Raw genomic sequence first — 456,528 nt, 5'->3', positions numbered from 1 at the left:
CACCCACACCCACACCCGCCGGCTTTGCCCACCCACCGCCGCCGCTTCGCCCCTATATATCCAGCTATATATCCAGCCTCTCTGAGACGCTCACGCTCTGCATGAGACAAACATGTCTCACATGGTCTACCCTCGTCTCATGTCAGTCGACCGAGACCAGGTGCTGCGCACCGCAGCCGCCCTGCTCACCCGCAAGGCCACGGCCACGATGGACGAGGTGGCCAGGGCGGCCGGTCTCAGCCGCGCCACGCTGCACCGGCACTTCGCGGGCCGGGACGCACTCGTCAGGGCCCTCGAGGAGTTGGGGATCCAGGAGTGCGAGGCGGCCCTCGACGCCGCCCGGCTCGACGAGGGCAGCGCCGCCGACGCCGTGCGCCGGCTCGTGGCGGAGATCCAGCCGTGCGCCGGACTCCTCGCCTTCCTCGTCACGGAGAACCAGCTCTTCGAGGGCGAGTCTCAGAACGAGGGCTGGGCCCGGCTCGACGCCCGTATCGCCGGGCTGTTCACGCGCGGCCAGGAGCGCGGCGAGTTCCGTATCGACCTGACACCCGCGTGGCTCACGGAGGCGCTCTACAGCCTGATCGGCGGGGGCGCCTGGGCCGTACAGGACGGCCGTGTGGCCGCCAAGGACTTCCAACACATGATCGTCGAGCTTCTGCTCGGCGGCGCCAGACGGAGAGTGGAACCATGACCAGCACACACCAGCGCACATTCGCGGCGGAGGTGGAGCCGAGGCCCGGGCGAGGACGATGGCTCGCGCTCTCCGTCCTCGTGCTCGCGGTGCTCCTGGTCGCGGTCGACGCGACGGTGCTCGGTCTCGCGACGCCGTACATCAGCGAGGACCTGGAGCCGACCGGTACGCAGCTCCTGTGGATCGGCGACGTCTACTCGTTCGTGATCGCGGGACTCCTGGTCTCCATGGGCAGTCTCGGCGACCGCATCGGCCGTAAGAAGCTGCTGCTCACCGGCGCGGTCGCGTTCGGTGCCGTCTCGGTGCTCAACGCGTACGCGACGAGCCCCGAAATGATGATCCTGGCCCGGGCCCTGCTCGGCGTCGCGGGTGCCACCCTGATGCCCTCGACGCTCGCTCTGATCCGCAACATCTTCACCGACCCGCGCGAGCGTTCCCTCGCCGTCGGCATCTGGGGTGCGGCGGCCTCGGCGGGCGCGGCCGTGGGTCCCGTCGTCGGTGGTTTCCTGCTCGAACACTTCTGGTGGGGCTCGGTCTTCCTGATCAACCTGCCCGTGATGGCGGTCCTCGTCGTCGTCGGCATCAAGCTGCTGCCCGAGTCGAAGAACCCGGCGGGCGGCCCGTGGGACCTGATCAGCGTCGTTTTGTCCCTCGTCGGCATGATCGGCGTCGTCTACGCGGTCAAGGAGGCCGCGTCGCACGGCCTCGGCTGGCAGGTGCCGGCGTCCGGCGTGCTCGGCCTGGCCGCTCTGACGTGGTTCGTCCGACGCCAGCTCACGCTGCCCGCACCGCTCCTCGACATGCGTCTGTTCCGCCACCGCGGATTCTCTGCCGCGGTTCTCGCCGACCTGCTCACCATCCTCGGCCTTTCGGGTCTGGTGTTCTTCCTCTCCCAGTTCCTGCAACTGGTCCAGGGGCGTGGCCCGTTCGAGGCCGGTCTCGCCGAACTGCCCGCCGCCATCGGCGCGGTGGCGGCCGGACTGGTCGCCGGCAGGGTCGCGCGCCGCTTCTCCGTGCGGTCCGTCGTCGCGGGCGGCCTCGCCGCGGTGGGCCTCGCCCTGGCCGCACTGACCGGGCTCAGTCAGTCGACCGGCTATCCGCTGCTCGGGTCGGTGCTCCTGGTCGTCGGCGTCGGCGCGGGGTTCTCGTTCACCGTCACGGCCGACGTGATCCTCTCCAACGTGCCGAAGGAGCAGGCGGGCTCGGCCTCGGCGGTCTCCGAGACGGCGTACGAACTGGGCGCGGCCCTCGGTATCGCCCTGCTCGGCTCCATCGTCACCGGCGTCTACCGGGACTTCACGGCCCCGGCCGGCACCCCGCCCGAGCTGGCGTCGGCCGCCCACGAGTCCCTGGGCGGCGCGGTCGAGTCCGTCTCGGCGCTGCCCGCGCACACCGCGAGCGAACTGATCGCGCTGGCCCAGGACGCCTTCGTCGACGGGCTGCGGGTGGCCGCGGGGGTCGGCGCGGCGGTGCTCCTCGCGACGGCGGTGGCGGCGTGGTTCCTGCTGCGCGGCCAGAAGCTGGAGGACGGCGTCGAACACCCGTGACGGACGCGGCCGTACGGATGACGACACGGCCGTACGGATGACGCGCCTTCAGCGGGCGTCCAGGCGTCCATACGTGTGACGAAGGGCCGCACCCACCGGGTGCGGCCCTTCGTCACGTCCGAGTGCGAACCGCTCAGGCGGCCTTCGCCTTGGTGGCGTACATGTCCACGTACTCCTGGCCGGACAGGCGCATGACCTCTGCCATCACCGAGTCCGTCACGGCGCGCAGCACGTAGCGGTCGCGGCCCATGCCGTCGTAGCGGGAGAACTCCATCGGCTCGCCGAAGCGGACCGTGACGCGGCCGGGCCGCGGGAGGCCGCTGCCGCCCGGCTGGAGCTTGTCCGTGCCGATCATCGCGAAGGGGACGACGGGCGCGCCCGTCATCAGGGTCAGCCGTGCGATGCCGGTGCGGCCGCGGTAGAGCCGGCCGTCGGGGGAGCGGGTGCCCTCGGGGTAGATGCCGAAGACCTGGCCCTCCTCCAGGATGCGGCGGCCCGTCATGAGCGCCGCGACACCGCCGTTCGCGCCGTCCCGGTCGACCGGGATCATGCCGACGCCGGTGAAGAACCACGCCATGGCGCGGCCCTTGAGGCCCTTGCCGGTGACGTACTCGTCCTTGCCGATGAACAGGACCTGACGGTCACACACGATCGGCAGCACGATCGAGTCGATGAAGGTCAGGTGGTTGCCCGCGAGAATGACCGGACCGGTGCCCGGGATGTTCTCGGCGCCCTCCACCCGGGGGCGGAACATCAGGCGCATGATCGGTGAGAGCACTGCCTTGATGAACGCGAAACGGGACAACGGGCCCTCCGGTGTCAAGGGGTGGCGGCTAAGCCGTGGCTGGATGAGCTGAAGTCTGTGCAGGTGAGGACGATACTCGCGGCCCCCGGCCCGTTGCACATCGGGTTCACGCACTCGATACGCAGTGTTGACCCGCATTTACGCTCCGTTGGCCGTCATCCGGCGCACAGGAGTCACCCCGCATCACCCTTCCGTTCGGCCCAAGGTCTCCCACTGGCCACTCCCGCACACCTACGATCGGGTGCGCTTTGACAGGTGCAAGGCAGCGATGTGGGAGGAGTGCTCAATGGGGATGCGGAAGTCACAGGAGTCCCGGGGGTCGCAGCTCGGCCGCCGTTCGGTGCTCGGTGCGGCGGTGCTCGGCGCGGGCGGAGCCGTCCTGGGCGCGCCCGGCGCGGCGAGCGCCGACGAGCGCAGTGGTGGCGGACATCACGGTGGCGGTGGCTACAAGAGCCTGCCCGTGCCGACCGTCATCGCCCACCGCGGTACGAGCGGCTACCGGCCGGAGCACACCTTCGGCTCGTACCAGCTGGCCCTGGACATGGGCGCGCACGTCATCGAGGCGGGCGACCTCGTGCCCACCAAGGACGGTCACCTCGTATGCCGTCACGAGCCGGAAATCGGCGGGACGACCGACGTCTCCGCGCACCCCGAGTTCGCCGGCCGCAAGACCACGAAGAGCCTCGACGGGGTCGCCACCACCGGCTGGTTCACCGAGGACTTCACGCTCGCCGAGCTGAAGACCCTGCGCGCCAAGGAGCGCATCCCCGCCAACCGCCAGCGCAACACCCTCTACGACGGCCGCTGGGAGATCCCCACCTTCGAAGAGGTCCTCAAGTGGCGGGAGCGGCAGAGCCGCGAGCGCGGCAAGGAGGTGTGGATCCACGTCGAGACCAAGCACCCCACCTACTTCCGCAAGCTCGGCCTCGGCCTGGAGGAGCGCGTCGCGACGCTCCTGCGCAAGTACGGCGTGAACAAGAAGAACTCGCCGGTCTTCCTCCAGTCCTTCGAGCCGACCAGCATCCAGCGCCTGAACAAGCTGGTCGACAACCCGCTCGTCGTGCTCCTGTCGACCGCGAACTCCCGCCCTTGGGACTTCGTCGACGCCGGTGACCCGCGCACCGTCGCCGACCTCATCACCCCCAAGGGCCTCGACGAGATCGCCTCGTACGCCCAGGGCATCGGCCCCACGCTCGACCTCGTCATCCCCAAGGACAAGGACGGCAAGCTGCTCGCGCCCACCACGCTCGTCAAGGACGCGCACGCCGCGGGCCTGATCCTGCACCCGTACACGATGCGCAACGAGAACACCTTCCTGCCCGCCGACTTCAAGAAGGGCACCGACCCGAACGCCTACGGCGACGCGTTCGGCGCCTTCAAGACCTACCTGGCCACCGGCATCGACGGCATCTTCTCGGACAACTGCGACACGGCGCTCCTCGCCCGCGAGGACTTCCTGAAGGCCTGACCTACGTCAGCAGGCCGTCAACACCGCGCACCCCGGCCCCGGTTGGGGTGACGCGCGGCATGACGTACGACCTGGTCATCGACACCCTGCGCCCGCTCATCGCCGCCGAGGCCTCGGCGGAGGCCCACGCCGGCGCGGGCGAACCCGGCGACCTCGAACAGGCCGTCTGGCTGCGCCTGCTGGAGCGCATCGACACCGACGGCCCGCCCGCCGACCCCGCCGCCTGGCTCACCGCCGCCGTCAGATCCGAGGCCCGCCGCACCCGCCACGCCGCGCAGCGCGAGATCCCGTATGTCACCGAGCCCGCCGACGACTTCGAACACGGCCCGGAACAGCGGGCGCTGGCCGGCGACCGCCACCACGCGCTGCACGCCGCCGTGCGCCGACTGCCCGGGCGCTGCCCCCGCGTCGTGGCCGCCTTCCTGTCGCCGCAGGACCTCACCTACCGCGAGATCGCAGGTGAGTTGGGTATCTCACAGGGCAGCCTCGGTCCGGAACGTTCCAGATGTCTGGGATGCCTGCGCAGAATGCTGGCAGCAGAGGTTGCGGCTCCTGAACCCTGGGGAAAGGAGCGATAGACAACCGGCGGAGCAGGTGAGCGGGAGGCATGCACACATGGGCATGAGCGTGATCATCTCTGCGGCGACCGAGCAGGACGCCGAGAAGATCCTCAAACTTCAGTACCTGTGCTACCAGAGCGAGGCCGAGCTCTACGGCGACTACTCGATCGAGCCGCTGACGGAGCCGCTCGACTCGGTCAGGGCCGAACTCGCGGGCGGCACGGTCCTGGTGGCCCGGCTCGGGGAGGAGGTCGTGGCCGCGGTGCGGGGCGCCACGGACGCGGACGGCACGGCCCGGATAGGCAAGCTCGTCGTGCACCCGCGCATGCAGCGCCACGGCCTGGGCGGGCGGCTGCTCGACGCCGTCGAGACGAAGCTCGGCGCGGACGGCGCGGCCAAGCGCTTCCAGTTGTTCACCGGCCACCGCAGCGAGCACAACCTGCGGCTCTACCGGAAGCACGGCTATGCGGCCGTGTCCACGAAGCGCGTCGACGAGCGGCTCACGGTGGTGACGCTCGCCAAGGACGTGGAAGCGGGCGCCTTCGTCGCCCAGGGGCCCGGCAGGCTCATGGCTTGCCGGCAAGTCCTAGGCGGCAGTCCTGCGCGCCTTGTTGAGCCAGAACATGGCCGTCGCCGGGAGCAGTACGGGAATGAACAGATAGCCCATGCCGTAGTCCGACCAGACCGTGGCGTCCGGGAACGCCGACGGGTCCGCCAGCGTCCACGTCCCCACGGTCAGTACGCCCACGAGCTCGGCGGCGCAGCACGCCAGCGCCGCCCTGCGGGCCTTCTCCCCGCCGCGCACGAGGGAGTACGTGATGAAGCCGTACACGATGCCCGCGAGCGCCGACAGCGAGTAGGCGAGCGGCGCGTGGCCGAACTCCGTCGAGATCTGGACGGCCGAGCGCGAGACCGCGCCGACCACCATCACGCCGTACAGCCACACCAGCAGCGTGCCGGGGCCGCTGGTCAGTTTCTGCGGCTTGCTGCCGCTCTCGCTCTGTGAGGTCACGGACACCTCAGCCTCCCCAGATGTCGTAGAGCCGCACTTGCAGGACGGCCAGCACGATGCCGCCGGCCGCCACCGTCACCGAACCCCAGCGGGTGCGCTCGGCGAGCGACATGAAGCCGGCCGCCGGGATGCAGGCGAACGCGCCGATCAGATAGGCCACGAAGATCGTCGTGCCCTGGTCGGGCTTCTCGCCGCGCGCCAGCTGCACGATGCCGACGATCAGCTGGACTGTGGCGAGCAGCGACACCACCGCCATGCCGATGAAGTGCCAGTCCTTGGTCGGCTGGTCGCGGTAGGCGGCGAAGCCGCACCAGGTGGCGAGCGCGAGCGCGGCAACAGCGGTCGCGACCGTCAGGGCATCAAGCATGCCGAGACCCTATTACGGCCGAAAAGGCCCGCTGCGCGCGGCCCCGCCACCGTGGCGTTGGCCACAGCGCTCCGGGTGCCGGGCCGGGCGTGGACGACGGCGGGAACCACCTCCTGCCCCTGCCCACACTGGCCGCACGGGCCACTCGGGCGGCGTCCCGGCCGGGCCGTACACCGTCCAGGGCCGTCCGCTATTCGGACAGCGGTTCGGGGATCCGGGCGCACTTCTGCTTTACTTTTCGCATGACCACGACGAGCAGCCGCACCCTTGCGACCGAGGCGACGATGACGCCCGGTGCTCGTTGTATGTGTCGAATGTGCGCCTTCTGAGGGCCCCCGCACCGCCTGTTTCTCGCGCCCCGAAGCGAAACGCCGCGCCCTGTCCGTGCATGTGCCGTACGTGACCGGGCCGCCCCGCGCACAGTCTCCCCCGGTTCCACCGCCACAGCGAGAACCGTGCTGCGTCCAGGCCGATCCCGACCATGAATGCCCGCCGCAGGCGCTCACCCGCGCCGCGCAATCGACAGTGACGGAATCCCACGTGATCACCACCCAGGGCCTCACCAAGGTCTACCGCTCGCGCGGTCGAGAGGTCACCGCCCTCGACGGCGTCGATCTGCACGTCCGCGAGGGCGAGGTGTACGGCGTCATCGGCCAGTCCGGCGCCGGCAAGTCCTCCCTCATCCGCTGCGTCAACCTCCTGGAGCGTCCCACCTCCGGCACCGTGACGGTCGCCGGACAGGACCTCACCGCCCTCGTCGGCCGCGGCGCCCGCGCCGGCAAGGAGCTGCGCGAGGCACGCAGCCGTATCGGCATGGTCTTCCAGCACTTCAACCTGCTGTCCTCGCGCACGGTCCAGGACAACATCGAGCTGCCGCTCGAGATCCTCGGCAAGTCGGGCAAGGAACGCTCCCGCAAGGCGCTGGAGCTTCTCGACCTGGTCGGCCTCGCCGACAAGGCCAAGGCCTACCCGGCCCAGCTCTCCGGCGGCCAGAAGCAGCGCGTCGGCATCGCCCGCGCCCTGGCCGGCGACCCGAAGGTGCTGCTCTCCGACGAGGCCACCAGCGCCCTCGACCCCGAGACCACCCGCTCGATCCTCCAGCTCCTGCGCGACCTCAACCAGCAGCTCGGCCTGACCGTCCTGCTCATCACGCACGAGATGGACGTCGTCAAGACGGTCTGCGACTCCGCCGCCCTCATGGAGCACGGACAGATCGTCGAGTCCGGCACGGTCGGCGAGCTGCTCGCGACGCCGGGCTCCGAGCTCGCCTCCGCGCTCTTCCCGGTCAGTGGCGACGCCTCCGGCGCCGACCGCACGGTCATCGACATCACCTTCCACGGGGAGTCGACGACCCAGCCGGTCATCTCGCAGCTGTCGCGCACGTACAACATCGACATCTCGATCCTCGGCGCCGCGATGGACACCGTCGCGGGCAAGCAGGTCGGCCGCATGCGCATCGAGCTGCCCGGCCGCTTCGACGAGAACGTCGTGCCGATCGGGTTCCTGCGCGAGCAGGGCCTCCAGGTCGAGATCCAGGGTCACGAGCCCGTACTGCTGAAGGAAGGTGTCACCAAGTGACCTGGTCGGAGATGCAGCCGCTGCTGTCCCAGGCATGTTGGGACACCCTCTACATGGTCGGGTGGTCCACGCTGATCGCGGTCGTGGTGGGCCTGCCCCTCGGTGTCCTGCTGGTCCTCACGGACCGTGGCGGCCTGCTGCAGAACGCCGTGGTGAACAAGGTCATCGGACAGATCGTGAACGTCGTCCGCTCGATGCCCTTCCTGATCCTGATGGTCGCGCTGATGGGCTTCACGCGCTGGGTCGTCGGCACCACCATCGGCCGAGAGGCCGCGATCGTGCCGCTCGCGATCGGCGCCATCCCGTTCTTCGCGCGGCTCGTCGAGACCTCCGTACGCGAGGTCGACGGCGGTCTGGTCGAGGCCGTGCAGTCGATGGGCGGCAACACCTGGACCGTGGTCCGCAAGGTCCTCGTGCCGGAGTCGCTGCCGTCCCTGATCTCGGCCACCACCACGACGATCATCGCGATCATCGGCTACTCCGCGATGGCCGGCACGGTCGGCGCGGGCGGCCTCGGCGACCTCGCGATCCGCTACGGCTACCAGCGCTTCGAGGCCGAGCTGATGTGGATCATCGTGGCGATCCTCGCCGTCGTGATCGCACTGATCCAGTTCGCCGGCGACAGCGGAGCCCGCGTCCTGCACCGCCGGGCCGGCAAGGGCGGCGAACCGCTCCGCTTCCGCGCCTTCGCCGGTCTGCTGCCCGGCGGCGCCGTCACCACGGACGCCGCCCCGGCCAAGACCAGCTGACCCGCTCATCCCTGTCTCCCCGCCCCACCCGGCGGGTTGCACCACCCATGGAGAAAGGCACTTTTCGTGCGTAACACCACCAAGATCACCGCTGCTGTCCTCGCCACCGGCGCCCTCACCCTGGGCCTGACCGCCTGCGGCTCCGACAAGGGCGACACCAAGGCCAAGGCCTCCGACCCGCTCGTCGTCGCGGCGACCCCCGTCCCGCACGCCGAGATCCTCGAGTACGTGAAGGACCACCTGGCGAAGAAGGCCGGCCTCAACCTCGAGGTCAAGGAGTTCACCGACTACGTCACGCCGAACACGGCGACCGAGGACGGGTCCGTGGACGCCAACTACTTCCAGACCCAGCCGTACCTGGAAGACTGCAACAAGAAGAACGCCACGCACCTCGAGTCGGTCGCCACGGTCCACCTCGAGCCGCTCGGCCTCTACTCCAAGAAGGCCAAGGCGATCGGCGACCTGAAGAAGGGCGGCACCATCGCCCTCCCGAACGACGCCGACAACGAGAGCCGCGCCCTGCGCTTCCTCGCCGCCAACAAGCTCATCACGCTCAAGAGCGGCTCCGAGGCCACCGCGACCCCGCAGGACATCGCGAAGAACCCGAAGGACCTCCAGTTCAAGGAGGTCGAGGCGGCCCAGACCCCGCGCTCCCTGCAGGACGTCGACGCCGCGGTGATCAACGGCAACTACGCGATCGGTGCCCACCTCAACCCCGCCAAGGACTCCCTCGCCCTGGAGTCCACGAAGAACAACGCGTACAACAACGTCCTCGCCGTGAAGAAGGGCAACGAGGACGACCCGCGCGTGAAGAAGCTCGCGAAGCTGCTGACGTCGCCCGAGGTGAAGAAGTTCATCGAGGACAAGTACGCCGGCTCCGTCCTTCCCTCCTTCTGATCGCCGCGATGCGCGCCGTCACGATCCCCGCAGCCGTCATCGCCGGAGCCCTCGCGCTCGGCCTGACGGCCTGCGGGTCCGGCGGCTCGGGGTCCGGCTCCGCCGACAAGAGCGAAAAGCTCGTCGTCGGCGCCACCCCGACGCCGGCCGGTGAAGTCCTCGCGTACGTACAGCAGCACCTGGCGAAGAAGGCCGGACTCGACCTGGAGATCAAGGAGTTCACGGACTACGTCCTGCCGGACACCGCCCTCCAGGACGGCACCCTCGACGCCAACCTGTACCAGCACAAGCCCTACCTGGACGACTTCAACAAGTCCAAGGGCACCACCCTGAGCGCGGTCACCGAGGTGTATCTGCCGCCCATGGGGGTCTACTCCAAGAAGGTCGGCGACGTCACCGAGCTCCGTGACGGGGCGACCGTGGCACTGCCGAACGACACCACCAACGAGGGCAGGGCGCTCGAACTCCTGGCCTCCAAGGGCGTCATCGGGCTCAAGAAGGGCGCCGGCGCGAACGCGAGCCCGCAGGACGTCGCGTCCAACCCGAAGAAGCTCGTCTTCAAGGAGCTCGAACCGGCCCAGCTGCCCCGCTCGTTGGGCGACGTCGACGCGGCCGTCATCAACAACAACTTCGCGCTCGACGCGAACTTGAGCCCCAAGAAGGACGCCATCCTCGTGGAGTCCGTGAAGGGCAACCCGTACAACAACGTCCTCGCCGTCAAGCAGGGCAACGAGGACGACCCCCGGGTCAAGAAGCTTGCCACGCTGCTGACTTCGCCCGAGGTGAAGAAGTTCATCGAGGACAAGTACCAGGGCTCGGTGCTTCCGGTCGCCGCCGGCTGACACCACCCGCAGCGACCGCGCCTTCACGGGGTCCTCTTCCGCACCGGGAGAGGACCCCGTGGTGCAGTTACGTGCCTTCATGCTGCATGCTGGGCACTTCACCAGGCCATGAAGGTTACGGAGCGGCGCCATGACTACTGGTACTCGGGGCTTCCCGGACATCTCCATCAGCACGGATCGGCTGGTCCTGCGCGCCCTCGAGGAGGATGACGCCCCCGCCCTCGCCGAGATGATGAACGACGAGATGGTCGCCGCCTGGACCTCGGTGCCCCAGCCCTTCGGTGAGGACCAGGCCCGCACCTGGATCACCCAGTACGCCCCCACCGAGCGCATCGCGGGCCGCGGCCTCGACCTGGCCGTCACCGAGTTCCTCACCCAGCGTCTGGTCGGCATCGTCCAGCTCGGCAAGACGAACTGGCACGTGGGCTCCACCGAGCTGTCGTACATCATCGCGCCCTGGGCCCGCGGCGAGGGCTACGCGTCCGAGGCGGCGCTCGCCACCGCCCGCTGGCTCTTCCGCGAGCAGGGCCTGGAGCGCCTCGAGCTGCGCACCGCGGCCGACAACACCGCCTCCCAGCAGGTCGCCCAGAAGATCGGCTGCATCAGCGAGGGCGTCCTGCGCAACGCGTGCATAGCGCGTACCCGTACCGAGGACGGCGGCTGGGAGGACCTGCGGACCGACTTCATCGTGTGGAGCCTGCTGCCCGAGGACCTCGACGGCGTCTCCGACGAGTTCGCCGAGACCGGCGGATACACGGCCTTCTCGGACTGGAACTGACCCCAAAGGTCGCACCCAGGTACACCAGGTACGCTCACCGAGCCCGTTCGACCCGCGAGAACCCCCAGGAGACTGACGACGATGGCCGACCGGGTCACGGTGATCGGCTGGGACGGCTCGCCCCTGACCGCGGCCGCACGCTCCGCCCTCGGTGCCGCCACCCTCGTGGCGGGCGCCGGCCACCACCTCGCGCTTCCCGAGGTACCGGGCCGCGCCGAGCGGATCAGGCTCGGCAGCGTCTCGCTCGCCGCCCGCCGCATCGCCGCCCACCGCGGCACCGCCGTCGTCCTCGCCGACGGCGACCCCGGCTTCTTCGGAGTCGTACGCACCCTGCGCGCGCCCGAGTTCGGCCTCGAGGTCGAAGTGGTCCCCGCCGTCTCCTCGGTGGCCCAGGCCTTCGCCCGTGCCGGCATGCCGTGGGACGACGCCCAGGTCGTCGTCGCCCACCGCCGCACCCTGCGCCGCGCCGTCAACGTCTGCCGCGCCCACCCCAAGGTCGCCGTCCTCACCTCGCCCGGAGCGGGCCCCGCCGAACTCGGACTGCTCCTCGATGGTGTCCACCGCACCTTCGTCATCTGCGAGGAACTCGGCACCGACCGCGAGCAGGTCACCGTCGTGACCAGCGACAAGGCCGCCGACCACACCTGGCGCGACCCGAACGTCGTCATCGTCATCGGCGGCCCGACCGCCCCGTCCGACGACAGCGCCTGGCTCGCCGGAGGCGCCCCCTCGGCCACCCCGCGCGGCTGGGCACTGCCCGGCGCCGAGTACGGAGGCCGCCTCGGCGAGGGCGAGACCGAGCCCTTGCGCGCCGCCCAACTCGCCCGCACCGGACCGCGTGTGGGCGACCTCGTCTGGGACATCGGCTGCGGCAGCGGAGCCTTCACCGCGGAGGCCGCCCGCTTCGGCGCCGCGGTCATCGCCGTCGACCGCGACCCCGACGCCTGCGCCCGCACCCTCGCCACCGCACGCCGTTTCGGAGTGCAGCCGCAGATCGTGCACGGCACGGCGCCCCACATCCTCGAAGACCTGCCCGAACCCGATGTCGTACGCATCGGGGGCGGGGGAGTGGCCGTCGTCTCCGCCGTCGCCGACCGGCGTCCCGAACGCATCGTGACGCACGCCGCGACACGCGATGCCGCCGAACTCATCGGCAGGGACCTGACGGAGCACGGCTATCGGGTCGAGTGTTCGCTCCTCCAGTCCGTCGAGCTGGACACTCGCGCCTGGACCGAGAAGGAGCGGACCGTGGGGTTCCTGCTCTCCGGGGAGTTGCCCGACCGCAACCCGTGACCCGGTCGCTCCGGGGCGCGCGGTAGGCTGGCCGATCGTTGTACTGCACCCGGACGTCCGGCTTTCCGTCGGTCAATGTCCGGAAAACGCGCCACTTTTGGGGTGCGTGTGGTACGGCAGGACCGGAGGATGCGCAACGTGGCGCAGTCCACAGCGGGCCGTGCCCGATCCAGGTGCGGTGGCAGCCGGCCGACCGGGACAATACCTGTTGTCCTCAGCCGGCTCGTGCCGCACGGCACTCACGCTCGTTCTTCATGACGGGCGGTCGGTGCGCCGCTCCGGTCACTGGGGTCGCATCCCCGGCCGACGGCCGGGGGCTGCCGAAGAAGCACTAACCGATGGGCGAGGGGTACGCATGACCGACACCGGCCAGGTTCCGGGCGAGGGGCTGCCGGAGAACGCAGGCACGGTGGAACAGCCGGGCGTCCCCGCCCCGGGTGCGTACACCTTCCTCGACCCCTCCGAAACCCCCACCGAAGACGACGATCTGCTGCTGATGCCGGGTTCGCAGGGCGCCTGGGGCGAGCCGCAGGCCGCCCCGATGCCCGCCCCGCACGAGCCGGGCCCGCACGAGACGGCGGGCCGGGACAGCGGCCAGGTCGACCTGAACGGCGTCCGAGTGCCGGGGCCCTCGCCCGCCCCGCACCCCGGGCCCGCGCGTCGCCCGCTGCACATGGGCCCGCCGGTGCCGGACGGCACGGGCAGCCCCGTCCGTTCGCTCGCCGACCGCGGCCCCGCGCACACTCCGCCGAACCCCATGCCGGTACGTCAGGCGGGCCCGCCCACGGGGCCCGAGTACCTCGACATCCCGCGCGACGAGACGGGCGCTCCGGAGCCGCGGCTCGGTGAGATCCCGCCGCAGGGCGCCGCTCCCTGGGGCGCGCAGGCGCCGCAGCAGGGCTTCGAGACGCCCGCCGCGGAGGTCGCACAGGAGCTCGCACCGGAGGCCTCAGCAGAAACGGTCGTCCCGGACGCCGCTCCCGCCGCACCGGCCGCCCCGACGCAGCAGACCGTCGGCGACGCCCCCGTGTTCGCCCAGGCGCCGCAGCAACCGCAGGACCTGCAGGATCTGCAGGACCCGCACCTCGCGCAGGCCGAGCAGACGCCGGAGGGCACGGTGGCCCCGGAGTTCGCCGCCCCCGAGGAGGCGCCGGTGTACGCGGCGGCTCCCGAGGGTGTCCTGTTCGCCGAGGAACAGGCCGCGCCGGCCGAGTACGCCGCCGACTACTCCTCCGCTCCGAACGGCGTGCAGTTCGCGCCGGTCGGACAGGGCCCCGAGGACGCGCAGTTCGCGGTGCAGCCCGAGCCGGTGGCCGCCTACGCAGGGCATCAGCCGATGGCCGCGCACTCCGGTGAGCTGCCCGTCGACCCGCACTCCGGCCAGTTCGCCATGGCGCCCGAGGCGGTTCAGGGCCAGCACTTCCCGCAGGCTCCCGCCGAGGGTCCGGCGGATCAGGCGGCGCAGCCGCTCGGTCAGTTCGTGCCCGTCGAGGGGACGATCCCCACCACGCCGCACCTGGCGCCGACGCCGCCGCAGCACATGGTCGTGCCGCCGCTGCCCGAGCCCGCGGCCGAGTTGCCCGGACCGGCGGCGCCCGCCGCCCCGGCCCCCGTCCTCATCGACGAGGCGCCCGAAACACCCGACGCGGACCAGGTCCCCCAAGCGCAAGAAGCACACGAAGTCCACGTGGTACCCGAGACACACGAAGCGCACGCGGTCGACGACGCGGCGCACGCGATGAACGAAGCGCACGCGACGAACGAGCCGCAGGCGACGCACGAAGCCCCTGAGATCCCCGGGGTTGCTGAGATCCCGGAGGCGGCTGAGCTCACCGGGACCGCCGGTACTGCCGTGGTGAACGAGGCGCCCGAGGCGTTCGAGGCACCCGCCGAGGCCGCTCCCGTCCTCCCCGACGCCGTCGCCGAGGCCCCCGTCCCGGCCGAAGCGCAGCCGGAGGCCGCTCCCGAGGCCGCCGAGCCCGTGGCGCCGACGGAGCAGGCCCCCGTGGAGGCGGAGCCGGAGACCCTCGTCCCCGCCGCCCGCGAGGCCGACCCCGCCGCCCAGGACGTGGCGGACGCGACCCCCGAGACGCTGCCGGCCCCGGCCGACGACCTCGCGGGCCCGGCCGCTCCCGGCTACGACGAGGCCGAGCGCGAGGCCGTCCTGCGCGTCATGCGCGAGCGCCGCGACATCCGCAACGGCTTCCGCAGCGACCCGATCCCGCACGACGTGCTGCTCCGTGTCCTGGAGGCCGCCCACACGGCGCCGTCCGTCGGCCACTCGCAGCCCTGGGACTTCGTCGTCATCCGCTCCGCGGAGACCCGGCGCACGATGCACGAACTGGCCATGCGACAGAAGGACGCGTACGCCAAGTCCCTGCCCAAGGGCCGCGCGAAGCAGTTCAAGGAACTGAAGATCGAGGCCATCCTCGACACCCCGGTGAACATCGTCGTCACCGCCGACCCGACGCGCGGCGGCCGCCACACCCTGGGCCGCCACACGCAGCCGCAGATGGCCCCGTACTCCTCCGCGCTCGCGGTCGAGAACCTGTGGCTCGCGGCCCGCGCCGAGGGGCTCGGCGTCGGCTGGGTCAGCTTCTTCGACGAGCGCGAGATGGTCCGCACCCTCGGCCTGCCCGACCACCTCGAGGTCGTCGCCTACCTCTGCGTGGGCTACGTCGACGAGTTCCCGGACGAGCCCGAGCTGATGCAGGCCGGCTGGTCCAAGCGCCGCCCGCTGTCCTGGGTCGTCCACGAGGAGACGTACGGCCGCCGCGCCCTGCCCGGCGAGGACCCGCACGACCTGCTCGCCGAGACCGTCTCCAACATCCGCCCGCTGGACGCCAAGGCGCTCGGCGAGGCGTGGGAGCGGCAGAAGCGGATGACGAAGCCGGCCGGCGCGCTCGGCATGCTGGAGATCATCTCGGCCCAGCTCTCCGGCCTGTCCCGGATGTGCCCGCCCCCGATCCCCGAGCCCGCGGCCGTCGCGATCTTCGCGGGCGACCACGGCGTGCACGCCCAGGGCGTCACCCCGTGGCCGCAGGAGGTCACGGCCCAGATGGTCGCCAACTTCCTGGGCGGCGGCGCGGTCTGCAACGCGTTCGCGAACCAGGTCGGCGCCGAGGTCTGCGTCATCGACGTGGGCGTGGCGAGTGAACTCCCGGCGACCCCGGGCCTGCTGCCCCGCAAGGTCCGCGCCGGCACGGCCGACATGACCACCGGGCCCGCCCTGAGCCGTGAGGACGTCAAGGCGGCCATCGAGGTCGGCATCGAGACGGCCCGCGACCTCGTCGCGGCCGGCAACAAGGCGCTCCTCACCGGCGAGATGGGCATCGCCAACACCACGGCGTCGGCCACCCTGATCTCGGTCTACACGGGCGTCGACCCGTCCGAGGTGACCGGCCGCGGCACGGGCATCAACGACGAGACCCACGCCCGCAAGGTCGAGGTCGTCCGCCGCGCGCTCGACCTGCACCAGCCGGACCCGGCCGACCCGATCGGCGTCCTCGCCGCGGTGGGTGGCCTGGAGCACGCGGCGATGGTCGGCCTCCTCCTGGGCGGCGCGTCGCTGCGCACGCCGGTGATCCTGGACGGCGTCAGCGCCGGAGCGGCCGCCCTGGTCGCCCGCGCCGTCGCTCCCGAGGTCCTCGCGGCCTGCATCGCGGGCCACCGCAGCGCGGAGCCCGGCCATGTGGCGGCCCTGAACAAGCTGGGCCTGCGCCCCCTGATCGACCTGGACCTCCGCCTCGGCGAGGGCACGGGAGCGCTCCTCGCCCTGCCGATCGTCCAGAGCGCGGCCCGTGCGATGCACGAGGTGGCGACGTTCGACTCGGCGGGCGTCACGGAGAAGTAGCAGGGCCGGGGCGACAGCAGCCCTCACTGCCACAGGGGCGGGCCGGGACACGGGTCCCGCCCGCCCCGTACGCTGAACCCGCACGTCAAAGGCCCGCTCCAGCGCCGAAGCGAGCCTCGTACAGGCATCACCCGTCACACGCGCCACCCGCACGAGGAGCCGCACGTCCATGGCCGCAGAACACCCCGCGTACCCCGTAGGCCTCCGTCTCACCGGCCGCCGCGTAGTCGTGCTCGGCGGCGGCCAGGTCGCCCAGCGCCGCCTCCCGGCCCTCATCGCGGCGGGCGCCGACATCCACCTGGTCTCGCCCGCCGCGACGCCCTCGGTGGAGGCCATGGCGGACGGCGGTGAACTCACCTGGTCGCGGCGCCCGTACGCGGACGGGGACCTGGCCGACGCCTGGTACGCCCTCATCGCCACCGGCGACCGCACCGCGAACGAGGCGGCCTCCGCCGAGGCCGAGCGCCACCGTGTCTGGTGCGTCCGCTCCGACGACGCCGACGCGGCCACCGCCTGGACACCGGCCACCGGCCGCTCCGAGGGCGTCACGGTCGCCGTCCTGACCACCGACGCCGCCGGCCGCGACCCCCGCCACACGGCGGCCGTGCGCGACGCGATCGTCGAGGGCCTGCGCGACGGCACGCTCGTCGCCCCGCACCACCGCACCCGCACCAGCGGCGTCTCCCTGGTCGGCGGCGGACCCGGCGACCCCGACCTGATCACCGTCCGCGGCCGCCGTCTCCTCGCCGAGGCGGACGTCGTCATCGCGGACCGGCTCGGCCCCCGCGACCTGCTCGACGAACTCCCGCCGCACGTCGAGGTGATCGACGCGGCGAAGATCCCCTACGGCCGGTACATGGCCCAGGAGGCCATCAACCACGCGCTCATCGAGCACGCCAAGCAGGGCAAGGCCGTCGTACGCCTCAAGGGCGGCGACCCGTACGTCTTCGGCCGCGGCATGGAGGAGGCCATCGCGCTCGAGGCCGAGGGCATTCCGTACACGGTCGTCCCCGGCATCTCCAGCTCGATCTCCGTCCCCGGCGCGGCCGGCATCCCGGTCACCCACCGCGGCGTCGCCCATGAGTTCACCGTGGTCAGCGGCCATGTCGCGCCCGACGACGAGCGCTCGCTCGTCGACTGGCCCGCCCTCGCCAAGCTGCGCGGCACCCTCGTCGTCCTCATGGGCGTCGACAAGATCGGCAGGATCGCCGAGACCCTCATCGCGCACGGCAGGTCCGCGCAGACGCCGGTCGCCCTGGTCCAGGAGGGCACCACGGCCGCCCAGCGCCGCGTGGACGCGACCCTGGAGACGGTCGAGGAAGCCGTCCGCACCCACGAGGTGCGGCCCCCGGCCGTCATCGTCATCGGCGAGGTCGTCGCGGTGGGCCCACAGCACACCGCGTGACCCGTCACGAACCCCCACACGTAACCAGCGGTAACAGAACTCGCTCCGAGCCGTTGGCACCGCACCCAGGACAAGGCAGTATCAACCTGTGGCTGAAGCTCAAGGTCTCATCACCATCGAAGATCCCGACGACCCGCGCCTGCGCGACTACACGGGCCTGACCGACGTCGAGCTGCGCCGCAGGCGCGAGCCCGCCGAGGGCCTGTTCATCGCCGAGGGCGAGAAGGTGATCAGACGGGCCAAGCAGGCCGGGTACGAGATGCGCTCCATGCTGCTCTCCGCCAAGTGGGTCGACGTCATGCGCGACGTCATCGACGAGGTCCCGGCCCCGGTCTACGCCGTGAGCCCGGACCTCGCCGAGCGCGTCACCGGCTACCACGTGCACCGCGGCGCCCTCGCCTCGATGCAGCGCAAGCCGCTCCCGACCGCCGACGAGATCCTCGCCACGCAGCGCCGCGTCGTCGTCATGGAAGCGGTGAACGACCACACGAACATCGGCGCCATCTTCCGCAGCGCGGCCGCGCTCGGCATGGACGCGGTCCTGCTCTCCCCGGACTGCGCCGACCCGCTCTACCGCCGCTCGGTGAAGGTCTCCATGGGCGCCGTCTTCTCGGTCCCCTACGCACGCCTCGAATCCTGGCCCAAGTCCCTGGAGTCGGTACGCGAGGCGGGCTTCAGCCTGCTCGCGCTCACCCCCGACGAGAAGGCGAAGAGCCTCGACGAGGCGGCCCCGCACAAGATGGACCGCGTGGCCCTGATGCTCGGCGCCGAGGGCGACGGCCTCTCCACCCAGGCCCTGGTCGCCGCCGACGAATGGGTGCGCATCCCGATGGCCCACGGCGTCGACTCGCTCAACGTGGGAGCGGCGGCCGCGGTCGCGTTCTACGCGGTGGCCACCGGCCGCCCCCGGTCCTGACCGGACCTCAGAGGTAGGGGCGGGGCAGCGTCTCCTGCGCGTGCACACCGTCGCGCGGCTCACCGAGCCCGCGCGACGGCCCCTGGCAGCCCTGCGCCGCCGCGATCCCGAGCGCCACGAGCAGCGTCACCACCACGAACACGAAGAGCCGCTGGCGTAGCAGCCGCGGATTGGCGGGCCGGCGCTTCCCGGTCCCCGTCGTGCGCGGCCCCTGCCGCCCGCCGTTGCTGCGGGGCGCGGGGCGCGAGCCCGAACGCGTCGTGTTGCGGGGCGCGCCCGGCCGCGTGCTGCCGCCGGTCCGTGAGGAACCGTTGCTCGGCCGCGGCGGGGGAGTCCCCTGCGGAGCGCGGCGCTGCGTGCGCTGCTCCGCGTACTGCTCGGCGAGCCGGCCCGTGGGACGGTCGGCGTCCCCGCGCGGGGCGGGCGGCCTGGCGTCGCCGAGGCCCTGCGCCTCGCGGGCCGCGATCTCCTTGAGCCGAAGCGACAGTTGGAGTGTGCTGGGCCGCTCCTCGGGGTCCTTGGCGAGGCAGGCCCGGATCAGCGGGGACAGGGCGTCCGGTACGCCGTGCAGCTGGGCCTCCTCGTGCACGACCCGGTACAGCATCACTTCGGAACTGCCTTGCCCGAAGGGCGAGTCGGCCATCGCCGCGTACGCGAGGGTGGCGCCGAGCGCGAAGACGTCCGTGGCGGGCGTGACGGCGGCGCCCCGCACCTGCTCGGGGGCGAGGAACCCGGGGGAGCCGACGGCCGTACCGACATGGGTGAGCGTGGAGGCGCCGGTCGCCCAGGCGATGCCGAAGTCGATGATGCGCGGGCCCTTGGGCGACAGCAGGATGTTCGACGGCTTGAGGTCGCGGTGCACGACGCCCGCCTCGTGCACGGCGACGAGCCCCTCGGACAGCGCCGCACCGACCGCGGCCACGTCGGAGGCGGCCAGCGGCCCCTCCTCGGCGACCTTGTCGTGCAGCGAGGGCCCGGGGACGTACTGGGTCGCGAACCACGGCTTGTCGGTGTCGAGATCGGCCGCGACCAGGCGGGCCGTGCAGCCGCCTCTGATCCTGCGGGCCGCGGAGACCTCGCGCGCGAAGCGCGACCTGAACTCCTGGTCCTCCGCGAGATCGGGCCGGATCACCTTCAGAGCGACCCGCTGGCCGCGGCGGTCGGAGCCCAGATAGACGACGCCCATCCCGCCCGCGCCGAGCCGCCGGTGAATCCTGAACGAGCCGACGACACGCGGGTCCTCGCGCCTCAGGCGCATCATCGCCATGTCCATCCCCGCTGCCCGGTCCGTTTGACGAGCGACAGCTTACGTTTCCACGGCCGGGTGCGCGCATAGGCCGCGCCCTCGCGATCCGATCGATTGTCAGTGCCCGGTGGGAAACTTGAGAGGTGGTCAGGGAAAGCGGGAGCGGTGCGGCCCGCGCCTGCCCTGATCGCCAACCATCCGTCGTAGAAGGGGGATTGGGCCTGTGAAGGGTGACCGAGTGGAGATAGTCGTGGACGCGGGGGACACGACGCGCACGTACGAGGTGGTGGCGAGCCGGGCGGGCCGCCGGGTCGAGACGGCGGTCCGCAGGGGTGTGGTGGAAGTGAGCGAAGTCACCCGCTCCGGCTCTGTCGTGCGTACGGCACGTTTCATGGCGACCCGGGTACTCGCCCTGGTCGAGCAGCCGGTACCCAGGGAGGAGCCCGAGGAGGCGGCGGCCCGCGCCGGTCGTCCCCTCAGGGAAGACCCCGAGACCTAGGTCCTCTTCTCCACCCAGGGGAGTAGGCGAGGGAGCGGCGCTCATCCTCCGGGAGGCCCGGCAATCGGTACGAGGGCATGACGACCGTGGCTCCTGACGCGCCTAGATTTGAGGTCAAGCGGCGGGTGCAAGCACTCGTCCCCCGAGGTCAGGTACCCGCCGCTGCCAAACCGAAGATCTTGACCGGGAGAGGAACCATGGCGGACACGGCACCGCGGACGATGGTCCGCACGCAGGGACGCAGGGCATTCGCCGCGTTCGGCGGCCGTCGTTCCGAGCGCCGTCACCCCTTGGTGGCGACGGTCATGGTTCTTCCCCTGGCGGCCCTGCTCGTAGTCGTCTTCGGCGGCTGGGAAGCAGTGGTCACACAAGCGTCGTCCGTGGGCGTGATGCTGGGGCGCTGAGCGGCGCCCCAGGCCCGGAAGAGCGGTCCGGGCGGGGACATCCGGCCATGAAACCCCGTGGGGACGGGGGTGCGGCGGACGGCACATGATGGCCGCGCAGCTGGGGAGCTGCGCGGCCATTGTTCTGCCCGCGCACCGGTAGGACCCACCCGCCCGATTCTGCGTACGCTCGCGGTGACACCACCCGGGGGGAACCACCGATGACCGCACCCGTCCTGCTGCCCGCACTCACCGCCACGGCACGCGGCGCGGCGCACCCCGGCCCGGGGCCCTGCGCCTGTCCGGCCGCGGGCGCCGTACTCGCCGACCGGGCGGACGGCACGGTCGTGCGCCACGGAGACCTCGTCGCCAAGGCCCACGCCCCGGGCACGGATCCCGCCGAGCTCACCGCCCGCCTCGCCACGGCGGCGGCACTCCCCGGCATCCTGCTGCCGCCCCTCACACCCGTCGCGGCGGATCTGCACGACCGGCTCGTCACGTTCTGGCCGCACGGCAGCCCCGTGGACCCCGACGCCCCCGAACGCGCGCCGTGGGAGGACGCGGCCACGCTTCTGGCCCGCCTCCACGCGGTGCCCACGGCGGAACTCCCGGGCCCGCTCCCGCCGATGCGCGGCCCGGCCAAGGCGGCCCTCGCCGTCGCACGGCTCCTGGCCGCCGGCCCTCACCCGGCGTCCGCGCCGATCCTGCGCGCCTGGTCGGGCCTGCCGCCCTGGGCTCGCGCCGAGACCTACGGCGGGCACGCGTCCGCCCTGTGCCACGGCGACCTGCACCTCGGCCAGCTCGTCCGCCGCCCCGCCGGCACCGGCCCGTGGCTCCTGATCGACGTGGACGACCTCGGCATCGGAGACCCTGCCTGGGACCTCGCCCGCCCCGCCGCGTGGTTCGCGTGCGGCCTGCTTCCGGCACAGGAGTGGACGAGGTTCCTCACCGCGTACCAGGCGGCGGGCGGTGCTCCGTCGCTCCAGGGCGACCCGTGGCTCGCCCTCGACGCCCCGGCCCGCGCCCTCACCGTCCAGACCGCGGCGCTCGCCGTGGCCAAGGCCGTCGCGGCCGGCCGGGCGCTCGACGAGGCAGAGGAGGCATTGGTCGACGCCTGTGACCGAATGGCAGCCGTACCGGCCGAGTTGGCACACGGTGTGGCGAAGTAGGGTGCAACGGACCGATGCCGGGAAGTGTTCCGGCGAAGAAGTGCCGAACGGCGAGGAGTTGAGCCGACCATGCAGTGCCCCAAGTGTCATGCACCGATGCACACGTACAACCGCAATGGCGTCCAGATCGAGCAGTGCAGCGGCTGCCGGGGGATATTCCTCGACTACGGCGAGCTGGAGTCCCTGACGCGCCTCGAGTCCCAGTGGCAGCAGCAGGTGCCGCCGGCGCCTCCGGCCCCGCAGGCGTACCCGTCGGCCCCCGCCCCGGCCTGGGGTGCCCCGCACCACGGCGGGCACCACGGTCATCACAAGGGCGGCTTCGGCCGGATGCTCTTCTCCTCCTGAGCCGCCCCGCACGTGAAGAAGCCCCCGGCCGAAAGGCTGGGGGCTTCTTGAGTGTGCGCGATACTGGGATTGAACCAGTGACCTCTTCCGTGTCAGGGAAGCGCTCTCCCGCTGAGCTAATCGCGCGGGACGGACCAGACTGTATCAGGACCCGTGAGTGGTACTGCGTGCGCGATACTGGGATTGAACCAGTGACCTCTTCCGTGTCAGGGAAGCGCTCTCCCGCTGAGCTAATCGCGCGGGGTTTCGGACCGTCGGAAGGTGACCTTCGCGATGATCCAGTGGACGATACTGGGATTGAACCAGTGACCTCTTCCGTGTCAGGGAAGCGCTCTCCCGCTGAGCTAATCGTCCTTGGAGGTGGAGACGGGATTTGAACCCGTGTAGACGGCTTTGCAGGCCGTTGCCTCGCCTCTCGGCCACTCCACCAGGAGTGTGGGGGTTCGGGAAGATCCCCCACTTCCTGAGCGGACGACCAGGTTCGAACTGGCGACCTCAACCTTGGCAAGGTTGCGCTCTACCAACTGAGCTACGTCCGCTTGTCGTTTCCGTTTCGCTTGCGCGTCCCGGCGACGTGTTGAACTCTAGCGGATTCCTGGGCCAGTACAAAAACGCGTTTGCGCAGCGTGCTGCGGTGCGACCACCCCAGGTCACGCGGGGGACACCCGCCATAGACTCGAAGACGTGCGCGACCTCCCTCACGACCTGCCCCCTCTGGCCCGCTTCGGCGGTCTCGTAGCGACCGAGTTGCGCGACGTGACCAGCGATCCCGAAGCCCTGGACTCCGCCGGCTTCTGGGCCGTGTCCGCGGACTTCGAGGGCCGTCTTGTGTGCGCCCGCTTCGACTCCGTACGGGAGGAGCCCGTGCCCGCCCCGGTCCCCGGGGCCTGGCAGGGTCCCGCGGCCGGTGACTGGACGTCGTCCCTCGACCGGGCCGCGTACACCGAGGGCGTCCGCAGGATCCGCACCCGCATCGCGGCCGGCGACGTCTACCAGGTCAACCTCTGCCGCGTCCTGTCCGCGCCCCTTCCCCCGCGCGCGGACGTGGACGCCCTCACGGCGCTCCTCGCACGCGGCAACCCGGCCCCTTATGCGGGGACCATCCGCCTTCCCGAGCACGGCGTGGAGATAGCCACCGCGTCCCCCGAGCTCTTCCTGAGCCGCGCCGGTCGGACCGTCGAGTCCGGGCCGATCAAGGGCACGGGCCGCACCGAGGCGGACCTCCTGGAGAAGGACTACGCGGAGAACGTGATGATCGTGGACCTGGTCCGCAACGATCTCGGACGCGTCTGCGCGACCGGTTCCGTGACCGTCCCGGAGCTGTGCGTCGTCGAGAAGCACCCGGGCCTCGTCCACCTCGTCTCCACCGTCCGCGGTGAACTTCGCGACGGCGCGGGCTGGCGTGAGCTGCTCGACGCCGCGTTCCAGCCCGGCTCGGTCACCGGAGCTCCCAAGTCCAGCGCCCTGCGCATCATCGACGCCCTGGAGACGGCGCCCCGCGGTCCGTACTGCGGCGGCATCGGCTGGGTCGACGCCGACCGGGGCACCGGCGAGCTGGCCGTCGGCATCCGCACGTTCTGGGCCGACCGGACCGAGGGCGTCCTGCGGTTCGGCACCGGCGCCGGCATCACCTGGGGATCCGACCCCGAGGGTGAGTGGCGGGAGACCGAACTGAAGGCTTCTCGGCTGCTCGCGGTAGCGTCGGGTAGGTACCAGGAAAGTGGAGGGATCCCTACGTGAAGATCTGGCTCGACGGCACACTGCAGGACCTCGAGGCCGCCCGTGTCTCGGTGTTCGACCATGGCCTGACCGTGGGCGACGGCATTTTCGAGACCGTGAAGTCGGTCGACGGGAAGCCGTTCGCGCTGACCCGCCACCTGGACCGGCTCGCCCGCTCCGCACGCGGTCTCGGTCTGCCCGAGCCCGACCTCGACGAGGTGCGCCGGGCCTGCGACGCCGTCCTCGAGGCCAACCCGATGTCGCTCGGCCGGCTGCGGATCACGTTCACCGGAGGCCTCTCCCCGCTGGGCTCCGACCGCGGTGAGCACGGGCCGACGCTGGTGGTCGCCCTCGGGGAGACCGCCCGGCGCCCCGACTCCACCGCCACGGTCACGGTCCCGTGGGCGCGCAACGAACGCGGCGCGCTCACGGGCCTGAAGACCACCTCGTACGCGGAGAACGTCGTCGCGCTGGCCCGCGCGCGTGAACAGGGCGCTTCCGAGGCGCTGTTCGCCAACACGGTGGGTCAGCTCTGCGAGGGCACGGGGTCGAACGTCTTCGTCGTCCTCGACGGCGAGATCCACACCCCGCCGGTCGTCTCCGGCTGCCTGGCGGGCATCACCCGCGCGCTGGCCGTCGAGTGGACCGGCGCCAAGGAGACCGACCTGCCGCTGGACGTCCTGGAGCGCGCCGACGAGATCTTCCTGACGTCCACGCTGCGCGACGTGCAGAGCGTGCACCGGGTCGACGGACGCGAGCTGCCGGGTGCGCCCGGTCCCGTCACCGCCAAGGCGATGCGCGTTTTCGACGAGCGCGCGGCGGACGACCTCGACCCGTAGACAGGACGACCCCTAATCCGGGTGACGCGGTGGTCGCAGGGCGGGTAGAACACCCCTGATGACCACCACCCTGCGGCCGACCGAGCCGCTTCAGCGCGATGCCGACGGGACGCGGTCACGCCACTACCACGTGTGCGTGAACAGCCGCCCCGTCGGCGAGCTGCGTCTGGGCACCCACCCCGTCTACGGCGAGGGGGTGGCCCGGATCCGTGATCTGCGGATCGACGAGGAGGACCGCGGGCGGGGCCGCGGCACCGTCGCCGCGCTAGCCGCCGAGGAGGTGGCGCGCGGCTGGGGCTGCGGCCGGATCGAGGTCTCGATCCCCGCGTCGGCCGAGCGTGCCCTCGCCCTGGCCACTGCCCTCGGCTACGTCGAGCGCAACCGGAACATGGAGAAGGAGCTGCCCGCCGAGCCCTCCACGCTCCCGGCGGGCAGCGCGGGACGGCGCATGAACGGCCCCGAGTTCACCGCGTGGGAGACGCACACACAGGCCGGTTACGTACGCACCCTGGTCGAGCGGGGAGTGCCGAAGGCTCAGGCGCGCGCCAAGGCCGAGGCTGATCATGCGGCGACGCTCGCGGAAGGGCTCGCCACCCGGGACGCGGTCCTGAGCGTGCTCGAGGCGGAGGGCGCGGTCGTGGGCACGCTGTGGGTCGCGCTGCGCGGCGAGAGCGCCTACGTCTACGACGTCGAAGTCGCGGCCGAGCACCGCGGGCACGGCCACGGGCGGTCGCTGATGCTCCTCGCGGAGGCCGAGTCGCACGCCGCGGGCGCCGCCCGCCTGGGGCTCAACGTCTTCGCGGGCAACACCCCGGCCGTCCGCCTGTACGAGTCGCTCGGATACCGGGCGACCGAGTTCCATCTGTACAAGCCGCTGCTCTGAGCGGCCCGCGGGCCGCCGGCTACGAGCCGAGCAGCCGGTCGGCGACCTCCTCGACGCGCTCGCGCAGGCCGTCCTGGCTCTTGCCGCCGTCGAGCCGCTCACCGTCGATGACGTACGTGGGCGTGCCCGTGACGCCGATCGCCTTGCCCTCGGCCTGGTCCGCGTCGACGATCAGGATGTGCCGGCCGTCGATCAGTGCGGTGTCGAACTCCTCGGCGTCCAGGCCGAGTTCACGCGCGGTCTCGACGAGGAACGGCTCGCCCTTGCGGTCGAGCTCCTCGACCCGGCCGAGCACCGCCTCCACGTACGGCCAGCCCTGCCCCTGCTCGAAGGCCTCCTCCGCGGCCTGCGCGCCGGCGAAGGAGTGCTTGTGCTTCTCCAGCGGGAAGTGCCGCAGACGCAGGTCGATGCGGTCGCCGTAGCGTGCCCGCAGCGCGCGCACGTCGTCGAGAGCGGTGCGGCAGTCGGGGCACTGGAGCTCGCACCAGACGTCGAGGACGGGGCGGCCCTGAGGGGCGGAGGCGGCAGAGGCGTCGTTCATGGGACCAGTCTTCCAGCCGGGCGCCGGGGACCCCAACCGGCACCTGCGGCAGCCCCCTGATCAGATCCTGGCAGGACCCCTGACAGGCCCCGGACCGGCACCTACGGAGGAGGTCGTACCCGGAAATGTCCCTGAGGTCGGGTTGGAACGTGGCCTCCGGACCCCGGGGCGGTGCACGATGGAGAGGACGGAATGTTCCGTCGCCCGCTGCCTGTGCCAGGAGGACCGGATGATTGCCGAGACCGTCTGTTCCGCCGTTTCCGTGGCCGGGCTGGGCATCGCCGCGGTCACCGCGTACCGCAAGCGTTTCCTCACGGCCGCGCGCATAGCGGCGTATTCCCTGGTGCCGATCGGTCTGGTGATGACCGGCGCGGTCGGCTGGCTGGCGGACACCGCGTTCAGCCCGACGGCGTGGGCCGGCTTCGTCGTGCTCGGTGGCGCCTGGCTCCTGTTCATGGTGACCCGCGCGGTGGAGCGCCGCAGTGGTGGCACCCGTAAGGAGCGCAAGGCGGCGAAGGCCGCTGCCGAGACCCAGGCCGTGGCACCCGCGGCCTCCGCCCCCTCGCTGGGGCAGACCGCCCGGCCCGCGGCGGCGCGCCCTGCCGCGAAGTCCGGCTCCGAGGACTTCAGCGACATCGAGGCGATTCTGAAGAAGCACGGGATCTGACCCGAGGAATCCCTCAGGCGGTCGGTCGACCCCGGTCGGAAAACGGAAGCCGTCGACCCTTCCCGGTCGACCTCTTACCACCCAGGTCACGGGATCCGGCGAACTCCCGCTTCTTTTGAGCGTGTTGATCGACTGCGGTGCACCGGCTGCGTCATCATCGCCGCGAGATGCTGGACACAACACAGGGCGGTTCCGCCCCGCAGGCCGACGAGCGACACGACGCCCTCGAGGCCGACGAACGCCGAGGCTGCCTCTTCGCACTGTCGCAGCCGCCCTTGATGATCTTCCTGGCGGTGATCGGCTGCCTGCTGCTCCTGGCTTCGCTGCACGATCTGTTCCTGCTGTGAGGCGCCGGGCGGGTCAGCCCGCCGCCTCCTTGCGGCGCGCCCGGTACGCCGCCACGTGCAAGCGGTTTCCGCAGGTGCGGCTGTCGCAGTACCTGCGGGACCGGTTACGGGAGAGGTCCACGAAGGCCCGCCGGCAGTCCGGGGCCTCGCACCGCCGCAGCCGCTCCTGCTCGCCGGCGACCACGAAGAAGGCGAGCGCCATCCCGCAGTCGGCCGCCAGGTGGTCGGCCACGGACGCGCCGGGCGCGAAGTAGTGCACGTGCCAGTCGTAGCCGTCGTGGTCCGTCAGGCGCGGCGTGGTGCCCGCGGCGGCGACCAGTTCGTTGATGAGGGAGGCGGCGGCGTGCGGATCGGGCGCCGCGAACACGGCGGCGAACCGTCCCCTCACGCTCTGCACGCCGTCGAGGTCACGTTCCGTGAGCACCCCGACGTCGCTGATGTCGTTCCTTCGTACGAATTCGCCCAGGGCTGCCACATCGGCCAGCCCGTCGACGGCCTGCTCGTCGTCCGGTGCGGTGTTCACCAGATCGACCACGGTGTCGAGGGCGCACCGGGTGTCGTGGGTGATCAGCACGATTTGCTCCCTGGCCTGGGGGTCGGGCCTGTGCCCGCCGATGCTGGCCGATGTTATAGGTCCGCCCGGCCGTGTGGCGCCTGGTCGCCGGCCCATGGACGCGCCGACGCCGCCGCCGTGGTGGATCCCACGGCTGCGGCGTCGGTGTATGCCGTATGCAGTTGTTGTGGCTCGGTCCGTCTCCCCGAGTGGACGGCATCGAGCGGCTCTCGCGGTGCGTGACTCCGGCAGTGCACCGGCGTCGGCTCCAGGCTTTAGCTTTCGGCCAGGATGTGTGAGAGCTCCGTGTCGAGATCGAAGTGACGGTGTTCCGTGCCGGGTGGCACGGCCGCGTCGGTCCTCTTCAGGAACGACTCCAGGGCCCGCGCAGGGGCTTCGAGCAGTGCCTCGCCCTCCGGAGAACTCAGAGCGATGCAGACGACGCCCTGGCCGTGACTACGGGATGGCCAGACTCGGACGTCGCCGGTGCCGGTGGGCCGGTGAAGGCCCTCGGCAAGCAGATCGCGGGCGAACACCCACTCGACCGTCTCTTCTGCTCCGGTGTGGAAGGTGGCGTGCACGGCGTAGGGATCGGCCGTGTCATACCGCAGTCCTGCGGGTACAGGCAGTGAGGACTCGCTCGACACAACGAGGCGCAGGTGCAGCTCGCAGCTGACCGTGGTGTTCATAAGCGCCAGGGCCTTTCGCTCAGTGTGCGCTCGGGGATTCGCACGTCGGCGAAATCGACATGCCACCTACGGTGCCGTTGTAAACCCCTCTGAGTGTTTTGAGTGCCTTTAGGTAGCTCGGACGGCGGAGTGTTTCTCGGCCCGGAGCGGCCATTCCGGTGACGGGATTCCGTCGGGTAGGTTTGGTTGTATGAATACGGGGAGTGACGAGGCGGCCGAGTCCGAATCCTTGGCCGCGACGACGAGGGACGGGGCGAAGGCCGAGCCGGAGCTCGGCTCGCGGGCGCCGGAGTTCATCAAGGCCCGCAGGGCCCTGCATCTGAGCTGGCAGGTCGGCGTCTTCGTGGTCGGGCTCGCGGTGGTGGTGGCGGGCGTGATCATGCTGCCGCTGCCGGGCCCGGGCTGGCTGGTGATCTTCGGCGGCATGGCGATCTGGGCGACCGAGTTCGTCTGGGCGCAGCTCGTGCTCCGCTGGACGAAGCGCAAGGTCACCGAGGCCACGCAGCGCGCGCTCGACCCCGCGGTGCGCCGGCGGAACATCATCCTGACCTCGGTCGGCGTGGTGATCATCGCGGTGCTCGTGGCGATCTACGTGTGGAAGTTCGGCTTCGAGATGCCGTGGAAGATCAAGGAGTGAGCGGGGCGGCCCGCGGGGGTCGCGCCGGGGGTGTCAGGGCTGGTCGGAGCACCTGCTGACATGCGGTAATGTTCTCTCTGCGCCCGGGCGATTAGCTCAGTGGGAGAGCGCTTCGTTCACACCGAAGAGGTCACTGGTTCGAACCCAGTATCGCCCACCCCGGACCGAGTGCCCCGGAGGCTTCAAGCCTCCGGGGCACTCGGCGTTTCCGTGTCCGGCTGCATGATCGGCAAGCGCTTTCTGATCGCGGTGCGCTCCTGGTGTCCGGCGACCGGAACAGGAATCCCATAATCCGTACGGATGCCTGGGATATAAATCCCGCGGGGCGCCTTCGGTAATTCGGTGGGCGGGCGAACCTGACCCCGTTTCAGAGTTCCCGGACTTCGTCGGGAATCCGGAAGTTCTGACGGTGAATCAATGGCCGTCGTCATCACGCCAATTCACGTTCAGGTGAGTCGCCGCGTAACGGGGAAGACTCGCACCATGGACTGGAACCACTACCGCTTCCGCAGTGTCTGGGACCTGCCCGCGGAGCCCGCCGACGTGTTCGCGGCCCTCGAGCGCGCCGAGGACTACCCCCTGTGGTGGTCCCAAGTGCGCGAGGCGACGCCCCTCGACGAGCGCCGCGGCACCGCCCGCTTCCGCTCGCTCCTCCCGTACGACCTGTTCGTGACGGCCACCGCCCTGCGCCGCGACACCGAGGCCGGGGTCCTGGAGATCGCCCTGTCCGGCGACCTGGAGGGCTGGGTGCGCTGGACCGTGCGCGCGCATGCGGGCGGTACGCGCGCGCTGTACGAGCAGGGGGTGGAGGTGTGCAAACCCCTGTTGCGGCGGTTCGCCCTCGTCGGCAGGCCGGTGTTCCTCGTCAACCACGCGCTGATGATGCGGGGCGGACGGCACGGGCTCGTCGCGCATCTGAGGCGGTGCTGACCGAACCGGTTTGTTGGAAACCCGCCGGGGCCTGTATGGTTCAACCCGTTCCCGGGCGATTAGCTCAGTGGGAGAGCGCTTCGTTCACACCGAAGAGGTCACTGGTTCGAACCCAGTATCGCCCACCCGGAAGAAAGCCGGTCCGTCAGCAGACGGACCGGCTTTTCCGTGCCCCGGGATCCAGCCTGTTCGGGCAACTGTCAGGCGGCTTCGCGCAGTTCCGTACGCATCGGCCACGCCGGATCCACCGTCTCAGGATTGCCGCTGCGTGCGAACCACGCCTGCAGCCCACGCGCCTGCGCGGCGTGCCACACCGCCTGAAGGGTGTGCAGCTCGGCGGGGGACAGGCGCTCCAGGCGACCCGCGAAGCGGCGCCCCACGGCCCGTACGACGTCCAGGGACGCCTGCGCGTCCGCGGCCGCGTCGTGCGCGCCCTCCAGCTCCACCTCGTAGTGCGCGCACAGGTCCGTCAGGGTGCGGCGGCCCTTGCGGTAGCGGTCCAGGTGTTTGTCGAGGACGCGCGGATCGAGGACGCACAGCGGCGAGCTCTCCATGTAGCGGCCGAGTGCGGAGGCGCGATGTCGCCGCAACTCCCGGTCCAGGAGCGTCAGATCGAACGGCGCGTTCATCACCACGAGCGGGCGCCCCGCCGCGGCCTGCTCGCCCAGCAGCCGGGCTATCTCCTCCATGACCGGAGCCGGCCAGCGGCCGTTGCGCTGGAGGTGCTCGTCCGTCAGGCCGTGCACCTCCGTCGCTCCGGCCGGCACCGGCACCCCCGGATTCACGAGCCAGCGTGAGACGCGCGGCCGGCTGCCCGCGGCGTCCTGCACCACGATCGCGGCCGACACGATGCGATCGCTCTCCACGTCCACGCCGGTGGTCTCGGTGTCGAAAGCAGCCAGAGGACCCTCGTACCAGCACGTCATGTCAATGCAACTCCTCGTTCACACCTGGCAGATGGCCCCTCGCTGCTGCCCGCTTCGGTGATACCCGGGCTGTTTGCGTCGTACGCCGACCGGAGACAACACAGATACGGGTCACGGCAGTTCAGCGGCCCGTCCAGGGGATTCACCTGTTTCGGAAGGTCAGTTGGACATGGCGCTCGCGCAGCCCGAACAGGGTGGGCTGCTGCCCGAGCGGATCGCACCGCCGCGCGGCACACTCGCCACCACCGCCTGCATGGAGACACTCCAGGTGGGCTACCTGCACGCCGTAGCGGCAGCCGCGGGCTGTTCGCTCTCTCAGCCGTTCCCCGACAACGGAATCGACTGGCACGTCAGCCACAGCGCCCCCGGGCACACGGTCGACGACGAGGTCACCATCAAGGTGCAGCTCAAGTGCACGTACCAGCTCCCGCCGAAGCCGCCGGGGCCGTCCTTCTCCTTCACGCTCGACAACGCACACCTGGAGAAGCTCGCCCGCACACCGGTGTCGGTGCACAAGATCCTGGTCGTGATGATCGTGCCGCGCTCGCAGGACGACTGGCTGCGGGCCGGTCACGACCGGCTCGACCTGCGGCACTGCTGCTACTGGACCAACCTGGCCGGCCACGCCGTGACAGGAAGGCGCCGCACCACCGTGCGCATCCCGACCTCGCGGATCTTCGACGACCGCGCGCTCTGCGAGATCATGACGCGGATCGGGACGGGCGGGAGGCCCTGAAGGACGCGGGGGCCCTGACAGGCGACGCGGGAGGCCCTGACCGACAGGGAGGGAGACCCTGATGCAGTACCGCCCGACCGACGAGCGCCTTCGCGCCCTGAACACCGCCCGATCCCATCCCGTCGACCTCGAAGGCCCCGGGCCGGAGCAGGTCGACCCGGTCGTGCTCAACGCACTGCTCGACCGGCACGGCTGGGAACGCCGCGGCGGCGCCACCGGGCGCTATGTGCGCTGGACGCTGCCCGGCGCCTCCGGGCGCACCAGCCTCCTCGTGCCGGAGACCCGCGCCTTTCCCGACAGCGATGACCTGCTCGGCGAGGCGCTCGAGGCACTGGAACGCAGCGGATCGCCCTCCGCGCGGGAGGTTCTCGTCTCGCTCGCCGTGCCGAGCGACGAGATCCGCTGGTGGCGCGATGTGCCGGCCGGGCCCGCGGGCAGCACCGCGTGGCCGGTGGAGGAGCAACTGCGCGCCGCCGCCCGGCGGATGCTGCTGGCCGCCGCGCTCGCCGCCCGGAGCCGGGCCGGCTACTACGGCGCCCGCCACCGCAGGCCCGCCGCCGCGTCCCTGGAGACTGTCCTCGTCGGGGATGCTCCCGGCGGCCGCAGGCTCACCGCGTTCGTGCCCGTCGCCGCGGGCCGCGCGCTCGCCGTCCGGCTCCACCAGGCGCTGTACGCGGCCCGCGAGGCCATCGACTACCGGCGGGCCACCGGCGGCATGGACGCCTTCGACGGCGCGGTCGAGGCGGGGGTGAGCCACGAGCTCGTCGAAGCGCTCGTCGCCCTCGTCCGCGGTACGGAGGGAGCCCGGGTCGGCGTGGAGTGGTCACCGGCGGCCGGGGTGCCCGACGAGTGCACGGCCGGGGACGCCCCCGTCGAGTTCTCGCCCGGCGACCTGTCGGCGCTGCGGGAGGCGAGCGCCCGCTATCTGCAGTCCGAGCCGTCCATCGCCGTCCGCATCACCGGGACCGTCGTGCGCATGCGCAGATCGGGTCCGCGCGGAGAGGGCACGGTGCGGCTGCACGTCATGGGGGGCGCCGATGTGCCGCACGTCCGGATGACGCTGGACGAGGAGGCGTACCGGACGGCGGGGCACGCGCATCTCGTGGGGCTGCCGATCAGGGTGCACGGGCGGCTGGAGAGCCGGGGCGGCTTCCGGCGGCTGACCGGGGCGAGCGAGGTGGTGCCCGTACAGGTGGAGGAGGCCGAGCGGGACCGGCTGATGAAGTCGCTCCAGGAGAATCTGGACTTCTTCGAGGAGGCATGCAGCGGGGACGACTGAGCCCACGGGCTCGTGAGCAGGGGGTTCCCGGCGTGTGCACGGGGATCGCGGCGCGGGCCGCGTCGATGCCGTTTCGCGAGTCGGGCCCGGGGCTCGGTACGATCCTCTGTGTATTGCGCGCGTGGCCAGAGCATCGCGTGCCCCCGTCAGTCAGGAGAGTCCGGTGTCAGACGTCCGTGTGATCATCCAACGCGATTCCGAGCGGGAAGAGCGCGTGGTGACGACGGGCACTACGGCGGCCGAGCTCTTCGCCGGCGAGCGCACCATCGTCGCCGCCCGTGTGGCCGGCGAGCTGAAGGACCTCGCGTACGCCGTGCAGGACGGCGAGGAGGTCGAGCCCGTCGAGATCTCCTCCGAGGACGGCCTCAACATCCTGCGCCACTCCACCGCCCACGTGATGGCGCAGGCCGTGCAGGAGCTGTTCCCCGACGCCAAGCTGGGCATCGGCCCGCCGGTCAAGGACGGCTTCTACTACGACTTCGACGTGGAGAAGCCCTTCACGCCCGAGGATCTCAAGGCCATCGAGAAGAAGATGCAGGAGATCCAGAAGCGCGGGCAGCGCTTCTCGCGCCGTGTCGTCACCGACGAGGACGCCCGCGAGGAGCTGGCCGACGAGCCGTACAAGCTGGAGCTCATCGGCATCAAGGGCTCCGCGTCCACCGACGACGGTGCGAATGTCGAGGTGGGCGGCGGCGAGCTGACCATCTACGACAACCTCGACGCCAAGACCGGTGACCTGTGCTGGAAGGACCTCTGCCGCGGTCCCCACCTGCCCACCACCCGCAACATCCCGGCGTTCAAGCTGATGCGGAACGCGGCGGCGTACTGGCGCGGCAGCGAGAAGAACTCGATGCTCCAGCGCATCTACGGCACCGCCTGGCCGTCGAAGGACGAGCTGAAGGCGCACCTGGAGTTCCTCGCCGAGGCCGAGAAGCGCGACCACCGCAAGCTGGGCAACGAGCTGGACCTGTTCTCCATCCCCGACCAGATCGGTTCCGGTCTGGCCGTCTTCCACCCCAAGGGCGGCATCATCCGCCGGGTCATGGAGGACTACTCGCGCCGCCGGCACGAGGAGGAGGGCTACGAGTTCGTCTACACCCCCCACGCCACGAAGGGGAAGCTCTTCGAGACCTCGGGCCACCTGGACTGGTACGCCGACGGCATGTACCCGCCCATGCAGCTCGACGAGGGCGTGGACTACTACCTCAAGCCCATGAACTGCCCGATGCACAACCTGATCTTCGATGCGCGCGGGCGTTCCTACCGTGAACTGCCCCTGCGCCTCTTCGAGTTCGGCACCGTGTACCGGTACGAGAAGTCGGGCGTCGTGCACGGCCTCACCCGCGCCCGCGGCTTCACGCAGGACGACGCGCACATCTACTGCACCAAGGAGCAGATGGCGGAGGAGCTCGACAAGACGCTCACCTTCGTCCTCGGCCTGCTGCGCGACTACGGCCTCACCGACTTCTACCTGGAGCTGTCCACCAAGGACCCGGAGAAGTTCGTCGGCTCCGACGAGATCTGGGAAGAGGCCACCGAGACGCTGCGCCAGGTCGCAGAGAAGCAGGGCCTCCCGCTGGTCCCGGACCCGGGCGGCGCCGCGTTCTACGGCCCGAAGATCTCCGTCCAGGCGAAGGACGCCATCGGCCGCACCTGGCAGATGTCGACCGTGCAGCTCGACTTCAACCTGCCGGAGCGCTTCAACCTGGAGTACACCGGCCCCGACGGCACCAAGCAGCGCCCGGTCATGATCCACCGCGCGCTGTTCGGCTCCATCGAGCGGTTCTTCGCGGTGCTCCTCGAGCACTACGCGGGTGCCTTCCCGGCCTGGCTCGCGCCGGTGCAGGCGGTCGGCATCCCGATCGGCGACGCGCACATCCCGTACCTCGAGGAGTTCGCGGCCAAGGCGAAGCGGAAGGGGCTGCGCGTCGATGTGGACTCTTCGTCGGACCGTATGCAGAAGAAGATCAGGAACGCGCAGAAGCAGAAGGTGCCGTTCATGATCATCGCGGGCGACGAGGACATGGCGGCCGGCGCCGTCTCCTTCCGCTACCGCGACGGCTCGCAGGAGAACGGCATCCCGGTCGACGAGGCGATCGAGAAGATCGTCAAGGTCGTCGAGGAGCGCGTGCAGGTCTGACGCCCGCCGCTGACGGCAGCGGCGTACGACATCAGGAGGCCCCCGGGAAGTCCCCCGGGGGCCTCTCGTCGTCGCGCCTGAACACCTGGAACATCCAGGACGAGAACGCACCCGTGATCGCTCCGAGCAGCGCCACACCGCACCCCATCAGAGCCACCGCCACCAGACGCCCGAGCGGGGTCACCGGCACCACGTCCCCGTATCCGACGGTCGCCAGCGTCGAGCAGGCCCACCACACGGAGTCCCCGAAGGTACGGATCGTGGCGTGCGGCTGCCCGCGCTCGACCTGGTACACGGCCAGTGCCGCCGCGAACCCGAGCAATGTGGCGGACATCCCGGCGTAGGTCGCCACGCGCGCGTGCAGGCTGAGCCGTGGTTCTTCGTGCCGCCGCCGCACCGCGTCGTAGGTCCGCACGACCTGCAGCGGGCGCAGCAGCGGCAGCATCGTGACCACCGCGTCCAGCCAGTGGTGGCGCACGAACGAGAGCCCCTTGCCGCTGTGGCGCCACCGGACGGCGAAGTCCAGCGCGAAGACGGCCCAGGCGGCGGAGGTCACCGCGAGACACGCGTCGCGCACCGCGTCCGGAAGCCCGTGCCCCAGGACTCTGACCGCGTACGACGCGAGGAACAGCAGGGACGCCAGCGTCAGCGGGGTCTCCATCCGGTGCTCCCACGGCGTGCGCCGTCTCTCGTCCATCGATCAAGGATCGCGGCCGGAGACCGGGACCTGCCCCGCCGACACGCTCCGAACGGGCGAAGCCATATGCTGCACCACATGACGAGTGAGCCGGAGCAGCACACGGGGCCGGTGGGTGAGCCGGACGGGTTCGGGCGCCTTTGGACGCCGCACCGGATGGCCTACATCCAGGGGGAGAACAAGCCGACCGGACCGGGAGCCGACGACGGCTGTCCGTTCTGCGCCGCACCCGGCATGACCGACGAGGAAGCGCTGATCGTAGCGCGCGGCGCGAGCGTCTACGCGATCCTCAACCTCTATCCGTACAACGGCGGCCACTTGATGGTCCTGCCGTACCGGCACGTCGCCGACTACACGGATCTGGACGACGGCGAGACCGCCGAGCTGGCCCTCTTCACCAAGCGCGCGATGGCCGCGCTGCGCACCGCGTCCGGGGCGCACGGTTTCAACATCGGCATGAACCAGGGCGCGGTGGCGGGGGCCGGCATCGCCGCGCACCTGCACCAGCACATCGTTCCGCGCTGGGGCGGGGACACCAACTTCATGCCCGTGGTGGGGCACACCAAGGTGCTGCCGCAGCTGCTCGGCGACACCAGGACCGCGCTGGCCAAGGCCTGGCCGGACGCCGACTGAGGCGATCGTGACCGGCCGGCCGGGCGCGTACGCCCAGGGCCGGCCGGGCCCGGCTAGGCGTCGTACACGTCCGCGTTCGTAGGCGTCGGGGACTGGACCAGGCCGCTGAGGAACGTCGAGCGCGTACCGAATTTCTCGGTGTCCACGCCGTTCTCCTCAAGGACCTTGATGGCCGCCGCGTGCACCACGCGCAGGACCGGGGTGGCCGTGCGCAGCGCGTCGTCCGCCATGAAGCGGTGCCGCCACGGCTTGTCCGCCCAGGCGTGCCGCAGTCCGAAGGGCTCGGGCAGGATCAGCTTGCCGCCGATGAAGTCCAGGAGCGGCGGATACCAGGTGAAGGGCGCGCGCACCGCGAGGCGGACCACCTCGTCGGGCTCGATCAGGGGGAGCTTCTTCTCCACCGTCTCCCAGAACTTGATGGGCTTGGCGACTTCCTTCACCTTCGGCTCGGGCTTCGTCGTGAACAGGGAGTGCACCGGGCCGAGCGCATGGCCCGTGACCTCGATGCGCAGCGTCTCGTGCAGCACCGTCACCGTGATCAGCATCGTGATCACCAACTGGCCGTCCCAGAGCGTGAACTGCACGCCCAGATAGTGGCGGTCGCCGCTGCCGAACTGCTGCTCGTTGCAGATCCGCTGTATCTCGTGGTTCTTGATCTGGAAGGCCTCGACGTCGGTGCCGGTGGGCCGGGCCACCTTCTTCGCGTTCTCCCCGATCGGCGAGACGATCCAGTGCTTGATCGACGGCGTCGGGAAGCCGCCCGTGTGCAGCGGGCCGCGCTCCAGGAGCCGCAGCTTGTCGTGGACCGCCCGTATGACGTCCCAGCTGCGGAACGGGTGGATCTCCGCGCCCTCGTCGCGGGGGGTCAGCTCCTCGGCGAGCTGCCAGCTGCCCCAGCGGGTGCCCATGCCGAGGATGCCCTTGGGGCCCGCGTAGAACACTGCGTTCGACTGCTGCTCGGCGGTCAGCTTGGCGAGGCTCTGGCGCAGCCGCTCGGCGGCCGTCTCGCCCGGGCTGCCGGGCACCGCCTCCGGGATCTTGGCGCCGATGCCGCCGCCCGCGAGCAGGCTGTCCCAGCGCTCCCGCATGTCCTGCGCCGTGCGCTCGCAGATCTGCCGGGCCCACAGCCAGCCGACCACGGGCGCCACGATCGCCGCCCGCAGATACCAGGCCCAGAAGCCCGTGAACGGCAGCTTGACCATGAAGATCACGGCGACGGCCGCGACCGCCACCATCAGCGCCGTGAACAGCGCGGCCATGCGCTTGTTCTCGTGGCCGGCGATCATGCGGCGGACCTGGAAGACGAGCAGCCACACGATCAGGCCCGGCAGGAAGAGCAGGCCGCACAGCGCCATCACGGCCGTCAGCCAGCTGTCGCGCTGCTTACGGATCCGGTTCGCCGCGAGGCAGTGCTCGACGACGACCTGAGGCTCGGTGCCGAAGGACTGGATGAGCGGCTTGCGGGCGCCGCCGAGCAGCCGGCCCTGGACGGCCCGCGAGAACGCCTCGCCCAGATTCGGCGCCGCCAGCGACCAAAGGCCCTTCTTCACATCGGACTTGTGCCACTCGCTGTTGGCGGCGAGCAGATCGTCCACCTTCGCGTCCCGGTACGCCGCCGAAGCGAGGGCGTACGTGGCCGCGGTCTGGCCCGCGGAGCCGTGCAACGGCACCTGCGCTCCGGGCCTGAAGTCGAATACGTCGTCCGCCACTGCCGCCCCCATCGCCGCGCGCCTTCGCTCCTGCGGCTTTCCCGACTTCCTTGCCCCGCACACCTGTTGATCAGGTCATCGGCTTGATCAGGTCATCAGCGTATCCGGGCGCACCGACATCCGTCAGGGGACGGCCGAAGCCGCCCGCCCGGAGGGGGAACGGGCGGGCGGCCCGGCTGTCGGGTGGCCGGGGGACGGTCAACTACGAGACGTCCTGCGCCTGTTCGCGCATCCTGTCGCCCAGCTGCGAAGGCATCGGCTCGTGCCGCGCATACGCCCGGCTGAACCGCCCCGTGCCGTGCGACAGCGACCGCAGGTCCACCGCGTACCGGCCGATCTCGATCTCCGGGATCTCGGCTCGTACGAGCGTGCGAGACCCCGGCGCCTGTTCCGTGCCGACCACGCGGCCACGCCGCCCCGACAGGTCGCTCATCACCGCGCCCACGTAGTCGTCCGCGACGAGCACCTGCACCTCGGCCACCGGCTCCAGGAGATGGATCTTCGCGTCCGCCGCCGCCTCCCGCAGCGCCAGCGCGCCCGCCGTCTGGAACGCCGCGTCGGAGGAGTCCACCGAGTGCGACTTGCCGTCGAGCAGTGTGATCCGCACGTCGATGAGGGGATAGCCCGCGGCCACGCCCTTCGCGGCCTGTGCCCGTACGCCCTTCTCCACGGACGGGATGAACTGCCGCGGCACCGCGCCGCCGACGACCTTGTCCACGAACTCGATGCCGGAGCCGTTCGGCAGCGGCTCCACCTCGATCTCGCAGATCGCGAACTGCCCGTGCCCGCCGGACTGCTTCACATGGCGCCCGCGCCCTGCCGACCTGTCGGCGAACGTCTCCCTCAGCGACACCTTGTGCGGGACGACGTCGACCTGGACCCCGTACCGGTTGCGCAGCCGCTCCAGGGCGACGTCCGCGTGTGCCTCACCGAGGCACCACAGAACGACCTGGTGGGTGGCCTGGTTCTGTTCGAGCCGCATCGTCGGGTCCTCGGCGACCAGCCGGGACAGGCCCTGCGAGAGCTTGTCCTCGTCCGGCTTGCTGTGTGCCTCGATCGCCAGCGGAAGCAGTGGGTCCGGCATGTCCCACGGCTCCATGAGGAGCGGGTCGTCCTTGGCGGAGAGGGTGTCGCCGGTCTCCGCCCTGCCGAGCTTGGCCACGCACGCCATGTCACCGGCGATGCAGTGGGAGAGCACGCGCTGCTGTTTCCCGAAGGGCGACGAGAGGGCGCCGATGCGTTCGTCGACGTCGTGGTCCTCGTGGCCGCGGTCGGCGAGGCCGTGCCCCGACACATGCACCGTGTCGTCGGGGCGCAGGGTTCCGGAGAAGATCCGTACCAGCGAGATCCGGCCCACGTACGGATCGGACGCCGTCTTCACGACCTCGGCGACCAGAGGGCCTTCCGGATCGCAGACGTTCACCGTGCGCGCGTCGCCCGACGGGGTGGTGACCACGGGGGCCGCGCGCTCCAGGGGAGTGGGGAAGCCGCCCGTGATGAGTTCGAGCAGCTCGACCGTGCCGATGCCCTGCCGGGCGCCCGGAGCCGCCGGGGCCGCGGCGAGCACCGGGTGGAAGACACCGCGCGCGACGGCCCGCTCCAGGTCCCCGACCAGCGTCTTGTGGTCGATCTCCTCGCCGCTCAGATAGCGGTCCATGAGGGTCTCGTCCTCGCTCTCGGCGATGATCCCCTCGATCAGACGGTTGCGTGCCTCCGCGATGAGCGGCAGCTGATCCGGGTCCGGCTCGGACTCCTTGCGCTCGCCCGACGCGTAGTCGAAGACGCGCTGCGACAGGAGGCCGACGAGGCCGGTGACCGGCGCGTGCCCGTCGGGCCCCGGCTCACCGTGCAGGGGCAGGTAGAGCGGGATGACGGCGTCCGGGTCGTCGCCGCCGAAGAACGTCTCGCACGTCCGCGTCATCTGTTCGAAGTCGGAGCGCGCCGCCTCCAGATGCGTCACCACGATGGCGCGCGGCATGCCGACCGCCGCGCACTCCTCCCACACCATGCGCGTCGCGCCCGCCATGGTCTCGGGCCCGTCGGACGCCGAGACGACGAAGAGGGCCGCGTCCGCTGCCCGCAGACCGGCCCTCAGCTCCCCGACGAAATCCGCGTATCCGGGGGTGTCCAGAAGATTGATCTTGTACCCGTCCCATTCGAGGGGCACCAGGGAGAGCTGCACCGACCGCTGCTGCCGGTGCTCGATCTCGTCGTAGTCGGAAACGGCGGTCCCGTCCTCCACCCGGCCCGCCCTGTTCACCGCCCCCGCGGTCAGCGCGAGAGCCTCCACCAACGTCGTCTTGCCCGATCCGCTGTGGCCGACCAGCACCACATTCCTCACGGATGCGGGGTGGTCGGCCGCCGTAGCCCTGCCGGCGGCTCCGGTGTGTGTGTTCGCCTTGTCGCCCATGCCTTGCCTCCCGGTTACTTGCACGGTGAGGTGGCACCCCTGCTGAAGAGGGGGTCCCATTGGGCGCGGACACGCGGGACCCGCGATGGCGGCTCCGACGACGCCCGCGGTGTCTTCGAGCTTTCCACTCGCTTCACGGTGCGTCCATACGTCGTACGTGATCCCCCGGGGCGCGCGGGTGCCCGTAGGTCGTCCACGCGCGCGCGTGACTACGATGGGCCAGCCGGTGGCCAGAAGGGCCGCGCGGCCATCCGACCCTCGGGAAGGCCATGCTGAACAAGTACGCGCGTGCATTCTTCACGCGTGTCCTCACACCGTTCGCCGCGTTTCTCATCCGTCGCGGGGTCAGCCCCGACGCGGTCACGCTCCTCGGTACGGCCGGGGTCGTGGCGGGCGCGCTGGTCTTCTTCCCCCGCGGGGAGTTCTTCTGGGGCACGATCGTCATCACGCTGTTCGTGTTCTCGGACCTCGTGGACGGCAACATGGCGCGCCAGCTCGGCCGCACCAGCCGCTGGGGCGCGTTCCTCGACTCCACGCTCGACCGCGTCGCGGACGGCGCGATCTTCGGCGGCCTCGCCCTCTGGTACGCGGGATCCGGCGCCGACAACATGCTGTGCGCCGTCTCCATCTTCTGCCTCGCCAGCGGCCAGGTCGTGTCGTACACCAAGGCCCGCGGTGAGGCCATCGGCCTGCCGGTCGCGGTCAACGGCCTCGTGGAGCGTGCCGAGCGGCTCGTGATCACCCTCGTCGCCGCCGGCCTCGCGGGGCTGCACACGTTCGGTGTGCCCGGCATCCAGGTCCTGCTGCCGATCGCCCTGTGGGCCGTCGCCGCGGGCAGCCTCGTGACGCTGATCCAGCGGATGGTGACCGTCCGCAGGGAGTCGGCCGAGGCCGACGCGGAGGCCGCCGCCGAGGCCGCCCAGGAGAGCGGGACCACATCGTGAGCACCGCGCGCGAACGACTCGTCGACGCCCTCTACGGAGCGGGCTGGAGCACGGTCAAGAAGCTTCCCGAGCCCGTCGCGGTCGGCCTGGGCCGCACCATCGCCGACCTCACGTGGAGGCGGCGCGGCAAGAGCGTCCTGCGCCTGGAGTCCAACCTCGCGCGCGTGGTGCCCGACGCCTCCCCGGAGCGCCTCAAGCAGCTCTCCAAGGCGGGCATGCGCTCGTACCTGCGGTACTGGATGGAGTCGTTCCGGCTGCCGTCCTGGAGCGCGGACCGGGTCAGGAGCGGCTTCGACATCGACGACGTCCACCACCTCACGGACGGCCTCGCCTCCGACAGGGGCGTCATCCTCGCCCTGCCCCACCTGGGCAACTGGGACCTCGCGGGCGCCTGGGTCACCACCGAGCTGGAGACCCCGTTCACGACCGTCGCCGAGCGCCTCAAGCCCGAGACCCTCTACGACCGCTTCGTGGCCTACCGCGAGAGCCTCGGCATGGAGGTACTGCCGCACGAAGGCGGATCCGCCTTCGGCACGCTCGCACGCCGGCTGCGCGCCGGCGGCCTGGTCTGCCTGGTCGCCGACCGTGATCTGTCCGAGTCCGGCGTCGAGGTGAAGTTCTTCGGCGACATCGCGCGCATGCCCGCGGGCCCGGCGATACTCGCCCAGCAGACCGGCGCCCTGCTCCTCCCGGTCACCCTCTGGTACGACGAGTCGCCCGTCATGCGCGGACGCATCCACGCCCCCATCGAGGTGCCCGAGACAGGTACCCGCGCCGAGAAGACGTCTGTCATGACGCAGGCGCTGGCAGACGCCTTCGCCACAGGGATCGCCGACCACCCGGAGGACTGGCACATGCTGCAGCGCTTGTGGCTCGCTGACCTCGAGGAGCGCCGACCGTGAAGATCGGCATCGTCTGCCCGTACTCCTGGGACGTGCCGGGTGGCGTCCAGTTCCACATCCGCGACCTCGCGGAGCACCTCATCGCCCTGGGGCACGAGGTGTCCGTCCTCGCCCCGGCCGACGACGAGACCCCGCTGCCGCCGTACGTCATCTCGGCGGGCCGTGCCGTTCCCGTGCCCTACAACGGCTCGGTCGCTCGGCTCAACTTCGGCTTCCTGAGCGCCGCGCGCGTGCGCCGCTGGCTGCACGACGGCACGTTCGACGTGATCCACATCCATGAGCCGGCCTCGCCCTCGCTGGGGCTGCTCTCCTGCTGGGCCGCGCAGGGCCCGATCGTCGCCACGTTCCACACGTCGAACCCGCGCTCCCGCGCCATGATCGCCGCGTATCCGATCCTCCAGCCCGCCCTGGAGAAGATCAGCGCGCGGATCGCGGTGAGCGAGTACGCGCGCCGCACGCTCGTGGAGCACCTCGGCGGGGACGCCGTCGTCATCCCCAACGGCGTCGACGTGGACTTCTTCGCCCGCGCCGAGCCCAAGGCGGAGTGGCAGGGCGGCACCATCGGCTTCATCGGGCGCATCGACGAGCCCCGCAAGGGTCTTCCCGTACTGATGAAGGCCCTGCCGAGGATCCTGACCGAGCGGCCCGGAACCCGGCTGCTCGTGGCCGGACGCGGTGACGAGGAGGAGGCCGTCGCGAGCCTGCCCGCCGAGATGCGCGAACAGGTCGTCTTCCTCGGCATGGTCAGCGACGAGGACAAGGCCCGGCTGCTGCGCAGCGTCGACGTGTACGTGGCCCCCAACACCGGCGGCGAGAGCTTCGGCATCATCCTGGTCGAGGCCATGTCGGCGGGCGCGCCCGTGCTGGCCTCGGACCTCGACGCGTTCGCCCAGGTTCTCGACCAGGGCGGCGCGGGGGAGCTGTTCGCCAACGAGGACGCGGATGCGCTCGCGGACTCGGCCGTCCGGCTCCTGGGCGACGCCGGCCGGCGCGAGGAGCTGCGCGAGCGTGGCAGCAAGCACGTGCGGCGCTTCGACTGGTCGACCGTGGGGGCGGACATCCTGTCCGTGTACGAGACGGTGACCACGGGCGCGGCGGCCGTGGCCACCGACGAACGCAGCGGACGGCGGGCCCGGTTCGGGCTCGCCCGCGACTGACGGGACGTACCGGCGCGCCCCGCGCACGAACCGGTACGTCCCGCCCGTCCCGCACGCGGCTGATCGGCGCCGCGGTGCACGGCTGTAGCCTTTGCGCCCGTGACCTCCACTTTGATCTGGATCGCGGTCTTCCTCATCGCGGTCGGCCTCTACCTGAGCTGGACAGCGGGCCGTCTCGACCGGCTGCACGCCCGGATCGACGCGGCCCGCGCCGCCCTCGACGCCCAACTGCTGCGCCGCGCCTCGGTGGCACAGGAGTTGGCCACCTCCGGAGTGCTCGACCCCGCCGCCTCCATCGTCCTGTACGAGGCCGCGCACGCGGCGCGGCAGGCCGAGGAGGACCACCGTGAGGTCGCCGAGAGCGAGCTGAGCCAGGCGCTGCGGGCCGTGTTCGGCGAGGCCGGGCAGATGGAGGCGGTGCACGCCGCCCCGGGTGGCCCCGACGCGGCCGAGGAGCTCGCCCAGGCCGTCCGCAGGGTGCCGATGGCCCGGCGCTTCCACAACGACGCCGTACGGGCCGCACGCGCCCTGCGCAGGCACCGCAAGGTGCGCTGGTTCCGGCTCGCGGGTCACGCGCCGTTCCCCCTGGCCTTCGAGATGGACGACGAGCCGCCCGTCGCGCTCGCCGACCGGCCCACCACATGAGCGCTCGCCGACCGGCCACCCCATAAGGGGGTCGGCCGGCCCAGCACATGACGCGGTCGTGACCTGGCAGGTTCGTGAAGAATGAGCCACCGGTCGGACATTGGCCCTTGATGTGGACTGGTCGCGGGGCGTTTCCTCTGTGGAGTAGCAACCCCCCTTTCTTTTCCACCGAGCGAGGTCACCCGTGTCCAGCACCCCCCAGTCCGTCGAAACCACCGGCACCGCGCGCGTGAAGCGCGGCATGGCCGAGCAGCTCAAGGGCGGCGTGATCATGGACGTCGTCAACGCCGAGCAGGCGAAGATCGCCGAGGATGCCGGCGCGGTGGCCGTCATGGCGCTCGAGCGGGTGCCGGCCGACATCCGCAAGGACGGCGGCGTGGCCCGGATGTCCGACCCGAACATGATCGAAGAGATCATCGAGGCCGTCTCCATCCCGGTCATGGCCAAGTCCCGCATCGGTCACTTCGTCGAGGCCCAGGTCCTGCAGTCGCTCGGCGTCGACTACATCGACGAGTCCGAGGTGCTGACCCCGGCCGACGAGGTCAACCACAGCGACAAGTTCGCGTTCACGACCCCCTTCGTCTGCGGCGCCACCAACCTCGGCGAGGCCCTGCGCCGCATCGCCGAGGGCGCGGCCATGATCCGCTCGAAGGGCGAGGCCGGCACGGGCAACGTCGTCGAGGCCGTCCGCCACCTGCGCCAGATCAAGAACGAGATCGCCAAGCTGCGCGGCTTCGACAACAACGAGCTGTACGCCGCCGCCAAGGAGCTTCGCGCCCCCTACGAGCTCGTCAAGGAGGTCTCCGAGCTCGGCAAGCTGCCGGTGGTGCTGTTCTCCGCCGGTGGTGTCGCCACGCCCGCCGACGCCGCCCTGATGCGCCAGCTCGGCGCCGAGGGTGTCTTCGTCGGCTCCGGCATCTTCAAGTCCGGCGACCCGGCCAAGCGCGCCGCCGCCATCGTGAAGGCCACCACCTTCTACGACGACCCGAAGATCATCGCGGACGCCTCCCGCAACCTGGGCGAGGCCATGGTCGGCATCAACTGCGACACCCTCCCCGAGACCGAGCGCTACGCGAACCGGGGCTGGTGATGACCTCTCCCGTAGTGGGCGTCCTCGCGCTCCAGGGCGACGTACGGGAGCACCTCGTCGCCCTGGCCACGGCGGACGCCGTGGCCAGGCCCGTGCGGCGGCCCGAGGAACTCGCCGAGGTGGACGGCATCGTCCTGCCCGGCGGGGAGTCGACCACCATCTCCAAGCTGGCCGTCCTGTTCGGGCTCATGGAGCCCCTTCGCGCGCGTGTGCGTGAAGGCATGCCGGTGTACGGCACCTGTGCGGGAATGATCCTTCTCGCCGACAAGATCCTCGACCCGCGTTCGGGCCAGGAGACGGTCGGCGGGATCGACATGATCGTGCGCCGCAACGCCTTCGGACGTCAGAACGAGTCCTTCGAGGCGGCGGTCGACGTGCGCGGCGTGGAGGGCGACCCCGTGGAGGGCGTCTTCATCCGCGCCCCCTGGGTCGAGTCGGTGGGCGCCAGTGCCGAGGTACTCGCGGAGTACGACGGGCACATAGTCGCTGTACGGCAGGAAAACGCCCTCGCCACGTCCTTCCACCCCGAGCTGACCGGCGACCACAGGATGCACGCGCTGTTCGTCGACATGGTGCGGGCGAAGCTGGTGGCCGGGTCCTTGTAGGATCTCGGGGGGTCCCCCGGCCCTTGAGGCCAGGGGGAGTTCGTACTGGGTTGGTTACGCGAAGGAGACAGGCAGATGTCCGGCCACTCTAAATGGGCTACGACGAAGCACAAGAAGGCCGTGATCGACGCCAAGCGCGGCAAGCTCTTCGCGAAGATGATCAAGAACATCGAGGTCGCTGCCCGCACGGGCGGCGCCGACGTGTCCGGCAACCCGACGCTCTTCGACGCCATCCAGAAGGCCAAGAAGAGCTCGGTCCCTAACAAGAACATCGACTCCGCGGTCAAGCGCGGTGCCGGCCTCGAGGCCGGTGGCGCCGACTACGAGACGATCATGTACGAGGGCTACGGTCCCAACGGCGTCGCGGTGCTCATCGAGTGCCTCACCGACAACCGCAACCGTGCCGCGTCCGACGTGCGTGTCGCCATGACCCGCAACGGCGGCAACATGGCCGACCCCGGCTCCGTCTCGTACCTGTTCAACCGCAAGGGTGTCGTGATCGTCCCCAAGGGTGAGCTGTCCGAGGACGACGTCCTCGGTGCCGTGCTCGACGCGGGCGCCGAAGAGGTCAACGACCTCGGTGAGTCCTTCGAGGTGCTCAGCGAGGCCACCGACCTGGTCGCGGTGCGCACCGCGCTCCAGGAGGCCGGCATCGACTACGACTCGGCCGACGCCAACTTCGTCCCGACCATGCAGGTCGAGCTGGACGAGGAGGGCGCCCGCAAGATCTTCAAGCTCATCGACGCGCTCGAGGACAGCGACGACGTGCAGAACGTCTTCGCCAACTTCGACGTGAGCGACGAGGTCATGGAGAAGGTCGACGCCTGACACGCAGGCAGCGAACGGGCCGACGGGACACACGCCCCGTCGGCCCGTCGCATTGTCAGCGGTACCCGATAGCCTGCACGAACTGGCTATCGAAGGAGGGGCGGGGTGCGCGTACTCGGCGTGGACCCGGGGCTGACCCGGTGCGGTGTCGGCGTGGTCGAGGGAGTCGCGGGGCGGCCCCTGACGATGCGTGGTGTCGGCGTCGTACGGACCCCGGCCGACGCGGAGTTGGGCCACCGCCTCGTCGCCATCGAGCAGGGCATCGAGCAGTGGCTCGACGAGTACCGTCCCGAATTCGTCGCCGTGGAGCGGGTGTTCAGCCAGCACAACGTGCGGACGGTCATGGGGACGGCCCAGGCGAGCGCGGTCGCCATGCTCTGCGCCAGCCGCCGCGGCATCCCCGTGGCCCTCCACACGCCCAGCGAGGTCAAGGCCGCCGTGACGGGCAGCGGACGTGCCGACAAGGCACAGGTGGGCGCCATGGTGACACGCCTGCTGAGACTGGACGCACCCCCCAAGCCCGCCGACGCGGCCGACGCCCTGGCCCTCGCCATCTGTCACATCTGGCGCGCCCCCGCGCAGAACAGACTCCAGCAGGCCGTCGCCCTGCACGCATCGAAACCCGCCTCAGCACCGAAAGGCCGTATCGCATGATCGCCTTCGTCAGCGGCCCGGTGGCCGCCCTCGCCCCTGACACCGCGGTGGTCGAGGTCGGCGGTATCGGCATGGCCGTCCAGTGCAGCCCGAACACGCTCTCCGGGCTCCGCATCGGCCAGCAGACCAAGCTCGCCACCTCCCTCGTCGTACGCGAGGACTCGCTCACGCTCTACGGCTTCGCCGACGACGACGAGCGGCAGACCTTCGAGCTGCTCCAGACCGCCAGTGGCGTCGGACCGCGGCTCGCGCAGGCCATGCTCGCCGTGCACAGCCCCGACGCCCTGCGCCGTGCGGTGGCCTCCGGCGACGAGAAGTCGCTCACCGCCGTGCCCGGCATCGGCAAGAAGGGTGCCCAGAAGCTGCTCCTCGACCTCAAGGACCGGCTCGGCGCGCCCCTCGGCACCGGTACGGGCGTGGGCGCCCCCGTGACCTCCGGCTGGCGCGACCAGCTGCACGCCGCGCTCATCGGGCTCGGCTACGCCACCCGCGAGGCCGACGAGGCCATCGAGGCGGTCGCCCCGCAGGCCGAGGAGGAGGGCGGCACGCCGCAGGTCGGCAAGCTCCTCAAGGCCGCGCTCCAGACGCTGAACCGCACCCGCTGACCGGGGAGCGCCCGCTCCCCGCCCGAACCACCACCACCGCGAGGCACACCTCATGAACTGGGACGACACGACCGACGCGACGCCCGACGCCGAGCGGCTCGTGGGCTCTGTCGCCGACCGCGAGGACCAGGCGGTCGAGGCCGCCCTGCGCCCCAAGGACCTGGGCGAGTTCATCGGCCAGGAGAAGGTCCGCGAGCAGCTCGACCTGGTCCTCAGGGCGGCACGCGCGCGTGGTGCCACCGCCGACCACGTCCTGCTCTCCGGAGCGCCCGGCCTCGGCAAGACCACGCTCTCCATGATCATCGCGGCCGAGATGGGCGCCCCCATCCGGATCACCAGCGGCCCGGCCATCCAGCACGCCGGCGACCTGGCCGCGATCCTCTCCTCCCTCCAGGAGGGCGAGGTCCTCTTCCTCGACGAGATCCACCGCATGTCCCGCCCCGCCGAAGAGATGCTCTACATGGCGATGGAGGACTACCGGGTCGACGTCATCGTCGGCAAGGGCCCCGGCGCCACGGCCATCCCGCTCGAGCTGCCCCCGTTCACCCTCGTCGGCGCCACCACGCGCGCGGGGCTGCTGCCGCCGCCGCTGCGCGACCGCTTCGGCTTCACGGCGCACATGGAGTTCTACGAGCCTGCCGAGCTGGAGCGCGTCATCCACCGCTCCGCGAACCTCCTCGACGTGGAGATCGACGCCCACGGCGCCGCCGAGATCGCCGGCCGCTCCCGGGGCACCCCCCGTATCGCCAACCGACTGCTGCGCCGGGTCCGTGACTACGCGCAGGTCAAGGCCGACGGGCACATCACGCGTGACATCGCCGGGGTGGCCCTCGGCGTCTACGAGGTGGACGGCCGCGGCCTCGACCGGCTCGACCGCGCCGTCCTCGAAGCGCTGATCAAGCTCTTCGGCGGCGGCCCCGTCGGCCTCTCCACCCTGGCGGTCGCCGTGGGGGAGGAGCGCGAGACGGTCGAGGAGGTCGCCGAACCCTTCCTCGTACGCGAAGGCCTACTGGCCCGTACCCCGCGCGGGCGCGTCGCCACCCCGGCGGCATGGGCGCACCTCGGCCTCACGCCGCCCCAGCAGACAAGGGGCACAAGCGGACAACAGGACCTCTTCGGGGCGTGATCGCGCTGCGTAGTCGTGAGGTCAGGAACCCCGGGGCCATGTCGAGCGTTGTTCCTTGAGCGTGGACTCGCTTAGACTCCGCCGATGCCGCCCTTGTGGACGGCGTGCCCACCCCCATCCAACAGGCCGCTTACGTGCGCGGTCGTGCGAAGGAATTTCCGTCCCGTGAATATCGTGACCCTCCTCCCGTTCATCGTGCTCATCGGGGCCATGTTCCTGATGACCCGCTCCGCCAAGAAGAAGCAGCAGGCGGCAGGCCAGATGCGGGACCAGATGCAGCCCGGTTCCGGCGTCCGCACGATCGGGGGCATGTACGCCACCGTCAAGGAGGTCCACGACGAGATGGTCCTTCTGGAGGTGGCCCCCGGCGTCCACGCCGTCTACGCGAAGAACTCGATCGGCGCCGTCCTCGCCGACGACGAGTACAACCGCATCGTCCACGGCACCGAGAGTGATGACAACGATGACCACGACGCCCTCGGCGCCGATGGTGCGATCGTGCCGGACGACGCTTCCTCCCTCACCGAGACCGACGAGTCCGCCGACGACTCGCGCATCGACCTCGGCAAGAAGGACGAGGCTGCTGCCGCTGACGCAGCCCCCGAGGCCGACGGCGCCGAGCCGAAGAAGACCGACGGCGAGTCCGACGCGAAGTAGTCACGCCCCCAGGACCGCGCGCGCCCGCTCGCGCTCCGCGGTCCCGGACGTGTGATTTCCGCACGGATTCTCGACACCATTTCATGGCCGTCCGGGCACGTACCCCGCTGCTGGACGGATGGAGAGGGAGAACGAGAAGGTGGCAGCACCCAAGAAGGGCCGAAGTCACGGCGCCCAGAGCAGGCCGGGCCGCACCCTGGCCTTCATCCTGATCGCGATGGTGGCGCTGACCGGCGGGATGTTCCTGTCCGGCCACACCACGCCGCGCCTGGGCATCGACCTCGCCGGTGGTACGAGCATCACGCTCAAGGCGAAGAGTGAGCCGGGTCAGAAGAACGCGGTCAACCAGACCAACATGAACACGGCCGTGAGCATCATCGAGCGCCGCGTCAACGGTCTGGGGGTCACGGAGTCCGAGGTCCAGACCCAGGGCTCCGACAACATCATCGTCAACATCCCCAAGGGGACGAACGAGGCGCAGGCGCGCGAGCAGGTCGGCACGACCGCCCAGCTCTACTTCCGCCCCGTGATCACCGTGGCCGCCGGTGCGCCCACTCCCGAGCCCTCCGCCAGCCCTTCGGGCTCGGACAAGGGCAAGGCGACCGACAAGGCCACCGACAAGGCGGCGGACAAGGCCACGGACGGCGGCACGGGCAAGGCGTCCAGCACGCCGACCCCCACACCGACCGCCTCCGCGACCCCGCAGGGCCGTGCTGTCACCGACGCCCTGAAGGCCGACTCCTCCCCGACGCCGAGCGCCGGCTCCTCCGCGAGCGGCAAGCCCACCCCCTCGGCGAGCTCCACCCCGGACCCGGCCACCGCCGCGCTGCAGAAGAAGTTCACGGACCTCGACTGCACCGACAAGGCCGCCCGCAGCCAGGTCACCTCGGGCGTCAGGCCCGAGGACACCGCCGTGGCCTGTGGCAAGAACTCGTCCGGCCAGTGGGAGAAGTACATCCTCGGCCCCGCCGAGGTGAACGGTAAGGACGTCGACAAGGCGCAGGCCACGATCAACCAGCAGACCGGTGCCTGGGTCGTCAACATGGACTTCACGGGCAGCGGCTCGAAGAAGTTCGCGAAGATCACCAGCAAGCTCTCGCAGCAGCAGCCGCCGATGAACCAGTTCGCCATCGTCCTCGACGGCGACGTGGTCTCGGCCCCCAGCGTCAGCTCGACCCTGAGCGGCAGCGCGGAGATCTCCGGCAGCTTCGACCAGCAGTCCGCCCAGGACCTCGCCAACGTGCTGTCCTACGGTGCGCTCCCGCTCTCCTTCCAGGAGCAGAGCGTCACGACGGTCACCGCGGCCCTCGGTGGTGAGCAGCTGCACGCCGGTCTGATCGCCGGCGCCATCGGCCTCCTGCTGGTCGTGATCTACCTGGTGGTCTACTACCGCGGCCTGTCGCTGATCGCGCTCGCCTCGCTCATGGTGTCCGCGATCCTCACCTACGTGATCATGACGCTCCTCGGCCCGGCCATCGGCTTCGCGCTGAACCTGCCGGCGGTCTGCGGCGCGATCGTGGCGATCGGTATCACGGCCGACTCGTTCATCGTGTTCTTCGAACGCATCAGGGACGAGATCCGTGAGGGTCGCTCGCTGCGGCCCTCCGTCGAGCGCGCCTGGCCGCGGGCCCGGCGCACGATCCTGGTCTCCGACTTCGTGTCGTTCCTCGCCGCCGCGGTGCTGTTCGTCGTCACCGTCGGCAAGGTCCAGGGCTTCGCGTTCACGCTCGGCCTGACCACCGTGCTCGACGTGGTCGTCGTCTTCCTGTTCACCAAGCCGCTGATGACGCTCCTGGCCCGCAAGAAGTTCTTCGCGAGCGGACACCCGTGGTCCGGGCTCGACCCGAAGCGCCTCGGCGCCAAGCCGCCACTGCGTCGCACACGCCGTGCCCCCGGCTCTCCCGTAGGCCCTGTCGACACGAAGGAGGCGTGAGATGTCGAAGCTCGGCCATCTCGGCGCCCGGCTCATCCGCGGTGAAGTCGGCTACGACTTCATCGGCAAGCGCAAGATCTGGTACGGCATCTCGATCCTGATCACCATCACGGCCATCGTCGGCCTGGCGGTGCGTGGTCTGAACATGGGCATCGAGTTCGAGGGCGGCGCGGTCTTCACCACCCCGAAGACCAGCGTCTCCGCCGGCACGGCGGAGCGCTCCGCCGAAGCGGCCTCCGGGCACGACGCGATCGTCCAGGAGCTCGGCACCGGCGGTCTGCGTATCCAGATCTCCGGCGTGGACACCGCGAAGTCCGACCAGATCAAGACCGAACTCGCCAAGGACCTGAACGTCCCCGAGGCGAAGATCAACGCCGACCTCGTCGGACCCAGCTGGGGCGAGACGATCGCCAACAAGGCATGGACCGGCCTGATCGTGTTCATGATCCTCGTGGTGATCTATCTGGCCATCGCCTTCGAGTGGCGCATGGCCATCGCGGCTCTGGTCGCACTGATCCACGACATCACGATCACGGTCGGGATCTACGCCCTGGTCGGCTTCGAGGTCACCACGGGTACGGTGATCGGTCTGCTGACCATCCTCGGTTACTCGCTCTACGACACGGTGGTCGTCTTCGACTCCTTGAAGGAGGGCACGAAGGACATCACCAAGCAGACCCGTTACACGTACAGCGAGATCGCCAACCGCTCCATCAACGGCACGCTGGTGCGTTCGATCAACACCACGGTCGTCGCGCTGCTGCCGGTGGCGGGCCTGCTGTTCATCGGTGGCGGTTTCCTCGGCGCCGGCATGCTCAACGACATCTCGCTGTCGCTGTTCGTCGGTCTCGCGGCCGGTGCGTACTCGTCGATCTTCATCGCCACTCCGCTCGTCGCCGACCTCAAGGAACGCGACCCGCAGATCAAGGCCCTGAAGAAGCGCGTGCTCGCCAAGCGCGCGGCGGCGGCCGCCAAGGGCGAGTCCGCCGAGGCCCCGGAGCCGCAGGGCGAGGGCGACGACTTCGACGACGACCCGTCGGACGACGAGGCCGCCGCGGTAGTCGGCCCCCGCAACCAGCCCGCGTCGCGCAACCGCGGCCGCGGCCGGCCCTCGGGGAAGCGTCGATGACCGAGCTCGCAGAACTCTCGGCACTGCTCCACAGCCGCATCCGCGACGTGCCGGACTACCCGGAACCGGGCGTGATGTTCAAGGACATCACCCCGCTCCTGGCGGACCCGTCGGCGTTCACGGCACTCACCGACGCCCTCGCGGAGCTCTGCGTCGCGAACGGCGCCACCAAGGTCGTCGGCCTGGAGGCGCGCGGGTTCATCCTGGGCGCCCCCGTCGCCGTACGCGCCGGGCTCGGCTTCATCCCCGTACGCAAGGCCGGCAAGCTCCCCGGGGCGACGCTCAGCCAGTCGTACGACCTGGAGTACGGGTCGGCCGAGATCGAGGTGCACGCCGAGGACCTGGTCGCGGGTGACCGCGTCATGGTGATCGACGACGTCCTCGCCACCGGCGGCACGGCCGAGGCGTCGGTGCGGCTCATCCGGCGCGCGGGCGCCGAGGTCGCCGGCATCGCCGTCCTGATGGAGCTGGGTTTCCTGGGTGGCCGCGAACGGCTGCTTCCGGCTCTTGACGGCGCCCCGCTGGACGCACTGCTGATGGTCTGAACACCTGGTCACAGGCGTAAGGGCGGGCCCGGAGGAATCCGGTGCCCGCCTTTTGCGTTTGCCCTGTTGAAAGCCGTTCCTCCGGCCGAAGGCGAGCGGGCGGCCCAGTGTCGATACCATGGGCTCTCCGGGACCTGAACGGGGGACCCGTCGCGCACGAGGAGCGCCGTTGCCAGACGAGGCCAAGCCACTCTCCCCCAGCGCCGAGCGCGTGGGGGTTCCCACAGCCGCCAAGCCCGACCAGAAGGCCGACCAGGCCGCGGCTCCCGCAGGCGTGCCCGGGAAGACCGGCAAGACCGGGCCGAGTTCCACCGGCACCCCGGAAGGCAAGACGGCCGAGCAGCCGCGCCCCAAGCCGCCCGCAGGCAAGAGCCCGGCCCCCGCTCCCGCCGCCCCGGCTCCGGCCGTACCGCCCACGCCGCCCGTGGTGCGCCCCGCGGCAGGCCAGCCCGCACGCTCCGGCTCCTCGAACCGCGTCCGCGCCCGCCTCGCCCGTCTCGGCGTGCAGCGCTCGAACCCGTACAACCCCGTTCTCGAGCCGCTGCTGCGGATAGTGCGCAGCAACGACCCGAAGATCGAGACGTCCACGCTCCGCCAGGTCGAGCGCGCCTACCAGGTCGCCGAGCGCTGGCACCGCGGCCAGAAGCGCAAGAGCGGCGACCCGTACATCACGCACCCGCTGGCCGTGACGACGATCCTCGCCGAGCTCGGCATGGACCCCGCGACGCTCATGGCGGGCCTGCTGCACGACACCGTCGAGGACACCGAGTACGGCCTGGACACCCTGCGCCGCGACTTCGGTGACCAGGTCGCCCTCCTCGTCGACGGCGTCACCAAGCTCGACAAGGTCAAGTTCGGCGAGGCCGCGCAGGCCGAGACCGTGCGCAAGATGGTCGTCGCGATGGCCAAGGACCCGCGCGTCCTGGTCATCAAGCTCGCCGACCGCCTGCACAACATGCGCACGATGCGCTACCTCAAGCGCGAGAAGCAGGAGAAGAAGGCCCGCGAGACGCTGGAGATCTACGCTCCGCTGGCGCACCGCCTGGGCATGAACACCATCAAGTGGGAGCTGGAGGACCTCGCCTTCGCGATCCTCTACCCCAAGATGTACGACGAGATCGTGCGTCTGGTGGCCGAGCGCGCGCCCAAGCGCGACGAGTACCTCGCCATAGTGACCGACGAGGTGCAGAGCGACCTGCGCGCCGCCCGCATCAAGGCGACCGTCACCGGCCGCCCGAAGCACTACTACAGCGTCTACCAGAAGATGATCGTCCGCGGCCGTGACTTCGCGGAGATCTACGACCTGGTGGGCATCCGTGTCCTGGTCGACACGGTGAGGGACTGCTACGCCGCCCTCGGCACGGTGCACGCGCGATGGAACCCGGTCCCCGGCCGGTTCAAGGACTACATCGCGATGCCCAAGTTCAACATGTACCAGTCGCTGCACACGACGGTGATCGGCCCCAACGGCAAGCCCGTCGAGCTGCAGATCCGTACGTTCGACATGCACCGGCGCGCCGAGTACGGCATCGCCGCGCACTGGAAGTACAAGCAGGAGGCCGTCGCCGGCGCCTCCAAGGTGCGCAGTGACCAGCCGAAGGCCACCGGCAAGGACGACCACCTCAACGACATGGCGTGGCTGCGCCAGTTGCTCGACTGGCAGAAGGAGACGGAGGACCCGGGCGAGTTCCTGGAGTCCCTGCGCTTCGACCTCTCGCGCAACGAGGTCTTCGTCTTCACGCCGAAGGGCGACGTCATAGCGCTCCCGGCCGGAGCGACCCCCGTCGACTTCTCCTACGCGGTCCACACCGAGGTCGGCCACCGCACCATAGGAGCGCGGGTCAACGGTCGGCTCGTACCGCTCGAATCGACCCTGGACAACGGCGACCTGGTGGAGGTCTTCACCTCCAAGGCGGCCGGCGCCGGGCCTTCGCGGGACTGGCTGGGCTTCGTCAAGTCGCCCCGCGCGCGCAACAAGATCCGCGCGTGGTTCTCCAAGGAGCGCCGCGACGAGGCGATCGAGCAGGGCAAGGACGCCATCGCGCGCGCCATGCGCAAGCAGAACCTGCCGATCCAGCGCATCCTGACGGGCGACTCCCTCGTCACGCTCGCGCACGAGATGCGGTACCCCGACATCTCGTCCCTGTACGCGGCGATCGGCGAAGGCCACGTCACCGCCCAGAGCGTCGTCCAGAAGCTCGTGCAGGCCCTCGGCGGCGAGGAGGCCGCCAACGAGGACATCGCCGAGAGCGCACCGCCGTCGCGCGGCCGCAAGCGCCGTGCGAACGCCGACCCCGGCGTGGTCGTCAAGGGCGTCGAGGACGTGTGGGTCAAGCTGGCCCGCTGCTGTACGCCCGTCCCCGGTGACCCCATCATCGGCTTCGTCACGCGCGGCAGCGGCGTATCGGTGCACCGCAGCGACTGTGTGAACGTCGAGTCGCTGTCCCGCGAGCCCGAGCGGATCCTCGAGGTCGAGTGGGCGCCCACGCAGTCCTCGGTCTTCCTCGTCGCCATACAGGTGGAGGCCCTCGACCGCTCGCGCCTGCTCTCGGACGTCACCAGGGTTCTGTCCGACCAGCACGTCAACATCCTGTCCGCGGCCGTGCAGACGTCCCGCGACCGGGTGGCCACCTCCCGCTTCACCTTCGAGATGGGCGACCCCAAGCACCTGGGTCACGTCCTGAAGGCGGTCAGGGGAGTGGAGGGCGTCTACGACGTCTACCGCGTGACGTCGGCGCGCAGGCCGTAGCCGACCGACATGAGAAGGGGCCCCCGGCGCTCAGCGCCGGGGGCCCCTTCTCATGTGATGCCTGCTCAGCCGCCGAACTCGTGCAGGCCCTTGAGCGCCTGGTCGAGCAGCGCCTGACGGCCGTCGAGCTCACGCTCGAGCTTGTCGGCCCTCGCGTTGTTGCCCTGTGCGCGGGCCGTGTCGATCTGGCCCCGCAGCTTGTCGACCGCGGCCTGGAGCTGACCGGTGAGCCCCTCGGCACGCGCGCGTGCCTCCGGGTTCGTACGGCGCCACTCGGTCTCCTCGGACTCCTGAAGGGCCCGCTCCACGGCGTGCATCCGGCCCTCGACCTTCGGACGCGCGTCGCGCGGCACGTGGCCGATGGCCTCCCAGCGCTCGTTGATCGAGCGGAAGGCGGCGCGGGCCGTCTTCAGGTCCCCGATCGGCAGGAGCTTCTCCGCCTCGTCGGCGAGCTCCTCCTTGAGCTTGAGGTTCTCGCCCTGCTCGGCGTCCCGCTCGGCGAAGACCGAGCTGCGGGCCGCGAAGAACACGTCCTGGGCGCCGCGGAAGCGGTTCCACAGGTCGTCCTCGTGCTCGCGCTGGGCGCGGCCCGCGGCCTTCCAGTCCGTCATCAGCTCGCGGTACCGGGCGGCCGTGGTTCCCCAGTCGGTCGAGCCCGACAGCGACTCGGCCTCGGCGACCAGCTTCTCCTTGGCCTGGCGGGCGTCCTCGCGCTGTGCGTCCAGCGAGGCGAAGTGCGCCTTGCGGCGCTTCGAGAACGCCGAGCGCGCGTGCGAGAAGCGGTGCCAGAGCTCGTCGTCCGACTTGCGGTCCAGACGCGGCAGACCCTTCCAGGTGTCCACCAGCGCCCGCAGCCGCTCGCCGGCCGCGCGCCACTGCTCGCTCTGGGCGAGCTCCTCGGCCTCGGTGACCAGGGCCTCCTTGGCGTGCCGCGCCTCGTCGGACTGCTTCGCCTTCTGGACCTTGCGCTCCTCGCGGCGCGCGTCGACGGTCTCGACGAGCTTGTCCAGGCGCTTGCCCAGAGCCTCCAGATCGCCGACGGCGTGCGCGTCGGTCACCTGCTCGCGCAGGTGCTCGATGGCGGTCGTGGCGTCCTTCGCCGACAGGTCGGTCGTCTGCACCCGGCGCTCGAGGAGCCCGATCTCGACGACCAGGCCGTCGTACTTGCGCTTGAAGTAGGCGAGGGCCTCATCAGGAGAACCTGCCTGCCACGAACCGACTTCACGCTCGCTGCCGTCGGCCGAACGCACGTACACGGTCCCCGTCTCGTCGACGCGGCCCCACGGGTCGCTGCTCACAGCGCCTCCTCCACATGATGCCTGCGGGGCGCCTTGGGGCCCCGGGCATCGTCCACAGTTTCGTCACGGCCAACATAGGCGACCGGCGGGGCGGCTGTCCGCATCCCGCGCGACCGAAATTTCACCGCCGGCGGTCAGGATTTCGTCACGGTCGCCTTGTCGATCACGACGGTGGCGTTCGGGGCGCCGTCACCCTGCCCGGTGCTCTCACCAGCGGCGGCGATCTTCTTGAGCACCTTCATGCCGGAATCGGAAATGGTCCCGAACGGTGTGTAGCTCGGCGGCAACTGACTGTCCTGGTACACGAGGAAGAACTGGCTGCCGCCGGTGTGCTTCTGGCCCGTGTTCGCCATCGCGATGGTGCCCGCCGGGTACACGTTCCCCTTCAGGCTTTTGTCCTTCAGGTTCTCGTCCGGGATCGTGTAGCCCGGGCCGCCCGCGCCGGTGCCCTTCGGGTCGCCGCACTGCAGGACGTAGATGCCGTTGGTGGTGAGCCGGTGGCACTTGGTGTGGTCGAAGAAGCCCTTGCCGGCGAGGAAGTCGAAGGAGTTGACCGTGTGCGGGGCCTCCTTCGTCTTGAGGTCGATGCCGATGTCGCCGCACGTCGTCGCGAGGTTCATCGTGTAGTCCGCCGCCTTGTCGACGGTGAGCGCCGGCTCCTTCTTCCAGCTGAGCGACTTCACCTTGCCCGCGGCGGGCTTCTTGCACGGGTCGGCGGCCTTGGAGGGGCTCGCGCTCGGCTTGGAGGCCGCGGAGTCCTTCTTGTCCTTGCCGTCGAAGGCCCCGGCGGCGAACGCGCCGGCGCCCGCCACCACGACCACGGCCAACGCCGACGCGATCACCGTGTTGCGTGTGCGCGCCTTGCGCCGCGCGGACTCCCGCCGCTGCTGCTGCCGCAAGAACTTCTCCCGGGCGAGCTGCCGCCGCCGCTGATCGTTGCTGACCACCGGGTCTACTCCTCGTACGTCGCGAGACCTGATTCCGAACCGCTGCGAAGTGATCCCAACGGGACGAACCCGGTCTGAACTGGACCTGTTACGACCGCCTGCTGTGTGCCCCGTACCGTATATGGGTTAGCTGTGGAATCGGCAGCGCCGGTAGGCTCTGATCTGCCGCATTCTTCTGCGGACACACTTCCGCCGGACGACATACGAAGGACGATCGTGCTGATTGCCGGGTTCCCCGCCGGGGCCTGGGGCACCAACTGTTACCTGGTTGCCCCCGCCGCGGGTGAGGAGTGCGTGATCATCGACCCCGGCCACCAGGCCGCCCAGGGAGTCGAGGACGCGCTCAAGAAGCATCGGCTCAAGCCGGTCGCGGTCATCCTCACGCATGGCCACATCGACCACGTCGCCTCCGTCGTCCCCGTGTGCGGGGCCCATGACGTCCCGGCGTGGATCCACCCCTCCGACCGCTACATGATGAGCGACCCGGAGAAGGGGATCGGCCGCTCCATCGGTATGCCGCTGATGGGCGAGCTGACCGTGGGGGAGCCCGACGACGTGCGGGAGCTGAGCGACGGCACCGAACTGAAGCTGGCGGGCCTCGACCTGACCGTGGCGCACGCGCCGGGTCATACCAAGGGGTCGGTGGCCTTCACGATGCCCGAGAGCGCGGACATCCCGTCCGTGTTCTTCTCCGGGGATCTGCTCTTCGCCGGCTCCATCGGACGTACCGATCTGCCCGGTGGCTCCATGGACGACATGCTCGAGTCGCTGGCACGCGTGTGCCTGCCGCTCGACGACTCGACCGTGGTGCTCTCCGGGCACGGCTCCCAGACGACCATCGGCCAGGAGCGCGCCACCAACCCGTATCTGCGGCAGGTGGCCGCCGGCCAGGGAACCTCCTTCGAGGCTCCCCGACGAGGAATGTGACGAGAGACTTCCGTGAGCACCTTTCAGGCCCCCAAGGGCACGTACGACCTGCTTCCCCCCGACTCCGCGAAGTACCTCGCGGTGCGCGACGCCATCTCCACCCCGCTGAGGAACTCCGGCTACGGCTACGTCGAGACGCCCGGCTTCGAGAACGTCGAGCTGTTCGCGCGCGGTGTCGGTGAGTCCACCGACATCGTCACCAAGGAGATGTACGCCTTCGAGACGAAGGGCGGCGACAAGCTCGCCCTGCGTCCCGAGGGCACCGCGTCCGTGCTGCGTGCCGCCCTGGAGGCCAACCTCCACAAGGCCGGAAACCTCCCGGTGAAGCTCTGGTACTCCGGCTCGTACTACCGCTACGAGCGCCCCCAGAAGGGCCGTTACAGGCACTTCTCGCAGGTCGGCGCCGAGGCGATCGGCGCAGAGGACCCGGCGCTCGACGCCGAGCTGATCATCCTGGCCGACCAGGCGTACCGCTCGCTCGGGCTGCGCGACTTCCGCATCCTGCTGAACTCGCTCGGCGACAAGGAGTGCCGGCCGGTCTACCGCGCCGCCCTCCAGGACTTCCTGCGCGGCCTCGACCTCGACGAGGACACGCTGCGCCGCGCCGAGATCAACCCGCTGCGCGTCCTCGACGACAAGCGCCCCGAGGTCCAGAAGCAGCTCGTCGGCGCCCCCTCGCTGCGCGACTACCTGTGCGACGGCTGCAAGGCGTACCACGAGCAGGTCCGTGAACTCCTGACCGCCGAAGGCGTCGCCTACGAGGACGACGAGAAGCTGGTCCGCGGCCTCGACTACTACACGCGCACCACCTTCGAGTTCGTCCACGACGGTCTCGGCTCGCAGTCCGCGGTGGGCGGCGGCGGCCGCTACGACGGCCTCTCCGAGATGATCGGCGGCCCCTCGCTGCCGTCCGTCGGCTGGGCGCTCGGCGTCGACCGTACGGTCCTGGCGCTCGAGGCGGAGGGCGTGGAGCTCGAACTCCCCTCCACCACCAGCGTGTTCGCGGTCCCGCTCGGCGACGAGGCGCGCCGCGTCCTCTTCTCCAAGGTGACGGAGCTGCGCCGGGCCGGCGTCTCCGCCGACTTCTCGTACGGCGGCAAGGGCCTCAAGGGCGCGATGAAGAACGCGAACCGCAGCGGCGCCCGCTTCACGATCGTGGCCGGCGAACGCGACCTCGCCGACGGCGTCGTCCAGCTCAAGGACATGGAGTCGGGAGAGCAGGACGCGGTGGCGGTCGACGAGATCGTGGCCGTCCTGAAGGCCAAGCTGGCGTAGCCGGGCCTCTGGAGTCGGCGAAGGAGCGGGGCACGCGCGCGTGCCCCGCTCCTTTTTCGTTCGCGCCGTGCACGTCGTCACGTCAGGGAGCGTCCCGTCGGAGCGAACACCTCGGGACCGTCGGCCGTACATGCTTATGGCCATCGAACGGTGGACACACAGGAGCGTGCGGCAGAATGAGGCTGCCAGCAGGCCACCACCCCAAGCGACGGAACGGCGTGATGAGCAAGACGACCACGGCAAGCGACAGTGCCTCCTCCACCGGCGACGACGGAGCGGGCGCTGCCCGCAGCGCCGGGGGTTCCCTGGGTTTCGCGCTGCTTCTGGTGATCACCGGTGCGGCGGGGCTGCTCGCGGCGTGGGTCATCACGATCGACAAGTTCAAGCTGCTCGAGGACCCGAACTTCACGCCGGGCTGCAGCCTCAACCCGGTGGTGTCCTGCGGGAACATCATGAAGAGCGAGCAGGCGTCGGTGTTCGGGTTCCCGAACCCGATGCTGGGTCTCGCGGCCTACGCCGTCGTGATCTGCGTGGGGATGAGTCTGCTGGGGCGGGCGCGGTTCCCGCGCTGGTACTGGCTGACGTTCAACGCGGGCACGCTGTTCGGGGTCGGGTTCTGCACGTGGCTGCAGTTCCAGTCGCTGTACCGGATCAACTCGCTGTGCCTGTGGTGCTCTCTGGCGTGGGTCGCCACGATCGTCATGTTCTGGTACGTGACGTCGTTCAATGTGCGCAACGGGTTCCTGCCCGCGCCGTCCTGGCTGCGGTCGTTCTTCGGTGAGTTCACGTGGGTCCTGCCCGTGCTGCACGTCGGGATCATCGGGATGCTGATCCTGACGCGCTGGTGGGACTTCTGGACCAGCTGAGCCGCGGTCCGGACCGTGGCCGGGGCCCCTGCCGCACGGGGCCGGGCGGGATTGTCAGTGGGGTGACATAGGGTTTTCGACGTGGAGCCCGACCTGTTCACCGCCGCAGCCGAAGACCGCCAGGAAAAGGACCCGTCCAGCAGCCCCCTGGCCGTCCGGATGCGCCCGCGCACCCTCGACGAAGTCGTCGGCCAGCAGCACCTGCTGAAGCCGGGCTCACCCCTGCGCCGCCTCGTGGGGGAGGGCGGCGGAGGCCCCGCCGGACCTTCGTCGGTGATCCTCTGGGGCCCGCCCGGCATCGGCAAGACGACCCTCGCGTACGTCGTCTCCAAGGCCACGAACAAGCGCTTCGTGGAGCTCTCCGCGATCACCGCGGGCGTCAAGGAAGTGCGGGCCGTCATCGACGGCGCCCGCCGGGCACTCGGAGGCCACGGCAAGGAGACCGTCCTCTTCCTCGACGAGATCCACCGCTTCAGCAAGGCCCAGCAGGACTCCCTGCTGCCGGCCGTCGAGAACCGCTGGGTCACGCTCATCGCGGCGACCACCGAGAACCCGTACTTCTCGATCATCTCCCCGCTCCTGTCCCGCTCCCTGCTCCTCACCCTCGAATCCCTCACGGACGACGACCTGCGCTCGCTGCTCCGGCGGGCCCTCGCCGAGGAGCGCGGTCTCGGCGGCGCGGTCACGCTCCCCGAGGAGGCGGAGGGCCACCTGCTGCGCATCGCGGGCGGCGACGCGCGCCGGGCCCTCACGGCGCTGGAGGCGGGCGCGGGCTCGGCCCTCGCCAAGCAGGAGAAGGAGATCACTCTCCAGACCCTGGAGGAGTCGGTCGACCGCGCCGCGGTCAAGTACGACCGGGACGGCGACCAGCACTACGACGTCGCGAGCGCCCTGATCAAGTCCATCCGCGGCTCGGACGTGGACGCGGCCCTGCACTATCTGGCCCGCATGATCGAGGCCGGCGAAGACCCCCGCTTCATCGCCCGCCGCCTGATGATCTCCGCGAGCGAGGACATCGGTCTCGCCGACCCGACGGCGCTGCCCACGGCCGTCGCGGCGGCCCAGGCCGTCGCGATGATCGGCTTCCCGGAGGCGGCGCTCACCCTCAGCCACGCCACGATCGCCCTCGCCCTCGCCCCGAAGTCGAACTCCGCGACGACGGCGATCGGCGCCGCCCTGGAAGACGTCCGCAAGGGCCTCGCGGGCCCCGTCCCGCCCCACCTGCGCGACGGTCACTACAAGGGCGCGGCCAAGCTCGGCCACGCACAGGGATACGTGTATCCGCACGATGTCCCCGGAGGTATCGCCGCCCAGCAGTACGCGCCGGACGCGGTCAAGGGCAAGCGCTACTACCAGCCCACCCGGTACGGAGCGGAGGCCCGGTACGCCGACGTGGCCGAGCGCGTCCGCGAGCGCCTCACCGGCGAGCAGCCGGGCGCGACGGACAGCTGACGCCCCCGCGCGACCCCGGTCCGCAGCACTCCTCGCCACCCTGTAAACTTCCCGAAGCGCTGCGTCTCGCGTTCGGCTCCGGCCGGCACCACCAGAGCGGGACATGCAGCCGGAACCCCGACGCCGCAAGGCATGGGGATCCAGGAGCGTCGCGCACCGTCGATAGGTGTCGCGGGCAGCCCACCACCATCCCGGACCCCCGGGAAACGGTCGGTGGGCCACTCGCGTGCTGCACGTATGTGCCCAGACCAGGGAGCGGCTGCCTGCCCCGTCCGCAAGGACAAGGCGGGTTTCCCCGGCTGCGGATGCGACCTCCCTTAACCCTGGTGAAGCCGTATCCACACAGAACAATGAGGTGTTTGGTTCATGACGAACCAGTCCCGCCCCAAGGTCAAGAAGTCGCGTGCCCTCGGTATCGCGCTGACCCCGAAGGCCGTCAAGTACTTCGAGGCCCGCCCCTACCCGCCGGGCGAGCACGGCCGCGGCCGCAAGCAGAACTCGGACTACAAGGTCCGTCTGCTCGAGAAGCAGCGTCTGCGTGCGCAGTACGACGTGTCCGAGCGCCAGCTCGTCCGCGCCTACGAGCGTGCCGCCAAGACGCAGCTCAAGACCGGTGAGGCCCTGGTCATCGAGCTGGAGCGTCGTCTCGACGCCCTGGTTCTGCGTTCGGGCATCGCCCGCACGATCTACCAGGCCCGCCAGATGGTCGTTCACGGCCACATCGAGGTCAACGGTGGCAAGGTCGACAAGCCGTCGTACCGTGTCCGTCCCGACGACGTCGTGATGGTCCGCGAGCGCAGCCGCGAGAAGCCGCTGTTCCAGGTCGCGCGTGAGGGTGGCTTCGCCCCCGACGGCGAGATCCCGCGTTACCTCCAGGTCAACCTGAAGGCCCTGGCCTTCCGTCTGGACCGTGACCCGAACCGCAAGGAAATCCCCGTGATCTGCGACGAGCAGCTCGTCGTCGAGTACTACGCCCGCTGATCATCCGGCGGACGTAGCACTTCCTGCGTTTCAGCCCGTCGTCTCCCCGCCCTGTACGGTCGGGGAGGCGGCGGGTTCGCGCGTTTCCGGGGCCGGATGAGCGGTACGCGGCCCCGGCACCACGGCCGGCCGCGACGCGGTGTCCCGGCCGAGCGCCCGCTGAACAGCCTCCCCGGGCTCCAGGCGCGCCCCGGCCGCCACGAACGACTCGAACCGCGCGTCGCCGAGGATGGCCCGGGCGTCCGACGCACACCGCTCGTGCGGCGCGTTGTAGTGCGCCGAGCCGAAGAGCGGCAGCCCCACGGACGGCCAGATCCGGCCCGCCGCGCCCTGGAGCAGCGCCGCCTCACCCGCGTCCCCCTCCGTCACGGTGACGAGCGCCAGCAGTTCGATCGTCAGGACGGTGCCCAGCAGGTCGTGGAACGTGTCCCCGATGACGAGGCACTCGCGCAGCAGCTGTCGCGCCCGCACCAGATCGCCCTTGGTCCACTCCGCGTACGCCAGGACATACAGCGCGTACGCCAGCGTCCACCGCTCGCCGTGGTCCTCGCAGACCAGCCGCACGTCCTCGCACAGCTCGACCGCCGCGGCCAGATCCCCCTGGAACGCCACGGCCATCGCCAGCTCGACCTGGCCCATCAGCACGCTGCTGTTCAGCTCACCGATCTCCCGGTACCCGGTGAGCGCCGTCCGCAGCAGTTCCTCGGCGCGCGCCATGTCGTCCGTGACCAGGGCCAGACAGCCCCTGCGATGCACCGCGTACGCGACCGCCGTGGCGTCGCCGACGCGTTCCGCCTCGTCGCGGCACTCCTGGAGCGCGGCGAGCGCGGGCACCGTGTCGCCCTGGAGGATCGCCACATAACCGAGCACCCACAGAGCCTTCAGACGGGACCGGGCGTAGTCGCCGTCCTCACTCTCCCCGTCGAGCTCCACGCTGCGCTCCAGCCAGTGCCGCCCCTCCGACAGATGGCCGCAGCCCGCCCAGTAGAACCACAGCGTGCCCGCGAGGTACTGCCCCAGATGCGTCTCGCCCGGCTCCGTCAGACAGAACTCCAGCGCGGCCCGCAGATTCGGCAGCTCCGTCCCGATCTGCGCCGCCACCTGTGCCTGCCGCGGCGAGAACCAGTCCAGCTCGCACCACGTGGCGAGACCCATGTACCAGTCGCGGTGCCTGCGCCGCATGCGCGCGGTGTCGCCCGACACCTCCAGCCAGTCCGCGCCGTACGCCCTGACCGTGTCGAGCATCCGGTAGCGCACCACGGAGTCCGCCTCCTCGCGGATCACCACGGACTGGGCGATCAGCTCCGAGAGCACATCGAGGACCGCGTCGGCGTGCAGCCCGTCCCCGCTGCAGATGTACTCGGCCGCGTCCAGGTCGAACTGCCCGGAGAACACCGACAGCCGCGCCCACAGCAGGCGCTCCTGCGCTGTGCACAGCTCATGGCTCCAGCCGATCGCCGTCCGCAGCGTCTGATGCCGCGGCAGCGCTCCGCACGTGCCGCCCGTCAGCAGCCTGAACCGGTCGTCGAGCCGGCCGAGCAGGTCCGCCGTCGACAGTGCCCGCAGCCGCCCCGCCGCCAGTTCCACCGCGAGCGGCAGACAGTCGAGCCGCTCGCACACCTCGACGACATCCGTCCGGTTCCCGTCGTCCACGGTGAAGCCGGGCAGCAGTGCGGCGGCCCGGTCGGCGAAGAGGTCGGCCGCGTCCGCGGTGTCGAGCGGCGCCAGCGGGAAGATCCGTTCCCCTTCCACGGAGAGAGGCCTGCGCCCCACCGCGAGGATCCGCAGATCCGGCGCCGCGCCGAGCAGTTCGGTCACGAGCGAGGCGCACGCGTCGACGAGATGCTCGAACCCGTCGATGACGAGCAGGAGTTGGCGCTGCCCGAGGTGGTCGAGAAGGACCTCGCGCTGCGGGCGGCTCGTGTGGTCGGTCAGTTCGAGGGCCGCGACGAGCGCGTACTCGACCAGGTTCGGCTCGCGCACCGCGGCGAGGTCCACCCGCCGGACGGCGTCGCAGCCCAGGTGCCCCGCGGCCGGGGCGGCCGCTCTCGCGGCGAAGCGGGACTTGCCGACTCCGCCGGCTCCCGTCACGGTGACCAGGCGAGCCGCCTCAAGAGCCCGCGTGAGTTCCACGAGTTCGGCGGCCCGACCGACGAAGCGGTTGAGCTCGAGGGGAAGGTTGCCGGGCGGGGTGGAACCCTCGGGCCTGTCGGCAGGGCGCAGTTCGCGTCGCATGAGGTACGGAGCGTACTCAGCCGTAAGCACTCCGTACAATCGGTACGCGCAACTCCGCCCGCGGCGAGCGGTAATCCGGTACGGAGCGCGGAGCCCGGCGCGATAGGCTCGGGGGACGACTTTTCGATGTTCAGGAAGCGGTGCTAAGTGTCCGGTGGAGAGGTGGCCGGGATCCTGGTGGCCGTCTTCTGGGCGATCCTGGTCTCCTTCCTCGCGGTGGCTCTGGCGAGGCTGGCCCAGACGCTCAGGGCGACCACCAAGCTCGTGGCGGATGTGACCGAGCAGGCGGTCCCGCTGCTTGCCGACGCCTCCGCGGCCGTGCGTTCCGCACAGACGCAGATCGACCGGGTCGACGCCATCGCGTCGGACGTCCAGGAAGTCACGTCGAACGCGTCGGCGCTGTCCTCCACCGTCGCCTCCACCTTCGGTGGCCCGCTCGTCAAGGTGGCCGCCTTCGGCTACGGCGTGCGCCGGGCGATCGGTCGCAAGTCCACGGGTGCCTCCGCAGCCGACGCGCCCGCCAAGCCGTCCCGCCGTACCGTGATCGTGGGCCGCACCGTCCCGTCGGCGCGGCGCAGCAAGCAAGCGGCGCGGGACAACCCGAATAAGAGGGACTGACGCAGCGATGTTCCGCCGTACGTTCTGGTTCACCGCGGGCGCTGCCGCCGGCGTATGGGCCACCACCAAGGTCAACCGTAAGCTGAAGAAGCTGACGCCGGAGAGCCTCGCCGCGCAGGCCGCCAACAAGGCGATCGAGGCGGGTCACCGTCTCAAGGACTTCGCCCTCGACGTCCGTGACGGCATGGCCGAGCGCGAGGCCGAACTCGACGACGCACTGGGCCTCAACGCCCCGGTGGACGCCGAACTCCCCGCGCAGCGCCGCTTCGCGGTCATCGAGAACCACGTGAAGAACAACCACGTGAAGAACAACCCCAAGTACCTCGACAACACGACGTACTCGTACAACCGGAATGAGGACCACTGATGGAGTCGGCTGAAATCCGCCGCCGCTGGCTGAGCTTCTTCGAGGAGCGTGGCCACAAGGTCGTGCCCTCGGCGTCGCTCATCGCGGACGACCCGACTCTGCTGCTCGTCCCCGCGGGCATGGTCCCGTTCAAGCCGTACTTCCTCGGCGAGGTCAAGCCGCCCGCCCCGCGCGCCACATCGGTGCAGAAGTGCGTGCGCACGCCGGACATCGAAGAGGTCGGCAAGACCACGCGCCACGGCACGTTCTTCCAGATGTGCGGCAACTTCTCCTTCGGCGACTACTTCAAGGAAGGCGCCATCAAGTACGCCTGGGAGCTGCTCACCAGCTCCGTGGCGGACGGTGGTTACGGCCTCGACCCGGAGAAGCTCTGGATCACCGTCTACCTCGACGACGACGAGGCCGAGCGCATCTGGCACGAGGTCGTCGGCGTGCCCAAGGAGCGCATCCAGCGCCTGGGGAAGAAGGACAACTTCTGGTCCATGGGCGTCCCCGGCCCCTGTGGCCCGTGTTCCGAGATCAACTACGACCGCGGCCCCGAGTTCGGCGTCGAGGGCGGCCCGGCCGTCAACGACGAGCGGTACGTGGAGATCTGGAACCTGGTCTTCATGCAGTACGAGCGCGGCGTCGGCATCGGCAAGGAGGACTTCGAGATCCTCGGCGACCTGCCGTCGCAGAACATCGACACGGGTCTCGGCCTCGAGCGTCTCGCCATGATCCTGCAGGGCGTACAGAACATGTACGAGACGGACACCCTGCGCGTCGTCATGGACAAGGCCACCGAACTCACCGGCGTCCAGTACGGCGACAAGCACGACACCGACGTCTCGATGCGTGTGGTCGCCGACCACATGCGCACCTCCGTGATGCTCATCGGTGACGGCGTCACCCCCGGCAACGAGGGCCGTGGCTACGTCCTGCGCCGCATCATGCGCCGCGCCATCCGCAACATGCGTCTCATGGGCGCCACCGGACCGGTCGTCAAGGACCTTGTCGACGTCGTGATCGACACGATGGGCCAGCAGTACCCGGAGCTCATCACCGACCGCAAGCGCATCGAGACCGTCGCCCTCGCCGAAGAGGCCGCCTTCCTCAAGGCCCTCAAGGGCGGCACCAACATCCTCGACACCGCCGTCACCGAGACCAAGGCCGCGGGCGGCACGGTCCTCGCCGGCGACAAGGCGTTCCTGCTCCACGACACCTGGGGCTTCCCGATCGACCTCACCCTGGAGATGGCCGCCGAGCAGGGCCTGTCCGTGGACGAGGACGGCTTCCGGCGCCTGATGAAGGAGCAGCGGGAGCGCGCCAAGGCCGACGCCCAGGCCAAGAAGACCGGCCACGCCAACGTCGGCGCCTACCGTGAGATCGCGGACGCCGCCGGTGCCACGGACTTCATCGGCTACACGTCGACCGAGGGCGAGTCCACGATCGTCGGCCTGCTGGTCAATGGCGTCTCCTCTCCGGCCGCCTCCGAGGGCGACGAGGTCGAGGTCGTCCTCGACCGCACCCCCTTCTACGCCGAGGGCGGCGGCCAGATCGGCGACACCGGCCGCATCAAGCTGGACAACGGCGCGGTGATCGAGATCCGTGACTGCCAGAAGCCGGTCCCCGGCGTCTACGTCCACAAGGGCGTCGTCCAGGTCGGCGAGGTCACCGTCGGCGCCCCGGCCCAGGCCGTCATCGACGTGGCCCGCCGCCGCTCCATCGCCCGCGCCCACTCCGCCACGCACCTCACGCACCAGGCGCTGCGCGACGCCCTCGGCCCGACGGCCGCCCAGGCCGGTTCGGAGAACCAGCCCGGCCGTTTCCGCTTCGACTTCGGTTCGCCGTCCGCCGTGCCCACGGCCGTGATGACGGACGTCGAGCAGAAGATCAACGAGGTCCTCTCGCGCGAACTCGACGTGCAGGCCGAGGTCATGTCGATCGACGACGCCAAGAAGCAGGGCGCCATCGCCGAGTTCGGCGAGAAGTACGGCGAGCGCGTCCGCGTCGTCACGATCGGTGACTTCTCCAAGGAGCTCTGCGGCGGCACGCACGTGCACAACACCGCCCAGCTCGGTCTGGTGAAGCTGCTCGGCGAGTCCTCCATCGGCTCGGGCGTGCGCCGTATCGAGGCCCTGGTCGGCGTCGACGCGTACAACTTCCTCGCCCGCGAGCACACGGTCGTCGCCCAGCTCCAGGAGCTGGTCAAGGGCCGCTCCGAGGAACTGCCGGAGAAGGTCTCGGCGATGCTCGGCAAGCTGAAGGATGCCGAGAAGGAGATCGAGAAGTTCCGCGCGGAGAAGGTCCTCCAGGCCGCCGCCGGTCTCGCCGCGGGCGCCACCGACGTGCGCGGGGTCGCCCTGGTCACCGGCCAGGTCCCGGACGGCACCGGCGCCGACGACCTGCGCAAGCTGGTTCTCGACGTACGCGGCCGCATCCAGGGCGGACGCCCCGCCGTGGTGGCCCTGTTCACGACGGTCAACGGCAAGCCGCTGACGGTCATCGCCACGAACGAGGCCGCTCGTGAGCGCGGTCTGAAGGCCGGTGACCTGGTCCGCACGGCCGCCAAGACCCTCGGCGGCGGCGGTGGCGGCAAGCCGGACGTCGCCCAGGGCGGCGGCCAGAACCCGGCCGCCATCGGTGACGCCGTGGCCTCCGTCGAGCGACTCGTCGGGGAAACCGCCTGATGAGACGCGGCCGACGGCTCGCGATCGACGTCGGGGACGCCCGGATCGGGGTCGCCTCGTGCGACCCCGACGGGATCCTCGCCACCCCGGTGGAGACCGTGCCGGGACGCGATGTCCCGGCCGCCCACCGGCGGTTGCGGCAACTCGTGGAGGAGTACGAGCCGATCGAGGTCGTCGTCGGACTCCCTCGCTCCCTCAAGGGGGGCGAGGGGCCGGCCGCGGTCAAGGTCCGCGCGTTCGCCCAGGAGCTGGCCGGCGGGATCGCCCCCGTCGGCGTGCGGCTCGTGGACGAGAGGATGACCACAGTGACGGCCAGTCAAGGGCTGCGCGCCTCGGGCGTGAAGTCCAAAAAGGGCCGGTCTGTCATCGACCAGGCGGCCGCCGTCATCATCCTCCAGCAGGCGCTGGAGTCCGAACGGGCGTCAGGTAAAGCTCCGGGCGAGGGCGTCGAAGTGGGCATCTGATCGCGATACGGTAACGTTCCGCGCGACCGGCGGCGTTCGAACAGCTGCCGCACAGCATCAAGAGGCGGAACGGTTGCCCTGCCACCCAGACGCGGCCGCCGCCTCGCGGCTTGTAGGGGATCGATGACTGAGTATGGCCGGGGCCCTGGCTCCGAACCGTGGCACCCCGAGGACCCGCTGTACGGGGACCAGGGGTGGGGGCAGCAGGCCGCCGACGGCCAGCCTGCCTACGGCGGCCAGGGGCAGTACCACCCTCAGCAGCCGCAGCAGCATCCTCAGTCCCACCAGCAGCAGCCGCAGCAGTACGGCGGCGAGTGGGGCACCGGTCAGCACGACCAGTACGGCCAGCAGCAGTACGGAGGCGGCCAGCCGCAGGGTGGCGGTCAGCAGTACGGCGGCCAGTCGCAGGGTGGCGGCTGGGACACCGGTCAGCACGGGCATGTCCCGTACAACGCCGACCCGGTGGACCCGTACGGCGGTCAGCAGCAGCCTGTCGCGTACGGCGGTGAGCAGCCGGATCTCTACGGCACCCCCGACGCGTACCCGCCGCCGGAGCCGCCCGGCCGCCGCGGGGCCGCCGCGGAGCCGGAGACGAACTGGGACCCGGGCCCCGACCAGGGTGAGCACGCGTTCTTCGCCGGTGGCGGCGATGACGGCGACGACGACTACGACGACCCGCGCGACCGGGGCAGCCGCCGCGGCCGCGGCGGCAAGAAGCCGAAGAAGCGGCGCAGCGGATGCGCCTGCCTGGTCCTCACCGTGATCTTCGCGGGCGGCGTCGGCGGTGTCGGCTATTTCGGCTATCAGTTCTATCAAAACCGTTTCGGATCGGCGCCGGATTACGCGGGGTCCGGAAACGGCGAACCCGTTTCCGTGGACATTCCCAAGGGCGCGGGCGGCTATGTCATCGGCCAGCGCCTGAAGGACGCGGGCGTCATCAAGAGCGTGGACGCCTTCGTCTCGGCCCAGGAGCAGAATCCGCGGGGCAAGTCCATTCAGGACGGCGGATACACGCTCGAGAAGGAAATGTCGGCCGAAAGCGCGGTCGAGATGATGCTCAGTCCGAGCAGCCGGAACAACCTGATCATCGCCGAGGGCCGCCGCAACGTGTGGGTCTACGAGCAGATCGACAAGCGGCTCGGCATCGCCAAGGGGACCACGCAAAAGGTCGCGAAGAAGGACTACAAGAAGCTCGGACTGCCCTCCTGGGCCATGAACGAGCCGAATGTGAAGGACCCGCTGGAAGGGTTCCTCTACCCGTCCAGCTACGGCGTCGCCAAGGGTGCAAAGCCCGAGGCGGTCCTGAAGCAGATGGTGTCGCGGGCGACCGAGACGTACGAGTCCTACGGCGTCGAGAAGAAGGCCAAGAGCCTTGGCCTCGACAGCCCGTGGCAGCTGATCACGGTGGCGAGCCTCGCGCAGGCCGAGGGCACCAGCCATGACGACTTCCGCAAGATGGCCGAGGTCGTCTACAACCGCCTCAAGCCCGGCAACGAGCAGACGAACGGAATGCTGGAGTTCGACTCCACGTACAACTACGTCAAGAACCAGAGCAAGATCGACCTGAGTCTCACCGCGCTGCGCAAGTACGACAACCGCTACAACACGTACTACTACAAGGGCCTGCCGCCCGGGCCGATCGGAAACCCGGGTGAGCAAGCTCTGAAGGGCGCCATCGACCCGACCAGCGACGGCTGGTACTACTTCATCTCGATGGACGGCAAGACCAGCGAATTCACCAAGACGAACGAGGACCACCAGAAGCTGGTCGACAAGTGGAACGCGTCGAGGAAGAACTGATGTCAGCAATCAGGAGGGCGGCCGTACTCGGGTCGCCCATCGCCCACTCCCTTTCCCCGGTGCTGCACCGCGCCGCCTACGAGGAATTGGGACTGGAGGGTTGGTCCTACGACCGCTTCGAGGTCGACGAGGTGGCGCTGCCCGACTTCCTCGCCGGGCTCGGGCCCGAGTGGGCGGGCCTCTCGCTGACCATGCCGCTGAAGCGCGCCGTGATCCCACTGCTCGACACGATCAGTGACACGGCCGCCTCCGTCGAGGCCGTCAACACCGTCGTCCTCACCGAGGACGGGCACAAGGTCGGCGACAACACCGATATCCCCGGCATGGTCGCCGCCCTCGCCGAGCGCGGCATCGACAAGGTCGAGTCCGCCGCGATCCTGGGCGCGGGCGCCACCGCCTCCTCCGCGCTCGCCGCCCTGTCGCGGATCTGCGCCGGCGAGATCGTCGCGTACGTACGCAGCGACGCCCGCGCCGCCGAGATGCGGCAGTGGGGTGAGCGGCTCGACGTGGACGTGAAGATCGGGAAGTGGTCGGACGCGGCGCGTGCCCTCACCGCGCCGCTGGTCGTCGCCACGACGCCCGCCGGGACCACGGACGCCCTCGCCGCCGACATCCCCGAACGGCCCGGCACCCTCTTCGACGTCCTCTACGACCCCTGGCCGACACAGCTCGCGGCCCGCTGGTCCGGGTACGGCGGAGCGGTCGTCAGCGGGCTCGACCTGCTGGTGCACCAGGCCGTCCTCCAGGTCGAGCAGATGACGGGGCGCGCCCCGGCGCCGCTCGGTGCGATGCGCCGGGCGGGGGAGCGGGCGCTCGCCGGCTGACCCCGGCCGTGTCCGTCCCGGCGTCCGTCAGATGGACCGGGGGCCGGTTCCGGTGCGCGGACGTGGGAGGATCGGGGGTGGCGGGCCAGGGCCGCGCACCCGGCCGCGCCATCGCAGTTCGAGGCGCGAGCAAGAGGAGCACCGTTGAGCAGGTTGCGCTGGCTGACCGCGGGGGAGTCCCACGGACCCGCACTTGTCGCGACGCTGGAGGGACTTCCCGCCGGCGTGCCGATCACCACGGAGATGGTGGCGGACCACCTGGCCCGGCGGCGGCTCGGCTATGGACGCGGCGCGCGGATGAAGTTCGAGCGCGACGAGGTGACCTTCCTCGGCGGCGTGCGCCACGGCCTCACCATGGGCTCGCCGGTCGCGGTCATGGTGGGCAACACCGAGTGGCCCAAGTGGGAGCAGGTCATGTCGGCCGACCCGGTCGACCCCGAGATCCTCGCCGATCTGGCGCGCAACGCGCCGCTGACCCGGCCCCGCCCCGGTCACGCCGACCTCGCCGGTATGCAGAAGTACGGCTTCGACGAGGCCCGGCCGATCCTGGAGCGCGCCTCCGCCCGTGAGACGGCGGCCCGCGTCGCGCTCGGCGCCATCGCCCGCTCCTACCTCAAGGAGACGGCCGGCATCGAGATCGTCAGCCACGTCACCGAGCTGGCGAGCGCCAAGGCGCCCTACGGCGTCTACCCGACCCCGGCCGACGTCGACAAGCTCGACGCCGACCCGGTGCGCTGCCTGGACGCGGACGCGTCGAAGGCGATGGTCGCGGAGATCGACCAGGCCCACAAGGACGGCGACACCCTCGGCGGCGTCGTCGAGGTCCTCGCCTACGGCGTGCCGGTGGGCCTCGGCTCGCACGTGCACTGGGACCGGCGTCTCGACGCCCGGCTCGCGGGTGCCCTCATGGGCATCCAGGCCATCAAGGGTGTCGAGGTCGGCGACGGCTTCGAGCTCGCGCGCGTGCCCGGTTCGAAGGCGCACGACGAGATCGTGACCACGGACGAGGGCATCAGGCGCACGTCGGGCCGCTCCGGCGGCACCGAGGGCGGCCTCACCACCGGTGAACTGCTGCGTGTGCGCGCCGCGATGAAGCCCATCGCGACCGTCCCGCGCGCGCTGGCCACCATCGACGTGGCGACCGGCGAGGCCGCGAAGGCCCACCACCAGCGCTCCGACGTGTGCGCGGTCCCGGCCGCCGGCATCGTCGCCGAGGCCATGGTCGCGCTCGTGCTCGCCGACGCCGTCGCGGAGAAGTTCGGCGGCGACAGCGTCCCCGAGACCCGGCGCAACGTCCAGTCGTACCTCGACAACCTCCAGATCCGGTGACCGGCCCGCTGGTCGTACTCGTCGGCCCCATGGGCGTCGGCAAGTCCACGGTGGGGGAGCTGCTCGCCGAGTGGCTGGGCTCCCCCTACCGGGACACCGACGCCGACATCGTGGCCGCCCAGGGCCGCCCCATCGCGGACATCTTCGTGGACGAGGGCGAGCCCCGCTTCCGCGAACTCGAACGGCAGGCCGTGCGCGAAGCCATCGCCGAGCACCCGGGTGTGCTCGCGCTCGGCGGCGGAGCGATCCTCGACGAGTCGACGCGCGCGCTGCTGGCTCCGCTCCCCGTCGTCTATCTGTCGATGGACGTCGAGGAGGCGGTCAAGCGGACCGGCCTCAACACGGCCCGGCCGCTGCTCGCCGTCAACCCGCGCCGCCAGTGGCGCGAGCTGATGGAGGCCCGCCGCCACCTCTACACCGAAGTCGCCCGCGTCGTCGTACCCACCGACGACCGCACCCCCGAAGAGGTCGCCCGCGCGGTCCTCGACGCCCTGGAGTTGAAGAAGGCATGACCGAGCAGCAGGTGACCCGGATCCAGGTCGGCGGCACGGCGGGCACCGACCCGTACGAGGTCCTCGTCGGACGTCAGCTCCTCGGCGAACTCGGCGCCCTGATCGGCGAGTCCGCCCAGCGCGTCGCGATCATCCACCCCGAGGCGCTCGCCGAGACCGGTGAGGCGCTGCGTGGCGACCTCGCAGACCAGGGCTTCGAGGTCGTCGCCATCCAGGTGCCCAACGCCGAGGAGGCCAAGACCGCCGAGGTCGCCGCCTACTGCTGGAAGGCGCTCGGCCAGTCCGGCTTCACCCGCACCGACGTCATCGTCGGCGTGGGCGGCGGAGCCACCACGGACCTCGCCGGGTTCGTGGCCGCGACCTGGCTGCGCGGGGTGCGCTGGATCGCCGTGCCCACCACCGTCCTCGGCATGGTGGACGCGGCCGTCGGCGGCAAGACCGGGATCAACACCGCCGAGGGCAAGAACCTCGTCGGGTCCTTCCACCCGCCGGCCGGTGTGCTCTGCGACCTCGCGGCCCTCGACTCGCTGCCGGTCAACGACTTCGTGTCCGGCCTCGCGGAGATCATCAAGGCCGGCTTCATCGCCGACCCGGCGATCCTCGACCTGATCGAGTCCGACCCCGAGGCGGCGCGCTCCCCGCAGGGCCCGCACACCGCCGAGCTCATCGAGCGCTCCATCAAGGTCAAGGCCGAGGTCGTCTCCGGCGACCTCAAGGAGTCGGGCCTGCGCGAGATCCTCAACTACGGGCACACCCTCGCGCACGCCATCGAGAAGAACGAGCGCTACAAGTGGCGGCACGGCGCCGCCGTCTCCGTCGGCATGCACTTCGCCGCCGAACTCGGCCGTCTCGCCGGACGCCTGGACGACGCGACCGCCGACCGGCACCGCACCGTCCTCGAGTCGGTCGGCCTTCCCCTGAGCTACCGCTACGACCAGTGGCCCAAGCTCCTGGAGAACATGAAGGTCGACAAGAAGTCCCGCGGCAACCTGCTGCGGTTCATCGTCCTCGACGGCCTCGCCAAGCCGACGGTCCTCGAAGGACCCGACCCGGCCGTGCTCCTCGCGGCGTACGGCGAAGTGGCCGAATAGCTCCCGCCTTCGGGCACTTCGCGACCTCCCCGGCCGTTCACACAACGGCGGCCGGGGAAGGTACCGTTCGGTAGCGCCTTGTTCGCCGGCGCCAGTTGCCTGTACGAGACGGAGTCGCACCGGATGCAGCACGCAGTGGGTTCGCCGCTGCCGCCGCCCCCTCAGCCGGGGCACGGACCGGCCGCCGGCTGGTCCCAGGCCGCGCATCACCCGGGCGCCCACCCGGGCCCCGGACCGGCGGGTCCGCCACCGCCCGCCCCGGGCTTCGCGGGCCCACCCGGCCCCTCGGGCCCGGCCCCGCACGCACCCGCGCCGCACGCTCCGGCGCCCGCCCCGCACCAGCCGGCGCCGCATCCTCAGGCCCCGCACAGCCCGCCGCCGCAGGGGCAGCCCCCGCACCCGGGCGTCCCTCAGCACGCCCCCCAGCCGTCCCCGCAGCCCCCCTCGCGGGACACCACGGGCCATGTGCAGCTCCCGCCCGGCGGCCCCGTCGCCATGCCGAGCCCGCCACCCGCGGCAGGCGCCGCCGACGCCACCGCCACGACGCTCGCCGTCCTGCTCATCGGCCCCGCCGGCGCGGGCAAGACCAGCGTCGCCAAGTTCTGGGCTGAGCAGCGCCGCGTCCCCACGGCCCACATCAGCCTCGACGACGTACGCGAGTGGGTGCGCTCCGGCTTCGCCGACCCGCAGTCGGGGTGGAACGACCACTCCGAGGCCCAGTACCGCCTCGCCCGCCGCACCTGCGGCTTCGCCGCGCGCAACTTCCTGGCCAACGGCATCTCGTGCATCCTCGACGACGCCGTCTTCCCGGACCGCCCGGTCGTGGGTCTCGGTGGCTGGAAGCGGCACGTGGGCCCCGGCCTGCTGCCCGTGGTGCTGCTCCCCGGCCTGGAGATCGTCCTCGAGCGCAACGCGGAGCGCAGCGGGAACCGCCGCCTCACGGACGAGGAGGTCGCCCGCATCCACGGCCGCATGGCCGGCTGGTACGGCTCGGGCCTGCCCATCATCGACAACTCCCAGATGGACGTGCCCACCACGGCCCGCGTCCTGGACGACGTACTCGCCCGCTCGATCGCGAGCCCGCCCCAGTGGTAGCGCGCACCCGGCCCGCCGTACAGCGCCCTGGACCCGCCTCCTCGCCGCCCGTCCGGACGCGCTGACCGGGCCGCGTTCCCCCACCGCTCGTACGCTCGGTTCATGTCAGAGGTGTACGCGGCCCGTAGGGACCGGTTGAGGGAGCGCGCTGCGGCGGGCGGCAGTGCGGCCGTCCTCGTCTCGCGCCCCGCCAACGTTCGCTATCTCGCGGGCGCGGCGCCCCACGGCGCCGTACTCCTGCTGGGGAAGGGACCCGACGCCGAGGACGACGTCCTGATGTGCCGGGTGCCGCCCAGCGAGCAGCCCGCCGAGGGACGGCCCGACGAGTCGCTGCGCATCCAGGTGCTCGATGCGCCCGGCGGGGACCCCGCCGTCGCCGCCGCCGACGTCGCGCTCTCCCTGGGGGCGGATTCGCTCGCCGTGGAGGAACACCACCTGACCGTCGCCAGGCACCGGGCGCTCGGCTCCGTGGCGCCCCGGCTGCGCCTCGCCGACCTGGGCGGCGCCGTGGAACAGCTGCGGCTCGTCAAGGACGAGGACGAGATCTCCTGCCTGCGCATCGCCGCCGAGATCGCGGACCAGGCCCTCGGTGAACTGCTCGAATCGATCCTCGTCGGCCGTACCGAACGCCACCTCGCCCTGGAACTGGAGCGCCGCCTGGTCGACCACGGCGCCGACGGCCCCGCCTTCCCGACCTCGGTCGGCACCGGGCCGAACTCGGGCCGCGGCGCCCACCGCCCCACCGATCGCCGCGTCGAAGAGGGCGACTTCCTCTCGGTCTGCCTCGGCGCCGCCTACCGCGGATACCGCTGCGAGATCGGCCGTACGTTCGTCATCGGCACCTCGCCCGCGGACTGGCAGATCGACCTGTACGACGTGGTCTTCGCAGCCCAGAGGGCAGGCCGGGAGAGCCTCGCACCCGGCGCCGAGTGCCGTGAGGTGGACCGCGCGGCACGTCATGTACTGGACTCCGCGGGGTACGCGGACGGCCTGTCACAGCTCACCGGACACGGTGTCGGACTCGAAATCGACGAGGAGCCGCAGTTGGCCCCCGCGGCCATGGGTAAACTGGACCTTTGTGTGCCGGTCACCGTCGAACCGGGGGTCCACCTCCCGGGCCGGGGCGGTGTCCGGATCGATGACACGCTCGTCGTGCGCCCCGAGGCGGACGGCGGACCCGAGCTACTCACCATTACGACCAAGGAACTGCTCGCGCTGTAACGGCGCGCGCCCCCGGGGTCGTCCATCGTCAGTCCAGGAGATTCCGCAACCGTGGCTTCCACGAACGACCTCAAGAACGGCCTGGTGCTCAAGCTCGACGGGGGCCAGCTCTGGTCCGTCGTCGAGTTCCAGCACGTCAAGCCCGGCAAGGGCCCTGCCTTTGTGCGCACCAAGCTCAAGAACGTGCTCTCCGGGAAGGTCGTCGACAAGACCTTCAACGCCGGCGTCAAGGTCGAGACGGCCACGATCGACAAGCGCGACATGCAGTTCTCGTACATGGACGGCGAGTACTTCGTCTTCATGGACATGGACACGTACGACCAGCTCATGGTCGACCGCAAGTCCGTCGGTGACGCCGCCAACTTCCTGATCGAGGGCTTCACCGCCACGGTCGCGCAGCACGAGGGCGAGGTGCTCTTCGTCGAGCTGCCGGCCGCCGTCGAGCTCGTCATCCAGGAGACCGAGCCCGGTGTCCAGGGCGACCGCTCCACCGGTGGCACCAAGCCCGCCACGCTGGAGACCGGCCACCAGATCCAGGTGCCGCTCTTCATCACGACCGGCGAGAAGATCAAGGTCGACACCCGCACGAGCGACTACCTCGGCCGGGTGAACAGCTAACCGTGGCTGCCCGCAACACGGCCCGCAAGCGCGCCTTCCAGATCCTTTTCGAGGCAGACCAGCGCGGAGTCGACGTCCAGACGGTCCTCGCGGACTGGATCCGGCTCTCCCGGTCCGACACCCGGCAGCCGCCGGTCAGCGAGTACACGATGGAGCTGGTCGAGGGATACGCGCGCAAGACCGCGCGTATCGACGAGCTCATCTCGCAGTACGCCGTCGGGTGGACCCTGGACAGGATGCCGGTCGTCGACCGCAACATCCTGCGCCTGGGCGCCTACGAGCTCGTCTGGGTCGACGACACCCCGGACGCCGTGGTGCTCGACGAGGCCGTGCAGCTCGCCAAGGAGTTCTCCACGGACGACTCCCCGGCCTTCGTGAACGGGCTTCTGGGCCGCTTCAAGGACCTGAAGCCGACGCTGCGCCGCGACGAGGCGTAGCAGGCAGACAGCGACAGCCATCAGGCCCGGGGCGGAACACTGTTCGGTGTTCCGCCCCGGGCCTGATGCTTTTCCGGGACTGCGCGGGACTGCGGGACTGTCGGGACTGCGGGGCGGCAGGGCACAAGAACGCCGGAGGGGCGGGCCGCGAAAACGCGGGCCCGCCCCTCCGGCGTGACGTTTCTGCCGACTTCTTCCTGTCTGTCAGAGGTCGTCGTGAGCGACAGCGCGACGCGCGTCGGCGTCCAGGACGCCCCAGCTGATGAGCTGCTCGGTGAGGACCGAGGGCGACTGGTCGTAGATGACGGCGAGGGTGCGCAGGTCGTCCTGGCGGATCGACAGGACCTTGCCGTTGTAGTCACCGCGCTGGGACTGGATCGTCGCCGCGTAGCGCTGCAGGGGACCCGCCTTCTCCGGCGGGACGTGGGCCAGGCGCTCCAGGTCGAGAACGAGCTTCGGCGGGGGCTCGGCCGCACCGCCCGGCGTGGTGCCCGGCAGCAGCTCCTGCACCGGCACCCCGTAGAAGTCCGCCAGCTCGGCAAGGCGCTGCACGGTCACGGCACGGTCGCCGCGCTCGTACGAACCGACCACGACCGCCTTCCAGCGCCCCTGGGACTTCTCCTCGACACCGTGGAGGGAAAGGCCCTGCTGGGTGCGGATGGCGCGGAGCTTGGCCCCGAGCTGTTTGGCGTATTCGCTGGACATATAGCTCCCGGACGCTGTATCAACGTGCGGCTCCGCCGCGTGGCTGGTAACTCACTGTGAGGTTACGCAGCGTTACTTGGCTGCGTCAAGCCGAGTGGTCCGTTACCGACCTTCCCTCGGAACGGCGTGTCTCGCACCTCCAGGGGGGTGATCGGTGGTGTTGCGGGGCTGGTACCGTTGATGGCGCAAATCCGACGTCCTTTAAGGTCCGTCCCGTGAGGCGGAGAAGGGGGTCCGTTTCTTATGGACATCAGCAGCTCCGATGAGGCCCGCCCCGTACTCGAGGGCCCCGACATCGCGCGGGTACTGACCCGCATCGCTCACGAGATCGTCGAGCGCGCCAAGGGCGCCGAAGACGTCGTGCTCCTGGGCATTCCCACCCGCGGCGTCTTCCTGGCCCGCCGGCTCGCGGACAAGCTCGAAGAGATCACCGGACAGAAGATCCCGGTCGGCTCCCTCGACATCACCATGTACCGCGACGACCTGCGCATGCACCCGCCGCGTGCGCTGGCCCGCACGGAGATCCCCGCCGACGGCATCGACGGCCGCCTCGTCGTCCTCGTCGACGACGTGCTCTTCTCCGGCCGCACCATCCGCGCCGCACTCGACGCCCTGAACGACATCGGGCGCCCCCGCGCCGTGCAGCTCGCGGTCCTCGTCGACCGCGGCCACCGCGAACTCCCCATTCGAGCCGACTACGTCGGCAAGAACCTCCCCACGTCGCTGCGGGAGACGGTCAAGGTCCAGCTCGCCGAGGAGGACGGACGCGACTCCGTGCTGCTCGGCGCCAAGCGGACCGCTCCGGCCGGCGAGCAGTAGCCACCCTCAGCCCGACCCTGAGGGTGCTGCCGCGCGCCCGTATGCCCGAATACTCCTGAACTTTCCTACGGAGCCTCCCCGATGATGCGACACCTCATCTCGGCCGCCGACCTCACCCGCGACGACGCCGTCCTCATCCTCGACACCGCCGAGGAGATGGCCCGGGTCGCCGACCGGCCGATCAAGAAGCTGCCCGCCCTGCGCGGCCGCACGATCTGCAACCTCTTCTTCGAGGACTCGACCCGCACCCGGATCTCCTTCGAGGCCGCCGAGAAGCGCCTCTCCGCGGACGTCATCAACTTCGCCGCCAAGGGATCCAGCGTCTCCAAGGGCGAGTCCCTCAAGGACACCGCCCAGACCTTGGAGGCGATGGGCGTCGACGCCGTCGTCATCCGGCACGGTGCCTCCGGCGCGCCCTACCGCCTCGCCACCTCGGGCTGGATCGACGCCCCGGTCATCAACGCGGGCGACGGCACCCACCAGCACCCCACGCAGGCGCTCCTCGACGCGTTCACGATGCGCCGCCGCCTCGTCGGCCGCGACGCCGGACTCGGCAAGGACCTCGAGGGCAAGCGCATCACGCTCGTCGGGGACGTCCTGCACAGCCGCGTCGCCCGCTCGAACGTCGACCTGCTGCACACCCTCGGCGCCGAAGTCACCCTCGTCGCCCCGCCCACCCTCGTCCCGGTCGGCGTCGAGACCTGGCCCTGCGAGGTCTCGTACGACCTCGACAGCACCCTGCCGAAGTCCGACGCCGTCATGATGCTGCGCGTCCAGCGCGAGCGGATGAACGCCGCCTTCTTCCCGACCGAGCGCGAGTACTCGCGTCGCTACGGCCTGGACGGCGACCGCATGGCGAAGATGCCCGAGCACGCCATCGTGATGCACCCGGGCCCGATGGTCCGCGGGATGGAGATCACCGCCGAGGTCGCCGACTCCGACCGCTGCACGGTCATCGAGCAGGTCGCCAACGGCGTCTCCATCCGCATGGCCGTCCTGTACCTGCTTCTGGGCGGCAACGAGCCCGCCGTCACCCACACCCGTACCGAGGAGAAGTAAGAACCATGAGCAAGATCCTTATCCGTGGTGCGAAGGTGCTCGGCGGCGAGCAGCAGGACGTCCTGATCGACGGCTCCGTCATCGAGGCGGTCGGCACCGGCCTGTCCGCCGAGGGCGCCGAGGTCGTCGAGGCCGGCGGCAAGGTCCTCCTGCCGGGCCTCGTCGACCTGCACACCCACCTGCGCGAGCCGGGCCGTGAGGACTCCGAGACCGTCCTCACCGGCACCCGCGCCGCCGCCTCCGGTGGCTACACCGCCGTCTTCGCGATGGCCAACACCTTCCCGGTCGCCGACACCGCCGGCGTTGTCGAGCAGGTCTACCGGCTCGGCCAGGAGTCCGGCTACTGCGACGTGCAGCCCATCGGCGCCGTCACCGTCGGCCTGGAGGGCAAGAAGCTCGCCGAGCTCGGCGCCATGCACGAGTCCGCCGCCGGCGTCACCGTCTTCTCCGACGACGGCAAGTGCGTCGACGACGCGGTGATCATGCGCCGCGCCCTGGAGTACGTGAAGGCCTTCGGCGGCGTCGTCGCCCAGCACGCGCAGGAGCCCCGCCTCACCGAGGGCGCCCAGATGAACGAGGGCATCGTCTCGGCCGAGCTCGGACTCGGCGGCTGGCCCGCCGTCGCCGAGGAGTCGATCATCGCCCGCGATGTGCTGCTCGCCGAGCACGTCGGCTCCCGCGTGCACATCTGCCACCTGTCCACGGCCGGCAGCGTCGAGATCGTGCGCTGGGCCAAGTCCCGCGGCATCGACGTGACCGCCGAGGTCACCCCGCACCACCTGCTCCTCACCGACGAGATGGTGCGCACGTACAACCCCGTCTACAAGGTCAACCCGCCGCTGCGCACCGAGCGCGACGTGATGGCCCTGCGCGAGGCGCTCGCCGACGGCACGATCGACATCGTCGCCACCGACCACGCCCCGCACCCGCACGAGGACAAGGACTGCGAGTGGGCCGCGGCCGCCATGGGCATGGTCGGGCTCGAGACCGCCCTGTCCGTCGTGCAGCAGACGATGGTCGAGACCGGGCTGCTCGACTGGGCCGGCGTCGCCGACCGCATGTCCGTCAAGCCCGCGCAGATCGGCCGGGCCAACGGCCACGGACGGCCCGTCTCGGCAGGTGAGCCCGCGAACCTCGTCCTGGTCGACGCCGATTACCGTGGAGCCGTGGACCCCGCCGGCTTCGCCTCGCGCAGCCGCAACACGCCCTACGAGGGGCGTGAGCTGCCCGGGCGCGTCACGCACACGTGGCTGCGGGGCAAGGCCACGCTCGTCGACGGGAAGCTCGCGTGACACGACTGACGCAACCACTGGCAGTGCTCGCCGCCGAACAGAAGTCGGCGGACGTGACGGACTGGCCCGATCGGATCGGCTGGATCGTCGGACTGCTCCTCTTCATCGCGCTCGTCTACTGGCTGATGCGCCAGGGGTGGAAGTGGCGCGGCACCCTCCAGGGTGACCTGCCGCCGCTCCCCACCGCGCCGTCCGCGCCGGGTCCGGCCAGACTTGAACTGAGCGGCCGGTACCACGGCTCCACGACCGCGGGGCAGTGGCTCGACCGCATCGTGGCGCACGGCCTCGGCACCCGCAGCCGCGTCGAGCTCACGCTCACGGACGCGGGTCTGGACGTCGTACGCCCCGGAGCCACGGACTTCTTCATCCCCGTCGCACAGCTGCGCGAGGCCCGGCTCGACAAGGGCATCGCCGGCAAGGTCCTCACGGAGGGCGGTCTCCTGATCGTCACCTGGGGGCACGGGGACAAGCTGATCGACTCCGGCTTCCGCTCCGACCACGCGGCGGAGCAGGCCGAGTGGGTCGAGACCCTCAACAACATGATCGACACGAACAACACAAGCGGTACAAGCAGCATGAACAGCACGACCATCACGACGGAAGGCACCGCACGATGACGACCTCCACCCGGGGAGCCGCCAACGCTCCCGCCGTACTCGTCCTGGAGGACGGCCGCATCTTCCGCGGCCGCGCCTACGGGGCCGTGGGGGAGACCTTCGGCGAGGCGGTGTTCAACACCGGCATGACCGGTTACCAGGAGACGCTGACCGACCCGTCGTACCACCGCCAGGTCGTCGTGATGACCGCCCCGCACGTCGGCAACACCGGCGTGAACGACGAGGACCCCGAGTCGAAGCAGATCTGGGTCGCGGGTTACGTCGTGCGGGACCCCGCGCGCGTGCCCTCCAACTGGCGCTCGCGGCGCTCCCTCGACGAGGAGCTGCGCAAGCAGGGCGTCGTCGGCATCAGCGGCATCGACACCCGCGCCCTCACCCGCCACCTGCGCGAGCGCGGCGCCATGCGCGTCGGCATCTTCTCCGGCAACGCGCTGCCCGACGACGGCACGATGCTCGCCGAGGTGCGCCAGGCGCCCGAGATGAAGGGCGCGAACCTCGCCGCCGAGGTCGCCACCAAGGAGACGTACGTCGTCCCCGCGATCGGTGAGAAGCGCTTCACCGTCGCCGCCGTCGACCTCGGCATCAAGGGCATGACCCCGCACCGGATGGCCGAGCGCGGCATCGAGGTGCACGTGCTGCCCGCGACGGCCACGGCCGAGGACATCTACGCGGTCCAGCCCGACGGCGTGTTCTTCTCCAACGGGCCGGGCGACCCGGCCACCGCCGACGGCCCCGTCGCGGTCATGCGGGAGGTCCTCTCCCGGAAGACCCCGCTGTTCGGCATCTGCTTCGGCAACCAGATCCTCGGCCGCGCCCTCGGCTTCGGCACCTACAAGCTGAAGTACGGCCACCGCGGCATCAACCAGCCGGTGCAGGACCGCACGACCGGCAAGGTCGAGGTCACCGCGCACAACCACGGATTCGCCGTCGACGCCCCGCTCGACAAGGTCTCCGACACCCCCTTCGGCCGCGCCGAGGTCTCCCACGTCTGCCTGAACGACCAGGTCGTCGAGGGGCTCCACCTCCTCGACCAGCCGGCGTTCAGCGTCCAGTACCACCCCGAGGCAGCGGCGGGCCCGCACGACGCGGCCTACCTGTTCGACCGCTTCGTAGAGCTCATGGAGGGCCAGCGTGCCTAAGCGCACCGATATCCAGTCCGTCCTGGTCATCGGTTCCGGACCGATCGTCATCGGCCAGGCCGCCGAGTTCGACTACTCGGGCACCCAGGCATGCCGCATCCTGCGCGCCGAGGGCCTGCGGGTCATCCTCGTGAACTCCAACCCGGCGACGATCATGACCGACCCGGAGATCGCCGACGCCACGTACGTCGAGCCGATCACCCCCGAGTTCGTCGAGAAGATCATCGCCAAGGAGCGCCCCGACGCGCTCCTGCCCACCCTCGGCGGCCAGACCGCGCTCAACACCGCGATCTCCATGCACGAGAACGGCGTCCTCGAGAAGTACGGCGTCGAGCTCATCGGCGCCAACGTCGAGGCCATCAACAAGGGCGAGGACCGCGACCTCTTCAAGGGCGTCGTCGAGGCCGTCAACGCCAAGATCGGCCACGGCGAGTCCGCCCGCTCGGTCATCTGCCACACGATGGACGACGTCATCAAGGGCGTCGACACGCTCGGCGGCTACCCCGTCGTCGTCCGCCCCTCCTTCACGATGGGCGGCGCGGGCTCCGGCTTCGCGCACGACGAGGAGGAGCTGCGCCGCATCGCCGGCCAGGGCCTGACCCTGTCTCCCACCACCGAGGTGCTCCTCGAGGAGTCCATCCTCGGCTGGAAGGAGTACGAGCTCGAGCTGATGCGCGACAAGAACGACAACGTCGTGGTCGTCTGCTCCATCGAGAACTTCGACCCGATGGGCGTCCACACGGGTGACTCGATCACCGTCGCCCCGGCGATGACGCTCACCGACCGCGAGTACCAGCGCCTGCGCGACATCGGCATCGCGATCATCCGCGAGGTCGGCGTCGACACCGGCGGCTGCAACATCCAGTTCGCGATCGACCCGGCCGACGGCCGGATCATCGTCATCGAGATGAACCCGCGCGTCTCGCGCTCCTCGGCGCTCGCGTCGAAGGCCACCGGCTTCCCGATCGCCAAGATCGCTGCCAAGCTGGCCGTCGGCTACACGCTCGACGAGATCCCGAACGACATCACCGAGAAGACGCCGGCCTCCTTCGAGCCGACGCTCGACTACGTGGTCGTGAAGGCCCCGCGGTTCGCCTTCGAGAAGTTCCCGTCCGCCGACTCCACCCTCACCACCACCATGAAGTCGGTGGGCGAGGCCATGGCGATCGGCCGCAACTTCACCGAGGCCCTCCAGAAGGCGCTGCGCTCCCTGGAGAAGAAGGGCAGCCAGTTCACCTTCGTCGGCGAGCCCGGTGACAAGGCCGAGCTGCTGGCCGAGGCCGTCCGTCCGACCGACGGCCGCATCAACACCGTCATGCAGGCCATCCGCGCCGGCGCCACCCAGGAAGAGGTCTTCGAGTACACGAAGATCGACCCCTGGTTCGTCGACCAGCTCTTCCTCATCAAGGAGCTCGCGGACGAGCTGGCCGCCGCCGAGCGCCTCGACGTCGACCTGATCGCCGAGGCCAAGCGGCACGGCTTCTCCGACGCCCAGATCGCCGAGATCCGCGGCCTGCGCGAGGACGTCGTCCGTGAGGTCAGGCATGCGCTCGGCGTCCGCCCGGTCTACAAGACGGTCGACACCTGCGCCGCCGAGTTCGCCGCGAAGACCCCGTACTTCTACTCCTCGTACGACGAGGAGTCCGAGGTCGCGCCGCGCACCAAGCCCGCGGTGATCATCCTGGGGTCCGGTCCGAACCGCATCGGCCAGGGCATCGAGTTCGACTACTCCTGCGTCCACGCCTCCTTCGCCCTGAGCGAGGCCGGCTACGAGACCGTGATGGTCAACTGCAACCCGGAGACCGTGTCCACGGACTACGACACCTCCGACCGCCTGTACTTCGAGCCGCTGACGCTCGAGGACGTCCTGGAGATCGTCCACGCGGAGTCCCTCGCGGGCCCGATCGCGGGCGTCGTCGTCCAGCTCGGCGGCCAGACCCCGCTGGGTCTGTCGCAGGCGCTCAAGGACAACGGCGTACCGGTCGTGGGCACCTCGCCCGAGGCCATCCACGCCGCCGAGGACCGTGGCGCCTTCGGCCGCGTCCTCGCCGAGGCCGGACTGCCCGCGCCCAAGCACGGCACGGCGACCACCTTCTCCGAGGCCAAGGCCATCGCCGACGAGATCGGCTACCCGGTCCTCGTCCGCCCGTCGTACGTCCTCGGCGGCCGCGGCATGGAGATCGTGTACGACGAGACCCGCCTCGCCTCGTACATCGAGGAGTCCACGGAGATCTCCCCGTCCCGCCCCGTCCTCGTCGACCGCTTCCTCGACGACGCGATCGAGATCGACGTGGACGCGCTCTACGACGGTCACGAGCTCTACCTCGGCGGCGTCATGGAGCACATCGAGGAGGCCGGTATCCACTCCGGCGACTCGGCGTGCGCCCTGCCCCCGATCACGCTGGGCGGCTTCGACATCAAGCGCCTGCGCGCCTCGACCGAGGCCATCGCCAAGGGCGTCGGCGTCCGCGGCCTGATCAACATCCAGTTCGCCATGGCCGGCGACATCCTGTACGTCCTCGAGGCGAACCCGCGTGCCTCGCGCACCGTCCCCTTCACCTCGAAGGCGACCGCGGTGCCGCTCGCCAAGGCCGCCGCGCGCATCTCGCTCGGCGCGACCGTGGCCGAGCTGCGCGCCGAGGGCCTCCTCCCGAAGACCGGCGACGGCGGCACCCTGCCGCTGGACGCGCCGATCTCCGTCAAGGAGGCCGTGATGCCGTGGAGCCGCTTCCGCGACGTCCACGGACGCGGCGTGGACACCGTCCTCGGCCCGGAGATGCGCTCCACCGGCGAGGTCATGGGCATCGACTCGGTCTTCGGCACGGCGTACGCCAAGTCGCAGGCCGGCGCGTACGGCCCGCTGCCGACGAAGGGCCGCGCGTTCATCTCGGTCGCCAACCGGGACAAGCGCACGATGATCTTCCCGGCGCGCGAGCTCGTCGCGCACGGCTTCGAGCTGCTCGCCACGTCCGGCACCGCCGAGGTGCTGCGCCGCAACGGCATCAACGCCACGGTCGTGCGCAAGCTCAGCGAGGGCGAGGGCCCGAACGGAGAGAAGACGATCGTCCAGCTCATCCACGACGGCCAGGTCGACCTCATCGTCAACACCCCGTACGGCACGGGTGGCCGCCTCGACGGCTACGAGATCCGTACGGCGGCGGTGGCGCGCAGCGTCCCGTGCCTGACCACGGTGCAGGCCCTCGCGGCCGCCGTACAGGGCATCGACGCCCTCAACCACGGTGACGTGGGCGTCCGTTCACTCCAGGAACACGCGGAACACCTGACCGCGGCCCGCGACTAGCAGCCCACTGAGGGGGACATCGGAAACGGTGTCCCCCTCCGTGTGAGGACACCCACGATGTACAAACTCTTCTTCAACCTCGTCTTCAAGCGCATGGACCCGGAGAAGGCCCACCACCTGGCCTTCCGCTGGATCCGCCTCGCGGCCCGCGTCCCCGTGCTCCGCACGTTCGTCGCGGCCGTCCTCGCGCCCCGCCACAAGGAACTGCGCACGGAAGCCCTCGGCCTGCGCATGCACGGCCCCTTCGGGCTCGCCGCCGGCTTCGACAAGAACGCCGTCGCGATCGACGGCATGACGATGCTCGGTTTCGACCACATCGAGATCGGCACCGTCACGGGCGAGCCGCAGCCCGGCAACCCCAAGAAGCGCCTGTTCCGCCTCGTGCCGGACCGCGCGCTGATCAACCGCATGGGGTTCAACAACGAGGGCTCCGCGGCCGTGGCGGAGCGCCTGGCGGCCCGCAGGCCCGCCTTCAGGGCCACCGTCGGCGTGAACATCGGCAAGACCAAGGTCGTCCCCGAGGAGGAGGCGGCCGGCGACTACGTGAAGTCGACCGAGCGGCTCGCCGCCCACGCCGACTACCTCGTCGTGAACGTCTCCTCGCCGAACACCCCCGGCCTGCGCAACCTCCAGGCCACCGAGGCGCTGCGTCCGCTCCTGACCGCCGTGCGCGAGGCCGCCGACCGCACCGTCACCTCGCGCCGCGTCCCCCTCCTGGTGAAGATCGCCCCCGATCTGGCCGACGAGGACGTCGACGCCGTCGCCGACCTGGCGGTGGAGCTCGGCCTCGACGGGATCATCGCCACGAACACCACCATCGCGCGTGAGGGCCTCGGTCTGGCGTCCGACCCGTCCCTCGTGAAGGAGACCGGCGGCCTGTCCGGCGCGCCCCTCAAGGCACGCTCCCTGGAGGTCCTCAGGCGCCTCTACGCGCGCGTGGGCGACCGGATCACCCTGGTGGGCGTCGGCGGCATCGAGAACGCCGAGGACGCCTGGCAGCGCATCCTCGCCGGCGCCACCCTCGTCCAGGGCTACAGCGCCTTCATCTACGAGGGCCCCTTCTACGCCCGCGCCATCCACAAGGGCCTCGCCGCCCGCCTGAACACCTCGCCGTACGCCACCCTCGCCGACGCGGTCGGCGCCGACGTGAAGAAGGCCCACGCATGACGGTTCTCGAACCCTTCGGCGCCCGCCTGCGCCGCGCCATGGACGAGCGTGGCCCTCTCTGCGTCGGCATCGACCCGCACGCGGCGCTGCTGTCGGCGTGGGGTCTGAACGACGACATCGACGGCCTGGAGCGCTTCACGCGGATCTCGGTCGAGGCGCTCGCCGACACCGTCGCCGTCGTCAAGCCGCAGTCGGCGTTCTTCGAGCGCTTCGGCTCGCGCGGCGTCGCCGTCCTGGAGCGCGCCGTCGTGGACCTGCGCGCCGCCGGCACGCTCGTCGTCATGGACGCCAAGCGCGGCGACATCGGCTCCACCATGGCCGCGTACGCGGAGACCTTCCTGCACAAGGACTCCCCGCTCTTCTCGGACGCCCTGACCGTCTCGCCGTACCTCGGCTACGGGTCCCTGAAGCCGGCCGTCGACCTGGCCCGCGAGTCCGGCGCCGGGCTCTTCGTCCTCGCCCTCACCTCGAACCCGGAGGGCGGCGAGGTCCAGCACGCCGTACGCGCCGACGGGCGCAACGTGGGCGCGACGATGCTCGCCCACCTCACCGAGGAGAACGCCGGCGAGACGCCCATGGGCTCCTTCGGCGCCGTCGTCGGGGCGACGCTCGGGGACCTGTCCTCGTACGACCTGGACATCAACGGTCCGCTCCTCGCCCCGGGCATCGGCGCCCAGGGCGCGACCCCGGCGGATCTGCCCGGTGTCTTCGGCGCGGCCGCGCGCAACGTCGTCCCGAACGTCAGCCGCGCCGTCCTGAAGGCGGGCCCCTCGGTCGCCGCCCTGCGCGAGGCGTCGGTCCGCTTCGCCGACGAGGTCCGTGCGGCGGTCGCCGCCGCCTGACCCGGCTCGATCGTCTGAAGGCCCCCGCACACGCGTGCGGGGGCCTTCCGCATGCCCGTGAGGTATCCGGAATGCGGGCACCAGGTCACAGATTCGCAGCTCTTCGTGGGGCCGAGAGGCGCTGCCGAGGTGCTGCCGAAGTGCGAAAACGGTCTTCGCGGGGGCACTTGAGAGCCTCCTTGACCATTCCGTGATGTTTCAGCGGGGCCTCGGGGAGGGGCTCTCGTCCGGATCCGGGCAGAAATCCGGGGTCATATGTCTGTAATGTCTGGCTCGACGGAGGCTGACCAGGACTTTTCGTCTGTTCTCGCTGACTCAGGCGGTCCTGGCCGCTAGTCTCCGTCGAGTGGGGGCACCTCCCACGCTCTCAAGGCAGTGGGGGAGAAACGGGCGAGCGTTTTGCTCGTTGCTCCCCAGGTGAGGGGCGACTAGGTTCCTCACCGGTCCGTATCCGACAGTTCGACATCCGAGGTGACGTAGGCGTGGCTCTTCCGCCCCTTACCCCTGAACAGCGCGCAGCCGCGCTCGAAAAGGCCGCCGCGGCTCGCCGGGAGCGGGCCGAGGTCAAGAATCGACTCAAGCACTCCGGCGCCTCCTTGCACGAGGTCATCAAGCAGGGTCAGGAGAACGACGTCATCGGCAAGATGAAGGTCTCCGCCCTCCTTGAGTCCCTCCCGGGCGTGGGCAAGGTCCGCGCCAAGCAGATCATGGAGCGGCTCGGAATTTCCGAGAGCCGCCGCGTGCGCGGACTCGGTTCCAACCAGATCGCGTCCCTGGAGCGCGAGTTCGGCAGCACCGGCGCCTAGTCCTCCGTGCCCGGACCGACTGGTCCGGGCATGCGGGGATAGCTGGAATAATCGCTGCATGAGTGAACGTCCGCGGCTGACCGTGCTCTCCGGCCCCTCCGGGGTCGGCAAGAGCACGGTCGTCGCTCATATGCGCAAGGAACACCCCGAGGTCTGGCTGTCGGTTTCGGCCACCACCCGCAAGCCGCGCCCCGGCGAGAAGCACGGTGTCCACTACTTCTTCGTCACCGACGAGGAAATGGACAAGCTGATCGCCAACGGCGAGCTGCTGGAGTGGGCCGAGTTCGCGGGCAACCGGTACGGGACCCCCCGCCGGGCCGTCCTGGACCGTCTCGAGTCGGGCGAACCCGTCCTCCTCGAGATCGATCTCCAGGGCGCCAGGCTCGTCCGCGAGTCGATGCCGGAGGCCCAGCTGGTCTTCCTCGCCCCGCCGAGCTGGGAGGAGCTGGTCCGCCGGCTCACCGGCCGTGGGACCGAGGCCCCCGAGGTGATCGAGCGCAGACTCGCGGCCGCCAAGATCGAGCTCGCCGCCGAGGCCGAGTTCGACACGACCCTGGTCAACACCTCCGTCGAGGACGTGGCCCGCGAGCTGCTAGCCTTGATGAGAGTTGTTTGATCTTCGATCTATTTGTGATCTCCAATTCCGCCGGAGCAATCCCGCGTTTTCCTGATCACATGTGATCTTCAATCCCATCGGAAGGCAGAGAGTGTCCTCTTCCATTACCGCGCCCGAGGGCATCATCAACCCGCCGATTGATGAGCTGCTCGAGGCGACCGACTCGAAGTACAGCCTCGTGATCTACGCCGCCAAGCGCGCGCGCCAGATCAACGCGTACTACTCGCAGCTCGGTGAGGGCCTGCTCGAGTACGTCGGCCCGCTGGTGGACACCCACGTCCACGAGAAGCCGCTCTCGATCGCGCTCCGCGAGATCAACGCGGGGCTGCTGACGTCCGAGGCCATCGAGGGTCCGGCTCAGTAATCAGTCAGTTTTCTTCACCACAGGCCCGGCAGCGCGACTGTCGGGCCTGTGGTGTGTCATGGAGTCGTACGTCTCCGAGGGGAGTCGTCGTTCCCGAGTGCGGGAATCCGAGTGCGGGGAGGCACGGACGGTGGACAAGCCCAAGGTCGTTCTGGGGGTCAGTGGCGGAATCGCCGCCTACAAGGCGTGCGAACTCCTGCGCCGGCTGACCGAGTCGGGACACGACGTACGCGTCGTGCCGACGGAGTCCGCCCTGCACTTCGTGGGCGAGTCGACCTGGTCGGCGCTGTCCGGCAACCCTGTCTCGACCGAGGTGTGGGAGTCCGTCCACGAGGTCCCGCACGTCCGTATCGGGCAGCACGCCGACCTCGTGATCGTCGCGCCCGCCACCGCCGACATGCTCGCCAAGGCCGCGCACGGCCTGGCCGACGACCTCCTCACGAACACGCTCCTGACCGCCCGCTGTCCGGTCGTCTTCGCCCCCGCCATGCACACGGAGATGTGGGAGCACCCGGCGACGCGGGAGAACGTGGCCACGCTCCGCCGCCGCGGCGCCCTCGTCATCGAGCCCGCCGTCGGCCGCCTCACCGGCGTCGACACGGGCAAGGGCCGCTTCCCCGACCCGGTGGAGATCTTCGAATTCGTACGCCGGGTCCTCGCGCGCGGCGATCAGGCGACCGTCCAGGACCTCTCCGGACGCCATGTCGTCATCAGCGCCGGCGGCACCCGCGAGCCGCTCGATCCGGTCCGCTTCCTCGGCAACCGCTCCTCGGGCAAGCAGGGGTACGCCCTCGCGCGCACGGCGGTCGCCCGCGGCGCCCGCGTCACCCTCCTGGCGGCGAACGCGGCGCTGCCCGACCCGGCCGGCGTCGACGTCGTCCATGTGGGTACGGCCGTACAGCTGCGCGAGGCCGTCCTCGAGGCGGCGCCGGAGGCGGACGTGGTGGTCATGGCGGCCGCGGTGGCCGACTTCCGCCCCGAGACGTACGCCACAGGAAAGATCAAGAAGAAGGACGGGCAGGAGCCGGAACCCATCGTCCTGGTCCGTAATCCGGACATCCTCGCCGAACTCTCGGCGGACCGGCCGCGCCCCGGGCAGATCGTCGTCGGCTTCGCCGCCGAGACGGACGACGTCCTTGCCAACGGCCGTAAGAAGCTGGCCCGTAAGGGCTGTGACCTGCTCGTCGTCAACGAGGTGGGGGAGCGCAAGACCTTCGGATCCGAAGAGAACGAGGCTGTCCTGCTCGGCGCGGACGGCAGCGAGACCCCGGTCCCGTACGGCCCGAAGGAAGTGCTCTCCGACACGATCTGGGACGAGGTCGTCCGGCTGCTGCCCGTCGGTGACGCGCGGGCCCAGGAGCGGATCTACGACGGCGAGTGAATGCCACGTTCGCTCCAGCGGAGGTTGCGAATGGCGAGAAACCCGTAGAATTCGGTCAGGTTCGCCTCTTCCTAAGAGCGATTGTCGTACCGCAGAATGCAGTGCCGCTGGTCACAGCGCTCCCAAGTGGCGAGACGCGTGGTCCGACGGCCGAGAGTGACCGATAAACTGGTCACGGACGACGCCGGGCGCAGCTCCCGGCCGTCCGCAAATGATCAGCCAGCAGCCGCTGCAACCACAGGGAGCGTTGTGTCCCGTCGCCTGTTCACCTCGGAGTCCGTGACCGAGGGTCACCCCGACAAGATCGCTGACCAGATCAGCGACACCATTCTCGATGCACTTCTGCGGGAGGACCCGACCTCCCGGGTCGCCGTGGAGACGCTCATCACCACGGGCCTCGTGCACGTCGCCGGTGAGGTCACGACCAAGGCGTACGCGCCGATCGCGCAGCTCGTGCGCGAGAAGATCCTCGAGATCGGTTACGACTCCTCGAAGAAGGGCTTCGACGGCGCCTCCTGCGGCGTGTCGGTGTCCATCGGCTCGCAGTCCCCCGACATCGCCCAGGGCGTCGACACGGCCTACGAGTCGCGTGTCGAGGGTGACGAGGACGAGCTCGACAAGCAGGGCGCGGGCGACCAGGGCCTGATGTTCGGCTACGCGTGCGACGAGACGCCCGAGCTGATGCCGCTCCCGATCCACCTCGCGCACCGCCTCTCGCGGCGCCTGTCCGAGGTCCGCAAGAACGGGACGATCCCGTACCTGCGCCCCGACGGCAAGACCCAGGTCACCATCGAGTACGACGGCGACAAGGCCGTCCGCCTCGACACGGTCGTGGTCTCCTCCCAGCACGCGTCGGACATCGACCTCGAGTCCCTGCTCGCCCCCGACATCCGCGAGTTCGTCGTGGAGCACGTCCTGAACCAGCTCATCGAGGACGGCATCAAGCTGGACACCGAGGGCTACCGCCTGCTGGTGAACCCCACCGGCCGCTTCGAGATCGGCGGCCCGATGGGCGACGCCGGCCTGACCGGCCGCAAGATCATCATCGACACGTACGGCGGCATGGCCCGCCACGGTGGCGGCGCCTTCTCGGGCAAGGACCCGTCCAAGGTCGACCGCTCGGCCGCCTACGCGATGCGCTGGGTCGCCAAGAACGTCGTCGCGGCCGGCCTGGCCACCCGCTGCGAGGTTCAGGTCGCGTACGCGATCGGCAAGGCCGAGCCGGTGGGCCTCTTCGTCGAGACGTTCGGCACGGCCGCGGTGGACACGGACAAGATCGAGCAGGCGATCACCGAGGTCTTCGACCTCCGCCCGGCCGCGATCATCCGCGACCTCGACCTGCTCCGTCCGATCTACTCGCAGACCGCCGCGTACGGTCACTTCGGCCGCGAGCTCCCCGACTTCACGTGGGAGCGCACGGACCGCGTGGACGCGCTGCGCAAGGCCGCGGGTATCTGAGCGGGACCTGTACGGCGGACGACGCCTGTATGTGAACGGCCCCGGACCGGTTCGGTCCGGGGCCGTCGCGCGTCTCCGCCCCCATCGCGGCGGCCGCTGTCAGTGCGGTCTGGTAGGAATTTGGCTGTGAGCAGCGAGAACGGGCAGGGCGACGGCGGCGGTGAGGGTGCGCCGCCCGAGCAGCTTGCGCTGATTCGGGAGACCGTGCGGCAGGCCAAGGTGCCGCGGGCCAAGCCGCGTACGTGGCGGGGGGCCGCCCTCGCCAAGGAGCTGCCCGTGGCGCGGGTGCTCGTGGACAAGGGTGTGCTGCATCTCGACCGGTACTTCGACTACGCGGTGCCCGAGGAGCTCGACGCCGACGCGCAGCCGGGGGTGCGGGTGCGCGTGCGGTTCGGCGCCGGGAAGCACTCCGTGCGGGACGGGCGCCGCGAGGGGGGCGGTCTGATCGACGGGTTCGTCGTCGAGCGGGTCGCCGCGTCCGAGTACCAGGGTCCGCTCGCCGCCCTCGCACAGGTCGTGTCGCCCGAGCCCGTGCTCGGGGAGGAGCTGCTCGGTCTCACCCGCGCCGTCGCCGACCGGTACGCGGGAAGCCTCGCCGACGTGCTCCAGCTGGCCGTCCCGCCGCGGAACGCTCGCGCGGAGAAGAAGCCGTCGCCCGAGCCGCTCCCGCCTCCGCCGGCGCCGGACGCGGGCAGCTGGCGGCGGTACGAGCGCGGGCCGGGATTCCTGGAGGCTCTCGCGTCGGGCGGCGCGCCACGGGCCGTGTGGACCGCGTTGCCCGGACCTGAGTGGGCCGACGAAGTGGCGCGCGCCGTCGCCGCGACCCTCTCCTCCGGGCGCGGGGCCCTGGTCGTCGTGCCCGACGGTCGGGTGGTCGCGCGGGTCGACGCCGCGCTCGGCGCCGTACTCGGCGAGGGACGGCATGCCGTGCTGACCGCCGACGCGGGTCCCGAGAAGCGGTACCGCGAGTGGCTCGGGGTGCGGCGCGGGTCGGTACGGGCGGTCGTGGGCACCCGGGCCGCGATGTTCGCCCCCGTGCGGGATCTGGGGCTCGTCGTCATCTGGGACGACGGGGACTCCAGCCACGCGGAGCCGCATGCGCCGCAGCCGCATGCGCGCGATGTGCTGCTGTTGCGGGCCGCGCACGACAAGTGTGCTTTTCTGCTGGGGAGTTGGAGCTGCACGGTCGAGGCCGCGCAGCTCGTCGAGAGCGGTTGGGCCGCACCCCTCGTCGCGGGGCGTGAGCAGGTGCGGGGCGCCGCGCCCCTCGTACGGACGGTGGGGGACGGGGATCTCGCGCGCGACGAGGCGGCGCGGGCCGCGCGGCTGCCCTCGCTCGCGTGGCAGGTGGTGCGGGAAGGGCTGAAGAGCGGGCCGGTTCTGGTGCAGGTGCCGCGGCGCGGCTATGTACCGCGGCTCGCGTGCGAGCGGTGCCGCGAGCCCGCGCGATGCCGCCACTGCGCCGGGCCGCTGGAGGCGAGTGAGGGGACGTCCAGCCTGAAGTGCGGCTGGTGCGGCCAGGAGGAGAGTGCCTGGCACTGCCAGGAGTGCGGCGGGTTCCGGCTGCGGGCGCAGGTCGTCGGGGCGCGCAGGACGGCGGAGGAGCTGGGGCGGGCGTTTCCGGCGGTGCCGGTGCGCACGTCCGGGCGGGAGCAGGTCCTCGACACGGTGCCGGGGGCGCCGGCCCTGGTGGTGAGTACGCCGGGCGCGGAGCCGGTGGCCGAAGGCGGGTACGCGGCCGCGCTGTTGCTCGACGGCTGGGCGATGCTGGGTCGCCCCGATCTGCGGGCGGGGGAGGACGCGCTGCGGCGCTGGGTCGCGGCGGCCTCGCTGGTCAGACCGCAGGGGGCGGGCGGCACGGTGGTGATCGTGGCCGAGCCGACGCTGCGGCCCGTGCAGGCGCTGGTGCGGTGGGACCCGGTGGGGCACGCCGTGCGGGAGCTCTCCGAGCGGGCCGAGCTCGGCTTCCCGCCGGTGTCGAGGATGGCGGCGGTCTCGGGCGCGCCCGAGGCGCTCGCCGGGTTCCTGGCGGCGGTGGAACTGCCGGGTGACGCCGAGGTGTTGGGCCCTGTCCCGGTGCCGGACACGCCGCCGGGACCGTCACGCCGCCCCGGGGCCCCGCCGCCGGGGGAGCACTGGGAGCGCATCCTGGTCAGGGTCCCGCCCGGCAGTGGCGCGGCACTCGCGTCGGCGCTGAAGCACGCGCAGGCGGCCCGGATGGCCCGCGGCGGCACGGAGCCGGTGCGGGTGCGGGTGGATCCGCCGGACATCGGCTGACGTGGTGTGCGCGGTGCGGGGTGGCGCGCTCGGAGGGCCGGTGGCATCGGCCTGGCCCGGATGGTGCTGCCCCGAAGCAACACATTGCGCGCACCCCCAACATGCCTCCGCCTCCCCGCACTTGTCACGCGGGGAGGCAGTGAGTGAGGTCAGCCGTTGCGAGGGCCGGGGAAGGCCGTCGGGCGGGGGTCCTCGCGGAGCGCCTGGCTGCCCGCTGTGGGCTGCGTGGGCATGGAGCGGGCGGCAGGGACGGACGGGATCGTCGCCGTGCCGATGGGAACGGGGGGCCGTGTCCCCACCGTCTCCGTGGCGCGCTCGGCCTCGGCCGCAGCCTGCGCCGCGGCCCTGCGGGCCCCGTACCGGCGGTGTACGGCCTGCTTGGTCACCCCGAGCGCGGAGCCCACGGCGTCCCACGAGAAGCCCAGCGAGCGGTCGAAGTCGACGGCGGCGGTCACCAGCGTCTCGACGCTGTCGCGCAGCTCCTGGGCCAGGCGGACGGTCGGGGCGGGAGCGCGCCCGTAGACGACGAAGCCCGCGGAGGGGCCGGAGCGGCGCGGGCGGTAGACGTTGCCGAGCTGGGCGGTGAGGGTGCGCAGTGCGTCCACCTGCCGGCGGACCCGCTCGATGTCCCGTACCAGGAGGTGCAGGCTGGCCCGTGCCTGGGCGTCGTGGGTTGCGTGGTCGGCCATGAACAAGCCTCTCGAAACCGGCGTTGAAACGGATCGGGCCGCATCTGTGGCCCTTGGTTGGTCAACTCTTCCTTGACCAACGCGCCAGTTGGTGAGGGGTCACGCTGGAGGGGCGTATGCGCATATGCGCAGGGCGCGCGTCGATGCGTACGCCCCCAGGGGCGGGCGGCCCCGAATATCCGAGGGAATCGGCCCGTGGAACGGCCATAGACTGGTGTGCTGCCCGTCAACTCCCTGCCCCGAGAGGCCGAAAGACACCTATGAAGCTCGTCTTCGCAGGCACCCCCGAGGTCGCCGTTCCCGCTCTGGACGCCCTGATCGCCTCCGACCGTCACGAGGTCGCCGCGGTCGTCACCCGGCCGGACGCTCCCGCGGGCCGCGGTCGCAGGCTCGTCGCCAGTCCGGTCGCCGAGCGCGCGGAGGAGGCGGGGATCGAGGTCCTCAAGCCCGTGAAGCCGCGCGACGAGGCGTTCCTGGCCCGGCTGCGCGAGATCGCGCCCGACTGCTGCCCGGTCGTCGCCTACGGCGCGCTGCTGCCGAAGGTCGCCCTCGACGTCCCCGCGCGCGGCTGGGTCAACCTGCACTTCTCGTTGCTGCCCGCCTGGCGCGGCGCCGCCCCCGTGCAGCACGCGATCATGGCCGGCGACGAGATCACCGGTGCGTCCACGTTCCTGATCGAGGAGGGGCTCGACTCCGGGCCGATCTACGGGACGGTGACGGAGATGGTGCGGCCCACTGACACGAGCGGCGACCTGCTCACCCGGCTGGCGTTCGCGGGCGCCGGACTGCTCTCCGCGACCATGGACGGCATCGAGGACGGCTCCCTGAAGGCCCTGCCGCAGCCCGCCGACGGCATCACGGTCGCGCCGAAGATCACCGTCGAGAACGCACACGTCGACTGGGCGGCGCCCGCCCTGCGCGTCGACCGCGTCGTCCGCGGCTGCACGCCCGCGCCCGGTGCCTGGACCGTCTTCCGGGACGAGCGCCTCAAGCTCATCCAGGCCGTCCCCGTCCCGGCCCGCACCGATCTCGCGCCCGGTGAGCTCGCCGTCGGCAAGAAGAACCTGTACGTGGGGACCGGCTCGTACGCGGTGGAGCTGCTGTGGGTGCAGGCCCAGGGCAAGAAGCCGATGGCCGCGGCCGACTGGGCACGCGGGGTGCGGATCGCCCCGGGCGAGCGCCTGGGCGGGACCGACGTAGGCTGAATGGGTTCGAGCCGATACCAGCAGCGGAGCACCTTTGAACGACCAGCCCGGCCGGCGTCCCCAGAAGTCAGGTAAGCCCGGCACCCCCGGGAAGCAGGGAAAGCCGTACCGCCGCCCGCAGAAGGACCCGGTCCGCTACCTCGCCTTCGAGGCGCTGCGGGCCGTGGACGAGCGCGATGCGTATGCGAACCTCGTGCTCCCGCCGCTGCTGCGCAAGGCCCGCGAGAAGGGCGACTTCGACGCCCGTGACGCGGCGCTCGCCACGGAGCTGGTGTACGGGACGCTGCGTCGGCAGGGCACGTACGACGCGATCGTCGCCGCCTGTATCGACCGGCCGCTGCGGGAGGTCGACCCGCCGGTTCTCGACGTGCTGAACATGGGCGTCCACCAGCTGCTCGGCACGCGGATCCCCACGCACGCCGCCGTGTCGGCCTCCGTGGAACTGGCGCGGGTCGTGCTGGGCGACGGGCGCGCCAAGTTCGTGAACGCCGTACTCCGCAAGGTCGCGCAGGACGACCTCGACGGGTGGGTGGAGAAGGTCGCGCCCCCGTACGACGAGGACGCCGAGGACCATCTCGCGGTGGTGCATTCGCATCCGCGATGGATCGTGTCGGCGCTGTGGGATTCGCTGGGCGGTGGCCGTGCGGGCATCGAGGACCTGCTGGAGGCCGACAACGAGCGGCCCGAGGTCACGCTCGTGGCGCGGCCGGGCCGGACGACCGCGGACGTCGTCCTGGACGAGGTCGGCGAGGAGTCGGCCCTGCCGGGGCGCTGGTCGCCGTACGCCGTGCGGCTCACCGAGGGCGGTGAGCCCGGCTCGCTCGACCCCGTGCGGACCGGCCGGGCCGGTGTCCAGGACGAGGGCAGCCAGCTCGTGGCGATCGCCCTCGCGAACGCGCCCCTGGAGGGCCGGGACGAGAAGTGGCTCGACGGCTGCGCCGGACCCGGCGGCAAGGCGGCCATGCTCGCCGGGCTCGCCTCCGAGCGGGGTGCGGCCCTGCTCGCCGCCGAGAAGCAGCCCCACCGGGCCCGCCTCGTGGCGAACGCGCTCGCGGGGAACCCGGGCCCGTACCAGGTCATCGCGGCCGACGGCACCCGCCCGCCGTGGGGTCCCGGTACGTTCGACCGCGTCCTCATGGACGTGCCGTGCACCGGTCTCGGTGCGCTGCGCCGCAGGCCCGAGGCGCGCTGGCGGCGGCGCCCCGAGGACCTGGAGGGCTTCGCGCCGCTCCAGCGCTCGCTCCTGACCACCGCCCTCGACTCCGTACGGGTGGGAGGCGTCGTCGGCTACGCAACCTGCTCGCCGCACCTCGCCGAGACCCGCGCCGTCGTGGACGACGTCATGAAGCACCACCCCGGTGCCGAACTCATCGACGCGCGCCCGCTGCTGCCCGGCGTACCGGCGCTCGGGGACGGCCCCGACATCCAGCTCTGGCCGCATCTGCACGGCACGGACGCGATGTATCTGGCGCTGATCCGACGCACCGCCTGACACCGACGCACGGCCGACCGTCGGTCCCGCGCGCCGTCAGGTGCCGGGGTCGGCGGTCCTTGCGGGGGTGGGCGCCGGTGGACGCGTCTGCGTGGCCCGCGCCGCTGCCGGGACCGGCCACGCCGAGTCTCGGGCTGCTGGTCCGGGGCCCGCTGATCCCGTGGGAGCGCAGCCACTTGGAGCGCCGTCGGCAGACCGGCCGGGCCGCCGAGCGACCTCGGTCCGCCTTCGGCACGTCCGCCATGGCGGTCCTCCGGCTGCCCGCACGGCGCTGTCCCGCGGGGCGCTCAGCATGGCACGGGGGCCAGGGCGCGGCATCCGGGGAGCGAGACAGGTCTGGACCGGGGGGAGCAACCGGCGCCGGGCATGGCAGTCTTGGGTCATGGCCGTGCAGATCAACCCCAGCATCCTGTCCGCGGACTTCGCCCGCCTTGCCGAGGAGGCAAAGGCCGTCGAGGGCGCCGACTGGCTCCATGTCGACGTCATGGACAACCACTTCGTCCCGAACCTGACCCTCGGGGTGCCGATCGTGGAGTCCCTGACGCGGGCCACGGACATCCCGCTGGACTGCCATCTGATGATCGAGGACGCCGATCGCTGGGCGCCGCAGTACGTCGAGGCGGGCGCCGGGTCCGTCACCTTCCACGCGGAGGCTGCGGCCGCCCCCATCCGGCTGGCCCGCGAGATCCGCGCCAAGGGCGCACGTGCCTCCATGGCGCTCAAGCCGGCGACCCCCATCGAGCCGTACGAGGACCTGCTCCCCGAGCTCGACATGCTGCTGATCATGACGGTCGAGCCGGGCTTCGGCGGGCAGGCCTTCCTGGACATCATGCTGCCGAAGATCCGCCGCACCCGTGAGCTGATCAGCAAGCACGGCCTCGAACTCTGGCTCCAGGTCGACGGCGGTGTCTCGGCCTCCACCATCGAGCGCTGCGCGGAGGCGGGCGCCGACGTCTTCGTCGCAGGTTCCGCCGTCTACGGCGCCGCCGACCCCGCCCAGGCGGTACGTGCACTGCGCACGCAGGCGGAGACGGTGTCGGCCGCCGCGGCCTGGGCATGCGGCCACTGAGCCACGGGAACGTGAACGCCGCCCATCAGGGCAGATCAAGTCCGCCACATCTGCAAGGATGAACGGCGAGTCCAGGTTGTGAACAGCAGTGAGGAGATCGCCGTGTCGGCACTGTCGCCGGGTCGCTCAGCGATGCGGATGGGACCCGCGGAGCTGGTGCAGGCGGCGGCCATGGCCCGCCGCTTCTATCTCGAGGGCAAATCCAAGATCCAGATCGCCGAGGAGTTCGGCGTGAGCCGCTTCAAGGTGGCCAGGGTCCTGGAGACCGCGCTCGAACGGGATCTCGTACGCATCGAGATCCGCGTACCGGCCGAGCTCGACGCGGAGCGCTCCGACGCGCTGCGCGCCCGCTACGGCCTGCGGCACGCCGTGGTGGTCGAGTCCCCGGCCGAGGCCGAGGAGTCGCCCGACCCCGAGAACCTCGGAGAGGTCGCGGCCGACCTCCTGGGCGAGCTGGTCTCCGAGGGCGATGTGCTCGGCCTGGCATGGGGCCGCTCGACCATTCACATGGCGGCCGCGCTCGACCGGCTGCCGCCCTGCACGGTCGTGCAGCTCACAGGCGTGTACGACGCCGGGACCGCCGAGCGCGGCTCCGTCGAGGCCGTGCGGCGCGCCGCCCAGGTCTCCGGCGGCGAGGCCCACCCGATCTACGCGCCGATGCTCCTGCCCGACCCGGCCACCGCGGCCGCGCTGCGCAGCCAGACGGGCATCGCCCGCGCCTTCGAGTACTTCGACAAGGTCACGGTCGCCTGCGTCTCCATCGGCTCCTGGGAGCCGGGCATCTCCACCGTCCACGACATGCTCAGCGACGAGGAGCGGGCCCACTACGCCTCGCTCGGCGTCGCCGCCGAGATGTCCGCGCACCTCTTCGACGCCGAGGGCCGGCGGGTCGGCCGTGACCTGGGCGAGCGGTGCATCACGGTCGAGGCGGACCGCCTGCGGCGGATACCGGAGGTCGTCGCCATCGCGGGCGGTCAGCGCAAGGCCGCCGCGATCGACGCGGTGCTGAGGTCGGGGCTCGTCACCAGCCTGGTCACGGACACGGCCGCCGCGGACTTCCTCCTCACCGCGGGCCCCACACCGAAGCCGGCGCTGAACCGCGCGGACCCCGACGGGGCCTAGGCCCCGTCGGGCGCGGTACCCGCGTCGCGTACCGCGCTCACCGGGGGCGGCTGTGGCAGCATCGGCGGCATGCTGCCGCGGCAACTCACCCGCCTCCCCACTCTCGTGCTGGGGGCGCTGCTCGTCGCCCTCGCCCTGCTGGTCACCGGGTGCTCCGCCCAGGACACGCGACAGGACACACCGGCCGTCCCGGGCCGCTCCACACCCGCCTGGGCGCGGGGCATGTCCACGGTCCCCGAGTCCGGGCTCCCCGCCGAGGCCCGTACGACCCTGACCGTCATCGACAAGGGCGGGCCGTTCCCGTACACCAAGGACGGTTCCGTCTTCGGGAACTTCGAGCGGGAGCTGCCCCGGCAGAGCCGCGGCTACTACCACGAGTACACCGTCCCCACGCCCGGCGAGCGGGACCGTGGCGCCCGGCGCATCGTCATGGGGCGGAGTCACGAGACGTACTACACCGATGACCATTACGAGTCGTTCAAGGCGGTGCTGAGATGACCGGAGGTCCCGACAGGATCCGCGTCCTCGACCTCGAAGGCGTCAAGGACAAGGCCGGGTTCATGGACCGGTGCGTGCGCGACCTGGAGCTGCCGGACTGGTTCGGCCGCAACTGGGACGCGCTGTTCGACGTCCTGACCGATGTCTCCTTCTGGCCCGACGGCAGCGAGCAGGCGCTGCTCCTGTCCGTCGTGGGCTGGCGGCCCTACGCCAGTGCCAGGCCCGAGGACTGGGAGACCGCGCTCGACGTGTTCACCGACGCGGTCGACCGCAGGCGTGGCCGGAATCCGAGGCTCGTGATCGCACTGACCCTTGGAGGATCCGACCACACCCCCTCCCAGCCGCCTGTGTAATCGTCCGTGGGCATGTGGTAGCGACGGCATGGGACACTGAAGTACGTGCTTTTCCCCCACGGGCTGACCTGCCCGGGGGCCACCTCTGATCGACTGGGATGAGCAGCACGTGCGTTTCCTCAACGACATCCAGCCTGCGTACGACCTGACCTACGACGACGTCTTCATGGTGCCGAGCCGCAGCGCCGTGGGTTCCCGTCAGGCGGTCGACCTGGCGTCCCCCGACGGCACCGGCACCACGATTCCGCTGGTCGTCGCCAACATGACCGCGATCGCCGGGCGCCGCATGGCCGAGACCGTCGCCCGCCGCGGGGGCCTCGTCGTCATCCCGCAGGACATCCCGATCGAGGTGGTCACCGAGGTCATCTCCTGGGTGAAGACCCGCCACCTGGTCCTCGACACCCCCATCGTCCTCGTCCCGCACCAGACCGTCGCCGACGCGCTCGCCCTGCTGAACAAGCGCGCACACAACGCCGGTGTCGTGGTGGACGAGGAGCAGCGGCCCGTCGGCGTCGTCACGGACGCGGACCTGACCGGCGTCGACCGGTTCACGCAGCTGTCCGAGGTCATGTCCAAGGACCTGCTCCTGCTCGACGCGGACATCGACCCGCGCGACGCCTTCAACAAGCTGGACCACGCCAACCGCCGCTACGCCCCCGCCGTGGGCGCCGACGGCCGCCTCGCGGGCATCCTGACCCGCACGGGCGCCCTGCGCGCGACGCTCTACACCCCGGCCACCGACGCGAACGGCAAGCTCCGCATCGCGGCCGCCGTCGGCATCAACGGCGACGTCGCCGGCAAGGCCAAGCAGCTCCTCGACGCCGGTGCCGACACCATCGTGGTCGACACCGCGCACGGCCACCAGGAGTCGATGATCTCCGCGATCAAGGCCGTCCGGGGCCTCGACCCGCAGGTGCCCATCGTCGCGGGCAACATCGTCGCCGCCGAGGGCGTCAAGGACCTCATCGAGGCCGGCGCCGACATCATCAAGGTCGGCGTGGGCCCCGGCGCCATGTGCACCACGCGCATGATGACCGGCGTCGGCCGGCCGCAGTTCTCCGCCGTCCTGGAGTGCGCCGCCGAGGCGAAGAAGTACGGCAAGCACGTCTGGGCCGACGGCGGTGTCCGGCACCCCCGTGACGTCGCCATGGCGCTCGCCGCCGGCGCGTCGAACGTCATGATCGGCTCCTGGTTCGCGGGCACGTACGAGTCCCCGGGCGACCTTCAGCACGATGCCCAGGGGCGTGCGTACAAGGAGTCGTTCGGCATGGCGTCGGCGCGTGCCGTGAAGAACCGCACGAGTGACGAGTCCGCCTACGACCGCGCCCGCAAGGCGCTGTTCGAGGAGGGCATCTCCACCTCGCGCATGTTCCTCGACCCGCAGCGTCCGGGCGTCGAGGACCTGATCGACTCGGTCATCGCGGGCGTGCGCTCCTCCTGCACCTACGCGGGGGCCAGCTCCCTCGCGGAGTTCGAGGAGAAGGCCGTCGTGGGGATCCAGTCCGCCGCCGGTTACGCGGAGGGCAAGCCGCTGCACGCCAGCTGGAGCTAGTCGCTCGGCAGGATCCGGCCGCTCGCTGCCTGCGGGTGGTGCGCGGCCGGTCCCGCAGTTCCCCGCGTCCCTTCGGGACGCGGGGTTTCGCTTTTTCCGGAAGTTTCCCGAGAGCCGGAACGCAACGGACGAAACGGACCGCGCAACGTTCGTCCGCACTCGTGCGCACCACGCAACGTTCATGCACGTATACGCAAGGTTGCTGCATTACAGGTGGGAAGAGAAAACCTTTAGAGTCAGGCGCTGTACGTGGCGTGGCGGGGATGGCCTGCTCGGCGGTCCCCGGTCTGGTGTGGGCTGTCGCTGCTTGCCGTTCCCGGCGCGCGCCCACCTGACCGGCAGCGATGAAGGAGCCAGCCCGTGCTCGACCACGGCGCACCACCGCGCACCCGAACGACCGAGACCCTCACCCCGGGCCTCGGTGCCAGGCTGATGCGGCGCAAGCCGGTGGAAGTCCTGGTCGCGGAGGGTGGCCAGGGCGAAGGTGGCAGTCTGCGCCGCTCGCTCGGCATGTGGCAGCTGACCATGATCAGCATCGGCGCCACGCTCGGTACCGGCATCTTCGTGGTGCTCGGCGAGGCCGTCCCGAAGGCGGGCCCCGCGGTCACCCTGTCGTTCGTGATCGCCGGACTCACGGCCCTCTTCTCGGCGCTCTCGTACGCCGAACTGGCCGGGACCATACCGGTCGCGGGCTCCTCCTACTCGTATGCGTACGCAACGATGGGTGAGCTGATCGCCTGGATCTGCGGCTGGTGCCTGGTCCTCGAGTACGGCGTCTCGGTCGCGGCGGTCGCCGTGGGCTGGGGCGAGTACCTGAACGAGCTCCTGGACGGCACGATCGGCGTCACGATCCCCGACGCCCTGTCCGCGCCCCCCGGCGACGGCGGCATTTTCAACCTGCCGGCGCTGATCGTCGTCCTCCTCGCGATGGCGTTCCTGCTCGGCGGCGCCCGTGAGTCCGCCCGCGCCAACACGATCATGGTCGTCGTCAAGATCGTGGCGCTGCTGCTGTTCTGCGCCATCGGCATCAAGGGCTTCCAGTCCGGCAACTACGAGCACTTCATGCCGCTCGGCATGGCCGGAGTCAGCGCGGCCGGCGCGACGCTCTTCTTCTCGTACATCGGTTTCGACGCCGCCTCCACGGCCGGCGAGGAGGCCAAGAACGCGCAGCGCGACCTGCCGCGCGCCATCATGCTCTCCCTCGTCATCGTCACCGCGCTGTACGTGCTCGTCGCGGCCGTCGCCGTGGGCGCCAAGCCGTGGAAGCAGTTCAACGACTCCGAGGCCGCGCTCGCCGGGATCATGAAGGACGTCACCGGGCAGTCGTTCTGGGCGACGCTGCTCGCCGCCGGCGCCGTCATCGCCATCGCGTCCGTCGTCCTGACCGTGCTCTACGGCCAGACCCGCATCCTGTTCGCGATGTCCCGCGACGGCCTCGTGCCCAAGGTGTTCTCGAAGGTCCACCCCAAGACGGGGGCGCCGCGCGCCAACACCGTGATCGTCTCGCTGTTCTGCGGCATCCTCGCCGCCGCGATCCCGCTCGGCCAGCTCGCCGACGCGACCAGCATCGGCACACTCTTCGCGTTCGCCCTGGTCAACATCGCGGTCGTGGTCCTGCGCCGCACGCGTCCCGACATGCCGCGCACCTTCCGGGTGCCGCTCTCGCCGATCCTGCCGGCGCTCGGCTTCGGGTTCTGCGTGTGGATGATGGGCAGCCTGTCCACCGTCACCTGGGTGGTCTTCGGCGTGTGGATGGCCGTCGGCCTCGTGTTCTACTTCCTTTACGGGGCCCGTCGCTCCCGACTCGCCTCCGCGCCTGCCCAAGAGAAGTGAACCACCTGCCTTGCTGAACGATCTCGACGAACGCATCGTGCACGCCCTCGCCGAGGATGCCCGCCGCTCCTACGCCGACATCGGCCAGCTCGTGGGCCTGTCCGCGCCCGCCGTCAAACGGCGCGTGGACCGGCTGCGGGCCACCGGAGCCATCACGGGCTTCACGGTCAGGGTCGACCCGGCCGCGCTCGGCTGGGAGACCGAGGGGTTCATCGAGATGTACTGCCGCCGCAACACCTCGCCCGAGGCCATCAAGCGCGGCCTGGAGCGCTACCCCGAGGTCGCGTCCGCCTCCACCGTCACCGGTGACGCGGACGCGATCGTCCAGGTCTTCGCCTCGGACATGCGGCACTTCGAGCGGGTCCTGGAACGGATCGCGGGGGAGCCGTTCGTGGAGCGGACCAAGTCGGTGCTCGTCCTGTCGCCGCTGATGCGGCGCTACACATCGGGCTCGCCCGCGTAACGCCTCACCGCGTGGTGCGCCGGGCCCGCCACGGCAGCTCCGTGAAGTCGCCCGTGCCCTCTTTGTGACCGTCCAGAAGGTGTCGTCCAGAAGGTGCCGCCGAGCCCAGGCTCCGCGGCACCTTCGTCTATTCCGTGTCGGGGCTCGGCCAGGTGCGGCCCAGGGTCCGCACCCGGCACGTCGGACCACGGTCGGCTTCCCCCTCCGCGTACGGCGGAGGCCACCCCGTACGGACTGCGACCGACAGCTCACCCGGACGCGCAACAAATCGTCGCCGACGGCCCATGAGGCGCAACGGATCGTACGAGAAGACGCAACAGTCCCGTCTTGTCCCGCCGGTGCGCGGAAACGTACCGTCTTATCCGATCCCCCTCCCCCTTCTTCGCACGCTCCTTAGGACGCCCATGCCGCCGCTGCGCACCGCCCTGCTCCAGAGCTCCGGCCGCCCCGGGTCCGTCGCCGAGAACCTCAAGGTGCTCGATGACGCCGCGGGCCGCGCCGCCGCGACCGGAGCCCGGCTCCTGGCAGCCCCCGAGATGTTCCTGACCGGGTACGCGATCGGCGACGACGTGGCCCGCCTCGCCGAGCCCGCCGAGGGACCCTCCGCGCAGGCCATCGTCGAGATCGCGGCCCGGCACGGCGTCGCCGTGGCCTACGGCTACCCGGAGCGCGACGGGGAGCTGGTGTTCAACTCGGCCCAGCTGATCGCCCCCGACGGCACCCGCCTCGCGAACTACCGCAAGACCCACCTCTTCGGCTGCTTCGAGCGCGACTCGTTCACGCCCGGCGACCAGGCCGTCGTCCAGGCCGAGCTCGACGGTGTCCGCATCGGCCTCATGATCTGTTACGACGTCGAGTTCCCGGAGAACGTGCGCGCGCACGCCCTCGCCGGCACCGACCTGCTGCTCGTACCGACGGCCCAGATGCACCCGTACCAGTTCGTCGCCGAGTCCGTCGTGCCCGTGCGGGCCTTCGAGAACCAGATGTACGTCGCGTACGTCAACCGGGTCGGCCAGGAAGGGGAGTTCGAGTTCGTCGGGCTATCCACGCTCGCCGGGCCCGACGGCGTCGCCAGGGCGCGCGCCGGCCGCGGTGACGAGCTGATCTGTGCCGATGTGGACCCCGCCTTCCTGGCCGCGTCCCGCGACGCCAACCCGTACCTCAGCGACCGCCGCCCCGGTCTGTACACGCCGCTGATCTGAGCCCCGCGCCGCCGCCCCGAACCTTCAGTACCTCAGTTCCCGCAAGGAGTCCGTACCCCATGACGTCCACGGTGCCCAACGCCGTCCAGCACACCGACGCGCAGCCCCCCATCACGATGTTCGGGCCGGACTTCCCGTACGCGTACGACGACTTCCTCGCGCACCCGGCGGGCCTCGGCCAGATACCGGCGACCGAGCACGGCACCGAGGTCGCGGTCATCGGCGGTGGCCTCTCCGGCATCGTCGCCGCGTACGAGCTGATGAAGATGGGCCTCAAGCCCGTCGTGTACGAGGCGGACGAGATCGGCGGCCGGCTGCGCACGGTCGGCTTCGAGGGCACCCCCGCCGAGGCCGCCGGGCTGACCGCGGAGATGGGCGCGATGCGCTTCCCGCCGTCGTCGACCGCGCTCCAGCACTACATCGACCTGGTCGGCCTGGAGACGCGGCCCTTCCCCAACCCGCTCGCCCCCGAGACCCCGTCGACCGTCGTCGACCTCAAGGGCGAGTCCCACTACGCCACCACCGTCGACGACCTGCCGCAGGTCTACCGCGACGTCATGAACGCGTGGAACGCCTGCCTCGAAGAGGGCGCCGACTTCTCCGACATGAACCGCGCGATGCGTGAGCGCGACGTGCCGCGCATCCGCGAGATCTGGTCGAAGCTCGTCGACAAGCTCGACAACCAGACGTTCTACGGGTTCCTCTGCGACTCCGAGTCCTTCAAGTCCTTCCGGCACCGTGAGATCTTCGGCCAGGTCGGCTTCGGCACCGGCGGCTGGGACACCGACTTCCCGAACTCCATCCTGGAGATCCTGCGCGTCGTCTACACCGAGGCCGACGACCACCACCGCGGCATCGTCGGCGGCTCCCAGCAGCTGCCGCTGCGCCTGTGGGAGCGCGAGCCGGAGAAGATCGTCCACTGGGCGTACGGCACCTCGCTCGCCGAGCTGCACGACAGCCGGAAGCCGCGTCCGGCCGTGACCCGGCTGCACCGCACAGCGGGCAACCACATCACGGTCACCGACGCGTCGGGTGACATCCGCACCTACCAGGCGGCGATCTTCACCGCGCAGTCCTGGATGCTGCTGTCCAAGGTCGCGTGCGACGACTCGCTCTTCCCGATCGACCACTGGACGGCGATCGAGCGCACGCACTACATGGAGAGCTCGAAGCTCTTCGTCCCCGTGGACCGGCCGTTCTGGCTGGACAAGGCCGTCGACGACAGGGGAAACCCGACCGGCCGGGACACCATGTCCATGACGCTCACCGACCGCATGACGCGCGGCACCTACCTGCTCGACGACGGCCCGGACAAGCCGGCCACCATCTGCCTGTCGTACACCTGGTGCGACGACAGCCTGAAGTGGCTGCCCCTGTCGGCGAACGAGCGCATGGAGGTCATGCTCAAGTCGCTCGGTGAGATCTATCCGAACGTCGACATCCGCAAGCACATCATCGGCAACCCGGTGACCGTGTCCTGGGAGAACGAGCCCTACTTCATGGGCGCGTTCAAGGCGAACCTGCCGGGTCACTACCGCTACCAGCGCCGCCTGTTCACGCACTTCATGCAGGACCGCCTCCCCGAGGACAAGCGGGGCATCTTCCTCGCGGGCGACGACATCTCCTGGACGGCCGGCTGGGCCGAGGGCGCCGTGCAGACCGCGCTCAACGCGGTCTGGGGCGTCATGCACCAGCTGGGCGGCGCGACGGACGGCACCAACCCCGGCCCCGGCGACGTGTACGACGAGATCGCTCCGGTCGAGCTGCCCGAGGACTGATCGGTGTGCGGGCCCCGGCGGACGCCGGGGCCCGCACCGCGTCAGACCCCGGCCTCGCGCGCGGCCGTGAACACCTCGGCCGCGACATCCGTCAGCTCGTCCGCGTCGCGCGCGAGACCCTGGAGGTCGATCAGGATCTCCTCGAGGCCCACCGCGTCGTGCGCGACCAGATCCTCGACGATCTGCGCGACGCTGCCCTGGAACGGGCGGCGGTCGTCGCCCTTGTACTCGTCGCGCGTGTAGATCGTGTTCACCCGCAGCACGCTCTGGATCGGCTCCTTGCGGCCGCGCTCCTCGGCCAGTTCCTGCAGATTCCGCCACTGCTCGGCGAGCTGCTCCGCGCCCGCGGCCCCCGGCATCCAGCCGTCCGCGCGGTCCACGAGCCGGCGCGCGGCCTTCGGGCTGTTCGCCGGCAGCAGCACCGGGATCGGCCCGGCGGGCTTCGGCCCCACCACGGACGGCGCGATGGTCGTCAGCTCGCCCTCGTAACGCACGGGGTCGGGGCCCCACACGGCCTCGAACACGTCGAGCAGCTCGTCCAGGACCTGGCCGCGCTTCTCGAACGGGGCCACGGCGGCGGCCGCGTACTCGTCGTGGGACCATCCGGTGCCGATGCCCGCGACGACGCGGCCACCGCTGGCCGCGTCCAACGTGGCCAGGGCGCGCGCCAGTTGGAACGGTACGTGCAGCGGTGCGACAAGGACGCTCGTGCCGAGCCGGGCCCGCTCCGTGACGGCGGCGGCCAGCGTGAGGGAGACCAGCGGGTCGGCGACGGAGCGGTACTGGTCCGGCCAGGGGAGGCCGGGGACCCCGTACAGGCCCTGGCGGGCGGGCTCGGGGAACAGGATCCGCTCGAAGACCCACAGGCTCTCGTAACCGATCTCCTCGGCGGCGCGGGCCACCGCCGGGATGTCGCGCCCGATGTCGTACTGCTTCATCTGGGGGAGGCTGAGGCCGAGTCGGGTCGCCATGCCGGTGCTCCTTCGCGTTCGCATCAGGGATCGCTCGCGTTACTCCTTGTCAACGTACAGCGATCACGGGGCAGTTCCGCGGCGAAGGCGGGCGCGTGGCCGGATCAGTCCGGCAGGGGTGTGAGCATCATGCGGCCGACCAGCCCGACAGAGGTGTCGAGGCGCCGGACGAACTCCTCGGTGACGTCCGGGAATTCACGCAGCACCCACAGGGCGCGGGCCGCCGCCCAGGCGCCGTCCCTGGCGCGCTCCAGGGTCCAGGAGCCGAGCAGATGGGTCAGCGGGTCGGCGATCTGGAGCAGATCGGGGCCCGGCATCAGATCTTCGCGGATGCGCTCCTCCAGCGAGACGAGGAGATCGCCCACGCGGTCGAACTCATCCTCCACGTCGGCCGGTTCGCAGCCGAGCGTACGGCAGGTGTCCACGACGGCGAGCGCCAGATCGTGGCCGATGTGCGCATTGATGCCCGAGAGGGCGAACTGCAGCGGGCGTACGCCCGGATGGCGGCGGTACTGGAGCAGCGGACGCCAGCAGGCGGGCGGGCGGTGGTCGGTGGAGGGGGTCTCGACGGCCGCCAGGTAGCGCCCGGCGAACCGGACGTCCAGCGTGGTCGCGGCTTCGGCGTCGGCGAACCGGCCGCCGTCGATGTGCCGGTCGACCTCTTCCGTGACGGACAGATAGACCCGGTTGAAGACGGCCACACCGTCGTGGGCGGGCCAGGAGGCGGCCAGCTCACGCATCCGGGCCACCACGGAGTCGACCCCGCGCGCGGCGGGCGTGCACTTCGCGAACCGTTCCAACTGCGCCATGGGGGCAGGTTCTCAAGCCTAGGCTGGCGCGCGTGCCGCCTGGCCGGGGGCTTCCCCAGAACGGGGGAACGGGCCGGGCACCGTGCGTGGGGCAAAGGGAGAACAGCGTGTCAGGCTTACGTGCGCAGCGGCTGGCCGAGCGGCGCGCCGAGCGCAGGGTCGCCGCCCGCCGGGGTGCCATGGCGGCGGCCGCGTCACTGGTCGCGGCGGTCGGCACGGTCGCCGGGATGGTGTCGGCGCTCGACGGGTCCGAGGGCGGCGATGTGGCGCGGCCCCGGGTGACGCGGTCGCCCGACCTGCTTCCGCTGCCCGCGGTACCGACCGCGACATCCGCCTCGGCCTCACCCGGCGCGTCGCCCTCCCCGTCGAACGCGAAGACGGCGAAGAAGAAGCCGGAACCTACTCCGAGGGCGTCGGCCGGGCGGTCCGTGACGCCCGCCTCCACGCGCCTGTACCGGCACACCGACTCCCAGGTGCTCGACTGGGTCAGGGCCCACCGCTCGGACCCGCGGCGCCCCCTCATCGAGTCCCGGATCGCCGACCGGCCCGCCGCGGTCTGGTTCGCCGACTTCACACCCGACACCATCACGTCCCGGGTGCGGGCGGTGACGTCCACGGCGGCGCGCGAGGGCCGGGTGCCGGTGCTCGTGCCGTACGCGATCCCCCAGCGTGACTGCGGGGGCGCGTCGGAGGGCGGGGCGCCGGACATCGCCGCGTACGAAAGCTGGGCGCAGAAGTTCGCGGCGGGACTCGGATCCGGCGAGGTCGTCGTGGTCCTCGAACCCGACGCGCTCTCCCAGACCGAGTGCCTCTCCGGCGGGCAGCTCGCCGGCCGGTACGCGGCGCTGGCCCGCGCGGGCCGCGCCTTCAAGTCGGCGAACCCCAGGGCCCGGGTGTACTACGACGCCGGGCACTCCGACTGGAACCCCGCCGCTACCCAGGCGGCCCGGCTGCGAGCGGCGGGCGCCGCGTCGCCGGCCTCGTCCGACGGCGTCTTCACGAACGTCTCCAACTTCAACCGCACCTCCGCCGAAGTGGCCTACGCCCGCCGGGTCCTGGCGGCGATGGGCGGCCCACCGTCCCTGGGCGCCGTGATCGACACCAGCCGCAACGGCAACGGCGCCCCGGCGGACGGCGCGTGGTGCGACCCCGCGGGCCGCAAACTGGGGCAGGCGCCGACCCTGCGCACCGGGGAGCGCGGGATCGACGCCTACTTGTGGGTGAAGCTGCCGGGGGAGTCGGACGGCTGCAAGGGCGAGCCGGGGTCGTTCGCCCCCGACTACGCCTACGACCTGGCGGACTGACCGCCGTCGTCCGAGGGCGGGTCGTCGTACGTCGAGGTCCCCGAGTCGAGGAGCGGCTCCTGCGTCTTGAGGTGCGCGGGGGCCATGGCGCGCAGCGCGTGGTAGCCGGTGATGACGACGATGGTGCCCAGGGCGATGCCGCTCAGCGAGAAGTTGTCGGTGAACTTCAGGGACACGTTGCCGACGCCGATGATGATGCCCGCGGCGGCCGGGACGAGGTTCAGCGGGTTGCGCAGGTCGACCTTGGCGTTGATCCAGATCTGCGCGCCGAGCAGACCGATCATGCCGTAGAGGATGACGGTGATGCCGCCGAGCACGCCGCCCGGGATGGCGGCCACGATCGCGCCGAACTTGGGGCACAGGCCGAAGAGCAGGGCGAAGCCGGCGGCCGCCCAGTACGCGGCCGTCGAGTAGACGCGGGTCGCGGCCATCACGCCGATGTTCTCGGAGTACGTCGTGTTGGGCGGGCCGCCGACCGCGGTGGAGAGCATGGAGCCGACGCCGTCGGCGGAGATCGCGGTGCCGAGCTTGTCGTCGAGGTCGTCGCCGGTCATCTCGCCGACGGCCTTGACGTGTCCGGCGTTCTCGGCGATCAGCGCGATCACGACGGGCAGCGCGACGAGGATCGCCGACCACTGGAACGAGGGGGCGTGGAAGGAGGGCAGGCCGATCCAGTCGGCCTTGCCGACGCCGGACAGATCCAGGCGCCAGTGGTCGACGGCCTCGGCGCCGCCGGAGGGGGAGTGGATCCGGCCGAAGATCCGGTCGAACACCCAGGAGATGCCGTAGCCGAAGAGCAGCCCGAGGAAGATCGCGATACGGGACCAGAAACCGCGCAGGCACACCACGGCCAAACCGGTGAACAGCATCACGAGGAGCGCGGTCCACTGGTCCTGCGGCCAGTACGTCGACGCCGTCACCGGCGCGAGGTTGAAGCCGATCAGCATGACGACCGCGCCGGTGACGATCGGCGGCATCGCGGCGTGGATGATCCGCGCGCCGAACTTCTGCACCGCGAGCCCCACCAGGAACAGCGCGGCGCCGACCACGAACACCGCTCCGGTCACCGTGGCGCTGGTCCCGCCCTGCGCCCGGATCACCGCGGCGACGCCGACGAAGGAGAGCGAGCAGCCGAGATAGCTGGGCACACGGCCGCGGGTGGCGAGCAGGAAGATCACGGTCGAGACGCCGGACATCATGATCGCGAGGTTCGGGTCGAGACCCATCAGGACGGGCGCCACGAAGGATGCGCCGAACATCGCGACGACGTGCTGGGCGCCGAGCCCGAGCGTGCGCGGCCAGGAGAGCCGCTCGTCCGGGCGCACGACGGCGCCTGGAGCCGGGGTGCGCCCGTCGCCGTGAAGTTTCCAGCGCACACCGAGGTCCATATGAGTTCTGCTTTCTGTGGTGCTTCCGTGGCTCGAAATGATCGCCGCCATGTTAATGCGCCGTAAGGCCCTTTTCGCGCCACGGTCGGCGGCCCCGATCCCATCCATGAATCCTTGCCGAAGGCATTGTCACGCCCACCTCGGCGCCCTACGCTCGCACGGCTTGATCCATGAACGTCGTTCAGATACGTGATGGGAGTTGTGATGCGTGCCAGATCCCGTGTACGTCTCGGTGCCCTGCTCGCCGCGGTGGCGGCCCTCACCGCCGTCGCCGCCGTCCCCATATCGGCCCAGTCCGCGACAGCCGGCGTGAGCGCCCCGCGCACCGCCGTCCTCGACGGCGAGCGCCTGCTGCGGACCAAGCAGCGCCTCGACCACGGCGACCCGCAACTCAAGCACGCCGTAAGGGACTTGACGGCCCGCGCCGACACCTGGCTGGACCAGGGCCCCTGGACCGTCGTCGACAAACCGAAGCCCGCGCCCGGCGGCGACGTCCACGACTATCTGAGCCAGGCCCCCTACTGGTGGCCCTCACAGACGCCCACCTCCGACAACCCCTGGGGCTGCCCGTACGTCCAGCGCGACGGACAGCGCAACCCCGAGGTCGACACCGGGACCGACCGCCAGGACGTGGAGAAGGTCTTCGACTCGACGTACGACCTCGCCCTCGCCTGGTACTACACGGGCCGCAAGGAGTACGCGCGGAAGGCCGCCACGGTCCTGCGCACCTGGTTCCTCGACCCGGACACGCGCATGAACCCGAACCTGGACCACGCCCAGTTCATCCCCTGCAAGTACGACGGGCGGGCCATCGGCATCATCGACTTCTCGCAGTCGTACACGAGTGTCACCGACGCCGTCGCCCTCCTCGGCACGGGCGCCCCCGGCTGGTCGAAGGGCGACCGCACGGCGATGGGAGAGTGGAACAAGGACTTCCTCGGCTGGCTCGTGAACAGCGACTTCGGCGCTCAGGAGGGCGCCGCCGAGAACAACCACGGCACGTTCTACGACCTCCAGGTCGCTGCCCTCGCCTACGCCACCGGCGACACCGCCCTCGCCCGCCGCACCGTCCTCGACGCCCGCATCAAGCGCATCGCCCCGCAGATCGCGGGCGACGGCAGCCAGCCGCAGGAGCTCGCCAGGACCCGCAGCTGGCACTACTCGACCTTCGATCTGGTCGCCTACACCCGGCTCGCCGCGATCGGGCGGCATGTCGGCGTGGACCTGTGGTCGTACCGGGGCCCGGACGGGCAGAGCCTGTTCAAGGCCGTCGACTATCTGCTGCCCGCGGCCACCGGGGCGACGGCATGGCCGCACCCCGAGCTGGAGTTCCACCGGTTCGCGGCGAGCGACATCGTGCACGCTGCCGCCGACGCCGGGAGCGCCGCGGCGAAGCGGGCGGTCCCGCGTCTGGAGACGCCGCCCGGCGGGGACCTGTGGGCACTGCGCCCGGCGGCCGAGCAGCTCGACTCGATCGCGGGCTGAACGGGTCGCGGCACGCCCGGCCCGGCCTGCTGAGCGTTTGCTTAGTTCAAGGTCGTACGATGGGGCTCTTGTACGTACCGCATCAGGAGCCCCACCCGTGACCGCCGAAGCCCTCGCCCGCCCCGCCCAGTCCCACGGACAGCTCGTCCCCGTCACCGTCCACTTCGACGACCTCGACGCGCTCGGCCTGCTCCACAACGCCCGCTACCCGGTGATGGTCGAGCGCGCCTGGACCGCCCTGTGGGCGGAGCGGGGCCTCGTCTTCGAGGGCGACTGGGTGGCGGCAGGCGACTTCTGCAACGCGGTCAAGGAACTGCGCATCACCTATGACGCGCCGGTCGACCGCCCCGGCGCGTACGCCGTGCACCTCTGGCTCGACCGGCTCGGCACCACCGGCCTGACGTACGGCTTCCGCTTCTGCTCGGCGGACGGCGGGACGACCTACGCCCACGGCACCCGCGTACTCGTCCGCCTCGACCCGGCCACCCTGCGCCCCGCCCCCTGGAGCGAGATGTTCAGGACCCTTGGCCGTGAGCTCCTGCGGACGCAGGACTGACCTCGGCCGGCTTCGTCCGCGTACGGTCCCCCGTGCGCAGCACCCCCGCGAACACCGCGAGCCCGCACGCCAGGAACGTCACCAGGCCGAACGACACCACCAGGCTCGTCGCGTCGGCGACCGTCCCGATCGCGGAGGGCGCGATGAGTCCCGAGGTGTACGTGATGGTGGCGACGCCCGCGATGGCCTGGCTCGGATTCGGTCCGCTGCGCCCCGCCGCCGCGAAGGCGAGCGGCACGACGACCGCGATCCCGAGGCCCATCAGGCCGAAACCGGCCATCGCGACCGCCGGGTTCGGCGCCACCACCACGAGCAGTCCGCCGAGCGCGGCGCCGACCCCGCCGACCCGCACGGTACGCACCGCGCCGAACCGGTCCACGATCCTGTCGCCGGCGAGCCGCGCCACGGCCATCGTGAGCGTGAACGCGGTGGTGCACGCGGCCGCGAGCCCGGCGGACGTGTCGAGGACGTCCCGCAGATAGACCGCCGACCAGTCCAGGCTCGCCCCCTCGGCGAAGACGGCGCAGAAGCCGACCGCGCCGATCAGCAGCGCCGACCTGGGCGGCAGCGCGAAGCGCGGCGGCGGCTCCTCGTCCTCCGTGGGGCGCAGGTCCAGCACGCCGCCGCACGCGATGAAGCCCACGACCGTCAGGGTCGCCGCGGCGAGCAGATGGTGCAGGCGGGCGTCCGAGCCGAGGTGCGCGGCCAGCGTGCCGGCCGCCGAACCGATGAGGGCGCCCACGCTCCACATGCCGTGCAGGCTGGACATGATCGACCGGTCGAGGCGGTTCTCGACCTCGACGCCCAGTGCGTTCATCGCCACGTCCGACATGCCCGCCGACGCGCCGTACGCGAACAGCGCCACGCACAGCACTGCCAGATTCGGCGCGAGCGAGGGCAGGATCAGCGCGAGCGTCCACAGGGCGAGCAGGCCGCGCAGCGCCGTGCGTGCGCCGAACCGGTGGCTCACCCAGCCGGCGAGCGGCATCGCCACCGAGGCGCCGAGCGCGGGGAAGGCGAGCGCGACACCGAGCTGGCCCGCGCTGACCCCCGCGTGGTCCTGGATCCAGGGCACTCGGGTCGCGAAGGACCCGGTGACCGCTCCATGGACGCAGAAGACGGTCGCGACCGCATAGCGTGCGCGCTTCAACTCCCTTGCCCCGTAACCGACTTCACTCATCCGGCGTGCCCCTCCCGATACTGTCCCCAGGCTGCTGGCGTAAACTATCAGGAACCCTGCCTGATAAATAGTCGGTATTCCACCGGTCTCCCCGTACGGCCCCCGTCCCGGCAGCGAAGGCGATCTGGAAGGATCCGCGCCATGCCCGCATCACCGAGTACCGCCAGGGCCATCAACGACCGGCTCGCGCTGCGCCTCCTCCAGAGCGAAGGGCCCCTGACGGCCGGGCAGTTGAAAGAGCTCACCGGCCTGTCCCGGCCCTCCGTCGCCGACCTCGTCGAGCGGCTCACGGCCCAGGGCCTGATCGAGGTCGTCGGCGAGGCAGGCGCCCAGCGCCGCGGCCCCAACGCCAAACTCCACGGGATCGTCTCCGGGCTCGCCCATCTCGCCGCGCTCGACGTCCGCACCGAGGGCGTCACCCTCACCGTCGCCGACCTCGTGGGCACCGTCCTCGCCGAGGCGTCCGCGCCCATCGACGACGAGGGGGGCACCGGCCCCGCCGTCGAACGGGCCGTCGCCCTGGTCGAGCGCACCGCGAAGGAGGCGGGCGCCGAACCCCTGCACACCGTGGGAATCGGCGCCCCTGGCCTCATCGACCCCGTCACCGGCGAACTCCGTGACTCGTCGGGCCTGCCCGAGTGGCACCGCCGCCTCGTCGCCGCCCTCCACGAACGCCTGCCGGCCCGCGTCCTGGTGGAGAACGAGACCAACCTCGCCGCCCTCGCCGAACAGCGCGACGGCGCCGCCCGCGACCGTGACACGTTCGCCCTGCTCTGGCTCGGCCACGGCATCGGCGCCGCGGTCGTCCTCGACGGCGTCCTGCGCCGCGGGGCCTCTGGCGGCACCGGCGAGATCGGCTTCCTGCCGGTGCCGGGCACGGCCGGACTCCCGTCCGCGACCGGGTGCGACGGAGGCTTCCACTCGCTGGCCGGATCCGCCGCCATCGCGGAACTCGCCCGCGCCCACGGCCTGGTGGGCCCGGCGGCCGCACCGGGGGAACCGGCCGCCGCCGCGCTCGTCCGCGAAGCGGTACGGGCGGAGCCCGGAACGCCCCCCGCCCACTTCCTCGACGCACTCGCCGACCGGCTCGTCCTCGGGGCCGCCTCCGTCGTCGCCGTCCTCGACCCCGGCTGCCTCGTCCTGGGCGGCGAGGTCGGCCGCGCGGGAGGCGACCGCCTCGCGACCCTGGTCGCCACCCGCCTCGCCGCCATGTCCCCCCTGCCCACCGAGGTGCGGGCCGGCGCCCTCGGCGGCGCCGCGGTGCTGCGGGGAGCGCTTCTGATGGCCCGGGACGGGGCGCAGGACGAGCTCTTCGCGCCGACGGACCGCTGAACCCCGCGCGCGGTCCGGGTCAGCTCGCGGGAAACCGCCGAGCGAGGAACTCCTCGAACGTGCCCTTGCCCACGGCCCGATCGGGAGCCAGATGCCCGCCGTCCCGCATGCCCTTGTACGCCTTCCCGGCCAGGCGCACCTCGACGACCGGCCGGCGCCGACGGCTCGCGCTCAGGTAGGCGCGGGCCAGATCCGGCGCCGTGCGCACCGCGGGACCACCCATGTCCGCCACGCGTCCCGCGGGTTCGCCGGTCGCCAACTCCGCCAGGCGGTCGGCCACTTCGGCGACCTCGACGGGCTGGTCGGCGACCCCCGCCGGAAGGAGCATCACCGGCAGCTTGGCCACCGCCTGAAGGGCCTGGAACACCAGGTCGTGGAACTGCGTCGTACGCAGCACCGTCCAGCCGAGCCCCGATCCCTCGACCAGTTTCTCGACCGCGAGCTTGGCCTTGTAGTAGCCGAGCGGCACCCGGTCCACGCCCACGATCGAGATGTACAGCAGGTGCGGCACCCCGGCCCGCCGCGCCGCCTCGATCAGATGCCCGGCCGCCTTCTCGTCACCACCGCGCGGCGTGCTCGCGCAGTGCACGATCGCGTCCACACCCGCGACGGCCTCGTCCAGCCCGGGCCCGCCCTCCCGCAGGTCCACCGCGTACGGCCGCGCATGCCGGCTGAGCACCCGCACCTCGCGCCCGTCCCCCCGCAGCCGCTCGACGACGAGACTGCCCAGGGTTCCCGTGCCGCCGGTCACCAGGATCGTGGTCATCGCAGTTCCGCTCCTTCGCACACCGGACGCTCCACGGTGGAACGTCCCTCTCCGGGTGAGACTGTCGGCGGCGCGAAAATGTGACATCGCCCGCGAGGCGCCTCAGGGGTTCCGCCCGTACGCCGCCCACCTGGGCGGTTGCGATCGTCACGCCATTGCCCCGGCAGAGGCGACAGCCCGGAACGCTGCGCGAGTCCACGCACACGGCCTGTGAGGCAGCCCACAGTCGATCACCCGTTTGGCCCACGCGTGGACGTGGCACACTGGCCCTGTACCAGAAGCAGCGCACTCCGGGGTCGGTGAAAGTCCGAACCGGCGGTTACAGTCCGCGACCCGGTCGCTTCCAGCGGCCGGTTGACCAGGTGAAATTCCTGGACCGACGGTTAAAGTCCGGATGGGAGGCAGTGCGCGGCGGGCGGGCATTCGTGCGCGTCGCCGTCTGTTTCGACTTGTCCTCAGGGACAGGTCTCATTCGGCGTCGGCCTCGGTGTCCTCGCCCGTACGTTCTGTCGCCATATCGCGACAGTGCCCCGGAGTCCGTGCCCGAAGAGGCAGGAGGACCCGGTGGCCACCACTTCCGCAGTGCCCGCCCGGCGAGCAGCCGTGCGCCCGCACGCGTCCTTCGCTCCTTCAGGAATCCCCGCCGGCCCTGAGGCGTTGCGCCTCACCGCCGCCCTTGTCGGCCCCGCGGCCCCTGCAGCGAAGGAGCACTGAAGTGTTCACCGGAATCGTCGAAGAGCTGGGCGAGATCACTGCCGTCGAGGAACTCGGCGACGCCTCCCGCTTCAGGCTGCGCGGCCCCGTCGTCACCGAAGGGGCCCGCCACGGCGACTCCATCGCCGTCAACGGTGTCTGTCTGACGGTCGTGGAGCACGAGGGCGACGAGTTCACCGCCGACGTCATGGCGGAGACCCTCGACCGGTCCAGCCTCGGCGCCCTCGCGGTCGGCTCCCGGGTCAACCTGGAGCGCCCCACCGCCGTCGGCGCGCGCCTGGGTGGACACATCGTGCAGGGGCACGTCGACGGCACGGGCAGCATCGTCGAGCGCAAGCCGTCGGAGAACTGGGAGATCGTCAAGGTCTCGCTCCCGGCGCACCTCGCCCGCTACGTCGTCGAGAAGGGCTCCATCACCGTCGACGGAGTGAGCCTCACGGTCGTCGACGCGGGCCCCGACTACTTCACCATCAGCCTCATCCCCACCACCCTCGCCCTGACCACGCTCGGCCTGAAGCAGGCCGGCGACCCGGTCAACCTCGAGGTCGACGTCATCGCCAAGTACGTCGAGCGGCTGCTCGGCGACCGTGCCCAGGAGGCCACCAAGTGAGCCTGAACTGGCTGAACTCCGAGGCGTTCACGCTCTTCGGCCAGCACATCATGTGGTCCGACATGATCGGCAACACCGTCGGTCTGGTCGCCCTCGCGCTCGGCTGGCGCCGCTCGATCTGGACCTGGCCCGCGCAGCTCGTCTCCGGCCTCATCCTGCTCACGGCCTTCGCGACCGCCCACCTCTCGGGCAGCGCGGGCAAGCAGCTCGTGGTCATCGTCGTCGCCGCGTGGGGCTGGTGGCAGTGGAACCGTGGCAAGGGGCAGGCCCAGGACGGCTCCCTCGCCGTCCGGTTCGCCACCTGGCGCGAGCGCGGCTTCCTGCTGGGCGCCGCCGCACTCGGCACCCTGGCGGTCGGCGGTCTGTTCACCGCTTTCCCCACGCTCTCGTGGGACCCCTGGCCGGACGCGTACATCTTCGTCGGCACGATCGTCGCCATGTACGCGCAGGCACGCGGCATGGTCGAGTTCTGGTTCGCCTGGCTGCTCGTCGACCTGGTGGGCGTACCGCTGAACTTCGCCAACGGATTCGCCTTCTCCGGTTTCGTCTACGTGATCTACGGCGCGCTCGTCCTGTGGGGCATGCGCGACTGGTGGCTGCGGTCCCGCTCGGCCTCGCAGCCCGCCCTGGAAGGAGCACCGGCATGACCACGGCACCCGTCTGGTACAGCACCTCGCACGACGAGGACACCTCGGACCTGTCGCTCGACCCCGTCGAGCAGGCGATCCGCGACATCGCGAACGGCCGGCCCGTCGTGGTCGTCGACGACGAGAACCGTGAGAACGAGGGCGACCTCGTCATCGCGGCCGAGAAGGCCACCCCCGAGATCGTCGCCTTCATGATGAGCGAGTGCCGCGGCCTGATCTGCGCTCCCATGGAGAACGACGAGCTGGAACGCCTCCAGCTGCCGCAGATGGTCGAGAACAACACCGAGTCGATGCGCACCGCCTTCACGGTCTCCGTCGACGCGGGTCCCGCGCACGGCGTGACCACCGGCATCTCCGCCGCCGACCGCGCCACCACGCTCCAGCTCCTGGCCGGCGGCACCGCCGAGGCCGGCGACTTCGTGCGGCCGGGCCACATCTTCCCGCTGCGCGCCAAGGCCGGCGGCGTCCTGGTCAGGAACGGCCACACCGAGGCCGCCGTCGACCTCGCCCGGCTCGCGGGCCTGCGCCCCGCCGGCGCGATCGTCGAGATCGCGGGCGAGGACGGCACGATGCTGCGCCTGCCCGAGCTCATCCCGTTCGCCCGCAAGCACGGCCTGACGATCATCTCCATCGAGGACCTGATCGCCTACCGCCGCTCCTTCGAGCCGACGGTCCGCCGCGAGGCCGAGGTCAATCTGCCGACCGCCTTCGGTGACTTCACCGCGTACGGCTACCGCTCCACGGTCGACGGTGTCGAGCATGTCGCCCTCGTCCACGGCGAGATCGGCGACGGCGAGGACGTCCTCGTGCGGGTCCACTCCGAATGCCTCACCGGCGACGTCTTCCACTCGCTGCGCTGCGACTGCGGCCCCCAGCTGGAGGAGTCGATGCGGCGCATCACCGAGGAGGGGCGCGGCATCGTCGTCTACCTGCGCGGCCACGAGGGGCGCGGCATCGGCCTGCTCTCCAAGCTGCGCGCCTACGAGCTCCAGGAGCGCGGCCGAGACACGCTGGACGCCAACCTGGAACTGGGCCTTCCGGCCGACTCGCGGGACTACGCGGCGGGCGCCCAGATCCTCGAGGACCTCGGCGTGCGCGGCCTGCGCCTGCTGACCAACAACCCCGACAAGACCGACGCGCTCCTGCGGCACGGCCTCAAGGTCGTCGCCCGCGAGTCCATGCCGGTCCAGGCGGGCGAGCACAACCTCCGTTACCTGCGCACCAAGCGGGACCGGATGGGCCACGACCTGCCCTGGCTGGACGCCCCCGCGTCCACGACCTGCGCGAACCAGTAGCCCGTACCCCTTTCAGACGACACACGGCACATCGAACACAGCACACAGCACCACACAAGCACTGAGGAGCAACGTGAGTGGCAAGGGCGCACCCGAACTGTCCGTACGCAACTGCGGTGACCTGCGCGTCGCCGTCATCGCGGCGCAGTGGCACGAGAAGGTGATGGACGGCCTCGTGGACGGTGCCCTGCGCGCCCTGCACGAGCTCGGCATCGACGAGCCGACCCTCCTCCGGGTCCCGGGCAGCTTCGAACTCCCCGTCGTCGCCAAGGTCCTCGCGGGCCGCGGCTACGACGCGATCGTCGCCCTCGGCGTGGTCATCCGCGGCGGCACCCCGCACTTCGAGTACGTGTGCCAGGGCGTCACCATGGGGCTCACCCAGGTCACCATCGACACCGGCGTCCCCGTCGGCTTCGGCGTGCTGACCTGTGACACCGAGGAGCAGGCCCTCGACCGCGCCGGAATCGAGGGCTCGAACGAGGACAAGGGCCACGAGGCCGTCACGGCGGCCGTCGCCACGGCGGCCACACTGCGCTCGGTCAGCGAACCCTGGCGCTGAGTGGCCAGGCGGAACCCGTAGTCTTAGGACCATCATGGCGAACAAAACCTTCGAAGAGCTCTTCGCCGAGCTTCAGCTCAAGGCCAAGAACGGCGATCCCGCGACGTCCCGCACCGCCGAACTGGTGGACAAGGGCGTCCATGCCATCGGCAAGAAGGTCGTCGAGGAGGCCGCCGAAGTCTGGATGGCCGCCGAGCACGAGGGCAAGGAGGCCGCTGCCGAGGAGATCTCGCAGCTGCTGTACCACGTCCAGGTGATGATGGTCGCCCGGGGAATCTCCCTCGACGACGTCTACGCCCACCTCTAGAGCCGGCGTCAAGTTCCCCCTCACACGTCACTCGCATGTCACGCCCCTCCTGAACGCAAAGGAATCCGACCTCATGCTGCGCATTGCCGTCCCCAACAAGGGTTCACTGTCCGGACCTGCGTCGGCGATGCTCCATGAGGCCGGATACCAGCAGCGCAAGGAGTCCAAGGAGCTCGTCCTCGTCGACCCGCTCAACGAGGTGGAGTTCTTCTACCTGCGGCCCAAGGACATCGCGATCTACGTGTCGTCGGGCAAGCTCGACATCGGCATCACCGGCGAGGACCTGCTCATCGACTCCGGTGTCAACGCCGAGGTCATCCTGCCGCTCGGCTTCGCCCGCTCCACGTTCCGCTTCGCGGCCAAGCCTGGCACCGTCTCCGGCCTCGAGGACCTCGCGGGCAAGACGATCGCCACCTCCTATGAGGGCATCGTCGGCAAGCACCTCGCCGAGTCCGGCGTCGACGCGTCCGTCGTCCACCTCGACGGCGCCGTCGAGACGGCCATCGAGCTGGGCGTCGCCCAGGTCATCGCGGACGTCGTCGAGACCGGTACCTCCCTGCGCAACGCGGGCCTCGAGGTCTTCGGCGAGCCCATCATGAAGTCCGAGGCCGTCGTGATCCGCCGCTCCGGCGCGGCCACCGAAGAGCCCAAGGTCCAGCAGTTCCTGCGCCGTCTCCAGGGCGTCCTGGTCGCCAGGACCTACGTGATGATGGACTACGACTGCCGCGCCGAGCACCTGGAGCAGGCCGTCGCCCTCACCCCGGGTCTCGAGTCGCCGACGGTCTCGCCCCTGCACAACGAGGGCTGGGTCGCCGTCCGCGCGATGGTCCCCGCCAAGGGCGCCCAGCGCATCATGGACGACCTGTACGAACTCGGCGCGCGGGCCATCCTGACCACGGCCATCCACGCCTGCCGTCTCTGAGGACCGCACTCATGTCCGAAGTCCCCACGCTGCCCGTCACCTTCCGGCCGACCCGTACCCGGGCCGTCCTGCTCGGCCTCGGCGGCGCGATGTTCGTCACTCTCACCGCCATCGCGCTCCTGCTGGGCGGCATCAACCCGGGCGACCGACTCAGCTTCATCTTCACCGGGGCGGTCCTCGTCGGCGGGCTGGTCCTGCTCGCCCGGCCCAAGGTCGTGGCGGACGACGAGGGCGTCACTGTGGTGAACATCGCTCGCAGCCGCCGCCTGGCCTGGGCGGAGATCGTCCAGGTCACCCTGCGGCCCGGCGACCCCTGGGTGTTCCTCAACCTCAGCGACGGCACGAGCCTGGCCGCCATGGGCATCCAGCCCGCCATGGCCAAGGAGCGTGCCCTCGCCGACGCGCGTGCCCTGCGCGCCCTCACCGAGGCCCGTTCCACGGCCTCCGAGGAACTTCGGGGCTGACTCGGGGCCGCACGCCCTGACGCTTCCACCCCTGTCTTGATTAATCTGGTGGCGGGGCGCGCGCACATCGCCGCCCCGCTCCCGATCACGGGTCCGCCAGGACCCCGGGGGTTTCCTGCTAACCGAGGAGTGACTCCCTCCGGCGATGGACGGTTCGTCCTGCAGTACATGCGCCGCCCCCTCCCGACATAGCGCGACCGAATTGCGCGTTGTGTGCGCGGAGGCGGCGGCATGACCATCCCCTTGTTGCTCCTCGGAGCGGCATTCCTGCTGATCCTGGCCAACGGCTTCTTCGTGGCGGCCGAGTTCGGCCTCGTCACGGTGGAGCGCGCTGACGCCGAGAAGGCCGCGGCCGACGGAGACCGACGGGCCCGTACCGTCGTGAACGCCCTCAAGGAGCTGTCCTTCCAGCTCTCCGGCACCCAACTCGGCATCACCATCACCTCACTGGTCGTCGGCATGCTCGCCGAACCGGCGCTGGCGACGCTGCTCGCGGGGCCTTTCACGGCCGTCGGTGTGCCGGAAGGCGCCGTCGGCGGTATCTCCGTCGTGTTCGGCATGCTCCTGGCCTCCGCCGTGCAGATGGTGATCGGCGAGCTCGTGCCGAAGAACTGGGCGGTGTCCAAGCCGCTCCAGGTCGCACGGTTCGTCGCGGGCCCCCAGCACGTGTTCTCGCGCCTCTTCAGGCCAGTGATCGCGCTGCTCAACGCCGTGGCCAACCGCGCCGTACGCGCCCTGGGCGTCGAGCCCGCCGACGAGCTGGCCTCGGCCCGTACCCCCGGTGAACTCGTCTCCCTGGCCAGACACTCCGCGCAGGCGGGCACCCTGGAGCAGGACACGGCGGACCTGTTCGTCCGCACCCTGTCCCTCGGCGAGCTCACCGCCCAGCACGTCATGACGCCGCGCGTGAAGGTCAGCGCGCTCCAGTCCTCGGCCACCGCCGAGGACGTCGTCAACCTCACGCGCGCCACCGGCCTCTCCCGCTTCCCGGTGTACCGCGAGCGGATCGACGAGATCGTCGGCATGGTGCACCTCAAGGACGCCCTCGCGGTGCCCGCGCACGAGCGGCTGCGCACCCCCGTGAGCCGCATCGCCCAGGCCCCGCTGCTCGTCCCGGAGACGCTGCCCGTGCAGCCCCTCCTGGAGCGCCTGCGCAGCGAGCAGCCCATAGCCGTCGTCGTCGACGAGTACGGCGGCACGGCCGGGGTCGTCACCCTGGAGGACATCGTCGAGGAGCTCGTCGGCGAGGTCCGCGACGAGCACGACCGCCTCGACCTGCCCGAGCTCGCGGTCGCCCCGTCCGAGGACGGCCGCCCCGCGTGGGACGCCGACGGCAGCTGCCGGGTCGACATCCTGCGCCGCATAGGACTCGACGTACCGGAAGGCCCGTACGAGACCGTCGCAGGTCTCGTCGCCGATCTGCTGGGCCGGATCCCCGCGCCCGGTGACCGGGCCGAGCTGCCCGGCTGGCGGCTCGCGGTGCGTCAGGTCGACCACTACCGCGCGGAGCGCGTCCGGATCGTACGGACCGCGGACGCCGCCCAGCCGGCGGAGGCCGCCCGATGAGCGCGCTCCAACTGTTCTTCGCCGTCCTCCTCGTGCTGGCCAACGGCTTCTTCGTGGGCGCCGAGTTCGCGCTCGTCTCCGTGCGCCGCAGCCAGATCGAGCCCTTGGACACCAAGCGGGCCCGCCAGGTCCTGTACGGCCTGGAGCACCTGCCGCAGATGATGGCGGCGGCCCAGTTCGGCATCACCGTCTGCTCCTTGACGCTCGGCGCGGTCGCCGAGCCGACGGTCGCCCATCTGCTGGAGCCGCTCTTCGAGGCGATGCACCTGCCCGAGGGAATGATCCACCCCCTCGGCTACGTCATCGCGCTCGCCGCCGTCGTCAGCCTCCACCTCGTCATCGGCGAGATGATCCCGAAGAACCTCGCGATGGCGGCGCCGGAGAAGACCGCCCTCTGGTTCAGCCCCGGCCTCGTCGCCTTCGCCCGGCTGTGCCGGCCGGTCACCGTCGCCCTCGGCGCCTGTGCCCGGCTCGTGCTGAAGCTGTTCGGGGTCGAGCCGAGGGACGAGGTCGAGGCGGTCTTCACCAGCGTGCAGCTGGGCCGACTCGTCGAGGACTCCGGACAGGCGGGGCTGCTCGAGCCCGAGGCGCAGGAACGCCTGGAGGACGCACTGGAGCTGGGCTCGCGCCCGGTCACCGACGTCCTGCTCGACCGGGCGTCCCTGGTCACGGTCGGCCCCTCGGTCACCCCCGGCCAGGTCATCGAACTGACCGGCCGTACGGGCTACTCCCGCTTTCCGGTCTGCGCGGAGGGGGGCGCCTTCATGGGCTATCTGCATGTGAAGGATGTCCTCGACCTGATCGACTCCGCCGACCACGACCGCGCGGTGCCGCAGCAGATCTGGCGTCCCATGACGACGCTGCGCGCCGAACTCCCGCTCGACGACGCCCTGACGGTGATGCGCCGCGCCGCGACGCACCTCGCGCAGGTCGCCGACGCCTCGGGCCGGGTCCTCGGCCTGGTCGCCCTGGAGGACGTCCTGGAGATGCTCGTCGGCGAGGTCCGTGACCCCGCGCACCGGGACGCTCCGGCGCCCGGGGCGCGGGTGGCGGAGCCGCGGGCCGAGGCGCCGGAGGAGGCGCTGGCCGGCTGACAGCCGCACAGGGCGAAGGGGCGGGTCCCGGGTCGGGACCCGCCCCTTCGCCCTGTCACATCGCGGACGGATCCTGGGGCCCGCGCCCCGAGAGGACCTCGCCGTACGCCTGCATCAGATCGGGCAGCCGCAGCGTCGACAGGTCGTCCCGCGTCGGAGTCGTCGTGTACCCCGTCAGCCGCAGGTCCCGGTAGGCGCACGACTTCTCGTACAGCGTCCGAAGGAACCTTCCGTTGCCGAGCTCGTCGATCCAGCCCTGGTCGACGACGTGCCCGCTGATGGAGCGCAGCTCGTCGAGCGCCTCCTCGTCCCACACGTCCCCGTTCTCCGCGGCGAGCACCTCGCCGATCGCGGTGAGTTCGAGGGGCCGGTACGAGGGGAAGTCGACCCGCGTCGTGAAGCGCGAGGACAGTCCGGGGTTCGCCGCGAGGAGGCGGTCCATGCCCTCCGGGTAGCCCGCGAGGATCACCACGAGGTGGTCCCGGTTGTCCTCGGCGCGCTTCAGGAGGACCTGGAGCGCCTCGTCGCCGTACGCGTCGCCCTTGCCGTAGCCCGAGTTCGACAGGGCGTACGCCTCGTCGACGAACAGGACGCCGCCGATCGCCGAGTCGATCAGCTCGTTCGCCTTCACGGCCGTCTGGCCCAGATACTCGCCGACCAGGTCGGCCCGCTGGGACTCCACGAGATGGTCGCCGCCGAGCAGCCCGAGCGCGTAGAAGACGCGGCCGAGGATGCGGGCCACGGTGGTCTTGCCGGTGCCGGAGGGGCCGGAGAAGACGAAGTGCCGTTTCGGTGGCTGCACGGGCAGGCCCTGCCCGGCCCGCAGGCGCGCCATGTTCAACTGCGCCGAGAGCGCCTTCACCTGCCGCTTCACGGGTTCCAGGCCGACCATCCGCTCCAGCTCGGCGAGGGCCTCCTCGAGCAGTGCCGGGTCGGCCGGGCCGGCGGGCAGTTGCGGCGTGATCGGTACGACGGCCTTCTCGCGGACCGCGTCGGTCTCGGCGGACACGGCGCCGGGCGGCGGCAGATCGGGCTCGCTCACCTTCAGGTTCCGGCCGTCGCCCTCGTACAGCGGGTCCATCGACTCGGAGCCGTCCAGCACGTCCTGGCCGAGCCCGGTCATCGTGAGGGGACTGAGGTCCGTGCCGTCGCCGAAGTCGCCGTAGCCGTCGCTCTCGGCGATGGCCGCGAGGCGGGCCGAGGTGTCCATGAAGGCGGGGTCCACGCGGTGCACGGCCCGGTACAGGGGGAGCGCGGCGGCGGAGCGGCCGGTGCCCTCGTGCGCGCGGGCCAGCCAGTAGCGCAGCTCCTTGCGCTGGGGCTGTTCGCTCCGGCAGCGCATCAGCGCGGCGGACAGGAGCGGCTCGGCCTGTCCGTACATCTCCAGGCGCACCCGGGCCATCCCGCCGAAGAGTCCGGCCTCGATGCCGAGGAGCCCGTCGTCGAGCAGCGGGTCCGTGTGCCGGACCAGCTGCTCCCAGTCCTTGACGAGGTAGGCGCGGCAGGCGTGCAGGAACCGCACCTGCGGATCGGCGTCCACCCGCGGCAGCGTCGCCAACGCCCCGTCCAGATCCGGGACATGGCGCCCGTCGAGCCAGTGCGACGCGTGGGCGAGCAGCAGATCGCGGGGCCGCTCCAGGACGGGCTGCACCCACCAGCCGAGCCAGTACCAGGAGTTCAGGGTGCGCCGGTGCCGGGTGCGCTGCTCGCCGAACCGGTCGCGGTGCCGGAACATGCGCAGCAGCGCCGTCGTCGTGTCGATGCGTAACGCGTGCAGCCCCAGCCAGCCGTCGGCCATGCCGGGATCCATCCGGACCGCGGCCCGGAACTCCTCCTCGGCCTGCGGATAGGCGCCCATGGTGTAGGCGTCCACGCCACGCACCCAGGCGAGGTCGGCCGGGCCGGGCGAGCCCTGTGTGCCGAAGTCCATCACGTCCCCCACAAACCGTGCCCCCGTGGTACGCCGTCGGGCCGGTGCCCGCCGGCTCCTGCGCCGAACCGATGTGCTGTGGACGGGAGTTGTCATGGCGCGGACCGCGAGCCGTCCGTAAGCCGCACCGAGAGGCATCGTACCTGCGCAGCAGTCGTCGGCCGAGGGCGCCGCAGCGCCGGATCCGAGGCGGACGGCGCAGGTGGGGGCGGGGCCGGACGGTGACCGAGGGTGAACGAATCAGGGCTCACCGCACCCCCGAAGGGGTGAATTGGGCAGAACGAAGCCCCCGATCACGGGGGAACAACCGGGGGCTTCGCGTCTGCCGGCGGCCCCGAAAGGCCGCACATTCAGAACGTAAGTCCTGTACGGCCCCCCGGTCAAGCCGAGTTGAGGCACTCGCGGAAACTGGCGGAAGGCGCTTCGGGAGGGGTCAGCGCGCTGCCGACGGCCCTTCACGGTGAGTGACGGAAGGCGTCGAAAGTTCGGTCCCGGGAGGCATCTGACGTGCCTCGTAGCCCTCAGAACACTCGCGTACCAATGTCTGGGCGAAGGGGCGCGAGGGATCGTCGGCGAAGTGCGCGCGCTCCGCACGGATCCAGCCGTCCCAGAACTCGCCCTGCGCCGGTCCGTCCCGTCGCCGCCCCCGTTCCCAGGACACCTCCTCCGGCGTGTCCATCCACAACAGCCGCGCCAGGAAAGGCCGTACCGCACGCCGACCCGCGCCCACGCCCTCCATGAGGACCACCGGCGCGGGCGCCAGGGCGCGCGGGGGGCAGAAGCGCCGGGCGTTCCAGTCGTACGGCTCGTACCGGGCGCTCTCGCCGCGGGAGAGCGGATCGATGACCTGCTCGCGCAGCCGTGCCGTCCAGTCGAAGAGGGCGTCGTGACTGGCGAGATCGTCGAGGTGCAGGACGGGCGCCTGACCGAGCGCCTCGGCGAGCCGGGCGGCGAACGTCGACTTGCCGGAGCCCGCGTGGCCGTCGACGGCGATCAGCCGGACCGGGCCGCAGGAGGGCGGCAGGGCGCGCAGGGTCGCGGCGAGCCGGGGGAGCGGCATGTGCTGGAAGGTCATCGCCCGCAAGGGTACGGGAGGCGCCCGGCCGGTTTCCCGCGCGCCGCCGCAGGTCATGCCAGTGGTACAGGCCAATATTGGTAGCCACGACAGGCCCGGAAACGCTGGTGGAAGTCAGCGGTCACCGGCCATAGTTGGCGCACTGTCGTGCACCTCACCCGCCCCTTTACGGATACCTCGTCGACTGGGGGAGCCCCGCCCATGACCCGACCCGAACCTCTGTCCCGCAGAACCCTGCTCACCGCCGCCGCGGCCACCGCGGGCGCAGCGGCGCTCGCCACGTCCGCGGGTACCGCCGTCGCGGGCACCGGCGCACCTGCCGCCGCCCCCGCGACCCCGCGCCTCGTGGACAACCACGCCTGGACCTCGCACGCGGACTGGCGCTCCGGAACGGCGGCCGGTACCCGAGCGGTCGCCGGGTCCCGCCCCGGCCTGACGCTCGCGACCCCCGAGGGCCGCAGCGACTACACCGATCCGCACACGGGCAAGACCGCCACCTGGGAGTACGGCCGCTGGACCTCCCCGGCCCACCGCCTGTCGGTGCCCGCCACCGAGGTCATCGCCTCCTGGAACGCGCGCACCCCTGCCGGTACCTGGATCCAGATCGAACTCCAGGGCACGTACTCCGACGGCGCGGCGACGCCCTGGTACGTGATGGGCCGCTGGGCCGCGGGCGACCAGGACATCCGGCGGACCTCCGTCGACGACCAGTCGGACGGCAAGTCCAGTATCTGGACGGACACCTTCTCGATCGACGACGCGGCCTCGGGACTGCGCCTGGTCTCCTACCGCCTGCGGCTGACCCTGTACCGCGCGCCGGGCTCCAAGGCCTCGCCCCTCGTGTGGCGGCTCGGGGCCATGGGCTCCGACGTCCCCGACCGCTTCTCGGTCCCGGCCTCCAAGCCGGGGCTCGCCAAGGAGCTGTCCGTTCCGCGCTTCTCGCAGAGCATCCACGCGGGCCAGTACCCCGAGTACGACAACGGCGGCGAGGCCTGGTGCAGCCCCACGTCCTCGCAGATGATCATCGAGTACTGGGGCCGCGAGCCCTCGTCGGACGACCTCTCCTGGGTCAACCCGGACTACGCGGACCCGGAGGTCTGCCACGCGGCCCGCTTCACGTACGACTACCAGTACGAGGGATGCGGCAACTGGCCCTTCAACGCGGCCTACGCGGCCACGTACAAGGACCTCCAGGGAGTCGTCACCCGGCTCGGCTCGCTCGGTGATCTGGAGACCCTGATCGCGGCGGGGATGCCGGCCATAACGTCGCAGTCGTTCCTCAAGGAGGAGCTGACGGGCGCGGGCTACGGGACGTCCGGACACCTCATGACGGTGATCGGCTTCACCGCGGACGGCGACGTGATCGCCAACGACCCGGCGTCGCCCAGTGACACGGCCGTGCGCCGCGTCTACAAGAGGGCCGAGTGGGAGAACATCTGGCTCCGTACCAAGAGGTACAACGCCACGGGCAAGGTCGTGTCCGGCACCGGGGGCGTCTGCTACCTGTACTTCCCGGCCCACCCGACCTCGAAGCAGCGCCGCGCGCTCGAGGCGGTCGGCGTCCGCTGAGGCACCTGCCACGGCCCCTCCCGACGCGACCGGGAGGGGCCGCGGCATGCCCCGACGACGCCACGAGCGGATCGGCTCGTGACCGGATCCACATGCCGGTCCGGGTGACCCGGCATCGGTGCAGGCGGCGTTTCCTCGCGGATGTGTCACCGATGTGAGGCGCACGGCGCCGCAGGGTAGTTGTGCGTGACCAAGCTCTCGCCCACGACCGGCCGCGGCGGTGGCATGGTGGACGGGTCAGTGGGGGGATGCCACTGCCGGACGACCTCAGCGAGATGCCATGACCGCGACCACCGCCACGAACCGCGCCGCCCGGGCCCGCACCGGCGGCCCGAAGGACAACGGCCCCAAGATCCTTGAGCACGTCCTCGGCTGGACCCTCGTCGTGGTTCTCGCCATGTTCGTCACGCAGGCCGGCTTGATGTGACCCGGCTCTCCCCGGCGCCGGGCTCGACGCGCCAGCGCCGTTCAGGGAGCCCCACGGGCCCGTAGGGCACGGCGCACGGGAGAGCGGCGGGGCAGCAGGACGAGCCCCGCGCGGACCACGAACAGCGGCAGCCGGGCCCAGCCGCTCCAGAACGCTCGCGCACAGCGCCCCGGCGAACGGCAGACCGTACAGGCCGGCCCCGGCGATCGCCACCGCGACCAGCCGGGGCACCCCGCGGTCCTCGTCCGCGCCGGGCAGCGCCCCCCCACGAGCCGGGGGTTGCCCGAGGAGACCTGGAAGCTGGTGCCGGGGACGGCGAACGACGCGGCGAGCGCGCCCTGCGCCATCACCGAGGCCATCGTGCGGACCGCGGGGACCGCGAGGGCCGCGGGCAGCGCCGCAACTGCCGTCTTCTTCCCGTCGGTTCTGCCGTGCCGGTGTGCTTCGCTCACTGTTCCTCCCGCACATAGTCCTGGTCTCCAACTGCCGACGGGACATGCGCAGTTTGACCTTCCCACGCACGCTCCCTTTCCCGCGCGCTCCCCGCGCAAGCGGGGAATCACGCTCGACCGGATCGGCGACCGCGCGCCCGAGAGGGACACCGTGCGCGAACTGCTGGTGTGCCTGCTCGGCGAGACCCCGCGGGTGATCGAGCAGTTTCGAGCCGGACTGCCCGGCCCCGCGAGCCCTGACGCGACGCGAAGGGTCGGGGGACGCCGCGCATCCCCCGACCCAAGTGCCGTACCTGAGCGGCTAGTTGACCGACTTGATCAGCTCGCCGTTCGTCGTGTCACCGCTGAGCTCCCAGAGGAAGGTGCCTCCGAGGCCCTGCTGGTTCTTGTAGTCCATCTTCCCGGCGATGGTGGCCGGGGTGTCGTAGCTCCACCAGTTGTTGCCGCAGTACGCGTAGGCGGTGCCGCCGACCGTGCCTGTCGCCGGGCACTTCGACTTGAGCTCCTTGTAGTCGTCGATGCCCTGCTCGTACTTGCCGGCCGCCGGGCCCGTGGCGGTCCCGCCGGGCGCCGCCTGCGTGACGCCGGTCCAGCCGCGCCCGTAGAAGCCGATGCCGAGCAGCAGCTTCGACGCCGGGACGCCGAGGCCCTTGAGCCTAGTGATGGTGGCGTCGGTGTTGTAGCCCGCCTTGGGGATGCCGCTGTACGAGGTCAGGGGCGAGTGCGGGGCGGTCGGCCCCTGCGCGTCCCAGGCCCCGAAGTAGTCGTACGTCATCGGGTTGTACCAGTCGACGTACTGGGCGGCACCTGCGTAGTCGGTGGCGTCGATCTTGCCGCCGTCGGAGGCGTCGGCCGGGATCGCCGACGTGATCAGCGCGCTGGAGCCGAACTTCGAACGCAGCGCGCTCATCAGGTTCTTGTAGGCGTCGCGCCCGCTCGTGTCGCAGGACAGGCCGCAGGCGTTGGGGTACTCCCAGTCGATGTCGATGCCGTCGAAGACATCGGCCCACTTGGAGTTCTCGACCAGGTCGTAGCAGGACTGCGCGAACCCGGCCGGGTCCTTGGCGGCGTCGGTGAACCCGCCCGACCAGGTCCAACCGCCGAAGGACCAGAGGATCTTGAGGTTCGGGTGCAGTTTCTTCAGCTTGAGCAACTGGTTGAAGTTGCCGCGCAGCGGCTGGTCCCAGGTGTCCGCGACGCCGTCCACCGCCTGGTCGGCGGTGTACGCCTTGTCGGTGGCGGCATACGAGTCGCCCATCGCGCACTTGCCGCCGGTGACGTTGCCGAAGGCGTAGTTGATGTGCGTGAGCTTGTCGGCCGAGCCGGACGTCTCGATGTTCTTGACGTGGTAGTTCCGGTCGTAGACACCCCATTCGGTGAAGTAGCCGACGACTTTCGAACCGGCCGCGGCGCTCGCCGCCTCGGTCCGTACGACGGGGGATTCCTGGGCCGTGGCGCTGCTCGCGGAGGCGAGCAGTCCGGCGCCGAGAACGGCGCAACACGCGGCGGACAGGAGCGCCCGGAAGGAGGCGCGTGGACGGTGCGGTCTGAGCATCGTGTCTCCTCGTGGGGGAGGGGAGCGTGGGGGATTCGCTGTGGACCTGTGGGGGCGTCGTCACGCGATCCGCGCCATGAGGCTTTGGCATGAACGCGTTAAGACGTTGCAGGGAACCCTAGGAGGACTAGACCAGTGGGGTCAATGGTGCGGACCAATGTGCTCGGTCCTCGTCACCCCCGGGCGCGGGCTCCGGACCGCTCCCCGCCGCCTCTCCGCCGTCTTTTCGGTATCTTTGAAGTAAGCGGTCGTTAACTGGTGACTGGCCGCCGTCGAACAGGCATACTCAACGGGCCGCAGCCGCTGGTCAGCACCCGTCCGAGACCCGGAGGGGAGCCCTCGGCGGCGGCTCGAACACGGCGCCGCCGCACCACCCCGCGCGCGACCGCCGCAGCGCCCGACAGGGAGGAGAGCGTCGATATGCCCGACCGCGCCCCGCAGCCGGTGGACCGTCAACTGCCCACGGACGAGGCCCGGGATCTGTTCTCGCTCGTACGTGAGCTCGTGCAGCGCGAGATCGCTCCGAGCGCGGCCGAGGAGGAGGACGCCGGACGCTTCCCGCGCGAGACGTTCTCACTGCTCTCCGAGTCGGGTCTGCTCGGCCTCCCCTACGACTCCGACTTCGGCGGCGGCGACCAGCCGTACGAGGTCTACCTCCAGGTACTGGAGGAGCTCGCCGCCGCCCGGCTCACCGTCGGCCTCGGCGTCAGCGTCCACTCGCTGGCCTGCCACGCGCTGGCCAATTTCGGCACCAAGGAGCAGCGGACCGAGCATCTGCCCGCCATGCTCGGCGGCGGCCTGCTCGGCGCGTACTGCCTCTCCGAGCCGTCCTCGGGATCGGACGCCGCGTCCTTGCGGACCAAGGCGGTCCGGGAAGGCGACGGCTGGGTGATCACCGGCACCAAGGCCTGGATCACGCACGGCGGCGTCGCCGACTTCTACACCGTCCTGGCGCGCACCGGCGGCGAGGGGGCGCGTGGCATCACCGCGTTCCTGGTCCCGGGTGACGCCGAGGGGCTGAGTGCGGCGGCGCCCGAGAAGAAGATGGGGATGAAGGGCTCGCCCACGGCGCAGGTCCACTTCGACGGGGTGCGGGTGAGCGACGCGCGCCGGATCGGCGACGAGGGGCAGGGCTTCGCGATCGCGCTCTCCGCCCTCGATTCGGGGCGGCTCGGCATCGCCGCCTGCGCGATCGGCGTGGCCCAGGCGGCCCTCGACGAGGCCGTCTCGTACGCCACGGAGCGCCGGCAGTTCGGGCATCCCATCGCCGACTTCCAGGGCCTGCGCTTCATGCTCGCCGACATGGCCACGCAGATCGAGGCCGGTCGGGCGCTCTATCTGACGGCCGCGCGCCTGCGCGACGCCGGCCGGCCCTTCTCCAAGCAGGCGGCCATGGCCAAGCTGATGTGCACGGACACGGCGATGAAGGTCACCACGGACGCCGTCCAGGTACTCGGGGGGTACGGCTACACGGCCGACTTCCCGGCCGAGCGCTACATGCGCGAGGCCAAGGTGCTCCAGATCGTGGAGGGCACCAATCAGATCCAGCGCATGGTCATCGCGCGGCACCTCGCCGGTCCTGAAAGCCGCTGAACTGCCCGGTTCTGACCGGGGACGCCACCAACCGGGCCCACTCCGGATCGTGGCGTCCCGGCAGGGTCTTGCCGCGGTCGGCCCAGTGGCTGACCAGGGCGCGGTAGATCGGCGGGTCCTGGGGTGCGGGGCGCTCCGGGGGCGGCGGCTGCGGAACCGATTCTGCGGTGGTGGGGACGAGGAGGCGCCGGCGACGGCCGGTGGCGGTCTGCGTAAGGGTCATGCCCAGGCCAACGCGCCCGCGCCGGGCAGGTCACCCTCCGGGGCATGGGGGCGTGCGTTCTAGGGCCCCCGTTCGGAACCGGGCCGGATCACCGGCCCCGCGGGCCAGGCCTGAACCGGTCGTCGCCGCATCCGGTTCGGCGCACGCATCTGGCTCCGGCGGCTCAGCTGACGTACCGTCAACTCCGCCGCCGGGGGCCGCACCCCTCCGGGCGACGTCAACCGCCGTACGCCCAGGGAGGGAACGCGTGGCAGACGACCGCCCCGTCGCACTCGACGAATACCCGGTCCACCAGGTCCCGCTGTCCATGAAGCACGTCGCGACCGGTGACCGCAACGCCTACGACCGGTGCATCTTCCACCTCGTCGACCCCACCGGGGAGTTCCTGCTCATCCTCGGCCTCGGCGTCTACCCGAACCTCGGTGTCATCGACGCGTACGCGACCCTGCGCGTCGGCGACACCCTCCACGCGGTCCGCGCCTCCGACGCCCTGCGCGACGACACCCGCATGGAACTCGCCGTCGGCCCGCTCCGGATCCAGGTGGAACGTCCCCTGAAGGACTTCATCCTGACCTGCGAGGCCGACCCGGACGACCCCGACGGACTCTCGTACGAGATCAACTGGGCGGCGGCCTTCCCGGCCCTCTGGGAGCCCCATCACACGCAGCGCCGCGGCGGCCGCCTCACCCTGGAGGGCAGGCGGTTCGTGCAGGCCGGGCGCTGTGACGGCCGGCTCCGCATCGGCGGGCGCGAGGTGTCCCTCGACAGCTGGACCGGCACCCGCGACCGCAGTTGGGGCGTGCGCCCGGTCCCCGGCGAGGAGGGCGGCCGGCTCGCCGAGGAGAACAGGACCGAGGGCTTCCACTGGATCTGGTCGCCGGTCCGCTTCGACGACCGCTTCCTGATGGTGATCGTCCAGGAGGACGCGGACGGCTACCGCACCCTCAACGACGCCACCCTCGTCCGCGACGGTCACCCGGACCTCCAACTCGGCTGGCCCCAGGCCGACATCACCTACCGGACCGGCACCCGCCACCCCGAGAGCGCCGTCGTCCACCTCATGGACCCGCTCTCCCGTAAACCCCTGGAACTCGGCGTCGAGATCCTCGCCTCGTCCCCGCTCGCCGTCGGAGCCGGCTACCCGCCCGCGGACGACTGGCAGCACGGCACCTGGCGCGGCCGCGACTGGACCGACCGCCGCAGCTACGACCTCACCGATCCCGCCGCGCACCCGCTGGCCGCCTACGGCGTCATCGACCACGCGGCGCGCTTCACCCTGGACGGTCAGGTCGGCCACGGCATCTTCGAGCACGGCAGCTTCGGCAGGCACGACCCGAGCGGCTTCACCGGCTACGACTCCGTGGCGCCCTGAAAGGAGCCTGCGATGGCGACAGCACCCCGACCACGCACCAGCACCCGCGACCCCGAGGAGGTGGCCCGGAAGCTCACCACGTGGCTGGCCGTCCGCCTACCGGGCGCCAAAGCGGTGAACGTGAGCGTCCCCGAGTCCAACGGCATGTCCAGCGAGACCCTGCTCTTCGACATCGAACACCCCGAACCCCCGGTCCGCTCCTGCGCGTTGAGACTCGCCGCCGACCCGTCCGCGTACACGATCTTCCCCGACTACGACATGCCGCGGCAGTACCGCACGATGCGGCTCGCCGCCGAGCGCACCGGGCTGCCGGTGCCGCGGGTTCTGTGGCTCGAGGAGGATCCCGGGCCGCTGGGCGCCCCGTTCTTCGTGATGGAGCGCGTCGAGGGCCGCGTACCGCCGGACGTCATGCCCTACACGTACGAAGGCAACTGGCTGCACGCCGCGACGGACGCCGAGCGCGCGCGGCTCCAGGACGCGACCGTGGGTCTCATCGCCCGCCTGCACGACGGAGTCCCGGCGTCCGAGGCAGAGTTCCTCGCCGCGCCCGGCCAGGGCAGTGCCCTGCGCCGCCACGTGGAGGCCCAACGTGCCTACTACGCCTGGGTGGTGGACGGACTGCCGCCCTCACCGCTCATCGAGAGCGCCTTCGACCGACTCGCCGAACTCTGGCCCGTCGACGAGGGCGAACCCGTCCTCAACTGGGGCGACGCCCGCATCGGGAACATCATCTACGACGGCTTCGAACCGGCCGCCGTGCTCGACTGGGAAATGGCGGCCCTGGCCCCGCGCGAGGTCGACCTCGGCTGGACCGTGTACCTGCACCGCTTCTTCCAGGACCTGACCGAGAGCTTCGGCCAGGCCGGCCTGCCCGGCTTCCTGCGCCGCGCGGACATCGAGCGGCGCTACGCCCAACTCACCGGCCACACACCGCGCGACATGGACTTCCACACCCTGTACGCCGCCCTGCGCCACGCCATCGTGATGCTGCGCGTCGCCTACCGGCAGGTGTACTTCGGAGAGGTGGCCGTGCCGGACGATCCGGACACACTGATCCTGCACCACGCCAGTCTGCGGGCCATGGTGCAGGGCAGCTACCGGAGTTGAGGCGTCGTCAGGCGGCCGTGCGGCGCACCTGCGCGGGGATGCGCAGCGGGCGTGAACCCGGGCCGGCCACGTGCGAGAAGGGCTGCATCCGCCAGTCGAGCCCCTGAGGGAGCGTCAACAGAAGCGCGGCGTCCTGCTCCTGAGCCTCCGTCGAGTCGTCGGCGGGCCGGGCGTCGGCCGCCGCGCTGCCCGTACCGGCACAGACCGTGAGACCGAACGGGTTCCACGGCGAGGCGCACAGAGCGTGCTCGGGCAGCACGTCCTCGTCGGCGAGCAGCGCGATCGGCTGCGCGCAGTCCGGGCAGAACACCCGGTACATCTCGAAGGTGTCGTACGCGTCGAACGCGTCGATGCCGGTGTCCTCCGGTTCGACACCCTCCGGCTCGGGCTCGATCGCCGGCTGCTGCCGACTACGGGCAGGACGACCGGGACGCTTCACATTCTGCATGGGACTCTCCCCCTCGGGTGGGCCGACAAGGCGCTGCGGCCTCGACCACAGCAAGCACTTCCCGTCCCGTCGTGGGGGTAATCGTGGCACGCGCCTGGACACGGTTCGACAGGTGTGGTCTTCGTCACATGGTGATTGCGGGTGCCCGGCGGCAGGTAGGCGTGTCCGCCCCCATGGTCCGCCCGGCCATCCCCGGAGATCTCTCGGGTATCCGCGGGGATCAAGGGCACTGTAGGTTCTGCGCCATGGAGGAGCTCGACCGACAGATCGTGCAGCTGCTCGTCAAGGACGGGCGGATGAGTTACACCGACCTGGGCAAGGCCACCGGCCTGTCCACGTCAGCGGTGCACCAGCGCGTGCGCCGCCTCGAACAGCGCGGGGTCATCCGCGGCTATGCCGCGGTCGTCGACCCCGAGGCGGTCGGCCTGTCGCTCACCGCCTTCATCTCGGTGAAACCGTTCGACCCCAGCGCCCCCGACGACATCGCGGAACGCCTGGCCGGCGTCCCCGAGATCGAGGCCTGCCACAGCGTCGCCGGCGACGAGAACTACATCCTCAAGGTCCGCGTGGAGACCCCGCACGACCTGGAGAACCTGCTCGCCCGGGTGCGCTCCCTGGCCGGTGTCTCCACCCGCACGACCGTGGTCCTCTCCACCCCGTACGAGGCACGGCCGCCCCGCGTCTGACCGACACGGGTCCGATGCGGGCCCCCGGGTGCGGCCCAGGGGCACAAACGCGGGAAACTGTCCTCATGAGTACGACCCCCACGCCCGCACCGGCAGAGTCCCGCACCGTCCTTCTGCGCGGTGGCGACGTCCACAGCCCCGCCGACCCCTTCGCCACGGCCATGGTCGTCGAGCGGGGGCACGTCGCCTGGGTCGGCTCCGAAGGCGCGGCCGACGCGTTCGCCGAGGGGGTCGACGAGGTCGTCGACCTCGAAGGCGCCCTCGTCACTCCCGCGTTCACCGACGCCCACGTCCACACCACGTCGACGGGGCTCGCCCTGACCGGCCTCGACCTCTCCGCGGCCCGCGACCGGGGCGAGGCGCTCGCCCTCGTCCGCGCCCACGCGGCCGCCCGCCCCACGGACCGGATCCTCCTCGGCCACGGCTGGGACGCCGCCCGCTGGCCCGACGGCGAGCCCCTCACACGCGCCGAGCTCGACGAGGCGACCGGCGGCCGCCCGCTCTACCTCTCCCGCATCGACGTCCACTCGGCCGCCGTCACCACGGCCCTGCTCGACCTCGTCCACGGCATCGCGGACCGCCCCGGATTCACCCCCGACGGGCCGCTCACCCGCGACGCCCACCACGCCGTGCGCGCCGCCGCCCACGCCGCCGTCACCCCGCAGCAGCGCACGGAGGCCCAGCGCGCGGCCCTGCGGCACGCGGCCTCCCTGGGGATCGGCTCCGTGCACGAGTGCGGTGGCCCCGACATCTCCTCCGAGGACGACTTCACGGGCCTGCTGCGCCTGGCCGCCGAGGAGTCCGGCCCCCGGGTCGTCGGCTACTGGGCCGACCTGGACATCGAGCGGGCCCGCGCGCTGGGCGCCGTCGGCGCCGCCGGTGACCTCTTCGTGGACGGCGCCCTCGGCTCGCACACGGCCTGCCTGCACGAGCCCTACGCGGACGCGGCCGCCGGGCACACCGGCACCTCCTACCTGGACGCCCACGCCGTCGCCGCCCACGTCGTCGCCTGCACCGAGGCGGGGCTCCAGGCGGGCTTCCACGCCATCGGGGACGCCGCGGTGACCGCCGTGGTGGACGGCGTGCGCGCCGCCGCCGAGAAGGTCGGCCTCGCCCGCGTCAGGGCCGCACGGCACCGCGTCGAGCACGCCGAGATGCTGTCGCCGGAGACCATCGCCTCCTTCGCCGAGTTCGGTCTCACCGCGTCCGTGCAGCCCGCCTTCGACGCCCTGTGGGGCGGCGAGGACGGCATGTACGCCGACCGTCTCGGCGTGGAACGGGCCCGCGCCCTCAACCCGTTCGCCGCCCTCCTGCGCGCCGGGGTCCCACTGGCCTTCGGCTCCGACAGTCCGGTCACCCCGCTCGACCCGTGGGGCACGGTCCGCGCCGCGGCCTTCCACCGCACGCCCGAGCACCGGGTCTCCGTGCGCGCCGCGTTCACCGCGCACACCCGCGGCGGCTGGCGCGCCGTCGGCCGGGACGACGCGGGCATCCTGGTCCCGGGCGCCCCGGCGGACTACGCCGTGTGGCGCACCGAGGAGCTCGTCGTCCAGGCGCCGGACGACCGCGTCGCGCGCTGGTCGACCGACCCGCGCTCGGGGACTCCGGGCCTCCCGGATCTCACGCCAGGGGGCCAACTGCCGCTCTGCCTGCGCACGGTGGTCGGCGGGCGGACCGTGTACGTAGGGCCGGACGAGTGATGTCGGCGGTCGCTGTACGGCCGATCGCGGTCCGCCGCACGTTCGCGCGACCTGCGGATCCTCGGCACTGACCAGGCGGTTTCCCCAATAACCGCAGCTCAAACGGGTGTTGACAGCTGGGCGCGGTCGACGGGTAGGTTCTGCCGGGTCCACCACTGGACGTCCGACCGGGGAACCTCCGCGCAGTCGATGAACGCCGCTGGGTCATGGGGCGGTGTGCCAAACCGGCGCACCGCCACTGGGAGCCAGGCCCAGCACCCGCGCCATGGGGCGCTGGAACGTTCCGGCCGGATGGCGGTCCTTCCCTGCTCCGCGGGAGCACGGGGGACGGTGCGACCCGGGTGGGGCCCGGAAGCTCAGTAGACAACGGCTCTCGGTAGACCCGCAGCCAGCGGGTCCCAGGTCGGCCCGAAGGGCACCGGGCCCCGATCCCGCAGCTTCGTGCAGGGCGCCTTACCTGCGCCGACAGGAGGCCTCGCTATGGTGGTCCCCTCGTACAGGAGTCTTAAGGGGAAGCTGTGAACGACGGCGGTGGGCGGCAGTTCGGTCCTCTCGGTACGGCGCTGGTGATCATCCCGACCTACAACGAGGCGGAGAACATCAAGTCGATCGTCGGCCGGGTGCGCGCGTCCGTGCCCGAGGCGCATGTCCTCGTCGCCGACGACAACAGCCCCGACGGCACGGGAAAGCTCGCCGACGAGCTCGCCTCGGCCGACGACCAGGTCCAGGTCCTGCACCGACAGGGCAAGGAGGGTCTCGGCGCGGCCTATCTCGCGGGCTTCCGCTGGGGGTTGGAGCACGGGTACGGCGTCCTGGTGGAGATGGACGCCGACGGCTCCCATCAGCCCGAGGAACTGCCCCGGTTGCTGACCGCGCTGAAGGGCTCCGACCTCGTGCTCGGCTCGCGCTGGGTGCCGGGCGGACGGGTCGTCAACTGGCCCAAGTCGCGCGAGTTCCTCTCCCGCGGTGGCAGCACGTACTCGCGGCTGCTGCTCGACGTGCCGATCCGGGACGTCACCGGCGGCTTCCGCGCCTTCCGCCGCGAGACCCTCGAAGGCCTCGGGCTCGGCGAGGTCTCCTCCCAGGGCTACTGCTTCCAGGTCGACCTCGCGCGACGTGCGGTCAGGGCCGGCTATCACGTCGTCGAAGTGCCCATCACGTTCGTCGAGCGCGAGCTCGGCGACTCCAAGATGAGCCGTGACATCGTCGTCGAGGCACTGTGGCGGGTCACCGCGTGGGGCGTGGGGGAGCGCATGGGGCGTGTGATCGGCCGCAAGCAGCCCTGAGCCGGAGCCTCCGTCGATCTTGATCTCCCCCTTACGCCACTTGCGCCGGGGCCCAGGCACACTGGGTGCATGACCACAGGCACACCGTCCGCTTCGCGCCCCGCCACGCCCCGGCGTTCCCGGGTCCGCACGTTTCTGCCGCTCGGTATCGCCGCATGGCTGGTCCTGGAGATCTGGCTGCTGACCGTGGTGGCCGGCGCGGCCGGCGGGTTCACCGTCTTCCTGCTGCTGCTCGCCGGGATCGTGCTCGGCGCCGTCGTCATCAAGCGCGCCGGGCGCCGGGCCTTCAGGAATCTGAGCGAGACGCTGCAACGGCAGCAGAGCGGCGCGGTCCCGGCAGGCGGGCAGCGCTCCGAGGGCAACGGTCTGGTGATGCTGGCCGGTCTGCTGCTGATGATCCCCGGCCTCGTCTCCGACGCCCTGGGTCTCCTCCTGCTCGTCCCGCCCGTCCGCACGACCCTGAGCCGCTACACGGAGCGGACCATCGAGCGGAAGATGCAGTCGGCCGCCCCCGGGACCTTCGGCGACGCCTTCCAGCAGGCCCGGATGCACCGGCCGGACGGCACGGTCATCCAGGGCGAGGTGATCAAGGACGATGAGCGGCCCGCACAGCGTCCCGACGCGGGTCCGCGCCCCCCGATCGCCCCCTGAGCCCGCGGGGGGCCCAGAAGCTCACTGAGCCCCGCCCGGCCTGAGCCCCGCCCGGCGCCGGACCGCGAAGACCGGCGCCGGACACGCGAAAAGCCGTGGGCCGGACACACGTGACGTGTGTCCGGCCCACGGCTTTCTTCAGTCGCGCTCCCGCTGCTCCCGTGGGATCAGGCGGACTTGCGGCTGTCGCGCGGGTGCACCGCGATGTTCATGGCGCCCGATCGGAGAACGGCGAGCCGCTCCTCGAGGACCTCTTCGAGTTCCTCGCGAGTACGCCGCTCCATCAGCATGTCCCAATGCGTACGCGCGGGCTTGGCCTTCTTCTCCTCAGGGCCGTCGCCATCCACGAGAAGTGCCTGGGCCCCGCAGACCTTGCACTCCCACTCCGACGGAATTTCGGCCTCCACCGAGAAGGGCATCTCAAAACGATGTCCCTTCTCGCATGCGTACTCCACGGCCTGGCGCGGAGCCAAGTCGATGCCGCGGTCCGTCTCGTAGCTCGTCACTACGAGGCGTGTACCGCGAAGAGCTCGCTCACTCATGAATCGTGCCTCCCGGGCTTGTCGCCCACAGGACAGGTGTCGCTGTCGTCGTCATCCGGTCAACGTCCGGTCGGCGGTAAAGATTCCCGGTTCCGGGTCATGCGTCGCCGTCGTAGCCGCCCCTTGTTGTACCCACCGGCGTCCGGTTTGTCACATCTGCCAGCAGATGTCACCCAGCGTTTTGCGATATTGACGTGCAGTAACGGTACGCCTGGCAGGCCAAACGCGTACACTACCGGCCTTTGGCCCCTGGTGCTAAATCCGGGTGGGTACGGGATTTCCCGCGTCGCGCACCGCCTGCCTCACCGGAACCCGGGCAAGCAGCACAAAGCCGATCATGAAGAACGCCACCAGGGACACGATGGCATCCCTATAACTGCCGGTCAGCTGGTACGCGAGGCCGAAAACGAGCGGTCCGAGCCAGCTCATTCCCCGGTCGCTCATCTCGTATGCGGAGTAGTACTCGGCCTCTTTGCCGGCCGGCACCAGATGCGAGAAAAGGGAACGGGACAGCGCCTGCGTGCCGCCGAGCACGAGCCCGATCCCGGCCGCCAGCGCGAAGAACCACACCGGCGCCCCCGACGGCAGGAAGTAACCGGCCCCGATCGTGACCGTCCAGGCGATCAGCGAGCCGAGGATCGTGTTCTTCGCACCGTACGTACGGGCGAGGCGCCCCATCGCGAGCGCACCCGCCACGGCGAGGACCTGCACCAGCAGCACCGCCACGATCAGCGTCGACTGGTCGAGGCCGAGCTCCTCCGAGCCGTACACGGATGCCTGCGAGATCACCGTCTGGATGCCGTCGTTGTAGACCAGATAGGCGAGCAGGAACGAGAGCGTCAGCGGGCGACGGCGCATGTCGCGCACGGTCGAGGCCAGTTGACGCCAGCCGGGCACCGTCGCCGCCCCGTCACCGGCGGGTGCCGTGCGACGGTCCCGCAGGCGCCGCAGCGGTACGAGCGTGAACGCGCCCCACCACACGCCCGCGGAGGCCAGGCAGATCCGTACCGCCGTCGACTCGGACACACCGAAGGAGTCGTGGCCGGAGTACAGGACGAGGTTCGCCACGAGGACGAGCGCCCCGGACGCGTAGCCGAACGCCCAGCCGCGCGAGGAGACCGCGTCGCGTTCCTCGGGGGGCGCGATCTGGGGCAGATACGAGTTGTAGAGGACCATCGACACCGCGAGCGAGGCATTGGCGACGACGAGCAGGAACCCGCCCAGCAGATAGCGGTCCCCGTCCAGGAAGAACATCCCGGCGGTCGCCGCGGCCCCCAGATACGCGGAGACCGCGAGCAGCGGCTTCTTGCGGCCGGTACGGTCGGCGGCCGCACCCGCGAGCGGCATCACCAGGATCGAGACGATGACCGAGGCGGAGACGGCGTACGCGAAGAACGCGCCCGCCCGGACCGGTATCCCCAGCGGGTGCACGAAGCCGTCCGCGTCCGCCGCCGACTTGGCGACCGCCGTCAGATACGGCCCGAGGAACACCGTGAGGACGCTTGTCGAGTAGACCGAGCACGCCCAGTCGTAGAAGTACCAGCCCCGCTGCTCCCGGCGCCGCTGCGCCGCCTCGTCGCCCGCCGGCTCCGCCCGCACGGTGTCGCTGCCCACCCGCGCCCCCTCGCTGTCCCCGTGTCCGGACGCGGCCGGCGGGCGGTCAGGTCCAGGCTCCCCGGTCCTTGAGCACGTCACGCAGCGTCTCGATGTGATCGGTCATGATGCCATCCACGCCGAGGTCGAGGAGTTCACTCATCTGTGCGCGGTCGTTGACGGTCCACACATGGACCTGGAGCCCGCGCGCGTGGGCCGCGCGGACGAAGCGCCGGTCGACGACGCGTATCCCCGACTGGGCCACGGGTACCTGGGCGCACACCGCCGAAGGGCGCAGCGCCGCGGGCAGCCCGAGGGACCGCAGCCGCAGGCCGAGCACGCCACGCGTGCCGTACGACGTGGCGAGGCGGGGACCCGCGAGGGACTGTGCCCTGGCCACCCGGGTCTCCGAGAACGAGCCGACGCAGACCCGGTCCCACGCGTCCATGCGGCCGATCAGCTCGAGCAACGGGAGCAGCGCGGGTTCGGCCTTGACGTCCACGTTCCAGTGCACGTCGGGGAAGGTCTCCAGGAGTTCCTCGAAGAGCGGCACCGGTTCGCGGCCCGCCACGCGCGCGGGGCGCACGTCGCTCCAAGGGAGGTCCGCTATCCGGCCCGCCGCATCGGTGACCCGGTCGAGCGTCGCGTCGTGGAAGGCCACGAGCGTGCCGTCGGACGTGGCGTGCACATCCGTCTCGATGTAGCGGTAGCCGAGGTCCACGGAGCGCCGGAACGCCGCCATCGTGTTCTCCAGGCCGTCGGCCGTCCCGCCGCGATGAGCGAAGGCCAGCGGTCCGGAACGGTCGAGATAGGGATGGCGTACGCGCGTGGTCACCGCGGAAGTATCGCCCCTTCGGGTGACGCGCCGGCAACCGCGGTGGGTGCCTCGGGCGGCGCGGGGGAGGCGAAGACCCTCAGGAACACCTGGGCCAGCGGGCCGATCGCCACGGCGTACAGGACGGTGCCGACGCCGATGGTGCCGCCGAGGACGAAGCCCGTCACGACCACCGCGACCTCGATGGTCGTGCGCACCAGCCGGAGCGAGCGGCCGGTACGCCGGTGCAGCCCCGTCATCAGGCCGTCGCGCGGGCCGGGCCCGAAGGAGGCGGCGATGTAGAGGCCCGTCGCCACGCCGTTCAGGACGATCGCCGCCACCATCAGCGGGATCCGGATCCCGAGGGCGTGCACATCGGGGACGACGGCCAGCGCGCCGTCCATCGCGATGCCGACCACGAAGACGTTCGAGACGGTGCCGAGGCCGGGACGCTGCTTGATCGGGATCCACAGGAGCAGCACCAGGGCGCCCACGATGATCGACACGACGCCGATGGAGAGCCCCGTGAGTTCGGCGAGGCCCTGGTGGAGCACGTTCCACGGCTCCAGGCCGAGCCCCGCCTTCACGAGGAGGCCGGAACTCACGCCGTACAGCGCCAGGCCGACATAGAGCTGGAGGAGGCGCCGAGTGAGACCCGGGCCGGGTGGCGTGGACGACGCGGACAAGTGGAGCCCCCTGTGGTGGTAGTGGCCTGTCGCATGACACTCTGTGGCTTGGGAACACAGGCCAACCATGGCCAATTCGGGGAAGGTGGACTGGACTCCATGGCTCAGTGGACTTCGGCGGTGGGCGCGGCTCAGCTCGCCCGGCTGCTCACCTCCCAGCAGACGCGCCCTCCGGGCCCCGGAAGCCGCCGTCCGCCCGCCTACCGTGCCTTGGCCGACGGCATCCGCCTCCTCGTCCTCGAAGGCCGCGTGCCCGTCGCGGCGCGCCTGCCCGCCGAACGCGAGCTCGCCGTCTCCCTGGCCGTCAGCCGCACGACCGTCGCCGCCGCCTACGAGGCGCTGCGCGGCGAGGGGTTCCTCGAATCACGCAGGGGAGCGGGCAGCTGGACGGCCGTGCCCGCCGGGAACCCGCTGCCCGCGCGCGGCCTCGAACCCCTGCCGCCCGAGGCTCTCGGCTCGATGATCGACCTCGGCACCGCGGCCCTGCCCGCCCCCGAGCCCTGGCTGACCCGCGCCGTCCAGGGCGCGCTCGGCGAGCTCCCGCCCTACGCGCACACCCACGGTGACTACCCTGCGGGCCTGCCCGCGCTGCGCGAGATGCTGGCCGAGCGCTACACCGCCCGCGGCATTCCGACCATGCCCGAGCAGATCATGGTGACCACGGGCGCGATGGGTGCGATCGACGCGATCTGCCATCTCTTCGCGGGCCGCGGCGAGCGCATCGCCGTCGAGTCACCCTCGTACGCCAACATCCTCCAGCTCATGCGCGAGGAGGGCGCCCGGCTCGTCCCGGTCGCCATGGCCGAGGGGCTCGCGGGATGGGACCTCGACCGCTGGCGGCAGGTCCTGCGCGACGCGGCGCCCCGGCTCGCCTACGTCGTCGCCGACTTCCACAACCCCACCGGGGCGCTCGCCGACGAGGACCAGCGCAGGCAGCTCGTCGAGGCGGCGCGCTCGGCCGGCACGGTGCTCGTCGTCGACGAGACCATGACCGAGCTCCACTTCGACCCCGACCTGGACATGCCCCGCCGCGTCTGCGCCTTCGATCCGGCGGGCTCCACCGTCATCACGGTCGGCTCGGCGAGCAAGGCGTTCTGGGCGGGCATGCGCATCGGCTGGGTGCGGGCGGCGCCCGATGTGATCCGCAGCCTCGTGGCCGCGCGCGCCTACGCCGACCTCGGCACGCCGGTCCTGGAGCAGCTGGCCGTGAACTGGCTGCTCAGTACGGGCGGTTGGGAGGACGCCGTGGAGCTGCGCCGCAGCCAGGCGAGGGACAACAGTGCCGCGCTGGTCGCCGCGCTGCGCCGCGAAGTGCCCGACTGGGAGTTCGACGTACCGGTCGGCGGGCTGACGCTGTGGGTGCGCGCCGGAGGTCTGTCGGGGTCCCGGCTCGCGGAGGTCGGCGAACGCGTCGGCGTGCGGGTGCCCTCGGGTCCCCGCTTCGGGGTGGACGGCGCCTTCGAGGGCTATGTGCGGCTGCCGTTCACCGTCTCCGGGGCGGTCGCCGACGAGGCGGCGGTGCGGCTCGCGGCGGCGGCGCGGCTCGTGCGGGAAGGCGGAGCGTCCGGGGCGGAGCCGCCGCGGACGCTCATCGCATAGGGCCGGTGGGGCCCGGCCGTCACCCCTCGGCGGCGACCGTCCGCACCGTACCCACAGCTTCCACGGCTTCCACGGCTTCGACCGGCTCGGCCGCTTCGACGACCGGTTCGGCCTCCGGGCTGTCGTCGGCCGACGTCGTCCGCTGGGGGAGGAGCGCGAGCACCGCCTGCCGGTCCGCGTCACTCGTCGCGTCGTCGTACGGGTCGGGGGTGGCCGGCACCTGGAGGCGGTGGACGGCCCCCGCCCCGAGGCGCGCGTAGCCCCGTCCTGCCGGGACGTCCGGGGTGGGCGTCGTGTGGGGCGCGACCCCGAGGACGTCCTCGATCTGGTCGTACGTGGCCGGGCCGAGCACCACGCGCGCGCGTGTGTGCTGACAGACGGCGTCGGTCAGCGCGTCGAGGCTGTCGAACTGGTCGGCCACGACGACCGTGACGTTGGCCGCGCGCCCGTGCCGCAGAGGGACCTGGAGCAGGGTCTGCGGGTCCTTGCGCCCGTCGGCCGCGGCCAGATGACCGAGGACGCTGGGCCGGTCGAACAGGATCCACAGGGGGCGCCGGGTGTCCTCGGGCACGGGGTGGCCGGCCTGGCGCGCCCGGTTCGCGGCGATCAGGCGCCGCTCCGTCTCGTGGGCCGCCCATTCCAGGCTGGCCAGCGCGCCGGCGAGCCCGCACTCGACGGCCAGGACGCCGCTGCGTCCGGTCAGGCACGCGTAGTCGCCCGTTCCGTTGCCCTCCACGATGAGGACGTCACCGTGCTGGAGGGCCTGGAGGGCGATCGAGCGCAGGAGCGAGGTGGTCCCGCTGCCGGGGTGGCCGACGGCGAGGAGATGCGGCTCGGTGGAGCGCACGCCCGTGCGCCAGACGACGGGCGGCACATCGCGCTGCTCGTCGCCGTCACCGAGGGGGAGGGTCCGCTGGGTGCCGCTCTCGTCGGTGAAGCCGAGGACCGTTTCGCCCGGTGCCGTGACGAAGCGCTGGGCGGCGATGTCGGTGGGCAGCGGGGGCAGGACGGTGACCGCCAGCCGGTTGCCCTCCTCGTCCCACTCGAAGTGGTACTCGCGGCCCCGGCCGGACTTGGCGTGCAGGAGCTGTTCGATGCGGGCGCGGGAGTCGGCCTCGCCGTCCGTGAAATACGCGGGGTAGCGCACCACGATGCGTGAGACGCGCCCGTCGTCGTCGAAGTCGTACGACTCGAAGGCCTTCTCCCAGTCGCCGCCGTGGGCGAAGAGCGGGTTCGGGTCCTCTGGGACGGAGAAGTACGGGACGAGCGCCTCGTAGAGAGCGGTGAGCCGCTCGACCTGGGACTCGTCGGGGCCGGTCGGCGCCGGCGGGGTGTGGTCCCGGCCCTTCCATGCGGCCGCTGCCATCAGGGTGATGAGCGCCAGCAGCGGCCCGTACGGAATCAGCACCACGACCATGACCAGGGCCGCCACCAGGAACAGCAGCGGGCCGCGCCGGTCCTTCGGGGTGTCGGCCCACTTGTGCCGCCCGGCGGACGCCAGGCGGCCCAGGCCCTTGGTGATCGTGATCAGGGGATGGAGTACGTCGGTGGCCCCGTCGGCTGCCGTCCGTGCCAGTTCCCGGCTCCGGGCGATGGGGGCGCTGCCGTTGCTCAGAATGCGGGGGAGGGGGCGCCGAGCCACTTCTGTCTCCTGATGGTGCGTGCGAGGGGGGAGGGGGTCAGAACTTGATCCCGCCGAGCAGGCCGGCCAGGCTCGCGCCGCCGGCCTTGATGCTCGGGGCGATGGCGGTGCCCGCGAGGTAGAACCCGAAGAGGGCGCAGGTCAGGCCATGCGATGCCTTGAGTCCGTCTTTGCGGAAGAAGAGGAAGGCGATGATTCCGAGCAGCACCACGCCTGAGATGGACAGGATCATTTGAGTTCTCCTGGTCGATGGGGACAGTCACCATGAGTTCTTCCAGGCTCACAGCATGTATCTATACGATAAAAGGTGCAAACGGGTGGAATATTCTTGATTTCACCCGTTCGGCAGGCGTCCCGTGAGCCTCCTGGGCGTGTGCCGTACGGCCGTCAGGGCTCTTCGTGATCTTTGCCTCGGTCGGCGCTGCTCATGTGCCGAACCGGGCAGTACTCTGTCGATTCACTCGTACGGCCGCACGGTCGTAGCACTCCGTACACGCAAAGGCGGTCTGTTCCGATGAGCGAAGTCCCCGACCCCGAGGTCGTGGAACTGGCGACCAAGATCTTCGATCTTGCGCGCCGGGGCGAGAGCGAACAGCTCGCCTCCTATGTCGACGCGGGCGTATCGGCGAACCTCACGAACGACCGTGGCGACTCCCTCGTGATGCTCGCCGCCTATCACGGGCACGCCGAGGCGGTCCGTGCGCTCCTCGCGCGCGGTGCCGACGCCGATCGTGCCAACGACCGGGGCCAGACCCCGCTCGCGGGCGCCGTCTTCAAGGGCGCGGACGAAGTGATCCGGGCACTGCTGGACGGCGGCGCCGACCCGGCGGCGGGGACCCCGTCGGCGGTCGACACCGCCCGGATGTTCGGCAAGGCGGAGCTTCTGGAGCTCTTCGGCACTTCCTGAGACACCGGCTTTGACCAGCCAGAACGGGGGAGCGGGAAATGTGGTCGCGGCGGGAAGAACCGCTGGGTCATCATGACGACGTGATTTACGGACGCGACGGCGGGGCAGATGGTGCCACACCGCGTGGGCCGTGAACGGTCCGATTCGGGCCACAGACGAGAGGCAGAGGAAGATGGTCTACAGCAAGCAAGAGACGGCGGGCGCCCCGCAGTGTTGTCGCGCGGCCAGGTAGTGCAGTTCCCCCGGTTGCGTCGACGCTTGATGTGAGGCTGTTTCCCATGTTCGATCCGGTCATAGCGCCCAGCGGTACGCTGCTCGGCCTGCTGCAGAGGGGCCGCGGCGACGGCACCCTGCACGCGCTGACGGCGCCGCGCGCCGAAGCGCTCGCGGCTCTCAATCACTGTGTGCTGAGCGACCCCCGCCACGACTGGCAGGTGGAGAACCGCTCGCTCTACTACGCCCGTCTCTACCTCGACCTCCACGGAGAGCTCGGGGAGATCGAGCGACACCTCTTCGACCCCGACGACGTCCTCAATACGGACGAGTCACGCACGGGCCTCGCGCTCGCGGTCCTCGGCCACCTCGCCTCGTACGGCAGGCGGGACGCCCTCGAGCTGCTGCGCCGCTACGCCGCCTTCGGGTCCAGCTGGGCCTGGGCGCTCGACGAGCTGGCCCTGCGCGACGACGACGCGGGGCTGCGCGTGCTCGCCGCCCCCATCCTCGACAGATTCCCCGAGGACGCCGAGGGCGACGCCGAACTCGCCGCCGCCGTGCGCGACGCCTACGAACCGCGCCCCTGGCGGCTGTGGGCGGACGACCCGAGGGAAGCCATCGGTGCCCGCGTGCGCGCCGCCCGGGAACGAGGCTCCTTCGACCAGTGGCAGCGCCAGATGCGCCCCTCCGGGCCACGCCCCGGCTGGAGCGTGCGGGCCGTCTTCGACTGGGCCCAGGAAGGCCTCGAACGGGGAGCCGTCCTGTACGTGCCCGCCGCGCGCTGCCTGACCGCCGTCGCCGGCCCCGGCGACAGGGCCGAGATCGTCCAGGCCGCGCTCACCGGGCACGACGGCGCCCGCAGCACAGCCCTGCGCTATCTCGCCGACGCCCATGATCCCGACGTACTCGATCTGATCGAGGCCGCCGTGGAGAGCCCCTCGCACGCCGTCGTGGACGCTGCCCTCGACGCCTTCGAACGCATGCGGACGGTCGCCTCCCTGGAGCGCGCCCGCCGCTGGGCCCCAAGGCCCGACGCCCTCGGCGCCGCCGCAGGACGCATGCTCGCCTGCCGCGGCGGCGCCCAGGACACCGAACTGGTCCTGGCCGCACTGCGCGAGGCGGTGCGCGGCGAAGGCGCCGACGCACCGACACTGTGGCCCCTGGTCGACGGAGCCGGACGCCTCGGCATCGCCTGCGCCGCCCCCGTCCTGCGCCACGTCTACCGAGAGACCGCCTCGTCCCATCTGCGCGGACACGCCGCCAAGGCCCTGGCCGCCACCGACCCGTCCTTCGCCGCCGGATTCGCCGTCGAATGCCTGTGGGACTGCGAGGAGTCGACCCGCGAGGTCGCCGCGCGCCACGCGGAGACGGGCGACGCGCGCGTCGTGGACCAGCTCCGCAGACTCGCCGCCGACCCGGCCGAGGAGGCCGAGGTGCAGACCGCGGTGCGCAGCAGAATAGGACCGGACGCGACGGCTTTGTGACCGGCGGCTTTCCGGGAGGCAACGCTCGAAGGACGCTGCCTCCCGGCCGCCGGCGGGCGAGGGCCAACGCTCATGGGACGTTCCTCGCCAGGAAAGATCCACGTTGACGTGGCCACGCTCGACGCGACGACAACACCGGTATGCGTGTCGTCATCGTCACCGAGTCCTTTCCCCCCGACATCAACGGTGTGGCTCACTGCGCCCTGCAGACCGCCCGGCACCTCGCCGCCCGCGGTCACGACCCCCTCGTCATCGCCCCGGCCACCGCGCCGGGCCCTGACGCCGACACCGACTCCCCCTGCCCCGTCATACGGGTGCCGTCCCTGCCCCTGCCGGGCTACCCGCAGGTCAGGGTGGCGCTGCCGAGCCGCCGGGTCGCCGCCGCCCTGGCCGCGCACGGCGCCGAACTCGTCCATCTGGCCAGCCCGTTCATCCTCGGCGTACGTGGCATGGCCGCCGCGTCACGGCTGCGGATCCCCGCCGTCGCCGTCTACCAGACCGACCTCGCCGGTTACGCGCGTACGTACATGGGGGCCGGTGAGGCCACCGCGTGGCGGCGGATCCGCGGCGTCCACGGTGCCGCCGACCGCACACTCGCCCCGTCCAGCGCCGCGGTGCGCGACCTGGAGGTGCACGGGGTGCCGCGCGTGCGGCTCTGGCCGCGCGGGGTGGACACCGCCCGCTTCCGGCCCGACCTGCGCGACCAAGCCCTGCGGCGCGAACTCGCCCCCGACGGCGAGCTGATCGTCGGCTACGTCGGCCGCCTCGCCCCGGAGAAACAAGTCGACTTGTTGGCCGGTGCGTGCGCCCTGGACGGCGTGCGCGTGGTCGTCGTCGGCGACGGCCCCAGCGAGCCCGGCCTGCGCGAGGCACTCCCCGGCGCCGTCTTCCTCGGCCGCCGCACCGGCGCCGAACTCGCCCGCATCTTCGCCTCGTTGGACATCTTCGCCCACACGGGCCCCTACGAGACGTTCTGCCAGACCGTGCAGGAGGCCATGGCCAGCGGCGTGCCGGTGATCGCGCCCGCCGCCGGCGGGCCGCTGGACCTCGTCGCGCACGGCCGGACCGGGCTCCTCGTCGCACCCGGCGACGCGGCCGCCGTACGCGACGCCGTCTGGTCGCTCGCCGAGGACCCGCTGCGCCGCCTCGCCTACGGGGCAGCCGGCCGCGGCACGGTCGAAGGACGGACCTGGGAGGCCGTCGGCGACCAGCTCGTCGGCCACTACGAAGAGGTCCTCGACGCGCGGACGGCGGTGGCGGCATGAGCGGGCTGCGGATCGTGCGTCTCGCCAACTTCGTCGCGCCCGCCTCGGGCGGACTGCGGACCGCCCTGCGGGAGTTGGGGGCCGGTTACCGCGCCGCCGGGCACGAGCCCGTCCTGATCGTGCCCGGGGAGCGGGCCGGCGAGCACGAGAGCGCGCAGGGCCGCGTCATCACGCTGCCGGGGACGCTGCTTCCCGGCACCGGCGGCTACCGCGTCCTCACCGACCGGCGGCGCGTGGCCGAACTGCTCGAGCGTCTCGCCCCCGACCGCATCGAGGTGTCCGACCGCACGACCCTGAGGTGGACGGGGGAGTGGGCACGGCGTGCCCGGGTGCCCGCCGTGATGGTGTCCCACGAGACGGCCGACGGCGTCCTGCGGACCTGGGGCCTGCCCGAGAAGGTCGCCCTGCGCGCCGCCGACGCGCTCAACTCCCGCACCGCGCACGCCTACGCGCGCGTGGTGTGCACGACCGAGTACGCCGAACGCGAGTTCATCCGCATCGGGGCGCGCAACGTCGTCCGCGCCCCGCTCGGCGTCGATCTGGAGCGCTGCCACCCGGGCCTGCGGGACCCTGCGGTGCGGGAGCGGTACGCGCGCGCGGGTGAGGTGCTGCTCGTCCTGTGCTCGCGTCTCTCCGTGGAGAAGCGGCCCGGGACCGGCCTCGACACGCTGGCCGCTCTCCGTCTCCGGGGTACGCAGGCGGTGCTCGTCGTCGCCGGGGACGGGCCGTTGCGGGCGCGGCTCGAACAGCAGGCGCGCGCACGGAGGCTGCCGGTGAGGTTCCTGGGGCACGTCGCGGACCGCGGGCAGCTCGCGGCGTTGCAGGCCGCCGCCGACGTGTGCCTCGCGCCGGGTCCGGCGGAGACGTTTGGGCTCGCCGCGCTCGAGGCCATGGCCTGCGGCACACCCGTCGTCGCCAGCGCGTCGTCGGCGCTGCCCGAGGTCGTGGGACCCGCCGGGGGAGTCGCACAGGACACGGGTGAGGCGTTCGCCGTCGCGGTGACGGCACTCGTCGCACGGCCCCGCGACGAACGCCGCGAGGCGGCACGCGCGCGTGCGGAGTGCTTCGGGTGGGGCGCCGCGGTGGACGCCTTCCTCCAGGCGCATGACGCGGTCCGGGAGAAGACTGATGTGCCGCGCCAGGTGACGGCCGTTGTGCCGTTCCGAGGGGCGGCTGATGTGCCGCGCCAGATGACGGCAGACGCGCCTCTCCGGGGGACGGACGATGTTCCTCTGCGAGGAACGGTCGACGTGCCGATGCGGGTGACCGGGCGGGATGCCGTATGAGCCCGGTCCTGCGGTTCGTCGCTCTCGGGGACTCCCTCACCGAAGGGGTCGGCGACCCGGTGGGCGGCGCCTGGCGCGGCTGGGCCGAGCTGCTCTCCGCCGGGCTCGCCCCGGAGGGCACGCCCGTGGAGTTCCACAACTTCGCGGTGAGCGGCGCCCAGACATCTGACGTCCTCGCCCGGCAGTTGCCTCAGGCGCTCGCCCTGCGGCCCGACATCGCCTCCGTCCTCGTCGGCGTCAACGACACCCTGCGCCGCACGTTCGACATCCACGCCGTGGCCGCCCGCCTCGACCACGTGTACGCGGCGTTCACGGAACAGGGCGCGGTCCTGCTCACGGCGTGCCTGCCCGACCCCGGCACGATGCTGGGGCTGCCCGGCCTGCTCGGCCGGCCCCTCGCGAGGCGGCAGCAGGCCGTGAACTCGGTCGTCCACGCCCTGTCCGAGCGATACGGAGCCGTGCATCTGCATGCGGCCGAGGGGGCATGGGTCGCCGACCGCTCCATGTGGAGCGCGGACCGGCTGCACCCCGGCGAGCGGGGGCACCGGACGCTCGCCGCCCGGTTCCACGCACTGCTCGCGGCCGACGAGCGCGCCCTGGGCACGCCGCCGTCGCCACAGCCCGAACGGCCGGCGCCCACGCGCTCGGCGAGCTTGTTGTGGCTCGCCACGGCGGGCACGGGCTGGGTCGCACGGCGGTGCACCGACCTGCTTCCCCAGCTCCTCACCCTCGCCGCAGACGAACTGCGCCACCGGGCGCGCGGCACCAGCGCCCGTCTCGACCTCCGGGCTTCCAGCTCGGTGGTCTCGGCGCTCGCGGCGCTGACGGCCGTGGAACAGGCGGACGCGGCATGAGGGGCGGACGGCGCGCGAGGTGACGTGGTGGGGGGCGGGTCCGGTCCCGGGGGCCGGAGGTCGCTGTGGGGTCTCCCGTCAGCGGCCCGCCGCCGGGACGAAACGGACCGGTGTGCCCGGGGTCGCCTGTGCCGCGGCGGGCAGGTCTTCCTGGCGCACGACCGCGACCACGGGATAGCCGCCCGTCGTCGGGTGGTCGGCGAGGAACACGACCGGCCTGCCGTCCGGCGGAACCTGCACGGCCCCCAGGACCATTCCCTCACTGGGGAGTTCGCCCTCCGAGGCCCTGAGCAGGGGCGGGCCCTCCGTTCGCAGGCCGATGCGGTTGCTCGCCGACGACACGCGGTACGCGCGCGTGGTCAGCGTGCGCAGGGACGCCTCTGTGAACCAGTCCGCGCGCGGCCCGAGCGAGATCCGCAGCACCAACTCACGGGGCGGTCCGGGTTGCGGTGCCACGTCCACGCGCGTGTGCGCCGACGACACCGTGCCCAGGGGGAGCACCGCGCCGTCCGCGAGGGGGGCCGGGCCGAGCCCGGAGAGCAGGTCGGTCGACCGGCTGCCGAGGACCGGCTCGACGGCCACCCCACCGGCGAACGCCGCGTAACTGCGTACCCCGGAGAGCGCGGGTCCGAGGTCGAGGAGCGCGCCGGCCGGGACCCGTACGGGCGCGCCCCAGGCGACCGGCCGTCCGTCCAGGGTCACCGTGCACGGAGCGCCCACCACGGCGACCGTCACGTCGCAACGCGGCCGTACGGCACATCCGTTGAGGGTGGTCTCCAGGACGGCGGCCCCGGGCGGGTTGCCGACGAGCCGGTTGGCGAGGCGGGACGCGGGGAGGTCGAGCGCGCCGGAGTGCGGCACCCCGAGATGGGCGTGTCCGGGTCGGCCCTCGTCCTGGACGGTGGTCAGCGCTCCGGCCCGGACGACGGCCATGGCACGGTCCGTCACGCCGTCACCTCCGGTACGAAACGGACCAGGGTCCCTGGGGCGAGCAGCGCGGCGGGCACGCGTGCGTGGTCCCACAGCACGGTGTCCGTCGTCCCGATCAGCTGCCAGCCGCCGGGCGACGAGCGCGGGTACACGCCCGTGTAAGGCCCCGCGAGCGCCACGGAACCCGCCGGGACGGACGTGCGCGGCGTCGACCGGCGCGGCACGTCGTAGCGGGCCGGCAGCCCTGTCAGATAGCCGAAGCCGGGAGCGAACCCGCAGAAGGCGACCCGGAACTCGGCTGCCGCGTGGATGCGGGGCACGTCCTCGACGGCAACGCCCCACAGTGCGGCGACGTCCGCCAGGTCGGGGCCGTCGTAGCGGACGGGGATGTGCACGGCGTCGTCCTCGCGTGGAGCCGGCGGCGGGAGCTCCCAGTGGGGCAGCTGCGCGGCGAGGCGGCCCGCGGGCTCGTCGAGGCCGTCGAGCAGCACGGTGCGGGCCGCGGGCACGATCTCGCGTACGCGCAGTTCGCCGACGGCGCGGCGGCGCAGCAGCTCGGCGTGGAGCGCGGCGGCCTCCTCGCCTCCGGAGACCTCGACGAGCAGCGCGCGGTCGCCGACCGGAAGGGCCTTCATGCGAAGGCCTCCACCCGGACGCCCGCCGACTCGAGCTGTGCCCGCACCCGGCGGGCGAGGTCCACCGCGCCCGGGGTGTCCCCGTGCAGGCACAGGGAGCGCGCGCGTACCGCGATACGCGCCCCGTCCTGCGAGGTGACCGTTCCGAAGCGGGCCAGGCCGACGGACCGCTCGACCACGGACTCGGGGTCCGTCACCACGGCGCCCTCGCTGCCGCGCGGCACGAGCGTGCCCCGCGCGGTGTAGGCCCGGTCCGCGAACGCCTCGGTCACCACGGGCAGTCCGGCCTCGTCGGCCACCTCCAGGAAGCGTGATCCGGGAAGCCCGAGGACGGGCAGGGTGTCATCCGCGAGTCGGACACCGTCGACGACCGCGTGGGCCTGTTCCTCGTCGTGGACGACACGGTTGTAGAGCGCTCCGTGCGGCTTGACGTAGGCCACGCGCGTGCCCGCCGCGCGCGTGAAGACCTCCAAGGCGCCGATCTGGTACGCCACTTCGGCCGACAGCTCGTCGGGCGGCACGTCCATGGCGCGCCGCCCGAACCCCGCCAGATCCCGGTACGAGACCTGGGCGCCGACCCGGACACCGCGTTCGGCCGCGAGGGCGCACACGCGGCGCATCGTGGCCGCGTCCCCGGCGTGGAAGCCGCAGGCCACGTTGGCGCTCGTGACGACGGACAGGAGCTGCTCGTCGTCGGTGAGGCGCCAGCGGCCGAAGCCCTCGCCCAGGTCGGCGTTCAGGTCGATGGTCACCGCCGTCGGCGGGGCCTGCGTGGTCAGTGAGGTCATGGAACCCTCTTCTCCCGGTGGGGTGTTGCGGGATCAGGCGACGCGGTACTGCTCGTCGCGGGCGTCGGTCAGGAACATGCGGCCGGGCGCGTGCGTGATGGCGAACGGCGGCCGTGAGGCCGTCACCGCGGCCTGGGGGGTGACGCCGCACGCCCAGAACACGGGGATGTCGCCCGGCTGCGGCGCGACGGGATCACCGAAGTCCGGCCGCCCGAGATCCTCGATGCCGAGCCCGGACGGCTCACCGCAGTGCACCGGACTGCCGTGCACGGCGGGCAGCAGCGCGCTCTCCCTGATCGCCGCCGCGAGATGTTCCGGCGGGACCGGCCGCATCGACACCACCATCGGCCCCCGGAGCCGCCCCGCGGGCCGGCACTGGCGGCTGGTCGTGTACATCGCGACATTGCTGCCCTGTTCGATGTGGCGCATCGGCACACCGGCCTCGGACAGCGCCCACTCGAACGTGAAGCTGCACCCGATGAGGAACGACACGAGGTCGTCGCGCCAGTGGTCGACGACGTCCGTCGGCTCGTCGGTCAGCTCGCCGTGCTCCCATACGCGGTAGCGCGGCAGGTCGGTGCGCAGATCGGCGCCGGGAGCCAGCGGGGTGGTCCAGGCTCCCGCGTCCGTGACGTCGAGTACGGGACAGGGCTTGGGGTTGCGCTGGCAGAACAGCAGCATCTCGTAGGCCCAGTCGGCGGGAACCGAGATGAGGTTGGCCTGCGTGTGGCCGCGCGACCAGCCCGCGGTCGGCCCCGAGGCGCCGGCGCGGATGCGGGCGCGGGCCTCGGCCGGGCTCCACGCGTGCGCGTGGCTGTCGACGAGATCCGTACCGCTCGCGGGCGAGTCGGGGGTGAGGGTCTCCGTGAGGCGGTCCTGCGTGCGGCTCACAGGAGTTCCCTTCCACGGGTCTCGGGCAGTCCGAAGAGGGCGATCACGGCGAGTGCGTACCCCACCGCACCGAAGATGAGTGCGCCGCCGACGCCCCAGCTGTCGGCGAGGTACCCGACGAGCGTGGGGAAGACGGCTCCGACGGCACGTCCGGTGTTGTACGTGAAGCCCTGTCCCGTGCCGCGCACGGCCGTCGGGTAGAGCTCGCTGAGGAACGAGCCGAAGCCGCTGAAAATGGCCGACATGCAGAAGCCGAGCGGGAAACCGAGCACAAGGAGAAGGTTGTTGGCCCCGTCGGGGATGCTCGTGTAGGCGGCGATGCTCACCGCGGACAGCAGCGCGAAGAGCGCGATGTTGCGCTTGCGGCCGAGAAGGTCGGTGAGATAGCCCCCGGCCAGATAGCCGGCGAAGGCGCCGGAGATCAGGAACGTGAGATAGCCGCCGGTGCCGACGACGGTCAGGCCGCGCTCCGTCTTGAGGTAGGTGGGCACCCAGGTGGCGAGCGTGTAGTAGCCGCCCTGGACACCCGTGGACAGGAGGACGGCGAACAGGGTGACGCGCCGCAGGCCGGGAGCGAAGATGGCCGCGAAGGAGCTCTTCCGCGCGCTCGTGTCCAGCTGCTCGGTCGCCTTGGGGGCGTCCTGCACCTGGCGCCGTACCCACAGGACGAGGAGTGCGGGCAGGGCCCCGGTCCAGAACATCACCCGCCACGCGAGGTCGTCGCCGAGGAACTGGAACACCAGCGTGTAGACGACCACGGCGAGCGCCCAGCCGACCGCCCACGCGCTCTGCACCGCTCCCAGGGTGCGGCCGCGGTTCCTGGCCGTGGCGTACTCGGCGACGAGGATCGCGCCGACCGCCCACTCACCGCCGAAGCCGAGGCCCTGAAGGGCGCGGAAGACCAGCAGGGTCTCGTAGTTGGGGGCGAATCCGCAGGCCACGGTGAAGACCGCGTACGTGACGACCGTGATCAGCAGGGCCTTCACGCGGCCGATGCGGTCCGCCACGACGCCGGCGACGGCGCCGCCGATCGCGGAGACGACGAGCGTGACCGTGGTCAGCAGGCCGGTCTGGCCGCTGTCGAGCCCGAAGTACGCGGCCAGCGCGACCATGCTCAGCGGCAGCGTGAAGTAGTCGAACGAGTCGAGCGCATAGCCGCCGAAGGCGCCCCCGAAGGCGCGTCGGCCGCGCGGGCCGAGATCGCGCAGCCAGCCGAACGCGCCCTCGGAGGGCGGGAGTTCACCAGAGTGCGCGGGGGATGCGGTCACTGTCGCGTCGGGCGGTGGGGTCGTGCTCATGGGCACCTCGCAGGAGGGGATGGGGGGCTTCCTGAGTGGGCTGAACCGATGGACGCGGAGCGTGGGGGGATCCGCGTCTGTCCGCCAAGGTAGAGGATCGTTGAACGATCCCTCAATACCCATGTTGTCTCGTTCTGGTATCTGCGCTTGAATTCGGGCGTGGCCGAACTGAACGGACTGGCGGACGACCGCGCGCTCCTTGGGCGCACCAGCACCGCCGAGCGGGTCGCGGACATCCTCAGGAGCCGCATCGCGGAGGGGTACTTCCCGCCGGGGACGCGGCTGTCGGAGGACAGCATCGGCGGCGCACTCGGCGTCTCGCGCAACACGCTGCGCGAGGCGTTCCGGCTGCTCACCCACGAGCGGCTCCTGGTGCACCAGCTCAACCGCGGCGTCTTCGTACGCGTACTCACCGTCGAGGACGTCGAGGACATCTATCGCATGCGCCGCCTCGTCGAGTGCGCCGTCGTACGCGGCCTCGGCCGGCCCCCGTACGCCCTCGGAGGCCTGGCCGACGCGGTCGCCGACGGGCTCCGAGCCGCGAAGGCGCGGGAGTGGAAGGGCGTCTCCACCGCCAACATCCACTTCCACCGGGAGCTGGTGGCACTCGCGGGCAGCGCGCGGACCGACGAGCTGATGCGCAGCGTCTTCGCCGAACTGCGCCTCGCGTTCCACGTCGTGGACGACCCCCGCCGCCTGCACGAGCCCTATCTCGCCCGCAACAAGGAGATCCTCGAGACGCTGGAGGCGGGGCGCCGCGACGAGGCCGAGCGGCTGCTCGCCCAGTACCTCGACGACTCCCGCGAGGGCCTGGTCGACGTGTACGGCCGACGGGTCGCCGAGGGCGAACAGCCGGACGGCTGACGGGCGGCGGAGGGCTCCGCACCCGGCGGCGCGACGTCCGCGGGGACTGCGGTGCGGGCCTTCGCGGGACCTGCCGTGCGGGCGGTCGCTGGACCCGCGGTGGGGGCGGTCGCTGGACCCGCGGTGGGGGCGGTCGCTTCTGCGCCGTTTCGACCGTTGTCAGACCTAGGACCTAGTCTGTGCTCCGTGACTTCGCCTGCCACCACGGAATCCGTTCCGCCCCAGCTCAGCGCGGGGCCGCGGCCCGCACCGGGCCCGGCCGCCGACGAAGGGCTCGCGCGCCGCCTTCGCGCGCTCGCCTGCACCGCGCCGCTGCACGACCTCGACGTGCGCAAGGCCAATCTCGCGGGCGAGTACTCCGGATACGGCATGGCCGAGGTGGCGCTCTCCGCCATCGACCTCGTCACACTCAACATGGACTTCGACACGGGCGCCGACCACGAGCAGATAGTGGCCAGGCTCATCCCCCGCGTCGGCGCGCAGGCCCCCCGGCGCCCCGTCGCCGAGCACGAGCGCGTGGCCCGCTGGGTCCTGGAGAACCTGATCAACGTCGGCAGCGTCGACCGCGGCTTCCGCGCCGTGTACGGCACGTTCGCGCCCGACGGCTCCTATGTCCGCAGGGACTACGACTTCAAGCTGATCGAGGAGGTCCCCGGCTACGGGGGCAGCGTCTACCTCCGCACCACGGACGAGGCGGTCAACGTCCTGGTGGGCGCCCTCGACACCGACGTCACCAGCGCCCAGATCGCCGCAGAGGTGAAGCTGGAGGTGCTGATCAGCCGCGGCCGTCTCGCCGACGCCCAGCTCGCCGCCGAGCAGGCCAGGTACCGGACCGTGCAGTACTCCGAGACCCTGCGAAGGGCCCTGGACGCGACCCGGAGGAACGTCCGCGCGGTGGACTGGCTGAACGCCGTCCCGGACATGATCGCCGAGGCGCTCGACCACGTCGCCGACCGGTACCGCCACGAGAACGCGATCCTCACGAACATCCGCAAGGCCCGCGACGAGTCGGAGGACCCCGAGCACAAGCGGCGGGCCGCCGAGCTCGTCGACATCGTCAAGGACTGCATCCGCCGCCACACGCAGCTCCAGTCCCGCCTCCTCGAAGCGGGCCCGCTGTTCCGCGCCGAGCAGGACCGGCAGGCCTTCGCCGCGCCGTCCGCGCGCGCGGGCCTCGACCTGTACGGGCAGCTCGTCGCGCCCCTGCTGCCGCTGCCCGTCGAGCAGGCGGGCCGCGTCACCGACGCGTTCTTCGCGCGCGGCACGGGCATGCGGACGCCCGTGTCCGTACGGGTGGGGGACCTCATCGACATACTGCTCACGCCGCCCCAGGAGCGGGAGCACCTCGGCGTCGAGATGCCCGAGCCCGACCTGATCGCGACGCCCGACGACAGCCGCTTCAGCGAGGAGCAGCTCGCGAGCGCCATGGAGCTGCTCGACCTCCCCTCCGACGCGCCGCGCAGGCTCTCCGGACTGCTCGCCGAGGCACGTCGCCGCGACCCCGAACTGCCTTATCTGGTCGCCCTGCTGTCCGTCCACGCGGCCAGCCCGCCGGTCGGCACGGCCTACCGGCAGGGCGAGGAGAAGCTGCTGTTCGCCGTGGACGACGGCACCGAGCTCGACGACCCCGAGTTCGGCGGCGCCGACCTCATCGTCGGCACGGCCCTGCTGGACGCCGCGGGCATGGCGGCCGACCGGACGGAGGCCGCGTAGTGCCGATCACAGCGCACCGGGCCTCCGCGCCGCGCGCTTCCACCGACCCACACCCGAGCTTCGCAGCAGACCCGACCAAGGAGCACCAGCCGTGACCGACCACCCCGCAGAGCACGCCGCGTGGGGCGAGGCGGAGCCCTCCGAGGCTCCGGCGGCCGGCGCGCCCGTCACCCCGGCCGACGCCGCCGACGCGGCCCGTCTCGTGGCCTTCGGCCTCCAGCCCAAGCTGCAGCCCGCCCGCGACCAGGAGTACGCCGAGCTGCTGCGGCGCTACCGCGAGGACCCGCCGTTCGCGCGGCTCGCCGACGCCGTCGCCGCCGGGCTGGGCCTCGTCGTCCTGGAGGTCTCCACGCGCGCGGGGATGGCCGTGACCGCCGCCGAGGACTCCGTCTTCGCCGTCCGGATGGGCGACTACGCGCGCCGCACCTCCGCCGACGGGACCGACCGCTTCCTGCACGGCCTCGCGCACCTCGCCGTCGCCGCCATGGCGTTCCCGCGCCCCGAGGACCTCGCCGACGACGGGTACATCGGCCGCGTCACGGTCAACGGCGTGGACGCCTTCGTCCGCCAGGCCTGCCGCCGCCTGGAGGAGCGCGCCGAGGAGCAGGGCGAGAACACCGACCCGGCCTCCGACGCCCCGGGCCTCGAGGCCGCGTGGCGCATCTGGGCCCGGCGCAGCTCGACCGGCGCCACGAAGGACGCGCGCCGCCTCGCCGGATCCACCACCGGCATCGTCGCCAAGGCCGTCGCCTTCCTCACCGACTCCGGGTTCCTGCAGAGAACGGGTGACGACTCGGGCGGCACCTACCGCACCACCGCCCGCTACCAGCTCCAGGTCCGCGACCTGGCCGGCACGGCCGCCCTCTCCGAGCTGGCGGACCTCGGCATCGTGCCGGTCACGGACGGCTCCGCGAGCCTCCTGCCGCCCGCGGACGAAGACGACGGGGAGCTCGTGGCCGACGCAGGACTCCCCTTCCACTCCTGACCGGCCACGCACCACCGCCCCACGACGTACCGCCTTACCGACTTACTACGACGAGAGTCCGCCGCCATGTACGAGCTGTCCCGGATTCGCCTCTACTCCATCGGGCCCGCCGGTGCGCGCTACGCCGACACCGTCCTGGACCTGCGGGGCGTCGGCGAGCCCGTGCCCGACCCCGCTCCCACCCAGGCGGAGTTCTTCGAGGACGAGCCCGTCGGGCCGCCGCGCCGCCCCGCGCCCGCCGGCGTGCTCTTCCTGGAGAACGGCGGCGGCAAGTCGGTCCTCCTCAAGCTGATCTTCTCCGTGATGCTGCCGGGCCACCGGAACACGCTCGGCGGCGCCAGCTCCGGCGTCCTGCGCAAGTTCCTGCTCGCCGACGACTGCGGGCACGTGGCCCTGGAGTGGCAGCACACCCTCACGGGCGAGTGCGTCGTCGTCGGCAAGGTCAGCGAGTGGCGGGGGCGGCAGGTCTCGAACGACCCGCGGAAGTTCGCCGAGGCCTGGTACTCACTGCGGCCCGGGCCCGGCATGAGCCTGGACTCGCTGCCCGTCGCCGAGTCCTCCGCCGTACGGGCCTCGACCGAGGGTGTCTCGGGCGCGCAGGGGCGGCGGCGCACCATGAAGGGCTTCCGGGACGCGCTCACGGACGCGGGCAAGGCGTACCCGCACCTCGAAGTGCACTGGGAAGAGATCCACGACCGGTGGAACGAGCACCTGGGCGACCTCGGCCTCGACCCCGAACTCTTCCGCTACCAGCGCGAGATGAACGCGGACGAGGGTGAGGCCGCCGGTCTCTTCGCCGTCAAGAAGGACTCCGACTTCACCGACCTGCTCCTGCGCGCCGTCACCGACACCCGGGACACGGACGGGCTCGCTGACCTGGTCAGCGGCTTCGGCAACAAGCTGGGGCGCCGCGCCGAGCTGATCGCCGAACGCGAGTTCACGGCCGGCTCCGTGGACCTCCTCGGCCGCATCGTGGACGCCGCGGACACCCGGGCACGCGCACGTGACGTGCACGCCGGGGCCGAGCGCCGCACCCGCACCCTGGCCCGCAGGCTCGCCGCCCGCGCCGCCCTGGAGCGCGGCCGCGCCGCCGACCTCGCCCAGCAGGTCACCGCCGCCGCGCACACCGTCGGTGAGGCGGAGCAGGCCCGCGGCCGCAGCGCCCTGATCGCCTCCGAACTGGCCTACCGGCACGCCTCGTTGGCGCTCGCCGGAGCCGAGAAGGCCGCCGCCGCACAGAAGCGCGAGCTGGCCGACGCGCGCACCCTGCACGCGGCCTGGCAGGCCGCCGAGGCCGTCCTGCGTCACCGCGCGGCCGCCGACCGCTCCGCGCGCGTGGCCGTCGCCATCCGCGAGGCCGAGCGGGACGCCGCCCCGGCCCTCGCCGCCCGCGCCAAGGCCGCGGCCGACCTCGTACGCGCCCTGCACGGAGCGGCCGAGAGCGCCGAGCAGCTGGCCAACGAGGGCGAGGAGCGTTCCGCCGCGCTCCAGGAGGCGGGCGAGACCGCTCACCGTGACGCGACCGTCGCCGCGACGGAGGCGCAGCGCGCCCGCAGCGAGGTCGGCCACCTGCGGCAGCGGCTCTCCGAGGTCGAGCAGGAGACAGCCGAGGCGGTACGGGCCGGCTGGCTCGACGACACGGCGCCCGACGCCGACCCCGCGCGCGCGGCGCTCGCCGCGAGTGACGCGGAGAAGACCACGGTCGCCGCCTGGGACACGGCGCGTGACGCCGCACGGCGCGCGAGCGAGCACTCCCGGGAGGCGGCCGGCGCCGAGGCCCGCGCCGAACTCACCGCGGCCCGCGCCGCGGACGCAGCCACGGCCGCCGAGAACGCGTACGGGGCCGAGCACCGCGCGGCGGGCGCCCTCGCGCGCGAGGAGCGCGTCGCCGAGATGCTCGGACTGTCCGGCGCGCCGGGGATCCCCGCCGCGGGGGTGCCCGCACCCAGGGACGCTGCGGCCGACGCAGGTGCGACCGGGCACGCCCGCGTGGCGACCGTCACCCGCGACCTCACCGAAACCCCGCTCACGGCCGAGGAGTTGGACCGCGCGGCCGACGACCTCAAGGCACTCCTCGACGACGGCGTCGCCTCCGCCGAACGCCAGCTCTTCGACCTGCGCACGGCCGCCGCCGACGACGCCCGCATCCTGGGCGCGCTCGGCGACGGCGGACTCCTGCCGCCGGGCCCCGACGTCCTCGCCACCGTCGAGTTCCTCGGCGAGCACGGCATCCCCGCCCTGCCCGGCTGGCGCTACCTCGCCCAGGCCGTCGACCCCGCGGACCACGCGCGCGTGCTCGCCGCACGGCCCGAGCTCGTCGACGGCGTCGTCATCACCGACCCCGACACGCACACCCGGGCCCGCGAGGCCCTCGGCGGCGCCGCCCTGCTGCCCCGCTCCGCCGTGGCCGTGGGCACGGCGGCCGCCCTGCTCGCCCCGACACCCCACGAGGAGACCGGCGACAGCGGCGTCTTCCTCGTGACGCCGAACCCGGCGATGCACGACGAGCACGCCGCCGACGAGGAGCGGCAGGCGCTGCGCACGCGCGCGACGGAGCGCGACGAGGAGATCCGCGCCCTGGCCGCCCGGCTCTCCAAGGACCGGGAGCTCGCCGCCCGGATCGGCTCGTGGCGCACCGGCTGCCCGGCCGGACGCCTCACTGAACTGGCCGCCGCCGCACAGGAGGCGCGCGCCTTCGCCGACGAGGCCGAGGCCGAACTCGCCGAGGCCCGCACCGTGGGCGCCGAGGCCGACGAGACCTCGGTCGAGGCGACCCGCGTACGCGACGAGCGGCAGGACGCGGCCCAGCGCGCGCGGCGCGTCGCCGACGCCCTCGCGGGCCTCGCGTTCCGGCTGCGCGAGCGCGCCGGCTGGCAGGTCAAGCTGCGCGAACTCGCCGACGAGGCCGTCGAGTCGGAGGCACGCGCCCAGACGTGCCTGGAGCGGGCCCGCTCCGCCGACGAGGACCGCAGGGCGGCCCAGCGCGCCGCCGACGACGCCCGCCGTACCGCCCGCGCCCTGCGTGCCGAGCGTGCGGAGATCGCCGGCGCCCCCGACGACGTACCGGCGGACCTGGAGCAGCCCGCTTCGGAGAGCGCCGCGCCGAAGCCGTCGCTGCCCGCCCTGCGCGAGGCGTACCGCGCGGCGTCGCAGGTCTACGAGAAGGTGGGCGTCGGCGCTGACCTGCGCGCCGAGCAGGCCCGCGCGGAGAGCGACGAGAGCGCCGCGCTCGCCGAGCTCGACCGGCTCAGCAACAAGGTCCGCACCCGCGCCGCCCAGCTCCTGGAGTCCCCCGACGGCTCCGACGGGCCGTCACGGCAGGCCGCCGCGGCCCGCGCCGACGAGCTGGTCCAGATCCTGGAGGCCCGCGTCTCCACCGCGAGCGAGCAGCTCGGACGCCTGCGCGGCGAGGCCGAGCGGCACGCGCCCGGGGACGGCGACGACGCCCACACCGAGCTGCCCGAGGACCTCGTCCCCACCGGCGCCGAGCACGCCCAGACGCTCCTGCGCACCGCCACGGGCGAACTGGCCGCGCGCACCGATGCGTTGACCGTGGCACGCGCCGCCCACACCGAACTCCTCGACGCCCACCGCGCCGCCGAGGAAGCGACCGGCGGCTTCGAGGAGACCGCCGCGCTCCTCAAGGACCTGCTGCGCGAACACCCCGACCGGCACGAGTCCGAGCAGGACGAGCCCGAGCCCTACCCTGGCACCCTCGAAGAGGCCCGGCACGCGGCGGCCGAGGCCCGGCGCTCCCTGCGCGGCTGCGCCGCCGACCTGTCCGCCGCCGAGGCCTCCGTGCGCGACGCGAGCGACATCCTCGTACGGCATGCGAACGCCACGCGCTACGAGCAGGTGCGTACGCCCGCCCGGCAGCAGATCCGCGAGCTGCCCGCCTCGTCGCTGCCGGAGCACGCGCAGAAGTGGGCCGATGCGTTCGCGCCCCGGCTGCGTGTCCTGACCGACGAGCTGGAGCAGCTGGAGCGCAACCGCGACTCGATCGTGGACCGGCTGCGCGGGCTCGTGGAGTCGGCGCTCGCCACGCTGCGCTCCGCCCAGCGACTGTCCCGCCTCCCGGAGGGGCTCGGCGAGTGGTCGGGCCAGGAGTTCGTGCGGATCCGCTTCGAGGAGCCCGACCAGGCGACCCTCGTGGAGCGGCTCGGTGAGGTCATCGACGAGGCGACCCGTGCCGCCGTCAAGAAGAACTCCGACCTGCGCCGCGACGGCATGTCCCTGCTCCTGCGCGGCGTCGCCGCAGCGCTCCAGCCCAAGGGCATCGCCGTCGAGATCCTCAAGCCGGACGCCGTGCTGCGCGCCGAGCGGGTCCCCGTCGGTCAGATGGGCGACGTGTTCTCCGGCGGTCAGCTGCTCACCGCAGCCATCGCCCTGTACTGCACGATGGCCGCCCTGCGCTCGAACGACCGGGGCCGCGACAAGCACCGGCACGCGGGCACGCTGTTCCTCGACAACCCGATCGGCCGCGCCAACGCCACGTACCTCCTCGAACTCCAGCGGGCCGTGTCGGACGCGCTCGGTGTGCAGCTCCTGTACACCACCGGCCTGTTCGACACGACGGCACTCGCCGAGTTCCCGCTGGTCATCAGGTTGCGCAACGACGCGGACCTCAGGGCCGGGCTGAAGTACATCAGCGTCGAGGAGCACCTGCGGCCGGGCCTGCCGCAGCAGGACCCGGCCGAGGAGACCGTGCACGGAGAGATCACGGCGACGCGCATGTACAAGCGCCCCGCGAACCAGCCGAGTTAGAGCCGGCCTGGTGAGATCCGGCTGCCGAGTCGGAGCTGACGGGCTTGGAACCGACCGACCTGGAACCGGACGGACCTGGAACCGGACGGACCTGGAACCGACCGACCTGGAACCGACCGACCTGGAACCAGACGGCCGGGCCTCTCATCGACGCCTAGGCGTCGGCCCGCAGCAGATCGGCGCACTTCTCGCCGATCATCATCGTCGTGATGCACGGGTTGACCGTGACGAGGTCCGGCATCACGGAGCCGTCGGCGACGCGCAGGCCCTCGGTCCCCTTCACGCGCAGCCGCGCGTCGAGCGGCGCCGAGGAGTCGTCGTCCGCGCCCATCTTCACCGTGCACGCCGGGTGGTAGACGGTGTTGTGGGTCTTGTGGATGTAGTCGAGCAGTTCGTCATCGGTACGCACATCCGGCCCGGGAGCCAGCTCGGCGCCCGCCCAGCCGCTCAGCGCGGGCTGCTCCGCGATGCGCCGCGCCAGCTTCAGCCCGAACGTCATCACGCGTGCGTCGTGCTCGTGCGTGAAGTACCGCGGGTCGACCAGCGGCTTGTCCCGGTAGTCGCGGGTACGCAGCCGCACGGTGCCGCGTGACTTCGCGCGCGTCACGTTGGGCGTGAGGCAGAAGGCGTTCTCCGACGTCGGATAGCCGTACCGCGCGGTGTTCATGTCGAAGGGCACGGAGCCGTAGTGGAACATCAGGTCGGGCCGGTCGAGGCCGGGCTCGGTGTCGTAGAAGATGCCGGCCTCCCACCACTGGGTGGACGTGGTGGTCATCGGCTGCTTCGCCTCCCACATGATCACGCCCTCGGGGTGGTCCTGGAGGTTCTCGCCGACCCCGGGGGAGTCCACGAGCACATCCACACCCATCTCGCGCAGATGACCGGCCGGGCCTATCCCGGACAGCATCAGGAGCTTGGGCGAGTCGATGGAGCCGCAGGAGAGGATCACTTCGCGGCGGGCCCGCACCGTCCTGGTGTGGATGAGATCGGGGTCGAGATACTCGGCGCCCACGCAGCGCCGGCCCTCGAAGACCAGCCGCTTGGCCCGTACCCCGGTCCGCACCGTCAGATTGGGCCGCTTGCCCATGACCGGGTGCAGATAGGCGACCGAGGACGACTGGCGGATGTTGTTCTCGTCGGAGTTGATCTGGAACCAGTTGGCGCCGCGCACCACCGTGCGGCCCGAGTTGAACGCCGTGGTCGGGATGCCCGCCTCGGCGCAGGCCGCGAGCAGCGCGCTGCCGCACGGGTCCGCGCCCTTGAGGGTGCGCAGCTTCACCGGGCCGGAGCGGCCGTGATGGTCCCCGGGGGCATCGTTGTTCTCCAGGCGCTTGTACAGCGGGAACACATCCGCGGCGCTCCACCCCGTGCAGCCCGCCGCCGCCCAGTCGTCCAGGTCCTCGGCCGGCGCCCAGAAGGCGATGCACGAGTTGTGGGACGAGCAGCCGCCGAGGACCTTGGCGCGCGCGTGCCGCATGAAGCTGTTGCCGCTGGCCTGGGGCTCGACCGGGTAGTCCCAGTCGTATCCGGAATCCAACAGGGCCATCCAGCGGTCCAGTTGGAGGACGTTGTCGTCCCCGACGTCGCTCGGCCCCGCCTCCAGGACACACACGGTGACGGACGGGTCCTCGGACAGGCGCGCCGCGACGACGTTTCCGGCGGTGCCTCCGCCGACGACGACGTAGTCGAAGACATCAGAGTTCACGGGCTGGTTCACGGGGTGGTGACCTCCTCCAGGGCAACGGAATCATCGGACGGGGCAGGCTGGGCCGCGTGCTCGGCGAGGACACCGGTGCGGTGCCGCTGGACGAACCAGTAGTAGGCGAAACCGCCGCCCGCGATCACCCCGATGAACAGGACGGCGCCCCAGCGCAGGTACCAGTGGTAGGGGGCGGCGGCGTTGTACACGGCCGCGCGCGGCCAGATCAGGTTGAGCGTCATGGCGCCGCCCCACAGCACGGCGATGATGTTGACGGGCAGTCCCCAGCGGCCGAGGGAGAACTTCCCCTCGCCCGCCGGCTGCCACTTGCCGCGCAGGCGGGCCACCAGCATCGGCCCGGTGACCAGCAAGTACGCGAGGTAGATCATGATGATGCCGATGCTGGTGACCACGGTGAAGATCTGCGGCTGGCGGATGTTGACGACCAGGATCGCGAGCGCCAGGACGCCGATGACGACGGCCGGGACGACCGGTGTCCTGAAGCGCGGGCTGACCCGGCCGAGGACCGACGACGCCGGCAGGTTGTTGTCGCGCGACATCGCGAAGGCGAGGCGGATCGCCGCCGTGTGCACGGCGAGCGCGCACACCGTGACCGCGATCAGGACGCACCACAGCATCGCCTTTCCGGCCGTCGGGCCGAGTACGTCGAGGACGACGTACTGCAGGCCGTCGGTCGACAGCCTCTTGCCGGTCAGGCTCGACACGCTCATCAGGGCGAGCAGCAGGATCAGCCCGCCGAGGACGAACGAGGCGACGATCGCGCGGATGATGGCGCGTGGCGCGCCCCGCGTCGGGTCGAGGGACTCCTCGCCGAGCGAGGCCGCGGTGTCGAAGCCGTACATGACGTACGCGGAGGCCAGCGAAGCGACGAGGAACGCGCTCAGGTAGCCGAAGGGCTGGCCGTGGCCCGCCCCCGCCGTGTGCGTCACGACCTGCGGGCCGCGCACGATGTGCACCGCGAACAGCACGATCAGTACGACGGTCGCGATCAGTTCGAGGAAGACGCCGGCCGTGTTGATGGTCGCCATCAGCTTCACGCCGAAGGCGTTGACGAGCGTGGTGAAGAGGATCAGTACGGCGGCCAGGGCGACGGCGTTGGTCGCGACGTCGTACGGGCCGGTGCCGTCCCCGATGAACTGGAAGGACGACGAGATCTGCGGCAGCGTCAGCTGGTAGGCGAGCGCGACGGCCGCGATCGACACGACCGAGGCGAGCAGCATCATCCACCCGGCGAGCCAGCCGATGTGCGGATTGCCCACCTTCTTCGCCCAGTTGTAGACCGAACCCGCGACGGGGTAGCGGGCGGCCAGTTCGGCGAAGCACAGGGCGACCATGAACTGGCCGCCGAACACGATCGGCCAGGACCACCAGTAGGCGGGGCCGCCGTTCGCGTATCCGAAGTAGAAGAGCTGGAAGGTGCCGGTGAGGATGGAGATGTAGCTGATGCCCGCGGCGAAGGTGTGGAAGTTGCCCAGCGTGCGCTTGAGTTCGGGCCGGTAGCCGAACTCGGCGAGCTCGGCGTCGTCCCCGCTCCGGCTCTCCTGTGTGCTGTCTTCCTTGCTCATGACGGGTCACCGTCCTCGGGACACTCCGGCGGCGCGCCGAACCAGCCCTGCGCGACGGGCCGCGTGTTGCGCCAGATGTGCTTGGTCTCGCGGTACTCGGCGAGCCCCGAGGGGCCCAGTTCGCGCCCGGTGCCCGACTGCTTGTAGCCGCCCCATTCCGCCTGGGGGACGTACGGGTGGTAGTCGTTGATCCAGACCGTGCCGAGGCGCAGACCGGCCGCGACCCGCGCGGCCTTCCCCTCGTCGCTGGTCCAGACGGCGCCCGCGAGCCCGTAGATGGAGTCGTTCGCGAGCCGCACCGCCTCCTCCTCGTCGGTGAACCGCTCGACGGTCAGGACCGGCCCGAAGGACTCGTCCTGCACGACGGACATGCCGCTCGTGCAGGCGTCGAGGACGGTCGGCAGGTAGTAGAAGCCCTGCTCGTACGCGGCCGAACTCGGCCGTGCGCCGCCGCAGCGCAGCACCGCCCCCTCCTCGACGCCCCGTGCGACATACGCCTCGACCTTGGCGCGGTGCGCGGCCGAGATCAGCGGCCCCGTCTGCGCGTCCTCGTCGAACGGGCCGCCCAGCCTGATGAGTTCGGCGCGCCGCACGACCTCGTCGACGAAGCGGTCGTGCAGCGAGTCCTCCACGAGGAGCCGCGTGCCGGCCGAACACACCTGTCCCGAGTGCAGGAACACCGCGGTGAGCGCCATGTCGACGGCCGCGCCGAAGTCGGCGTCCGCGAACACGATGTTCGGGTTCTTGCCGCCGAGTTCGAGGGCGACCTTCTTGACGGAGCCCGCGGCGGCGGCCATGAGCAGCCGTCCCGTGTGCAGCCCGCCCGTGAACGACACGAGGTCCACGTCCGGATGGTCGCCGAGTGGTGCGCCCGCCTCCGGTCCCGCGCCGAGGACCAGGTTGGCGACGCCCGCGGGCAGCCCCGCCTCGTCGAGCAGCCGCATCAGATGGATCGCCGTGTGCGGGGTGAGCTCGCTCGGTTTCAGCACGAAGGTGTTGCCGGCGGCGAGCGCCGGGGCGACCTTCCACGCGGTCTGCAGGAGGGGGTAGTTCCACGGGGTGATCAGGGCGCACACCCCGACCGGCTCGTACACGACGCGGCTCTCGGCGCCCTCCGTCCCCGTCTCCACGACGCGTCCGGTGTCGGCGGCCGCGAGCCGGCCGAAGTAGCGGAAGCAGTTCGCGATGTCGTCGATGTCGTACGCGCTCTCGACCAGTCGCTTCCCGGTGTCCAGGGACTCGGCGCGGGCCAGTGCGTCCTTGTCGCGTGCGAGCAGGTCCGCGACGCGCAGGAGGAGGTCGCCGTGCTCGGCCGCCGTCATCCGGGGCCACGGGCCTTCGTCGAAGGCGTGGCGGGCCGCGGCGATCGCGTCGGTGGTGTCCTTGGCCCCTGCCTCGTCGACCACGGCGACGAGCGAGCCGTCCGCGGGGCAGCGGATCTCTCGGGTCCGCTCGTCCCGGGCGGTGGTCCACACTCCGCCGATGAACAGGTCAGGCATGGGCACCGCCCAGCTTCGAGGTCAGCCATTCATGGAAGATCCCGATGTGGTGCTCGGTCGGGACGAGCACGCCGCCGCGCCGGTAGGCACGGGAGCCCATCGCCGGCTGGGTCCGCTCGCAGGCCTCGAAGTCCTGGGCGTTGACCCGGTGGAACAGCTCGACGGACTTGGAGACATCGGCGCCCGACGCGACGACCTCGGGCGCGTAGAGCCAGTCGCACTCGACGACCGTACGGTCCTCGGCCAGCGGGAACATCCGGTGCAGGATCACATGGTCGGGGACGAGGTTGACGAAGACGGTCGGTTTCACAGTGATCGCGTAGTAGCGGCGGTCCTGGTCGTCGGCGACCTCGGGCAGCCGGCCGAAGCCCTCGCTGCCGTCGACGGTGAAGCCCTTCACGCCGTCCCCGAACTCGGCGCCGTGGCCCACGTAGTACTGGGCGGCGTAGCCGTCCGCGAACTCCGGCAGGACGTCGGTCAGTTCGGGGTGGATCGTCGCGCAGTGGTAGCACTCCATGAAGTTCTCGACGATCAGCTTCCAGTTGGCCTTCACGTCGTACGTGATGCGCTTGCCGAGGGCGAGATCCTGGGTGTGGTAGCGCTCGATCGACGCTGTGTCGCCGAGCCGTTCGACGGCCGCGCCGACCACCGTCTCCTCGAAGGAGGGTGGCTCGTCCGCCAGGCAGACCCAGGCGTAGCCGAGCCACTCCCGCAGGGCGACCTTGACCAGGCCGTACTCGGTGCGGTCGACGTCCGGCATCTGCACCAGGTTCGGCGCGGCGATGAGCTTGCCGTCGAGGTCGTACGTCCACGCGTGGTACGGGCACTGGAGGTTGCGGCGGACCTGCCCCGACTCCTCGGTGCACAGGCGGGCGCCGCGGTGGCGGCAGACGTTGAGGAAGGCCCGCAGTTCGCCGGTGCGGGACCGGGTGATCAGGACGTTCTCGCGGCCGACCTGGACCGTGCGGAACGCGCCCGGCTTGTCGAGGTCGGCGGACCGCACGGCGCAGAACCACATCGACTCGAAGACGCGTTCCTGCTCCTGCCGGAAGATCTCCGGATCGGTGTAGTAGTGCCCGGGCAGCGTGGCCATCAGGCTGGGGGCAAGGGGGGTCGTCGTCACGTGCGTACTCCTCAGGCGGGCGCGGCGGCGAGGCGGCTGGGGTCGAAGAGGTCGATGGGGTGCGCGGTGGTGCCGGTGAGCGCGAGGTCGGCGACGATCTCGCCGACGACGGGCACGAACTTGAAGCCGTGGCCGGAGAACCCTGCGGCCACGGTGACGGACTCGGGGTGGGCGGGGTGCGGGGCGATCACGAAGTGCTCGTCGGGTGTGTTGGAGTACATGCAGGTGGCGGCCTTGAGGAAGGTCCCGGGCAGGCTGGGGATCTGGCCCGCCAGGTGCTCCGCCATGGCCGTGACCTCGTGGTCGTGGACCGTGCGGTCGATGGTCTCCGGGGTGCACTCGACGCCCTTGCGGAAGAAGGCGACCTTGGCGCCGAGTTCGGGGCCGTCGATGGCCGGGAAGCCGTAGACCTGGACGCCGGCCGCGTCCTCCCAGATGTAGACGGGGTGGTTCTCCGGGAGGAACGGGGCGGCTCCCGCGGTCGGCCGGAACCAGTACATGACCTGCCGTTCGATCGAGAACGGCACCCCGAGACCGGTCAGCAACCCCGGCGCCCATGCCCCCGGGCAGATCACCAACCGGCCCGCCGTGTAGGTGTTCTCGGCCGTGTGGACGCGCACCCCGTCCTTGTACGGCTCCCAGCGCGTCACCGGCTCCTCGAAGTGGAGGTCGGCCTCCTGACGGGTGGCGAGCTGGAGGTGGGCGGCGACGGTGTTCTCGGGGCGGACCAGACCGGCCCGCTCCTCGTACAGAGCCACCTCGTCGTCCTTCGGGGTGAGCGTCGGGAAGCGGCGGCGGATCTCGCGGGCGTCGAGCATCTCGTGCGGCAGGTCCCACTGCAGGGCGGACAGCAGGGAGCCGGAGACGGTGCGTGAGTCGGCGCGGCCGAGCATGACGCCGCCGCACAGGGTGGCGACCTCGCGCCCGGTGGCCCGCTCCAGGTCCGCGTAGAGCTCGTACGAGCGCAGCAGCAGCGGTACGTACGCCGGGTCCTCGAAGTAGGACTGCCGGATGATGCGCGAACCGCCGTGGCTGGAGCCGCGGTTGTGGACCGGGCCGAACTTCTCCAGGCCGAGCACGCGCGCGCCGCGGGCGGACAGATGGTGGGCGGCGGCGCTGCCCATGCCGCCGAGGCCGATCACGATCACGTCGTAGGTGGGTGACATGTCCGAACCTCCGTGCTGTCAGCGGCGGATGCGGGTCATCTTCGGGTCGAACAAGGGCTCGTCGGCGACGGTCGCGGGGATCTTCTCGCCGAAGTACTCGATGTGGACGCCGGTACCGGCGGGGAGCGACGGCAGCCACGCGTAGGCGACACAGCGGCCCAGCGTGTAGCCGTACGACGCGCTCGTGACGTAACCGGCCGGGACCCCTTCGACGTGAACGGGCTCCTTGCCGAGGACGACGGCCGCGGGGTCGTCCAGGAGGAGCGGCGTGAGCCTGCGGGCCGGTTGTTCGCCCTTCCGCTCCAGTGCGGCCCTGCCGAGGAAGTCACCGCGGTCCATGCGGACGGCGAATCCGACGCCCGCCTCGTACGGGTCGTGCTCCTCGGTCATGTCGTGGCCCCAGGAGCGGTAACCCTTCTCCAGGCGCAGGCTGTTGAAGGCCGAGCGCCCGGCCGCGATCACACCGTGCTCCCGCCCCGCCTCCCACAGCGTGTCCCACAGGCGCAGCCCCAGGTCGGCGGTGGTGTACAGCTCCCAGCCCAGTTCACCGACGTACGACAGGCGCATCGCGGTGACGGGCACGTGGCCCAGGTAGGTCTGCTTGGCGCGGAAGTAGCCGAAGCCCTCGTGCGAGAAGTCGTCGCGGGTCAGCGGCTGGACGAGGTCGCGGGCCAGCGGGCCCCAGACGCCGATGCAGCAGGTCCCGGAGGTGATGTCCCGGATCTGTACGTCACCGGGCGCGTGGCGCGTGAGCCAGTCCAGGTCGGCGGGGGAGTTCGCGCCGATCTGGAACCGGTCCCGCGCGAGACGGGCGACGGTGAGGTCGGACCGGATGCCTCCCGCCTCGTTCAGAAGGAGCGTGTACGTGACCGCGCCCGGCTTCTTTGCGAGATTGTTCGACGTCATGCGCTGGAGGAAGCCGAGGGCGCCCGGACCCGTGACCTCCAGGCGGCGCAGCGGTGTCATGTCGTAGAGGGCGACCCGCTCGCGGGTGGCCTTCGCCTCGGCGGCCGCGACGGGCGACCAGTAGCGGGCCGACCAGGCGTCGCGCTCGGGCAGGTCACCGGTGGGCAGGTCCGCGTTCGCCTCGTACCAGTGCGGACGCTCCCAGCCGCCGCCCTCCAGGAAGTACGCGCCGAGCTGCTCCTGGCGGGCGTGGAAAGGGCTCACCCGCAGCGGGCGCGGCTGCTCCGCCGGCTGGAGCGGGTGCAGGACGTCGTAGACCTCGACGAACTGCTGCGCCCCGCGGTCGTGCACGTAGGCGGGGGAGCGCTGGGCGTCCTCGAAGCGGGTGAGGTCGCACTCGTGCACGTCGACGGAGGGCCGCCCGTCGACCATCCACTCGGCGACCGCCTTGGCGACGCCCGCCGAATGTGTCACCCACACCGCCTCGGCCAGCCAGAATCCGCGCAGCGCACGGGTCTCGCCGAGGACCGGCATCCCGTCGGGCGTGAAGGAGAAGACGCCGTTGAAGCCCTCCTCGATCTCCGTCCCACGCAGCGCCGGGATCAGCCACCGGCAGTCCTTCCAGCTGGGCGCCCAGTCCTCCTCGGTGAAAGGCAGCGACGACGGCATGTCCAGCTCACTCGCCCGCGCCTCGTCGTAGTCGAGGACCTTGAACGGATCGACGGGCAGCGGCTTGTGGGCGTAACTGCCGATGCCGATGCGGTCGGTGTGCTCACGGAAGTACAGATCACGGTCCTGGAAGCGGAGGATCGGCTTCGACGCTTCCGTGCGGGGGTCGTTGGCTCCTTCGAGCTCCGCCATGGGCCCGGTCTTCGCGTATTGGTGCGCGAGGGGCAGGAGCGGGACGTCCACGCCCGCCATGCGGCCGATCACCGGGCCCCAGAATCCGGCGGCCGAGACGACGTGATCGGCGGGGAAGGCGCCGCGGTCGGTGACCACGGCCGTGACCCGGCCGTCCTCCTGCTCGATGCCGGTGACCGTGTGCCGGTCCAGGAACGTGGCGCCGCGCTCGCGGGCGCGTTCCATCTGGGCGCGGGAGGCGAGCAGCGCGCGGGCCAGGCCGTCGTCGGGGGTGTGGAAGCCGCCGAGTACGGCCGACTCGTCGATCAGGGGCCACAGTTCTTTGCAGCGCGCGGCGCTGACGAGTTCGCCGCGCACGCCCCAGGAGGCGGCGTAGCCGGCCTTGCGGTGCAGGTCGGCCCAGCGCTCGGGGGTGGTCGCCAGCTCCAGGCCGCCCACCGGGTTGAAGCAGGAAAGTCCGTCCACCTCAAGGGTGTTGAACTTCTCCACCGTGTACCGGGCGAACTCCGTGAGGGTCTTGGACGGACCCGTCTGGAAGACGAGTCCCGGCGCGTGCGAGGTGGAGCCGCCGGGAGCCGGCAGCGGGCCCTGTTCGAGAACGGTGACGTCGGTCCAGCCGCGGGCCGTGAGCTCGTCGGCGAGGGAGCAGCCGACGATTCCGGCGCCGATGACGACGACGCGAGGGCTGGACGTTCCGGGCTTTTCAGGCGTGCTGGACATGCCCCTCCTCATGCTGGTGGGGGTGAAATGGCCTTATACGGCAGGTGTGTTGGCGCGCTCGGCGGCGATGGTCGTGTCCTGGCCGTGGCCGGTGTGGACAACCGTGCCGCCCGGCAGGGTGAGGAGCCGGCCGCGGATGGACGCCGCGATGGTCGGGGCGTCGGAGTACGAGCGACCGGTGGCGCCCGGGCCGCCGTGGAAGAGGGTGTCGCCGGTGAACACGGCGTCGAGGAACGGCACGTAGAGGCTGCAACTGCCCCAGGAGTGACCGGGGGTGTGCAGGACCTGGACGTCGACCCCGGCGACGGTCAGGAGCATCCCGTCGGTGAGTTCCGCGTCGGGCTTGCGGTCCGGGTGCACCGCCTCCCACAGCTCGTGCTCGGCGGGATGCAGGAGAACGGGGGCGCCGGTCGCCTCGGCGAGATCGGCCGCTGCGCCGATGTGGTCGTCGTGCCCGTGGGTGCAGACGATCGCGGTGACGCGGCGCCCGGCGACGGCGGCAGTGATCGACCCCGCGTCGTGCGCCGCGTCGACGATCAGGACCTCCTCGTCGTCGCCGATCAGCCAGACGTTGTTGTCGACGTCGAACGTCTCGCCGTCCAGGCTGAACGTGCCGGAGGTGACGACGCGTTCGGCGCGGGCCGCAGGGCTCACAGGACCACCACCGAGCGCAGCACCTCGCCGCGGTGCATCTTCGCGAACGCCTCCTCCACCTGCTCGAGGGCGATCGTCTCGGTCACGAAGCCGTTCAGGTCGAGCAGCCCGTAGAGGTACTGGTCGATGAGGACCGGGAAGTCACGGCTCGGCAGGCAGTCCCCGTACCAGGAGGACTTGAGGGCGCCACCGCGCGAGAACAGGTCGATGAGCGGAATGTCCAGCGTCATGTCCGGCTCGGGGACGCCGACCTGCACCAGCACGCCCGCGTGGTCGCGCATGTAGAACGCCTGCTTGTACGTCTCGGGGCGGCCGACCGCGTCGATGGCGATGTCGACACCGAACCCGTCGGTGAGCGCGCGCACCGCCTCGATCGCGTCCGTACCGCGGGAGTTGACCGTGTGCGTGGCGCCGAACTTCTCGGCCTGGTCGAGCTTCTTGTCGTCGATGTCGACGGCGATGACGCGGCGCGCGCCGTTGAGACAGGCGCCCGCGATGGCCGCGTTGCCGACGCCGCCGCAGCCGATCACGGCGACGGTGTCGCCGCGCTGGACGTTGCCCGTGTTCACGGCCGCGCCGTAGCCGGCCATCACGCCGCAGCCGATCAGGCCCGCGGCCTCGGGGCGCGCCGCGGGGTCGACCTTGATCGCCTGTCCCGCCGCGACCAGGGTCTTCTCGGCGAACGCGCCGATGCCGAGCGCGGGGCTCAGCGGCGTTCCGTCGAGCAGCGTCATGGGCTGCGCCGCGTTGCGCGAGTCGAAGCAGTACCAGGGGCGGCCGCGGCGGCAGGAACGGCAGTTGCCGCAGGGGGCGCGCCAGGCGAGCACCACGTAGTCGCCGGGGATGAGGTCGGTGACCCCCTCGCCGACGGACTCGACGGTGCCGGCCGCTTCATGGCCGAGCAGGAACGGGAAGTCGTCGTTGATGGCGCCCTCCCGGTAGTGCAGATCCGTGTGGCAGACCCCGCACGCCTGCACCCTGACCAGAACCTCGCCCGGGCCGGGATCGGGCACGACGATCGTCTGCACCTCGACGGGTGCGCCCTTCTTCACAGCGACGACGGCGCGGACCTCATGTGGCACGACCAAACTCCTCTGCTGTTGCGCAGTGCACGCTCAGTTGCGCGATGAGGAACATCTTGGAAACGCCATCAAGGCCCCGTCAAGGGGTGGGAGTTAATGCTTGGCAAAACGATCGGCCGCACCGAAACCTCGTCGACACACGCAGAACGCGGGGCCAGGTTTCCCTGACCCCGCGTTCAGTAACCGTGCTGCGGAACGTCCTGCTAGAAACCGAATCCCATCCGGCGCGACAGTTCGGTCGAAGCCGCGACGGTGCGTTTGGCCAGCTCGGGGAGGTGTTCCTCGGTCAGCCGGTACACGGGACCCGACGCGCTGATCGCGCCGATGACCTTTCCGTCGTGGGCGAACACGGGTGCCGCGACCGCGGCGAGCCCGACCTCCAGCTCCTCCACGGCGACGGCGTACCCCTGGTCGAGCACGGCCTCCAGCTCGGCCCGCAGCGACGCCGACCCGGTCGCCGTGTGCGGGGTGAAGCGCGCCAGCGGGCGGGCGAGCAGGCCCTCGCGCAGCGCGGACGGAAGATGGGCGAGCAGCACCTTGCCGCTCGATGTGGCGTGCAAGGGGGTGCGTCTGCCCAGCCAGTTCTGCGCCGTGACGGAGGCGGAGCCGCGCGCCTGCATGATGTTGACGGCGACATCGTCGTCGAGGATCGCGATGTTGACCGTCTCGCCCAGTTCGTCGGCCAGTTCACGGCAGACGGGCACGCCCTCCTGGGAGATGTCCAGGCGCACTGCCGCCGCCCCCGCGAGGTGCAGTACCCCCGCCCCCAGGTAGTACTTGCCGCGGTCCTTGGCCTGCCCGACCAGGCCCCGGTTCTCCAGCACTCCGAGCAGCCGGAAGGCGGTGGACTTGTGTACGTCCAGCTCGTCGGCGATCTCGGTGACGCCCGCCTCGCCGTGCCGGGCGAGGATCTCGAGGACGCTCACCGCGCGGTCCACGGACTGGACGGAGGCGGCCGCGCCCTTCGGGGTCTTCTCCGGTGTCGTCGTGCCTGGGTCGGCCTGCGATTCCTTGCGGGTCATCACTCAACTCTCACCACCTTGCGACCCCTTGGCGGGTCGCATCTTCGAGAAGCCCTTGACGCGGCGGGCACCTCGACCGGATTCTGTTGCGCATAGCGCTCCCTCGTGCGCCATGCGGAACGCCATGTTACCGAACAGTCCTGAGTCAGACAGCCCTGGACCAAGAGGGGGGCCCGTGATACCCGTCTGCCGCCTTGAAGACCTCCCCGAGGGCGGATCCGTCCGCATCGACACAGCACCGCCCATCGCCGTCTTCCATGCTGACGGTGAGCTGTACGCCATCGACGACACCTGCACCCACCAGGACGCCTCTCTGTCGGAGGGCTGGCTGGAGGGCTGTCTGGTCGAATGCCCGCTCCACGAGGCTTCATTCGATCTCCGCACCGGGCGGCCGACCTGCCTGCCCGCCCGTCGCCCTGTCCGCACCCACCGCGTGACCGTCGAGGACGGCGTGGTCCACGTCCATCCTGCCGCCGAGGAAGGTACCGCCGCATGAGCAATGTCAACGGAATGAGGACGGGATCCGGCATGAGGACCGTGACCGTGGTGGGCGCCTCGCTCGCCGGACTGTACGCCGCCCGTGAGCTGCGGGCCCAGGGCTTCGACGGGCGGCTCGTCATCGTGGGCGAGGAGTCGCACCGCCCGTACGACCGCCCGCCGCTGTCCAAGGACTTCCTCCTCGGGAAGGCCGGCGAGGACCAGCTCGCCCTGTCCGATGTCGACGAGACGCTGGAACTGGGCGCCGAGTGGATGTTCGGCGTGCGGGCCCGCGGGCTCGACGCGCGCGGCCGCACCGTCCTCCTGGAGGGCGGCCGAACGGTGTCCACGGACGGGGTCGTCATCGCCACCGGGGCGAGCGCCCGACGGCTGCCCGGCCCCGCCCTCACCGGCGTGCACACGCTCAGGACCCTCGACGACGCGCGCTCCCTGCGTGCCGAACTGCTGCGCGGACCACGGCGCGTGGTCGTGATCGGCGGCGGGTTCATCGGTGCCGAGACGGCGTCATCGTGCGCAGCGCTCGGCCACTCCGTCACCGTCGTGGAGGCGGCCCCGCTGCCGCTCCTGCCCCAACTCGGGCCGGAGATGGCCGCGGTGTGCGCGGGGCTCCACGCACGCGGCGGGGTGGAACTGGTCACGGGCGTCGGGGTCGCAGCACTGCGCGGCGACAGCGCGGTCCACGGTGTGGAGCTGGCCGACGGGCGCGTGCTGCCCGCCGACGTGGTCGTCGTCGGCATCGGGGCCGTCCCCAACACGGGCTGGCTCGCCGGTTCGACGCTCGCGCTGCACGACGGCGTGCTCTGCGACGACGGCTGCGTCACGGCGCTGCCCCAGGTCGTGGCCGTGGGCGACGTGGCCCGCGTGGGCGGGGCGCGGGCCGAGCACTGGACGAGCGCCACGGCCCAGCCGCGGGTCGCCGTACGCAATCTGCTGGCGGGGCACGCCGTCGAGACCGTGCGGCCCATGCCGTACTTCTGGTCGGACCAGTACGGCTCGCGTATCCAGTTCGCCGGGCGCAGGAAGGACGGGGACCAGGTCCGCGTCGTAGAAGGCGCCGTGGAGGACGGCAGTTTCCTCGCACTCTACGAGCGCGCGGGCGTCACCACGGCCGCGCTCGCGGTGGACCGGCCGCGACCGTTCACCCGCGTACGCCGGGAGTTGGCGCGCGGCGAGGCGCGACCGGTCGTGCGGAGCGTCGCGGAGCCGGTGGCGCTGTGACGGTGGCCCTCGCCCCGGGTGCGCGCACGTAGCCGGCACCTGTCCCAGCGCTACGTGACCGCCACGGACCCCCCTCCCATGTACCTACGCAGGCGCACGCGGATGCACGCGGGCGCACCAACGACCGACGCGCCATCCACACGCACCTACGGATGCGTCAACTGTCCGGCCCCGCCACGCCTCCGAATGCGTTCCGGGGCCGGACGGCCCTGTGCGCGTGCCCGCCGGCGGGCCTGGCGACGCTCCCTGCGCAGCTGCCGTGCCGTGCTGTTGGGCGCGGACACCACGCCGTTGCGCTGGTTCCACACCTGTCGGGTCACCCAGACGTCGAGCACACCCCAGGTCGCCACGACCGTGCTCCCCACGCTGCTCAACACCATCGGGAACGCCAGCCATGAGTCGGCGACGGTGCACAGGAACGCGATCACCGCCTGCATCAGGGTCAGCGCGACGATGAGCACCGCCCGTACCGCCGCCGTCCGTACCGGATCAGGCATCCGGCGCCGCCCCGCCGGCTCCTCGACCCACAACTCCCCGCGCCGCTCTGCCGTGCCCATCAGTTCGTCACTCCCCACCGCCGTCACAGCCCGCCGCCCTGGGTGCTCCCGCACCGGGGCTCTTCGATGGCTGCCCGGATTGCGCCGCTTTACGCTGCGCGCTCACGTCGTGCGGGCCTCATCACGTATGACCCGTAAGGAAGGACGTACGGCGGCGTCGAAAGATTCCCCGGATTGCTGCGGTCACATCCGTCCCGCCGAAGATCGATCGATTCCGGCCAACTGCCGCCCGTGTCCGGCCGGATGGTGCCGGATTTCGAGCGCCACTTTGCGGGATGCAATCTCCCGCAATGCCCGGACACATGCTGATGTCCCACTCCACGCGCCACCGGACAGTATCCGGACAGCCCTTCGAGTTGCTCCTGCGTCAGTAGTAGGCTCGCGCCGTTTGTTGCCGCACATGTGTACCCCTGGCCGCAGGGGTCGATCTGGGGGAGGCCATGCGCTTTCGCGGGAAGTCCATCCGCCGGAAGATCGTGGCGTTGCTCCTGGTGCCGCTGGTATCCCTGACCGCCATCTGGGCTTTCTCCACGGTGATCACGGGCCGCGCCGCGACGCAGCTGCTGTCGTCGGGGAGGGTCGCGGACGAGATCGGCTACCCGATCGCCGACGCCGGCCGGACCCTTCAGGAAGAGCGCCGCCAGACCCTTGTCTATCTGGCCGACCCCCGGGCCTCCGACGCCCTCTCCAAGCTGCGCAGCCGCCGCAGCGCCTCCGACGAGGCGATGGCCCGGATCAGGACGAAGGCCGAGAACTCCGGGATCCGCGACGACATGAGCGACGACTCCCGGCGTCGCATCTCCACCGTCGTCGAGGGATTCGACGGCATCGAGTCCCTGCGCCGCAACGTCGACGAAGGAACCGTCACCCGCGAGCAGGCCCTCGACTTCTACAACCGTCTCATCGACCCGACGTACGACTTCCTGCTCACGCTCAGCTCCTTCGACAACTCGGCGATGGATCGCCAGGGCCGTGCCGTCATCGGCGTGCTGCGCGCGCGTGAACTGCTCTCCCGCGAGGACGCGTTGGTCGGCTCGGCGCTCGTCGCCCGCAGGATCACGCACAAGGAACTGCGTCAGGTCTCCGACCTCGTCGCCCAGCGCGGCATCCTGTACGACACCAGCCTCGCGCTGCTCCCCGACGACGACCGCGCCGAGTTCGAGCGCTACTGGAAGAGCGCCGACACGGCGGCCCTGCGGACGGCGGAGAACTCACTCGCCGACTCCACGGCGGGCACCCCCAGGGGCGTCACCGCACGCGCCTGGAACGACGCTTCGGGCCAGGTGCTGGACGAGTTGGTCAAGCGCGACACCGCCGCCACGGAGCGCTACCAGGACCGGGCGCGCCCCGTCGCGATCAATGTCTTCCTGCAGGCCGGAGCCGCCGGTGTGCTCGGCCTGCTCGCGGTGCTGCTCTCACTGATCCTGTCCGTACGCATCGGCCGCGGCCTCGTCCGCGACCTGCGGCGGTTGCGCCTGGAGGCCCACGAGGCCTCCGGTGTCCGGCTGCCCAGCGTGATGCGCCGCCTCGCGGCCGGCGAACGCGTCGACGTGGAGACCGAGGCCCCCCGCCTGGAGTACGACAAGAACGAGATCGGGCAGGTCGGACAGGCGCTCAACACCCTTCAGCGCTCCGCCGTCGAGGCGGCCGTGAAACAGGCGGAACTGCGCCACGGCGTCTCCGAGGTCTTCGTCAACCTCGCCCGGCGCAGCCAGGTACTCCTCCACAAGCAGCTCACCCTGCTCGACACGATGGAACGCAGGACCGAGGACACCGACGAACTCGCCGACCTGTTCCGCCTCGACCACCTCACCACGCGCATGCGCCGGCACGCGGAGGGCCTGGTGATCCTCTCCGGAGCCGCCCCCTCCCGACAGTGGCGCAGGCCCGTCCAGCTCATGGACATCGTCCGGGCCTCCGTCGCCGAGGTGGAGGACTACGAGCGCATCGAGGTCCGGCGGCTGCCGCGCCTCGCGGTCACCGGCCCCGCCGTCGCCGACCTCACCCACCTCGTGGCCGAACTCCTGGAGAACGCCACGGTGTTCTCGCCGCCGCACACCGCGGTGCACGTCATCGGCGAGCGTGTCGCGAACGGTTTCACTCTGGAGATCCACGACCGGGGCCTCGGCATGGCGGCCGACGCGCTCCTCGACGCCAATCTGCGCCTGGCCGAGACGCCCGAGTTCGAACTCTCCGACACCGACCGGCTCGGCCTCTTCGTGGTCAGCCGGCTCGCCCAGCGCCAGAACGTCCGTGTCGCGCTCCAGCCGTCCCCGTACGGCGGCACGACCGCGGTCGTCTTCATCCCGGACACCCTGCTCACCGACGCCCCCGACACCGAGGGCGCCGGCTTCCGTCTCGACCGTCCGAACAGCCCCGGGCGCGGCGAGGGCCCCGGCGCGCGCTCTCCGAAGCTCTCCACGGCGGGCAGCCCGCTTCCGGGCCTTCCCGCCTCCCTCCTGGACGGGCCCGTGGAGTTGGAGGCGCCTCTGGCGGCATCGGACCTCGCGCCCTTCCCCGGTGCTCTCGACGACGAGGACAGCGAACGAGGCGGGCTCTTCCGGCCGCGCCGCCGCCCCGCTGGGCTCCCCGGAGAGCAGCACCAGCACGCGCGCGACGAGTTCGAGAACCGGCCCGAGTCGATCCATCGCGCCGGTGGACCCGCAGGCCCCGACGCCGATGAAGCGCCCGTGCCGCTGCCGCGCCGCAGGGCGCCCAAGCTCGTCAGCTCGCACGGCAGGCCCGTCACCCACACGAGGCCCGGAGAGCCGGAACCGGACAACCGCCGAACGGACGCGCAGTCCGAGATCGCGGGCGGCGTCCCGGCCGATCCCACGGCCCTGAGCCCCGACACCCCCGGGGACACGTACCGTCCGGAAGCCCCGGAGGGACCCCGCGAGCTGCGTCTCACGTCGGCGTCCGCTCCGGACCTGCCGCGCAGGCGCGCCCGTGCCCAGGCCACGGAGGACGAGGCTCCGGCACGTCGCCCGGAGCCGGTGCGCGACCTCGCGCCGGAACCGGCCGCCGACGCCCCCGCGCCGAGCGGTCTGCCCCGCCGTGTGCGGCAGGCCAATCTCGCCCCACAGCTCAAGGAAGGACCCGACCTGCGCGCCGACCGCGCCGCAGGCCGGAAGGGGCCCAACCACTCGGACAGCCCCGCCGAGCGCGACGCCGACGAGGTCCGCAACAGGATGGCCTCGCTCCAGCGGGGCTGGCGCCGCGGCCGCGAGGAGAACGCCGCAGGCGACGCCTCCGACGGCACAGCACAGGGAACGACATCTGAGGGGGACGGTCGATGACCGCACCGAAGGCCGCCGCACACACCACCGCGAACGGCGGTTCCGGGGAGCTGAACTGGCTCCTGGACGACCTGGTGGAGCGCGTAGCCAGTATCCGCAAGGCGCTCGTGCTGTCCGGGGACGGCCTCCCGACCGGGGTCTCCAAGGACCTCACCCGGGAGGACAGCGAGCACCTCGCCGCCGTCGCCTCCGGCTTCCACAGCCTGGCCAAGGGGGTCGGCCGGCACTTCGAGGCGGGCAGCGTCCGCCAGACCGTCGTGGAGCTGGACGACGCCTTCCTCTTCGTCACGGCCGCCGGCGACGGCAGCTGCCTCGCCGTCCTGTCGGACGCGGACTCCGACGTCGGTCTCGTCGCGTACGAGATGACCTTGCTGGTCAAGCGGGTCGGCGTGCATCTGGGGACCGCTCCGCGCACCGATCTGTCCGCCGGCGGGTAGTGGGCCGGCATGAGTCCTGACGGGGAGGGGACGCAGGAGACGCACCACTGGTTCGACGACGACGCCGGGCCGGTGGTTCGCCCGTACGCCATGACACGCGGCCGCACCACCAGCGCGGCCCAGCATCGTCTCGACCTGATCGCGGTCGTCGTCGCGGAACACCGCAGCGGCGACCCTGCCGCCGACCAGACGCTGTCCCCGGAGCACGTGGACATCGTCGGACTGTGCCGCGACAGCCCACAGTCGGTGGCCGAAATCGCCGCGGAACTCGACCTTCCGATCGGTGTCGTACGCGTCCTCATCGGCGATCTCGTCGACGAGGAACTGGTCCATGTGACGCGGCCCGTACCCCCTGCCGAGCTCCCGGACGAGAGTATTCTGCGCGACGTGATCAACGGTCTCAGGGCGCTCTGACCCACGCGTACACCGAGGCCACACACGGGGGTGGGGACCAGGCGAGCAGCGGGGCGAACAACGGAGACGCGCGTGACAGGCTGGCAGTTCTGGATCGACCGAGGCGGCACGTTCACCGATGTCGTCGCGCGGCACCCCGACGGACGCCTGCTCACCCACAAGCTCCTGTCCGACAACCCCGCCCGCTACCGCGACCCCGCCGTCGCCGCGATCCGTGAACTCCTCGACGGCGAGGGCGATTCGGGGCCCGCTCGCGTCGACTCCGTCCGCATGGGAACCACCGTCGCCACCAACGCCCTCCTGGAACGCAAGGGCGAACGCACCGCCCTCGTGGTCACCCGGGGCTTCCGCGACGCCCTGCGCATCGCGTACCAGAACAGGCCCCGCATCTTCGCGCGCCGCATCGAACTGCCCGAGCTGCTCCACGAACGGGTCATCGAAGCCGACGAGCGCGTCGACGCCCACGGCGCCGTCCTCACCCCCCTCGACACGGACGCACTCGAAGTGTCGCTGCGCCAGGCGTACGACGACGGGATCAGGGCCCTCGCCGTCGTCTGCATGCACAGCCATCTGTACCCCGACCACGAACGGCGCATCGGCGCCCTCGCGGCCCGGATCGGCTTCCCGCAGATCTCGCTCTCCAGTGAGGTCAGCCCCCTGATGAAGGTCGTCCCGCGCGGGGACACGACGGTCGTCGACGCCTACTTGTCGCCGGTCCTTCGCCGCTACGTCCAGCAGGTGGCGGACCAACTCACGGGCGTGCGCCTGATGTTCATGCAGTCCAACGGCGGGCTCACCGAGGCCGGCCAGTTCCGCGGCAAGGACGCCATCCTGTCCGGACCCGCCGGCGGAATCGTCGGCATGGCTCGGGTGTCCCGCCTCGCCGGCTTCGACCGTGTCATCGGCTTCGACATGGGCGGCACGTCCACGGACGTGTCGCACTACGCGGGGGAGTACGAACGCGTCTTCACCACGCAGATCGCGGGCGTGCGCCTGCGCGCCCCCATGCTCGACATCCACACCGTCGCGGCCGGCGGCGGGTCCGTCCTCCACTTCGACGGCAGCCGCTACCGCGTGGGCCCCGACTCCGCGGGCGCCGACCCGGGACCCGCCTGCTACCGCGGCGGCGGCCCGCTCACCGTCACCGACGCGAACCTGGCCCTCGGACGGATCCAACCCGCCCATTTCCCCGCAGTGTTCGGCCCCGACGGGGACCAGCCCCTGGACCACACCCTCGTACGGGACCGCTTCGCCGCGCTCGCCCGCGAGATCCGCGACCGCACCGGCGACGACCGCACCCCCGAACAGGTCGCCGAGGGCTATCTGCAGATCGCCGTCGCCAACATCGCGAACGCCGTGAAGCGGATCTCCGTCCAAAAGGGTCACGACGTCACTCGCTACGCCCTCACCACGTTCGGCGGAGCCGGTGGCCAGCACGCCTGCCGGGTCGCCGATTCGCTCGGCATCCGCACCGTCCTCGTACCGCCCATGGCGGGAGTCCTGTCCGCCCTCGGCATCGGCCTCGCCGACACGACCGCCATGCGCGAGCAGTCCGTCGAGGCACCGCTCGAACCCTCCGCCATGCCGCACGTCCACAAGACCGCCGACGACCTGGAGGGCGCGGCCCGCGCCGAACTCCTCTCCGAGGACGTGCCCCAGGACCGCGTCCGCGTCACCCGCCGCGCCCAACTGCGCTACGACGGCACCGACACCACGCTCACCGTGGAACTCACGGACCCCGACACGATGCGCGCCGCCTTCGAAGAACGCCATCGCGCCACCTACTCCTTCACCCTCGACCGCCCTCTCGTCGTCGAAGCACTCTCCGTCGAAGCGACCGGCCTCACCGCACCCCCCGATCTGTCCGCCCTCGCACCCCGCTCGGCCCCGCCCGCCGCCCCGGAAACCGTCAGGCTCCACACCGGCGGCGCCTGGCGCGACGTGCCCCTGCACCGACGCGACCGACTGCCGCCCGGCGACAGCGTCACCGGACCCGCGATCATCGCCGAGTCCGGCTCCACGACGGTCGTGGACGACGGCTGGCGAGCGGCCGTGACGGACGACGGCCACCTGATCATGGAACGCGCGGCGGTCACGGAGAGTTCCGACATCGGCACGGAGGCCGACCCCGTCCTCCTCGAAGTCTTCAACAACCTCTTCATGTCGATCGCCGAACAGATGGGCGCCCGCCTGGAGTCCACCTCCCAGTCGGTCAACATCAAGGAGCGCCTCGACTTCTCCTGCGCGCTCTTCGACCCTGAGGGCAGCCTCGTCGCGAACGCCCCCCACATCCCCGTCCACCTGGGATCCATGGGCACCAGCGTCAAGGAGGTCATCCGCCGCCGCGGCGCACGCATGCGGCCGGGGGACACGTACGCCGTCAACGACCCGTACCACGGGGGTACCCACCTCCCCGACGTCACCGTCATCACCCCGGTCTTCGACACGGAGGGTGAGCGGATCCTGTTCTACGTCGCCTCGCGCGGCCACCACGCGGAGATCGGCGGCATCGCCCCCGGCTCCATGCCCGCGGGCAGCCGCACCATCGAAGAGGAAGGCATCCTCTTCGACAACTGGCTGCTCGTCGAAGGGGGCCGCTTCCGCGAGACGGAGACCGTGGGCCTGCTCACCGGCGGCCCGTATCCGTCGCGCAACCCGCGGACCAACCTCGCCGACCTGCGGGCCCAGATCGCCGCCAACCAGAAGGGCGTCGACGAAGTCGCCCGCATGATCGACCACTTCGGGCTCGACGTCGTCCAGGCGTACATGAAGCACGTCCAGGACAACGCGGAGGAAGCGGTGCGCCGCGTCGTCGACGCGCTACAGGACGGTGAGTTCGCCTACGAGACGGACTCGGGCGCCGTGATCCGCGTCCGGGTCACCGTGGACCGCGAACAGCGCGGCGCGACCGTCGACTTCACCGGCACGTCCCCGCAGCTCGCCACCAATTTCAACGCGCCCTTCGCCGTCGTCAACGCGGCCGTCCTGTACGTCTTCCGCACCCTCGTGGACGACGACATCCCCCTCAACGACGGCTGCCTGCGCCCCTTGCGCATCGTCGTCCCGCCCGGCTCGTTCCTCGCCCCCGAGCCGCCCGCCGCCGTCGTCGCCGGCAACGTGGAGACCTCCCAGGCCATCACCGGCGCCCTCTACGCGGCCCTGGGCGTCCAGGCCGAGGGCTCCGGGACGATGAACAACGTGACCTTCGGCAACGAGAGCCACCAGTACTACGAGACCGTGGCCTCGGGCTCCGGAGCCGGCGACGGCTTCCACGGAGCGCCCGTCGTACAGACCCACATGACCAACTCGCGGCTCACCGACCCCGAGGTCCTCGAGTGGCGACTGCCCGTCCTGCTCGAGGAGTTCGCCGTGCGGCGGGGCAGCGGTGGCCCCGGACGGTGGCGCGGCGGCGACGGCGCCGTACGCCGCCTCCGCTTCCTCGAACCCATGACCGTGTCCACGCTCTCGCAGCACCGCAGGGTCCCGCCGTACGGCATGGCGGGCGGCGGGCCGGGGGCGCTGGGCGCCAACTCCGTGGAGCACCCCGACGGCACGGTCGACCGGCTCGCCGGCAGCGACTCGGCGGACGTGCTCCCCGGCGACGTACTCGTCATCGAAACCCCCGGAGGCGGCGGATACGGTCCGCCGCTGCCCGCCGGGAACGACCACAGCGACAGCAGTGAGGCAGGAGAAGAGACCCATGATCTTCGGGCGTTCTGAGCGCGGCAAGCCCCCCGTGGAGCCCGTCACGCTCAAGATCCTCGTGGCCGGCGGATTCGGCGTGGGCAAGACGACGCTCGTCGGCGCGGTCAGTGAGATCAAGCCCCTGCGCACCGAGGAGCTGCTCAGCGAGGCGGGTCGCCCGCTCGACGACACCCGGGGCGTCGAGGGCAAGCACACCACCACGGTCGCCATGGACTTCGGCCGGATCACGCTCCGCGAGGACCTGGTGCTCTACCTCTTCGGCACCCCCGGGCAGGACCGTTTCTGGTTCCTGTGGGACGAGCTGGCGACCGGCGCCCTGGGTGCCGTCGTCCTCGCCGACACCCGCCGCCTGGAGGACTGCTTCGCCGCCGTCGACTACTTCGAGCGGCGCTCCATACCGTTCGTCGTGGGCGTCAACTGCTTCGAGGGATCGGCCCGTTACCCGGCCGAAGACGTACGGCAGGCCCTCGACCTCGACTCCGACGTGCCCGTCCTGCTGTGCGACGCGCGCGAGAAGGAGACCGTCAAGGAGGTCCTCATCGGAGTCGTCGAGCACGCGGTGGCCGTGGGCGCGCGCCGGCGTCAGCCGGCCACCACCTGACCGCCGGCGCCCTTCCGCAGGAGTGGGGAACGGCCCGCACCCTCGCCGACCGGGGTGCGGACCGTCGTCCACGCGCGCGTGGCCCTCACCAGGACCACGCGCCCGTCACAAGAGGCGCGCGCCGACCGTCACGCCTCGTCGTCGTGCCAGCCGAAGCTCTTCTCCACGGCCTTGCGCCAGTTGCGGTACTCGCGCTCACGCGTCGCGCCGTCCATGGCCGGCGTCCACTCCGCGTCGCGCTGCCAGTGCGCCTTGAGCTCGTCCAGGTCGTTCCACACGCCCGTCGCGAGCCCGGCCGCGTACGCGGCGCCCAGGCACGTCGTCTCCGACACCCGCGGCCGGATCACCGGCACCCCGAGGACATCCGCCTGATGCTGCATCAGGAGGTTGTTCTTGGTCATGCCGCCGTCGACCTTGAGCGTCGTGATCTGCACGCCGGAGTCCTGGTACATCGCGTCGACGACCTCGCGTGTCTGCCAGCTCGTCGCCTCCAGGACGGCCCGCGCCAGATGGGCCTTGGTGACGTACCGCGTCAGCCCCGTGACGACACCGCGCGCGTCCGAGCGCCAGTACGGCGCGAACAGACCCGAGAACGCCGGCACGATGTAGGCGCCGCCGTTGTCACTCACACTCGCCGCGAGCGTCTCGATCTCGTCGGCCGAGCGGATGATCCCGAGCTGGTCGCGGAACCACTGCACCAGGGCGCCGGTGATCGCGATCGATCCTTCGAGGCAGTACACCGGCGCCTCGGAGCCGATCTTGTACCCCATCGTGGTGAGCAGTCCGTGCTTCGAGGGGACGGGCCGGTTCCCGGTGTTGAGCAGCAGGAAACTGCCCGTGCCGTACGTGTTCTTGGCCGTCCCCGTGTCGTAGCAGGCCTGTCCGAAGATCGCGGCCTGCTGGTCGCCGAGCGCGGACGCGACCGGCACCCCGGAGAGCTGGCCGACGGCCGTCCCGTAGACCTCGGCCGACGACCTGATCTCCGGAAGCACCGCCTCCGGCACGTTCATCGCCGACAGGATCCCCTGGTCCCACTGGAGCGTCTCCAGGTTCATCAGCATGGTGCGACCGGCGTTGGTGACGTCGGTGACGTGCACGCCGCCGTCCGTGCCGCCGGTCAGGTTCCAGATGAGCCAGGAGTCGATGGTGCCGAACGCGATCTCGCCCCGCTCGGCGCGGGCGCGCAGCCCCGGTACGTTGTCGAGCAGCCAGGCCGCCTTGGGTCCGGAGAAGTAGCTCGCGAGCGGCAGACCGGTCTGTTCGCGGAAGCGGTCCTGCCCGTCCGTGCCGCCCAGTTCGTTGCACAGGGCGGACGTACGGGTGTCCTGCCACACGATCGCGTTGTGCACGGGCCGGCCCGTGGCCCGGTCCCAAAGGACCGTCGTCTCGCGCTGGTTGGTGATGCCGAGCGCGCTCAGGTCGTCGGCGCGCAGCCCGGCCTTGGCGAGCGCGCCGGCGACCACGGCCTGCACCTTGGACCAGATCTCGGTGGCGTCGTGCTCCACCCAGCCGGGCCTCGGGAAGATCTGCCGGTGCTCGCGCTGGTCGACGGCGACGATCTCCCCGCCGTGGTTGAAGATGATGCAGCGGCTCGAGGTGGTGCCCTGGTCGATGGCGGCGACGTACTTCACATCGTTGTCGGGCATGTGACTCCCCTTCGTCTTCGTCTGAGGTCCCCGCGCGCGGGGACGCGATGGCGACGTGGCGCGGCGCGGCCGCGGTCAGAACGCCGCGTTGTAGATGAGCCCCGCCAGCGCGCCGCCGATCAGCGGCCCGGCCACCGGAATGATGGCGTAACCCCAGCCGGACGTGCCCTTGTTGGGGATCGGCAGGAACGAGTGCACGATGCGCGGACCGAGGTCGCGCGCAGGGTTGATGGCGTACCCGGTGGGCCCGCCGAGGGAGAGACCGATCCCGACGACCAGGAGGGACACGATGAGCACCGTCGTGCCGGACTCCCCGAGCCCCTTGGTGAGCCCGAACGCGAGGATGGGCAGCACGAGGGAGATCGTCGCGATGATCTCGGTGATCAGGTTGGCCACGGGGTTGTTGATCTCGGGGATCGTGGAGAAGATCCCGAGCGTCGGAGTGGGTCCGTCGTCCTCCGCTTCGCCCTCGCCGGACCCCGACGTGACGTTGGCGTTGAACTGGGCCAGATAGACGAGATAGGCCAGCACGGCGCCCAGCATCGCGCCGACCATCTGGCCGAGCAGATAGACCCAGACCTTGTCCCACTTGCCGGTGTCCACGGCGATGCCGATCGTCACCGCCGGGTTGAGCTGGCCCCCGGACAGCGGCGCGGCGGTGTACGCCCCGGCCAGCACGCCGAAGCCCCACCCGAACGCGATGACGACCCATCCCGAGGCTCTCGCCTTGGAATGCTTGAGCGTGACCGCGGCGCACACGCCGGCGCCGAACAGAATCAGGATCGCGGTCCCGATGACCTCACCGACGAAGATGTCTCCATTGCTCATGGCGGCTCCTAGGCCCTCGCCCGGAGCGGTACGCCCCGGTCCTCAGTGCAGGGTGCGTTTTCCATGGCTGGTTCCGGACGGCTCTGGCTGCAACGGCCGACGGCAGGGTCTTCCGTGCCCCGCAATGCGCCCGCGACAGGCGTTCCCGCTCAGTCGGATCACTCGTTTCGCCGGTGGGGAAAGGCCCTGACCTGCCCGAACGCGGCAGGAGGAGCCCGACGGACAGGCTGGGGCCCTGAGCGGCGGTGGGACGACGTGCGGCGATGCCGACTGACACCCGGAAGTGTTCACCGGCCGTGATGGAGCGTCAAGGTCGTGGACCGGAACGGTTGGCGGCGCCCGCCCGCACGGCCCGCGCCCGCGTCATCCAGCGGCTGCGCGGTCCGATTCCGCTTCCGCGCGCGGCCCGGTCCCCGACCACGCGGCCCCGGACGCCGGGGCCGCCCCCGCACACACACCCCGCCGCACCTCGTGCCCCGGGGTGTCCGAGCGGCCGATGACCCAACTCGCCCCCGGCAGCGCCTTGGCGGCCTGCTTGAGCGGCGCCAGTGACGCCGCCGCCTGCCGGTGGTCGGCGACGCTGCCCGCCGCGCACAGGACCGTGGCGAGCGACAGTGTGACGGGTCGCCCGCCCGCCGCCCACGGCACGTCGAGCACCGCGGACGCCAGCGGATCGAGCCCGTCCGGATCGGCGAGGACCAGGAAGTCGTCGCCCCCGATGTGCCCCACCCTGGTCGTGCCCGACGCGGCCCGTTCCAGGGACCTGCCCACCTCACGGATCAGATCGTCACCCGCGGCGAAGCCCGCCCCGTCGTTGACCTGTTTGAACCCGTCGATGTCCAGCCAGCTCAGGGCGAACCCGCGCCCCTGCGCGATCCGCCGGTCCACCTCGCCCGTGATGGCGTCCGAACCGGGCAGCCGCGTCAGCGGATTGAGCGCGGCCGCCTCCTCGACGCGGCTCTCGGCCAGAGCGCGTACGAGATCGGCGAGTCGCACGATGCCCACGCACCGCCCCCGCTTGTCGACGACCGCGACATCGTCGGCCGTGCGGCTGCGCTCGCCGTCCGCGAGGACGTCGAGGACCTCCCAGGCGGTGGCGTCCACGCCCACCGTGCGCGGCCGGTCACCATGGCGGGCGGCCGGGCGGTCGGCGTAGAGCGCATGCCCGTAACGACCCGAGAGCGACAGCAGGAAGCGGTCCCGCTGCACCGAACGCACCGGTGCGCCAACCGAGTCCACCAGGAGCACGCCGGACACGTCGGGCGACCCGGTGAGCAGCGCGCGGACCCGCCCCGCCGAGGCCGAGGCGGGCAGCAGCGCGGCGGGCCGCACGAACTGGCGCACCGGCGGCCCCGAAGGCGGCGGCGCCGCCACCGGCGGAGTGAGCGCCGGCACGTACACATCGGCCGCCGGCAGCCGCGACGGCGGCGCGAACAGCACGCCCTGTGCCAGCTGCGCCCCGGCCTCCCGCGCGGCGCCGCACTGCAACTCCGTCTCCACGCCCTCGACCGCCAGGAGTGCGCCCAGCCCCTCGCACAGCGTCCGCATCGCACTCACCGATGCGGGACTTGACAGCAACGAGGGATCGAGCTTCACGAGGTCCGGCGCCAGGTCGACCAGGAGCCGCAGCGGCAGGTCGCCGTCACCGACTCCGTCCGCGCAGACCCGGAAGCCCTCGTCGCGCAGCGCCGTGACCCCCTCCAGGAGCGCCCGGTGCGGCACGTGGGTGAACGGGGGACCGATGTCGACCGTCACTTCCCAGGGCAGGCGCCCCACGTCCCGGACGGCGTCCCGCAGCGCGGCGAGGCCACCCAGATCCGCCACCGTCCCGGCGAACACATTGACGTGCAGCGGCAGCAGCGTCTCGCGCTGCGCCGCCGAGCGCACCGCCAACGCGGCCAGACGGCCGTCGAGTTCGGGGTCGCGCCGGGCCTGCGCCAGCACGTCGCCGACCTCCGGACGGGCGAGTATCTCCAGGGCCGCCACGGCTCCGGTCGTCAGATTGACGACCGGCTGAAAGGCGAAACGGAGAGCGTCCGTCCAGGAAGGCACGGAAGCATGATGGCGCCCTCGGCGCGTGCCCAGGCGCAGTTCACGAGCTGTTCACGCACCCTTTTCGGCCGAACACGCAGCGTACGGATCTCTCGGGCGGGCGCCGGTCAGCGGACCGCGATCACGGACGAGCCGTGCCCGAACAGTCCCTGATTCGCCGTGATCCCCACGCGCGCGTCCGCCACCTGCCGGGCGCCCGCCGTGCCGCGCAACTGCCACGTCAGCTCGCAGACCTGGGCGATGGCCTGCGCGGGGACCGCCTCTCCGAAGGAGGCGAGTCCGCCACTGGCGTTCACGGGTATGCGCCCGCCGGGAGCCGTGGCGCCCTCCCTCAGCAGTTTCGCCGCCTCGCCCTCGCCGCACAGCCCGAGATCCTCGTACCACTGGAGCTCCAGAGCGGTCGACAGGTCGTACACCTCGGCGAGGGAGAGGTCCTCCGGGGCGATCCCGGCCTCCTCGTACGCCGCCCGCGCGATCGAGGCGCGGAAGGTGACGCCCTCCGGCTCGACGACCGCGGCCGAGTCGGTGGCGATGTCCGGGAGGTCGAGCACCGTGTTCGGATACGTCGGCGTGACCGTCGACACCGCGCGGATCCGCACCGGGTTGCGCACCCCGTGCTTGCGCGCGAAGTCCATGCCGCACAGCACGAGCGCGGCCGCCCCGTCGGACGTGGCACAGATGTCCAGGAGCCGCAGGGGATCGGCGACGACCGCCGACGCGGCCACCTCCTCGGCGGTCACGGTCTTGCGGTACCGCGCGTTCGGATTGAGCGCGCCCGCCGCCGCGTTCTTCACCTTGACCTGCGCGAAGTCCTCCAGCGTGTCCCCGTGCACCGCCATGCGCCGGCGCGCGTACAGACCGAAGTACGCAGGGTTGGTCGCGCCGAGCACCCGGAACCGCAGCCAGTCCGGATCGTCGTGCCGGTCCCCGCCCGCGGGCCGGAAGAACCCCTTGGGCGCGGCGTCGGCGCCCACCACGAGCACGACGTCGGCGAGCCCCGCGAGAATCTGCGTACGCGCAGCGTTGACCGCCTGGGCGCCCGAGGCGCAGGCCGCGTACACGCTCGCGACCCGCGCGCCCTGCCAGCCGAGCGCCTTCGCGAACGTCGCGCCCGCCACGTAGCCCGGGTATCCGCCCCGCACCGTGTCCGCGCCCACGACGGAGTCCACGTCGCGCCAGTCGACCCCCGCGTCGGCGAGCGCCGCCCGCGCCGCCACCGTCCCGTACTCGACGAAGCCGCGCCCCCACTTGCCCCAGGGGTGCATGCCCGCGCCGAGCACCGCCACGTCGTCCGTCATGCCGCCACCCCCGTCGGCCGCCAGTGCCACGTCGTCCAGGTCGTGTCCGCGTCCTCGTCGAGCACGCCGGGCACGACCTCCACCTCCATGCCCACCTCCAGGTCGGCCACGGAGACCCCAGGAACCGCCTGCCCGAGCACCACCAGGCGCTCCGCCTCCAGCTCCACCGCGATCAACGTGTAGGGCTGCCACGGAAGTTCCGGATCGGACACGTACGGTGCCGGAGGCCGGTACCGGCTGTCCGTGTACGACCAGACCCGGCCGCGCCGGGAGAGCGGCGCGGAGAGCAGCTCCCCTCCGGCGCAGCCGGGGTTGCGGCAGAAGGTGTCCTCGCGGGGGAAGAAGACCGAGGCGCAGGCCGAGCATCGCGTGCCGAGCAGCCGGAAGTCCTCTCCCTCCCCGGTGAACCAATCGGCCACGACAGGTGTGCGCGTACGCGACAAGGCCCCTCCCGCGCTGGATCCGACGACGCCACCAGAACACCAGCAGATCTGATGGACCGTCAGAAGTGTGCCATGGGCCGGCCACTCAGGGAACGCCGCGAGATGGGGAAGTCGAAGTACGTGTCCGGGAAGAGCTCCGGCTTGTACGTGAAGTGCCACCACTCCTCGGGCAGGTTCACGAACCCTTGCGCGGCCAGGGCGTCCCGCAGGAGGTCACGGTTCGCGCGCTGGGCCCCCTTGATCCGCGGGTCGTCGGTGTGGGCGAGCGTGTCGAAGCAGTCGAAGCCCGTGCCCATGTCCACCGAGTTGTCGGGGAAGCGCTCCTTCTTCGGCCCGTAACAAGGCGCCAGCCGCTCCCCGGGCACGTACGCGCGCGTGGGCGGCGCCGGCAGCTTCACGACCGTCAGATCGAGCGTGGAGCCCCGACTGTGCCCGGACTTCTCCGCGATGTAACCGTCCGCGAACAGCCGCGTCTTGTCGACCTGCGGATAGAACTCCGCCTTCATCCGCTGGTCGTCCAGGTCCTTGGCCCAGCGCACGAAGTGGTCGACCGCCCGCTGCGGCCGGTAGCAGTCGTACACCTTCAGCGAGTAGCCCCGCTTCAGGAGCCCGGCCTGCGCCTTGTGGAGCGCCTTCGCGGCAGGCTCCGTGAGGATGCACATCGGCTTCTCGTAGCCGTCGACGGGCGCCCCGACGAAGTTGTGCGGAGTGATGTAGCGGATCTCCTGGATGATCGTCGGGTCGATGTCCCGCAGCGCCACGAACTGCGGGGGAGCCTTGGGCTCGGGCTTCGCCTGGGCGGCGCCGGGAGCGGTGGCCGTCCACAGGAGCGCGGCGGCGGCGGTGACGGCAAGTCGGCGTACGGCAGTTGCGGTTCGTGTCATGAACCCTGCATCTATCAGGATCAATGGTGGCCAGGGAAGAGCCACGCTTCACGATCGGATACAGTCCGCGGCGTGTCAGCACCCCACCACATAACCAACCCCGTTCCGGATTCCCACTGTTCGAGCTGTGGAACCGCCTACGGACCCGACGTTTCGGGATGGCCGCGCACGTGCCCGGCCTGCGCCGACGTGAGCTACCGCAACCCTCTGCCGGTCGCGGTCGCCCTCCAGGCCGTCTACGACAGCCGCGGTTCCGCTCTCGTCGTGATCACTCGGACCATCGCCCCCGCGCGCGGCGGAGTCGCCCTGCCCGGCGGGTTCGTCGACCACAGGGAGGACTGGCGCGACGCCGTCGTCCGTGAGCTCAAGGAAGAGACGGGCATCGAGGCCGCCAGCCGCGACGTACGCCTCGCCGACGCGATGAGCTCACCCGACGGACACCTGCTCCTGTTCGGTCTCCTCCCGGAACGCCCGGCCGCCGAACTGCCCGAACCCGCCGTCACGGACGAGACGGAAGGCTGGCACCTCCTGCGCCGCCCGACCGAACTCGCCTTCCCGCTCCACACCTTGGCCGTCCGCGCCTGGTTCGAGGGCCGCTACGTGTGACACCCCGCCGCATGAACCACCCACCCCTCTGAACGCTCAGAGCCCGCGGATCCGCACCGGGTACGCGGGCTCGGCCGGCCCGCCCTCCTCCTGCCGCTCCACCACCACACTGCCGCCGCTCCACCGCGCGGTGTAGCGCTGGACGTCCGGCGTCTCCCAGCCCTCACCGGCGTCGGGCACGACAACCCCGCCGCCGGTACGCCCCGGCGCCGGAGCCCACACCTCCAGGCACAGCTCCCCGTCCTCACCCCGCACCGGGATCACCGCGCCCGCGCGTGCGAAGACGGGAACACGGGACAGCGACGCCTCAACCAGAATCTGACCGGGCCCCTCGTGCGCCTGCCCGCTCTCCGTGTCGTACCAGCGCCCGCGCGGCAGCCGCACCGCCCGCCGGTCCGCACCCGGCTCCAGCACCGGAGCCACCAACAAGGAGTCACCCAACAAGAACGCGTCCTCGCAGTCCCGCAACGCCCTGTCCTCCGGAGCACCCCACCACACAGGCCGCACATACGGAGCACCCGTACGCCGCGCGAGATGGGCCAGCGTCACGAAGTACGGCAGCAGCCGCCTGCGCTCGACGAGCGCCACGCGCGCGTGCCCCAGCACCTCGTCACCGAACTCCCACGGCTCCCGACGTCCCGCCCGCAGCGCCGCATGCGTACGGAACAACGGCAGATACGCACCCAGCTGGAACCACCGCAGATACAGCTCCGCAGACGGCTCCGCGTCGAACCCGCCCACGTCCGGCCCCGAGTACGGCACTCCACACAGCCCGAGCCCGAGCACCAGGGACAACGACGCGCGCAAACCGGGCCACCCCGTGGCAACGTCCCCCGACCACGTCCCCCCATAGCGCTGCATCCCCGCCCAGCCCGAGCGAGAGAACAGGAACGGCCGCTCCTGGGGCCGCAGTTCACGCAGCCCCTCGTGGCCGGCGCGCGCCATGCACAGCCCATACACGTTGTGCGCCTCCCGATGGTCACCGCCGCGCCCCTCCAGGGAGTGCCGCGCCGAGCGGGGGAGAGTCGGGTCACCGAACGCGGCGAACGACGCCGGCTCGTTCATGTCGTGCCAGAACCCCGAGAACCCCTGGGCGAGCCGCTCCTCGTACAGACCGCCCCACCACTTGCGCACGGCGTGGTCGGTGAAGTCGGGGTACACGGACTCACCCGGCCACACCACGCCCCGCACCGGCCTCCCCGCCGCGTCCTTCACGAAGGCGTCGGCGGACGTCCCCGCGTCGTACACGGCGTTCCCCGCCTCCGCCTTGACCGCGGGGTCGACGATCGACACCAGCCGCACACCGTCCCGGCGAAGGTCCTCGGCAAGCCGCGGGAGCCCCGGGTACGTCTCCTGGTCGACCGTGAACACCTGAAACGCGTCGAGATGATCGATGTCCAGATGCACCGCGTCGAGCGGAAGCCCCCGCTCCCGGTAGCCCGCGACGATCCGCCGCACCTCGTTCCCTCCACCGAAGCCCCAACGCGCGTGCTGATACCCGAGCGCCCAGGCCGGCGGCAGCGCGGGCGCGCCGGTCAACGACGCCCACGCGCGCAGCACGCGCGCGGGGGCACCCACCATGACCCAGCAGCGCAGCGGACCGCCCTCCATCCGGACCTCGCACGTCCCCACACGGTCGTGCCCGGAACCGGCCCCCTCCTCGCCCTCCGAAAGCGTCACCGAGCCGTCCCACGAGTTGTCGTGGAACACCAGATGGGTGCCCGCGTCGGCGACCACCATCTGCACCGGCATCGTCAGATACAGCGGATCGTCCCCCGGCCCGAACGAACCCCCCGGATCCGTGTTCCACAGCCGGTACACGCCGTCCCGCAACCGAGGCCCCGATGCCCGGCCGCCCAACCCGAAGAACCGCGCGTCGGCCGCCACCTCGGACCGCTGCACCCACCGGGCCTCGCCCCCCTCCATGGGCTCCCACCAGCGCGGCGGCAGATCCCGCCGCAGCACCACACCGCCCGGCGTGCACACGGACACAGCGCCGTGCCGCGACACGACGACGGTCACCCGCTCCGCCACCACCCGCCAGCCGCCGTCCTTGTCCGGCTCCAGGACAGCCCGCGGATCCGGCTGCGGACACGAACCCGCCAGCGCGTACGACGGCTCCGGATCCGCCCCGTCCCAGCCCCAGAAGACCGCACCCGTCACCGCCACCGTGATCCGCAGCCGGGACCGCGTGAACCGGACGACGCCACCACCGGGCGCAGGCTCGGCCCCCGTCACCTGGCCGGGCACCCTCGCCCGCTCCGGCCCCCGGCGCCGCAGCCCCACCGCGTCGGCCCGCCTCCTGCGCCACGAGGACCGCACCGCCCGCAAACCCTGGACCGCCCCCACCAAGCCAACCGCCCTCACCGCGCGTACCAGGTCACGACCGTTCATGCCGCTCACCCTGTCATCGCGCGGCGCGCACAGGTGAGTCGTTCAACTGCCGTTCATCCGTGGCGGCAGCACATCTTCACGACACGGACTATGTGGGGCACAACCTGGTGCGGAAGTCGATCACGTGGCATCGTCCCTGTCAGCCGCGTCACGCGCACACACCGGCCCGTGCGCGGGACCGACGCACACCACGCGTACATCCGGGAGCCGCCCCATGCCGTCAGCAGCGAATCCGACGCCGCTCTGGAAGCCCGACGAGGAATTCGTCGCCGAGGCGCAGATCACGCGCTTCCAGGCCTGGGCGTCCGAACACCACGGAGCCCCCGCCGACGGCGGTTACGAGGCACTGCACCGCTGGTCGGTGACCGAACTCGACACGTTCTGGAAGGCCATCGCCGACTGGTTCGACATCCGGTTCACCACGCCCTGCACGCGCGTGCTCGGCGACCGGTCCATGCCCGGAGCCGAATGGTTCCCCGGCGCCTCCCTGAACTACGCCGAACACGCCCTGCGCACGGCCACCGACCCCGCGCGCGCGGACACCCCGGCCATCCTCCACGTGGACGAGACACACGAACCCCGCCCCGTGACCTGGGCCGAACTACGCCGCCAGGTCGGCTCGCTCGCCGCCGAACTGCGCGCCATCGGCGTACGCCCCGGAGACCGCGTCAGCGGCTACCTGCCGAACATCCCCGAGGCCGTCGTCGCCCTCCTCGCGACCGCTGCCGTCGGCGGAGTGTGGACGTCCTGCGCCCCCGACTTCGGCGCCCGCAGCGTCCTCGACCGCTTCCAGCAGGTCGAACCCGTCGTCCTGTTCACCGTCGACGGCTACCGCTACGGAGGCAAGGAGCACGACCGCCGCGACACGGTCAGCGAACTCCGCGCCGAACTTCCCACCCTCCGCGCGGTCGTCCACATCCCGCTGCTCGGCACGGACGCCCCCGAAGGGGCCCTCGAATGGTCGGAGCTCACCTCCGCCGACACCGAGCCCGTCTTCGAAGCCGTCCCCTTCGACCACCCCCTGTGGGTCCTCTACTCCTCAGGCACGACAGGACTCCCCAAGGCGATCGTCCAGTCCCAGGGCGGCATCCTGATCGAGCACCTCAAGCAACTCGGCCTGCACTGCGACCTCGGCCCCGGCGACCGCTTCTTCTGGTACACGTCCACCGGCTGGATGATGTGGAACTTCCTCGCCTCCGGCCTCCTCACAGGCACCACGATCGTCGTCTACGACGGCAGCCCCGGCTACCCCGACACCGGCGCCCAGTGGGCCGTCGCCGAACGCACCGGAGCCACCCTCTTCGGCACCTCGGCCGCCTACGTCATGGCCTGCCGCAAGGCCGGCGTCCACCCCTCGCGCGACCACGACCTCTCCCGCGTCAAGTGCGTCGCCACGACCGGCTCGCCGCTTCCGCCCGACGGCTTTCGCTGGCTGCACGACGAGGTGCGCGAAGACCTCTGGATCGCCTCCGTCAGCGGCGGCACGGACGTCTGCTCCTGCTTCGCCGGAGCCGTCCCGACCCTGCCCGTCCACATCGGCGAACTCCAGGCCCCCTGCCTCGGCACGGACCTCCAGTCCTGGGACCCGCACGGCAAGCCGCTCATCGACGAGGTCGGTGAACTCGTCGTCACCAACCCCATGCCCTCGATGCCGATCCGCTTCTGGAACGACCCCGACGGCAGCCGCTACCACGACAGTTACTTCGACACCTACCCCGGCGTCTGGCGGCACGGCGACTGGATCACCCTCACCTCCCGCGGCTCGGTCGTGATCCACGGCCGCTCGGACTCCACCCTGAACCGCCAGGGCGTCCGCATGGGTTCGGCCGACATCTACGAGGCCGTCGAACGCCTCCCCGAAATCCGCGAGTCCCTCGTCATCGGCCTCGAACAGCCCGACGGCGGCTACTGGATGCCTCTGTTCGTCCACCTCGCACCGGGCGCCGTACTCGACGACGACCTCCGCGCCCGCATCAAGCAGACCATCCGCGAGAACCTCTCCCCGCGCCACATCCCCGACGACATCATCGAAGCCCCCGGCGTCCCGCACACCCTCACCGGCAAGCGCATCGAGGTCCCCGTCAAGCGCCTCCTCCAAGGCACACCCCTGGAAAAAGCCGTCAACCTCGGCTCGGTCGACAGCGTCGAACTCCTGCGATTCTACGAGGACATCGCCCGCAACCGCCCCTGACTGAACCCGGTTCCCCCGCCGTTGTCAGTGCCCGCGATTACTGTGAGTGAGCATTGACCTACAGCTCTCAGGGGGAACCATGGCGCACACCCAGAACACCCGGCACGCCGGCATGCGACGCATCCTGCGCCGTGAAGTCGCGGGCATCATCGGCCTCCTCGCCGACGAACGCGACTTCACGGCGATGCGGAGTTACCGCACCTTCGCCTTCGACGACCACGACACGTACCTCCAGCAGGTCGAGAGCCTCCTCCAGGCCCTCGCCGCCCAGGGCGGACACACCACCGTCGCCCTCTTCGACCCCGAGGAGTACGCGGAGTTCTGCGCCGAGAGCGGCCTCGAACCGGACACCCCCACCAGCCGCACCCGGTTCACCGCCGAACTGGCCGTCATGGGCGCCACCGTCCCCTACGAAGGTCAGCCCCTGGCCGACCTCCTGCCCCACCTCGTCGACGAAGCCGTCCGTCAGGCCACCTGGGAGTACGCCTCGTCCGTCCTCGCCGGGATCGGAGTGTGCGGCGCCTGCGGCCGGGACCTCGGAAGGGACGCCTTCGCCCGCGCCTCCCTCCTCCTGACGCGGGTCCTCGACACGGCAGGCATCGGCGCCCACCACCTCGTGTGCAGCGTCCCCACCGACGCCGAATCACTGCTGTCGGTGCTCCATGTCGACCGCTACACCGAGGACAGCACCCGACTCGACGAGAAGGAGGCGCTCGAGTTCACCACGGTCCTGGCCCTCGGCCTCGCCACCGCAAGCCCGGGCGGCCTGGTCATGCGCACCACCACCCCGGACAGCGACGACCGCGTCCAGGGCTGGCGCCTGCGCGACGAACGCCTCCTACCCCTCACCGCGGCGGAAGTCTTCGACGCCTACTGCACCGACGCCCAGTCCGGCGACCTCGTCGCACCCGAGTCCGGCGTCGACTACTGCGCGGCACCCGACCTCGGAGACACCGGCCCCGTGGGCGGGCACACCCACTGAAACGACCGTGGGGCGCTCCACCACGAAGGTGAAGCGCCCCACGACAACGAACCGACTTCCGGCTACTCGCCGGACAGCACCGCCTGAGCGGCCATGCGGGCCTCCTCGGCGGAGTCCGCGGCACGCGCGGCCGAGGCCGCACGCTCGCACTGCGCCAGCGTGTACTTGCCGAGCGTCGTCCGCACGTAAGGAATCGACGCCGCACCCATGGAAAGGGAGGTGACGCCCAGACCGGTCAGGACGCACGCGAGCAGCGGGTCGGACGCGGCCTCACCGCAGACACCGCAGCTCTTGCCCTCGGCCCTCGCCGCTTCCGCGGACAGCGCGACCAGGTCGAGCAGCGCGGGCTGCCACGGGTCCTGAAGCCGCGACACCGCACCGACCTGCCGGTCAGCGGCGAACGTGTACTGCGCGAGGTCATTGGTCCCCAGCGAAAGGAACTCGACCTCCTGAAGGATCGAACGCGCCCGCAGAGCGGCCGACGGAATCTCGACCATCGCACCGAACTTCGCCTCAAGACCCGCCTCACGGCACGCGTCCGCGAAGGCCTTCGCGTCGGCACGGTCGGCGACCATCGGCGCCATGACCTCGAGGTAGACCGGCAGCCCCTCAACAGCCTTGGCCAGCGCGGTCAGCTGCGTACGCAGAACCTCGGGGTGCTCGAGAAGGGAACGCAGACCGCGCACACCCAGAGCCGGGTTCGGCTCGTCGGCGGGCGTCAGGAAGTCCAGCGGCTTGTCCGCACCGGCGTCGAGGACGCGCACCACGACGCGTCCCTCGGGGAACGCCTCGAGAACCTTCCGGTACGCCTCGACCTGCTTCTCCTCGGAAGGAGCCTTGCTGCTGTCGTCAAGGAACAGGAACTCGGTACGGAAGAGACCGACACCCTCGGCACCGGCCTCGACCGCGGCCGGAACGTCGGCCGGACCGCCGACGTTGGCCAGCAGTGGCACCTTGTGACCGTCGGACGTCGCACCCGGACCTGACGACGCGGACAGCGCGGCCTTCCGCGCGGCGGCGGCCGCCTCCAGCTCGGCCCGCTTCTCCGGGCTCGGCTCGACGAAGATGTCGCCGGTGCTGCCGTCGACAGCGATCACCGTGCCCTCGGCGAGCTCACCCGCACCGGGCAGCGCGACCACGGCCGGCACTCCGAGCGCACGCGCCAGGATCGCGCTGTGACTGGTCGGCCCGCCCTCCTCGGTGACGAAACCGAGCACGAGCGTCGGGTCGAGCAGCGCCGTGTCCGCGGGAGCCAGGTCCCGCGCGATCAGAACATAGGGCTTGTCGCTGTCCGGGACACCGGGCATGGGCACCCCGAGCAGCCGCGCCACGATCCGGTTCCGCACGTCGTCCAGGTCGGCGACGCGACCCGCGAGGTACTCACCGGCACCGGCCAGCAACGCCCGATAAGACGCGAAGGCGTCATACACCGCACGCTCCGCCGTGCTGCCGACCGCGATACGGCGGTCGACATCGGCCATGAGCTCCGGGTCCTGCGCCATCATGGCCTGGGCCTCGAGCACGTGCTGTGCCTCGCCACCGGCCAGATTGCCGCGTGCAATCAGATCGGCCGCCACAGCTTCCACGGCCTGACGGGCGCGCCCCTGCTCGCGCTCCGCGTCCTCCGTCGGAATCTGCTTGGCCGGCGGCTCGAGAACCGCCGTCCCCATGTGCCGAACCTCGCCGATCGCCACACCGTGGCTCACGCCGACGCCTCGCAGCGTTGTCTCCATCTCACCGTCTCCGATAGTGCGACGGGCCCAGCCGCCGCGGTGGTTGACCTGCATGCCGCCAGCGACGGCCCGCGTCACTTCCAGCTGAACAGTGCGTCGCCGGACTTGACGTCGCCGTCCTCGATCACATCGGAGAGGGACTCGGCGGTGGCCTCGAGGGCAACGATCGGGCAGATCGGGGACTTGCCGGCGGCTTCGACGGCGGCCGGGTCCCAGCGCACCATCTCCTGACCGCGCTGCACGGTGTCGCCCTTGTTGACGAGGAGCTCGAAGCCCTCGCCGTTGAGCTGCACGGTGTCGATGCCCAAGTGCGTCAGGACGCCGTGGCCCTGCCCGTCCACTACTACATAGGCGTGGGGGTGAAGAGAGACGACGATGCCGTCGACGGGCGCGACAGCCACGGAGGGCTCGCGCACCGGGTCGATGGCAGTGCCGGGACCGACCATCGCACCGGAGAAGACCGGGTCAGGAACGGCGGTGAGTCCAATGGCGCGTCCGGCGAGCGGGGACGTCACACTGGTCATGGCAAGCCTCCCAGGGGTGGAGATTGATGGTCACCGTCACTGCCTGTCCTGGACGGCGTACCGTTTCAGAAGCGTAAGTCATAAAAAGTCCCGGTTCCCCATGGGAGGTACCGGTTGGCTGACGTAGAGGGTGCACGCAAACGATTTGCGCCTGCCCTTCACCCCCATGTACTGTCGTACTCCCGCTTGAGGCCAAGCGGCACCTTCGAGTGCCTGGTGGCTCAGCGGCAACTATCACGTCAGATCCTAGCTTTGATCGACTTCCGCATGCCTGCAGGAGCTCATGGTCGAAGCAGCGGAAAATGACTGATAGTGTTTGAACCGCCGGAAAGGGAAACGCGAAAAGCCGAAAGGCCGGAGCGGAAACCAGAAAGGCGCCGAGGAAATCGGACACGAAAGAGTCTGATAGAGTCGGAAACGCAAGACCGAAGGGAAACTGCCCGGAGAAAAGCCTGAGAGAGTCTCTCGGGTGAGTACAAAGGAAGCGTCCGTTCCTTGAGAACTCAACAGCGTGCCAAAAGTCAACGCCAGATTGACAACCCCGGCCCACTTTGTGGGTTGGAGGTTCCTTTGAAAAAGTCCTCACTCCCACACCGGGGTGAGGCGCACTAGCGAGGACGCAGTGAATCGTGGGGATTATTCCTCCCGACGGTTCCGCTCTCGTGGTGTAGTCCCGATTACGGGAAAACATTCACGGAGAGTTTGATCCTGGCTCAGGACGAACGCTGGCGGCGTGCTTAACACATGCAAGTCGAACGATGAAGCCCTTCGGGGTGGATTAGTGGCGAACGGGTGAGTAACACGTGGGCAATCTGCCCTGCACTCTGGGACAAGCCCTGGAAACGGGGTCTAATACCGGATAACACCCCCTCTCGCATGGGAGGGGGTTGAAAGCTCCGGCGGTGCAGGATGAGCCCGCGGCCTATCAGCTTGTTGGTGAGGTAGAAGCTCACCAAGGCGACGACGGGTAGCCGGCCTGAGAGGGCGACCGGCCACACTGGGACTGAGACACGGCCCAGACTCCTACGGGAGGCAGCAGTGGGGAATATTGCACAATGGGCGAAAGCCTGATGCAGCGACGCCGCGTGAGGGATGACGGCCTTCGGGTTGTAAACCTCTTTCAGCAGGGAAGAAGCGAAAGTGACGGTACCTGCAGAAGAAGCGCCGGCTAACTACGTGCCAGCAGCCGCGGTAATACGTAGGGCGCAAGCGTTGTCCGGAATTATTGGGCGTAAAGAGCTCGTAGGCGGCTTGTCACGTCGGTTGTGAAAGCCCGGGGCTTAACCCCGGGTCTGCAGTCGATACGGGCAGGCTAGAGTGTGGTAGGGGAGATCGGAATTCCTGGTGTAGCGGTGAAATGCGCAGATATCAGGAGGAACACCGGTGGCGAAGGCGGATCTCTGGGCCATTACTGACGCTGAGGAGCGAAAGCGTGGGGAGCGAACAGGATTAGATACCCTGGTAGTCCACGCCGTAAACGGTGGGAACTAGGTGTTGGCGACATTCCACGTCGTCGGTGCCGCAGCTAACGCATTAAGTTCCCCGCCTGGGGAGTACGGCCGCAAGGCTAAAACTCAAAGGAATTGACGGGGGCCCGCACAAGCAGCGGAGCATGTGGCTTAATTCGACGCAACGCGAAGAACCTTACCAAGGCTTGACATATACCGGAAAGCATCAGAGATGGTGCCCCCCTTGTGGTCGGTATACAGGTGGTGCATGGCTGTCGTCAGCTCGTGTCGTGAGATGTTGGGTTAAGTCCCGCAACGAGCGCAACCCTTGTTCTGTGTTGCCAGCATGCCCTTCGGGGTGATGGGGACTCACAGGAGACTGCCGGGGTCAACTCGGAGGAAGGTGGGGACGACGTCAAGTCATCATGCCCCTTATGTCTTGGGCTGCACACGTGCTACAATGGCAGGTACAATGAGCTGCGATGCCGCGAGGCGGAGCGAATCTCAAAAAGCCTGTCTCAGTTCGGATTGGGGTCTGCAACTCGACCCCATGAAGTCGGAGTTGCTAGTAATCGCAGATCAGCATTGCTGCGGTGAATACGTTCCCGGGCCTTGTACACACCGCCCGTCACGTCACGAAAGTCGGTAACACCCGAAGCCGGTGGCCCAACCCCCTTGTGGGGAGGGAGCTGTCGAAGGTGGGACTGGCGATTGGGACGAAGTCGTAACAAGGTAGCCGTACCGGAAGGTGCGGCTGGATCACCTCCTTTCTAAGGAGCACTTTGGCTGCCAGGTTTCACCTGGTGGTCCAAGAGCCATTTCGTCGGCAAATGTCCGACGGTGGTTGCTCAAGGGTGGAACGTTGACTATTCGACCGGGTTCTCGGGTCGGAGGCTGTGAGTACTGCTCTTCGGAGCGTGGAAAGCATGATCTCCGGGCGGAAGCGGGTCGGGCACGCTGTTGGGTGTCTGAAGGTACGGCCGATTGGTCGCCTTCAGTGCCGACCCCAGTGCACTCGAATCTGCTGGTTCGGGGTGATGGGTGGTTGGTCGTTGTTTGAGAACTGCACAGTGGACGCGAGCATCTGTGGCCAAGTTTTTAAGGGCGCACGGTGGATGCCTTGGCACCAGGAACCGATGAAGGACGTGGGAGGCCACGATAGTCCCCGGGGAGCCGTCAACCAGGCTTTGATCCGGGGGTTTCCGAATGGGGAAACCCGGCAGTCGTCATGGGCTGTCACCCATACCTGAACACATAGGGTATGTGGAGGGAACGCGGGGAAGTGAAACATCTCAGTACCCGCAGGAAGAGAAAACAACCGTGATTCCGGGAGTAGTGGCGAGCGAAACTGGATGAGGCCAAACCATATGCGTGTGATACCCGGCAGGGGTTGCGCATGTGGGGTTGTGGGATCTCTCTTTCACAGTCTGCCGGCTGTGAGACGAGTCAGAAACCGTTGATGTAGGCGAAGGACATGCGAAAGGTCCGGCGTAGAGGGTAAGACCCCCGTAGTCGAAACATCAGCGGCTCGTTTGAGAGACACCCAAGTAGCACGGGGCCCGAGAAATCCCGTGTGAATCTGGCGGGACCACCCGCTAAGCCTAAATATTCCCTGGTGACCGATAGCGGATAGTACCGTGAGGGAATGGTGAAAAGTACCGCGGGAGCGGAGTGAAATAGTACCTGAAACCGTGTGCCTACAAGCCGTGGGAGCGTCGCGCAAGGAACTTGTTCCTTGCGTCGTGACTGCGTGCCTTTTGAAGAATGAGCCTGCGAGTTTGCGGTGCGTTGCGAGGTTAACCCGTGTGGGGAAGCCGTAGCGAAAGCGAGTCCGAATAGGGCGATTCAGTAGCGCGCTCAAGACCCGAAGCGGAGTGATCTAGCCATGGGCAGGTTGAAGCGGAGGTAAGACTTCGTGGAGGACCGAACCCACCAGGGTTGAAAACCTGGGGGATGACCTGTGGTTAGGGGTGAAAGGCCAATCAAACTCCGTGATAGCTGGTTCTCCCCGAAATGCATTTAGGTGCAGCGTCGTGTGTTTCTTGCCGGAGGTAGAGCACTGGATAGGCGATGGGCCCTACCGGGTTACTGACCTTAGCCAAACTCCGAATGCCGGTAAGTGAGAGCACGGCAGTGAGACTGTGGGGGATAAGCTCCATGGTCGAGAGGGAAACAGCCCAGAGCATCGACTAAGGCCCCTAAGCGTACGCTAAGTGGGAAAGGATGTGGAGTCGCACAGACAACCAGGAGGTTGGCTTAGAAGCAGCCACCCTTGAAAGAGTGCGTAATAGCTCACTGGTCTAGTGATTCCGCGCCGACAATGTAGCGGGGCTCAAGCGTACCGCCGAAGTCGTGTCATTGCGATATATACCCCCAACGGGGATCGTGATGGGTAGGGGAGCGTCGTGTGCCGGGTGAAGCAGCCGCGGAAGCGAGTTGTGGACGGTTCACGAGTGAGAATGCAGGCATGAGTAGCGATACACACGTGAGAAACGTGTGCGCCGATTGACTAAGGGTTCCTGGGTCAAGCTGATCTGCCCAGGGTAAGTCGGGACCTAAGGCGAGGCCGACAGGCGTAGTCGATGGATAACCGGTTGATATTCCGGTACCCGCTGTGAAGCGTCAAACATTGAATCAGGCGATGCTAAGTCCGTGAAGCCGTTCCGGACCCTTCGGGGAAAGGAAAGTGGTGGAGCCGACGGACCAGACTTGTAGTAGGTGAGTGATGGGGTGACGCAGGAAGGTAGTCCAGCCCGGGCGGTGGTTGTCCCGGGGTAAGGGTGTAGGCCGTGTGATAGGTAAATCCGTCACACATAAGGCTGAGACCTGATGCCGAGCCGATTGTGGTGAAGTGGATGATCCTATGCTGTCGAGAAAAGCCTCTAGCGAGTTTCATGGCGGCCCGTACCCTAAACCGACTCAGGTGGTCAGGTAGAGAATACCGAGGCGTTCGGGTGAACTATGGTTAAGGAACTCGGCAAAATGCCCCCGTAACTTCGGGAGAAGGGGGGCCATCACTGGTGAGAGGACTTGCTCCTCGAGCTGGGGGTGGCCGCAGAGACCAGCGAGAAGCGACTGTTTACTAAAAACACAGGTCCGTGCGAAGCCGTAAGGCGATGTATACGGACTGACGCCTGCCCGGTGCTGGAACGTTAAGGGGACCGGTTAGTGCACTTTCGGGTGTGCGAAGCTGAGAACTTAAGCGCCAGTAAACGGCGGTGGTAACTATAACCATCCTAAGGTAGCGAAATTCCTTGTCGGGTAAGTTCCGACCTGCACGAATGGCGTAACGACTTCTCGACTGTCTCAACCATAGGCCCGGTGAAATTGCACTACGAGTAAAGATGCTCGTTTCGCGCAGCAGGACGGAAAGACCCCGGGACCTTTACTACAGTTTGATATTGGTGTTCGGTTCGGCTTGTGTAGGATAGGTGGGAGACTTTGAACTCTGGACGCCAGTTCAGGGGGAGTCGTCGTTGAAATACCACTCTGGTCGTGCTGGATGTCTAACCTGGGTCCGTGATCCGGATCAGGGACAGTGTCTGATGGGTAGTTTAACTGGGGCGGTTGCCTCCTAAAGAGTAACGGAGGCGCCCAAAGGTTCCCTCAGCCTGGTTGGTAATCAGGTGTTGAGTGTAAGTGCACAAGGGAGCTTGACTGTGAGACCGACGGGTCGAGCAGGGACGAAAGTCGGGACTAGTGATCCGGCGGTGGCTTGTGGAAGCGCCGTCGCTCAACGGATAAAAGGTACCCCGGGGATAACAGGCTGATCTTCCCCAAGAGTCCATATCGACGGGATGGTTTGGCACCTCGATGTCGGCTCGTCGCATCCTGGGGCTGGAGTCGGTCCCAAGGGTTGGGCTGTTCGCCCATTAAAGCGGTACGCGAGCTGGGTTTAGAACGTCGTGAGACAGTTCGGTCCCTATCCGCTGTGCGCGTAGGAATATTGAGAAGGGCTGTCCCTAGTACGAGAGGACCGGGACGGACGAACCTCTGGTGTGCCAGTTGTCCTGCCAAGGGCATGGCTGGTTGGCTACGTTCGGAAAGGATAACCGCTGAAAGCATCTAAGCGGGAAGCCTGCTTCGAGATGAGTATTCCCACCCCCTTGAGGGGTTAAGGCTCCCAGTAGACGACTGGGTTGATAGGCCAGATCTGGAAGCCCGGTAACGGGTGGAGGTGACTGGTACTAATAGGCCGAGGGCTTGTCCTCAGTTGCTCGCGTCCACTGTGTTGGTTCTGAAACCACGAACAACCCCACGTTTGTCACAGAGCGTGGTGCGGTTGACAGTTTCATAGTGTTTCGGTGGTCATAGCGTGAGGGAAACGCCCGGTTACATTCCGAACCCGGAAGCTAAGCCTCACAGCGCCGATGGTACTGCAGGGGGGACCCTGTGGGAGAGTAGGACGCCGCCGAACTATTTTTGAAGAAAACCCCCGTAACGGATGAGAATCCTGTTACGGGGGTTTTCTGCGTTGCATGCCAAGCGTGGTGCGGCAATTCTTGTGCACCCCTCTGCACGGCCCCATGTGAGCTGAGGGTAGGGTCAGGGGGCATCGTTGGCTCGTTTCCCCACAGGAGGCCCCCGGGTGGAGGTCCAGGAGACCCGTGTCCAGACGGACCGGGTGCTCACCATCCCGAACATCCTCAGCATGGCGCGTCTCCTTGGCGTACCCCTGTTCCTGTGGCTCATCCTCAGGCCCGAGTTCGGCGGGCCCAAAAGCGATGGCTGGGCCCTCCTGGTCCTGATGCTCAGCGGTGTCAGCGACTATCTCGACGGGAAGCTCGCCCGGCGCTGGAATCAGATCAGCAACCTCGGCCGGCTGCTCGACCCTGCCGCCGACCGGCTCTACATTCTGTCCACGCTGGTAGGACTCACCTGGCGCGAGATTCTGCCGATCTGGTTGACGGCCGTACTGCTTGCCCGGGAACTGGTTCTCCTCGTGATGGTGGGTATCCTCCGCCGGCACGGCTATCCGCCGCCACAGGTGAACTTCCTCGGCAAGGCCGCCACGTTCAACCTCATGTATGCGTTCCCCCTGTTGCTCCTCAGCGACGGAAGCGGCTGGATCAACACGCTCGCTGCTATTTTCGGATGGGCGTTCGCAGGATGGGGTACAACGCTCTACTGGTGGGCAGGGATCCTCTACGTAGTGCAGGTCCGCCGACTGGTCAGGGCGGACTCCACGGCCGATTGAGCTCTCCATATGGCGGTATTCGAGGCCAGGTAGGCCCGCAGTCCGAGATCTGCGGGTCCATCCGGACGGGCGAAGTCGGCTAGACAGTCGTCTCTTCAAGGAGGACGCTTCCGACATGAAGGCCGTCGTAATGGCTGGAGGCGAAGGCACGCGCCTGCGCCCCATGACCTCGAGTATGCCCAAGCCGCTCCTGCCGGTTGTGAACCGGCCGATCATGGAGCATGTGCTGCGGTTGCTCAAGCGGCATGGGCTCACCGAGACCGTCGTCACCGTGCAGTTCCTGGCATCTCTCGTCAGGAACTACTTCGGGGACGGCGAAGAGCTCGGAATGGAGCTCACCTATGCCAATGAGGAGAAGCCACTCGGCACAGCCGGCAGCGTGAAGAACGCAGAGGAAGCACTCAAGGACGACGCTTTCGTTGTGATCTCCGGTGACGCTCTGACCGATTTCGACCTCACCGACCTCATCAATTTCCACAAGGAAAAGGGTGCGCTCGTCACGGTCTGCCTGACCCGCGTTCCCAACCCCCTTGAATTCGGCATCACCATCGTCGACGAACAGGGCAAGGTCGAACGCTTCCTCGAGAAGCCCACCTGGGGCCAGGTTTTCTCCGACACGGTGAACACGGGCATCTACGTCATGGAGCCCGAGGTATTCGACTACGTCGAGGCCGATGTGTCGGTCGACTGGTCCGGCGATGTCTTCCCGCAGCTCATGAAGGAAGGCAAGCCGGTCTACGGCTATATCGCCGAGGGCTACTGGGAGGATGTCGGCACGCACGAGAGCTACGTCAAGGCGCAGGCCGACGTGCTCGAAGGCAAGGTCGATGTCGACATCGACGGATTCGAGATCTCGCCCGGAGTGTGGGTCGCCGAAGGTGCCGAGGTCCATCCGGACGCAGTGCTCCGCGGTCCGCTGTACATCGGGGACTACGCCAAGGTCGAAGCCGACGTGGAGATGCGCGAGCACACCGTGATCGGCTCGAACGTCGTCGTGAAGAGCGGGGCCTTTCTGCACAAGGCCGTAGTCCACGACAACGTGTACATCGGGCAGCACAGCAATCTCCGCGGCTGCGTCATCGGCAAGAACACCGACATCATGCGGGCCGCCCGCGTCGAGGACGGCGCCGTCATCGGCGACGAGTGCCTTGTCGGTGAGGAATCGATTATCCAGGGCAACGTCCGGGTCTATCCGTTCAAGACCATCGAGGCCGGCGCCTTCGTCAATACTTCCGTGATCTGGGAGTCCCGGGGGCAGGCGCATCTCTTCGGCGCCCGTGGTGTCTCCGGCATCATCAACGTGGAGATCACCCCGGAGCTCGCCGTGCGGCTCGCGGGAGCGTACGCCACGACGCTCAAGAAAGGCTCGACCGTCACCACGGCCCGTGACCACTCGCGTGGTGCGCGAGCCTTGAAGCGGGCGGTCATCTCCGCGTTGCAGGCGAGCGCCATCGACGTACGCGACCTGGAGAACGTGCCGCTGCCCGTCGCGCGGCAGCAGACCGCGCGGGGCAGCGCCGGCGGGATCATGATCCGTACGACGCCCGGCGTGCCGGACTCCGTCGACATCATGTTCTTCGACGAGCGGGGAGCGGACCTTTCGCAGGCCAGTCAGCGGAAGCTGGACCGGGTGTACGCGCGCCAGGAGTACCGGCGGGCGTTCCCCGGAGAGATCGGCGATCTGCACTTCCCGTCGAGCGTCTTCGACTCGTACACCGGTTCCCTGCTGCGGAATGTCGATACGACGGGGATTGCCGAGGCAGGGCTCAAGGTCGTCGTCGACGCGTCGAACGGCAGTGCCGGTCTGGTGCTGCCCAGCCTGCTCGGGCGGCTCGGTGTCGACTCGCTGACGATCAACCCGGGGCTCGACGAGTCCAGGCCGACGGAGACGCGGGACGCGCGCCGGTCCGGGCTCGTGCGCCTCGGTGAGATCGTGGCGTCGGCGCGGGCCGCATTCGGCGTCCGGTTCGACCCGGTCGGTGAGCGGCTGTCGCTGGTCGACGAGAAGGGCCGCATCGTCGAGGACGACCGTGCTCTGCTCGTCATGCTGGACCTGGTGGCCGCCGAGAGGCGTAGCGGCCGGGTCGCGCTGCCTGTGACCACGACGCGTATCGCCGAGCAGGTGGCCGCGTACCACGGGACGCAGGTGGAGTGGACGACCACGTCGCCCGACGACCTCACGCGGGTCGGGCGGGACGAGGGGACCATCTTCGGCGGTGACGGTCGCGGCGGGTTCATCATTCCGGAGTTCAGCTCCGTCTTCGACGGTGCTGCCGCCTTCGTCCGGCTGATCGGGCTCGTGGCGCGGACGCAGCTGACCTTGAGCCAGATCGATGCGCGGATCCCGCGGGCGCACGTGCTCAAGCGGGACCTCGCGACTCCGTGGGCGGTGAAGGGGCTCGTGATGCGGCGGGTCGTCGAGGAGGCCGGCGACCGGTCCGTCGACACGACCGACGGCGTGCGGGTCGTCGAGGCGGACGGGCGCTGGGTGATGGTGCTGCCCGACCCGGCCGAGGCCGTCACCCATCTGTGGGCCGAAGGGCCCGACGACGCGTCGGCGCAACAGCTGCTCGACGAGTGGGCGGCCGTCGTGGACAGCGCTGGTCGCTGAGCCGTCATACATACTCGGTCGGCGCCTGTCACGGGCGCCGACCGAGTACGGCGGTGGGGCCATTCGGAGGTACAGGCCGGCACGTGCGACGATGTGCGGCATGCCGCAGCAGCCCCCCGATCGGAGCAGCCCCTCCCGTCCCGTGAGCCCCAGGCGTCCCGACGCCTCCATGTCGCTGCTGACGAACGTGATGGATCACAGCCTCGACGACGGATACGCGGAGGCGGCGGCCCGTAAGAAGGCCGAGGGCAGCGGAGGCATGCCGCGCACCCTGAGGGCCAAGCTCGGGCTCGCGGCCGGGCTGGTCCTCGCGGCGCTCGTGGTGACGGTGGGCGCGGCGCAGGCGCGGGTCGCGGCACCGGTCGTGGCGAAGGAGCGCGAGGAGCTCATCGCCCGTATCGACCGGGAGACGGCGGCCGCGGACAAGCTCGAGCGCAAGGTGGACACGCTCCGCAACGACGTGAGTGACCGCCAGCGTGAGGCGCTGAAGAAACATGGCGGCGACAAAGGCGAGTTGGTCGGTCTGCTTTCCGGTGCCACGGCGGTGCACGGCCCGGGAGTGAAGCTGGTCGTCGACGACGCCAAGGAGGCCGACCAGGGCGGAGGGGGGCCGCGCGAGAGCGCCGGCTTCTCGGACACCGGGCGGGTGCGCGACCGGGACATGCAGCGGGTCGTCAACGGGCTCTGGCAGTCCGGTGCCGAGGCCGTCGCCATCAACGGGCAGCGGCTGACGGCCCTGTCCGCGATCCGCGCGGCGGGTGACGCGATACTGGTCGACAACAGACCGCTCGTGCCGCCGTACACGGTGCTCGCGGTGGGGGACGGCCAGCGGCTGAGCACCCGGTTCCAGAACAGCCCTGACGGTCTGTACCTGCACGCCCTGCAGGAGAACTTCGGAATCCGGACCAGCATTTCGGCCCAGGACGACGTCCGCCTGCCCGCAGCGCCGAGCGTGACCGTACGTACAGCACAGCCGAGAACAGAGAAGGGCACATCGTGATCGCCGTACTGGGCCTCGTCGTGGGAGTTGTGGTCGGACTGTTCGTCCGGCCCGAGGTTCCGGCGGTGGTCGAGCCCTATCTTCCGATCGCCGTGGTGGCGGCCCTCGACGCGGTGTTCGGTGGCCTGCGGGCGATGCTCGACGGGATCTTCGACGACAAGGTCTTCGTCGTGTCGTTCCTGTCGAACGTCGTCGTGGCGGCCCTGATCGTGTTCCTGGGCGACAAGCTGGGCGTGGGCGCGCAGCTTTCCACCGGCGTCGTCGTGGTGCTCGGAATCCGCATCTTCTCCAACGCGGCCGCCATCCGGCGGCACATCTTCCGGGCGTGAGGCCGATGTCCGAGGACGAGAACCAGAACAAGAACCAGAACAAGAACCAGAACAAGAACCAGAACCAGAACAAGAACCAGAACAACGAGCAGTACCGCCTGCGCAAGGAGCTGCCGGACGAGGTCGCTCCTGAAGCGGTGGACGGCGCGGACCACGCGGACGGCGCAGACGATGCGGATGCGCCGACCGCGGAGACGAAGAGCCGGTCGCTGACCGGACGTCAGCGGCTGGCCAAGGGGCTGTGGCCGCCGCGGGTCACCCGTGCGCAACTCATCGTCGCCGTCCTGCTGTTCGTGCTCGGCCTGGGTCTGGCCATCCAGGTGCGGTCCAACAGCGACAGCAGCGCGCTGCGCGGCGCACGTCAGGAAGATCTCGTACGCATCCTCGATGAACTGGATGACCGTACTCAGCGTCTGGGAGATGAGAAGCAGCGTCTCGAGGGGCAGCGCACCGAGCTGGAGAACAGCTCGGACCAGGCCGAGGAGGCCCGCAAGCAGACGGTCGAGAGGGAACGGCAACTCGGCATTCTGGCGGGCACCGTGGCGGCGCAGGGCCCCGGGATCACGCTGACGATCACCGACAAGAAGGGCGCGGTGCAGGCGGACATGCTGCTGGATGCGATCCAGGAACTACGCGCGGCGGGCGCCGAGGCGATCCAGGTGAACGACGTCCGGGTCGTGGCCGACACGTATTTGACGGATGCGAGCGGCGGGAGGGTGAGTGTGGACGGCCACAAGATCGGCCAGCCTTTCGTCTTCAAGGTCATCGGCAAGCCGCAGGACCTGGAGCCGGCGCTCAACATCCCCGGCGGGGTGGTTCAGACTCTGGAAAAGGAGCAGGCCACCGTTACCGTGACACAGGCGCAGAAGATCGTTGTGGACGCCTTGCGACCCGCGAAGCGGCCTGACTACGCTCAGTCGTCCTCCCAGTGAGGCGGGGGCGTATGGCGGCGTTCGGGCCAGGGCATGAGGTTGCGGGGGGTCGGCGCACCGTAAGCGGGGTGCGTGGTGGAAACTGTTTGGCGGATACGGACGTTGTGAGGATGTCTGTGTCGCCGATGTACGGCGGTGTGTGCAATCAGGGTTCGTCCTGCCCCACGGGCGGGTCTGTTTCGGTCAAGGGGAATCGCCCGTGAAGTTGTTTGCGAAGTTGTTCGGCAAGAGCGCACGTGAGGACAGCGGCAATGCCAATGCCACTGCCCGTCACCGTGCACCGCGCGCCCAGGACGCGGAGGCGCAGGGGACGGAGCGTCCGCTGTTCCGTGATCAGGTCGGTCCTCAGGGTGGTGACATTTCGGGCGGACAGGGCGCGTCGTCTGTTGACCCTGCCGCGTCCGGCCGCATAGGTTTCGGGGAACCGTCAACCTCAAGTGCGGGTGGAGGGTTTACCCCCGATCCGTATGCGTCCCATGCCCCCGCGGGGCAGCCGCGGCAGGAGGATCCGTCCATGTCGGCACTGGTGTGTACGAGGTGCGGAAACCGCAACGCCGAGGCGAGCCGGTTCTGCTCCAACTGTGGTGCGCCTCTGCGCGCCACGGCCGAGCGTCCGTCCGAGACGACCTCGACGATTTCCATTTCGGGCCTTGAGGCCTACGACGCCGAAGTCACCGGTCAGACGCTGTCGCCGGCGCTCTCCCCGGAGGCCCAGGCCGCCGTCGACGCCCTGCCGCTCGGCTCGGCGCTCCTGGTGGTGCGACGCGGTCCGAACTCGGGCAGCCGCTTCCTCCTCGACGGCGAACTGACCACGGCGGGACGGCACCCGCAGAGCGACATCTTCCTTGACGACGTGACCGTTTCGCGTCGCCACGTGGAGTTCCGTCGCGGTGCTGACGGTGCCTTCACCGTCAGCGACGTGGGCAGCCTCAACGGCACGTACGTCAATCGGGAGCGGATCGACTCGGTCATGCTGTCGAACGGCGACGAGGTGCAGATCGGCAAGTACCGGCTGGTCTTCTACGCGAGCCAGCGGGGCATCTGACCTGTCAGGAAGGTCCATGCTTCAAACACCGAAGGGCGGTGCCGGTCACGGCACCGCCCTCACGGACAGTCGGCTGATGAGCATCGGCACCGTGCTGAACGTGCTGCGCGACGAGTTTCCCGAAGTCACCATCTCCAAGATCAGGTTTCTGGAGTCGGAGGGGCTGATCGAGCCGCAGCGCACCCCCTCGGGGTACCGCAAGTTCAGCCCGGACGACGTCGAGCGACTTGCCCACGTACTGCGCATGCAGCGGGACCACTACCTGCCTCTGAAGGTCATCAAGGAGCAGCTCGACGCCCTGGAGCGGGGAGAAGCGATCACGCTGCCCTCTACGGGGCGGCCGGGCGACGGCGAGGACGGCAGGGCCTCCGAGGGCGGCGAAGGGCCGACAGTGGCCCGTGTGGGCCGTGACGAGCTGCTTGCCGCTGCCGGCATCGAGTCTCCCGAGCTCGACGAGTGGGAGTCGTACGGCCTCATCGCGCCGCTGCCCGACGGCGGGTACGACGCGGAGGCGGTCACGGTCGCCGAGCTGGTCATGGAACTGGGCCGCTTCGGGATCGAGCCGCGGCACCTGCGGGCGATGAAGGCCGCGGCCGACCGGGAGGCCGGTCTGGTCGACCAGGTCGTCGCGCCGCTGCGACGGCACCGCAATCCCCAGACGCGGGCGCATGCGCAGGCCCGCGCGAAGGAACTGGCGGGGCTGACGGTGAAGCTTCACGGGGCGCTTGTGCAGACCGCGCTGGGCGTGCGTCTGCCCTGATCCGAGGGGTGCTCGCGCGGTGTGCGTCCGGCGATCGAAGGGTGCCCGACTACCCAAACCTGCCGGGCACGTCCTAGGGTTGCTGTGTGAACGAGCTCGACGTCGTAGGTGTCCGGGTCGAAATGCCCTCCAACCAACCGATCGTGCTCCTGCGTGAAGTGGGAGGCGACCGCTACCTCCCCATCTGGATCGGACCGGGGGAGGCGACGGCCATCGCCTTCGCACAGCAGGGCATGGCCCCCGCACGCCCGCTGACGCACGACCTTTTCAAGGACGTGCTGGAAGCGGTCGGGCAGGAGCTCACGGAAGTACGCATCACGGACCTGCGCGAAGGCGTCTTCTACGCGGAACTGGTGTTCTCGAGCGGGGTCGAGGTCAGTGCCCGCCCGTCGGACGCCATAGCGCTCGCGCTGCGCACCGGTACGCCGATCTACGGCAGTGACGGTGTGCTCGATGACGCCGGGATCGCGATCCCGGATGAGCAGGAGGACGAGGTGGAGAAGTTCCGCGAGTTCCTCGATCAGATCTCGCCCGAGGATTTCGGGACCAACAGTCAGTGACGCGAGAGCGGCCGTCGCAGGGCGGCCGCTGCCTCGCCGGGGGCCGGCCGGATCATTCGGCTAGCCTTTCCCCGCGGTGAGGTACGGGAAACCACTCGTAGGGTGATTATCACTCGGCGTGCCGAGTGTGGCGATCGTTGACGCACCCCTGGTGACTGCCTACCGTCGAGCAGGCAGGTCAAAGAGGAGGTCGGCGTGAGAAGCAGCGGCGACGGTACGGCTGGGGGCGGCGGACACAGTCCGGCGGAGAGCGGCCCGTACTCGCTTCACGGCCACGCGGCCGATCACATTCCGCGTCGGCCGACGGTGTTGCCGGTGGTCGCTCAGAGGGATGATGACGCGACGCCCGAGCAGGTCGGATACCGGGGACCCACCGCGTGCGCGGCGGCCGGTATCACCTATCGGCAATTGGACTACTGGGCGAGGACCGGACTGGTCGAGCCGAGTGTGCGCCCGGCCCACGGGTCGGGAACCCAGCGGCTCTACAGCTTCCGGGACGTCGTCGTCCTGAAGATCGTGAAGCGGTTCCTGGACACCGGTGTCTCACTGCAGAACATCCGCACCGCGGTGCAGCATCTGCGGGAGCGCGGCTTCAGCGATCTGGAGCGGCTGACGCTCATGAGTGACGGCGCCACCGTCTACGAGTGCAGCTCGCCGGCGGAGGTCCACGATCTGCTCCAGGGCGGTCAGGGCATCTTCGGCATCGCTGTCGGTGTGGTGTGGCGGGACGTCGAGAGCGCCCTGTCGCAGCTGCACGGGGAGCGTATCGACACCGGCGAGACGCTCCTCGGGAACAACCCGGCGGACGAGCTGGCGAGACGGCGCCACCGCGCGGTGTGAGCGGGGCCGATGCGTCGGCCGGGGCATTGTCAGTGCCGTAGGGCAGCATCGGACATGTGAGAACCGCGCCCACGATCCTGCATCTCGACATGGATGCCTTCTACGCCTCGGCGGAGCAGGCGTCGAAGCCGAGTCTGCGCGGGAAAGCCGTGGTCGTGGGCGGGATCGGGCCTCGTGGGGTGGTGGCCACCGCCTCGTACGAGGCCCGGGTGTTCGGGGTGCACTCGGCGATGCCGATAGGGCAGGCGCGCAGGCTCGCGCCCAACGCCGCGTATCTCGCGCCGCGCTTCCGGCTCTACCGGGAGGTCAGCGAGCAGGTGATGGGGCTGCTGCGGGAGCTGTCGCCGCTGGTGGAGCCGCTGAGCCTCGATGAGGCGTTCGTCGATCTGGAGGCCGGTGAGGCGGCCTGGGACGCCGCGTCGGCGCGGCTCGTCGGTGAGCGGCTGCGGGACGAGATCAAGACCGTGACCGGTCTGACCGGGTCGGTGGGGCTCGCGGCGTCGAAGATGCTGGCGAAGATTGCCTCCGAGGAGGCGAAGCCGGACGGGCTGGTGCTGATCGTGCCCGGCACCGAGCGCGCCATGCTCGGGCCCATGTCGGTGCGCACGCTGCCCGGCGTGGGGCCGGCGACCGGGGACCATCTCAGACGTGCCGGGATCACCACGGTCGAGGAGATCGCCGAAGCGGGCGAGGACGAGCTGGTACGGCTGCTGGGGAAGTCGCACGGGGCGTCGCTGTATGCCATGGCCCTCGCGCACGACGACCGGCCCGTGGTGGCCGAGCGGGACGCCAAGTCGGTGTCGGTCGAGGACACGTACGACGTGGACATCCACGACCGGGTGCGGGTGCGGACCGAGGTGCAGCGGCTCGCCGAGCGGTGCGTGCAGCGGCTGCGGGGGGCGGAGCGGTCCGGGCGGACCGTGGTCCTCAAGGTGCGGCGCTACGACTTCTCCACGCTGACGAGATCCGAGACGCTGCGTGGGCCCACCGACGACCCCGCCGTGGTGCGGGAGGCGGCCGCCCGGCTCCTGGAGTCCGTGGACACGACGGGCGGGGTGCGGCTGCTCGGCGTGGGGGTGACGGGCCTGGCCGACTACACGCAGGAGGACCTGTTCGCGCAGGCGCGGGCGCAGGCGGAGGCCGATGCGCACGTGGCCGAGGGGGAGCGTGAGGGTGAGGCGGAAGGGGCGGGTGGTGCGGGTGAAGAGGGGCAGGCGGCTGCCGAAGAGGTCGTCGAGGTCGCGGACCGGCGCTGGGTGGCCGGGCACGACGTGCGGCACGAGGAGTTCGGGCACGGGTGGGTGCAGGGCAGCGGGCTCGGGCGGGTGACTGTGCGCTTCGAGACGCCGTACTCGGAGCCGGGGCGCGTGCGTACGTTCCGGACCGACGACCCCGCGCTCGTACCGGCGGAGCCGCTGCCGCTGGTGGAGGGCGGAGCCGGGCGCTTCGCGGCGCGGGAGCCGGATGTCGGGTCAGGTGTCGTCTGACGGGCGGGCGATCTTGCCGAAGTCTCGGTCCTCAGGCGGCTCGGGGTCGCCGGGGGCCGAGATGTCGAGACCGTAGTGGTGATAGAGCTGGAGCTCCTGTTCGGGGGAGAGGTGACGGCCGACCCCGAAGTCGGGGGCGTCCTTGATCAGGGAGCGTTCGAAGGGGATGCGCAGGGTGCCCTCCACCAGCTCGCTCGGCTCCAGGGGGACGAAGGCGTCCCGGCTGAACAGGCCTGTGCGTATCGCCGCCCACTCGGGGACGCCGGTCGCGTCGTCGAGGTAGACCTCGTCGACGGTCCCGATCTTGGCTCCGTTGCGGTCGAACGCCTTGCGGCCGATCAGGTTGCGCGGATCGACATCGGTCTGCACGGGGCCCTCCAGCTGCTCGCAACTCATCCGTAAGCACTACCAAAGTGCACATTGGGGAAGGCGGCCACTCGAAGCCGGGGGTGTCGTTGCCGCTGGTAGGCTGGCGATGGCTGCCGACCCCGTGCGGGAGAGTCCTCCGGATGACACCGGAGGCGCCGAAGGAGCAACTCCTCCCCGGAATCTCTCAGGCCCCTGTACCGCACGGACGAGGTCACTCTGGAAAGCAGGGCGGGCGTTCAGGCCTCCGCTCTCACCGACGGTGAAAGTCGTCATGCCCTTCGTGATGTGGGGTGTGCCGGTGAAACTCTCAGGTTGAGATGACAGAGGGGGAGGCCGTCCGGGCACCCGCGCCGTGGTGCCCCTCGCAGGTCGCAATGACCAGGAGGCCTCCGCAATGACCGCCAACCGTATTCCGCTCTCCCAGCTGGAGCAGGGAATCCCCTTCGAGCAGCGCCATATCGGTCCGGATGAAGCAGCGCAGGCCAAGATGCTCGCGCAGGTCGGGTACGGCTCGCTCGACGAGCTGACGGCGGCCGCGGTCCCGGACGTGATCAAGAGCGCCGAGGCGCTCGATCTTCCCGGGGCCCGCACCGAGGCCGAGGTGCTCGCAGAGCTCCGCTCCCTCGCCGACCGCAACCAGGTCCTCGACTCGATGGTCGGACTGGGCTACTACGGCACGTTCACGCCGCCCGTCATCCTGCGCAACGTCATGGAGAACCCGGCCTGGTACACGGCGTACACGCCCTATCAGCCGGAGATCTCGCAGGGCCGTCTCGAGGCGCTGCTCAACTTCCAGACGATGGTCGCCGAGCTGACCGGCCTGCCCACCTCGGGCGCCTCGCTGCTCGACGAGGGCACGGCCGCGGCCGAGGCCATGGCGCTGTCCCGGCGCATGGGCAAGGTCAAGAACGGTGCCTTCGTGGTCGACGCGGACGCGCTGCCGCAGACCATCGCCGTGATCCAGACGCGTGCCGAGCCGACGGGTGTCGAGGTCGTCGTCGCGGACCTGTCCGAGGGCATCCCGGCCGAGGTCGCCGAGCGCGGCGTCGTCGGCGTCCTGATCCAGTACCCGGGCGCCTCCGGTGCCGTCCGCGACATCAAGCCCGTCATCGAGCAGGCCCACGAGCTGGGCGCCGTCGTCACGGTCGCCGCCGACCTGCTCGCCCTCACGCTGCTGACCTCGCCCGGTGAGCTCGGCGCCGACATCGCCGTCGGTACGACGCAGCGCTTCGGTGTCCCCATGGGCTTCGGCGGTCCGCACGCCGGCTACATGGCCGTCCGCGAGAAGTTCGCGCGCAGCCTGCCCGGCCGCCTCGTGGGCGTCTCCGTCGACGCCGACGGCAACAAGGCGTACCGCCTCGCGCTGCAGACCCGTGAGCAGCACATCCGGCGCGAGAAGGCCACCAGCAACATCTGTACCGCTCAGGTGCTGCTCGCCGTCATGGCCGGCATGTACGCCGTCTACCACGGGCCCGAAGGCCTCAAGGGCATCGCGCGGCGCACGCACCGGTACGCGACGCTGCTCGCCGAGGGCCTCAAGGCCGGCGGCGTGGAGGTCGTGCACGGCGCGTACTTCGACACCCTGACCGTGAAGGCCGCGGGCCGGGCCGCCGACGTCGTGAGCGCGGCGCGCGAAGGCGGCGTCAACCTCCACCTCGTGGACGCCGACCATGTGTCGATCTCCTGTGACGAGACCACGACGCGTGCCCAGCTGGGCGCCGTCTGGACCGCGTTCGGTGTCGAGGCCGACGTCGACGCGCTCGACGCGGCGGCCGTGGACACGCTGCCCGCGGGCCTTCTGCGCGATGACAACTACCTGTCGCACCCCGTGTTCCACGCGCACCGCTCCGAGACCTCGATGCTGCGCTACCTGCGCAAGCTGGCCGACCGCGACTACGCGCTCGACCGCGGCATGATCCCGCTGGGCTCCTGCACGATGAAGCTCAACGCGACGACGGAGATGGAGCCGGTCACCTGGCCCGAGTTCGGCCAGCTGCACCCCTTCGCGCCCGCCGAGCAGGCGCAGGGCTACCTCACGCTCATCCGTGAGCTGGAGGAGCGTCTGGCGGAGGTCACCGGCTACGACAACGTGTCGCTCCAGCCGAACGCCGGCTCGCAGGGCGAGCTGGCCGGTCTGCTCGCCGTCCGCGGCTACCACCGCGCCAACGGTGACGACCAGCGCACCGTCTGCCTCATCCCGTCGTCCGCGCACGGCACGAACGCCGCGAGCGCCGTGATGGCCGGCATGAAGGTCGTCGTCGTGAAGACGGCCGACGACGGCGAGATCGACGTCGCGGACCTCCGCGCCAAGATCGAGCAGTACGCGGACGAGCTCTCCGTCCTGATGATCACCTACCCGTCCACGCACGGTGTGTTCGAGGAGCACGTCGCCGACATCTGCGCGCAGGTGCACGACGCCGGCGGTCAGGTCTACGTCGACGGCGCCAACCTGAACGCCCTGGTGGGCCTCGCCAAGCCGGGCCACTTCGGCGGCGACGTCTCGCACCTCAACCTGCACAAGACGTTCTGCATCCCGCACGGCGGCGGCGGCCCCGGCGTCGGCCCGGTCGGTGTCCGCGCGCACCTCGCGCCGTACCTGCCCAACCACCCGCTGCAGCCCGCCGCGGGTCCCGAGACCGGCGTGGGCCCGATCTCCGCGGCACCGTGGGGCTCCGCGGGCATCCTGCCGATCTCGTGGGCGTACGTGCGTCTCATGGGCGGCGAGGGCCTCAAGCGGGCCACGCAGGTCGCGGTGCTCAGCGCCAACTACATCGCCAAGCGGCTCGAGCCGCACTTCCCGGTGCTGTACACGGGCCCCGGCGGCCTCGTCGCGCACGAGTGCATCATCGATCTGCGCCCGATCTCGAAGGCGACCGGCGTCAGCGTCGACGACATCGCCAAGCGGCTCATCGACTACGGGTTCCACGCGCCGACCATGTCGTTCCCCGTGGCCGGGACGCTGATGATCGAGCCGACCGAGAGCGAGGACCTCGCCGAGCTGGACCGGTTCTGCGAGGCGATGATCGCCATTCGCGGGGAGATCGAGAAGGTCGGGTCGGGCCGGTGGCCCGCCGAGGACAACCCGCTGCGCAACGCCCCGCACACCGCGGCCGCGCTCGGCGGCGAGTGGGAGCACGCGTACAGCCGCGAGGAGGCCGTCTTCCCCGCCGGTGTCGTGGCCGCCGACAAGTACTGGCCGCCGGTCCGCCGCATCGACCAGGCGTACGGCGACCGCAATCTCGTCTGCTCGTGCCCGCCCATGGACGCGTACGAGGACTGATACTCACGCTGACATGCGTCAGGGCCGGTTCCGGGGTTTCCCGGGGCCGGCCCTTTCGTACAGGGGACGCCGTCGGCGTCCGGATGCGCTCAGGCCGCGGTCACGACGTGCACCGGGCGGTGCGGAGCGATGATCTGGCCGGTGGGCAGCAGCTCACCGGTGTCCTCGAAGAGCAGGACGCCGTTGCAGAGCAGACTCCAGCCCTGTTCGGGGTGGTGGGCCACAGGGAGCGCGGCCTCCCGGTCGGCGGAGTCTGCGGACGGGCACGGTGGCTGGTGCTGGCACATGGATGGGATCTTTCCCTGTGAAGTGATGTCGGTGATGGGTGTGATGTCGCGGTCTGTCCTGCGGCTCGAAGCGTTGTTCATGGCCGCCCCCCGTTTGTCGGTCGGTCCGGAACCCAGTGTTGCCCCACGGGCGTCAATCCGCAGGTATTTCGTCGCAGCGGTCCTCACTGGATGAGGACGCGTCACCCGTGCGGACGGTTCACCCCAACTGCACTGTCCCTTCGGGTGGTTCGGGGTGGCCTGACCGGGCTAGTCCGGACGGGCCCGCGGGGGCGTGGCCGAGGGCATGGCTGCGCCCCGCGACCGGTCGGCATCGGCAGCGGGGCGCGGGCGCGTCGGACGGCCCGGTCGCGTCAGGCGGGTGAGCCCAGAAGTGGCGCGGGGGTCAGTCGATGGGTGAGAACGGGCAGCAGTTCGGCGACCGGGTGCGGGCGGTGGGCGGCGATGCCGGGCGGCGCGGGCGCCAGCGGGACCAGGAGGTCACTGGCCGCGGGATGTCCCGTCGAGGCGTCGGCGTTGCAGTCCCCGTGCAGCCAGAGGGTGAGCATGTACAGCTCCGGGACCGAGAGCAGGCGCGGTTGGTAGGCCGCGGGCATGGACTCGGCCTGGCGCAGCGCCCGTTCGGTGGCCGCGACGTACGGGCCCTCGAAGAAGTGCGAGAACGCCCAGCCGTCGGCGGTCAGCATCGTGTCGGCGGCGGCGACCGCGCGTTCCCCGCAGCGGATCAGGAACCGCCAGCCGGCGAGTCGGGTCGGCGAAGGGCCCGCGCTGCCCGTGACCCGGTCCAGTACGTGGACGGGCAAAGGGAGTTCGGGGCTCGCCGGTCCTTGGGCGGAGCGCAGGGAAGGGGTGCGGGCCTCGCGGACCGCGGTCGGGGAACCGAGGGCCGTGAGGACAGTGCGCAGGGCGGGCGCGGGAGCCGGAGGGACATGCAGCGGCATGGTGGGTCGCCTCTCATTCGACAGGCACGGTGGATCGAGGGCGTGGCGGGACGAGCGGACGGCGCTGTCTGCTGACCGGGCCAGAGGGGGCGGGGCAGATACCGCGAGCGCCAACTCTGCGCCTCGTTCGCGAAGTTTATACGACACGTGTTCACGCAGTGTTTCGTCTAGCCGTCGCGAAAATACTCGGCAAGGCGTTATTCGGTCGGCGAGATGCGGGAAATCTCCCGATTCCCAGCGGGGTTGGGTCTGTGACCTCGTAATCTTCACGGCGAGCGGACGGCCGATTCTCGTCGGTGTTTATCACCAGGTCATGTGGAACCAGGTCTTCGACATGCCGCATGCCTCGTGAATGTGCCCCGTGACAACTGCTGCGAGCCTACTCGCCCGTGGCGGGAAGCGGGGCGTTATCGATCACATTGCCTGGGCATCATCCACCGTGACACAGCGGCCGGACGGCCGTGTCGTCCATGTGAGGAGGGACGCTTCCATGGGGGAGAAGGTCGTGGCGGGCGCGTTCGACCTGTCCGATCGGCGGCACTACCGCAGGAAGCTGCAGCAGTGTCTGGCGGGGCTCGCGAGGCTCCTGGAGGAGGAGAGGTTCGATCGTCCGAGGAATCTGATGGGCCTGGAGATCGAGTTGAATCTCGCGGGGCCCGACGGCATGCCGAAAATGATGAATGCGCAAGTTCTCGAGCGCATCGCGAGCCGTGATTTCCAGACCGAACTCGGAATGTTCAATCTGGAAGTGAACATTGCTCCCCATCGTTTGGAAGGCCGCGTTCTCGACCGGCTCGCCGAGGAGCTCAGGACCGGCCTCGCCTATGCCCACCGGAAAGCGAACGAGGTGGACGCCGGGATCGTGATGATCGGCATTCTCCCGACGCTCGTGCCCGATGATCTCGTCTCCGCGAATCTGTCGGACGTGGACCGCTACAGCCTCCTCAACGACCAGATGGTGGCCGCGCGCGGCGAGGACTTCGTCGTCGACATCGACGGGGTGGAGCACCTGCGCTGCACCTCGGGGTCCATAGCGACCGAAGCGGCCTGCACCTCCGTGCAGTTGCACCTCCAGGTCACGCCCGCCCGCTTCGCCGACGTGTGGAACGCGGCGCAGGCCGTCGCGGCCGTGCAGGTCGCGGTCGGCGCCAACTCGCCGTTCCTGTTCGGACATGAGCTGTGGCGCGAATCGCGGCCGCCGCTTTTCCAGCAGTCGACCGACACCCGCCCGCCCGAGCTCCAGGCCCAAGGGGTCCGGCCGCGCACCTGGTTCGGCGAGCGCTGGATCAGCAGCGCGTACGACCTCTTCGAGGAGAACCTGCGCTACTTCCCCCCGCTGCTGCCCCTGTGCGACGACGAGGAGCCGCTGCGCGTCATCGACGACGACGGAGTGCCGGCGCTCGGCGAACTCGTCCTGCACAACGGCACCGTCTACCGCTGGAACCGGCCCGTGTACGGCATAGCCGGGGGCAGGCCGCACCTGCGCGTGGAGAACCGCGTCCTGCCCGCGGGCCCCACCGTCACCGACGTCATCGCGAACGTCGCCTTCTACTACGGCGTCGTACGCGCCCTGGCCGAGGACGCCCGCCCGGTCTGGACCCGCCTGCCCTTCGACGCGGCGGCCCGCAACTTCGACGAGGCGTGCCGGTACGGGATCGAGGCGCGCCTCGACTGGCCGCGCCGGGGCCGCTTCGGCGGGGTCGAGAAGGTGCCCGCCGTCACGCTCGTACGGGACGAGCTGCTGCCGCTGGCCGCTGCCGGGCTCGATGCCTGGGGGGTCGAGGCGGCCGACCGTGACTTCTACCTCGGGGTGATCGAGGAGCGCTGCCGGCGGCGGGTCAACGGGGCCTCGTGGCAGGCGGCCACGTTCCACCGCGCGCTGGAGAGCGGCCTCGAGCGCGACGCGGCGCTCGCGGCGACCACCCGGCGCTACTGCGAGCTGATGCACGCGGGCGACCCGGTGCACACGTGGCCGGTGGGGCTCCCGGCGCCGGCGGTGCAACTGGGCTGAGCGGCAAGGCGGTTCTGGCTGGTCAGCCCTTGGCGCCCGCCTCCACGATCGCCTTGAGGATCACCGCGTGGATCTCGGCCGGGTCGCTGACCTGGTGCCCCGAGCCGCCGGTGGCCCCGGCGATCTGCTCGACCTCGTCCTTGTCCGCGTCCGGGCCGACCGCGATGGCGATGAGCGGCACCGGGTGCTTCGGGTCGGCGAGGCTCTGGAGCCGCGAGACGAGGCTGCTGCGCGAGATGGATCCGGGGTCCTGGTTCGCGCCGTCGGTCACGACCACGAGGGCGTTGAACTTGCCGTTCCGGTAGGAGGACGTGGCCTCCTCGTAGGCCGCGAGCGTGGTGTCGTAAAGACCCGTGGCGCCGCCCGGCACGGGCTGCAGGCCGCTGAAGGCCTCGGACAGCCTGTCGCGCTGGGTGCCGCCGCCCTCGCGGTCGCCGAGGCGCTCGGTGGGCACGAGCTTGCGGTAGTCGCGGGTTCCGTCGAGGAGTGTGGCGAACTCCCACAGGCCGATCTCGTCCTCGGGCGTGAACGTGGCGAGCGCCTGGAGCATCGAGGCCTTCGTGACCTCCATGCGGGACTGGTTGCGGCCCGGCACATAGTTCGCCATGGAGGCGGAGGCGTCCACGACGACGGTGATCCGGGCGCTCTGCACCGTGATCGTCCACATGCCGAGGGTCTCCTGGAGTTCCTTGTCCGTCGGCGGCTCGGAGTCCGAGGCCGCGTACGGCTGCGGGCTGCGGCCGCCGGCCCCGGCGATCAGGGCGTCCGAGGGCTCCTCGTCGTCCGTCCTGAAGCCGTGCTTGTCCAGGATCCCGAGGCCGGCGTCCTCGCCGAGCAGGGTCATGAAGCGGATCGCGGCCCGTCGCTCGTCCGTCGACTTGACGCCCTCGTCGACCAGCGCGAACGGGTAGTCCAGCTGCGGCGAGCCGTCCTTCGGGTAGAAGAGGTCGAGCCCGTCCTTGTCGCCGGCGGTCGCGTTGTACCGGAACGAGGACTGCTCGGAGAGGATCAGCGCCTGATTGCGGCGCGGATTGCCCTGCTCGGTGCCGGAGGAGTCGCGCGCCAGGGTGTCGGTCAGCTGGCCGTCGCTGTCGGTGGTGCGCTGCGAGAGCGCCTTGGCCATGGCGGCGGCCTGGGTGTCGCCCTGCGACCCGGACTTCTTGGTGGAGGCGCCCAGCTGGGTCAGGGCGAGGAGACCGGTCGCGCTGCGCGCGGGGTCCGCGGTCCCGAGCCGCAGCTTGTCGCCCTCCATGGCCGCGCCGGTCAACTGCGCCCAGGTGTACTTCTTCGCGGGCCAGCCCATGCTCTTCGCGGCCGACGGCACCATGCTGATGCCGATGGGGGAGGAGGCTATGTTGCCCATCGCCGTGACGCGAGTGGCGTTCCCGCCGAGGCCGGCGCGCTGGATCCACAGACTCGAATCCGGCACCCACGCCTCGTAGTCCCCGGTGCCCTTCCGGCCCTTGCGCACGGCATCGGCGATCTTGTACGAGTCGCCCGCCTGCACGCGGGTGTCGAGGCACTGTCCGTCGGAGGTCAGATGGTTCTTGCGGGCGAGGTCCGCGGCGTCGCGCAGCGCGGGGGCGATGTCGGGCGAGGCGGCGATGTCGAGGTGGACCGTCTTGCCGTTGCAGGCCCCGCCGAAGGAGAGCAGGCCGCTCCTGGCCGCCAGAGCCGTGCCACCGGCGACCACGAGAACGAGGGCCGTGGCGATGGCGACGGTCCGGCCGCGTGTGCGGGAGCGGGGGGCGACCGCGTCCGTCCCGTGCTCGTCGGGCAAGCTGTGACGTCCCATGCGGTGGTGCCCTTCCTCGGGTCCCGGCCCGACGCAAGGGGAGAGGTACACCAAAGAACGGCCTTCGTCCCCCCGGCCTGTCGCGCGCGATCTTCGTACCTGTATTCGAGACCCTAGCGGGGCTAGGTGGGGGATGAGGCGGGATTACTCAACTGGAGGCAGGTGTGCAGGCGGAGGCGGGTGCGGTGGCCGATTCCTTTCCCAACGAGCGGCTCTCGCGACACATTCTTCGGAACGAGACACTGCTCGTCCTGGCACTCTCGCTCGGTGCGAGCGGAGTGTCCGCGCTGATCAGCTTTGTTGGATCGGTCACCAAACCGGGGGGCCTGAAGGACCAGGCGGCGACCCTGAACGCCTCGGCGGCTCCCGGGCGGCCGTGGCTTGATCTGGCGTGGCAGTTGTTCGGGATCGCGAGCGCGCTCGTCCCGGTCGCGCTCATCGCGCACCTGCTGCTGCGTGAGGGGGTCGGGATGCGGACGATCGGCTTCGACCGTACGAGACCGCTCTTCGACACGACCCGCGGCGCGGTGATCGCGGCGGTCATCGGCAGCACGGGCATCGCCTTCTACCTGGCGGCCCGTGGCCTCGGCTTCAACCTCACGGTGGTGCCGGAGGCGCTGCCCGACGTGTGGTGGAAGTTCCCGGTCCTGATCATGTCGGCGATCCAGAACGCCGTCCTCGAGGAAGTGATCGTCGTCGGCTATCTGCTGCGCAGGCTGGGGCAGTTGGGCTGGACGCCCGGCACGGCGATCGTGGCCAGCTCGGTGCTGCGCGGGTCGTACCACCTCTACCAGGGCATCGGCGGCTTCTTCGGGAACCTCGCGATGGGCCTGGTCTTCGCTTATCTGTACCGGCGGTGGGGGCGGGTCGGGCCGCTGGTGGTGGCGCACTCGCTGCTCGACATCGGTGCGTTCGTCGGATACGCGCTGCTCGCGGGGAAGGTGGGGTGGCTGCCCACGGCGTGAGGCCGGGGCGGGTGCCGGATGCAGGGGCGTACGAGATTTTCGTACGCCCCTGCGGCGTGGAAGGCCCTAGGTGAGCAGGTCGCCCTCGATGACCGTGACGGCGCGGCCGGTGAGCAGGGTGCGGGCGCCGCGCAGTTCGGTGTGCACGAAGCCGGTACGGGCGGAGGCCTGGAGGCCGGTGAGTTCGGCGCGGCCGAGGCGCGCGGACCAGAACGGCGCGAGGGCCGTGTGGGCGCTGCCGGTGACCGGGTCCTCGTCGATACCGACGCGCGGGAAGAAGCAGCGGGAGACGAAGTCGTAGGCGCCGTCGGGGTCCGCCGCGCGGGCGGTGGCGATCACGCCGCGCTCCGAATGGGCGGCGAGTGCCTTGAGGTCGGGTGCGAGGGCGCGCACGGTCTTCTCGTCCGCGAGCTCGACGAGCAGGTCGCCCACCTGGCGGCCGGTGTCGTGCACCGAGAGCGGCTCGGCGCCCAGGGCTGCCGCGACCCCTTCGGGGCTGTCGATACGGGTCAGGGGCGCGGTCGGGAAGTCGAGCGTGATCGTGCCGTCCTCGCGCGGGGTCGCGACGAGCACGCCGCTGCGGGTGGCGAAGCGGACCGGGCCCTGGGTGGCGCCGGTGCTGTGCAGCACGTGAGCGGTGGCCAGGGTGGCGTGGCCGCACATGTCGACCTCGGTGGCGGGGGTGAACCAGCGCAGCGCCCAGTCGGCGTCGCCGGAGGGCAGCGGGTGGGCGAAGGCCGTCTCGGCGTGGTTGACCTCGGCGGCGATGTCCTGGAGCCGGGCGTCGTCGGGGAAGGCGTCGAGGAGCAGTACGCCGGCCGGATTGCCGGCGAAGGGGCGGTCGGTGAAGGCGTCCACGATTCGAATGCGCATGGGGTCGACGCTACGGGGACGGCGAAAGCGCAGGCCAAGGCCAATTCGGAACAGCTGGACCGGCCGAGGGTTGTCAGCCGAACAGTTCCGATATATCGTTGACGCATCGCGACCGATCAACGATGGAAGGAATGATTGCGATGCGTTCCCATGGCTACGAGCATGAGCACGGACACGGACATGGACAGTGCGGGCCCGGCCATCCCGGTCGGGGCGGCTTCGAAGGGCGGCGCGCCGCCTTCGGCCCCTTCGGGCCGGGCTTCGGCCCGGGACCCTGGGGTGGCGGCGGGCGCGGCGGCCGGGGCGGACCTCGCGGAAGGGCACGGCGCGGCGATGTGCGCGCGTCGATCCTGGCCCTCCTGAAGGACCGTCCGATGCACGGCTACGAGATGATCCAGGAGATCGCCGAGCGCAGTGGCGGGGCGTGGAAGCCCAGTCCGGGTTCGGTGTACCCGACCCTTCAACTGCTGGAGGACGAGGGCCTGATCGCCAGCGAGAGCGAGGGCGGCAAGAAGCTGTTCGCGCTCACCGACTCGGGCCGTTCCGCGGCCGACGAGGGACCCGACGCCCCCTGGGAAGAGGCTGGGCGCGGGGTCGACTGGGACACCCTGAACGAGATCCGGCAGGCCGGCTTCGGTCTGATGGAGGCGTTCGGGCAGGTCTGGAAGACCGGCAGCAAGGAGCAGCGCGAGAAGGCGCTGACCGTCATCAACGACGCCCGTAAGAAGCTGTACCTGATCCTCGCCGACGAGGACTGACGTCCTCGGGGCGATGCCCCGTACCGACGGAGGAAGGCGCCCCGCACCGAGTGTGCGGGGCGCCTTCGCGTGCTCGCCGGTGTGTCCGGCTCAGACGACGAGGCCGGCCAGTTTGCGCAGCGACTCGTTGAGCGCGGCCGTCGCCGAGTCCTTGAGCTTGCCCGCCATCAGGGACACGGCGGCGCCGGTGAACTCGCCGTCGATGCGGACCGTCGTGCCGTCGCCGTCCGCGGTCAGGGTGTAGCGCGTGCCGACGTTGACACCCATCGGGCCCTTGCCCCGGATCGCGAGGGTGCGGGTGGTCTCCAGGTCCTCGACGGTCCAGGTCACCTCCGCCGGGAAGCCCATGAGCTTCATGTTCTCCTCGAACGTGCCGCCCACTTCGAGCGCCGTGGGGGCGCCTTTGGGGAAGCTCGTGTGGGTGGCGTTCCACTCTCCGTACGCGGTGAAGTCGGTGAGCTGGGCCCAGACCTTCTCCGCGGGCGCCCCGATCCGTGCTTCCGCGCTGACTTCGGCCATGCGACCACCCCTTCTCGACGAGAGCTGCGGCGGGCGCAGCCGTGGTGTCGCGGAAAGTAGCCGCAGGGCCTCGAACATTCAATACTGATGAAGTGTCAGAAACGGATGGGGGAGGAACCGTGGTCAGCCGAGCTTCGCGATGACCGCGGCGTCGAAGAGGTCCGAGGCGCGCGGGAACGGCCCCTCGTCGTGGCAGTGCCAGGCGTCCCAGAACAGGTCGGCGAGCAGCGCGTCGTCGGGTGCGTACACCCGGTACACGTACTGTCTGCCGTCGATCGCTGGCAGGGCCACGAGCCAGCACCTGCTCTTCATGCTTGTGAAGGACGAGTTCCGGTACGTCTGCGGTTGCGTGAGGGGCTCGATGCAAGGCGGCGCGCGCCCCTCGGGGTAAAAAGGCGCGATCTCATCCGTAAGGAGGAGAACCCGCTCATGCGTGCCCACCTTGTGTCGGACGTGGAAATGCTTCCCGCCGGGGATGCCCGGCCGGACAGGGGCTGATGAGGTGGGAGATGTGCAAAGCCCTACCCCGTCCGAGGCCGCGGCAAGCGGCCACAGCCGTGCAGATGTTGACGCCAGGCTCAGTCCCGAGCTCGCCTCGGTGGTGGCCGGCGCGCGCCGCAGAGCCGTCCGTGACGGGGACCGCCAGATCGACACCGCCCATCTCCTGCACTCGCTCCTCGAGACCGACCCGCAGGTGCGCGAGGCCTTCGGCGGCGGACCGCAGCTCGCCCGCCTCCTCGGCTACCTCGTGCAGCGGAGCATCGGCTACGGACTTCAGTGGCAGGGCACGGTCGAGGACTCCGGAGCCGTGCCCGTCGTGACGGGGCTCGGCTGGTCGCCCGCCGCGGCCGCCGCGATGGAAGCCGCGCACGACCGTGCCGAGCGCCGCGGCGACCCGCGTGCGCGCGGCGTCGACCTGCTCACCTCGCTCGCGGCGGACCGGGAGTGCCGCGCCGTCGAGGTGCTCGGGCGGGCCGGCGTCGATGCGGAGAGCCTGCGGCGGCATGTCGAGGCCGGGTGCTGAGGCGAGTGCTTCCTGGCTGAGGCCTGGCACTGCGCTGAGGCCTGGCTTTGTGTTGGGGCTGGGTTCTGTTCGGGGGTGCGGCTCGTATGGCCGTGCCCCCGTTCGTCGTGCGCGGCGCGTCCGGCACGTGAGACAGGGGTCATCGGGGGTGACGGTCATGACGTCGGCTGTCATGATGTGCCGGTGCATGCGTCTCAGGGGATTCAGGCGAACCGCGGGCGAGGTGTCGGACTGGGGCTCGCCCTTGTCTCGGCACTCGCCTTCGGCGGTTCCGGTGTGGCGGCGAAGCCGCTGATCGAAACGGGTCTCGACCCGCTCCACGTGGTGTGGCTGCGCGTCGCCGGCGCCGCGCTCGTCATGCTGCCCGTCGCCTGGCGGCACCGCTCCCTGGTCGTCCAGCGGCCCGCGCTGCTCGCCGGTTTCGGTCTGCTCGCCGTCGCCGGTGTGCAGGCCTGCTACTTCGCCGCGATCTCCCGTATCCCCGTCGGCGTCGCGCTCCTCATCGAGTATCTCGCCCCCGCGCTCGTCCTCGGCTGGGTGCGTTTCGTGCAGCGCAGGCCCGTGACGCGCGCCGCCGCGCTCGGCGTGGTCCTCGCCGTCGGCGGACTCGCCTGTGTCGTCGAGGTGTGGGCGGGCCTCAGCGTCGACCTGATCGGCCTGCTGCTCGCCCTCGCCGCCGCCTGCTGCCAGGTCGGCTACTTCGTCCTGTCCGACCAGGGCAGCGACGCGGGGGACCGGGCGCCGGACCCGCTCGGCGTGATCGCGTACGGGCTGCTCGTCGGCGCCCTCGTCCTGACGGTCGTGGCGCGCCCCTGGGGCATGGACTGGTCCGTGCTCGGCGGCAGTGCCTCGATGAACGGCACCTCCGTGCCCGCGTGGCTGCTGCTCTGCTGGATCGTGCTGATCGCCACGGTCGTCGCGTACGTGACCGGAGTCCTCTCGGTGCGCCGGCTCTCGCCTCAGGTGGCCGGAGTCGTGGCCTGCCTGGAAGCGGTCATCGCGACCGTGCTGGCCTGGGTGCTCCTGGGCGAGCACCTTTCGGCACCGCAGATCGTCGGCGGCGCGGTCGTCCTGGTCGGTGCGTTCATCGCGCAGTCCTCGGCTCCGGCGAAGCCCGAGATCGTCGCCGTTGCCGTCGAGGCCGTTGCCGTCGAGGCCGTCGCCGTCGAGGCCGCCGCGGACAGGACTGCCGCGGACAGGACGGCCCCGGACAAGGCCGCCTCGAGCGAGGCTGCCCCGGACAAGGCCGCCTCGAGCGAGGCTGCCCCGGACAAGGCCGCCTCGAGCGAGGCGGCCCCGGAGTCGACGGACAAGACGTTGTCCCGCCGCGGCAGCGCGAACTAAGGTCTTGATCATGCACTCACGCGCACTCGTGCTTCCGCCTCCGGCCGCATAACGCGGGCGGTGGCCGCCCGGAGCGTCACGCTCCGGAGACCCATCCGACGGAGATCCGGCTCGGGACGACCCGAGCGGGTCACGGCTGCCCGCAGACGACAGTCCGTGTCCCCGCCCCGCCCCCGTCCATGGGGCGCGGAGGCCATTCCTCGTGGAGAACCACGTGTCGCACACTGTCGCGGCTGACTCAGCCGACATCTCGTCCCGAATCTCGCCCGCCGGGGCCGCACCCCTGTTGCCCGTCGGGCGCGGGCTCCTCCACCTCGTCGTCGCCGGCGCCGCCTGGGGCACCGCGGGCGCGGCCGCCTCGCTGGTCTTCCGGGCCAGCGACCTCGGCCCCGCAGCCCTGTCGTTCTGGCGCTGCCTGGGCGGCCTCGCCCTGCTGCTCGTGGCACGGGCCCTCCGACCGCGCAGGACCCGGCCCACGGCGGAACCGCGCCTGCGCAAGGCGGTGCGGATCGTCGTCACCGGCATCGCCCTGAGTGTCTTCCAGACCGCGTACTTCGCGGGCGTCCAGGCGACCGGACTCGCCGTCGCCACCGTGGTCACGCTGGGCGCGGGACCCGTACTCATCGCGCTCGGCGCGCGCCTGACCATGGGCGAACGGCTCGGCGGCGGCGGGCTGTCGGCCGTCCTGGGCGCGCTCGCAGGCCTTGCCGTCCTCGTGCTCGGCGGCGGGGGCGCGGCCGTGCGTCCCGCCGGGGTCGTCTGGGCCCTGGTCTCCGCGGGCGGCTACGCCGTGATGACCCTGCTGACGCGCTGGTTCGGGCGGGACGGCCGGTCGGGCGATCAACTCGACATGTCCGTCCTGACGTTCGCCGTCGCCGCGGTGAGCCTCCTGCCGCTCGGCGCGCTGGAGGGCCTGGTGCCGCACACCTCCCAGCCGCTCCAGGTGCTGGGGATGCTGGTCTACATCGCGTCAGTACCTACTGCGCTCGCCTACGCCCTGTACTTCTCGGGCGCCGCGGTCGTCAAGTCCGCGACCGTCTCGGTGATCATGCTGCTCGAACCGGTGAGCGCCGCCGTCATCGCGGTCGTGCTCCTCGGCGAGCGGCTGACCGCGCCGACGGTGGCGGGCACGGTCCTGATGCTGGCCGCGGTGACCGGTCTCGCCGTCGCCGAGGCGCGCGCGAGGTAGCCGGCGAGGGCGCCCCGGTGCGCGTACCGACGCTCACCGGGGCGGTCGCCCCAAGAGGACGCCGCAGAAGCGCCCTACAGACCCGTCAGGTAGTCCGGCACCGCGATGCCGGGCGCGAGGTCGTCGGCCGGGACCGGCGCGCCGTGGCCCTTGGTGAGCGGGACGACGCCGGTCCAGTACGGCAGGCCGAGGTCCTCCTCGTCGTCGTTCGGGCCGCCGGCGCGGACCCGCGCGGAGACCTCCGCGAGGTCGAGGCGCAGGACGGACGTCGCCGCGAGCTCCTTGTCGTTCCCGGGGCGCGAGTCCTGGGAACGGCCCGGCACCACGTGGTCGACGAGCGCGTCGAGAGCCGTGCGCTTCTCGTCAGGGTCGGTCACCTGGTGGGCGAGGCCGTGCACCACCACGGAGCGGTAGTTGAGCGAGTGGTGGAAGGCGGAGCGCGCGAGCACGAGACCGTCGACATGGGTGACCGTCAGGCAGACCTGCAGTCCGGGGTCGGCCGCGCCCGCCATGCGCTGGACGCGCGCGCCCGTCGAACCGTGCACGTAGAGCGTCTCGCCGACGCGGCCGTACAGGGTCGGCAGCACGACGGGGGAGCCCTCGCGGACGAACCCGAGATGGCAGATGTACGCCTCGTCGAGTATCGAGTGGACCAGCTCACGGTCGTAGTGCGTCCGCTCGCGCATGCGGGCCGGGACGGTCCGGTCGGTCGCCGGGTAGGAGGCGGAGGCGTCCCCGGAAGCGACGGTGCCGGGCTCGGATGCCACGCTCATTGCCAACTCCATTGCACTAGTGCATAATCTTCTTTGTGCTAGGAGAGTATCCGATCGAAGGACGGCGCGCAGCAGAGATTGCGGCCAGCGTGGAGCGCGCGGTGGGCGGGGGTGACCTGCAGCCGGGTCAACTTCTGCCGCCGATGAGGGAGTTGGCCCAGCATCTCGGGGTCAATCCCAATACGGTCGCGGCCGCCTATCGCACGCTCCGTGAGCGCGGAGTGATCGAGACCGCGGGGCGCCGCGGCAGCCGGGTGCGGTCCAAGCCGGCCACGACGGCGCGCGAGCTGATCCGCGTCGACGTACCGGCCGGCGTGCGCGACGTCTCGAACGGCAACCCCGATACGGCCCTGCTGCCCTCGCTGGCCGAGGCCTTCGCCTGGGCGGCCGCGCGGGGCGACAAGGCGCCCGTCCTCTACGGCGACGGGCCCCTGGAGCCGGAACTGGCCCGCCACGCGCGCGTGGCCTTCGACAAGGACGGGATCCCGGAGGGCCCGGTCGCCGTCACATCGGGCTCCCTCGACGCCATCGAGCGAGTGCTCGCCGCGCACCTCAAGCCCGGCGACGCCGTCGCCGTCGAGGACCCGGGCTGGGGCAGCCTCCTCGACCTGGTCCCGGCGCTCGGGCTGCGCCTGGTGCCCGTCGGGGTGGACGACGACGGGCCGCTGGCCGACGAGGTGGAGCGGGCCCTGAGCGCGGGGGCGCGGGCCCTGGTGGTCACCGACCGCGCCCAGAACCCCACCGGCGCCGCCGTCACCGCACCACGCGCGCGTGCGCTGCGCAAAGTCCTGGCGGCCCACAAGGACGTACTGCTCATCGAGGACGACCACGGGCACGGGATCGTCGACCTGCCGCTGCATCCGCTGGCCGGTGTGACGCGGCACTGGGCGTTCGTGCGCTCCGCCGCGAAGGCCTATGGGCCCGACCTGCGGCTCGCCGTGCTGACGGGCGACGCGGTCACGGTCGACCGGGTGCAGGGGCGGCAGCGCCTGGGCCCCGGCTGGGTGAGCCGCATCCTTCAGCGGGCCGTCGCCCGGCTGTGGACCGAAGGGGCGGTGGACACACGCGCCGTCGCGGCGTCGTACGGGCAGCGCCGCGACGCGCTCATCGCGGCCCTCGCCGAGCGCGGGGTCGAGGCGCACGGGCGCAGCGGCATGAACGTGTGGGTGCCCGTACCGGACGAGACGGGGGCGGTCGCGCGGCTGCTGCACGCCGGGTGGGCTGTCGCGCCCGGGGCGCGGTTCCGGATGGGGGCGGTGCCCGGCGTGCGCATCACGGTGTCGACGCTCGGCGCGGACGACATCGGCCCGGTGGCCGACGCCGTCGCGTCCGCCACCGGGCCGGCCCCCGCCCGCCGTTACGGCTGAGTGCCGCGCCGAGGGGCCCGCGCCCTGGACTGGGTGAGCGCCGCGCCCGCCAGCACGATCACCGCGCCGATCGGGGTGGACCAGGTCAGGGCCTCGCCGAGCAGGGCGACCCCCGCGGCCGTCGCGATCACCGGGATGAAATAGGTGACCATCTGCGCCGTGGTCGGACCGACCTCTGCCACCAGGCCGTACTGGATGAGGAAGGCGAGGCCGGTGCCGAGTGCGCCCAGGGCGACAATCGCGAGCAGGGGCACGATCGGGAGGTGGGCCGGGAGCGTCGTGAACATCGGGGTGACGACGGCCAGTTGGACCGTGGCCATCAGGAGCTGCGCGCCGGAGAGCGAAAGGTTCGAGTGGCCGGTCCCGGCCAGCGTGCGGCGCAGATAGATCCAGCCGACCGGGTAGCACAGCGAGGCGAGCAGCGCCATCGCCGTGCCGGCCAGGTCCAGGCCGTGGAAGCCCTGCCACACGCCGAGGACCGTGAGCACCCCGAGGAAGCCGATGCCGAGCCCCGCGACCCGGCGGCGCGTGGGCCGGTCCTCGGAGAGCGCCACCAGTGACAGGGCCATGCCCCACAGCGGAGACGTCGCGTTGCAGATACCGGCGAGTGTCGAGGGGATCGTCTGCTCGGAGAAGGCGAACAGCGAGAACGGCAGGGAGTTGAGCAGCAGCGCCGCCACCGCGATGTGCCCCCAGGTCCGCAGGCCCCTCGGCAGCCGCTCACGCTTCACCGCCATGGCCACGGCGAGCACCGCCGTACCGAACGCGAGCCGCCCCAGCGTCACCTGGAACGGCGCGTAGCCGTCGGTGCCGACCTTGATGAGGAGAAAGCTGAAGCCCCAGATCAGCGACAGGACGCCGAAGCGGACGCGCCAGTCGAGGGCGCGGCGGGGTCGTGCGGAGGCGGGTGTTTCCGTAGGAATGCCGGAAGGCGCGGGGGCCGGAGTCGCGGGGGGCGACGAGGAGGCGACGGTGCTCATGGGCGTAACGATGCCGCCTCACAACGTCTTAGCACAAGCGAGACTTGTTCCCTGATATCGCTTAGCATCGCTTACATGTTGAACCTGGAGCGCCTGCGCACCCTCGACGCCCTCGCCCGCCACGGGTCCGTCAGCGGCGCCGCGGCAGGGCTGCACGTCACGACGTCCGCCGTCTCGCAGCAGATGGCCAAGCTGGAACGCGAGGTCGGCCAGCAGCTTCTCGCCAAGAACGGCAGGGGAGTGCGCCTCACCGACGCCGGGCGGCTGCTCGCCGAGCATGCGGGGCGGATCCTGTCCCAGGTCGAGCTCGCGCAGTCGGACCTGGAGGCGCACCGCGGGCAGGTCGTGGGGGAGCTGCGGATCTCCGCGTTCCCGACCGCGGCCCGCGGTCTCTTCCCGCGCGCCCTCGCGGCCCTGCGCGCGGAGCACCCGGGGCTGCGGCTGCGCTCGCAGGAGCTGGAGCCCGAGCTGGGGGTCGCCGGGGTCCTGCGCGGCGACCTCGACCTGGCGGTCGTGCTCGACTGGTACAACAAGCCGATGCCGCTCCCCGACGGGCTCGTCAAGGCGGCGATCCTCGACGATCCCGCCGATGTCGCGATGCCGGCGGACCACCCCCTCGCCGGTCGCCGGGAGGTGGGCCTGGAGGACTTCGCCGACGACGAGTGGATCACGTGGGGTGAGGGCGAGTTCTGCCACGAGTGGCTGCTCTTCACGCTGCGCGCGAAGGGTGTCGAGCCCCGCATCGGCCATCGTGCCGCCGAGACCCACACCCAGCTCGGCCTCGTCGCCGCCGGGCTCGGCGTGTGCGTGGCACCGATCCTCGGGCGCGATCCGGTGCCGGACGGCGTCGTGACCGTGCCGGTGCGTCAGCGCGTACGCCGGCACGTCTACGTCGTGTGGCGGGCCGACGCGGACCGGCGGCCGTCGATCAGGGCGGCGGTGAAGGCGCTCCGGAGCGTGGGCGCGAGCCTGGGCGGGGACGTCGCCGCGGGACAGGGCTCCCCAGGACGGCTCTAGAGCGACGCAAGCTTCCTGAAGTCCCACGACGCGATCTTGTCCGGCGTGAGCCGGGCCCAGGCGTGCCGGCCGTCGTGCACCATCTCGTCCATCGCGAAGTTCTTGCGGGCGAACAGCCGCTCAGGGGCGTCCAGTTCGGGCACGGGCTCGCCGGTGCGCGGGCTCTCCCCGACGAACTCCACCGTGCCCGACAGCTCGGCGCCGCGCAGCTCCCCGTACTCCTCGCCCGCGTCGATCACGACGGCGATGCGCGCGTCCTTGAGGAGGTCGGCCCAGCGGCGGCTGCGCGTGATCGAGTACAGCCACAGGCAGGTGCCGTCCCAGACGAACCACAGGGTGCTGGCGTGCGGGGAGCCGTCGGGCGAGACCGTGGCGACCCGGCAGGTGCGCTGGGATCCCAGGAACTCGTCCAGCTCGGCCGGTGTCATCATGATCCTGCGGCCCCGACGCTGTGTGACGGCCATGCGCACTCCCCTTCGAGGGCTTGTCGCTGACGGTGTGTCAGATCAGAAGCATGCGGTGTCTTCCCCCATGGCGCAATGGTGGCTAATCTCTCGCCGCTCAGGACGCCTGCGACAGGGGGACCCCGTGCCGTCGTACGAAGAGCTCGCCGAACTGCTCGATCCGGCCACCACGGTGCTGCTGACCGTGGAGTGCCAGCAGGGGGTCGTCGGCCCCGACAGCGCCCTGCCCGAACTCGCCAAGGAGGCCAGGGCGTCCGGGGCGCTCGGCAATGTGGCGCGACTCGTCTCGGGCGCCCACGAGAGCGGCGTACAGGTGCTGCACGCCGTGGCGGAGCGGCGGCCCGACGGGCGCGGCGCCAACCGCAACGGACGGCTGTTCCGTGCCGCCGCGCGCCTGCCCGTACAGCAGATCTCCGGCACCAAGGCGGTCAGGATCGCGCCGCCCGTCGAGGTGGCGGACGAGGACATCGTCGTACGCCGTCTGCACGGCCTCTCGCCCATCGCGGGCACCGACGTGGACGCCCTGCTGCGCAACCTCGGCTGCCGGACGCTGATCGTCACCGGCGTCTCGGCGAACGTCGCCATACCGAACGCCGTCTTCGACGCGGTGAACCGCGGCTACACCGTCGCCGTGCCCGCCGACGCCGTCGCGGGGGTGCCGTCCGACTACACCCCCGCGATGATCCGCAACACGCTCGCCCTCGTCGCCACCGTGACGTCCACACAGGACGTGCTCACCTGCTGGAAGCGCCCGCGCCGAAGCCGCTGACCCGCATCGCTAGGCGAGCGTGATCGAGTCGCCGGAGACGGTGATCTCCTTGATGGCCAGGGGCTGCGCGGCGGGCGGGTGCTTCACGCTGCCGTCCTCGATGGAGAACTTGCTGCCGTGGCACGGGCAGTTGATGGTGCCGCCCTCGATCGCGGTGACCGGGCACTGCTTGTGGGTGCAGATGTTCGTGAAGGCCTTGAACTCGCCCTTCTTCGGCTGCGTGACCACCACGCCCGCGTCACCGAAGATCTTTCCGCCGCCGACGGGGATGTCGGCGGTCTTGGCGAGTTCCTTGCCTGCCCCGTCCTTGGCCGCGCCGTCCTTGGCCGCGTTTCCCGCCGGCTCGGAGGACGACGAATCGTCCGAGCTCCCGCACGCGGTGAGCGCGGCGGCGATACCGGCGGCTCCCACGGCCGCGACGACGGTGCGGCGGGTCGGGGCGGATACGGACTCGTGCGAAGCGGTCATTACTGGTGTTTCCCTTCGGTTCGAGGGGGGTGGCCCACTCCCGTACGGGCCGCGGGACCGGAGTGTTCAACGCCGGACGGACTTTCGTACGGCGATGATGCGTCGCCTAACCTGGGGCAATGCTCACCGAAGTCACGGCGACCCGTTATGTCACCCCGATGAGGGAGGGCGGATCGCTTCCCGGGCTCGTCGAGGCCGACGATCTCGCCCCCTACGTCATGAAGTTCACCGGCGCGGGACAGGGCCGCAAGACGCTCGTCGCGGAGGTGATCTGCGGAGGGCTCGCGCGGCGGCTCGGATTCCGGGTGCCCGGGCTCGTACGGATCGGACTCGACCCCGTGATCGGCCTCGGTGAGCCCGACCAGGAGGTGCAGGGCCTCCTCAAGTCGAGCGGCGGCGTGAACCTCGGGATGCGATACCTCTCCGGCGCGCTCGGCTTCGACCCGCTCGCCTACGCGGTGGATCCCGTGGAGGCGGGCCGCGTCGTCTGGTTCGACGCCCTGATCAACAACGTCGACCGCTCCTGGCGCAACCCCAACATGCTGGTCTGGCGCGGCGACCTGTGGCTCATCGACCACGGCGCGAGCATGATCTGGCACCACAACTGGCGCGGCGCACAGGCCGCGGCGGCCCGGCCCTACGACGCCGTCGACCACGCCCTCGCCCCCTTCGCGCCCGACGTCGCGGCCGCCGCCGCGGAGCTGGCGCCCCTCCTCACCGAGGACTTGCTCGCCGAGGTCACCGCGGACGTCCCGGACGCCTGGCTCGCCGACGAGCCGGGCTTCGACGACCCGGACGCGGTGCGGCGCGCGTACGCCGCCGTGCTGCTGCCCCGCGCGGCGACCGTCCACGAGCGGATCGGCCTGCCCGAGCCGGATCCCGACCGCGTCCCGCGCACCCCGGGCTGGCTGACCGGTACGGCGAGTGTGAAGGGCGGCACCCGGTGACCACGACCACCCGAGACGTCTTCGAGTACGCGCTCCTGCGCGTCGTCCCGCGCGTCGAGCGCGGCGAGCAGATCAACGCCGGCGTGGTCGTCTACTGCCGCGCCAAGTCCTACGTCCGCGCGCTCACGCACCTCGACGAGACGAGGCTGCGCGCCCTCGACCCGGAGGCGGACGTGACCGGCGTCCGCGCGTCGCTCGCCGCCGTCGAGAGCCACTGCCGAGGGGGCGGCGACGCGGGCCAGGCGGCGGACGACGACGCGGGCCGGCGCTTCCGGTGGCTGGTCGCGCCGCGCTCCACGGTCGTGCAGCCGGGACCCGTGCACACCGGTCTCACCGAGGACCCCGAGGCCGAGGCCGACAGGCTCCTCGACCTCCTGGTGAGGTGACCTCGGGGCGGCCCCTTCGCGGTGAGTGATCAGGCGCACCCGGTGGGTACGTTGACACCGGGTGCCAGGACTTCTAGCGTCACGTCCACAGGGTACTAAGCGGTCGCTCACCGAGTTGGGACGTGAGGGCCGCACTCTAGGGCGAGGAGACCGAAGAGCATGTCCACCACTGAGCAGCGCGTCGCGATCGTCACCGGTGCCGCACGTGGCATCGGCGCCGCTACCGCCGTACGTCTGGCCGCCGAGGGTCGCGCCGTCGCCGTGATCGACCTCGACGAGGCCGCTTGCAAGGACACCGTCGAGCAGATCACCGGCGCCGGCGGCAAGGCCCTCGCGGTCGGCTGCGACGTCGCCGACGAGGCGCAGGTCGAGGCCGCGGTCGCGCGCATCGCCGAGGAGCTCGGCGCGCCGACGATCCTCGTCAACAACGCGGGCGTGCTCCGCGACAACCTGCTGTTCAAGATGAGCGCCCTGGACTGGGACACCGTCATGAACGTGCACCTGCGCGGCGCGTTCCTGATGTCGAAGGCCGTCCAGAAGCACATGGTGGACGCCAAGTTCGGCCGCATCGTCAACCTGTCCTCGTCGTCGGCGCTCGGCAACCGCGGCCAGGTCAACTACTCGGCGGCCAAGGCCGGCCTCCAGGGCTTCACCAAGACCCTCGCCAAGGAGCTCGGCAAGTTCGGCGTCACCGCGAACGCCGTCGCCCCCGGCTTCATCGTCACCGAGATGACGGCCGCCACCGCCGCCCGCGTCGGCATGGGCTTCGAGGAGTTCCAGGCCGCCGCCGCCACGCAGATCCCGGTCCAGCGCGTGGGCAAGCCCGACGACATCGCCAACGCCATCGCCTTCTTCACCGGCGAGGCGGCCGGATTCGTCTCCGGCCAGGTCATGTACGTCGCCGGCGGACCGCTCAACTAGGGCCGGGGGGAACGGACATGACTTCATCCCAGCTCCCGGAGCTCTCCGGCAAGGTCGCCCTCGTCACCGGCGGAAGCCGCGGCATCGGCTACGGCGTCGCCGAATCGCTCGTCGCCCGCGGTGACCGCGTCTGCATCACCGGACGCGGCGAGGACGCCCTCAAGGAGGCCGTCGAGCAGCTCGGTGCCGACCGCGTCATCTACGTCGCCGGCAAGGCCCACGACGAGGCGCACCAGGCCGCCGCCGTCGAGCGCACCATGGAGGCCTTCGGCCGCGTCGACTACCTGGTCAACAACGCCGGCACGAACCCGGTGTTCGGTCCCATCGCCGAGCTCGACCTGAACGTGGCGCGCAAGGTCTACGAGACCAACGTGATCTCCGCGCTCGGTTTCGCCCAGCAGACGTGGAAGGCGTGGCAGAGCGAGAACGGCGGGGCGATCGTCAACATCGCCTCCGTCGCGGGTCTCGCTCCGTCCCCGTTCATCGGCGCGTACGGCATGAGCAAGGCGGCGATGATCAACCTGACCATCCAGCTCGCGCACGAGTTCGCGCCCAAGGTGCGGGTCAACGCGATCGCCCCGGCGGTCGTCAAGACGAAGTTCGCGCAGGCCCTCTACGAGGGCCGCGAGGAGGAGGCCGCGGCCGCCTACCCGCTGGCCCGGCTCGGCATGCCCGAGGACATCGGCGGCGCCGCAGCCTTCCTGACCTCGCAGCAGTCCGACTGGATCACCGGTCAGACCCTCGTGGTGGACGGCGGAATCTTCCTCAATGCGGGCGTCGCCTGACAAACCCCTGCCGGGGGCGTATCGGACCAAGTTCGCCTAAGTGAAGTTCCCCGCGTATGTCGCGTACGTACGCATCAAGTGCCCTGCCGGAGTGCCTCGTTGGCCCGGCGGGGCACTGCGGTATGGTCTGCCGACCTGTGGCATGGCCGATCGAGGAGCGCGCGCGTGTTCAACCGGATCCAGGGCCCCCGTCAACTGGCGGCGATAACGTGCATATCGCTTCTCGCCGGATGTGGACTGATGTCGTCCGGAGAGTCCGACGACACCGAACCCATCGTCGTGGGGACCACCAGCGCGCCGAGCACCCTCGACCCGGCCGCGTCCTGGGACGGCTCCTGGGAGCTGTTCAGGAACGTCTACCAGACCCTTGTCGCCTTCCCGTCCGGCGCCTCCGAGCCGAAGCCCGACGCCGCCGAGCGCTGCGAGTTCACCGACCCCTCCAACAGCGTGTACCACTGCAAACTGCGCGAGGGCATGCAGTTCTCGAACGGCGACAAGCTCGACGCGGCGGCCGTCAAGTACTCCTTCGACCGCATCAGAAGGATCAACGTCAAGGGCGGCCCCGAGGGGCTCCTCGGCAGCCTGAAGTCGATCGAGGTCAAGGGCGACCGTGACGTCACCTTCACACTGAACAAGCCCGACGCGACCTTCCCCTTCGTGCTCGCGACACCGGCGATGTCCATCGTGGACCCCGCCGAGTACCCGGCCGACGCGGTCCGTGACGACGGCAAGATCGCCGGCTCGGGGCCGTACGCCCTCGACGCGTACACCGACGGCGACAAGGCCGAGCTCGTCAAGAACGACCACTACGACGGGTTCGCCGAGCGCAAGAACAGCGCCGTCACCATCCGTTACTTCAAGGACTCCGCCTCGATGGTCGGCGCCCTGCGCGCCAAGAAGATCGACGCCACGTACCGCGGGCTCGCCGCGTCGGACGTCGTGGGGCTCCAGGGCAAGCAGGCCAAGGACGGCATTCAGCTCGTCGAGGGCGCGGGCATGGAGATCAGCTACCTGGTGTTCAACCCCAAGGACCCCTGGGCGCGCAAGTCCGCCGTCCGCAAGGCCGTCGCCCAGGTCGTCGACCGCGGCGCGATCGCCCACAAGATCTACCAGGACACCGTCGAACCGCTCTACTCGATGGTCCCGAGGGGACTGACCGGGCACACCACCGGCTTCTTCGACGACTTCGGCGACCCGGACGCGGCCAAGGCCAAGGACATCCTCACCCGGGCGGGCATCACGGACCGGGTCCCGCTCACCCTCTGGTACACCACGGACCGCTACGGGTCCGCGACCGGCGCCGAGTTCACCGAGCTCAAGCGGCAGCTGAACGCCTCCGGACTGTTCGACGTCACCATCAAGGGGCGCCCCTGGAAGACGTTCGAGGCCGGATACCGCAAGGGCGAGTACCCCGCCTTCGGACGCGGCTGGTTCCCCGACTTCCCGGACGCGGACAACTTCATAGCCCCCTTCGTCGGCGAGCGGAACGCGCTCGGAACGCCCTACGCCTCCAAGGAGATCACCGACGACCTGCTGCCGCAGTCGCGCCGTGAGAGCGACCGCGCCGCCGTGGTGGGCCAGTTCAAGCGCGCCCAGCAGATACTCGTCGACGACGCCCGGCTGCTGCCGCTGTGGCAGGGCAAGCAGTACATCGCGGCCAGCGAGGAGATCTCGGGCGGCGAGCGGGCCCTCGACCCGTCGACGATCATGATGATGTGGGAGCTGCAGCGCAAGACCAGCTGGTAGGCGGTCCGCCGGGGCCCGTTGTCAGTGGCCGCGGGTAGGTTCTGGGGTGTGCAGCGGCCGTGCCTCGTGCGGCCGTGAAGTGACCGTACCCCGGAGGTTGTTGACGTGACCGACACCGCGATGCTGCCCGAGTCCTGGCGCGGCGTCCTCGGCGAGGAGCTGCAGAAGCCCTACTTCAAGGAGCTCACCGAGTTCGTCGAGGAGGAGCGCGCGAAGGGTCCCGTCTACCCGCCGCGCGAGGAGGTCTTCGCGGCGCTCGACGCGACCCCGTACGACCGGGTCAAGGTCCTTGTCCTCGGCCAGGACCCGTACCACGGCGAGGGACAGGGCCACGGTCTGTGCTTCTCCGTGCGGCCCGGCGTGAAGACGCCGCCCTCCCTGCGGAACATCTACAAGGAGATGAAGGAGGAGCTCGGCCACCCGGTCCCGGACAACGGGTATCTGATGCCGTGGGCCGAGCAGGGCGTCCTCCTGCTGAACGCGGTGCTCACGGTGCGGGCCGGCGAGGCCAACTCGCACAAGGGCAAGGGCTGGGAGAAGTTCACCGACGCGGTGATCCGCGCGGTGGCCGACCGGCCGGACCCGGCCGTGTTCGTCCTGTGGGGGAACTACGCGCAGAAGAAGCTCCCCCTCATCGACGAGGAGCGCCACGTCGTCGTGAAGGGCGCGCATCCCTCGCCGCTCTCCGCGAAGAAGTTCTTCGGCTCGCAGCCCTTCACCCAGATCGACAAGGCGGTGGCCGCCCAGGGGCACACGCCGATCGACTGGCGGATTCCGAACCTGGGCTGACGCCCCCGGGTGCTTGTCCCTCCGGGTGCGTGCGGCTCCGCGTGCGCTGACTGTCCGGCCCCCGGAGGGACCCCCGCCCGCGCCTGACCGGGATTGTCAGCGGCTGCCTATAACGTCGGAATCGTTGTGGGCTTGGATGATCGGCGTATGAGCGTGGAGGACCTGTGGCTGAGCAGCGGGAGCAGGCGGCGGACGACGTCATGATGACCCGGATCGGGCAGGTGATCATGCTCCATCACGCCGGCGACCGCGAGGAGGCCAGGGACCGGTACCTGGGCCTGTGGGCGGAGATCGGCGAGGACGGCGACCCCCTCCACCGCTGCACGCTCGCGCACTACATGGCGGATGCCCAGGACGACCCGGACCACGAGCTGGCGTGGGACCTGCGGGCCCTGTCCGCCGCCGAGGGCCTGACCGAGGCGCGGCTCGCACTCCACGAGCAGTCGCTCGCGGTCCGCGCGCTCTACCCCTCGCTGCATCTCAACCTTGCGGCGGACTATGTGAAGCTCGGCCGCCCCGAGGCGGCCCGCAGCCATCTGACGCAGGCGCGCGCCGTGGTGGGCGCGCTCGGGGACGACGGTTACGGAGACGGTGTACGGGCGGCCATCGCCCGCCTGGAAACGCGGGTCGCGGCGATGCCGCCCGGAAGGGACGAGGGCCCGGGCCACGGTTCCGCCGGGGGCGAGCCGCTGGGGCCGCCCAGACGGAGTTCGTAGGCGGCCACCCCCTCACCGGGTCCGCGCTCGATGCGCCGCCCGCCTCACCTCGTCCTCCGTCGCTCCCTACCCTCGCCCCCTCGCCTTTCGCCCCACCTCACCGTCCGTACGTCTCCCGGCAGATGCGGGCCTCGGGGCTGTCCGGGTTCCACTTGCCGTACTGGTTGCCCAGGGCGCACACCTCGCCCGCGAGGCCCGGTGCCACGGGGGCGGCCGTGTGCGAGTGGTGCGGCGGAGGCGCCGCGGGGCGTGCCGCGTGGCCGGGGCCCGACCGGTGCGGGGCTTCGTGGCGTGGCGGCTGGGGCGAGCGTGGCGCAGGGGTCGGCTCGGCTGAGGGCGCGTGGGCCGGCGGCGTGCGGCCCATCCTGTCCAGCGCCTCCCGCACCGGCGCCTGTACGACCTGGGGGTCGGCCCGGCCGTCGGGGCGGGGCGCCGCCGGAACGGCCGGGGCGCTGGGGGACACGGCCGGAGGCTCCGGCTGCCGTACGCTCACGCAACCGGACACGGCGGCGGCCGTGGCCGCCACCGTGAGCAGAAGCGCTGCTGAGGTCGTCGATCGATGCACCCGCGCAACTCTGTCGGGTGCGGCCCCTCGTGGCGGGCCCGTCGGCCGATGATGCCCCGCACGGGTGATGTGCAGGTCAGGAGGGGGACGCGTCGCGCATCCCGCGCAGCAGTTCCCCGAACCCCGCCCTCGCGGCTCCCCGGCGGAGTCGTCCACACCGCGTCCGCCGCGGCTCTCACCGACCCCGGCGTCGCGGGCGACCCGGGCCGCCCGGCCCGGGTGACCACTCCGGAACGCGCATGCGAAGCCGAACTCGTCGTCCCCGCCGACGGCATCAGGTCCGCCGTGCGCACGGCGCTCTGCCCCGCCCACCCGGGCGCGGTCTACGCCGGCTTCACCACCTGGCGCCTCCTCGTCCCGCCCCTCGGCGGGCCCTTCGCCCAGCACGAGATCTGGGGCGCGGTCGCCTCCGGGGCACGCACCCCTTCGCGGACGGCACGGTCTCTTTCTACGGCGCCGCCGTCGCACCCGCCGGCGAGCACGCCCCCAAGGGCGAGAAGGCCGCGCTCCTGCGCCGCTTCGGCGACGGGCACGACCCGATCCCGGCGATCATCGACGCTGCCGTCCCCGACGAGATCCTGCGCCACGAAGTCCACCACGTCGCCGAACCCCTGCCGGCCTTCCACCGCGGCCGGGTCGCACTCCTCGGCGACGCGGCCCACGCCATGCCCCCGACCCTCGGCCAGGGCGGCAACCATGCCATCGAGGACGCCGTCGTGCTCGCCCACCACGCGGACCCGGCGCAGCCCGACGCCCTGGGCCTCGCCGCGTACACCGCCGCACGCAGGCCGCGTACGACCGCCATCGCCCGCAAGGCCGTCGCGGTCGGCCGGGTGAACATGCTGGGCAACCGGCCCGCGATGGCGCTGCGCAACCCCCTCATCGCCGCCCTCGACAAGACCGGACCCGCCGTCATGCTGCGAGGATTCGACGAGATCGCGGACCGGCGGCCCCCGCAGCGGCCGTATGCTGCCCAGACACAGAGGGCTTAGCCGGACGCAGACGGTCCGGGGCGAGGGGAAGACGGACGTGAAGGTCGGCTGCATCGGACTCGGAGACATCGCGCAGAAGGCGTATCTGCCGGTGCTCACCACTTTGCCGGGGGTCGAGCTGCACCTGCAGACCCGCACACCCGAGACGCTCCGGCGGGTCGGGGACACGCACCACATCCCCGCCGAACAACGGCACACCGACCTGGACGCGCTGCTCGCGCAGGGGCTCGACGCGGCCTTCGTGCACGCGCCGACCGTCGTCCACCCCGAGATCGTGACGCGGCTCCTCGAAGCGGGCGTCGCCACCTATGTCGACAAGCCGCTCGCCTACGAACTCGCCGACTCGCAGCGCCTCGTCCGGCTCGCCGAGGAGCGCGGTGTCAGCCTGACGGTGGGCTTCAACCGCCGTCACGCGCCTGGCTACACGCAGTGCGCCGAGCACCCCCGCGAGCTGATCCTGATGCAGAAGAACCGGATCGGGCTGCCCGAGGAGCCGCGCACGCTCGTCCTCGACGACTTCATCCACGTGGTCGACACCCTGCGCTACCTCGTCCCCGGGCCGATCGACGACGTGTCGGTGCGCGCCCGGGTCGAGGACGGCCTGCTGCACCACGTGGTGCTCCAGCTCGGCGGGGACGGGTTCACGGCGATCGGCGTCATGAACCGGCTCAGCGGCTCGACCGAGGAGATCCTGGAGGTCTCCGGCCAGGACACCAAGCGGCAGGTCGTCAACCTCGCCGAAGTCATCGACCACAAGGGCCAGCCGACGGTGCGCCGCCGAGGCGACTGGGTGCCGGTGGCCCGTCAGCGCGGCATCGAGCAGGTGGTCCTCGGCTTCCTCGACGGCGTGCGCGCGGGCAAGGTCCTCAGCGCCAAGGACGCGCTGGAGACGCATGTGCTGTGCGAGCAGGTCGTACGTGAGGTGCAGCGGTTCGCCGCCTGAACCGGCGGACGGCCTCCGCCGCGCCCAGCAGGGCGAGCACGGTGACGGCCGCGTGCACGGGCCAGTCGCCGAACCGTACGTAGAGCGTCGTGCCGTGCGCCGTCGGCACCTCGTAGACCCGGGCCGCGCTCGCCGACGTGCCGAGCCAGGGACCGGCGCGTGATCCGTCCGGGCCGTACACGGCCGACACCCCGGTCAGCGTCGCGTGCACCATCGGACGGCCCGTCTCCGCGGCGCGCACGGCCGCCAGCGACGCGTGCTGCTCGGGCGCCCAGCTGTGCTGGAACGTCGACGTCGAGGACTGCGCGAGCAGCACCTGCGCCCCGTCGCGCGTGAGGTGCCGCGTCATGTCGGGGAACGCGGACTCGAAGCACACGAGCGGGCCGATCCGCAGCTCGCTGCCCCGCGCGGACCGCGCGTCCATCACGACCTGCCGGGTCCCCCTCACCCGGTCCTCGCCCGCCGCCTTGCCCACCGACGTGGCCCAGCCGAGCAGAGGGCGCGCCGGGATGTACTCACCGAAGGGGACGAGCCGCATCTTGTCGTAGCGCTGCCCCGTGAGACCGTCCGGGCCCACCAGGACCGAGCTCTTGAAGATGCCGGGGGCGCCGCCGGGGGAGACACGCCGCGCGTCCACGTTCACCAGGACGTCCGCGCCCACCTCGCGCGAGAGCGCCGCGATCCGGCGCGCGAGGTCCGGCCGCTGCGAGAAGTCGAAGCCGACGCTGCTCTCGCCCCACACCACCAGGTCGACGCCCTGTCCGGCCAGGCCGCGCGTCAGCTGCTCCTCCCGGTCGAAGCGCTTCTCGCCGCTGTCGGCGCCGCCTATGGGGCCCGGCTGGACGACGGCGACCCTGACCCGGCCATTCGGCTCAGGGCGGGGAGCCCAGGCCCAGGAGGCCGTCGTCACCGTGGCCGTCACCAGAAGCCCCGCCACCGCCGGCGTACGCGCGCTGCGCGTCACGAGGAGGATCGTGACGGCGGTGTTGACCGCCACGACGAGCAGGCTGACCAGCCACACCCCGCCCACCGACGCGACGCGCAGCGCCGGCTGCACCTGCCACTGGCTCGACCCGATGAGCCCCCACGGGCCGCCCAACCCCTGCCAGGACCTCACCAGTTCGACCATCAGCCACGCCGACGGCACCGCGACCAGGGCAGCGGCCGCCTGCCCGCGCGTGGGCGTGCCGCCGAGCAGCCGTCGTACGAGCCTGCCCCAGGGCGCCCACAGCGCGCCGAGCAGCGCCGCGATCACCACCGTGAACACATGCAGACTCGGCAGCAGCCAGTTGTGCACGGCCAGCATGAACCCGAGCCCGCCGAGCCAGCCGTCGAGGGCCGCGCGGCGCGGTGTACGGGCGGAGCGGGTGAGGAGCATCCACGGCACCAGCGCGACGTAGGCCAGCCACCACAGCGACGGCGCCGGGAACGCGAGGGCGGGCAGCGCGCCGGCGCACACGGCGGCGACGCCACGCCACCAAGGGGACGCCGCGAGGCGGGGGGCGATGCCCTGCCACGACGTGGCGGGTGCCGCCCCCGCCGACGGCATGGCCGACGCCGGCCACGACCGCGTCGTACTCGACGAGCGCGACCGACCGCTCCCGCCCGACCCGTCCATGCGCCGCCTCCCTCGTCGTCCGACGCCCGGTACGTGCTTTCAGTGTGCGCGCCCGGGACGATCTTTGACAGTGGGCACCGGGGGCGCTCGTGTCAGGGCGCGGTGGCCGCCGCTGCGTCCTCGGTGCGGCGCCACTTCTCGTGCACCGTCACCCCGCGCAGCCGCCAGCCGGAGTGCGTCCGCACCAGGGCGAAGGCGTAGCGGCCGCCGCACACGAAGTCGGGCGCACCGGAGGGTGCAGGGGAGGGCGCGTCGGAGGCGCTGCCCGCGCCGTCGCCGGCGAACCGCATCGGGTTGATGTAGTCGGCCTGTACGTCGGCCGTGTCGCCGGTGTCGTTGTCGAGGCGGCCGAAGCGCAGGCGCCGGTTGACGATCAGGTGCTGGCGCATCGGGAACAGCTCCATCGTGCGGGTCAGCCATTCGGTGATCTCGGCCGCGCTGCCCTCGATGCCGCCGGCCCGCCGGTAGTCGGCGCGCCCGTCCGGACTGAAGAGTCCGCGGTACGCCGTCCAGTCCCCGTCGTCCACGGACACCGCGTAGTCGGTGATCAGCTCCTCGATGGCGAGTCGGTCCATCACGGTGGCGAGTTCTACGCGCTGTGTCATTGAGTCAGTCTTGGGCACCGGAACCGCAGATCCAAGGGGCGCGACGGGGGAGGCCCGCGGCAGTGATCATTGGTACCTTCTCGGCATGTCCCTGGAGAGCACCTCACAGACCGCCGCCGACGACCTCGCGCGCTCCGTGCGGCTCGCGGTGGACACCTTCGGCGGGGCGCCGGGTGCCGACTGGGGCGTCAAGGCCGGTTCGCTGGAGTGGGACTGCTGGGAGACGGCCGAGCATCTGGCCGACGACCTGTTCGCGTACGCGGCCCAACTCGGCCCGTCGAAGCCGCCGTTGGACACCGAAGTGCCGTTCGACTGGACGCGCCGCAGGCCGGACGGCCCCGCGAACGTCATCTTCGCGAACCGTGACGCGGGCCCGGCGGGACTGCTCCAGGTGCTCGACGCGAGCGGCGCCCTGCTGGTCGCGATGGTGCGGACGGCCGCGCCCGAGACCCGCGCCCACCACGTGTTCGGCCTCTCGGACCCCGCGGGCTTCGGCGCGATGGGCGTCGTGGAGACCCTCGTCCACACGCACGACATCGCCGAAGGTCTCGGCCTCGACTGGACCCCGCCCGCCGGCCTCTGCGCCCGGGCTCTCGCCCGGCTGTTCCCCGACGCGCCGCGGGACGACGACCCCTGGCGTACGTTGCTGTGGGCGACGGGGCGCGGCGAGCTGCCCGGCAGGGAGCGGCTCAGGTCCTGGCGCTGGAACGCCGAAGTCCGCTGACAGGCCGACATGCGGACCGGACCGGACACGACAGAGAATTGACGGTGCGTCAGGCAGCGGCCTGGACGACCTCCGTACGGACCGCGACAGCCCACTCGGTGACGAGCCGCGCGTACTGGGCGCGCTGCTCGGTGGAGAGCCGGCCACCCGCGCGCAACCACAATCCGCGGATCTGCTCGTTGACTTCCTCGGCAGACCGCGCGGAACCCGAACACTCAAGCGGCATGCGGTAAGGCTAGGGTGCGTGCCGCCCGCTGGGAACCCTCAGCGACGGAACATATTCGCCAAGTGATCGAAAACATCCGACAGTTGACTGCCGGTCCAGGGCGGCGACCGTCAGGGAGGGGCGGATCGCGCTCGGGCCGGCCGGTGAAAAACCAGGTGGCAGCGTCGCCTCCCGTCACTACAGTTGCGGCATGCCCAGGTGCGAAGGAGCGGGTTACTTCCACTGTTAATGGGGTGGCCGCGGGTTCGAGTCCCGTCGTCGACTTCGGGTCGGCGTAGCTCAGTCGGCAGAGCACCTTGTACCCGCACCGAATCTGATCTCTGGGCAGCACACACCTCACGCACCTCCCGGTGCGCAGGTCCACGGCTCCTTCTCATGGTGAAAGCACGCCGCGGACCGACTTGATCTCGGGAGGCACCCGGCAGCGCCGCGCCCCGGTTCGGCGTGCCCGCACGCGGTGCCTTCCCTCCACGGAGAGGGGCCGCCTCATGGCACGCTTCAACACCCGCGGCACCCGCCCGGTGGGCCGGTCGCCGATCGCCACCGTGACGGGCGAGCGGGCGCGCACGCACGAGGGCGCGACGGGACACCTGCGCGACGCGCGCAGCGAACTGTTCCTGCTCGCCGTCTCGAACCTCGTATCCACGGACGCCTTCTACGAGTCCGCGGACGACCGCGACGACCGCTACGGCGCCCTCGTCCGGCAGCTCGCCGTCGAGGACCCCGAGTGGACCGCGGGCCTGCTCGGCTGGCTGCGCGGCGAGGGGAACATGCGGACCGCCGCGCTCGTCGGCGCCGCCGAGTTCGTCAAGGCCCGCATCGACGCGGGCGAGCCCGGCCACTCCCGTCAGGCCGTCGACAGCGTCCTCCAGCGCGCCGACGAGCCGGGCGAGCTGCTCGGCTACTGGACCTCGCGGCACGGCCGGCGCCTGCCGAAGCCGGTGAAGCGCGGCATCGCCGACGCCGTCCAGCGGCTCTACAACGAGCGCTCGCTCCTCAAGTACGACACCGACTCCAAGGGGTACCGGTTCGGCGACGTCCTCAACCTCGCGCACCCGGCGCCCGCCGCCGACAAGCCGTGGCAGGGCGATCTGTTCCGGCACGCCCTCGACCGCCGGCACGGCAACGCCGAGGAGATCCCGGAGCGGCTGCGCACCCTGCGCGCCCGCGAGCGGCTGATGCGCGTACCGGTGGAGGAGCGCCACGCGGTGCTCACCACGGACACCGGCAGGCTCGCCGAGGCGGCCATGACGTGGGAGTCGCTCGCGGGCTGGCTCCAGCGGCCGATGGACGCGGCGGCGTGGGAGGCGATCATCCCGTCCATGGGGCTGATGGCTCTCGCGCGGAACCTGCGCAACTTCGACGAGGCCGGTGTCTCGGACGAGGTCGCGCAGCGCGTGGCCGCGCGGTTCGCCGACGCGGACGAGGTGCGTCGCTCGCGCATGTTCCCGTTCCGCTTCTGGGCCGCGTACAAGCACGCCCCGTCGCTGCGCTGGGGGCACGCCCTGGAGCGGGCGCTCGCGCACTCACTGGCCGGTGTGCCCGCGCTGCCCGGCCGTTCGCTGATCCTCGTGGACCGGTCGCCGTCGATGTTCCCCGGCTACGGGTTCTCGACGCCGCACCGCTCGGACATCCCGCTCGCCGAGCAGGCGGCGGTGTTCGGCGCGGCGCTCGCCCTGCGCGCGGAGGCGCCGACGCTCGTCGAGTTCGGGATGGAGAGCCGGCGCCTGAACTTCCGGAAGGGCGGCAGTGTGCTGCGGCTCGTCGAGAGGTTCGGGCGGATCTCCGGCACCGACATCCCGACCGCGGTGAAGAAGCACTTCACCGGGCACGACCGCGTGGTCGTCGTCACCGACGAGCAGACCCGGCCCGGCTGGTTCCCGTCGAACGCCCGCGACCACGGCGGCATGGCCGAGACCGAGATCGACGCGCTCGTGCCGAGGGACGTGCCGGTCCACATGTGGAACATGGCCGGATACAAGGTGGGCGCCACCCCTTCGGGCGGCGCGAACCGGCACGCCTTCGGCGGCCTCACCGACCAGGCGTTCCGCCTGATCCCGCTCGTCGAGCGGGGCGGCGACGCGCGCTGGCCGTGGGAGCAGGCGCGGGGGAGGTGAGCGAGGTGTGGTCCCGTCCGGCTCGGGCCGGGCGGGGTCAGCCCGCCGACTCCCCGGCGTGCGGGCTCAGGACGCCCGCCGTGACCAGCGCGATCAGCACGATGCCGAGCAGGATCCGGTAGTAGACGAACGGCATGAAGCTCTTCGTCGAGATGAACTTCATGAACCATGCGATCACTGCGTATCCGACGCCGAAAGCGATGACCGTCGCGAAGGCGGTCGGGCCCCACGCGACGGAGCCGTCCTGCCCGGCGTCCTTCAGCTCGAACACCCCGGAGGCGAGGACGGCGGGGATCGCGAGGAGGAACGAGTAACGGGCCGCGGCCTCACGGGTGTACCCCATGAGGAGGCCGCCGCTGATGGTCGCGCCGGAGCGCGAGACTCCGGGGATCAGGGCCATGGCCTGGCAGACGCCGTAGATCAGCCCGTCCTTGACGCTCAGGTCCTTGAGGCCCTTGCGCTCCCGCACCGCGCGGTGCTTGCCGCCGACCTCGTCGCGCGCAGCGAGACGGTCCGCGACACCGAGGACGACGCCCATCACGATGAGGGTCGTCGCGGTCAGGCGCAGATCGCGGAACGGCCCCTCGATCTGGTCCTTGAACGCGACACCGAGCACGCCGATCGGGATCGAGCCGACGATCACGAGCCAGCCCATCTGCGCGTCGTGGTCGCTGCGCAGCGCTTTGTTCGTGAGGGAGCGGAACCATGCGGAGATGATCCGCGCGATGTCCTTGCGGAAGTAGATGACCACCGCCGTCTCCGTGCCGAGCTGGGTGATCGCCGTGAACGCGGCCCCCGGGTCGTGCCAGCCCGCGAAGGCCGCGGTCAGCCGCAGATGCGCGCTCGACGAGATGGGCAGGAACTCGGTCAGCCCCTGGACGAGCCCGAGGATGAATGATTCGAACCAAGACATGAAGTTACGCGATCCAAGTGCTGACGTGAGCTGACCGCAGACGCGCAGGCCAGAGGCGGACACGGAGGAAGGACGGACGGGCGGGCGAGGCCGTACGGGTCAAGGGGTACGGAAGTGGAAGGGCGCCCGCCGTGGGGCAGCGTAGCGCCCTTGTGTGAAGAGACGATGACAGGGCCTCTTCACCCGGACGGCGCTACACCGCGGCCGGGCCCGCGGTGGTCCAGCCCGGCGCCTGTGGATGGGCGCTGAGGTCCTCGTGGTGGACGGCGTCGCCGCACGCGGAGCAGGTCACGACGGGGACCAGTTCGTTGCCGCAGGTGTGCTCGATCACCATCGGGCGGTCGCCGTCGTCGCGCAGATGACGGTCGCCCCACGCCATGAGGGTCATGAGGACCGGCTCCAGTTCGAGCCCCGCCGTGGTGGGCCGGTACTCGAAGCGCTGCGGGCGCTCCTGGTAGGCGACCTTCTTGAGAATGCCGGCGTCCACCAGCCGGCGCAGACGCGTCGCCAGGATGTCGCGCGGCGCCCCGATGTTGCGCACCAGCTGGTCGAAGCGTCCGTTGCCGAGGCACACCTCGCGCAGGACCAGGAGCGAGTACTTCTCGCCGACCACGGCCAGCGTGTCGGCGATCGAGCAGGGGCGCGGGTCCTTGGCGGCTGGCATGCGCATCAGTGTAAGCGAGGGTTTGTTTTTCCAACTGATCGGGTTATGGTGAGTTCAGTTTTCCTACTCACTGGTAATGGGCGCCGGGCACCGACCCGCCGGCCAAGGAGGCCCGCACCATGCGTGACGCAGTCATCGTCGAAGCCGTACGCACGCCTGTCGGGAAGGGCAAGCCGAACGGGACACTCGCTCATGTCCACCCCGTCGAACTCCTCGCCCACACCCTGCGCACCCTCGTCCGCCGCGCCGGGATCGACCCGGCGCAGATCGACGACGTCATCGGCGGCACGGTCGACCAGGTCGCTGAGCAGGCCATGAACACCACCCGGTACGCCGTCCTGTCGGCGGGCTTCCCGGAGTCCGTGCCCGCCACGACCGTCGACCGCCAGTGCGGCTCGTCCCAGCAGGCCGTGCACTTCGCCGCGCAGGGCGTGATCTCCGGCGCCTACGACATGGTGATCGCCGGCGGCGTGGAGTCCATGAGCCGTGTGCCGATGTGGTCGAACGTACCCGAGGGCGCCGACCCGTTCGGTCCCGGCGTCGCCGAGCGTTATCCGGAGGGGCTGGTCCCGCAGGGCGTCAGCGCCGAACTGATCGCCGCCAAGTGGTCGCTGTCCCGGGACATGATGGACGGCTACGCCGCAGAGTCGCACCGCAAGGCCGCCCAGGCCTGGGCGAACGGGCTCTTCGACGCCGAGGTCGCGCCCCTCGAAGGCGTCACGCGAGACGAGTCCGTGCGCCCCGGCACCACCGCCGAGATCCTCGCCGGGCTCAAGCCCGCCTACTACGATCCGCACTTCGCCGAGCGCTTCCCGCAGATCGACTGGTCGGTGACCGCGGGCAACGCGAGCCCCATCAACGACGGCGCCTCCGCCGTCCTCATCACCACGAGCGAGAACGCGGCCCGGCTCGGCCTGCGCCCGCTCGCCCGCCTCCACAGCTTCGCCGTCACCGGCTCGGACCCGCTCCTGATGCTCACGGGCGTCATCCCCGCCACCGAGAAGGTGCTGCGCAGGGCGGGTCTCGGCCTGGGCGACATCGACCTGTTCGAGGTCAACGAGGCGTTCGCGGCCGTCGTCCTCGCCTGGCTCCAGGAGACCGGCGCCGACCCGGCGAAGCTGAACGTGCACGGCGGCGCCATCGCCCTCGGCCACCCCCTCGGCGCGAGCGGCACCCGCCTGATGACCACCCTGGTCCACGCGATGCGCGCCCGCGGCGCACGCTACGCACTCCAGACGATGTGCGAGGCCGGCGGGCTCGCCAACGCGACCGTCCTGGAAGCGCTCTGAGTCTTCGGGAGCGCCCCGATTTCATCGGGGGTGAGTCAGCCGCGGAGGCGGTGGCGCTTGCACCACGCGACCACCGCACCCGCGAGGCCGGTCAGCGCGATGAACCCCATCGCGACCAGGAACGCGGGCGACGTCGGAGTCGAGGCCCTGGCCCCGGCGACGACGTACGCCGCCGTATTGGGGACCGAGCCGATCGCCGTGGCGAGAAGGAACGGCGCCCAGCGCATGCGCGAGATCGCGGCGCAGTAGTTGGCCGCCCAGAACGGCACCCCCGGAAACGTCCGTGCCGCCAGCATCGACCGGAAGCCGTGCCGGCTGAGCTGCCCGTCGGCCGCCTTCAGCCAGCGGCCGCGCACGAGGGGCCGCAGCGCGTCCTGGCCGAGCACCCGGCCGAGCCCGAACGCCACCCCGGCGCCGAGCACCGTCCCACCGAGCGCCGCCAGAGTGCCGAGCTGCGAACCGAACAGCGCGCCCGCCGCGAGGTTCAGCAGCGGTCGCGGAACGAAGGCCACCGTGCACAGGCCGTACGCGACGCCGAACAGGACGACCGCGGCGGTGCCGCTCATCTGGGGTGGCCAGCCGTCCGCGAGCAGCCGCTGCGGCTGAAGGAGCAACACCATGGCCCCGCCCGCGGCGAGCAGCGCCACCAGGAGCGACAGTCGCGACCACGGTGACAGCAGAACTCTCGTGCAACGCAGGGCAAGGCCCGCCGGCCGGGCGGCGGCGAGTCCCTCGGGACGGGTCGCGACGGTGTCGGGCATCCGGGGAGACTAACCGACCCGGATGTAAGTTCGCCGTAGGGTTGTGTCGCATGACCGTCACAGTCCCGCGCAGCGCGCTGGCCGACACCCTGCTGGAGCGGCTCACCGCCGTGTACCCCACGGCGGCCGACCCCGAGCGGGCCGGGCAGATGCGCGCGTACATGAAGGACGTGGCCCCCTTCCTCGGTCTGACCACCCCCGTCCGCCGCGCACTCTCGCGCACGGTCCTCGCCGGCGTCCCGCGCCCCGACGAGAGCGACTGCACGGCGCTCGCGCTGCGCTGTTGGGAGCTGCCCGAGCGCGAGTACGCGTACTTCGCGGTCGACTACCTGCGCCGGCACGCGGGCCGCTGCTCGTCCGGCTTCCTGCCCGTCGCCCGGCACCTCGTGTCGACGGTCCCGTGGTGGGACACCGTCGACCTGCTCGCCGCGCACGTCGTCGGCGCGCTCGTCGCGGCCGACCCGCGCCTGGCGAAGGACATGGACGCGTGGATCGAGGACGACGACCTGTGGATCGCCCGCACCGCGCTCCTGCACCAGCTCCGCCGCAAGGAGACGACCGACAGGGAGCGCCTCTTCGGCTACTGCCTGCGCCAGGCGCCGCACCCCGACTTCTTCATCCGCAAGGCCATCGGCTGGTGCCTGCGTGAGTACGCGAAGACCGACCCGGACGCCGTACGTTCCTTCGTCGCCGCCCACCGGGACCGGCTCGCACCCCTGTCGACGCGCGAGGCCCTGAAGAACATCGGACCCTGAACTCCCTTACGCCCCCAGGGAGACCGAGCCGCCCGCAGGGCCACCAGGGCCGCCGGAAAACCATTCGACCTGCGCCGCTTCTTCGGCAATGATCGGCGTCATGTTCCGGTACGCCTTCCCCGCAGCCACGTCCGCAGTCGCGGACGCTGCGAAGGCTGCCGTCTTCCTGGCCGCCGCAGCAGACGGCGCCCGAAGCTGACCCTCTCCGGACATTCCGGCGGACCCCGCAGGGGGAGGGTCGGTAGGAGTCCGGGGTCCCCGCCTCATCAAGGAGGCCATCACACCCTGTTCCGCTGAGGAACACGTTCCGGGAGGAACCACCCAGTCATGCCCAAGACGGCATACGTGCGCACCAAGCCGCACCTCAACATCGGCACCATGGGCCACGTCGACCACGGCAAGACGACCCTCACCGCCGCCATCACCAAGGTCCTCGCCGAGCGCGGCGCCGGCACGTTCGTGCCCTTCGACCGCATCGACCGCGCCCCGGAGGAGGCCGCCCGCGGCATCACCATCAACATCGCGCACGTCGAGTACGAGACCGACACCCGCCACTACGCGCACGTCGACATGCCCGGCCACGCCGACTACGTCAAGAACATGGTCACCGGGGCCGCGCAGCTCGACGGGGCGATCCTCGTGGTCTCCGCGCTCGACGGGATCATGCCGCAGACCGCCGAGCACGTCCTGCTCGCCCGCCAGGTCGGCGTCGACCACATCGTCGTCGCGCTCAACAAGGCGGACGCGGGGGACGAGGAGCTCACCGACCTCGTCGAGCTCGAGGTCCGCGAGCTGCTCTCCGCGCACGGGTACGGCGGCGACTCCGTCCCCGTGGTGAGGGTCTCCGGGCTCAAGGCCCTTGAGGGCGAACCCCGTTGGACCGGGGCGATCGACGCACTGCTCGACGCCGTGGACACGTATGTGCCCATGCCCGAGCGGTACGTGGACGCGCCGTTCCTGTTGCCGGTGGAGAACGTGCTCACCATCACCGGACGCGGCACGGTCGTCACCGGGGCCGTCGAGCGAGGCAGGGTGCGCGTCGGCGACCGCGTCGAGATCTTCGGCGCGGACACCGACGCGGCGGCGACCGTGGTCACCGGCCTGGAGACCTTCGGCAAGCCCATGGAGGAGGCACAGGCCGGGGACAACGTGGCGCTGCTGCTGCGCGGAGTGCCCCGCGACGCGGTCCGCCGCGGGGACGTCGTCGCGGCCCCGTCCAGCGTCAGCCCGAGCCGCCGCTTCACGGCCCAGGTGTACGTCCTCTCGGCGGCCGAGGGCGGCCGGACGACACCGGTCGCCACCGGCTACCGCCCGCAGTTCTATCTGCGGACCGCGGACGTCGTCGGCGACGTCGACCTCGGCGAGAGCGCCGTCGCCCGGCCCGGGGACACCGTCACGATGACGGTCGAACTCGGCCGCGACATGCCTCTGGAGGCGGGCCTCGGCTTCGCGATCCGCGAGGGCGGGCGCACCGTCGGCGCGGGCACCGTCAGCTCCGTCGACTGAACCGCACCGCCCGCCTCCCGCACCCCGCGGGAGGCGGGCGGCCGCACGTCGGCCACACTGGACGCCGGCACGGGCAGGGAGGTCTCAAGTGGCGGGCAGGGCACTCGTACTCGGGGGCGGCGGCCTCTCCGGCATCGGCTGGATCTCCGGAATCCTCCACGGCCTCGCCGAGGCCGGCGCCGGCCTGTGGGACGCCGACACCGTGATCGGCACGTCCGCCGGCTCCGTCGTCGGCGCCCAGCTCACCTCCGGCAGCCTGCCCCCCGCCGAGCTGTACGAGCGCCAACTCGCCGCGCCCGTGGGGGAGATCGCCGGGCACCTGGGCGCCGCCGCGACCCTGCGCCACGCCCGCGCCGCGCTCTCCTCCCGTACGCCGGAGGAATTCGGCCGCAAGGTGGGGCACATCGCGCTGGCCGCCGACACCCCGGACGAGGCGACGCGCCGCGCGGTCATCGCGGGGCGGCTCGTCTCCCACAGCTGGCCCGAGCGGCCGTTCCTGGTGACGGCGGTACGGGCGACGACCGGCGAGTTCCGTGTCCTCGACCGGGGCAGCGGCGTCGGCCTGGTCGACGCCGTCGCGGCCAGCTGCGCCGTGCCGGGCGTCTGGCCGCCGGTCACGTTCGAGGACGGCCGATGGATCGACGGCGGCGTCCGCTCCCCGGCCAACGCGCACCTCGCCGAAGGCCACGACCGCATCGTGATCATCGCCCCGATCGCCGCGGGCGGCGGCACCCTCGAATCGGCCCGCGCCCAGGCGGAACGCCTCACCGCGAGCGGGGCGAGGGTCACCCTCATCACCCCGAACCGCACCACCAGAAAGGCGATGGGCCACAACAGCCTCGACCCGACACACCGCGCCCCCTCGGCCCGCGCGGGCCGGGAACAGGCGGCGGCGCATGTGGCGGGCGTGACGGGGGTGTGGGGCTGAGCAGCAGGTCGGCGAGTGCCGTGTGACAGCGGTCGTCTTCTCTGTCTCCGCCTCCGGCGTGTGCCGTGTTGCAGTCGGCGTCCTCGCTGTCCCCGGCTCCGGCGTGTGCCGTGCGGCAGCGGGCGCCCGGTCCCCACCCCCCCGCACACCCGGCGGATGCCGCCTGCCGCCCGACAAACACCACCCGGTAAGCCGGCCACCCCGCGGCCCTGGCCACCCCGCGCTCTCGGTGACCCCCGTGAACCCCGATCGGCCGCCGCCACCCCCACCGCCCGGCACAATGGACGCGTGGACGAGCCGATACCCGTGACCAGGACCGTCGATCACGGCACCGCCAAGCTGATGCCCGACGTGGACCGGCGCAGGGCCTGGCTGCTCACGGTCGACGGGGCGCCGCAGTCGTACGTCGATCTGGACGCACCGGAACACCTCGAGTTCGAGTACGCGCGTCGGCTCGGGCATGTCCTCGACTGTGCGGACGAGCCCGGAAAGCCGCTCGACGTGCTGCATCTCGGCGGTGGCGCGCTGACCCTGCCGCGCTATGCGGCGGCGACGCGGCCCGGTTCGCGTCAGGACGTGGTCGAGGCGGACCGGGGGCTGCTCGCCCTGGTCGCCGAGCACCTGCCCGTCCCCGACGGCGCCGGGATCACCGTCCACGGGGCCGACGCCCGCACCTGGCTGGAGTCGGCCGACGCCGACAGCGCCGACGTACTCGTGGCGGACGTCTTCGGCGGCTCCCGGGTTCCGGCCCATCTGACCACCGTGGCGTACGCCGAGGCCGCCGAGCGGGTCCTGCGCCCCACGGGCGTCTACGCGGCGAACCTCGCGGACGGCACGCCCTTCGTCTTCCTCCGCTCCCAACTCGCCACGTTCTCAACGGTGTTCGAGCATCTGGCGTTGATAGCGGAGCCCGCCGTGCTGCGCGGCAGGCGCTTCGGGAACACCGTCCTCGTGGCCTCCCACGAGGAACTCGACATCGCGGGGCTCGCCCGGCGCGCCGCGGCCGACGCGTTCCCGGCCCGTGTCGAGCACGGCGCTCAGTTGCGCCGCTTCACCGGCAGCGCCAAGCCCGTACGGGACGAGGAGGCGGTGCCGTCACCCGAGCCGCCCGGTGGCTCCTTCGGCATCGGCTGAGACGAGCTCGGGCAAGGGCGGCTCGACGGTGTCGGGGCGGCGTGTCAGCCGGCGTACCTCCGGCACGAACAGGACCGCGCCCGTCGCGACGACGACGAGCGCCGCGCAGCCCCACAGCGCGGGGGTCAGGCCGAAGGCCGCCTCCGCGGGGCCCGCGAGCGCGGTGGCGACCGGCACCATCGCGACGGAGCCGAACCAGTCGTACGCGGAGACCCGGGACAGCTTGTCCTCCGGGATCTCCTGGTGCAGCGCCGTCATCCAGGAGACGCTGAACACCTCGATCGTCACGCCGCTCACGAACATCACGCACACCAGCACGGCAAGAGGCACCGGTACCGCGAGCGCCGCCGAGGGCAGCGCCAGGGGGAACACACACAGGGTCCCGGCGAGCAGCAGCCGCCGCGGCTTCCACCGCATCATCAGGAACGCCCCGGCGACGGTCCCGACACCGAACGCGCCGAGCGCGAGCCCCCAGGGCCCGGGTCCGCCGAGGGAGTCGCGCGCGACCAGCGGGCCGAAGACCGCGTCGGCGGCGCCGACCACCGCGACCACGACGGAGAACTGCGCGACGACGCCCCACAGCCAGGGCCGGCCGATGAACTCCTGCCAGCCGTCGCGCATATCGGCGAGGAGGCCGCCGCCGGGCTCGCGCGGAGCGATATGGCTGACGTCGAGGAACGAGCGCAGGGCGCCCGCGACGGCGAACGCGCCCGCGTCCACGGCGAGCACCCAGCCGGGCCCGACGGCCGCGACCATCGCGCCGCCGAGTGCCGCGCCACCCACGGCCGCGCCCGACATCGCCATCCGGAAGAGGGCGAAGGCGCGGCTCGCCTGCTCCCGGTCGACCGACGACATCAGCATGCCTTCGGCGGCGGGGTTGAAGAAGGCCTGCCCGGTTCCGCCCAGCGCGCTGAGCAGCATCATCTGCCACAGCTCGGGCTTGCCGGTGAGGACGAGCAGCGCGAAGACGCCCTGGGAGAGGAAGTTGAGCGCGTTGGCCGCGACCATCACGTGGTGGCGCGGCAGCCGGTCGGCGACAGTTCCGCCGACGAGCAGGAACAGGACGAGCGTCAGGGTGCGTGACGCGGCCACGAGGCCGACGTCCCCGCCGTCGCCCCCCGTCTCGAGCACCGCGAACGCGGACGCGATCAGCGCCCCGTTGCTGCCGAGGGTCGTCACGAACGCCGCCGACGCCAGCAGGCTGTAGTTGCGGCCCGCCCACGCGGGTCGGCGGGGTCTGAGCGGGGAGGCGGTGGCAGAGTTCACTGAGGGACTATCGCCGCAGTGGGTCCGACTTGCCAAACGAGATTCTTCCGGCCCTGCCGAACGTGATTGTTACCGGCGCGTCACTCCGATAGATTGATCATGAATTTCGTGTCATGTTCACGATAAATCTGCCCCCGGGAACCGCCTGGTTCTCGAGGAAAGGGATGAAATGCGGAAGTACTTCTCGTCTCTCCTGGCCGCGGCCGCGCTCACCGGCGCCGTCGCACTCCCCGTCGTGACGGCGGCGCCCGCTTCGGCGGCGGCGACCAAGTGCGCGCCGACCAGCCACGACTACACGGTCGCCGAGGAGAAGGTGCCGGTCCACTCCTCGATCTCGGGGAACGCGGCCGTGATCGACTACATCTACAAGAACAACTCGGTGCACGCCTACTGGGCCTGCACCAACAGCTCCGGCAACCCGTGGGTGTGTATCGGCAGTTGCAAGGTGACCGAGGACGCCATCACCGGCCGGTGGGTCTACCGGAACTACCTGCGCTGATCGGATCAGGCCGCTGACACAGCGTCCGGCCCGCCCTTCACCGGGCGGTCCGGACGCTGTGCTGTGTGCGGCTCATTCCACGCTGGGGTCGCCCTGGAGCCGTACGGTGCTGAGGATCTTCTGCACCGTGGCGTCGGGGACCTCGTCCTTCACGCCCTTGGCGCCGTAGAACGTCCAGGAGACGAAATCGCCCTGGGAGTTCTTGAAGGCGAACACGGTGGCCTTGCCGTCCGTGTCGCACTTGCCGGTCTTCGGCACACCGGACGAAGTGGTCGTCGCCACGCTGCCCTTGACGCCGGAAGCGGTCGTGAAGTCCTTCGGCTTACCGATCTTCAGGAGCTTCTTCGACGAGTTCTTCTGGTCGGTGTAGCCGCCGAACACCCACCACGCCGAGTCGTTGCGCGCGACGTCCTGGGTGTTCTTGGCGCCGTTCTGCCCCTTGGTGCCCGCCCCGGCGAGGGCGCTGTCGTCCACGTTGCCGTCCTTGTCGTCGTCGGACGTGCACCACTTCTCCTTGAGGAAGGCGGGTGCGGACATCGTGATGAGGGGCTTGCCGGTCTCGTCCTTCGCGTCCTCGAAGCCGGTGATCACGCCGTCCGACTTGACGACCCAGTCGGCCGGTACGTCGAACGCGGTCCCGTACTTGGGGTTCACGACGACCTGCCAGCCCGCGATGGTGGCCTTCGGCGCGTTCGACGGGTCGCGCGGGTTGACGTCGTCACTCGCGTCGGGGCTCGGGTCCTTGGAGGCGGACTTCGTGGGGGACTTGGACGGCTTGGGGTCCGCCTTGTCCTCCTTGTCACCCCCGAGAACAAGGAACCCGGTCACGCCGGCGGCGACCACTACGGCCGCGGCCGCGACGATCGCGGTGATCTTCGTCTTGTTGCCTCCGCCGTTACCGCTCGGCGGCTGGGGAGCGCCCATCGGGACGGTGGGAGCGCCCCACTGTCCGGGCTGCTGCTGCCCCGGCTGCTGCTGGTACGGATTGGGCTGCTGCTGGTAGCCCGGCTGCTGATAGGGGTTGGGCTGCTGCTGGTACCCCGGCTGCTGGTACGGATTCTGGTCCTGCGGGTTCTGCTCGCCCCCGGGCGGCTGCTGTCCTGGCCACATGGCGCACAACAATAGAGGTCCCGGCAGCCGCCGGCACCGTCGCCCTGTACCGGACGTGCAACGGTTCGCCGGCGGCCGCGTGTCCGTGCCGTGCCTCAGGAGTCGCTGACGTCCACGAGCCGCACGGTGCTGAGGATCTTCCTGATCGTGGCGTCGGGCACCTCGCCCTTGACGCCCGTGGGTCCGATGAACGACCAGGACGCGAAGTCGCCGTCGGCGTCCTTGAAGGCGAACACGGCGGCCTTGCCGTCGGAGGAGCACTTGCCGTGCTTCTTCTGCCTGACGCCCGTCGAAGAGGCGGTCACCAGGCTGCCGTTGAGGCCGGACGCGGTGGTGTACGACTCCGCCGGTTTCGTGGAGATGCTCTTCTTGTCGGGCTGTGAGTACGCGCCGTAGACCCACAGCGTGGCGTCCTTGGTGGCGGCGTCCTCGGTGCTCTTGGCGCCGTTGTTGCCCCGCGACCCGGTCGCGCCGAGCGAGGACTCCTCCTCGTTGCCGTCCTTGTCGTCGTCGGAGACGCACCACTTCTCTTCGAGGAACGCCGGGTTGCTCATGGCGATGAGCGGCTTCTCGCGCGGGTCGCCGTCCTTGGAGACCCAGTTGACCCAGCCGTTCGACTTCACCAGCCAGGCGGAGGGAACGTCGAACGCCATGCCGTGGTCGGTGTTCACCACGGTCTTCCAGCCGTGCACGGTGGGCTCGACACCGCCGCCCGCGCGCGGGTTGCCGGTCGCGCTCGGCGCGGGCGCCGAGGACTTCGTGGGGCCGGGGCCGGCGTTGTCGTCCTTCTTGTCCTTGTCGCCGCCGAGGACGAGGACCCCGGTGACGATGGACGCGACGACGACCGCGGCGGCGGCCGCCACGGCGATGAGAGCCGTCCGTCTGCGCTTCGGGGGTTCGGGCGACGGCTGGGGAGAACCGGCGGGCATCGTGGGCGCGTTCCACACCTGCTGTCCGGACGGCTGCGGATACGGATTCGGCTGCTGGTACGGATTCGGTCGGCGGCCCTGCGGGTTCTGCTCGCCCCCGGGACCCTGCTCTCCTGGCCACATGGCGAGCAACGATAGGACCACCGCCAGGACCGAGGATGGCCAAGGTCGCTACTCGTGGGTAACATCACGCACCATGAGCGCAGAACAGATGTCGATCGGCGAGATGCTCGCCGCCACCGTGCCGATGGCCCGGACCCTGAACATCGAATTCCTCGAGACCACCCCGGAGAAGGCCGTCGTGGCCCTGCCGGACCAGAGCGAGTACCACAACCACGTCGGCGGACCGCACGCCGGAGCGATGTTCACGCTCGGCGAGTCCGCGAGCGGCGCGATCGTCCTCGCCGCCTTCGGCGACCAGCTCTCGCGGGCGGTGCCGCTCGCCGTGCGCGCCGACATCGCGTACAAGAAGCTCGCCATGGGCCCCGTCACGGCGACGGCCACCCTCGGCCGCCCGGCGGCCGACGTGGTCGCCGAGCTCGACGCGGGGGAGCGCCCCGAGTTCCCGGTGACCGTCGCGATCCAGCGCGCCGACGGTGCGGTGACCGGGGAGATGACCGTCGTCTGGACGCTGCGCCCCAACAGCTGAGCCGGACCTCTCCGTTTTCCTCGAACAGGTAGGCTGCCCGGCATGCGCACCCGGGGGAGCGTGCGCCGGGCACACGCCCACCGACTCGGGAGGATTCGGCGTTGCACGTCCAGGAATGGCTCGACACGGTACCGGCGGTCGCCATCTATGCCCTGGTGGCCGGGGTCATCGGGCTCGAAAGCCTGGGCATCCCGCTGCCTGGAGAGATCGTCCTGGTCTCGGCGGCGCTGCTGTCGTCCCAGCACGGTGACATCAACCCGATCATCCTCGGCGTCTGCGCCAGCGCGGGAGCCGTCGTCGGCGACTCCATCGGATACGCCATCGGCCGCAAGGGCGGACGCCCCCTGCTGGCCTGGCTCGGCAACAAGTTCCCACGCCACTTCGGCGAGGCCCATGTCGCGACCGCCGAGCGCTCCTTCGAGAAGTGGGGCATGTGGGCCGTCTTCTTCGGCCGCTTCGTCGCCCTGCTGCGCATCTTCGCGGGCCCGCTCGCGGGCGTGCTGCACATGCCGTACTGGAAGTTCCTCATCGCGAACTTCCTCGGCGGGGTCATCTGGGCCGGCGGCACGACCGCCGTCATCTACTACATCGGCGTGGTCGCCGAGGACTGGCTCAAGCGGTTCTCGTACTACGGGCTCGCCGCGGCCGTGCTGATCGGCCTGGCCTCCATGCTGATCGTCAGGCGCAAGGCGAAGAAGGCGGCGGCCGAGGCGGAGCCGGTCCCGGCCGCCGAGTGACACTCGACGCCTGACGATCGCAGTCAGCAGTCAGCAGTCAGCAGTCAGCAGTCAGCAGTCAGCAGTCAGCAGTCAGTCGTCCGAGTGCGCCGCGCGGTGTGCCTTCGCCAGTTCCACGTAGAGCGTGCCGTTCAGGGTGATGCCCGCGCGCTCCTCGTCGGTCAGCGGGCGCTTGACCTTGGCGGGGACCCCGGCGACGAGTGAGCCCGGCGGGACCTGCATCCCCTGCGGGACGAGCGCCTGGGCGGCGACCAGGGAACCGGCGCCGATCACCGCGCCGTTGAGAACCGTGGCGCCCATGCCCACCAGGCAGTCGTCCTCGACGGTGCAGCCGTGCAGGACCGCGTTGTGACCGACGGAGACCCGCTCGCCGACCGTCACCGGGAAGCCGGGGTCGACATGCACGGTGCAGTTGTCCTGGATGTTGCTGTCGGCGCCGAGCACGATCGGGCCGCAGTCCGCGCGCAGCACCGCGCCGTACCAGACACTCGCCCCGGCGTGCAGGGTGACCTCGCCGATCACGACCGAGGTCGGCGCGGCGAACGCCTCCTGGTCGAGGACCGGGTCCTTGCCGCCGATCCCGGTGATGAGTGCCTGCTGGCCCATCGCTCTGTCTCCTCTTCGGTCTTCCGTACAGCCTGTGTCGCGCCAGAGCGAACCGTACGGGACGGCCCCGAGCGGGTGCCGCGTGGGGCGAAGATCACAGGCCATGGCTCTGCGCGGCGGCGTACGGCTGAGTAACGTGAGGCTGTGCCGAAGAACTGGAACGCGTTCTCATCCCGCGACTTCACCGGACGCCTCGCCCATCGCGCGGTGCAGGCCGGCTGGCGCCTGGCGCAGCGCGCGGGCGCGGTGACCGCCGCGCATCCCGGCCGCTACCGCTTCGGATCCCTCGGGCACGGCACCAAGCTGGCCTTCCCGCAGGGCACGGTCTTCGGTGAGCCCTGGATCCATCTCGGCGCGCACTGCATCATCGCCGAACAGGTCACTCTCACCGCGGGCCTGATGCCCGACCTCGACCTCGGGTCCGAGCCGATCCTGCGCATCGGCGACGGTGTCGTCCTCGGCCGCGGCAGCCATGTCATCGCCGACACGACGGTCACGATCGGCAGCGACTGCTACTTCGGGCCGTACGTCTACGTGACCTCGACCAACCACTCGTACGACGACCCGCACCAGCCCATCGGCAAGCAGTGGCCGCGCATGGAGCCGGTGGAGATCGGGCCGGGCTGCTGGATCGGCACCGGCGCGGTGATCCTGCCGGGCGCGCGGATCGGCCGGAACGTCGTCGTGGCCGCCGGTGCCGTCGTGCGCGGAGAGGTGCCGGACCACTCGGTCGTGGCCGGCGCGCCCGCCCGGGTCGTACGGAGCTGGGACGAGGAGAACGGGTGGCAGCCGCCGCTGCGCACGCCCGCCCCCGCCCCGATCCCCGAAGGCGTCACCCCCGAGCAGCTCCTCGCGCTGGCCGACCTGGAGGGGCTGGAAGAGGGCGTCCAGCCGGGCGCGAGCGCCTAACCCGTCGCCAGCAGCACCGTGCCCACCAGCGCGAGGCCCGCCCCCGCGGCCTGCACCCCGCGCAGCCGCTCGCCGAGGAAGCCGCGCGCGGCCAGCGCCGTCACGACGGGGTAGAGCGAGGCGAGCACGGCGGCCACGGTGACCGGGCCCTGCTGCGCCGCCATCGCGTACGTGCCGTTCGCCGCCACGTCGGCGAGGCCCACGAACGCCAGCGCGGGGAGCGCCGACCGGACGACCTGCATCCCGCCGTCCTCGGGGAGCGCGCGGCCACCGCGCCGCACGGACACGTACAGGGCCGTTCCGCCCGCCGTCACATTGGTCACCCGCTGTACGAAGAGCGCCAGGAAGAGCCCGGTCACGGTGGTCGAGGCCTCCGCGATCAGGGCCATCACCGCGCCGAAGCCGAACGCGGCGAGCAGCGTGAGCAGAACGGCCTGACGTTGCACGGGCGCGCCCCTGAACTGCGGACCGCCGGCCAGGATCACCCCTGCGACGGCCACGCCTATGCCCGCGAACTGCAGCAGCCCCGGACGCTCCCCGAGCACCAGGCCGACGGCGACGGGAACGGTGACGCCGAGCGAGCCGAGGGGCGAGACGACGCCCATCGGGCCGAGGGCGAGCGCCTTGTAGAAGGCGAGCATGGCGACCGGGCCGACGAGACCGGCCGCGACCGCGAACCACAGCTGCGGTCCCGCCTCGCTCCAGGCGCCCGTCGCCGCCACGATCGCGCCGAGCACCGCGACGGCGATGCTCTGCGAGACCACCACGACCGTGAGCGCGGGAGTTCGCCGGGTGAGGAGCCCTCCGCCGAAGTCGGCCAGGCCCCACATGAGGCTGGTGGCCAGGGCGAAGAGTGCTGTCATGGTCTGCCTCGCAGTACAGTGTGGTGAACGTCGGTGAGTGCTTTGTTGCACCACACGCTAGTTCAATGAATTGAACGCTGTCATCCAGAATATTGGACGGAAAGTGTCGGACCTCGACCTGCTGACCCAGTCCCTCGGCCGCAACGTCAAGCGCTGGCGCACCGAGCGCGGCTTCACCCTCGACGGTCTCGCGACGCGCGCCGGAGTCAGCCGCGGCATGCTCATCCAGATCGAGCAGGCCCGCACCAACCCCAGCATCGGCACCGTGGTCAAGATCGGTGACGCGCTCGGCATCAGCATCACCACCCTGCTCGACTACGAACAGGGCCCGAAGGTCCGCATCGTCCCGCCCGAGCAGGCCGTACGCCTGTGGAGCACGGACGCCGGCAGCTACAACCGGCTGCTCGCCGGGACCGAGGCCCCCGGCCCCCTGGAGATGTGGGACTGGCACCTGGAACCCGGTGACGGCAGCGGCTCCGACCCGCACCCCGCGGGCACGGTGGAGCTGCTCCATGTGACGGCCGGCGAGCTGACCCTCGTCCTGGACGGCGCCGAGTACCGCGTCCCCGCCGGATCCAGCGTCTCGTTCGAGGCCGACGCCTCGCACACCTACCGCAACGACGGCACCGAGACGATGGAGATGACCATGGCCGTGTCGGTGCCGCCCGTACGCTGAGACGCCGGACTCGGCCGCCGCGGACGGCTGTTAGCGTGCCGACATGCGCGCACCCATCGGAAACTTCGACCACGTCCGCCCCGCTCCCGAGGCGCTCGACCTGCTCACGGACCCGGTGGCCGACGCCGTACGCAACTGGCACGGCACGGTCCCGGCGGAGCAGCTGATCCATGTCGACACCGACCCCGAGTGGGCGGACACGGCCACGTTCGTCGAGCACTACGGCCCCGAACTGCTCGAGGACTCCGCCAACTGCGTCGTCGTAGCCGGCAAGCGCGGCGGCGAGACGACCCTCGCCGCCTGCCTGGTCCTATCCGGGACCCGGGTCGACGTCAATGGAGTCGTACGCCGCCGACTGGGCGCCCGCAAGGCCTCGTTCGCCCCGATGGAGACGGCCACCGGCGCCACCGGCATGGAGTACGGCGGCATCACCCCGATCGGGCTGCCCGCCGACTGGCCGCTCCTTGTGGACGCGGCCGTCGTCGACCGGTCACACGTCCTGATCGGCAGCGGAACACGCCGCGGCAAGCTCATCGTGCCCGGCAAGGCCTTCCTCGACCTGCCCGGCGCGGTGGTCCTCGAAGGGCTCGGCGTGAACTGACCCCGCCCGGGGCCGAACGAACCCGGAGGCCGCCGCGTCTGAGGAGCGGCTCCGCGCAGCGGCGCGGGGCGGGGGCGGAGAAACGGGTGGGGCGAGCCATGAGAATCCGGACGGTGGCCGTGCTGGCGATGGCGTCGGGGGCGCTGGTGTCCGTGGCGGCCTGCGGCGTGGAAGTCCCCGAGGGCCTGGTGGTGACCGGCTCCTCGCCGGCCGCGCCCTACCGGGGTCCTCTCAAGGCGAAGGCGCCCGACATCGACGGTGACGAGGACAACGTCCAGGGCGGGGGCGCCTCCGTCCTCGCCCTCGAATGCGCGGGCAAGCCGTACCGGGGCGGCGGCGGGGACGACGGCTGGGGCGCGTCGGACGGCGCGGACTCGCCGGACGAGGCCTTGAACGCGCTCGTGGCCGACGAGTTCGCCCGGTCCCTGCCGCGCCGCGGCTATCGCGTCGAGCGCGAGGTGGGCCGCCGCGTCCTGTACTCGTACGACGTCGGCGGCCGCACCCGCGTGGCCGTGATCGTGGCCAAGGACCTGCCGCACAGGCCGGGTTGGGGTCTGGAGACGTACGCCCAGTGCGATCCGTCCGAGTTCGCCCGCCGGGACCGTGTCCACCTCGACATCCGGGTGTGGGTGGACCGGGAGGGGCGAGCGGCCCCCGCGTCCGAGATCTTCAGCGCGGCCGGGCCCGAGCACTGCGACTGGCAGTCGGCGGAGTTCCTCCACCTCGGTGACCGCCAGTACCTCCGGGACCCCGAACACGCGCTGCCCCGTGAACTCCTGCACTCCTCGTACGCGCCGAAGACACGGCTGCCGGACGGCGCCACGGACACCGGGTACCGCGACGGACGGCGCCAACTGTGGCTCTCCGCCGACAAGTCCGACGCGTATGTGCGGACCGGGGGCGGCGTGGAGCGGTGGCCGGGGGCGATCGAGCCGATCGGGTGCAAGTGAGGGCAGGGGCGCTTAGGCTCCTCCTGGGGGCAAGCGCTTTCCACGCCTTGCCCCGCTCGCCTCTGCCCTGCTCGCCTCTGTCCCGTTCCGCTCGGCCTGGATGAGGAGCCCCCGCATGCCCTCCGAAACCGCCCTCCCGCCGACCGACTTCTCCCATCCGCTGCCCGGAGCCGTCGGCCTCTCCCACCTGAAGGCCTACGAATGGGAGGCCGCCGACGGCGTGTGTGGCGGCACCCCGCATCTGCACCTGGTGTGCACGGAGGCCTACGTCGTCACCGGCGGACGCGGTGCCGTCCAGACCCTCAGCCCCGGCGGTTACCGCGAAGTCCCCCTGGAAGCGGGCTCGGTGGCGTGGTTCACGCCGGGGACCGTGCACCGGATGGTGCAGCGCGGCGACTTGCGCATCACCGTCCTGATGCAGAACAGCGGTCTGCCCGAGGCCGGGGACGCCGTCTTCACCTTCCCGCCCGACGTGCTCGCCGACCCCGAGCGCTACGCCGCCGCCGCGACACTCCCGGCGCGGACGGGACCCCTGGCGGAGGCGGCCGCGCGGCGGCGGCGCGACCTCGCGGTCGAGGGCTATCTGCCGCTGCGCGAGGCGCTGTCGGCCGGCGATGGCGCGCCCTACCTGGAATTCCAGCGGGCCGCGGCGCGTCTCGTCCGGGACAAGGTGCCCGCCTGGCGAGAGCTGTGGCGGGCCGGCGCGCTGGCCGCCGCCGAGCGCACCGGCGCCCAGCTCGCGGCCCTCGAATCCGGCGACCCCTCCTACCTCACGGGATCGGCCTCGTACGACACGGGTCCCACCCGGCGCGGCGGCTACGGCATGTGCGGCCGCCGCGACGAGTACGAGCTGCCCGGGACGACGCTGCCGCAGCGTGAGGGGTAACTGCCGCCTCGTGTGCGCCAGTTACCTGGGTGGAGCGGCTCAGCCCAGGCGGGGGATCTCGATCGCCGGGCACTTGTCCATGACCATCGCAAGCCCCGCGTCGCGCGTGCGCGCGTACGCCGCCTCGTCGATCACGCCGAGCTGGAACCAGACCGCTTCCGCGCCGATCGTCCGGGCCTCGTCGGCGACCTGGCCCGCGAGGTGGGAGTTGACGAAGGCGTCGACCACGTCGACCTTGAACGGGATCTCTTCGAGGGACGCGTAGCCCTGCTCGCCGTGGACCGTCTCGGCCTTCGGGTGGACCGGGACGACGCGCTTGCCGAAGTGCTGGAGGACCTCGGCGACGCCGTAGGCGGCGCGCGCCCTGTTCGAGGAGAGGCCCACGACCGCCCAGGTGTCACCGAGCTCCGTGAGGATCCTGCGGACCGTCTCCTGATCGCCGTACATGTGCGGTGCCTCCTGGGGGTCGACGGGTGTTCACCGTGGTCAACAGGGCGGTGCCGTGCGGGATTCCCCCCCCGGACGACGTCAGAGGAACGTGGCCGCGTGCAGGATGCGGATCATGGTCACCGCGGAGTTCGCCGACGACATCGCCGACACCGCCGTGCCCACGGCCGCCGCCCACGCCGCGAGGCCGATCCCCGTGCCGGCCGGTGGCCAGCTGTGCGCCGCCGGGGCCGGGCGCAGGAGGGCCGCGACCCGGCGCGGGACCGGGCCCGGCGCCGCGAGGCCCGCCAGAGTGGGGGCCGGCGCGGCGCGCGAGACGAGGGCGGCCTTGCCGATCGCGCGGGCCACGACGCGGCGGTCGTGCACGGAGCGCGCCGCGTCCTCGTCGGCCCACCGCTCCGTCGAGTACGCCACCGCCGTGCGTAGCGGCAGCAGGAACGGATTGGCCCGCGCCGCCAACTGGGCCACCAGCAGATGACGATGGTGCCGGGCCGCCAGATGGGCCCGCTCGTGTGCGAACAACGCCCTGCGCTCGGGCCCGGTGAGCACGCCCAGGAGCCCGGTCGAGACCACCACCCGGTCACGGTCGCCACCGGGGAGGGCATACGCGTACGGCACCGTGTCCGGCACGACCGCGACGCCCCGGTCGCGCGGCCCGGCGAGCGCCCGCCGGGCCCGGCGCCGCACCAGGTGGTGCCGGACGACGACCCGCGTACACACCACGAGCACGACGGCGAGGGCGGGGATCGCTGCCCTGCCCGCCACCCCGTCGTACGGCACGGCCGCCCGCACCTCGGGGTCCGACCAGCCGTCGGGGAGGGGGTTTCCGGGAAGTTGGGCCGTGCCGACGACCATGAGCAGCGCCAGGCACAGCGTGCTGCACACGGCCATCACTCCCGCGACGGCCGTCAGGAGACGGGTCGCGGTGCGCGGGTGGAGATGCTGCTCGGCCAGGCGCGCCACGGGCCACGCCGTCAGCGGCAGCACCAGCGGCAGGAAGACGAAGACTCCCATCGCCCGGCTCAGCCCTCGCCGGGGCCGGAGGCTTCGTCCGGCCGTTCCGCCTGTGCGAGGAGGTCCCGCAGCAGTTGTTCGTCGCCCGGAGGAAGCGCGGTGACGAAACGCGCGAGGACCGCCTCGCGGTTCGTCTCGCCGTCGAGCACCTTGCGCATCCGCAGCGCCGCGAGCCCCGCCCCGTCGGCGGCCGGCGTCCACAGGAAGGAGCGGCCGTCGCGGGCGCGGGTCACCGCGCTCTTCGCGAGGAGCCGCGTCAGGATCGTCACCACGGTCGTGTAGGCGAGGTCGCCGCCGACCCGTTCCTGGACCCAGGCCGCCGTCACGGGACCCGGCGCCTCGCACAGCGCCGAGAGGACCTGGGCCTCCAGCTCGCCCTGCCCCCGGCGCCGCGGCCGCCGGCCGTCGTGTCCGTCCCGCGTCATGTCCCGTCGCCCTCCGCCCCGGCCGTCACCCGTACGTGGGCGCCACATCCTAGTCCGCAGGGATGCGGGCGCAGGTCAGCCCACGTGGACGCGGGGCCGCCGGGCGGGCTCGGGCTCGGCGCGGCGCAGTACCTCGCGGGTGACCGGCGCGACCTCGCCGTCGCCGAACACCAGGAAGCGCAGCAGATGGCTGACGGGATGGCCCTCGGTCCAGTTGAAGTACGCGTGCGGCACCTCGCCCGTGCGGGCCCGCAGGCTCATCAGGACGGCCGCGATGGTGTTCGGCACGCCCGCGCCCTGGACGCGCAGCCGGCGTACGCCGTGCTTCTCGTCGCCGTGGACCTCGACCGGCGCGGTGAAGTCCGACGAGTCGTGGACGAAGACCTCAAGGAACAGGACGGGCCGCCCGTCCGGGATGTGGGTCTGCTCGCGCTGGCTGTACTCCTTGGCGCGGTACTCGGCCTTGGAGTGCTCGTCGGGCTCGTTCGCGATGATCCGCAGCGGGCCGTGGCCCGCTGCCTCGTCGACGATCCGTGCCGCCGTCTCGTCGAACGTCACGTCGCCCGCCCGCAGTTCGAAGGCCCGGTGCACGCGCGAGGCGAACGAGGTGAGGAGGATCCCGACGATGAAGAGGAGGGCGATCTTGATGCCGTCGGGGCGCTCGATGACGTTCGTGACGAGCGTGTACCCGAACACGGCGGTGATCGCCCCGAAGCCGAGGGTCGCGGCCTTGCGCCCGCGCGAGCGCACCGCGACCGTCGAGGCGAACGACGCCGACAGCATCAGGACCAGGACACCGGTGGCGTACGCGCCGCTCTGGTCGTCGACGTTCGCGTTGAACCAGAGCGTGATGAAGACGGCGATCGCCATGAACAGGAGCACCAGCGGACGGACGGCGCGCGTCCACTCCGGGGCCATGCCGTACCGCGGCAGGTAGCGCGGCACCAGGTTGAGGAGCCCCGCGAGCGCGGAGGCTCCGGCGAACCACAGGATGGCGATGGTCGAGACGTCGTACACCGTGCCGAAACCCTCGCCCAGGTACTGGTGCGCGAGGAACGCGAGGGCGCGGCCGTTGGCCGGGCCGCCGCTCTCGAACGCGGACTGGGGGATGAGGATCGTCGTCGCCAGGCTGGAGAGCAGCAGGAAACCGCTCATGATCAGCGCGGCCGTGGTGAGCAGCTTGCGGGTGTCCCGCACCCGCCCCTTGGGATGCGCGTACGTGTCGGTGGCGTCGCCGCGCACCTGGGGCATCACGGCCACGCCCGTCTCGAAGCCGGACATGCCGAGCGCCAGCTTCGGGAAGACGAGGAGCGCCACGCCGATCATCGCGACGGGCGAGGAGTGCGCGGCGGTCATGGCGTCCCACCAGTTGCCGATCTTCACCGGCTCGGTCAGGACGTGCCAGGCGGCCGTCATGAGCACGACCACGTTCAGCATGAGGTAGAGGGCGACGAGCACGACCGCCACCCGTATCGCCTCACGGAACCCCTTGAGGAACACCGCGCCGAGGCCCGCCACCAGGAACAGCGTGATCCAGGTGTTCGCGCCGTCGAGCGACGCGGGCGCGAAGGGGTTCTCGACGACGTGCGCCGCGGCGTCGGCCGCCGACAAGGTGATCGTGATCATGAAGTCGGTGGCGGCGAACCCGAGCAGCACGAGGACGAACAGCTTCCCCGCCCACCACGGAAGGAGCCGCTCCAGCATCGCGATGGAACCCTCGCCGTGCGGGGACTCCTTCGCGACGCGGCGGTACACCGGCAGCGCGCCGCCGAGCGTGAGCGCGATCAGGACGAGGGTGGCCAGCGGGGACAGGAGTCCCGCGGCGAGGGCGGCGATGCCCGGCTGGTAGCCGAGCGTCGAGAAGTAGTCCACGCCCGTCAGGCACATCACCCGCCACCACGTGTGGCCCTTGTGCTCGGCCGGCGGTGTGCCGTGCGGTCCCGGATGCCGGGCCGTCGTCTCGCTCAGACCCTCGAGGAGCCAGGGCCGCCATCGTGAGGACGGCGGCCGGACGGCCGTGCCTTCGACGCGTTCGGCCTGCGTGCCGGTCATGGGCGAAACTGCTTTCTGTCGTGCCGGTACGGACCCGGGGGTGCATCCGCGCAGGAAGCCACGGGAACGGATGTCCCGCGAGCGCTGCGACGACGAGCGAGTATTCACCACCGGGTGACCGGGGCGACGGGCGGGGGCGAGCGAACGCCGGCACGCGGCATACGCTGGCCGGATGCAGGACGAGTACCGCACCGTGGCCCGTGAGGGCGTGCACGAGACCGAGATCAACCGCTCCCGGTTCCTGTGCGCGCTCGCGCCCGCGGCCACCGAGCGCGAGGCCCAGGACTTCGTGGCGCGCATCCGCAAGGAGCACCCCACCGCGTCCCACAACTGCTACGCGTACGTCATCGGCGCCGACGCCTCCGTGCAGAAGGCGAGCGACGACGGCGAACCGGGCGGCACGGCCGGCGTCCCCATGCTCCAGATGCTCACGCGCCGCGAGATGCGGTACGTCGTCGCCGTCGTGACCCGCTACTACGGAGGTGTGAAGCTCGGCGCGGGCGGTCTCATCCGGGCCTACGGAGGAGCCGTCGGCGAGGCGCTCGACGCGCTGGGCACCCTCACCCGGCGCCGCTTCCGGCTCGCCAAGGTCACTGTCGACCACCAGCGCGCCGGAAAGGTGCAGAACGATCTGCGCTCCACGGGACGTGAGGTGCGTGACGTCCATTACGGGGAGGCGGTCACGATCGAGATCGCTCTGCCGGACGCGGACGTGGACGCGTTCCGTGCGTGGCTGGCCGATGTCACCGCGGGCACCGCGGAGTTCGAGCTCGGGGCAGAGGCGTACGGGGACGCGTGACCGGCTCCGGCGGGCGGGGCGCGTGCGCGGCGAGCAGGTACCGATACGCCAGTAGCCGCCCGTGATGTCCGACCCGCCCGTTAGTCTCGGGGATCATGAGGCTGCTGCACACTTCCGACTGGCATCTCGGCCGGGCGTTCCACCGGGTGAACATGCTCGGCGCCCAGGCCGAGTTCATCGGTCACCTCGTCGCGACCGTCCGTGAGCGGGACGTCGACGCGGTGGTCGTGTCGGGCGACGTGTACGACCGCGCGGTGCCGCCCCTCGCCGCGGTCGAGCTGTTCGACGACGCCCTGCACCGCCTCGCCGAGCAGGGCATCCCCACGGTGATGATCTCCGGGAACCACGACTCGGCGCGCCGCCTCGGCGTCGGCGCCGGGCTCATCGGCCGCGCCGGCATCCACCTGCGCACCGACCCCGGCGCGTGCGCGACCCCCGTGCTCATCCCGGACGCCACCGGTGACGTGGCCTTCTACGGGCTGCCCTATCTCGAACCGGCGCTGGTGAAGGACGAGTTCGGGGTGTCGAAGCCGGGCCACGAGGCCGTCCTGGCCGCCGCCATGGACCGGGTGCGGGTCGATCTCGCCGAGCGCCCGGCAGGGACCCGGGCCGTCGTCCTCGCGCACGCCTTCGTCACCGGCGGCGAGGCCAGCGACAGCGAGCGCGACATCACGGTCGGCGGAGTCGCCGCCGTCCCCTCCGGCGTCTTCGACGGCGTCGACTACGTGGCGCTCGGGCATCTGCACGGCAGCCAGGTCATCTCCGAGCGCGTGCGCTACTCCGGCTCGCCGCTCCCGTACTCCTTCTCCGAGGCCGACCACCGCAAGAGCATGTGGCTCGTCGACCTGGACGCGGACGGCTTCGCCGCCGCCGAGCGCGTCGACTGCCCGGTGCCCAGGCCGCTCGCCCGGATCCGCGGTGACCTCGCGGACCTGCTCGCGCGCCCGGAGCTCACCGCGCACGAGGAGTCCTGGGTCGAGGCCACCCTCACCGACCCGGTCAGGCCCGACGACCCCATGGCCCGCCTCGCCGAGCGGTTCCCGCACACCCTCAGCCTCGCCTTCGACCCGCAGCGCGCCCCCGAGGACCCCGACGTCTCGTACGCGCAGCGCCTCAAGGGGCGTGACGACCAACAGATCGCGGAGGACTTCGTGACCCATGTGCGCGGCGCCGGACCCGACGAGCGCGAGCGCGCCGTCCTGCGCGAGGCACTCGACGCCGTACGCATCGACGACACCCGGCGCGAGGTCGCCCGATGAGGCTCCACCGGCTGCGGATCACCGCCTTCGGGCCCTTCGGGGCAAGCCAGGAAGTCGACTTCGACGACCTGTCCTCGGCGGGCCTCTTCCTGCTCCACGGCCCGACGGGCGCCGGCAAGACCTCCGTCCTCGACGCCGTCTGCTACGCCCTGTACGGCTCGGTCCCCGGCGCCCGGCAGGGCAGCGGCCAGGGCACGTCCCTGCGCAGCGACCACGCCGCGCCCGGCACGCGCACCGAGGTCACCCTCGACCTCACCGTCGCGGGACGCCGCCTGGAGCTGACCCGGCAGCCCCCGTGGGAGCGCCCCAAGAAGCGCGGCACGGGCACCACCATGGACAAGGCCCAGAGCTGGCTGCGCGAGTACGACGCCACGGCCGGCACCTGGAAGGACCTCAGCCGCTCCCACCAGGAGATCGGCGAGGAGATCAGCCAGCTCCTCGGGATGAGCAAGGAGCAGTTCTGCCAGGTCGTCCTGTTGCCGCAGGGAGACTTCGCCCGGTTCCTGCGGGCCGACGCCGAGGCCCGCGGCAAGCTCCTCGGCCGGCTCTTCGACACGCGGCGCTTCGCCGCGGCCGAACAGCGGCTCGCCGAGCAGCGCCGCGCCGCCGAGAGCGAAGTACGCGCGGCGGACGCCGAGTTGCTCGCCGACGCGCACCGCATGCAGCAGGCCGCCGGGAACATCGTGGAACTGCCCGCCACCGACGCCGCGCCCGGCGACCCCGGGCTCGCCGACTCCGTGCTCACGTGGGCCGCCGTCGCCCGCTCCACCGCCCGCGAGCGGCTCACCGTCGCGCACCTCGCGCTGACCGCCGCCGACGCGGCCCGCACCGAGGCACAGCGCGACCTGGCCGGCGTACAGGAAGTGCACCGGCTCCAGCGGCGGTTCGAGGAGGCGCGGGAGCGGGCCGCGCGGCTCGACGAGCGGGCCGACGAGCATCAGCGGGTCCAGGAGCGCATGGCGCGGGGTCGCAAGGCCGAGGCCGTCGCGCCCGCCCTCGCGCTGCGCGAGGCCGCGGAGACCGAACACCGCAGGGCCACGAGCGAGGACGCACGCGCGCGTGCAGCCCTGCCCGAGTCGTTCGACGGCGCCGGCGCGGCGGGTCTCGCCGCCGCCGCGCGGAAGGCGGCCGAGGAGCTGGGCGGCCTGGAGTCCGCCCGGCGCGCCGAGCTGCGCCTGACGGAACTCGACGGGCAGCGGCGAGGACTCGACCGCGAGGAGCGCGCCGACGACGAGCTGCTCCAGGACGCGGCGAGCTGGCTCGACGGCTGGGACAGTACGCGGGCCGCGCTCCAGGAAGCCGTCGAGTCCGCGCAGGAGGCCGCGACGCGCGCCGAGCACCTGGCGGGTCAACTGGAGCCCGCGCAGCAGAAGTCGGAGGCCGCCAGGCGCCGCGACCGGCTCTCCGGCGAGGCCGCCGACGCCCGGACGGGCACCGTGCGGGCCCGTGAGGGGGCCGCGGCCGCGCATGAGCACTGGCTCGGCCTCAAGGAACAGCGGCTGAACGGGATCGCGGCCGAACTGGCCGCGCAGCTCGTCCCCGGCGAGAGGTGCGCGGTGTGCGGGTCCACCGAGCATCCCGATCCCATGCGCAAGACCGCGGAGCATGTCGGCCGCGACGCCGAGGAGACGGCCCTCGCCGCGTACCGCCGCGCGGACGACGCGCGCACCGCGCAGGAGAGCCGGCTCGCCGCGGTGCGCGAGTCCCTCGCCGCCGCGACGGCCGCCGCCGGAGAGACATCCGCGCGGGAACTCGCCGACGCGGCCGAGGAGTTGCGCGCCCGACACGCCGAAGCGCGCGGCCTCGCCTCCGGACTGCACGCCGCACGTGAGGCCCTCGGCCAGGCCGAGGGCGAGCACGACCGCAGACTCGCCGCGCAGCAGGAAGCCGCACGTCGTGCCGTCGCCCGAGCCACCCTGCGCGAGAGCGTCGACCGCGAACAGGGCGTCCTGGAGCGCGAGTTGGCCCAGGCGCGCGGTCCGGAGGCCAGTGTGGGTGCGCGCGCTGCTCAACTGGAACGCCTCGCCGCGCAGCTCACGGCCGCCGCGGACGCCGCCCGGGGCGCCGACGAGGCAGCCAGGCGGCTCAAGGACGCCGACGCGCGACTCGCCGACGCCGCCTTCCGCGCCGGCTTCGACACGCCGGAGGCCGCCGGCGCCGCCCTCCTGGACGACGCCCAGCACAGAGACCTTCAACACCGGCTCGACGCCCGCCAGTCCGAGGAGGCCTCGGTGCGTGCCGTCCTCGCCGAGGGCGACACCGCGGCGGCGGCCCGGCAGTCGCCCGCCGACGTGCCCGCGGCGCAGCACGCCGCCGAGGCGGCCGACCGGCGGGTGCGCGACGCGGCGTCCGCGCGCGACGACGCCGACCGCCGCTGCACCGAGATCGACCGGCTCTCGGCCCGCTGCGCCACGGCCGTGCGACGGCTCGCGCCGCTGCGCGCCGCGTACGACCGAGTGGCGCGCATGGCGGGTCTCGCCGCCGGCACGTCCGCGGACAACGAGCGCAAGATGCGCCTGGAGTCCTATGTGCTCGCGGCCCGGCTCGAACAGGTCGCGGCCGCGGCGACCGCGCGACTGGCCCGCATGTCGTCCGGCCGGTACACGCTGGTGCACTCCGACGGCCGTACGGGGCGCGGCCGTTCGGGCCTCGGCCTGCACGTGGTCGACGCGTGGACGGGGCGCGAGCGGGACACCGCGACACTCTCCGGCGGGGAGACGTTCTTCGCGTCGCTGGCCCTCGCTCTCGGCCTCGCGGACGTCGTCACGGACGAGGCGGGCGGTGTCCGCCTCGACACCCTCTTCATCGACGAGGGTTTCGGCAGCCTCGACGACCAGACACTGGACGAGGTGCTGGACGTCCTGGACTCCCTGCGTGAGCGGGACCGCAGCGTCGGCATCGTCAGCCACGTCGGCGACCTGCGCCGCCGGGTGCACGCGCAGCTCGAGATCGTGAAGGGGCGGTCGGGGTCGGTCGTACGGCAGCTGACCTGAGCCCGGCCGTGGCCGCCCGGCGGCGGGTCAGTGGCCGAGCGGTCGCCGGGGGAGCGGGGACGAGTAGACCACGCTGGTCGTCACCGAGCCGAGCGCGCCGATCCGGCCGGAGACCTCCTCCAGGTGCTTCATCGAGCGCGCCGCGACCTTGATGACGAAGCAGTCGTCGCCGGTGACGTGGTGCGCCTCCAGGATCTCCGGCGTCACCTCGACGAGGTCGTGGAACGGCTTGTAGTGACCGTTCGGATAGCGCAGCCGTACGAACGCCAGGATGGGCAGACCGATCCGCTCGGGGACGACCACCGCCGCGTACCCCGCGATCACCCCGGCCTCCTCGAGGCGCTTCACCCGCTCGGTGACGGCGCTCGCGGACATGGAGACGGCCCGCGCGAGCTCGGCGTAGCTCGCCCGGCCCTCGCGCTGGAGGACGTCGAGGATGCGCCAGTCGGTGGCATCGGGGGTGTACGGGGATTCACCGGTCATGTGGCAGGAATAGCAGGGACATCCCCGGCCGATCAAGAGGGATGCCGGGGATCGTCACTTCAGGAAGATCGCCACGGTCCGTAGATTTCTGGTCGAGGGCGGCACGGTCGTGCGGCCCGCAGCGATCCGCCAGGGAGGCCGACATCATGACCGCGACCACCACCGTCACCCCCAACGCCGTGCTCCGTGTGCCCCCGGCGTCCCCCGCCGCGGCCGCCGCCCACTTCGGCGCGAGCCTCGCCTTCCACGCCGACGTGTCCGACGTCGCCTCGGCGCTCGCCGCCGACGGGGACCCGGGCTTCGTCGTCGTCGACACCCGCTCCACCGCCTCGTGGGACCAGGGACACGTGCCCGGCGCCGTCCACCTGCCCACCGCGCTCATCGCCGAGCAGGCCGGGCAGCTCCTCGACAAGGCGGTGCCCGTCGTCACGTACTGCTGGGGCCCGGGCTGCAACGGGGCCACGCGCGCTGCCCTCGCCCTCGCCGAACTCGGCTTCCGGGTCAAGGAGATGCTCGGCGGCTTCGAGTACTGGGCGCGGGAGGGCTTCGCGTACGAGACGTGGGAGGGGCCCGCGCGGCGCGACGCCGACCCGCTGACGGCGCCCGTCGACGCGGACGACTGCGGCTGCTGACACCGCGAGAGGAACCGCCGCGCGGGCGACAGCTCCAACAGCCGCCGCCCGCACCGGAGTCACAGCCGGGACAGCTCGTCCACCAGGTCGTCGAGGCCGAGCGACCCCTGCGAGAGAGCCGCCATGTGCCAGGCCTTCGCGTCGAACGCGTCCCCGTGCCTGGCCCGCGCGTTGGCCCGGCCGAGCAGCCACGCGCGCTCGCCCAGCTTGTAGCCGATCGCCTGCCCGGGGATGGACAGGTAGCGGGTCAGCTCGCTCTCCACGAAGTCCGCGGGCCGGCTGCTGTGCGCCCCGAAGAACTCCTGCGCGAGGTCGGGCGTCCACCGCTCGCCCGGATGGAACGGCGAGTCCGCCGGAATCTCCAGCTCCAGATGCATACCGATGTCGACGATGACCCGGGCCGCGCGCATCATCTGCGCGTCCAGATACCCGAGCCGCTGCTCGGCGTCCGTGAGGAAGCCCAGCTCGTCCATCAGGCGCTCCGCGTACAGCGCCCACCCCTCGGCGTTGGCGCTCACCATGCCGATGCTCGCCTGGTAGCGGGAGAGGCTGTCCGCGACGTGCGTCCACTGCGCGAGCTGGAGATGGTGGCCTGGCACGCCCTCGTGGTACCAGGTGGAGACCAGGTCGTAGACGGGGAACCGGGTCTGGCCCATCGTCGGCAGCCAGGTGCGCCCCGGCCGCGAGAAGTCCTCGGACGGCGCCGTGTAGTAGGGCGCCGCGGCGCTGCCGGCCGGGGCGATCCGGGACTCCACCTTCCGTACCCGCTCCGCGAGCTCGAAGTGGGTGCCGTCGAGGGCCTCGATCGCCTCGTCCATCAGGCTCTGGAGCCAGCGCTGCACCTCCTCCACGCCCTCGATGTGCGTGCCGTGCTCGTCGAGGTGCGCGAGCGCCACCCACGGCGTCGCCGCCCCGGGGAGGATCTTCTCCGCCTCGGTCCTCATCTCGCCGAGCAGGCGGTGGTACTCCGCCCAGCCGTATCCGTACGCCTCGTCCAGGTCGAGGTCCGTGCCGTTGTAGTAGCGCGACCAGCGGGCGTACCGCTCACGGCCCACCGTGTCGGGCGAGCCCTCGATCGCGGACGCGTACACGTCGCGCACCCAGTCGCGCAGCTCGACCACCGCGGCCGTGGCGGCGGCACCCGCCGCGTCCAGCTCGGCGCGCAGCGCGTCGGGCCCGTCCGCGGTGAAGTCCTCGAACCAGCCGCGCCCTTCGCCCGCCCACTCGGTGAGCTGCTCGATGAACGTGGCGGTGGGGCGCGGTCCCCCGTGGAGCTTCTTCTCCAGGCCCAGCGACAGCGTCTCGCGGTATCCGGCGAGCGCCCCCGGCACGGCGCGCAGCCGCTCGGCGACGGCCGCCCAGTCCGCGTCCGTCGCGGTCGGCGTGAGGGTGAAGACCTCCCGCACGTTGTGCACGGGCCCGCCCAGGTTGGTGACGGCCCGAAGGTTCTCCTCCGCGTCGTGCACGGCGAGTTCGGCCGTGAGCCGCTCCCGCAGGAGCCGTCCGCAGCGGCGCTCGATCGCACTGTCGGCGCCGGACCTGCGCTCGGCCTCGTCGAGCCGCGCGAGGGTCGCCCGCGCGAGATCGGCGAGGGCCTCCAGACCGGCGGGTGAGAGGTCGGGCAGCTTGCTGTGGCTCTCGGGCACGCCGAGGTAGGTGCCGGTGACGGGGTCGAGGGCGATGAGCTCGTCGACGTAGGTGTCGGCGACCTCGCGCGGGAGCGGTCCGGTGACGGCTGCTGCTGTGGCTGACGAATCTGACATGCCGCCATCGTCGTACGGGGTGGGGGGCCGCGTCATCAGGATTCGCCGACGGCGTCCGACGGGGGCAGGAGCGGGCCGCACTCCCACTGCTGGAATATCAGCCGCGTCTCGACGCGCGCCACCTCGCGGCGTGCGGTGAACTCGTCGAGGACGAGCCGCTGGAGATCGGCGGTGTCGCGGACGGCGACATGCACCAAGTAGTCGTCGGGGCCCGTCAGATGGAAGACGGACCGCGCCTCCGGCAGCGCCCGGATCCGCTCCACGAACGGGCCGACCAGCTCGCGCCGGTGCGGCCGCACCTGCACCGAGAGCAGCGCCTGGAGCCCGCGGCCCAGCTTCGCGGGGTCGAGGCGCAGCTGATGCCCGAGGATCACGCCGGACCGGCGCAGCCGGGTCACGCGGTCGAGGCAGGTGGACGGTGCGACACCGACCTGCACGGCGAGGTCCCGGTAGGTGATGCGGGCATCGTTCTGGAGGAGGCGCAGTATGTGCAGATCAACCGGATCGAGTACGACGGAATCGGCCATCGGCCGAACGTAGCACGGGCTTCCTCCGGCGAACCCCGGCCGTTGTTCAGGCTGTCGTCCATGGACAACGACCTGTACGCAGGGACGCGCCCGGGCCCCGCCCACCGGCGGGCCCTGGCCACCGAAGCCGTGCACGCCGGCCGCGACGACCTCGCCGGACTCGGGCTGCACGCCCCGCCCATCGACCTGTCCACGACCTACCCGTCGTACGACAGCCGCGGCGAGGCCGCCCGCATCGACGCGTTCGCGGCGGACGGCGTCGTCGACGAGGGCCCGCCGGTGTACGCCAGGCTCGGCAACCCGACCGTCGGCCGCTTCGAGACCGCGCTCGCCCGGCTCGAAGGCACCGAGAGCGCGGTCGCCTTCGCGAGCGGCATGGCCGCGCTGACCGCGGTGCTGCTGGTACGGAACGGCGCCGGGCTGCGCCATGTCGTCGCCGTGCGGCCGCTGTACGGATGCAGCGACCACCTGCTCACCGCCGGGGCGCTCGGTACGGAGGTGACCTGGGTCGATCCGGCGGGCATCGCGGACGCGATCCGGCCCGACACCGGGCTCGTGATGGTGGAGTCACCCGCCAATCCGACGCTCGCCGAACTCGATCTGCGGGCCGTGGCCCACTCCTGCGGAACGGTCCCGCTCCTCGCGGACAACACCTTCGCCACGCCGGTGCTCCAGCGGCCCGTCGAGCACGGCGCGCGGCTGGTGCTGCACAGCGCGACCAAGTTCCTCGGCGGGCACGGGGACGTCATGGGCGGGGTCGTGGCCTGCGACGAGGCGTTCGCGCGGCAGCTGCGTCAGGTGCGGTTCGCGACGGGCGGCGTGCTGCATCCGCTCGCCGGCTATCTGCTGCTGCGCGGCCTCGCGACGCTGCCGGTGCGCGTGCGGGCCGCGTCGGCGACGGCGGCCGAACTGGCGGCGCGGCTGTCCCGGGACCCGCGCGTCGCGCGCGTGCACTATCCGCGGATCGGCGGCGCGATGGTCGCCTTCGAGACCGTGGGCGACCCCCACGAGGTGATCCGAACGGTCCGGCTGGTCACCCCCGCGGTGAGTCTCGGCAGCGTCGACTCGCTCATCCAGCACCCGGCGTCCATCAGCCACCGCATCGTCGACGCCGGCGACCGCAGGTCGGCCGGGGTGAGCGACCGGCTGCTGCGGCTGTCGGTGGGTCTGGAGGACGTCGAGGACCTGTGGGCGGACCTGGACCAGGCGCTGGGGGAGCCGGGTGGTGGCGCGGGGCGTGTGACCGCGGCGCGCCTGCGGGTGCCTGAGTGAGGTAGAGCCGCCTGCCCGGACCGGCCGGAAAGAGGAGGGGACCGGTCCGGGCCGGCTCGCGTGGAGTCGGTCCCGGCCGGCCCGGCCCTCAGCGCTGTTCGGCCTGCTCGTACGCCCCGTGGGGTCCCTCGTACGGCAGCCGCGACCTGACCGGGGCCGTCTCCAGACGAGCCGTGATCACCAGCGTGCCCTCCTCGATCTGGTAGTCGAGGGGCAGACCGAGGCCGCGCATCGCGGCGACCATCCCGGTGTTGGACGCCTGCGTGACCGCGTACACGCTCTCGCAGCCCGCCTCGACCGCCATCGCCACCAGGCGGCCGAGCAGCTCGGTGCCGATCCCGCGGCGCTGCCAGTCGTCCTCGACGAGCAGCGCGATCTCCGTCTCGTCGCCGTCCCACAGCAGATGCCCGAGGGCGACGATCCGGCCCGACGCGGTCTGTGCGGCGAGCGTGCGGCCGAAGCGGGGGCTGAGCAGGTGGTTGAGGTAGCGGTCCGCGTCGCCGACGGGCCCGTGGTACCGCTTGCTCAGCGTCGCGCGGGAGCAGCGCTCCTGCATCGCCTTGGCCGCCTCCACGTCGTTCGAGTCGGCCCGGCGCACGGTGATCGCCCTGCCCTCGGGGAGCGTCAGGACGTCCTGGCTGCGCGGGATGCGCGGGCCGAGCCGCGCGTCGAGTTCGACCAGAGCGCGGGCGCGCGCGAACTCGGTGGGCGTGAAGGGCAGGTACGGCCGCTCCACGGTGATCACGCCGCCCTCGGGGGCCCGGAGCCGGATCACGGTCCCTTCGAGCGCCCCCTCCACCGGCGCGCTCTCCGTCCTTCGGCCGCTCGTCGTCGTGGCCGGCAGTGACCTGATGGTGCACCGTCCGAGCAACTGGCGCAGCGCCAGCGGGAGTTCGGCGGCGTCCAGGGCCGTGCGTGTGGCGAGACCGAGGATGCGGGTGGGTGCGTCCACGAGGTCGTGGGCGTCGGCCCGCTCGATCCAGGTGCCGGAGCCGCCGGCCCGGGACACGACCCGGCTGAGTTCGGCGGCGGGCAACTCCTGCGGCGCGCGCAGCAGGAACTCGTCCACGGTGCCCTCGCCCAGGGGGTGCGTCTGGAGGCTCAGGATGTCGACGCGCAGCGGGGCGAGCGCCGTGCACAGCGACGCGAGCGACCCCGGCTCGTCACGGACCGTCGTCCGCATGCGCCAGAGCGCGGTGGCCGTGGCCTGGTCCGTCGCCTGCGGGCCGGCGTCCGCGGGGACCTCTGTGTCGGGCTGTTCCGACTGCCCGGCGCGCTCCGTGGGGAGCCGCCGGGCGTCGGTATCGCCTGTCGGGGGTGCGTGGTTGTGGCGTCGTGCCCACCATGTGTGGAATCCGGCGGTGGCGAGCAGCACCACGGCCGAGACGGCGAGCAGCACGGGGCCGTCGGGGCCGTGGCCGACGAGGTTCGCCACGGCGTCCGCGACGGCCACGGCCGTGAACAGGGCGGCGAGCTCGACGACGTCGCGCCGCCAGTGGTGGACGGGGCGGCCGTTCCTGGTCCGCCTCACATCAGACATGTCTGGACTCATGCAGCCACTGTGAAGGAACGGTGTTGCGTGATCACGAACGCTTTGTGACCGATGAGTAAAGACTGCTTACGTCCCGTATGTCGTCTACTGCCCCACTCGCCCCGGCTGGAGCACCTGGGAGAACAGCACGTCGCCGCCCTGCTGCCGCAGCCGTACCGTCAGCTCGCCGCTGCCGCCGTCGATGTCGACCTCGCCGAAGTACTGCGGGGTCTCCATCGGGGACGTGTTGGCCCGGTTCGGCGCCTTGATGAAGCTCTGCTCGGGGCCGAAGGTGGCGTCCAGCTTCACCGCCTGGAAACCGCCCGCCGCCAGCGGTCCGGAGACGAACTCCCAGAACGGCTCGAAGTCCTGGAACGCGGCGCGCGACGGGTCGTAGTGCTGCGCCGACGTGTAGTGGACGTCCGCCGTGAGCCACAGCGTGCCCGTGATCCGGTCGTGCTTGATGTGGCGCAGCAGCTCCGCGATCTGCAGCTCGCGGCCGAGCGGCGCTCCCGGATCGCTCTGGGCGACGGCCTCGAAGTTCGCCTTGCCGTCGGCCACGACCAGGCCGAGCGGCATGTCGGAGGCGATCACCTTCCAGACGGCCCGTGACCGCGACAGCTCACGCTTCAGCCAGGCCAGCTGCCGCGCGCCGAGGATCCCGGTCGCGTCGTCGGGCTGCCGGCCCGGGGAGTTGGCGTTGCGGTACGAGCGCATGTCGAGCACGAACACGTCGAGCAGGGGCCCCTGCCTCAGGACCCGGTACACGCGCCCCTCGTCGTCGCCCGGCGGCAGTGTGGACACGGGGAAGTACTCGCTGAACGCCCGCAGGGAGCGCGCGGCGAGGACGTCCGTGTCCTTCTCCGTGTAGCGGGCGTCGTCCAGGATCTGGCCCGGGTACCAGTTGTTGTGCACCTCGTGGTCGTCCCACTGGACGATCGACGGCACCTGCGCGTTGAAGCGGCGCAGGTTCTCGTCGAGGAGGTTGTAGCGGAACGCGCCGCGGAACTCGGCCAGCGTCTCGGCGACCTTGGACTTCTCCTCGGTCGTGACGTTCCGCCACACGCGGCCGTCCGGCAGCGTGACGCTGGGCAGGATCGGGCCGTCGGCGTAGATGTTGTCGCCGCTGCACAGGAAGAAGTCGGGGTTCAGGGCGCGCATGTCCTCGTACACGCGGTAGCCGCCGAGGTCCGGGTTGATGCCCCAGCCCTGGCCCGCGATGTCGCCCGACCACAGGAAGCGCACCCCGTCGCGGCGGCCCACGGGGGTGGTGCGGAACGTGCCGGTGACGGGTTCGCCCGTGCGGCGGGGGTCGTCGGGGTCGGCGAGCACCACGCGGTAGTGGATCTGCTCGCCCGGCGGCAGGCCGCGCAGGCGGGTGGTGCCCGTGAAGTCCGTGCCCGCGCCGATCAGCGGCCCGTGCCACTTGGTGGCCCGGCGGAACGACTCCGTCGCGGAGGTCTCCACGATCATGCGGGCGGGGCGGTCGGAGCGTGTCCAGATCAGCCCCGAGTGTGCCCCGACGTCGCCTGCCTGGACACCCCACGCCGCCTTCGGGCGACCCGACAGGGCGAAGGCCGGCGCGGCGGCCGCGCCCACGGCGGGCAGGGCCAGCGCGGCCGAGGCGGCGAGCGAACCGCGCAGCACCCCGCGGCGGCCGGGCAGAGAACTCGGCGGACGGTGTGACATGAATACGCCTCCAGAAACGGGTTCCGACGACAGTGCGGTGCCACCACTGCGGGGCGCCGCGGCGAAGCCACACCTACGGGCTCCCCACGGCGCACACGCGAACCCCAAGTGAACAACTGCCCCTGGGGATCGGGGAACCCGGCGCGCTGCATCGCCTCACACGGCCACGCCGCCGTTCACGCGCGCGTGGCCCCCTCATGGGCCGCGCGCGCCAGGAGACGTACGCCTTCCGCGATCCGGGCCGGCGGCAGATGGGCGTAGCCGAGGACGAGGCGCACTGCGCCGTCGTCGCTGTCCGAGGTGCCGTAGTGGGTCAGCGGACGGACGGTGACCCCGGCCGCCGCGGCCCGTTCGAGGAGCTCCTCCTGCGGCCCGTAGCGCTCGGGGAGGCGGGCGATGACATGCAGTCCGGCGGCGATCCCCGTCACCTGAGCGCCCGGCAGATGCGCGTGGAGCGCGGTCACGAGGGTGTCGCGGCGCTCTCGGTACGCGCGCTGGCAGCGCCGCAGCTGACGGTCGTAGTCGCCGCGCTCGACGAAACGGGCCAGGAGCGCCTGGTCGAGGGCCGGATTGCCGAGATCCATGTAGCGCTTGCGCTCGACGACCTCGTCGGTCAGCCGCGCGGGCACGACCATCCAGCCGAGCCGCAGCCCGGGAGCGAGCGACTTGCTCACCGATCCCGTGTACGCGACATGCTCGGGGTCGAGACCCTGAAGCGCTCCCACCGGCGCGCGGTCGTAGCGGAAGTCGCCGTCATAGTCGTCCTCGATGACGAGACCGTCCACCGACCGTGCCCAGTCGAGGAGTTGAGCGCGGCGCGCCGGTGAATAGGCGATGCCCGAGGGGAACTGGTGGGAGGGCGTCGTCACCGCGGAGCGCACACCCGAGTCCCACAGCGGCCCGATGGCCGGCCCCTCGCGGTCCAGCGGGAGCGCGGTCGTGCCGACACCGGCCGAGGCGAACAGCGGACCCAGGTCGGGGCTCCCCGGGTCCTCGACGCCCACGGACCGCTCCCCGCGCGCGTGCAGCACGAATCCGAGCAGTGTCACCGCCTGTGCCACCCCGGAGCAGACGATGATGCGCTCCGGATCGGCGACCACGCCCCGCCGCCGCGCGAGGAGTTCGGCCAGCGCGGTACGCAGCCGGGGGATGCCGCGCGGGTCCGGGTAGCCGAGCATGTGGTGCGGCAGTTCGGCCAGCACACCGCGCTGCGCCGCCGCCCACGCGGCGCGCGGGAACAGCGACAGATCGGGGCTGCCCGCCACGAAGTCGGCCCGGGTGCCCGGCGGACGGGGCGCCAGGTCCCGCACACCGGCCGCCGCCGCGGCGCGCACGGCCCCGCCCACCCAGGTCCCCGCACCGCGCCCGCTGCGCAGATATCCCTCGGCGGTCAACTGCTCGTACGCCTCGGTGATCAGCCCGCGCGAGACGCCCAGGTCCGCCGCGAGATCGCGGCTCGACGGCATGCGTGTCCCGGGTGCGAGCCGCCCCGACCTGACGGCGTCCCGCAGCGCCGCCTGGAGACCACGGCCACGCGCGCGTGCGGGCGCCGACGCGGCGGGCAGAAGTAACTCCCATGCGGCGGAGGGCTGTTGGACACCCCCTTCATCCGCGCCTGGACCGGCCCCACGCGGATTGGTCCCCGATGACGTCATGAACGTGGACCTTAATCCGGGCCGCTGCCCTCCCTAGCGTCAGGGCCATGAACGCGCACTCGATCCGAGGGGCTCTGCCGGCTGCCCTCGCCTGCGTCCTCGTCGGCGCCTCCTTCACGGCCAACAGCCTCCTCGGGGACTACCCGTACGCGGGCGGCCAGTTCCTCCGGTACGCCCTCGCCTGCCTGCTTCTGGTGCCCCTGCTCGGCAAGGGCGCCACGGCGCCGCTGCGCCATCTCACCGGGCGTCAATGGGGGCGGCTCTCCCTGCTGGCGGCCGTCGGGATGGTCGGATTCAACCTCGCGGTGCTCGCCGCGGAGCGCAGCGCCGAACCGGCCGTACCAGGTGTCCTCGTCGGATGCGCCCCGGTCGTCGTGGCGGTGCTCGTGCCCCTGCTCGCGGGCCGTCGGCCCCAACGGGTCGTCCTCTACGGGGCGTTGCTGGTCGCCCTCGGCGCGTTCACCGTCCAGGGCTGGGGGCGCACCGACACGGCCGGTCTCCTGTTCTCCGCAGGAGCCCTCGTCGGAGAGGTCGGTTTCGCGGTTCTCGCGGTGCCCGTGCTGCGCCCCCTCGGCCCGAAGCTGCTGTCCTGCACGGTCTGCGGGGGCGCCGCCCTGGAGTCGGCACTCGTGGGCGCGGTGCTCGACGGCACGCACATGCTCCGCGTGCCCGACGCCACCGAGGCGACGGCGCTGCTGTGGCAGGCCGCCGTCGTCACGGTGATCGGCTTCGTGTGCTGGTACATCGGCATGCAGCGCATCGGCGCCGAGCGCGCCACCCTGTTCTCCGGACTCATCCCCGTGGCGGCGGCGTGCACCGCGCCACTCGTCGGCACCGGGACGTACGGCGCCGCGCAGGCAGTCGGCAGCGCGCTCGTGGGCGCCGGAGTGGCGCTCGGCTCCGGGGTGTTCCGGGTGCGGTCAGCGGCTGGTGTCCAGGATGACGCGGGAGACGAGCGCCGGGTCGTCGCTCATGGGGACGTGACCGCAGCCGGGCAGCCGCACGAGGCGGGCCCCGGGGACGGCGTGCTTGGCCCTGATGCCCTGGCGGCGCAGGAGCAGCCGGTCGCGGGTGCCCCAGGCGACGGTCACCGGGATGTCCGGCACGTCGTCCGTGAACTGCACATCCAGACCCGCGGCGAGGGTCTGCGCGAACCCGGGAGCGTGGCGCAGGGCCAGCGTCTCCGCGACGACCGCATCGGGTGAACGGCGGCCGGGGCGGGCGTAGATGGTGCTCGTCAGGGCCGTCCGGCCCGCGGCCGACCGCGCGAGCCGCTCGATCGCGGGAACCGGCAGCGCCCGCGCGCCCTGCCGCATCGCGCGCAGCGTGCCGAACGCGTAAAGGCGCTCGGCCTGCGACCAGAACCCGCCGGGCGACAGCGCGGTGACCGACCGTACGAGCTTCTCGCGGCCGAGCTCCAGCGCGAGCAGTCCTCCCAGGGAGTTGCCCGCCACATGCGGCCGCTCGATGCCGAGAGCCGCGCAGAGCGAGCCGAGCGTGGCCGTCACCGTCGGAAGGTCGTAGGCGACGCCGTCGGGCAGCGCGGGAGAGGCGCCGAAGCCCGGCAGGTCGATCGCGATCACGTCGCGTTCGGCGGCCAGGACCGGGATCACGGGGGCCCAGGCCTGCCAGTGGTGGCCGATCCCGTGCAGGAGAAGCAGGGGCTCCCCGGTGCCCACGCGTTCGTACGCGACGGTCACCTCACGGGGGCCACCGGGGGTTTCGATGCTGAAGGAGACCTCTGTGGCCATGTCGCTCCCTGTCCCCGACGCCCGCGCGACGGTTCCTTAGACGGCTTGTCAGCAACAATTACCGCTCAGTAGCCTCCAGTTCAAGGGGGGAGCGGGCGAGACGGGTCCGGCGCGGAGCCGTTTGTGGTCACCGCCGCATCGATTCCGCCTGGACACGCGCCCCCTCGTCCGTTGGGATGGAGGGGTGGCAACCGACACCGTGATTGAGGTCTTCGAAGAGCACCGGCCGGTCCTGATGGGGGTCGCCTACCGCATGCTGGGCCGCGTGGCCGACGCCGAGGACGTCGTCCAGGACGCCTGGCTGCGCTGGGCGCAGGCCGACCGCGACGAGGTGCGCGAACCACGCGCCTATCTCGTCCGCGTCGCCACCCGTCTGGCCATCGACCGGTTGCGGCAGGCACAGGTGCGGCGCGAGGCGTACGTGGGTCCCTGGCTGCCGGAGCCGCTGGTCACCGACTTCGGGCCGACCGCGCCCGACACCGCGGAGGCGGCCGTACTCGCCGAGTCGGTGTCGCTCGCCGTCCTCGTCGTCCTGGAGTCGCTCTCGCCGCTGGAGCGCGCCGTGTTCGTGCTCCGTGAGGCGTTCGGGTTCCCGTTCGCCGAGATCGCCACCACCCTCGAACGCAGTGAGTCCGCGGTGCGGCAGCTCGCGGGACGTGCCCGCAAGCACGTGGACGAGCGCCGGCCGCGCTTCGACGTCGACCCCGTCGAGCAGCGCGACCTCACCGAGCGTTTCCTCGCGGCCGCGACGGGCGGGGACCTGGAGGCTCTGATGACGATCCTCGCGCCCGACGCGCGTCTCGTCGGCGACAGCGGCGGCAAGTCCAAGGCGCCGCTGCGCGTCATCGAGTCCGCCGACAAGGTGGGCCGCTTCCTGCTCGGGGCCGCCAAGGGCGGCGGCGCCGCGTTCACCTTCCGGATCGTGGAGCTCAACGCGGGGCCTGCCGTGCTCGCCCTCGTCGACGGCAAGCCGGACAGCGTCTTCCAGGTCGATGTCGCCGACGGCCACGTGCAGTGCGTATACATCGTGCGTAACCCGGACAAGCTCACGTCGCTCGCCTGACGTCCCCCCGCGGCGTCCGCCGTCACCGAAGCCCCCGCCCCGACCGGGCGGGGGCTTTCGTCGTTTCGCGAACGCGGTGTGAACGCTCCGCGGACCGCCATGAACGCTGTGCGGCGGAGCCCCCGTGGGCACCGGAGCGGACCGAGGATTGGTCTTGACCAAGTCGGAGGGCGGGCCTACCCTCGCAGAGATAGTGCAGGAACCTTTAATAAACAAGGGCGCTAAACGCCGCCGGGACACGGCGATTGCGGAGGACAGGGTGGGGACCACGCAGTTGGAAACGGCGCCGGAGCCGAAGTACTGGCACCTCAAGACCGTGCTGACCGAGGCACTCGACTCCGAGTTCGCCGTGGGAGAGATCCTGCCGAACGAGCGGGACCTCGCGGCCCGCTTCGGAGTCGCCCGTGCCACGCTCCGCCAGGCGCTCGAACAGCTCGAGCTCGAAGGCAGGCTCCAGCGCCGCCGTGGCGTCGGCACCACCGTCGCCCCGCCCCGCGTGGGCGTGGCGGTCGACTCGTCCGACGACCAGGAGTGGCCCGGCGCCGCCGACGGTGAGGCCTGGCAGGCCGTGGACAGCGAGCCCGCGGTGCCGCCGGCGGCCGTGGCCCGCATCCTCGGCACCGCGCCCGACGAGCGCGTGCACCGGGTGCGCCGCACGCGTGTGTCGCACGGCCAGCCCGTCGCCGCCGAGCTGCTCTACGTGCCGTCGTCGTCCGTGCCCGAACTCTCTGCCATAGACGCCCCGTCCGGGCCCTCACGCGCGCGTGTCGTGCTCCGCGAACTGGGGCGCCTCGGGCTCGAGGGGCAGGACCGCGCCGTCGAGCTGGGCTCGGCCCGTGCCGACGACGCGAAGGAACTCGACCGGCTGCCGGGCGCGCCCGTCCTCGTCGTCACGACCCGGTTCTTCAGCGAGGGCGAGACGGCCGCGGTCTCCGTGGCCACCTACCGCGCCGACACCTGCCGCCTCACCTTCGGCGACTCCGGCGGCGTCGAGATCCACCACGGCCCGGACCGCCGCGCCTCCTGACACACACGCGGCGAGACCCGCGCGGCCGCGTTCCATAAAGGCCCACCGTGATCCTCCACGGTGGGCCTTCGGCGTCGGTGTGTTCCGGCTAGCGGCGCGCCGTGACCGTTCCCTCGACGGCGAACAGCTGCTCCTCGACATGGTCCAGCGCGAGCCGCAGCGCCCCGGTCGCCACCGCCGCCTCGCCCAGGACCGACAGGGCCACGCGCGGCGGACGCAGGCAGTAGCGGGCCAACTCCCGGCGCAGCGGCTCCAGTACGCCGTCCAGACCGGCCGCCCAGCCGCCCACGACGACCAGCTCCGGGTCGAGGGCGAGCACCAGCGCCGCCACGTCGTGCACCAGGCGCTGGAGGAACCGGTCGACAGCCGCGCCGGCCCGCTCGTCGCCCTGGCGCGCGAGAGCGAAGACCCGCGCGACGGCCTGCTCGTCGAGCGGGTGCAGCGGCTCGTCCGTCGTCGAGAGCAGCGTCTCGGGGCGCACCTCACGCCCCAGGAGGTGCAGCGCCCCGATCTCCCCGGCCGCGCCGCCGTACCCGCGGTGCAGCCGACCGCCGATCAGCGCGCCGGCGCCCGGACTGAGCCCCGCCAGCACGAACACGATGTCGTCGGACTCGGTCGCCGCGCCCTTCCAGTGCTCGGCCACCGCCGCCGCGTTCGCGTCGTTCTCCACCAGGACAGGGCACTTGAAGGAGCGCCGCAGTCGCTCACCCAGCTGCAGCCCCGTCCACTCCGGCAGGGCGGTGCCGAGGCGCACGGTGCCGTCGGCCTCCACGATGCCGGGGCTGCCGACGCCGACCGCCCGCAGCGAGTTCCGGGCGACGCCCGCACGGCGCAGCAGGTCCGCGACCGCGGTCCGCAGCCGCTCGATGCGCTCGTCGGCCGGAGCGGTCTCGTCGACGTCCTTCGCGGCCGTGCCGAGCACCTTGCCGTCCAGGTCCGACAGGACGGCGGCCACGCGGTGCGGGCCGATCTCCAGACCGAGCAGGTGCCCCGCCTCGGCCCGGAAGCGGAACCGTCGCGCGGGCCGCCCCTGGCGCCGCGTCCCGCTGTCGTCGACGGCCGTCTCGACGACGAGCCCCGCAGTGATGAGCCCTTCGACGACACCCTCGACCGTGGGCCGGGAGAGCCCGGTGACCCGGGTGATCTCCGTGAGCGTCGCGAGATCCGTGGCGCGCAGGGCATGCAGCACCACCGCGGAGTTGATCCGCCGTAGCAGGGAAGGGTCCCCGCCGGTCAGCCGCCCCAACGTCCGTCCTCCCAGCTCGCGCGCGTGTTGGGCGGATCGTACTCGCCGCGGCGGACACCGGCGAGCGCGGGTGCACTTCTGTGTCCCGGGACGCTCAGCCGGGCGGAACGCAGGGCGTTCAGCCGGGCGAGACGAAACCGGATTCGTACGCGGCGATGACGGCCTGCGTCCGGTCCCGCGCCCCGAGCTTGGCGAGGACGGCGCTCACATGCGACTTGACCGTCTCCGTGCCGACGACGAGCCGCTCGGCGATCTCCGCGTTGGACAGGCCCCGCGTCATCAGGCGCAGCACGTCCGCCTCCCGCTCGGTGAGCGCAGCGCGGTCCATCGTCTCGCGTGCCGACGCGTTGCCGTACTCGGCCGCGAGCCGCCGCACGGCCGCGGGGAACAGCAGGGAATCGCCCTCGGCCACGAGCCGGACCGCGTTCACGATCTCGGCGGGACGCGACCGCTTCAGCAGGAACCCGTCGGCGCCCGCCCGCAGCGCCCCGTACACGTACTCGTCGTTCTCGAACGTCGTGATCACCAGGATCTTGGGCGGCTCGGACACACTGCGCAGCACCGCGCGCGTGGCCTCGATCCCGTCCAGGAGAGGCATGCGCACATCCATGGCGACGACGTCCGGACGCAGCCGCCGGACGAGCGGGATCACCGCGGCGCCGTCGGCCGCCTCGCCCACTACCTCGATGTCCGGCTGCGCCGAGAGCACGGCACGCAACCCCGCGCGGACCAGCGGTTCATCGTCGACAAGGAGCACGGTGAGCGGCATCCGGACAGCCTAGGGGAGCGGTCCGGGCGTACGTGAGGACGGGGTTCAGCCGAGCGGCAGCTCGACGTGCACCCGCCACTGCCCCTCGTCGGGACCCGTCCGCGCCCGGCCGCCGAGGAGCGCCGCCCTCTCCCGGATCCCCCGCAGACCGCTGCCGTTGCCACCGCCACTGCCCTGGCCGTTCACCGGTGAGCCCGCGGGAAGCGGATTGCGTACGTCGAGCCACAGGCGGGCGTCGTCGACCGTGACGGCGACCCGGATCGGGACGGTCCCCGAGTGGCGCAGCACGTTCGTCAGTGCCTCCTGGAGGATGCGGTAGCCCTCTCTGGAGACGGGACCGGGCACCGTGTCCAGCGCGCCGAGCACCTCCGCGTCGACCTCGGCGCCCGAGGCGCGCGCCGAGTCGAGAAGGCGGTCCGCCTCCGTGAGCGTGGGCCGTCGGCTCGCGGGCTGCTCCGACTCGCGCAGCACGAGCAGGACCCGCTCCAGGTCCTCCAGGGCCGCCCTGCCCGTCTCCTCGATGGCGTCCAGGGCGCGGTCGGTGAACGCCGGATCGGCGGCTGCCCGCGCCGCGCCGGCCTGCACGACGGCGACGGTCAGCGCGTGCCCGATGGAGTCGTGGAGTTCGCGGGCGATGCGATTGCGTTCGAGCAGCTGCTCGGTGCGCTCCTCCAGGGCGGCCAGGCGCTCCGCCGCCGACGGCCCGAGCAGACCGAGCGCGGCCGAGGCCATCAGGCGACCGGCGAGCGCGACCACTCCCAGAAGCACCAGCGGCGGCACCGGCACGAGCAGCGCGTACGCCCAGCCGTGCCCCGGGACGGGGATGAGGGACTCGGCCTCGGCGGGGCCGCCCGACGTGGCGTCCACCAGCTCCAGGGCGAGAGCCATGAGCTGGCCGGTCACGAACGCGACCGCGCAGCCGGCCCACAGACGCAGCACCAGCCACACCGCGGTCCTGCCCCGGTCGCGCCACGACGCCGACGGTGCCACGGACACCCCCGCCTCCCCTGGACCCGAACCGTCCTCCACGCGCGCGTGCGCGCCGGGAAACAGCATCAAGCGGGCCTGAAGCCCTTCGGCCCTGCGGACCACGGGGATCACGGCGGCCACCATGAGGAGCGGGACCGGGATCAACAGCATCAGCGCCCAGTCCCCGTACCCGGGCCTGGTGAGCCCCGGATACACCATCCCGCACACGAGGGCGATGATCGCGCCGACGAGCAGGTGCAGCCAGCGGGTGTACGTGACCGCGCGGATCAGCGGCGTGAGGAGGCGGGACATGCCGCCATCGTGCCAGCGGTGCGGGTGCGGACGGCTCCCCCTCACGGGGGAGACGCTCTCCACGCCCGGGGGAGGACCCGGCGCGGGCGCGGCCGGAAGGCTGGAGCCATGACCAGCATCGACGTCCAAGAGCTCACCAAGGAGTACGGCACGACCCGCGCGGTGGACCGCCTGACGTTCAGCGTCGGGCCCGGCCGGGTCACCGGATTCCTCGGCCCGAACGGCGCCGGGAAGTCCACGACCATGCGCCTCGTCCTCGGCCTCGACCGGCCCACGTCGGGCACCGCCACACTCGGCGGCCGCCCCTACGCGACGCTCGGCGAACCCCTGCGCGAGGTCGGCGCCCTCCTCGACGCCCAGGCCGCCCACGGCTCCCGCACCGCCCGCGACCACCTCCGCGCGATGGCCGCCTCCAACCGCATCCCGGTACGCCGGGTCGACGAGGTCCTGGAACTCGCCGGCATCGCGGCCGTCGCCGGACGCCGGATCAAGACGTTCTCACTGGGCATGCGCCAGCGCCTCGGCATCGCCGCCGCACTCCTCGGCGACCCGCAGGTCGTGATGCTCGACGAGCCGTCCAACGGCCTCGACCCCGAAGGCATCATCTGGATCCGCGAACTGATGCGGAGCCTCGCCCGCGAGGGCCGCACGGTCCTCGTCTCCAGCCACCTCATGAACGAGACCGCCACGTTCGCCGACCACCTCGTCGTCCTGGGCCGCGGCAGGCTCCTCGCCGACACCCCGATGCAGGACTTCATCGACGCGCACAGCGACCGGCGCGTCCGCGTCCGCACCACCGACCCGGCGAGCCTGCGCGCCGCACTGCGCCGCAAGGGACTCGAAGCCGTGACAACCGGCGACGGCCGCTGGACCGTCGCCGGGGCCCGCGCGGAGGAGATCGGAGCACTCGCCGCCACGGACGGCATCCCCGTCCTCGAACTCGCCGACGAATCGGCCTCCTTGGAGGAGGCCTATCTCGCCCTCACCGCGGGTGCCACCGAGTTCGCGTCCGCCGCGACCCCCCTCCAGGAGGCCTGACGATGTCGACCACCGCCGTGCTGCGTTCCGAATGGATCAAGGTGAGGTCGGTGCGCGCCAGCGCCGGCTCACTCGTCGCGGTCTTCGTCACGACCGTCGCCATCAACATCCTGGCCTCCGCCGCGGTCGGGCAGGCCGAGGCCGACAACAAAGGCGCCGACCTCCTCTTCGGAGCCTTCTACGCACTCAACTTCGGCCAGATCGCGGCCATCGCCTTCGGCGCGACGGCCGTGTCCTCGGAGTACCTCAACGGCGCGCTGCGCGTCTCCCTCGCCGCGGTCCCCGACAGAAACCTGCTCTACGCCGCGAAGATGACGGTCGTCGGTGCCCTGGCCCTCGTCGCGGGCCAGCTCACCTCGTTCGTCACCTTCCTCTCCGGGCAGGCGTTCATGGGGTCCTACGCTCTCGGGCTCGGTGATCCGGGCGCACTGCGCGCCTGCGTCGGAGGGGGCCTCTACCTCGCGCTGATGGCCCTGTTCGCGGCCGGTCTCACCGTCGTCCTGCGCAGCGCGGTCGCCGTCCTGAGCCTGCTGATCCCGTTCATCCTGATCGTGTCCTTCGTCGTGGGTGACATGGCCGCCTCCGTCGCCGACTTCCTCCCGGACCACGCCGGACAACAGGTCCTGCGCCAGGACCCGGTCGGCACGCTCGGGCCGTGGACGGGGCTCGCCGTCACCGCCGGGTGGGCGGCGGCCGCGCTCCTCGCCGGCTGGTGGGCGCTGCGCCGCAGGGACGCGTGACGGCAGGCTCGTAACCGCCGGACGCCCCGCCAAATGTCAGTGGCGGCCGCTTTACTGGACGTCATGAGCACCGCACAGCATCTCGCGACGATCGACCTGCTGCGCTCCCGTGAGTTCCCCGCGGAGCACGGCAGATCGGACGCGGGCTCCGGCGGACCGGGTTACCACATCGCGGAGTTGGCGACGGGCGACGAGCTCCGGGAGCCGGCTCCCGAGGGCGCCGCTCAGGACCAGTGGGTCGCCGACCGGGACGGGCTCTCCTCGGTGCTCACCGAGCGCTGGGGGAAGCCGCAGTGGTTCAGCCTGTGGAGCGTCAGCCTGCGCGCGGTCGAGGGCGGCGAGGACATACCGGAGCCCTGGGCCGCGCTCAGCGCGTATGTGCCGGACGTCCAGGTGTGGCAGGCCGACGGTCGGTGGATCGTCCTCGGCATCCCGCTCGGTGCCGAGGACCTGCCGTTCCGGCTCGTCGCCGCCGTCACGGACGTGGACCCGCCCTGAGGACGCGCCTGGACCCGGTAGGCGGGAACTGCCGTGCCACCATGGGATCTTGGCATCGGATCATGGCACGACCGAGGTGAGGGAGAGCACGTGAGCGAGCAGAGCGGGCAGGAGCCGCGGGAGCGGACCGAGGGCGACATCGCGCACAACGCCCGCGTGTGGAACTACTGGCTCGGCGGCAAGGACCACTACGAGGTGGACCAGCAGGTCGGCAACCAGGTCACCGCGATGTACCCCAGCATCGGCGAAGTGGCCCGCGCCGACCGGGCCTTCCTCGGCCGCGCCGTGACCCACCTCGCGGGCCGGGCGGGCATCCGCCAGTATCTCGACATCGGCACGGGCCTGCCCACCGCCGAGAACACCCACGAGGTCGCCCAGCGCATCGCCCCCGACTCCCGCGTCGTCTACGTCGACAACGACCCGATCGTGCTCACGCACGCCCGCGCGCTCCTCACCAGCACGGACGAGGGCGCCACCAGCTATGTGGACGCGGACGCGCGCGACCCCGCGGCCATCCTGCGCGCCGCGTCCGGCACCCTCGACCTCGGCCGGCCGGTCGCCGTCATGATGCTCGGCATCCTGAACTTCGTCCTCGACACCGCCGAGGCCACGTCCATCGTGCGCCACCTCCTGGGCGCGGTCCCCTCCGGCAGCTACCTCGTGCTCACGCATCCCACGCTGGAACTGGGCGGCGAGGGAAACGAGGCGGCGATGCGCTTCTGGAACGAGAACGCGACGCCGCCGATCACCGCACGCGACCGGGCCGAGATCGAGGGCTTCCTCGACGGGCTCGACGTCCTGGAGCCGGGCCTCGTCTCCTGCGCGCGCTGGCGGACGGACGGCGCCGACGAGGGGCCGGTCGTCGCGCAGTTCGGTGTCATGGCCCGCAAGCCCTGACGAACGCCGCTACGCACGCTGTGACGCACGCCACCGCGCAATCCGCCACGCGGCGCGTCAGCCGGTGAGCCCCGCGCCGTCGTCCCCCGAGGCGGCGGCACGCAGCCGCCCGTACTCCTCGGCCATCGTCGCCACCGTCCAATGCGCGTTCAGACCACTGGGGTTGGGCAGCGCCCACACCCGGGTCCCGCCGATCATCCGCTCCTGCGGGCCGATCCTCGCCTTCGGCTCCCCGAAGGCCGACCGGTACGCCGTCACGCCGACGACCGCGAGCCAGCGCGGCCGCAGCCGCTCCACCTTGGCGGTGAGCAGACGGCCGCCGTCGCGGTACTCCTGCGCGCTCAGCTCGTCCGCCCGGGCCGTGGCCCGCGCGACGACGTTCGTGATCCCGAGCCCGTAGGAGAGGAGTTCCTCCTGCTCGGCGGGGGCCAGCTGCCGGGAGGTGAACCCGGACAGGTGGAGCACCGGCCAGAAACGATTGCCGGGGCGCGCGAAGTGGTGGCCGGTCGCCGCCGTCATCAGGCCCGGGTTGATCCCGCAGAAAAGCACGGAGAGGCCGCTCGCGACCACATCGGGAACGATGCGGTCACGGGCGGCCTCCAGGTCCGCGGGGGTCAGCCGGGTCAGAGGATCGCTCCGGGCGCGTAACCGGCGGCCTCCGGGTGCTGCTTGACGATCTCCTCGATGCGCGCGACGACGGTGGCGACCTGGTCGCTCGCGGCGCCCGTGAACGACAGCTTGTCGGCCATCAGCTCGTCGAGCCCGGCGCGGTCCAGCGGGATCCGGGAGTCCGCGGCGAGCTTGTCGAGCAGCTCGTTGCGCTCGGCGCCCTGCTCGCGCATGGCGAGGGCCGACGCGACGGCGTTCTCCTTGATGGCCTCGTGGGCCTCCTCGCGGCCGACGCCCGCCCGCACCGACGCCATCAGGACCTTCGTCGTGGCGAGGAACGGCAGGTAGCGGTCCAGCTCGCGGGCGACGACGGCCGGGAACGCGCCGAACTCGTCGAGCACCGTCAGGAACGTCTCCAGGAGACCGTCGAGCGCGAAGAACGCGTCCGGCAGCGCGACGCGGCGCACCACGGAGCAGGAGACGTCGCCCTCGTTCCACTGGTCGCCCGCCAGCTCACCGGTCATCGACGCGTAGCCGCGCAGGATGACCATGAGGCCGTTGACGCGCTCGCAGGAGCGGGTGTTCATCTTGTGCGGCATCGCGGACGAGCCGACCTGGCCCGGCTTGAAGCCCTCGGTGACGAGCTCGTGCCCGGCCATCAGACGGATCGTCTTGGCGGTCGAGGACGGCGCCGCCGCGAGCTGCACGAGCGCGGTGACGACCTCGTAGTCGAGGGAGCGCGGGTAGACCTGGCCGACCGAGGTGAACGCCTGAGAGAAGCCCAGGTGGCCCGCGATGCGCTGCTCGAGCTCGTCGAGCTTCGCCGCGTCGCCGCCGAGCAGGTCCAGCATGTCCTGCGCGGTGCCGACGGGTCCCTTGATGCCGCGCAGCGGGTAGCGGGAGAGCAGCTCCTCGACCCGGGCGTACGCGACGAGCAGCTCGTCGGAGGCGGTCGCGAAGCGCTTGCCGAGGGTCGTGGCCTGCGCCGCGACGTTGTGCGAGCGGCCCGCGATCACCAGCTCGCCGTACTCGCCGGCCAGCTTGCCGAGGCGCGCGAGGACGGCGACGGCGCGGTCGCGGACCAGTTCGAGGGAGAGGCGGATCTGGAGCTGCTCGACGTTCTCCGTCAGGTCGCGGGACGTCATGCCCTTGTGGACCTGCTCGTGGCCGGCGAGGGCGTTGAACTCCTCGATGCGGGCCTTCACGTCGTGGCGCGTGACCTTCTCGCGCTCGGCGATGGAGGCCAGGTCGACCTGGTCGAGGACGCGCTCGTAGTCGGCGAGAGCGGCGTCCGGCACCTCGATCCCGAGGTCCTTCTGCGCGCGCAGTACGGCGAGCCAGAGCTGACGCTCCAGCTTCACCTTCTGCTCGGGGGACCAGAGAGTGGCGAGCTCGGCGGAGGCGTAGCGTCCGGCGAGAACGTTCGGGATACGGGGCTTTGCAGGCGCAGCAGTCACGTGTACGGATTCTACTGGCGATTCGTGCAGGCCAGCGCCAGGGTCCCCTTCGTCGGAAGCTACGAGGGCGGGGCGCCCGGCGCGCCGCCCCCGTCACGGCAGGTCAGCCGCGCGGAGCCTCGTACGGCAGCAGTTCGGGGCGCTTCGCCGGGCGGCCGTCGCCGGAGGAGCGGCCCGTCAGGCGGCGGCCGATCCACGGGACCAGGTGCTGCTTGGCGAAGCGGACGTCGGCGACGCGGCGCGTGCCCCACCCCGGCGGCGCGGTCGGCGGGAGCACGGCCTGCCAGTCGCTCTCGGGCTCGTGGCCGAGCGCCTGCCAGACGGCCTCGGCGACCCGGCGGTGCCCCTCCGCCGTCAGATGCAGCCGGTCCACGTCCCACATGCGGGGGTCGCCGAGGGCGGGCGGCCCGTACAGGTCCACGACCACCGCGCCGTGCCGCGCCGCGAGGTCGTCGATGCAGGCGAACAGCTCCTCCATGCGCGGCCGGAAGCGCTCCATCACGGGACCGTTGCGGCCGGGGCTGCGCATCAGGACGAGCTGCTCGCAGGCCGGCGCGAGCTTCTCGACGGCCTCTTCGAGGAGCCCGCGCACCCGGCCCATGTCGACCTTGGGACGCAGGGTGTCGTTGAGCCCGCCCACCAGCGTGATGACGTCGGCGCCCATCGCGGCCGCGACGTCCACCTGCTCGTCGACGATCTGGCCGATGAGCTTGCCGCGCACGGCGAGGTTCGCGTAGCGGAATCCGGGGGTGCGGGCCGCCATCCGGGCGGCGAGTACATCGGCCCAGCCGCGGTAGGAGCCGTCGGGCAGCAGATCGGACATGCCCTCGGTGAACGAGTCACCGATCGTGACGAGGCTGCTGTAACTGGTGTGGTTGGCATTTTTCTGCATGGCGGAAGCGATGGTATCCCGCGTCCTGGGGCGGCCGACGAGGCGCCGTGTGCCCGACACCGGGCACACGGCGCCGAGATCACACCGGCTGTCCGAACAGCTCCCGGAGGACGTCCTCCATCGTCACCAGACCGGCGAGCCGCCCGTCGGCGCCGAGGACCGCCGCCACGTGCGTACGGCTGCCGCGCATCGCCGAGAGGACGTCGTCGAGCGGCGTCGTCTCGCGTACGCGCGCGATCGGCCGCATGTCCGGGATCCGGAACGGCAGATCGCGCGGCGACGCGTCCAGGGCGTCCTTCACATGCAGATAGCCGACGATGCGGCGGTTGTCGTCGACCACGGGGAAGCGCGAGAACCCCGAACTGGCCGACAGCCGCTCCAGCTGCTCGGGCGTGACGCCCACATGCGCGTAGACCACCCGCTCCAGCGGCAGGACGACGTCCCTGACCGGGCGGCGGCCCAGTTCGAGCGCGTCGCGCAGGCGCTCCTGGGCGCGGTCGTCGATGAGTCCCGCGTCGCCCGAGTCCTTGACGAGACGGGCCAGCTCGTCGTCCGAGAACGTCGCGGACACCTCGTCCTTGACGTCGACGCGCAACAGCTTGAGCAGCCCGTTCGCGAAGGCGTTGACCGTGAAGATCACCGGACGCAGCGCCCTTGCCAAGGTCACCAGGGGCGGCCCGAGCACCAGCGCGCTGCGCACCGGCTCGGCGAGCGCGACGTTCTTCGGGATCATCTCGCCGAGCAGCATGTGCAGATACGTGGCCACCGTCAGCGCGATCACGAACGAGATCGGGTGGATCAGACCGTGCGGCACGCCGACCGCGTCGAACACCGGCTCCAGAAGGTGGGCGATGGCGGGTTCGGCGACGATGCCGAGCACCAGGGTGCACAGCGTGATGCCGAGCTGCGCCGCGGCCAGCAGGGCCGACACGTGCTGAAGGCCCCACAGGACGCTCTTCGCCCGCCGGTCGCCCTCGTCCGCGTGCGGCTCGATCTGGCTGCGGCGTACGGAGATCATGGCGAACTCGCCGCCCACGAAGAAGGCGTTGACGACCAGCGTCGCCAGGCCGATCAGGAGCTGGATCGCGGTCATCGGTCCCCCTCCGGGGCGTCGTCGGACTGCCCGGCGAGGGGCGCGTGCAGCAGGACGCGGGCCGCGCGGTGACCCGCGGCGTCCACGACGTCGAGCCGCCATCCGGCCACCTCGACGCTGTCGCCGACGGCCGGGATCCGGCCGAGCTCGGTGGCGATCAGGCCGGCGAGCGTCTCGTAGGGGCCGTGGGGGACGCGCAGGCCGACCCGCTGGAGCTGGTCGGTGCGGGCGGCGCCGTCGGCGGAGTAGAGGGCACGGCCCTCGTCGTCCACGCCGGCCGGGGCGAGGTCGGGCGTCTCGTGCGGATCGTGCTCGTCCCGCACCTCGCCGACGACCTCCTCGACGATGTCCTCCACGGTGGCGACGCCCGCGGTGCCGCCGTACTCGTCGATGACGACGGCCATCGTGCGCTTCCCGGAGAGCCGGTCGAGGAGCCGGTCGACGGTCAGGGTCTCGGGTACGAGCAGCGGCTCGCGCATCAGATCGGACACGGAACGGCGGCCCCGGAGCTCGGCGGGCACGGCGAGGACGTCCTTGATGTGCGCGACACCGACGACCGAGTCGAGGTTGCCGCGGTAGACGGGGAACCGGGACAGGCCCGTGGCCCGGGTCGCGTTCGCCACGTCCTCGCAGGTGGCCTGTGCGTCGAGCGCCACGACCTGGACGCGCGGCGTCATCACGTTCTCCGCGGTGAGGTCCGCGAGGTTCAGGGTGCGCATGAACAGCTCGGCGGTGTCCGCCTCGAGGGCGCCCTCCTTGGCGGAGTGCCTGGCGAGTGCCACCAGTTCCTGCGGTCCGCGCGCGGAGGCCAGCTCCTCGGCGGGCTCGATGCCGAAACGGCGCACCGCGCGGTTCGCGGTGTTGTTCAGGTGCGTGATGAAGGGGCGGAACGCGGCGCTGAACCATCGCTGAGGTGTCGCCACGTTCTTGGCGACGGCCAGCGGCGACGAGATCGCCCAGTTCTTGGGGACGAGCTCGCCGACGACCATCAGGAAGACGGTCGACAGGCCCGTGCCGATGACCAGCGCGGCCGAGGAGGCGGCGGAGCGAGAGAGCCCGAGACCTTCCAGGGGACCCGCGATCAGTGTGGCGACGGACGGCTGGGCGAGCATGCCGACGACCAGATTGGTCACGGTGATGCCGAGCTGGGCGCCGGAGAGCTGGAAAGTCAGGTTCCGTACGGCCTTGAGGGCGCCGGCGGCGCCCCGCTCACCGCGCTCGACGGCGCGTTCGAGGCCGGAACGCTCGACCGTGGTGAGGGAGAACTCGGCAGCGACGAACGCACCGCAGGCCAGCGAGAGCAGTACCGCCACGGCGAGCAGGAGCACTTCGGTCATCGGGTCACCTCCGTCCCATGATCGGGCAGGGCGGTGGGTATCGCGCGATGTCGCGGGCGCCGGGTACTGGGAGGCTCGCCCATGGGCGGACGCTCACACCTTTCGAGAGGAGGAAGGGACAAGTGGAGGACCCATGGTAAAGGATCGGCAAAGCCGGTGCGGCCGGGGCGCCGTCGCCCCGGCCGCACGGGGTCAGTCCGTGAGGTGCTTGACCCAGCGCGTCCACTGCGGCTCCGGGGCATACCCCCCGGCACGCCACGCGTGCTGCGCGCGCTCGTTGCGGTCCAGGACCATCGCGTCGCCCCGCCGCCCGCCGAGCCGTACGAACCGCTCCTCCGCGGCCGCGAGCAGCGCCGACCCCACGCCCTGCCGTCGCGCGTCCGGACGCACCGCGAGCCGGTACAGATGGCAGCGCCACCCGTCGAAGCCGGCGATGACGGTCCCCACCAGTTCCCCGTCGCGCTCGGCGAGCAGCAGTGACTCGGGGTCGCGGGCGACGAGCCGCTCGACGCCCGCGCGGTCGTCGCTGATGCTCGTTCCCTCTGCGGCCAGCTTCCAGAAGGCGAGGGCGGCATCGAGGTCGTCGGGCGTCGCGGCCCGTATCCGAAGATCACTCATGGGGTCGATCCCATCACCGGGGCGGCCGGGCCCGCGCGCCATTTTCAGGATGCGGACAGCGCGCCGGCTCAGGCCTTGCGCAGTTCCTCGATGACCGGACCGAACGCCTCCATGTACGGCTCCAGGACCGTGAGGTACGTGAACCCGTAGCGGTCGCGCTGCGCGCGCACCTGGTCCGCGATCTCACGGACCGTGCCGACGAGCAGCAGCGGCAGGCCCAGCGCCTCGTCCTCCGTGAACTGCGGGATGTGTTCGAGGACCGGCCGGATCGCCGCCCGCCGGTCGTCGGTCACCGTGACCATCTGGATCAGCAGATTGAGTTCGGCGGGCTCCGCGCGCCCCGCCGCGAAGCGCTGGTACGTGGCGACGCGCTCGTCCAGCTCCTCCGGGGCGAGGTGCTCGAGCTTCCCGCCCGGGTGGCCGGGGACGGAGCGCGCCCCGGTGAACGCCGCGATCTGCGCGTGCTCGGCCGTCAGCTTCAGCATCCGGTCGCCGTTGCCGCCGATCAGGAGCGGCGGGCGGGGGTGCTGCACGGGCCGAGGCTGATGCTCGTCCGACCCGAGCAGCCGGTCCAGCTCCTCCACGACGCGCCGCAGATGGTCCACGCGCTCACCGGGCGACCCCCAGGGCAGCCCGGCCGCTTCGTGCTCCGCCTGTACGTAACCTGCGCCCAGGCCGAGTTCGAGCCTGCCGCCGGTGAGCGCGTCCGTGGTCGCCACCTCGCGGGCGAGGAGCACCGGGTTCCAGAAGCCGGCGTTGAGGACGAACGTGCCCACACGCGGGCGCTCGGTCGCCTCGGCGGCGGCGACCAGGGAGGGGAACGGCGAGGGTACGCCCAGGTGGTCGGCGACGAGGATCACGTCGTAGTCCAGCTCCTCGGCCCTGCGGCAGCGCTTGCGCCACTCGTCGCCGGACGCGGGGGTGACCATGTTGACGCCGAAGCGGAACGTGCGACTCATGAACTCTCCTCAGCCTCGGGCGAGTTGAACCGGTGTAGCCGAACGGACGGGAGACCGTGCGGTGAGTACATCATTCGTGGGCGATGGCCGCCAGCACGTTCATGCGCGAGGCGCGCAGCGCCGGAAGGAGCGCCGCCGCGATCCCCACGACGACCGAGCCGACCACGACCGCGACGATCGTGCCCCACGGGATGGCGAGCGCCTCCATGCCCTGAAGGGCGAGTACCTCGTGGATGGCGAGCCCCCACACGACACCGAGCGTGAGCCCGAGCACCGCGCCGAACACGGCGATCACCACGGACTCCAGGCGGATCATCCTCCTCAGCTGGCGCCGGGAGAGCCCGATGGCGCGGAGCAGACCGATCTCCCGCGTCCGCTCGACGACCGACAGGGCAAGGGTGTTCACGACGCCCAGGACGGCGATGACGATCGCGAGCCCGACCAGCGCGTACACGAGGTACAGCAGCACCGCGATCTGGTCGTGCACGAGCTTCTTGTAGTCGGCCAGGTCGCGGACCTGTACCTGTGGGTACGGATCGAGGGCCTTCTCCAGACGGGCGCGGAGCACGTCCGCGCCCGTGCCGGGGGAGGCGTTCACGTACACCGCCGAGTCCTGGCCGTCGGGCAGGAACTTCTCCAGCGTCCCCATCCCCATGAACAGGCCGCCGGACATGCCGAACCCGTCGCCTCCGCCCTGGTCGGTGAGGGCCGCGACGGTGAGCCGGTCCCTGCGTCCGCCGGGCAGGTCCACGGGCACCACGGTGCCCACGCGCGCGTGGTGCTCCTCGGCGAACTCCGCGTCCATCGCGACCTTCCCGGGCGCGAGTGCGGCCGCCGAGTCGCCCTGGGAGTACGTGATGTGCGCGACGTCGTCGAGCTGTGCCTCGTAACCCGCGGCCGTCGTCTTCACGCGCTTGCCGTCCGGCAGACGCACCGCGAGCGGCACGAACCGCTGTCGCACGACGAGCCCCGCCCCTTCGGTGGCGCGGATCTTGTCGGTGACCTCTTTGGGGAAGGGGGTGAAGTTGGCGTTCTGGACGGTGAAGTCGGCGCCCAGGGTCTTGTCGATCTGCTCGTCGAACGACTTGCTCATCGACGCGCTCGCCACGGACATGCCTGCCACCAGAGCGAGCCCGACCATCAGCGCGGCCGCGGTCGCCCCGGTGCGCCGCGGGTTGCGCAGTGCGTTGCGCTGGCTCAGCCGCCCCACCGAGCCGAACACGGCGGGGAACGCGCCGCCCAGGACCCGGATCACGGGACGTACGAGCAAGGGGCCCGCGATCACCGTGGCCAGCAGCGTCAGGACGATCCCGACGATCAGGAGCAGCGAGGCGCTCGCCGTCTTCGTGGCCGCGGCACAGCCGGCGAGAGCGGCCACCCCCGCGACGCCGACGACCGCCCCCGCCACCGCGCGCACCCGCAGCGGCCGCCCCGCACCCGCGATCTCGGCGTCCGCGAGCGCCGCCATGGGGGAGACCCGGGACGCACGCCGAGACGGCAGATACGCGGCCACGAACGTGACCCCGACGCCGACCGCGAACGCGGCGACGGGCGTCCCCCAGCCGATCACCATCTCGGTCGACTTCAGGTTCATCCCGAACGCGCTCATGAGCCTTATGAGGCCGAGCGCCAGCCCGATGCCCGCCGCGAGGCCGACCACCGAGCCCACCAGGCCGAGCAGCACCGCCTCCGTCAGGACGGAGCGGCGCACCTGCCGCCGGTCGGCGCCGAGCGCGCGCAGCAGTCCCAGCTCGCGGGTGCGCTGCGCGATCAGCATCGAGAACGTGTTCACGATCAGGAAGATCCCGACCAGGACGGCGATCCCGGCGAAGCCCAGCATCACGTACTTGATCACGTCGAGGAACGTGCCGAGGTCCGCCGCGTCCGACGTGGCCTGTTCGGCTGCGGTCTTCAAGTCGTACCCGGAACCGAGCTGTTGGGCGATCCGCCGCTTCAGGGCGGCGTCGCTCACCCCGGGCGCCGCGTCCACGGAGATGCTCGTCGCGCGGTCCGTCCCGCCGAGCAGTTTCGCCTGCGCCGTCGCCGTGTCCAGGAAGACGAGCGCGGCGCCGGGGTTGGTGGTGCGGAAGGTCGCGATGCCGACGATCCGGACGGTGAAGGAGCCCGGTTGCGCGAGGACGGTGAGGGAGTCGCCGATGCGGATGTGCTTCTTGTCGGCGGTGTCCGCGTCGAGCAGCGCCTCGCCACCGCCGCGCGGGGCGTGGCCCGAGGTCAGCCGGACCGGACTGCGGTCCGTGACATACCAGTTGGTGGCGATGGTGGGGGCGCCGCTGGTCGGGCCGACCGAGTTGTTCTTGCCGTCCACGACGGTGATGTTCTCGGCGGCGGCGTCGATCCTGGCCGCGGCTACGCCGTCGACGGACCTGATCTGCCGGGCGAGCCGGGCCGGGACGGTCTCGACCGCCCCGGTCGGCACCGTCTCACCGAGGGAGTCCCGCTTCGGATTCACCTGTACGTCGGCGGACGTGGACGCGAAGAGCCGGTCGAAGGTGCGGGTGACCGTGTCCGAGAAGACCAGACTGCCCGCCACGAACGCCACCGAGAGGACGATGGCAAGCCCCGACAGGACCAGTCGGCCCTTGTGCGCGAGGAAACTCCTGAGCGTCGCCTTCAGCACAGCGGCCCCTCTACGGCTGGGAGTTGTGGGGGTTGCCCCCGGTGAACAGACGCATGCGTTCCAGGACCGCCTCCGCCGTGGGCTGCGGCATCTCGTCCACGAGGCGGCCGTCACCGAGGAAGAGCACCAGGTCGGAGTGGCCCGCGGCGCCGGGGTCGTGCGTCACCATCACGACGGTCTGCCCCAGGTCGTCCACCGCCTCGCGCAGGAACCCGAGGACCTCGAGGCCCGCACGCGAGTCCAGGTTCCCGGTCGGCTCGTCCGCGAAGATCAGTTCCGGTCGCGAGGCGAGCGCCCTCGCGCAGGCCACCCGCTGCTGCTGGCCTCCGGAGAGCTGCGCGGGGCGATGTGTGAGCCGGTCGCCGAGGCCCAGCGTGTCGATGACCTGCTTCAGCCACCCCGCGTCCGGGGTCCGGCCCGCGATGTCCATCGGCAGCGTGATGTTCTCCGCCGCGTTCAGCGTCGGAATGAGGTTGAAGGACTGGAACATGAAGCCGATCCGGTCGCGCCGCAGCTGCGTCAGCTCCTTGTCGCGCAGGCCCGTGATCTCGGTGTCCCCGAGCCACACCTGGCCCGCGGAGACCGCGTCGAGCCCGGCCAGGCAGTGCATCAGCGTGGACTTGCCCGACCCCGAGGGGCCCATGACCGCCGTGAACCGGCCGCGCGCGATGTCCACGTCGACCGAGTCGAGCGCGAGGACCGCGGTCTCCCCGGACCCGTACGCCTTGGTCAGGCCCCGGGCGCGCGCGGCGACGTCGCCCGCCTCCGCCGGGCCGTGGGGCTGATCTGCTGCCGCTGTGGACAAGGCCGCCTCCTGGGTCTCGCCGTCGTCCTGGCCGTACCGACTCCCATGTCGCGAACGAGAGTAGTGGGGTGCGTCACACGAGCGGTATCCCTCCGAGGTCGGGCTCCCGATACGCGTGTAAGGGGCACATTCGGTGACTCCTTGCCGGTGCTAGCACGTCGGCGCTAGCGTGAAGTCATGGCGAAGACTCAGCTGAACGTACGGGTGGACGAGGACACCGCCCGAGCCGCGCGCGAGCGTGCGCTGGCACGCGGCGTGAGTGTGAACCGGTACATCGAGGAGCTGGTCAGACAGGACGCGGGCGAGCTCGGCCGGACGTTCGTCGAGGCGGCCGCCGACTTCATGAAGCAGTACGAATCCGTGTTCGCCGAGGAATTCGGCGCGGAGCGCGAAGGCCGACGCTGAGCCCTTGAGCGAATCGAAGAACGTGCGCATCGACCTGGCCTGGCTTCTCATGATCGCCGAACAGAAGACTCCCGGAGATCCTCAGGTGACCGACTGGGGCGCGCTCGTCGCCGCCGTCAGCCGGCACGAGGCGGAGATATTCGGGACCGCCGTGTACGACAGCCCACAGGCGCGGGCCGCCGCACTGCTCCAGCTGCTCCTCCACGTCCCCGCACTCGAACGCTCGAACGCGATGTTCGCGTCGGCCGTCGCGTACGCCTATCTCGTCGCGAGCGGCCTGAAGGTCGCCACGTCGCCCGACCAGGTCAGGGAACTGGCCCGCCTGGTCAAGGACGGCGGGGCGACCGTGCACGACATCGCGGAGGAACTGCGCAGATGGAGCCTGTGAGCCGCTAGGCACGCACCGGGGCTACCTGACGCTCGCGGAGAACGCCGCGGCGTCCCAGGTGCCGGCCAGCTCCGGCGCCAGCCAACTCGGCGCAGACGCGCGGAAGGTGGGGTGTGCGCCGGCCCCCTCGGGGAGCGCGCCGAGGAGCTTCGTCCCCGAGACCTCGGGGAAGTCCGCGAGATTGCAGCGGGCCGCGAGGTCGGGGTGCGCCGGCCAGCTGCCGACGACCACGCCGAGCGGCGTCAGGTCCCGGGCGCGCAGGGCCTCCGTCGTCAGGGCCGTCGAGTTGAGCGTGCCGAGCCCCGCCGCCGCGACGACGAGGACCGGCGCTCCGAGCCGCCTGGCGGCGTCCGCGAGCGTGCCGCCGTCCGGGTCGAACCGCACGAGCAGGCCGCCCGCGCCCTCCACCAGGACGAGGTCGTGGTCCGTCGCCAGCTTCGCCGCCGCGTCGGCCACCTCGTGCGGGCGCACCGGTGGGAGGCCGGCGCGCAGCGCGGCCGTCGCGGGCGCCAACGGCTCGGGGTACCGCGCCAGTTCGACGGCCGTCACCCCGCCGCCCACCAGGCGCGTCACCTCGTCCGCGTCCCCGCGCTCACCGGGCCCGACCCCGGTCTGGGCCGGCTTGAGGACGGCCACCGACCGCCCCGCCGCCAGCGCGGCGGCCGCCACGGCCGCCGTCGTGACCGTCTTGCCGATCTCGGTTCCGGTCCCCGTGACCACCAGTACCGTCATGCTGTTCAGCCCTCCCGCGCGGCCGCGCACACCGCGCGGCCGATCCGTGCCAGATCCTCGTCCCCCGTGATGTACGGAGGCATCGTGTACACGAGGTCGCGGAACGGCCTCAGCCACACGCCCTCGCGCACCGCCGCCCGCGTGGCCGCCGCCATGTCGATCTCGTGGTCCAGCTGTACGACACCGATCGCGCCGAGCACGCGTACATCGCGCACCCCGGGCAGCTCCGAGGCGGCGCCGAGCGACTCCCGCAGCCCCGACTCGATCCGTTTGACCTCCGTCGCCCAGTCCTGCCCGAGCAGGAGGTCGATCGAGGCGCAGGCCACCGCGGCGGCGAGGGGGTTCCCCATGAACGTGGGCCCGTGCGCGAGCACCGGCACGTCGCCCCGAGAGATCCCGTCCGCCACACGCGCCGTGCACAGCGTCGCCGCCAGCGTCATGTAGCCGCCGGTCAGCGCCTTGCCGACACACATCACATCGGGCGTCACCGACGCGTGCTCCGCGGCGAACAGCGCCCCGGTCCGGCCGAACCCCGTGGCGATCTCGTCGAACACGAGGAGCACGTCGTGCGCGTCGCAGGCCTCGCGCAGGACTCGCAGATACGCGGGGGAGTGGAACCGCATGCCGCCCGCGCCCTGCACCACGGGCTCGACGATCACGGCCGCCAGCTCATGGGCGTGCCGCCCGATCAGCTCGTGCAGATGATCCGCGTAGGCCTGCTCGTACTCGACGGGCGGGGCGTCGGCGAAGACGTGCCTCGGCAGCGCCCCCGACCACAGCTCGTGCATGCCGCCCTCGGGGTCGCAGACCGCCATCGGCTGCCAGGTGTCACCGTGATAGCCGCCGCGCCACGTCAGCAGACGGCGCTTCTCCGGCCGTCCGAGGGAACGCCAGTGCTGGAGGCACATCTTGATCGCGACCTCGACGGACACGGAGCCCGAGTCGGCGAGGAACACATGCTCCAGCCCCTCCGGCGACATGTCGACAAGACGCTTCGCCAGCCCGACGGCGGGCTCGTGCGTGAGCCCGCCGAACATGACATGACTCATCCGGTCGAGCTGGTCGCGCACCGCCTCGTTGAGCAGGGGATGGTTGTAGCCGTGGATCGCCGACCACCACGACGACATCCCGTCGACCAGCTCGGCACCCTGACCGCTCGCACCGCCCTCGCCGGCGAGTCGCAGCCGTACCCCGGTCGCCGACTCGACGACCAGCGGCTCCTGCCGCCCCGGCATCGGACCGTACGGATGCCAGACGTGCCGCCGGTCGAGGTCGAGCAGCTCCGCCACGGGCAGTCCGGTCTCCGCGGGCCCGGGCCGCTCAGGCATTGGGCGCGAGATCCGTACCGGCACCCCGGCGGCGTACGGCGACCAGGTCCGTGCGCGCCTCGGGGACCTCGGCGACGGGTGACTCCGCGGCTTCTTCGTGGGAGCCGCAGCCCCCACCGGAACCGCAGGCCGAACCCGCGTCGGAACCGCACGCCGCATGCGAACCGGAACCGCAGGCCGCTTCCGCGTCGGAACCGCACGGCCCGCCCCGGTGCTCGGGCAGCGTCACCTGGTCGGTGCCCTCGACCTCGAAACCGGCGTCCGTGATCATGTCCAGGTCGGCCTTGCCCGCCTGGCCCTCACTCGTCAGGTAGTCGCCGAGGAAGATGGAGTTGGCCAGGTGGAGCGCCAGCGGCTGCATCGAGCGCAGGTGCACCTCGCGCCCGCCCGCGATCCGCACCTCGACGTCGGGACAGACGAAGCGGACCATCGCGAGGATCCGCAGGCAGCGCTGCGGGGTCAGGTTCCACTCCTTGGCGAGGGGCGTGCCCTCGAAGGGGATCAGGAAGTTGACCGGCACCGAGTCCGGGTCGAGTTCGCGCAGCGAGTAGACGACGTCGACCAGGTCCTCGTCGCTCTCGCCCATGCCCGCGATGAGCCCGGAGCAGGCGGACAGACCGGCCGCGTGGGCCTTCTGCACCGTGTCGACGCGGTCCGCGTAGGTGTGCGTCGTCGTGATGTCGCCGTACGTGCCCTCGGAGGTGTTGAGGTTGTGGTTGTACGCGTCGGCGCCCGCGCCGCGCAGCCGCTCGGCCTGGCCCTCGGAGAGCAGACCGAGGCAGGCGCACACCTCGACGCCCTCGTTCTGCTCCTTGATCGCGCCGATGGTCTCCGAGACACGGTCGACGTCGCGGTCCGTCGGGCCCCGCCCGGACGCCACCAGGCAGACCCGCTTCGCGCCGCCCGCGACACCGGCGGCCGCGGCCTTCGACGCCTCGTCGGGCTTCAGCCACGTGTACTTGAGGATCTCCGCCTTGGACCCGAGCCGCTGCGAGCAGTACGAGCAGTCCTCGGGGCACAGGCCCGACTTGAGGTTGACCAGATAGTTGAGTTTCACCCGCCGGCCGAACCACTGCCGCCGCACCTTGCCGGCCGCGGCCACCACATCGAGCAGTTCGTCGTCGGAAGTCGCCAGAACGGCGAGCGCTTCTTCGCGGCTCGGCAGCTCGCGCCGCAGCCCCTTGTCCACCAGCGTGTTCAGCAGGTCCATGGCCCGATCCTGGCTTACGTCCCCTGCTCAGGCCAAGGAGGCTTCGGACAACTCTGCCGGTTCGACGTGTGGGTATTGCCACACCCTGGGTGGCTGGATGTCCCGCTAGTGTCTGTGCACTGCCTACAAAGACGCAGCGGGCACGGGACAGCACACCCCACTCGAGAACCGGTCGCGACACGGCCGTCGGAGGGACTCACATGGCGGGATCGCCGTTCGGCTGGATCGACGAGCAGGAGCGCGTGCGCCGCGGCGCCGGACTCGTCCGCACGCTGCGTCCCCGCCCGTCGTCGAACCCCCTCCTCGATCTCGCGAGCAACGACTACCTCGGCCTCACGCGCCACCCCGAGATCACCGGGGGAGCGGCCGACGCGGCGCTGCGCTGGGGCGGCGGCGCCACCGGCTCGCGGCTCGTCACGGGCACCACGGAGCTGCACACCGAACTCGAGCGCGAGCTGGCCGAGTTCTGCGGCTTCGAGGCGGCGCTCGTCCTGTCGTCCGGCTACGCCGCCAATCTCGCCGCCGTGACCGCGCTCGCCCCGCACGGCTCTCTGATCGTCTCGGACGCGAGCAACCACGCCTCCCTCATCGACGGCTGCCGGCTCGCCCGCGGCGCGACGCAGGTCGTCCCGCACGCCGACCCCGACGCAGTCCGCAAGGCGCTCGACGCGCATCAGGGGCAGGCGGTCGTCGTCTCGGACTCCGTCTTCTCGGTGGACGGCGACGCGGCTCCACTGGCCGAACTCGCCTCAGTGGCAAGGGAGTTCGGGGCAGGTCTGATCGTCGACGACGCGCACGGACTGGGCGTGCTCGGCGACGGCGGCAGGGGCGCGCCACAGGCGGCGCAGCTCTCGGGCGCAGACGACACCGTCGTCACCGTCACCCTCTCCAAGTCGTTCGGCAGCCAGGGCGGCGCCGTCCTCGGTCCGGCCCGGGTGATCGACCATCTGGTCAACACCGCACGGACGTTCATCTTCGACACGGGCCTCGCGCCCGCGGCGGCCGGCGCCGCCCTCGCGGCCCTGCGCCTGCTGCGCCGCGAACCCGAGCGCGCCGAGAGGGCCCGCGCCGTGGCGTCCTCGCTGCACGAACTGCTGGCGGCCGAGGGCCTCCAGGCCGTGCGGCCCGACGCCGCCGTCGTCTCCGTGCGTGCGCCGTCCCCCGAGGAGGCGGTGCGCTGGGCGGCGGACTGCCGCGAAGCCGGCCTCGCCGTCGGCTGCTTCCGTCCCCCGTCGGTTCCGGACGGCATCTCACGGCTGCGGCTGACCGCCCGCGCCGACCTGACCGACGATCAAATCGCCCAGGCCGTACGGGTGATCAGCCGCAATGCTCCCGACTCCGCGTTCACCGCAAGGAGTTGAGGAACCCCTCCCACGCGGAGGGCGAGAACAGCAGGGCGGGTCCGGCCGTGCGCTTGGAGTCGCGCACGGCGAGGAGTCCGGCCGAAGGGCCGCGACGCAGCGGAGCCGTCTCGACGCAGTTGTTCATTCCGGTGCTTCGGCTGCTTCTCCGCCATGGCGCGTCGTGCAGAGAGGTGCTGGGAACCGCGGCGGGTGGTACGTACCGAGGCAGTGCTGACATGGTGCCTCCTTACGTGCGTTCACTTTCCGGAGGGTGGTGCGCTCCGGCGATCCCGGCGATGAAATCCAACGAGTCCCCGGGCGAAAGGGCGTGGATACGAAGGGTGTCGAAGGCGTCCGTGTACGCCTTGAGGTCTTCTTTCCGTTCGAGGTAGAGGCTACTCGTCAACTGGTCGAGAACTACTACGTCCAGATCAGAAGTGTTCGGAAATGAGAACACAACGAAAGGGCCGGTCAGTCCGACATGCTCCCCTGCGGCGAACGGCAATACCTGAAGCCGCACATGGGGAAGTCTCGCCGCGGAGACCAGATGACGCAGCTGCTCCGCCATCACCCGGGGACCGCCCACCGGCCGCCGCAGCACCGCCTCGTCGAGCACCGCGCTGAGCCGGAGCGGGGACGCCGAACGCAGCACGTCCTGCCGGGCGATCCGCACCTCGACCAGGGCGTCGACCTGCCCGTCCGGCAGCCCGCCGAGCGCGGCCCTGGTCACCGCACGCGCGTAGTCGGGTGTCTGGAGGAGGCCCGGCACGACGGACGTCTCGACCGTCCTGACCCGGCACGCCTGTGACTCCAGGCTGATGAAGTCCCGGTAGGCGGGCGGCAGAAGACCCCGGTAGGCGTGCCACCAGTGCCGGCCGTCGTCGTCCCCCGACCCCGCCAGCGCGACCAGCAGATCGCGTACATCGGGGTCCGTGACCTCGAAGGCGTCGAGCAGGAGGCGCACGTCCGACGCTTTCACGCCGCTGCGCCCGGTCTCGATACGGCTCACTTTCGACTGGTGCCAGCCGACGAGCCGGGCTGTCTCGCCACTTGTGAGCCCCGCACGGGCACGCAGCGCGCGCAGCTCCGCGCCGAGCCTGCGGCGGCGCACCGCCGGACCGTGTTTCATCCTGTCTCCTCGGACCTCCGGCCCGGCTCCTTCCGGCCCGGCGGATCGGTGTTCTGAGCCGACGGTAGAGGAAGTCGGCGGTGTACGCCCAAATGCGGTCCAGTGGCGCAGAGTTCACCGCTTCGAGCGACAGATATATGCATATCTCGGGGGATCGGCTCCGTTGGCCGGGCGGGAGTGGCACTCTGGCGCGAAGCACCAGTCCGGGGGTCGCCTCGAGTCATCCGCCATGTGTCGGATTCAGGCCCCGGCGAAAAAAGGGACGACGTCGCCATGGCAGATCACCAGGAAGCATCCGTCACTCTGCCGAGCGATCCCGCCTCGGTCTCCTCGGCCCGCACATATGTCAGCGACGTACTCGCCGAATGGGGTATGCCGCGCGACGCGGAAGCAGCGGACACGGTCCGGCTCATCGTCTCCGAACTCGCCACGAACGCCGTGATGCACACCCGCGGACAGTCGCCCGTCTTCAAGGTCGACGTGCAGCTGGAGCGCGACGAACACCTGCGCATCGGGGTCACGGACAGCCACCCGCGCCACCCGAAGCGGCTCCCGGCCGCCGTCCAGCAGGACAACGGGCGCGGCATGGTGATCATCCGCTGGCTGACCGCCGAGTGCGGCGGAAGCCTGTCGGTCAGGCCCACCCCCGAAGGCGGCAAGACCGTATGGATCGCCCTGCCGTGGACGGTTCCTGCCCAACAGGTGTGAAGGCCGGCAGGCGTGAGGGACGGCAGGTGTGAAGGCCGGCGGGCGTGCAGGCGGTTACGGGGACGGAGTGTCCGTCCCCTCCTGCGCCCGGGTGAGCGAGCGTCGCACCAGACGCGGCAGCACACCCCACAGACCCGCACAGACCGCGAACGTGCCCGCCCCCGCAGCGATCCCCGCCGCACGCCCCGCCGTGACATCCACGACGAGCAGCACGGACCCGGTCAGGGCGAGCACCAGAACGCTCAGGCCGGCCGTGGCGAGCCGCGAGGACATCTGCACGATCTGCGGCTTGGCACCACGCCCGAACAGCGCGCGGTGCAGCGCCGCGGGCGCCGTGAACAGCGCGGCGGCGAGCACCGCGAGCAGCAGCGTCGCGACGTAGGTCGCGCGCTGCACGGCATCCAGCGACGGGAACCGAGGAGTGAACGCCAGCGTCAGCAGGAACGCGAAGAGGATCTGCACGCCCGTCTGGGTGACTCTGAGCTCTTGGAGCAGCTCGCCGAAATTCCGGTCCGCGCGCTCCAGCGGCGTCTCGTGCCGGTCCCGGCCGTCGCTCGGCGGGCCCGGGTCGCGTGGGGCGTCCTCGTCGCCTGCCGTTCGGTCCTCGTCCATACGACCACGAGTACCCCATCACGCGGTTCCGAGGCGGACGGGCGGGCGTGAGCACTCTGTGGCGCCTGACGGGTCCCCAGGGCGCCCGGGGACCCGTCAGGCGTCGCTAGCGCACGCGCCCGTACCAGACGCTCCTCGTCCAGATCCTCTGGAGCCGCACCACGTCACCGGTCTTCGGCGAGTGCCAGATCTTTCCCTTCCCGGCGTAGATACCGACGTGGTAGACGCCGCGGCCCGAGTGGAAGAAGACCAGGTCACCGCGTTTTCGATGGGACGCGGAGACATGACGGGTCTTGTTGTACTGCTGGGCGGCGGTGCGGGGCAGCTTCTTGCCCGCAGCCTTGAACGAGTAGAGCGTCAGGCCCGAGCAGTCGAACGTGCGCGGCCCTGTGGCGCCCCACCGGTAGGGGCTTCCCTTCTTGGAGGCCGCGATCTGGAGTGCTTTCGTCGCCGGCGGCGCGGCTTCCGCTTCGGGCACGGCTCCGGGGACCAGCAGGCTGCCACCCGCTACGGCGAGCGTGAGGGCCGAGGCGGTTCCGGCACGGGCGAGCAGCGACGGGACACGATTGAGCGCAGTCATGCGCAACCCTTCGTCAGCCGCCTGTGAAGGATGACCTGTCGGATTCGGGCTGGCGAAGTTGCCCGGCCGCGATGTGCGGCTTCACCCCAAGGGCCGGCCCGGAAAACAGCTCCGGCGGCCCGTCGTGCTCGGGTCCTCCACTCCTGCCGATCCACTCCTGTCGACCTGGCATCCGTACGGCGGCAGGACTCGGCGTCCGCACGGACCGCCCCGCCGCGGTGGCGGGGGCTTGTCGTCGGAAGGGATCTTCACGCACGAACGGCGCGAACGCAGCGCCGAATCGGCGTTGAGTGAGTGTCCTCACGACTGGCCTGTTCGGGTGGACAGCACACCTTTCCAGCCTGGTGCGAGGGTCCCGACGACGCCCGCACCTGCAGCGGAAGGCGGAATCTCGGACTTCGCGTAGGCGCTCCGCGCAACTTTTCCGGTTCCCAAGTGCTAGTACCGGCTACTCCGTATGTGGGTACCTCTTCTGGTCCGTTTCGGGCCGGGTCCGGACAGTTCGCCTCGATCGCTCGGGTCTCGAAACGCACCGTCAATTGACCGACTCAGGCGGAACCGTGACCCGTTGTGCCCTCCTTTCTCCGTCCAGGACCCGTAGAGCCCGAGCCAGCGTCGTCGCGTGGACCTCACTCTCGCCCCGCTGATGCATGAGCGTCAGGGCGTCCCTGAGAGCCGTCGCCCTGCCGACGAGCGCTTGCGCGGCGCGCAGTCCGCCATACGTGTGGTCGCTCCGTGCCGGGTTGATCCTGCCGAGCAGGTCGACCACCTCCAGATAGCGGTCGAGGAGTTCGCACTCGGCGCGCGTCAGTGCGGGCAGCGGGGGCAGTTCGGGCGGCAGCATCGCCCGCTCACCTGGCGCCGGGGGCCGAACCGGACGTCTTGCGGTTGCCGATGACCCGGTCCACGAGCCCGTACTCCACGGCGTCCTGAGCCCGGAGGATCGTGTCCCGCTCGATGTCGGCGGCGATGCGCTCCCGGTTCTGCCCGGTGTGCCGCGCGAGCAGCTCCTCCAGCTGGGCGCGCATACGCACCAGTTCGCGGGCCTGGATCTCCAGGTCGCTCGGCTGGCCCTGCGCGGGCTCGGGCAGCCCCGGCTGATGGATCACCACGCGCGCGCCGGGCAGCATGGCCCGCTTGCCTGGCGTCCCGGCCGCCAGGAGCACGGCGGCGGCGGAGGCGGCCTGCCCGAGGCACACGGTCTCGACCTCGCAGCTGACGAACCGGATCGTGTCGTAGATCGCCGTCATCGCACTGAACGAGCCGCCGGGGGAATTGATGTACAGCGAGATGTCCCGGTCCGGCGCGGCGTACTCGAGGTGCATGAACTGCGCCATCACATCGTTCGCGGAGGTGTCGTCGATCGGCGTCCCCAGGAAGACGATCCGCTCCTCCAGGAGCTTGGAGTACGGATCGAGGGTGCGGTGCCCGGCCGAGGTGCGCTCGGTGAACTCGGGCAGGACGTAGCGGGCGGAAGGTCGGTTCATGGCACATGCCTCCGTGAGCGCGGAACTCTGTCGCTGCTTCTGTAAAAAATGTACAGGACGTACGGATCGCCGGTAGGGATCGGGCCGTGAGAAGCGCGAGAAGAAGGGATCGGGCTGCGAGGAGCGCGAAAAGAGGGATCAGGCGGCGAGTCGCGCGAAAAAGGGGAGGCAGGCTGCGAGAAGCGCGGCAGGGGGTGCTCGGGACGCGAGGGCACGAAAAGGGGCCGGCCCGCGCCCGAGGCGCCGGCCGACCCCCTGCTTCGTTCTCCTGTGTCGTGGCTACTGGTCGTCGTCGTCCGACCTGGACAGGCGCAGCGCGAGGTGTTGCAGGAGGTCGGCGGTCTTGATGTCCGTCCGGCCCGAGTCGTGCACCTCGGCGAGCTCGGAGAAGAGGAACGCGAACGCGCCCACCAGGGAGATCGTCACCGGCATCAGTGCCGCGATGGTGGCCTCCGCCGCCTCCTCCACGCTCGATTCCGCCGGGATCTCGATGGAGGGGAACACCTCTGTCACCAGGCGCCCGAGCTGGGCGTCCTCGGTCTCGATGTCGGGCTCGGCATCCTTGCTGAGCCTGCGCACCATTTCCTGGGTCTCGGTCAGGACGCCGATTGCGCGCAAGATGATCTCGCTCTGTTCCATGCGCGGAGCCTAGGCGCGCGAGGCCCCGCCGCGGGCGCTGTTCCGGGCGGGGCTCGTCGGATCCGCGCAAGCAGCCATGCAGCACGAACAGTTGACGCGTCGACGCTACGCGCAGCCACTGACAACGCCGGCGGCTCGAATCGTCCCGCCCGGGCCGCCGTTCCGCCTGTGGGTCGCCGTGCGGTCACGGACCGTGTCCGTGCTGTGGGCCCGGTCTAAGCTGGAGGACATGGCCTACGAGATTCCGGTGACGCAAGCCCGCGCTGAGCTCGCCGATCTGATCAACCGCGTCGTGTACGGCGGGGAGCGCGTCGTCGTGACCCGGCACGGAAAGCCGCTCGTCGCGCTGGTCTCCGCCGCCGATCTCGAGCGCCTCGAGGCCCTGGGGGAGCCGGAGGACGAACAGGTGATCAGCTCCGTCTCCGGCATCGGCTCGACCTCGACCTCGTCCACCGGTGGCGACCGCCACCGCTTCGGCATCGCCGCGGAGCATCGGGGGCCGGAGGTCAGGTAGTCGGGCCTGTTGGGAAGTTGGACAGGTCGGGAGATGAGCGGAGATGGGTCGGGCCAGGAGGCTGGGCAGGTCCGGCACATGCGGCTGACCCGGTAGGCGGCCAGGTGCGTCTGAGAGGCCTCAAGAGTCTGCCAGACCTCAATAGGTACCTCGATCAAGCGACTTGGGCTGCTCCTCGGTCCCTTCGTCGGCTCCCCGCTTCTCGTGCTGCCCACGGAAGAAGCGCGCGTACGAGCCCGGGCGCAGCGGTGTTCCACCCGCGCCCGGCGCCATGAACTGGCCGATGAGGTCCACCGGTTCGAGTCATGGCCGCATCATCGGCGGCGCCGACGCGCCCCCCCCGCACCTGCGCGCCCTTCCCGGCCTCGGTGGTCACGGCGCCCCGGTGGCCACGGCGCCCCGGTGGTCACGGCCTGCCGGAGCCGCGCGGCAGGCGCTGTTCGGGGGGTCCATGTCGAAACTTTGCAGAACGGTCTGCGGGCCCTGACGGGTATGGGTGAACCCAGCTGGCGGTCATGGGTGGGTCAAGGGGTGGTTAACCTCGTTGAAACTCCCCGCAATTAGCCTGCACCGCACGTCACCAGGGGCTTTTGTAACCGGGATGCACAAGATCGTTCGTATTTCTTGTGTGTTACATCTATACCCGTCGCGGTGGCCGCGGCAGCCGGACCCCGCACGGTCCGGAGTGAAGGACTGTGAGGTGGGAGCCGTGCAACTGACCCCGCACGAGCAGGAACGACTGCTCATTCATGTGGCCGCCGACGTGGCCGAGAAGCGCCGGGCCCGGGGTCTGAAGCTCAACCATCCCGAGGCGATCGCTCTCGTCACGTCGCACATTCTCGAAGGTGCCCGTGACGGCCGGACCGTAGCCGAACTCATGTCGTCCGGTCGCAAGGTGCTCACGCGCGACGACGTCATGGAGGGCATCCCCGAGATGATCCACGATGTCCAGGTCGAGGCGACCTTCCCCGACGGCACCAAGCTCGTCACCGTCCACGACCCGATCGTCTGACGGGGGAGCGCTTCCATGATTCCCGGAGAGATCCTGTTCGCGGACGAGCCCGTCGTGTTCAACGAGGGCCGCGAGGTCACCCGTCTGACCGTGCTCAACGCCGCCGACCGGCCCGTCCAGGTCGGCTCCCACTATCACTTCGCCGAGGCCAATCCCGGTCTGGAGTTCGACCGTGCCGCAGCGCACGGTCTGCGACTCAACGTCGCCGCGGGGACCGCCGTGCGCTTCGAGCCCGGAATCCCTGTCGACATCGAACTCGTGCCCCTGGCCGGCCGGCGCATCGTGCCCGGACTGCGGGGCCGGACCGGAGGTGCCCTCGATGGCTGAACTCTCCCGCGCCGCCTACGCCGACCTGTTCGGCCCCACCACGGGCGACCGCATCCGCCTCGCGGACACCGACCTGCTGATCGAGATCGAGGAGGACCGCTCCGGCGGCCCCGGACTCTCCGGTGACGAGTCGGTGTTCGGCGGCGGCAAGGTGATCCGCGAGTCCATGGGGCAGTCACGCGCTACGCGCGCAGACGGCGCCCCCGACACCGTCATCACCGGCGCCGTGATCATCGACCACTGGGGCATCGTCAAGGCCGACATCGGTATCCGGGACGGCCGGATCACCGCGATCGGCAAGTCCGGCAACCCGGACACGATGGACGGTGTCCACCCCGACCTCGTCATCGGCCCCGAGACCGAGATCCTCGCGGGCAACGGCAAGATCGTCACCGCCGGGGCCATCGACACCCACATCCACTTCATCTCGCCGACCATCGTCGACGAGGCGCTCGCCTCCGGTGTCACCACGCTCATCGGCGGCGGCACCGGCCCGGCCGAGGGCTCCAAGGCGACCACGATCACCCCTGGTTCGTGGCATCTTGCCCGCATGTTCGAGGCGATGGAGTCGAGCCCCGTCAACATCGGCTTCCTCGGCAAGGGCAACACCACGTCCGCCGAGTCGATGTACGCCCAACTGCGCGCGGGCGCCGTCAGTTTCAAGATTCACGAGGACTGGGGCGCGACCCCCGCCGTCATCGACGCCTGCCTGAACGTCTGTGAGGACACCGGCGCGCAGCTCGCCGTCCACACGGACACCCTGAACGAGGCGGGCTTCGTCGACGCCACCTTCGACGCCGTGGCCGGCCGCACCCTGCACGCCTTCCACGTCGAGGGCGCGGGCGGCGGACACGCACCCGACATGATCACGGCCGTCTCGCTGCCCAACATGCTGCCGAGCTCGACCAACCCGACACGGCCGCACACCGTGAACACCGTCGAGGAACACCTCGACATGCTGATGGTCTGCCACCACCTCAACCCGGCCGTCCCCGAGGACCTGGCCTTCGCCGAGTCCCGGATCCGGCCGACCACCATCGCGGCCGAGGACGTCCTCCACGACATCGGCGCCATCTCGATCATGTCCTCGGACTCCCAGGCGATGGGCCGCGTCGGCGAGGTCGTCCTGCGGACCTGGCAGACCGCGCACGTCATGAAGCGCCGACGCGGCCAACTGCCCGGCGACACCCGCGCCGACAACCGGCGCGCCCGTCGCTATGTCGCCAAATACACGATCAACGCGGCCGTCGCACAGGGCGTCGACCACGAGATCGGCTCCGTCGAGACCGGCAAGCTCGCCGACCTCGTGCTCTGGGACCCCCAGTTCTTCGGCGTCAAGCCGCAGCTCGTCATCAAGGGCGGCCAGATCGCATACGCTCAAATGGGTGACGCCAACGCGTCCATCCCCACGCCGCAGCCCGTCCTGCCCCGCCCCATGTTCGGTGCCCACGGCAGGGCTCCCGCCTCGAACTCGTTCTTCTACGTGACGCAGACCGCCCTCGACGACGGTCTGCCCGAACGTCTCGGTCTCGACAGGAAGTTCGTGCCGATCCGCTCGACGCGGGGACGCACGAAGGCGGACATGCGGGAGAACGACGCGCTGCCGCGGGTCGAGGTCGCCCCCGACAGCTTCGCCGTCACCATCGACGGCGAGCTCGTCGAGCCCGCGCCCGCCGCCGAACTGCCGCTCGCCCAGCGGTACTTCCTGTTCTGACGGGTCGAGAAGAAGTCATGACACGAGCCGCACTGCTCGTCCTGGCCGACGGCCGCTTCCCCGCCGGTGGGCATGCCCACTCCGGCGGGGCGGAGGCCGCCGTCAAGGCGGGACGCATCACCGGGGCGGCGAGCCTGGAGGAATTCTGCCGGGGCCGTCTGCACACCACAGGACTGGTGTCGGCGTCCCTGGCGGCCGCCGCCGCGCTCGGCCTCGACCCGGTCACCCTGGACGAGGCCGCTGACGCCCGTACGCCGTCGCCCGCCCTGCGCACCGCGGCGCGCAGGCTCGGCAGACAGCTCATGCGCGCCGCGCGCGCGGCCTGGCCGCATCCCGAACTCGACGCGCTCGCCGGGCGGTTCCCCAAGGGGGCGCACCAGCCGGTGGTCCTCGGCCTCACCGCGCGGGCCGCGGGCCTCGGCCCCGTCGACGCCGCGTACTGCTCCGCGTACGAGAGCGTCAGCGGGCCCGCCACCGCGACAGTCAGGCTGCTCAGCCTCGATCCGTTCGACGCGACGGCGGGGCTCGCGCGTCTCGCGGACGACATCGACCGCGTCGCGACGGCGGCCGCCGAGGCGGCGGCACGCGCCGTCACCGAAGGGGTGGATTCACTGCCCGCGGCGTCCGCGCCGCTCCTGGAGGTGGGGGCCGAGGCCCACGCGGCCTGGGCTGTTCGCCTGTTCGCGTCGTAGGACGTGAACAGGCGCCCCAGGGCGCCCCGTCCTCCCCACAGATCGATTGGAGTAACACCATGCACCTCGACCACTCGCACGACGGCCCCGCCGCGGTCAGCGCCGACGCCCGCCGTCCCGACGGCACGCGCCGCGCCCTCCGCATAGGCCTCGGCGGCCCCGTCGGCTCCGGGAAGACGGCGACCGTCGCCGCGCTCTGCCGCGCGCTGCGCGACGAGCTGTCCCTCGCCGTCGTGACGAACGACATCTACACGCGTGAGGACGCCGAGTTCCTGCTCCGCGAGGCCGTGCTGCCGCCCGAGCGCATCACCGCCGTGGAGACCGGCGCCTGCCCACACACCGCCATCCGCGACGACATCTCCGCCAACCTGGAGGCCGTGGAGGACCTGGAGGACGAGGTCGGGCCGCTCGACCTGATCCTCGTCGAGTCCGGCGGCGACAACCTCACCGCCACGTTCTCGCGCGGCCTCGTCGACGCGCAGGTCTTCGTCATCGACGTCGCCGGCGGCGACGACATCCCGCGCAAGGGCGGCCCCGGCGTCTCCACCGCCGACCTGCTCGTCATCAACAAGACGGACCTCGCCCCGTACGTCGGCTCCGACCTCGCCCGGATGTCCGCCGACGCCAAGGCGCAGCGCGCCGAACTCCCCGTCGTCCTCCAGTCCCTGCGCTCCGCCGACGGTGTGCGCGAGGTCGCCGACTGGGTGCGCGGACAGCTCACCGTGTGGACGGCATGACAGCGGGCGTACGCTCCACGGCCCGCATCACGGCGAGCGACGACGGCCGGGGCGGCACCTGTCTGCCCGTCCTCGACGGAGAGGGCTCCCTGGCCCTGCGCCGCATCCGCTCGACCGGTCCCGACGCGCGCGTCATGCTCGTCGGCGCGATGAGCGGGCCGCTGGGCGGCGATCACATGAGTGTCGAGGCGCATGTGACGGCCGGTGCCTGCCTGCGCATCGGGTCCGTCGCCGCGACGATCGCCCTGCCCGGCCAGGCCAAGGGCGAGGCGCGCTACGACGTCCGTCTCACGGTCGACGACGGGGCCGAACTGCACTGGCTGCCCGAGCAGTTGATCTCCGCGTGCGAGAGCGACCTGCGCGTCACCACACGGGCCGAGCTCGCCCCGGGCGCTCGGCTCGTACTGCGGGAGGAGCAGGTGCTCGGCCGCACCGCAGAGGAGCCCGGCCGGCTCACCAGCCGGCTCACCGTCCACCGGGCGGGCCGGCCGCTGCTCGACCAGGAGCTGGCCTGCGGTCCGGGCGCACCGGGCGGCTGGGACGGCCCCGCCGTGCTCGGGGGACACCGGGCGCTCGGTCAACTCGTGCTCGTCAAGCCTGAGTTCGAGAAGGACAGGCCGCCGCCCGCACTGCTGGGCGAGAACGCCGCGCTGACGCCGCTCGCCGGGCCCGCTGTGCTGGTCACGGCCCTCGCGTCCGACGCGCTGCGGCTGCGCGGAACACTCGACGACGCCCTGCGTCGCCTGGCCTGAGCGACAGCCCGAGGGGGCCCGGCCGGTCCGCACCAAACGACCGTACGGGCCCATTCCGCTCACCGGGACGAGTTATACCGTTTATCGGATTGGTAAAGAACGTCAACTGTCTCTGTTGTCAGGGACGGTGCAGGCGCAAGGATCCCCGTACTGATCGAGAACCCGATCGAAGTAACGATCGAATCGATGTACGGAGGCCTCAGTTGAGACGGACTCGACTTACCAGTCGAAGCAGCCGGACGGCGGTGATCGGCTCCGCCGGAACCCTGGTGGCGGCGACCCTGATTGCCGGAGCGATGGCGGCGCCGGTGGCGAGCGCGGACTCCCGGACCGGCCAGGACCGTGAGGCCCGCGGTGCGGCCGTCGCGGCGGACCGTGCCGCCAAGGCCGGCATCGACTGGAAGGACTGCCCCGCCGACTGGGGCATAGCCAAGCCCATCCAGTGCGGCTGGGTGACGGTGCCGCTCGACTACGCGAAGCCGTACGGCAAGCAGATCAAGCTGGCCGTCGACCGCATCGGCTCCACCGGCACCAAGGACGAGCGCCAGGGTGCCCTCGTCTACAACCCGGGCGGCCCCGGCGGCTCGGGCATGCGCTTCCCGGCGCGCGTGACCTCCAAGAACCCGCTGTGGACGAAGACTTCGAAGGCGTACGACTTCGTGGGCTTCGACCCGCGCGGCGTCGGTCACTCCGCGCCGATCTCCTGCATCGACCCGCAGGAGTTCGTGAAGGCCCCCAAGGCCGACCCGGTCCCCGACTCCGAGGCCGACAAGCTCGCCCAGCGCAAGCTCGCCAAGGAGTACGCGGACGGCTGCGCCGAGCGGAGCGGCGACATGCTGCCGCAGATGACCACGCCGAACACCGCGCGCGACCTCGACGTCATCCGCGCCGCCCTCGGCGAGAAGAAGCTCAACTACCTGGGCGTCTCCTACGGCACGTACCTGGGCGCCGTCTACGGCACGCTCTTCCCGGGCCACGTCCGCCGCATGATCGTCGACAGCGTCGTCGACCCGTCGCGCGACAACATCTGGTACGAGGCCAACCTCGGCCAGGACGTCGCCTTCCAGGGCCGCTGGAACGACTGGACGTCGTGGGTGGCGAAGAACGACGCCTCCTTCCACCTCGGTGACACGCAGGCCAAGGTCGAGGCCCAGTGGCTGAAGCTGCGCGCCGCCGCCAAGAAGAACCCCATCGGCGGCGTCGTCGGCCCCGCCGAGCTGATCGGCTTCTTCCAGAGCGCCCCGTACTACGACTCGTCGTGGGTGCCGGTCGCGCAGGTGTGGAGCAAGTACGTCGCCGGGGACACCCAGGCGCTCGTCGACGCCGTGGCCCCCGACATGTCGGACACCGCGGGCAACGCCTCGTCGGAGAACGGCAACGCGGTCTACACGGCCGTCGAGTGCGCCGACGCCAAGTGGCCCACCAGCTGGAACAAGTGGGACCGCGACAACACGCGTCTGCACAAGGACTATCCGTTCATGACGTGGGCGAACGCGTGGATGAACCTGCCGTGCGCCACCTGGCCCACCAAGCAGCAGACCCCCGTGAACGTGAAGACCGGCAAGGGCCTGCCCGCCGTTCTGATCGTCCAGTCCACCCGTGACGCGGCCACCCCCTACAAGGGCGCCGTCGAACTGCACCAGCGCTTCAAGGGCTCGCGCCTGATCACCGAGAAGGACGCGGGCTCCCACGGTGTCACCGGCCTGACCAACCCGTGCATCAACGACCGGGTCGACACCTACCTGCTCACCGGCAAGACGGACAGCAAGGACGTGACCTGCACCCCGCACGCCACGCCCAAGCCGTAACCACCGTCCCGCGGTGAACCTGAGACGGCCCGGCCTCCCCAGGGGCCGGGCCGTCTTCATGCCGTCGCCGCCGGGCGCCCGAGCTGCCCCAAGCTCAGCTCAGCGGCATCCGCGGGAACTTCCGTGCCTTCTCCTTGGCCGCTTCGGCCTCGGCCTTGACGTCGGCCGCGTACTTGTCGACGTACTCCTGGCCGGACAGGCCGAGGATCGCGTACATGATCTCGTCCGTGACCGCGCGGAGGATCGCCTTCTCGCCGTCCATGCCCGCGTAGCGCGAGAAGTCCAGGGGCTCGCCGAAGCGGATCGTCACACGGTGGAGGTTCGGGATGACCTGGCCGGGCGGCTGCGCCTCGAAGGTGCCGATCATCGCGCAGGGGATCACCGGGACCTGCCCCTTGAGGGCCATCGCGGCCACACCGACCTTGCCCTTGTAGAGCCGCCCGTCGTGCGAGCGCGTGCCCTCCGGGTAGATCCCGAGCAGCTCGCCCTTGCTCAGCACACCGACGCCCTCGCGGATCGCGGCCTGGCCCGCCTCCTTGCCGGAGCGGTCCACGGGGATCTGACCGGCGCTGCGGAAGAACGCGGCCGTCAGCCGGCCCTTGATGCCGGGCCCCGTGAAGTACTCCGCCTTCGCCAGGAACGTGATGCGCCGCTTCAGGATGGCCGGCATCAGGAAGTGGTCCGAGAACGACAGGTGATTGCCCGCGACGATCGCCGCGCCCGACTCCGGCACGTGCTCGAGCCCCTCGATGCGGGGCCGGAAGACCAGCCGCAGCAATGGGCCCAGAATCACGTACTTGAGCAGTCGGTAGAACATGCTGGGCCGCCTTCCCCGTGGATCCAGATGCGTGCGCACAGTAACCAATCGGCGGCCCTCGCGCGAGAGCCCGTTCGGACCTCGCCGGACCTCCGGCCGGGGGACCGTACGGCGCGTCCGCTTGGTGGCCGCACGGCGCAGGGAGTGCCCTGGCCTCCCTTCGTCCCGCGCCCTCACCGGAGGTCCCGCATGCGTCCGCACGTTCTCGCCGCCGCAGTCCTCACCGCCCTCGCCGCGGCCCTCACCGCCCTCGCCGCGGCCGGCCCCGCCCGCGCCGCAGCCACCGACCCGCCCGCGCCCCAAGGGGTCTTCCTCACCGTCTCCGGGGACCAGGGCTCGTGGATCCGCGGTGAGCTCCTGCGCTGCGAGCCGGAGGCGTGGGGACACCACCCGCACGCGTCCGAGGCGTGCGGCGCACTCGACAGGGCGCACGGGAACCTGGACGCGCTCGCCGCGGATCCGGAGATGTGCACCCAGGTCTACGCCCCGGTCACTGTCAGTGCGAGCGGCACGTACCGCGGCAAGCAGATCACCTGGCAGAAGACGTACGCCAACGCGTGCACGATGCAAGCGTCGACCGGATACGTCTTCCGCTTCTGAGGCTCGGGACCCGCTCTCGCGCGGCACCGGCCACGCGTCAGGTGCTGCGCGACGCGGCCATCCCGAGGGTGAGCAGACCGAGCACGACCCAGCCGAACCACAGCCAGCCGTTGCTCCCGAGTGCCACCGTGTAGGCCGTCACCGCGACGAGGGCGCCGACGGTGAGCACCCCCATCGTCTTCATCGATCCGGGCATCGCCCGCCTCCTCCCGGCAACCCGGACGGCGCAGCGCCCGGACCACGGCTGAACACCATGGTCACCCCTCAGGGGCGCCCCGCGCTACTGCCCGCGTGTGTTCAGTGAGGCGAGGTACGCGTTGTACGCGGCCAGCTCCTGGTCGCCGTCGCGGTCGGCGGCCCGGTCCTTGCGGCGCGCCTGCCGGTCCTCGGACTTCTTCCACTGGAACAGCAGAGCGAGCAGGACGAGCACCGAGGGCACCTCACTGAACGCCCACGCGATGCCGCCCGCCGCCGTCTGGTCCGCCAGCGCGTCGATCCCGAGCGAGGCCGGCGGGTGCTCGTACGTGCCGATCATCGGCCCGGACGCCATCATCAGCGCGATACCGAAGAACGCGTGGAAGGGCATGCCCGCGAAGAGCTCCAGCATCCGCATCACGTAGCCGGGGCGGTGCGGTCCCGGGTCCACGCCCATGATCGGCCAGAAGAAGATCAGGCCGACGGCGAGGAAGTGCACCATCATGCCGATGTGCCCGACCTTCGAACCCATCAGGGTGTCGAAGATCGGCGTGAAGTAGAGCGCGTACAGGCTCGCGATGAACAGCGGGATCGTGAACGCGGGATGCGTGATGATCCGCATGTACCGGCTGTGCAGGAACATCAGGAGCAGCTCGCGCGGCCCCTTGGCACCGCGCCGCGCCACCGGCATCGCCCGCAGCGCGAGCGTGATCGGGGCGCCCATCAGGAGCAGGATCGGCGACAGCATGCTGATCACCATGTGCTGCACCATGTGCACGGAGAACATGACCATGCCGTAGTCGTTCAGCTTGGTGCACATCACCAGCATCACGGTCAGCACGCCGACGACGAACGACAGCGTGCGGCCCACCTGCCAGCTGTCACCGCGCCGCGCGAGCCGCACGACGCCCCAGCCGTACAGGCCGAGCGCCACCAGGCACCCGATCAGGAAGAAGGGGTCCGCCGACCATGCGAGGCCTCGCCCCAGCGTGAACGGCGGCAGATCCATGTTCATGCCGTGCCCGCTGTGATCCATCCGCCGGCTCCTGATTGGTACTGGTTGTGGGCTGTCTGTCCGCACCAGAGTAGAACTGCCCCCGGTCGCGGCTGCGACCGGGGGCAGACTCTTCAAGCAGGAACTACAGAACGCACTCCGCCTCGGCGTACCGCTCCTGCGGAACCGTCTTCAGCGTCTCCACGGCCTCGGCGAGCGACACCATCACGATGTCCGTGCCGCGCAGCGCCGTCATCATGCCGAACTCGCCGCGGTGCACGGCCTCGACGGCGTGCCAGCCGAAGCGCGTGGCGAGCACCCGGTCGTACGCGGTGGGAGTGCCGCCGCGCTGGACGTGACCGAGGATCACCGGGCGGGCCTCCTTGCCCAGGCGCTGCTCCAGCTCACCGGAGAGCCGCGTGGCGATGCCCGCGAAGCGCTCGTGGCCGTACATGTCCTTGACGCCCTCGTCGAACTCCATGGATCCGGGGGCGGGCTTGGCGCCCTCCGCGGCCACGACGATGGCGAACTTCTTGCCCGCGGAGAACCGCTCGCCGACCTTCGTGGCCAGCTCCTCGATGTCGAAGGGGCGCTCCGGCACGACGATGGCGTGGGCGCCCGCGGCCATGCCCGAGTGCAGCGCGATCCAGCCGGTGTGACGGCCCATGACCTCGACGATCAGGACGCGCTGGTGGGACTCGGCGGTCGTCTTGAGGCGGTCGAGCGCCTCGGTCGCGACGCCGACGGCCGTGTCGAAGCCGAAGGTGACGTCCGTGACAGCGATGTCGTTGTCGATCGTCTTCGGTACGCCGACGATCGGGAGGCCGCTGTCGGACAGGAGGCGGGCCGCCTTCAGCGTGCCCTCTCCGCCGATCGGGATGATCGCGTCCAGACCCAGATCCGCGACATGGCCCCTGGCCCGCTCCACGCCGTCGCGCAGATGCGCGGGCTGGACCCGCGACGAGCCGAGGATTGTGCCGCCGCGGGCGAGGATGCCGCCCACCGCGTCCAGGTCGAGCTTGCGGTAGTCGCACTCCAGCAGGCCCTTCCAGCCGTCGTGGAAGCCGATGACCTCGTCGCCGTGGTCGACGACGGCACGGTGCACGACCGAACGAATCACCGCGTTCAGGCCGGGGCAGTCTCCGCCGGAGGTGAGGACACCAATACGCATAGCCCGAAAACCTTTGCAACGTGGGCCGATGACCGGACCACGTCGTCCGGGCTGGATCCCCGCCACCCTACCGGCGGGAGGGGGCGGGGACGCACCCGGCGTCCGCCTGCTGGACTGCCCCGCTCACTTGTGCGGGAGCGTGATCAGGCGGGCTGCTGAGCCGCCGTGATCCGCTCGTTGCGCAGCGCCTCGTACCAGCGGTCGTCGACCGGCGGCAGCGCGTTGACATCGAGGGCCAGCTTCAGGAGCAGGTCCGCGATCAGCGGGTTGCGGGCGAGGACGGGGCCGTGCATGTACGTGCCGAACACGGTGTCGTTGAACGCGCCCTCCGTGCCGTCACCCGTGCCGTTGCCCTTGCCGATCTGCACGCGGGCGAAGGGCCGCGCCGACGGACCGAGGTGCGTGATGCCCTGGTGGTTCTCGAAGCCCGTCAGCGGGGGGAGCCCCAACTGCGGGTCGATGTCGCCCAGTACGTCGCCGACGCACCGCTCGCCCTCACCACGCGTGGACACCACGTCGAGCAGGCCGAGGCCCTGCTCGCGCTCGCCCAGGTCGTTGATGAACTCGTGGCCGAGGATCTGGTAACCGGCGCAGACCGAGAAGACGATCGCGCCGTTGGCCACGGCCCGCTGGAGACCGCCGTCGCGGCGCAGCCGCTCCGCGGCGAGACGCTGCGGCCGGTCCTCACCGCCGCCGATCAGGTAGATGTCGCCCGAGGTGGGCACCGGCTGGTCGCTGCGCACGTCGAGGCGGTGCACGTCGAGGCGGCGCTGGCGGGCGCGTCGCTCCACGACGAGGGCGTTGCCCTGGTCGCCGTACGTGCTCAGGAGGTCGGGGTAGACCCAGACAAGACGAAGGCCGTTGTCGCTCATGCTCATGAATCCTCTGCGGGGTCTCAGTTGCCGACGCGGCGGCGGACGTCCTGGAACGCGGTGTAGTTGGCGATCAGCTCGATCCGCCCGGGCGGGGCGGACTGCACCGCCTCGTCGACGCTCTCGCAGACCCGGAAGTCCAGGCCGGCGACCTCGAGCCGCACGGCGAGGTCGAGCCTGCGGTCGCCGATCACGAAGATCGGGTGACCGGCCAGACGCGTGTAGTCGACGTCCCACAGCCAGGAGGTGTCGGTGCCGTCGGCGCCGCGCGCGTTGACCGAAAGGATCACCGGAGTGGGCGGCGGGTCGATCAGGGAAAACGTTTCGAGCCAGCCCGCCGGGTTCTTCGCGAGCAGGAGACGCAGGTCACGGCCCAGGAACTGCACGACGTCGTAGCGTCCCGCGACCGCCTGCACCTGGTACATGCGCTCGAGGGCCACCTGGGGCGGCACGCCGAAGCAGGCGGCGACAGCGGCCGACGAGGTCGCGTTCGCCTTGTTGGCGCGGCCGGGGAGCTGGAGGTGGATCGGCCAGGCCGAGCCGTGCGGGTCGAGGACGTAGTCGCCCTGGAGCGCCCAGCTGGGCGTCGGACGGCGGAAGCCGCACTCGCCGCAGTACCAGTCGTCGCCGGGGCGCTGCATCACGCCGCCGCACGACGGGCAGGACCACGCGTCGTCCTTCCACTCCTGACCGGCGGCGACCCACACCACGTTCGGCGAGGAGGACGAGGCCCAGACGACCAGCGGGTCGTCCGCGTTCGCGATGACGATCGCCTTCGAACCGGCCAGGCCCTCGCGCCACTTCTCGGCGAGCATGCGGGTCTCGGCGGCGCGGTCGAGCTGGTCGCGCGAGAGGTTGAGCAGCGCGATCGCCTTGGGCGCGGTGTCGCGGGCGACGCCCGCGAGGTACTTCTCGTCGACCTCGATCACGCCGAACTTCGCGTCCGAGCCGCCGGCGAGCGCCGACGTGATGCCCGCGGGCATGTTCGCGCCGAGCGCGTTCGACACGACGGGGCCGGCGGCGCGCAGGGCCTCCGCGATCAGCCGCGTGGTGGTGGTCTTGCCGTTCGTCGCCGAGACGAGCACCACGTCCAGATGCTGCGCAAGCCGCCCGAGCAGCTCGGGGTCGAGCCTGAGCGCGACCTTGCCGCCGATCACCGATCCGCTGCCGCGGCCCGCCGCGCGGGACACCGCCGCGGCCGCCTTGCCCGCCGTGACGGCCAGCTTGGCCCGCGGAGTCAGCGGCTCCGAGTTGCCTGACATCGTTCTGGATCCTCCTTGCGTACGGCGCCGCGCCTGCCCCCGGCATCGCCTGGTGGAGTCAGCCTATCGAGATCCACCTTTGAGCCCGAACCGCGGCACCACCCCGGATCCGGGGCTCGCCCTGACCGTACCCTTACGGCCATGCGACACGGCTCGATCCCGGGCGCCTCCGGGCGCGTAAGACCCCTGACCCTGCTCGGTGATCCCGTGCTGCACACGCCCTGCGAGGAGGTGACAGATTTCGGGCCCTCGCTCGGCCGTCTTGTGGAAGACCTGTACGCGACGATGTACGCCGCCCAGGGCGTGGGCCTCGCGGCGAACCAGATCGGTGAGTCCGCGCGGGTGTTCGTGTACGACTGCCCCGACGACGAGGACGTCCGCCACCTCGGGCACATCGTGAACCCGCGCCTCGTCGAGGCGGACGGCGTGGTCGTGCGCGGCCCGGAGGGCTGTCTCTCGCTGCCGGGCCTGGAGGCGGGCACGCCCCGCTTCGACCATGTCCTCGTGGAGGGCGTGAACGTGCGGGGAGAGCCCTTGGTCGTGCACGGCACGGGCTGGTTCGCCCGCTGTCTCCAGCACGAGTGCGACCACCTGGAGGGGCGGGTCTACACGGACCACGTCACGGGGTGGCGCCGCCGCAGGGTGCTGCGCCAGGCGGCGCGGGCCCCTTGGGCGACCGGTACGGCGGCGTCCTAGATCCTCCGGGCTAGAACCCCGGCCCGCCCACCTTGTCGCCCGCCGCCGCGAGCCTGCCCCACAGCAGGTCGGCCAGGCTGCTGACCAACTCGCTCCGCGAGCAGGGCCTTTCGCCGAGCCACCAGTCGCCCGCGGCGTGCATCATGCCGACGATTCCGTGGCCCCAGACCCGCGCGAGCTGCTGGCTGCCGGGGCCGAGGTCGACGCGCTCCTCGATGACCTCGGCGAGCTCCTCGCCCATGCGGCGCAGCAGGGGAGCGGAGTGCTTGCCCACGTAGAAGCCCTGCTCGCCCGGCGCTGCGCTCTCGGACACGCTCTCCGAGGGGTGCATGAGGAAGCGGTACACCTGAGGGCTCGCCTCGATCGCCGCGAGATAGGTGTCGAGTGTCGACTCGACCCGCTGCCGGCGCTCGGCCGGGGCGTCGAGCGCGGCCCGCAGCGAGGCGAGCAGCGCGTCGGTGTGGCGCTTGGCGAGCGCGGCGTAGAGGCCGCCCTTGTCGCCGAAGTGCCGGTAGAGGATCGGCTTGGTGATGCCCGCCTCGGCCGCGATGGCGTTCATGGACGCACCGGGCCCGTCGCGGAGCACCACGCGGTCCGCGGCCTCCAGCAGCTCACGCCGCCGGCGCTCGGCAGACGTCTGCTGTTCCGTCCGCTGTGTGGTCTCCATGAGGTTTCTCCCCGCCCGTGCGATGGCCTGACGCACGCGAAACGTAACACTCGACGCCCTGGGGGCATCGAACGGGCTGCCGGGAGTTGACAGGGGCTACTGGCGAGTAACAGACTGCCGTTACCGCAAGTAACGTGTGAAGTGTACGCAGTGCTGGAGGGGTCATGGCCGAGTTCACGATGGATCTGAACGACGAGCAGAAGGAAGTCAGGGACTGGCTCCACGGGTTCGCCGCCGATGTGATCCGTCCCGCGGCCGCCGAGTGGGACGAGCGCGAAGAGACGCCGTGGCCGGTCATCCAGGAAGCCGCCAAGATCGGAATCTACTCCCTGGACTTCTACGCTCAGCAGTTCTTCGACCCGACGGGTCTCGGCATCCCGATGGCCATGGAGGAGCTGTTCTGGGGTGACGCGGGCATAGCCCTGTCGATCGTCGGGACCGGGCTCGCCGCGGTCGGCGTCCTCGCCAACGGCACCGAGGAGCAGATCGGCACCTGGATCCCCCAGATGTACGGCGACGCCAACGATGTCAAGGTCGCCGCCTTCTGCTCGTCCGAGCCGGACGCCGGATCCGACGTCGCCTCCATGCGCACCCGTGCCGTCTACGACGCGGCCAAGGACGAGTGGGTGCTCAACGGCACCAAGACCTGGGCGACCAACGGCGGCATCGCCAACGTCCACGTCGTCGTCGCCGTCGTCGACCCCGAGCTCGGCTCCAAGGGTCACGCCTCCTTCATCGTCCCGCCGAACACGCCGGGTCTGTCCCAGGGCCAGAAGTTCAAGAAGCACGGCATCCGCGCCTCGCACACCGCCGAGGTCGTCCTCGAGGACGTACGCGTCCCCGGCTCCTGCCTGCTCGGCGGCAAGGACAAGCTCGACGAGCGCATGGCACGCGCCCGTGAGCGCGCCAAGGCCGGCGGCGGCGAGCGCGTGAAGAACGCCGCCATGGCCACGTTCGAGGCGTCCCGCCCGGCCGTCGGCGCAATGGCGGTGGGCACGGCCCGCGCCGCCTACGAGGAGGCCCTGGAGTACGCCAAGACGCGTACGCAGTTCGGCCGCCCGATCATCGACAACCAGGGCGTCGCCTTCCAGCTCGCCGACATGCGCACGCAGATCGACGCGGCGCGACTCCTGGTGTGGCGTGCCTCCTGGATGGCGACCACGGGCAAGAAGTTCGAGTCGGCCGAGGGCTCCATGTCGAAGCTCTTCGCGAGCGAGACCGCCAAGAAGGTCACCGGTCAGGCCATCCAGATCCTCGGCGGCAACGGCTTCACCCGCGAGTACCCCGTCGAGCGCATGCACCGCGACGCGGCGATCTACACGATCTTCGAGGGCACCAGCGAGATCCAGCGCCTGGTGATCGCCCGCACCCTCTCGGGTCTGCCGATCCGCTAGCCGAGTCGGCCGGTGCCCTTCGCGCGGCGGAGGGCACCGGCTCCGGCCGTCGTGCCGCGTGGTCAGATCCGTGCGGCGACCTTGCGGGCGATACGGACGATGTCGCCCGAAGGCCGTGCGGAGTACGCCGGGTGGTCCCGGACCCAGCCGTCCTCCAGGGCGTACCAGTCGACCGGCCGAGGTGACGTGCCGTCGGCGAGGGCGGCCGCGAGCCCGTCGAAGTAGGTCCGCCAGCGCAGTGTGTAGAGGCCGCCGATGAGCCCGGCCCACTCGCGGTTCGCGTAGTCGTGCAGACCCCCGTCGTCGGCGCCCGAACGCGGACCCCACACGGTCACCAGGGACACCGCGTCGTACTCGAGGCGGTCCCGCTCCTCCTCGTCGGCGCCCCACGCGCGCGCGTCGGCGATCCAGCGCCCGAGCAGGTGCCGCGACTGTGTGGCGACGGTCTCCTCCAGCAGCCCGAGCCAGGTGAACCACTCACCCGTCAGCTCCTCGAACGCCGCGCGGTCCTCGGCGTCGTACGCGGCCTTGATCCGCGGCAGCAGGATGCGGCTGCGGTGCGAGATCGTCTGCCGGGTGACGTCCATCAGGTCGTAGGCGTACGCGGAGCTGCGGCGCAAGCCCGGCGCGACCGCGAGCAGTTCGGGCAGGGCGCGCGCGAACTCCTGCGGGTCGTACCGCAGCGCGCCCGGCGACCATGACGCCCCGCTGGAGACGTCCAGGTCGGGCCGGGCGCCGAACAGGCCGTCGTGGCCCTCGCTCCAGCTGTCCGCGCGCGTGGTGCCGTACGCGGTGCGGCGCAGGACGTCCCAGGCGGCCACCGCGTGCGCGTCGTGCCCGCCGTAGCGCTGCACCGGCCACTGCTCGAACCAGCTCTTCAGCTCGACCGGGCCGTCCGTCCACGGCAGATCGCTGAAGAGGGCGAACGCGGCCGGGTTGTTGTCGGCGCCCTCGGGCATGAGCGCGATGCCGTTCAGGGCACTGTTCTCCTTGGTGCGCCAACTCTCGTACAGTGAAGCCCAGTCGGGGGTGTTGGCACCCATCGTCGTATGGCCGCCGAAGTTCCAGATCGACCCGAACGCGTAGGGCGTGCCCGCCCAGTCCTTGTCGCGGTCGGTCACCGAGGGGAAGCGGTCGGAGAGACCGTCGACGATGAACATCTTCGAGCGGTCGACGGCGTCGAGGATGTCGCGGCGCGGGTTGGTCTGCCAGCCGAGGATGTTCCAGATCGCCCCGGGATGGGCGGTGCGCAGCGCCTTCTCGACCGCCTTGGCGGCCTCGCCGACCGGCACGTCGCCCGGCTTGCCGCCCTCGTGCAGCAGATCGAGTTTGTACATGGTGGTGTCGCCGAGCAGGTCGCTCTGCGCGCGGTAGAACGTCTCCGCGATCCTGGCGAAGTGCGGGTCGCGCGGGTCGAGCCAGTCGGGGCGCGTGAAGCCGACCCAATCGCCCTGGGGGACTGTGTGCGCGCCCGGGTTCCGGTCGGCGAAGCCCGGCGGGACGGTACCGAAGTAGCCGGGGAACACCGGGGTCATGCCGAGTTCGCGGATCCGGCGGACGACTCTGCGGGCGAGCGCCGCACGCCGGTCGAGGAGCCGCCGCGACACGGGGCCGCCGAACCCGGACATGTTCTGCAGCAGCCACCACGGCTGGTGGGCCGGGCCCGCGATCCACGCGCGCATCTCGGCGTCGTCGTAACCGAATTCCTGGAACGTGCGGTGGTAGACGGTGTCGGCGCCGAGGTGGACGAGGACCTCGTTGAAGCCGTGCAAGGCGAGGACGTCGAGCTCGCGCTCCCAGTAGTCCCAGCCGTGATACGGGCCTGTGTAGCCGTCGTTGGTGTCGTTGAAGGCGAACCGGTGGGCGACGTTCGCGCCGCGCGTCAGGGGGGTGGTGAGGCCGGGCAGCCGCGCCGGCAGGGACTCGGTCTGCTCGCCGGTCCACGAGAAGTGCGCGTGGGCGTGGTGGCGGAGGTAGTGGTGAAAGCCCGTCAACTGCACGGCGGGCGTGGTGCCTTCGACGAGGACGCGGCCTCTGGACCCCGACACCCTGAACGCGTCGCCCGAGCCGACGGCGGGGTGGGGGAGGGTGCGAAAGGTGACCTGGTCGTGGTGGCGCGGCAGCAGCCGGGCCAGGGCGTCGCCGGCCGGGGTGCGGGAGACCGCAGCGCTCTCGGCGGTGGCACCGGGCGCGGAGGCGGCGAGTGCGGCGGCGGATCCGAGGGCGGTGAGCACGGTACGGCGACCGAGGTTCATGGAGCACTCCAAGCGCGTGAGTGGACTGGACCACTTGCGCCGGGGATCTTACGGAGGGCGGGAACGGTTCGGTAGGGAGCGGGGGTAAGCGCTTGCGGTGGCCTGTCGGACGGGCGGCGGCCGGGGCGGACGCAGGCGCGTGTTCACCCCGGCCGGACGTCACTCGTCCCCGACGGCGGTCGACAGCGCCGCGGCCGGGTCATGGGCCGCCGTGCCCGCCGGGAGCCACCGGCCCCGGTTCTCGCGGAACGGCCACCAGCGGCCGTCGCGGCCGAGGCGGACCTGTGTGCCCGAGTCGGCGGCCGTCCACCGATTGCCGGTCGCCCGCAACGACGGGCGCTCCCCGGCGTCCCAGGCCGCTTCGACGGCGGCACGCGCGCGTGCCGCGGTCTCCGCGTCCGGCGTCCACTCGTCCTCCAGGACGGACAGGCCGGCGGTGCCTCCGTGTTCCCACGCCAGCACGGCCGCCGCGAGACCCTCGCCGTCCCGCCCCGACCCCTCCGCGAGCCGGGCCCCGATCCGCGCCTCGGGGGAGCCCGCGGCCAGTCGTACGGCATCGTGATGGATCATCAATTCCTGATCCGGTGTGCGGAGTTCATGGCCCGGGGTCAGCGCATCCGTCAGCATCCGGTGCGCCTCGGCGGCCGCCCGCGCCCCGAGGAACTCCAGCGCCGCCACATCCGTCCCGATGGGCGGCTCCGACTCCGTGTCCAGGGACGGTACGGGCCCCGCCTCGGGCGGCACCGGGGGAGCGGCGGGCAGCGGCGGCAGTATGCTCCCCGCCGCGAAGGCCTCCGTGGCGTCGACACCGTCCGCGTCCGACGGCTCCTCGCCGGCCTCCTCGTCGGCGGAGGACCCGGACGGGGCGGACGCGACGCTGCGCACCTGGAGTTCGTCGAGCAGCGCCCGCTCGCCACGCCCGCGCATCAGCAGCAGTACGAACGGATCCTGGTCGAGGAGACGGGCCAGCTGATAACAGAGCGCCGCCGTGTGGGCGCAGTGGTCCCACGCGTCACACCCGCAGCGCGGCTCCAAGTCGCCGATACCGGGCAGCAGTTCCACGCCGGCCGCCGCCGCGTCCTCGACCAGGTGCGGCGGCATCTCGCGGTCGAGCAGCGCCGCGATGTGCCCCGCCCGCTCGACCGCCATCCCGAGGAAGCGGTCCCATTCCTCCTCGCTCAGCCGTTGCAGCAGCACGTCGGCGCGGTACACGGCGCCGCCCCGGTCCCCGACGACCGCGGTGACCCGCCCGGGCCGCACTGAGACCGCCCCCACGGACCCGGCGCGCGCCAGACTGCGCCCCGCCTTCAACTGCTGGAGGTCGAGCGCCGTGTCCTCCAGTGCCTTGAGCCAGGTCTGCCCCCACCACGACTGCGCGAAGCCGCGCCCCGGGACGGGCGCCAGCGCCGCGAAGACACGTTCCTCATCCGACGCGCCGGCCCCCTCGCCGTCGCCTTCGGTGTCGAACAGGTCGTCGTCGTACTCGTGACGGTCCGTCATCGTGCGCCCCCTCGCAGTTCGACCAGATCGGCCAGTTCGGAATCGGTCAGTTCGGTCAGGGCCGCCTCGCCGGAGCCGAGCACCGCGTCGGCCAGCTCCCGCTTGCGGACCAGCATGTCGGCGATCCGGTCCTCGATCGTCCCCTCCGCGATCAGCCGGTGGACCTGCACCGGCCTGTTCTGCCCGATCCGGTACGCGCGGTCCGTCGCCTGTGCCTCGACCGCGGGGTTCCACCAGCGGTCGTAGTGCACGACATGTTCGGCGCGAGTGAGGTTGAGGCCCGTACCCGCGGCCTTCAGGGACAGCAGGAAGACCGGCACCTCGCCCTCCTGGAAGCGCCCCACCATCGCCTCGCGCGCGGCGATGGGCGTGCCGCCGTGAAGGAACTGCGAGGCCACGCCGCGCGCCGCCAGATGCTGCTCGATCAGGCGCCCCATCTGCACGTACTGCGTGAAGACCAGGACGCTCGCGTCCTCGGAGAGGATGGTGTCGAGCAGCTCGTCCAGGAGTTCCAACTTGCCGGAGCGGCCCGGGATGCGCGGCTCGTCCTCCTTGAGGAACTGGGCCGGGTGGTTGCAGATCTGCTTGAGCCCCGTGAGGAGTTTGACGATCAGTCCGCGCCGGGCGATGCCGTCCGCTCCGGAGATCTCCGCGAGCGTCTCGCGCACCACGGCCTCGTAGAGCCCCGCCTGCTCGGTGGTGAGCGACACGGCGCGGTCGGTCTCGGTCTTCGGCGGGAGCTCGGGCGCGATGCCGGGGTCCGACTTGCGGCGCCGGAGCAGGAAGGGACGCACCAGGTGGGACAGGCGCTGGGCGGCGGCGGGGTCCTTGCCCTCCTCCACCGCGCGCGCGTAACGCGTGCGGAACGTGCCGAGCTTTCCGAGCAGCCCCGGGGTCGTCCAGTCGAGGATCGCCCACAGCTCGGACAGGTTGTTCTCCACGGGGGTGCCGGTGAGCGCCACGCGCGCGCGTGCGCCGATGGTCCGCAGCTCCTTCGCGGTCGCCGAGTGCGGGTTCTTGACGTGCTGTGCCTCGTCGGTGACGACCATGCCCCAGTCGACGGCGGCGAGTTGCGCGGCGTCGAGCCGCATCGTGCCGTACGTGGTGAGCACGAACTCGCCGGCGGCGAGGTCCTCCAGACTGCGGTGCCCGCCGTGGAAGCGGCGTACGGGGGTGCCGGGCGCGAACCTCTCGATCTCGCGCTGCCAGTTGCCCATGAGGGACGTGGGGCAGACGACGAGGGTGGGGGCGGCGGTCTCCGGTGCGGTCTGCCGGTGCAGGTGGAGGGCGATCAGCGTGATCGTCTTGCCCAGGCCCATGTCGTCGGCGAGGCAGGCGCCGAGGCCGAGGGACGTCATCCGGGCCAGCCAGTTCAGGCCGCGCAGCTGGTAGTCGCGCAGGTCGGCGGCCAGCGCCGCGGGCTGTCCGACGGGCTCCATGCCCTCCGGGTCGGCGAGGCGCTCCCGCAGCTCCGCGAGCCAGCCCGTCGGGTGGACGTCGACGCGGCGGCCGTCGACCTCCGTGGAGCCCGTCAGGACCGCGCCGAGCGCGTCGATCGGCGTGACCTTGCGGTCCTGGTGCTCGCGGGCGCGCCGGGCCTCCTCCGGGTCGACGAGAACCCACTGGTCGCGCAGCCTGACCACGGGCCGGTTGGCCTCGGCGAGCCGGTCGAGCTCCTCCCGGCTCAGCTCCTGGTCGCCCAGCGCGAGGCGCCAGTTGAACGCGAGGAGCGCGTCCGCCGCGAGGAACGACGGGGTGTCCCTCCGGAGCCGGTCCGGGTCCCTCCCTCCGGGTGACGCCTCGTCCGGAGGGCCGATGACCGCGCGTGCGCTCAGCCGGCGCGCCAGCTGCCGGGGCCAGTGCACGTCCACACCCGCCGCCGCGAGGGCCCGCGCACCGGCGCCGAGCAGGTCGGTGATCTCCTCGTCCGCGAGGTCGAGCGCGTCCGGGACGGCTGCCGAGAGCAGCGGCGTGAGGGGCGTCCAGGCGCGGGCTGCGCGCCGCAGCGCGAGCAGGGCGTCCATGCGGGCCCGCGGCCCGAACGTCCTGGCCGAAGCGCCCGACGCCGCCCAGACCTCGGCGGCGTCGGCGACCAGCGCGGGGTCGCTGACGCTGTGCATCTGGAGCACGGCGCGAAAGGCGACGTGTTCCTCGTCCTCGGCTCCCGGTACGGTCCGGTCGAGGCCCGGCACCTCGACGCGCAGCGAGATCCGCACGCCCGCGTCGTGTCCCGCGGCGACATCGGCGGCCCACGCGCGGTGTTCGGGCACCTGCTGCGGCTCGGGCGCGGCGAAGGGACGCGCGCCCGCCGCGAGGCTCGCCGCGGGGGAGCGGGGCAGGGTGTCGGCGACGGCGTCGAGGAAGGCGCGCAGCAGCGCCTCGGGCGCGGGGAGGCGCAGCGGACCCGGACCGTCCAGGGGTGTCGCGTGGGCCGCGGGCGGCATCGCGGCGGCCAGTTCCCCGACCCGCTCCAGATCCTCGGCCCGCAGCGGGCCCGCGCGCCAGGCGTCGTGGTCGGTCGGCGTGAGCCCGGGCAGCAGCAGGCCGCGCGCCGCGAACTGGAGGGCGAGCACGGAGGCGGCGCCCCAGAAGACGGCGGTCGGGTGCGCCTGCGCGGTGGCACGCGCGCGCGTGAGGACCGGCAGCGCGGCGCGTACGGGCAGCAGGACGGCGGGTACGGACTCGCGTGCGGCACCGGTGCCTGCGGGCACGGCGAGGCTCAGCTCCTCGGGCGTGCCGGCCTCGGTGTGCGGAGGCCGCCCGCCGTCGGGGCGCCAGAAGGCGACTCTTCCTTCGCGTGCCGGGTCGCCGGGCACGAAGACAGCGCAGCAGCGGACCAGTTCGGAGATCTCGGGGAGTGATGCCACGGGACGCCTGTGGGCAGCGATGACGTATTCCTCAAATTTGACTACCGGGCGGAATCGTCGAGGGTATCCCATGAATGCGACCGGTGTGCCGCGCCGCAAGGTGACGCCGGTCACTCGTGCTCGCAGGGGTGTGGCTAGCCCCCCTTCGGGGGCGGTGCTACCCCCGGGATCGGTCGGGTGGTGGCCTCATGGTGCCCAAGGCCACCGATTCCTAGGTTTGTTGAGGTCGGGCCGTCTCGTGAGCAGGGCGTCCGGACAGTACGCCATTCCCCTCCCCTCACTTGTCCCACAGCCATGCCCAGAGACCGGAGACCTCGCCATGACCCTGGCCGTCGAACCCGAAGTGGACCATTCCTCAGGAGCGGCCGGGACGCAGCCGCAAGGAAGCGAGTTCACGCCGTTGCTGCGCACCGTCAAGAGCCAGGATCTCCTGGAGCGGCGCACCGGCTGGTACGTGCGCAACATCGCGCTGAACGCCCTGTCCCTTGCCGCCGTCGGCACGGGCATGGCCCTCATCGGCGGTTCCTGGTGGGTCCTGGCGCTGGCGCCGGTCCTCGCGGTGCTGTGCGCGCGCACCGCCTTCGTGGGGCACGACGCCGGCCACGCGCAGATCACCGGAAACCGCGCCGTGAGCCGGGTCATCGGGCTCATCCACGGCAATCTCCTGCTCGGCATGAGCTACAGCTGGTGGAACGACAAGCACAACCGGCACCACGCCAACCCCAACCACATCGACAAGGACCCCGACGTGGCCGCCGACGTCCTCGTCTTCACGAGCAAGCAGGCCGCGACCCGCTCCGGTTTCCGCCGCTGGCTCACCCGCAACCAGGCTTGGCTGTTCTTCCCCCTGACCCTCCTGGAGGGCCTCGCCCTGAAGCTGTACGGCTTCCAGGACCTGCGCCGCCAGCCCGCGCGCGAGCGCGCCGTGGAGGGAGCGCTCCTCGTCGCCCACGTCATCGGCTACGTGACCCTGCTCCTGACCACCATGCCGCTCGGCCACGCCCTCGCCTTCGCGGCGATCCACCAGGCGCTGTTCGGCCTGCACCTCGGTATGGCCTTCGCGCCGAACCACAAGGGCATGGAGATGCCCGACCCGGACGGGGAACGCTGGGGCCACCTGCGCCGACAGGTCCTCACCTCCCGCAACATCAAGGGCGGCGCACTGACCGACTGGTTCCTCGGCGGCCTCAACTACCAGATCGAGCACCACCTCTTCCCGAGCATGCCCCGCCCCCACCTGCGCCTGGCCCAACCCCTCGTCAAGGCCCACTGCCGCGACCTGGGCATCCCCTTCACGGAGACCGGGCTCGTCGACTCCTACCGGCAGGCCCTGCGCCACATGTACGAGGTCGGGGAGCCGCTGCGGATGGAGTGAGGCACTGTCCGGGCGGGTCCGGTCCGGTCGCCCCCCTGCGCAGCCTGAGCCCCGGGTTCCTCGCCCGGGGCTCAGGGTGTGCGTCCTGCCTGAGGCCGCGGAGGGCTCGGGGTGCGTGTTCTCCGGAGCTGCGCGGGCCTCAGGGGTGCGTCAGGGTGGAGGCTCAGGGGTGTATCAGGGTCGTGAACAGGAACCGCCCGGGCCGCGAGTCCGTTTCAGAGAGTAGAGGCGGGGGCCCGCCTCTCATGGCGAGGGCGGTTTGCAGCCCCCGAAGGAGGCGACGGACATGTCGAGGAACGCGAAGATCGCCGCAGGAGGTGTGGCGGCCGGACTCATCCTGTTGATCTGGCTGCCCTGGTGGGCGTCGCTCCTGATCATTCTCGGGGTACCCGCGGCGGCCTACCTGGCGCTGGACCCCTCCCAGCGGCGCAGGCTCCGCCGCGCCTCACGCAGGGAGCTGGGCCGCTGACGGACGCGGTGCTACGGGCGGGTGGCAGCTGTCGCAGCCGTCGCCGAGCAGCTGTTGACGACGTCGCCGCTCGCCGGCCTGGCGATCGTGTGGTCGGCGGGCGGCCGTGTGCCGTCCTCCACCCACGCGGTGAGCACGTCGAACGCGGACCGGTAGCAGGGCAGCACGGGCCGCAGCCGGTCGGGATAGGTGTCGTAGAGGCCATCGGTGTGCGTGCCGTCCTGCACGGTGTACGAGTGGTGCAGGCGGCCGCGCCCCCGGTCGTCGACCATCCGTCCGTAGACATCGGCGTCGGCCGCGATCGGCAGCAGGGTGTCCAGGTCGCCCTGGAGCGTGATCAGTGGCTTGCCGATCCGCCCCCTCAGTGCGACCCGTGCGACGGCCCGGTGGACCGAGGCGGGGCGTGCCGTGTAGTCGTAGGAGGCGTCGGAGGCGCACGGCGCGAGCAGCTCGTCCGTCGTCGAACCCGCTGAGGGGCCGGGGCACTTGGAGTCGTACGAGGGATCGAACTCGGCGCGGTAGATCTTCTGCGTGATCCCCCAGTAGGCCTTCTGGTGGTAGGCCCACAGGAATTCCGACCCGCGCGCGAAGCCCACGCGGTACAGATCGTCGGCGCCGGCCTTCCCCAGCCCGTAGGCGACGGCGGTCGGGAGCGAGGTGAGCAGGTTCGGGCCGTCCGCGGTCCAGAGGGTGCCCTCCCAGTCCACGCCTCCGTCGTACAGCTCGGGATGGTTCTCCAGCTGCCAGCGCGTCAGATAGCCGGCGTTGGAGATGCCGGTCATGTAGGTCCGCCGCGGAGCCCGCCCGTAGCGCTGGGCCACGGCCTTCTTCGCCGCTCTGGTGAGTTGGGTGGTCCGGTTGTTCCACTCGACGATCGCGTCGCCGGGACGCTTTCCGTCACGGTAGAAGTCAGGTCCGGTGTTGCCTTTGTCGGTCGCCGCGTAGGCGTATCCCTGGGCCAGGACACGGTCGGAGATCGCCGCGTCCGTCGAGTACTGCTTGCGGTTGCCGGGTGAGCCGGTCACCACGAGGCCGCCGTTCCAGTGGTCGGGCAGCCTGATCACGAACTGGGCATCGTGCTGCCAGCCGTGCGTGGCGTTCGACGTGGAGTCGTCCGGGAAGTACCCGTCGATCTGCGAACCGGGGACGCCGGACGGGTTGCGGGTCCCCTTCGCGGTGAGGCCCGCCTGGTCGGCGGTGTCGGTGTACGGGGTTCCGGCCAGAGCCGATGTCGTCAAGTCGTCCAGACAGGCGCTCTGTTGAAGGGCGGCACCCGGGACGTGCACCCGTTCCTGGCGCGCGCAGTGCGCCCCGCCTCCGCCGCTCTCCACTGCGGCCCCCGCGGGCACCGGCCCCGAGGCGGCCAGCGCCAGCAGGGCCGTGGCAAAGAGAGGGACTGTTCCGGGCACGCGCATGGTGAGCCTCCGCGACGACGAGGGACCGGCAAGGGTGACGAGCGGGGCCATCGTGCGGGCGGGACCAGTCACCGGGCCATGGGCCGGCGCCACATGGAGGAGGGGAGCGTTATGTGGGGCGGGGGTTTGGGACGACCTGCGCGCAGCGGGCCGGGTGGCCTGCTGCGGGAGGGGTCAGGAGGGGCGCACGGCCATCTTGTCGAGCGCTTCCAGGAGGCCGGGCAGCTCGGGGCCCCGCCCCACGGGCAGCACCTCACCGGGCTCGTCGTCCAGGAGCACGAACGCGATGTCGTCCGTCCGGGCCACCATCGACCAGCCGGGACCGTCGGCCCGGAGCGTCCGGGCATCGCCGGACGCGAACGCCGAACGGACACGGCCCAGGGGCGGAGGACTGTCCACGTAGGCGCGCACCTCGGACAGGACCCGCCGGATGCCGGCGTGCGAGGCGCGGGTGCTCTGCGCCTCGCTGTCGCTTCCGGAGGCGGTGGCCGTGGCGGCGTCGCCGGGAGCGGTGGTGGTGGGGGCGTCCGCACTGTCGGGGCCGTCGGCGTTCGCGCCGTCGGCCCCCTCCGCACCGGAGGCGCCGCCCGCGTCGTCCGTCAGGAACGCGCTGTCGTCGATCTGCTCCCGCCAGGAGGCCCACTGGAGGGCGATCTCGTCGGCGCCGAGGCGGCGTTGGGCCGGGCCCCACGTCTCCGTGTTCGGCGGGGTGAGGGGCGGACCGTCCATGATCTCGGGGTCGTGTTCCGGGTCGTGCGGGTCGGGGACGCCCGGCGCGGACACGGACAGGGCGAGCGGCCACCCCGGCAGGGCCGAGACCACCGTCCGCTCGTCGGGCGACAACTCGTACTCCATGCCGCAGTCCCAGGACGCGATGGCGACGGCAACCAGGGACACGTCGTCGATGACGACCGTCCAGCGCGCCCCCGCCCCGTCCTGCCCGAGTATGAGCCCGTACCCGTCGGCGAGGGGTGCGAGCCCGAGCGCGGCGCATGCCTCCGGGTAGTCGTCCCCGAGCACACTGGGGAACTTCGCAGGGGTCAGCAACACCGCCGTCAATACGTACAGCGCGTCGTCCCCGGCGGCGACCGCGTCGTCCGTCCCGGCCATGCCAGCCTCCCCTGAGCTTCGTCCGTCGGCGCACCCTAACCACTCGCGGTGGAGATCGTCGAGGGCGTTGAGCTGGAAATTCTCCCAGGGGACCCGGTGTGGCACTCGGTGGGCGGACCATGCCAAGATCCCGTGCGCACTTCGTGTGCCTCCCGTGGAGGGCCGGCGGGAGTCGCGGGTCAGGTGGTGGCGGGCAGGCCGAGCAGCGCCCGTGCCACCACCTCGGGCGATTCGTCGCGTTCCCGTGCGAGCGCGACGACCGCGCGGCACGCGAGTTCGTTGATGCCGAACGTCAAAGCCTCCGGAGACACCCAGGTCGCGGCCTCGGTGATCCTGTCCTCGTCATCCTCGACGGATGCCGACACATAGGTGGCCGCCGCCTCGAAGAGGTTGGGCGGCCGCTTGCGCGGCGGTGCCGCGACGCTCGCGCCGGCCGGTGCCCGTGTGGCCAGGACCTTGCGGAGTCTGTCGAACATGTACGCCACCTTCCCCCTGCGTGGTGTGCGACGGTGCGTCACCTCCTCAACGTAGAGCGGGAGTTCGAGCGCCAGAAGGGTTTTGTCTAGGCGCGTGCTCGCAAGTCCGTGAGGGTGGAGCGCAGCCAGGCCAGTTCGGCCCGGCTGGTCGCGCGGGCGACGGTGAGGATGCCGCGACGGAACGGGTCGTCCAACTCCTCCGCGCGCAGGGGGCGTTCACCTTCGTAGAAGAAGCTGGCCGGTTCCTCCAGGAACGCCAGCCTGCGCGCGAGCACGGTCGCCTGCGCCGCCGGGTCGTCTAGGTGCCGCAGGAACGCGAGGACCGTGAACCAGCGGTTCTCGTCGGTGATGTCGGCCCGGCCGGGCTCCGCCAGCCTGCCGCGGAGCTCGTCCCGGCCCGCTGTCGTGAGGTTGAGGACGTGGCGCTGGGCCGCGACCGACCCCGGCTGTGTCTCGCGGGTGAGCAGGCCCGCCTTCTCCAGGCGCTTGATCGCCGGATAGAGCGTGCTCTCGGCGACGGGTCGCACGTGGCCGGTCAGTGCCGTGATCCGTTTGCGCAGCTCGTATCCGTGCAGGGGCGCGTCGTAGAGGAAGCCGAGGATGGCGAGTTCCAGCATGCCCCTATTGTGCCGCACTCTCTCCGGATCCGTTGTACATCGGTCTGGTAATACATCGGCACCGATGTATGCTCTACGGGGCGCCTCGCAAGAGCGGGGTCGTGCGGTTGCTGGGGAGAGGGAGTGGGAGCGCATGATGAAGCAGGCTCGGTTCGACTCGCAGGGGAGCTGTATCCGCTGGGTCGAGGCCGACGGGGACGGGGCTCCGCTGGTGTACGTCCATGGGCTGGGGTCCGCCTCGACCGTCTACCACGCGCACATCGCAGGCAGGCCCGAACTCGCGGGCCGGCGCTCGCTGTTCGTCGATCTGCCGGGGCACGGCATCAGCGACCGGCCCGCCGACTTCGGGTACTCGCTGGACGACCACGCCGATGCTCTGGCGGCCGCTCTCGACGCGGCCGGCGTGTCCGGGGCCGAGCTCGTCGCGCACAGCATGGGCGGCGCCGTGGCGATCGTTCTCGCCCACCGCCGCCGGGACCTCGTCTCACGGCTCGTGCTCACCGAGGCGAACCTCGACCCGTACCCTCCCCGCGTGGAGGGCAGCAGTGGAATCGCCTCCTATGGAGAGGACGAGTACGTCAACGGCGTCGGCCACGCGCGCGTGCTCGCCAAGGTCGGTCCCCTGTGGGCGGCCACCATGCGTCTCGCGGACCCTCTCGCCCTGCACCGCACCGCCGTCGGACTCGCCCAGGGCACCCGCCCCACCATGCGGCAGATGCTCATGGACCTGGACATCGACCGGCTGTATCTGCAGGGTGCGCGCAGCGGTGAACTCGCGGACCGCGCGGGCCTCGAGGCCGCGGGTGTACGCGTGCGCACCGTGCCCGACGCCGGGCACAACGTCATGTTCGACAACGCGGAGGCCTTCGCCGCGGCGGTCGCGGACCCCGCTCTCGCGTCGCCCGGAACGCGTTAGTCCAGGCGCTCCGCCAGCGCCAGGAAGCGGGCGTCCTCATCCGCGTACGACGTCATCCGCCAACCCGAACCGGCCAGCAGTGAGCGCAGGTTCGGTTCGGCCCGCAGGTCGTCCGGGGTGAGCTCGCGGCCCTGTCGCGCGGCCAGTGCCGCCCGCCCGATGGGGTGGAACAGCGCGAGGAGTCCACCCGGGCGCACCACCCTCGCCAACTCCCGCAGATTCTCCTGAGGTTGGGGCAGGTGCGCGACAAGGCCCGAACCGAAGACGGCGTCGAGCGACCCGGACCGTACGGGCAGGCGCGTCACGTCGGCGAGCATCAGCGAGCCGGCGCGATCCCGTCCCGCTCGCACGGCGGCCTCCAGCATCGCGGGCGTCAGGTCGACTCCGAGTACGGCCCCCGAAGGTCCCACGGCGTCCCTGAGCGCCGGCAGGGCGCGTCCCGTGCCGCATCCCGCGTCGAGCACCCGGTCGCCCGCGCGGAGCCCCAGCTCGGCGACGGCCGCCTCGAAGCGCGGACCGTCGTCGGGGAACCGTGTGTCCCAGTGGGCCGCGCGGGTCGAGAAGAACTCCTGTACGTGCGTGTGGTCGTCGCTCATGGCTCCATGATCTCTCGCGTGCGGACGCGCGTGGTCGGGTGTGAGGTATCGAAAACTCCGCATGCGACCGATGAGAACCGATGCGAACCGAAACCGCCGCATGCGCGGACGGTGCACATGTTCGAGCCTGACGCGATCGTTCACGCGCGTCTCTCTGTCATATTCCAGCAGCTTTCGAAACGCGCCCCAGTTGCGCGCCCCCGAGAGGTCTAGCGTCCCGGAGCCATGGGACACCTGGACCACGCCACCTTCGGCTGGCTTACCCCCGTGCTGTCATACGTGATGGCCTCCATCGGTGCCGCGCTCGGTCTGCGCTGCACCGTCCGCGCCCTCGGCGCCACCGGCCGTTCGCGGCGCAACTGGCTGATCACCGCGGCGTCCGCGATCGGCACGGGCATCTGGACGATGCACTTCGTGGCGATGCTCGGCTTCGGCGTCACCGGCACGGAGATCCGCTACGACGTGCCGCTCACCGTCCTCAGCCTGGTCGTCGCCGTGGCCGTCGTGGGCGTCGGCGTCTTCGCCGTCGGCTACAGCCGCGACCGCGACCGCAACCGCGCCCTCGCCCTCGGCGGGCTCACCACGGGACTCGGCGTCGCGAGCATGCACTACCTGGGCATGGCTGCGCTGCGCCTGCACGGCCAGGTGCGGTACGACCCGCTGCTCGTGGGGCTCTCCGTCGCCATCGCCGTCGTCGCCGCGACGGCCGCCCTCTGGGCCGGACTCAACATCAAGTCGCCCGCCGCTGTCGCGGTCGCCTCCCTCGTCATGGGCGGCGCGGTGAGCAGCATGCACTACACCGGAATGATGGCGGTGAGCGTGAAGGTCGCACCCTCCGCAGCGGCCCTGTCCGGGGCCACGGCGATGCAGTTCATCTTCCCCCTCGCCGTCGGCCTCGGGTCCTACCTCTTCCTGACGTCCGCGTTCGTCGCGCTGTCCCCCACCACGGGGGAGCGCGAGGCCTCCGCGTCGGCCCAGCGGCCCGTCGAGAGCGTCGCACGCTGACGGCGGACCGGCGCCACGACCCTTCCCACCACGAGCGCACCACGAGCGAGGAGGCCATGCGTACACCCCGTAGGACCCCCATCAACGGCGCGCCGCCCAAGCCCGCGCCCCCGGCGCGCGGACGGCGCGCGCACGCCGGACCGCCCGCGGAAGAGGACCACACAGCGGACGACCCGTCCGCCCCGACCGTGCCTCCCACGCGCGCGGGAGGCCGAGGACTGCGGCCCCGCACCGTCCGCGCCAAGATCGTGTGCCTCCTGATGGTGCCCGTCGTCTCGCTGCTCGCCCTGTGGGCGTACGCGACGGTCACCACCGCCCAGGACGTCGCCCGCATGCGGCAGTTGCAGCGGGTCGACTCCACGGTCCGTGGCCCGGTGACCGACGCGGTCGCCGCGCTCCAGGCCGAACGCGCCGCCGCCGTCGCCTACGCCGCCAAGCCGGCGGCCGACCGCGGTGACGACCTCAGGAAGCGCAGCTCGGCGACCGACAAGGCCGTGGCGAAGCTCCGCCTCGGAGACGGCAACACCGTCGCGGACGGGGCCGATCTGCCCGCCCGGCTCGCTGAGCGCCTCTCGGCTTTCGTCAGTGACGCCGAGAAACTGCGCTCCGTGCGCAGCGCGGTGCAAGGCCGGCGCACCGGCTGGGAGGGCGCGTACGGGAAGTACACGAAGACGATCGACTCGGCGTTCGCCGTGACCGGCGCCGTGACCGGGATCCAGGACGACCGTCTCGGCTCCGACGCGCGCGTGCTGTTCGAGTTCTCACGGTCCGGCGAGATGCTCGCCCGCGAGGACTCCCTGCTCAGCGCCGCACGACTCGCCGGCTCCCTGGACGGCGCACGGCTGCGGCTGTTCACCGGGGCGGTCGACACCCGGCGGACCCTCGCCGAATCGGCCGTCGCCGACCTCCCTGCACCGCAACGGACCGCCTGGCGCCACCTCGTGGAGGGAAGCGCGTACGGCGACGTACGCGCCATCGAGGACAAGGCGCTCGCCGCCACCCCCGGCAGCGCGGCGCTCGCCGCGGCACCCGCACTCACCTGGGACAGCGCGCACACGACCGTGCAGAACCGGTTCCGCTCGATCGAGACGGACGCGGCGCGCACGGCCGGGGTCCGGGCGGATCCGTTCACCCGCGGACTGCTCACGCCCGCGGGCGCCGCTGTCCTCTTCGGCCTGCTGGCCGTCGCCGCCTCCCTCGTGATCTCCGTACGCATCGGCCGTGGCCTGGTCATCGAACTGATCAGCCTGCGCAACAGCGCCCTGGAGATCGCCCGGCGCAAACTCCCGCACGCCATGCGGAAACTGCGCGCCGGCGAGGAGATCGACGTCCTCGCCGAGGCGCCGGAAGGACCTCCCGCCGAGGACGAGACCGGACAGGTCGCCGAGGCGCTCGGCACGGTGCACAGGGCAGCCCTGCGCGCCGCCGCCGAACGCGCGGAACTCGCCAGCGGGATCTCCGGGGTCTTCGTCAACCTCGCCCGCCGCAGCCAGGTCCTGGTACACCGTCAGCTCGGCCTCCTCGACACCATGGAACGCAGGGCCGAGGACCCGAACGAACTCAGCGACCTCTTCCGCCTCGACCACCTCACGACCCGCATGAGGCGGCACGCGGAAAGCCTGATCATCCTCTCCGGAGCCGCCCCGGGCCGCGCCTGGCGCACCCCCGTCTCGCTGACCAACGTGGTCCGCGCGGCCGTCTCCGAAGTTGAGGACTACGCGCGCGTGGAGGTACGGCAACTGCCCGCCGCCTCCGTGCAGGGCGCGGCGGTCGCCGACCTCACCCACCTCCTGGCCGAACTCGTCGAGAACGCCGCCCAGTTCTCCCCACCGCACACCAAGGTGCGGGTCAGCGGCGAACCCGTCGGAAACGGCTACGCCCTGGAGATCGAGGACCGGGGTCTCGGCATGGGCAAGGAGACCCTCGCCGAGGCCAACAACCGCATCGCCCACTCCGAAGCGCTCGACCTCTTCGACAGCGACCGGCTCGGGCTCTTCGTGGTCAGCCGGCTCGCCCACCGCCACGACATCAAGGTGCACCTGCGCACCTCGCCCTACGGCGGCACCACCACGGTCGTCCTGCTGCCCACACCCCTGCTGCACGTCGGAACCCCGGAACGGGCGGACATCACCCAGGAACACGCGACGGAGCACCACTTCGCGCGCGTGCCCGACCCGGAAGCACCTCACATGAACGGCAACTCCGTGCCCGCCCAGGGGCCACGCCCCGCCATCGCCGCCGCCGTACACGCCGTGCCGGACATCGACACGGCTCACGACGCCCCACCGCCCCCGGGAGTCACCGCCCTGCGCCTGCACAGGCAGCCCGCGAACAACGCGACGAACGCGAACAACGCGAACAACGCGAACAACGCCAACAACACCGACGACGAATCACCGGACGGGCTGCCGAAGCGGGTGCGGCAGGCGAGCCTCGCGCCTCAGCTGCGCGAGCGGCCCGAGGAGCAGAACGGCTCCGCACAGCACCGGGAACCCGATGCACGGACGCCCGAACAGGCACGGCAGCGCATGGCGGCCTTCCGTGACGGCTGGGTCCGGGGCGGCGGCCGCCCACCAGGAGCCGGCTCAGGAACCGTGCCCGGCAGCGACAGCACCACCGAAGGAGATCTCACATGATCCAGGACCCCACCACGGGCGCCGCGCCCCGGTCCGGAGAACTCGACTGGCTCCTCGACGACCTGGTGCAGCGCGTGGCCCAGCTGAGGCACGCGGTCGTCCTGTCCAACGACGGGCTCGCCGTCGGCGCGTCGAACGGGCTCGGCCGCGAGGACGCCGAACACCTCGCCGCCGTCGCCTCCGGCTTCCACAGCCTCGCCAAGGGGGCCGGCCGGCACTTCGGAGCGGGCGGAGTCCGCCAGACGATGGTCGAGATGGACGACGGCTTCCTCTTCGTCGCGGCCGCGGGCGACGGTTCCTGCCTCGCCGTCCTCAGCGCGGCCGACGCCGACATCGGCCTCGTCGCGTACGAGATGGCCCGCATGGTCAAGCGGGTCGGCGAACACCTCTACACCCCATCGCGGTTCGCCGCGCATCCGCCCGCCGCCGGATGACCGGGCGGCCACGACGATGAACGATCACGGGCACAGGGACGACCAGGGACAGGGCAGCCCGGACCGGTCGGGCAGCCAGTGGTACGACAACGAGGCCGGGCCCCTGGTCCGCCCCTACGCGATGACCGGCGGGCGCACCTCACCCGGGCCGAGAGGGGTGCGGTTCGACCTGATCGCACTCGTCAAGCTCGACGGGGCCGCGCCCGGCAAGGACGACGACACGGCACTCGGCCCCGAGCACAGGGCGCTCATCGAGCTGTGCCGCACCGAGACGCAGTCGGTCGCCGAACTCGCCGCGGGCACCGACCTCCCCGTAGGGGTGGTCAGGGTGCTCCTGGGCGACCTTCTCGACATGGGTTGCGTCAAGGTCAGCCGGCCCGTGCCGCCCGCTCAGCTACCCGACGAAAAGATCTTGAGGGAAGTCATCGATGGCCTCCGAGCACTCTGAAGAGACGAACGCCGACAACTCCGCCCTGGCTCTGAAGATCCTGGTCGCGGGCGGATTCGGGGTGGGCAAGACCACCCTGGTCGGCGCCGTGAGCGAGATCCGACCGCTGCGCACCGAGGAACTGCTCAGCGAGCTCGGCCAGAACGTGGACGACACCGGAGCCGTGGAGCGAAAGACCACGACGACCGTCGCCATGGACTTCGGCCGCATCACCATCCGCTCCGGCCTGTCGCTCTACCTGTTCGGCACGCCGGGCCAGGACCGTTTCTGGTTCCTCTGGGACGAACTCTCGCAGGGCGCGCTGGGCGCCGTCGTCCTCGCGGACACCCGCCGGCTCGAGGACAGCTTCCCGGCCGTGGACTACTTCGAGCACCGCCGCATCCCGTTCGTGGTGGCGGTCAACTGCTTCACGCATGCCCGTACTTACGGCGCCCTCGAAGTGTCGCGTGCCCTCGACCTCGACCGCGGGACCCCCGTCGTGCTGTGCGACGCCCGTGACCGCGACTCGGGAAAGGAGGTGCTGATCCGGCTCGTCGAGTACGCCGGGCGGATGCACACCGCCCGGCTCCTCGACTCCGTGGGCTGAGGTACGACGTCGTCGGTCGGCGAGCCCCGTGCACGGTGCGCCGTCGTCAGTCGGCGAGCCCTGCCAGCGCCACGACCTTCTCGATCCGCACGCGTACCAGGAGCTCGCCGGGCACGCCGTTGCGCTCGCCGAACTCCTGGGCGCGGTCCTCGCCCATGTAACGCCCGCCGATCCTGGCGGCCGAGTCCCGCAACTGCCCCAGGTCCTCGATGAGTTCGGCGCGGCCCTCGATCACCGTGAAGGAGAACGGTGGCCGATCGTCGTCCACGCACAGGGCCACCCGGTTGTCCCGGGCGAGATTGCGGCCCTTCACGGTGTCCTTGCCGGTGTTGAACAGGAGGTCCTCGCCGTCGAGGACGAACCAGACGGGCGCGACGTGCGGGCTGCCGTCGGGCCGCACGGTGGACAGCTTGGCGGTACGGGTCCCCTCGGAGACGAACGCCCGCCATTCCTCATCGGTCATCTTGTGTGCCATGGGGTCATCCTGCTTGCCGAGACGCCGGGCGTGGGGAAGGCTGGCGAGACAGATCCTCCGGGTAGGGGAGCGATCGGGAATGGGGGAGACGGGATCATGGCGGACAACGAGGGGCTCGGCTGGCTGCTGGACGACCTGACAGAGCGTGTCGAGCACGTGCGCCACGCCCTTGTCCTGTCCAACGACGGTCTGGTCACCGGAGCGAGCAGCGACCTCAGGCGGGAGGACGCCGAGCATCTGGCGGCCGTGTCGTCCGGTCTGCACAGCCTGGCCAAGGGATCCGGGCGGCACTTCGGTGCCGGTGGCGTCCGGCAGACCATGGTCGAGTTCGACGACGCCGTCCTTTTCGTGACGGCGGCGGGCGACGGCAGCTGTCTGTGCGTCCTCAGCTCGGCCGAGGCCGACATCGGCCAGGTCGCCTACGAGATGACGCTGCTCGTCAATCGGGTCGGCGAGCACCTCGGCGTGGGAGCCCGCCGAGCAGAAGGCTCCTGACCTGCATAGACGTTGGTCCGGTCAGAGTTATCCACAGGCTCAGCGGCGCGGGCGGCCTTCGGGCTACGGTTTTTCCCGGGAGCGATCACGACTCACGGGGGAGATCAGACATGGGTGGCGACACCATCGCGACACCGGCCACGCGGGTACCTGCGGCCTCGCTCGCACAGAGCAGGGCGGCTCGCGAACTGGGGCTGAAACGGGGAGAGTTCGAGCTGGCGGTACGACTCGGACGCGTCCGCACCGTACCGGCCCACGACGGCGGGCGCCGCCGTGTGGCCCGCGAGGAGATCGAGCGGTTGCGCGACACCGCGGGCTTCCCGGACTCGCTGCGGGAGCATGTCCGGGCCGTGGGGACCACGGAAGGCGCGGGCCTCATGGACATCACCACGGCCAGGTTCACCCGGCTCGCCCGCGCGGGGATGCTGACGCCGGTGCGCTTCTACCTCAATCGCTACAGGGCTGTGGTCTGGCTCTATCTGGCCGAAGAGCTGAGGGAGTTCGCGGCGGCCGAGGTCAACGCACCGCTGATGACAGGACGCGCACCCGACCGAATGCGCGCCCGCCTCGAAGCGGGGATCGACCTACGGCCCCGGAACTGGCGGTCGCGGCACGCGGGCCACCTGCTCGGGCAGAGCGCCGACGCATGGGAGCGCGCCGCCGCCGTCGCGTCCCTCCTGGACCCGGTGACGGTCCTGGACCTCGTCAAGTGCCCGTACGAGCGCGGCTATCTGAGCAAGCTGCGCCCCGAGTCGACCGGACACGGCGCGCCCGACTCGCCATCGGCGCGCATCGCCGAGCGGATCATGACAGCGGACGACCCGCACGAGATCAGCTGGCTCAGGGCGAGCCTGCTGCTCAGCCTGGCGGAGGCGCGACGCCTGCGGCCCGCGCCGCGACCGAACGCGGGCACTCCGGTCGCCGCGCACCAGCAACCACCCGCGCCGACCACGTACTCCAATGGAGTGGCCCCGCCGGAGCCGGATCTCGCGCCGACACAAGGGGCGACCGGGACGGGCGAGCAGCGTCCGACCGAGGCCGAGCCACCCCGCCCATCGCGCGGACTGCTCGGCTGGCTCCGCCGCAGAGGAGCCTGAACCGGGCCTGTGGCGGCGGTAGTTCGGGAGTGCGGGCCTACCCGTCGGCGCTGAGACCTGTGGCGTCGAGGCCGGTGGCGTCGAGATCCGTGGCATCGAGGTCCTTGGCGTAGTGCTCGATGGCCGGCCGGTACGCGATGAGGTCAGGATCGCCGCTCGTCTCCGCGAGAACGGTCAGCAGCAGCCGCATCCCGTCGTGCGCGCGGCCCACGTTGTACAGGGCCATGGCCAGGAACGTCTGAAGGGCGTTGTCCTCCGGGAACTCGGTGACGCCGCCGCTCAGCGTGGCGACCGCCTCCGGGTAGCGGCCGAGAGTGCGGTACGTGCTGCCGAGGCCGAGCAGAGCGCCACGCCGCTCGTCCGCACTCAGGCCTGAGCCGGCGAGTGCCCGCACGTAGTACGGAACGGCGTCCGCCTCGAGCCCGAGGGCATCGTGGACCCAGGCCGTCTGGTACGCGACCTCGGCGTCGTCGGGGAATCGGGCGGACAGCGCGACGAGTTGCTCGCGGGCCTCCTCGCGCAGACCGTCCTCGCGCAGCCGCACGGCCCGGGCGAGCGACGCGTCCCGGTCGACGGCGCCGGTCACTCCCCGAGCTTCCGGAAGAGGCCTTCTTGCACCACGGACACGAGGAGGTGTCCGGCGGCGTCGTAGATCCGGCCGCGCGCCAGACCGCGGCCGCCCGTCGCGATCGGGGACTCCTGGTCGTACAGGAACCACTCGTCCGCACGGAAAGGACGGTGGAACCACATGGCGTGGTCGAGCGAGGCCATGTCGAAACCGCGCTGTCCCCACAGCGGTTCCACGGGGATGCGCACGGCATCGAGGAGGGTCATGTCGCTCGCGTACGTGAGAGCGCAGGTGTGCACGAGCGGGTCGTCGCCGAGGGGCCCGACCGCGCGCATCCAGACCGCGCTGCGCGGCTCGGCGCTCTCGATGTCCTCGGGCGACCAGCGCAGCCGGTCCACGTACCGGATGTCGAAGGGCTGGCGCCGCGCCATGAGCTCCAACGTCTCGGGCAGCGCGCCCAGATGGGCCTTGACCTCGTCGGCGATCGTCGGCAGGGACTCCGGATCGGGAACCTCGCGCGCCGGCGGCAGCTGGTGCTCGAAGCTCCCGTCCTCGGGCTTGTGGAAGGAGGCGGTCAGATTGAAGATCGTGCGGCCCTGCTGCACGGCGGTGACACGGCGCGTCGTGAACGACCGGCCGTCGCGGACCCGTTCGACCTGGTACACGATGGGCACGCCGGGGCGGCCCGGACGCAGGAAGTACGCGTGCAGCGAGTGCACGGGCCGGTCGCCCTCGGTGGTGCGGCCCGCCGCGACGAGCGCCTGGCCGGCCACCTGGCCACCGAAGACCCGCTGCAGGGACTCCTGCGGGCTGCGGCCCCGGAAGATATTGACCTCGATCTGCTCCAGGTCGAGCAGGTCGACGAGCCGCTCAGCCGGGTTCGTCATGCGTTGTTCTCCCATCTCTGCGCCGCGCTCCGAGCGCTGCGTCCGGGGTGCGCGACCGGGTCAGGTCCTACAGCTGGCCGACATCCGTGACGCGGATGACCGCACGGCCCTCCGCGTCGGACGCCTCGAGGTCGACCTCGGCGCTGATGCCCCAGTCGTGATCGCCGTTCGGATCGGCGAACGTCTGGCGCACCCGCCACAGGCCGTGCGCGGCGTCCTCCTCGATCCGCAGCAGCTTCGGCCCGCGGGCGTCGGGACCGGTGCCGAGATCTTCGTACTCGTCCCAGTACGTGTCCATGGCCTCGCCCCAGGCGTCCGCGTCCCAGCCCGCGTCGGCGTCCAGCTCGCCCAGCTCGTCGACGTTGTCGAGGGCGGCCAGCTCGACCCGGCGGAACATGGCATTGCGGACGAGCACACGGAACGCGCGCGCGTTCGCCGTGACCGGCTTGACCTGGTCGGCCTTCTCCTGGGCCTCCTCGGCCGTCATGACCTCGGGGTTGGCGAGCTGCTCCCACTCGTCGAGGAGGCTGGAGTCGACCTGGCGGACCATCTCGCCCAGCCAGGCGATCAGGTCCTCGAGGTCCTCGGACTTGAGGTCGTCGGGGACCGTGTGCTCAAGCGTCTTGTACGCGCCGGCGAGGTAACGCAGCACGATGCCCTCGGTGCGGGCGAGCTCGTAGAAGGACACGAACTCCGTGAAGGTCATGGCCCGTTCGTACATGTCACGGATCACGGACTTCGGCGACAGCGGGTGGTCGCCCACCCACGGGTGGCTCCTGCGGTACACGTCGTACGCGTGGTAGAGCAGCTCGTCCAGGGGCTTCGGATACGTGACCTCCTGGAGCCGCTCCATGCGGTCCTCGTACTCGACGCCGTCGGACTTCATCGCCGCGACGGCCTCACCGCGCGCCTTGTTCTGCTGGGCGGCGAGGATCTGCCGCGGGTCGTCGAGCGTCGACTCCACGACGGACACCATGTCGAGCGCGTACGACGGCGAGTCCTTGTCGAGCAGGTCGAAGGAGGCGAGGGCGAACGTCGACAGCGGCTGGTTGAGCGCGAAGTCCTGCTGGAGATCGACCGTCAGACGCACGATCCGGCCGGTGGGGTCGGGCTCGTCGAGCTTCTCCACGATGCCGCCGTCGAGGAGCGAGCGGTAGATGGCGATCGCGCGGCGGATGTGCCGCAGTTGCTGCTTGCGCGGCTCGTGGTTGTCCTCGAGGAGGTGGCGCATGGCGTCGAAGGCGTTGCCGGGGCGGGCGATGACCGCGAGCAGCATCATGTGCGTCACCCGGAAGCGGGACGTCAGCGGCTCCGGGGCCGAACCGATCAGCTTCTCGAAGGTGTTCTCGGTCCAGCCGACGAAACCCTCGGGCGCCTTCTTGCGGACCACCTTGCGGCGCTTCTTCGGGTCGTCCCCCGCCTTCGAGAGCGCCTTCTCGTTCTCGATGACGTGCTCGGGCGCCTGCGCCACGACGAGGCCCGCCGTGTCGAACCCGGCCCGCCCCGCCCGGCCCGCGATCTGGTGGAACTCCCGCGCGCGCAGCGTCCGCACCCGCGTCCCGTCGTACTTCGTCAGAGCGGTGAACAGGACGGTACGGATGGGGACGTTCACGCCCACGCCCAGCGTGTCCGTACCGCAGATGACCTTCAGGAGGCCGGCCTGCGCGAGCTTCTCCACCAGGCGCCGGTACTTGGGCAGCATGCCCGCGTGGTGCACGCCGATCCCGTGCCGCACGTAGCGCGACAGATTGCGGCCGAACTTGGTGGTGAAGCGGAAGTTGCCGATCAGGTCGGCGATCTTCTCCTTCTCCTCGCGCGTGCACATGTTGATGCTCATGAGTGCCTGCGCGCGCTCGACGGCCTGCGCCTGCGTGAAGTGCACGATGTAGACCGGGGCCTGCCGGGTGTCGAGCAGCTCGGTGAGCGTCTCCGTGAGCGGCGTGAGCCGGTACTCGTAGGAGAGGGGAACCGGACGCGTCGCGGAGCTGACCACGGACGTGGGGCGCCCGGTGCGCCGCGTCAGATCCTTCTCGAACATGGCGACGTCGCCGAGCGTCGCCGACATGAGGATGAACTGCGCCTGGGGGAGTTCGAGCAGGGGAATCTGCCAGGCCCAGCCGCGGTCGCCCTCGGCGTAGAAGTGGAACTCGTCCATCACGACCTGGCCGATGTCGGCCCGCGCCCCGTCGCGCAGCGCGATGGACGCGAGGATCTCGGCGGTGCAGCAGATCACGGGGGCGTCGGCGTTGACCGACGCGTCACCCGTGAGCATGCCGACGTTCTCCGTGCCGAAGAGCTTGCACAGCTCGAAGAACTTCTCGGAGACCAGCGCCTTGATCGGTGCCGTGTAGAAGGTGACCTCGTCCCGGGCGAGCGCCGCGAAGTGCGCACCGGCGGCGATCATGCTCTTGCCGGACCCGGTGGGCGTCGAGACGATCACGTTCGCCCCCGACACCACCTCGATCAGCGCCTCCTCCTGGTGGGGGTAGAGGGTGATCCCGCGCTCCTCGGCCCACGACTCGAAAGCCTCGTAGAGGGCGTCGGGGTCGGCGGTCTGCGGCAGCTGATCGATAAGGGTCACGCCCCCATCTTGCCTGCCTTGCGACCCGATCCGGCAATCGGTTGCCCGTACGAAGATCACGAAAGGTACGCTGTGGCGCCGACGGAGCGTCAGGACGCGGTGGCCCCGATGGGGACAACTCGGCACCTGCATAAGTGGAATGGGGCGGAACGCAGCCATGATGGGACCGGCACACTCGCTGTCAGGAGCAGCGGCCTGGCTGGGGGTGGGCGCGGCCGCGGCCGCCGCCGGGCACCCCATGCCCTGGCCCGTCGTGCTCGTCGGGGCACTGATCTGCGCGGGTGCGGCCCTCGCCCCCGACCTGGACCACAAGGCGGCCACCATCTCGCGGGCCTTCGGCCCCGTCTCGCGCGGCCTGTGCGAGATCGTCGACAAGCTGTCGTACGCGGTCTACAAGGCGACCCGTATGAAGGGCGACCCGCGCCGTTCCGGCGGACACCGCACCCTCACGCACACCTGGCTGTGGGCGGTCCTCATCGGAGCCGGCGCCTCGGCCGCGGCGGTCTTCGGCGGGCGCTGGGCGGTCCTCGCCCTCCTCTTCGTCCACATGGTGCTCGCCATCGAGGGCCTGCTGTGGCGGGCGGCACGCGGCTCCAGCAGCGACGTCCTGGTGTGGCTGCTCGCCGGGACCAGCGCCTGGATACTCGCCGGAATCCTCGACAAGCCGGGCAACGGGTCGGACTGGCTGTTCACACAGCCCGGCCAGGAGTACCTGTGGCTGGGCCTGCCGATCGTCCTGGGCGCCCTGGTCCACGACATCGGGGACGCGCTCACGGTCTCCGGCTGTCCGGTCCTGTGGCCCATCCCCATCGGCCGCAAGCGCTGGTACCCGATCGGCCCGCCCAAGGTGATGCGCTTCCGAGCGGGCAGCTGGGTCGAGCTCAAGGTGCTCATGCCGGTGTTCATGCTGCTCGGCGGAGTGGGGTGCGCGGCCGCGCTCAACGTCATCTGAGCCGCCGCACACCCCCTGCCCGGCCCGGGCGATCACCCGTGCCAGGACCGCCACAGCGCCGCGTACGCACCGTCGGCCGCGACCAGCTGGTCGTGGCTGCCGAGCTCCCTGATCCGCCCCTCCTCGACCACGGCGATCACATCCGCGTCGTGCGCGGTGTGCAGCCGGTGGGCGATCGCGACGACCGTGCGGCCGTCCAGGACCCTGCCGAGCGAACGCTCCAGGTTCCTGGCCGCCCGAGGATCGAGCAGCGAGGTCGCCTCGTCCAGGACCAGGGTGTGCGGATCGGCGAGGACCAGGCGCGCCAGGGCGATCTGCTGCGCCTGCGCCGGGGTCAGCGCCACCGCACCCGACCCGACCTCGGTGTCGAGGCCCCCCGTGAGCGCCCGCGCCCAGCCGTCCGCGTCGACCGCGCCGAGAGCCGCCCACAGCTCGGCGTCCTCGGCCCCGGTGCGCGCGAGCCGCAGATTGTCGCGCAGGGAACCGACGAAGACGTGGTGCTCCTGGTTGACCAGCGCCACATGCGAGCGCACGCGCTCGGCGGGCATCCGGGAGAGCTCGGCGCCCCCCAGCGTGACCTGTCCGGTGCGCGGCGCGTAGATACCGGCGAGCAGCCGGCCGAGCGTGGACTTGCCCGCCCCGGACGGCCCGACCAGCGCGAGCCGCGTCCCGGGCCGCACGTCGAGGGACACCTGGCGCAGCACGTCGACGCCCGCCCGGTACCCGAAGTGGACGTCGTCGGCCTGCACGTGCCGGCCGTCCGGCGTCACCGAGGCGTCGCCCGCCTCCGGCTCGATGTCCCTGACCCCCACGAGCCGGGCCAGCGACACCTGGGCGACCTGGAGCTCGTCGTACCAGCGCAGGATCAGGCCCAGCGGGTCGACCAGCATCTGGGCGATCAGCGCGCCCGTGGTCAGCTGCCCGACGCCGATCCAGCCCTGGAGCGCGAAGACGCCGCCGATCAGGAGCACCGAGCACAGCACCGTCACATGGGTGGCGTTGATGACCGGGAAGAACACCGACCGCAGATAGAGCGTGTAGCGCTCCCACGCCGTCCACTCCTTGACGCGCCGGTCGGACATGGCCACGCGGCGATCGCCGAGCCGGTGGGCCTCGATGGTGCGCCCGGCGTCGACGGTCTCCGCGAGGGCCGCGGCCACCGCGGCGTAGCCGGCGGCCTCCGAGCGGTAGGCGGACGGGGCCCGCTTGAAGTACCAGCGGCAGCCGACGACGAGCAGCGGTACCGCAACGAGGACCGCCGGTGCCAGTGGCGGCGCGGTCACCGCGAGACCGCCGAGGAGCAGCCCCACCCACACGACCCCGATGGACAGCTGGGGAACGGCCTCGCGCATCGCGTTGGCGAGCCGGTCGATGTCGGTGGTGATACGGGAAAGGAGGTCACCGGTACCGGCCCGTTCGAGCACGCCGGGCGGCAGGCCGACCGCTCGCACGAGGAAGTCCTCGCGCAGGTCCGCCAGCATCCGCTCGCCGAGCATCGCGCCCCGCAGCCGCACCTGCCGCACGAACACGGCCTGGACGACGAGCGCGACGACGAACACGGCGATGGTGCTGCCCAGATGCTCCACGCGCAGCCGGTCCTTGCCGTCGGAGACGTCCTGGACCAGGGCGCCGAGCAGGTAGGGGCCGACCATCGACGCCACGACGGCGATCGTGTTCACGCCGATGAGCAGCAGGAAAGCGCGGCGGTGCCGCTGATACAGCTCGCGGACGTAGGACCGGACGGTCGCCGGGGCGCCGACGGGCAGGGTGTTCGCCGTGGTCGGGGCCGCCGGGTCGTAGGCCGGTGGCGCCAGGCCGATCATGCCGTCTCCTCGATCTCGGTGAGTTCTTCGATGCCGGCGTCGTCGATGCCCGGCTCGTTGCGCAGAGTGGTGCCGGTGTTCCGGGACAGGTCCGCCGACGCCACCTCCTCGTCGGTCTCGCGGGTCACGACGGCCCGGTACCGGGGATCGGTGAGGATCAGCTCCCGGTGCTCGCCGACCGCGGCGACCGTGCCCTCGTGGACCAGGACGACCCGGTGCGCACGGTCGAGCAGCAGCGGTGACGAGGTGAGTACGACGGTCGTGCGCCCGCTGCGCAGCGCCCGTAGGCCCTCGGCGATCCTGGCCTCGGTGTGGGAGTCGACGGCGGACGTCGGCTCGTCGAGGACCAGCGCCTCCGGGTCGGTGACCAGGGACCGCGCAAGAGCGAGCCGCTGCCGCTGGCCTCCGGAGAGGGAACGGCCGCGCTCGGTGATCCGCGCGTTCATCGGGTCGTCGTCGAGGGACGCCTGCGAGAGCGCGTCCAGCACGTCGGCGCACTGTGCCGCGGCCAGTGCCTCCTCGGGACGCACGGATCCCGAGGACGGGACGTCCAGCAGTTCGGCGAGGGTGCCCGACAGCAGCACCGGGTCCTTGTCCTGGACGAGGACGGCGGTGCGGGCCGTGTCGAGGGGCAGCTCGTCGAGCGGCACCCCGCCGAGCAGCACGGAAGGCAGCGCGGTGAAGGGCGTTGTCGGCTCGTCAGGGTCGCTTCCGGAGCGGGAGCGGGAGCTGGAGCCGGAATCCGAATCCGAGCCGGACCCTGACCCGGAACCCGAACCCGAACCCGAACCCGACCCCGAAGCGGAACCCGCCTCCGAACCGATCCCGGTGTCCGCCTCCGTGGGGTGCCCCCCGAGTCGGTCCGCGAGCCGGCCCGCGAGGTCAGGGTCGCCGCACACCACGGCGGTGAGCCGGCCCGCGGGGGCCAGCAGCCCCGTCACCGGGTCGTACAGGTCACCGGCCGGTGCCTCGGCGGCGCGGAGTCCGCCCGGTTCCGTGACCCGTTCGAGGGAGAGGACGCGCGCCGCGCGTTGGGCCGAGGGGCGCGAGAAGGAGTACGCCATGGCGATCTCCTCGAAGTGCCGCAACGGGTAGTTGAGGATCATCACGGCGCTGTACACGGTGACGAGTTCACCGACGGTGATCCGGCCCTGGCGGGCCAGTTCGATCCCGTACCAGACGACCGCGATCAGCAGCAGGCCAGGCAGCAGCACCTGGACCGCGGAGATCAGGGACCACATGCGCGCGCTGCGCACGGCGGCCGTACGGACCTCCTGCGAGGCGCGGCGGTAGCGGTCGAGGAACAGTTCCTCGCCGCCGATGCCGCGCAGGACACGCAGTCCCGCAACGGTGTCCGAGGCGAGTTCCGTGGCGCGGCCCGCCTTCTCGCGCTGATGGTCGGCGCGGCGGGTGGCGCGGGGGAGGAGCGGCAGGACGGCGAGCGCGAGGACCGGCATGCCGACGGCGACGACGATGCCCAGCGCCGGCTGGTAGAAGACCAGCCCGACGCAGACCACGACGACGGTGAGCGCGGCGGCGGCGAAACGCGACAGCGCCTCGACGAACCAGCCGATCTTCTCGACGTCGCCCGTGGAGACGGCGACGACCTCACCGGCGGCGACCCGCCGGGTCAGCGCGGCGCCCAAGGCCGCCGTCCTGCGGGCGAGGAGCTGCTGGACCCGGGCCGCCGCGGTGATCCAGTTGGTGACCGCCGTCCGGTGCAGCATCGTGTCGCCGAGGGCCAGCGCGGCGCCGAGAAGCAGGATGAGCCCGCCCGCGAGGGCGAGCCGTGGGCCTGAGCCGTCGACCACGGCCTGCACGGCGAAGCCGACACCGTAGGGAAGGGAGGCGACGGACAGGAAGTGCAGGAGTCCCCAGCAGAGGGACTTGAACTGGCCGCCGAGCTGGTTCCGGCCCAGCCAGAGCAGGAAGCGGGGGCCGGAGCGGGCATCCGGCAGGCCCGGGTCGGGATACGGAAGATCGTGGATCTGCATGGCGTCCCAGGGCTTGGAAGGGGAGTGCGAAGTCGGGGGTACGGACGGAACAAACCGTGCAAGGTTCGCGGGATTCAGGCACCGGAGGCAAACGGTTTTCCGCCGTGGGGCAAAGTTTCGGCCCGTGTTCGACGCCGGGGGCAGGGCCGGTCGGGGGCACGTGGTGCGTGGTGCGACCATGGACCGCATGCGTAACGCGGGTGCGGTTCGAACGGCGGTCGCTGCGGCGGCCTGCAGCGTCCTTCTCATGACCCTGTCCGCCTGCGGCGGTTCGAGTGGGGGCGACGGGACCGGGCGCAAGGCCGACTCGGGCTCGGCCGACACGCGGCAGGAGGACCGCCTGGCCGTCGACCTCAAGCGCATTCCCGACGTCGGGAACCAGCTCCAGTCGAAGATCCCCCAGGACGCGCGACAGGTCGTCGCGGTCTACGGCGACGGCAAGAACTCCGGTGACTCGACCGTCGTGCTCTACACGAAGTCCGGTTCCACCTGGGACAAGACGCGCAGCTGGCCCGCCCACAACGGCAAGAAGGGCTGGACCGCCGACCACCGCGAGGGCGACAAGCGAAGCCCCATAGGAGTGTTCACCCTCACCGACGCGGGCGGTGTACTCGCCGACCCGGGCGCGAAACTGCCGTACACGCAGGCCGCGTCGTTCCAGGCCCCGCACTACTGGGCCAAGTCGCACTGGCACGACTTCGACTACGTCATCGCCATCGACTACAACCGCGTGAAGGGCACCGCGCCGAACGACCCGACCCGGCCCCAGGGGCAGACCAAGGGCGGCAGCATCTGGCTCCACATGGACCACGGCAGCGGCACATCGGCGTGCGTGAGCCTGTCCAAGTCCGGCATGGAGTACCTGCTGCGCACCATCGACCCCAAGCAGCACCCGGTCGTGGTGATGGGCGACAAGGCGTCACTGAAGAGCTGAAGGGCTGAAGGGCTGAAGGGGTGAAGGGTTGAAGGGCGAGGAGTTGAAGAGCTGACGCGCTGCCCGGCATGGGCACGGGCTGTTGCGGGGGCCGCGTCCGCCCCGTACAACACCCCTCATGAGAAGACGCGTCATGTCCATGCTGGCCGCGGTGACCCTCGCGGCCGCTGCCCTCGCCGGCCAGGCCGCCACCGCCTCCGCCGAAGCCCGTCCCGCCGAGGCGTCCGCCGCCGGCCATCCCGCCGTACCCCAACCCGTCGACCCACCAGCAGAGTTCGGCACCGACTGGCACGACCCGATCACCGCCACGCCACCGGTGGCCAAGCCCGCCACCAAGTCCTGCCGCGTGACGCTCGCCGAGACCGAGTTCCGTGACTTCACGCCCTACAAGGGCAGTTACACCCCGCCCAAGGGCTGCGGCGACCGGTGGAGCAAGGTCGTCCTGCGTCTCGAAGGCAAGGTCAAGGGGCGGCAGTTCGACCGTCTCGGCTATCTGCACGTCGGCGGCGTCGAAGTCCTGCGCACCTCCACCCCCGAGCCCTCGCCCGACGGCATCGCCTGGAATGTGGAAAAGGACGTCACCCGCTACAGCGACACCCTGCGGGCCGACCAGCCGGTCGAGATGCTCATAGGCAACGTTGTCGACGACACGTACACCGGCGTCATCGAGGTCAAGGCCACTCTCACCTTCTACGCCGCCGAGCCGCACGCGAAGCGTCGGCCCGCCACGGACACCCCCGACCGCGTACTCACCCTCGACCAGGGCACACTCACCGCCCCGCGCAACAGCGAGCGCATCGTCGCCGAGGTGTACGCCACCGGATCCGGCGGCGGCTGCGAGGAGTTCTGGTACCTGGCGGTACCGAACGAGGTCCCGTACTCGTGCAAGGCGGACGGCGGCCCGTACCGGGAGGTGCAGATCTCCGTGGACGGCCAACTCGCGGGCATCGCCTCGCCGTTCCCGAACGTCTGGACGGGAGGCTGGTCCAACCCCTTCCTCTGGTACGTGATTCCGGCCCCCGGAGCTTTCGATGTTCGGCCTCTGCAGTACGACCTGACGCCGTTCGCCGGACTCCTCGACGACGGCCGTCCGCACCAGGTCGACGTCTCCGTCGTGGGTGTCCCCAAAGGCCAGAGCGGCTGGAGCGCCCCGGTCAACGTGCTCGTCTGGCAGGACGGCGGGAGTGCGCGCGTCACCGGCGCGCTGACCGGCCACAAGGAGAGCGAGCCGGACAGCTCGACGACGTACACGCCCGGCACGGACGAGTACCGCCTCGACGCGGAGGGCGGGCACCGGCTGACGGTGTCGGGCTATGTGAACACCTCGCACGGCCGCGTCGCCACCACCGTCACCCGCGATCTCACCAGCACGTCCACGCACCGCTGGACCGACGGCGAGAACAACGACGCGCTGAAGGGGACTTGGACCGATCGCCAGACCGTCGTCTCCGGCCACCACACCCTTCGTACGAACCGGACCTACACGATGGACGGCGCCACCACGCTCGACGCGGACAACCGGCTGCGGACCGTGATCGAGCTCGGCGACCGGGCGGAGACGGGACGGGCCGCGGGTGCGGGCCGCGCGGTGTGGACGGTGCTCGACGACACCTACACGGGCGACGCCTCGTACACGGCGAACGTTCCGCGTGACGAACGGCACGCTGTGGGTACCAGTCGTGAGCGATACCGTCTGACCAGCCCCAATGGCTGCTACGACCGCGAGCTGGCCACGGCACAGGGTGCGCTGACGGTGGACCGCAGGCACTGCTGAGGGGCATGGGCGCGGGCACGCCCTCCGGCCTTGGAGCAATATCCAAGATTTACGCCGATGTGACATCGGGGTCTTCTACGGAAGCCGCCACTCCGACATAGTGACGCTTCGCGGAACAGATATTGGAATCCAGTTTCCGCATAGCAGAATCCGCACAAGTCACTGACGTTGCTCCGGAGGAATGCCCGTGCCGCAGTCCGTACCGTCCCTGCCGCGACGCGCCGCACGCGTACTACGTACCTCATTGTTCGCGCAGGTCGCCTGCGCACTCGTGATCGGAGTCGTCGTCGGACGGCTGTGGCCCCACGCGGGCACAGCCGTCCAACCGCTCGGCGACGGCTTCGTACGTCTCATCAAGGCGATGATCGCGCCCCTTGTCTTCTGCGTGGTCGTCGCCGGAATCACCAAAGCCGGAGACCTCAAGGCCTTCGGCCGCATCGGGCTCAAGGCGCTCCTCTGGTTCGAGGTGGCGACGACCGTCGCCCTCGTCGTCGGACTGCTCGCCGGAAACCTGGCGGGCCCCGGCGTCGGAATGAACGTCGACCCGTCCAAGCTGGACGCGTCCGCCGTGGAGGACAAGACCGGAGGCGGCTCGCTCCCGTCGACCGGCGACTTCATCCTGCACTCGCTCCCCGACAGCGCCGTCGGCGCCTTCGCCGAGAACTCGCTGCTCCAAGTGCTCGTCCTCGCCTGCCTCGTGGGCGCCGCGCTGCTGCATCTCGGCAACACCAAGGTCCCCGCGATCCTGCCCGCCATCGAACAGGGCCAGGAAGTGGTCTTCGCCGTCGTCGGCTTCATCATGAAGCTGGCCCCGCTCGCCGTGTTCGGCGCGACGGCGCACCTGGTGGGGGAGTACGGACTCGGCGCACTGTCGACGTACGGCAAGCTCATCGGCGTCTGTTACGCCGTCGCCGTGATCTTCCTCGTGCTCCTCGGCCTCGCCATGAAGGCGGTCACCGGACTGAGCCTGTGGAAGTTCGTCCGCTACACGCGGGAGGAACTGCTCCTCGCCCTCGGCACCGCCTCCAGTGAGACGGTCATGCCGCGCATGATGCAGAAGCTGCGCCATGCCGGCTGCCGCGACGACGCCGTGGGCCTGGTCCTGCCGACGGGGTACTCGTTCAACCTCGACGGAGCGTCGATCTATCTCTCCATCGGTACGTTGTTCATCGCGCAGGCCGTCGGCGTGGACCTCTCGCTCGGCCAGCAGATCACCGTGGTGATCGTTCTGATGCTCACCAGCAAGGGCATGGCGGGGGTGCCCGGATCGGCCTTCCTCGCCCTGTCGGCCACCGCGTCCGCACTCGGGGTCATCCCGGCGGGTGCCGTCGCCCTGCTGCTCGGCGTCGACCGCATCATGGACGCCATGCGCGTCTCCACGAACCTGCTCGGCAACTGCGTGGCCGTCTTCGCGGTCTCCCGCTGGGAGGGCGCGCTCGACACGGCCAAGGCCAAGAAGGTGCTGGGCGGCGAGCTCCCGTTCGTACCGGAGGAGGACCGCGACGAGCCGGTCGAGTCGCCGGAGCTCGCGAAGCTCCAGACCTCCAAGCCTGCTGCGGAGACAGCGGGTTGAGCCCGAGCGTGGCCCGGCACACACGCGTGCGTGCGTGCCGGGCCCCGCGCCGTCAGGCCCCCGCGGGCTTCTCGGAATCCACCCCCGGCCGCGCCTTCTTCCACATCCCGCGCGTGAAGTCGGGGATCGCCTGAGGCGCACCCTTCGCCTTGATGGACAGGTGGCTCAGCGGCACCGGAGACGTCCACGTAGCGGCGTCGTACACGTCGAAGTCCGGTACCAGGCCGACCCGCAGACACTGCATCAGACGGAACACCATGATGTAGTCCATGCCGCCGTGGCCGCCCGGCGGGTTGGAGTGCTCCTTCCACAGCCAGTGGTCGAAGTCGGTGTACTTGGAGAAGTCACCCCAGGAGTCGTTCGTGTGGTCCGGCTCTATATAGATCCGCTCCGGGTAGTCCTCGAACACACCCTTCGTGCCGCCGAGGCTGTTGATCCGAGAGTAGGGGTGGGGCGTGGACACATCGTGTTCGAGCCGGATGACGCGCCCCTTCGCCGTCTGGACCAGGCTGATGGTGCGGTCGGACTCGATGTACGTCTCCTTCCAGCTCGGGTCGCCCTTCGGCATGTGGGCCTCGCGGTACTGGGCGAGGCCCAGCGAGGGCGTGCCGAAGCTGGAGATGTGCGTGACGCGGTCACCGCGGTTGATGTCCATGTAGTTGGCGACCGGACCGAAGCCGTGGTTGGGGTACAGATCGCCGCGCAGCCTCGTGTGCCACAGCCGCCGCCACGGACCCTCGTAGTAATCGGGGTCGAACATCAGGCCGCGCAGGTCGTGGTTGTAGGCGCCCGCTCCGTGCAGCAGGTCGCCGAACTTGCCGGCGTGCGCCATCCGCAGGACCCGCATCTCGTTCCTGCCGTAACAGCAGTTCTCCAGCTGCATGCAGTGTCTGCGGGTGCGCTCGGAGAGATCGACCAACTCCCAGAGCTGGTCGAGCTGGAGGGCGATCGGACACTCCACACCGACGTGCTTGCCGTTCAGCATCGCCGTCTTCGCCATCTCGAAGTGCCAGTCCCAGGGCGTCGCCGCGTACACGAAGTCGATGTCGCCCCGCTTGCACAGGTTCTCGAAGTCGTGATCGCCCTTGGTGTACGTCGCCGGGGCGGGCTGCCCCGCTGCCGTCACCTTGGCCGCCGCACTCGCGGTCTTGTCCTTCACCGGGTCGCAGAGCGCGACCACTTGGACCCCCGGCATCGCCAGGAACAGATCGATCATGCTGCCGCCGCGGTTGCCGAGCCCGATGATGCCGACCCGCACGGTGGAACGCCCCTCGAAGGGCACGCCGACCATGGTCTCGCCCTTCCGGGCCGGAGGCTCGGCGGCCGTCGCCCCGGCCTGCCCGGCACCGCCGCGCCCGGCCTCGGCCGATCCGTCGGCGGCCTGCGCCGTGCCACCGGTGAACGCGCCGAGCCCGAGCCCCGCCCCGGCGATGCCGGCCGTCCGCAGGACGGACCTGCGGGACTGCCCGGCGGTGTCGTCTTCGGGATGGTGGGGGTGCTCGTGGCTCGCGTCGGGTGCCGGTGTCGCGTTGTCGTCGTGCATCGGACCTCCATCGATGGGTGGGTGCGCTGCAAGCGCTAGCCACCCTGGAGAAGCCGACACCGGGGCGCAAGGGACAGAAGTGGTCCGGGAGTTGGACTTTCTTTACGGACTCTTTGGGACTCATGGGTAGCGGGGGAGTCGTCCGCGCGCTCGCCGATACGGCGCATCCCGCATGGCGGCAGACTTCACTGCCGTCTCATTCGGGGATCCCGACTGCCTCGTTCGCCGCCGCGCAGCGTGCCGAGGTCGCCACCCACGGGCGGCGACCCGGTCCACGAACGTGGCCCTGAACCCCGGATCCACGCCCCCGCGGGCGGATGGCCGGAATGTGGCACTAGGCAGCTGGGGCCTGAAGCTCGGTACCCACACCCCTCCAGGCGGACGGTCGGAATGGGGCGATCGGCCTTGAAACTCGGCATCCACGCCCCGGGGGCGGACGACGCGAACCCTTCGCGACAGACCCTAGGGACGCGTCGCGCGCTCCAGCTCCACGATCACGGAGTAATAGCTGCGGCCCGTCGCGTGATCCATGCCCACCTCGCACATCCGGTTCGCCGACAGATGCGCGTCGAAGCCACGGGCGGTCACCTCGGCCGCCTCCTTGCGGGTGGCCGACTCGGTGAGTTCCTTGTGGAGCATGCCCCGGTCGCCCGCGAAGGCACAGCATCCCGCGTCGTCCGGGACGACGACCTCGTCGGCGCAAGCCTCGGCGACGGCCCGCAACTGCGCCACATCGCCCAGGTGTTCCATGGAACACGTCGGATGAAGGACCGCCGAACCGACCGTCCGGTGCACCGTCAGATGCGGCAGCAGCTCGTCCGCCGCCCACACGATCGAGTCGACGATCTTGAGCTCCTTGTGCAACTCTCTGTTGTCGTCCGTCAGATAGGGGACGACCTCATGGGCGATGCCGAGCGTGCACGACGAGGCGTCGACGACGAGCGGCAGTCTGCCGCCGGCGGTCCAGCCCCAGGCCGCCTCGACGATCCGGTTCGCCATGACGGTGTTGCCCTCGTCGTAGCCCTTCGAGTGCCAGATCGTGGCGCAGCACGTTCCCGCGACATCGTCCGGAATCCAGACCGGCCGCCCCGCGCGCGCGGAGACGGCGACCATGGCCTGCGCGAGCGACACGTCCCCAGGGGTGCCGAAGATGCGGTTGACGCAGGCCGGGTAGTAGACCGCGGCGGCCCCCACGCGCGCGGTGCGCGGCAGCTTCCGGGCGGCGGCAGCGGGGATCTCCGGCAGCCACTCCGGTACGAGGTCGGGGCGGACGGCCTTGCGGGCGGCCTGGGTCACGGAGGTCAGGAGCCGGTCGCCGATCTTGCCGGCGGCCGCCACGGCGAGCCGCGCCGACGCCTCCACGGCCTTGAAGTTCTTCGCCGTGAACGCGGCCACCTTCTCCTCGCGCGGGGAGTGCCGCGCGTGCCGGAAATCCTTCATGAAGGCGCCCGTGTCGATGCCGACCGGGCACGCCAGCTTGCAGGTCGAGTCGCCCGCGCACGTGTCCACCGCGTCGTACCCGTACGCCTCGACGAGCGCATCCTCGACCGGCGAACCGGACGGCTGGCGCATCATCTCGCGGCGCAGCACGATCCGTTGGCGGGGCGTGGTCGTCAGGTCCTCGCTGGGACACGTGGGTTCACAGAAGCCGCACTCGATGCACGGGTCGGCGATCAGCTCCACCTTGGGGATCGTCTTGAGGCCGCGCAGATGGGCCTTGGGGTCGCGGTCGAGGACGATACGCGGCGCGAGGACGCCGTCCGGGTCGATGACCTGCTTGGTGCGCCACATCAACTCCGTGGCCTTCGCGCCCCATTCGAGCTCCAGGAACGGCGCGATGTTGCGCCCCGTGGCGTGCTCGGCCTTGAGAGAACCGTCGAAGCGCTCGACGGTGAGGCGGCAGAACTCGTCCATGAACGCCGCGTACCGCTCGACGTCCTCGGGCCTGCCCGCGTCGAAGGCGAGCAGGAAGTGCAGATTGCCGTGCGCCGCGTGACCGGCGACGGCGGCGTCGAACCCGTGCCGCGTCTGGAGTTCGAGGAGCGCCTCGCACGCCTCGGCCAGGCGCGACGGCGGCACCGCGAAGTCCTCGGTGATCAGCGTCGTCCCGGAGGGGCGTGATCCGCCGACCGCCGTCACGAACGCCTTGCGGGCCTTCCAATAGCCGCCGATCGTCTTCGCGTCCCGCGTGAACGCGTTGGTCACCGAGGCCACGGGTGCCACCAGTTCGAGCCCGTCCAGCACCTCGGCGGCCGCCGCCTCGTAACGCTCCTGGGCGGGCTCGTCCGGCGCGCGGAACTCCACCAGGAGCGCCGTCGTCGACTTGGGCAGGCGCGCCCAGTCGGCGGGCACCCCCTCCACGCGCACAGAGGCCCGCAGCGTATTGCCGTCCATCACCTCGACGGCGATCGCGCCCGCCTCGTTGAACAGCGGGACCGCCGCTGCCGCCGCGGGCAGCGAGGGGAAGAACAGCAGCGCCGTGGACACCTTCCGGTCGAGGGGCAGCGTGTCGAAGACGACCTCGGAGATGAAGCCGAACGTCCCCTCGGACCCCACCATGAGGCCGCGCAGGATCTCCACCGGGGTGTCGCCGTCCAGGAACGCGTCCAGGCGGTAGCCGTTGGTGTTCTTGATCTCGTACTTGGCGCGGATACGGGCGACCAGCTCCGCGTCGGCCTCGATCTCGCCCTTGATCTCCAACAGGCCCACGCACAGCGCCGGTTCCGCGTGCTCGAGCAGCGCGTCCGCGTCGGGGTCGGCCGTGTCCACCACGGTGCCCGAGGGCAGGACGAAGGTGAGCGAGGCGACCGTCCGGTACGAGTTCCTGGTGGTGCCCGCCGTCATGCCCGAGGCGTTGTTCGCGACGACCCCGCCGATGGTGCAGGCGATCGCGCTGGCCGGGTCCGGGCCGAGCACGCGCCCGTGCCGCGCGAGCGTCATGTTGGCGCGCACGACCGTCGTGCCCGGGCCGATCCTGGCCCGCTCGCCGTCACCGACGACCTCGATGCCCGCCCAGTGCTTGCGGACGTCCACGAGGATGTCCTCGCCCTGCGCCTGCCCGTTCAGCGACGTGCCCGCCGCGCGGAAGACCACCTCGCGGCCTCTGCCGTGCGCGTACGACAGGACGGCCGACACATCGTCGATGCCCTCGGCGACGACCACGACCTGCGGCACGAAACGGTAGGGACTCGCGTCCGACGCGTACCGCACGAGGTCCGAGATGTGCGTGAGGACCTTGTCCGCCCCCAGGAGCCCGGACAGCTCGGAGCGCAGCGGCTCCGGGGTCCCGTCGGCCTGCGCGTCCGGCACCCGGTCGGGCGCCGGGCCTCCCGGGTGCGGTCCCGGGCGCAGCGCTTGCGGCTTCGGCTCCAGCAGGGGCATGCCTCTCCAACCTCTCCTCGGCCGCGGTCGGCCCGGGGCTAACAGCGGTGGTCGTACGGCGCCTCGAACAGCGCGTTCAGCAGGACGCCCAGCTGGGCGCGCTGATCGGGGCTCAATGGAGCCAGGATGTCCTCTGCGGCGGTCCTGCGCGCGCTGCGCAGCTCACGCAGCGCCTTGCGGCCCTGTTCGGTGAGCTCGATGCGGATCACCCTGCGGTTGGTGGGGTCGGGCACCCGGCGCACCAGGTCGGCCGTCTCCAGGCCGTCGACCAGGGTCGTCACGGCGCGGGGCACTACTTCGAGCCGCTCGGCGAGATCGGCCATGCGCGGCGGTGTGTCGTAGTGCACGAGGGTGCGCAGGAGCCGGGACTGGGCGGGCGTGATCCCGACCGGCTCCAGATAGCGCTTCTGGATCCGCTGCAGCCTCCGGGTCAGCCGGAGCAGCTGTTCCGCGAGAAGGCCGTCGGCGTCCGGGGTACTCATGTGCGGAACAATATCAGGACCTTGTGCATTGTGAGTATAGGTAACAATGAGCTATGCTCCCTGAGACCTTGAATCGCCACTCGTAGGAGGCTCATGCATCACGACGAACCCGGCTGGACGCCGTCGCCCTCCGACGTCACGTCGCCGGAGCCGCGGCAGATGCGCCGCATCCTGGCCCTCTTCCGTCCCTACCGCGCCCGCCTAGCGCTGGTCGGCCTGCTCGTCGGCGCCGCCTCGCTGGTCTCGGTCGCCACGCCCTTCCTGCTCAAGGAAATCCTCGACACCGCGATCCCGCAGGGTCGTACGGGCCTACTGAGCCTGCTCGCCCTGGGCATGATCCTCAGCGCCGTCATGACCAGCATCTTCGGCGTCCTGCAGACCCTGATCTCCACGACGGTCGGTCAGCGCGTCATGCACGACCTGCGCACCGCCGTGTACGGCCGGCTCCAGCGCATGTCGCTCGCCTTCTTCACCAGGACCCGCACGGGCGAGGTCCAGTCCCGCATCGCCAACGACATCGGCGGCATGCAGGCGACGGTCACCTCCACCGCCACGTCCCTGGTCTCGAACCTAACCAGCGTGGTCGCCACCATCGTGGCGATGGTCGCGCTCGACTGGCGGCTCACGGCGGTCTCACTGCTCCTGCTGCCCGTCTTCGTGTGGATCAGCCGCCGCGTCGGCCGCGAACGCAAGAAGATCACCACGGAGCGCCAGAAGCAGATGGCCGCGATGGCCGCCACCGTCACCGAGTCCCTCTCGGTGAGCGGGATCCTCCTCGGCCGCACCATGGGCCGCGCCGACTCGCTCACCCGGTCGTTCGCCGACGAGTCCGAGCAGCTCGTCGGGCTCGAGGTCCGGTCGAACATGGCGGGGCGCTGGCGCATGGCCGTCATCACGATCGTCATGGCCGCCATGCCCGCCGTCATCTACTGGGTCGCGGGCGTCGCGCTCCAGTTCGGCGGTCCCGCGGTCTCGATCGGCACCCTGGTGGCCTTCGTCTCGCTCCAGCAGGGCCTGTTCCGGCCGACCGTGAGCCTGCTCGCCACCGGCGTCCAGATTCAGACCTCGCTGGCGCTCTTCCAGCGCATCTTCGAGTACCTCGACCTGCCGATCGACATCACCGAACCCGAGACGCCCGTCCGTCTCGACACGATCAAGGGCGAAGTCCGCTTCGAGGACGTCGAGTTCCGTTACGACGCCGCCGACGGCAAGAGTCCGGCGATACTCGACGGGATCGACATCACCGTTCCCGCGGGCGGCAGCCTGGCCGTCGTCGGCCCCACCGGTTCCGGCAAATCCACGCTCAGCTGTCTCGTGCCGCGTCTGTACGACGTCACGGGCGGCCGCGTCACTCTCGACGGAGTGGACGTGCGTGACCTGGACTTCGACACCCTCGCGAGGGCCGTCGGCGTCGTCTCCCAGGAGACGTACCTCTTCCACGCCTCCGTCGCGGAGAACCTCCGCTTCGCCAAGCCCGACGCCACGGAGGAAGAGCTGCACGCGGCGGCCAGGGCGGCCCAGATCCACGAGCACATCGCCTCCCTGCCCGACGGGTACGACACCGTCGTCGGCGAGCGCGGCCACCGGTTCTCCGGCGGCGAGAAGCAGCGCCTCGCCATCGCCCGCACGATCCTGCGCGACCCGCCGATCCTCATCCTCGACGAGGCGACGAGCGCACTGGACACCCGCACCGAGTTCGCCGTGCAGGAGGCCATCGACGCGCTCTCGGCGAACCGCACGACGGTGACCATCGCCCACCGGCTCTCCACGATCCGGAGCGCCGACCAGATCGTCGTTCTCGACGGCGGGCAGGTGGCGGAGCGCGGCACCCATGAGGAGCTTCTGGAGCGGGACGGCCGCTATGCCGCCCTGGTCCGCAGAGACTCCCAACTGGAGCCCGCACGCTAGGCCGTGGACGGGCCTGCGGGTGGCGCCCCAGTGGGGCCGACGGTGTTGCGATATGCCTGGTTTGACACTTTATGCGGGTTACTGTTCGGCCATGCTCGACGAGACTCCGCACAGCAGCACGATGCGTCTGACGCGCAGAGGCCGCGCCTCCATGATCGCGATGGGGGCCCTTGTGGCGGCGGCCGCTGTGGTGGTGCCGCTCCTGCTTCCGGACGACGAGGGTGTCAAGATGCCCCACGCGCTGACCGTCCCCGAAGGCTGGCGGGCGGGCCAGGTCTACGAGGCCCTGGACAAGGCTTTCGGTGTCCCGGCAGGCACGACCAGGAAGGCCGTCCCCAAGGCCGGCCTCAAGCTTCCCTCGGACGCGGGCGGCAACCCTGAGGGCTACCTCTTCCCGGCGACGTATCCACTCGACGACAAGTCGACTCCGGCGGGCTTGCTGTCGTACATGGTCAACACCGCCAACAAGAAGTTGAACGGCAGCCAGGTGACGGCGGGAGCCGACCGGGACACGGTGAACCCCTATCAGACCCTCACCATCGCGAGCATCGTCGAGGCCGAGGCGGCCACCAAGAAAGACATGGGGAAGATGGCCCGCGTCATCTACAACCGGCTCGACCGAGACATGCCACTCCAGATGGCCTCGACCATCAGGTACGGGCTCAACCGCTCCACGCTCAACACGACCACCAAGGACACCAGGGCCGAGAACCCGTACAACACCTATGTCCGGATGGGGCTGCCGCCCACCCCGATCGCCAACCCCGGGGCCGAGGCCATGAAGGCCGCGATCAGCCCGCCGCAGGGGGACTGGCTGTACTTCGTGACGGTCAAGCCCGGGGACACCCGCTTCACGGCGGACGTCAACGAACAGCAGAAGAACGTCGCGGAGTTCAACAAGCTCCGCGCGAGCGGTAAACCGTCGTCCGCTTCAGCGTCGTCCCCCTGAGCGGGGTGGGCCTGAGAGGGTGTGCCTGTATAGGGCCGCGCGGGGGCGTCCCGTTCGGGGGTCACACAGTGACCGGCGCCCCGGCGAGCAGGCGCTTGATGTCCCGTACGGCCGCGCGTCCCGCGCGGTTGGCGCCGATCGTGCTGGCCGAAGGCCCGTAGCCCACCAAGTGGATCCGCGGATCGGCGACCACCCGGGTGTCTTCGGCCTGGATGCCGCCGCCGGGCCCGCGCAGCTTCAGTGGTGCCAGATGCTCGATCGCGGGCCGGAAGCCCGTGGCCCACAGGATGACGTCCGCGTCGACCCGCCGGCCGTCGTCCCACTCCACGCCGGACGGCGTGATCCGGTCGAACATCGGCAGCCGGTCGAGCACACCGTCGGCGCGGGCCTGCCGGATCGCGTCGTTCAGCGGCAGCCCTGTCACCGACACCACGCTCTGCGGGGGCAGCCCCGCCCGGACCCGCTCGTCGACCAGGGCGACGGCCGCGCGGCCGAGGTTCTCGTCGAAGGGGCCCTCGTTGTAGACGGGTGGCCGGCGCGTCACCCAGGTCGTCGCGGCAGCGTAGGGCGCGATCTCCATCAGGTGCTGCGTTCCGGAGGCGCCGCCGCCCACCACGATCACGCGCTGTCCGCGGAACGCCTCCGGGCCCGGGTAGATCGCGGTGTGGAGCTGACGCCCGCGGAACGTCTCCTGTCCCGGGTAGCGCGGCCAGAACGGCCGGTCCCAGGTCCCCGTCGCATTGATCAGCGCCCGCGTCGACCACGTCCCGTCGGACGTCTCGACGAGCAGCCTCGCGCCCTCGCCTTCGCGGACGGCACGCACATCGACGGGACGCCGCACCCGCAGGTCGAACGTCTCCTCGTACGAGGCGAAGTACGCAGCGATCACCTCCGACGACGGCCGGGCCGGGTCCGCGCCGGTCAGTTCCATGCCCGGCAGCGAGTGCATGCCGTGCACCTTGCCGTACGTCAGTGACGGCCAGCGGAACTGCCAGGCGCCGCCGGGGCGCGGTGAGTGGTCGAGCACGACGAAGTCCCGCTCTGGCTCCAAGCCGGCCCGGCGCAGGTGATAGGCGCTGGACAGTCCTGCCTGTCCAGCGCCTATGACGATCACGTCGACCTCGCGTACGTCCGCCGCGTCCCGCACCCCGATATCGTTCACGCTTCTACTAACTGCGCCGGGGGCGTGGATCTTCCCGCAGTGGGCGCGCGACGGTTCAGCGGCCCCCGGCGACCAGAAGCGGCGCGCCACCGACGGCCGGCCTGGTGAGCGGCGACGCCGGTATCCGCGGCAGCAGACCGCGCGCCGCCAGATCCGGGATCACGCCCTCCCCGAACCAGTACGCCTCCTCCAGATGGGGGTAGCCCGACAGGACGAAGTGCTCCACGCCCAGCGAGTGGTACTCCTCGATCCGGTCCGCGACGTCGGCGTGGCTGCCGACGAGCGCCGTGCCCGCGCCGCCTCGCACCAGACCGACGCCCGCCCAGAGGTTCGGGGAGATCTCCAGGTCGTCGCGCGAACCCCCGTGGAGCGCGAGCATCCGCTGCTGTCCGACCGACTCGCTGCGGCCGAGAGCTTCCTGAGCGGCGGCCACCGTCTCCGGCGACAGGTCGTCGAGCAGCCGGTTCGCCGTCGCCCACGCCTCCGCCGACGAGTCGCGCGAGATGGTGTGCAGCCGGATCCCGAAGCGGACCGTGCGCCCCTCCTGCTCGGCGAGCCCCCGGATCCAGTCGATCTTCTGCTTCACCTGCTCGGGCGGCTCGCCCCAGGTCAGATAGACATCGGTGTGCCGCGCGGCGACCGGGCCCGCCGCGGCCGACGAACCGCCGAAGAAGATCTCCGGCAGCGGGTCGGGCGGCAGCGCGGTGAGACCGCCCTCCACCTGGTAGTGGTCACCGGCGAAGTCGAACGGCTGCCCGCTCCACACACCCCGCACGACCGACAGGAACTCGTCGGTCCGCGCGTAGCGCCGGTCGTGGTCCAGATGGTCCCCGAAGCGCCGCTGCTCGGTCGAGTCGCCACCCGTCACCACGTTCAGGAGCAGCCGCCCGCGCGTGATCCGCTGATACGTCGCCGCCATCTGGGCGGCGAGCACCGGCGAGATCACTCCGGGCCGGAACGCCACCAGGAACTTCAGCCGCTCCGTGTGCTGGGCGAGGGCCACCGTCGTCAGCCACGCGTCCTCGCACCACGTGCCCGTCGGTGTCAGAACCGCCTCGAACCCCAACTGTTCGGCGGCCTTGGCTATTTGGGTCAGATAGTCGATGTCGGGCGCGCGCACGCCGCTGACCGGAGCGATCCGCGAGCGCCTGACACCCCCGTCGGTGTAGGCGTGCCGGTCCACGAGCGTGCGGCCGTCGCCGCCGGTCGGCAGAAACCAGTGAAGGTGGACGCTCATCGTCAGGACTCCTTGCCGAAGGTACGGGGTGCGGTCGTCGACGCCGGCAGACCACCGTTGAACCGGGTGTCCACGAACGACGCGAAGTCGACCTTCCGGGGGATCAGCTTCAGCGTCGCGAAGGTGTCGGCGATCTGCTGCTCCGAGGCGATGGCGGGCTTGTCGACGGCGACGGTGACCCGGGTGCCGTTGGTGCGCTTCACCGCGTCCAGGGCGACGTCGTAGGGCAGCCCGGTGTCCTTCGACCAGACCTTCGCCCATGCTTCGGGGTGCTTGAAGACCCAGTCCTGGGCGCGCCTGAGCCGCTTGAGGTAGTCGCCGATCGCCGCGGCCTTCTTGCTGTCCTTGAGCGAGGAGGGCGCCGCGACCTGGAACGCGAGCCCATTGGTGAGCCCGTCCCCATCGGTGAGCACCCGCCCCTGCTTCCCTCGCAGGACCTGGGAGGTGTACGGGTCCCAGACGGCCCAGGCGTCCACCTTGCCGCCGGTGAACGCGGCGAGCGCGTCGGCCGGCTGCAGGTACTTGACCTGCACGTCCTTCAGGGTGAGACCGGCCTTCTTCAAGGACGCGACCAACTGGTAGTGCGCGGACGAGCCCTGCGCCACGGCGATGGACCTGCCCTTGAGCTCCGCGGGCTTCTTCAGCTTCGAGTCGGTCGGGACGAGGATGGTGTCGCCCTTCGCGGTCCCGTGGCTGGCCGCCACGATGCTGATCTTCGAGTTGGCGCCGGCCGCGAAGACGGGCGGGGTGTTGCCGACGCCGCCGATGTCGACGGCCTTGGCGTTGATGGCTTCCAGGAGCGGTGGCCCGGAAGTGAACGTCGACCAGTGGATCTTGTAGTCGAGGTTGTCGAGCTCTCCGGCAGCCCGCAGAACGGCTTCCGAACCACCCTTCTGGTCACCGACGTTGAGCGTGAGGGCCCCCTTGCCGTCGGTCCTGCCGCCGCCCGAACCACCGGTGGACGTATCGGCGGCGGAGGTGCCGGAGCAGGCGGCGAGCAGCAGGGCCAGGGGGAGCAGCAGCGAGGGGGCGAGGCTTCGTCGCATGGGGAGTCCGTTTCGTGGGTTCATGGCCGGCTGGTCATGGCCGGTGTCGGTCTGTCGGCGCAGGCCGGAATGGCCGTAGGGCGGTGCGCCGGTACGGGTGGTGTGTGTCGGGGGTGGAGGACTGGAATACCTGACGAAACGTCAGGCGGCGGCAGTGGCGGGGGAGGGAGTATCCGAAGTCTCCGGCGCGTCGACCCCCAGTCGGTGGAGCAGCTCGGCGCGCAGTTCGCCGAAGCGCGGGTCGGATATCCCGCGTGGACGCTCCAGATCGATCTCGGTCTCGTACGCGATGACGCCTTCGTCCATGACGAGCACACGGTCGGCGAGCAGGACGGCCTCCTCGACGTCGTGCGTGACCAGGAGGACGGCGCAGCCGCGCCGCTGCCACAGCTCGTCGACGAGGCGCTGCGCCTTGATGCGGGTGAGCGCGTCGAGCGCGCCGAACGGCTCGTCGAGCAGCAGCAGATCGGGCTCGCGCACCAGAGCGCGGGCCAGCGACGCGCGCTGGGCCTCGCCGCCGGACAGGGTCTTGGGCCACGCGTTCGTACGATGGTCGAGGCCGACCTCTTCCAACGCCCGCTCGGCAAGGGCCCGTTCGGGTTTGCCCGGCAACCCGAGCAGCACATTGCGCCACACCCGCTTCCACGGCATGAGGCGAGGCGCCTGGAACGCCACGGCCTTGCGGCGCGGCACGAGCACGGTGCCCTCGATGTCGCGGTCGAGCCCGGCCAGGATGCGCAGCAGGGTCGACTTGCCGCAGCCGCTGCGGCCGAGCAGCGCCACGAACTCGCCCGGCTTCACGTCGAGATCGAGGCGGTCGATGACGGCACGTCCGTCGAAGGAGCGGGTGAGCCCTTCGACGCGTACGGCCGAACGGGCCTCTGCCGACGGGGACTTGGTGGTGGTCACCGGCCGGTGAACGTCGGTCGCCATTGCAGCAGCAGCCTTTCGAGGGTACGGACGACGAAGTCGGCGAGCAGGCCGAGGAACGCGTAGACGATCAGGCAGACGACGATGACGTCGGTCCGCAGGAAGTCGCGGGCCTGCACCATCAGGAAGCCGATACCGGCGTCCGCGTTGATCTGCTCGGCGAAGACGAGGGCCAGCCAGGAGATACCGAGGGAGTACCGCAGCCCGGTCATGGCGCCGGGCAGCGCGCCCGGCAGGACCACATGGCGTACGAGACCCCAGCGGGAGAGTCCGAGCGACTCCCCGGCCTCGATCAACTGCGCGTCCACGCCGCGGATTCCCGCGTACACGTTCAGATACAGCGGGAACGAGACGCCCAGCGTGATGATGGCGATCTTCGGCGCCTCGCCGATCCCGAACCAGATGATGAACAGCGGGATCAGCCCCACGAACGGCACGGTCCGCAGCATCTGCACGCTGGCGTCGACGAGGTCCTCGCCGACCCGGAACAGGCCTGAGACGAGGGCGAGTCCGGTACCGACGACGACGCCGAACAGCAGGCCGATCGCGACACGCTGGAGCGAGACCCCCATGGCGTTCGGCAGCGAACCGTCGGAGACGAGATCACCGGCGACCCGGGCGATGGTGCCGGGCGACGCGAGGACATCGGGGGTCAACACGCCTGTGCTGCTGAGAAGTTGCCACAGGATGAGCAGCAGGACGGGTCCGGAGGTGCGGCGCAGCCACCGTGGGACCCGAGTGCGTCGGGTGGAGGAGGGGACGAGACGGACGAGCTCGGGACGGCCGACGGAATCGGGATCGGTTTCGGTACCGGAATCGGTCGGGACGGCTTCCGGGGCGGGCGGCTCGGCGACGACGTCCGGATCCGGCGGGGCATGGCTGATGCTCATGGGTGCTCCACGCAGAGGGCAGGGGAGGGCAGAGGTGAAGGTGAAAGGGGTACGCGTATGCGTCAGCGCCCCCGCGCGGGTTCACGCGGGGTGAGGCAGGGCGTACGGGGCTACGCGACGTAGCCGGAGATGCGGGGAAAGGGCGTCAGCAGCCGCGGCGACACGCGGCGGAGGCCACCCGCAGCAGGTCGATGTGACCGCGCGTGGTGAGCAGAACTGAACGCAACATGCCGCAGAAAGTAGCCACCTCGTCGACGCAAGGTCAATGCCGTCTCGATGGATGGACGTGCCGTATCAGGTGACGGGCCCGGATCCGGCGCGGACGGCGCCCGATGAGTGAGGATGGACGCATGTCCGACGCCTTCACCACGCGCATCCTGAACGTATCCACCGGCTCCGCGGAGCGGGTCGTCGACCTGACCCACGACTGCGAGACCTTCCTGAGCGAGGTCGCCGCGGGCCGTGACGGTCTGCTCAACATCTTCGTGCCCCACGCGACGGCCGGCGTGGCCGTCATCGAGACGGGCGCGGGAAGCGACGACGACCTCCTCACCGCCCTCCACTCCCTGCTCCCCGCGGACGACCGCTGGCAGCACCGCCACGGCTCCCCGGGCCACGGCCGCGACCACGTCCTCCCGGCCCTGGTCCCGCCCCACGCCACCCTCCCGGTGATCGCCGGCGCCCTGGAAATGGGCACGTGGCAGTCGGTTTGCCTGGTGGACACGAACAAGGACAACGCTCAGCGCCAGGTGCGGTTGAGCTTCTTGGGGTGAGCCAGGGCTGATCAAGATCGTCCTGGGGGTGGCCGTCGATTCTCCTTGCTTTGTGGCGATTCCGCGTCCCGCTCGCTCTCGCATGTACGGGAGCCATTGCCGGGCTGGAGCTCCCGTTGTGAAGGCCGTCTGAGAAGGCCTTTTTCGGCCAAGGGAGCTGTGACGACACATCAAATAGGTCATCCGTCCCGGACTATTGACTCGTTGTCAGGTGCGCGCCATCCTCGACGGGACCTACGCGCGAGTAAGTTAGCGCGCCATCCCGGACAGCGAAGGTAGCCCCGGATGACCCTCCTCCGTAGACGCGGCCTGTTCGCCGTTGTCGTCACCCTCCTGCTGGCTCTCGGCGTGGGCTCTCCTCCGGCCGTCGGTGCCGACGCCCCCTGGTGGGAGCCCACGGCGCGGCCCGCCGCCGATTCGCAGATCAACGTCACCGGCGAACCCTTCCACGGCACCGACAGCCAGGGCCGGGTCCGCGGCTTCGTCGACGCGCACAATCACCTGATGTCGAACGAGGGCTTCGGTGGCCGCATCATCTGCGGCAAGCCGTTCTCCGAGGCGGGCATCGCCGACGCCCTCAAGGACTGCCCCGAGCACTATCCCGACGGCTCGCTCGCCCTCTTCGAGAACGTCACCGGCGGTGCGGACGGTCACCACGACCCGGTGGGCTGGCCGACGTTCAAGGACTGGCCGGCCCACAACTCCCTGAGCCACCAGCAGAATTACTACGCGTGGCTGGAGCGCGCCTGGCGTGGCGGCCAGCGGGTCCTGGTCAACGACCTGGTCACCAACGGCCTGTTGTGCTCGATCTACGTCAGGGACCGCGGCTGCAACGAGATGGACGCCATCCGCCTCGAGGCCCGCAAGTCGTACGAGATGCAGGACTACATCGACAAGATCTACGGCGGAAAGGGCAAGGGCTTCTTCCGTATCGTCACCGACTCCGCCCAGGCCCGCCAGGTCGTCGCGGAGGGCAAGCTCGCCGTGGTGCTCGGCGTCGAGACCTCGGAGCCCTTCGGCTGCAAGCAGATCCTCGACGTCCCGCAGTGCAGCCAGGCCGACATCGACAGCGGTCTGGACGAGCTGTACAAGCTGGGTGTGCGCAGCATGTTCCTGTGCCACAAGTTCGACAACGCCCTGTGCGGGGTGCGGATGGACTCCGGCACCATCGGAACGGCCGTGGACATCGGCCAGTTCCTCTCCACCGGCACCTTCTGGAACACGGAGAAGTGCAGCGGTCCGCAGCACGACAACCCCACCGGCAATGCGGCCGCGCCGGCCGAGGTGACCAAGCTGCTCCCCGCAGGCACCAAGGTGCCCACCTACGACAGCGACGCGAAGTGCAACAGCCGCGGTCTGACCCGCCTCGGTGAGTACGCGGTCAAGGGGCTGATGAAGCGCAACATGATGGTCGAGGTCGACCACATGAGCGTCAAGGCGGCCGGCCGCACCCTGGACCTGCTGGAGTCGGCGGACTACCCTGGCGTGCTCTCCAGCCACAGCTGGATGGACGACGGCTGGCTGGAGCGCGTCTACCGCCTCGGCGGCTTCAAGGCCTCGTACATGTCCAGCGCCGACAGCTTCGCCAAGGAGTCCGCGGGAACCCGGGCGCTGCGCCAGAAGTACGGCGTCGGACTGGGCTACGGCACCGACATGAACGGCGTCGGCGGCTGGCCCGGACCGGTCGGACCCGACGCCCCCAACGCGGTCAAGTACCCCTTCCGCAGCGCCGACGGCGGCTCTGTCATCGACCGACAGCAGACCGGCGAACGCACCTGGGACTTCAACACCGACGGTGCGGCCCATGTCGGCATGGTGCCGGACTGGATCGAGCAGATGCGGCTCAGCGGCGGCAAGGAGACGGTGCAGGACCTGCTCGGCGGCGCGGAGTCCTACCTCCGCACCTGGAAGGCGACCGAACTCCACAAGCCCGCGCCCGACCTCGCCGCCGGCGCCCCCGCGAGCGCCAGCTCGACGGAGTGGAACCCGTTCACCAGCTACGCCGCAGGGCGGGCCGTCGACGGCGACACCGGCACGAGGTGGGCGAGCGGCTGGTCGGACGACCAGTGGCTGAAGCTCGATCTGGGCGGCTCCCGTACGGTCGGAAAGGTCTCCCTCGACTGGGAGAAGGCCTACGCGCGGGGCTACCGGATCGAGGTCTCGGACGACGGGACCACGTGGCGGACCGTGTGGTCCACGGACAGCGGGGACGGGGGCCTGGACAACGCGGTGTTCAGCCCCGTGCAGGCACGGTACGTCCGTATCCACGGCGTGACACGCGCCACCAAGTACGGCTACTCGATCAACGAGGCAGCGGTGTACGGCCGCTGAGCTACTCCCGCACCAACGTCAGGATCTGGTCCGCGACGACGTCCAGCACGTCGGCCGCCTTCTCCTCGTCGCCGAGGACGAGGAAGTTGAGGGTGAGCCCGTCGGTCAGCGCGGCCAGATACCTGGCGGCCGCGGGCTCGGGCACGGTCAGCTCCACGCCCAAGATCGTGGGGAGTTGACGGAGCACCTTGGTGTGGGCCGCGAGATAGCGCTCGTACTGGCGGCGGGCGAGATGCTCATAGCCGGGTTCCCGCAGGGCGTACTGGGTGAGTTCGTACGTCAGCATGTGCTCGCCGGGATTGGCCAGCACGTGGTCCCAGTACGCCTGGAGCCCGGCGCGGATGGTCTCGCGCAGGGTGGGCCTGGGGGTGAGCGTGGTGAGGACGTCCGACTCGGAGTGCTCGGAGATGGTGTCCATCACCGCTTCGAGCAACTCCTGCTTGGAGTCGAAGCAGTAGTGGAAGACGCTCAGCGAGACACCCGCCTCCGCCACGACGGACCGCGTGGTGGTCTTCGCGACGCCGTCACGGGCCATGACCCGGATAGCAGCCTCGACCAGTTGCCTGCGCCGCTGAGCCGATGGCATCCGCCCCATGGTGCCTCCTCCCCTGACCTGCGCAAGCATACGCCGCGGAGGGGGCGGCGCAGCGGGCCGATGTGACGGCCCCGCGATCTGCGCCGAGGGAGTCTCGCTGTCACGAAGTCGAAGGGCGGGCGTGGCCGAACGAGTCCCGCGCGAACCCTCGATCGTCGCAATCAGCTGTCCAGGCGGGTGGCCCGAGCCTTCAGATCTTCCGCGAACCGATCCCAGTCGGGTCCGAAAGAGAGGAGATCGGCCGCTGCCTCTCGCAGCAGTTCGGGATCGTCCGGGCGCTGCAGGCAGGCCAGTCGGAAGGCGAGATTGCGGGCCCAGACCGGCATGGCCATCCAATCCTCGGCCAGTGCGCCACGCAACGTCGGGAGGATTTCTTCGGGAGTGGCGAACGTGATCTTCTCGATGAAGTTCCGGACCGGGGCCGGGATGCGCGGCGCGTCCTCCGCGTACGTCGAACTGATCAATTCTTCTGTCGGCTGCGTCAGTTCAGACATGATCCATTTTCGTTCACGGGTTGAGCCAGTACGTGGCCACACGGTACGCAGAGTCGGGTGTCTGGGATACGCGGTAGCCGACGCCGTGCCCTCGTAGCCGCGCTCGCCGGTGGCCTCGTGGCCGGGGTAGGAGGCGGGCCAGGTGGCCGTGGTCTGGTTGCCTGCCGCGTCGTAGGCGTAGGTCTCCGTCCAGTCTGTGGCGCGCACGGCGGTGACGCGGCCCGCCGGGTCGAGGTCGAAAGTGCGGCGCCCGTCGAGCTGGTCGTCCAGGGCCGTGAGGTTTCCGTCCTCGCGGTAGGTGTAGGCGCGGCGCTGCAGGCTGCGGCCGTCCGCGCCCCTCGCGGACTGTGCGGACAGCCGGCCCATCGGGTCGAAGGTGTTCTCGAGGGTGAGGAAGCCGCCCACGCCACGCGTGAGTTCCCGTCCCGCCGCGTCGTACGTGACGTCGATGGAGTGGCCCGACGCGACGAGGTCCACCTGGCGGCCCGCCGCGTCGTGCGACCAGGTCGTGCGGGCGCCGGTGGGGGTGGTGCGGCCCGTGCGGCGGCCCAACTCGTCGTATGCGTAGGTCATGTGGCGGCCGTCGACGGTCTCGGAGCGGACGCGGCCGTACTTGTCGCGCAGGATCGTCAGGCGTGTCCCGTCGGGGCCGGTGGCATCGGCGACCTGGTCGGTGAGGTCGTAGGCGTAGGTGGTGACCTGGCCGTCGGCGTCCTTGCGGGTGGTGCGGCCGAGGGCGTCGCGCTCGTGGAAGGTCGTCTGGTCCAGGGTGTTCGTCCTGGAGGTGAGGCGGCCTGCCGCGTCGTGGGTGTAGGTGAGGGTGCGGCCGTCGAAGTCCGTCTCGGTCCTCAGGCGCCCGGCGGGATCGTAGGCCTACGTCCAGGTCAGGCCGTGGGGGTTGGTGACCTGGGTGAGGCGCAGTTCGCTGTCGTGGGAGAACTCGTGGCGGACGCCGTCGGGGGTGGTGCGGGCGGTGAGAAGGTCGAAGTGTGTGTATTCGAAGCGGGTGATGCCGCCGAGCGGGTCGGTGTGGCCGGTGCAGTTTCCCTCACCGTCGTACGTCCACGACTCGCTGGTGCCGTCGGGTGAGACGCGGCGGGCCAGGTGTCCCTCGACCGTCCATTCCAGGCGGGTGACGAGTCCGGTGGGGTCGATCAGCCTCACCGGGCGGCCGAAGGCGTCGCGCTCGTAGCGGGTGACGCCGCCCAGCGGGTCCGTGATCTCCACCGGCAGGCCCGCCCGGTCGCAGCGGACCGTCGTGATGTGGCCGAGCGGATCGGTGACCGTCGTCAGACGTCCCGCCTCGTCGTGGGCGAAGACGGTGGTGCTTCCCGAGGGGCCGGTCGTGGAGGTGCGGTTGCCGCGGGCGTCGTAGGTGTGGTGCGTGGTGGTGCCGTCCGCTCCCCGGATCCGGGAGGGGAGGCCGAACTCGGCGTACTCCGCCGTGAGTTCACGACCATCGGGTCGCGTGACCCGGAGGACGTTGCCCGCGTCGTCGTACCGGTACGACGTGACATGGCCGAGCGGGTCCGCCCGGGTCAGGACCTGACCCAGGCGGTCACGGGTGAAGTGTGTGGTGCCGCCCAGCGCGTCGGTCTCCGCGACCACCTGGTCACGGTGATCGATGAGGTAGCGGATGCGGTGGCCTTCCGCACCGGTCGTCGTGGTGACACGGCACCCGGTGGCCTCGTCCACCCCGTCGTACGCCAGGCGCAGCGTCATGTGTCCGGCGGCGCCGCCCTCGGCGACGCAGCGGTCCCGGTCGTCGTACTCGTAGGTGTACGAGCGGTCGTTGCTGTCGGTCCAGGAGGTGACGCTGCCGCGGTCGTCGTAGGTGAACTGCAGCGGCAGACCGGAGGAGTTGAAGACCTGGGTCAGGTCGCCGGTCTCGGAGTAGCCGTAGCGTTTGATCTCCTGGTCCGACCCGTCGGAGCCCGCGCCGGCCAGGTGCAGGGAGGTGACCCGGCCGCCGTCCATTCGACCGGGCAGGGATGGGTCTACGGCGGGCTCACCCAGGCCGAGTCGATGCTCGAGGAGCGCTTCGGCCTGTCCCGCCCGACGTGGCTCCCGCCGAGCGTCCGTCTCGGCGCGTAGGCCATCTTTCAGGAAGACGTCGACGGCGTGGAGAGGAGCTTCTCCACGCCGAGCGCGCCACCGGCCGCCGCGAACTCGTCGGCCACCGCGGCACGCAACTCCGCGTCCGCGGCGAAGTCCGCAGCCGTGCGGGCGAGGGTCGCGGCCGCGTCGAGAACGGTGCGGTCGGCCGCCTCGCCGGCGACGAGAGCGGCGAAGTCGACGGTGTGCAGGGCCACACCGGCAGGGGCGATGGCGAGCATCGGATGGATCGCGGGAACGCGGACACTGACGTTGCCGAGATCGGTGGAGCCCTGCGCGGCGTCGGGCGCCGCACTGCCCGGGAGCGCGGTCCGGCCACGACGCTGGAGGTGCTGTGCGAAGCGGGCCGCGAGCGCGTCGTTGGAGCGAACGGGCAGACAGGGCGGGCAGTCGTCCCAACGGACCGCGACGCGCGTGCCCGTCATCGCGGCCGCGCCCTCGAAGATGCGCTGGACGCGCTGCGACAGCTCACCGAGCGCCTCGACCGTCGCGGCGCGCAGGTAGAAGTGCGCGGCGGCGTGCTCGGGCACCACATTGGGCCGGGTACCGCCCTCGGTGATCACCCCGTGCACCCGGTCGGTGGGCGGGATGTGCTGTCGCAGTGCGGAGACCCCCTGATACGCGGCGACCACCGCGTCCAGCGCGTTGACGCCCATGAACGGGGACGCGGAAGCGTGAGCCGCGAGCCCGGTGTACTCGACCACGACCTCGCGCAGCCCGAGGAACGGAGCGTCGGTGAGGTCGGCGCCGGCCAGCGGGTGCACCATCACCGCCGCGTCGACCCCGTCGAACGCCCCGGCGCGTGCCATGAGTTCCTTGCCGGTGCCGTTCTCCTCGGCGGGGGTACCGAGGAGCAGTACGGTCACGCCGATGTCTTCGGCCACGCGGGACAGCGCCAGGAACGCGCCGACGCCGGCCGCGCAGATGATGTTGTGACCGCAACCGTGCCCTATCCCTGGCAGGGCGTCGTACTCGGCCAGGACCGCGACGGTCGGGCCCGTGCCGTCGCCGACCTGCGCCCGCAGCGCGGTGGGCAGCCCGTGGACACCGACCTCCGCCTCGATGCCGCGCGCGCCGAGCAGAGCCACGATCCGGGAGACTGCCCGGTGCTCCTCGAAGCCGGGTTCGGGGTCCTCGTGGAGGGCGTGGCTGAGGGCGAGGAGTTCAGGACCGTCCTCCTTCACGGCTGCGTCGATCCGTGCGCCGAGTTGCTCCGAGGCCCCCTTGTACGGTGACACCGGCGCGGGAGCGGTGGCTGCTGCTCGGGCCGCCGAGTGGGCGCTGCGCTCCAGGTGGGCCAGGCCCGCTCGGCCGGCCGTCAGGATCTGGTCGTGGGTGCGGTGCATCATGCCTCCACCATCGAGGGAGTGGACAAGAGGGAGTCGGTGCCGCCGTCGCGCCGCGTCGATCTGCGTCGGCTGAGCACGCAGCCGAGGCTGAGCGCTGCCATGGCGAGCAGGAGTACGGCGACGGGCGTCCAGTCGATGCCCGCGGGGCCGGCGAGCCACTGGGCGAGCACCGGGGTGGCGCCGCCGCGGCCGACGACTCCCGCCAGTTGGCGGCTGACCGAGAGGTCGGTGTACCGGAGGGGGATGGCGAACCAGTACGTGGCCATGGTGCCGATGGCGGCGGACGCGAGCGTGGTGGCGAGCACGCCCGGGCCCGTCCCCGACCACGGGCCCGGGACGGTGCCGATCCGTCGTGGCGTCGGGGGAGTGCTCGCGGATGCGCTCATGACCGGTTCCTTTGCGAGCGCGGACGGGCCGCGCGGTGGTGGCGGAGATGGTCGGGCGGTGTTGTGCAGGGAAACCGTGGAAGAGCAGATGGCCGACGGCGGACCGCCGCATGGTGGATCCAGCCCTCGCCCATGGATCCCTCCGGACCCATGGATCGCGACGGTATTGGCACGTCAGCGGACATGTCAATAGGGTTCATTCGGATCCATTTACTTCCCGCGCGGTGCAGCGGGCGATGTGGCGCGTGGTGTGTGAACTCGCCGACGAGGAGCTGGTCGTCGCGGCCCTGGGTTGTTCGGGCGGCACCCGGGTGCGCGTGGCCGCCCTCTCGGTGCAGGGGTGCGACGCGGTCGCGGCGGATTCCGGGCGGGACGAGCATCAGGGGATCGCCCTGGCGGTACTGGCCGAGGACGCCGAGGTGTCGAGGGCGGCGCGGGCCGAGCCGTGGACCGGCACGGGCGGACTTCCGGGAATTATTTGGATTCTCCCGGGTCCAAATAATTCCCGCCGCTCACCCTTGCCGGAGTGCCCTGCCCCGGTCAGGAGCAGCCCGCGCAGCCCCCGGCCGTCCGGCGGTGGACCGCGCCACGGCGGACAACCGCCGTGGCTGCTCGCCTCACCAGTCGTGCACGGATCCGTCCCGCAGCCTGTTCACCGGCAGGTACTTGCGCTCGTACGGGAAGCGCTCGGCGGCCTTCTCGTCGAACTCGACGCCGATGCCGGGGCGGTCGCCGGGGTGCATCAGGCCGTCCTCGAACGTCCAGGACGTCTCGAACACCTCCTCGTAGCCCGGGAGATGGGCCATGTACTCCTGCATGCCGAAGTTCGGGATCGACAGGTCGACATGGAGCGCGGCCGCGAGCGACGCGGGGGAGAGGTCGCCCGCGCCGTGCGAGCCGGAGCGGACCCCGTACAACTCGGCGAGGGAGAAGATCTTGCGCAGGTGCGTGATGCCGCCCGCGTGCGAGACGGACGTGCGGATGTAGTCGATGAGGCGGTTCGTGATCAGGTGCTGGCAGTCCCAGATCGAGTTGAAGATCTCGCCGACGGCGAGCGGTGTCGTGGTGTGCTGCCGGATGAGGCGGAAGGCCTCCTGGTCCTCGGCCGGCGTGGGGTCCTCGATCCAGAACAGGCGGTAGGGCTCGAGGGACCTGCCCAGGCGGCCCGCCTCGATGGGGGTGAGCCGGTGGTGCACGTCGTGCAGCAGGTGGAAGTCGTAGCCGAACCGCTCGCGGACGGCGGACATGTAGGTCGGCACGAAGTCCAAGTAGGCGCCGGTGTCCCAGACCTCCTCGGTGGGCAGCGCCCCGTCGGCCGGCTCGTAGGTGTCGCCGTCGCCCTTGCGCATGCCGTACACCCGCTCCAGACCGGGCACCGCCGCCTGTGCGCGCACCGCGCGGAAGCCCTTGTCGAGGAAACGCTGTACGTCGTCGAGGAGTTCGGGGACCGTGTTGCCGCTGGCGTGGCCGTAGACGGTGACGCCGTCGCGGGCCGCGCCGCCGAGCAGCTGGTACACGGGCAGGCCCGCGACCTTGCCCTTGATGTCCCACAGGGCGACGTCGACGGCGGCGATGGCCGTCATGGTGACCGGGCCGCGCCGCCAGTACGCCCCTTTGTACAGGTACTGCCACACCTGCTCGATGCGGGCCGGGTCCTTGCCGATCAGGGTGGGGCAGACGTGGTCGCGCAGGTAGGAGGCGACGGACAGCTCGCGGCCGTTGAGAGTGGCGTCTCCGATGCCGGTGACACCGTCCGAGGTGGTGATCTTCAGGGTGACGTAGTTGCGGCCGGGGCAGGTGACGAAGACCTCGGCCGAGGTGATGGTGGCCATGGGTGCCGTTCTTCTCGATGGGGGCGCGGGACAGGGGGAGGGGCCGGACGGCGCGCGGGTGGGGCGGCCGGCACCTGGATCAGGTGAGCGCGGAACGTAGCGCGGCCTCTATGCCGTGTACGGCGAGCGTGTGCGCGAACTCGCCGACCGCACAGCCGAGTTCGGGGTGCTGAGCGACGTCCGGCGGCAGGAGGTCGCCCTCGGAGAGCAGGAGGCGGGCCGCGTCGGCGGGGCCGCTCGCCCGGGCCGCGAGCTCGCCCAGGCGTGACCGGGCACCGTCGTGGACGGTGCCGAGCGCGCGCTCGTCGTACGCGTCGTCGGCCGTGATGACACGTACGTACGCGGCGAGGCCGAGGGCGAGGACGCGTGGGACGCGCCCCGCCGCCAGCGCTTCGGCGAGCACCCCCGCCCAGCGGACCGGGATCTTCAGGGAACCGTCGGAGCCGACCTGCGCGGTGCGGTGGCCGAGCGCCGGATTGGCGAACCGGTCGAGGAGTTCGGTGACGTAGGCCTCGCCCGGCATTCCCGCGGGCTCCGGGACCGTCGGCAGGATCTCCTCCCGCATCGCGCACTCCACCGCACCGCCCAGGAGTTCGTCCGTCACCGCCTGGTCGATGCAGCGGTGTCCGCGCAGCAGGCCGAGGTAGGCGAGGAGCGAGTGGGCGCCGTTGAGGAGCCGCAGCTTCATCAGTTCGTACGGGGCGACGTCGTCCGTGAACAGCGCGCCCGCGTGCTCCCACGCCGGGCGTCCGGCGCGGAAGTCGTCCTGCATGACCCACAGCCGGTACGGCTCGGCGGGCACCGGCACCGAGTCGCGGACGCCGAAGGCGCGGGCGACCAGATCACGGTGCTCGTCGGTGGTCGCGGGTGCGATCCGGTCGACCATGGTGTTCGGTGCGGTCAGCGAGGTCGCGACGTAGGCCTGCAGCTCGGGGCGTTCCGCGGCGGGCAGCGCGGCGACGAACTCGTCGATGAGGGCGCGCAGTCGGCGCCCGTTGTCCATGAGGTTGTCGCAGCTGAGGACGGTGACCGGCGACCCGTCGGCGCGGGCCCGGTGCTGGAGCCCGCGCACGATCAGGCCGAGGGTGGTGCGGGGCGTGCCTCCCGCGAGGTCGGCGCGGACCAGCGGGTCGTCGAGGTCGAGGCGGCCGTCGGCGCCGAAGGTGTACCCCTTCTCGGTCACCGTGACGGAGACGATGCGCGTGGTGGGGCTGCCGATCGCGGCGACGACCTCGGTGCCCTGCCCGTCGGCGACGAGGCCCGGATGGTGCACCCCGGGCACGGTCGCGGCGACGCCCGCGTCGCGGCGCAGGGTGAGGACGGTGTACAGCCGGCCCTGCTCCGCCATCCCGGTCAGCACCGGGCGCGGACCTCGCCCCGCGCTCGTCGAGACACCCGTGATGCCCCAGGGGCCGGGGCTGTGGCGCAGGGCGTCGGCCGTGTACACGGCCTGGTGCGCGCGGTGGAAGTTGCCCAGGCCCAGATGGACGATGCCGGGTTCGGGGAGGGGCGGGGGCAGCTTCAGACCGGCCACGGGCAGGGCGGTACGGGACAGACGGGGCAGGGCGGTGCGCGACAGGCGTGGCTGGGTGCGCGAGGTCATGGTCAGGCCTCCCGCGCCGGCTCGACCATTACCTTCATCTGCGACGGGTCGGTCAGCGCTACCTCGAGCGCCTCGGCCGCCCGCCCCAACGGGAAGGCGGAGGTGACCAGTTCGGCCAGCTGGACACGGGCCGCCAACGCGGCCGCCGCCGCGAAGTCCCCCGCCCCGTACCGGAACGACGTCACAAGGGACAGCTCCTGACGCTGCATCCACGCCAACGGCAGCTCGGTCAGCGGCCGGCTCGGATTGCCGACGACCACAGCGGTGCCGCCGGGGCGCAGCGCTCGGATCCCCGACACCAGTGCGGACCCCACGCCGGAACAGTCGAACACGGCGTCGTAGCCGTCCGGCGGGGCGAGCGCGTGGGCCCGCTCCGGATCGGGGGCGAGGCCGGCCGCGTCCACGGTGTGCAGGCCGAGCCGGGCCGCGAACTCCCGCCGCTCGGCCGCCACGTCGGACACCGTCACCGACCCGGCGCCGACGGCCTCAGCGACCTGCGCGACCAGCACACCGATCGGCCCCGCCCCCGTGACCAGCACACGCTGACCGGGGGCGAGCGCGGCGCGGCGCACCGCGTGCACGGCGACGGCGAGCGGCTCGATCAGCGCGCCGAGCCGGACGTCCGTCGACACGGGCAGCGGATGCACGAAGTCCCGCGGCACGCAGACGTACTCGGTGAGCGCGCCGTCGGTCGGCGGCGAACCGAAACAGGTGCCCTTCGGGCAGAGGTTGTAGCGCCCGGCCCGGCACAGCGCGCACGTGCCGCACGGGTGCGCCGGTTCGATCGCCACGGCCGTGCCGTGGGGCAGGTCGTCGGCACCGGCGCCGTGGCCGACGACCACGCCGGCCGGCTCGTGGCCGAGGACGGTCGGCTGCCGCAGGACGTTCGGGCCGTTCTCGCCGTGGGCGTAGTAGTGCAGGTCGGACCCGCACAGTCCGACGGCACGGACGGCGACCAGGACCTGGCCCGGCCCGGGCTCGGGCACCGGGCGGTCCTCGACACGCACGTCCTTGGGGCCGTGCAGCACGGCGGCGCGATGCGTGGACTCGACGGGCTCGACCGACGGGGCCGACTCGACCGACTGGGCCACGGGGTGTCCCTCTCTTTCGTACGGGGATGGGGCGGACCGGGGGCGGGCTAGCGCACCGGCAGCGGTTCGACGCGCTTGATGACGAACGCGTAGGTGAGGGCGCCCACGACGGACAGGGCGCCGGACACCAGGAGCGGCACCAGGTACGAGCCCCCGGAGGACGCCAGCAGGAAGCCGGTGACGATCGGGCCGAGGATCCCCGCCACGTTCGAGGCGAAGTTCTGGATGCCGGCGAGCGAGGCGACGTGCCCGGCGGTCGGCGCCACGTCGGCGGGCAGCGACGCCACGGACGCGGTCGAGAAGGTCAGCGAGGCGTAGCTGAGAGAGAGCAGGGCGAGAGCGCCGGACGCGGTCGGTACGACGACGGTGAGCGCGATCACGGACGAGCACAGCGTGCCGGAGACCAGGCAGGTCTTGCGGACCTTGGTGGTGGACCAGCCCTTGCGGAGCAGCCGGTCGGCGGTGAAGCCGCCGAGCAGCGACCCGAAGATGGCGACCAGACCCGGGACCGTGCCGAAGAAGCCGAGCTTGAGGAGGTCGAAGCCGCGCTCGTCGACGAGGTAGCTGGGGAACCAGGTGATGAAGAAGTAGATGACGTAGTTGAGGCAGAAGAAGCCGAGCATCATGCCCCAGACCGTCCGGTAGCGGAACAGATCCCGCCAGCGCACCTTGGGCGCGTCCGCCTCCTGTGCGGCCGTCTCGTCGGTGTGAGCGCCGCCCGCCTCGATGTAGGCGCGCTCCTCGGCGGTCAGCTTCGGGTGGTCGGCGGGCTCGTGGTAGAGCCGCCACCAGCCGATGATCCACAGGAAGCCGAGCAGGCCGCAGGCGATGAACGCGACCCGCCAGTGGAACGCGGAGACCAGCATCGTCACCAGCGGCAGGGCGATGGCGGTGCCGACGCGCGCGCCGTTGTCCCAGACGCTGTTGGCGAGAGTTCGTTCGTGACGGGGGAACCAGCGGGACACGGCCTTCGCGGGTGCGGGATATCCGGCGGCCTCACCGGCGCCGAGCAGCATCCGGGCGCCGACGAGCGAGCCGACGCCGCGGACCAGGCCCATCCCGACGGTGGCCACCGACCACCAGATGGCACCGATCGCGAAGACCCGTTTCACGCCGTACTTGTCCAGGAGTGCCCCGGCGGGGAGTTGGCACAGCGCGTACGTGAAGAAGAAGGCACTGAGGATGAAGCCCTGCGTCTCGGGACCGATGTGCAGGTCGTCCGACATGGACGGCAGCGCGACGCTGAGCGTGGAGCGGTCCAGGTAGTTGACCGCGAGCCCGCCGAAGCACAGGACGGCTATGCCCCAGCGGACGTTCTTCCCCCGGCCGCGCGGGCGGGCGGGGAGCGAGGTGCCGGGCGGGGCAGCCGGCACCTGGCTCTCGGTGACGGAGCGGGTGGTCATCGTTGACCTCCGGTCGAGGGGACGTGCGGACGTGACGGAAGCGGTTCGCGAGACCGGGGCACAGCAGTGTCCACAGTGGGGACAGGGACACGGGAGTGGCCAGGGGGTCCGTTGACCCCCGCGTCATTTTCTACCCCCGTCCGCACTTACATACAAGCCTTGTATGTAAGTAACCTCGCAGATGAGGTGAGAAAGTGAGCGTCATGGCAGCTCAGCGGCGGGAACCGAGAAAGACGCGACGGGGCGAAGCGGAGGCATCGCGTCCGCGCGAGTCCGTCCGGGCTCGGGTGCACACCCTGCTGCGGGCGCGCATCACCTCCCTCGAGCTCCTGCCGGGCGCGCCCCTGTCGGAGAACGAGCTGGCCGCGGAGCTGGACGTCAGCCGCACCCCGGTGCGCGAGGCGCTGATCCTGCTGGGCGAGGAGTCGCTGGTCGACGTCTTCCCCAAGCTCGGTACGTTCGTCTCACGGATCAGCGTCGACGCCGTCCTGGAAGCCCAGTTCATGCGGGAGGCGCTCGAACTGGCGGCGCTGCGCGAGGCGGTGACGAAGTCCGGCGCGCAGGACATCACGGCGCTGCGCGCCATCCTCGACGCACAGCGGGCCGCGCTGAAGGCGGGGGACGCGGACGTGTTCTTCGAGCAGGACGAGGCCTTCCACCGCCGCCTTATGGAGGCGAGCGGTCACCGCACGCTGTGGCGCACGGTGGCGACCGCCAAGGCGCACCTCGACCGGGCCCGCCGGCTGAGCCTGCCGCTGCCGCACCGGATCGAGACGCTGGTCGACGAGCACACCGCGGTGGTCGACGCGCTGGAACGGCGGGACGCGGCACGCGCGGAGGACGCGCTGCGCGGACACCTCCAGGGCGTCTTCGACGACATCGGAACGATCAGGGCAAGCCATCCGGAACTGTTCGCGGATCCGCTCGAGCGGCCGGGCAGCGCCCCGGCCCGCCCACGGTTCCATCCCGGGCTGCGCGCCTGACGTCACTCACTCAAGGGGCGGCTCGTCGGCCGGTCGAGATCGACCAGATATCCCCGTAGCCGCGCCGGGTAAAGACAATGCTCAGCGCCGGGTCCGGGTGGGCTTTCCTCGGGTGACCTGGGGCTGAGCACTGTCCTGCGGTGGGGGTGGCTCGCACGTGGACGGTCGGGCGGCTCGCGGCCTCGTGGGTGGCGGCGTGTGTGGCACACCTTGCGGCCGGCGTTGCTCGGGTGGCCTTGGGCTGAGCATTGTCCTGCGGTGGGGGTGGCTCGCACGTGGACGGTCGGGCGGCTCGCGGCCTCGTGGGTGGCGGCGTGTGTGGCACACCTTGCGGCCGGCGTTGCTCGGGTGGCCTTGGGCTGAGCATTGTCCTGCGGTGGGGGTGGCTCGCACGTGGACGGTCGGGCGGCTCGCGGCCTCGTGGGTGGCGGCGTGTGTCACACACCTTCCGGCCGACATTGCTCGGATGCCGCCGCGAGAGTCTCGGGGTGGATCCTCGGTGGTACCGGCCCGGCAAGGTCGGGTGGTGCAGCGGGCCGACCTCGCCTCAGGCGACGAGCCGGCTGCCGCCGTCGAGCCGGCGGCGGCCCGCGGTCCCGCAGAGAAGCCCGGTGACTGGCGGGCCCGTCCCGCCGCCGAGGAGGCTCGACGTCCAGCCCGGCTTGACGGAAGGAATCCGTCGAGTCGTCGCCGGTCGCCGGCTGTTCCCCGGATGCGGGTCTCGACGGGCGGGCCCCTTCGGCATCTGTGTCGGCTAGCTCAGGGTCTTGAGCGCCGCTGCCGCGTCGTACGGCTTCAGCTCGTCGAAACGGCCCTCCAGGACCTTCGCCGCCCACTCCGGGTCCTGGAGCAGAGCGCGGCCGATGGCGACCATGTCGAACTCGTCGCGCTCCAGGCGGTCGAGGAGGTCGTCGATGCCCTTGACCGCTGAGCCCTCGCCCATGAACGCGCGGATGAAGTCGCCGTCCAGGCCGACGGAGCCGACCGTGATGGTGGGCTTGCCGGTGAGCTTCTTGGTCCAGCCCGCGAGGTTCAGGTCCGAGCCGTCGAATTCAGGGCTCCAGTAGCGGCGGGTGGAGGCGTGGAAGGCGTCGACGCCGGCCGAGGTGAGCGGGTTGAGGATCGCCTCGAGCTCGTCCGGGGTCTCGGCGAGCCGCGCGTCGTAGGCCTCCTGCTTCCACTGCGAGTAGCGGAAGATGACCGGGAATTCGGGGGAGACGTTCTCGCGGATCGCGGCGACGATCTCGGCGGCGAACTGCGTACGGGCCACGGCGTCGCCACCGTAGGCGTCGGTACGGCGGTTGGTCCCGGCCCAGAGGAACTGGTCGAGCAGGTAGCCGTGGGCGCCGTGCACCTCGACGCCGTCGAAGCCGATGCGCTCGGCGTCCTTGGCGGCCTGCGCGAACGCGCCGATGACGTCGTCCAGGTCGCCCTGGGTCATCGCCTTGCCCGTGCCCTCGGTGCCGTCGATGCGAAGGCCCGACGGGCCGACGGCCGGGGCCTCGGCGAAGGGCGGCCTGCCCTGCTGGCGCACCATGCCGATGTGCCACAGCTGCGGCACGATCGTGCCGCCCGCCGCGTGCACGTCCTCGGCGACCTTCGCCCAGCCGGCCAGCTGCTCCTCGCCGTGGAAGCGCGGCACCCGGTCGCTCTCCCCGGCCGACTCGTGGCCGACGTAGGTCCCCTCGGTGACGATCAGGCCCACGCCCGCGGCGGCGCGGCGGGAGTAGTAGGACCGAACGTCCTCGCCCGGGACGCCGTTCGGCGAGAACATGCGCGTCATCGGCGCCATCGCGATGCGGTTCGGGACTTTCAGACCGTTCAGGGCGACAGGGCGGGACAGGATCTCGGCAGCGCGGGAAACAGGCGACACGGCGTCAGTCACAGAGTGCTCCTCTTAGGTGCCAGTCGGTATGTGCACAAGCATGCAATCCGCGTGTGCCAACCGTTCCGGCCCCCATGGCATTCCGCAGGCCACCCTCGTCCTCGTGTGATCCAGGCCACGGCTCCGGGGTCCGTGGTGGCCGGACGGCGCCGGAGGTCTGCCACAGCGCGCCGGCCGGCGGCGCGGGACTCCCTCCGAGTGAGCATGGCCGGGGATCCCGGCCATCGAGACGCTGGGACATGTAGCCGAGACGGAAGGCTATTCAGCGGCTCATTCGGGCTCCCTATGGTGGGGGACATCGAGCGGGGCGCCGGACCGGATCCCGGGCCGGCGCCCTCAACCCCACCTGGAACAGGGAGAGTTACCGTGCGCGCAGTGATCCAGCAGTCCTTCGGCGGCCCCGAGGTTCTCGAGGTCGTGGAGACCGAGCGGCCGAAGCCGCTCTCCGGTGAGGTTCTCGTCAAGGTGCACGCCAGCGCGGTCAACCCGGTGGACGTGGCCGTCAGGTCCGGCGCCTTCCCGCTGCTCGGCGAGCCCCCGTTCGGCGTCGGCTGGGACATCTCGGGGGTCGTCGAGGAGGCCGCCCCCGGCAGCCGGTTCGCCGTGGGCGACGAGGTCTACGGGATGCCGTTCTTCCCCCGTGCCGCCACCGGATACGCCGAGTACGTCGCGGCCCCGTCCCGCCAGCTGGCCCGTAAGCCCGCGTCGGTCGACCACGTGCACGCCGCCGCCATCCCCCTGGCAGCGCTCACCGCCTGGCAGGGCCTCGTGCAGGCCGCCGGCGTGAAGGAGGGGGACCGGGTTCTCATCCAGCGGGCGGCGGGCGGTGTCGGCCACTTCGCCGTGCAGATCGCCAAGGCGCGGGGCGCCCAGGTGACCGCCATCGGCAGTGCGGCCCGGGAGGACTTCCTCCGCGGCCTCGGCGCCGACGAGGTCATCGACTACCGGACCACCGATTTCACCGACGTGGTCGAGGACGCCGACATCGTCCTCGACTCGCTCGCCCAGGGGGACCGCTCGCTCGGGGCGCTGCGTCCCGGCGGCGTGCTCATCAGCATCCTGGAACACGGCGACCCGGAGCTCGCCGCGCGCGTGGAGGCGGCCGGGCGGCGCTTCGCCGGCATCTCCGTCGAGCCGGACTACGCCGCGCTCGAGGCGATCGCCGAACTCGTCGACGCGGGCGCGATCCGACCGCACGTCGAGGAGACGTTCCCCCTGGCGGAGGCGGGCAAGGCGCACGAGCTCGTCGCCTCGGGACATGTACAGGGCAAGATTGTCCTGACGGTCTGACCGGGACGGGCCGCACCAGGGAGGGCGAGGCCGGATGGACATCCTCACCGAGGCGCTGGCCTCGATGCGCACGGGACGCCCGGCGTCCGTCCGCACCAACGGCCGCGCTCCTTGGGGCCTGCGCCTGCCTCCGGTCGCCGGCGCCGGATTTCATGTGGTGCTGTACGGGACCTGCTGGCTGGTCCCACTGGAGGACTCGGGCCCGCATCTGGAGCCGATCCCGCTGAGCCCGGGTGATGTTGTCTTCCTGCGCGACGGTCGGGGTCACATCCTCGCCGACCACCCGTCCAGCGCGGCCGAGGAGCCCAGGGCCGAGCACTTCCGGCAGGGGTCGCCGATCGGCTCGGTGGCGCTCGGCGGGGACGGCCCCGAGACCAGCCTGCTGTGCGGCAACTACCACCTGGACCAGGGCCGCCCGCACCCGCTGGTGCGCCAGCTGCCCGAGGTGGTCCACCTGTCGACGCGGCACGGCCGTCACCCGGAGCTGAGCGCCGCGGTCCAGCTCCTCGGCTCCGAGCTGGAGAATCCGCGGATCGGCTCGGACGGCATCGTCCCCACACTGATCGACTCGCTGCTCCTCTACATCCTGCGCGCCTGGCTGGACGACCAGCCCGCCTCCGCCGCGCAGGGCTGGGCCGCGGCGCTCGGCGACTCGGCCGTCGCGCCCGCGCTCGCGGCCATGCACGGCGACCCGTCGACCCAGTGGACCGTCGAGTCGCTGGCCGAGCGGGCCGGGCTGTCCCGCGCCGCGTTCGCCAGGCGGTTCACCGCGCTGGTGGGGGAGCCGCCCATGGCGTATCTGACCCGTTGGCGCATGACGACGGCGGCCCGGCTGCTACGGGAGTCGGACGCGCCCCTGACGACGGTCGCCGCCCGCACCGGCTACGGCTCGGAGTTCGCTTTCGCCAAGGCGTTCAAGCGGGAGTACGGGCTCGCCCCGGGCGGCTACCGGCGGCAGGCCGGAGCGGCGTAGGCGGAGCCGCGTCGGCGGGGCGGCACAGGAGGGGTGGCGCAACAGTGGGGGCGCAGGCGGGGCGGCATTCGAATGAAAGTTCGAGTGGGGGTGCGTTTTCCGGTTCCCGGGACCATTCTTGAGGTATGGCCGAAGGTGCGCCCGTGACCGTGCACCCGCCCCTGCCTGACGGCGGTCGACGGGTGACGATTCGCGGCAAGGATGTGGGGACGGCGTACAACCTGCTCGACGTCCTCGAATTCCTGCGCGCCGCGGGCCTTCCCGAAGCGGACACGGCCGTCGACGACCCGGAACTGATCGACTGGCATGATGCGGGCCCCGACTCCTGGGGCCCGGACGGGCCGGATACGGCTTCGTGACCGGTCGGCCGTGGGGCGCTTGCGCGCGCTGGTCAGGACGTGTGCGTGGACCGGTCAGTCGACTGCACTGAGTCGGTGATCGGCTCGACTTGAGGGTGGCGGGTGTCGAGGATCGCGGCGCGTTGGTACATGAGACCTCCAGGATGCACAGAGAGGTGATGGACGGGCGGGTTCGCCTGCCGAAGAGCGGTGCGGTTGTCGCCGGGGAGAGGGAGTCGCTGCCGTGGGTGGTGATTGATGGGGCGGGGCGGCGGATTCCGTCGGTCAACAGCTACTTGCTGGATCCGATGCTGGGTGAGGTCAGCCCGCTGACCTGCCGGAGTTACGGGAACGACCTGTTGCGCTGGGTCCGCGTGTTGTGGGCGGTCGATGTCCTGACATCGCTTGCGCACTGACCGTTTTCGGGATGGAGCTCAAGGACCTGACGGCGGAAGGTCTGCTGCACTGCGCGGTCGAGGCCCGCGAGCACGGTCTCGCCGGTGAGGACATCAAGGACCGGACCTTCGCCGCGGCCTTGGCCTGGCCGGTCCTGCACGACATGGGGCACTTCCCCGAGTCCGTCCCACGCACCTTGCGCGGCGCGGTCACCCGCGGCCGGCTCACGGTCGGGGAGGCCGTCGACCGCCACCAACTGCGCAATCGAGCAGTCCGGGACCTGCTTCAGGGTCAAGCACCTTCGCCGCCGCTGCGCGAGCATGGACTGCTCGACCCGGCGCAACGCCATCCACCAGCTGGTGAAGTTGTGGTGGAAACAGATCGGGGAGATCAACCCTCACGTCCTGGCCCAGGTCATCCGGCGCCACCGGGACGAGCACGGCACCGTCCCGGTCTGTCAGCGCTACGACCGGCAGCGCCGACCAGGCGCACCGATCAGCTTGTGAGCCGCCGCCTTGGTCAGCCGCTTCGCGGCCGTGACGGTCTGCTCCCCCCCGCGGCCCCGAGGCCACCACGGCGTGGTTGTAGCCGTTGGCGGGAGGCATGCCCCGGGGCGCACGAGGTGACGCATCGTCACGTCCTACTCATCCGGGTCCCAGGCGCTGAGCTGCTCGAAGAGACGTCGGTCGCCGTCGAGCTTCAGGGAGTCGATCGGGATTCGGTCGTGCAGGATGAGGACCAGCTCATTGGCCGTGCCCCGAACGGAGAAGGAGGCGGCGTCCGGGTCCTGGCCGGCAGCGGTGGCCGGCATGGTGCCGGGCCCGGGGAGGCGGGCGCTCCGTGCGCCGTCGGCGGAGAGCGAGAGGCGCCAGGAGCGGCCCTCGGAGGCGTGGAAGTCGATGACAGCGGGCTTGTGCGGCCAGGCACTTGCCGTTGTGACGCAGGTGGACAGGAACTCGTCGACACCGTCGAGCGCCACCTCGTCCGGCAGTGGCTGCGGGGCACCTACGGTGATCTGGGCGTCGTACGTGTGCACCGTCATCTGCTGGAGTTGGTGCCGGGCTACGGCACCGGAGGTGTGCGGCGACTGCAACGTCTCCCACCACGCCCAGCAACCGCGATCCGGGCCGGCCTTCCGCAATGCGTCCAGCAGTTGCTCCGTGGACTCCGCCAACCAGGTCAGCAGGGCCTCGCGCTCCCGAGGCGCAGCCGGGGCGCCCTCCGCTGCGGACTTGGCCGGAGCAGGTCCTGCGGCGACGGTGGCGGCCCAGTCGCGGCGCCCCTCGCCGATGTGCTCCGCCAGATCGAACAGCGTCCATTCGGGGCAGGTCGGCACCTGTACGTCGAGGCTGGGCGCGGAGGCGACCGCGGCGCGGAAGGCAGTCGACCGTTCGTCGATCAGTCGCAGCAGAACGGGGAACTCGAGTGTCATGGTCACCGTGAATCTCTATCACTGCGTTCCGACAATCGGACAGCGATTTTCGCAGCCGCCGTCGTAGGCGGACCCAACATGCTGACCTTCGCCGTCGCGCTGAAGGACAAGGGCGTCCCCGTCCCCGACATCGCGAAGAAGCTCACCGTCAAGGCGGGGAAAAACGCGGGCAAGTCCCCCTCGGTCGCCTCGCTCCACCGGGCACTCGCGGAAGCCGGGGCCGAGTTGGTGCAGAGAAGGTCCGGCTGGGACGTCCCGTACGCGAGCCGGTCCGGCTAGGACGTTCGCGCGAGCCGGTCGAGCAGCTCGTGCCAGCCCGCCTCCACGCGGTCCAGCGGCATGCCCCGCTCGACGGTCAGATGGTGGACGAGCGCGGTGTCCGCGGCAGCCAGCAGGGTGTGCGCGAGGAGATCGGTGTCGCCCCGCACGCCCGCCTGGCGCAGCAGCAGCGTGACGTGCGTGTGGCGCAGGCGGTTCGCCGGGACCGCGTAGTTGCGCAGCGGGTCCGTGCGGGCGGCGAGGATCAGTTCGTGGTGGTCCCGCTCGTGACGGATGAGGGCAGGCCCGAAGGCGTGCAGGCGCTCCAAGGCGGGCGCGTCCGGCCCCAGAGGTGGCGGGCCCGAGAGGAACGCCGCCTGAAGCTGCCGCTCCCGGTGGTCCAGGAGGGCGATGAGCAGCCCGGTCCGGTCGCCGAAGCGCCGGAAGACCGTCCCCTTGCCGACTCCGGCAGCCGTCGCCACCGCCTCCATGGTCAGGTTCGCCGCCCCGCAGTCGGACATCAGGCGTGACGCGGCCTCCAGCAGGCGCGTGCGGTTACGCGCCGCGTCCGCCCGCAGGGCAGGCTGCTCGCCCGCCGGTGTCAGGGCGAGGTCGGTCGGTCCGCCCTGGGTGCCGGACGTCGTGACGAGGGGTGGGATAGGGCCGGTCATGGCTTCAGAGTAGCGCCGGGAGCCGACAAGTGGACCGCGGTCCGGATAGGTGGTACAACTTTAAACGGACTTCGGTCCGGTTGGACTGTGCACGAGATCCGTACGCCCTTGTCTGGAGTTATGCCATGTCTGTTCGCATCCTCGCCCTCGTCGGCAGCCTCCGCGCCGGTTCCCACAACCGTCAGCTCGCCGAGGCCGCCGCCAAGCACGCGCCCGCCGGCGCCGACATCCAGCTCTTCGAGGGCCTCGCCGACGTGCCCTTCTACAACGAGGACATCGACGTCGAGGGCAGCGTCCCCGCCGCTGCCGCGCGGCTGCGCGAGGCCGCCGGTCAGGCCGACGCCTTCCTCCTCTTCTCGCCCGAGTACAACGGCACCATGCCGGCCGTCCTGAAGAACGCCATCGACTGGCTGTCCCGCCCGTACGGCGCCGGCGCGATCTCCGGCAAGCCGGTCGCCGTCGTCGGCACCGCGTTCGGCCAGTACGGCGGCGTGTGGGCGCAGGACGACGCGCGCAAGGCCGCGGGTATCGCCGGTGCCGCGGTGCTCGAGGACGTGAAGCTGTCCATCCCCGGCTCCGTGACCCGCTTCGCCGAGACCCACCCCGCCGACGACTCCGAGGTCGCGACCGCGCTGACCGAGGTCGTCGGCCGCCTGAGCGAGCAGGCCACCCCCGCCGCTGCCTGAGGCTCCTGACACGAGTACGGCCGGAGGTCCGGGACGACGACTGTCCCGGGCCTCCGGCCGTTCCCGTTCCGGGGGAGCCCCTACTGGTTTCCGGGCGAACCCCGGCCGCGGCCACGAACGGCTGACCCGCGGCGGCCCCGGAGCGCGCACGCCGGTCCTCTCTGCCTACGATGCAGCGGTGACCACCCGTCTCGGACCGCCCGCGCGACCGCAGTTGACGCTGCGGTTCCTCGGGCTGCTCGTAGGCACCGTGCTCCTGGGCCTGCTCGGCATGCACGGCCTGGGACCCGTGCCGGCGGGCGCGCACGGCGAGATGCGTCCCGCGGCCGCGTCCGCCATGGGTGCGGGTGCCGCAGCGGACGCCGGTGACCATGCGGGGCCCGGACAGCAGGGTGTCAAGGCTTCGGCTTCCGACCTGTGCGACCACGGTGACGGCGGCTGCGGCGGGCACATGGCGCACGCCGACTCGGTCTGCGCCTCCGCCTCCGTCGCCGGATCCCCGACAGTCGCGCCCGCGATGCTCCCCGACGTGGTGGCCTGCTCCGCCCGCCCGGAGGCCCACGCCTCGTCGGCCGGCAGGGGCCCCGACGGCGGCCGCGCCCCGCCGTCACTCTCGGAACTCCAACTCCTGCGGATCTAGAACGGCCCGCGCGGCACCGCACGCCCCAAGGGGCGGCGCCGCGCACGCGCGAGCCCTTCACCCAAGATCAGCATCAGGAGTTCCGCATGACCGCACACCGCATGACCGCACACCGCACGTTCGTCCGCCGCGCCGCCTTCGCCGCCACCGTAGGGGCGGCCGCCCTGGTGCTCGCCGCCTGTGGCAGCGACAAGTCGGCCGGGGGGCGCGACATGGGGGCGAAGGAATCCGGCTCGGCCGCGTCCGCCTCGCCCCAGGTCGACGACCACGCCAAGGCAGAGGGCCGCAACGACGCCGAAGGTCACAACAGCGCCGACGTCTCCTTCGCCAAGGAGATGATCCAGCACCACCGCCAGGCCGTCGAGATGGCCGAACTGGCCGAGGGCCGCGCCGCGTCGAAGGACGTCAAGAGCCTCGCCTCCAGGATCGAGGGAGCCCAGGACCCCGAGATCGAGGACATGTCCGGCTGGCTCACCGCGTGGGGTGAGGAAGTCCCCGCCGACATGTCCGGCATGGGTCACGACATGTCCTCGTCCATGCCCGGCATGATGAGCGCCGGTGACATGGACGAGCTCAAGAAGGCCTCCGGCGTCGACTTCGACAAGAAGTTCCTCGCGATGATGGTCAAGCACCACGAGGGCGCCGTCGCGATGGGCGGGACCGAGAAGTCCGGCGGCAAGTACGGCCCCGCGACGCGGCTCGCCGCCGACGTGGTGACCGCGCAGACCGCCGAGATCGAGCAGATGAACAAGATGCTCGGCAAGAGCTGACGGTTCCGAACGATGTGAGATCTGACGGATCCGCCAGGGCCGAAAGACCTGACGGATCCGTACGGTCAGGCGAAATGCCCTGGGTGGGCGCGCCGTACGCCCCAGAGGTGTGGCCGACAGGCACCCTGTCGGCCACACCCCGGCGGGGTGCGCGCACAGGCTGCTCGCCGCCGGACCGGTGACGACACGCGCAATCGGGGGCATGGTGGGAGACCCTCACCGCAACGGCCGCCCGGCACCCGTGCCGACCGTGAACCGGGGCCCGCCACGGCCTGATCGTGCCGCCCCGGGGCACTCGTCCGGTTCGGGAACCGGCGCCGGTGTGTGCGAGGCTCGACGCCAAGGGCCTTCGTACGTCGGCCGGATGGAGGTGTGATGTCCACGCAGAGCCACCGTTTGATGATCACCGAGCTGGCGAGCTGCGAAGGCTGCGCGGTGCTGCGGGTCAGCGGCGAACTCGACCAGAGCGGTGAGGGCCTCTTCCTGGGCACGCTCGGTGCCTGCGTCGACGCGGGCCACCCGTACCTCGTCCTCGACGTCACCGCGCTCTCCTTCTGCGACTCACGCGGTCTCTACTGTCTGCTGGCCATGCGGTGGCTGCTGGACCGCCGGGGCGGCAAGCTCCTCCTGGCCGGGGCGGGGCGTCGGCTGACCGAACTCCTCACCCAGACAGGCAGTGTCGATCTGCTTCCCGCCCAACGGTCCGTCGGCCAGGCCCTGTTGTCGCTGCCTCCCTCGCACCGGCCGGTCTGGCCACCCGTGACGAGCCCCGACGCACTGGACGACGGGCCGCCCAGACCCCCGCGTCCCCGGCCCCCTACGCCCTGACGGGCCCGGCCTGGGGCAAGAGGGAGGCACCCGCCTCAGGCGGCCCCCGGCGCACCGGCGCGCAGGCCGTCCATCACCAGGTCGAACAGCCACCCGGCGCGAGACTGCCAGTCGCCGTGCGGGTCGATCTGCCAGAGCCCGGCGATGGCGAGCGCGAAGTCCTCCGGTGTCACCCCGGGGCGGATCGTGCCCGCCTCCTCGTTCGCCTTGAGCAGGAGCGACATGGCCGAGGTCACCGGGCCGTGGCCGAGGGCGGCCAGGCTGCCGCGCGCGGTGGCCTGACGCAGCGCGTCCGCCAGGCCTGCCTTCGCCATGGCGTACTGGGCGAGGCGGTCCATCCACGCGCGCAGGGCCTCGTCGGGAGCGCGGGCCGCGAGCAGCTGGGACGCGGTGTCGGCGACCTGCTGCATCTCGTAGCGGTAGACCTCGAGGACGAGGGACTCGCGGTTGGGGAAGTTGCGGTAGAACGTGCCCTGGCCGACGCCCGCCTTCTTCGCGATCGCGCTCAGCGGGGCGTCCGCCGACCGTGTCAGCTCGACCAGCGCCACTTCCAGGATGCGGTCGCGATTGCGTTGCGCGTCCGAGCGCAGCGGCGCGTCCTTCTTCGGCTGCACCCGTCCCCCTTCCGGGAATCACGAATCCGTACGCCGGTGCCAAGAACCGGTACGCCCTTGCTAAGCGGACAGCTGTCCGTTAGGTTCGACGTAGCGGACACTTGTCCGCTTAGGTCCACCATAGCGGCAGATCCGGCTCCGGTTAACGTCGCCGGCCACCGCAATCGGCCTTTCGGCCGACGCGCGCGCGGCAGGCGCGCAATCCTGAAATTCTTCCTCTACGTACAGCCCTCGCATACGTACAGCCCTCGCACCCCATGAGCGAAAGAAGGCTGATCATGGCCCCATCGACGTCCAGCGTCATCACGCTGAACATCAATGGTGAGAAGTACACGCTGCCCGTCGACCACCGCACCACCCTGCTCGACGCCCTGCGCGAGCGACTCGATCTGCCGGGCACCAAGAAGGGCTGCGACCAGGGCCAGTGCGGCGCCTGCACCGTGCTCCTCGACGGCCGTCGCGCCGTCTCCTGCCTGCAGCTCGCGGTCGCCGCCGAGGGGCGTGAGATCACCACCATCGAGGGCGTGGCCGACGCCGACGGGCTGCACCCGGTGCAGCAGGCGTTCCTCGACCTCGACGGGTACCAGTGCGGTTACTGCACCCCCGGCCAGATCTGTTCGGCCCTGGCCGTCATCGAGGAGCACGCGGCGGGCTGGCCCAGCGCCGTCACCGCCGACGTGCGGCCGGAGGCGGGTGTCCCGCCGTTGACCGCCGACGAGATCCGGGAGCGGATGAGCGGCAACCTGTGCCGCTGCGGCGCCTACGTGTCGATCGTCAAGGCCGTCGCACGCGCCGCAGGAACGGAGGCAGTCGCATGAAGGAGTTCGGTTACGAGCGCGTCTTCGACGTGCCCGCCGCGGTCGCCCTGCTCGACGCCGACCCCGACGCGCGCTGTCTGGGCGGCGGCACCAACCTCGTCGACCTGATGAAGACGGGCGTCGAGAGGCCGGCCCGGCTCGTCGACGTACGAGAACTGCCCCTCGGCGAGATCGAGTCGACGCCGGACGGCGGCCTGCGCATCGGTGCGACGGTCACCAACAGCGACCTCGCCGCCCATCCCGACGTGCGCCGCCGCTACCCGATGCTCGCGCAGGCCGTCCTCGCGGGCGCATCGGGCCAGCTGCGCAACATGGCCACCGTCGGCGGCAATCTGCTCCAGCGCACCCGCTGCGGCTACTTCACCGACCTGGCCAAACCCTGCAACAAGCGCACGCCCGGCAGCGGTTGCCCCGCCGTCGAGGGGGAGCACCACAACGCCGCGATCCTCGGCGCATCCGCGCACTGCGTGGCCGTCCACCCCTCGGACATGGGAGTGGCACTCGCCGCACTCGACGCCGTCGTCGCGTACGAAACGGTGGACGGCCCGGGCGAGTTGGCGCTGGCGGAGTTCTACGCGCCCGTGGGGGAGACCCCTCACGTGGAGACGGCGCTGCCGCCCGGCGCGCTCATCACCGCCGTCGTCCTGCCCCCGGCGCCGGTCGCCGCCCTCTCCCGCTACCGCAAGGTCCGCGAGCGCGCGTCCTACGCGTTCGCGATCGGCTCCGTCGCCGCCGCGCTCGACGTCCGGGACGCAGCCGTCCACGAAGTGCGCCTCGCCTTCGGGGCGGTGGCGTCACGGCCCTGGCGCGCACGCGTGGCCGAACGCGTCCTGACCGGCGGCCCCGCGACCGCCGAGGCCTTCGCCGCCGCCGCGGACGCCGAACTCGCGGCCGCCGAGACGCTGCCCCACAATGGATACAAGGTGACGCTGATGCGCAATCTCGTCGTGGCCGTGCTGACCGAGCTCGCCGAGGAGGCCGCCCGATGACCACGACGACCACGACGGTCCCGGTGACGAGCGCCGTCGGAACCTCGTACACGCGCGTGGAGGGCCGGGACAAGGTCACCGGGGCGGCCCGGTACGCGGGGGACGTCCCCTTCGCCGAACTCGCCCACGGCTGGCTGGTGCTGTCCACCGTCGCCCGCGGCCGGATCCGCTCCGTCGAGTCCGACGCAGTGCGTGAGATGCCGGGAGTCCTCACCGTCCTGCACCACGGCAACGCGCCGCGCGTCGACGGGAACTATCTCGGCATGCTGGGGCGCCCCGACCCGATCGTCGAGGTCTTCCAGCACGACCGGGTGCCGTTCGTGGGCTGGCCGGTGGCGCTGGTCGTCGCGGAGACCTCCGAGCAGGCCAGGGAGGCCGCCGAGGCGCTCGTGGTGCGCTACGAAGAAGAGCCTCACGACGTTGCGTTCTCCTCCGCACACCCCGACACCTACACGCCGGACGGCGACGGCACACTGGTGGAGAAGGGCGACCTCGCGGCCGAACTCGCCGCGTCCGTCCACGTCGTGGACGAGGAGTACACCACCCCTGAAGAGCACCACAGCTCGATGGAACCGCACGCGGCGACGGCGCGCTGGGACAACGGGCGCCTCGAGATCGTCGACTCCAACCAGGGCAGCACCTGGGTCGCGCAGGAACTGGCGAAGCTGTTCTCCCTCGACCCGGCCTCGGTGCGGGTGCGGTCCGAGCACATCGGCGGCGCGTTCGGGTCCAAGGGCGTGCGCGTACACCAGATCCTCGCGGTGATGGCGGCGACCGCACTCGACCGCCCGGTCAGGGTCGTTATGACCCGACGTCAGATGTTCTCGCTCGTCGGCTATCGAAGCCCCACGGCCCAGCGCGTCCGGCTCGGCGCCGACACCGACGGGCGGCTGCGTGCCCTCGACCATCAGGCGCACTGCCTCACGTCGACGGTCCACGAGTTCGTCGAGGGGAGCGCCGGGTTCGCGCGGCCGATGTACGCCTCCGACGCCCACCGCAGCGTCAACCGCGTGGTGCGCCTGGACGTGCCGACCCCGACCTTCATGCGGGCGCCCGGTGAGGCTCCGGGTTCCTTCGCCGTCGAGTCCGCGCTCGACGAACTCGCCGAGCGGTGCGGCATGGACCCGATCGCGCTGCGCGCCCGCAACGAACCGGACGTGGGTCCTGTCTCCGGGCTGCCGTTCGGCTCCCGCAACCTCCTGGCCTGTTTCGAGGAGGGGGCCCGCAGGTTCGGCTGGGCGGACCGGGACCCGTCTCCCGGCCGGCGGCGTGACGGGCGCTGGCTGCTCGGCACCGGCACGGCCGCCGCCACCTTCCCGGTGATCGCCGCGCCGTCCACGGCGGCCGTGACCGCGGAGGCCGACGGGACCTTCACCGTGCGGATCACCGCGTCCGACGTCGGGACGGGGGCGAGGACCGCGCTGACCCTGCTCGCGGCGGAGGCCCTCGATGTGGCCCGGGAACGGGTCCATGTGCGCATCGGCGACAGTGACTTCGGCCCGGCGGCGATCTCGGGCGGCTCCATGGGCACCCGCTCATGGGGCTGGGCCGTCACGGCCGCAGCGCGGGACCTGCGCGAGCAGTTGGCTCTCGGTGGCGACATCCCGCCGCAGGGAGTCACCGTACGGTCCGACACCAGCGCCGCCGTCGGCGCACTCGCGCAGAAGGAACGGCACTCCTTCGGCGCCCAGTTCGCCGAGGTCGCCGTCGACGTCACCACCGGCGAGGTGCGCGTACGGCGCATGCTCGGCGTCTTCGCCGCAGGCAGGATCGTCAACCCGCTGACCGCGCGCAGCCAGTTCATCGGCGGGATGATCTGGGGACTGTCCATGGCGCTGCACGAAGAGGCGATCCGGGACCAGGTGACGGGCGGCCACGTCGGAGCCGACCTCGCGGGCTACCACTTCGCCGCGAACGCCGACGTACCACTGATCGAGGCGGACTGGGTCGACGACCCTGATGCCGACGACCCCGTCGGGATCAAGGGCATCGGCGAGATCGGCATCGTGGGCGCGGCCGCGGCCGTCGCCAACGCGGTCTGGCACGCGACCGGCGTCCGCCACCGTCACCTGCCGATCCGGCCCGACCGCGTCCTGTCGGCCGGGGCCCCCGCCGAGGGCGACGGCGATGCTTGACATCGCCGACGAGCTGAACCGGTGGGCCGGACAGGGCCGGGACTTCGCCGTCGCCACCGTCGTGTCGGTGGGCGGCAGCGCACCCCGCCCGCCCGGCGCCGCCCTCGCCGTCGACAGCGAGGGCACGGTCATCGGTTCGGTCTCCGGCGGCTGCGTCGAGGCAGCGGTCTACGAACTGTGCGTGCAGGTGCTCCAGGACGGCGGGTCCGTCCTGGAGCGGTTCGGCTACAGCGACGAGGACGCCTTCGCCGTGGGGCTCACCTGCGGTGGCGTCATCGAGGTCCTGGTCACGCCGGTGCGCGCCGACGCGCCGGACAGGCCCGTGTTCGCGGCGGCGCTCGCGGCCACCGCCCGCGGCGAGACGGCCGCGCTCGCCCGGGTGGCCCGTGGACCGGACGAACTGCGGGGCGGGGCGCTGCTGGTGAGGGCCGACGGATCGTACGAGGGACGGCTTGCCGGAGGCTCCGGTCTCGAGCGCACCGTGGCGGGCGAGGCACGGGCCCTCGTCGCCGCGGGCCGCACCGGCACGTTCGACCTCTCGGCCGACGGCTCCCACTGCGGCGCCGACCTGACGCTCTTCGTCGAGTCGAGCACGCCACCGCCCCGAATGATCGTCTTCGGAGCCATCGACTTCGCCGCGGCTCTGGTCCGTACGGGCAAGTTCCTCGGCTACCACGTGACGTTGTGCGACGCGCGCCCCGTCTTCACCACGCGGGCCCGCTTCCCCGACGCCGACGACATCGTCGTCGACTGGCCGGACCGCTACCTGCGGCGCACCACGACCGACGAACGCACGGTCCTGTGTGTGCTCACCCATGACGCGAAGTTCGACATCCCGCTTCTGGAGATCGCGCTGCGGCTGCCCGTCGCATTCGTGGGAGCGATGGGCTCACGCCGGACCCACGAGGATCGTGATCGCCGCCTCCGTGAAGTCGGTCTGACCAGCGAGGAGTTGGCCCGCCTGCACTCACCGATCGGGCTGGACCTCGGTGCCCGCACACCCGAGGAGACGGCCCTGTCCATCGCGGCGGAAATCATCGCGTCGAGACAGGGCGGCACGGGGGTACCCCTCACGGTTTCGCGAACTCCGATCCATCACGACGCAGAGGCGGGGGAGCGGCGCCGTATCGTGTCGGGGCGGATCTGAGGGGCGCCCGTGGCTGGAGTGGGCGGACCGTACTCGCTGTGACTCAACGACCCGAGTGGGGCGACCTGCTGAAGCCCCCAGGGCCCTGACCTGACGCGGCAGCCCGGAAGGGGAGTCGCGCCGTACGGGCCGCCTTCTCCGATGACAGGTTCGCACCGTGCCGGTACGCCTCCGTAAAGGCCGGGTCGCCCAGCGCAGCCGTCGCCCTCGCCGTGACGCGGTCCACGTCGCCGCGTTCCGCGGACGGGAGCGGTGCGCCCGCGCCGCGGCGGGCCGCGCCCGCGGCACCGAGGAGTACGGCCGCCCGGCCCGCGTCCCCGGCCAGTGCTGCCGCGCCTGCCAGGCCCTCCAGGGAGAGGGCCACGGCGCGCGGCTCGCCGATGGCGCAGGCGACGTCCAGACCGAGCAGGTGGTGGGCGGCCGCCCCGGCCGCGTCCCCGCGCAGCTCGGCGACGAAGCCCAGTTCCGCCTGGAGCAGATGGTCACCCGCCTGAGACGACACGTCACCGAACCCGTCGCGGATCCGCAGCAGATGCGCCTGTGCCGCATCGAGGTCGCCGGAGCGGCGTGCGCCGAGGGCGAGGCCCATCTCCGCGTGGAGCTCGCCGTACTTGTAGCCCTGTTCGGACGCCGATCGCCGAGCCTGCTCGTGCAGTTCGGCGGCCCGGTCCCAGTCGCGGTCGAGCAGCGCGAGCCGGCCCAGGCCGGACAACCGGGCGGAGACCTCCGCGTCCAGGCCGAGTTCCCGCGCCATACGCAGTCCCACTTCGTGGCGCCGGGCGGACTCCGCGTACTCACCCTTGATCTCGGCGAGCGCCGCCAGTGGCTCCACCGTCTGCAACTCGCCCCACCGGTCGCCGAGTTCACGGAAGAGCGCAACGCTGCGCAGCCCGTCGCGCCCGAGGGCGTCCAGGTCACCACGGATCAGCGCGTGCATCGACCGCAGCCCGAGAGCCGCGGCCGTACCCCACCGGTCGTCCGTGGCGGCGAAGAGAGCGAGCGCCCGCGAGACGGCCTCCTCACTGGCGGCCAGGTCACCCGACCTGAACAGGCCGTACGCGGAGAACCACACGGCGCGCCCCCTCCGCAAAGGATCGGCGATCGTCACGTCAGGGCGCGGCGCCGCCGAGGGCCGCTCACCCGTCATCAGTCCGAACGCGTCGCTCAGTGACTGGAGTTCGCCCGCGGACGGCACCACGGCGAGCACGGCCGACAGGGCTCGACGGGCCTCGTTCAGACGGCCGCGCAGCAGCCACCACCAGGACAGGGCGGTGGCCAGGCGCACGGCGTCGTCGGTGGCGCCACCCGTCGACGCGCGCCGCGTCGCCTCGTCGAGCGCCGCCCGCAGATTGGCGGTCTCGGCGTCGAGCCGGCCGAGCCACTCGCGCTGCCCGCCGCCACGGAGGCGGGGCTCGGCGCGCTCGGCCAGTTCCGTGTAGTGCCGCAGATGGCGTTGGCGTACGGCGGCGAGTTCGTCCGTCTCGTGCAGACGCTCCGTCGCGTACGCGGCGACGGACTCGAGGAGCCGGTAGCGTGGGCCTCCGCCGCCGGTCACCACGACGACCAGCGACCGGTCGACCAGCCGCGTCACGAGGTCGAGAACCTCGTCGCGGCGCACCCCGTCGCCCGCGCACACCTCCTCCGCCGCGTCCAAAGTGCAGCCGTCACGATGCACGGCCAGGCGGCGCAGCACGATCCGCTCAGGAACGCTGAGCAGCTCCCAGCTCCAGTCGATCACCGCCCGCAGGGTCTGCTGACGCGGCGGCGCACCCCGCCGCCCCGACGTCAGCACCCGGAAACGGTCCTCGAGCCGGGCCGCCAACTCCACTACGCCCAGGGCTCGTACGCGCGTCGCCGCCAGTTCGAGCGCGAGCGGAATGCCGTCGAGGCGCCGGCAGATCTCCAGAACCGCCGCGCGCGTCTCAGGAGTGGCTTCGTCGAGCGAGAAGCCGGGGGCGGCCGCCGCGGCGCGCGCCGCGAACAGGCGTACCGCGTCCCCGGGTTGCAGCGGCTCGACCAGATGGACCGTCTCCCCGCCGACGCACAGCGGCTCCTGGGTGGTGGCCAGGATCCGCAGATGCGGTGCGCGGCCCAGCAGCGTCCCGGCGAGCCGCGCCACCGCATCGACGACCTGCTCGCAGTTGTCCAGGACGAGCACCGCCCTGCGGTCCCGCAGGGCCGTGGCGAGCCGTTGCTCGGGCGCGGCCGCCGCGCCCTGCCCGGGCGGTCCCGAGAGCGCGTCGTCACGCAGGCCCAGCGCAGCGGAGACGACCTGCGCGAGATCGGCCACGCTCCCGCCCTCACCGGCGAGTTCGACCAGCCACACCCCGTCGGGCGCGTCCTGGATCCGCCGGGCCGCCTCGATCGCGAGCCGCGTCTTCCCGACCCCGCCGGGGCCGGTGAGCGTGACCAGGCGCTCCGTGGCGAGGAGTTGACCGATCTCGGCCAGGGAGTCGTCACGGCCCACGAGCGCGGTGAGCGGGGCCGGAAGGTTCGACCTAGGGAGTTCGGACCGCGGCGGCGCGGCGTCCGCGGGAGAGGCCGGAGGAGGGGCGAGCGCCGGGTCCTGGCGCAGGATGGCCTCGTGGAGCGCGGCCAGTTCGGGGCTCGGGTCGAGGCCGAGCTCGTCCGCGAGCCGGCCCCGCAGCTCCGTGTACGAGGCGAGCGCCTCGCTCTGCCGTCCCGTCAGATACAGCGCCCGCAGCTGGACGGCGCGCAGCCGCTCCCGCAGCGGATGGCGTGCGACGAGGTCCGCCAGCTCCCCGGTGAGGAGCGTGAGGTCGCCCGACTCCAGAAGCGCCTCGGCCCGTTCCTCCCGGACGGCCAGCCGCTGCTCCGTCAGGCGCTGCGCGGCAGTGCGGACGAACTCCTCGTCCGCGAAATCGGCGTAGGCCGGTCCACGCCACAACTCCAGTGCCTCGGTGAGGAGTTCGGCCCGTTCGCGCGGACCCGCCGTGGATCCCGCCCGGTCCACCAGCGACAGGAAGCGGTCGGCGTCCACCTCGTCGCCGACCGCGTCGAGACGGAGCCGGTAGCCGGGCGCCTGGCGCACCACGCGATCGCGGCCGAGCGCCTTGCGCAGTTGAGAGACCTTCGCCTGGAGGGCGTTGGCGGGATTCCCGGGAAGATCGTCGCCCCACAGGCCGTCGATGAGGCGGTCGGCGGAGACAGGCCGCCCCTCGTGGACCAGGAGTGCGGCGAGGAGGGCCCTGACCTTCACCTCGGGAACCGCGACCGGCTCCCCGTCGCCGTCGCGCACCGTCAGTGGACCAAGCACCCCGAACCGCATACGAGCACCGTACACACGCCGCGGCCACCGACCGTCAGCGGACCGTCAGCGTTCCCGAAGCCCCGACCTGCACTGTCGTCGCATGACCGGGACAGACGTCACCAGAACAGAGCCGACCCGCACACCACCCGCCGACGCGCCAGCCACCGCCTTCGCCACCGAGAACCGCAAGCTGCCCCTCCCCGCCCTGCTCGCCCTCGCCACCGCCGTCTTCGTCACGAGCCTGACGGAGACCCTGCCCGCGGGCCTGCTGCCCGCGATGAGCCGTGACCTGGGCGTCGGCGAATCGGCCACCGGGCAGACCGTGACGGTCTACGCGATCGGCACCGCCCTCACGGCGATCCCCCTCACCGCGGCCACCGCCGGATGGCGCCGCAAGCGGCTCCTGATGACGGCGATGGCGGGGTTCGGCGTCGCCAACACCGTCACCGCCCTCTCGACGAACTTCCCCCTCACGATGGTGGCCCGGTTCGTGGCCGGAGTCGCGGCCGGCCTGGCCTGGGCGCTGCTCGCCGGTTACGCCCGGCGCCTCGCGCCCGCCCACCTCCAGGGCAGGGCCATCGCGATCGCGATGGCGGGCATCCCGGTCGCACTGTCCCTGGGCGTTCCCGCGGGCACGTTCCTCGGCAAGGCCGTGAACTGGCAGATCGCGTTCCTGAGCATGACCGTCCTGACCGTCGCCCTCCTCGGCTGGATCGCCGCGACCGTCCCCGACCAGCCAGGACTGCGCCAGGGGGCCCGGCCGCCGATGCTGCGGGCGCTCCGCGTCCCGGGTGTGTCCCCGGTCCTCTTCGTCACCCTCGTCTTCGTCCTCGCCCACACCGTCCTCTATACGTTCGTCGCGACGTTCCTCGACGGAGTCGGCATGGGGAACTCCACCGACCTCGTGCTGCTCGTCTTCGGCGCCGCGTCCCTGGCGAGCATCTGGATCGTGGGCGCACTGATCAACCGCCACCTGCGCGCCCTGACCCTCGCGGCCGCCCTGCTGGTCGCCGCGGCGGCAGCCGTCCTGGCCCTGCTGTCCGACAGCCCCGCCCTGGTGTACGCGGCCGTGACGCTGTGGGGCCTCGGCTGGGGCGGCGCCCCCACGCTCCTGCAGACCGCCGCGGGTGACGCGGGCGGCGAGTCGGCGGACGCCGCGCAGGCCATGCTCGTCACCCTCTGGAACGTGGCCATGGCCGGCGGCGGAATCGTCGGCGGGATCCTCCTCGACCTGGTCGGATCCCGCTCCTTCCCCTGGACGGTCCTCCTGCTCCTGGTTCCCGTACTCGCCGTGGTCGTCGCCGCCCGCACCCACGGATTCCCCGCCCGCCGCACGGCGCGTACCTCATGAACACCCGCACCGCACCCCGTCACACCACCCACCCCGATCCGAGGAGCACCGCCATGACGACGTCCCGCCTGTTCGAAACCGCCCGCCTCGGCGCACTGACCCTGCCCAACCGCCTCGTCATGGCGCCCATGACCCGTAACCGCGCCTCCGCGGACGGCGTCCCGCAGCCCGTCATGGCCACCTACTACGCCCAGCGCGCCACCGCGGGCCTGATCATCGCCGAGGCGTCCACGCCCAGCGCCGTCGGGCAGACCTACGCCAACATCACGGCGATCCACGACGCGGCCCACGTCGAGGGCTGGCGACACGTGACCGACGAGGTCCGCGCCGCCGGCGGCCGGATGTTCCTCCAGCTCCAGCACGGCGGCCGGATCGGCCACCCCGACAACAGCGGCGGCCTGACGCCGATCGCCCCCTCACCGGTGCCGCTCCCCGACACGATCCACACGCCGACCGGCCACCAGCCCGCCGTCGTACCGAGGGAGATGACGCCCGACGACATCCGCACCACTGTGGCCGACTTCGCCGAGGCCGCCCGCAAGGCCGTGGCGGCGGGCTTCGAAGGCGTCGAGGTGCACGGCGCCAACGGCTACCTCCTCCACCAGTTCCTCGGCCGGGGCACCAACCACCGCACGGACGCCTACGGAGGAACGGTCGAGGGCCGCGTCCGGTTCGTCGTCGAGGTCGTACGTGCCGTCGCGGACGCGATCGGCCCCGAACGGGTGGGCCTGCGGATCTCTCCGGGACTCACCGTCAACGGCATGGACGAGGGAGACACCGACGACATCTACCCCGCACTCGTCGACGCCCTCTCGGACCTGGGCCTCGCCTATCTGCACATCGTCTACGCCGACCCGGACAACCCGCTCTTCCAGGACCTGCGCAAGCGCTGGACCGGCACACTGATCGCCAACCCCGTGCTGCCGCGGGAGCGGATTCCCGCCGACGGCGGCAGAAGCCAGGGCGAGCGCCTCCTGGCCGCCGGCGCCGACCTGGTGGCGCTCGGCCGCCCGTTCCTGGCCAACCCTGACCTGGTCGAGCGGCTACGCGTGGGCGCGCCCCTCAACCAGGTCCGGGACAGGTACCTGATGTACGTCGGAGGGGAGACGGGCTACACGGACTATCCGTTCCTGTCCGACAGCCGCCGATGAAGTGAATATCAGGTGCCCGGAGCCCCCGGATTTGCTCAATCCGGGGTGAAGGTTCACGGCGACGCGCCAAATATTCTGGCTCACCGTGCTCCGAAGCCCGGTCCGTGCTAGTCTTGATCTCAGTTGCAGTTGTGGTTCCCATAGATACTTCAAGTGCCTTAGGTGACTTCACGTTGCCGGGCGCTTTTCTATTTCCGGATGCATTTTTCCGGGCGGGGCAATCATTGCGGCGACGCCGAGGTCCACACAGTGTGGGCCACGGGCACTGCCCCGAAGGAGAATTTGCATATGGCTACTGGCACCGTGAAGTGGTTCAACTCGGAAAAGGGCTTCGGCTTCATCGAGCAGGAGGGTGGCGGCCCCGACGTCTTCGCCCACTACTCGAACATCGCCACCCAGGGCTTCCGTGAGCTTCAGGAAGGCCAGAAGGTGAACTTCGATGTCACGCAGGGCCAGAAGGGCCCGCAGGCGGAGAACATCGTTCCTGCCTGACGCTGAAGCGTTGAGCACAGCTGGTGCCCGTACCCTGGTGGTACGGGCACCAGCTCGTTGCTGTTTGCGGGGTATCCCGCCCGGGTAGGCACGACCACCGGGTGACACACCACCCCGGCGGGGCGCCAAGGCCCCCGCACCCCATTGATCCGGCCCGTCCGAGAGCCGCCTGCCGCAGCGGAATCCCAGCATTCCGACGTCAGGCGTCGCCATTCTCCGTACCGGCGCGCCGGCTGATTTTCAGTCTGTTATTCGGCTCGTTCTTGCAATTCGTCCGGCACTCATGCGCCGGGAATTCCTCGATACGTGCCATATCGAGGAAGGTTCTCCATGAACCGTTCAGCTCGCACGAACGACCGTTACTCCAACCCTCGCCGGGGCTCCGCCGGCGGCGACCGGGGCGCCCGTTTTCGGCCCCAGGGCCAAGGCCAGGGACGCCCCGGCGGCAAGAGCTCCGGCGGCTACGGGCGCAGGCCCGCCGCGCCGCAGGGAGAGTTCGCGCTGCCTGTCACCGTCACGCCCGCCCTCCCCGCCGTGGAGACCTTCGGTGAGCTCGACCTGCCGGCCGAGATCCTGAAGACGCTCACCGGCCTCGGTGTGACCGTGCCGTTCCCGATCCAGGCGGCCACCCTGCCGAACTCGCTCGCGGGCCGGGACGTCCTCGGCCGCGGCCGCACCGGCTCCGGCAAGACCCTCGCCTTCGGCCTCGCGCTCCTCGCGCGCCTCGCAGGTCAGCGTGCCGACGCCAAGCAGCCCTTCGGCCTGATCCTCGTCCCCACGCGCGAGCTCGCCCAGCAGGTCACCGAGGCGCTCACCCCGTACGCCCGGTCGCTGAAGCTGCGCCTGGCCACCGTCGTCGGCGGTATGTCCATCGGTCGTCAGGCCAGTGCCCTGCGCGGTGGCGCCGAGGTCGTCGTCGCGACGCCCGGACGCCTCAAGGACCTCATCGAGCGCAAGGACTGCCGTCTGGACCGGGTGAAGATCACCGTCCTGGACGAGGCCGACCAGATGGCCGACATGGGCTTCATGCCGCAGGTCACCGAGCTGCTCGACCTGGTGCACCCCGAGGGGCAGCGCATGCTGTTCTCCGCGACGCTGGACCGTAACGTCGACCTGCTGGTGCGCCGCTACCTGCACGATCCGGTCGTCCACTCCGTCGACCCGTCGGCGGGCGCCGTCACCACGATGGAACACCACGAACTGCATGTGCACGGCGCCGACAAGTTCGCCGCCGCCACCGAGATCGCGGCCCGCGACGGGCGGGTCATCATGTTCCTCGACACCAAGCACGCCGTCGACCAGTTCACCAAGCACCTGCTCGGCAGCGGTGTGCGGGCCGCCGCCCTGCACGGTGGCAAGTCCCAGCCGCAGCGCACCCGCACCTTGGCCCAGTTCAAGGCCGGCTCGGTCACGGCGCTCGTCGCGACCAACGTCGCGGCGCGCGGCATCCACGTCGACAACCTCGACCTCGTGGTCAACGTCGACCCGCCGAGCGACCACAAGGACTACCTGCACCGCGGCGGCCGTACGGCCCGTGCCGGGGAGTCCGGCAGCGTCGTCACCCTGGTCCTGCCGAACCAGCGCCGCGACATGAGCCGACTGATGCGCGACGCCGGCATCCGGCCGCAGATCACCCAAGTCCGTTCGGGCGAGGCCGAGTTGAGCCGTATCACCGGGGCTCAGGCGCCCTCCGGTGTCCCGATCACCGGCACCGCGCCGGCCGCGGAGCGCCCCAAGCGCGGCGGTGCCCCGTTCCGCGGCATGGGCTCGCGCCCGGGCCGCGCCGGTGGTGACTCGCGCCGCAGCGCCGAGGCCCGCCAGCTCGCCGACGCCCGCAAGGCCGCGCGGGTCCGCCGCGCCGGTTGAGGCATACGCACGAAGGCCGGAGGCCCTGGACCGATATCGGTCCAGGGCCTCCGGCCGTTCTGCTGCTGTCAGCCCTTGCGGGTGTTGACTTCCTCGGTGAGCTGGGGGACGACGTCGAAGAGGTCGCCGACGACGCCGTAGTCGACGAGGTCGAAGATCGGGGCCTCGGCGTCCTTGTTGACCGCGACGATGGTCTTCGAGGTCTGCATGCCGGCCCGGTGCTGGATCGCGCCGGAGATACCGTTTGCGATGTACAGCTGCGGGGACACACTCTTGCCGGTCTGGCCGACCTGGTTGGAGTGCGGGTACCAGCCCGCGTCGACCGCGGCGCGGGAGGCGCCGACCGCCGCGCCGAGGGAGTCGGCGAGGGCCTCGATGATTCCGAAGTTCTCGGCGCCGTTGACGCCGCGGCCGCCGGAGACCACGATCGCGGCCTCGGTCAGGTCCGGACGCCCCGTCGAGGCACGCGGCGTGCGCGCGGTGACCTTGGTGCCCGTGGCCTGCTCGGAGAACGACACGGCCAGGGCCTCGACCGTGCCGGCCGCGGGGGCGGACTCGACCGGGGCACTGTTGGGCTTGACGGTGATGACCGGGGTGCCCTTGGCCACCCGGCTGGTGGTGGTGAACGAGGCGGCGAACGCCGACTGGGTCGCGACCGGGCCCTGCTCACCGGCCTGGAGGTCGGTGGCGTCGGTGATGACACCCGACCCGACCCGCACGGCCAGACGCGCCGCGATCTCCTTGCCCTCCGCCGAGGACGGCACCAGCACCGCCGCCGGGGACACCGCCTCGTAGGCGGCCTGCAGCGCATCCACCTTCGGCACGACCAGATAGTCGGCGTACTCGGCGGCATCATGGGTCAGGACACGGGTCGCGCCGTGCTCGGCGAGCGCGGCGGCCGTGTCGGCGGCACCCGCACCCAGCGCCAGGGCGACGGGCTCACCCAGACGACGCGCCAGCGTCAGCAGCTCAAGGGTGGGCTTGCGGACGGCACCGTCCACGTGATCGACGTAGACCAGAACTTCAGCCATGGGACTTCTCCTGCATGCGAAAGAGTGAGACGGAAGGGGACAGCGGGGCTAGATGAACTTCTGGCCCGCGAGGAACTCGGCGAGCTGCTTGCCGCCCTCGCCCTCGTCCTTGACGATCGTGCCCGCGCTGCGCGCCGGACGCTCGGCCGCCGCGTCCACGACCGTCCACGCACCCGCCAGACCCACCTCGTCGGCCTCCAGGCCCAGATCCGACAGGTCCCACGACTCGACCGGCTTCTTCTTCGCCGCCATGATCCCCTTGAACGAGGGGTAACGCGCCTCGCCCGACTGGTCGGTCACCGACACCACCGCCGGGAGCGAGGCCTCCACCTGCTCCGAGGCCGTGTCACCGTCACGACGGCCCTTGACCACACCGTCCTCGACCGACACCTCCGACAACAGCGTCACCTGCGGCACACCCAGCCGCTCCGCCAGCAGCGCCGGCACCACACCCGCCGTACCGTCCGTGGAGGCCATACCGCAGACCACCAGATCGAACCCGGCCTTCTCGATCGCCTTCGCCAGCACCAGCGACGTGCCCACGATGTCCGTGCCGTGCAGATCGTCGTCCTCGACATGGACCGCCTTGTCCGCGCCCATCGACAACGCCTTGCGCAACGCGTCCTTCGCGTCCTCCGGACCCACCGTCAACACGGTGATCTCCGCATCGTCCGCCTCGTCCGCGATCTGCAACGCCTGCTCGACCGCGTACTCGTCCAGCTCCGACAGCAGCCCGTCCACATCATCACGGTCCACCGTCAGGTCCTCAGCGAAATGCCGGTCCCCCGTCGCGTCCGGCACATACTTCACGGTGACAACGATCCTCAAGCTCACGCCGGCTCTCCTACCCTGGTGTGGTTCCTGAAAGCGACACTATGGCACTCAGTACCCTCTGGCAAGGTACGTGGTGCCAGAGGGGCCGCTTCGGTGTTACGTTCCCGGCATGACTGAGGCGACCAGACCGGCCAAGAAGGCGCCGATGCGCGAGGTGCTCGCCGAGGCGGCGTTCCAGCTCTTCCTCGACCGGGGTTTCGAGCAGACCACGGTCGACGACATCGTCGCCCGTGCGGGTGTCGGGCGCAGGTCGTTCTTCCGGTACTTCCCGTCCAAGGAGGACGCGGTCTTCCCGGATCACGAGCGCTGCCTCGCCGACATGACGGCGTTCCTCGAAGAGGCCGACGGCAGCGACCCGGTGGGCACCGTCTCCGACGCGGCGCGCCTCGTGCTGCGCATGTACGCGGCCAACCCCGAGTTCTCCGTGCAGCGTTACCGCCTCACGCGCGAGGTGCCGGGGCTGCGGACGTACGAGCTGTCGGTGGTGCGGCGCTACGAGCGCACCCTTGCGGGCTATCTGCGGGAGCGTTTCGAGGGGGAGCGGGACGGCGCGCTGCGGGCCGAGGTGATCGCCGCGTCCGTCGTCGCCGCCCACAACAACGGGCTCCGCTCCTGGCTCCGTTCGGGTGGTGAGGGAGACCCGTACGCTGCCGTGGACCACGCTCTCGGGATGGTGCGCGGTGTGTGGAGCGGCGCGGATCAGGGTGCGGCCGTGACCGCCGCCGAGGACGAAGTCGTCGTGATGGTGGCCCCGAAGGGTGCCCCGATGTGGCAGGTCGTGCAGCGGATCGAATCGGCTTTGGGCCAGGGCTGAGGGCCCGCTCCGGGAGCGGATCCGACTGAATTTGGCACTCAGTACCTTTACAGTGCGGAACTCAGTGCCATACGGTGCGAAGGCGCCGACGCGATGGTGCGGCGCATCAGAGCCGAGCGCAGGGGGCCGAGCCGTGTCCGAGACAGCAACCCACACCGCGCCGATCGGGCACGACGTGTCCCACGCCGCGCCGACCGGGCCCGACGGGACCGGCCTGACGATCCAGCGCTGCCGATGGTGCGGCACCGCCTCGTTCCGGCGGCTTCTGTGTCCGGTGTGCGCGTCGAGCGATCTGCAGGCCGAGCACAGCGACGGTCTGGGCGTCGTCGTGCAGTCCAGCGTCGTGAACCGGTACACGGGCACGGCGCGCAACGAGTCCCTCGTCCGCTTCCCCGAAGGCTTCGTGTTCCGGTGCCGTGTCGTCGGTGCGGCCCCGAACCTGGTGTGGATCGGCGCCCGGGTGCGACCCGTGGCCGGCAGCGACCCCGACGCCGGGGAAGTGGTCTTCGAGCTGTGCGACGCGGGTGGACGCACCGACTGGCAGTGACTCTGCCGTATGGCGACAACTGGTGGCCCGGCAACCAAGGGCAGCCGTAAGAGAGGACGATCTTCGATGCGTGAGTTCGGCAGAGTGGGCGTGGTGGGCTGCGGCCTGATGGGATCGGGCATCGCGGAGGTCTGCGCCCGCGCCGGTCTCGACGTCCTGGTCGCCGAGCGCGGCGAAGAGGCGCTTGCGGCGGGCCGGTCCCGTATCACCGCGTCCCTCGACCGCGGCCTGCGCAGCGGCAAGTTGAGCGCGGACGAGCGCGAAGCCGCCCTCGACAGGCTGGAGTTCACCACCGACCTCGACGAGTTCGCCGACCGTGACCTGGTCGTCGAGGCCGTCGCCGAGCAACCTGACGTGAAGACCGCCGTGTTCAAGGAGCTCGACCGGGTGCTCGGGGACGGGGACGCGATCATCGCCTCCAACACCTCCTCCATCCCGATCATCGACCTCGCCGCGGTCACCTCGCGCCCCCAGCAGGTCGTCGGCGTCCACTTCTTCAACCCCGTACCCGTACAGCGGCTCGTCGAGGTCATCCCGACGCAGCTCACCGCGCAGAGCGTCACCGACGCGGTGACGGACTTCGCCGAGCGGCGGCTCGGCAAGACCGTGGTCCACGCCCAGGACCGGGCGGGCTTCGTCGTCAACGCCCTGCTGATCCCGTACCTCGTCTCCGCCGTCAGGATGCTGGAGTCCGGGGCCGCGTCCGCCGAGGACATCGACAACGGCATGGTGCTCGGCTGCGCCCACCCCATGGGCCCGCTGCGCCTCCTCGACCTCATCGGCCTCGACACGGCCCAGTCCATCGCGGAGTCGATGTACGACGAGTTCAAGGAGCCGCTGTACGCGCCCCCGCCGCTGCTGCGCCGCATGGTCGCCGCGGGCGCGCTCGGCCGGAAGTCCGGACGCGGCTTCTACGCGTACGACAGCTGAGCCGGGCGCTCGGCGCCGGTCAGAAGTCGACCGGGTCCCGGATCAGGGGGCATGTCATGCAGTGCCCGCCGCCTCGGCCACGGCCGAGTTCCGCGCCGACGATGGTGATGACCTCGACGCCCGCCTTGCGCAGCAGCGTGTTCGTCTGGGTGTTGCGGTCGTACGTGATGACGACGCCCGGCTCGACCGCGACGGCGTTGTTGCCGCTGTCCCACTGCTGGCGTTCGGAGGCGTAGACGTCGCCGCCGGTCTCGATCACGCGCAGTGCGCCGAGGCCGAGCGCCTTCGCCACGACGTCGACGAACGGGCGTGAGCCCTCGTCGGTGATGTGGAGGCCGGACGGATCGTCGCCGGGGCGCAGCGTGAAGGTGTGCACGGCGTCCATGATGGCCGGGTAGAGGGTGACGATGTCGCGGTCGGCGAAGGTGAAGACGGTGTCCAGGTGCATGGCGGAGCGCAGCTTGGGCATGCCGGCGACGATGACCTGGTCCGCCGCGCCGTTCTCGAACAGCGCGGCCGCCACCTGCGTGATCGCCTGGCGTGAGGTGCGTTCGCTCATGCCCATCAGGACGACGCCGTTGCCCACGGGCATGATGTCGCCGCCCTCGAACGTGGCCTGCCCCCAGTCCCGTTCGGGGTCTCCCCACCACACCCTGGAGCCGGTGAAGTCGGGGTGGAACGTGTAGATCGCCTTCATCAGCAGGGTCTCGTCGTGGCGTGCGGGCCAGTACAGCGGGTTGAGGGTGACGCCTTCGTACAGCCAGCAGGTCGTGTCGCGGGTGTAGAGGGTGTTGGGCAGGGGCGGCATGAGGTACTCGCGTACGCCCGTCGACTCGCGGACCAGGGCCACGTAGTCGGAGCGGAACTCGTCCGGCAGGTCGGTGGTGGCCAGGCCGCCGATCAGATACTCGGTGAGACGGTGCGGGCTGAGTTCGTCGAGGAAGGCCCGGGTGTCGTCCATGAGGCCGAGGCCGACCTCGTTCGCGACGATCTTGTGGTCCAGGAGCCAGGCCTTCGCCTCGGGGATCGTCATGGTCTCGGTGAGGAGTTCGTGCAGTTCGACGACGTCGACGCCGCGTCCGCGCAGCCTGTTGACGAAGTCGGCGTGGTCGCGCTGGGCGTTCTCCACCCACATCACGTCGTCGAAGAGGAGGTCGTCGGCGTTGGTCGGGGTGAGCCTGCGGTGGGCGAGGCCGGGCGCGCAGACCAGGACCTTGCGCAGTGTGCCGACCTCGGAATGGACGCCGAGCGCCGGCTCGGCCGTGGTGTCGTTGCTGGTCACGATGTGCCTTTCCAGAGAGTCGGTGCGACGGGCGGGCCGGTCAGAGGCTGATCCAGCCCACCACCAGGGCGATGACACCGAGGACCGCTCCGGCCACGGACACCGCGAGGATGACGAGTTCGGCGGGGGAGAACAGGCGCCGGCCCTGTTCGCGGCGGGCCATCACGAACAGGACCGTGGCGGGCGCGTAGACGATGAAGGACACCAGGACGAACTTCATCCCGGCCGCGTAGAGAAGGAACGCCGTGTAGACGGTCGCGATGCACGCCACGACGAGTTCGCCGCGCGAGTCGTGGGCTCCGACCGTGAGCGCGTCCGGCCGCACCGCGATCTTCACGGCGAACGCGGCGGCCAGCAGGAACGGGATCAGCGACAGGGCGCTGGTCAGATCGAGCGCGAAGTTGAACGCGTCGTCGGAGAACGAGGTGATGACCAGGACGACCTGGGACAGGGCCGTGGTCATCACGAGTGCGGGCACAGGAACGTCGGCGCGGCTGGTGCGGGCCAGGAACCGTGGCATGTCACTGTCCCGGGCGGCGACGAGAAGGACCTCGGCCGCCATCAGCGTCCACGCGAGATAGGCGCCGAGCACGGAGATGATCAGGCCGACGCTGACGAACACCTTGCCCCAGGTGCCGACCGCCTCCTCGAGGACGCCCGCCATGGACGGCTGGCGCAGCTCGGCGATCTCGCTCATCGGCAGGATGCCGTACGACACGATCGTGACGGAGGCGAAGACGGCGAAGACGCTCAGGAAACCCAGCACCGTCGCGCGTCCGACGTCCTCGCGGCGTTTGGCGTGGCGGGAGTAGACGCTCGCGCCCTCGACGCCGAGGAACACGAAGACCGTGGCCAGCATCGTGCCTCTGACCTGGTGGAACAGTGAGCCCGCGTAGTCGGCGCCGCCGAAGTTCTCCGCGAAGACATGGGGTTTGAGGCAGAACAGGGCCAGCAGGACGAAGACGAGGATCGGCACGACCTTCGCGACGGTGACGATGCGGTTGATCGTGGCGGCTTCCTTGACGCCCCGCCGGATCAGGAAGAAGAACGCCCACAGCCCCACGGAGGAAAGGATGATCGCGAGGGCGGTGTCGCCCTCGCCCAGGGCGGGGGCGATCGCGCCGATGGTCGACATGATCAGTACCCAGTACGTCACATTGCCGACGCAGGCGCTGGCCCAGTAGCCGAACGCCGAGAAGAAGCCCAGATATTCGCCGAACCCGGCCTTGGCGTACGCGTACACACCGGCGTCCAGGTCGGGCCTGCGGACGGCGAGCTTCTGGAAGACGAAGGCGAGCATCAGCATGCCGGTGCCGGCGATGGCCCACGCGATCAGGGCGCCGGCCACGCCGGTCTCCTGCGCGAAGCGGCTCGGCAGGGAGAAGACGCCGGCACCGACCATGGATCCGACGACCATCGTCGTCAGCGTGAGCAACGTCAGCTTGGCCGCGGGCGACTGCTCGGGCTGGTCGGCGGCGAGGGAGCCTTCTGCCTGCGTCATGTCTTCCTCTGGCCGTGGGGCGTTGGAACCGACAGAGGACGACCATATTCATAAAATGTCCGGCATGTCCCATCGGGGGCGTGCGAGTGGCAAGGGGAGTAGCGCCGCGCGCCGAACCGGAATTTCGGGCATATCGTGCATCGAGGAAGCCTTGTGAAGCCTCACGCGTCCGGAAAGGCGCTCCCATGCAGCCCGAACTGACACCCGCCGTGCTCGCGTCGCTGCGCCGGCCCCGGCACTATCCGGCAGTGTCGGTCCTCGTGCCCACACACCGGCGCAAGCCGGACAACGCGCAGGACCCCATTCGGCTGCGCAATCTGCTGGCCGGGGCGGCCAAGGAGCTGGAGGCCGATCCCGCGGTGACCCCCGAGCGCCGCCAGGACGTCGTCGAGCAGCTGGATCTGGCGCTCGCGGAGATCGACCTCGACCACGCCGAGGACGGTCTGGTGATCTTCGCTTCGCCGGGCGAGCACCACGTGTGGTCGCTGCCGCGCACCGTCCCCGAACGGGTCGTCCTCGCCGACACGTATCTGACCCGCAATCTCGTCGCCGCGTACACCGCCGAACAGCCCTACTGGGTCCTCGCGGTCTCGGCGGACCGCGCCGCGCTGTGGAGGGGCGACGCGCGGGGCCTCGTGGAGCAGCACACCGCGGGATTCCCCCTGACCCGGAGCCTCGACGACCCCGACGCCGAACGCAAGGAGCGCATCGGGGACCTGCCGAGCACCTACCGCGACGAGCGGACCCGCCAGTTCCTCCGGCAGGTCGACACGGCGCTCGGCGACGCCCTGGCTCCCACGGCGCGGCTGTACGTCGCCGGTGAACAGGCCGCCGTCACCCTGCTCAACGAGGTCGGCACCGCCACCGAGCACGCCGTCCCCGTGGCCCACGGCGGGCTCGCGAACGCCGGGGCGGAAGACGTGCGTGAGGCGGTGCGGCCCGCCGTCACCGCACAGGAGCAGCAGAGGGTGGCCGCCACCCTGGCGGACATCGAGCGCGCCCGGGGCTGGAAGGAGTTCGCCGCGGGCGTGGACGAGGTGTGGGAGCACGTCGCCGCCGGGCGGGTCCGCGCACTCGTCGTCGAGGAGCACTACCGCACCACCGTCCGGCAGGACGGCGACCACCTGGTCGCGGCCGAGCCCGGCGACCTGGACGCCCACGACGACATCGTCGACGAGATCGTCGAACGGGCCCTGGAGACGGGCGCCGAGGTGCGTTTCGTCCCCGACGAGACCCTCCCGGAGGGGACGGGAATCGTCGGAATCATGCGCTATTGACCTCACCGGCGCCCCTGTCAGAGGTGCCGGAAAGAGCCAGAGCTTCCGAAGAGTCAGAGCTTTCGGAGAGATTCAAGGAGACGTCTGAATGAGTGCCGGTTCCCCCGGGAAGAAGCCAGCGCCGCGCCGGCGGCGGTCCATGACGGCCGTCCTCGCGGTGCTCGCCGCCGCGACCAGCGCCGCGGCTCTCGTGTCGTGCAGCACGGACAGCGGCAACAACAGTTCGTCGAGCGTCAGCCCGCGCGCGACACCCCCCAATACGGCTTCCTTCTCCGGCACCCCGCCCTCCGCGATGGCGTCGGCCGCCAAGTCGGCCGTCGCCTCGGCGAAGGCGGAGGCCTCGGCGGCGGCGAGCTCCGCGTCGGCCAGGGCCTCCGAGTTCGAGGCGTCCGTGTCGGCCGAGGTGGAACGGGCCAACGCCGCGGCCGCCAGTGAACTCATGAAGGTCAAGGGCCAGGGCAACGCCATGGCCGACGTCGCCCTCACCGGCAAGCCGCGGTCCCAGACGGGCGGCGTGTTCGCCGTCGTCGTCAACATCACCAACCGCACCGACAAGAAGGCGTCCTACGCCGTGCAGGTCGATTTCAAGAACGCCGACGGCAAGGTCGTCGAGACCCGGTACGTCGGCGCGGAGAACCTCGACCCCGGCGAGCGGGCCCAGCCTCTCGCCATCAGCCGCAAGCCCCCGGAGATGAAGCTGACCGCGAAGGTCGCCAAGGCGCAGCGCTACTGAGCGAGTGGCGCCACCGGGAGCGCGGCGCTGCACACAAGCGCCTCAGGGCCGGAGCAACTGCGTGAAGCGTTCGACGTCGACGTTGCCGCCGCTGACGATCACACCGACGCGGCGGCCACGCAGTTGCCCGGCCAGGGCGCGCGCGGCGGCGAAGCCGAGGCAGCCCGTCGGCTCGACGACGGTCTTCATCCGGGTGTGGAAGATCCGCATGCACTCGACGAGTTGGTCGTCCGTCGCGGTGAGGATGTCGTCGACGCCGTCCTTGATGACGGCGAAGGTGTGCTTGCCCAGGTGCCGTGTCTGCGCGCCGTCCGCGATCGTCTGCGGGGTGTCGATGTCGACGATGTGGCCCTCGCGCAGCGACTGCCTGCCGTCGTCGCCCGCCTCGGGCTCGACGCCGTAGACCGCGCAGCCCGGGGACAGGGCGCGGGCGGCGAGGATCGACCCGGAGAGCAGCCCGCCGCCGCCCAGCGGAACGAACAGCGCGTCGAGTTCGCCGACCTCCTCGAACAGCTCCTTGGCCGCGGTGCCCTGACCTGCCATCACATCCGGGTGGTCGTACGGCGGGATCAGCGTCAGGCCCCGCTCGGCGGCGACCCGGTGCCCGATCTCCTCGACGTTCTCCGAGTAGCGGTCGTACATCACGACCTCCGCGCCGTACCCCTTGGTGGCGGCCAGCTTGGCCGCGGGCGCGTCGTGCGGCATGACGATGGTCGCGGGCATGTCCAGGATGGCGGCGGACAGGGCCACGGCCTGCGCGTGGTTGCCGGACGAGTAGGCGACGACGCCGGCCCGGCGCTGCTCCGGGGAGAACCTGGACAGCGCGTTGAACGCGCCGCGGAACTTGAAGGCGCCCATGCGCTGGAAGTTCTCGCACTTGAAGTGGAGCGAGGCGCCGAGTTCGGCGTCGGTGAGGCGCGAGGTGAGCACGGGGGTGCGGTGGGCGTGCGGGGCGACGCGCTCGTGCGCACGCACGACATCCTCGTAGGTCGGCAGGTCGGTCGGGGTCAGGTCGGCCATGGGGGACTTCCTCTCGATTGGCGGCTGCTCATGTGGCGTCCGGGCGTGCGGCGGGTGACATCCGCTCATTTGGCGTCCGCGTACACCGTCGCCCTCGACACACCCAGGTGGTCGGCGACGATGCCCGCCGACCGGCGTACTTCCATGAAGCCCTGGGCCTTCAACTCCCGTACGAGTTCCCGGCGTTGCGTTGTCCGCAGAGCCCGAGGCGTGGTCGCTCGGTCGGCGGCGAACGCGTCGATGCGGGCGCGGATGGCATCGCCGTTGGCCGGGTCGAGCGACTCGGCGGGGGCCGCGGAGCCGTCGGAGCGGCCGAAGTGGTCGAGCACGGTGCCGATGCCGTCGAAGACGGTCATGTCGATGTTCAGACAGAGCGCGCCGGCGTAGTGGCCCCGCTCGTCCTTGATGCCGATCGACGTGCTCTTGACCCGGCGGCCGTCCGCGAACCGGTTCGGATAGTTCGCCACGACCTGCGGGTACGCGTCGTCGGCCAGCCGTGCGAGCCCGAGTTCAGTGGCGGGGTCGCCCACGGAGCGGCCCGACAGGTTGTTCTCGATGGCGACGATCGCGTGCTCCGGGTCGTCGAGATCGTGCACGACGACCTCGCAGAACGGCGCGAACGTGGCCGCGAGCCCCTTGGCTACCTGCTGGAGCTGCTCCATGAGATGGGTGTGACCGGGTTCGGACATGCTGACAGTTTATAAAGAGCTGGACTGTTCGTCCAGAGAGATCAATTGCTGTCCGGAGAGTCGCAGATCGATCGTTGAGCGGAGAGATCACGTGGTCACGTGGTCAGGTGCTCGGACTCGCCGTCCTCGCCAGCCAGTCGTACGCGGCCTCGGACGTGAACTCCCGCTGCCCGCCCCGGAACAGCAGCCCCGCCGTGGCGAACGCGGGATCGTCCGCCTGCGCGGCCACGTACGGGATCGCGATGCAGCGCATCCCCGCCGCATAGGCGGCCGCGGCTCCCGGGATCGCGTCCTCGATCACCGTGCAGTGGGCGGGCATCGCGCCGAGCCTGCGCGCCGCCTCCAGGAACACGTCGGGCGCGGGCTTGCCGTGGGCGACCTCGTCCGCCGAGACGTAGGTCCTGAGCTGTGCGGCCAGGCCCGTACCCGACAGGATCGCGTCGATGGCCTCGGGTGACGAGCCGGACGCGACGGCCATCGGGACCCCCTCCTCGTGCAGCCGCTCCACGAACTTCCGCATCTGCGGATAGACCGGCGTGCCGGCGCGCGCGAGCGCCAGATAGCGGGTGTTCATCTCCGTGAGCAGCGCCTCGACCGGGGCCTGGATGGCGTACTTCTGGCGCAGGATCTCGACGGTCTCGTGGGTGCTGATGCCGACGTACGACTCGTGTTCCTGCCAGGTGAAGTCCGGGACGCCGTGCTCGGCGAGGGTGCGCCGGGACGCCTCGAAGTAGTTCGGCTCGCTGTCCACGAGGGTTCCGTCGAGGTCGAGGACGACCGCGGTGCTGCCCAGGGTGCTCATGCGCTCCAGGATGCCAAGGCCGCGGTCACCGGCGCTCGGCGACGGCCCGGCCGATCGCCTCGACGAGCGGCAGGACCCGGTGCGGCACCCGCTCGCGCAGTGCGACCTCGGTGCGGGTGCGGACCACGCCGGGCAGCCGGTTGAGCTGCTGGATGATGTCCTCCAGATGGCCGTTGTCGCGGGCCGCCACGCGGGCCAGGAGGTCTCCGCCGCCGGTGATCGAGAAGGCCTCGATGATCTCCGGCACTTCGGCGAGCGCGTCGCCCACGTCTTCGAGATGGCCCTGCGTGACCTCGATGTGGACGAACGCGAGGACCGGGTGCCCGAGCGCCGTGGGGGAGAGGGCAGGACCCGTGCCGGTGATCACGCCGTCGCGCTCCAGCCGGTCGAGCCGCGCCTGGAGCGTGCCGCGGGCCACGCCGAGGATGCGGGCGTACTCGCGCACACTCGTACGCGGCTGCTCCAGGAGAAGACGCAGGATGCGGGTGTCCAACTCGTCCACGGCCATCGGCGGCGGCCTCCTTCGCGGGGCGGTGATCGCCGGACGACTGTACCAATGGTCCAGTGGATCCGGGATTGTGCGGGCCGGTGGGGCATGCCGGGGGAGCGGCCCGGGATCTGGTGCGAGATCCGGTGCGGGGTCCTGTCGAGAGGGGGTCGGTCACGAGATATCTTGATGTCGAGCAATGTTGCAGACGTGGAGCGGAGCACCCGGTGACTGACTCGACCATCATCTATACGCACACCGACGAGGCCCCGGCCCTCGCGACGTATTCGTTCCTGCCCGTGGTCGAGGCCTACGCCTCGACCGCCGGCGTCAGTGTGGAGAGCCGCGACATCTCGCTGGCCGGGCGGATCATCGCCAGCTTCCCGGAGCGCCTCGAGGAGGGCCAGCGCATCGAGGACGCGCTCGCCGAACTCGGCGAGCTGGCCAAGACGCCCGGCGCGAACATCATCAAGCTGCCGAACATCTCGGCCTCGATCCCGCAGCTGAAGGCGGCCATCGCCGAGCTGCAGGGCCAGGGCTACGCGCTGCCGGACTACCCGGACGACCCGCGGACGGACGAGGACAAGGACGTCCGCGCCCGTTACGACAAGGTCAAGGGCAGCGCCGTCAACCCGGTCCTGCGCGAGGGCAACTCCGACCGCCGCGCCCCCGCGTCGGTCAAGAACTACGCCAAGGCGCACCCCCACCGCATGGGCAAGTGGACGCCGGAGTCGAAGACCAACGTCGCCACCATGGGCGTCAACGACTTCCGTTCCACCGAGAAGTCCGCGGTCATCGCCGAGCCCGGCACCCTGCGCATCGAGCTGGCGGCCGCCGACGGCACCACCACCGTCCTGCGCGAGTCCGTACCGGTCCTCGCCGGCGAGGTCGTCGACGCCTCCGTCCTGCGCGTCGCCGCGCTGCGCGAGTTCCTCACGGCGCAGATCGCCAAGGCCAAGGCCGAGGGCGTCCTGTTCTCCGTGCACCTCAAGGCCACGATGATGAAGGTCTCCGACCCGATCATCTTCGGCCACGTCGTGCGCGCCTTCTTCCCGAAGACGTTCGCGAAGTACGGCGAGGCGCTCGTCGCCGCCGGCCTGTCCCCGAACGACGGCCTCGGCACCATCCTCAAGGGCCTGGACTCCGTGCCCCACCTGGGCGCCGAGATCAAGGCGTCCTTCGAGGCCGAGATCGCCGAGGGCCCCGCCCTCGCCATGGTCGACTCCGACAAGGGCATCACCAACCTGCACGTGCCGTCCGACGTCATCGTCGACGCGTCCATGCCGGCCATGATCCGCACCTCCGGCCACATGTGGGGCCCGGACGGCGAGGAGGCCGACACCCTCGCGGTGCTGCCCGACAGCAGCTACTCCGGCGTCTACCAGGTCGTCCTCGACGACTGCCGCGCCAACGGCGCCTTCGACCCGTCCACGATGGGCTCGGTGCCGAACGTCGGCCTCATGGCGCAGAAGGCCGAGGAGTACGGCAGCCACGACAAGACCTTCGAGATCCAGACCGCGGGCACCGTCCGCCTCGTGGACGCCGCGGGCAACGTGGTCCTGGAGCAGGAGGTCGCCGAGGGCGACATCTTCCGCGCCTGCCAGACCAAGGACCTGCCCATCCAGGACTGGGTCAAGCTCGCCGTCACCCGCGCCCGCGCGACCGGCAACCCGGCCGTGTTCTGGCTCGACGAGGGCCGCGCGCACGACGCGACGCTCATCGAGAAGGTCAAGACGTACCTGGCCGACCACGACACGGACGGTCTCCAGATCGAGATCATGTCGCCGGTCGAGGCCACCGCGTTCTCCCTGGAGCGCATCCGCCGCGGCGAGGACACCATCTCCGTCACCGGCAACGTCCTGCGCGACTACCTGACCGACCTCTTCCCGATCCTCGAGCTGGGCACGAGCGCGAAGATGCTCTCCGTCGTCCCGCTGATGAACGGCGGCGGTCTGTTCGAGACGGGCGCCGGCGGCTCCGCCCCGAAGCACGTCCAGCAGCTCGTCAAGGAGGACTACCTGCGCTGGGACAGCCTCGGTGAGTTCCTCGCCCTCGCGGTCTCCTTCGAGCACCTCGCGACCACCACGGGCAACGCCCGCGCCAAGGTCCTGGGCGAAACCCTCGACCGCGCGACCGGCACCTTCCTCAACGAGGACAAGTCGCCGAGCCGCAAGCTGGGCGGCATCGACAACCGCGGCAGCCACTTCTACCTCGCCCTGTACTGGGCGCAGGAGCTGGCCAAGCAGACCGACGACGCCCAGCTCGCCGAGGCGTTCGCGCCGCTCGCCAAGACCCTCGGTGAGCAGGAGCAGACGATCGTCGACGAGCTGATCGCGGTCCAGGGCAACCCGGCCGACATCGGCGGCTACTACCAGCCCGACGCCGCCAAGGCCGCGGCGATCATGCGCCCGTCGGCCACGTTCAACCAGGCCATCGCGTCGCTCGCCTGAGCACTTCAGGCAGCACTCCCGGCGTGACGCGTTCCGCCCCGGTCGGCACCAGCCGGCCGGGGCGGTCCCGTGTCCGGGTTACGGGTGACCACGTGCCCGCCTGCGAGGCGTGCCGGTAGCGCGGCAGCTCGACCCCGTTCCCGAACGTCCGGCTCTCCACCGGCCGGAGCGGGACCCCGCGGCTTTCACCCCCTGGGCTCAGAGCTCCAGTGCCGCCGCCAGCCGCCGCCACTGCTCCCGGGGCAGGCCGGCCCGGTCCTCGCCCGGGGCCAGCACCTGGATGGCGACGTGGTCCGCGCCCGCGTCCAGGAAGGCGTCGATCCGCTCGCGCACCCGCTGCTCGTCACCCCAGCCGAAGAGGGCGTCGACGAGCCGGTCGCTGCCGCCGTTCGCGAAGTCGTCCTCGGTGAAGCCGAGACGCAGCCAGCTGTTGGTGTAGTTGGGCAGCTGCAGATAGAGCGCGAGCGTCTCGCGGGCGGTCGCCCGGGCGCGGTCCGGGTCGGCTTCCAGGACCACGGTGAACTCCGGCGCGAGCAGCGGCCCCTGGCCGAGCGCCGCACGGGCCCGAGCGGTGTGCTCCGGGGTGACCAGATACGGGTGGGCGCCGGCGGCACGGTCCCGGGAGAGCTCCAGCATGCGCGGGCCGAGCGCGGCCAGCACGCGGCGGTCGGCCGGGACCCCCGCGGCGTCCAGCGCGTCGAGGTAGTCGACCATGGCGCCGTACGGACGCTTGTACTGCGCGGCGAGCTTCGCGTGGCTGACGCCGAGGCCGAGCAGGAACCGGCCGGGGCGGGCGGCCTCCAGGGCGGCCCAGCGGTCGGCGGTCTCCCGCGCCTCGTGCTGCCAGATGCTGAGGATGCCGGTCGCGACGGTGATCTTCGAGGTGGCTTCGATCAGCGGGGCGGCGTGTTCGATGCCACTGCTGCCGCCGAGCCAGAGCGCGCCGTAGCCGAGCTGCTCCAACTCTGCGGCAGTTTCGGCGAGTTCGGCCGCCCGGGCAGGGTCCGGGTCGCGCAGCCCGGTGTTCCACAGTCCGTACCTGCCGATCGCGGACGCCTGCGTGCTGCTGCTGCTGTCGCTGAAGCTCATGAGCTGTCTCCCGCTGCCAGGTGGATCGATGTCCGACGTCTGCCGCAACCCTCGTAGGCGATCTTGTATTCCATCACTGCGACGCCGTGCGCGACGGCCGCGCGGGCGGGCCGCACCGTCAACGCCCTCCCCGGATCAACCAGCCTTGATCATGTCGGCGCACTTCTCGCCGATCATCATCGTCGTGATGCACGGATTGACGGCGGGCAGGAACGGCATGACCGACGCGTCGGCCACCCGCAGCCCGCTGACCCCCTTGACCCGCAGCTGCGGGTCGAGCGGAGAGTCCGCGTCGGACGCCGAGCCCATCCGGACCGTTCCCGCCGGGTGATACACCGTGTTGTGGGTCTCCTTGATGTACGAGAACAGCTCGTCGTCGGACTGCGCGGCCGGGCCCGGGGCGAGTTCGGCACCTGCCCACGCGGCCATCGGCGCCTGCGCCGCGATCTCCCGTGCGAGCCGAAGCCCGTGGATCATCACCCGGACGTCGTGCTCGTCCGTGAAGTACCGCGGGTCGACCCTGGGCTTGTCACGGAAGTCGCGGGTGCGCAGCTGCACCGTGCCCATGGACCGGGCCCGGGTGACGTTCGGCGTGAGACAGAACGCGTTGTCCGTCGTCGGGTAGCCGCGCCGGTACGTGTTCATGTCGAAGGGCACCGAGCCGTAGTGGAACATCAAGTCGGGCCGGTCCAGGCCTGGTTCGGTTCCGGTGAAGATGCCGATCTCCCACCACTGGGTGGACCTCGTGACCATGGGTTGCTTCGCCTCCCACATGATCACACCCTCCGGGTGGTCCTGGAGGTGCGAGCCGACCCCGGGGGAGTCCACCCGCACGTCGACGCCGCAATCGCGCAGATCCCCGGCCGGGCCGATGCCCGACAGCATCAGCAGCTTCGGCGAGTCGATGGCCCCGCAGCTCACGACGACCTCACGCCGCGCCGCGACCGAGCCGCTGTGAATGGTGTCGGGCTCCAAGTATTCGACACCGGTGCAGCGATCACTGTCGTCGAACAGCAGCAGCTTGGCCTGGAGCCCGGTACGGATCTCCAGATTCGGCCGGCTGTCGAGAATCGGATGGAGATACGACACGGACGCGGACGAACGGGTGCCGTCCTCGCGGGCGTTGATCTGGAACCAGTGCGCGCCGCGCACCACCGTGGAGCCGGTGTTGAACGGAGTCGTGGGAATGCCCGCGTCGGCGCAGGCGGCCAACAGGGCCCTGCCGCACGGGTCGTCGGGCGGGATCGTGCGGATGGTGACGGGGCCGGAGCGGCCATGGTGGTCCCCGGGCGCGTCGTTGGTCTCCAGACGCTGGTAGAGCGGGTAGCAGTCCGCGGCGCTCCACCCCGTACAGCCCAGCGTCCCCCACTCGTCGAGATCCTCGGCCGGCGCCCAGAACGCGATGCAGGAGTTGTGTGACGAGCAGCCGCCGAGGACCTTGGCGCGGGCGTGCCGCATGAAGCTGTTGCCGTTCTCCTGCGGCTCCACCGGGTAGTCCCAGTCGTAACCGGACTCCAGCAGGGCCATCCACCGATCGAGCCGCAGGATGCTGTCGTCGCCGACGTCGGAGGGCCCGGCTTCCAGCAGGCAGACAGTGACGGCCGGGTCCTCGCTCAGCCTCGCGGCCACGACCGCCCCGGCCGTACCGCCGCCGACCACCACGTAATCGAACTCGTCCACCTCTGCCGCTCCTTCCCGGTTCAGGCTCCGCCGTGGGCCGGCGCGGGCTCCGGCGGTTCTCCGACGGCGTGTTCGGCGATCACGCCGGTCTTCTTGCGCTGCACGAACCAGTAGTAGGTGAAGCCCGCGGCCGCGACGAAGCCGACGAACAGGACGCCGCCCCAGCGCAGATACCAGTGCTGGGGTCCGGTGGCGTTGTAGACCGCGGCGCGTGGCCACAGCAGGTTGACCGACATCGCGGCGCCCCAGAGCACCGCCAGGATGTTGACCGGCAGGCCGAAGCGGCCCAGGGAGAAGTAGCCGGGCGCGGGCGTCCACTCGCCGCGCAGCCGCTGTACCAGCATGGGCCCCGTGACCAGCAGATACGCGATGTAGATCATGATGATGGCGATGCTGGTGACCACCGAGAAGATCTGCGGTTGTTTGATGTTGACGACGAGGATGGCGATCGCCACGATCCCGATCAGGCACGTGGCGACCACCGGTGTCCTGAACCGCGGGCTGATCCTGGCGAGTCTGGAGCCGGCCGGCAGGTTGTTGTCACGGGCCATCGCGAACGCCATGCGCAGGCCGGCGGTCTGTACGGACAAGGCGCACACGGTGATGGCGATGACGACGCACCACAGCACGGCCAGGCCGACCGTCTCGCCGAGCGTGGCCTTCACCACGTACTGCAGACCGTCCACCGACAGTTCTTCGGCCCGCAGATCAGGGGTGGCGAGCAGCGCGAAGAGCAGGATCAGGCCGCCCAGGACGAAGGAGGCGATGAGTGCGCGCAGGATGGCGCGCGGAGCGTTGCGGGCCGGGTCGATGGACTCCTCGCCGAGCGAGGAGGCGGTGTCGAAGCCGTACATCACGTACGCCGAGGCGAGCGACGCGGTCAGGAACGCGCCGAGGTAGCCGAGCGGCTGGCCCTGTCCGTAGCCGTCGGTGTCGAGGATCGCGCTCGGACCGCGGGTGATGTGCGCGGCCAGCAGGCCGATCAGCACGACCGCGGCGATCAGCTCGATGAAGACCCCGGCGGAGTTGATGGTGGCCATCAGTTTGACGCCGAAGGCGTTGACCAGGGTGGTGAAGAGGATGAGGATCGTGCCCAGGAGCACGGCGTTGGCGGCCGCGTCGTACTGTCCCGTCCCGTCGCCGATCACCTGGAAGACACTGGAGATCTGAGGCAGCGTCAGCTGGTACGCGAGGGCCACGGCGGCCAGCGACACCATGGTCGCGATCGTCATCATCCAGCCCGCCAGCCAGCCGATGTGCGGCCCGCCCGTGTGCTTGGCCCAGTTGTAGACCGACCCCGCGACGGGGAAGCGCCCCGCGAGCTCACAGAAGCTCAGCGCCACCATCAGCTGCCCGATGAAGACCATCGGCCACGACCACCAGTAGGCCGGCCCGCCGAAGCTGACGCCGAAGTAGAAGAGCTGGAAGGTGCCGGTCAGGATGGAGATGTAACTGATTCCGGCGGCGAAGGTGTGGAAATTGCCGAGCGTGCGTTTGAGCTCGGGCTTGTAGCCCAGCTCCGTGAGCGCGGCGTCCTGGTCGTGACCACTCGCGGCGTGACCAGGTCCATCAGGCGGAATGTCCGGCATCGCCGTTCTCCTCTCCCGTGCGGGTGGTGGCGTGCCCAGGGCTCACTCGAACCACCGCTGTGGCCGTGGCGCGGTGTTGCGCCAGATGTGCTTGGCCTCCTGGTACTCCGCGAGGCCGGTCGGACCCAGCTCCCGGCCGACGCCGGACTGCTTCATGCCGCCCCACTCGGCCTGCGGTACGTACGGGTGGAAGTCGTTGATCCAGACGGTCCCGGCGTTCAGCAGGGACGCGACCCGCTCGGCTCGCTCGGCGTTCCGCGTCCAGACCGCTCCGGTCAGGCCGTAGACGGTGTCGTTCGCGAGGGTGACCGCCTCGGCCTCGTCGCGGAAGCGCTCGACGGTCAGGACCGGGCCGAAGGACTCGTCGCGCACCACCGACATGCCCGGGGCGCACTCGGTCAGGACGGTCGGCGGGTAGTAGTAACCGTCCCGCAGCGCCGGGTCCTCGGGCCGGACGCCACCGCAGCGCAGCACCGCACCCTCCGCGACACCCGCGGCCACGTATGCCTCGACCTTGTCGCGGTGGGCGGCGGAGATCAGCGGGCCCGTGCGGGCGTCCTCGTCGAACGGGCCGCCCATCGGGATCGCCCGGGCCCGCGCCACCAGGTCCTCGACGAACCTGTCGTGCAGCTCGTCCTGGACCAGCAGCCGCGCCCCGGCCGAACAGACCTGACCGGAGTGCAGGAACACGGCCATCAGGGCGTAGTCGACCGCCGTCTCGTAGTCGGCGTCGTCGAACACGATGTTGGGGTTCTTGCCGCCGAGCTCCAGAGCCACCTTCTTCACGGTGGCCGCGGCCGCGGCCATGATGCGCCGTCCCGTGACCAGACCACCGGTGAACGACACCATGTCGACCCGAGGGTCCTCGGTGAGCGGTGCTCCCGCGTCCGGACCGGTGCCCAGAACGAGATTGGCGACCCCGTCGGGCAGTCCGGCCTCGGCCAGCAGCCGCATCAGGATGATCGCGGTGTGGGGGGTGAGTTCGCTGGGCTTGAGGACGAAGGTGTTGCCCGCGCCGAGCGCGGGGGCGACCTTCCAGGCGGTCTGCAGCAGCGGATAGTTCCAGGGAGTGATCAGCGCGCACACGCCGACCGGCACGTGCACCACTCGGCTGTCCACGCCGGGGTTGCCGGTGTCGACGACCCGGTCGGTGCCGCCGGAGGCCACCAGGTTGCCGAAGTAGCGGAAGCAGTTGGCGATGTCGTCCATGTCGTACGCGCTCTCCACGAGCCGTTTCCCGGTGTCCAGGGATTCGGCGCGGGCGAGTGCGTCCTTGTCACGTTCGATGAGGGCGGCCACGCGCAGCAGCAGCGCGCCGCGCTCGGCGGCCGGTGTGGCGGGCCACGGTCCGCGGTCGAAGGCTTCACGGGCCGCGGTGACCGCCGCCGCCGCGTCCCGCGGGCCCGCCTCGTCGACCGTGGCGACCAGCGTGCCGTCGGCCGGGCAGCGGATCTCGCGCACCCGCCCGTCGACGGCAGCGATCCACCTGCCACCGATGAACAGCTCAGGCATGCAGACTCCTCCGGGTCGGACGTGCGATCCAGCTCGCGAGCACGATCGGTTCCCCGACCCTGCTCCCGGGCACGCGGTGTGGTGCTCCGTCAACCGACAGTAAGTACGCGGCGTCGTCCGCGCAGCACCGCGGGGGCCAGCGGTGAGGTGAGGGACTCCCGTCGCCGACGGCCGGGCGCGGCCACCCGACCGTGCGTGTGCCGCGTCAGTGAAGTCGGCGGTTCCGGTGGGGCCGGCTCGCGGACGGACGGGGCGTCGGCCGTGTACGCCTGCCGGTTCGAAGGCCGGTGGCGCGCCACCTCCCTCGGCGTGGTCCGTTGGTCCCCTTCCGGCCGACGCGCGGGGCATGTGACTGGGCCATTGGCCCAAGGGTTTCGCCCGCTGTTGATCCATAGGCCCTTGAGATGCTCTGATGTTTCCGTCGATGGCGCTGCGGGATCTCCGCGGCGCCTTTTTCATGCGGAGTTCCGCGGTGACGCGGAAAGGGTGGGTGGCTGTGCTGAAGAGGGTGTTCGTGGCTCCGGATCCGGGGCGGCTGCGGTTGCGCTTCGCGGCCCGTGGCGTCCTCGGTATCAGCCTTGCGGTGGCCCTGTGCGGGCTCGCCGGACACTCGCTCGTCGCGGCCATCACCGGTGGCCTGGCCGCGCTGCTCGCCCTCTTCACGGTGGCCGACGCGACGGTGCGCGGACAGGCCGTGACGACCGCGCTGCTCCCGGCCGTCGGACTTCCGGTGCTCGGGCTCGCGGCCGTGCTGCACGACGTGCCCGTCGCCCGTGACCTGGCGTTCCTCGCGGTCGTGGGCGCCGGGGTGTACGCGCGGCGGTGGGGGCCGCGCGGACACTCCCTCGGCGTGTTCGCGTTCATGACCTTCTTTGCCGCGCAGTTCTTGCACACCGTGCCGGACCAGCTCCCCGAGCTGTACGCCGCCGTACTCCTCTCGCTCGCCGCCGCGTCCGTCGTGCGGTTCGGGCTGTGGTGCTACGAGCGCCGGCTGCCGGCGCCCGCGGCGGTGCCGGCGCCCACCGGCGGGAGCCGGCTCGCGCGCATCACGACGCGCCAGGCCGTGCAGGCGACCGTGGGTGCCGGCTTCGCGCTCGCCGCCGGGCAGGTGCTGTCCGACCAGCGGTGGTACTGGGCCGTGGGCGCCACGTGGTGGGTGTTCGTGAACACGACGTCCCGCGGGGAGACCGTCGTACGCGGATTCCGGCGGTTCCTCGGCACGGTGCTCGGCATCGTGCTCGGCTTCGCCGTGGCCGTGCCGCTGCACGACGAGCCGGTCGCGGCCGCCGTGATCGTCGCGCTCAGCGTGTTCGGGATCTTCTACACCGCCGCCGTCTCGTACACGTGGATGATGCTCGCCGTCACCGTCATGGCGAGCATGCTGTACGGGCTGCTCGGCGTGCTCGACCCGGCGCTGCTCGCCCTGCGGGTCGGCGAGACCGCCGTAGGAGCGCTCGGCGCCGTGCTCGCGGTGCTGCTCGTGCTGCCGGTGACCACACACGCCGTCACCGACGCGTGGGTCGAGCGGGCCCTGCGCTGCGTCCACGCCTGCACCGCCGAGGCGGCCGCCCGGCTCGCGGGCTCACCGACGGCCGACCCGGCCCGGCGCGTGGCCGAACTGGAGACGATCCTCGGCAGGGTGCGGCTCTCGCTGGCGCCGCTGGTGCATCCGTTCAGCCCGATGCGGGCGCGGATGGGCCGGGCCCGGCACGTGCTCGCGCTGCTCGACGACTGTGCGCGCGAGGTGCGCGGGCTCGCCTCCGTCGTCGCCGACCCGGAGGCCTCGCACGACGCCCGGCTCGCCGCAGCCTGCTGGCGCGTCGAGACCGCCGTCGAGGCGCTCACCGACGCCCCGGCGGGCGGGCACCGCAGCCGGACCGCATCGGCCGCGGTGCCGCAGCTCGTCGAGGGCGAACCCGTGCTGGCCCATCTCCACGCCCTGGAGCAGGCACTGCTCGAACTCGCCGTCCCCCTGCGCGGATCCGACCGGGTCGCGGTCGGCGCCTGAGCCCTCGCGCCTTCAGCCCACGGGGAGGGCGCGCGCTGGATATTTCGCGCCCCCGCAGTGCCCTTCGCGCTCCTCGCTGGCCGGACTCTGATCTCGCGTACGGTCGCGGCCCTACGTCGCGCCTCCCACCTGCGGCGACGTCCCGTGAGGCGGACGGCCCGGCGTGGCCGGGGGCGGATTCGCCTGTCACGTAGACGACGGATCGGCCCCCGGATGGGTGACGCAGCGGCATCATGTGGACGCACGGAGTGCGCGGCCCCGCGGGAGGGCCCGCGGCCGGGGACCCCCTGGGAGTGCGCCATGCCCGATACACCACAGCGAACCGACGGTCCCGCCGGCTGGCTGGACCGAGCCGAGGCAAGAGACGGAGCCGCGGGCCGGGGCCGGGCCGAGGCAAGGGACTCCGGCGCGGCATGGGACGGAGTCGCTGCGTGGGACGAAGTCGCGCGCGGAGACGGAGCCGACGCCTGGGGCGGAGGCTTCCAGGAGCGGCACGCTCGCTGTCCGGAGGGCGCCGCCCGCCGGCACGCCTCCGCAGGCATCGGCCACCCCCGCAGCCCCGACCCCCGTGACCCGGCTCCCCACACCCCGGAACTCTGGCCCGCGGCCTCCGACTTCATCCGCGCCCACCACGCCGAGGAGCGGCTCGGCGACCCGGCCCCACGCCTGGCGGAGGCATACGCCGAGATCGCGGAGACGGGAACGTATCGCCACACCGAGCGCGAGCTCACCTTCGGGGCCCGCGTCGCCTGGCGGAACGCCAACCGCTGCATCGGCCGCCTCTACTGGAACTCCCTGCACGTCCGTGACCGCCGCGACCTCACCGCCGCCGAGGACATCGCGGCCGCCTGCGCCGACCACCTGCGCGGGGCCTCCCAGGGCGGCCGCATCCGCCCCCTGATCACCGTCTTCGCACCCGACGCGCCGGATCGCCCCGGACCGCGCATCTGGAACGAACAGCTCATCCGGTACGCGGGGTACGTCCAGCGCGACGGCCGTGTCGTCGGCGACCCGCGCAACGAGGGCCTCACCGCGCTCGCCCGGCGCCTCGGCTGGCGCGGCGGCGACGGCACCCCCTTCGACGTACTGCCCCTGATCGTCCAGGGCACCGACGACAAGCCGCGCTGCTTCGACCTGCCGCCCGACGCGGTCCTCGAAGTCCCCATCGAGCACGAGGATCATGACTGGTGGGCCGGGCTGCGCCTGCGCTGGCACGCGGTGCCCGCCCTGTCCACGATGTGCCTGGAGATCGGCGGGATCTGCTACCAGGCCGCCCCCTTCAACGGCTGGTACATGGGCACCGAGATAGGCGCCCGCAACCTCGCCGACACCGACCGCTACGACCTTCTGCCGCGTATCGCGGATCGTCTCGGCCTCGACACCACCAGCGACCGCTCCCTGTGGAAGGACCGCGCCCTCGTCGAGCTGAACCGCGCCGTCCTGTACTCCTTCGACCGCGCCGGCGTCACCGTCACGGACCACCACACCGAGTCCCGGCGCTTCCTCACCCACCTCGACCGCGAGGAGCGCAGGGGCCGGACGGTCGGCGCCGACTGGTCCTGGATCGTGCCGCCGATCTCCGGCTCGGCCACCCCCGTCTTCCACCGCACGTACGACACCACGGAGCGCACGCCGGCGTACGTACAGCATCCCGAGGCACTCGCCAGGGCGTCCGGCGACTTCCTGGTCTAGACCCGCTGCTACCGTCGGCCGCACGAACGGCGAGCATCCGGGCTCACCGTGCATGCGGTGCAAGGGGATTCGTGTGGGCGACAGGCAGGGCGGACGGGCGTACATCGGATCCTTCACCGCCGCGGGAGGCTCCGGGATCCTCACCGCGTCCGTTCACATGGACAGCGGCTCACTCACCGTGCTCAGCGTCGTCGACTCGCTTCCCGACCCCTCGTACCTTGCGCTCTCGCCCGCGCGCGACATCCTCTACGCGGTGAGCGAGACCTCCGAGGGGGCCGTCGCCGCGTTCCGTACCGGGGACGGCAAGCCGGAACCCGCCGGGCGCGGTGTGCTCGTGCGCGGCTCGGGCCCCACCCATCTCGCCCTGTACGAGGGCCATGTCCTCACCGCCAACTACGGCTCCGGCAGCGTCACTTCGGTACGGCTGCGCGCCGACGGCACCCTCGACGGCGAGTCCACCGACGTGCTGCGCCACGAGGGTTCGGGCACGCATCCCAAGCGCCAGCAGGGCCCGCACACCCACCAGGTGATGCCGGACCCCAGCGGCCGCTGGGCCGTCAGCGTGGACCTCGGCACCGACTCCGTGCGGGTCTGCTCGATGCAGGACGGGCGCCTCGAGGTGCACCGCGAGGTCGCGCTGCGGCCCGGCTCGGGACCGCGCCACCTCGCCTTCCACCCGCGCGGCGACCGCGCGTACATCCTGAACGAGCTCACGCCGACCGTCACCGTCTGCCACTGGGACGCCGAGGGCGGCGCCCTGCAGCCGCTCGGCGAGATCTCCGTGCTGCCGGAGGCGCCGCACGGCGACGCGTTCCCGTCCGAGGTCGTCGTATCGCCCGACGGGCGCTTCCTGTGGACCGCCACCCGCGGCGCGAACGTCATCTCCGTCCTCGCCCTCGACCCCACCGGAGACCGGCCGACGCTGCGCGCCACCGTTTCTTGCGGCGGCGACTGGCCGCGCGACCTGGCCCTGCACCCCTCGGGCCGCTTCCTGTACGTGGCGAACGAGCGGTCCGGCGACGTGACGTGGTTCTCCGTGGACCGTGAGACCGGTCTCCCGCGCCGCAGCGGCTCCATCGAGGCGCCCGCCGCGTCCTGCGTGATCTTCGGCTGAGACCGTTCCCGAGCGGGTACGGCGACGGGCCCGACCCCACCGGGGTTCGGGCCCGTCGCCGGTGCCTCTGTACGGTCCGGGTCCTCTAGAGG

At 71.2% G+C, this 456,528-nt stretch carries 410 protein-coding genes, 7 tRNA genes, 3 rRNA genes, 4 pseudogenes and 3 riboswitches (1 of these 427 cut by a window edge); of the genes and pseudogenes, 249 read left to right on the top strand and 175 right to left on the bottom strand.

The features are described from left to right. Positions 1–139: 139 nt before the first annotated feature. A complete protein-coding gene (locus LGI35_RS11000) occupies positions 140–691 on the top strand; it encodes a TetR/AcrR family transcriptional regulator (protein WP_227293696.1) in 552 nt (183 codons plus the stop codon). Further along, positions 688–2,238 carry an MFS transporter gene (locus LGI35_RS10995; protein WP_227293695.1) on the top strand — a complete coding sequence of 517 codons (1,551 nt, stop codon included), beginning with the start codon at positions 688–690 and terminating at the stop codon, positions 2,236–2,238. Before LGI35_RS11000 ends, LGI35_RS10995 begins: the two co-directional genes overlap by 4 nt. A gap of 133 nt (positions 2,239–2,371) precedes the next feature. Here the strand turns inward: LGI35_RS10995 and LGI35_RS10990 are convergent, their stop codons facing one another. Continuing rightward, the gene (locus LGI35_RS10990) at positions 2,372–3,001 is read right to left on the bottom strand and encodes a lysophospholipid acyltransferase family protein (RefSeq protein ID WP_227300265.1); all 630 of its coding nucleotides are present in this window, start codon (positions 2,999–3,001) and stop codon (positions 2,372–2,374) included. 328 nt (positions 3,002–3,329) lie between these two features. Between LGI35_RS10990 and LGI35_RS10985 the strand changes: the two genes are divergently transcribed. From LGI35_RS10985 to LGI35_RS10975, 3 genes and pseudogenes are all read left to right on the top strand, one after another. After that, positions 3,330–4,511, top strand: a complete 1,182-nt coding sequence (locus LGI35_RS10985) for a glycerophosphodiester phosphodiesterase (RefSeq protein WP_227293694.1) — start codon at positions 3,330–3,332, stop codon at positions 4,509–4,511. Between the two features lie 59 nt (positions 4,512–4,570). Then, positions 4,571–5,089: an RNA polymerase sigma factor gene (locus LGI35_RS10980; protein ID WP_227293693.1), complete on the top strand. Its 519-nt coding sequence runs from the start codon at positions 4,571–4,573 to the stop codon at positions 5,087–5,089. Between the two features lie 37 nt (positions 5,090–5,126). Then, positions 5,127–5,618 (top strand): annotated as a pseudogene (locus tag LGI35_RS10975) (GNAT family N-acetyltransferase); the annotation flags it as partial. A 39-nt stretch (positions 5,619–5,657) separates the two neighbouring features. Here the strand turns inward: LGI35_RS10975 and LGI35_RS10970 are convergent. Together LGI35_RS10970 and LGI35_RS10965 are read right to left on the bottom strand one after the other, a co-directional pair. Continuing rightward, entirely contained in the window at positions 5,658–6,089 is a 432-nt protein-coding gene (locus tag LGI35_RS10970; RefSeq protein ID WP_227293692.1) for a hypothetical protein, read from the bottom strand. 1 nt (position 6,090) lies between these two features. Further along, complete coding sequence (locus LGI35_RS10965; RefSeq protein WP_227293691.1) at positions 6,091–6,450, bottom strand: hypothetical protein; 360 nt, start codon at positions 6,448–6,450, stop codon at positions 6,091–6,093. Positions 6,451–6,990: 540 nt separating this feature from the next. Between LGI35_RS10965 and LGI35_RS10960 the strand changes: the two genes are divergently transcribed. The 9 genes from LGI35_RS10960 (at position 6,991) to LGI35_RS10920 (ending at position 18,761) form a co-directional block, all read left to right on the top strand. Further along, the gene (locus LGI35_RS10960) at positions 6,991–8,028 is read left to right on the top strand and encodes a methionine ABC transporter ATP-binding protein (RefSeq protein ID WP_227293690.1); all 1,038 of its coding nucleotides are present in this window, start codon (positions 6,991–6,993) and stop codon (positions 8,026–8,028) included. Beyond that, complete coding sequence (locus LGI35_RS10955) at positions 8,025–8,777, top strand: methionine ABC transporter permease (protein WP_227293689.1); 753 nt, start codon at positions 8,025–8,027, stop codon at positions 8,775–8,777. Before LGI35_RS10960 ends, LGI35_RS10955 begins: the two co-directional genes overlap by 4 nt. A gap of 66 nt (positions 8,778–8,843) precedes the next feature. Next, positions 8,844–9,674 carry a MetQ/NlpA family ABC transporter substrate-binding protein gene (locus LGI35_RS10950; protein WP_227293688.1) on the top strand — a complete coding sequence of 277 codons (831 nt, stop codon included), beginning with the start codon at positions 8,844–8,846 and terminating at the stop codon, positions 9,672–9,674. An 8-nt stretch (positions 9,675–9,682) separates the two neighbouring features. After that, positions 9,683–10,516 carry a MetQ/NlpA family ABC transporter substrate-binding protein gene (locus tag LGI35_RS10945; protein ID WP_227293687.1) on the top strand — a complete coding sequence of 278 codons (834 nt, stop codon included), beginning with the start codon at positions 9,683–9,685 and terminating at the stop codon, positions 10,514–10,516. A 130-nt stretch (positions 10,517–10,646) separates the two neighbouring features. After that, positions 10,647–11,294, top strand: coding sequence for a GNAT family N-acetyltransferase (locus LGI35_RS10940; RefSeq protein ID WP_227293686.1), 648 nt, complete (start codon positions 10,647–10,649; stop codon positions 11,292–11,294). Between the two features lie 81 nt (positions 11,295–11,375). After that, the gene (gene cbiE / locus LGI35_RS10935) at positions 11,376–12,587 is read left to right on the top strand and encodes a precorrin-6y C5,15-methyltransferase (decarboxylating) subunit CbiE (RefSeq protein WP_227293685.1); all 1,212 of its coding nucleotides are present in this window, start codon (positions 11,376–11,378) and stop codon (positions 12,585–12,587) included. Between the two features lie 355 nt (positions 12,588–12,942). Continuing rightward, a complete protein-coding gene (cobT, locus tag LGI35_RS10930; RefSeq protein ID WP_227293684.1) occupies positions 12,943–16,440 on the top strand; it encodes a nicotinate-nucleotide--dimethylbenzimidazole phosphoribosyltransferase in 3,498 nt (1,165 codons plus the stop codon). Between the two features lie 169 nt (positions 16,441–16,609). Further along, positions 16,610–17,845 (top strand): uroporphyrinogen-III C-methyltransferase, encoded by a 1,236-nt coding sequence (cobA, locus tag LGI35_RS10925; protein ID WP_227293683.1) that lies wholly within the window; start codon positions 16,610–16,612, stop codon positions 17,843–17,845. An 88-nt stretch (positions 17,846–17,933) separates the two neighbouring features. Further along, positions 17,934–18,761, top strand: coding sequence for a TrmH family RNA methyltransferase (locus LGI35_RS10920; protein ID WP_116503297.1), 828 nt, complete (start codon positions 17,934–17,936; stop codon positions 18,759–18,761). A gap of 7 nt (positions 18,762–18,768) precedes the next feature. Here LGI35_RS10920 and LGI35_RS10915 read toward each other — a convergent pair whose 3' ends face one another. Continuing rightward, a complete protein-coding gene (locus LGI35_RS10915; RefSeq protein ID WP_116503299.1) occupies positions 18,769–20,034 on the bottom strand; it encodes a serine/threonine-protein kinase in 1,266 nt (421 codons plus the stop codon). Positions 20,035–20,230: 196 nt separating this feature from the next. On the opposite strand from LGI35_RS10915, the gene LGI35_RS10910 reads away from it, so the two are divergent. The 4 genes from LGI35_RS10910 (at position 20,231) to LGI35_RS10895 (ending at position 22,403) form a co-directional block, all read left to right on the top strand. Beyond that, entirely contained in the window at positions 20,231–20,506 is a 276-nt protein-coding gene (locus LGI35_RS10910; protein ID WP_227293682.1) for a hypothetical protein, read from the top strand. A gap of 197 nt (positions 20,507–20,703) precedes the next feature. Then, positions 20,704–20,910, top strand: a complete 207-nt coding sequence (locus LGI35_RS10905; protein WP_227293681.1) for a hypothetical protein — start codon at positions 20,704–20,706, stop codon at positions 20,908–20,910. 200 nt (positions 20,911–21,110) lie between these two features. Continuing rightward, the gene (locus LGI35_RS10900) at positions 21,111–22,058 is read left to right on the top strand and encodes an aminoglycoside phosphotransferase family protein (RefSeq protein ID WP_227293680.1); all 948 of its coding nucleotides are present in this window, start codon (positions 21,111–21,113) and stop codon (positions 22,056–22,058) included. Positions 22,059–22,127: 69 nt separating this feature from the next. Next, positions 22,128–22,403: a TFIIB-type zinc ribbon-containing protein gene (locus tag LGI35_RS10895; protein ID WP_227293679.1), complete on the top strand. Its 276-nt coding sequence runs from the start codon at positions 22,128–22,130 to the stop codon at positions 22,401–22,403. Between the two features lie 54 nt (positions 22,404–22,457). Here LGI35_RS10895 and LGI35_RS10890 read toward each other — a convergent pair. The 5 genes from LGI35_RS10890 to LGI35_RS10870 form a co-directional block, all read right to left on the bottom strand. Then, a tRNA-Val gene (locus LGI35_RS10890) sits at positions 22,458–22,529 on the bottom strand. A 42-nt stretch (positions 22,530–22,571) separates the two neighbouring features. After that, positions 22,572–22,643, bottom strand: a tRNA-Val gene (locus tag LGI35_RS10885). Between the two features lie 42 nt (positions 22,644–22,685). After that, a tRNA-Val gene (locus LGI35_RS10880) sits at positions 22,686–22,757 on the bottom strand. A gap of 1 nt (position 22,758) precedes the next feature. Next, positions 22,759–22,832, bottom strand: a tRNA-Cys gene (locus LGI35_RS10875). A gap of 37 nt (positions 22,833–22,869) precedes the next feature. Next, positions 22,870–22,942 (bottom strand) — tRNA-Gly (locus tag LGI35_RS10870). Positions 22,943–23,087: 145 nt separating this feature from the next. Between LGI35_RS10870 and LGI35_RS10865 the strand changes: the two genes are divergently transcribed. The 3 genes from LGI35_RS10865 to LGI35_RS10855 are packed head-to-tail and all read left to right on the top strand — an operon-like array spanning position 23,088 to position 25,844. After that, on the top strand, positions 23,088–24,143 hold the full coding sequence (locus tag LGI35_RS10865; RefSeq protein ID WP_227293678.1) for a chorismate-binding protein: 1,056 nt from the start codon (positions 23,088–23,090) through the stop codon (positions 24,141–24,143). Continuing rightward, positions 24,140–24,961, top strand: a complete 822-nt coding sequence (locus LGI35_RS10860) for an aminotransferase class IV (RefSeq protein ID WP_227293677.1) — start codon at positions 24,140–24,142, stop codon at positions 24,959–24,961. Before LGI35_RS10865 ends, LGI35_RS10860 begins: the two co-directional genes overlap by 4 nt. 58 nt (positions 24,962–25,019) lie before the next feature. Further along, positions 25,020–25,844 carry a GNAT family N-acetyltransferase gene (locus tag LGI35_RS10855; RefSeq protein WP_227293676.1) on the top strand — a complete coding sequence of 275 codons (825 nt, stop codon included), beginning with the start codon at positions 25,020–25,022 and terminating at the stop codon, positions 25,842–25,844. A gap of 19 nt (positions 25,845–25,863) precedes the next feature. Here the strand turns inward: LGI35_RS10855 and LGI35_RS10850 are convergent, their stop codons facing one another. Beyond that, entirely contained in the window at positions 25,864–26,385 is a 522-nt protein-coding gene (locus LGI35_RS10850) for a DsbA family protein (RefSeq protein ID WP_227293675.1), read from the bottom strand. Positions 26,386–26,614: 229 nt separating this feature from the next. Between LGI35_RS10850 and LGI35_RS10845 the strand changes: the two genes are divergently transcribed. Both LGI35_RS10845 and LGI35_RS10840 read left to right on the top strand, forming a co-directional pair. Further along, positions 26,615–27,052 carry a hypothetical protein gene (locus LGI35_RS10845; RefSeq protein ID WP_227293674.1) on the top strand — a complete coding sequence of 146 codons (438 nt, stop codon included), beginning with the start codon at positions 26,615–26,617 and terminating at the stop codon, positions 27,050–27,052. A 167-nt stretch (positions 27,053–27,219) separates the two neighbouring features. Then, entirely contained in the window at positions 27,220–27,399 is a 180-nt protein-coding gene (locus LGI35_RS10840; protein WP_227293673.1) for a hypothetical protein, read from the top strand. Between the two features lie 13 nt (positions 27,400–27,412). Here LGI35_RS10840 and LGI35_RS10835 read toward each other — a convergent pair whose 3' ends face one another. Next, positions 27,413–27,973 carry a CGNR zinc finger domain-containing protein gene (locus tag LGI35_RS10835; RefSeq protein ID WP_116503331.1) on the bottom strand — a complete coding sequence of 187 codons (561 nt, stop codon included), beginning with the start codon at positions 27,971–27,973 and terminating at the stop codon, positions 27,413–27,415. A 254-nt stretch (positions 27,974–28,227) separates the two neighbouring features. Further along, the gene (locus LGI35_RS10830) at positions 28,228–28,641 is read right to left on the bottom strand and encodes an SsgA family sporulation/cell division regulator (RefSeq protein ID WP_003959770.1); all 414 of its coding nucleotides are present in this window, start codon (positions 28,639–28,641) and stop codon (positions 28,228–28,230) included. A gap of 190 nt (positions 28,642–28,831) precedes the next feature. On the opposite strand from LGI35_RS10830, the gene LGI35_RS10825 reads away from it, so the two are divergent. The 4 genes from LGI35_RS10825 (at position 28,832) to LGI35_RS10810 (ending at position 30,333) form a co-directional block, all read left to right on the top strand. After that, complete coding sequence (locus LGI35_RS10825; RefSeq protein WP_227293672.1) at positions 28,832–29,278, top strand: TIGR02611 family protein; 447 nt, start codon at positions 28,832–28,834, stop codon at positions 29,276–29,278. Between the two features lie 85 nt (positions 29,279–29,363). Further along, positions 29,364–29,435: transfer RNA gene (locus LGI35_RS10820), tRNA-Val, on the top strand. Between the two features lie 326 nt (positions 29,436–29,761). Next, positions 29,762–30,208 (top strand): SRPBCC family protein, encoded by a 447-nt coding sequence (locus LGI35_RS10815; protein ID WP_227293671.1) that lies wholly within the window; start codon positions 29,762–29,764, stop codon positions 30,206–30,208. Positions 30,209–30,261: 53 nt separating this feature from the next. Continuing rightward, positions 30,262–30,333 (top strand) — tRNA-Val (locus LGI35_RS10810). Positions 30,334–30,408: 75 nt separating this feature from the next. On the opposite strand, the gene LGI35_RS10805 is transcribed toward LGI35_RS10810, so the two are convergent. Beyond that, entirely contained in the window at positions 30,409–31,134 is a 726-nt protein-coding gene (locus LGI35_RS10805; protein ID WP_227293670.1) for a 3'-5' exonuclease, read from the bottom strand. 169 nt (positions 31,135–31,303) lie between these two features. Between LGI35_RS10805 and LGI35_RS10800 the strand changes: the two genes are divergently transcribed. The 3 genes from LGI35_RS10800 to thrS all read left to right on the top strand — a co-directional run bounded on the left by LGI35_RS10800 (position 31,304) and on the right by thrS (position 35,289). Further along, a complete protein-coding gene (locus LGI35_RS10800; RefSeq protein ID WP_227293669.1) occupies positions 31,304–31,870 on the top strand; it encodes a DUF4365 domain-containing protein in 567 nt (188 codons plus the stop codon). A gap of 61 nt (positions 31,871–31,931) precedes the next feature. After that, a complete protein-coding gene (locus LGI35_RS10795; protein ID WP_227293668.1) occupies positions 31,932–33,149 on the top strand; it encodes a hypothetical protein in 1,218 nt (405 codons plus the stop codon). 163 nt (positions 33,150–33,312) lie between these two features. Continuing rightward, positions 33,313–35,289 (top strand): threonine--tRNA ligase, encoded by a 1,977-nt coding sequence (thrS, locus tag LGI35_RS10790; RefSeq protein ID WP_227293667.1) that lies wholly within the window; start codon positions 33,313–33,315, stop codon positions 35,287–35,289. A 31-nt stretch (positions 35,290–35,320) separates the two neighbouring features. On the opposite strand, the gene LGI35_RS10785 is transcribed toward thrS, so the two are convergent. Then, positions 35,321–35,986, bottom strand: coding sequence for a potassium channel family protein (locus tag LGI35_RS10785; RefSeq protein ID WP_227293666.1), 666 nt, complete (start codon positions 35,984–35,986; stop codon positions 35,321–35,323). 66 nt (positions 35,987–36,052) lie between these two features. Between LGI35_RS10785 and LGI35_RS10780 the strand changes: the two genes are divergently transcribed. Then, complete coding sequence (locus LGI35_RS10780) at positions 36,053–36,619, top strand: HIT family protein (protein WP_227293665.1); 567 nt, start codon at positions 36,053–36,055, stop codon at positions 36,617–36,619. Between the two features lie 53 nt (positions 36,620–36,672). Here LGI35_RS10780 and LGI35_RS10775 read toward each other — a convergent pair whose 3' ends face one another. Beyond that, positions 36,673–38,340, bottom strand: coding sequence for a hypothetical protein (locus LGI35_RS10775; RefSeq protein WP_227293664.1), 1,668 nt, complete (start codon positions 38,338–38,340; stop codon positions 36,673–36,675). Between the two features lie 190 nt (positions 38,341–38,530). Then, positions 38,531–40,738, bottom strand: a complete 2,208-nt coding sequence (locus LGI35_RS10770; protein WP_227293663.1) for an elongation factor G-like protein EF-G2 — start codon at positions 40,736–40,738, stop codon at positions 38,531–38,533. A 269-nt stretch (positions 40,739–41,007) separates the two neighbouring features. Here LGI35_RS10770 and pgsA point away from each other — a divergent pair, with 269 nt between their 5' ends. The 15 genes from pgsA (at position 41,008) to LGI35_RS10695 (ending at position 56,307) form a co-directional block, all read left to right on the top strand. Beyond that, positions 41,008–41,682, top strand: coding sequence for a phosphatidylinositol phosphate synthase (pgsA, locus tag LGI35_RS10765; protein ID WP_227293662.1), 675 nt, complete (start codon positions 41,008–41,010; stop codon positions 41,680–41,682). Then, positions 41,679–42,584, top strand: a complete 906-nt coding sequence (locus LGI35_RS10760) for a phosphatidylinositol mannoside acyltransferase (protein WP_227293661.1) — start codon at positions 41,679–41,681, stop codon at positions 42,582–42,584. Before pgsA ends, LGI35_RS10760 begins: the two co-directional genes overlap by 4 nt. Continuing rightward, positions 42,581–43,741: a glycosyltransferase family 4 protein gene (locus LGI35_RS10755; protein ID WP_227293660.1), complete on the top strand. Its 1,161-nt coding sequence runs from the start codon at positions 42,581–42,583 to the stop codon at positions 43,739–43,741. The genes LGI35_RS10760 and LGI35_RS10755 overlap by 4 nt, the downstream gene beginning before the upstream one ends. Positions 43,742–43,840: 99 nt before the next feature. Then, entirely contained in the window at positions 43,841–44,386 is a 546-nt protein-coding gene (locus tag LGI35_RS10750; protein ID WP_116503357.1) for a LemA family protein, read from the top strand. Positions 44,387–44,627: 241 nt separating this feature from the next. Beyond that, positions 44,628–45,476 carry a pyridoxal 5'-phosphate synthase lyase subunit PdxS gene (gene pdxS / locus LGI35_RS10745; RefSeq protein WP_234374648.1) on the top strand — a complete coding sequence of 283 codons (849 nt, stop codon included), beginning with the start codon at positions 44,628–44,630 and terminating at the stop codon, positions 45,474–45,476. Beyond that, on the top strand, positions 45,476–46,081 hold the full coding sequence (gene pdxT / locus LGI35_RS10740) for a pyridoxal 5'-phosphate synthase glutaminase subunit PdxT (protein WP_116503361.1): 606 nt from the start codon (positions 45,476–45,478) through the stop codon (positions 46,079–46,081). Before pdxS ends, pdxT begins: the two co-directional genes overlap by 1 nt. 75 nt (positions 46,082–46,156) lie before the next feature. Next, entirely contained in the window at positions 46,157–46,909 is a 753-nt protein-coding gene (locus LGI35_RS10735) for a YebC/PmpR family DNA-binding transcriptional regulator (protein WP_116503363.1), read from the top strand. A gap of 105 nt (positions 46,910–47,014) precedes the next feature. Further along, entirely contained in the window at positions 47,015–47,563 is a 549-nt protein-coding gene (ruvC, locus tag LGI35_RS10730; RefSeq protein ID WP_227293659.1) for a crossover junction endodeoxyribonuclease RuvC, read from the top strand. Then, on the top strand, positions 47,560–48,168 hold the full coding sequence (gene ruvA / locus LGI35_RS10725; RefSeq protein ID WP_227293658.1) for a Holliday junction branch migration protein RuvA: 609 nt from the start codon (positions 47,560–47,562) through the stop codon (positions 48,166–48,168). The genes ruvC and ruvA overlap by 4 nt, the downstream gene beginning before the upstream one ends. Before the next feature lie 52 nt (positions 48,169–48,220). Then, positions 48,221–49,294, top strand: coding sequence for a Holliday junction branch migration DNA helicase RuvB (ruvB, locus tag LGI35_RS10720; RefSeq protein WP_227293657.1), 1,074 nt, complete (start codon positions 48,221–48,223; stop codon positions 49,292–49,294). Between the two features lie 165 nt (positions 49,295–49,459). Continuing rightward, a complete protein-coding gene (gene yajC, locus LGI35_RS10715) occupies positions 49,460–49,951 on the top strand; it encodes a preprotein translocase subunit YajC (RefSeq protein ID WP_227293656.1) in 492 nt (163 codons plus the stop codon). A 139-nt stretch (positions 49,952–50,090) separates the two neighbouring features. Next, positions 50,091–51,884, top strand: a complete 1,794-nt coding sequence (gene secD, locus LGI35_RS10710; protein WP_227293655.1) for a protein translocase subunit SecD — start codon at positions 50,091–50,093, stop codon at positions 51,882–51,884. Between the two features lies 1 nt (position 51,885). Continuing rightward, entirely contained in the window at positions 51,886–53,013 is a 1,128-nt protein-coding gene (secF, locus tag LGI35_RS10705) for a protein translocase subunit SecF (RefSeq protein ID WP_227293654.1), read from the top strand. Continuing rightward, positions 53,010–53,558: an adenine phosphoribosyltransferase gene (locus LGI35_RS10700; RefSeq protein WP_227293653.1), complete on the top strand. Its 549-nt coding sequence runs from the start codon at positions 53,010–53,012 to the stop codon at positions 53,556–53,558. The genes secF and LGI35_RS10700 overlap by 4 nt, the downstream gene beginning before the upstream one ends. A gap of 169 nt (positions 53,559–53,727) precedes the next feature. Continuing rightward, a complete protein-coding gene (locus tag LGI35_RS10695) occupies positions 53,728–56,307 on the top strand; it encodes a RelA/SpoT family protein (protein ID WP_227293652.1) in 2,580 nt (859 codons plus the stop codon). 65 nt (positions 56,308–56,372) lie between these two features. On the opposite strand, the gene LGI35_RS10690 is transcribed toward LGI35_RS10695, so the two are convergent. Together LGI35_RS10690 and LGI35_RS10685 are read right to left on the bottom strand one after the other, a co-directional pair. Continuing rightward, entirely contained in the window at positions 56,373–57,605 is a 1,233-nt protein-coding gene (locus LGI35_RS10690; protein ID WP_227293651.1) for a DUF349 domain-containing protein, read from the bottom strand. A gap of 134 nt (positions 57,606–57,739) precedes the next feature. Next, complete coding sequence (locus LGI35_RS10685; protein ID WP_227293650.1) at positions 57,740–58,552, bottom strand: peptidylprolyl isomerase; 813 nt, start codon at positions 58,550–58,552, stop codon at positions 57,740–57,742. 216 nt (positions 58,553–58,768) lie between these two features. Between LGI35_RS10685 and LGI35_RS10680 the strand changes: the two genes are divergently transcribed. The 5 genes from LGI35_RS10680 to rpsD all read left to right on the top strand — a co-directional run bounded on the left by LGI35_RS10680 (position 58,769) and on the right by rpsD (position 64,053). After that, a complete protein-coding gene (locus tag LGI35_RS10680; RefSeq protein ID WP_227293649.1) occupies positions 58,769–59,479 on the top strand; it encodes an MBL fold metallo-hydrolase in 711 nt (236 codons plus the stop codon). Positions 59,480–59,491: 12 nt separating this feature from the next. After that, positions 59,492–60,754, top strand: a complete 1,263-nt coding sequence (gene hisS, locus LGI35_RS10675) for a histidine--tRNA ligase (RefSeq protein WP_227293648.1) — start codon at positions 59,492–59,494, stop codon at positions 60,752–60,754. Between the two features lie 221 nt (positions 60,755–60,975). Beyond that, complete coding sequence (locus LGI35_RS10670; protein ID WP_227293647.1) at positions 60,976–61,620, top strand: vitamin K epoxide reductase family protein; 645 nt, start codon at positions 60,976–60,978, stop codon at positions 61,618–61,620. Positions 61,621–61,701: 81 nt separating this feature from the next. Then, positions 61,702–63,072, top strand: a complete 1,371-nt coding sequence (locus LGI35_RS10665) for a replication-associated recombination protein A (protein ID WP_227293646.1) — start codon at positions 61,702–61,704, stop codon at positions 63,070–63,072. A 366-nt stretch (positions 63,073–63,438) separates the two neighbouring features. Then, complete coding sequence (rpsD, locus tag LGI35_RS10660) at positions 63,439–64,053, top strand: 30S ribosomal protein S4 (protein WP_100597404.1); 615 nt, start codon at positions 63,439–63,441, stop codon at positions 64,051–64,053. Positions 64,054–64,083: 30 nt separating this feature from the next. On the opposite strand, the gene LGI35_RS10655 is transcribed toward rpsD, so the two are convergent. Further along, positions 64,084–66,288: an ATP-binding protein gene (locus tag LGI35_RS10655; protein ID WP_227293645.1), complete on the bottom strand. Its 2,205-nt coding sequence runs from the start codon at positions 66,286–66,288 to the stop codon at positions 64,084–64,086. 147 nt (positions 66,289–66,435) lie between these two features. Between LGI35_RS10655 and LGI35_RS10650 the strand changes: the two genes are divergently transcribed. From LGI35_RS10650 to nusB, 13 genes are all read left to right on the top strand, one after another. Further along, positions 66,436–66,906, top strand: a complete 471-nt coding sequence (locus tag LGI35_RS10650) for a DUF948 domain-containing protein (RefSeq protein WP_227293644.1) — start codon at positions 66,436–66,438, stop codon at positions 66,904–66,906. Between the two features lie 7 nt (positions 66,907–66,913). Beyond that, complete coding sequence (locus tag LGI35_RS10645) at positions 66,914–67,273, top strand: DUF6167 family protein (protein ID WP_227293643.1); 360 nt, start codon at positions 66,914–66,916, stop codon at positions 67,271–67,273. Beyond that, positions 67,273–69,942 carry an alanine--tRNA ligase gene (alaS, locus tag LGI35_RS10640; protein WP_227293642.1) on the top strand — a complete coding sequence of 890 codons (2,670 nt, stop codon included), beginning with the start codon at positions 67,273–67,275 and terminating at the stop codon, positions 69,940–69,942. The genes LGI35_RS10645 and alaS overlap by 1 nt, the downstream gene beginning before the upstream one ends. Next, the gene (gene ruvX, locus LGI35_RS10635) at positions 69,942–70,406 is read left to right on the top strand and encodes a Holliday junction resolvase RuvX (RefSeq protein WP_116503402.1); all 465 of its coding nucleotides are present in this window, start codon (positions 69,942–69,944) and stop codon (positions 70,404–70,406) included. Before alaS ends, ruvX begins: the two co-directional genes overlap by 1 nt. Before the next feature lie 123 nt (positions 70,407–70,529). Continuing rightward, the gene (gene mltG / locus LGI35_RS10630; RefSeq protein WP_227293641.1) at positions 70,530–72,206 is read left to right on the top strand and encodes an endolytic transglycosylase MltG; all 1,677 of its coding nucleotides are present in this window, start codon (positions 70,530–70,532) and stop codon (positions 72,204–72,206) included. Then, positions 72,206–73,030 (top strand): shikimate dehydrogenase, encoded by an 825-nt coding sequence (locus LGI35_RS10625; protein WP_227293640.1) that lies wholly within the window; start codon positions 72,206–72,208, stop codon positions 73,028–73,030. Before mltG (LGI35_RS10630) ends, LGI35_RS10625 begins: the two co-directional genes overlap by 1 nt. A gap of 144 nt (positions 73,031–73,174) precedes the next feature. Continuing rightward, on the top strand, positions 73,175–74,359 hold the full coding sequence (aroC, locus tag LGI35_RS10620; protein WP_227293639.1) for a chorismate synthase: 1,185 nt from the start codon (positions 73,175–73,177) through the stop codon (positions 74,357–74,359). After that, positions 74,356–74,871, top strand: a complete 516-nt coding sequence (locus LGI35_RS10615; RefSeq protein WP_227293638.1) for a shikimate kinase — start codon at positions 74,356–74,358, stop codon at positions 74,869–74,871. Before aroC ends, LGI35_RS10615 begins: the two co-directional genes overlap by 4 nt. Continuing rightward, positions 74,868–75,962, top strand: coding sequence for a 3-dehydroquinate synthase (gene aroB / locus LGI35_RS10610; protein ID WP_116503409.1), 1,095 nt, complete (start codon positions 74,868–74,870; stop codon positions 75,960–75,962). Before LGI35_RS10615 ends, aroB begins: the two co-directional genes overlap by 4 nt. A gap of 123 nt (positions 75,963–76,085) precedes the next feature. Beyond that, a complete protein-coding gene (locus LGI35_RS10605) occupies positions 76,086–77,057 on the top strand; it encodes a Pro-rich N-terminal domain-containing protein (RefSeq protein ID WP_227293637.1) in 972 nt (323 codons plus the stop codon). 102 nt (positions 77,058–77,159) lie between these two features. Continuing rightward, positions 77,160–78,278: an aminopeptidase P family protein gene (locus LGI35_RS10600; RefSeq protein WP_227293636.1), complete on the top strand. Its 1,119-nt coding sequence runs from the start codon at positions 77,160–77,162 to the stop codon at positions 78,276–78,278. A 51-nt stretch (positions 78,279–78,329) separates the two neighbouring features. After that, the gene (gene efp / locus LGI35_RS10595; RefSeq protein ID WP_010988257.1) at positions 78,330–78,896 is read left to right on the top strand and encodes an elongation factor P; all 567 of its coding nucleotides are present in this window, start codon (positions 78,330–78,332) and stop codon (positions 78,894–78,896) included. A gap of 2 nt (positions 78,897–78,898) precedes the next feature. Continuing rightward, entirely contained in the window at positions 78,899–79,333 is a 435-nt protein-coding gene (gene nusB, locus LGI35_RS10590; RefSeq protein ID WP_116503415.1) for a transcription antitermination factor NusB, read from the top strand. Positions 79,334–79,537: 204 nt separating this feature from the next. On the opposite strand, the gene bldD is transcribed toward nusB, so the two are convergent. Then, the gene (bldD, locus tag LGI35_RS10585) at positions 79,538–80,038 is read right to left on the bottom strand and encodes a transcriptional regulator BldD (RefSeq protein ID WP_100597417.1); all 501 of its coding nucleotides are present in this window, start codon (positions 80,036–80,038) and stop codon (positions 79,538–79,540) included. A gap of 243 nt (positions 80,039–80,281) precedes the next feature. Here bldD and pyrR point away from each other — a divergent pair, with 243 nt between their 5' ends. The 14 genes from pyrR to LGI35_RS10515 all read left to right on the top strand — a co-directional run bounded on the left by pyrR (position 80,282) and on the right by LGI35_RS10515 (position 97,176). After that, a complete protein-coding gene (pyrR, locus tag LGI35_RS10580; RefSeq protein ID WP_116503417.1) occupies positions 80,282–80,857 on the top strand; it encodes a bifunctional pyr operon transcriptional regulator/uracil phosphoribosyltransferase PyrR in 576 nt (191 codons plus the stop codon). An 81-nt stretch (positions 80,858–80,938) separates the two neighbouring features. Further along, a complete protein-coding gene (locus tag LGI35_RS10575; RefSeq protein ID WP_100597419.1) occupies positions 80,939–81,916 on the top strand; it encodes an aspartate carbamoyltransferase catalytic subunit in 978 nt (325 codons plus the stop codon). 5 nt (positions 81,917–81,921) lie between these two features. Then, positions 81,922–83,208 (top strand): dihydroorotase, encoded by a 1,287-nt coding sequence (locus tag LGI35_RS10570; RefSeq protein ID WP_116503419.1) that lies wholly within the window; start codon positions 81,922–81,924, stop codon positions 83,206–83,208. Next, positions 83,205–83,825 (top strand): PH-like domain-containing protein, encoded by a 621-nt coding sequence (locus LGI35_RS10565; RefSeq protein WP_227293635.1) that lies wholly within the window; start codon positions 83,205–83,207, stop codon positions 83,823–83,825. Before LGI35_RS10570 ends, LGI35_RS10565 begins: the two co-directional genes overlap by 4 nt. Next, a complete protein-coding gene (carA, locus tag LGI35_RS10560; RefSeq protein ID WP_227293634.1) occupies positions 83,822–84,964 on the top strand; it encodes a glutamine-hydrolyzing carbamoyl-phosphate synthase small subunit in 1,143 nt (380 codons plus the stop codon). Before LGI35_RS10565 ends, carA begins: the two co-directional genes overlap by 4 nt. Further along, positions 84,957–88,265 carry a carbamoyl-phosphate synthase large subunit gene (gene carB, locus LGI35_RS10555; protein ID WP_227293633.1) on the top strand — a complete coding sequence of 1,103 codons (3,309 nt, stop codon included), beginning with the start codon at positions 84,957–84,959 and terminating at the stop codon, positions 88,263–88,265. The genes carA and carB overlap by 8 nt, the downstream gene beginning before the upstream one ends. A 57-nt stretch (positions 88,266–88,322) precedes the next feature. Continuing rightward, positions 88,323–89,432 carry a quinone-dependent dihydroorotate dehydrogenase gene (locus LGI35_RS10550; protein WP_227293632.1) on the top strand — a complete coding sequence of 370 codons (1,110 nt, stop codon included), beginning with the start codon at positions 88,323–88,325 and terminating at the stop codon, positions 89,430–89,432. Next, on the top strand, positions 89,429–90,274 hold the full coding sequence (gene pyrF / locus LGI35_RS10545; RefSeq protein ID WP_227293631.1) for an orotidine-5'-phosphate decarboxylase: 846 nt from the start codon (positions 89,429–89,431) through the stop codon (positions 90,272–90,274). Before LGI35_RS10550 ends, pyrF begins: the two co-directional genes overlap by 4 nt. A 482-nt stretch (positions 90,275–90,756) precedes the next feature. Further along, positions 90,757–91,080 (top strand): integration host factor, encoded by a 324-nt coding sequence (locus LGI35_RS10540; RefSeq protein WP_026246651.1) that lies wholly within the window; start codon positions 90,757–90,759, stop codon positions 91,078–91,080. Between the two features lie 58 nt (positions 91,081–91,138). Then, a complete protein-coding gene (gene gmk / locus LGI35_RS10535; RefSeq protein ID WP_116503433.1) occupies positions 91,139–91,696 on the top strand; it encodes a guanylate kinase in 558 nt (185 codons plus the stop codon). A gap of 91 nt (positions 91,697–91,787) precedes the next feature. Further along, complete coding sequence (rpoZ, locus tag LGI35_RS10530) at positions 91,788–92,060, top strand: DNA-directed RNA polymerase subunit omega (RefSeq protein WP_005319902.1); 273 nt, start codon at positions 91,788–91,790, stop codon at positions 92,058–92,060. 130 nt (positions 92,061–92,190) lie between these two features. Next, a complete protein-coding gene (coaBC, locus tag LGI35_RS10525) occupies positions 92,191–93,441 on the top strand; it encodes a bifunctional phosphopantothenoylcysteine decarboxylase/phosphopantothenate--cysteine ligase CoaBC (RefSeq protein WP_227293630.1) in 1,251 nt (416 codons plus the stop codon). Between the two features lie 249 nt (positions 93,442–93,690). Beyond that, a complete protein-coding gene (gene metK, locus LGI35_RS10520; RefSeq protein ID WP_227293629.1) occupies positions 93,691–94,899 on the top strand; it encodes a methionine adenosyltransferase in 1,209 nt (402 codons plus the stop codon). Positions 94,900–95,025: 126 nt separating this feature from the next. Beyond that, complete coding sequence (locus tag LGI35_RS10515; protein WP_227293628.1) at positions 95,026–97,176, top strand: primosomal protein N'; 2,151 nt, start codon at positions 95,026–95,028, stop codon at positions 97,174–97,176. A 149-nt stretch (positions 97,177–97,325) separates the two neighbouring features. On the opposite strand, the gene LGI35_RS10510 is transcribed toward LGI35_RS10515, so the two are convergent. Further along, positions 97,326–97,865 (bottom strand): hypothetical protein, encoded by a 540-nt coding sequence (locus tag LGI35_RS10510; RefSeq protein ID WP_227293627.1) that lies wholly within the window; start codon positions 97,863–97,865, stop codon positions 97,326–97,328. A gap of 260 nt (positions 97,866–98,125) precedes the next feature. Between LGI35_RS10510 and fmt the strand changes: the two genes are divergently transcribed. The 11 genes from fmt to LGI35_RS10455 all read left to right on the top strand — a co-directional run bounded on the left by fmt (position 98,126) and on the right by LGI35_RS10455 (position 110,432). After that, on the top strand, positions 98,126–99,070 hold the full coding sequence (fmt, locus tag LGI35_RS10505; protein WP_227293626.1) for a methionyl-tRNA formyltransferase: 945 nt from the start codon (positions 98,126–98,128) through the stop codon (positions 99,068–99,070). A 34-nt stretch (positions 99,071–99,104) separates the two neighbouring features. Next, positions 99,105–100,562, top strand: coding sequence for an RsmB/NOP family class I SAM-dependent RNA methyltransferase (locus tag LGI35_RS10500; RefSeq protein ID WP_227293625.1), 1,458 nt, complete (start codon positions 99,105–99,107; stop codon positions 100,560–100,562). 382 nt (positions 100,563–100,944) lie between these two features. Beyond that, the gene (gene rpe, locus LGI35_RS10495) at positions 100,945–101,631 is read left to right on the top strand and encodes a ribulose-phosphate 3-epimerase (RefSeq protein WP_227293624.1); all 687 of its coding nucleotides are present in this window, start codon (positions 100,945–100,947) and stop codon (positions 101,629–101,631) included. A gap of 78 nt (positions 101,632–101,709) precedes the next feature. Continuing rightward, the gene (locus tag LGI35_RS10490) at positions 101,710–102,753 is read left to right on the top strand and encodes a sugar-binding transcriptional regulator (protein ID WP_227293623.1); all 1,044 of its coding nucleotides are present in this window, start codon (positions 101,710–101,712) and stop codon (positions 102,751–102,753) included. Between the two features lie 69 nt (positions 102,754–102,822). Continuing rightward, a complete protein-coding gene (locus LGI35_RS10485; RefSeq protein WP_227293622.1) occupies positions 102,823–103,251 on the top strand; it encodes a guanyl-specific ribonuclease in 429 nt (142 codons plus the stop codon). After that, entirely contained in the window at positions 103,248–103,604 is a 357-nt protein-coding gene (locus LGI35_RS10480; protein WP_227293621.1) for a barstar family protein, read from the top strand. Before LGI35_RS10485 ends, LGI35_RS10480 begins: the two co-directional genes overlap by 4 nt. Positions 103,605–103,713: 109 nt before the next feature. Continuing rightward, the gene (locus LGI35_RS10475; RefSeq protein ID WP_227293620.1) at positions 103,714–105,156 is read left to right on the top strand and encodes a GuaB1 family IMP dehydrogenase-related protein; all 1,443 of its coding nucleotides are present in this window, start codon (positions 103,714–103,716) and stop codon (positions 105,154–105,156) included. Between the two features lie 360 nt (positions 105,157–105,516). Then, positions 105,517–106,989, top strand: coding sequence for an amino acid permease (locus LGI35_RS10470; protein ID WP_227293619.1), 1,473 nt, complete (start codon positions 105,517–105,519; stop codon positions 106,987–106,989). A 10-nt stretch (positions 106,990–106,999) separates the two neighbouring features. Then, positions 107,000–107,452, top strand: a complete 453-nt coding sequence (locus tag LGI35_RS10465) for an Lrp/AsnC family transcriptional regulator (protein ID WP_100597439.1) — start codon at positions 107,000–107,002, stop codon at positions 107,450–107,452. A gap of 404 nt (positions 107,453–107,856) precedes the next feature. Then, complete coding sequence (locus LGI35_RS10460; protein WP_227293618.1) at positions 107,857–108,654, top strand: carbon-nitrogen hydrolase family protein; 798 nt, start codon at positions 107,857–107,859, stop codon at positions 108,652–108,654. Between the two features lie 59 nt (positions 108,655–108,713). Continuing rightward, positions 108,714–110,432 (top strand): flavin monoamine oxidase family protein, encoded by a 1,719-nt coding sequence (locus LGI35_RS10455; RefSeq protein ID WP_227293617.1) that lies wholly within the window; start codon positions 108,714–108,716, stop codon positions 110,430–110,432. Positions 110,433–110,473: 41 nt separating this feature from the next. On the opposite strand, the gene LGI35_RS10450 is transcribed toward LGI35_RS10455, so the two are convergent. Both LGI35_RS10450 and LGI35_RS10445 read right to left on the bottom strand, forming a co-directional pair. Then, the gene (locus LGI35_RS10450; protein WP_227293616.1) at positions 110,474–111,403 is read right to left on the bottom strand and encodes an LLM class F420-dependent oxidoreductase; all 930 of its coding nucleotides are present in this window, start codon (positions 111,401–111,403) and stop codon (positions 110,474–110,476) included. Positions 111,404–111,507: 104 nt separating this feature from the next. Further along, complete coding sequence (locus tag LGI35_RS10445; RefSeq protein ID WP_227293615.1) at positions 111,508–112,212, bottom strand: DUF5995 family protein; 705 nt, start codon at positions 112,210–112,212, stop codon at positions 111,508–111,510. Between the two features lie 179 nt (positions 112,213–112,391). Here LGI35_RS10445 and LGI35_RS10440 point away from each other — a divergent pair, with 179 nt between their 5' ends. Then, positions 112,392–113,516, top strand: a complete 1,125-nt coding sequence (locus LGI35_RS10440) for a glycoside hydrolase family 6 protein (RefSeq protein ID WP_227300264.1) — start codon at positions 112,392–112,394, stop codon at positions 113,514–113,516. On the opposite strand, the gene LGI35_RS10435 is transcribed toward LGI35_RS10440, so the two are convergent. Continuing rightward, positions 113,498–114,904 carry a uracil-xanthine permease family protein gene (locus tag LGI35_RS10435; protein WP_227293614.1) on the bottom strand — a complete coding sequence of 469 codons (1,407 nt, stop codon included), beginning with the start codon at positions 114,902–114,904 and terminating at the stop codon, positions 113,498–113,500. The two genes, LGI35_RS10440 and LGI35_RS10435, sit on opposite strands and share 19 nt — an antisense overlap. Positions 114,905–115,108: 204 nt before the next feature. Between LGI35_RS10435 and LGI35_RS10430 the strand changes: the two genes are divergently transcribed. Next, positions 115,109–116,389, top strand: coding sequence for an alginate lyase family protein (locus LGI35_RS10430; RefSeq protein WP_227293613.1), 1,281 nt, complete (start codon positions 115,109–115,111; stop codon positions 116,387–116,389). Positions 116,390–116,486: 97 nt separating this feature from the next. Then, positions 116,487–116,945, top strand: coding sequence for an acyl-CoA thioesterase (locus LGI35_RS10425; RefSeq protein WP_227293612.1), 459 nt, complete (start codon positions 116,487–116,489; stop codon positions 116,943–116,945). Here the strand turns inward: LGI35_RS10425 and LGI35_RS10420 are convergent. After that, positions 116,905–118,125: an MFS transporter gene (locus LGI35_RS10420; RefSeq protein ID WP_227293611.1), complete on the bottom strand. Its 1,221-nt coding sequence runs from the start codon at positions 118,123–118,125 to the stop codon at positions 116,905–116,907. The two genes, LGI35_RS10425 and LGI35_RS10420, sit on opposite strands and share 41 nt — an antisense overlap. A gap of 141 nt (positions 118,126–118,266) precedes the next feature. On the opposite strand from LGI35_RS10420, the gene LGI35_RS10415 reads away from it, so the two are divergent. After that, positions 118,267–119,457 carry an ROK family transcriptional regulator gene (locus LGI35_RS10415; RefSeq protein WP_227293610.1) on the top strand — a complete coding sequence of 397 codons (1,191 nt, stop codon included), beginning with the start codon at positions 118,267–118,269 and terminating at the stop codon, positions 119,455–119,457. Between the two features lie 19 nt (positions 119,458–119,476). Here LGI35_RS10415 and LGI35_RS10410 read toward each other — a convergent pair whose 3' ends face one another. Continuing rightward, positions 119,477–120,223, bottom strand: coding sequence for an SDR family oxidoreductase (locus LGI35_RS10410; RefSeq protein ID WP_227293609.1), 747 nt, complete (start codon positions 120,221–120,223; stop codon positions 119,477–119,479). Between the two features lie 281 nt (positions 120,224–120,504). After that, positions 120,505–120,635, top strand: a riboswitch (FMN riboswitch). 303 nt (positions 120,636–120,938) lie between these two features. On the opposite strand from LGI35_RS10410, the gene LGI35_RS10405 reads away from it, so the two are divergent. From LGI35_RS10405 to LGI35_RS10365, 9 genes are all read left to right on the top strand, one after another. Then, positions 120,939–121,547 carry a riboflavin synthase gene (locus tag LGI35_RS10405; RefSeq protein ID WP_100597450.1) on the top strand — a complete coding sequence of 203 codons (609 nt, stop codon included), beginning with the start codon at positions 120,939–120,941 and terminating at the stop codon, positions 121,545–121,547. 2 nt (positions 121,548–121,549) lie between these two features. Further along, positions 121,550–122,194, top strand: a complete 645-nt coding sequence (locus tag LGI35_RS10400) for a nicotinamide mononucleotide transporter family protein (protein ID WP_227300263.1) — start codon at positions 121,550–121,552, stop codon at positions 122,192–122,194. After that, the gene (locus LGI35_RS10395; RefSeq protein ID WP_227293608.1) at positions 122,191–123,489 is read left to right on the top strand and encodes a bifunctional 3,4-dihydroxy-2-butanone-4-phosphate synthase/GTP cyclohydrolase II; all 1,299 of its coding nucleotides are present in this window, start codon (positions 122,191–122,193) and stop codon (positions 123,487–123,489) included. The genes LGI35_RS10400 and LGI35_RS10395 overlap by 4 nt, the downstream gene beginning before the upstream one ends. Positions 123,490–123,562: 73 nt before the next feature. Next, positions 123,563–124,048 carry a 6,7-dimethyl-8-ribityllumazine synthase gene (gene ribH / locus LGI35_RS10390; RefSeq protein ID WP_100597452.1) on the top strand — a complete coding sequence of 162 codons (486 nt, stop codon included), beginning with the start codon at positions 123,563–123,565 and terminating at the stop codon, positions 124,046–124,048. 34 nt (positions 124,049–124,082) lie between these two features. Next, the gene (locus tag LGI35_RS10385; protein WP_100597453.1) at positions 124,083–124,355 is read left to right on the top strand and encodes a phosphoribosyl-ATP diphosphatase; all 273 of its coding nucleotides are present in this window, start codon (positions 124,083–124,085) and stop codon (positions 124,353–124,355) included. 73 nt (positions 124,356–124,428) lie between these two features. Next, complete coding sequence (hisG, locus tag LGI35_RS10380; RefSeq protein WP_227293607.1) at positions 124,429–125,277, top strand: ATP phosphoribosyltransferase; 849 nt, start codon at positions 124,429–124,431, stop codon at positions 125,275–125,277. A gap of 11 nt (positions 125,278–125,288) precedes the next feature. Next, a complete protein-coding gene (locus tag LGI35_RS10375; RefSeq protein ID WP_227293606.1) occupies positions 125,289–125,741 on the top strand; it encodes a PH domain-containing protein in 453 nt (150 codons plus the stop codon). A gap of 231 nt (positions 125,742–125,972) precedes the next feature. After that, positions 125,973–127,307, top strand: a complete 1,335-nt coding sequence (locus tag LGI35_RS10370) for a hemolysin family protein (protein ID WP_227293605.1) — start codon at positions 125,973–125,975, stop codon at positions 127,305–127,307. Next, the gene (locus LGI35_RS10365; protein WP_227293604.1) at positions 127,304–128,401 is read left to right on the top strand and encodes a hemolysin family protein; all 1,098 of its coding nucleotides are present in this window, start codon (positions 127,304–127,306) and stop codon (positions 128,399–128,401) included. The genes LGI35_RS10370 and LGI35_RS10365 overlap by 4 nt, the downstream gene beginning before the upstream one ends. Before the next feature lie 55 nt (positions 128,402–128,456). Here LGI35_RS10365 and LGI35_RS10360 read toward each other — a convergent pair whose 3' ends face one another. Beyond that, positions 128,457–130,331: an AAA family ATPase gene (locus LGI35_RS10360; protein ID WP_116503490.1), complete on the bottom strand. Its 1,875-nt coding sequence runs from the start codon at positions 130,329–130,331 to the stop codon at positions 128,457–128,459. A gap of 433 nt (positions 130,332–130,764) precedes the next feature. Beyond that, positions 130,765–131,406, bottom strand: a complete 642-nt coding sequence (locus tag LGI35_RS10355) for a uridine kinase family protein (protein WP_227293603.1) — start codon at positions 131,404–131,406, stop codon at positions 130,765–130,767. A gap of 201 nt (positions 131,407–131,607) precedes the next feature. Between LGI35_RS10355 and LGI35_RS10350 the strand changes: the two genes are divergently transcribed. Together LGI35_RS10350 and LGI35_RS10345 are read left to right on the top strand one after the other, a co-directional pair. Continuing rightward, complete coding sequence (locus LGI35_RS10350; RefSeq protein WP_227293602.1) at positions 131,608–132,975, top strand: peptidase C39 family protein; 1,368 nt, start codon at positions 131,608–131,610, stop codon at positions 132,973–132,975. A gap of 280 nt (positions 132,976–133,255) precedes the next feature. Continuing rightward, positions 133,256–133,402 (top strand): SCO1431 family membrane protein, encoded by a 147-nt coding sequence (locus LGI35_RS10345; protein ID WP_227293601.1) that lies wholly within the window; start codon positions 133,256–133,258, stop codon positions 133,400–133,402. A gap of 41 nt (positions 133,403–133,443) precedes the next feature. On the opposite strand, the gene LGI35_RS10340 is transcribed toward LGI35_RS10345, so the two are convergent. After that, complete coding sequence (locus LGI35_RS10340) at positions 133,444–133,854, bottom strand: hypothetical protein (protein WP_227293600.1); 411 nt, start codon at positions 133,852–133,854, stop codon at positions 133,444–133,446. Between the two features lie 301 nt (positions 133,855–134,155). Then, positions 134,156–135,409 (bottom strand): glycoside hydrolase family 18 protein, encoded by a 1,254-nt coding sequence (locus LGI35_RS10335; RefSeq protein ID WP_227293599.1) that lies wholly within the window; start codon positions 135,407–135,409, stop codon positions 134,156–134,158. Positions 135,410–135,829: 420 nt separating this feature from the next. Here LGI35_RS10335 and LGI35_RS10330 point away from each other — a divergent pair, with 420 nt between their 5' ends. Next, positions 135,830–137,002 (top strand): acyl-CoA dehydrogenase family protein, encoded by a 1,173-nt coding sequence (locus tag LGI35_RS10330; protein WP_227293598.1) that lies wholly within the window; start codon positions 135,830–135,832, stop codon positions 137,000–137,002. On the opposite strand, the gene LGI35_RS10325 is transcribed toward LGI35_RS10330, so the two are convergent. Further along, positions 136,965–137,225 (bottom strand): hypothetical protein, encoded by a 261-nt coding sequence (locus LGI35_RS10325; protein WP_227293597.1) that lies wholly within the window; start codon positions 137,223–137,225, stop codon positions 136,965–136,967. The genes LGI35_RS10330 and LGI35_RS10325 overlap by 38 nt on opposite strands. A 247-nt stretch (positions 137,226–137,472) precedes the next feature. Between LGI35_RS10325 and LGI35_RS10320 the strand changes: the two genes are divergently transcribed. Both LGI35_RS10320 and LGI35_RS10315 read left to right on the top strand, forming a co-directional pair. Then, the gene (locus LGI35_RS10320) at positions 137,473–138,597 is read left to right on the top strand and encodes an Rv3169 family protein (protein WP_227293596.1); all 1,125 of its coding nucleotides are present in this window, start codon (positions 137,473–137,475) and stop codon (positions 138,595–138,597) included. 12 nt (positions 138,598–138,609) lie between these two features. Beyond that, a complete protein-coding gene (locus LGI35_RS10315; protein ID WP_227293595.1) occupies positions 138,610–139,704 on the top strand; it encodes a phosphotransferase family protein in 1,095 nt (364 codons plus the stop codon). Between the two features lie 7 nt (positions 139,705–139,711). On the opposite strand, the gene LGI35_RS10310 is transcribed toward LGI35_RS10315, so the two are convergent. Then, positions 139,712–140,152: a hypothetical protein gene (locus tag LGI35_RS10310; RefSeq protein WP_227293594.1), complete on the bottom strand. Its 441-nt coding sequence runs from the start codon at positions 140,150–140,152 to the stop codon at positions 139,712–139,714. 245 nt (positions 140,153–140,397) lie between these two features. Here LGI35_RS10310 and LGI35_RS10305 point away from each other — a divergent pair, with 245 nt between their 5' ends. From LGI35_RS10305 to fxsA, 4 genes are all read left to right on the top strand, one after another. Next, positions 140,398–140,838, top strand: a complete 441-nt coding sequence (locus LGI35_RS10305) for an Lrp/AsnC family transcriptional regulator (RefSeq protein ID WP_100597468.1) — start codon at positions 140,398–140,400, stop codon at positions 140,836–140,838. Positions 140,839–140,903: 65 nt separating this feature from the next. Next, the gene (locus tag LGI35_RS10300) at positions 140,904–142,538 is read left to right on the top strand and encodes an amidohydrolase (RefSeq protein WP_227293593.1); all 1,635 of its coding nucleotides are present in this window, start codon (positions 140,904–140,906) and stop codon (positions 142,536–142,538) included. Positions 142,539–143,056: 518 nt separating this feature from the next. Further along, positions 143,057–143,824 (top strand): polyprenol monophosphomannose synthase, encoded by a 768-nt coding sequence (locus tag LGI35_RS10295; protein WP_227293592.1) that lies wholly within the window; start codon positions 143,057–143,059, stop codon positions 143,822–143,824. A gap of 69 nt (positions 143,825–143,893) precedes the next feature. After that, positions 143,894–144,475, top strand: a complete 582-nt coding sequence (gene fxsA, locus LGI35_RS10290; RefSeq protein ID WP_227293591.1) for an FxsA family membrane protein — start codon at positions 143,894–143,896, stop codon at positions 144,473–144,475. Between the two features lie 167 nt (positions 144,476–144,642). On the opposite strand, the gene LGI35_RS10285 is transcribed toward fxsA, so the two are convergent. From LGI35_RS10285 to yczE, 4 genes are all read right to left on the bottom strand, one after another. Then, positions 144,643–145,017: an RNA polymerase-binding protein RbpA gene (locus tag LGI35_RS10285; protein WP_164314920.1), complete on the bottom strand. Its 375-nt coding sequence runs from the start codon at positions 145,015–145,017 to the stop codon at positions 144,643–144,645. A gap of 255 nt (positions 145,018–145,272) precedes the next feature. Then, a complete protein-coding gene (locus LGI35_RS10280; protein WP_227293590.1) occupies positions 145,273–146,631 on the bottom strand; it encodes an MFS transporter in 1,359 nt (452 codons plus the stop codon). A 46-nt stretch (positions 146,632–146,677) separates the two neighbouring features. Further along, positions 146,678–147,445, bottom strand: coding sequence for a glycerophosphodiester phosphodiesterase family protein (locus LGI35_RS10275; RefSeq protein ID WP_227293589.1), 768 nt, complete (start codon positions 147,443–147,445; stop codon positions 146,678–146,680). Next, a complete protein-coding gene (gene yczE, locus LGI35_RS10270) occupies positions 147,442–148,110 on the bottom strand; it encodes a membrane protein YczE (protein WP_227293588.1) in 669 nt (222 codons plus the stop codon). Before yczE ends, LGI35_RS10275 begins: the two co-directional genes overlap by 4 nt. Positions 148,111–148,209: 99 nt before the next feature. On the opposite strand from yczE, the gene LGI35_RS10265 reads away from it, so the two are divergent. Further along, a complete protein-coding gene (locus LGI35_RS10265) occupies positions 148,210–149,709 on the top strand; it encodes an SCO1417 family PLP biosynthesis transcription factor (RefSeq protein WP_227293587.1) in 1,500 nt (499 codons plus the stop codon). Between the two features lie 19 nt (positions 149,710–149,728). Here LGI35_RS10265 and LGI35_RS10260 read toward each other — a convergent pair whose 3' ends face one another. After that, positions 149,729–151,351 carry a hypothetical protein gene (locus tag LGI35_RS10260; RefSeq protein WP_227293586.1) on the bottom strand — a complete coding sequence of 541 codons (1,623 nt, stop codon included), beginning with the start codon at positions 151,349–151,351 and terminating at the stop codon, positions 149,729–149,731. Between the two features lie 37 nt (positions 151,352–151,388). Beyond that, complete coding sequence (locus tag LGI35_RS10255) at positions 151,389–151,583, bottom strand: hypothetical protein (protein WP_116503523.1); 195 nt, start codon at positions 151,581–151,583, stop codon at positions 151,389–151,391. Positions 151,584–151,865: 282 nt separating this feature from the next. On the opposite strand from LGI35_RS10255, the gene LGI35_RS10250 reads away from it, so the two are divergent. From LGI35_RS10250 to LGI35_RS10230, 5 genes are all read left to right on the top strand, one after another. Further along, entirely contained in the window at positions 151,866–152,258 is a 393-nt protein-coding gene (locus LGI35_RS10250) for an ankyrin repeat domain-containing protein (protein ID WP_116503526.1), read from the top strand. 278 nt (positions 152,259–152,536) lie between these two features. Further along, entirely contained in the window at positions 152,537–153,955 is a 1,419-nt protein-coding gene (locus LGI35_RS10245) for a HEAT repeat domain-containing protein (RefSeq protein ID WP_227293585.1), read from the top strand. A gap of 140 nt (positions 153,956–154,095) precedes the next feature. Continuing rightward, a complete protein-coding gene (locus LGI35_RS10240; protein ID WP_227293584.1) occupies positions 154,096–155,220 on the top strand; it encodes a glycosyltransferase family 4 protein in 1,125 nt (374 codons plus the stop codon). Then, positions 155,217–156,506, top strand: coding sequence for a glycosyltransferase (locus tag LGI35_RS10235; RefSeq protein WP_227293583.1), 1,290 nt, complete (start codon positions 155,217–155,219; stop codon positions 156,504–156,506). Before LGI35_RS10240 ends, LGI35_RS10235 begins: the two co-directional genes overlap by 4 nt. Beyond that, positions 156,503–157,360: an SGNH/GDSL hydrolase family protein gene (locus LGI35_RS10230; RefSeq protein WP_227293582.1), complete on the top strand. Its 858-nt coding sequence runs from the start codon at positions 156,503–156,505 to the stop codon at positions 157,358–157,360. The genes LGI35_RS10235 and LGI35_RS10230 overlap by 4 nt, the downstream gene beginning before the upstream one ends. Before the next feature lie 78 nt (positions 157,361–157,438). Here LGI35_RS10230 and LGI35_RS10225 read toward each other — a convergent pair whose 3' ends face one another. From LGI35_RS10225 to LGI35_RS10205, 5 genes are read right to left on the bottom strand one after another with little or no spacing between them, the layout of a single operon-like run. Further along, on the bottom strand, positions 157,439–158,308 hold the full coding sequence (locus LGI35_RS10225; RefSeq protein ID WP_227293581.1) for a 5-oxoprolinase subunit C family protein: 870 nt from the start codon (positions 158,306–158,308) through the stop codon (positions 157,439–157,441). After that, positions 158,305–158,925, bottom strand: coding sequence for a 5-oxoprolinase subunit B family protein (locus LGI35_RS10220; RefSeq protein ID WP_227293580.1), 621 nt, complete (start codon positions 158,923–158,925; stop codon positions 158,305–158,307). The genes LGI35_RS10225 and LGI35_RS10220 overlap by 4 nt, the downstream gene beginning before the upstream one ends. Continuing rightward, entirely contained in the window at positions 158,922–159,713 is a 792-nt protein-coding gene (locus LGI35_RS10215; protein WP_227293579.1) for a LamB/YcsF family protein, read from the bottom strand. Before LGI35_RS10215 ends, LGI35_RS10220 begins: the two co-directional genes overlap by 4 nt. A gap of 33 nt (positions 159,714–159,746) precedes the next feature. Continuing rightward, positions 159,747–160,604, bottom strand: a complete 858-nt coding sequence (locus LGI35_RS10210; protein ID WP_227293578.1) for a putative hydro-lyase — start codon at positions 160,602–160,604, stop codon at positions 159,747–159,749. After that, complete coding sequence (locus LGI35_RS10205; RefSeq protein ID WP_227293577.1) at positions 160,601–161,902, bottom strand: MFS transporter; 1,302 nt, start codon at positions 161,900–161,902, stop codon at positions 160,601–160,603. Before LGI35_RS10205 ends, LGI35_RS10210 begins: the two co-directional genes overlap by 4 nt. 159 nt (positions 161,903–162,061) lie before the next feature. Between LGI35_RS10205 and LGI35_RS10200 the strand changes: the two genes are divergently transcribed. The 4 genes from LGI35_RS10200 (at position 162,062) to LGI35_RS10185 (ending at position 170,228) form a co-directional block, all read left to right on the top strand. Next, on the top strand, positions 162,062–162,766 hold the full coding sequence (locus LGI35_RS10200; RefSeq protein ID WP_227293576.1) for a GntR family transcriptional regulator: 705 nt from the start codon (positions 162,062–162,064) through the stop codon (positions 162,764–162,766). Positions 162,767–162,952: 186 nt separating this feature from the next. Further along, positions 162,953–164,479: a hypothetical protein gene (locus LGI35_RS10195; protein ID WP_227293575.1), complete on the top strand. Its 1,527-nt coding sequence runs from the start codon at positions 162,953–162,955 to the stop codon at positions 164,477–164,479. 91 nt (positions 164,480–164,570) lie between these two features. Then, a complete protein-coding gene (locus tag LGI35_RS10190) occupies positions 164,571–165,464 on the top strand; it encodes a hypothetical protein (RefSeq protein ID WP_227293574.1) in 894 nt (297 codons plus the stop codon). A gap of 66 nt (positions 165,465–165,530) precedes the next feature. Beyond that, positions 165,531–170,228 carry a coiled-coil domain-containing protein gene (locus LGI35_RS10185; RefSeq protein ID WP_227293573.1) on the top strand — a complete coding sequence of 1,566 codons (4,698 nt, stop codon included), beginning with the start codon at positions 165,531–165,533 and terminating at the stop codon, positions 170,226–170,228. A 154-nt stretch (positions 170,229–170,382) separates the two neighbouring features. On the opposite strand, the gene LGI35_RS10180 is transcribed toward LGI35_RS10185, so the two are convergent. The 9 genes from LGI35_RS10180 to LGI35_RS10140 form a co-directional block, all read right to left on the bottom strand. Continuing rightward, positions 170,383–171,933, bottom strand: coding sequence for a GMC family oxidoreductase (locus tag LGI35_RS10180; RefSeq protein ID WP_227300262.1), 1,551 nt, complete (start codon positions 171,931–171,933; stop codon positions 170,383–170,385). 8 nt (positions 171,934–171,941) lie between these two features. Further along, a complete protein-coding gene (locus LGI35_RS10175) occupies positions 171,942–173,513 on the bottom strand; it encodes an APC family permease (RefSeq protein WP_227293572.1) in 1,572 nt (523 codons plus the stop codon). Further along, positions 173,510–175,012, bottom strand: a complete 1,503-nt coding sequence (locus LGI35_RS10170) for an aldehyde dehydrogenase family protein (protein WP_227293571.1) — start codon at positions 175,010–175,012, stop codon at positions 173,510–173,512. Before LGI35_RS10170 ends, LGI35_RS10175 begins: the two co-directional genes overlap by 4 nt. Next, positions 175,005–176,105 carry an aromatic ring-hydroxylating oxygenase subunit alpha gene (locus LGI35_RS10165; RefSeq protein ID WP_227300261.1) on the bottom strand — a complete coding sequence of 367 codons (1,101 nt, stop codon included), beginning with the start codon at positions 176,103–176,105 and terminating at the stop codon, positions 175,005–175,007. The genes LGI35_RS10170 and LGI35_RS10165 overlap by 8 nt, the downstream gene beginning before the upstream one ends. A gap of 41 nt (positions 176,106–176,146) precedes the next feature. Next, entirely contained in the window at positions 176,147–177,301 is a 1,155-nt protein-coding gene (solA, locus tag LGI35_RS10160) for an N-methyl-L-tryptophan oxidase (protein ID WP_227293570.1), read from the bottom strand. An 18-nt stretch (positions 177,302–177,319) separates the two neighbouring features. After that, complete coding sequence (locus LGI35_RS10155; RefSeq protein WP_227293569.1) at positions 177,320–179,788, bottom strand: GcvT family protein; 2,469 nt, start codon at positions 179,786–179,788, stop codon at positions 177,320–177,322. A gap of 33 nt (positions 179,789–179,821) precedes the next feature. Then, positions 179,822–180,442, bottom strand: a complete 621-nt coding sequence (locus LGI35_RS10150) for an MBL fold metallo-hydrolase (protein ID WP_227293568.1) — start codon at positions 180,440–180,442, stop codon at positions 179,822–179,824. After that, the gene (locus tag LGI35_RS10145) at positions 180,439–181,524 is read right to left on the bottom strand and encodes an S-(hydroxymethyl)mycothiol dehydrogenase (protein WP_227293567.1); all 1,086 of its coding nucleotides are present in this window, start codon (positions 181,522–181,524) and stop codon (positions 180,439–180,441) included. Before LGI35_RS10145 ends, LGI35_RS10150 begins: the two co-directional genes overlap by 4 nt. A 203-nt stretch (positions 181,525–181,727) precedes the next feature. Further along, positions 181,728–182,546: an IclR family transcriptional regulator gene (locus LGI35_RS10140; RefSeq protein ID WP_227293566.1), complete on the bottom strand. Its 819-nt coding sequence runs from the start codon at positions 182,544–182,546 to the stop codon at positions 181,728–181,730. Positions 182,547–182,721: 175 nt separating this feature from the next. Here LGI35_RS10140 and LGI35_RS10135 point away from each other — a divergent pair, with 175 nt between their 5' ends. Continuing rightward, positions 182,722–183,042 carry a bifunctional 3-phenylpropionate/cinnamic acid dioxygenase ferredoxin subunit gene (locus LGI35_RS10135; protein WP_227293565.1) on the top strand — a complete coding sequence of 107 codons (321 nt, stop codon included), beginning with the start codon at positions 182,722–182,724 and terminating at the stop codon, positions 183,040–183,042. 32 nt (positions 183,043–183,074) lie between these two features. Then, on the top strand, positions 183,075–184,262 hold the full coding sequence (locus LGI35_RS10130) for an NAD(P)/FAD-dependent oxidoreductase (RefSeq protein ID WP_227293564.1): 1,188 nt from the start codon (positions 183,075–183,077) through the stop codon (positions 184,260–184,262). 146 nt (positions 184,263–184,408) lie between these two features. Here the strand turns inward: LGI35_RS10130 and LGI35_RS10125 are convergent, their stop codons facing one another. Beyond that, positions 184,409–184,873, bottom strand: coding sequence for a hypothetical protein (locus LGI35_RS10125; RefSeq protein WP_279348626.1), 465 nt, complete (start codon positions 184,871–184,873; stop codon positions 184,409–184,411). A 386-nt stretch (positions 184,874–185,259) separates the two neighbouring features. On the opposite strand from LGI35_RS10125, the gene LGI35_RS10120 reads away from it, so the two are divergent. The 5 genes from LGI35_RS10120 (at position 185,260) to LGI35_RS10100 (ending at position 193,275) form a co-directional block, all read left to right on the top strand. Then, entirely contained in the window at positions 185,260–188,118 is a 2,859-nt protein-coding gene (locus LGI35_RS10120) for a sensor histidine kinase (protein WP_227293563.1), read from the top strand. After that, positions 188,115–188,555: a roadblock/LC7 domain-containing protein gene (locus LGI35_RS10115; RefSeq protein ID WP_100597501.1), complete on the top strand. Its 441-nt coding sequence runs from the start codon at positions 188,115–188,117 to the stop codon at positions 188,553–188,555. The genes LGI35_RS10120 and LGI35_RS10115 overlap by 4 nt, the downstream gene beginning before the upstream one ends. Before the next feature lie 9 nt (positions 188,556–188,564). After that, entirely contained in the window at positions 188,565–188,969 is a 405-nt protein-coding gene (locus tag LGI35_RS10110; protein ID WP_227293562.1) for a DUF742 domain-containing protein, read from the top strand. 72 nt (positions 188,970–189,041) lie between these two features. After that, on the top strand, positions 189,042–192,689 hold the full coding sequence (locus LGI35_RS10105; protein WP_227293561.1) for a hydantoinase B/oxoprolinase family protein: 3,648 nt from the start codon (positions 189,042–189,044) through the stop codon (positions 192,687–192,689). Further along, positions 192,670–193,275 carry a GTP-binding protein gene (locus LGI35_RS10100; protein ID WP_227293560.1) on the top strand — a complete coding sequence of 202 codons (606 nt, stop codon included), beginning with the start codon at positions 192,670–192,672 and terminating at the stop codon, positions 193,273–193,275. The genes LGI35_RS10105 and LGI35_RS10100 overlap by 20 nt, the downstream gene beginning before the upstream one ends. Positions 193,276–193,403: 128 nt before the next feature. On the opposite strand, the gene glpK is transcribed toward LGI35_RS10100, so the two are convergent. From glpK to LGI35_RS10070, 6 genes are all read right to left on the bottom strand, one after another. Then, on the bottom strand, positions 193,404–194,921 hold the full coding sequence (glpK, locus tag LGI35_RS10095) for a glycerol kinase GlpK (RefSeq protein ID WP_227293559.1): 1,518 nt from the start codon (positions 194,919–194,921) through the stop codon (positions 193,404–193,406). Between the two features lie 75 nt (positions 194,922–194,996). Continuing rightward, positions 194,997–195,749, bottom strand: coding sequence for an MIP/aquaporin family protein (locus LGI35_RS10090; RefSeq protein ID WP_227293558.1), 753 nt, complete (start codon positions 195,747–195,749; stop codon positions 194,997–194,999). Between the two features lie 363 nt (positions 195,750–196,112). Next, positions 196,113–197,801, bottom strand: coding sequence for a GGDEF domain-containing protein (locus tag LGI35_RS10085; RefSeq protein WP_227293557.1), 1,689 nt, complete (start codon positions 197,799–197,801; stop codon positions 196,113–196,115). Positions 197,802–197,908: 107 nt separating this feature from the next. Next, a complete protein-coding gene (locus LGI35_RS10080; RefSeq protein ID WP_227293556.1) occupies positions 197,909–199,099 on the bottom strand; it encodes a lipid-transfer protein in 1,191 nt (396 codons plus the stop codon). After that, positions 199,096–199,542, bottom strand: coding sequence for a Zn-ribbon domain-containing OB-fold protein (locus LGI35_RS10075; protein ID WP_227293555.1), 447 nt, complete (start codon positions 199,540–199,542; stop codon positions 199,096–199,098). The genes LGI35_RS10080 and LGI35_RS10075 overlap by 4 nt, the downstream gene beginning before the upstream one ends. A 59-nt stretch (positions 199,543–199,601) precedes the next feature. Then, positions 199,602–200,426, bottom strand: a complete 825-nt coding sequence (locus tag LGI35_RS10070) for a M15 family metallopeptidase (protein ID WP_227293554.1) — start codon at positions 200,424–200,426, stop codon at positions 199,602–199,604. Between the two features lie 72 nt (positions 200,427–200,498). Here LGI35_RS10070 and LGI35_RS10065 point away from each other — a divergent pair, with 72 nt between their 5' ends. Next, positions 200,499–201,032: an NUDIX domain-containing protein gene (locus LGI35_RS10065; RefSeq protein ID WP_227293553.1), complete on the top strand. Its 534-nt coding sequence runs from the start codon at positions 200,499–200,501 to the stop codon at positions 201,030–201,032. Between the two features lie 36 nt (positions 201,033–201,068). Here LGI35_RS10065 and LGI35_RS10060 read toward each other — a convergent pair whose 3' ends face one another. After that, positions 201,069–203,426 carry a glycoside hydrolase family 31 protein gene (locus LGI35_RS10060; RefSeq protein ID WP_227293552.1) on the bottom strand — a complete coding sequence of 786 codons (2,358 nt, stop codon included), beginning with the start codon at positions 203,424–203,426 and terminating at the stop codon, positions 201,069–201,071. A gap of 214 nt (positions 203,427–203,640) precedes the next feature. Between LGI35_RS10060 and LGI35_RS10055 the strand changes: the two genes are divergently transcribed. Further along, positions 203,641–205,617: an acetoacetate--CoA ligase gene (locus tag LGI35_RS10055; protein ID WP_227293551.1), complete on the top strand. Its 1,977-nt coding sequence runs from the start codon at positions 203,641–203,643 to the stop codon at positions 205,615–205,617. Positions 205,618–205,696: 79 nt separating this feature from the next. Beyond that, positions 205,697–206,599, top strand: coding sequence for a hypothetical protein (locus LGI35_RS10050; protein ID WP_227293550.1), 903 nt, complete (start codon positions 205,697–205,699; stop codon positions 206,597–206,599). A 62-nt stretch (positions 206,600–206,661) separates the two neighbouring features. Here the strand turns inward: LGI35_RS10050 and ptsP are convergent, their stop codons facing one another. Both ptsP and LGI35_RS10040 read right to left on the bottom strand, forming a co-directional pair. After that, positions 206,662–208,332, bottom strand: a complete 1,671-nt coding sequence (gene ptsP, locus LGI35_RS10045) for a phosphoenolpyruvate--protein phosphotransferase (protein WP_227293549.1) — start codon at positions 208,330–208,332, stop codon at positions 206,662–206,664. A gap of 74 nt (positions 208,333–208,406) precedes the next feature. Then, positions 208,407–208,856, bottom strand: a complete 450-nt coding sequence (locus LGI35_RS10040; RefSeq protein WP_227293548.1) for a PTS sugar transporter subunit IIA — start codon at positions 208,854–208,856, stop codon at positions 208,407–208,409. Positions 208,857–209,546: 690 nt separating this feature from the next. Here LGI35_RS10040 and LGI35_RS10035 point away from each other — a divergent pair. The 13 genes from LGI35_RS10035 to LGI35_RS09975 all read left to right on the top strand — a co-directional run bounded on the left by LGI35_RS10035 (position 209,547) and on the right by LGI35_RS09975 (position 225,065). After that, positions 209,547–211,074, top strand: a 16S ribosomal RNA gene (locus LGI35_RS10035). 318 nt (positions 211,075–211,392) lie between these two features. Next, positions 211,393–214,515, top strand: a 23S ribosomal RNA gene (locus LGI35_RS10030). An 89-nt stretch (positions 214,516–214,604) separates the two neighbouring features. Continuing rightward, positions 214,605–214,721 (top strand): 5S ribosomal RNA (rrf, locus tag LGI35_RS10025). The 16S, 23S and 5S rRNA genes sit together here, the layout of an rRNA operon. A 171-nt stretch (positions 214,722–214,892) precedes the next feature. Next, positions 214,893–215,501, top strand: a complete 609-nt coding sequence (gene clsA / locus LGI35_RS10020) for a cardiolipin synthase ClsA (RefSeq protein WP_227293547.1) — start codon at positions 214,893–214,895, stop codon at positions 215,499–215,501. A gap of 115 nt (positions 215,502–215,616) precedes the next feature. Further along, the gene (locus LGI35_RS10015; protein WP_227293546.1) at positions 215,617–218,112 is read left to right on the top strand and encodes a mannose-1-phosphate guanyltransferase; all 2,496 of its coding nucleotides are present in this window, start codon (positions 215,617–215,619) and stop codon (positions 218,110–218,112) included. Between the two features lie 91 nt (positions 218,113–218,203). Then, the gene (locus LGI35_RS10010; RefSeq protein ID WP_116500026.1) at positions 218,204–219,112 is read left to right on the top strand and encodes a DUF881 domain-containing protein; all 909 of its coding nucleotides are present in this window, start codon (positions 218,204–218,206) and stop codon (positions 219,110–219,112) included. Continuing rightward, entirely contained in the window at positions 219,109–219,441 is a 333-nt protein-coding gene (locus LGI35_RS10005) for a small basic family protein (RefSeq protein ID WP_100597644.1), read from the top strand. Before LGI35_RS10010 ends, LGI35_RS10005 begins: the two co-directional genes overlap by 4 nt. Beyond that, on the top strand, positions 219,438–220,373 hold the full coding sequence (locus LGI35_RS10000; RefSeq protein ID WP_423835692.1) for a DUF881 domain-containing protein: 936 nt from the start codon (positions 219,438–219,440) through the stop codon (positions 220,371–220,373). Before LGI35_RS10005 ends, LGI35_RS10000 begins: the two co-directional genes overlap by 4 nt. A gap of 199 nt (positions 220,374–220,572) precedes the next feature. Next, a complete protein-coding gene (locus LGI35_RS09995; protein WP_227293544.1) occupies positions 220,573–221,418 on the top strand; it encodes an FHA domain-containing protein in 846 nt (281 codons plus the stop codon). A gap of 16 nt (positions 221,419–221,434) precedes the next feature. Then, entirely contained in the window at positions 221,435–222,178 is a 744-nt protein-coding gene (gene ftsR, locus LGI35_RS09990; RefSeq protein WP_227293543.1) for a transcriptional regulator FtsR, read from the top strand. Between the two features lie 86 nt (positions 222,179–222,264). After that, the gene (locus LGI35_RS09985) at positions 222,265–222,738 is read left to right on the top strand and encodes a bifunctional nuclease family protein (protein ID WP_100597640.1); all 474 of its coding nucleotides are present in this window, start codon (positions 222,265–222,267) and stop codon (positions 222,736–222,738) included. Between the two features lie 195 nt (positions 222,739–222,933). Then, positions 222,934–223,578 (top strand): MerR family transcriptional regulator, encoded by a 645-nt coding sequence (locus LGI35_RS09980; RefSeq protein ID WP_227293542.1) that lies wholly within the window; start codon positions 222,934–222,936, stop codon positions 223,576–223,578. A gap of 56 nt (positions 223,579–223,634) precedes the next feature. Next, entirely contained in the window at positions 223,635–225,065 is a 1,431-nt protein-coding gene (locus LGI35_RS09975; RefSeq protein ID WP_227293541.1) for a DNA polymerase IV, read from the top strand. On the opposite strand, the gene LGI35_RS09970 is transcribed toward LGI35_RS09975, so the two are convergent. Next, positions 225,051–225,434: a PRC-barrel domain-containing protein gene (locus tag LGI35_RS09970; RefSeq protein ID WP_227293540.1), complete on the bottom strand. Its 384-nt coding sequence runs from the start codon at positions 225,432–225,434 to the stop codon at positions 225,051–225,053. The two genes, LGI35_RS09975 and LGI35_RS09970, sit on opposite strands and share 15 nt — an antisense overlap. A gap of 114 nt (positions 225,435–225,548) precedes the next feature. Then, positions 225,549–225,644: riboswitch (glycine riboswitch) on the top strand. A 184-nt stretch (positions 225,645–225,828) separates the two neighbouring features. On the opposite strand from LGI35_RS09970, the gene gcvP reads away from it, so the two are divergent. Further along, a complete protein-coding gene (gene gcvP / locus LGI35_RS09965; RefSeq protein ID WP_227293539.1) occupies positions 225,829–228,714 on the top strand; it encodes an aminomethyl-transferring glycine dehydrogenase in 2,886 nt (961 codons plus the stop codon). Between the two features lie 89 nt (positions 228,715–228,803). Here gcvP and LGI35_RS09960 read toward each other — a convergent pair whose 3' ends face one another. After that, complete coding sequence (locus tag LGI35_RS09960) at positions 228,804–229,001, bottom strand: DUF5999 family protein (RefSeq protein WP_279348625.1); 198 nt, start codon at positions 228,999–229,001, stop codon at positions 228,804–228,806. A gap of 353 nt (positions 229,002–229,354) precedes the next feature. Further along, positions 229,355–229,942: a hypothetical protein gene (locus LGI35_RS09955; RefSeq protein WP_227293537.1), complete on the bottom strand. Its 588-nt coding sequence runs from the start codon at positions 229,940–229,942 to the stop codon at positions 229,355–229,357. Between the two features lie 490 nt (positions 229,943–230,432). On the opposite strand from LGI35_RS09955, the gene LGI35_RS09950 reads away from it, so the two are divergent. Next, on the top strand, positions 230,433–231,953 hold the full coding sequence (locus tag LGI35_RS09950; RefSeq protein WP_227293536.1) for a glutamate-cysteine ligase family protein: 1,521 nt from the start codon (positions 230,433–230,435) through the stop codon (positions 231,951–231,953). Positions 231,954–231,975: 22 nt separating this feature from the next. Here LGI35_RS09950 and LGI35_RS09945 read toward each other — a convergent pair whose 3' ends face one another. Next, positions 231,976–233,748 (bottom strand): substrate-binding and VWA domain-containing protein, encoded by a 1,773-nt coding sequence (locus LGI35_RS09945; RefSeq protein WP_227293535.1) that lies wholly within the window; start codon positions 233,746–233,748, stop codon positions 231,976–231,978. Between the two features lie 164 nt (positions 233,749–233,912). Between LGI35_RS09945 and LGI35_RS09940 the strand changes: the two genes are divergently transcribed. Continuing rightward, positions 233,913–234,713: a CPBP family intramembrane glutamic endopeptidase gene (locus LGI35_RS09940; RefSeq protein ID WP_227293534.1), complete on the top strand. Its 801-nt coding sequence runs from the start codon at positions 233,913–233,915 to the stop codon at positions 234,711–234,713. 66 nt (positions 234,714–234,779) lie between these two features. On the opposite strand, the gene LGI35_RS09935 is transcribed toward LGI35_RS09940, so the two are convergent. After that, entirely contained in the window at positions 234,780–235,586 is an 807-nt protein-coding gene (locus LGI35_RS09935) for a PhzF family phenazine biosynthesis protein (RefSeq protein WP_227293533.1), read from the bottom strand. Between the two features lie 140 nt (positions 235,587–235,726). Between LGI35_RS09935 and LGI35_RS09930 the strand changes: the two genes are divergently transcribed. Then, positions 235,727–236,344 (top strand): PadR family transcriptional regulator, encoded by a 618-nt coding sequence (locus tag LGI35_RS09930; RefSeq protein ID WP_116500039.1) that lies wholly within the window; start codon positions 235,727–235,729, stop codon positions 236,342–236,344. Positions 236,345–236,434: 90 nt separating this feature from the next. Here LGI35_RS09930 and LGI35_RS09925 read toward each other — a convergent pair whose 3' ends face one another. After that, positions 236,435–236,863 (bottom strand): type II toxin-antitoxin system Rv0910 family toxin, encoded by a 429-nt coding sequence (locus tag LGI35_RS09925; protein ID WP_227293532.1) that lies wholly within the window; start codon positions 236,861–236,863, stop codon positions 236,435–236,437. A 123-nt stretch (positions 236,864–236,986) separates the two neighbouring features. Then, the gene (locus LGI35_RS09920) at positions 236,987–237,154 is read right to left on the bottom strand and encodes a hypothetical protein (RefSeq protein ID WP_227293531.1); all 168 of its coding nucleotides are present in this window, start codon (positions 237,152–237,154) and stop codon (positions 236,987–236,989) included. A 220-nt stretch (positions 237,155–237,374) separates the two neighbouring features. On the opposite strand from LGI35_RS09920, the gene LGI35_RS09915 reads away from it, so the two are divergent. The 3 genes from LGI35_RS09915 (at position 237,375) to LGI35_RS09905 (ending at position 240,420) form a co-directional block, all read left to right on the top strand. After that, a complete protein-coding gene (locus tag LGI35_RS09915) occupies positions 237,375–237,887 on the top strand; it encodes a Clp protease N-terminal domain-containing protein (protein ID WP_376221483.1) in 513 nt (170 codons plus the stop codon). A 177-nt stretch (positions 237,888–238,064) separates the two neighbouring features. Then, a complete protein-coding gene (locus LGI35_RS09910; protein ID WP_227293529.1) occupies positions 238,065–239,231 on the top strand; it encodes an EamA family transporter in 1,167 nt (388 codons plus the stop codon). 259 nt (positions 239,232–239,490) lie between these two features. Continuing rightward, complete coding sequence (locus LGI35_RS09905) at positions 239,491–240,420, top strand: DMT family transporter (protein ID WP_227300259.1); 930 nt, start codon at positions 239,491–239,493, stop codon at positions 240,418–240,420. Positions 240,421–240,494: 74 nt separating this feature from the next. On the opposite strand, the gene LGI35_RS09900 is transcribed toward LGI35_RS09905, so the two are convergent. Continuing rightward, on the bottom strand, positions 240,495–241,193 hold the full coding sequence (locus LGI35_RS09900) for a pyridoxamine 5'-phosphate oxidase family protein (RefSeq protein WP_227293528.1): 699 nt from the start codon (positions 241,191–241,193) through the stop codon (positions 240,495–240,497). A gap of 35 nt (positions 241,194–241,228) precedes the next feature. Between LGI35_RS09900 and LGI35_RS09895 the strand changes: the two genes are divergently transcribed. After that, a complete protein-coding gene (locus LGI35_RS09895) occupies positions 241,229–242,560 on the top strand; it encodes an aminotransferase class I/II-fold pyridoxal phosphate-dependent enzyme (protein ID WP_227293527.1) in 1,332 nt (443 codons plus the stop codon). Here LGI35_RS09895 and LGI35_RS09890 read toward each other — a convergent pair. Beyond that, positions 242,551–243,540 carry a DMT family transporter gene (locus LGI35_RS09890; protein WP_227293526.1) on the bottom strand — a complete coding sequence of 330 codons (990 nt, stop codon included), beginning with the start codon at positions 243,538–243,540 and terminating at the stop codon, positions 242,551–242,553. The genes LGI35_RS09895 and LGI35_RS09890 overlap by 10 nt on opposite strands. Positions 243,541–243,615: 75 nt before the next feature. Between LGI35_RS09890 and LGI35_RS09885 the strand changes: the two genes are divergently transcribed. Next, entirely contained in the window at positions 243,616–244,557 is a 942-nt protein-coding gene (locus LGI35_RS09885) for a LysR family transcriptional regulator (protein WP_227293525.1), read from the top strand. On the opposite strand, the gene LGI35_RS09880 is transcribed toward LGI35_RS09885, so the two are convergent. Further along, positions 244,554–245,021: a pyridoxamine 5'-phosphate oxidase family protein gene (locus tag LGI35_RS09880; RefSeq protein ID WP_227293524.1), complete on the bottom strand. Its 468-nt coding sequence runs from the start codon at positions 245,019–245,021 to the stop codon at positions 244,554–244,556. The genes LGI35_RS09885 and LGI35_RS09880 overlap by 4 nt on opposite strands. A gap of 124 nt (positions 245,022–245,145) precedes the next feature. Between LGI35_RS09880 and LGI35_RS09875 the strand changes: the two genes are divergently transcribed. Next, positions 245,146–245,790 (top strand): cysteine hydrolase family protein, encoded by a 645-nt coding sequence (locus LGI35_RS09875; RefSeq protein ID WP_227293523.1) that lies wholly within the window; start codon positions 245,146–245,148, stop codon positions 245,788–245,790. A 9-nt stretch (positions 245,791–245,799) separates the two neighbouring features. Here LGI35_RS09875 and LGI35_RS09870 read toward each other — a convergent pair whose 3' ends face one another. Next, positions 245,800–246,258 carry a Rieske (2Fe-2S) protein gene (locus LGI35_RS09870; protein WP_227293522.1) on the bottom strand — a complete coding sequence of 153 codons (459 nt, stop codon included), beginning with the start codon at positions 246,256–246,258 and terminating at the stop codon, positions 245,800–245,802. A 119-nt stretch (positions 246,259–246,377) separates the two neighbouring features. On the opposite strand from LGI35_RS09870, the gene LGI35_RS09865 reads away from it, so the two are divergent. The 7 genes from LGI35_RS09865 to LGI35_RS09835 all read left to right on the top strand — a co-directional run bounded on the left by LGI35_RS09865 (position 246,378) and on the right by LGI35_RS09835 (position 252,548). Further along, on the top strand, positions 246,378–247,205 hold the full coding sequence (locus LGI35_RS09865; protein ID WP_227293521.1) for a DUF4996 domain-containing protein: 828 nt from the start codon (positions 246,378–246,380) through the stop codon (positions 247,203–247,205). After that, positions 247,202–247,591 carry a DUF3037 domain-containing protein gene (locus tag LGI35_RS09860; protein WP_227293520.1) on the top strand — a complete coding sequence of 130 codons (390 nt, stop codon included), beginning with the start codon at positions 247,202–247,204 and terminating at the stop codon, positions 247,589–247,591. The genes LGI35_RS09865 and LGI35_RS09860 overlap by 4 nt, the downstream gene beginning before the upstream one ends. Before the next feature lie 159 nt (positions 247,592–247,750). Further along, positions 247,751–248,512, top strand: a complete 762-nt coding sequence (fabG, locus tag LGI35_RS09855) for a 3-oxoacyl-ACP reductase FabG (protein WP_116500074.1) — start codon at positions 247,751–247,753, stop codon at positions 248,510–248,512. Positions 248,513–248,529: 17 nt separating this feature from the next. Beyond that, positions 248,530–249,297 (top strand): SDR family oxidoreductase, encoded by a 768-nt coding sequence (locus LGI35_RS09850; protein ID WP_227293519.1) that lies wholly within the window; start codon positions 248,530–248,532, stop codon positions 249,295–249,297. A 165-nt stretch (positions 249,298–249,462) separates the two neighbouring features. Further along, positions 249,463–251,043 carry an ABC transporter substrate-binding protein gene (locus LGI35_RS09845; protein WP_227293518.1) on the top strand — a complete coding sequence of 527 codons (1,581 nt, stop codon included), beginning with the start codon at positions 249,463–249,465 and terminating at the stop codon, positions 251,041–251,043. Positions 251,044–251,148: 105 nt separating this feature from the next. Continuing rightward, entirely contained in the window at positions 251,149–251,832 is a 684-nt protein-coding gene (ung, locus tag LGI35_RS09840) for a uracil-DNA glycosylase (RefSeq protein WP_116500077.1), read from the top strand. Positions 251,833–251,996: 164 nt separating this feature from the next. Continuing rightward, positions 251,997–252,548: a hypothetical protein gene (locus LGI35_RS09835; protein WP_227293517.1), complete on the top strand. Its 552-nt coding sequence runs from the start codon at positions 251,997–251,999 to the stop codon at positions 252,546–252,548. A gap of 97 nt (positions 252,549–252,645) precedes the next feature. On the opposite strand, the gene LGI35_RS09830 is transcribed toward LGI35_RS09835, so the two are convergent. Then, on the bottom strand, positions 252,646–253,011 hold the full coding sequence (locus tag LGI35_RS09830; protein WP_227293516.1) for a hypothetical protein: 366 nt from the start codon (positions 253,009–253,011) through the stop codon (positions 252,646–252,648). A gap of 234 nt (positions 253,012–253,245) precedes the next feature. On the opposite strand from LGI35_RS09830, the pseudogene LGI35_RS46280 reads away from it, so the two are divergent. Together LGI35_RS46280 and LGI35_RS09820 are read left to right on the top strand one after the other, a co-directional pair. Further along, positions 253,246–254,105, top strand: a pseudogene (locus LGI35_RS46280) (FAD-dependent monooxygenase); the annotation flags it as partial. Between the two features lie 37 nt (positions 254,106–254,142). Continuing rightward, the gene (locus LGI35_RS09820) at positions 254,143–255,048 is read left to right on the top strand and encodes a Gfo/Idh/MocA family protein (protein WP_227293515.1); all 906 of its coding nucleotides are present in this window, start codon (positions 254,143–254,145) and stop codon (positions 255,046–255,048) included. On the opposite strand, the gene lnt is transcribed toward LGI35_RS09820, so the two are convergent. After that, positions 254,972–256,597, bottom strand: a complete 1,626-nt coding sequence (lnt, locus tag LGI35_RS09815) for an apolipoprotein N-acyltransferase (RefSeq protein ID WP_227293514.1) — start codon at positions 256,595–256,597, stop codon at positions 254,972–254,974. The two genes, LGI35_RS09820 and lnt, sit on opposite strands and share 77 nt — an antisense overlap. Before the next feature lie 161 nt (positions 256,598–256,758). Further along, positions 256,759–257,271 (bottom strand): nuclear transport factor 2 family protein, encoded by a 513-nt coding sequence (locus LGI35_RS09810; protein WP_227293513.1) that lies wholly within the window; start codon positions 257,269–257,271, stop codon positions 256,759–256,761. 85 nt (positions 257,272–257,356) lie between these two features. Here LGI35_RS09810 and LGI35_RS09805 point away from each other — a divergent pair, with 85 nt between their 5' ends. Further along, a complete protein-coding gene (locus LGI35_RS09805) occupies positions 257,357–257,995 on the top strand; it encodes a maleylpyruvate isomerase N-terminal domain-containing protein (RefSeq protein ID WP_227293512.1) in 639 nt (212 codons plus the stop codon). Between the two features lie 49 nt (positions 257,996–258,044). Here LGI35_RS09805 and LGI35_RS09800 read toward each other — a convergent pair whose 3' ends face one another. Beyond that, a complete protein-coding gene (locus tag LGI35_RS09800) occupies positions 258,045–258,221 on the bottom strand; it encodes a hypothetical protein (protein WP_227293511.1) in 177 nt (58 codons plus the stop codon). A gap of 488 nt (positions 258,222–258,709) precedes the next feature. Here LGI35_RS09800 and LGI35_RS09795 point away from each other — a divergent pair, with 488 nt between their 5' ends. Beyond that, a complete protein-coding gene (locus tag LGI35_RS09795) occupies positions 258,710–260,338 on the top strand; it encodes a TROVE domain-containing protein (protein ID WP_227293510.1) in 1,629 nt (542 codons plus the stop codon). Between the two features lie 37 nt (positions 260,339–260,375). Here the strand turns inward: LGI35_RS09795 and LGI35_RS09790 are convergent, their stop codons facing one another. Beyond that, positions 260,376–261,251, bottom strand: a complete 876-nt coding sequence (locus tag LGI35_RS09790; RefSeq protein ID WP_227293509.1) for an undecaprenyl-diphosphate phosphatase — start codon at positions 261,249–261,251, stop codon at positions 260,376–260,378. Between the two features lie 193 nt (positions 261,252–261,444). Next, entirely contained in the window at positions 261,445–261,915 is a 471-nt protein-coding gene (locus LGI35_RS09785) for a winged helix-turn-helix transcriptional regulator (protein ID WP_227293508.1), read from the bottom strand. A gap of 119 nt (positions 261,916–262,034) precedes the next feature. On the opposite strand from LGI35_RS09785, the gene LGI35_RS09780 reads away from it, so the two are divergent. Then, positions 262,035–263,204 carry a thiolase family protein gene (locus LGI35_RS09780; protein WP_227293507.1) on the top strand — a complete coding sequence of 390 codons (1,170 nt, stop codon included), beginning with the start codon at positions 262,035–262,037 and terminating at the stop codon, positions 263,202–263,204. A gap of 35 nt (positions 263,205–263,239) precedes the next feature. Here LGI35_RS09780 and LGI35_RS09775 read toward each other — a convergent pair whose 3' ends face one another. After that, positions 263,240–263,965 carry a TVP38/TMEM64 family protein gene (locus tag LGI35_RS09775; RefSeq protein WP_227293506.1) on the bottom strand — a complete coding sequence of 242 codons (726 nt, stop codon included), beginning with the start codon at positions 263,963–263,965 and terminating at the stop codon, positions 263,240–263,242. Between the two features lie 50 nt (positions 263,966–264,015). On the opposite strand from LGI35_RS09775, the gene LGI35_RS09770 reads away from it, so the two are divergent. From LGI35_RS09770 to LGI35_RS09755, 4 genes are all read left to right on the top strand, one after another. Further along, positions 264,016–264,720: a DNA alkylation repair protein gene (locus LGI35_RS09770; RefSeq protein ID WP_227293505.1), complete on the top strand. Its 705-nt coding sequence runs from the start codon at positions 264,016–264,018 to the stop codon at positions 264,718–264,720. Positions 264,721–265,047: 327 nt separating this feature from the next. After that, a complete protein-coding gene (gene tuf, locus LGI35_RS09765; protein WP_227293504.1) occupies positions 265,048–266,226 on the top strand; it encodes an elongation factor Tu in 1,179 nt (392 codons plus the stop codon). Positions 266,227–266,314: 88 nt separating this feature from the next. Continuing rightward, on the top strand, positions 266,315–267,154 hold the full coding sequence (locus LGI35_RS09760; protein ID WP_227293503.1) for a patatin-like phospholipase family protein: 840 nt from the start codon (positions 266,315–266,317) through the stop codon (positions 267,152–267,154). Positions 267,155–267,442: 288 nt separating this feature from the next. Next, positions 267,443–268,288, top strand: a complete 846-nt coding sequence (locus LGI35_RS09755) for a spermidine synthase (RefSeq protein WP_227293502.1) — start codon at positions 267,443–267,445, stop codon at positions 268,286–268,288. On the opposite strand, the gene LGI35_RS09750 is transcribed toward LGI35_RS09755, so the two are convergent. Further along, entirely contained in the window at positions 268,250–269,554 is a 1,305-nt protein-coding gene (locus LGI35_RS09750; protein WP_227293501.1) for an MFS transporter, read from the bottom strand. The genes LGI35_RS09755 and LGI35_RS09750 overlap by 39 nt on opposite strands. Positions 269,555–269,723: 169 nt before the next feature. Here LGI35_RS09750 and LGI35_RS09745 point away from each other — a divergent pair, with 169 nt between their 5' ends. Further along, positions 269,724–270,053, top strand: coding sequence for a hypothetical protein (locus LGI35_RS09745; RefSeq protein WP_227293500.1), 330 nt, complete (start codon positions 269,724–269,726; stop codon positions 270,051–270,053). 72 nt (positions 270,054–270,125) lie between these two features. Here LGI35_RS09745 and LGI35_RS09740 read toward each other — a convergent pair whose 3' ends face one another. Then, positions 270,126–271,163 (bottom strand): DUF8017 domain-containing protein, encoded by a 1,038-nt coding sequence (locus LGI35_RS09740; RefSeq protein WP_227293499.1) that lies wholly within the window; start codon positions 271,161–271,163, stop codon positions 270,126–270,128. A gap of 95 nt (positions 271,164–271,258) precedes the next feature. Further along, the gene (locus LGI35_RS09735; protein ID WP_227293498.1) at positions 271,259–272,215 is read right to left on the bottom strand and encodes a DUF8017 domain-containing protein; all 957 of its coding nucleotides are present in this window, start codon (positions 272,213–272,215) and stop codon (positions 271,259–271,261) included. A gap of 73 nt (positions 272,216–272,288) precedes the next feature. Here LGI35_RS09735 and LGI35_RS09730 point away from each other — a divergent pair, with 73 nt between their 5' ends. Both LGI35_RS09730 and LGI35_RS09725 read left to right on the top strand, forming a co-directional pair. Further along, positions 272,289–272,741, top strand: coding sequence for a DUF4442 domain-containing protein (locus tag LGI35_RS09730; protein WP_227293497.1), 453 nt, complete (start codon positions 272,289–272,291; stop codon positions 272,739–272,741). Positions 272,742–272,842: 101 nt separating this feature from the next. Continuing rightward, the gene (locus LGI35_RS09725; RefSeq protein ID WP_227293496.1) at positions 272,843–273,478 is read left to right on the top strand and encodes a DedA family protein; all 636 of its coding nucleotides are present in this window, start codon (positions 272,843–272,845) and stop codon (positions 273,476–273,478) included. A 72-nt stretch (positions 273,479–273,550) separates the two neighbouring features. On the opposite strand, the gene LGI35_RS09720 is transcribed toward LGI35_RS09725, so the two are convergent. Next, complete coding sequence (locus LGI35_RS09720) at positions 273,551–274,084, bottom strand: gamma carbonic anhydrase family protein (protein WP_227293495.1); 534 nt, start codon at positions 274,082–274,084, stop codon at positions 273,551–273,553. 144 nt (positions 274,085–274,228) lie between these two features. Here LGI35_RS09720 and LGI35_RS09715 point away from each other — a divergent pair, with 144 nt between their 5' ends. Further along, positions 274,229–274,993, top strand: coding sequence for an acyltransferase (locus tag LGI35_RS09715; RefSeq protein ID WP_227293494.1), 765 nt, complete (start codon positions 274,229–274,231; stop codon positions 274,991–274,993). Here LGI35_RS09715 and LGI35_RS09710 read toward each other — a convergent pair. Then, positions 274,990–275,856 carry a DMT family transporter gene (locus tag LGI35_RS09710; protein ID WP_227293493.1) on the bottom strand — a complete coding sequence of 289 codons (867 nt, stop codon included), beginning with the start codon at positions 275,854–275,856 and terminating at the stop codon, positions 274,990–274,992. The genes LGI35_RS09715 and LGI35_RS09710 overlap by 4 nt on opposite strands. A 103-nt stretch (positions 275,857–275,959) precedes the next feature. Here LGI35_RS09710 and LGI35_RS09705 point away from each other — a divergent pair, with 103 nt between their 5' ends. The 4 genes from LGI35_RS09705 to LGI35_RS09690 all read left to right on the top strand — a co-directional run bounded on the left by LGI35_RS09705 (position 275,960) and on the right by LGI35_RS09690 (position 278,969). Next, complete coding sequence (locus tag LGI35_RS09705) at positions 275,960–276,532, top strand: helix-turn-helix domain-containing protein (RefSeq protein WP_227293492.1); 573 nt, start codon at positions 275,960–275,962, stop codon at positions 276,530–276,532. A 43-nt stretch (positions 276,533–276,575) separates the two neighbouring features. After that, positions 276,576–277,133, top strand: coding sequence for a YbaK/EbsC family protein (locus LGI35_RS09700; protein WP_227293491.1), 558 nt, complete (start codon positions 276,576–276,578; stop codon positions 277,131–277,133). A 98-nt stretch (positions 277,134–277,231) separates the two neighbouring features. Further along, positions 277,232–278,083: a hypothetical protein gene (locus LGI35_RS09695; RefSeq protein ID WP_227293490.1), complete on the top strand. Its 852-nt coding sequence runs from the start codon at positions 277,232–277,234 to the stop codon at positions 278,081–278,083. A gap of 115 nt (positions 278,084–278,198) precedes the next feature. Beyond that, positions 278,199–278,969 (top strand): cupin domain-containing protein, encoded by a 771-nt coding sequence (locus tag LGI35_RS09690; RefSeq protein ID WP_227293489.1) that lies wholly within the window; start codon positions 278,199–278,201, stop codon positions 278,967–278,969. Between the two features lie 39 nt (positions 278,970–279,008). On the opposite strand, the gene LGI35_RS09685 is transcribed toward LGI35_RS09690, so the two are convergent. The 4 genes from LGI35_RS09685 to LGI35_RS09670 all read right to left on the bottom strand — a co-directional run bounded on the left by LGI35_RS09685 (position 279,009) and on the right by LGI35_RS09670 (position 282,907). Next, positions 279,009–279,416: a CoA-binding protein gene (locus LGI35_RS09685; RefSeq protein ID WP_227293488.1), complete on the bottom strand. Its 408-nt coding sequence runs from the start codon at positions 279,414–279,416 to the stop codon at positions 279,009–279,011. Positions 279,417–279,497: 81 nt separating this feature from the next. Next, a complete protein-coding gene (locus tag LGI35_RS09680; RefSeq protein ID WP_227293487.1) occupies positions 279,498–280,430 on the bottom strand; it encodes a M56 family metallopeptidase in 933 nt (310 codons plus the stop codon). A gap of 8 nt (positions 280,431–280,438) precedes the next feature. Next, on the bottom strand, positions 280,439–280,855 hold the full coding sequence (locus tag LGI35_RS09675) for a BlaI/MecI/CopY family transcriptional regulator (RefSeq protein ID WP_227293486.1): 417 nt from the start codon (positions 280,853–280,855) through the stop codon (positions 280,439–280,441). A 75-nt stretch (positions 280,856–280,930) separates the two neighbouring features. Beyond that, positions 280,931–282,907 carry an APC family permease gene (locus LGI35_RS09670; RefSeq protein WP_227293485.1) on the bottom strand — a complete coding sequence of 659 codons (1,977 nt, stop codon included), beginning with the start codon at positions 282,905–282,907 and terminating at the stop codon, positions 280,931–280,933. A gap of 172 nt (positions 282,908–283,079) precedes the next feature. Here LGI35_RS09670 and LGI35_RS09665 point away from each other — a divergent pair, with 172 nt between their 5' ends. The 3 genes from LGI35_RS09665 (at position 283,080) to LGI35_RS09655 (ending at position 287,958) form a co-directional block, all read left to right on the top strand. Next, positions 283,080–283,706: a YigZ family protein gene (locus LGI35_RS09665; RefSeq protein ID WP_227293484.1), complete on the top strand. Its 627-nt coding sequence runs from the start codon at positions 283,080–283,082 to the stop codon at positions 283,704–283,706. Positions 283,707–283,801: 95 nt separating this feature from the next. Beyond that, the gene (locus LGI35_RS09660) at positions 283,802–284,965 is read left to right on the top strand and encodes an exonuclease SbcCD subunit D (protein WP_227293483.1); all 1,164 of its coding nucleotides are present in this window, start codon (positions 283,802–283,804) and stop codon (positions 284,963–284,965) included. Beyond that, entirely contained in the window at positions 284,962–287,958 is a 2,997-nt protein-coding gene (locus LGI35_RS09655) for an AAA family ATPase (RefSeq protein WP_227293482.1), read from the top strand. Before LGI35_RS09660 ends, LGI35_RS09655 begins: the two co-directional genes overlap by 4 nt. Positions 287,959–287,985: 27 nt before the next feature. On the opposite strand, the gene LGI35_RS09650 is transcribed toward LGI35_RS09655, so the two are convergent. Continuing rightward, positions 287,986–288,441, bottom strand: a complete 456-nt coding sequence (locus tag LGI35_RS09650; protein WP_116500112.1) for an Lrp/AsnC family transcriptional regulator — start codon at positions 288,439–288,441, stop codon at positions 287,986–287,988. Positions 288,442–288,587: 146 nt separating this feature from the next. Between LGI35_RS09650 and LGI35_RS09645 the strand changes: the two genes are divergently transcribed. Beyond that, on the top strand, positions 288,588–289,073 hold the full coding sequence (locus LGI35_RS09645; RefSeq protein ID WP_227293481.1) for a rhodanese-like domain-containing protein: 486 nt from the start codon (positions 288,588–288,590) through the stop codon (positions 289,071–289,073). A gap of 59 nt (positions 289,074–289,132) precedes the next feature. On the opposite strand, the gene LGI35_RS09640 is transcribed toward LGI35_RS09645, so the two are convergent. Together LGI35_RS09640 and LGI35_RS09635 are read right to left on the bottom strand one after the other, a co-directional pair. Next, on the bottom strand, positions 289,133–290,836 hold the full coding sequence (locus tag LGI35_RS09640) for a DUF885 domain-containing protein (protein ID WP_227293480.1): 1,704 nt from the start codon (positions 290,834–290,836) through the stop codon (positions 289,133–289,135). Between the two features lie 35 nt (positions 290,837–290,871). Next, on the bottom strand, positions 290,872–291,363 hold the full coding sequence (locus LGI35_RS09635; protein WP_227293479.1) for an Lrp/AsnC family transcriptional regulator: 492 nt from the start codon (positions 291,361–291,363) through the stop codon (positions 290,872–290,874). 60 nt (positions 291,364–291,423) lie between these two features. Here LGI35_RS09635 and LGI35_RS09630 point away from each other — a divergent pair, with 60 nt between their 5' ends. After that, positions 291,424–292,635, top strand: coding sequence for a trans-sulfuration enzyme family protein (locus LGI35_RS09630; RefSeq protein WP_227293478.1), 1,212 nt, complete (start codon positions 291,424–291,426; stop codon positions 292,633–292,635). Between the two features lie 88 nt (positions 292,636–292,723). Here the strand turns inward: LGI35_RS09630 and LGI35_RS09625 are convergent, their stop codons facing one another. From LGI35_RS09625 to pdxR, 3 genes are all read right to left on the bottom strand, one after another. Further along, on the bottom strand, positions 292,724–294,175 hold the full coding sequence (locus tag LGI35_RS09625) for a GNAT family N-acetyltransferase (protein ID WP_227293477.1): 1,452 nt from the start codon (positions 294,173–294,175) through the stop codon (positions 292,724–292,726). Between the two features lie 96 nt (positions 294,176–294,271). Then, positions 294,272–295,855, bottom strand: coding sequence for an alkaline phosphatase D family protein (locus LGI35_RS09620; protein ID WP_227293476.1), 1,584 nt, complete (start codon positions 295,853–295,855; stop codon positions 294,272–294,274). Between the two features lie 176 nt (positions 295,856–296,031). Then, the gene (gene pdxR / locus LGI35_RS09615; protein WP_227293475.1) at positions 296,032–297,510 is read right to left on the bottom strand and encodes a MocR-like pyridoxine biosynthesis transcription factor PdxR; all 1,479 of its coding nucleotides are present in this window, start codon (positions 297,508–297,510) and stop codon (positions 296,032–296,034) included. A 47-nt stretch (positions 297,511–297,557) separates the two neighbouring features. On the opposite strand from pdxR, the pseudogene LGI35_RS09610 reads away from it, so the two are divergent. Next, positions 297,558–298,346: pseudogene (locus LGI35_RS09610) on the top strand (EamA family transporter); the annotation flags it as partial. 84 nt (positions 298,347–298,430) lie between these two features. On the opposite strand, the gene LGI35_RS09605 reads toward LGI35_RS09610, so the two are convergent. Continuing rightward, positions 298,431–299,261, bottom strand: coding sequence for an alpha/beta fold hydrolase (locus tag LGI35_RS09605; protein WP_227293474.1), 831 nt, complete (start codon positions 299,259–299,261; stop codon positions 298,431–298,433). Between the two features lie 184 nt (positions 299,262–299,445). Between LGI35_RS09605 and LGI35_RS09600 the strand changes: the two genes are divergently transcribed. Together LGI35_RS09600 and LGI35_RS09595 are read left to right on the top strand one after the other, a co-directional pair. After that, positions 299,446–300,324: an RNA polymerase sigma-70 factor gene (locus tag LGI35_RS09600; RefSeq protein ID WP_227293473.1), complete on the top strand. Its 879-nt coding sequence runs from the start codon at positions 299,446–299,448 to the stop codon at positions 300,322–300,324. A gap of 259 nt (positions 300,325–300,583) precedes the next feature. Then, the gene (locus LGI35_RS09595) at positions 300,584–301,351 is read left to right on the top strand and encodes a GntR family transcriptional regulator (RefSeq protein ID WP_227293472.1); all 768 of its coding nucleotides are present in this window, start codon (positions 300,584–300,586) and stop codon (positions 301,349–301,351) included. 88 nt (positions 301,352–301,439) lie between these two features. Here LGI35_RS09595 and LGI35_RS09590 read toward each other — a convergent pair whose 3' ends face one another. The 3 genes from LGI35_RS09590 to LGI35_RS09580 form a co-directional block, all read right to left on the bottom strand. Further along, entirely contained in the window at positions 301,440–302,597 is a 1,158-nt protein-coding gene (locus tag LGI35_RS09590) for an ROK family transcriptional regulator (RefSeq protein ID WP_227293471.1), read from the bottom strand. A 118-nt stretch (positions 302,598–302,715) separates the two neighbouring features. Then, positions 302,716–303,366: a response regulator transcription factor gene (locus LGI35_RS09585; RefSeq protein ID WP_227293470.1), complete on the bottom strand. Its 651-nt coding sequence runs from the start codon at positions 303,364–303,366 to the stop codon at positions 302,716–302,718. A gap of 45 nt (positions 303,367–303,411) precedes the next feature. Continuing rightward, positions 303,412–304,647, bottom strand: coding sequence for a sensor histidine kinase (locus tag LGI35_RS09580; RefSeq protein ID WP_227293469.1), 1,236 nt, complete (start codon positions 304,645–304,647; stop codon positions 303,412–303,414). Positions 304,648–304,755: 108 nt separating this feature from the next. On the opposite strand from LGI35_RS09580, the gene LGI35_RS09575 reads away from it, so the two are divergent. From LGI35_RS09575 to LGI35_RS09560, 4 genes are all read left to right on the top strand, one after another. Next, entirely contained in the window at positions 304,756–305,685 is a 930-nt protein-coding gene (locus tag LGI35_RS09575; RefSeq protein WP_227293468.1) for an ABC transporter ATP-binding protein, read from the top strand. A gap of 2 nt (positions 305,686–305,687) precedes the next feature. Beyond that, positions 305,688–306,425 carry an ABC-2 transporter permease gene (locus LGI35_RS09570; protein WP_227293467.1) on the top strand — a complete coding sequence of 246 codons (738 nt, stop codon included), beginning with the start codon at positions 305,688–305,690 and terminating at the stop codon, positions 306,423–306,425. A 63-nt stretch (positions 306,426–306,488) separates the two neighbouring features. Next, entirely contained in the window at positions 306,489–306,923 is a 435-nt protein-coding gene (locus tag LGI35_RS09565) for a hypothetical protein (RefSeq protein ID WP_227293466.1), read from the top strand. Positions 306,924–307,013: 90 nt separating this feature from the next. Beyond that, complete coding sequence (locus tag LGI35_RS09560) at positions 307,014–307,820, top strand: SAM-dependent methyltransferase (RefSeq protein ID WP_227293465.1); 807 nt, start codon at positions 307,014–307,016, stop codon at positions 307,818–307,820. A 57-nt stretch (positions 307,821–307,877) separates the two neighbouring features. On the opposite strand, the gene mug is transcribed toward LGI35_RS09560, so the two are convergent. From mug to LGI35_RS09515, 9 genes are all read right to left on the bottom strand, one after another. Further along, positions 307,878–308,447, bottom strand: a complete 570-nt coding sequence (gene mug, locus LGI35_RS09555; RefSeq protein ID WP_227300258.1) for a G/U mismatch-specific DNA glycosylase — start codon at positions 308,445–308,447, stop codon at positions 307,878–307,880. Continuing rightward, positions 308,444–309,886, bottom strand: coding sequence for an adenylosuccinate lyase (purB, locus tag LGI35_RS09550; protein WP_227293464.1), 1,443 nt, complete (start codon positions 309,884–309,886; stop codon positions 308,444–308,446). The genes mug and purB overlap by 4 nt, the downstream gene beginning before the upstream one ends. A gap of 103 nt (positions 309,887–309,989) precedes the next feature. Then, positions 309,990–310,778 (bottom strand): SGNH/GDSL hydrolase family protein, encoded by a 789-nt coding sequence (locus LGI35_RS09545; protein ID WP_227293463.1) that lies wholly within the window; start codon positions 310,776–310,778, stop codon positions 309,990–309,992. Between the two features lie 79 nt (positions 310,779–310,857). Further along, positions 310,858–311,871: a hemolysin family protein gene (locus tag LGI35_RS09540; protein WP_227293462.1), complete on the bottom strand. Its 1,014-nt coding sequence runs from the start codon at positions 311,869–311,871 to the stop codon at positions 310,858–310,860. Continuing rightward, the gene (locus LGI35_RS09535) at positions 311,868–313,208 is read right to left on the bottom strand and encodes a hemolysin family protein (protein WP_227293461.1); all 1,341 of its coding nucleotides are present in this window, start codon (positions 313,206–313,208) and stop codon (positions 311,868–311,870) included. The genes LGI35_RS09540 and LGI35_RS09535 overlap by 4 nt, the downstream gene beginning before the upstream one ends. Positions 313,209–313,400: 192 nt before the next feature. Continuing rightward, the gene (locus LGI35_RS09530; RefSeq protein ID WP_227293460.1) at positions 313,401–313,826 is read right to left on the bottom strand and encodes a GNAT family N-acetyltransferase; all 426 of its coding nucleotides are present in this window, start codon (positions 313,824–313,826) and stop codon (positions 313,401–313,403) included. A 68-nt stretch (positions 313,827–313,894) separates the two neighbouring features. Continuing rightward, positions 313,895–314,785, bottom strand: coding sequence for an LLM class F420-dependent oxidoreductase (locus tag LGI35_RS09525; RefSeq protein WP_227293459.1), 891 nt, complete (start codon positions 314,783–314,785; stop codon positions 313,895–313,897). A 70-nt stretch (positions 314,786–314,855) separates the two neighbouring features. Next, the gene (locus LGI35_RS09520; RefSeq protein ID WP_227293458.1) at positions 314,856–317,423 is read right to left on the bottom strand and encodes an ABC transporter permease; all 2,568 of its coding nucleotides are present in this window, start codon (positions 317,421–317,423) and stop codon (positions 314,856–314,858) included. Between the two features lie 10 nt (positions 317,424–317,433). Further along, positions 317,434–318,228: an ABC transporter ATP-binding protein gene (locus LGI35_RS09515; protein WP_227293457.1), complete on the bottom strand. Its 795-nt coding sequence runs from the start codon at positions 318,226–318,228 to the stop codon at positions 317,434–317,436. Positions 318,229–318,405: 177 nt separating this feature from the next. Between LGI35_RS09515 and LGI35_RS09510 the strand changes: the two genes are divergently transcribed. Together LGI35_RS09510 and LGI35_RS09505 are read left to right on the top strand one after the other, a co-directional pair. Beyond that, positions 318,406–318,633: a toxin-antitoxin system HicB family antitoxin gene (locus tag LGI35_RS09510; protein ID WP_100597555.1), complete on the top strand. Its 228-nt coding sequence runs from the start codon at positions 318,406–318,408 to the stop codon at positions 318,631–318,633. 49 nt (positions 318,634–318,682) lie between these two features. Beyond that, positions 318,683–319,021 carry a fic family toxin-antitoxin system, toxin component gene (locus LGI35_RS09505; protein ID WP_227300257.1) on the top strand — a complete coding sequence of 113 codons (339 nt, stop codon included), beginning with the start codon at positions 318,683–318,685 and terminating at the stop codon, positions 319,019–319,021. Positions 319,022–319,042: 21 nt separating this feature from the next. Here the strand turns inward: LGI35_RS09505 and bioD are convergent, their stop codons facing one another. The 3 genes from bioD to bioB are packed head-to-tail and all read right to left on the bottom strand — an operon-like array spanning position 319,043 to position 322,291. Further along, a complete protein-coding gene (gene bioD, locus LGI35_RS09500; protein ID WP_227293456.1) occupies positions 319,043–319,753 on the bottom strand; it encodes a dethiobiotin synthase in 711 nt (236 codons plus the stop codon). Between the two features lie 5 nt (positions 319,754–319,758). Next, on the bottom strand, positions 319,759–321,081 hold the full coding sequence (locus LGI35_RS09495; protein WP_227293455.1) for an adenosylmethionine--8-amino-7-oxononanoate transaminase: 1,323 nt from the start codon (positions 321,079–321,081) through the stop codon (positions 319,759–319,761). Then, positions 321,074–322,291 carry a biotin synthase BioB gene (gene bioB, locus LGI35_RS09490; RefSeq protein WP_227293454.1) on the bottom strand — a complete coding sequence of 406 codons (1,218 nt, stop codon included), beginning with the start codon at positions 322,289–322,291 and terminating at the stop codon, positions 321,074–321,076. The genes LGI35_RS09495 and bioB overlap by 8 nt, the downstream gene beginning before the upstream one ends. A 200-nt stretch (positions 322,292–322,491) precedes the next feature. On the opposite strand from bioB, the gene LGI35_RS09485 reads away from it, so the two are divergent. After that, positions 322,492–323,652: an 8-amino-7-oxononanoate synthase gene (locus LGI35_RS09485; RefSeq protein WP_227293453.1), complete on the top strand. Its 1,161-nt coding sequence runs from the start codon at positions 322,492–322,494 to the stop codon at positions 323,650–323,652. Here LGI35_RS09485 and LGI35_RS09480 read toward each other — a convergent pair. After that, the gene (locus tag LGI35_RS09480; RefSeq protein WP_227293452.1) at positions 323,636–323,872 is read right to left on the bottom strand and encodes a DUF397 domain-containing protein; all 237 of its coding nucleotides are present in this window, start codon (positions 323,870–323,872) and stop codon (positions 323,636–323,638) included. The two genes, LGI35_RS09485 and LGI35_RS09480, sit on opposite strands and share 17 nt — an antisense overlap. Positions 323,873–323,881: 9 nt before the next feature. Then, positions 323,882–324,763: a helix-turn-helix domain-containing protein gene (locus LGI35_RS09475; RefSeq protein WP_227293451.1), complete on the bottom strand. Its 882-nt coding sequence runs from the start codon at positions 324,761–324,763 to the stop codon at positions 323,882–323,884. 273 nt (positions 324,764–325,036) lie between these two features. Here LGI35_RS09475 and LGI35_RS09470 point away from each other — a divergent pair, with 273 nt between their 5' ends. After that, positions 325,037–325,471 carry an ATP-binding protein gene (locus LGI35_RS09470; RefSeq protein ID WP_227293450.1) on the top strand — a complete coding sequence of 145 codons (435 nt, stop codon included), beginning with the start codon at positions 325,037–325,039 and terminating at the stop codon, positions 325,469–325,471. Positions 325,472–325,525: 54 nt separating this feature from the next. Here the strand turns inward: LGI35_RS09470 and LGI35_RS09465 are convergent, their stop codons facing one another. From LGI35_RS09465 to LGI35_RS09445, 5 genes are all read right to left on the bottom strand, one after another. Further along, the gene (locus LGI35_RS09465) at positions 325,526–326,083 is read right to left on the bottom strand and encodes a DUF6328 family protein (protein ID WP_376223259.1); all 558 of its coding nucleotides are present in this window, start codon (positions 326,081–326,083) and stop codon (positions 325,526–325,528) included. A gap of 106 nt (positions 326,084–326,189) precedes the next feature. Next, on the bottom strand, positions 326,190–326,663 hold the full coding sequence (locus LGI35_RS09460) for a C40 family peptidase (protein WP_227293449.1): 474 nt from the start codon (positions 326,661–326,663) through the stop codon (positions 326,190–326,192). A gap of 3 nt (positions 326,664–326,666) precedes the next feature. Then, a riboswitch (cyclic di-AMP (ydaO/yuaA leader) is annotated at positions 326,667–326,844 on the bottom strand. A 354-nt stretch (positions 326,845–327,198) separates the two neighbouring features. Further along, the gene (locus LGI35_RS09455) at positions 327,199–327,507 is read right to left on the bottom strand and encodes a hypothetical protein (RefSeq protein WP_227293448.1); all 309 of its coding nucleotides are present in this window, start codon (positions 327,505–327,507) and stop codon (positions 327,199–327,201) included. Positions 327,508–327,514: 7 nt separating this feature from the next. Then, a complete protein-coding gene (locus tag LGI35_RS09450) occupies positions 327,515–328,150 on the bottom strand; it encodes an ATP-dependent Clp protease proteolytic subunit (RefSeq protein WP_227293447.1) in 636 nt (211 codons plus the stop codon). A gap of 279 nt (positions 328,151–328,429) precedes the next feature. Then, positions 328,430–328,789, bottom strand: a complete 360-nt coding sequence (locus LGI35_RS09445) for a hypothetical protein (protein ID WP_227293446.1) — start codon at positions 328,787–328,789, stop codon at positions 328,430–328,432. A 229-nt stretch (positions 328,790–329,018) separates the two neighbouring features. Between LGI35_RS09445 and LGI35_RS09440 the strand changes: the two genes are divergently transcribed. The 8 genes from LGI35_RS09440 (at position 329,019) to LGI35_RS09405 (ending at position 336,345) form a co-directional block, all read left to right on the top strand. Beyond that, positions 329,019–329,303 (top strand): type II toxin-antitoxin system Phd/YefM family antitoxin, encoded by a 285-nt coding sequence (locus tag LGI35_RS09440; protein ID WP_227293445.1) that lies wholly within the window; start codon positions 329,019–329,021, stop codon positions 329,301–329,303. Positions 329,304–330,012: 709 nt separating this feature from the next. Next, positions 330,013–330,315 carry an urease subunit gamma gene (locus tag LGI35_RS09435; RefSeq protein WP_116501972.1) on the top strand — a complete coding sequence of 101 codons (303 nt, stop codon included), beginning with the start codon at positions 330,013–330,015 and terminating at the stop codon, positions 330,313–330,315. A gap of 15 nt (positions 330,316–330,330) precedes the next feature. Continuing rightward, positions 330,331–330,642: an urease subunit beta gene (locus LGI35_RS09430; protein ID WP_227293444.1), complete on the top strand. Its 312-nt coding sequence runs from the start codon at positions 330,331–330,333 to the stop codon at positions 330,640–330,642. Beyond that, on the top strand, positions 330,635–332,356 hold the full coding sequence (locus LGI35_RS09425; protein WP_227293443.1) for an urease subunit alpha: 1,722 nt from the start codon (positions 330,635–330,637) through the stop codon (positions 332,354–332,356). The genes LGI35_RS09430 and LGI35_RS09425 overlap by 8 nt, the downstream gene beginning before the upstream one ends. 17 nt (positions 332,357–332,373) lie before the next feature. Beyond that, a complete protein-coding gene (locus LGI35_RS09420) occupies positions 332,374–333,048 on the top strand; it encodes an urease accessory protein UreF (RefSeq protein WP_227293442.1) in 675 nt (224 codons plus the stop codon). Positions 333,049–333,107: 59 nt separating this feature from the next. After that, entirely contained in the window at positions 333,108–333,785 is a 678-nt protein-coding gene (gene ureG / locus LGI35_RS09415; RefSeq protein WP_227293441.1) for an urease accessory protein UreG, read from the top strand. Next, on the top strand, positions 333,782–334,537 hold the full coding sequence (locus LGI35_RS09410; RefSeq protein WP_227293440.1) for an urease accessory protein UreD: 756 nt from the start codon (positions 333,782–333,784) through the stop codon (positions 334,535–334,537). Before ureG ends, LGI35_RS09410 begins: the two co-directional genes overlap by 4 nt. Before the next feature lie 296 nt (positions 334,538–334,833). Then, positions 334,834–336,345 (top strand): alpha/beta hydrolase, encoded by a 1,512-nt coding sequence (locus LGI35_RS09405; protein WP_227300255.1) that lies wholly within the window; start codon positions 334,834–334,836, stop codon positions 336,343–336,345. A 94-nt stretch (positions 336,346–336,439) separates the two neighbouring features. Here LGI35_RS09405 and LGI35_RS09400 read toward each other — a convergent pair whose 3' ends face one another. Further along, the gene (locus tag LGI35_RS09400) at positions 336,440–337,162 is read right to left on the bottom strand and encodes a lysophospholipid acyltransferase family protein (protein WP_227293439.1); all 723 of its coding nucleotides are present in this window, start codon (positions 337,160–337,162) and stop codon (positions 336,440–336,442) included. 189 nt (positions 337,163–337,351) lie between these two features. On the opposite strand from LGI35_RS09400, the gene LGI35_RS09395 reads away from it, so the two are divergent. Next, positions 337,352–337,762: an SSI family serine proteinase inhibitor gene (locus tag LGI35_RS09395; protein ID WP_227293438.1), complete on the top strand. Its 411-nt coding sequence runs from the start codon at positions 337,352–337,354 to the stop codon at positions 337,760–337,762. A gap of 37 nt (positions 337,763–337,799) precedes the next feature. Here the strand turns inward: LGI35_RS09395 and LGI35_RS09390 are convergent, their stop codons facing one another. From LGI35_RS09390 to LGI35_RS09370, 5 genes are all read right to left on the bottom strand, one after another. After that, on the bottom strand, positions 337,800–337,958 hold the full coding sequence (locus LGI35_RS09390; RefSeq protein WP_100597532.1) for a hypothetical protein: 159 nt from the start codon (positions 337,956–337,958) through the stop codon (positions 337,800–337,802). 84 nt (positions 337,959–338,042) lie between these two features. Then, positions 338,043–338,993: a cytochrome c oxidase assembly protein gene (locus LGI35_RS09385; protein ID WP_227293437.1), complete on the bottom strand. Its 951-nt coding sequence runs from the start codon at positions 338,991–338,993 to the stop codon at positions 338,043–338,045. 103 nt (positions 338,994–339,096) lie between these two features. Further along, positions 339,097–340,122: a 6-phosphofructokinase gene (locus tag LGI35_RS09380; protein ID WP_227293436.1), complete on the bottom strand. Its 1,026-nt coding sequence runs from the start codon at positions 340,120–340,122 to the stop codon at positions 339,097–339,099. A gap of 143 nt (positions 340,123–340,265) precedes the next feature. Continuing rightward, positions 340,266–340,994 carry a type 1 glutamine amidotransferase gene (locus LGI35_RS09375; RefSeq protein ID WP_116500181.1) on the bottom strand — a complete coding sequence of 243 codons (729 nt, stop codon included), beginning with the start codon at positions 340,992–340,994 and terminating at the stop codon, positions 340,266–340,268. Between the two features lie 23 nt (positions 340,995–341,017). Continuing rightward, positions 341,018–342,256, bottom strand: a complete 1,239-nt coding sequence (locus LGI35_RS09370; protein ID WP_227293435.1) for a Mur ligase family protein — start codon at positions 342,254–342,256, stop codon at positions 341,018–341,020. A 141-nt stretch (positions 342,257–342,397) separates the two neighbouring features. On the opposite strand from LGI35_RS09370, the gene def reads away from it, so the two are divergent. Continuing rightward, complete coding sequence (gene def, locus LGI35_RS09365) at positions 342,398–342,952, top strand: peptide deformylase (protein WP_227293434.1); 555 nt, start codon at positions 342,398–342,400, stop codon at positions 342,950–342,952. Positions 342,953–342,962: 10 nt separating this feature from the next. Here the strand turns inward: def and LGI35_RS09360 are convergent, their stop codons facing one another. Beyond that, a complete protein-coding gene (locus LGI35_RS09360) occupies positions 342,963–343,619 on the bottom strand; it encodes a TetR/AcrR family transcriptional regulator (RefSeq protein WP_227293433.1) in 657 nt (218 codons plus the stop codon). Positions 343,620–343,783: 164 nt separating this feature from the next. Here LGI35_RS09360 and LGI35_RS09355 point away from each other — a divergent pair, with 164 nt between their 5' ends. After that, positions 343,784–345,013 carry an acyl-CoA dehydrogenase family protein gene (locus LGI35_RS09355; RefSeq protein WP_116500184.1) on the top strand — a complete coding sequence of 410 codons (1,230 nt, stop codon included), beginning with the start codon at positions 343,784–343,786 and terminating at the stop codon, positions 345,011–345,013. A gap of 62 nt (positions 345,014–345,075) precedes the next feature. Here the strand turns inward: LGI35_RS09355 and LGI35_RS09350 are convergent, their stop codons facing one another. From LGI35_RS09350 to LGI35_RS09340, 3 genes are all read right to left on the bottom strand, one after another. Next, complete coding sequence (locus LGI35_RS09350; RefSeq protein ID WP_227293432.1) at positions 345,076–347,268, bottom strand: alpha-N-acetylglucosaminidase; 2,193 nt, start codon at positions 347,266–347,268, stop codon at positions 345,076–345,078. A gap of 159 nt (positions 347,269–347,427) precedes the next feature. Next, a complete protein-coding gene (locus tag LGI35_RS09345; protein ID WP_227293431.1) occupies positions 347,428–348,768 on the bottom strand; it encodes an SWIM zinc finger family protein in 1,341 nt (446 codons plus the stop codon). Beyond that, entirely contained in the window at positions 348,765–351,707 is a 2,943-nt protein-coding gene (locus tag LGI35_RS09340; protein ID WP_227293430.1) for a DEAD/DEAH box helicase, read from the bottom strand. Before LGI35_RS09340 ends, LGI35_RS09345 begins: the two co-directional genes overlap by 4 nt. A 247-nt stretch (positions 351,708–351,954) precedes the next feature. Here LGI35_RS09340 and LGI35_RS09335 point away from each other — a divergent pair, with 247 nt between their 5' ends. Both LGI35_RS09335 and LGI35_RS09330 read left to right on the top strand, forming a co-directional pair. After that, on the top strand, positions 351,955–353,010 hold the full coding sequence (locus tag LGI35_RS09335; RefSeq protein ID WP_227293429.1) for a fatty acid desaturase family protein: 1,056 nt from the start codon (positions 351,955–351,957) through the stop codon (positions 353,008–353,010). Positions 353,011–353,296: 286 nt separating this feature from the next. Then, on the top strand, positions 353,297–353,479 hold the full coding sequence (locus LGI35_RS09330; protein WP_227293428.1) for a hypothetical protein: 183 nt from the start codon (positions 353,297–353,299) through the stop codon (positions 353,477–353,479). 11 nt (positions 353,480–353,490) lie between these two features. Here the strand turns inward: LGI35_RS09330 and LGI35_RS09325 are convergent, their stop codons facing one another. The 4 genes from LGI35_RS09325 to LGI35_RS09310 form a co-directional block, all read right to left on the bottom strand. After that, a complete protein-coding gene (locus LGI35_RS09325) occupies positions 353,491–354,894 on the bottom strand; it encodes a tannase/feruloyl esterase family alpha/beta hydrolase (RefSeq protein WP_227293427.1) in 1,404 nt (467 codons plus the stop codon). A 174-nt stretch (positions 354,895–355,068) separates the two neighbouring features. Beyond that, positions 355,069–356,004 (bottom strand): hypothetical protein, encoded by a 936-nt coding sequence (locus LGI35_RS09320; RefSeq protein WP_227293426.1) that lies wholly within the window; start codon positions 356,002–356,004, stop codon positions 355,069–355,071. A gap of 179 nt (positions 356,005–356,183) precedes the next feature. Further along, complete coding sequence (locus tag LGI35_RS09315) at positions 356,184–356,480, bottom strand: hypothetical protein (RefSeq protein ID WP_227293425.1); 297 nt, start codon at positions 356,478–356,480, stop codon at positions 356,184–356,186. A gap of 86 nt (positions 356,481–356,566) precedes the next feature. After that, complete coding sequence (locus LGI35_RS09310; protein WP_227293424.1) at positions 356,567–357,097, bottom strand: PadR family transcriptional regulator; 531 nt, start codon at positions 357,095–357,097, stop codon at positions 356,567–356,569. A gap of 136 nt (positions 357,098–357,233) precedes the next feature. Between LGI35_RS09310 and LGI35_RS09305 the strand changes: the two genes are divergently transcribed. Next, positions 357,234–358,013, top strand: coding sequence for an alpha/beta fold hydrolase (locus LGI35_RS09305; RefSeq protein ID WP_227300254.1), 780 nt, complete (start codon positions 357,234–357,236; stop codon positions 358,011–358,013). On the opposite strand, the gene LGI35_RS09300 is transcribed toward LGI35_RS09305, so the two are convergent. Continuing rightward, complete coding sequence (locus tag LGI35_RS09300; RefSeq protein WP_227293423.1) at positions 358,010–358,609, bottom strand: class I SAM-dependent methyltransferase; 600 nt, start codon at positions 358,607–358,609, stop codon at positions 358,010–358,012. The genes LGI35_RS09305 and LGI35_RS09300 overlap by 4 nt on opposite strands. A 225-nt stretch (positions 358,610–358,834) precedes the next feature. On the opposite strand from LGI35_RS09300, the gene LGI35_RS09295 reads away from it, so the two are divergent. Genes LGI35_RS09295 through LGI35_RS09275 form a run of 5 tightly spaced genes read left to right on the top strand, consistent with a single transcriptional unit; the run spans position 358,835 to position 363,718 of the window. After that, positions 358,835–359,614, top strand: a complete 780-nt coding sequence (locus tag LGI35_RS09295) for an MHYT domain-containing protein (protein ID WP_227293422.1) — start codon at positions 358,835–358,837, stop codon at positions 359,612–359,614. Between the two features lie 56 nt (positions 359,615–359,670). Beyond that, a complete protein-coding gene (locus tag LGI35_RS09290; protein ID WP_227293421.1) occupies positions 359,671–362,250 on the top strand; it encodes a sensor histidine kinase in 2,580 nt (859 codons plus the stop codon). Then, positions 362,247–362,684 (top strand): roadblock/LC7 domain-containing protein, encoded by a 438-nt coding sequence (locus tag LGI35_RS09285; RefSeq protein ID WP_116500194.1) that lies wholly within the window; start codon positions 362,247–362,249, stop codon positions 362,682–362,684. The genes LGI35_RS09290 and LGI35_RS09285 overlap by 4 nt, the downstream gene beginning before the upstream one ends. A 16-nt stretch (positions 362,685–362,700) precedes the next feature. Then, positions 362,701–363,132, top strand: a complete 432-nt coding sequence (locus LGI35_RS09280; RefSeq protein WP_227293420.1) for a DUF742 domain-containing protein — start codon at positions 362,701–362,703, stop codon at positions 363,130–363,132. Further along, on the top strand, positions 363,113–363,718 hold the full coding sequence (locus LGI35_RS09275; protein ID WP_227293419.1) for a GTP-binding protein: 606 nt from the start codon (positions 363,113–363,115) through the stop codon (positions 363,716–363,718). Before LGI35_RS09280 ends, LGI35_RS09275 begins: the two co-directional genes overlap by 20 nt. A 46-nt stretch (positions 363,719–363,764) precedes the next feature. Here the strand turns inward: LGI35_RS09275 and LGI35_RS09270 are convergent, their stop codons facing one another. After that, the gene (locus LGI35_RS09270; protein WP_227293418.1) at positions 363,765–364,193 is read right to left on the bottom strand and encodes a PPOX class F420-dependent oxidoreductase; all 429 of its coding nucleotides are present in this window, start codon (positions 364,191–364,193) and stop codon (positions 363,765–363,767) included. Between the two features lie 96 nt (positions 364,194–364,289). Here LGI35_RS09270 and LGI35_RS09265 point away from each other — a divergent pair, with 96 nt between their 5' ends. Next, positions 364,290–364,688: a roadblock/LC7 domain-containing protein gene (locus LGI35_RS09265; RefSeq protein WP_116500198.1), complete on the top strand. Its 399-nt coding sequence runs from the start codon at positions 364,290–364,292 to the stop codon at positions 364,686–364,688. Positions 364,689–364,798: 110 nt separating this feature from the next. Then, positions 364,799–365,785, top strand: a complete 987-nt coding sequence (locus LGI35_RS09260) for a DUF6397 family protein (protein ID WP_227293417.1) — start codon at positions 364,799–364,801, stop codon at positions 365,783–365,785. 37 nt (positions 365,786–365,822) lie between these two features. On the opposite strand, the gene LGI35_RS09255 is transcribed toward LGI35_RS09260, so the two are convergent. From LGI35_RS09255 to LGI35_RS09245, 3 genes are all read right to left on the bottom strand, one after another. Beyond that, positions 365,823–366,371: a tetratricopeptide repeat protein gene (locus LGI35_RS09255; protein WP_227293416.1), complete on the bottom strand. Its 549-nt coding sequence runs from the start codon at positions 366,369–366,371 to the stop codon at positions 365,823–365,825. After that, complete coding sequence (locus LGI35_RS09250; protein WP_227293415.1) at positions 366,368–367,240, bottom strand: acyl-CoA thioesterase; 873 nt, start codon at positions 367,238–367,240, stop codon at positions 366,368–366,370. The genes LGI35_RS09255 and LGI35_RS09250 overlap by 4 nt, the downstream gene beginning before the upstream one ends. Before the next feature lie 67 nt (positions 367,241–367,307). Further along, a complete protein-coding gene (locus LGI35_RS09245) occupies positions 367,308–369,821 on the bottom strand; it encodes a DEAD/DEAH box helicase (RefSeq protein WP_227293414.1) in 2,514 nt (837 codons plus the stop codon). A 157-nt stretch (positions 369,822–369,978) separates the two neighbouring features. Between LGI35_RS09245 and LGI35_RS09240 the strand changes: the two genes are divergently transcribed. Further along, positions 369,979–370,773: a metal-dependent hydrolase gene (locus tag LGI35_RS09240; protein ID WP_227293413.1), complete on the top strand. Its 795-nt coding sequence runs from the start codon at positions 369,979–369,981 to the stop codon at positions 370,771–370,773. A gap of 32 nt (positions 370,774–370,805) precedes the next feature. Here LGI35_RS09240 and LGI35_RS09235 read toward each other — a convergent pair whose 3' ends face one another. Continuing rightward, positions 370,806–372,596: an ABC transporter ATP-binding protein gene (locus LGI35_RS09235; RefSeq protein ID WP_227293412.1), complete on the bottom strand. Its 1,791-nt coding sequence runs from the start codon at positions 372,594–372,596 to the stop codon at positions 370,806–370,808. Beyond that, the gene (locus LGI35_RS09230) at positions 372,593–374,590 is read right to left on the bottom strand and encodes an ABC transporter transmembrane domain-containing protein (protein WP_227293411.1); all 1,998 of its coding nucleotides are present in this window, start codon (positions 374,588–374,590) and stop codon (positions 372,593–372,595) included. Before LGI35_RS09230 ends, LGI35_RS09235 begins: the two co-directional genes overlap by 4 nt. Before the next feature lie 187 nt (positions 374,591–374,777). Between LGI35_RS09230 and LGI35_RS09225 the strand changes: the two genes are divergently transcribed. The 3 genes from LGI35_RS09225 to LGI35_RS09215 all read left to right on the top strand — a co-directional run bounded on the left by LGI35_RS09225 (position 374,778) and on the right by LGI35_RS09215 (position 378,871). Next, positions 374,778–375,524: a L,D-transpeptidase family protein gene (locus LGI35_RS09225; protein ID WP_227300253.1), complete on the top strand. Its 747-nt coding sequence runs from the start codon at positions 374,778–374,780 to the stop codon at positions 375,522–375,524. A gap of 118 nt (positions 375,525–375,642) precedes the next feature. Continuing rightward, a complete protein-coding gene (locus LGI35_RS09220) occupies positions 375,643–377,298 on the top strand; it encodes a peptide-N4-asparagine amidase (RefSeq protein WP_227293410.1) in 1,656 nt (551 codons plus the stop codon). 187 nt (positions 377,299–377,485) lie between these two features. Continuing rightward, entirely contained in the window at positions 377,486–378,871 is a 1,386-nt protein-coding gene (locus LGI35_RS09215) for a cation:dicarboxylate symporter family transporter (RefSeq protein ID WP_227293409.1), read from the top strand. A gap of 52 nt (positions 378,872–378,923) precedes the next feature. Here the strand turns inward: LGI35_RS09215 and LGI35_RS09210 are convergent, their stop codons facing one another. The 3 genes from LGI35_RS09210 to LGI35_RS09200 all read right to left on the bottom strand — a co-directional run bounded on the left by LGI35_RS09210 (position 378,924) and on the right by LGI35_RS09200 (position 384,277). Then, positions 378,924–380,414 carry a Gfo/Idh/MocA family protein gene (locus LGI35_RS09210; protein WP_227293408.1) on the bottom strand — a complete coding sequence of 497 codons (1,491 nt, stop codon included), beginning with the start codon at positions 380,412–380,414 and terminating at the stop codon, positions 378,924–378,926. A gap of 462 nt (positions 380,415–380,876) precedes the next feature. Continuing rightward, positions 380,877–383,795: an FAD-binding and (Fe-S)-binding domain-containing protein gene (locus LGI35_RS09205; RefSeq protein ID WP_227293407.1), complete on the bottom strand. Its 2,919-nt coding sequence runs from the start codon at positions 383,793–383,795 to the stop codon at positions 380,877–380,879. A gap of 38 nt (positions 383,796–383,833) precedes the next feature. Continuing rightward, complete coding sequence (locus tag LGI35_RS09200; protein WP_116500207.1) at positions 383,834–384,277, bottom strand: MarR family winged helix-turn-helix transcriptional regulator; 444 nt, start codon at positions 384,275–384,277, stop codon at positions 383,834–383,836. A 93-nt stretch (positions 384,278–384,370) separates the two neighbouring features. Between LGI35_RS09200 and LGI35_RS09195 the strand changes: the two genes are divergently transcribed. After that, entirely contained in the window at positions 384,371–386,185 is a 1,815-nt protein-coding gene (locus LGI35_RS09195; RefSeq protein ID WP_227293406.1) for an ABC transporter ATP-binding protein, read from the top strand. Positions 386,186–386,276: 91 nt separating this feature from the next. Further along, positions 386,277–387,134 carry an endolytic transglycosylase MltG gene (gene mltG / locus LGI35_RS09190; RefSeq protein ID WP_227293405.1) on the top strand — a complete coding sequence of 286 codons (858 nt, stop codon included), beginning with the start codon at positions 386,277–386,279 and terminating at the stop codon, positions 387,132–387,134. Between the two features lie 61 nt (positions 387,135–387,195). Here mltG (LGI35_RS09190) and LGI35_RS09185 read toward each other — a convergent pair whose 3' ends face one another. From LGI35_RS09185 to LGI35_RS46590, 6 genes are all read right to left on the bottom strand, one after another. After that, on the bottom strand, positions 387,196–388,296 hold the full coding sequence (locus tag LGI35_RS09185; protein WP_227293404.1) for an NAD(P)-binding domain-containing protein: 1,101 nt from the start codon (positions 388,294–388,296) through the stop codon (positions 387,196–387,198). A gap of 55 nt (positions 388,297–388,351) precedes the next feature. Beyond that, on the bottom strand, positions 388,352–389,533 hold the full coding sequence (locus LGI35_RS09180) for an LLM class flavin-dependent oxidoreductase (protein WP_227293403.1): 1,182 nt from the start codon (positions 389,531–389,533) through the stop codon (positions 388,352–388,354). A gap of 2 nt (positions 389,534–389,535) precedes the next feature. Continuing rightward, positions 389,536–390,579 (bottom strand): ABC transporter substrate-binding protein, encoded by a 1,044-nt coding sequence (locus tag LGI35_RS09175; protein WP_227293402.1) that lies wholly within the window; start codon positions 390,577–390,579, stop codon positions 389,536–389,538. 141 nt (positions 390,580–390,720) lie between these two features. Continuing rightward, the gene (locus tag LGI35_RS09170; protein ID WP_227293401.1) at positions 390,721–391,512 is read right to left on the bottom strand and encodes an ABC transporter ATP-binding protein; all 792 of its coding nucleotides are present in this window, start codon (positions 391,510–391,512) and stop codon (positions 390,721–390,723) included. Beyond that, positions 391,485–392,399 carry an ABC transporter permease gene (locus LGI35_RS09165; RefSeq protein ID WP_227293400.1) on the bottom strand — a complete coding sequence of 305 codons (915 nt, stop codon included), beginning with the start codon at positions 392,397–392,399 and terminating at the stop codon, positions 391,485–391,487. The genes LGI35_RS09170 and LGI35_RS09165 overlap by 28 nt, the downstream gene beginning before the upstream one ends. 145 nt (positions 392,400–392,544) lie before the next feature. Then, positions 392,545–392,628, bottom strand: a complete 84-nt coding sequence (locus LGI35_RS46590; RefSeq protein ID WP_350495123.1) for a putative leader peptide — start codon at positions 392,626–392,628, stop codon at positions 392,545–392,547. Positions 392,629–392,749: 121 nt separating this feature from the next. Here LGI35_RS46590 and LGI35_RS09160 point away from each other — a divergent pair, with 121 nt between their 5' ends. Together LGI35_RS09160 and LGI35_RS09155 are read left to right on the top strand one after the other, a co-directional pair. Then, the gene (locus LGI35_RS09160) at positions 392,750–393,172 is read left to right on the top strand and encodes a YjbQ family protein (protein WP_227293399.1); all 423 of its coding nucleotides are present in this window, start codon (positions 392,750–392,752) and stop codon (positions 393,170–393,172) included. 285 nt (positions 393,173–393,457) lie between these two features. After that, a complete protein-coding gene (locus LGI35_RS09155) occupies positions 393,458–395,503 on the top strand; it encodes a galactose-binding domain-containing protein (protein ID WP_227293398.1) in 2,046 nt (681 codons plus the stop codon). A 1-nt stretch (position 395,504) separates the two neighbouring features. Here the strand turns inward: LGI35_RS09155 and LGI35_RS09150 are convergent, their stop codons facing one another. The 8 genes and pseudogenes from LGI35_RS09150 to LGI35_RS09115 form a co-directional block, all read right to left on the bottom strand. After that, on the bottom strand, positions 395,505–396,098 hold the full coding sequence (locus LGI35_RS09150; protein ID WP_227293397.1) for a TetR/AcrR family transcriptional regulator: 594 nt from the start codon (positions 396,096–396,098) through the stop codon (positions 395,505–395,507). A gap of 578 nt (positions 396,099–396,676) precedes the next feature. After that, positions 396,677–398,560: pseudogene (locus tag LGI35_RS46585) on the bottom strand (type IV secretion protein Rhs); the annotation flags it as partial. A 134-nt stretch (positions 398,561–398,694) separates the two neighbouring features. Then, complete coding sequence (locus LGI35_RS09140) at positions 398,695–400,056, bottom strand: M20 family metallopeptidase (protein ID WP_227293396.1); 1,362 nt, start codon at positions 400,054–400,056, stop codon at positions 398,695–398,697. Continuing rightward, on the bottom strand, positions 400,053–400,442 hold the full coding sequence (locus LGI35_RS09135) for a hypothetical protein (protein ID WP_227293395.1): 390 nt from the start codon (positions 400,440–400,442) through the stop codon (positions 400,053–400,055). Before LGI35_RS09135 ends, LGI35_RS09140 begins: the two co-directional genes overlap by 4 nt. Positions 400,443–401,059: 617 nt before the next feature. Beyond that, positions 401,060–402,274, bottom strand: a complete 1,215-nt coding sequence (manD, locus tag LGI35_RS09130; protein ID WP_227293394.1) for a D-mannonate dehydratase ManD — start codon at positions 402,272–402,274, stop codon at positions 401,060–401,062. A gap of 79 nt (positions 402,275–402,353) precedes the next feature. Beyond that, positions 402,354–403,877, bottom strand: a complete 1,524-nt coding sequence (locus LGI35_RS09125) for a mannitol dehydrogenase family protein (RefSeq protein WP_227293393.1) — start codon at positions 403,875–403,877, stop codon at positions 402,354–402,356. Positions 403,878–403,879: 2 nt separating this feature from the next. Continuing rightward, positions 403,880–404,968, bottom strand: coding sequence for an NAD(P)-dependent alcohol dehydrogenase (locus tag LGI35_RS09120; RefSeq protein WP_227293392.1), 1,089 nt, complete (start codon positions 404,966–404,968; stop codon positions 403,880–403,882). A gap of 47 nt (positions 404,969–405,015) precedes the next feature. After that, positions 405,016–406,371: an MFS transporter gene (locus LGI35_RS09115; RefSeq protein ID WP_227293391.1), complete on the bottom strand. Its 1,356-nt coding sequence runs from the start codon at positions 406,369–406,371 to the stop codon at positions 405,016–405,018. Between the two features lie 203 nt (positions 406,372–406,574). Here LGI35_RS09115 and LGI35_RS09110 point away from each other — a divergent pair, with 203 nt between their 5' ends. Further along, positions 406,575–407,354, top strand: a complete 780-nt coding sequence (locus LGI35_RS09110; RefSeq protein ID WP_227293390.1) for a GntR family transcriptional regulator — start codon at positions 406,575–406,577, stop codon at positions 407,352–407,354. Positions 407,355–408,108: 754 nt separating this feature from the next. On the opposite strand, the gene LGI35_RS09105 is transcribed toward LGI35_RS09110, so the two are convergent. Continuing rightward, on the bottom strand, positions 408,109–409,239 hold the full coding sequence (locus tag LGI35_RS09105) for an NADH:flavin oxidoreductase (RefSeq protein WP_227293389.1): 1,131 nt from the start codon (positions 409,237–409,239) through the stop codon (positions 408,109–408,111). Positions 409,240–409,605: 366 nt separating this feature from the next. On the opposite strand from LGI35_RS09105, the gene LGI35_RS09100 reads away from it, so the two are divergent. The 3 genes from LGI35_RS09100 to LGI35_RS09090 all read left to right on the top strand — a co-directional run bounded on the left by LGI35_RS09100 (position 409,606) and on the right by LGI35_RS09090 (position 411,861). After that, a complete protein-coding gene (locus LGI35_RS09100; protein WP_227293388.1) occupies positions 409,606–410,529 on the top strand; it encodes an NADP-dependent oxidoreductase in 924 nt (307 codons plus the stop codon). Between the two features lie 34 nt (positions 410,530–410,563). Then, entirely contained in the window at positions 410,564–411,502 is a 939-nt protein-coding gene (locus LGI35_RS09095) for an AraC family transcriptional regulator (protein ID WP_227293387.1), read from the top strand. Between the two features lie 143 nt (positions 411,503–411,645). Continuing rightward, positions 411,646–411,861 carry a hypothetical protein gene (locus LGI35_RS09090; protein ID WP_376226566.1) on the top strand — a complete coding sequence of 72 codons (216 nt, stop codon included), beginning with the start codon at positions 411,646–411,648 and terminating at the stop codon, positions 411,859–411,861. A gap of 322 nt (positions 411,862–412,183) precedes the next feature. Here LGI35_RS09090 and LGI35_RS09085 read toward each other — a convergent pair whose 3' ends face one another. Together LGI35_RS09085 and LGI35_RS09080 are read right to left on the bottom strand one after the other, a co-directional pair. After that, on the bottom strand, positions 412,184–412,630 hold the full coding sequence (locus LGI35_RS09085) for a hypothetical protein (RefSeq protein ID WP_227293385.1): 447 nt from the start codon (positions 412,628–412,630) through the stop codon (positions 412,184–412,186). Positions 412,631–412,876: 246 nt separating this feature from the next. Beyond that, positions 412,877–413,674 carry a maleylpyruvate isomerase family mycothiol-dependent enzyme gene (locus tag LGI35_RS09080; protein ID WP_376567782.1) on the bottom strand — a complete coding sequence of 266 codons (798 nt, stop codon included), beginning with the start codon at positions 413,672–413,674 and terminating at the stop codon, positions 412,877–412,879. A gap of 72 nt (positions 413,675–413,746) precedes the next feature. On the opposite strand from LGI35_RS09080, the gene LGI35_RS09075 reads away from it, so the two are divergent. After that, positions 413,747–413,947, top strand: coding sequence for a hypothetical protein (locus LGI35_RS09075; RefSeq protein ID WP_227293384.1), 201 nt, complete (start codon positions 413,747–413,749; stop codon positions 413,945–413,947). Here the strand turns inward: LGI35_RS09075 and LGI35_RS09070 are convergent. Then, the gene (locus tag LGI35_RS09070; RefSeq protein WP_227293383.1) at positions 413,944–414,597 is read right to left on the bottom strand and encodes a TetR/AcrR family transcriptional regulator; all 654 of its coding nucleotides are present in this window, start codon (positions 414,595–414,597) and stop codon (positions 413,944–413,946) included. The genes LGI35_RS09075 and LGI35_RS09070 overlap by 4 nt on opposite strands. 125 nt (positions 414,598–414,722) lie before the next feature. Here LGI35_RS09070 and LGI35_RS09065 point away from each other — a divergent pair, with 125 nt between their 5' ends. The 4 genes from LGI35_RS09065 to LGI35_RS09050 all read left to right on the top strand — a co-directional run bounded on the left by LGI35_RS09065 (position 414,723) and on the right by LGI35_RS09050 (position 417,521). Beyond that, positions 414,723–415,283 (top strand): NAD(P)H-dependent oxidoreductase, encoded by a 561-nt coding sequence (locus LGI35_RS09065; protein WP_227293382.1) that lies wholly within the window; start codon positions 414,723–414,725, stop codon positions 415,281–415,283. Between the two features lie 178 nt (positions 415,284–415,461). Continuing rightward, positions 415,462–415,923 carry a DUF6153 family protein gene (locus tag LGI35_RS09060; protein ID WP_227293381.1) on the top strand — a complete coding sequence of 154 codons (462 nt, stop codon included), beginning with the start codon at positions 415,462–415,464 and terminating at the stop codon, positions 415,921–415,923. A gap of 101 nt (positions 415,924–416,024) precedes the next feature. Further along, positions 416,025–416,693 carry a DUF305 domain-containing protein gene (locus LGI35_RS09055; RefSeq protein WP_227300251.1) on the top strand — a complete coding sequence of 223 codons (669 nt, stop codon included), beginning with the start codon at positions 416,025–416,027 and terminating at the stop codon, positions 416,691–416,693. 375 nt (positions 416,694–417,068) lie between these two features. Next, entirely contained in the window at positions 417,069–417,521 is a 453-nt protein-coding gene (locus tag LGI35_RS09050) for an STAS domain-containing protein (RefSeq protein WP_227293380.1), read from the top strand. A 35-nt stretch (positions 417,522–417,556) separates the two neighbouring features. Here LGI35_RS09050 and LGI35_RS09045 read toward each other — a convergent pair whose 3' ends face one another. After that, positions 417,557–418,135, bottom strand: coding sequence for a TetR/AcrR family transcriptional regulator (locus LGI35_RS09045; protein WP_227293379.1), 579 nt, complete (start codon positions 418,133–418,135; stop codon positions 417,557–417,559). A 278-nt stretch (positions 418,136–418,413) separates the two neighbouring features. Here LGI35_RS09045 and LGI35_RS09040 point away from each other — a divergent pair, with 278 nt between their 5' ends. The 4 genes from LGI35_RS09040 to LGI35_RS09025 are packed head-to-tail and all read left to right on the top strand — an operon-like array spanning position 418,414 to position 423,224. Continuing rightward, the gene (locus LGI35_RS09040) at positions 418,414–418,953 is read left to right on the top strand and encodes a (2Fe-2S)-binding protein (RefSeq protein ID WP_227293378.1); all 540 of its coding nucleotides are present in this window, start codon (positions 418,414–418,416) and stop codon (positions 418,951–418,953) included. Further along, entirely contained in the window at positions 418,950–419,942 is a 993-nt protein-coding gene (locus tag LGI35_RS09035) for an FAD binding domain-containing protein (protein ID WP_227293377.1), read from the top strand. Before LGI35_RS09040 ends, LGI35_RS09035 begins: the two co-directional genes overlap by 4 nt. Beyond that, positions 419,939–422,077, top strand: a complete 2,139-nt coding sequence (locus LGI35_RS09030) for a xanthine dehydrogenase family protein molybdopterin-binding subunit (protein ID WP_227293376.1) — start codon at positions 419,939–419,941, stop codon at positions 422,075–422,077. The genes LGI35_RS09035 and LGI35_RS09030 overlap by 4 nt, the downstream gene beginning before the upstream one ends. After that, positions 422,070–423,224: an XdhC family protein gene (locus LGI35_RS09025; RefSeq protein WP_227293375.1), complete on the top strand. Its 1,155-nt coding sequence runs from the start codon at positions 422,070–422,072 to the stop codon at positions 423,222–423,224. The genes LGI35_RS09030 and LGI35_RS09025 overlap by 8 nt, the downstream gene beginning before the upstream one ends. A gap of 43 nt (positions 423,225–423,267) precedes the next feature. Here the strand turns inward: LGI35_RS09025 and LGI35_RS09020 are convergent, their stop codons facing one another. Further along, positions 423,268–426,513, bottom strand: coding sequence for an ATP-binding protein (locus LGI35_RS09020; protein ID WP_227293374.1), 3,246 nt, complete (start codon positions 426,511–426,513; stop codon positions 423,268–423,270). Positions 426,514–426,595: 82 nt separating this feature from the next. Between LGI35_RS09020 and LGI35_RS09015 the strand changes: the two genes are divergently transcribed. From LGI35_RS09015 to LGI35_RS09000, 4 genes are all read left to right on the top strand, one after another. Beyond that, positions 426,596–427,846 (top strand): MFS transporter, encoded by a 1,251-nt coding sequence (locus LGI35_RS09015; protein ID WP_227293373.1) that lies wholly within the window; start codon positions 426,596–426,598, stop codon positions 427,844–427,846. A gap of 53 nt (positions 427,847–427,899) precedes the next feature. Beyond that, the gene (locus tag LGI35_RS09010; RefSeq protein WP_227293372.1) at positions 427,900–428,997 is read left to right on the top strand and encodes an alkene reductase; all 1,098 of its coding nucleotides are present in this window, start codon (positions 427,900–427,902) and stop codon (positions 428,995–428,997) included. A gap of 288 nt (positions 428,998–429,285) precedes the next feature. After that, positions 429,286–429,489, top strand: a complete 204-nt coding sequence (locus LGI35_RS09005) for a cold-shock protein (RefSeq protein WP_100598391.1) — start codon at positions 429,286–429,288, stop codon at positions 429,487–429,489. Between the two features lie 330 nt (positions 429,490–429,819). Beyond that, a complete protein-coding gene (locus tag LGI35_RS09000; protein WP_227293371.1) occupies positions 429,820–431,355 on the top strand; it encodes a DEAD/DEAH box helicase in 1,536 nt (511 codons plus the stop codon). Positions 431,356–431,423: 68 nt separating this feature from the next. Here the strand turns inward: LGI35_RS09000 and LGI35_RS08995 are convergent, their stop codons facing one another. Both LGI35_RS08995 and LGI35_RS08990 read right to left on the bottom strand, forming a co-directional pair. Continuing rightward, positions 431,424–432,386, bottom strand: a complete 963-nt coding sequence (locus LGI35_RS08995) for an electron transfer flavoprotein subunit alpha/FixB family protein (RefSeq protein WP_227293370.1) — start codon at positions 432,384–432,386, stop codon at positions 431,424–431,426. A 48-nt stretch (positions 432,387–432,434) separates the two neighbouring features. Next, positions 432,435–433,220: an electron transfer flavoprotein subunit beta/FixA family protein gene (locus LGI35_RS08990; protein WP_227293305.1), complete on the bottom strand. Its 786-nt coding sequence runs from the start codon at positions 433,218–433,220 to the stop codon at positions 432,435–432,437. Between the two features lie 145 nt (positions 433,221–433,365). Between LGI35_RS08990 and LGI35_RS08985 the strand changes: the two genes are divergently transcribed. The 3 genes from LGI35_RS08985 to LGI35_RS08975 all read left to right on the top strand — a co-directional run bounded on the left by LGI35_RS08985 (position 433,366) and on the right by LGI35_RS08975 (position 435,511). Further along, a complete protein-coding gene (locus LGI35_RS08985) occupies positions 433,366–434,034 on the top strand; it encodes a TetR family transcriptional regulator (RefSeq protein WP_376601375.1) in 669 nt (222 codons plus the stop codon). 175 nt (positions 434,035–434,209) lie between these two features. Further along, the gene (locus tag LGI35_RS08980) at positions 434,210–434,581 is read left to right on the top strand and encodes a Zn-ribbon domain-containing OB-fold protein (protein WP_227300250.1); all 372 of its coding nucleotides are present in this window, start codon (positions 434,210–434,212) and stop codon (positions 434,579–434,581) included. A gap of 66 nt (positions 434,582–434,647) precedes the next feature. Further along, on the top strand, positions 434,648–435,511 hold the full coding sequence (locus tag LGI35_RS08975) for a 3-hydroxybutyryl-CoA dehydrogenase (protein WP_227293368.1): 864 nt from the start codon (positions 434,648–434,650) through the stop codon (positions 435,509–435,511). A 19-nt stretch (positions 435,512–435,530) separates the two neighbouring features. Here the strand turns inward: LGI35_RS08975 and LGI35_RS08970 are convergent, their stop codons facing one another. Continuing rightward, the gene (locus LGI35_RS08970) at positions 435,531–436,793 is read right to left on the bottom strand and encodes an arginine deiminase (protein ID WP_227293367.1); all 1,263 of its coding nucleotides are present in this window, start codon (positions 436,791–436,793) and stop codon (positions 435,531–435,533) included. A 40-nt stretch (positions 436,794–436,833) separates the two neighbouring features. Then, positions 436,834–438,294, bottom strand: a complete 1,461-nt coding sequence (locus LGI35_RS08965) for a basic amino acid/polyamine antiporter (RefSeq protein ID WP_227293366.1) — start codon at positions 438,292–438,294, stop codon at positions 436,834–436,836. Between the two features lie 185 nt (positions 438,295–438,479). On the opposite strand from LGI35_RS08965, the gene LGI35_RS08960 reads away from it, so the two are divergent. Together LGI35_RS08960 and LGI35_RS08955 are read left to right on the top strand one after the other, a co-directional pair. After that, positions 438,480–439,571: a baeRF3 domain-containing protein gene (locus LGI35_RS08960; RefSeq protein WP_227293365.1), complete on the top strand. Its 1,092-nt coding sequence runs from the start codon at positions 438,480–438,482 to the stop codon at positions 439,569–439,571. Between the two features lie 88 nt (positions 439,572–439,659). Further along, on the top strand, positions 439,660–440,304 hold the full coding sequence (locus LGI35_RS08955) for a hypothetical protein (protein WP_227293364.1): 645 nt from the start codon (positions 439,660–439,662) through the stop codon (positions 440,302–440,304). 42 nt (positions 440,305–440,346) lie between these two features. On the opposite strand, the gene LGI35_RS08950 is transcribed toward LGI35_RS08955, so the two are convergent. The 4 genes from LGI35_RS08950 to LGI35_RS08935 all read right to left on the bottom strand — a co-directional run bounded on the left by LGI35_RS08950 (position 440,347) and on the right by LGI35_RS08935 (position 443,323). Further along, positions 440,347–441,324, bottom strand: a complete 978-nt coding sequence (locus tag LGI35_RS08950; RefSeq protein ID WP_227293363.1) for a threo-3-hydroxy-L-aspartate ammonia-lyase — start codon at positions 441,322–441,324, stop codon at positions 440,347–440,349. A gap of 65 nt (positions 441,325–441,389) precedes the next feature. Further along, positions 441,390–442,013 carry a helix-turn-helix transcriptional regulator gene (locus LGI35_RS08945; protein ID WP_227293362.1) on the bottom strand — a complete coding sequence of 208 codons (624 nt, stop codon included), beginning with the start codon at positions 442,011–442,013 and terminating at the stop codon, positions 441,390–441,392. A gap of 103 nt (positions 442,014–442,116) precedes the next feature. After that, a complete protein-coding gene (locus LGI35_RS08940) occupies positions 442,117–442,815 on the bottom strand; it encodes an HAD family hydrolase (RefSeq protein WP_227293361.1) in 699 nt (232 codons plus the stop codon). Positions 442,816–442,840: 25 nt separating this feature from the next. Then, a complete protein-coding gene (locus LGI35_RS08935) occupies positions 442,841–443,323 on the bottom strand; it encodes an Lrp/AsnC family transcriptional regulator (RefSeq protein WP_227293360.1) in 483 nt (160 codons plus the stop codon). Between the two features lie 206 nt (positions 443,324–443,529). Between LGI35_RS08935 and LGI35_RS08930 the strand changes: the two genes are divergently transcribed. Next, positions 443,530–445,752, top strand: coding sequence for an NADP-dependent isocitrate dehydrogenase (locus tag LGI35_RS08930; protein ID WP_227293359.1), 2,223 nt, complete (start codon positions 443,530–443,532; stop codon positions 445,750–445,752). A gap of 198 nt (positions 445,753–445,950) precedes the next feature. On the opposite strand, the gene LGI35_RS08925 is transcribed toward LGI35_RS08930, so the two are convergent. From LGI35_RS08925 to LGI35_RS08910, 4 genes are all read right to left on the bottom strand, one after another. Beyond that, positions 445,951–446,841 (bottom strand): LLM class F420-dependent oxidoreductase, encoded by an 891-nt coding sequence (locus LGI35_RS08925; protein WP_227293358.1) that lies wholly within the window; start codon positions 446,839–446,841, stop codon positions 445,951–445,953. Between the two features lie 135 nt (positions 446,842–446,976). Then, a complete protein-coding gene (locus LGI35_RS08920; protein ID WP_227293357.1) occupies positions 446,977–448,521 on the bottom strand; it encodes a GMC family oxidoreductase in 1,545 nt (514 codons plus the stop codon). A 20-nt stretch (positions 448,522–448,541) separates the two neighbouring features. Next, positions 448,542–450,110, bottom strand: a complete 1,569-nt coding sequence (locus tag LGI35_RS08915) for an APC family permease (protein ID WP_227293356.1) — start codon at positions 450,108–450,110, stop codon at positions 448,542–448,544. A 42-nt stretch (positions 450,111–450,152) separates the two neighbouring features. Continuing rightward, the gene (locus LGI35_RS08910; RefSeq protein WP_227293355.1) at positions 450,153–451,622 is read right to left on the bottom strand and encodes an aldehyde dehydrogenase family protein; all 1,470 of its coding nucleotides are present in this window, start codon (positions 451,620–451,622) and stop codon (positions 450,153–450,155) included. A gap of 496 nt (positions 451,623–452,118) precedes the next feature. Here LGI35_RS08910 and LGI35_RS08905 point away from each other — a divergent pair, with 496 nt between their 5' ends. From LGI35_RS08905 to LGI35_RS08895, 3 genes are all read left to right on the top strand, one after another. Continuing rightward, positions 452,119–453,630 carry an FUSC family protein gene (locus LGI35_RS08905; RefSeq protein ID WP_227293354.1) on the top strand — a complete coding sequence of 504 codons (1,512 nt, stop codon included), beginning with the start codon at positions 452,119–452,121 and terminating at the stop codon, positions 453,628–453,630. Positions 453,631–453,930: 300 nt separating this feature from the next. Next, positions 453,931–455,322, top strand: a complete 1,392-nt coding sequence (locus LGI35_RS08900; RefSeq protein WP_227293353.1) for a nitric oxide synthase oxygenase — start codon at positions 453,931–453,933, stop codon at positions 455,320–455,322. Between the two features lie 73 nt (positions 455,323–455,395). After that, the gene (locus tag LGI35_RS08895) at positions 455,396–456,436 is read left to right on the top strand and encodes a lactonase family protein (RefSeq protein ID WP_423835691.1); all 1,041 of its coding nucleotides are present in this window, start codon (positions 455,396–455,398) and stop codon (positions 456,434–456,436) included. Between the two features lie 85 nt (positions 456,437–456,521). On the opposite strand, the gene LGI35_RS08890 is transcribed toward LGI35_RS08895, so the two are convergent. After that, on the bottom strand, positions 456,522–456,528 hold the final stretch of the coding sequence (locus LGI35_RS08890; protein ID WP_116500265.1) for a sirohydrochlorin chelatase. Its footprint extends 944 nt past the window's final position; only the last 7 of its 951 coding nucleotides appear in the window; its start codon lies off the right edge, out of view; it ends in the stop codon at positions 456,522–456,524.

The organism is Streptomyces longhuiensis (assembly GCF_020616555.1).
Lineage (GTDB): Bacteria > Actinomycetota > Actinomycetes > Streptomycetales > Streptomycetaceae > Streptomyces > Streptomyces longhuiensis.
The sequence above is the reverse complement of the archived record's forward strand: the minus strand, read 5'-3'. Positions and strand labels throughout refer to the sequence as shown.

What these genes read in the sequence shown, in the direction of transcription:
- LGI35_RS11000 (WP_227293696.1), top strand. Translation starts at nt 140, where the DNA reads ATGTCAGTCGACCGAGACCAGGTGCTGCGCACCGCAGCCGCCCTGCTC.
- LGI35_RS10995 (WP_227293695.1), top strand. Translation starts at nt 688, where the DNA reads ATGACCAGCACACACCAGCGCACATTCGCGGCGGAGGTGGAGCCGAGG.
- LGI35_RS10990 (WP_227300265.1), bottom strand. Translation starts at nt 3,001, where the DNA reads ATGCGCCTGATGTTCCGCCCCCGGGTGGAGGGCGCCGAGAACATCCCG.
- LGI35_RS10985 (WP_227293694.1), top strand. Translation starts at nt 3,330, where the DNA reads ATGGGGATGCGGAAGTCACAGGAGTCCCGGGGGTCGCAGCTCGGCCGC.
- LGI35_RS10980 (WP_227293693.1), top strand. Translation starts at nt 4,571, where the DNA reads ATGACGTACGACCTGGTCATCGACACCCTGCGCCCGCTCATCGCCGCC.
- LGI35_RS10965 (WP_227293691.1), bottom strand. Translation starts at nt 6,450, where the DNA reads ATGCTTGATGCCCTGACGGTCGCGACCGCTGTTGCCGCGCTCGCGCTC.
- LGI35_RS10945 (WP_227293687.1), top strand. Translation starts at nt 9,683, where the DNA reads ATGCGCGCCGTCACGATCCCCGCAGCCGTCATCGCCGGAGCCCTCGCG.
- LGI35_RS10940 (WP_227293686.1), top strand. Translation starts at nt 10,647, where the DNA reads ATGACTACTGGTACTCGGGGCTTCCCGGACATCTCCATCAGCACGGAT.
- cbiE (WP_227293685.1), top strand. Translation starts at nt 11,376, where the DNA reads ATGGCCGACCGGGTCACGGTGATCGGCTGGGACGGCTCGCCCCTGACC.
- cobT (WP_227293684.1), top strand. Translation starts at nt 12,943, where the DNA reads ATGACCGACACCGGCCAGGTTCCGGGCGAGGGGCTGCCGGAGAACGCA.
- cobA (WP_227293683.1), top strand. Translation starts at nt 16,610, where the DNA reads ATGGCCGCAGAACACCCCGCGTACCCCGTAGGCCTCCGTCTCACCGGC.
- LGI35_RS10915 (WP_116503299.1), bottom strand. Translation starts at nt 20,034, where the DNA reads ATGGACATGGCGATGATGCGCCTGAGGCGCGAGGACCCGCGTGTCGTC.
- LGI35_RS10905 (WP_227293681.1), top strand. Translation starts at nt 20,704, where the DNA reads ATGGCGGACACGGCACCGCGGACGATGGTCCGCACGCAGGGACGCAGG.
- LGI35_RS10900 (WP_227293680.1), top strand. Translation starts at nt 21,111, where the DNA reads ATGACCGCACCCGTCCTGCTGCCCGCACTCACCGCCACGGCACGCGGC.
- LGI35_RS10895 (WP_227293679.1), top strand. Translation starts at nt 22,128, where the DNA reads ATGCAGTGCCCCAAGTGTCATGCACCGATGCACACGTACAACCGCAAT.
- LGI35_RS10855 (WP_227293676.1), top strand. Translation starts at nt 25,020, where the DNA reads ATGACCACCACCCTGCGGCCGACCGAGCCGCTTCAGCGCGATGCCGAC.
- LGI35_RS10850 (WP_227293675.1), bottom strand. Translation starts at nt 26,385, where the DNA reads ATGAACGACGCCTCTGCCGCCTCCGCCCCTCAGGGCCGCCCCGTCCTC.
- LGI35_RS10845 (WP_227293674.1), top strand. Translation starts at nt 26,615, where the DNA reads ATGATTGCCGAGACCGTCTGTTCCGCCGTTTCCGTGGCCGGGCTGGGC.
- LGI35_RS10840 (WP_227293673.1), top strand. Translation starts at nt 27,220, where the DNA reads ATGCTGGACACAACACAGGGCGGTTCCGCCCCGCAGGCCGACGAGCGA.
- LGI35_RS10830 (WP_003959770.1), bottom strand. Translation starts at nt 28,641, where the DNA reads ATGAACACCACGGTCAGCTGCGAGCTGCACCTGCGCCTCGTTGTGTCG.
- LGI35_RS10825 (WP_227293672.1), top strand. Translation starts at nt 28,832, where the DNA reads ATGAATACGGGGAGTGACGAGGCGGCCGAGTCCGAATCCTTGGCCGCG.
- LGI35_RS10815 (WP_227293671.1), top strand. Translation starts at nt 29,762, where the DNA reads ATGGACTGGAACCACTACCGCTTCCGCAGTGTCTGGGACCTGCCCGCG.
- LGI35_RS10805 (WP_227293670.1), bottom strand. Translation starts at nt 31,134, where the DNA reads ATGACGTGCTGGTACGAGGGTCCTCTGGCTGCTTTCGACACCGAGACC.
- LGI35_RS10800 (WP_227293669.1), top strand. Translation starts at nt 31,304, where the DNA reads ATGGCGCTCGCGCAGCCCGAACAGGGTGGGCTGCTGCCCGAGCGGATC.
- LGI35_RS10795 (WP_227293668.1), top strand. Translation starts at nt 31,932, where the DNA reads ATGCAGTACCGCCCGACCGACGAGCGCCTTCGCGCCCTGAACACCGCC.
- LGI35_RS10785 (WP_227293666.1), bottom strand. Translation starts at nt 35,986, where the DNA reads ATGGACGAGAGACGGCGCACGCCGTGGGAGCACCGGATGGAGACCCCG.
- LGI35_RS10780 (WP_227293665.1), top strand. Translation starts at nt 36,053, where the DNA reads ATGCTGCACCACATGACGAGTGAGCCGGAGCAGCACACGGGGCCGGTG.
- LGI35_RS10775 (WP_227293664.1), bottom strand. Translation starts at nt 38,340, where the DNA reads ATGGGGGCGGCAGTGGCGGACGACGTATTCGACTTCAGGCCCGGAGCG.
- LGI35_RS10770 (WP_227293663.1), bottom strand. Translation starts at nt 40,738, where the DNA reads ATGGGCGACAAGGCGAACACACACACCGGAGCCGCCGGCAGGGCTACG.
- pgsA (WP_227293662.1), top strand. Translation starts at nt 41,008, where the DNA reads ATGCTGAACAAGTACGCGCGTGCATTCTTCACGCGTGTCCTCACACCG.
- pdxS (WP_234374648.1), top strand. Translation starts at nt 44,628, where the DNA reads ATGGCCGAGCAGCTCAAGGGCGGCGTGATCATGGACGTCGTCAACGCC.
- pdxT (WP_116503361.1), top strand. Translation starts at nt 45,476, where the DNA reads ATGACCTCTCCCGTAGTGGGCGTCCTCGCGCTCCAGGGCGACGTACGG.
- LGI35_RS10735 (WP_116503363.1), top strand. Translation starts at nt 46,157, where the DNA reads ATGTCCGGCCACTCTAAATGGGCTACGACGAAGCACAAGAAGGCCGTG.
- ruvA (WP_227293658.1), top strand. Translation starts at nt 47,560, where the DNA reads ATGATCGCCTTCGTCAGCGGCCCGGTGGCCGCCCTCGCCCCTGACACC.
- ruvB (WP_227293657.1), top strand. Translation starts at nt 48,221, where the DNA reads ATGAACTGGGACGACACGACCGACGCGACGCCCGACGCCGAGCGGCTC.
- secF (WP_227293654.1), top strand. Translation starts at nt 51,886, where the DNA reads ATGTCGAAGCTCGGCCATCTCGGCGCCCGGCTCATCCGCGGTGAAGTC.
- LGI35_RS10700 (WP_227293653.1), top strand. Translation starts at nt 53,010, where the DNA reads ATGACCGAGCTCGCAGAACTCTCGGCACTGCTCCACAGCCGCATCCGC.
- LGI35_RS10670 (WP_227293647.1), top strand. Translation starts at nt 60,976, where the DNA reads ATGAGCAAGACGACCACGGCAAGCGACAGTGCCTCCTCCACCGGCGAC.
- rpsD (WP_100597404.1), top strand. Translation starts at nt 63,439, where the DNA reads ATGACGAACCAGTCCCGCCCCAAGGTCAAGAAGTCGCGTGCCCTCGGT.
- LGI35_RS10655 (WP_227293645.1), bottom strand. Translation starts at nt 66,288, where the DNA reads ATGCGACGCGAACTGCGCCCTGCCGACAGGCCCGAGGGTTCCACCCCG.
- LGI35_RS10645 (WP_227293643.1), top strand. Translation starts at nt 66,914, where the DNA reads ATGTTCCGCCGTACGTTCTGGTTCACCGCGGGCGCTGCCGCCGGCGTA.
- alaS (WP_227293642.1), top strand. Translation starts at nt 67,273, where the DNA reads ATGGAGTCGGCTGAAATCCGCCGCCGCTGGCTGAGCTTCTTCGAGGAG.
- ruvX (WP_116503402.1), top strand. Translation starts at nt 69,942, where the DNA reads ATGAGACGCGGCCGACGGCTCGCGATCGACGTCGGGGACGCCCGGATC.
- mltG (WP_227293641.1), top strand. Translation starts at nt 70,530, where the DNA reads ATGACTGAGTATGGCCGGGGCCCTGGCTCCGAACCGTGGCACCCCGAG.
- LGI35_RS10625 (WP_227293640.1), top strand. Translation starts at nt 72,206, where the DNA reads ATGTCAGCAATCAGGAGGGCGGCCGTACTCGGGTCGCCCATCGCCCAC.
- aroB (WP_116503409.1), top strand. Translation starts at nt 74,868, where the DNA reads ATGACCGAGCAGCAGGTGACCCGGATCCAGGTCGGCGGCACGGCGGGC.
- LGI35_RS10605 (WP_227293637.1), top strand. Translation starts at nt 76,086, where the DNA reads ATGCAGCACGCAGTGGGTTCGCCGCTGCCGCCGCCCCCTCAGCCGGGG.
- LGI35_RS10600 (WP_227293636.1), top strand. Translation starts at nt 77,160, where the DNA reads ATGTCAGAGGTGTACGCGGCCCGTAGGGACCGGTTGAGGGAGCGCGCT.
- bldD (WP_100597417.1), bottom strand. Translation starts at nt 80,038, where the DNA reads ATGTCCAGCGAATACGCCAAACAGCTCGGGGCCAAGCTCCGCGCCATC.
- pyrR (WP_116503417.1), top strand. Translation starts at nt 80,282, where the DNA reads ATGGACATCAGCAGCTCCGATGAGGCCCGCCCCGTACTCGAGGGCCCC.
- LGI35_RS10575 (WP_100597419.1), top strand. Translation starts at nt 80,939, where the DNA reads ATGATGCGACACCTCATCTCGGCCGCCGACCTCACCCGCGACGACGCC.
- LGI35_RS10570 (WP_116503419.1), top strand. Translation starts at nt 81,922, where the DNA reads ATGAGCAAGATCCTTATCCGTGGTGCGAAGGTGCTCGGCGGCGAGCAG.
- carA (WP_227293634.1), top strand. Translation starts at nt 83,822, where the DNA reads ATGACGACCTCCACCCGGGGAGCCGCCAACGCTCCCGCCGTACTCGTC.
- LGI35_RS10550 (WP_227293632.1), top strand. Translation starts at nt 88,323, where the DNA reads ATGTACAAACTCTTCTTCAACCTCGTCTTCAAGCGCATGGACCCGGAG.
- pyrF (WP_227293631.1), top strand. Translation starts at nt 89,429, where the DNA reads ATGACGGTTCTCGAACCCTTCGGCGCCCGCCTGCGCCGCGCCATGGAC.
- gmk (WP_116503433.1), top strand. Translation starts at nt 91,139, where the DNA reads ATGAGTGAACGTCCGCGGCTGACCGTGCTCTCCGGCCCCTCCGGGGTC.
- LGI35_RS10510 (WP_227293627.1), bottom strand. Translation starts at nt 97,865, where the DNA reads ATGGCCGACCACGCAACCCACGACGCCCAGGCACGGGCCAGCCTGCAC.
- fmt (WP_227293626.1), top strand. Translation starts at nt 98,126, where the DNA reads ATGAAGCTCGTCTTCGCAGGCACCCCCGAGGTCGCCGTTCCCGCTCTG.
- rpe (WP_227293624.1), top strand. Translation starts at nt 100,945, where the DNA reads ATGGCCGTGCAGATCAACCCCAGCATCCTGTCCGCGGACTTCGCCCGC.
- LGI35_RS10485 (WP_227293622.1), top strand. Translation starts at nt 102,823, where the DNA reads ATGCTGCCGCGGCAACTCACCCGCCTCCCCACTCTCGTGCTGGGGGCG.
- LGI35_RS10480 (WP_227293621.1), top strand. Translation starts at nt 103,248, where the DNA reads ATGACCGGAGGTCCCGACAGGATCCGCGTCCTCGACCTCGAAGGCGTC.
- LGI35_RS10460 (WP_227293618.1), top strand. Translation starts at nt 107,857, where the DNA reads ATGCCGCCGCTGCGCACCGCCCTGCTCCAGAGCTCCGGCCGCCCCGGG.
- LGI35_RS10455 (WP_227293617.1), top strand. Translation starts at nt 108,714, where the DNA reads ATGACGTCCACGGTGCCCAACGCCGTCCAGCACACCGACGCGCAGCCC.
- LGI35_RS10450 (WP_227293616.1), bottom strand. Translation starts at nt 111,403, where the DNA reads ATGGCGACCCGACTCGGCCTCAGCCTCCCCCAGATGAAGCAGTACGAC.
- LGI35_RS10445 (WP_227293615.1), bottom strand. Translation starts at nt 112,212, where the DNA reads ATGGCGCAGTTGGAACGGTTCGCGAAGTGCACGCCCGCCGCGCGCGGG.
- LGI35_RS10440 (WP_227300264.1), top strand. Translation starts at nt 112,392, where the DNA reads ATGGCGGCGGCCGCGTCACTGGTCGCGGCGGTCGGCACGGTCGCCGGG.
- LGI35_RS10435 (WP_227293614.1), bottom strand. Translation starts at nt 114,904, where the DNA reads ATGGACCTCGGTGTGCGCTGGAAACTTCACGGCGACGGGCGCACCCCG.
- LGI35_RS10430 (WP_227293613.1), top strand. Translation starts at nt 115,109, where the DNA reads ATGCGTGCCAGATCCCGTGTACGTCTCGGTGCCCTGCTCGCCGCGGTG.
- LGI35_RS10420 (WP_227293611.1), bottom strand. Translation starts at nt 118,125, where the DNA reads ATGAGTGAAGTCGGTTACGGGGCAAGGGAGTTGAAGCGCGCACGCTAT.
- LGI35_RS10415 (WP_227293610.1), top strand. Translation starts at nt 118,267, where the DNA reads ATGCCCGCATCACCGAGTACCGCCAGGGCCATCAACGACCGGCTCGCG.
- LGI35_RS10410 (WP_227293609.1), bottom strand. Translation starts at nt 120,223, where the DNA reads ATGACCACGATCCTGGTGACCGGCGGCACGGGAACCCTGGGCAGTCTC.
- LGI35_RS10395 (WP_227293608.1), top strand. Translation starts at nt 122,191, where the DNA reads ATGACCACGGCACCCGTCTGGTACAGCACCTCGCACGACGAGGACACC.
- LGI35_RS10385 (WP_100597453.1), top strand. Translation starts at nt 124,083, where the DNA reads ATGGCGAACAAAACCTTCGAAGAGCTCTTCGCCGAGCTTCAGCTCAAG.
- hisG (WP_227293607.1), top strand. Translation starts at nt 124,429, where the DNA reads ATGCTGCGCATTGCCGTCCCCAACAAGGGTTCACTGTCCGGACCTGCG.
- LGI35_RS10375 (WP_227293606.1), top strand. Translation starts at nt 125,289, where the DNA reads ATGTCCGAAGTCCCCACGCTGCCCGTCACCTTCCGGCCGACCCGTACC.
- LGI35_RS10370 (WP_227293605.1), top strand. Translation starts at nt 125,973, where the DNA reads ATGACCATCCCCTTGTTGCTCCTCGGAGCGGCATTCCTGCTGATCCTG.
- LGI35_RS10365 (WP_227293604.1), top strand. Translation starts at nt 127,304, where the DNA reads ATGAGCGCGCTCCAACTGTTCTTCGCCGTCCTCCTCGTGCTGGCCAAC.
- LGI35_RS10360 (WP_116503490.1), bottom strand. Translation starts at nt 130,331, where the DNA reads ATGGACTTCGGCACACAGGGCTCGCCCGGCCCGGCCGACCTCGCCTGG.
- LGI35_RS10355 (WP_227293603.1), bottom strand. Translation starts at nt 131,406, where the DNA reads ATGACCTTCCAGCACATGCCGCTCCCCCGGCTCGCCGCGACCCTGCGC.
- LGI35_RS10350 (WP_227293602.1), top strand. Translation starts at nt 131,608, where the DNA reads ATGACCCGACCCGAACCTCTGTCCCGCAGAACCCTGCTCACCGCCGCC.
- LGI35_RS10345 (WP_227293601.1), top strand. Translation starts at nt 133,256, where the DNA reads ATGACCGCGACCACCGCCACGAACCGCGCCGCCCGGGCCCGCACCGGC.
- LGI35_RS10335 (WP_227293599.1), bottom strand. Translation starts at nt 135,409, where the DNA reads ATGCTCAGACCGCACCGTCCACGCGCCTCCTTCCGGGCGCTCCTGTCC.
- LGI35_RS10330 (WP_227293598.1), top strand. Translation starts at nt 135,830, where the DNA reads ATGCCCGACCGCGCCCCGCAGCCGGTGGACCGTCAACTGCCCACGGAC.
- LGI35_RS10325 (WP_227293597.1), bottom strand. Translation starts at nt 137,225, where the DNA reads ATGACCCTTACGCAGACCGCCACCGGCCGTCGCCGGCGCCTCCTCGTC.
- LGI35_RS10315 (WP_227293595.1), top strand. Translation starts at nt 138,610, where the DNA reads ATGGCGACAGCACCCCGACCACGCACCAGCACCCGCGACCCCGAGGAG.
- LGI35_RS10310 (WP_227293594.1), bottom strand. Translation starts at nt 140,152, where the DNA reads ATGCAGAATGTGAAGCGTCCCGGTCGTCCTGCCCGTAGTCGGCAGCAG.
- LGI35_RS10305 (WP_100597468.1), top strand. Translation starts at nt 140,398, where the DNA reads ATGGAGGAGCTCGACCGACAGATCGTGCAGCTGCTCGTCAAGGACGGG.
- LGI35_RS10300 (WP_227293593.1), top strand. Translation starts at nt 140,904, where the DNA reads ATGAGTACGACCCCCACGCCCGCACCGGCAGAGTCCCGCACCGTCCTT.
- fxsA (WP_227293591.1), top strand. Translation starts at nt 143,894, where the DNA reads ATGACCACAGGCACACCGTCCGCTTCGCGCCCCGCCACGCCCCGGCGT.
- LGI35_RS10285 (WP_164314920.1), bottom strand. Translation starts at nt 145,017, where the DNA reads ATGAGTGAGCGAGCTCTTCGCGGTACACGCCTCGTAGTGACGAGCTAC.
- LGI35_RS10265 (WP_227293587.1), top strand. Translation starts at nt 148,210, where the DNA reads ATGGCTCAGTGGACTTCGGCGGTGGGCGCGGCTCAGCTCGCCCGGCTG.
- LGI35_RS10255 (WP_116503523.1), bottom strand. Translation starts at nt 151,583, where the DNA reads ATGATCCTGTCCATCTCAGGCGTGGTGCTGCTCGGAATCATCGCCTTC.
- LGI35_RS10250 (WP_116503526.1), top strand. Translation starts at nt 151,866, where the DNA reads ATGAGCGAAGTCCCCGACCCCGAGGTCGTGGAACTGGCGACCAAGATC.
- LGI35_RS10245 (WP_227293585.1), top strand. Translation starts at nt 152,537, where the DNA reads ATGTTCGATCCGGTCATAGCGCCCAGCGGTACGCTGCTCGGCCTGCTG.
- LGI35_RS10240 (WP_227293584.1), top strand. Translation starts at nt 154,096, where the DNA reads ATGCGTGTCGTCATCGTCACCGAGTCCTTTCCCCCCGACATCAACGGT.
- LGI35_RS10235 (WP_227293583.1), top strand. Translation starts at nt 155,217, where the DNA reads ATGAGCGGGCTGCGGATCGTGCGTCTCGCCAACTTCGTCGCGCCCGCC.
- LGI35_RS10230 (WP_227293582.1), top strand. Translation starts at nt 156,503, where the DNA reads ATGAGCCCGGTCCTGCGGTTCGTCGCTCTCGGGGACTCCCTCACCGAA.
- LGI35_RS10220 (WP_227293580.1), bottom strand. Translation starts at nt 158,925, where the DNA reads ATGAAGGCCCTTCCGGTCGGCGACCGCGCGCTGCTCGTCGAGGTCTCC.
- LGI35_RS10215 (WP_227293579.1), bottom strand. Translation starts at nt 159,713, where the DNA reads ATGACCTCACTGACCACGCAGGCCCCGCCGACGGCGGTGACCATCGAC.
- LGI35_RS10205 (WP_227293577.1), bottom strand. Translation starts at nt 161,902, where the DNA reads ATGAGCACGACCCCACCGCCCGACGCGACAGTGACCGCATCCCCCGCG.
- LGI35_RS10185 (WP_227293573.1), top strand. Translation starts at nt 165,531, where the DNA reads ATGTACGAGCTGTCCCGGATTCGCCTCTACTCCATCGGGCCCGCCGGT.
- LGI35_RS10175 (WP_227293572.1), bottom strand. Translation starts at nt 173,513, where the DNA reads ATGAGCAAGGAAGACAGCACACAGGAGAGCCGGAGCGGGGACGACGCC.
- LGI35_RS10170 (WP_227293571.1), bottom strand. Translation starts at nt 175,012, where the DNA reads ATGCCTGACCTGTTCATCGGCGGAGTGTGGACCACCGCCCGGGACGAG.
- LGI35_RS10165 (WP_227300261.1), bottom strand. Translation starts at nt 176,105, where the DNA reads ATGGCCACGCTGCCCGGGCACTACTACACCGATCCGGAGATCTTCCGG.
- solA (WP_227293570.1), bottom strand. Translation starts at nt 177,301, where the DNA reads ATGTCACCCACCTACGACGTGATCGTGATCGGCCTCGGCGGCATGGGC.
- LGI35_RS10155 (WP_227293569.1), bottom strand. Translation starts at nt 179,788, where the DNA reads ATGTCCAGCACGCCTGAAAAGCCCGGAACGTCCAGCCCTCGCGTCGTC.
- LGI35_RS10140 (WP_227293566.1), bottom strand. Translation starts at nt 182,546, where the DNA reads ATGACCCGCAAGGAATCGCAGGCCGACCCAGGCACGACGACACCGGAG.
- LGI35_RS10130 (WP_227293564.1), top strand. Translation starts at nt 183,075, where the DNA reads ATGAGGACCGTGACCGTGGTGGGCGCCTCGCTCGCCGGACTGTACGCC.
- LGI35_RS10120 (WP_227293563.1), top strand. Translation starts at nt 185,260, where the DNA reads ATGCGCTTTCGCGGGAAGTCCATCCGCCGGAAGATCGTGGCGTTGCTC.
- LGI35_RS10115 (WP_100597501.1), top strand. Translation starts at nt 188,115, where the DNA reads ATGACCGCACCGAAGGCCGCCGCACACACCACCGCGAACGGCGGTTCC.
- LGI35_RS10110 (WP_227293562.1), top strand. Translation starts at nt 188,565, where the DNA reads ATGAGTCCTGACGGGGAGGGGACGCAGGAGACGCACCACTGGTTCGAC.
- LGI35_RS10100 (WP_227293560.1), top strand. Translation starts at nt 192,670, where the DNA reads ATGATCTTCGGGCGTTCTGAGCGCGGCAAGCCCCCCGTGGAGCCCGTC.
- glpK (WP_227293559.1), bottom strand. Translation starts at nt 194,921, where the DNA reads ATGCCCGACAACGATGTGAAGTACGTCGCCGCCATCGACCAGGGCACC.
- LGI35_RS10090 (WP_227293558.1), bottom strand. Translation starts at nt 195,749, where the DNA reads ATGAGCAATGGAGACATCTTCGTCGGTGAGGTCATCGGGACCGCGATC.
- LGI35_RS10080 (WP_227293556.1), bottom strand. Translation starts at nt 199,099, where the DNA reads ATGACGGACGACGTGGCGGTGCTCGGCGCGGGCATGCACCCCTGGGGC.
- LGI35_RS10070 (WP_227293554.1), bottom strand. Translation starts at nt 200,426, where the DNA reads ATGACACGAACCGCAACTGCCGTACGCCGACTTGCCGTCACCGCCGCC.
- LGI35_RS10060 (WP_227293552.1), bottom strand. Translation starts at nt 203,426, where the DNA reads ATGAACGGTCGTGACCTGGTACGCGCGGTGAGGGCGGTTGGCTTGGTG.
- LGI35_RS10055 (WP_227293551.1), top strand. Translation starts at nt 203,641, where the DNA reads ATGCCGTCAGCAGCGAATCCGACGCCGCTCTGGAAGCCCGACGAGGAA.
- LGI35_RS10050 (WP_227293550.1), top strand. Translation starts at nt 205,697, where the DNA reads ATGGCGCACACCCAGAACACCCGGCACGCCGGCATGCGACGCATCCTG.
- ptsP (WP_227293549.1), bottom strand. Translation starts at nt 208,332, where the DNA reads ATGGAGACAACGCTGCGAGGCGTCGGCGTGAGCCACGGTGTGGCGATC.
- LGI35_RS10040 (WP_227293548.1), bottom strand. Translation starts at nt 208,856, where the DNA reads ATGACCAGTGTGACGTCCCCGCTCGCCGGACGCGCCATTGGACTCACC.
- LGI35_RS10015 (WP_227293546.1), top strand. Translation starts at nt 215,617, where the DNA reads ATGAAGGCCGTCGTAATGGCTGGAGGCGAAGGCACGCGCCTGCGCCCC.
- LGI35_RS10010 (WP_116500026.1), top strand. Translation starts at nt 218,204, where the DNA reads ATGTGCGGCATGCCGCAGCAGCCCCCCGATCGGAGCAGCCCCTCCCGT.
- ftsR (WP_227293543.1), top strand. Translation starts at nt 221,435, where the DNA reads ATGCTTCAAACACCGAAGGGCGGTGCCGGTCACGGCACCGCCCTCACG.
- gcvP (WP_227293539.1), top strand. Translation starts at nt 225,829, where the DNA reads ATGACCGCCAACCGTATTCCGCTCTCCCAGCTGGAGCAGGGAATCCCC.
- LGI35_RS09960 (WP_279348625.1), bottom strand. Translation starts at nt 229,001, where the DNA reads ATGTGCCAGCACCAGCCACCGTGCCCGTCCGCAGACTCCGCCGACCGG.
- LGI35_RS09955 (WP_227293537.1), bottom strand. Translation starts at nt 229,942, where the DNA reads ATGCCGCTGCATGTCCCTCCGGCTCCCGCGCCCGCCCTGCGCACTGTC.
- LGI35_RS09950 (WP_227293536.1), top strand. Translation starts at nt 230,433, where the DNA reads ATGGGGGAGAAGGTCGTGGCGGGCGCGTTCGACCTGTCCGATCGGCGG.
- LGI35_RS09945 (WP_227293535.1), bottom strand. Translation starts at nt 233,748, where the DNA reads ATGGGACGTCACAGCTTGCCCGACGAGCACGGGACGGACGCGGTCGCC.
- LGI35_RS09935 (WP_227293533.1), bottom strand. Translation starts at nt 235,586, where the DNA reads ATGCGCATTCGAATCGTGGACGCCTTCACCGACCGCCCCTTCGCCGGC.
- LGI35_RS09930 (WP_116500039.1), top strand. Translation starts at nt 235,727, where the DNA reads ATGCGTTCCCATGGCTACGAGCATGAGCACGGACACGGACATGGACAG.
- LGI35_RS09925 (WP_227293532.1), bottom strand. Translation starts at nt 236,863, where the DNA reads ATGGCCGAAGTCAGCGCGGAAGCACGGATCGGGGCGCCCGCGGAGAAG.
- LGI35_RS09900 (WP_227293528.1), bottom strand. Translation starts at nt 241,193, where the DNA reads ATGAGCGTGGCATCCGAGCCCGGCACCGTCGCTTCCGGGGACGCCTCC.
- LGI35_RS09890 (WP_227293526.1), bottom strand. Translation starts at nt 243,540, where the DNA reads ATGAGCACCGTCGCCTCCTCGTCGCCCCCCGCGACTCCGGCCCCCGCG.
- LGI35_RS09885 (WP_227293525.1), top strand. Translation starts at nt 243,616, where the DNA reads ATGTTGAACCTGGAGCGCCTGCGCACCCTCGACGCCCTCGCCCGCCAC.
- LGI35_RS09880 (WP_227293524.1), bottom strand. Translation starts at nt 245,021, where the DNA reads ATGGCCGTCACACAGCGTCGGGGCCGCAGGATCATGATGACACCGGCC.
- LGI35_RS09870 (WP_227293522.1), bottom strand. Translation starts at nt 246,258, where the DNA reads ATGACCGCTTCGCACGAGTCCGTATCCGCCCCGACCCGCCGCACCGTC.
- LGI35_RS09865 (WP_227293521.1), top strand. Translation starts at nt 246,378, where the DNA reads ATGCTCACCGAAGTCACGGCGACCCGTTATGTCACCCCGATGAGGGAG.
- fabG (WP_116500074.1), top strand. Translation starts at nt 247,751, where the DNA reads ATGTCCACCACTGAGCAGCGCGTCGCGATCGTCACCGGTGCCGCACGT.
- LGI35_RS09850 (WP_227293519.1), top strand. Translation starts at nt 248,530, where the DNA reads ATGACTTCATCCCAGCTCCCGGAGCTCTCCGGCAAGGTCGCCCTCGTC.
- lnt (WP_227293514.1), bottom strand. Translation starts at nt 256,597, where the DNA reads ATGCCGTCGGCGGGGGCGGCACCCGCCACGTCGTGGCAGGGCATCGCC.
- LGI35_RS09810 (WP_227293513.1), bottom strand. Translation starts at nt 257,271, where the DNA reads ATGACACAGCGCGTAGAACTCGCCACCGTGATGGACCGACTCGCCATC.
- LGI35_RS09805 (WP_227293512.1), top strand. Translation starts at nt 257,357, where the DNA reads ATGTCCCTGGAGAGCACCTCACAGACCGCCGCCGACGACCTCGCGCGC.
- LGI35_RS09800 (WP_227293511.1), bottom strand. Translation starts at nt 258,221, where the DNA reads ATGCCGCTTGAGTGTTCGGGTTCCGCGCGGTCTGCCGAGGAAGTCAAC.
- LGI35_RS09795 (WP_227293510.1), top strand. Translation starts at nt 258,710, where the DNA reads ATGGCACGCTTCAACACCCGCGGCACCCGCCCGGTGGGCCGGTCGCCG.
- LGI35_RS09790 (WP_227293509.1), bottom strand. Translation starts at nt 261,251, where the DNA reads ATGTCTTGGTTCGAATCATTCATCCTCGGGCTCGTCCAGGGGCTGACC.
- LGI35_RS09785 (WP_227293508.1), bottom strand. Translation starts at nt 261,915, where the DNA reads ATGCCAGCCGCCAAGGACCCGCGCCCCTGCTCGATCGCCGACACGCTG.
- LGI35_RS09780 (WP_227293507.1), top strand. Translation starts at nt 262,035, where the DNA reads ATGCGTGACGCAGTCATCGTCGAAGCCGTACGCACGCCTGTCGGGAAG.
- LGI35_RS09775 (WP_227293506.1), bottom strand. Translation starts at nt 263,965, where the DNA reads ATGCCCGACACCGTCGCGACCCGTCCCGAGGGACTCGCCGCCGCCCGG.
- LGI35_RS09770 (WP_227293505.1), top strand. Translation starts at nt 264,016, where the DNA reads ATGACCGTCACAGTCCCGCGCAGCGCGCTGGCCGACACCCTGCTGGAG.
- tuf (WP_227293504.1), top strand. Translation starts at nt 265,048, where the DNA reads ATGCCCAAGACGGCATACGTGCGCACCAAGCCGCACCTCAACATCGGC.
- LGI35_RS09745 (WP_227293500.1), top strand. Translation starts at nt 269,724, where the DNA reads ATGCGGAAGTACTTCTCGTCTCTCCTGGCCGCGGCCGCGCTCACCGGC.
- LGI35_RS09740 (WP_227293499.1), bottom strand. Translation starts at nt 271,163, where the DNA reads ATGTGGCCAGGACAGCAGCCGCCCGGGGGCGAGCAGAACCCGCAGGAC.
- LGI35_RS09735 (WP_227293498.1), bottom strand. Translation starts at nt 272,215, where the DNA reads ATGTGGCCAGGAGAGCAGGGTCCCGGGGGCGAGCAGAACCCGCAGGGC.
- LGI35_RS09730 (WP_227293497.1), top strand. Translation starts at nt 272,289, where the DNA reads ATGAGCGCAGAACAGATGTCGATCGGCGAGATGCTCGCCGCCACCGTG.
- LGI35_RS09720 (WP_227293495.1), bottom strand. Translation starts at nt 274,084, where the DNA reads ATGGGCCAGCAGGCACTCATCACCGGGATCGGCGGCAAGGACCCGGTC.
- LGI35_RS09710 (WP_227293493.1), bottom strand. Translation starts at nt 275,856, where the DNA reads ATGACAGCACTCTTCGCCCTGGCCACCAGCCTCATGTGGGGCCTGGCC.
- LGI35_RS09700 (WP_227293491.1), top strand. Translation starts at nt 276,576, where the DNA reads ATGCGCGCACCCATCGGAAACTTCGACCACGTCCGCCCCGCTCCCGAG.
- LGI35_RS09695 (WP_227293490.1), top strand. Translation starts at nt 277,232, where the DNA reads ATGAGAATCCGGACGGTGGCCGTGCTGGCGATGGCGTCGGGGGCGCTG.
- LGI35_RS09690 (WP_227293489.1), top strand. Translation starts at nt 278,199, where the DNA reads ATGCCCTCCGAAACCGCCCTCCCGCCGACCGACTTCTCCCATCCGCTG.
- LGI35_RS09685 (WP_227293488.1), bottom strand. Translation starts at nt 279,416, where the DNA reads ATGTACGGCGATCAGGAGACGGTCCGCAGGATCCTCACGGAGCTCGGT.
- LGI35_RS09680 (WP_227293487.1), bottom strand. Translation starts at nt 280,430, where the DNA reads ATGGGAGTCTTCGTCTTCCTGCCGCTGGTGCTGCCGCTGACGGCGTGG.
- LGI35_RS09675 (WP_227293486.1), bottom strand. Translation starts at nt 280,855, where the DNA reads ATGACGCGGGACGGACACGACGGCCGGCGGCCGCGGCGCCGGGGGCAG.
- LGI35_RS09670 (WP_227293485.1), bottom strand. Translation starts at nt 282,907, where the DNA reads ATGACCGGCACGCAGGCCGAACGCGTCGAAGGCACGGCCGTCCGGCCG.
- LGI35_RS09665 (WP_227293484.1), top strand. Translation starts at nt 283,080, where the DNA reads ATGCAGGACGAGTACCGCACCGTGGCCCGTGAGGGCGTGCACGAGACC.
- LGI35_RS09660 (WP_227293483.1), top strand. Translation starts at nt 283,802, where the DNA reads ATGAGGCTGCTGCACACTTCCGACTGGCATCTCGGCCGGGCGTTCCAC.
- LGI35_RS09655 (WP_227293482.1), top strand. Translation starts at nt 284,962, where the DNA reads ATGAGGCTCCACCGGCTGCGGATCACCGCCTTCGGGCCCTTCGGGGCA.
- LGI35_RS09650 (WP_116500112.1), bottom strand. Translation starts at nt 288,441, where the DNA reads ATGACCGGTGAATCCCCGTACACCCCCGATGCCACCGACTGGCGCATC.
- LGI35_RS09645 (WP_227293481.1), top strand. Translation starts at nt 288,588, where the DNA reads ATGACCGCGACCACCACCGTCACCCCCAACGCCGTGCTCCGTGTGCCC.
- LGI35_RS09640 (WP_227293480.1), bottom strand. Translation starts at nt 290,836, where the DNA reads ATGTCAGATTCGTCAGCCACAGCAGCAGCCGTCACCGGACCGCTCCCG.
- LGI35_RS09635 (WP_227293479.1), bottom strand. Translation starts at nt 291,363, where the DNA reads ATGGCCGATTCCGTCGTACTCGATCCGGTTGATCTGCACATACTGCGC.
- LGI35_RS09630 (WP_227293478.1), top strand. Translation starts at nt 291,424, where the DNA reads ATGGACAACGACCTGTACGCAGGGACGCGCCCGGGCCCCGCCCACCGG.
- LGI35_RS09625 (WP_227293477.1), bottom strand. Translation starts at nt 294,175, where the DNA reads ATGTCTGATGTGAGGCGGACCAGGAACGGCCGCCCCGTCCACCACTGG.
- LGI35_RS09620 (WP_227293476.1), bottom strand. Translation starts at nt 295,855, where the DNA reads ATGTCACACCGTCCGCCGAGTTCTCTGCCCGGCCGCCGCGGGGTGCTG.
- pdxR (WP_227293475.1), bottom strand. Translation starts at nt 297,510, where the DNA reads ATGACGTCATCGGGGACCAATCCGCGTGGGGCCGGTCCAGGCGCGGAT.
- LGI35_RS09605 (WP_227293474.1), bottom strand. Translation starts at nt 299,261, where the DNA reads ATGGCCACAGAGGTCTCCTTCAGCATCGAAACCCCCGGTGGCCCCCGT.
- LGI35_RS09585 (WP_227293470.1), bottom strand. Translation starts at nt 303,366, where the DNA reads ATGCCGCTCACCGTGCTCCTTGTCGACGATGAACCGCTGGTCCGCGCG.
- LGI35_RS09580 (WP_227293469.1), bottom strand. Translation starts at nt 304,647, where the DNA reads ATGTCCCGCCTCCTCACGCCGCTGATCCGCGCGGTCACGTACACCCGC.
- LGI35_RS09575 (WP_227293468.1), top strand. Translation starts at nt 304,756, where the DNA reads ATGACCAGCATCGACGTCCAAGAGCTCACCAAGGAGTACGGCACGACC.
- LGI35_RS09570 (WP_227293467.1), top strand. Translation starts at nt 305,688, where the DNA reads ATGTCGACCACCGCCGTGCTGCGTTCCGAATGGATCAAGGTGAGGTCG.
- LGI35_RS09565 (WP_227293466.1), top strand. Translation starts at nt 306,489, where the DNA reads ATGAGCACCGCACAGCATCTCGCGACGATCGACCTGCTGCGCTCCCGT.
- LGI35_RS09545 (WP_227293463.1), bottom strand. Translation starts at nt 310,778, where the DNA reads ATGCAGAAAAATGCCAACCACACCAGTTACAGCAGCCTCGTCACGATC.
- LGI35_RS09540 (WP_227293462.1), bottom strand. Translation starts at nt 311,871, where the DNA reads ATGACCGCGATCCAGCTCCTGATCGGCCTGGCGACGCTGGTCGTCAAC.
- LGI35_RS09535 (WP_227293461.1), bottom strand. Translation starts at nt 313,208, where the DNA reads ATGACCGAAGTGCTCCTGCTCGCCGTGGCGGTACTGCTCTCGCTGGCC.
- LGI35_RS09530 (WP_227293460.1), bottom strand. Translation starts at nt 313,826, where the DNA reads ATGAGTGATCTTCGGATACGGGCCGCGACGCCCGACGACCTCGATGCC.
- LGI35_RS09525 (WP_227293459.1), bottom strand. Translation starts at nt 314,785, where the DNA reads ATGAGTCGCACGTTCCGCTTCGGCGTCAACATGGTCACCCCCGCGTCC.
- LGI35_RS09510 (WP_100597555.1), top strand. Translation starts at nt 318,406, where the DNA reads ATGGCGAAGACTCAGCTGAACGTACGGGTGGACGAGGACACCGCCCGA.
- LGI35_RS09505 (WP_227300257.1), top strand. Translation starts at nt 318,683, where the DNA reads ATGATCGCCGAACAGAAGACTCCCGGAGATCCTCAGGTGACCGACTGG.
- bioD (WP_227293456.1), bottom strand. Translation starts at nt 319,753, where the DNA reads ATGACGGTACTGGTGGTCACGGGGACCGGAACCGAGATCGGCAAGACG.
- LGI35_RS09495 (WP_227293455.1), bottom strand. Translation starts at nt 321,081, where the DNA reads ATGCCTGAGCGGCCCGGGCCCGCGGAGACCGGACTGCCCGTGGCGGAG.
- bioB (WP_227293454.1), bottom strand. Translation starts at nt 322,291, where the DNA reads ATGGACCTGCTGAACACGCTGGTGGACAAGGGGCTGCGGCGCGAGCTG.
- LGI35_RS09485 (WP_227293453.1), top strand. Translation starts at nt 322,492, where the DNA reads ATGGCGGGATCGCCGTTCGGCTGGATCGACGAGCAGGAGCGCGTGCGC.
- LGI35_RS09480 (WP_227293452.1), bottom strand. Translation starts at nt 323,872, where the DNA reads ATGTCAGCACTGCCTCGGTACGTACCACCCGCCGCGGTTCCCAGCACC.
- LGI35_RS09475 (WP_227293451.1), bottom strand. Translation starts at nt 324,763, where the DNA reads ATGAAACACGGTCCGGCGGTGCGCCGCCGCAGGCTCGGCGCGGAGCTG.
- LGI35_RS09470 (WP_227293450.1), top strand. Translation starts at nt 325,037, where the DNA reads ATGGCAGATCACCAGGAAGCATCCGTCACTCTGCCGAGCGATCCCGCC.
- LGI35_RS09465 (WP_376223259.1), bottom strand. Translation starts at nt 326,083, where the DNA reads ATGGACGAGGACCGAACGGCAGGCGACGAGGACGCCCCACGCGACCCG.
- LGI35_RS09460 (WP_227293449.1), bottom strand. Translation starts at nt 326,663, where the DNA reads ATGACTGCGCTCAATCGTGTCCCGTCGCTGCTCGCCCGTGCCGGAACC.
- LGI35_RS09455 (WP_227293448.1), bottom strand. Translation starts at nt 327,507, where the DNA reads ATGCTGCCGCCCGAACTGCCCCCGCTGCCCGCACTGACGCGCGCCGAG.
- LGI35_RS09450 (WP_227293447.1), bottom strand. Translation starts at nt 328,150, where the DNA reads ATGAACCGACCTTCCGCCCGCTACGTCCTGCCCGAGTTCACCGAGCGC.
- LGI35_RS09445 (WP_227293446.1), bottom strand. Translation starts at nt 328,789, where the DNA reads ATGGAACAGAGCGAGATCATCTTGCGCGCAATCGGCGTCCTGACCGAG.
- LGI35_RS09440 (WP_227293445.1), top strand. Translation starts at nt 329,019, where the DNA reads ATGGCCTACGAGATTCCGGTGACGCAAGCCCGCGCTGAGCTCGCCGAT.
- LGI35_RS09430 (WP_227293444.1), top strand. Translation starts at nt 330,331, where the DNA reads ATGATTCCCGGAGAGATCCTGTTCGCGGACGAGCCCGTCGTGTTCAAC.
- LGI35_RS09425 (WP_227293443.1), top strand. Translation starts at nt 330,635, where the DNA reads ATGGCTGAACTCTCCCGCGCCGCCTACGCCGACCTGTTCGGCCCCACC.
- LGI35_RS09420 (WP_227293442.1), top strand. Translation starts at nt 332,374, where the DNA reads ATGACACGAGCCGCACTGCTCGTCCTGGCCGACGGCCGCTTCCCCGCC.
- ureG (WP_227293441.1), top strand. Translation starts at nt 333,108, where the DNA reads ATGCACCTCGACCACTCGCACGACGGCCCCGCCGCGGTCAGCGCCGAC.
- LGI35_RS09410 (WP_227293440.1), top strand. Translation starts at nt 333,782, where the DNA reads ATGACAGCGGGCGTACGCTCCACGGCCCGCATCACGGCGAGCGACGAC.
- LGI35_RS09405 (WP_227300255.1), top strand. Translation starts at nt 334,834, where the DNA reads ATGGCGGCGCCGGTGGCGAGCGCGGACTCCCGGACCGGCCAGGACCGT.
- LGI35_RS09400 (WP_227293439.1), bottom strand. Translation starts at nt 337,162, where the DNA reads ATGTTCTACCGACTGCTCAAGTACGTGATTCTGGGCCCATTGCTGCGG.
- LGI35_RS09395 (WP_227293438.1), top strand. Translation starts at nt 337,352, where the DNA reads ATGCGTCCGCACGTTCTCGCCGCCGCAGTCCTCACCGCCCTCGCCGCG.
- LGI35_RS09390 (WP_100597532.1), bottom strand. Translation starts at nt 337,958, where the DNA reads ATGCCCGGATCGATGAAGACGATGGGGGTGCTCACCGTCGGCGCCCTC.
- LGI35_RS09385 (WP_227293437.1), bottom strand. Translation starts at nt 338,993, where the DNA reads ATGGATCACAGCGGGCACGGCATGAACATGGATCTGCCGCCGTTCACG.
- LGI35_RS09380 (WP_227293436.1), bottom strand. Translation starts at nt 340,122, where the DNA reads ATGCGTATTGGTGTCCTCACCTCCGGCGGAGACTGCCCCGGCCTGAAC.
- LGI35_RS09375 (WP_116500181.1), bottom strand. Translation starts at nt 340,994, where the DNA reads ATGAGCGACAACGGCCTTCGTCTTGTCTGGGTCTACCCCGACCTCCTG.
- LGI35_RS09370 (WP_227293435.1), bottom strand. Translation starts at nt 342,256, where the DNA reads ATGTCAGGCAACTCGGAGCCGCTGACTCCGCGGGCCAAGCTGGCCGTC.
- def (WP_227293434.1), top strand. Translation starts at nt 342,398, where the DNA reads ATGCGACACGGCTCGATCCCGGGCGCCTCCGGGCGCGTAAGACCCCTG.
- LGI35_RS09360 (WP_227293433.1), bottom strand. Translation starts at nt 343,619, where the DNA reads ATGGAGACCACACAGCGGACGGAACAGCAGACGTCTGCCGAGCGCCGG.
- LGI35_RS09355 (WP_116500184.1), top strand. Translation starts at nt 343,784, where the DNA reads ATGGCCGAGTTCACGATGGATCTGAACGACGAGCAGAAGGAAGTCAGG.
- LGI35_RS09350 (WP_227293432.1), bottom strand. Translation starts at nt 347,268, where the DNA reads ATGAACCTCGGTCGCCGTACCGTGCTCACCGCCCTCGGATCCGCCGCC.
- LGI35_RS09345 (WP_227293431.1), bottom strand. Translation starts at nt 348,768, where the DNA reads ATGACGGACCGTCACGAGTACGACGACGACCTGTTCGACACCGAAGGC.
- LGI35_RS09340 (WP_227293430.1), bottom strand. Translation starts at nt 351,707, where the DNA reads ATGGGATACCCTCGACGATTCCGCCCGGTAGTCAAATTTGAGGAATAC.
- LGI35_RS09335 (WP_227293429.1), top strand. Translation starts at nt 351,955, where the DNA reads ATGACCCTGGCCGTCGAACCCGAAGTGGACCATTCCTCAGGAGCGGCC.
- LGI35_RS09330 (WP_227293428.1), top strand. Translation starts at nt 353,297, where the DNA reads ATGTCGAGGAACGCGAAGATCGCCGCAGGAGGTGTGGCGGCCGGACTC.
- LGI35_RS09325 (WP_227293427.1), bottom strand. Translation starts at nt 354,894, where the DNA reads ATGCGCGTGCCCGGAACAGTCCCTCTCTTTGCCACGGCCCTGCTGGCG.
- LGI35_RS09320 (WP_227293426.1), bottom strand. Translation starts at nt 356,004, where the DNA reads ATGGCCGGGACGGACGACGCGGTCGCCGCCGGGGACGACGCGCTGTAC.
- LGI35_RS09315 (WP_227293425.1), bottom strand. Translation starts at nt 356,480, where the DNA reads ATGTTCGACAGACTCCGCAAGGTCCTGGCCACACGGGCACCGGCCGGC.
- LGI35_RS09310 (WP_227293424.1), bottom strand. Translation starts at nt 357,097, where the DNA reads ATGCTGGAACTCGCCATCCTCGGCTTCCTCTACGACGCGCCCCTGCAC.
- LGI35_RS09305 (WP_227300254.1), top strand. Translation starts at nt 357,234, where the DNA reads ATGAAGCAGGCTCGGTTCGACTCGCAGGGGAGCTGTATCCGCTGGGTC.
- LGI35_RS09300 (WP_227293423.1), bottom strand. Translation starts at nt 358,609, where the DNA reads ATGAGCGACGACCACACGCACGTACAGGAGTTCTTCTCGACCCGCGCG.
- LGI35_RS09295 (WP_227293422.1), top strand. Translation starts at nt 358,835, where the DNA reads ATGGGACACCTGGACCACGCCACCTTCGGCTGGCTTACCCCCGTGCTG.
- LGI35_RS09290 (WP_227293421.1), top strand. Translation starts at nt 359,671, where the DNA reads ATGCGTACACCCCGTAGGACCCCCATCAACGGCGCGCCGCCCAAGCCC.
- LGI35_RS09285 (WP_116500194.1), top strand. Translation starts at nt 362,247, where the DNA reads ATGATCCAGGACCCCACCACGGGCGCCGCGCCCCGGTCCGGAGAACTC.
- LGI35_RS09280 (WP_227293420.1), top strand. Translation starts at nt 362,701, where the DNA reads ATGAACGATCACGGGCACAGGGACGACCAGGGACAGGGCAGCCCGGAC.
- LGI35_RS09275 (WP_227293419.1), top strand. Translation starts at nt 363,113, where the DNA reads ATGGCCTCCGAGCACTCTGAAGAGACGAACGCCGACAACTCCGCCCTG.
- LGI35_RS09270 (WP_227293418.1), bottom strand. Translation starts at nt 364,193, where the DNA reads ATGGCACACAAGATGACCGATGAGGAATGGCGGGCGTTCGTCTCCGAG.
- LGI35_RS09265 (WP_116500198.1), top strand. Translation starts at nt 364,290, where the DNA reads ATGGCGGACAACGAGGGGCTCGGCTGGCTGCTGGACGACCTGACAGAG.
- LGI35_RS09260 (WP_227293417.1), top strand. Translation starts at nt 364,799, where the DNA reads ATGGGTGGCGACACCATCGCGACACCGGCCACGCGGGTACCTGCGGCC.
- LGI35_RS09250 (WP_227293415.1), bottom strand. Translation starts at nt 367,240, where the DNA reads ATGACGAACCCGGCTGAGCGGCTCGTCGACCTGCTCGACCTGGAGCAG.
- LGI35_RS09240 (WP_227293413.1), top strand. Translation starts at nt 369,979, where the DNA reads ATGATGGGACCGGCACACTCGCTGTCAGGAGCAGCGGCCTGGCTGGGG.
- LGI35_RS09235 (WP_227293412.1), bottom strand. Translation starts at nt 372,596, where the DNA reads ATGATCGGCCTGGCGCCACCGGCCTACGACCCGGCGGCCCCGACCACG.
- LGI35_RS09230 (WP_227293411.1), bottom strand. Translation starts at nt 374,590, where the DNA reads ATGCAGATCCACGATCTTCCGTATCCCGACCCGGGCCTGCCGGATGCC.
- LGI35_RS09225 (WP_227300253.1), top strand. Translation starts at nt 374,778, where the DNA reads ATGCGTAACGCGGGTGCGGTTCGAACGGCGGTCGCTGCGGCGGCCTGC.
- LGI35_RS09220 (WP_227293410.1), top strand. Translation starts at nt 375,643, where the DNA reads ATGAGAAGACGCGTCATGTCCATGCTGGCCGCGGTGACCCTCGCGGCC.
- LGI35_RS09210 (WP_227293408.1), bottom strand. Translation starts at nt 380,414, where the DNA reads ATGCACGACGACAACGCGACACCGGCACCCGACGCGAGCCACGAGCAC.
- LGI35_RS09205 (WP_227293407.1), bottom strand. Translation starts at nt 383,795, where the DNA reads ATGCCCCTGCTGGAGCCGAAGCCGCAAGCGCTGCGCCCGGGACCGCAC.
- LGI35_RS09200 (WP_116500207.1), bottom strand. Translation starts at nt 384,277, where the DNA reads ATGAGTACCCCGGACGCCGACGGCCTTCTCGCGGAACAGCTGCTCCGG.
- LGI35_RS09195 (WP_227293406.1), top strand. Translation starts at nt 384,371, where the DNA reads ATGCATCACGACGAACCCGGCTGGACGCCGTCGCCCTCCGACGTCACG.
- mltG (WP_227293405.1), top strand. Translation starts at nt 386,277, where the DNA reads ATGCTCGACGAGACTCCGCACAGCAGCACGATGCGTCTGACGCGCAGA.
- LGI35_RS09180 (WP_227293403.1), bottom strand. Translation starts at nt 389,533, where the DNA reads ATGAGCGTCCACCTTCACTGGTTTCTGCCGACCGGCGGCGACGGCCGC.
- LGI35_RS09175 (WP_227293402.1), bottom strand. Translation starts at nt 390,579, where the DNA reads ATGCGACGAAGCCTCGCCCCCTCGCTGCTGCTCCCCCTGGCCCTGCTG.
- LGI35_RS09170 (WP_227293401.1), bottom strand. Translation starts at nt 391,512, where the DNA reads ATGGCGACCGACGTTCACCGGCCGGTGACCACCACCAAGTCCCCGTCG.
- LGI35_RS09165 (WP_227293400.1), bottom strand. Translation starts at nt 392,399, where the DNA reads ATGAGCATCAGCCATGCCCCGCCGGATCCGGACGTCGTCGCCGAGCCG.
- LGI35_RS46590 (WP_350495123.1), bottom strand. Translation starts at nt 392,628, where the DNA reads ATGTTGCGTTCAGTTCTGCTCACCACGCGCGGTCACATCGACCTGCTG.
- LGI35_RS09160 (WP_227293399.1), top strand. Translation starts at nt 392,750, where the DNA reads ATGTCCGACGCCTTCACCACGCGCATCCTGAACGTATCCACCGGCTCC.
- LGI35_RS09155 (WP_227293398.1), top strand. Translation starts at nt 393,458, where the DNA reads ATGACCCTCCTCCGTAGACGCGGCCTGTTCGCCGTTGTCGTCACCCTC.
- LGI35_RS09150 (WP_227293397.1), bottom strand. Translation starts at nt 396,098, where the DNA reads ATGGGGCGGATGCCATCGGCTCAGCGGCGCAGGCAACTGGTCGAGGCT.
- LGI35_RS09140 (WP_227293396.1), bottom strand. Translation starts at nt 400,056, where the DNA reads ATGATGCACCGCACCCACGACCAGATCCTGACGGCCGGCCGAGCGGGC.
- LGI35_RS09135 (WP_227293395.1), bottom strand. Translation starts at nt 400,442, where the DNA reads ATGAGCGCATCCGCGAGCACTCCCCCGACGCCACGACGGATCGGCACC.
- manD (WP_227293394.1), bottom strand. Translation starts at nt 402,274, where the DNA reads ATGGCCACCATCACCTCGGCCGAGGTCTTCGTCACCTGCCCCGGCCGC.
- LGI35_RS09125 (WP_227293393.1), bottom strand. Translation starts at nt 403,877, where the DNA reads ATGACCTCGCGCACCCAGCCACGCCTGTCGCGCACCGCCCTGCCCCGT.
- LGI35_RS09115 (WP_227293391.1), bottom strand. Translation starts at nt 406,371, where the DNA reads ATGACCACCCGCTCCGTCACCGAGAGCCAGGTGCCGGCTGCCCCGCCC.
- LGI35_RS09110 (WP_227293390.1), top strand. Translation starts at nt 406,575, where the DNA reads ATGGCAGCTCAGCGGCGGGAACCGAGAAAGACGCGACGGGGCGAAGCG.
- LGI35_RS09095 (WP_227293387.1), top strand. Translation starts at nt 410,564, where the DNA reads ATGGACATCCTCACCGAGGCGCTGGCCTCGATGCGCACGGGACGCCCG.
- LGI35_RS09075 (WP_227293384.1), top strand. Translation starts at nt 413,747, where the DNA reads ATGCTGACCTTCGCCGTCGCGCTGAAGGACAAGGGCGTCCCCGTCCCC.
- LGI35_RS09070 (WP_227293383.1), bottom strand. Translation starts at nt 414,597, where the DNA reads ATGACCGGCCCTATCCCACCCCTCGTCACGACGTCCGGCACCCAGGGC.
- LGI35_RS09065 (WP_227293382.1), top strand. Translation starts at nt 414,723, where the DNA reads ATGTCTGTTCGCATCCTCGCCCTCGTCGGCAGCCTCCGCGCCGGTTCC.
- LGI35_RS09055 (WP_227300251.1), top strand. Translation starts at nt 416,025, where the DNA reads ATGACCGCACACCGCACGTTCGTCCGCCGCGCCGCCTTCGCCGCCACC.
- LGI35_RS09050 (WP_227293380.1), top strand. Translation starts at nt 417,069, where the DNA reads ATGTCCACGCAGAGCCACCGTTTGATGATCACCGAGCTGGCGAGCTGC.
- LGI35_RS09040 (WP_227293378.1), top strand. Translation starts at nt 418,414, where the DNA reads ATGGCCCCATCGACGTCCAGCGTCATCACGCTGAACATCAATGGTGAG.
- LGI35_RS09035 (WP_227293377.1), top strand. Translation starts at nt 418,950, where the DNA reads ATGAAGGAGTTCGGTTACGAGCGCGTCTTCGACGTGCCCGCCGCGGTC.
- LGI35_RS09030 (WP_227293376.1), top strand. Translation starts at nt 419,939, where the DNA reads ATGACCACGACGACCACGACGGTCCCGGTGACGAGCGCCGTCGGAACC.
- LGI35_RS09025 (WP_227293375.1), top strand. Translation starts at nt 422,070, where the DNA reads ATGCTTGACATCGCCGACGAGCTGAACCGGTGGGCCGGACAGGGCCGG.
- LGI35_RS09020 (WP_227293374.1), bottom strand. Translation starts at nt 426,513, where the DNA reads ATGCGGTTCGGGGTGCTTGGTCCACTGACGGTGCGCGACGGCGACGGG.
- LGI35_RS09015 (WP_227293373.1), top strand. Translation starts at nt 426,596, where the DNA reads ATGACCGGGACAGACGTCACCAGAACAGAGCCGACCCGCACACCACCC.
- LGI35_RS09010 (WP_227293372.1), top strand. Translation starts at nt 427,900, where the DNA reads ATGACGACGTCCCGCCTGTTCGAAACCGCCCGCCTCGGCGCACTGACC.
- LGI35_RS09005 (WP_100598391.1), top strand. Translation starts at nt 429,286, where the DNA reads ATGGCTACTGGCACCGTGAAGTGGTTCAACTCGGAAAAGGGCTTCGGC.
- LGI35_RS09000 (WP_227293371.1), top strand. Translation starts at nt 429,820, where the DNA reads ATGAACCGTTCAGCTCGCACGAACGACCGTTACTCCAACCCTCGCCGG.
- LGI35_RS08995 (WP_227293370.1), bottom strand. Translation starts at nt 432,386, where the DNA reads ATGGCTGAAGTTCTGGTCTACGTCGATCACGTGGACGGTGCCGTCCGC.
- LGI35_RS08985 (WP_376601375.1), top strand. Translation starts at nt 433,366, where the DNA reads ATGCGCGAGGTGCTCGCCGAGGCGGCGTTCCAGCTCTTCCTCGACCGG.
- LGI35_RS08975 (WP_227293368.1), top strand. Translation starts at nt 434,648, where the DNA reads ATGCGTGAGTTCGGCAGAGTGGGCGTGGTGGGCTGCGGCCTGATGGGA.
- LGI35_RS08965 (WP_227293366.1), bottom strand. Translation starts at nt 438,294, where the DNA reads ATGACGCAGGCAGAAGGCTCCCTCGCCGCCGACCAGCCCGAGCAGTCG.
- LGI35_RS08960 (WP_227293365.1), top strand. Translation starts at nt 438,480, where the DNA reads ATGCAGCCCGAACTGACACCCGCCGTGCTCGCGTCGCTGCGCCGGCCC.
- LGI35_RS08955 (WP_227293364.1), top strand. Translation starts at nt 439,660, where the DNA reads ATGAGTGCCGGTTCCCCCGGGAAGAAGCCAGCGCCGCGCCGGCGGCGG.
- LGI35_RS08950 (WP_227293363.1), bottom strand. Translation starts at nt 441,324, where the DNA reads ATGGCCGACCTGACCCCGACCGACCTGCCGACCTACGAGGATGTCGTG.
- LGI35_RS08945 (WP_227293362.1), bottom strand. Translation starts at nt 442,013, where the DNA reads ATGTCCGAACCCGGTCACACCCATCTCATGGAGCAGCTCCAGCAGGTA.
- LGI35_RS08940 (WP_227293361.1), bottom strand. Translation starts at nt 442,815, where the DNA reads ATGAGCACCCTGGGCAGCACCGCGGTCGTCCTCGACCTCGACGGAACC.
- LGI35_RS08935 (WP_227293360.1), bottom strand. Translation starts at nt 443,323, where the DNA reads ATGGCCGTGGACGAGTTGGACACCCGCATCCTGCGTCTTCTCCTGGAG.
- LGI35_RS08925 (WP_227293358.1), bottom strand. Translation starts at nt 446,841, where the DNA reads ATGAGCTTCAGCGACAGCAGCAGCAGCACGCAGGCGTCCGCGATCGGC.
- LGI35_RS08915 (WP_227293356.1), bottom strand. Translation starts at nt 450,110, where the DNA reads ATGCCGGACATTCCGCCTGATGGACCTGGTCACGCCGCGAGTGGTCAC.
- LGI35_RS08910 (WP_227293355.1), bottom strand. Translation starts at nt 451,622, where the DNA reads ATGCCTGAGCTGTTCATCGGTGGCAGGTGGATCGCTGCCGTCGACGGG.
- LGI35_RS08900 (WP_227293353.1), top strand. Translation starts at nt 453,931, where the DNA reads ATGCCCGATACACCACAGCGAACCGACGGTCCCGCCGGCTGGCTGGAC.